We start from the raw sequence: 407215 nt of genomic DNA on the forward strand, positions 1-407215 counted from the left end.
GTTAGTGGATAGGCTGCAAAGCTTACCCAACTATGTTGTCCTGCCTATAGGCGGAGTCGCTGCCGCCGCGATATATCTACCGCTTCTACTTTCGAGTCCTACAATAAGGGACCTGCTGCTTGAAATCTGTCACCCGCCGGTCACCCGTGCCATGAAGCGTATGGAAAACCTGGCAACAGCAGTCCGCGGATCGAGGCACTAGGGCTTGTTCTGGCAAGCCCAGTTAGCCAAACCGTGACGCATGGACGGACCCTTCTAGGTCCCCCAAATCGCCTGGTCTACAACAGCCCGGCCGCTAATCTAGTCGGGATGACGCTCCCCCCGACTCGTAGCACCACGTGGCGGACTGAAATGGGAACCGCCCCACCTGGGCATTGGCGGTGAGATGTTGGCAGCGAACGTGAACGACCGATCGACCGTAGAGCGCATATCTGGCAGGTTGACATACTCCCTGGAAAACGTATTCAGTTCCGAGCGCTTTTTGGTCTACTCAGTCCAGCGCGACATTGCTCGTGCATCGCGCCTGACCGTACGCGGCCAGAAGGAGTACCAGCGTCATCTACTGATACCCACTGTGGGCAAGGGCAATATCGGCGACCAGGCCATGCTGGAGGCATTTCTACTGAATACGACTTGGGCCGTAACGCTGGTTGTGGAGCACCGCGACGGGCACATCGTTCCTGCCGATGCGACCGATCGGGTGCGCACCGTCGTAATGCCAGAACTGTTCGCAAGCAGGCCCTGGGTCAGGCGCCGCATTCGCCGCGACCTTGGAAACCTCATCGCGAGACACACGACTCTCTCCGTGATCGGCGCGGATGTTATGGATGGTGGATACGGTTCAGCGGAGGCCACAGTTCGTTACGGACTCCTGTGCACAGGCAACGAAGTTGGTACGCCGAATCGGGTATTGGGCTTCAGCTGGAATGGAGTTCCACCCCGCGAGGTGCAGCGGGCATTGCGTTTGTCTCAGCCGAATTCTCTTCTGTGCCTGCGTGACCCACACTCCGCTACCCGACTCCAGGCGGAGGGAAACTATAACGTGGTCAGTACCGCCGACGTGGCGTTCACGTTGAACACGATCGAGCCCTATGACCGCATTCGAGCATGGCTGGACGAGCAGATCGGCCGAAGGCTGGTGATTGTCAACGTCAGCGGGATACTCGCACGGAAGGGCGTACCCAATTCGGAGTATGTACAGATCGTCCGGCACCTTGTTGAGCGCGGTTGCTCAGTTGCCCTGCTACCGCATGTAATTCGCGAGGGCGACGACGACCTCTCCGCCTGCACAGCAGTGACCGCGGAACTCGGTCCTACTCCTCGTGTCCACCTGATAGAAGATCTGCTCACACCGAGCCAAGTCGCGTGGTTGGCCCGGCAGGCTGCCGCCGTGCTCACTGGGAGGATGCACCTATCTATCTTGTCTCTCAACCAGGGGGTAGCCTCGGCTGTCCTTTCAACTCAAGGAAAGGTCTCAGGGCTAATGGCACTGTTTGACCTACCTGAGCTTTGTTTGGAACCTAACGCAGGCTTCGCTTTGCCGGCGATGAGGACTCTCGACCGCATTTTCGACGATCCATCGATTCGAATGCGCCTTGAGGAGTCACTTCCCGAGGTGCGTAGGCTTGCTCGCCTCAATTTTGCCGGGCTGGAACAGTCGGTGGTTTGACCAAGCAGCCTCGGCATCCGAGGATCGGTGGCGATCAATTCGGCAGAAGCTCGACATCGGTAATCCTGACCAGCGAACCGTCGCCGCCCTCGGAGATGAACCCGATCGCTTGCAACGGACTTGGCGGAATTGCGTCGCTATTCGTGCTTTCGGCGATGCTTAGGATCTGTTCGTCCTCAATCGTGACAGGTCGCCATCGCCCGCGGTCCCATGACATGGTGTGGATCGCGGTCTCAGCCCGACGCCAGTCCGGTGGATCTGGGTGGGCAGTTACGGTTCGGTATGTGGACTCCGATGCCCACCAATCGCCTGCGACCCTGACCAGAATTCGCTGGGCCGAGGCTGACGGTGTCGCAGAAGTCAGTTTGAAACGCACGCGTTTCACCTGCGAACAACTCAGTCCGGTGATGGGCACCCACGTTGCGCCGATTGCGGTGGATGCTTTGCGGAGGAATGCCCGTGTTGCGCCATCCGGCCGAGACACGCGATAGTGCTCCCCAACATCGGCGGACACATCCACGCAGCCTCTCTCCGCCTTCGCCGTCCAGCCGATCTCTTTCATTCCGTGCGCAAACGGCGATGTCACCTCGAATGCGTACCTGGTGATCGGCTCGTTCGGTCGCAGCGTCGCGAGACGGATCGCCATGATCTCTTCGGGTGACAACGCGCGATTGAACACGGCAACGCCGCCTAGATTTCCCTTGGTGAAGTTGATCCCTGGGAAGGGAGGTGACCCATAAAGCGCCGCACCGATGCTGAAGCGTTTGGTCGTCGGTGACCCGTTGATCGGCTTGTCCAGCAGATACGGATTGCGGTCGACCGTCTGGCGCAAGGTGTAGCCAGACACCAGTGGCTCTGGTTCCGCCACGTCCTTCCAGATGTCGGATAAGCCGTCGACGTAGGCAATGATCTGGTGACCGTCGTAGGTAAATGCTTCCATGTGCCACTGACCTTGGCCGACACCGGTGAAGTATTTACGGGCGCTTCCCGCGTAGTCGCGATTCCATGGATAGCCGGGCGAAGGACCGTCTTGTGCGCCTATGTGCGGTGTGTAGTGGCCGTGCGACCAGCCAAGGAAATAGCTGGCGTCGAAGTACGACCCATACTGGCGAGCCTCTTCGGGGCCGCCTTCGCAATGGGCACCCGCCCGGAACGCAATGCCATTCGTTGCCTTGCCGCCGGCCATGTCGTCATGGTTACCGGCTGTGTCGTTGACCCAATTGACAACCGTGACCTGGCCGCTTCCCTTGGACATATCGAGCGCGCCGATATCACCGTCCTTTACGAAAACAGTTTCGCCGTCGAGAACGAGTGAGGGGCCGAACGGTCCAGGGTCTGTGGCGTCCTTCCGTACGGTCTTGGACTCGCGCGCAGTCAAGATGATCGACTGCAGCCCCGTGCGAGCCGTTACGACGTTGCCGCCCGCTGAATCCTGCTGAAAATCCCACACGGCGACCAGTCCCTTGGGCCAAGGGACGCGACTCGCATTGATCTGACCCTGTGCCGTGGAGTCGCTACATGCGCTCGTTACCGACGTGGCTGCGGTGGCCCCAATTGCAAGTAGGCACATCCGGCGGATCGCTTCTCGGCGAGGCAGCATCGCGCGAAAGGGCTCAGCGAAGGTCCCGTCGGGGCCATTGCCATTGCCGGCGAGAGGCATCATCAGCGCCAGATTACGCCTCCGCGCATATCCCCGCCATGAGTCAAGACTCCCAATTGTGAAGCGTGAACATGGTGCCACCGACAGTCGTAAGATGACGCCACAACAGATCTCACAGGTGTCCTGAACAACCAACCAGCCGGCTTCGGCCGCTGTGCTTCCCGCATCGACAGGGGAGGGTGCGCGCCATGGGCGGTTCGATTTCTCGGCGCGCCTTGTTCGGCCTGGCGGCGGCAGCGGCAGCCGCGACGCTGGCGGGCTGCCGCTCGAAGAGCTCCATGACAGCGCCCGAAACGGAGTTGTCGATTGGCACCGTTCTTACGGTTAATCCCGATGGCACTGGGGATTTCACTACACCGAAGGCCGCCAACGACGCCATTGCGCTCCGCCACCCCAGCTCGACCAACCGCTTCACAATCAATATCCACGCGGGAACGTATACGGACATTCAATGGACGGTGCAGCCCTACACGACGTGGATCGGAGTCGGACGTCCTGGCGAGGTGTGGTTCAAAGGCGAGCAGCCCGACTCGACTTCGGATGCTGATTCCGTCAACAACTCCACAATTCAGCTTCAGGGCTCGACAACGCTGATCGGCCTGAAGATCAGCGCGAAGAACATGCGGTATGCGGTACACGACGAGGCAGATGGCCTGAACCCTGAAGCTTCCCACATTGTGAGGAATTGCCACATAGAGCACTTCGGGAACCGGGGCATCATCGACTACCGTATGGCCAACTCACTGCCGGCAGGTGCACCGTGGTCGTTCGATGCCGCGTGGGGGCAAGGCTCGGCGTCGGGCTTGGCAGCACAGTTCACCGACACATTGATCAGATCTGCTCGATCGTGGCCAGTTGTTGTGCATAACAACGCTTCTTTCGACAAGGCGACCGATAACACGTATGAGAAATGCCGCTTCCTGGGCCCCACCGAATGTCCTGCCACCATAGTTCTTGGCCTCGGGTCTGGCCAGGTCGACCACCTCGCCTTCACCGACTGCGAATTCGGGGCAGGGCAGTACATTTTGGAGGCTGATGACCCGTGGATCCGGACAGATCTGGACGGTCAATACGCGCAGCACTCCGAATACCAGATCCGCGCGACAGGATCTGTAGTGGGTTTCAAGACGACCAACCGCGGCATGGCGCTCCGCATCACCTCTGCCTCAACAGGTTCCACTTCAAACGTGAGAGTGTCGGGTACCGCTGCACCGGTCATTCTCGGCACCGCTCCGTCTAAGAGAGACGGCGGCGGTGGGGTCAGGGGCTACCTCTGGGGCGGACTGGACATCTCGGGCATTCTGGTCGGCCTCGACGACAGCACCACGGTCAACAACACACTAGGTAGGCGACTGGGCGACTGCTCCACCGCACCCAAGACGCTGACTGTGACGGTCGACGGTGGATCACCGAAAAACGTGGTCTTCGACACGAACCTGACCAACGCGTCGAACTCATCGATAATCACGACAATCAACTCGCATCTGGAGGGTGCCGCGACAGCGGCCGAGTATCTAGTGTCGCAGGACGAGACGTACCCGCACTTCTTGGACCGCCAAGCCAGCCTTGTCAACGCCGACGTCGTAGGCATTCAGCAGTGGTCCGCCGTGAAAGTCGTATCCGGCCAAGCAAAGGTCATGACCACGGCGGACGTCGCGAGCCAGTTCTACGGAGTCGCTTTGGAGCCGATTCCACCGGGCAAGACCGGCCGGGTGCTGCGGTCGGGGTTGCTGTCGTCGAGCCAGCTGGCCGGAGCGCCGACCATCACGGAGGGCGGCACGATCTACCACTCCGAATCGACCGCGGGAGCATTTGCCACCAGCGGTACGCGAGTCTTCGGTACCGGTGCAGCCAATGGATTCTGCCACTTCAAAGGAGCGTGAGTCTCTATCGGGCGCCAGCCATGATGTCGTGCCCGTAACGCCACCCCGTTTGCCGGCGAGCTCGGTAATCTCTAGGCCATAGACCACACCATGCGAACGCCAGTATCTTGTGTGATTCGAGGACTCTCTGTGAACGATCGGCCCGTTCATCGCCCGCCCACACCGGTGAATGTTGTCGGTCTAGATGTATCGCTTCGCCGGCCGGACGGCGGTGGTAAACGAGTTCAAGCGTTTCTTGAAGCCCTCGAATCGTTGGGGATCAACGCTGAACCAATCGGCGTCGGACCCAGTGGAATTGAGGGTACGGAGCGGGTTGTGACGTCGTGTCTGCACAGAGCGAAGCGCCACCTACTTCCGATCCAACTACGACGGCCAGTTGAGGCCCAGTTGAGCAAAATCGCCCAACGCGGACCAACAATCAGTCTGACCCCGTCAGCGAATCGTTGGGCACTTGCCGGCGGGCCTACATGGCTCGATTTTCCAGATTTATGGAGCAGCATGGCGCGCAATCACGCGCGAACGGTCAACTCGATTGCACGACCATCCAACCTGGCACAAGCACGATTATGGTCCCGCCGTGAAGCCCACGAGTACGCATTGGCCGACGTGGTGACCACCGCTTCATTAGCAGACAAGCATGAGATGGGACCCCGCGCAGTGTGGCTCCCAACGCCAGTTACGAAGGCCAACAACGTTTTGAAACGCAGCCGCGGACCAAGTCGTGAGGCACTTTCGGTCTACGGGATGCTCGCAAATTTCGACTACCCGCCAAACCGTGACGCGTACGACCGCTTGATTCGGCACTGGCTGCCTCTGCTGCCAAGTTCGGACCGCGTCGTGGTCGCCGGGTTCGGGTCAGAGAAACTTCCGAGCGCAGAACGTACGACTGTCATGGGCGCCGTCGGCGACGTTGCAGAGTTCTACGAAAAGGTTGACATCGTTCTCGCGCCCATTTACCTCGGCGGCGGCATGAAAGTGAAAGTGGTCGAAGCGATGATGTACGGCAAACCGGTCATCGCATCAGAGCATGCGCGTAGCGGTCTCCCGCCGGCAATCGCTGAGGCGTGTGTCAAATGGGAGCAGTTGCCCCCCGACTTCTCGGTCCGTTTTTTCGATCCTCGCAATGATTCGCGGGTAGTAGAAGATTTGTCTAAATTTACCTTCGCCTGCTTCCGGTCCACCTTAAAAAGCCTGTGGCAGGAACGGATGAGCGCGCGGTGACAAACTCTGGAACGCCTCGCCCCGATTCAGCCGGGCCACGTACATCGGTGATTGTCGTGACATTCAACTCGGCATCGACTCTGCTGCCATGTCTTTCATCAATCCCGGCCGACTGTGAAGTCATCGTGGTCGATCAGGAGTCATCCGACGACTCCGTGCCGACCGCGGTTCGGATTCGACCTGATGTAGCCCTGATTCGGGCTGGATCAAATCGAGGATTCGGTGCCGGATGCAATCTAGGCGCAGCTAACGCGGCGGCCGAAATTCTAATTTTTCTAAATCCGGACGCCGCATTCTGCTCCGCCGACACCGTGCGGGTATTAGCCGACTGTGTCGCCAACAATGACGCGGTGGTGGGCCCTCGGATACTGGACGCCAATGGCGAGGACCAGACACGAGCGCGGTACTGGTCGCGACCAGTAGCCGATATCGCAGAAGTGTTCCTCCCGGTGAGGCTCCTGGTCGGGAAGCTGCGACGTGATGTGCCACGAACCGATGCGGTCTATACCCGCGGCGGCCCGGTGCCATATGCCCAAGGCTCCTGTATCGCTATAAGTGCCAAGAATTTTCGCCGCGTAGGTGGTTTCGATGAGCGGTTCTACCTCTATCAAGAAGAAGAACTGCTTGCTCGCAGACTGCTAGAATTCGGCGTGAAGGCATTGTTGGAGCCACGAGCGGTGATAACCCACATCGGCGGGTGTTCGACATCGCAATATCCGGATTTCTCAGCAAGCCAATACTACCGGTCGGTTGCGCTTTCGTACATTCTCTTCCGCAGGAGAATCGTTGCGCTGCCGACAATCGCTGTGTTATGGGTCGTCCTGCAATTGATGGCCGCATCGACGCCGCTACGCAAAGCCATCGGCTTGCGCTCAGACAAGAGCCGCACGTGGTATCGCGCAGCAGCATCGGGAATAGTGAGCGGACTACGACGCCAGATGGTTTCCCCGCCGACTCTTCTCTCCGATTTCTCGCCGTCATGAACGATTGCCGGCGGTCATGAAGATCCTGTTCGACGGCCACTGGTGGGTAGACGGACCGCCCTCAGGACGCAACGTCCTGCGAGCGCTGGTGGTGGCCTGGACCCAGGCCTTCCCCGATGACGCCATTACGTTGCGCGTGCCAAAGGCACACGTAACCGTGGTGCGAGACGAACTGCGGTCAGCACAATTGGCGGTCGTCGTCGAGGACTACCCCACCTGGACCAGATACCAGGCTGCTGCGGTCGCCTCAATCGCAGCACGGCGGAACTGCTATGACGCGGTCGTGACTCAGAATTTCTGTCCTCCACTGTCCACCTGCGCTCGTGTCGCGTTGCTGCATGATGTCCTCTTCGTGACGAATCCAGAATGGTTCACGAGGGCAGAATTGCTGTATCTAAGTGCGATACGGCCATCGCTACGACGTGCGACTGCTGTGCTGACTACGTCGAGTTCGGAGACCGACCGAGTCAGATCGGTCTGGCCGGAACTGCGGGCTCGACTCGTGCAGGTAGGTCTGAGTGTTCCGGACGGCCTAATCGCGGCGAAGCCGGTGCGTCCGTCAGGTCTCCCCGCCAGTGATCCGTTCATCCTTACGGTCGGCCGCCTCAACGTACGCAAGAATCTGGCACGGCTGATCGAGGCCTTCATTCGTCTCGCCGACGACGACCTCGATCACCATCTCATCATCGTCGGCGGACAAGACGGCGCATACAAGCCGACGTCGATTCCCGACCATCTAGCGGCCCGCATCCACTTCCTAGGACACGTCACCGACGATGGACTTCGCTGGCTCTACGAAAACTGCGACCTGTTCATTTGCCCTTCGCTGGGCGAAGGTTACGGGTTGCCCCTCATCGAGGCCAATGTTCTGGGCGCGAGGGTAATCGCCAGTGATATACCGGTATTCCGGGAGTTGGCCATTGCTGCTGCGTATTTTGATCCCGCGTCGGCAGACGACATAGCCGCCGCCATTCGCCGCGGGCTCGGCAGCGCCCACGTACCCGTTGCAGGCTTACCAACGTGGCAGGAAGTGGCCCACAACGTCCGTCAGGCTATCGAGAAGGGACCCGCTGGATTGAATGGTCTTCTACTAGCCGGCCTTCGGCGCCGCATCAATACGAGGTACGCGCACAGCCGACGGGTCAACGCCGGGATCGACGATCGAATCAGCGACGTGGCTGTAATACGCTTCGCTACAAGGAAACTGGCCGCACGTATTCGCGGTGTAGCGCGGGGTCTCCCGCACATCTTCCTGGACCGCAACGTCGTCATCTTGAACCGCTCAGGCCTCCGATTGGGCCGCGGAGTCTCGATCGGCCGCGGAGTGCTGATCGACGCCCTAGCCGAGAATGGAGTAGTTCTCGATGACGGTGCGACCGTAGACGTGAATGCTGTGATTCGAGGGACCGGCACGATCCGGCGCTTGGGAGTGGGAGTGAGCGTGGGTGCTAGGGCGGCAATCGGTGCCGATAACTTCATCCACGGCGGCGGCGGGGTTGAGATTGGCGCCGACGTGCTGCTGGGTCCGAGCGTCCGGATCTTCTCCGAGAACCACAATTTCGGACTGATCGATGTTCCGATTATTGAGCAGGGCGAGACGCCTGATCGTGTGCGGGTCGGTAACGGGGCGTGGATAGGTGCCGGCTCTACCATCTTGCCGGGGGTGCAGATCGGCGAAGGCGCCATCGTCGCCGCCGGTTCCGTTGTCACGCGCTCCGTCGAGGCGTTCACGATCGTCGCTGGATGTCCGGCTCAGTGGATCAAAGATCGGCCACGATGACAGTGCAAGTCAGCCCGCGCTTCCCCCCGTTCCGGTAAATTGACGCCATGGAAATTCTCAAGGGCATGAGCAGGCCTCGCCGATCGGCGAAGCAGCCCGTTGTCCTCCACGGCGGGCACGCGGGATACGTGCTCCCGGCGGTCGCCGAGTTCCTACGTTCCCATGTGCGCCCAGGTTTCCGGACGCTCGAGACGGGCGCCGGCTTGTCGACTCTGATTTTCGCCGAACGTGGCGCCATGCACGAAGTGATCACGCCGAGTGATGACGAGCGGCAGGCGATTCTGGCAGAGGCCGCCGAGTGCGGCATAGATACCTCCCGGGTGCAGTTTCACATGGGCTTCAGCCAAGATATTCTGCCAAAATTGCAGGGACCGCTGGACCTTGTGCTGATCGATGGCGGGCACGGGTTTCCCATTCCCGAAATCGACTGGGCCTACACCGCGCCGCGCCTCCGAGTGGGCGGCCTACTACTCATCGACGATATTGATCTGTGGACAGGTATCCATCTCGTCGAGTTCTTGAAGGCCGAACCGGGATGGCAGTACCTCGAATCCCTTGAAGACCGCACCGCCATATTCGAACTCACCGCACCCGCGGAGTTACGGGAGTGGAATATGCAACCGTACGTGCGCGCCAAGTCCTGGTTGCCACAAAATACGCGGCGACTACGGCGCGGCCTTCGCCATGTCGCGCACGGCGAATTCTCTGAGCTAGGCGCAAAGTTGCGCAACTATTTCGACGCTACTTAGCCGGTGCACAGAGCCGTATGCGGGGGCAATGCAGGATTGCATGCCCCATTGATCGTTGAGAGTGAAGTCAGTGGCGAGCGATGCACGGCCGGCGCTGGATAGCCTTGCGACGCGTGAGAACGTTGCCGGTCGCGCGGCACATCGCAATGGTCAGCGCCGCGTTGATCGCCGTGTTGGCCGCCGGGCTTCCGGTGTACGTCTACCCGAAAGTAGACCGATTGCAACGAGCAGACGCGATAGTTGTGCTCGGCGGCTATGGAGCCGATCGTTTCGAATACGGAATGAACTTGGCAGAGCACGGCTGGGCGCCGACCGCAGTTCTATCGGTCTATAATCCGACGAACGACGCGGCGATAACGAACGTCTGCGAAGGCCGAACCCGCAGATCGATTTCGATAGTGTGCTTCACAGCGAATCCACTAACCACTCTGGGCGAAGCGCGAGAATTGCGTCGGCTGGCAGCGGAACACAACTGGCATAGAATCATTGTAGTGACCGCGCGATCACATATCTCTCGCGCTAGGTATATCGTCGGTAAATGTTTTGCCGGGGAGATAATCATGGTACCGAGCCCTATGATCATTTCCCGGGCTCGTTGGGTATACGAGTACTTTTACCAGACTGCAGGCTATATAAGGACGATCGTTCAGCCTGGATGCTGAGCGACACCTTCAACCCTTTCACTCGAGCCGCATCTTTACCAACAGCCAACAGAATCTGGGCTAATGGGCGGTTCCGGCCGCTTCTCCGTCAATGACGGACGACGCTACGCCGTCTTCAACGGCCCACACGGTCTTGACATCGAAGAACTGGCCCAACGGAGACCGACTGCGTACCAGTCCCCAGCATCCGACAGAACCCGGAGTGATTTGAGTCGGCAGAGGCTTGGTCACTGCGAGACCGGTGCCTTTGACGGTCGCAGTAACACCATCGGTGTCGAGCTCAAACCGGTAATCGCGATCCAGCTCCAACGGCACCGCGTACTGCCCCTGCGCCACAGTCTTATCAACACCATCCGTCGCCCGCACCTTGAGCGCCCAATATGTACGGCTCGATACAAAGCTAACGTTGTTGGCGGATAGGTCACTGTCGCCCGAGGTGCCCATTGTAAATATGGTTAGGCCACCTAATCCGACCATGCGAAACCGCCCAACCGCACCTATAGATTTCAGCGTCCCACGGAGTGTCCTAATCGCGAGCACGTCGTCAGTACCGCCATAGGTGAAATAATTTCCCTTGATGAAACCGTCTTTCGTGGTCGGCAAAACGAATCCCGTTGACGGGACGCCGCGCAGTTCCCAGCCCTCACCCAGGCCAAAATCGGTATCGGGTCGGTCAAAATTGTCGACAAAGGACGCCACCTGCGGGGACCCAGGCGAATCGGGCGCCTGGACGACTGCAGCCTGCGTTGGCGTTGCGTCCGGCACATAATGTGACTGCGGGGGCGGTGGTTGACGCGCGCAGGCAGCAAGCCCTGCAACCAGTGCCATCGCTACCCACCGACTTCTCATACCCGCTCCTGCACAACTGATCACGCCGTGGTAAGGCCCCTCCAGCACAAATGCCTAATTGCTCTCGCGACCGTAATAGCTGTATGAGTAGCTGTAAGAGCCCATATTGGTGGGGATCATTGTGAATACCGCACCAAGGAGATTCGCATCGACGTCGGCAAGAGCCGCGACCGCGTCCGCAAGCTGCTGCCGTTTCGTCTGACCATATCGGGCCATGATGATCGCGCCATCCGCATTGGCAGCCAAGATCGCTGCATCCGTGACGGCCAGCAAAGGCGAGGAATCGACAATGACGTAGTCAAAATGCGAGGCAAGCTCGGCGAGGACCTTCTGTGACACATGCGATCCGAGCAACTCGCTGGGATTCGGTGGTTTCGCTCCGGCAGCCAACACGCTCAGTCCCGCAAACTTCGTCTCCTGAAGCGCTTCGGTGACAGGCATAGCGCCGCTGAGCACCGTACTTAATCCCACTGTGCCAACCAGACCGAGATACTTGTGGACCATCGGCCGCCGCATGTCACCGTCGACAAGGACGACGCTGCGGTCAGCCTCGGCCAGTGCCAGCGCGATGTTGATAGCGGTTGTCGACTTCCCTTCTTCGGGTACCGAACTGGTGACAACGATCACGCGGGGCGGGTTGTCTACGGCCAAGAAGCTCAAATTCGTACGGAGCTTCCGGAACGCCTCGGCGATTCCGGAGCTGCTGTCTTTAAACGAGATTGCCGCAGTCTTCCGCCGTTCCTTATCCAACGGAATATCGCCAACGATGCCAACGTGTGTGATGCCTTCCAGGGCGTTGCGGTCCTTGACGGTGTTATCCAGTTGCTCGCGTAGCAACGCCAGGCCAACACCGCCTAGAAGGCCAACAACCAGACCCAGCACGAGATTGCGAGCCGTCTTAGGGATAACTGGAGCAGTCGGCACCGAAGCGTGCTGCTCCACGACAATTCGCGCATCCGGCACCGTCCCGCCGGCCGGCGTCTCAAGCTCACGAACTACGTTTACGAACTCATCGGACAATGCGTTCGCAATCGCGGCCGCCTGCCCGGGCGACTCGTCTAAAACGCCGACATCGATCAGGACGGTGTCCGGTTTGGCAGTAGCTGTGACCGCCGCCTGTAGCGCCTCCGGCGAGACGTTCATTTCAAGCTTCTTGATGGTGCGCTCAGCGAGCGTCCTACCCATGAGCAACTGGGTGTAGGACAAAACCCGCTCTTGCGATAAACGGTTGCCCTGGTATATGTCGGTCAGCGAGTTTCCCGCAGCGGTCGACACAAACAGCCGGGTCGATGCTCGGTACAGCGGCGTGGTGGTCACGGTGATGATCAGTGCTCCGAGAACCACAATCACAACGGTCAGACACACTGTGATCCACCGTGCCCGTATGAGCTTCAGAAAGTCCTGCAGCTTCAACGCCTGCCCCTTCCTGCTTCCAACCTCTGCCTGGCGATTCCCGATCAGCAAGGTTTGAGGCAGCGTACCGTCATTTTATTCACGCCACCGAAAAAATGGGGCAAACTGGTCTTCCTAGGGTCATAGCTCCGGCAGCAGCGGGGCGGCTGCTTCTGAGCAGTCATGCCGGGTTGTCATCGAAAGAACACGGAGTGCCTATGGAGAGCCGGGCGGAAACCGATGCCAGCAGCGGTATGTGGCGTCTTGGGCATCGTCCACAGCTGGACGGTGTCCGGGCTATGGCCGTCCTCATGGTGCTCATCGCGCACACGGATGTGATACCGAAGTTGGGCAAAGGCGGCCCGGTGGCGGTGTCCGTGTTTTTTACGCTATCAGGCTTCCTGATCACCACCCTCCTGCTGGAAGAGCGCCAGATCTTTGGCCGCATAAACATCCCCGCCTTTTACCGGCGCCGGTTTCTCCGGCTGGTGCCGGGGATGTTGGCGTGTGTCGTCGTGGCTTGCTTTGTCCTGTTGGTGAACGGATACGCGTTCCCCGACTTGAAGCTGGTGATCGGGACCCTCACCTATACGGCGAACTGGCAGATCATGAGTGGCGTACCCCGACCCAGCGCACTGGGGCACACGTGGACGCTGTCGGTCGAGGAGCAGTTCTATTTGATCTGGCCGCTTCTGGTCGTCATTCTCACTGCTCGGCTGTCCAAGCGCCGAATACTCACACTGTTGAGCAGCGTGTGTGCTGTCGTTCTGCTATGGCGGATCGCGCTCTACACCCACGGCGAAGGATACGCGCGGATCTACTTCGGCCTCGATACTTGGGCCGACAGCCTCATGTGCGGGGCCATCGTCGCCGTCGCATTACATAGGTCACGTGTCCGACTGAATACTCCGCGGTGGCTCGTATGGGTCGGGTTCACGCTGCTTGCCACCGCTTGCTTCATTCCCGGTCGAGAACCCCACAATTACTATCTGCTCTCGGTGCCCACGCTGGGTGGGATCGGCACCGCCATCATCATCTACGCCATCGCCCAGGACCGCGGATTCGCGCCGTTCGGCTGGCGGTGGGTCCAGTGGACCGGTAAACGTTCGTACGGGCTGTATCTGTATTCGGCGCCGGTGAATGTGTTCCTTCTGCTCGCAGTGACACACGCAAAATGGATTCAATTGTTCGTTCTTGCAGGGACATTCGTGATGGCAGCGCTGTCATATCGATACATCGAGAAGCCGTTCCTGCGCATCAAAGACCGTGACGGAAAGTCGCGCCGCGGGTTGGATGAATCCCTGCGGACCGATGGCATCGACGCGGTGGACCGTACCGCTGCGCCACCGGAGGCTCACGCGGCAATGCCGAATCCGGGCACTCACGAGCCGGCGTAACAGCCGTCAGGTTTGATGCGCCCACACCAGAAGTGCGGTGTGCCAGAAACACCCGCTGAATGCGATGCTATCGACTCATCACAAGACGAGCTGTTGGTCTGTTTGCCAGACAAACGCCTAAATGGCCAACTGCTGCGGCCGCATCTGGCCCGAGACGGGAATGTTCAGCGCGGCCGCGCGACTGGTGATTGGACGGACCTCAGCATGCACCGACGCACCGTGTGCTGCCATGACCGCTCGCATCGCACCGTCATAGCTGCGGCTTACCTGCGACCACGAGTAATGCTGGGCGGCGCGAAGCATGCCTGCCTGCGACGCTTCCTCCCGCTCTATGCGGTTGTCCATCGACCGTAGTATGGCCTTTGCGATCATCTCTCGGTCGTCGGACACGAATTCGCCGGCCGAAGCGAGAACTTCGCGGTTGTAGTCGGTATCGCGCGCCATGATTGGCGCGCCAGCCGCCATCGCTTGTACCAATGCTGGGTTGGTGCCACCGACGCTGTGCCCGTGGAAGTAGAGCCCTGCGTGCTGCCACAGCGCAAGGAGCAGTTCATCATCGTGGACATGCCCCAGCCAGGTCACCGCCGGGTTGGCAGACAGACGTCGTGCTGTGTCATCCAGTTCGCCGCCGTACCCTGAGCTGCCGACGATGACCACCGGATAGTGCTCGGCGATCGCCGGCACCGCCTCGAAGAACTGGGCGACGGTGTTTTCTGGTACGAATCGGCTCACCATCAGGACGTAGCCCCTGTGGGTCAAGCCAGCTGGAACCGGTAGTTCGGGAGCGATGTCGCCGCCGTAAGGAATGAATGTTCCATCGGCATCGAAGGTATCTTTCCAGTACTTCGCGATCCTCCGCGCGTCGAAGACTAGGCCGTCAGCCCATTTTGCAGTACATTCGGCCGCTTTTCGATAGACCTTCTTGGCCAAGGGGCTCCATTTATCGCGTTCCCATTCGAGTCCGTCGACATTGACGAGAGTTGGAATACCCCGCGTGCGCAGAATTGGAAGAAAGTAGCCATTTGCGCAATTCATAACCAATGCCACATCGGGCCGGCGGACTGCAGAATCGAGTGCCGCCGTTAGCCCGTGAGACAATGTGCTCAATTTCTGGCTCTCGACACCCCAGGTGACTCTGGTCTTGATACGGGTGTCCAAGCCGTGATCATCGGGCTTGGTAGTACCGCGCCGCCCGTAAACGGTGACGTCCCAACCCATGTCAGCCAGATCGGGCGCGATTTTTCGGACGGCCGTCTCAAATCCCCCGTAATAGCTGGGGTAACCGCGCGTCCCAATGATTGCGACTGACGACATCGGTCCTCCCATCCAGACCAGCCCACGAAATAACGAACTAGGGCTTCTAACGCCGATCTAGCGGGCCCCATTGACACCCGGCTCGCGACCGATGCTACGGCCGCAGACGACTCGCAGGAAGCGGTTTCCGAAACTTTTTTGCTAAACCGTCAATATGGATTCCTGTGCTTATTGTTAGCTAGTTTATTCATTGCGACACTCAGCAATCCGCACCCGTTTTGCACACCGATTTCAATACACCCCCAGCGACGCTGCGTCGCCGCCGGGCGCGAGCTCAAGAAATTTGCCGACGCGTCAAATAACCCCTGGTAGGGCGCCTTGCCTACCCTCGACCGTGAGCCGGCGGGAGGTCTCGGCCGCCCCGCTGGCCGCGTCAGCCCACATAGCCCCGCAGCCCACCAGCAACAAATACACAGGGTCCCTGATCACCCAGAATCCAGAGACCACCCGAGCGGCTCAGATTCGACGAGTGATCAATTTCGGGGCAAGCTCGCCACCGCTTGGCCGAGCCGACAGCGCCGAGACGGCTGCCGAGTGGCGCTAAACCACAGGTCAATCGCTGGCCGGACGCCGCGGTCGAGCAACGTCCGACCAGCTGCACCTGCCAAGCAAGCCACTGTTGACGATAACGTCAAATACTGACCTCAACGGCGATAGGATGCCACCGACCCAAGGAGACCGAGCTGTGGCGTCACTAGTTAACCGGTATCAGCGCTACGCGCGGCGACGGTATCGAGCTGCCGCGCGTTCACATCAACGCCTGGACCTTCAGGGCCTGCGGGCGTTCGCGATGCTGACCATCTTCGCCACCCACCTGTGGCATTGGCCGGAGGGCGGTTTCGTCACCCTCGATGTGTTTTTCGTGCTCTCAGGGTTCCTGATCACCGGCAATCTGCTGCGATCAGCCGAGAAACACGGCACCGTTCCATTCCGCGAATTCTACTGGAATCGCGTGCGACGAATTATCCCCGCAGCCACTGTCGTCCTCGTCCTCACATATCTAGCCGCCACTTTGATGTTCAAGGCATTCAGGGCCCGCGAAGTCGGCATCGACGCGCTGTTCGCGTTTATATTTATGGCGAACTGGCGGTTCGCCATAAAAGGAACTGACTACTTCAACGCCGATTCCACGGTGTCTCCATTGCAGCACTACTGGTCCCTGTCGGTTGAAGAGCAGTTCTACTTCGTTTGGCCTGCAGTGATTTTTGTGATCAGCCTGTTTGTCCTTCGGCGGTCATGGACTCACCAACGCCGGATGCAACTAGCCGGCGGCGCGATGGGGCTGATTATCGCGGCATCATTCATCTGGGCGGTGTACGAATCCGCGGCATGGCCTACACGGGCATATTTCGATACCTTCACCCGCGTTTGGGAGTTGGGTGTCGGCGCACTGCTAGCTACCGCCGTCGGTCTTCTCACGCGAATACCCAAGGTTTTGAAGCCGTTCCTCTCGTGGAGCGGCCTGGCCCTCATCGTGGCGAGCATTGCGCTGATCACAGACCCCTCCATGGGGTTTCCGGCTCCGTGGGCGCTCCTGCCTGTAACTGGGTCGGCGCTGGTCATCGCTGCCGGCGTCGGCGGTGAGCCCGCCTACCAACCCTTCCTACGCAACCCAGTCAGCACCTACCTCGGCAATATCTCCTACTCGCTGTATCTGGTGCACTGGCCGGTCATCATCCTGCTGAGCGACCTCATGGTGTACCCAACCAAGGCGTTCCATGCCGCTGCCATTGCACTGACATTGGGGCTCGCCATCGCGTCGTACCACTTTATCGAAAACCCTTTGCGGCGTTTTGATTTAGCTAGCATGCGCCAAGCGAAACGGGCCCTCGCACGCGGCCGCATCGCGGTGCGCCAGCCTACGCAATTCGCCTCGATCGGCTCATGCGCGCTTCTTGCTTTGGCGCTAGTCGCCTACATACAGCGCCCCTACGCTCGACCAGCCGTAGTGCCTGATGTATCCGTCGCCGCCTCACACGAAATTTCCACTGGGCCAGCAGCCCTGCCTCTTGCGAGCGCACTCCGTACGGAGTTGCTGGCCTCACTCAGAGCCACGGAATGGCCGCAATTTGATCCTCCTGTCGAAGCAGCCGTCAAGGCCGCTGTGGCACCGCCCGAAGTTCACAGTTGCGCGGGTGCACGACCGGACGGACCAGACGTGTGCACGTGGGGGTCTCCCGCTGCTCAGGTCCGTGCTGTCGTCCTAGGGGACTCAGTTGCCTTGGGCTATCTGGGTCCGCTGCGGAATATGGCACTCAACTCCCACGGCTATTTCCAGGTACACAGTGAAGCCGCGTACGCCTGCTACTACATGGACCAACCGGTCGAGAACAAAGAGCAGCACCTGGTCGACGAATGCGCAAAGAAGAAGCCGGAAGCGGTGGACTATATCAACAGAACACAACCCGACCTGGTAATAATTTCCCACTCGTCCCTGCCCAAAAAGATAGTGGGCACCGGCGTTACCTTGTCGCCGAAGGAATGGGCTGATGCGCTCCAGCAGTTCATCGAAAAGTTCAGGTCGAACGCCAAAAGGATCATGATCATCAGCTCGCCGCCGACTGGCGTTGACACCGGCGCCTGCTACGGCAGAGAATCCCACACGCCGGCAGATTGCATATCTACGGTATCGGAAACTTGGAGACAGACAGCAGCTGCCGAGCAACAGTTGGCAGATGCGGTCGGCGGGGTGTGGATCGATTCGCTGCCCTGGTTCTGCGTTGACGCGCGGTACTGCCCCAGCTTTGTGGGTACGACGCTGACAAAGCGCGACATCTTGCACATGAGCGTGCCCTACGGCGAGAAAATATGGCCTGTCATTCAAGAGGCAATGCTGGCGTCTGGGGCGGTAGGGACTCCGTAGCACCCCTCTTCCTGCTACGCATCACCCTGGGACACAGACGGATTCGTCGGACATTGGTCCGTTTATCGTCGTTCAACGACGCCGCCGCTTACACCCGAGTGAGTTCGACAGCCAAGTAGGGAGCCAGCGGGGTCGCGCCCATCCAGCCGGGCAGATGATTCAGATAGAAACGAGCTGCCGGTACCAGCCGCGCTGCTCGCCCCGAACCCAGATGCGCGAAACTGAAGTAATCGGCCATACTGAGCGGACGAATCTTGCGTGCACCGGCACTATGAGCCAGCCGCCATACCTCTCGGAACGACATCAACGGGTGAGGCCCCCATGTTTGGTGCACGCCGAGGTGAAAGCGCTCGTAGACGCGGTGCAGGATCTGACTAGACGAAAAGTCATGCGCTGGATCGATCGGAAACCATTTATGGGGAGCTACCACGATCGCTCGGCCGCCCGGCCGCAGCACGCGCAGGATCTCATCGATGTACCGGAGGCGGTCGGCTGCCCGTTCTGCCGGTGGCTTCGGTTCACCTATGTGCTCAATGACGCCGATAGACCAGACGAGGTCAAATCTATTGGACTCAAACGGCAGATCAAGCGCTGACCCCGCAATAACACGTTGGGGATCCGCTCCGGCGCATTGCCAGCCGGGGAGGTTGTCCGGCAGGTCGACACCCCAGACCTCAACCGTTGGATGCAACTCGGCAATTATCTTTCCAATAGAGCCCGTTCCACACCCAACATCAAGAGCATAACGGTCACCCGGACGCATTTGACGGGCCAACCAGCGTTCAGCGCGGTTGGCGCCTGCTTCTATCTGCTCGGCCAGGTATTCAGCAGACGGCGTGAGCGAGATTGTCGACGAAGGTGGCATCAAATTCACGTAACCCCCGTCAAGAACTGGGTAGGTTGCGGAGCACGCGCGACAAATGGCCCCCGCTTTGTTCACGTCGAGGCCGCTATAGCAATCGGGGCAAGCCACAGGACTCCGCAGCGGCGGGATGTTGATCGTTCCTTCGACGCTCACCGCTGAATTGTCCCATGCACACGTCTTACGGGGACCTTTCTCAAGTAAATTTACGGGACCTGCTCACGGCAAACTTGGCACGTCGGGCACCCAAGATAATCGCCGGATCGACTCTGCCGAGCACTCGATCATTTCTGCTAAGAGCAGTAATTTGCGGCAGGCTTGCCACTGAATCTGTCACCGATCCAGGCAAGCTGCGCTTGGAGGTCAAGACCACCGTGGCCTTTACCCGGCTGCAGCTGCCATGCCAAGGTGCCGCCTAGCTGACATGCCCGAATGATCGCCTCGGTGGTCCAGATTGGATCGATGTATTCGTCATGGTCCCCATACACAATTGAAAGAGGGGCCGATAACTCGCCTTTCGGGACTGCCCACGCTTGCAAATACCCCTTCAGCCGCTCAACGGCCTGCGGGGTCGCAGGGGCAAGATCTTGTCGGCCGAGTTGGCCGACAGCGCTGCTACGCTCCTGTTCCAATGCCCCTGAGCAAGACGACAACACATCCCAATACTTGCCAGCCGCGCCGCGTCGGTAATCGTCGCGGTTGATTTCCGGGTGCCGCCGGGCCAGCGATTCGATGACCGACTGAAGCAGTCCGCCTTGCTCTCTCGTGAGAGTGCCCGCAATGGACTTGTCAACCAAACCAACGACATCTGCGGCCGGCGCCCAAGCGACGGCACCGGCTAGGTTCAATTCTGGCGCATATGTCCTAGCCACCTCATCAGCGGCCCAGACTGCTCCGCCCCCCTGCGATCCCCCGAGGGCAGTCCAATTGGGAGAAACCTGTGGGAACGTATGCCTAAGTGCGCGAACAGAATCAATCACATTGAAGCCGGCGGTCCGCGCGTCCAGGTAGGGGTGCACCCCCGGACTCCCCAATCCCTCGTAGTCGGTGAGCGCCACCGCGAAGCCGAGATCAACCAAACTGGAGACCCAGTAGACGTGGTCCGACAGCGTGCCGGAAAGCGACGGGGCGCACGGCTCATTGATGCCGGTAGTGCCATGCGCGACTGCGACTACAGGCCAACCGTTGGCCGGAGCATCGCCCAACGGTATGAACACCGCGCCCGACACCTGAGTAGGCCCACCGGTGTCGCTATTGGTGGAACGGTAAAGCACACGCGCAGCGTGCATCCGCCGGCTCACCTCGCTGGTCGCGAATACGGGCATAGTAGTGGCGCTGATCAAAGTGCCTGGCCCCGTGCCACTGAGGTCGGCGCTTGCTATCGCCGCAACACTCCCGCTGTCCCCGGCGTCGGCCGCTGCAATCCACGTCATTGGGCGCGACGCGCCAGGCGTAGCGCGAATTCCCTCAAGCGGTATTCCAAGTGCCAACATGACGCTACCGACGAGGGCAAAAAGGCACCTACTTCGGTTCACTAGGCAACACTGCTCGCACGGGCCGTTCGAATCACGGACACAAGCGATCACATTACCGAACAACGGTGGCAGGCGACGGCCGATCAATTATGGAGACCGCATGAATCTGCGCGGTTCACGCAGTCTTGGCAAGTTCGGACGAAGCGAATACGTTAGGTTTATTCGATGCGGGAAACTAGTCGTCGCAATCTGCTGCGGATCACGGGCGCAGGAGCACTAGCAACGGCACTTTACATCCCGTCTGTCGGCGCCCAGCCGGTATACCCTTCGCCAGCAAGCAGACTCACGGACCGTCTGCCCAGCAATACTCGCCTACACGGTGTGAATATAGTTTGCACCGCGTATCCAAAGGGCCAGCCCTGGGCAAATTTCGGAACCAACGTGTTTGCAGCAATGTGGACCGCCTGGGACTGGGACCACTGGATCAGGCCACAGATCGACGACGCCGCGGCGATCGGCAACGCCGTGCGACTGTGGGGTAGCACGCAGACTTTTCTCGCCGGAAATATCACTGAAGATCTCTACTTCGCGCGCTGGCAACAATTGTTGGACTACTGCGCGAAAAAGGGGCTGTTGATGCTTCCCTCTGGCTGTGACCTGCAGACTGACGTAAAACAAACGATATCCACCGGGAAGGCAGCATCTCATTACGCAACGTGGGCCAACATGCTTGCGCAGTACCCCGGCGTCATCGGCGTCGATCTCTTAAATGAGGGGTGGGGACTGACTGTGCCCGGTACCGGCCGGCAGGCCGAATACAACTGGCTGCTGACGGTCCTTCGAGCGTGTGCCGACGCGGTGCACTCGCAAGGACTGCCTGTCACTGTGAGCTTTCCCGTCTTTGATTCCAGCGTGTGGTCTTGGAGTTCAGACGGCCCTGCGCCGGCGGGTCCGTTGTATGGCAAACATCCCGTTGACGCGTTCTTCGAACTCTGCGACTTCTTGGACTTCCATATCTATGCAAAAACAACTCAGGCCGACATCGAGGCTACGTACGAAAAATCCTGGGCCAGGAGTAAACCGATGGTGTTCGGCGAGTTCGGCATTGCGTTGGAGCACTCCACCGCAGAGCGCACTGACTTCTACAACATGGTCCACCAGCTCGTCTCCGCGCGCAGCGATCACTGGGGTGCGCTGGCGTGGTCATGCTACGACGTGAACAGTACGGACAACACCTACGGACTGTATTCTGCACCAGGTGTTTTGCGTCAGGACATCGCCAAGCCGTTCGCAGGTTTTCCTACGGCCAGGTGACCAGTAACGCGAAATTTCTGTTCGGAAACCCCTTGAATCATAACCGATTTCGAAGTTTACGCAGGCCATCGAGAGCGACGGGAGGAACCCACCGCTTCAAATCCTGCCTGAACGTGGAACTCATTGTTTCACCCGGTCGGGCTCGGAATAACGTGGTGTGGTCGCCCAACGAGATTTCCTCCTCCGGGCGGCCATTGGTGTAATAGTAGAGAGCCATTGACCGGCGAGAACGATTCGATGGGCAAGTCAGCGGATCCGGATGCCCATGATACGAGTAATCAGTCGTCGCAAACAGCAGGAATCGATTAAAGATGGGCAGTGACTTACGTACACACCGCTGCATGTCACGATCCCATAGTTGAATGTGACCGCCCCACGATTCGTCCCAGTCCTTATTCAGGTAGAGCAACCCGTTCAATCGCCGGTCCAGGTTCAGTCGGTCGTGACGATTGAAATCAGCATGCACTTTGAGGAATCCGCCGGCGCGGATCTGATGCAAACCCCCACCGAAGTAATGCGGATCGGGGATAATTCCCTCAATCCCCGTGAGTCGTTCAATGAAATCTACAAACGGTGCAGAATTGAACTGCGCCAAGAGATGCTGGGTGGCGGGCCCCATACGCTCGGAGTCTGCGAGAGCGAGTTTTACCTCTCGGCCCGTATCGTAACGCTGCCAGTCGGCCTCTCCCGGCTCTGGGAACTCTTCGAGAATCGGCTGGAGTACTTCTGGCGGCAAGAAATCATCGATCACAACGTGCGGGAATGGTTGGGCATCTCTGAATGCTTCTCGATGCGCGTCGGCCATGGGAAATAACCAGTCCCGACTGAATGCGAAATTCTTAACTTCATTCATTGGCGCCATTTGTCGCCTTCATTCCCTCACCGACTAAGTCGCAGGTTCCACAGCCGGGCTGGTGCGGTAGCGCCGGCGCGCCCGTTGCAGAGTGCAGTCTGCCGCCTGCCTTGCGACGACGATGCGTTCTCATGCACACATCGTGACACAAAGGGATCGCGGACATACGAGTTATTGACGCTTACGTCATGCGCGTTTGCAGGCGGTTGACCTGCGTACTCCGCACGCGCCATCGGCACAGCAGCGCAACGGCCGCCCGAACGCCACCAAGGCCAGTGACAGCACCGGCAGCCGGTTCAAGAAGGCGTGGCGGTGGGGAGGCCTGCAATCGGACTCTTATCAGTTCTCCTGTGCGCACTGCCGCCATGCATCGCACTGAGTGCAGGGTGATTCCGACGGAAGCTGTCCGGCTGAGTAGGGACCCGCTTACTGCGGCGACGCCAGCTATGAACGACGCTGACCTACACGCGGAGTCCGATCGGCCGGACCTCGCCGCCCACCAAACCCTTCGCGGATCGCCGCGAACCCGGCGCCCTAGCGTGAGTCAACAGCCTGCGAATTGTGGACCCCTTATGTCGCAGCTGCGCCAACGCCTTGCGCGTCGATCCACCGCGCCACAGATGGATCGGCAGATTCAGGCTTCGCCCCCCATGTCCGTGCTCTCAGGTTGAGCTGGCCACAGGTTCCGCATCTCCGACCGCTGACCGATTCTTCGCCGCCAAAAATGGGCTTTCGATGAATCGCCAAGATAAGAGTGCAGCGGCAAACGCGAGGGGAACGCCAATGAGCCCTACCGCTACGGGGTCGACTATTCCGTAGTGGTACTTGATGATCCTGAATATCGGGTAGTGCCAAAGATATAGTCCGTAGCATATTCCTCCCAGGAAAACCAAAAGTGGAGCCCTGAATATGCGGTGGGGAATCGTCTGCTCAGGTAGCACCAATGCAGCAATAAGACATGCCGATGCCAATGTGAAGAACAATGAGACTCCCGCGTACATCGCCCGATCCTGAATATCAGTCGCAAATCCTCCGACGACCAGTACCGCGAGGCACGGGAGCGCTAAGCGCTTGGCGGTACGTTGAAGGGTAGCGCTCTCACGTATTTCTGGGATGGCCAACGCAACACCTAGTGCGCACCCGATCAAAAGTGCGTCCGCGCGCATATCGGTCCCCTTGTACAGGCGCTCGATGGATGCTCCGTGGAACGTAAGCCAACTCCGCCAGCTTGCGAAGCCCAAGGCGAGGACAACCAGTAACGCGACCAACCGCGTGCGAAGTCCGATGAATTTCAGAAGAAGTGTCAGCAATACGGGCCATAGCAGGTAAAACTGCTCTTCCACCGCCAGCGACCAGGTGTGGCCGAGGCATCCGGTTGGTGGAAGTAAGACTGCCCTGACCCAATTGGATATATACGTACCCGCTGCTGCCGCCTCCTTCAGGTGCCAACGAAAGTGGGGGAGAATGAGATACGCAACGAGAAGATAGGTAAGAATCATCGTGTAATTGGCAGGAAATAGGCGGAGTACTCGGCGACGGTAGAAGGTGCGGAAGCCGACTCTTCCCGTCTTAGTCCATCCTTTCAGCAGCAACGAAGTGATGAGGTACGCGCTCATCACGAAGAACATGTCCATGTATAGAAACGCTCCTGGGCACCAGGCGAAACTCAAGTGCGTGGCGATCACGCAGAGCGTCGCGGCACCGCGCAAACCGTCGAGTCCCGGGTTGTAGCCAAGCGGATACCGACTCGGATCGTGGCGTAGCCAGTCGCGTAGGCGTCGCCTTGGTCGAGCCGATAACCCGTTGCCCCGACCATGCCCGCGTTGGTTGTGTCCGCGGACGCTTGGCCGGAAACCGACGCTAGGAAGCACTCACCACCGCCTGTGGCGGACACAGCTCCCGGTCCAGCAGACCGAGCAGGTACCAGCCATATCCGGACTTCACCTGACACTCCGCCCGCGCCCGAAGCTCGTCATCGGTGAGGAAGCCCTGCACCCATGCGATCTCTTCTGGCACACCGATTTTCAGGCCACTACGGCGTTCCATGGTGCGCACGAAGTCGGCTGCATCAGTCATGCTGTCGACCGTGCCGGTGTCGAGCCACACCGTGCCGCGGGGCAGCACTTGCACGTGCAGTCGGCCCTGCTCGAGGTACACACGGTTGACGTCGGTGATCTCGTACTCGCCACGCTGGCTCGGCTTCAACTGCCGAGCTATCTCGACCACATTGTTGTCGTAGAAATACAAGCCGGGGACGGCGTAGTTGCTCTTGGCGATCTTGGGCTTCTCTTCGAGAGATACCGCGATTCCCTGCTCATCGAATTCGATGACACCATATTGACTGGGTTCAGCAACCCGGTAGGCGAATATCGCCCCACCGTCGATGTCGGTGAAGTTCTGGAGCTGGGTTCCCAGCCCCGGCCCATATAGGAGATTGTCACCCAGTATCAACGCGACCTTCTCCGACCCGATGAAGTCGGCCCCGATCGAGAACGCCTGCGCCAGCCCATCCGGCGAAGGCTGTCGCGCATATGTGATGGATGCTCCGAACTGGGCGCCGTCACCCAGCAGACGTTCAAAGCTGGGCGCATCGAACGGCGTCGTGATGACGAGAATGTCCCGGATCCGCGCCAGCAGTAGCGTGGACAGCGGGTAATACACCATGGGCTTGTCATAAACCGGGATCAGTTGCTTGGACACACCCAGCGTGATCGGGTGCAGCCTGGTGCCCGAGCCGCCCGCTAGGATGATGCCCTTCACGCGCTTATCGTGGCACGCACGGATCACTCGCACGCGGTTATTGACGTTTGCGTTAGAGTTCGCTGGGAGGTTGGTCTGCGCATCCTGTTCGTCTGCACCGGAAACATCTGCAGATCCCCTACGGCAGAACGCCTTTCAGCGGGGATCGCCGCGCAGATGGGTATCGCGGACTTCGCCGCGTCCAGCGCCGGTACCCGCGCGGTGATCGGGCATCCAGTCCATCGGTTCGCAGCCGAGGTCTTGATCGGACTCGGCGGCGACCCCGCGAACTTCGCCGCACGACAGCTGACGCCGCGCATCGCCTCGGAAGCCGACCTCGTCATCACCATGACCACGGCGCACCGCACCGCCGTCCTCGAACTCGCGCCGCGTCAACTTCGGAGAACGTTCACACTCGGCGAAGCGTCGCTCCTGGCTACGACCTACGGCGCACGCACGGTGGCCGACCTCGCGCCGCTCCGCCTCCGCCTGCCCGAACACCAACCGGTGGAGATCGCCGATCCCATCGGTCGCGACCTCGACGCCTTCGAGGCCGTGGGTGAACAGATCGCCGCGCTGCTACCGCCGGTGATCGCGCTGAGCAGCTAGCCGGACCACTCAGGCCCAGCGCGTCGCCTCGACCTCGGCCGGCAGCGGCGCATGCAGCGGCACATCGAGTCCGTCGTAGATGCCCGGCTTCTGGGTCGCAAGCCACTCGATCGCACCGAGCAGCCGGTTGGCCGCCGTGGTGTTGCCGCCGTCGGCGCGCGTGCCCCCGGGCACGTCGGCGCGGACCACAATCGTGAGCTGCGGATCGCCGTCGATGATCACGCGGTGATCGCCCACGCCCTCGTCAGGCTGCGGCCAATCCGGCGCGCAGGACGGGTCGATGCGGGTGATGTGTTCGATGATCACGCGCTGCGCACCCTGCGACCAGCCGATGACCTCCAGTCGGAAGGCGCCCTGGGTGCCGACATCAAATCGGCCCATGACGTTCTCAACGGTCTCGGTCAGCGGCAGCCGCTCGCAGGTCTCGGTGATGTCGTCGATCTCGATGCCCAGGCCGCGGCCGATCAGCCGGACGTTGCCGCCCCAGACCATGGTCGGGATGGTCGGGATCAGCATCAGCGGCGTCTCCTCCATCGGGCCGCCGAAACCGCAGCGCACGCGCACCGCTTCAGGCTGGTTGTAGGTCGAGTAGTCGAAAATCTCCTGGCACCGGATGGTCTTGATCCGGGTGCACAGCCCGGCCACCGTCACGGCGAGCGCGTCGTTGCCCCACCCAGGATCGACACCCGATACCAGCAACGAGGCATTACCGGTGGCCGCCGCGTCGGCGAGCCGCTCGACCCATTCGGCCGGCGCCGAAGCCGGGTCATACAGGGAGTACAGCGACGGCGTCACGACGTGCTTGCCGGCCCGCAGACAGCGCTCGATGTCGGCGATGGCCTCCTCCGGGCGGATATCGCCGGAAGACATATAGGCCACGGCATCGCAGTCCGCGAGAGCCGCGTCGATGTCGGTGGTGGCGACCTTCCCGGTCGCGGTGTCGAGCTTGGCGAACGTCGCCGCGTCGCGGCCGGCTTTGTCCGAACTGGAGGTGATGACCGCCGTCAGCTCGAGCCCCGGGAACGCGACCGCCGATCGGATCGCCGTGGCCCCCATGTTGCCTGTACCCCACACCGCTACCCGACGCATACCTCACATAACCACGGCTGGTGACCCGCCTCACAGCGACCCCCCAGGATTGTCGTCGGACCGCGGCCTTCCGGGGCTGGGATCGCGGCGATCGCAAGCCTTCGCATCCACCACGGAGACGCCACAACACGGCTCCCATTGACCCCAACTGACGCGTCCTCCCCAGTTCCGGAAGTTTCCGGTGGCGGACATCACATTCGGACTAAACTGCAGGTCAGCGGCCATAAACCGGCCTCGAAACCACCCCGTTCAACCACTGGGTTGGTTAGCTACGAAAAATTTGCTCTTGACTGCTTTGCGATGAAGTTACCCGGCGGTATAGTTAGCCCCAGTTACTGGTGGGTAACTTAGCCCTGAGTACCCAACCCCTATAGTCCATCTCATCGAGGAGAAATCGTGGGCCACTACAAGAGCAACGTCCGTGACCAGGTATTCAACCTGTTCGAGGTCTTCGGCGTAGACAAGGCGATGGGTGAAGGCAAGTTCGCCGACCTGGACGCCGACACCGCCGGTGAAATGCTCAACGAGATCGCGCGCCTCGCCGAGGGCCCGATCGCCGATTCGTTCGCCGACGGCGACCGCAACCCGCCGGTCTTCGACCCCGCGACCCACACCGTCAAGCTTCCCGAGCCCTTCAAGAAGTCGATGCGCGCGCTGCTCGACGGCGGCTGGGACAAGGTCGGCCTGAAGGAAGAGCTCGGCGGCATGCCGATGCCCCGCGCACTGCAGTGGGCCCTGATCGAGCACGTGCTCGGTGCCAACCCGGCCGCCTACATGTACGCCATGGGCTCGGGCATGTGCGAAATCTTCTACAACAACGGCACCGACGAGCAGAAGAAGTGGGCCGTCCTCGCTGCCGAGCGCGGCTGGGGCGCCACCATGGTGCTGACCGAGCCCGACGCCGGCTCTGACGTGGGCGCCGGCCGCACCAAGGCCACCCAGCAGCCCGACGGCACCTGGCACATCGACGGTGTGAAGCGATTCATCACCTCGGCCGACTCGGACGACCTGTTCGAAAACATCATGCACCTGGTCCTGGCCCGCCCCGAGGGCGCCGGCCCGGGCACCAAGGGTCTGTCGCTGTTCTTCGTGCCGAAGTTCCACTTCGACCCCGAGACCGGTGAGCCCGGCGAGCGCAACGGCGCCTTCGTCACCAACGTCGAGCACAAGATGGGCCTGAAGGTTTCGGCCACCTGTGAGCTCACGCTCGGCCAGCACGGCACCCCCGCCGTCGGTTGGCTCGTCGGTGAGGTGCACAACGGCATTGCGCAGATGTTCGACGTCATCGAGCAGGCCCGCATGATGGTCGGTACCAAGGCCATCGCGACCCTGTCGACCGGTTACCTGAACGCGCTTGAGTACGCCAAGACCCGCATCCAGGGCGCTGACCTGACCCAGATGATGGACAAGACCGCTCCGCGCGTCTCGATCATGCACCACCCGGATGTCCGCCGGGCGCTGCTGACCCAGAAGTCCTACGCCGAGGGCCTGCGCGCCGTGTACCTGTACACCGCGTCGTTCCAGGACCCCGAGGTCGCCAAGGCCGTTCACGGTGTGGACGCCGAGCTGGCCTTCAAGGTCAACGACCTGATGCTCCCGATCGTCAAGGGCGTCGGCTCCGAGCGGGCCTACGAGAAGCTGACCGAGTCGCTGCAGACCTTCGGTGGTTCCGGCTTCCTGCAGGACTACCCGGTCGAGCAGTACATCCGTGACGCGAAGATCGACTCGCTGTACGAAGGCACCACCGCCATCCAGGCGCAGGACTTCTTCTTCCGCAAGATCATCCGCGACAAGGGCCAGGCCCTGGCGTTCGTCGCCGGCGAGATCGAGCAGCTGATCAAGAACCAGGACGGCAACGGCCGCCTGAAGGCCGAGCGCGAACTGCTCGCCACCGCTCTGGGCGACGTCCAGGGCATGGCCGCCACCCTGACCGGCTACCTGATGGCCGCTCAGGAAGACCCGAAGTCGATCTACAAGGTCGGCCTGGGCTCGGTCCGCTTCCTGCTGGCCGTCGGTGACCTGGTCATCGGCTGGCTGCTGCTGAAGCAGGCCGCGGTCGCCATCAAGGCGCTCGACGAGGGCGCCACCGGCGACGACCGCGCGTTCTACGAGGGCAAGATCGCATCGGCTTCGTTCTTCGCCAAGAACATGCTGCCGCTGCTCACCAGCGTCCGCGGCGTCGTCGAGTCCATCGACAACGAGGCCATGGAGCTGGACGAAGCGTCCTTCTGATCCGCATCTAGAACAGCAGCCCTCGGCATTCGCCGGGGGCTGCTGTTTTTGCGTCGACGTTGTGTGACCGGTCCGCCGGTAACATCGGCGGCGTGAAATTGGCTGTTCTCGGGCCGATCCGCGTCCTGCGGGACGACGCGCCGATCGACCTGGGGACGCCTCGGCAACGCGCCGTGATCGCGGCGCTCGCGTTGGCCCAGGGCGAGCGGGTCTCGGTCGAGGGCCTCGCCGACCGGGTGTGGGGCCATTCGCCACCCGTCTCGGCGACAGCCACCCTGCACAGCTACATCGGCAAGTTGCGCCGCATTCTGGAGCCCGAACGCGGTCCTCGCGAGGCTGCGGCGGTGCTGGTTCGGGAACACTCCGGCTACGCGCTGCGCATCCCGGCGGCTGACCGCGATGACGTCGCCCTGCAGCGGACGGTGACCACGGCACGCGCCACGTTGACCGAACTCGTCGACCTCGACCGCCCGTCCGCAACGGGAGCCGCCGCCGCCCGGGTCGAGCAGGTCGCGACGGCTCTCGACACTCAGTTGTCCGGCTGGCGCGGTGAGCCCTATCCGGAACTCGACGAATACCCCGACGCCGTCGCTGAGCGGGTGCGGCTCGCCGACCTGCGCGCCGCTGCGCGGGAACTCCGGATCGTCGCCCGCTTGGCGATCGGCGAACACAACGAACTGGTCGGTGAGCTGGCTACCCTGTGCGCCGAGAATCCACTGCACGAACGGTGGTGGTCGTTGTGGGCGGTCGCCCTGTTCCGCTGTGGGCGACTGCCCGACTCGCTGGCCGCACTGCAGACCCTACGAGCCGAACTGGCCGATGAGTTGGGACTCGATCCAAGCGAGTCGGTACGAACCCTGCAGAGCGCGATCCTGCGCCGCGATCCAGCGCTCGGGTGGCCGGCGCCGACGGTCTCAACCGTTCCGTCGCCCATCGTGCCGGCGTCGCTCTCGACACCGTTCCCACGACCGCGCTGGCCGTTGGTCGGGCGTGCGGCAGAACAGCGCCGGCTCCGGGCCGAGGCGGAAGCCGCCGTCGCGGGCGTACCCAGCGTCGCCGTGCTGGTCGGCGAACCCGGCGCCGGGAAGACGCGGCTGCTGGTCGAATTCGCGGACGACGCTGCCGAGCTGGGCCTGCGGATCGGTGTGGGGCGCTGCCGGGACGACGACCAGCCCGAGCTGTGGCCGCTGGCAGAAGCGCTTGCGGGCATTTCCGGCCGCCCGACGCCGCTCCTCTACGAGGAGTTGGCCTCCGGTTCTGAGTTCGCACTGCGTGATCTGGCCGAGCGGGTCGTAACCGAATCCGCATCGACGACGCCGACCGCTCTGGTACTGGAAGATCTGCATTGGGGCGGACCGGTGCTGATCCGTGCACTGACGGCACTGGTCGAGCGGCTCACCGATCAGCGGCTTCTGATCGTTGCGACCACCAAACCGGATCCGACGGACGGCTCCGAACTACAGCGGTTCCTGCGCGCATCGGTCCGCACGCAGAATGCCCGGATCGAGTTGGGTCCCCTGCCGATCGACGCGGTGGGGTCCCTGGCCGAAGTGGTCATCGGAACCGGGATCGGCGACGACCGCGCACATGCGCTCTGGAACCGGACCGGCGGGAACCCGCTGTACCTGGTGGAGCTGCTACAGAGTGCAGACATGCCCAGCGGAACCCTCGCCGACGTGGTGCTGGAGCGGGTCGAGGCGCTGCCCGCCGCGACGGCGGATGCACTGCGCGCGGCCAGCGTGCTCGGCGCCGCGTTCCAGGCTTCGGATCTCGCCGCGGTGACGCATACCGTTCCCGGGGATGCCGTCGAACTCCTCGAGCCCGCGCGCAGGGCAGGGATCGTGACCGACACCGGGGCCGGATTCCGATTCGGGCACGCGATCGTGCAGGAGGTGATTCACCGTTCGCTGACGGCAAATGTCCGCGTGGCCCTGCATCGACGAGCGGCGGAGGCCGCAGTGCGGGGTGACCTGACCCGCGCCGACGTGCGGGCTTCGGTGCAGCACCACCTGCGCTGCGCCGCGGCGGTGGATTCCGGTCATGGCTGGCGCACGCTGGTCGAGACTGCGCAGCACGCGCGGGCGGGCGCTCACTACGACGAGGAAGCGGCGCATCTGACGCTGGCGCTCGACCTGCAACGGACCGACCCGACGGCGTCCGCCCGGGAACGCTACGAACTGCTCATGCTGGCCACTGACGCGCACCGCTGGTCAGGTGATTGGCAAGGTGTCTCCGACTGCGTGGACGCCGCGACCCGACTGGTCGACCAACTCGGTGATCCGGCCGATCGGAGCGCCACCGCGGAGCTGGCGGCTCGCACCTTGTCCGCCAATCTCGACGGCGCACTGTGGCAGGTCAGGCCGTACGGCGAGGTGCACGCCCCGGTGGTCGATGCGCTCACCGAGGTATTGCCACACCTGCCACCGCGCCGGGCCGCGGTGCGCAGCCGGGCGCTGCTGACCCTGGCCATGGAACTGTTCTATTCCGGAGACACCGGCCGGATCGACGCCCTGGTGACCGAGGCCTTGACCGTGGCACGCTCGATCGACGATCCACGGGTCCGGGTGTCGGTGCACCTGGGCGCATACGTGGCGCGGTTCCGGCCGGATGCGGCAGCAGACCGGGCCGAGTACCTGCGGCTCGCCCGCGCGGATGTCGACGTGCTGGGCGATCCGCGGTCGGAGATGCTGGTCGCGACGCTGGCCACAGGCCTGGCCAACGAATCCGGTGACGCGGCCGCCGTCTGGTCCGGCATCCGGGCACTCACCAGTCGGCTCCGGTCCGCCGGTCTCGGCACGGCCGAGGTGGTGCTGCACACCGTCGCCGCACCCTGGCACGCGATGGCCGGCGACGAGACAGCCGCGGCCGCGTCGGTACAACGGCTGTTCGAACTCGCTGACGAGGTGCGCACCCCCAACACCCTCGAAGCCGCCCAGGCCGCGGCTGCGATCGTGGGACTGCACACCGGCCGGGCACCGGACTTACTGCCGATGCTCGACGGGTTCCTCCGGGACAGTCAGATTCCGGCCTCGTCGACGGTGGCACTGGTGTTGCTGCGCGCCGGCGAACGCAGTCGGGCAGCAGCCCTGGTCGACTCCCAGCCGCTGCCCACCGAGCGCCACACCTTCCTCGCCACCGCATTCGCTGCGATGAACTGCGAGATCGCGCTGGAACTCGACCGGCCGGCTCTCGCCGTGGACGCCTACCGCTACCTGCGGGACTACTCAGGACGGATGGCCAGCGCCGGGACCGCGACGGCGATCGGTCCAGTGGACCTGTTCCTGGCCTACGGGGCCGCCGCCACCGGGGATGCCGCGGCCGCCACCGCGTACGCCGACGCGGCGGCGGACCAGGCTCGACGCTGGGGACTCAGTCGGTTTGACGCGCACATCGCGCGGTGCCGGAGCCGACACGGCTTCTGAACCGGCCGGCCATCACCGACCACTCAGCGCACCAGGGTGGTGCCTACCGTCGTGCCGGCCGGCACCGCGGCAAACGCGGCTTCGTCGAGCTGCAGGAAACGCCGCCGCCCCATCCGCAGCATCACCCGCAGCGCCAGCGGCGCCTCAGCGAGCAGCTCGGACGCCAGCGGGTCGGGGAGGTCCTTGAAGGCCCACGGCAACATCTGTGTGAGTTCGCGCGGGCTCATGCCGCCGCGCAGCTGCGTGCGTTCGAGGTGGTCCCATTCGGCACCTCCGATCCGCGCCTGCAGCACCGCGTTGGCGGCGCGCTCCTCGTGCGCGAGATGACCGGTCAGGCAGGTGTAGGTCTCATCGAGGGCCAAGGTCAGCTGCTCCCGGTCGCGTGCGCCGGTGCCGATCGTCATCGCCTCCAGGCCTTCGCGCACGCGCACCAGCAGTGGGTCGATCAGGTCATGTTCGGCGTCCATCGCGTCGAGAACGGACAGCGCGTGGACATCGTGATCGGCCTCGGCCCGTTCGCGCAGCAGCGGCCAGATGACCACGTCCTCCTTCCGGTGGTGATCGTGCAGCACCGTGGACAGCAGGTCCCACCGCGCCAAAAGCGCACGCCAAGTGCGTCCGTCGGCGATCGGAGTGCGGCGGGCCGCAACGCAGAAGTGCGTCAGATCGCGCCGGAATCCGTAGTGCATGACGTACATCATCCGCAGGTCTGCAGGGCCAACGGGGGCAGCGGCCTGACCGGGCAACAAGACGGTCACAACGACTCCTCTTCATCCGGGATGCCCACTCGGGCGTCCTCGTCCCGGACGATCGCAGGGCGCACTGGTAGCCCACTGGTGGCCGACTTGTCTCAGAAGACACAAAGTCGGCGCAGGATCAGTCAGGCAGGCGCTGACTGATCTCGAAGGCCAAGCACAGCTCGGCGACGTCGCGGGGACGGGACAGGGACCGTCCCGTCCGCTCCTCGATGCGATGCAGCCGGTGCCGAATAGTGTTGGGGTGACAGAAGATTGCGGCGGCGGCTTCATTGGCGGAGCCGCCGGCGTCGAGCCACGCCTGGAAGGTCTGGGACAGCACGGCCCGCTCCTCGGCGGGCAGCCCACGCAGCCCGCCGAGTACCGATTCCTCGATCCGGTTCATCACCTCCGGCGCACTGACGGCGGCGAACGCCAGTGGCGCGTCGTCGAAGGCGCAGACGAAGCCATCACGGCTCGGCCGGCCGGCCACCGCCAGCCGGGCCAGACGCAGGCCCTCACCCGTCTCCGCCAGGCTCGTGAACGCCGGGCTGAGGCCGACGCGCGCCGTCGCGATCTTGCGCAGCACCTCGACCAGCACGTCGTACGTCGCGTCCTGTCGCAGGTGCACGACGCCGACCTGCAGATCGGGCAGCAGACGCCAGGCCGACCGGATGTCACGGGCCGCGAGCTTGCTCGCGATCTCGGGTAGCCCCAGCTTGCCGATGGCCGGAATCTCGGCCGCCGCAACCACATACGGGCCCGTCGTCGGTAGGCCCAGCAGATCGGCCGCCTCCCACAGGCTCTGGTTGTCGGTGATGCGGCCGAGCAGCACCGCCTCGACCAGAGCCGACCGCTCCTCTTCGCGGTCCATGATCTGGCTGGTGAGTTGCTCCCGGTAGGCGCCGGTCATCGCCTGGGTGAACTCGTCCTGGCTCAGGAAGATGCGCGCGCTGGCCTCCAGGATGGATTCGGTCGGGATGCCGGCCTCCCGCGCCGCGGCGACGCTGCTCTCCCACATGAAGCGAAAACCGATGCGATAGGCGGTCATCACCGCGGCCAGCGGAATGCCCTCGACGGCCCGCTGCCGGCCGGTCGCCTCGGCCGGCGACAGGTCCGCCTCGCCGTCGCCGCAGAGCGTGTGGAACACGAAAGTCATGTTGGCGACGCAACTTTCGCGCACATTGTCGCGCGCCTCGGGGGTGGCGCGGTAGCCGTCGATGCGGCTGTAGATGCGGTCGGCCAGTTGCTCGCCGAGCGCCTCCACACGCGTCAGCATGATCCGGCTGAGTTCCCGCATGTGCTCGTCGACCCCGGCCATCAGCCAACCTTAGGTGAGGCGCCGATTGTGGCCGGTCACATTTGGCGGTGGCCACTGTTGTTCCCGCCACCATCGCCTCTAGGGCCGCGCCGAATCACGCTTGAAGGCATGACCAACCTCGCCCAGAACCTCGTCGCCAGCCGCACCCGTCGCCCCGACAGCGTGGCCCTCCGCTGCGACGACCAGACCTACACCTACGCCCAGTTCGACGACGCCGCCGCCCGCGTCGCGACGCTGCTGCGGCAGGCCGGCATCGAGCCGGGTGACCGGGTGGGTGTCATGCTGCCGAACGGTCCGGCTTTCGCCGCCGCGTTCTACGGAATCCTGTACGCCGGCGCCGTCGCGGTGCCGATGAACCCACTGCTCAAGGCGCCGGAGATCGAGTTCTACCTCGCCAATACGACGGCCAAGGCGCTGTTCGCGCCACCGGCGTTCGCCGGCGAGGCGCAGGCCGGCGCCGAGGCCGCCGGGGCGGGCTGCTGGGTCGTCGACGACGCCGGGTTGGTGGCGCTGATCGACGGGCTCCCGGCCCAACCGGTGCCGGTCGAGCGCGCGGACGACGACACCGCCGTCGTCCTCCACACCTCGGGTACGACGGGCAAGCCCAAGGGTGCCGAGCTGACCCACGGCGGCCTGGGCCGCAACGCCGACGTGTGCGTGCGGACGCTGCTGAACATCGGACCCGACGACGTGGTGATGGGCTGCCTGCCGCTGTTCCACGTGTTCGGCCTGACCTGCGGCCTGAACTCGGCGGTGCTGGCCGGCGCGGCGCTCAGCCTGCTGCCCCGCTTCGATCCGGCCCGCACGCTGGAGCTGATCGAGCGCGACGGCGTCACCATCTTCGAGGGTGTGCCGACGATGTACTCGGCCCTCTTGGCCGCGGCCGGTACGGCGTCGACGGACACGCTGCGGATCGCTGTGTCGGGCGGTGCCGCGATTCCGGTACAGGTGCTGCAGGACTTCGAGAAGACCTTCGACTGCCTGGTTCTGGAGGGCTACGGCCTGTCCGAGACGTCGCCTGTCGCGGCGTTCAACCACCCGGACCGCCCGCGCAAGCCCGGTTCGATCGGTACGCCCGTCGAGGGCGTCGAGATGCGCATCGTCGACAACGACGGCGCCGAGGTGCCGCAGGGTGAGCCCGGCGAAATCGAGATCCGCGGGCACAACGTCATGACGGGCTACTGGAACCTGCCCGAGGCCACCGCCGAAGCCATCAACGCCGACGGCTGGTTCGCCACCGGCGACATCGCCCGCACCGACGAGGACGGCTACTACTACATCGTCGACCGCAAGAAGGCGCTGATCATCCGCGGCGGCTTCAACGTCTACCCCCGCGAGATCGAAGAGGTGCTCTACACCCACCCGGCCGTCGCCGAGGCGGCTGTCGTAGGCATCCCGCATGACTCGCTCGGCGAGGAGGTCGGCGCCGCCGTCAGCCTCAAGCCGGGCCTCGAGGTCGCCGCCGACGAACTTCGCGAGTTCGTCAAGAGCCAGGTGGCCGCCTACAAGTACCCGCGACGCATCTGGTTCCTCGACGACCTGCCCAAGGGCCCGACCGGGAAGCTGCTCCGTCGCGAAATCACCATCCCCACAACGGAAAGCGACAACTGACATGGCAACCCTGCACCCCGACGAGCTCGCCGCACCGCTGGACCTGCTGCTGACCAGCGCCACCAAGCCGTTCGCCCGCCGCATGATGCCCGACCAGGCCTGGGCGCGGATGGCCGTCAGCCTGGCCAAGCAGCCGGGCACCGTCCTCGACCGCGGCAAGGAACTGGCCCGCGAGCTCGGCGACATCGCCACCGGCGACTCCGACCGGGCCCCACAACGCGCCGATAAACGCTTCAGTGACGTTGCCTGGCAACAGAACCCACTACTGCATCGCATCATGCAGGGCTACCTGGCCGCGTCGGACACCGCCGAGAAGCTCTTCGCCGACGCCGACCTGGACTGGCGCGACGAAGCCCAGATGCGGTTCGTCTTCGACAACGCCATCGAAGGCCTGGCCCCCACCAACAACCCGTTGATCAGCCCGCTGGGCTGGAAAGCCATGATCGACACCGGCGGCCTGAGCGCCGTCCGCGGCCTGAAAGCCTTTGCCCGCGACATCATGTCGTCGCCGCGGGTGCCGGCCATGGTCGAGCCCGACGCTTACACCGTGGGCGAGACGGTTGCCGTCACCAAGGGCGCTGTGGTGCTGCAGACCCGGATGTTCGAGCTGATCCAGTACGCGCCGCAGACGCCGACGGTGCACGCGGTACCGCTGCTGATGGTGCCGCCGGTGATCAACAAGTACTACATCATGGACATCGCGCCCGGCCGCAGCATGATCGAGTATTTCGTGCAGCAGGGCCAGCAGGTGTTCGCCATCTCGTGGCGCAATCCGCAAGCCAGGCACAAGGATTGGGACATCAATACCTACGGGGCGGCGATCATCGAGGCCATCGACGCGGTGCGGGCCATCACCGGCGCGGCCGGCGCCCACCTCATGGCGAGCTGCTCGGGCGGCATCATCACCGCCATGACGGCCGCGCACCTGGCCGAGACCGGCGACGGCGACAAAGTTGCGAGCCTCACGCTCGCGGTGACGGTGCTGGATCAGGACCGGGCCGGATTCGCTTCTGCCGCAATGAGTGATCGGGCAGCGCAGGCCGCGATCGCGACCTCGGCGAAGAAGGGCTATCTGGACGGCAAGGCCATGGCCGAGATGTTCGCCTGGCTGCGGCCGACCGATCTCGTGTGGCGCTACTGGGTGAACAACTACGTGCAGGGCCGTAGCCCGGCGGCGTTCGACGTCTTGTTCTGGAACGCCGACACCACCCGCATGGCGGCGGCGCTGCACCGCGACATGGTGCTGATGGGCCTGCACAATTCACTGGTCACGCCCGGTGCGGTGAGCATGCTCGGCACACCCGTCGACCTGTCCAAGATCACGTGCGACGCCTACGTCATCGGCGGCATCGCCGACCACATCTCGCCGTGGCAGGCCACCTACCGCAGCGCGAAGTTGTTGGGCAGCAAGGACAACCGCTACGTGCTGTCCACCAGCGGCCACATCGCGGCACTGGTCAACCCGCCCGGGAACCCGAAGGCGTCGTACCGGATCGCCCAGGTGACCGATGGCACGCCGGAGGAATGGCTGACCGAGGCCGAAAAGTCCAGTGACTCCTGGTGGCCCGACTACGTCGCGTGGCTGGCCGAACGCAGCGGCGACGACATCGACGCCCCGACGACGCTGGGCGCCGAGGGCTTCATCGCCGTCGGCCCCGCACCCGGCACGTACGTGCTGCAGAAATGACCGTCACCGAGCGGTACGTGTCGGTCGGCGGCCAGCGGCTGCGGGTGCGCATCGACCATGGGACCGATCCGAGCGCGGTTCCGCTGGTGCTGTGCAATGGCATCGGCGCCAGCCTGGAGGTGCTCGACCCCTTCGTCGAGCGGATGCCGGGCACCGTGATCCGGTTCGACGTCCCCGGCACCGGCGGGTCACCAACGTCGTTTGCGCCCTATGGCTTTCCCTACCTGGCGTGGGTGCTGGGCCGGCTGCTGAACAAGCTGGGGTTCACGGTCGTCGACATCCTGGGCCTGTCCTGGGGTGGGGCACTGGCACAGCAGTTCGCCTTCCAGAACCCCCGTCGCTGCCGGCGGCTGGTGCTGGTGGCCACCGGGACGGGCGCGGTGATGGTGCCCGGGCATCCACGCGTGCTTGCGAAAATGGTTACGCCGAAGCGATTCTCAAATGCGTCGTACGCCGCCTCGATCGCCGGTGAACTCTACGGTGGCACCGTGCGGCAGCGCGGCGACGACATCGCCAAGCTGTTCCTGCAGCAGCTGCACGCGGGCTCGAAGATCGGCTACGTGCACCAGCTGCTGGCCGGCGCGGTGTGGACGAGCATTCACGCGCTGCCTGCGGTCCGTCAGGAAACGCTGATCGTGGCGGGCACCGACGACCCCATCATCCCGGTGGCCAACGCGCGCATCATGAACTTTCTACTGCCGCACTCACACCTGCATCTGCACTCCGGCGGGCACGTCGACCTCATCACCAATGCCGGCGAGTTGGCGCCCGTGATCGCACAGTTCCTCAACGAGCCCGGGGAACGCGCCTAACCGCGAGCAGACGTAAAACTGTCAAAATCCCGTGATTTGCGACAGTTTTGCGTCTGCTCGGCAGGGTGAGCCGAACTCAGGCGACGACGCCGCCGACCAGATGGCCGACGAGGTAGGTGGCACCCAGCGCGAGGGCACCACCGATGACGTTGCGGGCCACGGCCTTTCCGACCGGCGCCCCACCGAGTCGCGCCGACACCACGCCGGTGATCGCCAATGCCAGCAGCACCGCGAACATCGTGACCGGGACACGGAGCGTCGTCGGGGGCAGCAGGATCGCCACCAACGGCAACAACGCGCCGATGGTGAACGACACCGCCGACGAGAACGCGGCCGCCCACGGGTTGGCCAAATCGCCTGGCGTGATGCCCAACTCGACGACCGCGTGCGCGGCGAACGCGTTGTGGTCGGTCAGTTCCTCGGCCGCGGTCCGCGCCGTCGACACCGACAGACCACGCCCTTCCAACAGTCCGGCCAATTCATCGAGCTCGGCGGCCGGGTCTTCCTTGAGCTCGCGCTTCTCCTTGGCCAGCAAGGCCTGTTCGGTGTCGCGCTGCGAGCTCACCGACACGTACTCGCCCAGCGCCATCGATATCGCGCCGGCCACCAGACCAGCCATACCGGCGGTGAAGATCGGCCCGCGCTCGGCCGTCGCGGCCGCGACACCGACGACGATGCCGGCAGTCGACACGATGCCGTCATTGGCACCGAGTACGCCGGCGCGCAACCAGTTCAGCTTCGACGCAACCGAACCCGCGTGGGGCTCGGCGTCATGGGACGAGATCGCCATTCCTGCAACGCTATGCGGGCGCGCGGCGATCCGCCAGCCAATGAAGCCTTGCCAAACCTGCTCAGGATTCCAGTTTTTTGAGCACCGCACGGGTGCGGGCCCGGCCTTCGGCCGACGGGTCGAATGTCACGCCGACGTATTCGTCGACCCCGGCGGCTTCCAATTCGGCCAGGCGGTCGCGCACCGTCTGCTCGTCGCCGATGATCGCGATGTCCTCCGGGCCGGCGTAGCCCTCACGGTCGAGCATGGCGCGGTACGACGGCAGGTGACCGTAGATGGCGAACTGCTCGGCGGCCTGCTTGCGGGCGCTGTCGACGTCGTCGGTCACGGCAACCGGAATGGCCGCGACGACGCGGACCGCATCGGCGCGGCCGGCGTCGGCAGCGGCTTGGCGCAACGTCGGACCGACGTGGCCCGCAAGGGTTTTCGGCCCGGTCATCCAGGTGACGGTGCCCGACGACCGGCGTCCGGCGATCTGCAACAGCTTCGGTCCGAGCGCGGCGATGTACACCGGCGGCGTCGGGGCACCGGGGATGATCAGCGCGCCGCGCGTGGTCACCGTCTCGCCGGTGGCGTCGGCCTTCTCGCCGTTCAACAGCGGCAACAGGCCGTCCAGGTATTCGTTGAGCCGGCGGACCGGCTTGTCCCACGGGATACCCCACATGCCCTCGGTGACGGCCTGGTGCGTCATGCCGAGCCCGAGCAGCAGGCGGCCGCCCGTCATCTGGCTGATGGTCAGCGCCCGCTGTGCCAACAGCATCGGGAGCTGATTCTGGATGGGCAGCACGCCGGTGCCGACCTCGATGCCGTCGACCTCACGCAGGCCGACCGTGAGCACCGTGAGAAGGTCCGGCTCGTAAGGCATCTGGGCGAACCAGGCCCGGCGAAATCCCTCGTCACGCAACTGGGCGAGGTACGCGACGGTGTCGTCGACGGGCGATTTGAGACCACTCAACGAACCGAAAATGCTGATCTGCACGGGATGCTCCTTGAGGCCGGTTTGGGTCACCTGTGAGTATCGAACCATGACGACCGACGGACCAGAGACTGCCCGGCTGCAATATTTCGGACCCAACTGGTTCGCCTCGGTGATGGGGACGGGCATCGTCGCCACCGCGGCCGCGTCGCTGCCGGTGCATCTGCCCGGACTCCGGGGTTTCGCCGAAGGGGTGTGGGTGATCGCCACCGCCCTGCTGGTGCTGCTGATCGTCGCGGTGTCGGTGCAGTGGGTGCGTCACCCCACGGTGGCGCGCAGCCAGGTGCGCAACCCGCAGATGACGCACTTCTACGGTGCGGCGCCGATGGCGCTGATGACCGTCGGCCTCGGGGCCCTGCTGATCGGCAAGGACCTGATCGGCACGCGTTTCGCCGTCGATCTCGACTGGATTCTGTGGACCGCGGGCACCATCGGCGGCCTGTTCACCGCGATGACCATCCCGTTCCTCATGTTCACCCAGCTCGAGGTCGGGCCGGACGCCGCGTTCGGTGGTTGGCTGATGCCCGTCGTGCCGCCCATGGTGTCGGCGGCCTCGGGCGCATTGCTGCTGCCGCACCTGCCGCCGGGCACGGCCCGCACCACGATGTTCTACGGCTGCTTCGCGATGTTCGGGCTGTCGCTGATCGCGGCGCTGATCATCATCACGATGATCTGGAGCCGGCTGGCGCACTACGGCACCTCGGGGTCGGCCCGCGTGCCGACACTCTGGATCGTGCTGGGTCCGCTGGGGCAGGGCATCACCGCCGCCGGGCTGCTGGGGACGGCGGCGGCCTCGGCCATCAGCCCGGAGCTGGCGTCGGGCATGAACATCTTCGCCGTGCTGTTCGGCGTCCCGGTATGGGGCTTCGCCGTGCTGTGGATCAGCCTCGCCAGCGCCTTGACGGTGCGCACAATGCGCCGCGGCATGCCGTTTGCACTGACGTGGTGGAGCCTGACCTTCCCTGTCGGCACGTTCGTCACCGGCACGTCGCAACTCGCCGCACACACCGGGCTGCCGGCGTTCCGCGTCGCCGCCGTCGTCGCGTACGTCTTTCTGCTGTGCACCTGGGCGCTGGTCGCGGTACGGACGTTGCGTGGCAGTGTCGGAGGCAGCCTGTTCACCCCACCGCCTGCTCCGGCAGCCATCCACAAGGACCCGAAATGATCGACACTGCTCGGGTGTACGACCCGGTTGATCCCGCCCAGCCGCCCCGGGTGACCGTCGACCGGTTGTGGCCCAGGGGAATTCCCAAGGAGGACCCGCGGGTCGGCACCTGGATGCCGCACGTCGCACCGTCGAACGAAGTGCGCAAGTGGTACCACGCGCATCCCGGCGAGTTCGACAAGTTCGCCGCCGACTACCGGGCAGAGTTGGCCGACTCGGAGGAGCTGGCCAAGCTGCGATCGATGGGTCCGGTGACCCTGACCACCTCGGCCAAGGACGTCTCGATCAGCCACGTCGCCGTGCTCGCGGCGCTGCTCTAGACCCGTCAGCAGGTGTCGCCGGTGGTGCCGCCGTAGGTGGCGATCTTGTACTCGGTGGCCGCCAGCGAAAGCGTGAGTTCACGGATCTGGCGGCGGATGGTGTCGCGATGTTCCAGCAGCATGTCGAGTCGTTCGGGCACCGTCTGCTCTCCGCTGTCCACGAGCGCGATGTAGTGCTGCAGATCTCGAATGGCCATGCCGGACAAGCGCATCCGGGTCAGGAAGACGAGTCGGCGCACCGCCTCGGGCGGGTATACGCGGTGGCCGCTGCTGTCGCGGTCGACCTCGACCAGGCCGGCGCGTTCGTAATAGCGCAGGGTGTGTGCGGAGACGTCGAGCAGGTCGGCAACCTCGGCAATGGTCATGGGCTCGCTGAGGCCCTCGGTGTCGGCGAGCCGGTGGATGACCTCGATCGACATCGGTCCGTCCATCTCGCCGAGTGCGGCAAGTGCCCGGCTCATCAGTTCGTCGGTGGAGGACATACTCGATACTAGATCGGCCGCGATGAGGCGGCGCTGTCCGCGAAGTCGGCGCTGCGGGCCAGCGCGGCCCACCGGCCGACTTCGTCCAGACCGCGTTGGTAGGTGGTCGTGAGCCGCTCGACGGCCTCGGCACCGAGTGGCAGCCGCAGCGGCACGTCCTCGGAGCGGACCAGGGAGACGATGATCTGCGCGGCCGCGGCGGGGTCGCCTTCCTGCTTCCCGTCCGCGCCGGCCATGTCGGCGCGTACCGCGGCCAGGACGTCCCGGTAGGTCGACGAGGCGTCGGTGAAGTCGAGCACGTCGGCCGCGTTGAAGGCGGTGCGGAACCGGCTCGGCTCGACCAGCATCACCCGGATCCCGAACGGCGCGACCTCGCCGGCCAAGGCCTCCGACCAGCCCTCCAGAGCGAACTTCGACGCCGAGTACGTCGAGACGCCGGGGAACGACATCCGGCCGCCCTGACTGCTCATCTGGACGATCGTCCCGCTGCCCTGCGCCCGCATGACCGGTAACGCCGCGCGCACCAGGGCGGCGGGACCGAACAGATGCAGGTCCATCAGGTCGCGCAGCTGCGCGTCGGCGACTTCCTCGGCGGCGCCGACGATGGCCCGCCCGGCGTTGTTCACCAGGACGTCGAGGCGACCGTAACGGTCGACTGCCGCCTGGACGAGCGTGGCGGCTTCGCTGGTGTCACGGGCATCGAAGGCGACGGCGGTGAAGCGGTCACCGTAGGCGGCGCCCAGGTCGGCCACGCTGACGGGATTGCGGACTGCGGCGACGACCTGATCGCCCCCGGCAAGGGCGGCCTCGGCCAGTGCGCGTCCGAGACCCTTCGAGGCTCCGGTGATGACCCAGGTCTGTGCTGGCGTAGCTGTTGTCATGGCGCTGACGCTAGGAGTTTGAGCGCGCTCGAACGCAAGCCCGTGCGCCAGGGATTTGTGCACGAAAATCCGCGGGGGGGCGCGGAAAATCGTGCACAAATCCCCACGGGAAAACGAGAGTGCCCCGTGCCTCCGTCAGGTCGGGGGTCAGACGGAAACACGAGGCACTATGGGTATCGCTGCGGTTTCACGGGGCGTTACAGGCCCGGCGAAATTGGTGGAAATGGCCGCAAAACCGCTGGTCCAGCGGCCATTTCCCGCACGTTCGAGGCTCAGGCCTCCAGGATGGCCGTGACGCCCTGGCCACCCGCGGCGCAGATGGAGATCAGGCCGCGCACCGGCTTGCCGGTCTCCTTCTTCTTCTCGGCGAGCTGCTTGGCCAGCTGGGCCACGATGCGGCCGCCGGTCGCGGCGAACGGATGCCCGGCCGCCAGCGACGAGCCGTTGACGTTGAGCTTCGACCGGTCGATCGAGCCCACGGGCGCGTCCAGGCCGAGGCGGCCCTTGCAGTACTCGGGCGACTCCCAGGCCGCCAGCGTCGCCAGCACGACCGAGGCGAAGGCCTCGTGGATCTCGTAGAAGTCGAAGTCCTGCAGCGTCAGGCCGTTGCGGGCCAGCAGGCGCGGCACGGCGTAGGTCGGGGCCATGAGCAGGCCGTCGGGTCCGTTGACGTAGTCGACGGCGGCGGTCTCGGAGTCGACGAAGTAGGCCAGCACCGGGATGTCGTGCTCGGCGGCCCACTCGTCGGTCGACAGCAGCGCCACCGACGCGCCGTCGGTCAGCGGGGTCGAGTTGCCGGCGGTCATGGTGGCGTCGCCCAGCTTCACGCCGAAGACCGGCTTGAGCTTGGCGAGCTTCTCGGTCGACGAGTCGGCCCGCAGGTTGTTGTCGCGGTACAGGCCCAGGAACGGGCTGACCAGGTCGTCGAAGAAGCCGCGGTCGTAGGCGGCGGCCATGTTCTGGTGGCTGGCGGCGGCCAGGGCGTCCTGGTCGGTGCGCTTGACGCCCATCTCCTTGGCGGTCTGGGCGGCGTGCTCGCCCATCGACAGGCCGGTGCGGGCCTCGCTGTTGACCGGGATGTCCACGCCGAGGGCGGCGGGCAGCTTGCCGACGAGCTTCAGCCGGTCGACGTTCGACTTGGCACGGCGCAGGCTCAGCAGCACGCGGCGCAGGTCGTTGCCGAGGGCGATGGGCGCGTCCGACGCGGTGTCGACGCCACCGGCCGCGGCCACCTGGTACCGGCCGGCAGCAATGCCGTCAGCGGCCGCGATGGCCGACTGCAGACCGGTGCCGCAGGCCTGCTGCAGGTCGAAGGCCGGCGTGTAGGGCGACAGCGAGGTGCCGAGCACACATTCGCGCATGAGATTGAAATCACGGCTGTGCTTGAGGACGGCGCCGCCGATCACCATGTCGAGCTTCTCGCCCTTGAGGTTGAAGCGGTCGATCAGACCGTCCAGGGCCGCGGTGAACATGTCCTGGTTGGAGGCGTTTGCGTACGCGCCGTCGGATCGCGCGAAGGGAATGCGGTTACCACCCAGGACGGCCACGCGGCGGCGGCTGTTGGTCTCGGCCACGGTTTTTCTCCAGTTCGGTTTGACGTTGGATGACTGAGGCAAGATGTTGCTTGACGCCTATATTACCCACCGTTCTTACTCTGGAGTAAGTTCGTCTCTGACAAGACGGTTCCGTCTATACGACATACGTCCGCAGAAAGGTCCGCAATGGCTGACGTCCTCTCCCAAGTCCTCACCTCCGGTCCCGGTTCGTTCCTGGCCAAGCAGCTCGGCGTACCCCAGCCCCAGCCGCTGCGCCGCTACAAGGCCGGCGAGCCCCCGCTGGCCGGCCCCCTCCTGATCGGTGGCGAAGGCCGCGTGGCCGAGCCGCTGCGCGCGGCCCTCGCCGACGACTACGAGCTCGTGGGCAACAACGTCGGCGGCCGCTGGGCCGACTCGTTCGGTGGCCTGCTGTTCGACGCCACCGGCATCACCAAGCCCGAGCAGCTCAAGCAGCTCCACCAGTTCTTCACCCCCGTGCTGCGCAACCTCGCCGCCAACAGCCGCGTCGTCGTCGTCGGCACCACGCCCGACGAGACCGACAGCATCGATGAGCGCATCGCCCAGCGTGCCCTCGAAGGCTTCACCCGCTCGCTCGGCAAGGAGCTGCAGCGCGGCGCCACCATCGGGCTCGTCTACCTGTCGGCCAAGGCCGCGCCCGCCGCCTCGGGCATCGAGTCGACCATCCGCTTCCTGCTGTCGGGCAAGTCGGCGTACGTCGACGGCCAGGTGTTCTACGTCGGCGCCGCCGACTCCGTCGCCCCGGCCGATTGGGACAAGCCGCTGGCCGGGAAGGTCGCACTCGTGACCGGTGCCGCCCGCGGCATCGGCGCCGAGATCGCCCGCGTGTTCGCGCGCGACGGCGCGTCCGTCGTCGCCATCGACGTCCCGCAGGCCGCTGACGCACTGGCCGAGACCGCCGCCGCGGTCGGTGGCACCGCGCTGGCCCTGGACGTGACGGCCGACGACGCCGTCGCCCAGATCGTCGCGCATCTCACCGAGCACCACGGTGGCAAGGCCGACGTCCTCGTCAACAACGCCGGCATCACCCGCGACAAGCTGCTCGCCAACATGGACGACGCCCGCTGGGACTCGGTCATCGCCGTGAACCTGCTTGCGCCGCAACGTCTTGCGCGGGGGCTGGTGGAGAACGGCACCATCGGCGAGGGCGGACGCATCGTGGGCCTGTCGTCGATGGCCGGTATCGCCGGTAACCGCGGCCAGACCAACTACGCCGCCACCAAGGCCGGCATGATCGGCATGACCGACGCGTTCGCCCCGGTGTTCGGCGAGAAGGGCGTCACCATCAACGCCGTCGCGCCGGGCTTCATCGAGACCAAGATGACCGACGCCATCCCGCTGGCCACCCGCGAGGTGGGCCGCCGCCTCAACTCGCTGTTCCAGGGCGGCCTGCCGGTCGACGTCGCCGAGCTGATCGCCTACTTCGCCAGCCCCGCCTCGAATGCCGTGACCGGCAACACGATTCGGGTCTGCGGCCAGGCCCTGTTGGGCGCGTGATGAGCGCTTGCGCGAAGAACAGGAGGCAGTAGTCATGGCGCAACCGAACGGATTGTTGAACATGGCGCGGGCGGTGGCGGGTGCGCTGCCGTTCGTGTCGCGGGGTTCCACCTTGCCGGCCCGCACCGTGACGGTGTCGGGCCTGACCATCGACCCGAAGAATGTCGCCGAGTACGCCGCGGTGACCGGGCTGCGGTTCGGCGACACCGTGCCGCTGACGTACCCGTTCGCACTGACCTTCCCGACCATGATGTCGCTGGTCACCGGGTTCGATTTCCCGTTCGCCGCAATGGGTTCGGTGCACATCGAGAACCACATCACCCAGCACCGGCCCATCAAGGTGACCGACGAACTGGACATCGCGGTGCGCGCGGAGAACCTGCGCGAGCACCGCAAGGGCCTGCTGGTCGACATCATCACGGACGTCAAGGTCGGCAATGACCTGGTGTGGAACCAGATCACCACGTTCCTGCACCAGCAGCGGACCAGCCTGTCGGGTGAGCCGAAGCCGGAGCCGGTGAAGCAGCCGAAGCTGCCGCCGCCCAACGCGGTCATCAGCATCACGCCGGGTCAGATTCGGCACTACGCCGATGTCGGTGGCGACCACAACCCGATCCACACCAGCTCGATCGGCGCCAAGCTGTTCGGCTTCCCGACCGCCATCGCGCACGGGATGTTCAGCGCCGCAGCGGTTCTGGCCAACATCGAGGGCCAGTTGCCGGATGCGGTCAAGTATTCGGTCAAGTTCGGCAAGCCGGTGCTGCTGCCCGCCAAGGTGGGGCTGTACGTCGAACCCATCGAGGGCGGCTGGGAGCTGGCGCTGCGCAACCTGTCGAAGGGCTACCCGCACCTGACGGCGACGGTCACCGAGCTGTAGCTCGACGCGGGCGCTTCAGGCGCCCGGGCGTGTCGGCTCTCCTGTGGCACTTGCGATTTGGAGCCGTCGACTTTCCTTGACTGTCAGGGAAAGTTGACGGCTCCAGGCGAGACATGTTGGTCGGCAGAGCCCGAGCGCGCCCCCAGCCTCCCTCACTCGTACCGGCCGAACCCACGGATTCCAGGGTCGTCGGCGATCTTGAAGCTGGACAGTCCCACGTTGGTGCCCTCACCGCCACCGACCGTGGTGAGCGTGCCGTTGTCGTTGACGAGCACGATGTTGACGTGCTGGCCCTTCGGGCTCGGCTTGTCGTAGAGCACCATGTCGCCGGGCAGGGGCGAGTAGTCCGTCGGCTCCCAGCGCCCCCCGGCACGCAGATAGTCGGTGAGCGTCATGACGCCCGGAATGCGCCAGTGCCCGGAGTTGGGATTGCTGAAGGGTTTTCCCGATTCCCGCATCACCCAGCTGGTGAAGTCCGCGCACCACGGCTCGTCGTTGCCTTCGGAGTACTTGGCCATGCCCGCCTGCGCCGCGTACTCCTGAGCCAGGACATGCACGACGGCCGCGCGTCCGGGACTCAACTTCGAGGTGTCCACGACCGGGAAGTCCGGCCGGGCGGCGTGCTCGCGGTAGCCGCGGTACCCGGCCAGGGCGGCGACACCCGTCAGCACCAGGACAGCCACGACCAACAGGATGCGGCCCGCCCGTTTGTGCACATCTTCCAGATTAAGTGACCGGCGTGGTGCCACCCGTCGGCAATTTCGGGTCTTGGTGGAGGGACGGCGGGAGCAGCTGGATCGACGGGCGGCCGGTGTCATCGACCATGACCCGCGCCGCGACGCCGTAGACCGCCGAAATCAGTTCGGCGGTGAGGACTTCGGCGGGGGTCCCTGCCGCGACGACCCGCCCCTCGTCGAGCACGACGAGCCGGTCGCAGAACAGTGCCGCCAGCGTCAGGTCGTGCAGCGTCACCACCGCTGTCACGGGCAGCGCGCGGATGAGTGCCAACAGCTCGAACTGGTGCCGGATGTCGAGGTGATTGGTGGGTTCGTCGAGCAGCAGTTCGCGGGGCTCCTGCGCGAGGGCCCGGGCGATCTGTACCCGCTGCTGTTCGCCACCGGACAGCGTGCGCCAATCCCGGTCGCGCATGGCGGTCGTCTCGGTCTGTGCCAGGGCACGCTCGACGGCGTGGCCGTCGGCCGCGGTGTCGCCAGACCAGATGCCACGGTGCGGAATTCGGCCCAGGCGCACGATCTGTTCGACGGTCAGGTCCAGCTCGGTGCTGACCTGCTGTTCGACCACCGCGACGCGTTGCGCCACCGCACGACGACGAAGATCGGCGAGCCGTCGGCCGTCGAGCAGCACGGCGCCGGCGTCGGGCTGCCGCAATCCGGCGAGCAGGCGCAACAGCGACGACTTGCCGGCGCCGTTGGGCCCGAGCAGCCCCAGCGTCTCGCCGTCCGCCACGGCCAGCGAGACCCCGTCGATGACGAGCCGCCCGCCGGCCGTCCAGCAGACGGACTCCGCGGTGAGCGCGCCCGTCATCGAATCCTCCTGCGCCGAGCGAGAATCCACATGAAGATCGGCACACCGACGAGCGCGGTCACCACGCCGACCGGCAATTCCTGCGGCGCAAACACCGTGCGGGCCGCCGCGTCGACCCACACCAGGAAGATCGCGCCGGCGACCGCCGTGACCGGTAGCAGCCGCCGGTGCGATGGCCCGACGATCATCCGCGCCGCGTGCGGCAACACCAGCCCGACGAATCCGATGGCGCCGGCGGCACTCACCAGCACGGCCGTCAGGAGCGCCGTCGTCGCCAACAAGACGGCGCGGACGCGCCGCACCGAGACACCCAACGCGGCGGCCGCATCACGACCGAAGGCGAACGCGTCCAAGGCATCTGACTGCAGCCAGCAGATCGCCAGGCAGGCCGCGCACACGGCACCGCACAGCGCCACCTGAGACCAGCCGGCCCCCGCCAGCGAGCCGAGCAACCAGAACAGCACCCCGCGCGTCTGTTGCGTGTCGGCCGACGAGAACACCACCATTGCCGTGGCCGCGGAAAAGAGCTGGGTGCCAGCGACACCGGCCAGCAGCACGCGGTCCTGCCCGCCGCCGGACACCGCGGCGAGGGCCAGCACCAGAACGAAGGCGATCACCGCACCGACGAACGCACCACCCGACAGCGTCAGTGCACCGCCGATACCCGTGACCACGACCAGCACGGCTCCCGTCGACGCGCCGGACGAGATGCCCAGCATGAACGGGTCGGCCAGCGGATTGCGCATCAGCGACTGTAGGATCGCGCCGCAGATGCCCAGGCCCGCACCACAGATCGCGGCCAACAGCGCGCGTGGCAGCCGCAGCTCCCAGACGATGCCGTCGTCGATCGGCGCGACATCCGCCGGGCGGCCCCAAACATGTTGCGCGACGACGGCATACACGTCGACGAAGCCGAGGTCGGCCGGCCCGATGATCATAGCCGCCGCGATCGACAGCGCCAGGACCACCAGGCCGAACGTCGTCATAGCAGCCGTACGCACGGCCGTCAGGACTTCCCGCCCAGCCCGAATGAACGCAGCCCGGACGCGACGGTCTCGACAGCGTCGACGTTGCGCAGCGACGGATCCATCGCGCTGGCCGGCAAGACAATCCACCGCTTCTGCCGCACGGCCTTCAACTTGCTTGCTGCCGGGTCGGTTTCGAGGAACTTGATCTTGTCGGCGACGCTGTCGCCATCCTTGCCGCGGGTGAGATCAGCGAGCACCAGCACGTCCGGATCGCGCTGCAGGATCGCTTCCCACGAGATCTCCGGCCACAGCTGCCGGTTGTCGGCGAACACGTTGCGCGCCCCCACCGCCGTGGTGATGATGCCCGGCGCTCCGCAGCAACCCGCGATGTACGGCGTTCTGGTACCGGCGTACCACCACATCAGGGAGGTATCGCCGGCCTCGAGGCCGCTCGTCGCGGTCGCCATGCGCGCCCGCAGCGTCGACACCAGCTTGTCACCACGCTCGGCAACACCGAAAACCTTGGCAACATCACCGATTTCGGCGTACATGTCGTCGAGCGTCAGCGCGCGTTGTTGCGCCGCGTCCTGACCGCCGCACTCGCTGGAGGACTGGTAGGTCGGCACTCCCAGCCGCTCGAACCGATCGCGCGGGGCGACACCCTGATCGGTGAACGACCAGTCGAACGTCGCGTACACGAAGTCGGGTTTCTCTTTCAGCACCCGCTCGAATGACGGGAAATCGCGGCTCAGCACAGGCACTTTGGCGTTGTCGGCGGCAAGGTCCGGCCGGACGTCGTCGCTCCAGGACGAGGTACCGGCCATCCGGTCGGCGAGCCCGAGGGCCAGGAGCAGCTCGCTGGCCGGCTGATTGATCGAAACCGCGCGCTGCGGCGGCGATTTCACCGTCACCGTACGTCCGCAGTTCTCCAGCGTGACGGGATAGCCGGCGGCTGCGGCGTTGACAGTTCCGGTCGCCCGCGGTCCGCCACATGAGCAGACGAGCGAAACGACCAGTGCGACAAGCACAATGGTACGTAGAGACACGGCGGCGCCTTCCGATCCGGGACTCGGGTCGCGGAGTCCATGCGTGGGCGGGTCCTCGCGCCGCCAGGCCGCGAGAGCCCGAGCCAGCAGGTCTTCGGACTCGGGATCATCCAGGCCGGAGCGCCTTCCCAGCCCGCGTGGGGCCAGTGGCCGTTGCTCCGCCTGTCCTCCTTACCGCTGCGCGTCAGTTCCGGTTTCGCACCGGATTCCCTGACCCAACCGCGTTGGGTTCGACTGGCTCGAATCGGACCATACCAGCGCCGCGGCGGGGCCGCGCCGGCGTGAGAGCCCCGGACGCGCCGACGGTCCGCGAATGTGCGACCAGACCGCCAGAATCGCTGGGAGGGCGATCTGTGTGCACCGTCGCGGCGCCGCGGGAGCGCGAGAAACCTACGACTCGGCGCGCTTGCCCTTCAGGCCACGCCAGAAGAGGTTGATCATCAGCTCGGTGGCGTCGTTGACGTCCGTGTCGCCCGCGCTGACACGGGACGCGATGGCCTCACCCGCACCCACCAGGGCCACGGCCATCATCTCGAAGTCACTGTCCGGCTCCGGGTTTCGGGTACCCGCGCTGAGCAGCCGCGCCACCAGGTCGATGATCTTCTCGCGACCCTCACGCACGGTGTGGGCGAACGCCTGCGAGCTGGTGGCCTGCGTGTAGAGCACGATCCACGACGCCCGGTTGCGGTCGATGTACGTCATGAACGACAGCACGGCGTTGCGCAGCAGGTCGCGCGGGCTCTGCGCGAAGTTGATGTCCGCACGGACGGTGTCGACGAAGCGCGTCAGCTCCCGGTCCAGGCAGGCTGCGAACAGCTCTTCCTTGGAGCCGTAGTAGAGGTACAGCATCGGCTTGGAGATCTCGGCCTGCGCGGCGATCGCGTCCATCGAGGTCTCGTGATAGCCGTTCACCGAGAACATCTGCACGGCGGCGTCGAGCATCTGCTGTTCGCGGACGGCCCGCGGCAGCCGCTTGGTTCCACCTGCCATCAGATCAGGGTATGCAACGAGCGGCCTACTTCACGCATTTCGCGCCCGGCCCCTTCATGCCCGCCACCCGCAGCACCGACTTGTCGACCTGCGCCTGGTCCAGCTGCCCGGCCTGCACCGCCGCCTCCAGCTTGTCGAGCACGTCCGGGACGCCGTCGGTGGTGATCCACAGCGCGACGTCCGCGCCGGCCTGCAGCGCCTTGAGCGCCGCGTCGGCCACGCCGAAGTGCTGGGTGATGGCGGCCATGCCGGTCAGGTCGTCGGTGAACACCACGCCGTCGAACGGCGGGCCGCCGTACTCGCCGCTGCGCAGCAGGTCGTAGGCCGGCTTGCTCAGGCTGGCCGGGTCGTCGCCCTGCGTCAGTCCCGGCACCTGCAGGTGGCCGACCATCACAGCGACGGGCTGCTGCGTCGTCAGCGTCCGGTACGGCACCAGGTCGTTGTCTTTGAGCGCCTCCAGCGGCGGCGTCTTCACCCCGCCCGTGTGCGAGTCGCCCGAGCCGTGCCCGTGCCCCGGGAAGTGCTTGAGCACCGGGACGAGCCCCGCCTCACGCAGCCCCGCGGCGTACGCACCGGCGTACTCGGTCACCTTCTGCGGGTCCGCGCCGAACGAGCGGTCGCCGATGACCTCGTCGTCGGCCTCCTCGGTGACGTCGGCGTCGGGCGCGAAGTCGACGGTGATGCCGAACTTGTCCTTCATCTGCTGCCCGCGGTCCTTGGCGATGGCCTGAACCTCGGCCGGGGTCTTGGTCGCCGCCAGCACGCGCGCCGACTCCTGCGGGCCGATCAGCTTCTTCAGCCGGGACACCCGGCCGCCCTCCTCGTCGATGCTGACCGCCAGCGGCAGCGCGCCGGATGCGGCCTGCAGCGCCGGGATCGAACCGTCCGACAGCATCGACAGATCCGTCCAGCTGCCGATGAAGATGCCGCCGACCTGCTGCTGCGTCACCGCGGCGCGGGCGTCGGCGGCGTCCTTGACACCCACCATGAGCAGCTGGGCCAGCTTCTGGCGCAGGGTGAGCGTGCTGAGCAGCGCGTGCGGATCGCACGGCGGTGAGGTCGGTGCGGGCGCGTCCATCGGCTTGCTCGACGACGCGGTGCTGGAGGCCTGGCTGGACGTACTGGACGCGGCCGGACGGTCGGACGACGACGAGCAACCGGCGACCAATCCGGACACCAGTGCCAGCGCGCCGAGGGTTCGGGTCAGGGACATGGGTTTCGAGCCTAACGGTTCCGGTCGCGGTCCCCCGGGACCCCGTGAGACGGCCGCCGAAACGGGGCCCAGGCAGGTCGCCATGCTAGTTTGGGCGCCATGGACCGCTTCCTCGTGCCCGCCGGAGCCAGCATCGTGGTCGGTCTGTTGCTCGGCGCCGCAGCGGTCTTCGGCACCACGCTGATGCTGGAGCAGGACACCAAGCCGACGCTGCAATCGGGCGATCCAGCGTCATCGGTGCTCAACCGGGTCGAATACGGCAACCGCAGCTGATCCCGCAGCGCCGCTCTCCCGGCGCTGCCTATGGGTCGTCAGCGCGGCCGCACTGGTCCTGACGTTCGCCCAGTCACCGGGCCGGGTCTCGCCCGACACCAAACTCGATCTCACCGCCAACCCCGCACGCTTCCTGGCGCGGGCGGCGAATCTGTGGAGCAGCGACCTCCCCTTCGGCCAGTCGCAGAACCAGGCCTACGGCTACCTGTTCCCGCACGGCACGTTCTTCCTCGCCGGTGATGTCATCGGCCTGCCCGGCTGGGTGACGCAGCGGCTGTGGTGGGCGTTGCTGCTCGTCGTCGGCTTCTGGGGCGTCATCAGGGTCGCCGAGGCGCTCGGCATCGGGAGCCGGTCGTCGCGCGTGCTCGCCGCCGTGGCGTTCGCGCTGTCCCCGCGGGCGCTGACGACGCTGGGCGCCATCTCCTCCGAGACCCTGCCGATGATGCTGGCGCCGTGGGTGCTGCTGCCGGTGATCCTGGCGCTGCGCGGTGACTCGGGGATTTGTGCACGATTTTCCGCGGTGAGCGCGGAAAATCGTGCACAAATCACGCCTGGAATCCGGCAGTTGGCCGCCCGCTCGGCCGTCGCCGTCGCGCTGATGGGTGCCGTCAACGCCGTCGCCACGCTCACGGGCTGCCTCGCCGCGATCGTCTGGTGGGCTGCACACCGGCCCAACCGGCGCTGGTGGCGCTTCACGGCGTGGTGGTTCGGCTGCACGCTGCTCGCCATCCTGTGGTGGGCGGTGGCGCTGGTGCTGCTCGGCCGGATCAGCCCGCCGTTCCTGGACTTCATCGAATCGTCGGGTGTCACGACCCAATGGCTGTCGCTGACCGAGGTGCTGCGCGGTACCTACGGCTGGACGGCGTTCGTCGCGACCAACGCCACGGCAGGCTCGTCACTGGTCACCGGCTCGGTGGCGGTGCTCGCCACGACTTTGGTGGCGGCCGGCGGCATGGCCGGTCTGGCGATGCGCAGCATGCCGGCCCGCGGCCGGCTCACCTCGATGCTGCTGTTGGGCCTCCTGCTGCTGGCGGTCGCATACTCAGGTGGCCTGGGCTCCCCCGTCGCACACCAGGTGCAGACCTTCCTCGACGCCGCCGGCACCCCGCTGCGCAATGTGCACAAGCTCGAGCCCGTGCTGCGGCTGCCGCTGGCGCTGGGCCTGGCCCACGTGCTGGGCCGGATTCCGCTGCCCGGCACGGCGCCGCGCCGGGAATGGATCAACGCGTTCGCCCACCTCGAGCGGGACAAGCGGATGGCCGTGGCCGTGGTGCTGCTGACCGCGCTGATCGCCGGGACATCACTGGCGTGGACGGGCCGCCTGGCCGCGCCGGGTGCCTATAGCGCCATTCCGCAGTACTGGCACCAGACCGCGGACTGGCTCGACGCACACAACGCCGAGACGCCGGGCCGGGTGCTGGTCGCGCCGGGCGCGCCGTTCGCCAACCAGGTCTGGGGCAACACGCACGACGAGCCGCTGCAGGTCCTGGAGCGCGGCGCCTGGGGTGTGCGCGACTCAATTCCGCTGACCCCGCCCGAAACCATCCGCGCCCTGGACTCCGTACAGCGGCTGTTCGCCACCGGGCGGCCGTCCGCCGGGTTGGCCGATACCCTTGCCCGCCAAGGTATTTCGTTCGTTGTGGTGCGCAACGACCTGGACCCCGACAACTCGCGGTCGGCCCGGCCGCTGCTGGTGCACCGGGCCATCGACGGGTCCCCCGGCCTGACGCGGGTCGCCCAGTTCGGCGACCCCGTCGGCCCCGGCACACTGGACGGCTTCGTCTCCGACAGTGGCCTGCGGCCGCGCTACCCGGCGATCGAGATCTACCGGGTGACGGGCGCTACCCCGACCCAGCCCTACCTGTCCGACGCCGACACCATGCCCCGCATCGACGGCGGACCAGAATCCCTGCTGCGAATCGACGAGCGCCGGCGCCTGATGGGACGGAAACCCCTGGGCCCCATGGTTTTGACGTCCGACGCGCAGCAAGCCGGGCTGCCGGTGCCCGAGGTCACCGTCACCGACACCCCGCTGGCGCGCGAGACCGATTACGGGCGCGTCGACGACCACTCGTCGGCGGTGCGGGCCCCCGACGATCCACGACGTACCTTCAACCGGGTCATGGACTACCCCAGCCCGGGCGCCGCTCTCGCGTACGGCGAGTGGCCGGGCGGACGGATCACCACCTCGAGCTCGTCGTCCGATTCGACGGCGCTGCCCAACGTGGCGACGGCGGCCGGGCCGGCCGCCGCGATCGACGGCGACTCCTCGACCAGCTGGGTGTCCAGCTCGCTGCAAACCGCTGTGGGCCAATGGCTTCAGGTGGACTTCGACCATCCGGTGACCAACGCGACCATCACCCTGACGCCCAGCGCCACCGCTGTCGGAGCTCAGGTGCGCCGCATCGAGGTGGCAACAGCCAACGGCACCAGCACAATTCGCTTCGACAAGCCCGGCAAGCCGCTGACGGCGGCGCTGCCCTACGGCGAGACCTCTTGGGTCCGGTTCACCGCGACCGGCACCGACGACGGCTCCCCCGGCGTGCAGTTCGGCATCACCGACTTCTCCGTGACGCAGTACGACGCGTCCGGCTTCGCCCATGCGGTGAGCCTGCGGCACACCATCGACGTGCCCGGCCCGCCGGCGGGATCAGCTGTCGCGCAATGGGATCTGGGTAACGACCAGCTGGGCCGGCCCGGCTGCGCCGAGGGGCCGAACGGGGTGCGGTGCGCCGCCACCATGGCCCAGTCGCCCGAAGAACCCGTCAACATGAGCCGCACCCTCACCGTGCCGACGCCAGTGGCCGTCGTGCCGACGGTGTGGGTGCAGGCCAGGCAGGGCCCGCACCTGGCCGACCTGGTACGCCAGCCGGGCACCACCCACGCGTCCGGGGACGCGGACGTCATCGATGTCGCGGGCTCGGCCTACGCCGCCACCGACGGCGACCCGCACACTGCCTGGGTGGCCCCACAGGGCATCGTGCAATACCGTGACGGCGCCAACCTGACCGTGCACCTGCCGGCCCCGACGACCGTCAGCGCCGTGCGGCTCGTCCCCAGCGCCTCCGAGCTCCCGGCGCATCCGACCGTCGTCGCCGTCGACCTGGGCACCGGGCCGCAGGTGCGACGGATCGGCGACGGACCGCAAACCCTGCAGCTGACGCCTGCGAAGACCGACACCATCAAACTGTCGATCCTCGACTGGCACGACCTGATCGACCGCACCGCACTGGGATTCGACCAGGTGAAGCCACCCGGCCTGGCCGAGATCACCGCCCTCGACGACCATGGCGCACCGATCGCGCCCGCCGATGCCGCCGCCAACCGGCGCCGCGCCATCACGCTGCCCTGCGGCCGCGGTCCGATCGTCGCGATCGCCGGCCAGTTCCTGCAGACCTCGGTACACACCACCGTCGGCGCGCTGCTGGACGGCGAACCGATCGCGGCCCAGCCGTGCCAGTCCGCGCCGCTGCAACTGCCGGCCGGGAAACAGGAGCTCCTCATCAGCCCGGGGGCGGACTTCACCGTCGTCGGCGCCCGCCTGACCGGACCGCTCGCGGCCCACATCCACAGTGCCCCAATGACTCCCGCGCAGCTGAAGACGTGGACGTCTGATCACCGTGAGGTGGACGTGACCCCGTCGCCCGTACAGCGGGTGCTCGTGGTCCCCGAGAGCGTCAACCCCGGCTGGACCGCCCACACCGCGAACGGCGCCGTGCTCACCCCGGTGACCATCAACGGCTGGCAACAAGGCTGGGTGCTGCCGGCCGGCACGGCCGGCATCGTCACGCTGACGTTCGCGCTGAACACTCCCTACCGGGTCGGGCTGTTCGGCGGGCTCGCGCTGCTGCCGCTCCTGGCGTTGTTGGCGCTATTGCCGATGCGGCGCCCCGTCGATGACGAGCCGACGGACACCTGGCAGCCGCGTCCGGCGATCGTCGGTGTGGTCCTCATCGGCTTCGGATTCCTGGTGGCCGGCTCGGCGGGCCTGGCGACCATGGCGGCCGCCATCGGCATCCGGTACCTGCTGAGGTCGCGGGTCCGGTGGCTCGACGGGTGGACCGTCGTCGCCTCGGCGGGCGGCCTGATCGGCGCGGGGGCGATGCTCAGCGCCTACCCCTGGCGGTCGGTGGACGGCTACATCGGCCATTCGCCGTGGGTGCAGTTCCTGGCGCTCACCTCGGTGGCCGCGCTGGCGGCGTCGTTGTGGGACGCGCCGCGGGCGAAAAGCGGATAGCCGTCAGCCTCGGCGGCGCAGGGCCGGCAACGCGATCAGGCAGGTGGCCGCGAGCACGCCGACTCCGATGGCGAAACCGATGCCGGCGCTGCGCAGCCCCCAGTGCTGTGCGGCCAGGCCTTCGCCGATGACGGGCAGCGAGATGGCCAGGTAGGCCACCACGAACAGCGTCGAGCTGACTTCAGCGCGCCGCTCGATTGGTGTGGCCTCGGTGATGGCGGCCAGGCCGCGGCTGAAGCTGATGCCTTGTCCCGCACCGGAAATGACGGCGGCAGCGACGACTCCGGCCAGTGAGCTGGTGATCAGCGCCGCCGCCAAGGCGATCATGCCGAGCACCAGCATCGCGCAACCCACGGCCATCGCGCGGTGCGGCTGCGTCTGGTTGGCCGCCACCTGGGCGATCGCCGAGGCGAGGAAGGTGCAGCTGGCGACCAGCCCGGCCGCGGCGTGGTTGTGAATGCCGATCATGGTGGACAGGAACGACGGTGCCAGCGCGGCAAACAGCCCCATGCAGGCGAATCCCGCGAACGTCCCGATCGCGGCGAGGGTGAAAGTGCCGCGTACCTCCGCGGGAAGCTGCAGCCGTTGTATACCGAGTTGCCCAGTCCGGGCTGATGTTTCGGGAATCGCGACGACCGCAAGGCCCGCCGCCACCGCCAGCACGATGTGCAGCGCGAAGGCCAGCTGCAGCGGTGCCGGGCAGTATTGGACGAGAACACCGGCCAGGAAGGGACCCGCACCCAGGCCGCCGATGTTGGCGACGGTTGCGATGGCGGCGGCCCTGGTACGCCATTTCGGTGGTGCGGCTTCGATGATCGCTGCGGTGGCCGTGCCGGTGAATATGCCGGCGGACAGTCCCGACAGCACCCGAGCGGCCACCAGGGTCGTCACATCGCCGGCCATCAGGAACGTCGCGGCGCTGGCGACCGCGAGGGCGACCCCGGCGAGCAGGACCGGTCGTCGACCGATGGCGTCGGACCAGCGTCCGAACAGCACCAGCGCCGCCAGCACCCCACCGGCGTAGGCCGCGTAGATCACCGTGCCGGTGAGAACGGTGAAGCCCATGGTGCCGGCGTAGAGCGCATACATCGGGGTGGGCAATGTCGTGCCGGCCATGATCACGGCGAACGCGTACGCCAGCAGCCCGGTGGCCACTGGGCCACTGGCCCTTCGGTTTCGACTGCTCGACGTGCGTGCCTCGGCGCCGACCGTCATAACTGCTTCGACGGCGCTGATACGGAGGACAGCGGAGTCATGGCCTGCACGGCGGCCCGCGTTGTTCCGGCGAGGTCGTGGACGGCGATGTGGCCGATGTAACCGTCGGGGCGGACGAGCACCAGCGTGTCCCGCGTCAAGCCGTAGATCTTGGCGAATTCTCCGGTCGGGTCGCCGAACACGCCGTCGGGGCCGCCGCGGCCTGCATCGACGACGAGGCGGTCGAGTGACGCGCCCGCGGTGGGCCACTCGAGTGCTGCCAGCGCGGCGGCGGCGTGCCGACCGTAGGCCAGCGCGGTGAAATGCGATCCGCGGTAAGCGTCGAACAGTCGCACGCGGCGCCCGTCCGCGGTGACGAGGTCGGCGTCCGGCGCGCGGTCACCGACGCGCAGCGTCGCGGTGTCGTCGGCGCCCGGCGGCGCCAGCGGCCCGCCGCGGTAGGTCAGGGCGAGTTGTTTCTCGTCCTTTCCGCGCCGCAGGCTCGACGGGTCGAGCTTGGCGATCCCCTCGTACTTCTTCGTGGAGAGCCCGAGCACGCCGGCAGCAATGGGCCGGCGTTCCTGTTCATAGGTGTCGAGGAGCCGATCGTCGGCTCCGGCCAGGACCTGGCCGAGTTTCCAGCCCAGGTTGTAGGCGTCGCCGATCCCGGTGTTGAGGCCCTGGGCGCCGGCGGGGGTGTGCACATGCGCGGCATCACCGACCAGCAGGACGCGGCCGCGTCGGTAGTTCTCGGCCAGCCGGATGTTGGGCCGAAAAACCGACTGCCACTGGATGTCTCGCAACGCGAGCTGCTTGTTGCGGGTATGCGCCTGGATGCGCGCGTTGATCTGAGCCAGGTCTTGCGGCGGTTGCTCGTCGGGCGCAAGTCGGATCATCCACTGGAAGGTGTCGCTGTGCGGCAGCGGGCAGGCGCCCACGAAGCGACCCTTGACGCCAGGCCAGACGTGCCAGTACTTGCGCGACAGCCCACCGGAGACCGCGGCGTCGACGATGAGGATGCGGTCGGCCTCGTCGGTGGAACCGCTGAATTCGACGCCGACGATCTTGCGGACCCGGCTGGCGCCGCCGTCAGCGCCGACGAGGTAGCGCGCGGTGATGTCCTCGCCACCATCGGCGGTCGTGACGCGCGCGGTGACATGCGTGCCGTGGTCGGTGAATTCCGTCAACTCGGTTCCGAATTCGACACGGCCACCAAGGGTTTCGAACCGGGCATGCAGTGCGCGGTCGGTTTGGTGCTGGGGGATCAGCCAGGTGTCGGGGTAGGGGACGTCGGCACTGCGCTTGCCTTTGGCCATCGCGCGGTACGGGATGGTGAGGGGGCCGAGGTGGATGCCCATCGGCGGGTACAGGGTGCCCTGATTGAGGACGTCGGATAGTGCACCCAAATCCTCGAGGACCTCGAGGGTGCGCGGTTGGACGCCTTTGGCACGCGAACCGTCGAAGGCGTGTGGTGCCTTGTCGATGAGGCGTACCGCCACGCCGCGGCGGGCGAGGTCGATCGCGAGCGCGGTGCCGGCCGGCCCCGCGCCGATGATCAAGACGTCGGTGGTGCTGCTTGTTGTCGTCATGGGTCAAGCCGATCTGTAGAAGGTCGCCAATTGGTCGGCGACGACGAGGGGACGTTCGAAAGGAGCCATGTGGCCGCAGTCATCGATGACGTGGCATTGGCTGGGCCGAAGCAGTTCGCGGACCCGGTCCAGGCTGCTGATCGGCGTGACGTGGTCCTCACGGCCCCAGATCAGCTGGGTGGGCAGATCAAGCGTGCCCGTGCGCCGGTAGAGCTCGGCGCGGTCGAATAGCGGAAAGTGTTGCAGCGTCTCGAAAAGCGCGTAGATGGATCCTTCGTACCGCGCGGCGTCGCCGACCATCGCCGCCAGCACGGCGGCGCGGTAGGGGTCTGCCACATTGTGTCCCAGATGCCGATCGAGGACACGCCGCCCGAATCGCTTGGCGATGAAGCCGGCCGTGATGTCGTTGCCCACCAACAGCTTCTGTGCAAGAGGTTGACGGCTCAGCCCGGCAGGACCCACCAGCGTCAGCGTGGCCATGCTGCCGGCGTGCTGACCCACGTACGCCATGGCAATAAGCGCTCCCATCGACGTGCCCACCATGTGGCGCGTGGCGGGCAGGTCGAGGTACTCGACGAGCTCACGGAGTTGGCGGACGAACAGCGCCTCGTCGTAAGGGGCGACGACGCGATCGGAGTAGCCGCGGCCATAGCCGCTGTAGGCCAGGGTCCGCAGTCCGCGGGCGTGGAGCTCGGCAGCCAGATCGTCCCAGTAGAACAGCGGGATCGTCAGCCCGCCCGCCAGTACGACGACGTCGCCGCCGTCAGGCCCGGCCAGCTCGTAATGCGTTATGCCATCTGACAATCGGATGTAGTTGCCCCGCAAGGTGCGCCGCGTGGCAGCATCGAGTCTGCGGTCTTCTCCTGCCGCGACGAAGTACTTCATTCGGTGTTCCTAGGCTGAGACGGACTTCAGGAATTCGGCGATCGCATCGGCTACCCAGGCGGGGTCTTCTTCGGGGAGCAGGTGCCCGCCATTGGGATGGACTTTTTCGATGCTGCCGGCGATGTCGCGCGTGAAGTGCTGGCCGTCCATGCCGGCGCTGCGCAGCACCAGGGTCGGCACGTCGATGTTAGGGATCTCGCCGCTGCGGTCGGCCTGGTCGGTGCACAGGAAATCGATGAACGCCGAGCGGTTACCGGGCCGGTTCCATAACCGGTGCGCGCGCTCCACCATCGCGGCATCGACGACGTCGGAGTTCGGCCCGACGGCCTGGCGCAGACTGCGCTCGACGGCACGGCGCGGCATGAACCGCCGCAACAGTTGGCCCGCAATGGGATTGCGCGCCAGTGCCATCGCGGCCGGCAGTTCCTTGTCGGGATAGCCGGTGGCATTGATCAACACCAAACCGGTCAGCTGCAGGTTCTCGGGATGATCGAGCGCGAGGTTCCAGGCGATGTTGCCGCCCAACGAGTTACCCACCACGGCGCATCGCTCGACGCCGATGGCGTCGAAGATGCGGGCAAGCGTCCCGGCGTACGTGGTGACGCGATAGTCGCCGTCGGGACGCGGCCCCGTCACCCCGAAACCAGGCAGATCCAGGCGAATCACATCGAAGGACCCGCACAGCCGTTGGGCTACGGCCTCCACCCCGTACAGCGACGACGCGCTGCCGTGCAGCAGCACCACCGTCGGGCCCTTGCCTGACCGCCGGTAATGGATGCGCATGCCGTCGACGGTGGCAAACCGCGAGTCCGCGTGAACATCGATATCGCGAAGATTCATAATGGATACAGTGTTGCCGTTATTGCAATGGCTGTCAAGGGTGGGCATACTGGCGGCGTGAGCACGTCAGGTACCAGCACCGAGTTGGAGCAGAGCCCGCGGCGATCGCGCGGCCGCCCGCGAGTGCCGCTGGACCGGATCATCGCGACGGCCATTGCGCTCCTGGACGAGGAGGGCGCCGACGCGCTGTCGATGCGCAATCTGGCCCAGCGCCTGGACTCCGGTACCGCGACGTTGTATCGACACTTCACCGGCCGAGCCCAGCTGGTCGCTCAGGTGATCGACAGCGTGTTGGCCGAGGCACATATCGACGACGAGGCGCTCGACGCCATGACATGGCAGCATGCCTGCAAAACGTTGGCGCACAGCCTGTTCGACGTGTTCCGGCGCCACCCGCACGTGGCACCACTACTGGTTGAGAAGATCCCCACCGGGCCCAATGCAATGACCCAGCGCGAACAGACCATCGCACTGCTGCTCAAATCAGGCTTCGCGGCCCCCCTGGCCGCACAGGCGTGCGCCACACTGGCGCGCTATGTGCTGGGGTTCGCGACCCAGTTGACCCCACCGGATGCAGGCGCCGCGGACCAGGTCGAGGTCTGGCAGACCCTGGATCCCCAGGCGTTTCCGGCCACCGTCAGCGTCGCCGATCATCTGCCCGTGCCGCTGGAGCAGGAGTTCGCCTTCGGCCTGGAACTGCTCATCAATGGCTTGAGTCAGGTTGCGCACCAAGGAAACTGAGATGGGAGCAATCAAGCGAGCAGGACGCTGAGCGCCACGACAGCGACCGCCGCGGCTGCGGTCGTCGCGGCCGGAGCCATCGCGGTCAGCGGGTCGCGGTCCCGCCGGTGGTAGAGGGCGGCACCCCCACGCAGGGGTTACGCAATTCGCCCAACGCCTCGACAGCTGAGCGCACCACCGTGCCGGGGGTGAGGTAGCGCGCCGGTGTGCGCGAGTACCCGACCCCGGCCGGGGTACCGGTGAAGATGAGGTCGCCCGGTAGCAGCGCGCACACCGTCGAGAGGTGACTGATGAGCGCTTCGACGCCGAAGATCATGTCGCTGGTGCGGGCCTGCTGGACGACTTCATCGTCGAGTGCCGTGGCAATCGCCAAATCATGGACGTCGGGTAGCTCGTCGAGCGTTGTGATCCACGGGCCGACGGGGCTGAATCCTTGGTAGCTCTTGGCCAAGCTGAACTGTGGTGGCGCACCGGCCATTTGTGACTGCCGTTCAGAGATGTCCTGGCCGATGCAATATCCGGCGACGTGCCGCAACGCATCGGTGACGCCGATGTTGCGCCCACCGCGGCCGATCACGACAACCAGTTCGACCTCCCAGTCACACGTTGCGGTGGGCAGGGGGATCGGCCCGCCCGGTCCGGTGATCGAGGACGCGAACTTGGTGAAGATCAGCGGTTCGTCAGGCACCGCCAATCCGGTTTCCGCCCCGTGGTCGGCGTAATTCAGCCCGACGGCGAAGATTTGGCGCGGCGCGATGACCGGCGGGCCGAGCACGCTCAGATCCGCGAGCAGGTCGGCGGCGTTCAGCTGGATATCCGGTTCGGGCTGTCGCTCCGCCAACCAGCCCTGCACGGCGTCAATGGCAGCGACAGCGTGGTCGGGATGACTGGGTAGGTACCCGCCGGAGGCCTTCCCGATGTCGACGAGGCCGCCGTCGGTGATGATGACTGCACGTCCGTCGTAATTGGCGAGTTTCATGAGCGTCTCTTCGTCTGGGTTTCGATGTGGATGGTCATGGCGGTCAGTCCAGCCGCACGGGCGGGTCGGGGTAACTGACCATCGCCGACACCTGTTCGTCGGTCATGGCGAGGATCAGCTGGTAGACCTCGTCCGGGTAGGCCATGTGCGGTTTGGCAGGGTCGTAGGCCGGCTGGGCGACCGGGGTTTCGGTCCGGTCGAACGGTGCCGGGTTCTTGTAGGTTTCCAACTCCTCTGCGCTGATGCCGTTGATCGCCACGGTTTCAGGATCGATCCACGCCGCGGGATCGATCGCATCGCCGGTGGTCAGCTCGAGCACGATTCCCTCCGGCCCGCCGAAATACATCGACCGGCAGAACCCGTGGTCGATGGGCCCCAGGACGGGGACACCGTGACTGCGGATCCGGTCGCGCAGAGCAAGCAGTTCGTCATCGGTGTCCACCCACAGCGCGACATGCTGCATGGCGCCCGGCGCGACAGGGGCGGTCGGATCGGCGGCGTGGGTGACCCCGTACTGCTTCGTATCGGGATTGCCGGGGTGATAGACAAATGCGATGTAGGACTTGGGATTCAGCTCGACAAAGCCATGCCAGCAGCCTTCAGCGCCGTGCATCGGATACAACGCCTTGAGCGCACACCCCAATACGGTGCTGAAGAACTCGATCTGGCCTTTGATGTCGCGGGTCGCGATGGCCAGGTGATTGACTGCTGACGGATGGATGACGGTCGACATGGCGGTGTTCACTCCTGTCCTTGGTGCTGACTGCTCTTCAGTTGTCGCTGACACCACTCGTGCACGACCTGCGAGTAACCGCTGGTGTGGAACAACATGAGTTGGTGCACAGCGTCGGGGTGGATGTGCAGATCCACGGGTCCACCGGCCGCGCCGGCTACCGCCCTGGCCATATCCGGCGTGAAGATCGGGTCCTTCTCGCCCACGGCGAACAGGATGGGTTTGGTGTTGTCGGCCAACGGAACAGCCGGGTCGTACCGCATGATCGAGCCCCACGCGGCCAGGTCATAGCTCCAGGTGTTGAGCGGGTCGGCGTGTTTCTGCCGACCCGCGCCGTGGAAGCCGTAGTCCTCGTCGAAATCGATGTACTGCTCGATGTCGAAGCGCAGCGCCGGACCGAAGAAACTGGTCATCTGCTCGAATGCTGCAGTGCGGAAAGGATTTTCGGCCGGAATCAGCGGCGAGGACGGGATTGCGAGTCCCATCAGGATCGCGCCGGCGTAGTCATCGGACGCGGCGTAGGCGCAATAGGCGGCCGCCGTACCCAGCGAGGAACCTTTGATGAACACCGGCAACCCGGTGTGGGCGACGATGTGGTCGGTGACGGCCATTGCCGCGTCGACCCATTCCTGCAGGGTGAACTGCCCGGCGCGACGGTCGACGCAGGACCGGCCATGGCCGGGGGCGTCCATGCACCACACCTCGGCACCCAGGCCGGCATAGTGCGCGCCGAATTTGTCGTAGATCCCGCCGTGGCCGCCAGTGCCGTGTTGTACCAACAGCACGTGGTCGGCCGACGGGTCGGTGAACCGGTAGGCGAACGTGTCGCCGATCATGTGTTCTTCGCGTTGCATCAACTATTTCCTTGCCGGGGTAGGGAATTCGGAATCGAGAGGGGTTCTTCGCACTCGCCGCGCCCAGACGCGACGCCCGCGGGCGCACCCGCATTAAATTGATGGTCATCAACTAAGTGATGTGATGCAGGTTATCCAGAAAAGTTGATGGTCGTCAACATCTTGTTCTAAACTTCCGAAATGAGCACTGCCAAGCGCCGCGGCCGGCCGCCGGCCACCGAGTCACCGGCCGCGCTGACGGACATCTTGTCGGCGGCGCTGAAGACGTTCGCCGAGAACGGTTACGACGGCACCTCGGCCGCCGCACTCAATCGCGAACTCGGCGTGAGCCACAACCTCATTCATCAGCGGTTCGGATCCAAGGAAGACCTCTGGTACGCGGCGGTGGATTGGGCGTTCGGCGAAATCGAGGACGAGATCACCATCGACCCCCAGCTCGCCGACAGTGATCTGATGGAGGCCCTGCGGCGTGGCCTGATCCAGCTCCTCGAGGTCCACGCGCGCCATCCCGAGATACTGCGGATGGTCACCGTGGAAGGCGCACACCCCGGCCCGCGGTTGACGTATCTGTTCGACGCGCACATCCATCCGCTGTATGCGCGGCTGACCACCCCACTGAAGACGTTGGTTGATCGCGGGGTACTGACGGACGTCGATGTGCGCAGCCTGCACTTCCTCGTGGCCCACGGCGCTACGTCACCCTTCAGCTTGGCCCCGTTGGCGACGATGCTCGAGCCCGTCGACCCCCTTGACCCGACCGCGGTGCGCCGGCACGCGGAATTCGTCGCCGACCTCGTCGTGGCCGGGCTGCGGGCTCGCGGAGCGTGAAAACCATGAGATGCCAATGAAAGTCACCCTCAGCTTCGACAACGGCCCGACCGAGACGACCGCCGAAGTGCTCGACGTGCTCGCCGACCGCGGCATCAAGGCCACGTTCTTCGTGGTGGGTGAACAACTCACCCGACCAGGCACCCGCGCATTGGCCGAGCGCGCCAAGGCAGACGGGCACTGGATCGGCAACCACACCATGACTCATTCGGTGCAGTTCGGTGACCACGACGACCCCGAGCTGCCCGACCGCGAGATCGGCGCAGCCCAAGATGCCATCGGCCCATTGGCGCACCCCGACAAGCTGTTCCGCCCTTATGCCGGTGGCGGCGTGCTGGACCGCCGCGTGTTCAACTCGGCGACAATCGATTACCTGCAACGGCACCGCTACACCTGCGTTCTGTGGACGTCGGTGCCCCACGACTGGGATTCACCCGAACAGTGGGTTCAGCGCTGCCTCCACGATGTCGTCCAGCAGAACTGGAGCGTCGTGGTCATCCACGACCTGCCCACAGGCGCGATGCGTCACCTGCCGGCCTTCCTCGACGAGCTCGACCGGCTCGGTGCCGAAATTGTTCAGGGCTTCCCCGACGCGTGCGTGCCCATCCGCAACGGCGCCCTCACCACCGACCTGAGCGCGCTCACCACCCACTAGCGCCATCAGTCGCCCGGTCGATGCGTGGTTGACACCTCCCAGTATTATCGGACACACTGTATCCGTTATTACTGCGCCCCACGAAGGCCGTACAGGAGATCACGAGTGACCCGAATTCTGTTGCGCGGCGCGCATGTAGTGACCATGGCTCCGAATCGACCCGACACGGAACACACCGACATCCTCATCGAGGACGATCGAATCGCGACGATGGGCGACCGCCTCGACCCCACCGGCGCCGACGTCGTCGACCTCACCGACCGCATCGTCATCCCGGGGCTCGTCAATGCCCACCTGCACACCTGGCAGACCGCGCTACGGTTCGCCGGCGCGGACTGGTCATTGCTGGAATACCTCGCCCACACCCACGGCCACGTCGCCCGCAGATACCGACCCGAAGACATGTACATCGGCACCTTGGCCGGCGCGTTGAACCAGATCAATTGCGGGACAACCACCTTGGGCGACTGGTGTCACAACTGCCTGACTCCGGAGCACGCCGATGCCGCCATCGACGCACTGAACGCCGCCGGCATTCGCGCGGTCTTCTTGCACGGCACCCCGCACGGCGGCCCGACCAAACCGCATGACGTGCGCGAGGTCGACCGGCTCCTCGACGGGCCGGCCGCCAACAGCACACTGCTCACGCTGGGAATGGCCATCAAGGGCCCGCAATTGTCGACACCCGATGTGGCGATCGGGGACTTGCGGGCCGCCCTTGAACGCGGCGTGATCGCCTCGATGCACCAGAGCGCGGGAGCCCCCGCCAAGGGCTGGGCAGCTGTCGGCGCTGCGGGCCTGTGGGGGCCACACGCCAACATCGTGCACGGCACCGGCCTGACCGACGATTGGGTCAAGCGCCTCGTCGACGCGGGAGCCAGCTTCACCTCCACCCCGGAAAATGAACTGGGGCAAGGACATTGCACGTCAATCACCGAACAACTGCTGCGTGTGCAAGCAGCCCCGTCACTGGGTACCGACACCGAAACCGCTGTCTCCGGCCAAGTTCTCACCGCCGCCCGGATAACCCTGGCCCGCCAGCGCGGACTGACCCACGACCTGGAATTACGCCGCACCGGACTGAGCGCACCGACCGCGGCGCCAACCAGTAAGCAGGCACTGTCCTGGGCGACCGTCCACGGTGCCCGCGCCCTGGGCCTGTCCGACCGGGTCGGCCACCTCGCCCCTGGCATGCAGGCCGATCTGGTCGTCATCGACGCCCGGGCATTGAACCTGTGGCCCGCGCACGACCCGATCGCCGCGGCACTGCAAGCCGACATCGCCAACATCGAGGCAGTCATGATCGCCGGCACCTGGCGCAAGCGCCACCATGCCCTGGTGGACACCGACATCGACACTGTCAAAGACCGGCTGAAGGAGTCCGGCGAACGATTCGCACACAAGATCCGCGCGACCGGGCCGATGGCCCGCACCCGACGCCGCGTCGTGCGCACGGTGGTGCGCCGGCACCTTCGCCACCAGACGCGCTCCGGTGGTGCCTGAAACACGGCTATCCGACCGCGGCCGGCTCCGGAGCGTCCGTGATCGCGCTGTCCCGCGGTGACGGGGCATGCCGGGATTCCCAGCGGCGCAGCAACTCGCGGCAGGGCGACTCGATCAACCCGTAGCTCACGGCGGCGATCGCGAAACCGAAAACCCAGGTCAGGATCAGCACGATCGGCATGTGGCCGTTGAACGGGAACTCACCGATCACCGGGAACACCATGGCCAGCGCCGCGAGGTGCCAGATGAACAGGCCGTAGGACCAGCGGCCCAACGTCACCATCGTGGTGCTGCCGAGGATCCGGTGCGGCGTCCCGGGTGCGTCCAGCACCAGCGGCGCCAGCAGTGCCCCGGCGACCACGGCGCCCATCGCCGTCTTGACCACGACCTGGCTGACGGCGCCCGGTGCGAGTCCGATGTTGCCGGCCAGCGGCGTCGCCGCGATGACGAACGCGACCCCGGCGATGGCCGCCATCACCCAGCGGCGCCGGGCCAGCTGGTGCATGCGGCCGACGGGCATGACGGTCAGTTCGGCCAGCAGCATGCCGGCGGCGAACCACGAGAACAGCGCCGGCAGCCAGTTCATCTGGTTGACGCCGAACGGCAGGTGCCACGGCAGCGCGGGCCACGCGAAGCTCGCCACCGCCAGTGCCGAGATGGCGGGCACCCGCCAGTCCACCGGCAACCGGCGGGCCAACAGCGCCAGCAGCGGCAGGACCAGATAGAAGCTGACCTCGACGGCCAGGCTCCACATCTGCGTCAGCCCGGCGGTCAGCGTCAGCGGTACATAGACCTGGGTGAGCGTGAGGTTGGCGAGCCACACCGTCAGGTCGGCGTGCGCCTCGGGCAGCAGCGCCAGGATCACCACGACGGCCACCAGATAGCCCGGCATGATGCGGACGATGCGCGAGCGCAGGTAGTGGCCCGTCGGCGGCCGGTGCCGCAGGCCGCGCGCGGCGGCGGCGTGCCCGCGCCACAACAGGAAGCCCGACAGCGCGAAGAACACGGCGACCGCCAGGTCGAACCGGGTGAACAAGCGGCCGTACCAGCCGCTGCTGTTGGCCGTCTGGAACGCCACGTGAGTGAGGACGACACCCATGGCCGCACAGGCCCGCATGCCCTCGACAGCGGGCAGGAAACTGCGGGTGCCGCTCACCTCAGCGCTGTCCGCGGTGTCGTGTCCCTGGTCGCCCACGACCCCAGTGTGCCGGGTGCCCGGTCTCGGCGGCGAATCTCACCGACACCCGCACACCACTCTGAGGGTGTGCCTTAGTAAGGGCTGTTAGGGTCAGTCGGGTTGCTGTGTGGCTGGCAGACAAAGTAAGGAGCACGGGTTGAACCGCGCTGTGGGGTTGCGAATCGCGGCATGCGTCTTGATGGGGCTCGGCGCCGCCCTGCTGATTGCTGCTCTGCTCTTGAGTACCTATACGTCGGGCAAGATTTCCAAGATCCCGCTCGACATCGACACCACGCTGGTGAGCAACGGCACCGGGACCGCACTGGACCCCGCGTCGCTGCTGGGCGAGAAGTTCGTCGTCAACAAGAACGTGCCGCTGGTGCTGCAGCGCCAGATCAGTGTCGAGAACCCGGCGAACGCCGATGTGGTGACGCTGCAGGTCGGCAGCACGGTGCGCCGCACCGACAAGCAACAGGACAACGGCCTGCTGCTCGCGCTCGTCGACACCGTGACGCTCAACCGCACCACCGCCGCGGCGGTGACGGGTGCGGCCGGCTCGGTGCAGAAGCCGCGCACCATCGAGGACCAGAACCCGCCGACCAACATCGCGCTGCCCCACACCGGGCTGAGCTACCGCTTCCCGTTCAGCACGGAGAAGAAGACCTACCAGGTGTTCGACCCGATCGCGCAGAAGGCGTACGACGCCAACTACGAGGGCGAAGAAGACGTCAACGGGCTGTCGGTCTACAAGTTCACGCAGAACGTCGGCTTCGACGCCGACGGCAAGCTGGTCGAGCCGATCAAGTACTCGTCGCTGTACGACAAGGACGAAGACGGCTCGGTGACCGCGCGCGCCGAACTGTGGGGCGTGCCGTCGGCCGAGCCGACCGACCCGATCACCATGCAGCGCTACTACGCCGCCGCGCGCACCTTCTGGGTGGACCCGGTCTCCGGGACCATCGTCAAGGAGAAGGACCGCGGCTTCCACTACTACTCGCGCGACGCCCTCAAGCCTGAGGTGACGTTCGCCGACTACACCGTCACCTCCAATGAGCAGTCGGTCGAGTCGCAGGTCGCCGCGGCCCACGACGAGCGCGACAAGCTGGCCCTATGGGACCGCATCCTGCCCATCACCTTCGGTGGCCTGGGACTGGTGTTCCTGGTCGGTGGCGTGCTGCTCGCCGGATACAGCCTGCGGTCGCAGGCCGCGTTGATCGATCCGGGCCTCGACGCTGCCGGGCACGGCTTCTTCGGCCGGCGCGACACCGATTCCGGCCCGATGCCCGCCGCTGAGGCCATGACCGAGAAGCTGCCCACCCAGCGGCCGACCGATCTGCCGCCGGACCGGATCTGATCGCTTTTCGTCCGCACATCACCCGTCGCTTCGCTCGCCCTGAATCCCTACCGGCGCTCTACGCGCTGGGGCTGACGCTCGCTGTCACCGCGCCGCTGCTGGCGCCCGGTTATCTGCTGCTGCGTGACGCAGTCTCGACGCCGCGGTCGTATCTGTCCGACGCCGCCCTGGGCCTGTCCGAGGCCGCGCCGCGGGCCCTGCCGCAGGACTTCTTCCTGGCCGTCCTCTCACCCGTCATCGACGGCGGCGTGCTGGTCAAGGCGCTGCTGATCCTGGGGCTGTGGTTCGCCGGCTGGGGCGCGGCGCGGCTGGCCGCTGCCGTTCTCGACGCCGGCCTCGGCGGGCAGCTGGTGGCCGTCACCGTCGCGGTGTGGAATCCGTACGTCGCCGAGCGGCTGCTGCAGGGGCACTGGAGCCTGCTGGTCGGCTACGGCTGCCTGCCGTGGGTCGCCCTCTCCAGCGATTTGTGCACGATTTTCCGCGGTGAGCGCGAACAATCGTGCACAAATCGCTGGGGCCTGGCGTTTTGGATCGCGCTGGCCGGACTGACGCCGACGGGTCTGCTGCTCGCGTTGGTGGTGGCGCTGGTGTGTTCGCGGACGTGGCGCGGCGTGTGGGTGGCGCTGGCCGCCGCGGTCGGAGCCGCGCTGCCGTGGTTGGTGGCGACGGTCGTCGCCCGCGCGGTGCTTCCGGTGGCCAGTGCCGGCGTGCCGGCGTTCGCAGCGCGCGCGGAGCCGGGGCTCGGAACGCTGGGCAGCCTGGCCGGGCTCGGTGGCATCTGGAACGCATCCGCGGTGCCGGTGTCCCGCACGACGCTGTGGGCCCTGGTCGGGTCCGTGGCGCTGTTGGCTGTGGTGGCCTGCGGCGCGCGGAAGGTGTGGTCCGTGGCCGCGGCGCGGCCGCTGCTGGTGCTCGCGGCCGTCGCCGTGGTGGTGCCCGCGCTACTGGCGACCGACGCCGGGTCGGCGTTCCTCGATTGGCTGATCCGGACTGTGCCCAGCACCGGTGTGCTGCGCGATGGCCAGAAGTGGGTGGCGCTGGCGATGCCGGGCTACGCCCTGGCCGGTGCCGCCGCGGTGGCGGTACTTCGGCGCTGGCTGCCGACGGCATTCGCGGCGGCAGGATGCTGCCTGGTGGTCGTGGCCGCGTTGCCCGACCTGGCCTGGGGCGTCGGCGGCCAGCTGCGGTCGGTGCAGTACCCGGCCGGTTGGTATTCGGTTGCCGCGCAGATCAACTCGGACCCCAAGCCGGTCGCGGTACTGCCGCCCGACGTCATCCGGCAGTTCCCCTGGGCCGGCCCCTCGGCGGTGCTGGACCCGTTGCCCCGGTGGGTTTCCGCCGACGTGCTGGCGACCGGGGACCTGGTCATTGGCGGCCGGACCGTGCCCGGTGAGGGCATGCGGGCGCGGCGCGTGCAGGACCTGCTGTTGCGGGGCGCCGACGTGCATCAGCTCGCCGCGGCCGGAGTCGGCTGGGTGGTCGTGGAGGGCACTGCTCCCCCGCTGTCCCTACCGATTGCCTATCGGGACAACGACATTGCGTTGTACCGAGTGGGTGGGACGACACCTGCGGCATCGGGACGGGCATCGTTGATCGCCGCGCACGTGGTGTGGCTGGGCCTACTGATCGGCGGGCTCGCTGCGATGGTGATTCAGCGGTGGCGGGGACTCAGTACGCCCCTTCGCCGCGTGCCACCACGCTGATGGTCTTCAGGATGATCCCGACGTCGGTGAGCATCGACCAGTTGTCGACGTACGAAAGATCAAGGCGCACAGCCTTGTCCCACGTGAGGTCGGAACGTCCGCTGATCTGCCACAGCCCCGTCACACCCGGTTTCACGAGCAGTTTGCGCCTGATGTCACCGTTGTAGGTCTCGACCTCCCGGCGCAGCGGCGGCCGGGGGCCGACGACGCTCATGTCCTGTTTCAGCACGTTGATGAACTGCGGGAGTTCGTCGATGCTGTAGCGGCGCAGGAGCTTTCCGACCATCGTCACCCGCGGGTCCTCACGCATCTTGAACATGACGCCGCCGGCCATCTCGTTCGACGGCAGCAGTTCATCGAGGCGCTCCTCCGCGTCGACCACCATGCTGCGGAACTTGATCATGGTGAACGGCTCACCGTCCAACCCGATACGTTCCGAGCGGTAGAACACCGGTCCGCGGCTCGTCATCTTGATGGCGATGGCGGCAAGTACGAGCAGCGGCGCCGTCCCGATCAGCGCCGCCAGCGCGAATCCGAAGTCGAACGCCTTCTTCAGGAAACTCTTGGCGCCGTGGTACTGCGGCTTCTCCACGTGCAGCAGCGGCATGCCGGCCACCGGCCGCATCGCGAGCCGCGCGCCGGCCACGTCGAGCAGGCCCGGCGACACCACCAGGTCGACGTCGGAGGCCTCCAGACGCCAGGTGAGCCGCTGGATTCCGGCGACACCGAAATGTTCGGCGTCGGTCAGCGCCACGGTGTCGGCCGCACAGCGGTCGCCGAGCGCGCCGAGGGCGTCGTTCTCGTCGCCGAAGATCGGGATCACCCGGTCACCGATCCTGATGACGTCACCGCGCGCGCCCGGGTCTCCCGGGATGCCGGCCCCTACCACTACATAACCGTCGCCGGGATCGTTCATGAGTTCGGTTGCCAGGACGGCGATGGCGTCCCGATCACCAATGGCGAGAACGGATGTCAGGCATTCGCCCGCCTGTCGGCGCGCCCGCACCCGCCGCCGCCACAGCTTGCGTCCGATGAGCAGTCCGATGGTGCCCAACGGGAACGCGAGGGCCAGGTAGCCACGCGCGATCTCGAGGCGGGCCAGCAGAGCCACGATCGCGATGACCCCGAACGTCCAGAAGGAGGCGGCGACGACGCGGCGATATTCCTCGATGCCGCAGCCGAGGATCGACGCCGATCGGGCGTGATGAAGCGTCAGCACGCCCAGCCACAGGCAGGCCAGCACCAGCGAGTACCCGGTGTAGAGCATGGAGGCCGACGGGCCGTAGCCCACTCCGCCGAATCGGACCCATTGTGCGAACAGCATCGCGAGGACGATGGTCGCGGCGTCGGTGAGCAGCACACGACGCGCGTAATGCGGCTGCCAGACCGTGCGTGAACTCGCCAGCCGCGTGAGCCCGAACGTCGAAAGCGTCATCGGCAACTCCACATGCTCAACTCCTCAGACCCGGTGGTACTTCGATGGAGCGGTATATCCAATTACATTGAATGAGAACGGAGTTCGAACGCACTGCATCACCGGGCCCAGTTGCCTGGATCCGCAAAATTCGAGGGACACCACAAAAGCCGGAACCCGCAGGCGGCCCTCATTGCTATTAAATTTGACTTGGCCGTCAGTTTATGCGGCCCAGCGGTGTCCAACAGCAAAACGGCAGATTTGGCTGGCCGTCACGCAGAATTTCCGGGGTGGGCGTGGACGCCCGGCGGCAGTACTGCGCGGCCCGGATGCGACGTCAGACGATCCCGTTGACGAACTTGCCGTCCCGGACCGCTTCGGCAACGGTCCGCAACGCGGAAGCGCTTTGCGGCCACGAGAATTCGGCCGCCCGCACCTGCGCCTTGGCACCCAGCTCGTCGCGCAGGACGGCGTCGGTCAGCAGAGTCTCGAGCGCCGTGACCAGACCGCGATGGTCATCGACCAGCAGGCCCGTCACCCCATCGACGATCGAGTCGGTCAGGCCGCCCGAGGACCGGTAGCCGACCGTCGGCACACCGTGCTGGGCGGCCTCGATGACGGCCAGCGCCCAGCCTTCCTTGCGCGACGGCAGCGCGTGGACCCAAGCCTGTTGCAGCACTTCGTGTTTGGTGGCCTCGTCGACGTGGCCGTGGAACGTGACCGCCGAGCTGATACCGAGCCGGCGAGCGTGGGCGACCAGCCGCTCGTCCCACCAGCCGCCGCCGACGACGTCCAGGCGCAGTCCCGGCACCACCGGCGCCAGCAGCGCGACGGCGTCGAGCACGTCCTCGATCTGCTTGTGCGGCACCAGTCTCGACAGCACCACGATGCGCGGCTCGGCAGCGCGGGGCAGCGCGAGGGACGCCGCCGGAGCGAGGTCGACCCCGTTGCGGACGACGGCGATCCGCGAAGCGTCGACACCCAGGTCCACCAGGTCCCGGGCCGACGGCAGTGACACCGTCACGTACTGGTTGTTGCGGTGCAGCCGGGGCGAGAGCCGCGACTCCACGAACCAGCCGAACTTGCTCATGAACCGCCCAGCTACCGGCCACTGGTCGCGGTGGCAGTGATGCACCAGCACCATCGCGCGCCGGCCGTAGGCCAAGCGAGCCAGGAAGGGGATGCCGTTCTGCGAATCGATCACCACATCCGGCCGGACGCCGCGCAGCGGACCCAGCCCGACACGGGCCAGCACCATGGCCAGCCCGGCCCAGATGTAGACCGACAGCCGGCCGCCGCCGCGACTGATCCGAATGCCGTCGACGACCTCGGTGCGCGACGCCCCGCGATAGCGCGCCGTCCGCAGCGTCACCCGCACCCCGGACTCGGCCAGTTGCGCGCCGATGCGCTGCAGATACGTCTCGCTACCGCCGCCCTGGGGATGGCCGGTGTCCCGCCAGCAGAGCAGCAGCACCGACCGGATCTCGTCAGGAGATCCAGCGGGTTGCTGGGGGTGGTCTGGCATCGAATGAAGGGTACCGGTCAGTAGGGTTGCGGAGTGAATCGCTGGGCAGCCAAACGACTGGTCATCACGCGTGAGCGGGCCACCCTCGCCCGCTCGATCCGCCTGCTCAGCGAGTTCCGTTTCGAGCAGAGCGACCCGGCCCGCTTCTACGGCGGCCTCGCCCGGGACACCGTCGCCCTGGTGGACGGCCTGTGGCGCGATCTCAACGGAGCCGCACCCGACGGCGCCACGGTGCTCGACGTCGGCGGCGGTCCCGGCTACTTCGCCACCGAATTCTCCAGCGCCGGAATGACATACATCGGTGTCGAGCCCGACCCCCGGGAGATGCATGCCGGCCCGGCCGCCCAACCCGACGGCGCCGGCACCTTCGTGCGGGCCTCGGGCATGGCCCTGCCGTTCGCCGACGGCAGCGTCGACGTCTGCCTGTCGTCGAACGTCGTCGAGCATGTCCGCGAACCGTGGCTGATGGGCCGGGAGATGTTGCGGGTGACCCGGCCGGGCGGGCTGGTGATCCTGTCGTACACGGTGTGGCTGGGTCCCTTCGGCGGCCACGAGATGGGGCTGACGCACTACCTCGGCGGCCGGCGGGCCGCCGAGATGTACACCCGCAAACACGGCCACCGGCCGAAGAACGACTACGGATCGTCGTTGTTCGCGGTATCGGCCGCGGCTGGCCTGGAGTGGGCGCGCAGCACTGGGGCGCTGGTCGCCGCATTCCCCCGCTACCACCCGCGATGGGCCTGGCGTGCGACTTCTGTACCGGTGTTACAGGAGTTCTTGACGAGCAACCTGGTGTTGGTGCTCCAGCCCAGCTGAATGACCTAATTGGAACATGTTCTCGTTTGGCCGAAAACTGGGTAGTGTGACGGCCATGACACAGAGCACGGCATTCAAAACCGAGTGGGATCAGCTGTTCATCGGCGGTCAGTGGACCGCACCCTCGACGTCGGACGTCATCGAGGTGCACTCCCCGGCCACCGGCGAGCTCGTCGGCAAGGTGCCGCTGGCCTCGAAGGCCGACGTGGATGCCGCTTGTGCCGCCGCACGCAAGGCGTTCGACGAGGGCCCGTGGCCCAAGATGTCCCCGGCCGAGCGCGCCGTGGTGATCGCCGAGGCGTCGCGCATCATGACCGAGCGCGCCGACGAGCTGAAGTTCCTGCTCTCCGCCGAGACCGGCCAGCCGCCGAGCATCGTCGACATGATGCAGTACGGCGCGGCCATGTCGTCGTTCAACTACTACGCCGGTGCCGCGGACAAATTCCAGTGGAGCGACATCCGCGATGGCATCTACGGCCAGACCCTGGTGACCCGCGAGCCCATCGGCGTCGTCGCCGCCGTCGCCGCGTGGAACGTGCCGTTCTTCCTGGCCGCCAACAAGCTGGGCCCGGCACTGCTGGCCGGCTGCACCGTCGTGCTCAAGCCCGCCGCCGAGACGCCGTTGTCGGTCTTCGCCATGGCGCAGGCCTTCGCCGACGCCGGCCTGCCCGAGGGCGTGCTGTCGATCGTGCCCGGCGGCCCCGAGACCGGCCGCGCGCTGACCGCCAACCCCGAGATCGACAAGTTCACCTTCACCGGCAGCTCGGCCGTCGGCAAGGAGATCGGCAAGGTCGCCGCCGAGCGGCTCAAGCCCTGCACCCTGGAACTCGGCGGCAAGTCCGCGGCGATCATCCTCGAAGACGCCGACCTGGACTCCACCCTCCCGATGCTGCTGTTCTCGGGCCTGATGAACACCGGCCAGGCCTGCGTCGGACAGACCCGCATCCTGGCCCCGCGATCGCGGTACGACGAGGTCGTCGAGAAGGTGGCCGCCGGCGCGGCCGCCATGCAGGTCGGCCTGCCGGACAACCCGGCCGCGATGATCGGCCCGCTGATCAGCGAGAAGCAGCGCGAGCGCGTCGAGAGCTACATCAAGAAGGGCGTCGAAGAAGGCGCCCGCATCGCCACCGGCGGCGGCCGTCCCGAGGGCCTGGACTCCGGTTGGTTCGTGCAGCCGACGGTGTTCGCCGACGTCGACAACTCGATGACCATCGCCCAGGAGGAGATCTTCGGCCCGGTGCTGGCGATCATCCCCTTCGACACCGAAGAGGACGCCATCCGGATCGCCAACGACTCGGCCTACGGTCTGGCCGGCAGCGTCTACACCACCGACATCCCGCGGGCCATGAAGATCGCCTCGCAGATTCGCACCGGCACCTACGCGGTCAACATGTACGCCTTCGATCCGGGCGCGCCGTTCGGCGGCTACAAGAACTCGGGCATCGGCCGCGAGAACGGCCCCGAGGGCATCGAGGCCTACTGCCAGGCCAAGAGCGTGCTCATGCCGTTCGGCTACACCCCGGAGTAAGCAGTACTGCCTTCGTCCGGATGGCCATCCGCGCCTTGTCCTTCGCCCCTCGGGGGACTCGGCCGGGTGGCCATTCGGCTTTTCAGCACAGGTGTTTTATCCCAGGCGGCGCCCAGCGAACGCTGATAGCGTCACGCCCGTCCGAAGGTCTGGCAAACAATCTGGGAGGAAACGTATGGCTGTCTCTGTGGATCTCGACAAGTCGCTCGACAAGGCATATGAGGACAAGTCCCTCAAGAACATCCTCGACGCATCGCCCGCCGCGCTGGCCGGGGTCAGTGACTCCGACGCCGAGCACCTCGCCGCGGCATTCAACATCAAGACCGTGCGCCAGCTCGGCTCCAACAAGTACTTCGCCGTCGCGGCCGCGCTCGTCGCGCTGGAGAACGCCGGCTAATTTTCTCCGCGAGCAGACACAAAACTGCCCCTACTCCTCGGAGTGGGGGCAGTTTTGTGTCTGCTCGTCTCGTTGCCCGCCACGAGGGTGCACTCAGATCGCACCTCTCGCCCGATCTTCGATCTGGCTGCACGCTCGTGATCAACGCGGCCGTACATCTTCGCCAATGTGCGGACAGATCGTCCTGCAGGCCAGATCCCCGATCTGAGCGCACGCTCGGAGGCGAACCCACAACGCCCCTGCGGAAGACCCCTGATGACGGTCTGCACATCGAGTTCGGACGTCCACCCAGAAGTGAATTCTTGATCACAGAACTATGTAACCGGCCATAATTTCGACGCCATTTGGCCGCTGCGGCCGCCCAATAGTGACCTGGAATACATTCTTTGGCCCGATGTGTCCGACGTTTTATGCTGAGACCCATATCGAGGAGGGCGCCATGTGGGTCGTCGAGGTCAACGTGAAGGGCCATCGCTTCACGCACACCGTCCTGGGTGCCAACGAGCGGCTGCGTGAAGCGGCGCGGGGCGTGCAGGATCGGATGACGCAGCTGCGGAACCGGGTCACGCATTGACGTCAGCTGAGCCCGTCACCAAGACGGTCAACAAGCGAGGCGCCACTCGGGAACGGATGGTGCGCAGCGCCGCCGCCGTGCTGCGTGAACGCGGCGCCGCGGGCCTGACCATCGACGAGGTGTTGGTCCGTAGCGGTGCCCCGCGCGGCTCGGTCTACCACCACTTTCCCGAGGGCCGCAGCCAGCTGCTGATCGAGGCCCTGCAGTTCGCCGGCGATGCGATTGCCGCCCATATCGACGGTTCCGCCGCCTACGGCGGCATCGCCCTCGTCCGCGGATTCGTCACGTTCTGGGATCGCATCCTCGCCGACAGTGACTTCACCGCCGGGTGTCCGGTGGTCGCCGCGGCGGTCGGGTCGGGCGACGAAGCGCCGACCCTGACCCCCATCGCCGCCGGGATCTTCGACCGGTGGCGCACCGCGCTCGGACACGCCTTCACCGCCGAAGGCTTCAGCGACACCGACGCGTCAACCCTGGCCGTCACCTGCCTGGCCGCGCTCGAGGGCGCCGTGATCCTGAGCCGCTCGTCACGCAGCGTCGAGCCGTTGCACGATGTTGCCAGTCAGCTCGAATTCCTGATCAAGGCAAAGGCTTTCGTCAAAAACAACGGCCTGCCGACCGCCGGCAGTTAGCCTTCCGCGCGAGCCCAGCGTGCACACACGAAGTCCCTGTTGACGGCGGATTCCACCAGCCGCCACTCCGAGCGCACCGGCAGCACCGGCGCGCCCTCGCCCAGCGAGCACGGCGCGTACGACACCACCAGTTCATCGACCAGGCCGGCCTTCACGAACTGCGCCGCAACGTCCCCGCCTCCGAGAATCCACACGTCGCGGTCGCCCGCCGCCTCGACCAGCGTCGGATGCAGTTGCGCCACATCACCGCTCACCGCCTGCACCGGATGGCCGTCGACGATGATGCCGGGCCGGGACGTGAGCACCCACGTCGGCTGGGGATACGGCCAGTCGCCCGGCTCGTGCTCGACGACCCACTGGTACGTCGTCGACCCCAGGACCAGCGCACCGACGGACTTCTCGAACGCCTTGTAGCCGAACGGCCCGTCGACGTCGATGTCACGCGAGAGCAGCCAGTCCAGGCTGCCCGCAGAATCGACGATGAAGCCGTCCAAGCTGGATGCGGTGTAGTAGATGGTCGCCATCTCGCCGAGTATGCCGTGACCCGCCGACAATCTGCGGCGCCATGATTACTGTTGCCCGATGGACGATTTCGACGCGCTCCGCGCCGACGATGGTGACCTGGCGGAACTGCGTAACGACCTGCGCCGGTTCCTGGCCGAGGACGCGGCGCAGTTCGGCTGGCAGCCCGGTGTCGACTGCTGGCTGTCGAAGTGGGACGCCGACTTCAGCAGGCGGCTGGCGGCGGCCGGCTTCGTCGGGCTGACGATCCCCGTCGAGTACGGCGGCCGCGGGCGCAGCCACATGCACCGGTACGTCGTCACCGAGGAACTCCTGGCCCACGGCGCCCCGGTGGCCGCGCACTGGATCGCCGACCGACAGGTGGCGCCCGCCCTCCTGAGCTACGGCAGCGAAGAGCAACGGCGCCGGCTCCTGCCCCGAATTGCTTCCGGCACTTTGTATTCGGCCATCGGCATGAGTGAGCACGAGGCGGGTTCCGACCTGGCCGCCGTCACCACCAGGGCCACCCGCACCGACGGCGGCTGGCTGCTGAGCGGCAGCAAGGTCTGGACCAGCGGTGCGCATCTGGCCCACCAGATCGTGGTGCTCGCCCGCACCAGCCCCCTGGACCCGAAACATCGGCACGCGGGATTCAGTCAGTTCATCGTCCCCACCGACGCTCCGGGCGTCACCATCGAGCCCATCGTCCAGATGAACGGTGAGCACCATTTCAACGAGGTGCTGTTCGACGACGTCGCGCTGACCGACGCCGACGTGCTGGGCACGGTCGGCGCCGGCTGGCATCAGGTGACCTCCGAACTGGGTTTCGAGCGCAGCGGGCCGGAGCGCTTCCTGTCCACGGCCACACTGCTTTTCGCCCTCGTCGGGGCACTGCGGGACGAACCCCGCGCCGACGTCGGCGACCTGATGGCACGGATGATCTCGTTGCGCCAACTGTCGATATCGGTCGCCCGGGCGCTGACGGCCGGCCAGGACGCCGCGGTGTCCGCCGCGCTGGTGAAGGACCTCGGCACCCGCTTCGAACAGGATTCCGTCGAGATCGCCGCGGAGCTGCTGGACCGCTACGACGGCCCCGACCGCCGGCGGCTGCAGACGATGCTGGACACCGCCCGCGTGCACGCACCGCTGTTCACGCTGCGCGGCGGCACGAATGAGGTCCTGCGCGGCATCGTCGCCAAGAACTGGACCAAACAGGCTGCTGCCGAACAGCATTCGGACGAATATGCGGAGTTGCGCGAGCTGGCCGAGCAGATCGGCCGGACGGCCGCGCCCGCGCGGACTTTGCCGCTGACGTTCGACGACGCCCTGTGGCGCACCACCGAGGGTTCGGGACTGACCCGGCTCAGCAGTGACGCCGACGCCGGGCCCGCCGCCACGGCCGTCGTGCTGGGCGCTCTGGCCCGCCACGGGGCCGCGGTACCGATCGCCGAAACCGATGTGCTGGCAACATGGTTGGCCGCCGAAGCCGGCTTGAGTGTGCCGGAATCGGGGCCGCTCACACTGGCAGTGGACGGCGTCGCCACCTGGCCACAATGCGGGCCCGTCGTGGTGGCCACCCGAGGTGCCGACGCCCTGTACGTCGCGCTGCGCGACGCACCGACACTCGTCGACGACGGACACAACCTCGCCGGCGAGCCTCGCGCCATCGTCGAATTCGACACCGCGGCAGCCGATGTCGTCCAGCTGCCGCTCGCGGTCGCCGACGCGCTGACCATCCGCGGCGCCTGGTGTCGCTGCGTGCAGATCGTCGGCGCCTTCGATGCGGCCGCACAACTGACCGTCGCACATACCGAGACGCGCATGCAGTTCGGCCGCCCACTCGCGGCGTTCCAGGCCGTGCAACACTCGCTGGCCGCGATGCTCGGGGAGATCGAGCGTGCCAGGGCGGCAACCGTTCTGGCGATCACCGCCGCCGCTCGGTACGGCTTCGGCGACGACCGCACCGCCTACGCCACCACGGTGGCCAAGGTCGCCGTCGGCCGGGCCGTCGCCCCGGTGACGACCATCGCCCATCAGCTGCACGGCGCCATCGGCACCACGGCGGAACATCCGCTGTGGCGCGCCACCCTGCGCGCACGCAGTTGGGCCGATGAGTTCGGTAGCACCGGCCGGCACGCCCGGCGACTGGCCGACCGCACTGCGGCGACGGACGCCTGGGATGTGACGGTGGGCCGCAGCGGAAACCCGTTGTGACCTAAGTCAACATCCGCGCGGAAAGTGCGTTCCGTCCGCTTGTGACGGCCACCACTGCGCTACCGGCGGTCTCGGTAAAAACTCGACACATGTCCAAGAAGAGTGGCGCTTTCGCCGCGTTGGCCGTCTGTGCCGCCCTGCCCGCCGCGACCGTCGTCGCGGCGCCCGCCCAGGCCGCGGGCACGGCCCGTCAGACCCTGATGTCGCGGGCCTACACCTGCGATCGGCAGCCGATCAACTACATGAAGTTCCGCTTCCCGGCAGTCCCGACGGCGGAGATCACCTCCGACGGGCGCACCGCCAGCGCCCACATCGAGATGCTCGACGGTGCGCGCAACGCGCAGTACACGGTCCGCGTGATCCCGGCACCGCATGCCACCCTCGGCTGCCTGCCCGGCGACCCGAGCATCGGCACCGCCCCGCTGAGCACCGACGGCTGGGGCAACGGCAGCGCCACCGTCCAGCTGCCCGTCGCCCCCGGCACCACCGGCGTCTGGGTCGCGGTCGATCTGCCCCAGCCGCATTCGCAGAGCCCGGCCGAGTTCTACAGCAGCGACTTCGTCGCCTCGGTCTGACCCCACTGGCCGACGACAGCCGTCTCCCGGTAGAACAAACACATGCGCTACCGGGAGAACATGACGTCGCGGCGACTCAACGGCGGCCAGGCGGCCGTACTGGCAGCCGCCCTGCTGCTGGCCGGATGTTCGGGCGACAAGCAGCCGGCGCAGCCGACCACCTCGGCATCGAGCGCTCCGGCGCAGAGTTCCTCGGCCGCCCCGAGCACGCCCGCGGCGGAAGCGCCGCCGTCACCCACCAGCCGTCAGCTCGACGGCGGGACGTGCCTGCAACTCACCGGCGCGGTGGTGAACCTGATGTCCGGCGCGTCCCCCGAGGACTCGAAGGCCGCCGGGGACACCATCAACGGTTTCCACCCGCCGGCCGATGTGCAGGCCGCCGTGACGCATTTCGTCAAGACCAACGGCCTGCACAGCAGCGATCCCGACCGCAGCCAGTTCAGCCGCACGCTCAACAACTGGGTTGAGCAGCAGTGCCCCGTGCAGCAGCCGGAAAAGAAACCGAGGTAGCAGCATCGGCTGAGCCGATGGTCGGCAGCCTCAGCTACCGGTCCACTGCGGCGCGCGCTTCTCGGCGAAGGCCACCGCGCCCTCGCGCGCGTCCTTCGACATGAAGACCGGCCCCAGGATGGCGGCCTGCTTGTCCCACTTCTCGGCGTCGGACCAGTCGGCCGACTCGACGATGATCCGCTTGGTGGCGGCGACCGCCAGCGGGCCGTTCGCGGTGATGCGCTCAGCCAGCGCGAGGGCGGCATCCAGTGCGCCACCGGGCTCGGTCAGCTCGTTGACCAGGCCCAGTTCGTGCGCCCGCGTCGCGGTCAGGTTGTCACCGGTGAGGGCGAGTTCCATGGCGATGGCGTACGGGATGCGCTGCGGCAGCCGCAGCAACCCGCCGGCACCGGCGACCAGGCCGCGCTTGACCTCGGGGATGCCGAAGGCCGCCGCATTGGAGGCGACGATCAGGTCGGCCGACAGCGCCAACTCGGTGCCACCCGCCAGGGCGTAGCCCTCGACAGCCGCGATCAGCGGCTTGGCCGGCGGACGCTGGGTGAAGCCGAGGCCGCGATCCGAGAGGATGTTCTCGCCTTTGGCAAACGCCTTCAGATCCATGCCCGCACAGAACGAGCCGCCGGCTCCCGTCAGCACCGCGACGGACAGTCCCGGGTCTTCGTCGAGGCGGTCCGCGGCGGCCGCCAAGCCCTTGCTGACCGCTGAGTTGACAGCGTTCTTGGCCTGGGGCCGATTGATGGTGATGATCAGTATGCGGTCGCGCTGTTCGACGAGGACAGCATCTTCGCTGGTGGCTTCTTCGGTCACGACGGTGATGCTAGCCACAGGGGATTGGCGTCCGGCGGTCAACCAGTGAATAATCGAAAATTAGAACATGTTCTAGTTTTTGCCGCAGTCAGAGGAGAAACCGTGGCCAAGCTGCCCGAAATCACCAAATTCGACCCGGAGCTGACCGAGAAGGTCATGGGGATTCTCCGACCGCTGCTGAAGGTCTATCACCGGTCCGAGGTCCGCGGATTGGAGAACATTCCCCTCGGCGGCGCACTCGTGGTGAGCAACCACTCGGGCGGCATGCTGCCCATGGACGTGCCGATCTTCTCGTCGCACTTCTACGAGAAATACGGCTACGACCGCCCCGTCTACACCCTCAGCCACGCCATGCTGATGGTCGGCCCGACCGCGGACTTCTTCAAGAAGACCGGCTACATCCTGGCGAGCCACGAGAACGCCGACGAGGCACTGCGCTCCGGCGGCCTCGTCGTGGTGTTCCCCGGCGGGGACTACGACGTCTACCGGCCGTCGACCGACGCCAACAAGATCGACTTCGACGGCCGCAAGGGTTACGTGAAGGCCGCGATCAACGCCGGCGTCCCGATCGTGCCGATGGTCGGCATCGGCGGCCAGGAGACCCAGCTGTTCCTGACCCGCGGCGAGAAGATCGCCAAGGCGCTCGGTCCCATCGCCCGCGCCGCGCGCGCCAAGGTGGTGCCGCTGTCCATCGGGCTGCCGTTCGGGTTGTCCGCCGTACTGCCGCTGAACCTGCCGCTGCCGTCGAAGATCGTCATGCAGGTGCTGCCGCCCGTCGATCCCACGGCGATCGCGTTCCAGTCCGGCGATGAGCCCGACGTCGATGCCGTCGACGCGCACGTCCGCAAGGTCATGCAGGACGCTCTCGACGAACTCGCCGAAGAGCGCCGCTTCCCGGTAATAGGCTGACCGGCCGTGGGAATCACCGACAAGCTGACGGCGACAGCGGGCCTGGTCAACACCATGGTGCGGGCCGGTGTCATCGCCCCGCTCCGCCCGGACAAGTACGTGCGGATCGCCGGTGCCATGGCGCGCGAAAACATGAGCGTCACTTCGGGTTTCGCGAGTTCCGCGCAACGCTGCGGGAACCGCCCCGGTCTCATCGACGAGCTGGGCACGCTGACCTTCAGTGAGCTCGACAAGCGCGGCGACGCCTTTGCCGCCGCCCTGCAGACGCTGCCCTCGGCCAAGGTCGTGGGTATCATGGCACGCAACCACCGCGGCTTCGTCGACTCCCTGATCGCGGCCAACCGCATCGGCGCAGATGTGTTGCTGCTCAACACTTCGTTCGCCGGCCCGGCGATGGCCGAGGTCGTCGCCCGCGAGAACGTCGACGTCATCATCTACGACGAAGAGTTCACCGCGACGGTCGATCGTGCGCTCGAGGGCCGGACCGGCACCACGCGAATCGTGGCGTGGACCGATACCGACGACCACCCGCTGACCGTCGAGTCGCTCATCATCGACCACCTGGGGCTGCAGCCGCGACGCACCGGCGAGAAGAGCCGCGTGATCCTGCTGACCTCCGGAACCACGGGAACTCCCAAGGGCGCCAAGCATTCCGACGGTGGGCTGGACGCACTGAAGGCCATCCTGGATCGGACGCCGTGGCGCACGGAGGAGACGACCGTCGTCGTCGCGCCGATGTTCCACGCCTGGGGCTTCTCGCAACTGGTGTTCGCGGCATCGATGGCCTGCACCGTCGTCACCCGCCGCAAGTTCGACCCGCAGGCCACGCTGGCGCTGGTCGACAAGTACCAGGCGACCGGATTGTGTGTCGTCCCAGTGATGTTCGACCGCATCATGGAGCTGCCGGACCACATCCGCAACCGGTACAGCGGCCGCTCGCTGCGGTTCGCCGCGGCCTCGGGTTCGCGCATGCGGCCCGACGTCGTCACTTCGTTCATGGACCAGTTCGGTGACGTCATCTACAACAACTACAACGCCACCGAGGCCGGCATGATCGCCACCGCGACGCCGGCCGATCTGCGCGCCGCCCCCGACACCGCCGGCCGCCCGGCCGAGGGCACCGAGATCAAGATCCTGGACGCCGACTTCAACGAGTTGCCGACAGGCGAGGTGGGCACCATCTACGTGCGCAACTCGACCCAATTCGACGGCTATACCTCCGGTGCCACAAAGGATTTCCACCAGGACTACATGTCCTCGGGTGACGTCGGATATCTCGATGCCGCGGGCCGGCTCTTTGTGGTGGGCCGCGACGACGAGATGATCGTGTCGGGCGGCGAGAACGTCTACCCCATCGAGGTGGAGAAGACGCTGTCCACCCACCCGGACGTCGCCGAGGCCACGGTGCTGGGCGTCGAGGACGAGCAGTACGGCCAGCGCCTGGCCGCGTTCGTCGTGCTGGCCGACGGGGCAACGGCTACCGAGGACGTCCTCAAGCAGCACGTGCGCGACACTCTCGCCAATTACAAAGTGCCACGGTCGATTACGGTGCTCACGGAGCTGCCGCGCAACAGTACCGGCAAGATCGACCGCCGCGAGCTGAAGGCGCTGGCCGATGGCGCGTAAAACGGTGACCCTGCTACGGGCCGTCCTCGGTCTCGTCAACGCCACCAACGCGGCGCGCCCGCTGGCCCGGTCCGGGAACCCCGGCATCGTCGCGTTCGCGTACGGCTGGCCGTCCAGTGAAGCGGCCGGCTTCGTGCTCAGTTCCTCGGTGCTGTCCGCGATCCGCCGGGGCCGGCGTGGCGCCTTCTCGGGCACCAGCGGCCGAATCGCGTTGGCCATCAACGTGATCACGTGGTCCATCCTGGGCTACATCCTCATCCGGAGCCGGAGCTCGCGGCCCGCGTTCGAGGAGCCGCTGGATGACGTGATCGGTCCGCGCAACCCGGCCGATCCCGGCGTCCCGCGCCTGCCCGGCATCGGGCGCACCATGCTGTCGCGCCGCAAGTACAACAAGGACACCGTCAAGTACGGCCCGCACCGCGCCAACCTGGCCGACATCTGGCGCCGCCCGGACCTGCCGCGTGACGGTAAAGCCCCTGTGCTGCTTCAGGTTCCGGGTGGTGGCTGGATGCTCGGCGACCGTCGGCCGCAGGCGTACCCGCTGATGGGCGCCCTGGCCGACCGCGGCTGGATCTGCGTGTCCATCGGCTACCGCGTCAGCCCGAAACATCAGTGGCCGGCGCACATCATCGACGTGAAGCAGGCCCTGGCCTGGGTCAAGGAGCACATCGCCGAGTACGGCGGCGATCCGGATTTCGTCGCGATCAGCGGCGGCTCGGCGGGCGGTCACCTGTCCTCGCTCGCAGCCCTGACTCCCGGAGATCCCCAGTGGCAGCCCGGTTTCGAAGATGCCGACACCTCGGTGGTGGCCGCAGTCCCGGTCTACGGCCGGTACGACTGGTTCGGCTTCGAAGGCCCTGGCCGCGCCGAGATGATGCGGGCCCTCGAGCAGCTGATCATCAAGAAGCGGTACGCCAACGACTCGCAGGTGTTCCTCGACGCTTCGCCCATCAAGCGGATCGGTCCCGACGCGCCACCGTTCTTCGTGCTGCACGGCACCAACGACACGTTGATCGACGTCCAGGAGGGACGGGACTTCGTCGCCGCGCTGCGCGAGGAGTCGCCGGCACCGGTGGCATACGCCGAGATCCCCAACGCGCAGCACGCATTCGATGTCTTCGGCTCGGCGCACGGCCGCTACACCGCCGAGGCGATCACGCGGTTCCTGGAGTGGGTGCGGGCGGAGAAGGTGAAGGCCGTCGACTCCGAGAGTGTCGGCTAACCAGCGGTCCGGCCGGCCCGGCGCTCTCATCAACATGTCCGATCTGGACCCGTCACCTTGGGCTGACATTGTCACCTTGGGTTGACACTGTCAGCCCAGGGTGACGGCTCCCAGCCCGAACACACTTGGAGACGGGTCGCACCGGTCTCGGTCACACGAAACGTGTCGGTCCGTCGGCACATACTTTCCCCAGTGATCGACCCCGGAAGGTACAGCCATGACCTACCCAACCGAGCGGCTCTGGTGGGAACCACAACAACGCCGTCCGACGCGCGAAGAGATCGATGCCGCCGGCGATGCCTTCCGAAAAGCACATGGCCTTGACGTCGATGATGACGACGACGATTGGTCATTTGATGACGAACCCGCAGAACCCGATCCAATAGCCGCGGATGTATTCGGCGGCATCAGCCGACGAGCGCTGGCTCAGGCTCGCGACGACCTCGTCAGCGCCAAAACGCAATACGAGCAGGCCGTCCGCCAGGCCCGCGCCAACGGATGGACCTGGGCCGAGATCGGTCGGATCATGGGCGTGTCACGCCAGGTGCTCCACAAACGATTCCGCAACCGCCCGGCGGACTGACGCACCACCGGGCGCAAATCTACTGCGCCATGGCGGTCTCGACGACCGTCAGCTCCTCGGAAAGCCCTGCGGCCCTGCGGATCTGCTTGAAGTCGGCGACCATGCCGGCGGTCACCTCATGCGGATCGTCGGTGGTGGCACCGTCGGCGAGCACCGAGATGTTGAGCTGGTCGACGTAGCTCCACACCGTGATGTTCAGCCCGCTGCCCGCGGTGAGCGGTCCGACAGAGTAGATCTCGGTGACGGTCGCGCCGCCGACCTTGCCGCGTTCGCGAGGCCCCGGCACGTTGGAGATGTTGAGGTTCAGCACCTTGTTCTGCCCGTCCTTGTTGGACAGGCGGCGGAACATCGATTCCATCGGCGCCGGCGGCATGTAGGCCGCCCAGCGGGCGACCAGCTCCGGGCCGACCAGCTGATGACTCTCCTTGGCCAGCAAGGCGGCCTCGCGGGCCTGCTGGACGCGCTGCGCGGCATCGTCGACGTCGACGGGCAACGCGATCAGCACACCGCTGAATCGGTTGCCGGAGATACGATCCGGAGAGAAGTCGTAGCTCATCGGCACCGACGCCAGCAGCGCGTGGTCGGCCTTGCCGTCGTATTTCAGCAGCAGCTCGCGCAGCGCCCCCGACGACATCGCCAGCACCAGGTCATTGATGGTGACGCCGAGCTTCTTGCTGGTCTCCTTGACGTCCGCGAGCGCCAAAGTCGCTGTGGCGAAACGCCGTTGGGGTGTGATGACGTGGTTCATGAAGCTCGGGGGCGGCGTGAACGGCCGGGTCAGTTCGGGCGACAGCTTGCGGCTGCTCTTCCGTACCCGCGCCATGCCGTCGGCGGTGTACTTCACGACGCCGGGGAACCGCGCGATCTGCCGGAGGTGATCCGCGAACGCGGACCGGACGAGCTGACCGCGCGACGGCGCCGGATCGGTCACGTACAGATCGTTGTCCCGCTGCGGACCCTCGGTGATGTCCATGCCGAGCGCCAGCAGGTTGGCCGAGGCCACCCCGTCGGCCAATGCGTGATGGATCTTGCCGACCACGGCGACCCGCCCGTTGGCCAGGCCTTCGACGAGGTACATCTCCCACAGCGGACGGCTGCGATCCAGTGGGGTACTGGCGATTTCGCCGATCGCCTCGTCGAGTTCACGGCGGCCACCGGGGGCGGCCACCCGCCACGGCCGGACGTGATACTCGAGGTCGACCTCGGCATGCTCTCGCCACATGGGGTGGTGGAACTTGAACGGGATGTCGACGAGTTGATAGCCGAAAGGCTCCAGCTTGTGCAGGCGTTCGCGGAGCACGCGGCGGAACTCGTCGATGCCGAACGTGCGGTCGCCCAGGCCGGCGAGATCGATGACGGCGATCTTGAGGGTGTGCATGTGCACGTTGGGCGTTTCCGAATACAGCAGGAACGCGTCCCACCCACTCAGTCGTTTCACTCGACCTCTCCTGCGCTTCGGGCCAGAACCTCGGCCGGTCGATCGGTCTAGACGACCTCTTCGACGCAGTGCTGGTTCTGGTTCCGGCGAACCTCATCGAGGAACAACCCTATGGCAGTGGCCATCGATCCCGTGCGGGCACCGTCCGTCATGTCGAAACCGTGTCCGGCACCGGGCAATTCGATATAACTGACCGTCGACGCGGACACCGCACGCAGCTCGTGTACGAAGTCCCGCGCCTGCGCCACCGGAATGACGCTGTCGCCGCTGCCGTGAATGACCAGGAAGGGCGGTGCGTCGCGGTGCACGCGCGCGATCGGCGAAGCCTGCCGGTAGATCTCGGGATGCTTGTCGATGCGGCGCCGGACCACGACGCGCTCCAGGAAGTCGACGAATTCCTCGCGCTCCTTGGTCGACCGGTCCTCCCAGTCGTATCTGCCGTAGATACCGACGACGGCGTCGACCGAGGTGTCGGCGCCCTCGGGCAGCTCGGTCTGCAGTTCGGGGTCGTTGGCGGTCAGGCCGGCCAGCGCGGCGAGGTGCCCACCGGCCGAGCCGCCGGAGATCGCGATGAAATTGCGGTCGCCGCCGAACTTGTCGACGTTGGCCCGGGCCCAGGCGATCGCGGTCTTGACGTCGGTGATGTGTTGCGGCCAACGGTGATTCGGGGCCACGCGGTAGTCGATGGACAGACAGACCCAGCCCTGCTGGGCCAGATGGCTCATCAGGGCGTAGCCCTGCAGCAGCCGGCTGCCGTGCACCCAGGCCCCGCCGGGCAGGTAGATCAGAACCGGGGCCGGCTCGGCGGGCAGGTCGTCGGCGCGCCAGACATCCAGCAGCTGCGACGGGCTGTCGCCGTAGCGCACCGAGGTGCGGTGCACCTGGCGCCGGTGTTCGCGTGCCCGCCAGAACGGCGGCGTGCGCTCCGGTGCGGGCCATTCGATGTCGAGTTCGGCCGGGGGCACGACGCCCGTCAGCGCGGCCCGGACGACCTCGTTGGTGCAGTCCCGCTCGGCGCGGCGGATCTCGGCGACGCTGGGAGTGAACAGAGCCTTCGACGTCGACGCCCAGAAGCTGGGCACGTGCCGCATGCCCCAGAGGGTCATCGCGGTGGCGCCGCCGAGTGGCTCGAGGCTCTTGCCGATCACGGGCAGCGACGCGGCGGCCGTGGCCATCGCCAACAGGTGATCGGAGGGCTTGGCAGCCATGAACCAGCGCAGCCGGGTGGCCAGGGAAGGGCTGTGAACATCATTGTTCGGTCGAGCCGTCATTTCGCGAGCGTACACCGGCCTGACCACGGGGTTTCGGGGCCACAGCACATTCGCGGTCACAGTTCGGCGACTGTTCATTTGTGAAGTGCATCACAGCTGGTCAGGACCTATTCGAAGCCGTACCGTCGTGCTTACAGTCGAGCCATGGGTGCCTCTGCGCTGGCGATCACCGACGACCACAACGACCTCGCGGACTCGGCGACGGGACTGCTGCGGCGGCTCGGCAGCCGGGCCGCCGCCCGCGCCACGCTCGAGGGCGGACCGTCGCATCCGGCCGGTTTCTGGACAGCCGCCGCCGATCTGGGCTGGCAGGGCCTGGCCATCCCCGAGGAGTTCGGCGGGTCCGGGTTCGGGCTGCCCGAGCTGGCGGTCGTACTCGAGGCGCAAGGCCGCGACCTCTGTCCTGGGCCGTTCCTGCCGACCGTCGCCGCCGCCGTCGTCATCGACCGGTGCGGAACCGACGAACTGCGCGCCGCGCTGCTGCCCGGGATGGCCGATGGCAGCACCGTGGCCGCGCTGGGATTGTCGGGCCACGTTCACAGCACTGCCCACACCGTGTTCGGCGAGAGCCCGACGGTGCTCGGCGCCCCTGATGCCGCGCTGCTGGTCCTGGTCGCCGGTGACGACGTGGTGGTCGTCGACGCGCAGGCCACCGGCGTCACCGTCAGCCCTCTCGACAGCACGGACACCACGCGCAGCATCGGCTCGGTGACGCTGGACCAGGCCGAGGCGATCGCCGTCATCCGCGATGCGGCGACCGAGGCGCACACCGCTTTTCGCATCCTGGCCGCTGCCGAGGCCGTCGGGATCAGTTGGGCGGCACTGGAAATGGCCGTCGAATACGCCAAGGTGCGGGAGCAGTTCGGCCGCACCATCGGCACCTTCCAGGCCGTCAAGCACCACGCCGCCAACATGCTGGTGGCGGCCGAACTCACCACCGCCGCAGCGTGGGATGCGGCCCGCGCCGACGATCTGGACGACGCCTGGTTCGGCGCCGCGGTGGCCGCCACCCAGGCGATCCACAGCCAGGTCTTCAACGCCGAGAACAACATTCAGCTGCACGGCGGCATCGGCTTCACCTGGGAACACGACGCACACCTGTATCTGCGCCGTGCCCTCACGCTGTCCGCGCTGACCGCGGACGGCGCCGACCCGCTGGCCGATGTGGTCGACGGACAACGCACCGGCCGGGCCCACGGCGCGTCGTTCGCCCTCCCCGAGGAAGCGGCCGAATACCGCACCGCCGCCCGCGATGCCGTCGCCACGCTGCGGTCGCTGCCCGAGGACGAGCAGCGGGACTTCCTTGTCGATTCCGGCTATCTGGTGCCGCACTGGCCCAAGCCGTGGGGCCGGGACGCGGGCGTGCTGGAGCAGCTGGCCATCGAGGAGGAGTTCCGCGACGTCGAGCGGCCCGACCTCGGCATCACCGGCTGGGTGACGCTGACCATCGCCCAGGCCGGCACCGACGACCAGCGTGAGCGCTGGGTGTACCCGGTACTGCGCGGCGAGATCATGTGGTGCCAGCTGTTCTCCGAGCCCGAGGCCGGCTCGGACGCGGCCGCCGTGCGCACCAGCGCCAAGAAGGTCGACGGCGGCTGGCTGGTGACCGGCCAGAAGGTATGGACCAGCCTGGCCCAGTACTGCCAGTGGGGTCTGGCCACGGTGCGCACCGATCCCGATGCCCCCAAGCACGCCGGCGTCACGATGATGGCGATCGACATGAAGGCGCCCGGCGTGACCGTCAACCCCCTCAAGGGCCTGACCGGCAACGCCCACTTCAACGAGGTGTTCTTCGACGAGGTGTTCGTCCCGGACGCCGACGTCATCGGTGACGTCAACAAGGGCTGGCTGGTGGCGCGAGCCACGCTGGGGAACGAGCGCCTGTCGATCGGCGGCGGCTCCGGCGCGCAATCCGGCTTCAGTGCGGACGACCTGATCGCCCTGTTGGACGCGGCACCGCCGGAGCAGGCGGCCGGGCTCCGCGACCGCGCCGGCGCGGTGATCGCCGAGGGACACACCCTGCGGCTGCTGAATCTGCGACGGATCAGCCGAGCGATCGCCGGCACCGGTCCGGGACCCGAGGGCAATGTCACCAAACTGGTGGTCGCGGAACAGGGCCAGCGGCAGACGGAGCTGGGCATGAAGCTGGCCGGTCCCGCGGCCGTGACCGGGCAAACTCCCACACTCACCCAGGCCTACCTGGGCTACCGCGCCATGACCATCGCCGGCGGTACCTCGGAGATCACCCGGAACACCATCGCCGAACGCATTCTCGGACTGCCCCGCGACCCTTTGCTCAAGTAGTCCTCCGCCCGTCACGAGACGGTAGAGACTCGGTGGAGATCGATCCGCCAAGCTGCGTAGATCGGCCGAATATGTCACGCTAGGCACCGATGAGTGTGCTATCGGTCAAGTTCTGGGCGCCACGCCGCGCTTTGCTAGCGGCTTTGCTGTGCGCCCAGCTGATCGCCGGCGTGGTCACCGTGGCCGCTGTCGGCCCGTCCGCCGGCGGCGCGACCGAAGCCGACCATACCGACGCCGTCTTCCGCAGCGCGCATGCCGGCAGCTGCCTGACCTGGCAACCGGAGCCGCCACAGCGCCCCGCCTTCGTCCAGTGCAGCAGCCCGCACCTGTTCGAGGTCGTCAACTCGGTCCAGGGCGACGGCGACCAGGAATCCTGCGCCGTGTCGGGCCGCCGGTACCTCGGACCGCGCTACGACCCCAACGGCCGGTTCGCGTACGGCCTGCTGCGCTCGGTGGGTGCCGAGGGTTCCGGATCACACATCTCCTTGTGCGGATTGCAGCTGCCCGGCCCGAATGGCGAGCAGCTGCCGTTCCGCGGGCTGGTGGCCGAGCAGGACCAGTCCCGGGTGTGGCCGCCGGGCACCTGCCTGGGCGCCGACATGAAGGGCGGTCAGACGGGCCTCGTACCGGTGGACTGCGCCGAGCCGCACTCGGTCGAGGTCGTCGGCCCCATCGACCTCGGCGCGCACTTCCACGACGGCCCGCCGCCCTCGGACGCCGACCAGGAGGATGTGCTGCGGCCCGCCTGCCTCACGATGGCCGCCGCGTATCTGGCACCAAAGACCTTGTCCGCCAGCGCATTGACCGTCAACCACCGGCCCATCGGACCGGCCAGCTGGTCCGCCGGCAGCCACCAGGTGCTCTGCGCGTTGGCACCACGGACACCCGGCCCGATGACCGGCAGCATCAAGACCCCCGGCGGCGCGACCGCGGTACCGGCTCCGGTGGCCCCGCGCCCGGTGGCACAGGCGCCCGTCACCACCGCCACGACCGTCGCCCCGACGAGCAACACCCCGACCACCGCTGCGGCTCCGGTAGTCGCGCCGAGTGCCGAAGCGGTGGCGCCGTCGTCGTCTTCGTCGTCGTCCTCGTCGGCGGTGACTCATACCGCCGAAGCACCGAGTCCGGCGGTCACCGACACGACCGTGCCGCCGGCGCCGCCGGCCTCGCCCGTCGACAACCCGGCGCATCCGCCGCTGGCCCCGGCCGAGCCGGCAGCCCCCGCCGAGCCGGCACCGCCGTCGCACGTGCTCGAGATCCCGGGTCTGGCCCCGATCACCCTGCCCTGGGCGCCGCCGCCGCTGTAAGGCGCGCGCCGAGACTGACCACAGGGCGATTTCCGGACAGGTTTTCCACCACCCAGTCAGTTTCGAGAGAGTTATCCACAGCGAGCTCCGACTGAGGCTGGCTTCGCCGCGGAATCACCGGGCACACTGCCGACGTGGGGGAGCCATTCATCGGCAGCGAAGCAGTGGCGGCGGGTCGCCTGACGCGTCATCAACTGCGGACGAATTTCGTTGCAGTCCACAAGGATGTTTACGTCCCGAGGGGAACACGACCAACCGCGATCATCCGAGCGAAGGCCGCATGGCTGCGCTCCCGCGGTACAGGAATTCTCGCGGGATTCTCAGCGGCGGCAATGCACGGAGCCAGGTATGTCGATCCGTCCTTGCCCGCCAACATCATTGGCAGTCCGTGCCGACCGACGCGCAGCATCGTGGTGTGGGCCGACAGCACCGATGCCGATGAGGTGTGCTGTATCGGCGACCTGCGACTGACCACTCCCTCCCGCACCGCGGTCGACTTGGCACGCAAGTTCCCTGAAGATGTCGCGGTCGCCGCCATCGATGCCCTGGCGCGCGCAACGAAACTGACAGTCCCTGATATCGAACTGGCCGCGCAGCGTCGACCCGGTCAACGCGGGATCCGGCAGGCGCGGAAGTCCATCGCGCTGGTTGACCCGAAAGCCGAGTCACCCCGGGAAACCGCCTTGCGACTACTGATCGTTCGCGCTGGATTTCCGCCGCCCGAGAGTCAGCATCCGGTCTGCAACGAATTCGGCGTGCTGATCGGAGTTGTCGATTTCGCCTGGCCGGAGCTGAAGGTCGCGGTCGAATATGAGGGCCGGCACCACATGGACCCAGATCAGGTCCGCAAGGACATCGCCCGGATCGAGGAGATGATCGAGATGGGCTGGCTCGTCATCCGCGTCACTTCGCGTGATTCCGCCGGTGTGGTGCTCCGCAGAATTGCCCGTGCCCGCGAGTCACGAGGAGCGGTGGACGACGCCGTGGACCTGCGTATCGGTTGGGCAGAGCCGTCTTGGCGGTCCGCCTCGTGACTGATCCGCGCCGAGACTGACCACAGGGCGATTTCCAGGCGGGTTTTCCGCCAGCCGGTCAGTTTCGCGAAGATGCGACGGCAGCCGCGCGCGTGGCGCCTAGCGGACCGCCGCCTCCAAGTCCGCCAACGAGTCTTCGAGGTGGCCCAGCAGCCGCTGCAGGTGCGGCACGCTGTGCCGACAACCGACCAACCCGAAGTCGAGGTTGTCGCCGTTGTTGACCAGCGTGATGTTGAGCGCCTGCCCGTCGAGCGCGATCGACAGCGGATAGTTCCCGTCGAGCCGGGCGCCCTTCCAGTACATCGGCACCCGCGGCCCCGGCACGTTCGAGATGACGATGTTGAACGGCGGCGGGGTGGCGTCGACGAAACCCGGCACGGCGGACAGCGCGATCGGGGACAGCAGCAGCGCCGACAGTGCCATGGACTCCGTCTTCGACAGACCCGAGAACACCTGCTTGTTGCCGCGCATCGAGTCTGCGATGGTCTGCAGCCGCGTCGCCGGGTCGTTGACGTCGGTGGCCAGGTTGCACAGGAGCGCGCCGACCTGGTTGCCGCCGGCATCGGCGTCGGCCTCGGACCGCAGGCTCACGGGGACCATCGCGATCAGCGGCGCGTCGGGCAGGGCGTTCTGCTCGAGCAGGTAGGCCCGCAGCGCACCGGCGCACATGGCGAGTACGACGTCGTTGACGGTGACGCCGCCGGCGGCCTGCTTGACGGCCTTGATCCGGGCGATCGGCCAGGACTGTGCCGCCACCCGCCGGGCGCCACCGATCTTGACGTTGAACATCGTCTTCGGCGCACTGAACGTCCGGGTCAGGTTCTGCTCCAACAACACCGCGCGAGCCACCCGGAACGCCGATGGCGCCAGACCGGCCGCCGCGCCGACGGTGCCCACCGCCGAACCGATCAGGGATGGACTCTGCTTCGACGCACGCTTGCGGGACGGTAGGTCCCACGGCACCCGGACCTCCTGCTCGGCCGGGTCGTCGGACAGCGTGCGCATCGCCATCCGGAGAGCGGAAACCCCGTCCAGCAGCGCGTGGTGTGCCTTCGAATAGATCGCGAACCGGCCGTCGTCAAGGCCTTCCACGAGGTACGTCTCCCACAGCGGGCGGTGCCGGTCCAGCAGGCTGGTGTGCAGCCGCCCGCACAGGTCGAGCAGCTCACGAATCCGTCCCGGCGTGGGCAGCGCGGAGCGACGCAGGTGGTAGTCGACGTCGATGTCGTCGTCATACGTCCAGCCGAAGCTGGCGATGCCGCCGAGAATCCGCGCCGGGCGCTTGCGGTAGGTGGGGTTGAAGTTGGTGTGCGCCAACATGTCCCGGTGCAGGTCATGGATGAACTCGGGCCCGGCGCCCTCCGGCGGGGTGAACAGCTGCAGTCCGCCGACGTGCATCGGGTGTTCCCGCGACTCGCCGAGCAGGAACATGGCATCGGTCGGCGACATGATCTCCACCAGCCAAGTAAACCCCTAATCGGCCGGCGGTAAACCTCAACGCGTCAAGGTTGACGTTCGCCCGGTGGCGGCGGGTTGGCGACCACCGGGAACTGGCCGGTGAAGCCCTCGCGCTCCTTGGCGATCGCCAGGACCCGGCCACGCGCCGCGTACCAGCCCAGGATCAGCGCCGGGATGATGAGCACCAGCGTCGCCACCGTCCAGGTGCCGACCGGCTTGTCGAACGCCATCAGCACCAGCACCGCGGCCAGGAACGCCAGCGTGGCGTATCCGGTGTACGGCGCACCCCACATCCGGAACGCCGGCCTGGCGATCTCACCGCGCTGCGACCAGCGGAACAGTTGCAACTGACAGATCACGATGGTGGCCCACGACGCGATGATGCCCAGCGCCGCCATGTTCAGCACGATCTCGAAGGCCTGCGCCGGCACGACGCCGTTGAGCACGACACCGAGCAGGCCGATGCTGGCGGTAAGACAGATACCGCCATAGGGCACACCGCGTTTCGACATGACGCCGGTGAACTTCGGGGCGCTGCCGTTCATCGCCATGGAGCGCAGGATGCGGCCGGTCGAGTACAGCCCGGCGTTCAGGCTGGAGAACGCCGCGGTGAGCACGACGACGTTCATCAGGGTGCCGGCGCCCTCGAAGCCGATCTTCGAGAAGAACGTGACGAACGGGCTCTCCCCCGGCTTGTACGCCGAGTACGGCAGCAGCAGGCCGAGCAGCACCAGCGAGCCGACGTAGAAGAGCGCGATGCGGAAGATCACCGAGTTGATGGCGCGCGGCATGATCTTGTGCGGTTCGGCCGTCTCACCCGCCGCGGTGCCGACGAGTTCGACTGCGGCATAAGCGAAGACGACGCCCGAGGTCACCACCACCAGTGGTAGCAGGCCGGTCGGGAACAGGCCGCCGTGGTCCGCGATGACGCTGAAGCCCGTGGACTGACCGTCGACCTTGAAGCGGCCCGCGAGGAACACCGTGCCGACGACCAGGAAGGTCACCAGCGCCACGACTTTGATCAGGGCCGCCCAGAACTCGAGCTCGCCGAACAGCGTCACCGAGATCAGGTTCATGCTCAGCACGATGGCCAGGGCGATCAGCGCGATCAGCCACTGCGGGATCGCGTCGAACGCCGACCAGTAGTGGAAGTAGGTGGCGATGGCGGTCGAGTCGACGATCGACGTCATGGCCCAGTTCAGGAAGTACATCCAGCCGGCGACGTAAGCCGCCTTCTCCCCGAGGAACTCCCGCGCGTACGACACGAACGACCCCGACGACGGCCGGTGCAACACCAGCTCGCCCAGGGCCCGCAGGATCAGGAAGACGAACCCGCCGCAGATCAGGTAGACAAGGAACAGCCCGGGCCCCGCGTTGTGCAACCGTCCACCGGCACCCAGGAACAGGCCGGTGCCGATGGCGCCGCCGATCGCGATCATCTGCAGCTGACGCGGTTTGAGGGTGTGGTGGTAGCCCGCGTCCTCGGCCGTCAGACCGGGTGGCTCGGCATGCTTGTGCGGCGTGGAAGTCATAGCGTTTCAGTGAACACTGATGCTCAGTTTCGCGCAGGACAACGAGTTTCCTGTGTGTGAACTGCAGGCGTGTCCCCACCTGACGCGCGCGGATAAGTAATGTCGGTTGGATGCCGGGCCTCTCGCAAACAGTCGACTTCCACCCCGAGCTGGCGCGGGCCGCACGGTTCATGCCGCGCAGCCCCATCACGCCGTGGAACCTCCGCTTCGTCCGCGTGCTGTCCGACCTGCAGGAACGCCGCACTCCCGACAACGTCGAGGTGCTGACGCTGGCGTCGGGCGTCGGGATCCGGCTGCACCGTCCGTCCACCGGCGCGGACCGGGGCGGCGCCCTGCTGTGGATTCACGGCGGCGGCTACGTCATCGGCAGCCCGGCGCAGGACGACGCGCTTTGCCGGCGTTTCGCGGACGCCCTGGGCATCACCGTGGCCGCGGTCAAATACCGGCTGGCGCCCGACAATCCGTATCCGGCCGGGTTGGAGGACTGCTACACGGCGCTGCGCTGGCTGGTCGACCTGCCGGCCGTCGACCCGGCACGGGTGGCGGTCGGCGGCGCCAGCGCCGGCGGCGGCATGAGCGCGGCGTTGGCCCAACTGGCGCATGACCGCGGTGAAATACCCTTGGCGGCACAGCTTTTGGTGTATCCGATGATCGATGACCGGTCGGGCAGCCGGCCCGGGCTGGACCATCCGGGGCACCGGCTGTGGACCCAGAAGTCGAACCGCTTCGGCTGGCGCGCGTATCTCGGCGGCGCCGACCCCGCGGTGGCCGTCCCCGCCCGGCGCGCCGATCTGTCCGGTCTCCCGCCGGCCTGGGTCGGGGTCGGGACCTTCGATGTCTTCCACGACGAGGATGTCGAGTACGCCGAGCGGCTGCGGGCGGCGGGCGTGCCGTGCGCACTGGAAGTGGTGCCGGGCGCTTATCACGGGTTCGACGGCGTCGCCGCCAAGACCCAGGTGGCCCGGGCGTTCTTTGCCAGCCAGGTCGAGTTCCTGCGGCCGCTGCTGAACCCGGCGGTCGTCGGCTAGCCCCGACGGCTAACTCATCGCGCGCCGGCACCGCTGACGCGGCTGCCGCAACCCGCTGCGGCACTGACGATCCCGCCCGCCAGGTGCCGCGCGAACGTGATCTTCGTTACTTAGATTATACTATCTAATTGATGTTTATGCAGGTCATGCATAGTTTTTGAAATATTAGCCGATCAAATAAACCCTTGCGGGGAAGCATTTCGGGGCGCATGGTTGTTGAACAGACCAACGACCACCTCGGTCGTGATCTTCACCGAGAAGAGGCACGGCAATGACCACCCTGACCCATCAGACGACCGAAAACATCGGCCCCCTGCGGCAGCTGTTCCGGCGTTCCACCGCTGTGGTGGTGCTGACGGCAGCAGGTCTGGGCGTGGCCGGCTACATGGCCCTCGGCATGCTGCAGGACAAGCCGGCCGACCCGGTGCTGCCCGCGTTCTCCGCGGTCCCCGTCCCGTCCGCTCCGGACATGGACAAGCTGCAGAACCTGGGCCAGCTGGCCGCCATCGTGCAGAGCCCGCAGGCGCACCCAGCCCGTTGAGTCCCGCCCGCTGAGTCCGACACCCCGATCTGACCACTGAGCCGCCCTCGAAAACGAGGGCGGCTCAGTGCTTTTCGGCGACTACTGGACGGCGTGTGCCTTGCCGACCGGAGTGCGGTTGGCCAGATTCCTGGCGACCTCTTCGTGCCACAGGTCGTTGGCGTGCGTGGTGTCGACTTCCTGCTCGAAGCGGGCGACCATGTCGGGCTTGATGTCGGCGACGTCGACATAGAACTGCTCGTACCAACGGCGGTGCTGGTAGACCGGACCGTCTTCCTCGGTCAGCAGCGGGTTCTCGATGCGCGTCTTGTTCTTCCAGATCTCGACGTCTTCCATGAAGCCGTCGCCGAAACTGCGGCTCAACGACGCCGCCAGCTTCTCGGTCTTGTCCGCCGGCAGCGCCGGATTGTTCTGCACCGCAACCCCCCACTGCAGCACGAACGAGTCGTGCGTCACCGGGTAGTGGCAGTTGATGAGGGCGATCTCGACCGTGAAGTTCGGGGCGAGATCGTTGTGCAGCCAGTTGATCATGTACGCGGGCCCGAAGTACGTGGCCTCCGAACGCAGATACGTGCCGTCCCACAGCTCACGGGTCGCGTAGTCCGGGCGCGGCTTGGACTCCATGAACTGGCTGGCGGTGTGGCCCTCGATGACGTTCTTGAAGTACGTCGGGTAGGCGTGGTGGATGTAGAAGAAGTGCGCCATGTCGACGTTGTTGTCGACGATCTCGCGGCAGTGCGACCCCTCGATCAGCAGCGAGTTCCACTGCCACGGCGACCACTGGCCCTCCTCGTAACCCTCGATGGTCGGCGGGGTCAGCTCCGGCCCGGGCGTCGAACCCTCGGGGTCGTGCCAGAGCAGCAGCTGCCCGTTGACCTCGGTGGTCTGCCAGGCGCGGGTGCGGGCCAGCCGCGGCGTGCGCTTGGCGTACGGCACCAACTGACACTTGCCGTCCCCGCCCCAACGCCAGTCATGGAACGGGCACGCCACCGCGTCGCCTTTCACGGTGCCCTGCGACAGGTCACCACCCATGTGGCGGCAGTACCCGTCGAGCACCTTGATGGCGCCGGTGGAGTCGGCGAACACCACGAGCTTGGTCCCGAACGCCTGCACCGAGTGCGGCTTTCCGTCCCGGAACGACTCGGCCAGCCCGATGCAGTGCCAGCCGCGCGCGAACCGCGTCATCTCGACGCCGGCATCGATATGCCGGACCTCGGCCTCAGTCATCTTGTGCCCCTTTCGAATTCGCCGAGCCCTGGAACCAGGACCCTTACGAAGCCTCTCGTTTGACCATATCGAGCACCGCCAGGTGGGAGAACACCATGCTGGTGCCGATCGGGTTGCCACCGCCCGGGTAGGCGTAGCCGCTCGGCGCGGCCATGGTGTTGCCCGCCGCGTACAGCCCGGGAATCGGGTTGCCGGCGGTGTCGAGCACCTGACCGGTGGTGTCGGTGCGCAGGCCGCCCTTGGTGCCCAGGTCGGAGATGCCGAACTTGGCGGCGTGGAACGGCGCCTTGTCGATCCGGACCATCGGGCAGGCGCCGCCGGAGAAGGCACGGTCGTAGGCCTCGTCGCCGCGGCCGAAGTCGGGGTCGGAGCCGGCGTCGGCATATTCGTTGAACTGTTTGACGGTCGCGGCGAGCTGCTCGGCCGGGACACCGATCTTGACGGCCAGCTCCTCCAGGGTGTCCGCGGTGTGCCACAGCCCGGCATCGACGTACTTCTCGGTCTCGACCATGGACACGTTGGTGGCCTTGATCGGGGGCACGCCGCCGTCGGTGTCGTCGTAGATCATCCAGAATGGCAACGTCATCTCGCCCTTGGCCAGCCGGTCCACGACGACACGGCCGATGCGGTCGTACGCCGCGGACTCGTTGACGAACCGCTTGCCGTCCTGGTCGACGAAAATGCCGCCGGTGAACCACAGCGCGAACGCGCTGCGACCGTCCGGATGGGTCAGGCCGGGTGACCACCACGCCTGCTCCATCAGATCGGTGTCGGCGCCCACGGCGATGCCCGCCTCATGCGCCTGACCCAGATTTCCCCAGGGCCCCATGGTGTCTCGCGCCTCGCCGGGCACGCCGTACTTGTGCCGCAGCTCGTCGTTGCCCTCGAAGCCGCCGGCCGCGAGCAGCACGCCCTTGCGTGCCCTGATCGCCTTGCGGACCCCGTCGGTCTCGACAACAGCTCCGACGACGGCGCCGTCCTCGGTGACCAGCTCGACCAGTGCGGTGTTGAGTTGTGTTGTCGCCGAAGGGTATTGCTTCAGCGCCACCAGGAAGCGGGCGATCAGCGCCCGGCCGCCGATGAAGTAGTCGTCGGGCTGCGGGACGCTGAGCCGGTCGTTGTCGAGCGGGCCGCGCACCAATTCCTTGAATTCAGGCGCCTTTTCGATCTTCAGCGGACGGGCCGCGACGTGCCGCTGACCGTCCAGCCGGGCCTTGGGCATCTTCCCGAAGTAGTCGGGCCAGGGCAGCATGTCGAACTTGATGTTGGGATCGGCTTCCAGGTACTCCATCAGCGGCGCGCCGCCGCGGACGTAGGTGTCCTGCAGCTCGCGCGGCGTCCGGTCGCCGACGACGGCGTGGTAGTACTCGAGCGCATCCTCGATGGTGTCGTCGGTGCCGGCCCGCTGCAGCACGGGGTTGCACGGGAACCACACGCCACCGCCACCGGAGTAGGCAGTGGTGCCGCCGAACTTGTCGGTGGCCTCGACCAGCAGCACCTCGAGTCCCTCACGCGCGGCGGTGTAGGCGCCGGTGACGCCACCGCCACCAGAGCCCGCCACCAGCACGTCAACCGTCGAGTCCCAGTCCGTCATGCCCAAACTCCCTATAGGTATCGCTGCCGTCCGTACTGCGTGAACTCATCGTCCAACGCGCGCTTGGCATCGTCCGACATCAGGCCGTAAACCGGTACGCCCCGACCCACCCAGCGGTACACCAGTTCGTCGGTGTGCCACTTGTCCGCCTGCAGTTCGCGCTTGAGCACCTTGTTGGAGCCGGTGACCGGCAACGAATCCGAAATCCGCAGGAACCGCGGCATGCCCTTCTTGCCGAGGTCGTCCTGGTCGTTCAGGTACTGCACGAACTTGTCGACGTCGAACAGGATGGGGTCGGCGACCTCGATCGCGGCCATCACCTGATCGCCCGAGCGGGGGTCCGGCACCGCGTACACCCCGGCGGCGATCACCTCGGGATGGCGCCGCAGCACACGCTCGATCGACAGGGCCGAGGTGTTCTCGCCGTCGACCCGAATCCAGTCACCGCGCCGGCCGGCGAAGTAGATGAAGCCGTTCTCGTCGAGGTAGCCCAGGTCGCCGGTCCAGTACCAGCCGTTTCGGATGCGGTCGGCGTCGGCGGCGTCGTTCTTGTAGTAGCCCTCGAACTTCTTGGTGCCGAGCTTGTCGACGATCTCGCCGACAGCTTCGTCCGGATTGAGGATGCGGCCGTGTCGGTCCAAAACCGCTGGGACGCACTCGATCATCGTTTCTGGGTTGACTATCGCGACACCAGGATGGGCGGGACGGCCGAGTGCTCCCTCGGGCTGGTTCGGGTCGAGTACGACGGCGCCGCCGCCCTCGCTGGAGCCGTACCCCTCGTACAGCTCCGCGCCGAACCGGCGCTTGAAGTAGGCCTGGTCCTCCGGTGAGGCCTCGGTGCCGAACCCGCGGTTGAGCGGGTTGTCGGCGTCGTCGGGCAGTTCGGGGGTGGCCAGCAGATAGCCGAGTGCCTTGCCGACGTAGGTGAAGAACGTCGCACCGAAATACCGCACGTCGGGCAGGAAGCCGGACGCCGAGAAGCTCGGGGTCAGGCAGACGGTCGCGCCGACGGCCAGCGCCGGGGCCCACAGCGCCATGATGGCGTTGCCGTGGAACAGCGGCATGCAGCAGTAGTCGACGTCCTCGCGGACGTGGTTGAACTTGTCCACCGCCGAGTAGGCGATCCACGCCAGGCGGCCCTGGCTGCACTTGACGGCCTTCGAAGCGCCTGTCGTGCCGGAGGTGAACAGCAGCAGCATCAGCGTTTCGGCGCCAACGCCCTCCGCAGGAGCGATTTGCGCACGATTTTCCGCGCCGGCCGCGGATTTTCGTGCACAAATCGCTTCTTGGTAGGCGCGGTCGTCGACGACGAGGATGCGGTCGGGCGTCAGCCCGAGGTCGAGGCCCGAAAGCCGTTTCCGCCCAGCAGAATCCGTGACGATCAGCTGACAGTCCGCATGGCGGACCTCGCCGGCCAGTTCCGTGTTGCCGCGCGTCGGGTTGATGCCGACGATCGTCGCCCCGGACAGCGCGGCGCCGCCCAGCCAGAAGATGAAGTCGGGCACGTTGTCCAGCAGGACGCCGATGTGAAACGGCCCGTCAGCCCGCAGTTCGGCGGCGTACGCGCCGCGGGCAGCGGACTCGCGGACCACCTCGTCCCAGGTCCAGTCCTGGTCCCGGGTCCGCAGCCCCAGCCGCTCATCGCCGAGGCGGTCGAGCAGCAGGGCTGCGATGTCCTCGCGGCGTTCAGGCATTGGCGGCGGCGGCCTTCTGGTCGATGTACGCCTGCGGCAGGTCTGCCACACCGAGCTTGGTGACGCTGACCGGGCCGGTCTGATACGCGTCCTCGCCGATGATCAGGCCGTCGGCGTCGATCGGCCAGTTGATCAGCTGACGGAACACCAGCAGGTAGTCGCCGTTCGGGTCGTCGACGTCCACACCGATGGCCTGCGCGGACGCGCCCGGGTAGATCATCTTCATCCAGCCTTCGGTCATCACCAGATCATCGTCGACGGCGAGGCGATCGACCTCGAAGACGAGATGATTCGCGCCGCTGGCCACGAACGCCTCGTAATAGGCGCGCACGCCTTCGGTGGTCTTCGGGCCCATGTCGGTGTTGGCGTACCAGAAGTGGTAATCCGGTTTCGGGGACAACGTGGCCATCAGACGATCCATGTCCGGCACGGCCTCCGCCTTCATGTGTTCGAGCACGATGCCCAGCACCTGGCGGTGGCGCTCGTTCGTGGTGCGCGACAGGCGTTCCTCCACCAGTTCCCAGGTCTTGGTGGGGTCGATGACGGCCATGTGGGTACTCCTTGAGTCTGTGACTGAGCGTGGGCTGTTCACGCTTGTGTGGCCATCATCACGAACCCGGGCGTGCGCGGTCATCCGACATACGTCGCGTCTTACCGGGATATTTCCCGACGATCGTCGGCCGAGCGCGGCGACTACCCGCGAATGTGCAGCCAGAGAGCGAGATCTCGAAAATCGGCGATCTAGCTGCACGCTCGCGCGCCATTCAGTCCGTCAGCTCCGCCGACGACAGCGCGATCCGCCGGATCATCAGCACGAGGGTCGCCGAGAACCGGTCCAGCGGATCGTCCATATCCCACCCCAGCTGGGATTCGATGTGCGCCAGCCGCGCGGCCACGGTGCTGTGGTGCACGTGCAGTTCCTCGGCCGTCCGCCGCAGCGAACCGAACACGCAGAATGCCTCGGCCGTCTCGACCTGCAGCCGGCCGGTGGGCGTCGCTGCGATCTCGTTGATGCGGGCCAGCGCGTGACTGCCGCGCGTAGCCTCGGGCGGCAGCTCGGCCAGCAGCTCGAGCGCGCTCAACCGCTCGTAGGCGACGGCACGCCGCCCGAAACCGGTCGACGACGCGAAGCGCAGCGCCCGCAGCGCCTGAGACCACGAGGTCGGCGCCGCGAACACGCCGCCGGCCGCCCCGAGTCCGACCCACGGCCCCCGGTCGGCGCCGACCGGTAACGGCGCGGGGAACGCCGTGACGATCGCCTGGTCCAGCTCGTCGGACAGCGCACGCGTGTTGGTCCGGCCCTGGCACACCACCGCCGTCGCGGTGCCCAGGTCCGCGGTCCGCACCGACACCGCGGTCAGGGCCGACGTGATGACTCGCAAGGCTTCCGGCGACGACTGTGCCGACACCGCCAGCACCCTGACCTCGCGGGACTCGTCGAGCCCGAGCAGCCTGATCGCCCGCGCCCGGTCCTCGGGGCGCTCCCGGCTCGACAGCACCACCTCGACCAGCGCCGGGTCACCGAAGCTGGGCGGCACCCGCGCGCCGATGTCACCCAGCGTGTGCCGCACCCGGTCGAGCAGGACGCCGTCCAACGGGTGCGCCGGGGCGTCGCGCTCCAGCCAGACTTCTGGTGCCGAGCCGTCCCACCGCACGTGGACGGGACACCCGGCGACGACCTGCGCCGCCTCCAGCACCCCATCGACACCCGAGGCATCGAGATCGTCGAAAAACCGGACCAGCCGCAGCACCGACTCCGGGTCACTGCCCAGATCGGACAACCGCAACGCGCTCACGCCGCCATTCTGACAATGCTCAGAACTGCAGGACGCTGAACCGCCAGTCCAGCACCTGCCGGTCGGGTCCGTCGGCGTCGACCGCGAACACCACGGACCGCAGATCGAGTGTCCCGCCGCGGCCCGGCGTCTCGTGCGCGGCCTCGACGTGCAACTCGCTGTAGAGAGTGTCGCCCTCGTGCACGGGGCCGGTGTGGTCGCAGGACTCCCAGCCCAGGACGGTGACGATGTTCGGCAGGAGCCGGGTGGCCTGGGCCAGCGCCAGGCCGATGGTGTGCCCGCCGTACACCAGCCGAGTGCCGGCCACGCGCGAATCATGATGCGTGGCAGCGACGTTGAGGGTCAGGCGGGCCAGTTCCGGGGCGCTGCTGACGACGTCGGCCGTGCTGGTGAACACCTGGCCGGCGAGCTCCGGATCGAAATTCTCGCCGGGCGCCCCCGAGCGCCACGCGTCGGCATTCCACTCCGAAGTCGGGTCCGGGAGCCCGGGCGTGGCACTGCCGATGGTGCTGAGGTCGTCGGCGTGGCCGGTGTCGTCGGCGTCGTCGCGCAGCGGCAGCATGGCGCACCGGTGGAAATCGAGCACCGTGCGGCCGTCCTGGTCGATCGTGATCATGCGCAGTGCGGCCAACCCCGTACGCGGCCGGCCTGGCTTGGCTGAATTCTGTTTGAGCCCAACGACTTCAGTGCGGGTGGTGATGGTGTCGCCGATGTGCGGGAAGCGGTGGAACCGCAGCCCGCGGTAGAACAGATTCGCCTTGACCCGTCGTGTCACCAGGGTCGACTGACCGATCGCGATGTCGCACACCAGCGCGGGGTGCGCCAGCGCCCGCGGTGATCCGGTGACCGCGGCAGCCAGAGCGGCGTCCAACGGCAGCCGCATCCGGTCACCGACGATGGCCTGGTGTACCGCCGCCGCACCGTCGGTGAGCGTCATGCCGGGCGCCCAGTCGAAGACCTGACCTATGCTGAGGTCCTCGAAAAACGGTCCACCAGTGGGCACGTCACACAGAGTACTTCTCGATCAGCGATTGCTTGTACAGCTTGCCCGTGTCGGTCCGCGGTAATTGTGCTTCGAACGAGATGGACCGCGGGCACTTGTAGTGCGTCAGCCGGTCCCGCAACCAGGTCAGCAGCTCCGCGCCGAACTCCTCGGTACCGTCGGCCGGATCCACGGTCTGCACAACCGCTTTCACGCTCTGGCCCATCTCGGCATCCGGAATACCGAACACCGCGGCGTCCATCACCTTGGGATGCGTGACGAGGACGTTCTCCGCTTCCTGCGGGTAGATGTTCACACCGCCGCTGATGATCATGTGATGCCGGCGGTCGGTGAGGTAGAGGTAGCCGTCCTCGTCGAGGTAGCCGATGTCGCCGACGGTCGCCCAGCCGTGCGCATCCCTTGAAGCCGCGGTCTTTTCGGCATCGTCCAGGTACTCGAAGGTGTTCCCGCCCTCGAAATAGATTTCGCCCGGTACGCCCTGCGGCTGCTCGTTGCCGTCCTCGTCGAGGATGTGCAGGACGCCCAGCATGGGCTTGCCGACCGACCCGGGGTGGGTCAGCCAGTCCTCGGCCGTGATCAGCGTGGAGCCGATGGCCTCGGACGACGCGTAGTACTCGTCGACGATCGGGCCCCACCAGTCGATCATCTGCTTCTTGATCTCCACCGGGCACGGGGCGGCGGCGTGCATGACGCGCTTGAGCGACGACAGGTCGTACGAATCCCGCACGGACTGCGGCAGTTTCAGCATCCGGGTGAACATCACGGGCACGAACTGGCCGTGCGTGATGCCGTAGCGCGCGATGGCGTCCAGACAGCCCTCGGCGTCGAACTTCTCCATCACGACCGTGGTGACGCCCTCGGCCTGAATCTGCATCGACCACACAGAGGGCGCGGTGTGGTACAGCGGCGCCGGGCTCAGGTAGACGGCATCCTTGGGGAGCCAGAAGCTCATCAGCATCTTCATGAGCCCGGGCACCTCGGCCGGCGGCAGATGCGTCAGCTCGCGCTTGATGCCCTTCGGGCGCCCCGTCGTGCCCGACGAGTACTGCAGCAGGTCGCCTTCGATCTCGTCATCGATCGGCGTATCGGGATAGGCTGCAACGCATTCCGGGTAGCGATCCCAACCTGGCAGCTCACCGTCGGCGATCATGAGCAGCTTGGGCAGCCCACCCTTCAGGTGCTCGGCCAAGCCGGCACACGTGTCACTGAGAGCCGCCGAGCCGATCACCGCGGCGGCGCCACTGTTCTCGATGATGTAGGCGGCTTCAGCGGGCGTCAGGTGAATGTTGATCGGCACGTAGTACAGGCCACTGCGCCGCGCGCCCCACATCGCCGCATGCATGTGCTCGTTGTTCTCCATCAGGATGGCAACGACGTCACCCTCGACGAGCCCGTTGGCCCGGAAGTGATGCGCGAGCCGGTTGGCCCGGGCCTCCAACTCGTCGAACGTCACCACCGTGCCGGACGGGTGCAAGATCACGGCCGGTTTCCCGCTGCCCACGTGCTGGCGAATCTGCATGACGGCACTCTACGACAGGTGACTTGACACCTGTCAAGAAGGTAGGTGCGCCGAATTCTGCTGCGTCGACAACCACCTGACGCCGGTCGGCAACGCTCGGCAGATGGCCGATATTCTGCAATTCCCGCAATTTTGGCAAACTCTCAGCTAATCGCCAGAAGCAGATCTAATCGACATATTTCGCAGATCTATGCGACTATCTGTCGATGTCGTGAGCTTGCGACTGTCGTTTTGGCAAAGTTTTGAGGACGCCGACCGGAGGTCGCGATGACCACATTCGATTACCTTGTGGTGGGCGCCGGGACGGCGGGGTGCGTGCTGGCCAATCGCCTGTCCGCCGATCCCCGCAACCGGGTACTCCTCATCGAGGCCGGCGGCCGTGCGCGTAGCCCCTACCTTCGCGTCCCCAAACTCGGCAGCCGCTTGTTCGGCGACCCGCGGTACATCTGGCAGCACCAGACCATTCCCCTCGGCCCGCATGGCACCACCGAACTGTGGCCACGCGGCAAGGTCCTCGGCGGGTCCAGCTCGGTCAACGGCATGGTCTACAACCGCGGCCAGAAAGCCGACTTCGACGAGCTCGAACAGCTGGGCAATCCCGGCTGGGGCTGGGACCACATCCTCGCCGCGTACCGAAGCTTCGAACACAACACCATCGGTCAGTCGTCCACGCGCGGGTTCGGCGGCGAACTGGCGATCAGCGTCGTCCGCGACCCCGACCCGCTCGCGCTGACGACGATTGCCGCCGGTACCCGCCTGGGCCTGCGGCCCCTCTGCGACCTGAACGAAACAGACGAGCCACGCATCGGACTCTCGCCCGCGACCATCCACAACGGCAGACGGGTCAGCGCCGCCACCGCATTCCTGGACCCGGTGCGCGCCCGCCCCAACCTGCAGGTGCTCACCGGCGCCACGGCAGAGCGACTGGAGTTCACCCGCGGCCGCGCCACGGGGGTGAGGCTCCGGATGGACGGACTCACGACGGTGGTGCGGGCGAATCGCGAAGTGATCCTCACCCTGGGCGCGCTCGGATCACCAAAACTGTTGCAGCTCTCCGGAATCGGGCCCACCGAGGTACTCGCGGCCGCCGGCGTGCCGTGCTACCTGGAACGCTCGAACGTCGGGCGGCGCATGCGCGACCACCGGACGCTGGTGAACACCTACCGACTCAATCGGAACATCGGGCACAACCGGCACCTGTCGACGACGTGCGGCAAGGTCCGGTCCACCGTCAGATACGCCGCCACCGGCCGGGGACCACTGGCCGCACCGACCGGCGACGTGCTCGCGTTCTTCAAGACCGCCCCCGACCAGCCCCGCGTCGACGGTCAGATGCTCGTCACCGCGCTGACACTGGCCGGCGCCGGCGGTACCGTCGAGCGTCTGCCCGGCGTGTCCTGTATGGGCGAGATTCTGCGCCCGACGTCGGAGGGCAGCGTCTGGATCAGCTCACCCGACCCCGACGACCCTTTGATGATCGACCCCAACTATCTGGCCACCGCCCACGACCGGACCGCCGCCATCGGGGTCCTGCGCGCCATGCGCGAGGTGTTCCAGCAGTCGCCCATTGCCGACCTCATCGCCACGGAGCTGACGCCCGGCCCCGACACCCAATCCGATGACGAACTCCTGCACGCCGCGATGACGGAGGGGCTGACGGGTTTCCACGCGATCGGCACCTGCGGCATGGGACCGGACGACGACGACATCGTCGATGACCAGTTGCGGGTCCGCGGCATCGACGGTCTACGGGTTGCCGACCTGTCGATCATGCCGATCATGTTGTCCGGCAACACAAATGCGCCTGCCATGGCGATGGCTGCGCGCGCCGCGGACCTCATCCTGGACTCGCCGGTTCGCGCCGCTCGTCACCGCGGTCAGCGACCGACGATCGACAGCTCCCGGCCGTCGAACCGCACCCCGTCGACATCGTTGTCGCCGGCGCTGAACGGCGCCCGCAGCGTCGCGACGATGTGACGACGGTTGATGATCAGGCCCACCACCGTCAGCGCGCCGTAGACGCCGCACAGCACCAGGCGGCCGGTGGTCGAGGTGATCGGGAACTGCACCACGAACAGCGCCAGCAGCAGCCACGCCGTCGCCCGGTGGAACCGCAGCGACAGGATCAGCGCGACGCCCATCATGGTCTGGGTGGCCGTCAGCAGCACCTCCTCGACCTGCCGGCCGTCGAGAACCAGCTCGGTGCCGCCACCGCCGGCCAGGTAGGCGATGGGCAGCGAGCCCATCAGCAGCGTCCACTGATTGACCTTGGATGAGATGAGGGTCGCGATGGCCGCGGTGCTCTTCCCTCGCGCGGCGAAGATGGTCGCGATGATGAACTCCGGGGCCTCCGAGGCCAGCGGCGCGAGCCACTGCACCAGCAGGAAGCGGTCGACACCCAGCTCGGTGCCCGCGTCGACCAGGCTGTTCGCGAACGGCTCCGCACACATCAGGATGACCGCACCCGATACCGCGAACAACGTCACGACGGTGATGCGGCGAGCCCGGTCGGGCAGCGCGCCGATGGCCGCGGCAGTACCGACGAGCTCGGGCTCCTCCGGCTCCCCGCGCGTCAGTTTGTAGAGGTAGAAGCCGAACCAGGCCAGCAGTGCCACGCCGAGCACCAGGTGGATGCGGCCGGTCGTCGGGATGATGAACGCGACGAGTCCGGCGATGAGCAGGAAGCCCAGCTCGACGCGGTTGCCGGGTTCCAGCGACAACATCGGTTTGCTGCTCTTGCCGGCCGACATCCGCTGCGCGACGTACAGACCGACGATCACCACGACCGGCCAGCCGATACCCATGAGCAGCCGGTTGGAGCCGGTCATGTTGGCGGCGGCGTATTGCACGTACTCGGCGTTGTGGCCGGCGACGTAGGCGTAGTAGAGGTCGACGGCGTATTCGGGCAGCACCGCGATCAGGGCCAGAACGGCGATGGCGAGGCCACCGGACACGTCGACCTGCGCTGCTTCGGCCGCCCAGGCCAGCACGAAGCTTGCGGCGACGACAGCCGCGCCGAATGCCAACAGCGAGACGACGGGGTTCGGGTGGACGCCCGCGAGACGCAGCGCCACCGCCGGGAGAACGAACGCAGTGGCCAGCAGCAGGGATCGCGCAAGCGGCCGACGCGTGGTCGGGCCGGCGGATCGGGTGCTGGTCACGCCGCTGACGCTAGCCGCCCAAAACCGTTCCAGCAACTTAGCGTTGCTACGAATTGCTTCGGCCTGCGGCGCTGAATTTGCTGGTCAGCGGGCTGGATGTTTTGAGTTCGGTTACCCTAACTTGATTGTGTGGCTAATCAAGATCATTTGCGGCGGGAAGCCGTCGAGCCCTCAACGAGCCATTCACCACGCCGAACCTGACAGTCATCGACCCCGCCCGGACCCCTGGTTGCCTTCGAGACCGGCGTCAGTGCCGGACCCCGAGGCAAAGTACGTGGCTTCAATCGTGACCGCCATTGCCGGTGTCGATTGAACTCAGGGACCGCTAGCGCCCGGAGAAAGTACTTGGCTTCAATCACCGGCAGTTCTGCAGGCCATGATTGACGCTAGGTACTTCGCTGCTGCGCCCCGGACCGGATTCGACCTCGCGGACGCGCGGGAAAGCCGTCGCGTCGCAGGCAGATATTCGCCTGTCACGCCGCGAGTGTGCACGTAGCGCGTCCCCGCCACCCGATCGGCGATCTGGACGCACATTCGCGGTGGGTCACCCAAAACCCACGACCCCCGATCTCCTGGGAGACCGGGGGTCGTGTGTTTGTACGAGAGAGCGTCAGGCCTCTTCAGCCAAGCGGTGCTTGAGGGCGTCGAACTCGTCCTTGATGCCGGTCGGCAGCTTCTCGCCGACGAACTCGAACCACTCTTCGATCAGCGGCAGCTCGTTCTGCCACTCGTCGACACGCACGGCCAGCGCCTCGTCGACGTCGGCGGCCGACACGTCCAGACCCTCCAGGTCCAGGTCAGCGGCGGTCGGCACGATGCCGATCGGGGTGCTCTTGCCCTCGGCCTGGTGCTCGATGCGCTCGATGGCCCACTTCAGCACGCGGCTGTTCTCACCGAAGCCCGGCCACAGGAAGCGGCCGTCGTCGCCGCGGCGGAACCAGTTGACGAAGAAGATCTTCGGCATCTTGGACTCGTCAGCGTTCTTGCCGATGTTGATCCAGTGCTGGAAGTAGTCACCGACGTGGTAGCCGAGGAACGGCAGCATGGCCATCGGGTCGCGGCGCACGGTGCCGACCTTGCCCTCGGCGGCGGCGGTCTGCTCGGAGCCCAGGGTGGCGCCGATGAAGACGCCGTGCTGCCAGTCGCGGGCCTGCGTGATCAGCGGCACCGTCGTCTTGCGGCGGCCGCCGAACAGGATCGCCGAGATCGGCACACCCTGCGGGTCGTCCCACTCGGGGGCGACCGACGGGCACTGCGAGATCGGGGTGCAGTAGCGCGAGTTCGGGTGCGCCGCCTTGGTCTCCGTTTCCCGCAGGATCCAGTCCTGGCCCTTCCAGTCGATGAGGTGCTCCGGCTCGCCCTCGAGGCCTTCCCACCAGACGTCACCGTCGTCGGTCTTGGCGACGTTGGTGAAGACGGTGTTGCCGGCGGCGATGGTCTTCATGGCGTTCGGGTTCGACGACCAGTTGGTGCCCGGCGCGACGCCGAAGAAGCCGAACTCGGGGTTGACGGCGTACAGCCGGCCGTCCTTGCCGAAACGCATCCAGGCGATGTCGTCGCCGACGGTCTCGGCGCGCCAGCCCGGAATGGTGGGCTGCAGCATCGCGAGGTTGGTCTTGCCGCAGGCCGACGGGAACGCCGCGGCAATGTAGTACGCCTTGTTCTCCGGCGAGATGAGCTTGAGGATCAGCATGTGCTCGGCGAGCCAGCCCTCGTCGTGGGCCATGGCCGAGGCGATACGCAGCGAGTAGCACTTCTTTCCCAGCAGCGCGTTGCCGCCGTAGCCCGAGCCGTAGCTCCAGATCTCGCGGGTCTCGGGGAAGTGGGTGATGTACTTGGTGTCATTGCACGGCCACGGCACGTCCTTCTGGCCGGGCTCCAGCGGTGCACCGAGCGAGTGCAGCGCCTTGACGAAGAAGCCGTCGTCGCCGAGCTTGGCCAGCGCCTTGGCACCCATGCGCGTCATGGTGCGCATCGAGACGACGACGTACTCCGAGTCGGTGATCTCGACGCCGAGCTTGGGATCCTCGGCGTCCAGCGGGCCCATGCAGAAGGGCACGACCCACATGGTGCGGCCGCGCATGCAGCCGCGGTAGAGGTCCGTCATGATGCCGCGCATCTCGGCCGGATCCATCCAGTTGTTGGTGGGCCCGGCGTCCTCTTCGCGCTGCGAGCAGATGAAGGTCCGCGACTCGACGCGAGCAACGTCAGACGGATCCGACAGTGCGAGATAGGAATTCGGCTGCTTCTCCGGGTTCAGCTTCTGGAAGGTGCCGGCCTCGACGAGCTGAGCGGCGAGGCGGTCGTACTCCTCGGCCGAGCCGTCGGCGAACATCACCCGGTCGGGCTGAGTCAGCTCCGCAACTTCACGAACCCAGGCGAGTAGCCCGGCGTGATTGGTCGGTGCGGCGTCGAGACCGGGAATGGTCGCTGAGGTCATCAAATTCTCCTGCTCGCAAATCGCAGCTATACCTCTTTAGAGGTTAACGTGAGTGACATACAAGTGGACAATCGGGCTGCTGTCCGATCTCTCACAAGAACGATTCAGAAAGCCCAATCACGGGTCCCGAACCCGCAGGTAACGCGTTTGAGGGCACCGACAGGCAGTTACCCGTCAGTAGCGTGACGGGCGCGGTGGGCACAATTCGTAAAGCGGTCAATTTTTCGTTTTGTGATGTGCGGACGCCATCACCGCCTGCGCCTCCAGTAACCGGTACGCCAGTTCCTCTTCACTCGCCTGCCGTGCCGCCGCGACAGCCGTCCCGACCCACCGGTCCAGCACCGCCCGCCGATGCAGCCGGGCGCGGCCCGCGATGACCGCCGCCGTCAGTGCGAGACCGAGCACCAGCCCCACGCCGCCGCCGATGCCGTCGGGCACGCCCGCCAGCCCGGTCGCCACCCTGGCCAGCCCCAATGCCGCGCCCAGACCGAAACCCGCGCCCAGCACGAGGCCCAACCACACCTCGTCCGGGCGCTGGGCCAGCACCGGCCCCGGGATGCCGGGTGTCGGCCACCGGCCGTCGGCCTTGGGAGCGCCGAGCGCGAACGTGGTCTCGTCGCGAATCCGCGCAGCCAGCTCCACCAGCCGCTCGCGGACGCCGGCTTCGAAACTCCCGGTCGCGACCCTCCGGGACGGCACCCGAGCGAGCAGTTCGGCGTGCAGGTCGCCGTACTGCCGGCGGGACTCGCGAAGCAGCTCCAGCCGGATGCGCTGAAGTTCCAGTCGAGACGTCACCCGTCGCACTCCCGCACGTGCGAGCAGCCGCAATGACCCGCGCGTGAGGTCCGCGGCGCAGCGTCGGTGCAGGTCGGTGGTGGTGCGACGGCCGTGACGGCGCCAGTGCAGCGCCCGCCGCAGCTGGGCGTCGGGGTCCATGGCGGCCTCCACAACCAGGCCGTCGGCCGTCAGCGCTGCCGTCGCCGCGGCCGTACGCAGGGCCGCCATCGCATCGGAGGCCAACCACCGGTGCACCCGATCGTCATCCAATTCGTTTGCCGCCCAGGCGATTTCACTCAGCACTGCACACATCGACCGGTACCGGCCGGCGGCGTCGTCCGGTTCGGGGCCCGCGACGACATGCGCCAGGCCCGGCACGTCGTCCGTCAACCGCTGCAGCTCCGCGGTGAACCGCTGCCAAAGATCCCCTGACACCACCTACCCCCGTATGCCATCGTCGCACCTCGGCGCGGGTCCAGCCGACGCCGTTTTCCAGGCAACTGTTGGGTATCAATCTGCACCACGATGCGGGCTCTCACAGCCGGATGAGAGACGATGGACGAATGTATGCCCAGCGCGAGGACGACGCTGCCTCGTCGGCCGGCGCCTCGGCGGCCGAAAACGAACCGGCCACCGAAACCACCGCCGCACCCACCCACCAGCATCGCCGCGTGACCAGCTTCCGGTCCCGCCGGTCGACCCTGTCCACCGGACAGCAGAGCACGTGGGACCGGCGCTGGCCTGAGCTGGGCAAAGTCGCCCGCTCCGAAGATGGCACCGCGGCGAGCCTCATCGACACCGCAGCCTGGTTCGGCCGCACCGCACCGGTCGTGTTGGAGATCGGCAGCGGCACGGGCATCTCGACCCTGGCCATGGCGCAGGAGGAACCACACCTCGACGTCATCGCGGTCGAGGTCTACCGCAAAGGCCTGGCGCAGCTGCTCGGCGGCGTGGACCGGGCCGGCCTGACGAATGTGAGATTCGTCCGCGGCGACGGCGTCGATGTGCTGGAACACATGATCGCGCCGGGCACCCTGACCGCCGTGCGCGTGTTCTTCCCGGATCCCTGGCCCAAGGCCCGCCACCACAAGCGTCGACTCCTGCAGGCCGAGACGGTGGCGCTGATCTCCAGCCGCCTCAAGCCCGGCGGCATCCTGCACGCGGCGACCGACCACGCCGACTACGCCGTGCAGATCGCCGAAGTCGGCGACGCCGAGCCGACGCTGAAGCGCACGTCGGCCGATGCCGACCTGCCGATCTCGGTGCGGCGCCCCACGACCAAATATGAGGCGCGCGGCATGCGGATGGGCAGCCCCATCACCGAACTCATCTGGGAGAAGCCCGAGTGACGATCACCGAGGCCATTCCACAGGTGAAGCCCTACCCGCCCACCCCGCCGCCGGGACCCCGGCCGCACCGGGTGCTGCTGGTCTGGGACGCACCGAACCTCGACATGGGCCTCGGGTCGATCCTCGGCGGCCGGCCGACCGCCGCCCACCGGCCCCGCTTCGACGCGCTGGGCCGCTGGCTGCTGGCCCGCACCAACGAGATCGCGAACGGCCGGCGGCCGGACCAGCCGCCGGTGTCCCTGGAGCCCGAGGCGACCGTCTTCACGAACATCGCGCCCGGTAGCGCCGACGTCGTACGCCCCTGGGTGGAGGCCCTGCGGAACGTCGGTTTCGCGGTGTTCGCCAAACCGAAGACCGACGAGGACAGCGACGTCGACAGCGACATGCTGGCCCACATCGCGCTGCGCCGCAGCGAGGGTCTGGCCGGCATTTATGTGGCCTCGGCCGACGGCCAGGCGTTCCGCCAACCGCTCGAGGACATCGCCCACGACGGCACTCCCGCGACCGTGGTCGGATTTCGCGAACATGCCAGTTGGGCGTTAGCGTCGGATACCTTGGACTTCGTCGACCTGGAAGACATCCCTGGTGTCTTCCGGGAGCCGCTGCCGCGAATCGGCCTGGATTCGCTGCCTGAACAGGGCGCCTGGCTGCAGCCCTTCCGGCCGTTGTCCGCGCTGCTGAGCTCGCGCGTTTAGGAAAAACTACAGATGACGTGTGCGGTGGCTGAAAATGGCAACCTCTTAGAGGGTGCCTTTGAGCTCAAATTTATGCAGATAATCGTGAGGAGCTGACGTGTTCGCCTGGTGGGGTCGAACGGTGTACCGATTCCGATACATAGTGATCGGTGTCATGGTCGCACTGTGCCTTGGTGGCGCCGTGTACGGGTCCAGTCTCGGCGAGCATGTCACGCAGAGTGGCTTCTACAACGAGGGCAGCGAGTCCGTCGCCGCGTCGGTGCTCGGTGACGAGGTCTACGGCCGCGACCGGACCAGCCTCGTGGTGGCCATCCTGACGCCGCCCGACGACAAGAAGATCACAGACCCGGCCTGGCAGAAGAAGGTCAGCGGCGAGCTGGACACCTTCGTCAACGACCACAAGGACAAGGTGGTCGCCTGGGTCGGCTGGCTGAAGGCGCCCAGCGACGGGCTGAAGAAGATGACGACGCAGGACCTGCGCCACACCTTCATCACCGTTCCGCTCAAGGGCGACAACGACGACGCGATCCTGAAGAACTACCAGTCCGTCGCCCCTGACCTGTACAAGGTCAACGGCGGCAACATCAAGCTGGCCGGTCTGGAGCCGCTCGCGAGCGAGCTGACCGGCACCATCGGCACCGACCAGAAGCGTGCCGAGATCGCGATCGTGCCGCTCGTCGCGGTCGTGCTGTTCTTCGTGTTCGGTGGCGCGGTCGCCGCGGCGCTGCCCGCCATCATCGGTGGCCTGACCATCGGTGGCGCGCTCGGCATCCTGCGGTTCACCGCCGAGTTCGGGCCCGTGCACTTCTTCGCCCAGCCGGTCGTGACCATGATGGGCTTCGGTATCGCCATCGACTACGGCCTGTTCATCGTGAGCCGGTTCCGAGAAGAACTGGCCGAGGGCTACGACGTCGAAGCGGCCGTCCGAAGATCCGTCATGACCTCGGGCCGGACCGTCGCGTTCTCCGCGGTGATCATCGTCGCGTCGTCGCTGCCCCTGCTGCTGATCCCGCTGGGCTTCCTGCGGTCCATCACCTACGCGATCATCGCGTCGGTGCTGCTGGCCGCGTTCCTGTCGAACACCGTGCTGCCCGCGGTGCTGGGCATCCTGGGTTCCAACGTCGACGCGCTCGGTGTCCGCACCCTGCTGAAGGTGCCGTTCCTGGCCAACTGGCCGTTCTCGCGCAAGATCATCGACTGGTTCGCCGAGAAGACGCAGAAGACCAAGACCCGCGAAGAGGTCGAGAAGGGCTTCTGGGGCAAGTTGGTCAACGTCGTGATGAAACGGCCACTGGCATTCGCCGTGCCGATCACCATCGGTATGATCCTGCTGGTCATCCCACTGGGACAGCTGGCCCTCGCCGGTATGAGCGAGAAGTACCTGCCGCCGGACAACTCGGTCCGTACCGCGCAGGAGGAGTTCGACCAGCTCTTCCCCGGCTTCCGTACCAACGCCCTGACCCTCGTCATCAAGAGCGACAACGGCCAGCCCGTCACCGATCAGCAGATCGCCCAGGTGCGGGCCAACGCCGGCACCATCAGCGGGTTCGTGACGCCGGACGGCAACGACAAGTCGAAGATGTGGGCCGAGCGGACGTACCAGGAGGGCGGCAGCAAGGACCCGTCCGTCCGGGTGCTGTCCAACGGCCTCATCAACAGCGGTGACGCCGGCGAGAAGATCAACGAACTGCGCGCCCTGCAGGAGCCGCACGGCGTCCAGGTGATGGTCGGCGGCACCCCGGCGCTCGAACAGGACAGCATCAGCACGCTGTTCGAGAAACTGCCGCTGATGGTGGCGATCCTGGTGATCACCACGACCGTCCTGATGTTCCTGGCGTTCGGCTCACTGGTGCTGCCCATCAAGGCCGCCCTGATGAGCGCCCTCACGCTCGGCTCGACCATGGGCATCCTGACCTGGATGTTCGTCGAGAACGGGCACGGGTCCGGGTTGATGAACTACACCGCACAGCCGCTGATGGCGCCGATGATCGGCCTGATCATCGCGGTCATCTGGGGTCTGTCGACCGACTACGAGGTGTTCCTGGTGTCCCGCATGGTGGAGGCCCGCGAGCGCGGCATGTCCACCGCCGAGGCCATCCGGATCGGTACCGCCACCACGGGCCGCCTGATCACCGGCGCCGCGCTGGTGCTGGCCGTCGTCGTCGGCGCCTTCGCGTTCTCCGACCTGGTGATGATGAAGTACCTGGCATTCGGTCTGCTGATGGCGCTGCTGCTCGACGCCACCGTCATCCGCATGTTCCTGGTGCCGGCCGTCATGAAGCTGCTGGGCGACGACTGCTGGTGGGCGCCGCTGTGGATGAAGCGCGTTCAGCAGAAGCTGGGTCTCGGCGAGACCGAGCTGCCCGACGAGCGCAAGCGTCCCGCGGTCCGCGAACCCGAGGATCCCCGTGCGCTGGTCGGTTCCGGTGCCCCGGTCCGCCCGCCGCACGATCCCACGCATCCGGCCCCCGGCCAGCGTGCCGTCCCGACCCGGATCGCCCCGGGGCAGCCGCAGCCGCCGAGCCAGGCACCCACCAACCGGATGCCGAGCGCTCCCCCGCAGCCCCCGGCACCGCAGGCCCCGCCCGCACCTTCGTCTGCTGAACCCGCGACCACGCGGTTCAGCGCCGCCAAGGGCGCCTTCCGCAACGTGGTGTCGAACGTAACCCGCGCCGTCACCCCGCAGAACGGGGACCCGACGCCGCCGACCACCGCGATCGGCGACCCGGCGACCACCGCGTTCGGTCCGGCCTCCGAGCCCGCCACCACGGCGTTCCGCGCGCCGGGCGCGGGCCGTCCCGCCGAGCCTGGCCAGGGCCAGGGCGGTCCGGGCAACCGGGAGATCGAGTCGTGGCTCGGGCAGCTGCGCGGCAACATCAGCGCCTCCGGGCCGCAGATTCAGACGCCGTCAGACGCACCCGGCGACCAGGGCAACGAGCCGACCACGGCGTTCCGCGCCCAGCCGGCCGACACCCCTGACGCCACCGAGAAGATCGACACCGCCGAAACTCAGCGTCGCGGTACCGGCGGCGGGGTCAGCGCTGCGGATCTGCTGCGCCGGGAGGGCCGTCTGTAGCCGACGGCGTGTCCCCCGGCGACACCGCCGCGGCGGCGACCGAACCGGCCTCGGCGAGTACCTCGGCCTCGGTGGCGCGTGGATTGTCGGCGGTCAGCACCCGGATCGCGCTGTTGAGGAATGCGACGATGGGCACGGCGATCAACGCGCCGATGACGCCGGCGGTGACGCTGCCGCCGGCGATCGCCAGCACGACGGCGAGCGGGTGGACCGACACCGCACGGCCCATGACGATCGGCTGCAGCACGTGCGCCTCCAGCTGCTGCACGGCGATGATCAGGCCGAGCGCGATCAGCGCGTAGATCCAGCCCTTGGCGATCAGTGCCACCACCACGGCCACGAAACCGGTCACGACCGCACCGACCAGCGGGACGAACGCGCCGAGGAACACCAGCGATGCCAGCGGCAGCGCGAGTGGCACGCCCATGATCGCCAACCCGGTGCCGATACCGACGGCGTCGACCATCGCGACCACGAACGTGGCGCGGACGTATCCGATCAGGGAGCCGAATCCGGCCCGGCCGGCCTCGCGCACCCGGTCCCGCACGGACGACGGGATGATCTTGGTGACGAACGCATAGATGTCCCGACCGCCGTGCAGCAGGAAGATCAGGGTGAAGAGGGTCAGCAGCAGGCCGGTGACGATCTCGGTCAGCGCGCCGGCGGTGGAGAAGACCCCGCTGGTCAGCTTGGACTGGTTGTTCTTGAGGGCATCGATGGCGGTCTGGCCGACGCTGTTGATCTGGTCGGCGCTCAGATGCAGGATCGGGCCCTCGGTCAGCCACTTGCGGGCGCCGTCGATGCTCTTGGTGACCTGCTCCACCAAAGCCGGTGCGCCGTCGATGAATTGGAAGACGACGAACGTCAGGATGCCGCCCATCACCACGATGGAACTCAGCAGCATCACCGCGACGGCCGCGCCGCGCGGCAGACCGCGCCGGGTCAGCAGGTCCACGGCCGGCAGCAGGAAGGCCGTGGCCAACATGGCCAGCAGCACCGGCACCACGATGACCTCGAGCTTGATGACGATCCACAGCACGGCGAGCACCGCGCCGAAGATCGCCAAGAACCGCCACGACCAGGCTGCGGCCTTGCGTACCACCGGATCCACCGCTTCGTCGGCTTGTGACATGGGCGCCAGCGTAGCGCCGCCCGATGACACCGCGGGGTCGTTGCGCCATGCGGGCCGCGTACGGCGAGCCGCCCGCGACACGCCGGATACGCTGTAGCGGTGTCACACGAGGCTGCCCCCGGGTCTTTGACGGCCCGCCGTCGCGGCCTCTGGGCGGCGTGCCGGCGCGCTGATGCCCGTTCGGGACCGGCCCGGCCCCGCGGCAAGTACTGGTGGTTGCGCTGGGTGCTGATCGGTATCGCCGTCGTCGTGCTGACCGTCGAGGTCGTGATGGTCTGGGAGCAGCTCGCCAAGGCGTGGCGCAGCCTGTTGTCGGCGACGTGGTGGTGGGTCGCCGCCGCGGCCGTCGCGGCCCTGGCCTCGATGCACAGCTTCGCGCAGATTCAGCGCACCCTGCTCCGGTCCGCCGGGGTCCAGGTCAAGCAGTGGCGGTCCGAGGCCGCGTTCTACGCGGGCAACGCGCTGTCCACCACCCTGCCGGGCGGCCCGGTGCTCTCGGCCACCTTCGTCTACCGCCAGCAGCGGCTGTGGGGCGCCTCGCCATTGGTGGCGTCGTGGCAGCTGGTGATGTCCGGGGCCCTGCAGGTGGTCGGGCTGGCCCTGCTGGGCCTGGGCGGCGCGTTCCTGCTCGGCGCGAGCAAGAACCCGCTGTCGCTGATCTTCACGATCGGCGGTTTCGTGGCGCTGCTGCTACTGGCGCAGACCGTCGCCGCCAATCCGCAGCAGATCGACGGCATCGGCGTGCGGCTGCTGTCGTGGTTCAACTCGCTGCGCGGTAAGCCCGCCGACACCGGGCTGGAAGGCTGGCGCCGCACCCTGAACCAGCTGGAGTCGGTGAGCCTGAGCCGCCGGACCCTGACCGTCGCATTCAGCTGGTCGCTGTTCAACTGGGTCGCCGACGTCGCGTGCCTGGCCTGCGCGGCGTACGCCACCGGCGGGCATCCGTCGCTGGCCGGTCTGACTGTCGCGTATGCCGCGGCCCGCGCCGTCGGCGCGATTCCCCTGATGCCCGGCGGGCTGCTCGTGGTCGAGGCGGTGCTGGTGCCCGGCCTGGTGTCCAGCGGCATGACGCTCGCGGCGGCCATCTCGACGATGCTGATCTATCGGCTGGTCAGTTGGATCTTCATCTCGGCCATCGGCTGGGTGGTGTTCTTCTTCCTGTTCCGCACCGAGAAGGACTTCGACCCGGATGCGCCCGGAACCCCCGCCCCCGCAACGGGTGTGCCGCCCGCCGACCCCGAGACCGCGCATGATCCCGGGTAGCCGGCCGGCGGCGGCACTGCTGCTCGCCGCCGCGCTGACGTCCTGCACGACGGCACCGAAATCGGTCGAGTCTTCGACTCCCGCAACGACTTCCGCGGGCGCCGAGCCGATCGTCACGCCCGTCCTCGTCGACGTCGTGGCCGAGCCCGTGCCCGTTCCGGCGACCGACGGGAAGGTGCATCTCGCATACGAGCTGCTGCTCACCAACACCTCCCCCGAACCCGTGACCGTGGATTCGATCGCCGTCCTGAGACCCGCCGGGCCACTGCTGCAGCTGTCCGGCGCCGGCCTCGCCTACTGGACGCGGACCATGGGCGCCCGGGTCAGCACCAACGATCTCGGCCCCGGACAGCGGTCGATCGTCTGGCTGGACGTCAAACTGGACGCGGGCGGCGCTGCGCCCCAGCAACTTTCACACCGGGTGGTGGTCAAGGTACCCAAACCGATGCCCCCACTCGTGCCACCGGTGGTGACCGAGAACGTCGCACCCGTGACGGTGTCCGACCACAAGCCCGTTGTACTCGACCCGCCGCTGCGCGGCTCCGGCTGGCTCGACGCCAACGGTTGCTGCGACATGACGCCGCACCGCATGGCCCTCAACCCGATCGATGGAAAGCTCTGGGCCGCAGAGCGATTCGCCATCGACTACGAGCAGCTACGGGCCGACGGGCAGTTGTTCAGCGGGGACCGCGCGAAGACGGACAGCTACCTCTACTTCGGCTCCGACGTGCACGCGGTCGCCGACGGCCCGGTGGTGGCGGTTCTCGACGGCCTGCCCGAGCAGGTGCCGGGTGCCGACCCGACCGGCCTCACGCTGGCGCAGTACGGCGGCAATCACGTCGTCCAGGACATCGGGAACGGAAACTTCGCCTTCTACGCGCATCTGACGACCGGCAGCGTCAAGGTCAAGCCGGGCGACCGGCTGACCACCGGGCAGGTGCTGGGCAACGTCGGCAACACCGGCAATTCCAGTGCGCCGCACCTGCATTTCCACGTGATGAGCGCATCCGATCCACTGCGCGCGGACGGCCTGCCGTTCGTGTTCCGCTCGTTCCGGCTCACCGACCGACTTGCCAACATGGCGGCCGTCGACGCGCTGGAGGCCGGCGGTCCCGCGCGTCCGGAACCCGGCTTCACCGCCCGCGCCGAAAACAATGTCAGCCCACTGAATCTGGACGTGATGACCTATGACAACTGAGCAGGCCACCGGAAATCGCAGTGCCGCACTGGCTTTCCTCGCCGACGTGGTGTTGGTGGTGATCTTCTGCGCCATCGGCCGGCGCAGCCACGCCGAGGGCATCACGCTGGCCGGTGTGGCGCACACCAGCTGGCCGTTCCTGACCGGAACCGTGGCGGGCTGGGCGCTGTCGCGGGGCTGGCGCCGCCCGACGGCATTGAACCCGACCGGGTTGGTGGTCTGGGTCAGCACCATCGTGATCGGCATGCTGCTGCGCAAGGCCTCGGCTCAGGGCGTCGCGGTGAGTTTTGTGATCGTCGCCTCGACCGTCACCGCCGTCTTCCTGCTCGGCTGGCGCGGCCTGGCTCGCCTCCGCAAGTGATTTGTGCACGAAAATCCGCGCCTACCGCGGATTTTCGTGCACAAATCCCGGGTTAGCGGGCGGCGGGGCCGGGGATGCCGCAGCGGTCGCGGATGTCCTTGAGCGGCTGCCGGATGCCCTGCAGCTCCGCCTTGGTCTGCGGGTTGGCGGCCAGGTACTGCTTGACCTTGGCGTGCGCCTGGTCCTTCGACAGGCCCCGGAGGCTGGTGAAGAAGTCGTTCACGTCGGGGTGGGTGAACAGGTAGGCGGAGGTCGAGGCCTCGACGCCCGACTTGACGCCGGCGATGTCCGCAGAGGTGCAGTTGGGCGGCAGATCGTCGGCGAGGGCCGACGGCACGGCACCGAACAACATGCTGCCGGCGACTGCACCGGCACCGATGAAACCGGCAACAACGCGTCGCTTGGCCAGAGCGGAAAGCATCATGTGGTCAAACCCCTTCGTCGAGAGCTCCGATGTCGGCGACCAGTACCGATGCCGACACTGGAAGCTAATCAGAAAGTGCGACGACTTTCGCGGGACGCCACATCACCAACCCGTGGCGCGGCCGGAACTACCGCGCGGCGGGCGCCGACACCGCCTGGGCCGCGGGCACGGAGCCCGTCGCCGTCGTCACGCCGGGCAGGGTGGGCGTGAACGGCACGGCACCGGGCACGCTCGGCATCGCGGGCAACGTGGCGGGCAGTCCGCCGCCCTGCTGCGCCGACTGCATCAGGCCCATCAGCTGCGGCAGGGTCAGCGGCAGCTTGCACTGCGACGACAACGTCACCAGCGGCGCCTGCAGGTTCTGCAGCGCGGCGCCCTCCTGCGGGTTGGCATCGAAGTAGGTCTTCAGCGCTGCCAACGACTGCGGGCCGGGCTGCTGCTGCGAGATGTTGGTCAGCGTCTGGTTCGCGGTGGGGTGCGCATCCAGGTAGGTGCCCGTCGAGGTGGCCACCATGCCGATGGTCTTGGCGACCTGGCTGGCCGCGCACGGATCCTGGCCCGCACCGGCCGACGGAGCCCCGAACGACGTCACCATCACGCCGCCGACTGCAGTTACAGCGAACGCCCCGGCAAGTCCGCGGCGAACCGCCACACTGGTCGTCTTCATGGCAAATCTCCTCACCGGTTTACGGACCAGAGACGGCCATGTAAACACTCGGCAAACACTGTTTTCCCGGGGTGGCGTCAATGGCAGCGCCGGCCTCATCCGGGATTCGGCTCCCGCCATCTTGCCATCGCGGCGCGGCCGGTGACCAATCCACACAGCAAACATCCAGGTCACTGCGGTGTTCAAACCTGGCGCCGCACCCCGCCACCGGCCTCCGACAGCGTTGCCAGCGGGGCCGCCAGGGGCCCGGTTGCAGTTGGATCAAGGTTCCCGTCAGGCGCCTCATCGCCGCTCGCGAGCCGGTCACCCTACCCCATACTGGGGTAGGGTCGGCGGCACGAAACGCCGATCAAAACACTCCGGTGGCAACCGGGACGACCGCAGGAAGAGGGTTCGCCATCCAGCAGTTGATGATGCGGCTGAGCGGTCTGCTGCGGCGCTGGCGCTGGGTGGTCTTCGCCACCTGGCTGTTGCTCATGGTGCCGTCCCTGTATCTCGCGGCGACCCAGTCCAGCAACCTCAGCGGCGGCGGCTTCGAGGTCGCCGGCTCCCAATCGCTGCACGTCCAGCGCGAACTCGAGGACCATTTCCCCGGCGAGGGCGCCTCGCCGCTGGCTCTGGTCGCGGCCCCCAACGCCAACGCCACGCAGGAAGACATGACGGCCGCCGTCGATGAGCTCAAACGCATCGCGGCCGGCGTCTCCAGCGTCAAGGTCGTGCCCGACCCCACGCAGGCCGAGCCGCAGGCGGGCAAACCCTACGTCGTGACGTTGCGCCTCGACTTCAACAACAGCGGCGCCGTCGACATCGCCAAGAAGCTCCGCACCGCGATCGGCATCAAGGACGGCAAGCCCGGCCAGACCGCCGACGGCAAGGTCCGGCTGTACGTCATCGGGCAGGGCGCACTCGGCGCAGCCGCCAGTGAGACCACCAAGCACGACGTCGCCGAGGCCGAGAAGTGGAACCTGCCGATCGTGCTGATCGTGCTGCTCGCGGTATTCGGTTCCCTGGCCGCCGCGGCCATGCCGATGCTGCTCGGGGCCTGCACGGTGATCGTGACGATGGGAGTGGTCTACCTCCTGTCCATCTGGGTCACCATGAGCGTCTTCGCGACGACGACGCTGTCGATGTTCGGTATCGCGCTGGCCGTCGACTATTCGTTGTTCATCCTCATGCGTTTCCGGGAGGAACTGCGGGCCGGACGCGATCCGGAACAGGCCGTCGACGCGTCGATGGCGACATCCGGTCTGGCGGTGCTGCTGTCGGGACTGACGGTGATCGCGTCGATCACCGGCATCTACCTGATCGGCACGCCGGTGCTGTCGTCGATGGCCACCGGCGCCATCCTGGCCGTCGCCGTCGCGGTGCTGACGTCCACCACCCTGATCCCGGCGGTGCTGGCCACGTTCGGCAAGCGGGTCGCCAAACGCTCGTCGTGGCTGCACGTCTCACGCCGTCCGGACGCCACACAGTCGCGGTTCTGGACCCAGTGGACCGAGCGGACCATGCGGTGCCCGTGGCTGTCGGCGCTGTTGGCCACCGTCTTCCTGGTCGCCCTGGCCGCACCCTCGTTCGGCATGCAACTGGGCAACAGCATGCTGCGCCAGTTCGAGCCGTCCCACGAAATCCGCAGCGGCGTGGCCGCGGCGGCGGAAGCGCTGGGCCCCGGCGCGCTCGGCCCGATCCGGGTGCTGGCGACGTTCCCCGACGCGACGGCGTCCGACCCGCAGAACACCGCGACGCTCGACGCCCTGCACCAGACCATGACGCAGGCGCCGGACGTCGCCCAGGTGGCACCGCCGGTGTTCAGCAACGACAACCGCAGCGCCCTGTTCTCGGTGGTGCTCGCGGTGGACCCCGAAGACCTCGTCGCGCGGGACTCCATCACCTGGCTGCGACAACACCTGCCGGGGGTCGCCGGCCCGAACGTCGCCATCGCGGTCGGTGGTCCGACGGCGCTGATCATGGACTTCGACCACCGCGTCGCGAACACCGAGATCCTGGTGTTCGTCTTCGTGTCGCTCATCGCGTTCGTGATGCTGCTGATCTCGATCCGCTCGATCGTGCTGGCGCTCAAGGGCGTCCTCATGACGGTACTGTCGGTCGCCGCGGCCTACGGCAGCCTGGTGATCGTCTTCGAATGGGGTTGGTTCAAGGCGCTCGGGTTCAAGCCACTGGAATCGCTGGACACCACCATCCCGCCGCTGGTGCTGGCGATGACGTTCGGCTTGTCCATGGACTACGAGATCTTCCTGCTGACACGCATCCGGGAACGCTTCCTGCAGACCGGCAACACCCGAGACGCTGTCGCGTACGGCGTCAGCACCAGCGCCCGCACCATCACCAGTGCCGCGCTGATCATGATCGCCGTCTTCATCGGATTCGCGTTCGCCGGTATGCCGCTGGTGGCCCAGATGGGCGTGGCCTGCGCAGTGGCCATCGCGGTCGACGCGACGGTGGTCCGCCTGGTCCTGGTGCCGGCGCTGATGGCGATGTTCGACCAGTGGAACTGGTGGCTGCCCAAGTGGCTGGACCGCCTGCTGCCGTCGGTGGATTTCGACAAGCCGTTGCCCACCACCGATACCGGCAGCCTCGTTATCATCCCCGACGACATCTCCGCGCTGGGCCCGTCCGGCGCGGAGCTGCGCAGCGTCGTGAAGTCCGCCGCCAAGCTGAAAAGCCTTGCCGAACAGACTGTTACGGTCGCCGATCCGCTGGCGTTCAGCGGCTGCGAGCCGGGCGAGCAGCAGTACGTGCCACGCGCCGTGCCACGCCGGATCGCGGCGGCGCCCCCGCGCAAGGACCGGTCCCGCACCGGGCTGGCGTTGCTGCGCCGGCGTGCCCACGGCCTGTCCCGGTCCGCGTCGGACAACCCGGACGTGCACCCCGTCACCATGTGGGGCGGCCGGCTGTCGGTCGCGCTCGACGCGCTGTCGCTCAGCGACACCGACGGCCCCGCCATCGAGCGTCGCAGCCCCGTCGAGACGACGACGGTGCTGCTGCCCACCGGCGACCGGCTCGAGATCCCGACGGGCGCCGAAACGCTGCGGCTCAAGGGCTACCTGGTCGTGTCCCGGGGCAGCGTCCAGGACTACGCCGACTTCGTCGACCTGGTGTCCTGCATGGACATCCGGACCGCAGCCGCGGTTCTCGCCGGAATTGACGGGTATTACTGTGGAGAACGGTCGAAGAACCAGTGGGTGGCCACCCAGTTGGTCCGCAGGTTGGCCGACCCGCACCCGTTCGACGACAACGAAACGGCAGATTGGCCCGCCGTCAAACAGCGTTGTCTGGCGGTGGCAGTGGCCATGTTGGAGGAGGCGAGGTGACGTTGACATCCGAAGTGAGGGACACCCCTTCTGGTGCCGACGAGCCCGGTGACTCCACCGCAGCCGGCACCAACGGCGCACCCACCGTCGCGTTCCCGGCGCAGGCCCCCGGCGAGAAGCCCGTCGAGTTCTGGTCGACGTCCGCCATCCGCGCCGCACTGGAGAACGACGACCTCGCGGTGTGGCAGCGCATCGTCGTCGCCATCAAGCGCGACCCCTTCGGCCGTACCGCGCGCCAGGTCGAAGAGATCCTGGCGACCACCAACCCGTACGGCATCTCGAAAGCACTGTCCGAGGTGCTGGCCCGCGCCCGCACCCAGCTCGAGGCCAACGAATGCGCCGAGGTGGCGCGTCAGATCCGGCTGTTGATGGAGCGTTCCGGTCTCAGCGAGACGGAATTCGCGTCCCGCATCGGTGTTGGCGCACAAGAACTTTCGGCCTACGTCGCGGGCACCACCAGCCCGTCTGCCGCGCTGCTGGTGCGCATGCGGCGGCTCTCGGACCGGTTCGCCCGGATGCGCTCCGCGCGATCCTGAGCCGGCGCCCGAGCCGTCCTACCGCGACGCGATCGGCGTCACGTCCATGACCAGCCAGCGGCCGTCCTGCTTCGTCAGCGTGACCCGCAGACCCAGCACCGTCGCCTGCGCGGGTTTGTTCGGGGTGTTCTGGGTGGCCCGCATGACCACCGCGACACTCGCGAAATTCGGGCCGATCGTCTCGACACCGGCCGAGATGGTGCTGGCCTGCCCGGCCACCCCGCGGCTGGTCAGGTCTTTGGCGACCGCGTTGAACTCGTTGCGGTAGGCCTCCGCGCGCTGCGGTGCCATCAACGCCGTGGCGCGGTCGATCGACACGTTCGGCGCGCCGGGCGTGAAGGTCGCCGACGCCTCCGCGACGCTGCTGGCGATGCCGACCACCATGGACATGTCGGCGCTCGTGGTGCGATCCGGCACCGTCCACTTGGTGTAGCCGACGATGGCGGCCGCGACCACGGCGACCGTCGTCAGCCCGACGACCGCGAGACGCAACCTGGGCGCGTCGTCATCGGTGCCCATGGTGACGCCGTCACGGCGGAACAGCACGAAGTTGACGATCGAAGCCTGCAGCACCAGCAGCCCGACGATGGTGCCCACCACGACCCACCACAGCGGCCGGTCCAGCGCCAGCCCGATGTAGACGAGGCTCGCCAGCACCGCGAGCGGCGCCAGGATGTCGAAGACCAGTACCCGCCACGCGTTCCTCATCGCAGCGTCTCCAATCGCGAGATCAGCAACTTGCCGCCGATGTCGGACACCCCGAGGCGCAACCGCCAGCGCACGGTCTGCGGCTTGGCGCCGGCGTTCTGGCTCACCGACGTGGCGATCACGAGCACCGTCGTCGTATCCGAGGAGATGGCCGCCAGCTCGGGCTGGACGGCCGGTTTGCCCTGCTCCCCCGGCGGTGCGTGGTGCAGCGTCTCCAGCGCGACGGACTCGATCTGCCCCGTGGTCTGGCTCTGCAGCTTCTGCACCAGCTGGGTGAACGGCGCGACGGTGGCATCGAAATCGGCGTTGAGCTGGCCGACGGTGCCCTCGTGCAGCTTCGGCACGTTGACGGCGACGTTGTCCTTGGTCATGTTGATCAGCAGGCTGGCCCACTCGGCGGCGGCCTTCATCGCCTGCGCCTCGTGCACGCGATCCCTGTCGTCGGCCCGGTGCCCCAGGTAGACCCACGTCGCGACGACGACGGCGACGGCCGCGACGACACCCAGCACCGCCGAGACGATGCCGTAGCGGCTGAAGATTCCCTCAGCCTGATCGCTCGGCGCGGCGGCCTTGGCGGCGGTGGCCGCGCCGGCTGATCCGGTGTCTTTCGCTGTGTCTTTCGCAGCGTCTTTTTCGGCGGAGTCTTCGCTGCGCTCGTCGGGCATGGGCGTGAGGCTACCCGCAGCGCCCACCGGCACTGCAGCGGCGATGGCAGGATGGCGAGGTGACTCTCGAAGCTACCTCGCCCCGATCCGGTATCGACCTGAGCTACCTCGACCCCGACGCCCGCCCGCAGGACGACCTGTTCGGTCACGTCAACGGCCGCTGGCTCACCGACTACGACATCCCGGCCGACCGCGCCACCGACGGCGCCTTCCGCCTGCTGGCCGACCGTGCCGAGGAGCAGGTGCGCGACATCATCACCAACGCAGCCGGCGCGCCGAACACTGATGCGCAGCGCATCGGTGACCTCTACGCGAGCTTCATGGACACCGAGCGGGTGGCCGCCGTCGGCCTCGCGCCGCTGCGGGCCGAGCTGGCTCTCATCGTCGACGCGGCAACCCCTGAAGCGCTGGCCGCCGTGCTCGGCGGGCTGCAGCGCACCGGCGTCGGTGGGGGCGCCGGCGCGTACGTCGACACCGACTCCAAGGATTCGACGCGGTACCTCCTGCACTTCACGCAGTCCGGGCTCGGCCTGCCCGACGAGTCCTACTACCGCGAGCCGGCACACGCGGCGGTGCTGGCGGCCTACCCGCAGCACATCGCCCGCATGCTGAGCCTGGTCTTCGGCGGCGACCAGACCGAGACCGCGGCCCGCATCGTCGCGCTGGAGACCAAGCTGGCCGCGGCACACTGGGATGTGGTCAAGCGCCGCGACGCGGACCTGAGCTACAACCTGCGGCGGTTCGCCGATCTGGCCGACGAGGCGCCCGGTTTCGACTGGGACGGCTGGCTGGCGGCGGTCGGGGCGTCGGCCGATGTGGTCACCGAAGTCGTGGTGCGGCAACCCGATTTCCTCGTCGCCTTCGCGGCGCTGTGGGCGTCCGAGCCGCTCGAGGACTGGAAGGCGTGGCTGAGCTGGCGCGTGATCAGCGGCCGCGCCCCGATCCTGACCGACGACCTGGTGGCGGAGAACTTCGACTTCTACGGCCGCACCCTGTCGGGCACCGAGGCGATCCGGGACCGCTGGAAGCGCGGCGTCGGCCTGGTCGAGAGCCTGATGGGTGACGCCGTCGGCAAGCTCTACGTGGACCGGCACTTCCCGCCGTCCCACAAGGCGCGCATGGATGAGCTGGTGGCCAATCTGCGCGAGGCCTACCGCGTCAGCATCACCAACCTCGAGTGGATGACGCCCGAGACCCGGCAGCGCGCACTGGCCAAGCTGGACAAGTTCACCCCGAAGATCGGCTACCCGGCACGCTGGCGGGACTACTCGACTCTGGTGATCGACGCCGGCGACCTGTACGGCAACTACCTGCGCGGCCACGCCGTCGAGCACGATCGCGAGCTGGCCAAGCTGGGTAGCGAAGTGGACCGCGACGAGTGGTTCATGACGCCGCAGACCGTGAACGCCTACTACAACCCGGGCATGAACGAGATCGTCTTCCCCGCGGCCATTCTGCAGCCGCCGTTCTTCGACGCCGAGGCCGACGACGCCGCAAACTACGGCGGCATCGGTGCGGTGATCGGGCACGAGATCGGGCACGGTTTCGACGACCAGGGCGCCAAGTACGACGGCGACGGCAACCTCGTCGACTGGTGGACCGATGCGGACCGTGCCGAATTCGGTTTGCGGACAAAGGCTCTCATCGAGCAGTACGAGGCCTTCACGCCGCGGGCGCTGGACGCGGGCCACCACGTGAACGGTGCCTTCACCGTCGGCGAGAACATCGGCGATCTGGGCGGGCTGTCCATCGCGCTGCTGGCCTACGAGCTGTCACTGGGCGGCAAGGAGGCGCCCGTCATCGACGGGCTGACCGGCGTCCAGCGCGTCTACTTCGGCTGGGCGCAGGTGTGGCGCACCAAATCCCGTGACGCCGAAGCCATCCGGCGCTTGGCCGTCGACCCGCATTCGCCGCCGGAGTTCCGGTGCAACGGCGTGATCCGGAACATCGACTCGTTCTACGAGGCGTTCGACGTCACCACGACCGACGAGCTGTACCTGGACCCCGCCGAGCGCGTGCGCATCTGGAATTAGCCATACCACGCGAAAACCCCCTATTTCGTTGGAAATAGGGGGTTTTCGCGTTGTTCGACGGATCAGCGCGTGCCGGCGCCCGAACCCGAACCCGAGCCGCTGCCCGTGGTCGGCGTCGCGGCCGGGGTCTGCATGCCCCACTGCCAGTCGCCCGCGCCGTCGGAGTAGTTGTAGAGGCCGACCGAGTTCTTCACGACGATCGGGTCACCGCTGCCGAACTGGTCGTAGAACCACTTGGCGTTGTCGGGCGCCAGGTTGATGCAGCCGTGGCTGACGTTGCGCTTGCCCTGGTCGGACACCGACCAGGGGGCGCTGTGCACGAACGCGCCGCTGTTGTCGATGCGGACGGCCCACTGCACCTTCAGCTTGTAGCCCTCGGGGGAGTTGACGGGGACGCCGTAGGTCGACGAGTCCATCACGATGTCCGGGAACTTCTCCAGCACGTAGTAGGTGCCGTTCTTGGTCTCGTCGCCGGTCTTGCCCATGGACATCGGGAACGTCTTCTCGACCTTGCCGTTACGGCTGATGGTCATCTGGTGCGTCGCGTTGTCGGCGGTGGCGACCAGCGCGTCACCGGTGCGGAAGCTGGACTTGGTGCCCGCGGCGTCGATGTTGACGACGGTGTTGGCCGGCCAGAAGGCGATGGGCCGCCAGCGCAGCTGGGTGTCGGTCACCCAATAGAACATGCCGGGCACCGGCGGGTTCGACGAGATGTGCACGGCGTCCTGCGCCATCTGCTTGTTGGCGATGGGCCGCGGGAAGTTGATGTAGATCGGCTTGGCCACACCCACCATGGACCCGTTCACCGGGTTGAAGGTCGGCGGGTTGAACGGCGGCTGGCCGACGAACGGGGTCGGGTTCTGACCGGCCGGGGTACCTGGCGGGATCGGCTGGGGTTCGCCGGGGATCGGGGCGCCCGGGATGACGGGTGCAGGCGCCGGCGCCGGTTCAGCAGCCGGCGGGATCGGCGGTGGCAGGGGTGCCTCGGTGGGAAGACCCGGGTCGATGGGCGCTGCCGCCACATCGGGGTCCGGCGCATCCGGGTCGGCCAGTGCCGACGGGGTTGCGACGGTCATTCCGGCGACCAGTCCGGCCGCCACAACCGCGGTCAGAAGCTTGCTCTTGTACCACTGCGGCATCCGCCACCTCCAGTTCACAACGTCCCCAGTCTCTCATAGCGCGCTGACCGGCCCCTGCCGCGAAAGCCCGTCGTACCGCGATTTCGGCCCCGTCGAAGGCGGCTGAACTGCACAGTTGATCGCCTCAGATATGTCGAGCGTTACTCTCACCGGTCACACGCGACACCCGGGAAACACGGCGGACGGCTGTCGAAGCCGCGGAATCCGCGCACAATCGACCATGTGATTGTTGCCTTCAGCGTCAGCCCGATGGGTGGTGACGAGTCCGGCGGCGTCGCCGCAGCCGTCGCCGCAGCCGTGCGGGTGGTGCGCGAGTCCGGCCTGCCCAACGAGACCAACGCGATGTTCACGAACATCGAAGGTGAGTGGGACGAGGTGATGGCCGTAGTCAAACGGGCCGTGGACGCCGTGGCGGCGGTGTCCCCGCGGGTCAGCCTGGTCCTCAAGGCCGACATCCGGCCCGGCTACACCGGCCAGCTGACCGCGAAGGTCCAGCGCATCGAGGACGAACTCGGCACGTAGCCGCAAAGTGGCCGTCGACCCCTAACACGATCGACACACGCCCGTACTGCCGGCGCCATCATGCTGCCGACAATGGTCAGGCATGGGTTCTGATGTGCACGGGTTCGCCGCTGGTCCGACCATCGGCCCGTCGGTGGCCGAAATCCTCGATTCGCACGCCGCCGGCACCGGCTCTCCGGTCAAGACCGCGGCCCGCGTGGCCGACGCCATCGCCGCCCGCGGGGATGACGGCACCTGGCTGTCCGTCGTACCGCGCGAGGAGCTGCTGAAGGCCGCAGCGGAGATCGAGAACCGGCCCGGCGCCCGCACGCTGCCGCTGTACGGCGTGCCGTTCGGTGTGAAGGACAGCATCGACGTCGCCGGCGTGCCCACGACCCTGTCCTGCCCCGACTACGCGTACGTCGCCGAGCGGACCGCACCGGCCGTGCAACGCCTGCTCGACGCGGGCGCGCTCTACGTCGGCAAGACCAACCTCGACCAGTTCGCGACGGGTCTCAACGGCACCCGGACGCCCTATACGGTGCCGCGCAGCGTCTACGGCGGTGGTCTCATCTCGGGCGGGTCCAGTTCGGGCTCCGCGCTGGCGGTCGCGCTGGGCCAGGTGCCGTTCGCGGTGGCCACCGACACCGCGGGGTCCGGCCGGGTCCCCGCCGCCCTCAACGGCGTGGTGGGTTTCAAACCGTCCCGCGGACTGATCAGCACCGTCGGACTGGTACCGGCGTGCAAGTCGCTGGACTGCCTCAGCGTGATGGCGGGCTGCATCGACGACGTGGACCGGGTGTTCGACGTGATGGCCGGCCGCGACGACGCCGACCCGTGGTCACGCGACCGGGGACCGCGGCACGGCGGCGGGCCGATCCGGGTCGGCCTACCGCCGATCGCCGAGCTGGAGTTCTTCGGCGACGACGCCCTGCGCGCAGCGCATCTGAGTTTCCGCGAACACCTCGAGCGCCTGGCCGTCATCGTCGAGGTGTCCCTGGCGCCGTTCCTCGCCGCGGGAGCCCTGCTCTATCAGGGCCCGTGGGTGGCCGAGCGGCTCGTCGAGTTCGGTGATTTCCTTGCCCGACAACCTGATTCGATCCACCCCGTGGTGCGCGACATCTTCCGCAGCGGCCTGGACTACACCGCGGTGGACGCGTTCGCCGCCCTGCAGAAGCTGCAGGAGCTCAAGGCCGAGGTGGGCCGGCTCTGGCAGACCATGGACGTCCTCGTGGTGCCGACCATCGGGACCACCTTCACCGTCGAGCAGGTGCAGGCCAACCCGATCGAGTGCAACACGATGCTGGGCCACTACACGCACTTCGGCAATCTGCTCGATCTCCTGGGCGTCGCGGTCCCGCTCGGCGTGACCGGTGACGGCCGTCCGTACAGCGCGATGCTGCTGGGCAACGCCCTGTCGGACGACGCCGCGCTGACGCTGGCCGCGCGCATCCTCGACGAGCCCCGCACGACAACCGAGGTCGCCGCGGCGCCCGTCGAGGAGCTCGCATGACGTCCGTCGAGGTCCCGGCCGAACCGAACCCGTTCACCCTCACCGCCGGGCGGACCGCGCTGATCGTCATCGACATGCAACGCGATTTCCTGCTGCCCGGCGGCTTCGGTGAGAGCCTCGGCAACGACGTGGACCAGCTGCTCAAGGTGGTGCCACCGCTGGCGGCGCTGCTCGCCGCGGCCCGCGCCGCCGGGGTCATGGTCGTCCACACCCGCGAGGGCCACGAACCCGACCTGTCGGACTGCCCGCCCGCCAAGCTCAATCGCGGTGCGCCGTCGAAACGGATCGGGGATCCCGGCAAGTTCGGCCGCATCCTGATCCGCGGTGAGTACGGCCACGACATCGTCGACGAGCTGGCCCCGATCGACGGCGAGTTGGTGATCGACAAACCGGGCAAGGGCGCGTTCTACGCCACCGGGCTGCAGGACGCGCTGACCGCTGCGGGCATCACCCAACTGCTCGTCACCGGCGTCACCACCGAGGTGTGCGTGCACACCACCACCCGCGAAGCCAATGACCGTGGCTACGAATGCCTGGTCGTATCCGATTGCGTCGGTTCATATTTCCCGGAGTTCCAGCGGGTGGGCCTGCAGATGATCGCCGCGCAGGGCGGCATTTTCGGCTGGGTCGCGGACACCGCGGCGGTCATTCCCGCGCTGCAACAACTCGGCGCCCCGTCACCTTCTGCGGTCTAGAGAGGACCTGCCCATGTCCACCGACGTCTCCGATCCCCCGGCCGCCGGCACCCCCAAACCGGCCCTGTCCATTCCGTGGTGGACGCGCGGCGACACCAACGCGTTCTTCGGGCTCGGGTTCAACATCCTGGTCAACGTCCTGACGCTGACGGGTCTCATGATCGGCGTCGTCAAGGTCCCCGCCGGTGACGTACTCGGCACGATCCTGCCCGCGCTCGGGGTGGCGCTGATCCTCGGGAACCTTTACTACACATTCCTGGCCCGCCGCCTCGCCCGGCGCGAAAACCGCACGGACGTCACGGCTTTGCCGTACGGCCCGAGCGTGCCGCACATGTTCATCGTGGTGTTCGTGGTGATGCTGCCGGTCTACCTGCACACCAAGGATGCGATGCAGGCCTGGCAGGCGGGGCTGGCGTGGGCCTTCATGATCGGCATCATCGTGATGATCGGTGCGTTCGTCGGCCCCTACATCCGCAAACTGACACCGCGGGCGGCCATGCTCGGGACGCTGGCCGGCATCTCCATCACCTTCATCTCGATGCGGCCGGCGGCCCAGATGTGGGAGGCGGCCTGGATCGGACTGCCGGTGCTGGCGATCATCCTGATCGGGTTCTTCACCGACGTGAAGCTGCCGTTCGGCATCCCGACCGGACTTGCGGCACTGCTCGTCGGTACCGCCATCGGCTGGATCGGCGGGTTCATGTCGGCGCCCGATGTCGGCAAGGCGGTGTCCGACATCGCGATCGGGCTCCCCGATCTGCGGATCGGCATGCTGCTCTCGGGCCTGTCGCATCTGGCCCCGCTGCTGGGGACCGCCATACCGCTCGGCGTCTACAACTTCACCGAGGCGATGAGCAACGTGGAGAGCGCGGCCGCCGCCGGCGACAACTACAACCTGCGCAGCGTGCTGCTGGCCGACGGCGCGGGCGCGGTGATCGGCTCGGCCTTCGGCTCGCCGTTCCCGCCTGCCGTCTACATCGGCCACCCCGGCTGGAAGGACGCCGGCGGCCGGGCCGGGTATTCGCTGGCCAGTGGCGTGCTGATCGGGGCCTTCTGCTTCCTGGGCCTGTTCGGCGTGCTCGACGCGCTGTTGCCGGTGCCCGCGATCGTGCCGATCCTGCTCTACATCGGTCTGCTGATCGGCGCGCAGGCCTTCCAGGCCGTGCCGCGCCTGCATGCCGTCGCCGTCGTCGCCGCGCTGCTGCCCAACCTCGCGCAATGGGCCGGCGGCCTCGTCGACAACGCGCTCAACGCCGCCGGCACGTCGGCGGCGGCAGTGGGCCTGGACAAACTCAACGGCGCGGGCGTGGTCTACCAGGGGCTGCAGACGCTCGGCGAGGGCGCGGTGCTGGTCGGCCTGATCCTGGGCACCATGGTGACCTTCATCCTGGAGAAGAAGTTCCTCTACGCGGCGATCGCGTCGGTCGTCGGTGCGGCGTTGTCCTTCATCGGTCTGATCCACGCACCCGAGGTGGCGTGGGCGGCCAATCCACAGGTCGCCCTGGGCTATCTGTTCTTCGGGCTGGTGTGCGCCGCGTACTCGCGGTTACCCGGCGCCGATCAACCGGTCACGGTCGACGAGTCGGACGTCGTCGCCGGGCACTAGGAGACGGCGCGATCACAATGTGCCCCTGACAGCGGCGCCATCGCAAATGACGCGATGACAACGCTCGTGGAGTCACATTGCGTCAGGACCGGACGAGCCGCGCGATCGCCGCGGAGGCCTCGGCCAGCTTCTGCTCGGCCTCGTCGCCGCCGACGGCCACCGCGTGGCTCACGCAGTGCCCCAGGTGCTCGTCGAGCAGCGCCAGCGCGACCGACTGCAACGCGCTGTTCACCGCGCTGATCTGCGTCAACACGTCGATGCAGTACTTGTCCTCATCGATCATCTTGGCGATGCCGCGGACCTGTCCCTCGACGCGCCGCAGCCGCTTGGCGTAGTTGTCCTTGTTCGGCGAATAGCCGTGTTGGGCCTCAGGGTGGCCCGCCACCGCAACGTCCGACTCGTCTGCCGTCATAACCCCAGCGTACCGCATACCCCTTAGGGGTATCCAATGCAATTTCACTTGGTGGCGGCGGGCATACTTACCTGCATGTCTGCTGATCAGCCCGATATCAAGCCCCGCAGTCGCGACGTCACCGACGGTCTCGAGAAAACCGCAGCCCGCGGCATGCTGCGCGCGGTAGGCATGGGTGACGACGACTGGGGCAAGCCGCAGATCGGCGTCGGGTCGTCGTGGAACGAGATCACCCCCTGCAACATGTCGCTGCAGCGGCTGGCGCAGTCGGTCAAGGAGGGCGTGCACGCCGCCGGCGGTTACCCGCTGGAGTTCGGCACCATCTCCGTCTCCGACGGCATCTCGATGGGCCATGAGGGCATGCACTTCTCGCTGGTGTCGCGCGAGGTCATCGCCGACAGCGTCGAGACGGTCATGCAGGCCGAGCGCCTGGACGGCTCGGTGCTGCTCGCCGGTTGCGACAAGTCGATCCCCGGCATGCTGATGGCGGCCGCCCGGCTGAATCTCGCGAGCGTCTTCTTCTACAACGGCTCGATCATGCCGGGCATCGCGAAGCTGACCGACGGCACCGAGAAGGAAGTCACCATCATCGACGCCTTCGAGGCGGTCGGTGCGTGCGCCCGCGGGCTGATGTCCCGCGAGGACGTCGACATCATCGAACGCGCAATCTGTCCGGGCGAAGGCGCCTGTGGCGGTATGTACACCGCCAACACCATGGCGTCGGCGGCCGAGGCCCTCGGTATGTCGTTGCCGGGCAGCGCATCTCCCGTCGCCATCGACAAGCGCCGCGACGAGTTCGCCCGCAAGTCCGGCGAGGCCGTCGTCGAGATGCTGCGCCGCGGCATCACCGCGCGCGACATCCTGACCAAGGAGGCGTTCGAGAACGCGATCGCCGTCGTCATGGCCTTCGGTGGCTCGACCAACGCGGTGCTGCACCTGCTGGCCATCGCCCGCGAGGCCGAGGTCGAGCTGACGCTCGCCGACTTCACCCGCATCGGCAACAAGGTGCCGCACCTGGCCGACGTGAAGCCCTTCGGCCGCCACGTGATGAAGGACGTCGACGAGATCGGCGGCGTGCCCGTCGTCATGCGCGCGCTGCTGGATGCCGGTCTGCTGCACGGTGATTGCCTCACCGTCACCGGCAAGACCATGGCCGAGAACCTTGCCCACATCGCGCCGCCCGACCCGGACGGCAAGGTGCTGCGCGCGATGAACAACCCGATCCACCCGACGGGCGGCATCACCATCCTGCACGGCTCGCTGGCTCCCGAGGGCGCCGTCGTGAAGTCGGCCGGCTTCGAGTCCGATGTTTTCGAGGGCACGGCAAGGGTTTTCGAGCGCGAGCGGGCCGCCCTCGACGCGCTGGAGGACGGCACCATCACGCACGGCGACGTCGTCGTCATCCGCTATGAGGGCCCCAAGGGCGGCCCGGGTATGCGCGAGATGCTGGCCATCACCGGCGCCATCAAGGGCGCCGGCCTGGGCAAGGACGTGCTGCTGATGACCGACGGCCGCTTCTCGGGCGGGACGACGGGCCTGTGCGTCGGGCACATCGCGCCGGAGGCCGTCGACGGCGGCCCCATCGCGTTCGTGCGCGACGGCGACCGCATCCGCCTCGACGTCGCCAACGGCAAGCTGGACCTGCTCGTCGACGAAGCCGAATTGGCCGCGCGCCGTGAAGGTTTCGAGCCGCTGCCGCCGCGCTACAAGACCGGCGTGCTGGCCAAGTACACCAAGCTGGTCCAGTCCGCCGCCGTCGGCGCCGTCTGCACCTAGCCGGGATTTGTGCACGATTTTCCGCGGTAGGCGCGGAAAATCGTGCACAAAACACTCGGTGGGCGGGCTCGGTGATAGCGTGAGGTCGGGCGCGCAGGACCGCCCGACGTCCGCTCGAAGAGGCTCAGCCTCCCTGCTGATTGCTTCACCTTGTGACCGACCTCTTCTCGGCCCGATTCGCGGACGCGGGCGCATGAGAGGAGGCCGTCATGGCCAGCACACTGCCCACCAATCCGTCCCTGGACAAACTGCGCGTCGAAGCACGCACGCTGCAGCGGGCGAACGGCATCGCGCTACACGCCGCCCAGCTCGCCGTCGCCCGTCGGTATGGCTTCACCGGCTGGCCCGCACTGGTGCACTACCTGCGGCTGGCCGCGGATCTGAGCGTCGACCCAGGAGCAGTCGACGAGGACGCCCTCGCCCCCGCTGACCGGTTCTGCTCGTGGGCGGTGTTGCGGTACGACGAATCCGACGCCCCGCCGCGCCGGCAGTCCGCTGTCGAGCTGCTCGCCGCCGAACCTGATGTGGTTTCCCGCAGTGTCTGGGCCGCGGCCGCGGCCTCCGATCCGGTCGCGCTGGCCGAGCATCTCGCCCGTTGCCCGACACTGGCCGGCACCGGCGGCGGGCCGTTCGGCTGGGTGCCCATGATGTACCTCTGCTACTCGCGGATTCCCTTGGGCCGCAGTGCAAATGACGTCCTGGCCGCCGCGGCGCTCCTGCTCGACGCCGGAGCCGATCCGAACGGCGGTTACCTGTGGTGCGGCATGTCGACGCCGTTCACACTGTTGACCGGGGTGTTCGGCGAAGGCGAGCAAGGGCCGCGGCGGCAGCCCCGGCATCCGCATGCCACCGAGCTCGCGACGCTGCTCCTGCGCCGCGGGGCCCATCCGGTTGATCAGCAGACGCTCTACAACCGGATGTTCCGCCCGGACGATTCGCACCTGGAACTACTGTTCGCCCACGGTCTCGCCGACGCCGGGCCCAGCCCGTGGGAGCGACGGCTCGGCGAGGCGATGGAGACGCGAGAACAGCTGTGGCAGCGGCAGATTCGCTGGGCCGCCGAGCACGGGTTCCGCGATCGCCTCGACCTGCTCGCCCGGCACGGCATCGACGTGTCGGGTGTCGAACTCGTCGCGCAGACCTTTCCGGACGATCCCAACGCCCGTGACGATGAGGGCGCGACGCCGCTGCACCACGCCGCGTGGGAGGGAGACCTGCCGCTGATCCGGCGGCTGCTGGAGGCGGGCGCCGATCCGTCCATCACCGACGGACGGTTCGGCTCGACGCCGTTACAGTGGGCCGAGCACGCCTATCAGACCGAGGCCGCTGAACTGCTGCGCGCCGCGACTTCGGACACCACTTCCGAGTACCACTGAAACAGCTTGATGCGGTGCGGCGCATCGCTTTTGAGCAGTTCTGCCCAGCATTCCGCGACCTTCGCACGGGCTGCGACGCCGATCCACGGCTGTGGCAACAACTCTGGCGGCAGCAGCGGGTCGGGCTCGAGCGCGCGACTGAATTCGGCGGCCAGTTCGATGGCAGTGGTGAGCTGCGCGGTCGGGACGGCGTCCGGCAAGGCGGACAGTGCGCGTTCGGCGACGGCGAGCAGTCGCCGGTGACGTTCGGCGATGTCGTCCAGCGGCCACAGGAGGCCCGCGATGGCGCGCGGCTCGTCGGTGCCTCCGACGGCCAAATCCGCGGTCGTGAGCGTGGTGACGTGGTCGGTGATCGCCAATTGTTCTGCGGTGGCGGCTATTTCGCTGTCCCAGTCATTCGGCGAGACGTACAGACCACCTTGAATCGCGGCGCCACCGAGGCGCACGATCGCGTCACGCATGGCGTCACGCGCCGACCGGATCGACTCCGGGACGGCGAACGCCACGACGTGCCAGCGTCCGTCCCACGGGTTGTCGCCCCGGTCCTGGGCGTACATGAGCCGGAGGTAGTCGAGGTCCGGGGTGATGCTGCTGCGCAGCTCATCGGTCGCCCGCAGCACCGCTTTCCGGCCGCGCCCGTCGTGGACGAACTGCCCGTCGGCGACCAGTCGCTTGATGCACAACCGTACCTGCTGGTCCGTCATCCCGAGTTCGCCCGCAACGTCGTACAGTGCACCGGCGTCGATGGTCGCGTCGTCCCGCAGCATGCTCTCGACGAGGGTGCGGGTCGGCACTTCGATGGGTGCGTCCAACGGTCAGCTCCTTGTGCCCGCGATACGACGGGCGGGGCACCCAAGTCTAGGCACGCTCGTCCTGTTCGACGATGACGAACGGCCGGCCATCGGGCCGATCGAGTTGGCGGGCCAGGTCGGCGAAGAATCGCGGCGCGTCGATGACGGCGTCGGGCGGGTGCACTCCCGGGCGCCGCGCGGTGCCGTCGACGATCTGCGCCAGCCCCAACGCCAGCGGGATGCCCGTGGCCCGGGCCATGTCCCCGAACAATCCGGCCGCGGTCCCGGACAGGTCGAGGTGGGTCAGCACCATGTGGTCGCGTCCGGCGCGGGTGCCGGACGCCGCAGCGAAGAACGGCGGTAGCGTGCCTGGACCTTTGCTTCGCCACGACAACGGCACAGATCGTAAGTAGCGCAACAGGTTCGGTTTCGCGAACTGCAGTGCTGCCGTCTCGTGGGTCAGTCGGCGCCGGTCGGTGTCGCGACGCAGCACATCGAGGTAGGCCAGGGTCTGCGGCCGCATCACCATGAGGTTGATGGCCTCGCCGGTGAGTCCGAGCGTGCGCCGCAACGTGATGGGCTCGGGATGCCCGACCGTGTACGCGGTGCCGCGGCGGCCACCCGGCAGGGTCAACCCGACCGGGCGCAGCGGACGCTCGAACGTCAGCTGTCCACCCCGGACGGTGCAGATTTTGCCGCTGCTCTGCAGCATCCAGTGCACGGCCGCGGCCGACGGCCGGCCGTCTGGGCCCAACAGCACCTCGCCACCATCGCCGCCCGTCCCGGACACGTCGACCGGCCATGCGGTGTAGGCGTCGCGCACCGTGTCGAGTTCGGCGGCCGCCGTGGCGGCGAGCAGGTTGCTCACACCCGGGCTGGCGCCCATCCCGATGACAGCGCAAACGTCTGCGGCACGGGCGGTTTCGTCGAGTTCGAGCATCTGCACCGTCGGTTCCCAGTCGTCGCAGATGTCGACGTAGTGCGTGCCCGTCGCGATCGCGGCGCGCAGCACCGGGACTCCGAAGCGGTAGTACGGCCCGACGGTGTTGACGACGAGATCCGCCTGGTCCAGGAGCCGGCACAGGGCCGCCTCATCCGTGACGTCGACCTGGGCGGCACTGACCCGCACCGGCGCCTCGGCGACATGTCCGCACAGGCGGTGCGCGGCGGCGCCGTCCCGGTCCGCGACGACGATCTCGTCGACCCTGGGCAGCCGCGCGGCGAGCCGGACCGCAACCGCGCCCATGGCCCCGGGGCCGCCCAACGCGAGAATCCTCATCGGGCCTCCTTGGCGGCCGGCAGTTCCTGGACGTAGCGCCGGAGATTGTCGAGGTAGCTGGGCGCATAGATCTGCCGGGGCGCGAAAGTTCCCATCACATAAGCTTTTACGCTGTTGGGATTGTTCTCGAGGTCCTCCTTGGCGAGGCTGTGCGAGGCGTGCGGGTAGGTCTGGACCGTCAGCAGATCGCGACGCACCAGTTCACGGTAGACGCGCTCGGTCTCGGCCACGTCGACGTTCCGGTCGCCCTCGCCGAGCTCCAGCAGCACCGGGACCGTGAGGTGCGGCAGCGTGGCGCTGACGTCCGCACGGTAGTTTCGCGCGACGAATCCCCAGCGGTCCGCGGACATCGGCGACGCGTCGATGTCCGCCACGCGGTACTCGTGGTAGGTGGCACCGTTGCGCAGCAGCTGATTCGTCCGCTCCCGTCGGGCCAGCGCAGCGGTTAGTTCCGACTGCGGTGCGTTCCGCGCCCGTAGTTCAGCCCGCAGGTTGTACTCACCCTGCCGCATCCAATTGATCGCCGGCCCAACGAGAATCAGGAACTGCAGGTCGGGTTTGCGCACCGCCACCTCGGGTGCCACCCACCCACCTTGGCTGATACCCCAGATGCCGACGCGGTGCGGATCGATGTCTGCCCGGGTGCGCGCCCAGTCGATCGCGGCGCTCGTCTCGGCGGCCCGGTCGGCCAGGCTCTGGTTCAGCCAGTTGCCGGGCGCGCCGCCGACGCCGGGCTTGTTCCACGACAACGACGCATAGCCGGCCTCCGCGAAGGACTCCCAGATGGGCCGGTAGAACGCGTCGCGGCTGGCATCGGCGGGCCCGTCGCCGTGCACGAACACCACCAGACCGAACGGTCCCTTCCCCGTCTTGGGCAGGGCCAGCACACCGTCAAGGGACTGCGCCGGCGCAGGGATGGTGACGCGCTGCTCGCGAATGGCGAAGTCGTTGGCGTACAACACCCAGCCGCCCGCCGAAACCACGACCGCGACGACACAACCCAATGCGATCAGCGTGCGACGCACCCAGGCAGGACGGTGACGACCCACGGCAGAACTATCATCCATTCCACGATCGTAGCTCAAACGATAGTTAATCGAGAGTGGCGTCAGCCACTCTCGATGCGAAGACTCCTCGCGAGCTGCGGGTCAACCGAACTGCGCGTGGAGCTCCGGCAAGAAGCCGGCCAGGTGGTTCATCTCCTGCGCGCAGTGCACCAGCAGATCCCGCGGGTGCGGCAGCTGACGCGCGGCAAGGACCCGAAAAGCGTGGTCCGCCAAAGACTTACCGGCACGGAAGCTGACGTGCTGCCCGCCCATCCAGAATCGGGAACGCATCTCGGCGCCGTCGGGTGTCGGCCGCACCTGATGAACAAGCCAGCCGATGTCGACCGGGATGTCCGGCGAACCGAGGCGGGCGACGATGGCCAGCCCCGCGTGCCCTTGCGACTCGGGGCCGACGAACTGGATCGCCACCGAACTGAGCGCCGAGCCGAGGTACTCCTCGACCAGCGAGGTCCGGCCGACATAGGCCACGTCGTCACGGCCGTCGCGCCACTGCGCCGACACATGCGCCCGCGGATGCCACAGCTTGTAGCGGCGCGCGTCGCAGCCGTGCCAGCCGAACCACCAGTCCCACATCTGCGGCGTCACGCCCGGCATGTCGGTGCGCACGGCAACGGTGTACCCGCCGTCCGACAGGGTGCCGTAGCCGTTCTCGGTCTGCTGATAACCGTCGGCAGCCAGCGGTTCGTCGAAGTCCGGCAGCACCGGGCCGGCCTGCGGCCCGTGCTCGAGCGCCTCCACCACATGGCGTGGCAGCGCCGCCATCTCCGGATTGAAGAACCTGCCGAACGGCGTGTCCGCGTCGTCACCTCGGTAACCCAGGTAGCTCATGTCCGTCCCATCCAGGCGTAGAAGCGACCCTCCGGGTCATATTGTGCGCGCAACGCATCCAGTCGCGCCATGGCCGCGTCGGTGGCGAACCGGGCCGGCCGGGCACCGAGGTTCTCGTCGGCCAGCTGTATCCCGGTGGCCAGGTGGGACATCGCCGCCATGTTGGATCGGGCCCAGTCGCCGTATTTTTCGTCGTCGGCCGCGTCCTGCCAGCCGGCGTAGAGCGCCAAGTACACCTCGTCTTCCAGGCTGTAGGCCATGTCCTGACGGGCGGGCGACGGCCCCCAGTTCAGCCACAGGAAATGCGACGGATGCGGTGGCATGGTCTCGAGGATCTTGCGCACGCCCGGCAACAACTCGGTCGTCGACGCCGACGTCCACATGTTGTCCGCGGCGTAGCGGTGGTCGTTGAGATAGTTGCTCATCACCGCGTCGTACCAGGTGGGCAGATTCGTCGGTGCGAACGGCACGGCCATCAGGGCATGGGGCCGCGCCGGACACGTATCCAGCAGTGCGACTGCAGCTTTCGCTTCGTCGTCGCTGTCGGCGAACACCGGGGAGGCCAGCACGATGCCCGGCGTATCCAGACCCGAGCTCGGCAAGGCCCGCGAGGCGACGATCTGCAGCTCCACCCGGCGGTCCACGTCGGCGCTGATCGCGCGGGCCCACGTATAGATCTCGTCGGCGGCCTCGAAAGGGTAGACGTACAGGCTGCTGCCGCAGACCGGCGGCTGCGGATAGAGGCGTAGGTGGAACGCCGTCACGACGCCGAAGAATCCCGGTCCGGATCCCCGTGCCGCCCAATACAAATCAGGGTGATGCTCGGCGTCGCAACGGATCTGCTCACCGTCGGCGGTGACCACGTCAAGCGCCAGCACGCTTTCGCACGCCGGCCCCAGCACGCGACTGTTCCACCCGTAGCCGCCCTGCAGCAGGTAGCCGCCGAGTCGCACGCCCCGGCAGTGTCCCGACGGGAAGAACAGGCCCTGCTGCTCGAGTTCGGTGGCCAGCACGCTGCCACCTTTTCCGGGACCGACCACGGCGGTCATCGCGTCGCGATCCACCCGGCACGTATCGAGCCGGCTCACGTCGAGCAGCAGGCCGCCGTCGCGCAGGTGGTTGGCCGACCAACTGTGCCCGCCGGATCGGATACCGACCGCCAACTTGTTCGCGCGGGCGTAGCGGACTGCCACCACCACATCGGCGGTGCACGACGCCTGCACGATGATGTCCGGAAAGCGCTGCGGCACACGCGCGTTCCACACCGTCGCGCAGCGTGCCTCGTCATAGCCCGCGTTACCGCGGCGGAAATGTCGGACCTCGGCCAAAGCTGTCACCGCAACTCCTCACGCCTCGACGCCCCACCGAAACGTAACACCGGGAATCAGCGGCTGCGTCAAATTCGAGTTGCAGGCCTACCCGGCCGTCAGCACCGCCCGAGCCCCGACAGGATTGGCCAACGGCACCACGATCTTGCCCGGCATGATCATCATGGTGCAGACCATGCGTTCGCGATCGGACCTGCGGCCGGCCGTCAAGGTGACCGTCACGGCCTGGTCGGTCTCCTGGACCGTGGCGTGCACTCCGTAGCAGTCCGGCGATCCGAGCGAAATATTCAGCGCCACAGCAGGTTCGGGGTCCAGCCGGCTCCAGGACTCCGCCGTCAGCGGATGGGGGTCGACGATCGCCGGATCGTCGACGAACGTCGTTCCCGGCGAGACCTGCACCTCCGGCAGCGCCGTCGGGTCAGCCCAGGCTGTCGGTGCCAGGCCGACGGCCAACACGAGTCCCGCCGCGGCGACGCGCAGCACTACGTCGCCACCCGAGCCACCGCGAAACCGTCCCAGCCTTTGGCGCCGACGGTCTGGATGGCGGCGGCCTCCAGGCGCGGATGGTTGCCCACCAGCTCCAGCATGTTGCGCACGCCTTGCGCCTGCAGGTCGTCGGCGGCCGGATCGAGTACCCGGCCCATGCGCGTGACGTTGTCGACGACGATCACCGCGCCCGGCGCCGCGAGCCGCACCGCCCAGTCGACGTAGGCACTGTTGTTCTCCTTGTCCGCGTCGATGAAGAAGAAGTCGAACTGCTCGCCCCGCTCTGCCAGCTGCGGCAAGGTGTCGAGCGCTGCTCCGACCAGCACCTCGACGCGGTCCGCGACACCGGCCCGCTCGAAGTTGGTCCGGGCGACTGCGGCATGTTCCGGGGAGTACTCCAACGTCGTCACGCGGCCCTCCGCTCCGATACCGCGGGCGAGGTTGATGGTGCTGTAGCCCGCCAGCGTGCCGATCTCCAGCACCCGGGTGGCGCCGCTGATGGTCGCCAACAACGACAACAGCTTTCCGTGCTGCGCGGAGACCTCGATGGCCGGCATGCCCGCCGTCACCGCGGACTGGCGTGCGGCGGCCAGCGCCTCGTCCTCGGTGTGCAACACCCGGTTGAACATCTCGTCGACTGCCTGCGGCTCGGGTTGCGTCATGGCCCCAGGCTAGCGCGCGAAAATCCGGTGCCGGATGGGCCGATTCGCCGTCAGCGCGGCCCGTCGGCCACTTGAATGACGGACACCCTGCAGGTCTTCCCGTATCTGGGTCCGCCGCACTAGGACAGCACTGGAAACGCACGCTCGCCGGCCGCGAGCGTGCGCGTAATACACACCGAACGCGGCGTGTCCATGTACAAACACGGCCGCTCGCGGGAATGGCTGTAGTTAGCGCACGCCTTCCTTGGCGTAGACGACCCGCAGGACGTGGCCCACCTCCGGGCCCATCACGATGTCGGCCAGCTCGCAGAACGCCGCGGTGAACGCCGGACCGTGCGGCGGTACCGCAGCGGACAGGTGGTGCGCCACCTCGTGCAGGACCACCAATTCCCTCAGGGCCCAAGTGGATTGGCGTTCGGGCACCGCAATGACCGCGCCGCCGTCACCGGATTCGTAGTGCGCGGCCGTCACGCCGCGCCGCGACCGTACGGCCACCGCGCCGGCGTCGGGCCACCGTGCCGCCACTGCCGGCATGGTCAACACCTGGTCGACGTAGCTTCGCACCGCGTCGACGGACCCGAAGCGCGCCTCGGGCGGCAACGTCAACTGGGTGCCGAAGAACTCGACCGCCCGGTTGCCGCGTTCCCCGGCGCGGTCGAACAGCGTGCGCACGAACTGCTCGGCGGCGTACACCGCGGATCGTTGACCGTCCCGGGTCATCGCTCCAGAGCCGTACGCGCACTGGACAATTCGGGGCTCGGCCCCAGCCGCGCGCGGCGCCCGGCCCGGTCCCCGGCCCGCCGCGCCGCCGACGAATAGCCGGCCGACGCACTCGTCGCCCGCCAACTCCCCCGCGCCTGCGACGTCTTCTTGTAGAACGACACCAACTCAAGGTCCTTGTTGCGCAACGCAAGCGCGGTCCCCGGTTGGTCGGCGCGTTCGGCGGTCGCCGCCTGCCGGGCCTCCTCGCGGGCGTCGAGCAGCCGCTGCCCGACGCGGGCGCCGAACGCCAGCTGGAAGTTGAGCCGGGCAGTGATGGTCGGCGTCGGCCGGTGCGCACCCGTCGAGATGTAGGCGTCCGACGACTTGACCATCTGCACCACCACGCTGGCATACAGGGCGTGGGTGGCGTCGATGTCCTCGGCGAACCCGTAGGCATAGACGAAAGTCGAGTTGGACGCGATATCGCATTTCACGTCGTTGGCCCGCGCGATCAGCACGAACAACTGCACGAACGTGCGCAGACCCCGGGTGCCCGCCTCCCCGATGGTCACCGTGCGCTGCACCGGCTCCTGGGCCGCGGTCCGGGTCGCCGAATGCGCCCGGGCCACCGCCAGATCGATCGACGTCGTGGTGGCCAGCCGCTGGGCCGTCGCCATGAACGCCTCGGCCTCATGCGGGTTGTCGGTGTTCTCGGCCTGCCGCAGCAGCGCCGCGATCCGGGCCAGCATCTTGTCGTCACTCATGCTCGCGACATTATGGGACGCATATGACGTTTCCGCGCGCGCGACGGGTCGTGGCCGTCGCCGCAACCGTTGTCAGTCGGGCGGCTCCTGCGCTTCACCCGACTCCTGATCGACATCGGGCGTCTCGTCACGGCCGGTGGCGCTGGCGCGGCGAAGTTCGTCGACGGCGCTGAGCGGTCGCTTGGCCTCGCCGGTCTCGACGTCGGCGTCGGTGTATGTACCCCGGGAGCCGGGATCATCCTTGTCCATGGCAGTCCGTCCTGTTCGTCGGTCGTGATGCCGATATACCCACCGCTGAAGGTTGGACACCTCCTCCCGTCGCCGCGGGGTTCGACGGGCACTCCGCGGGGTAAGCGAGGTTGCGTGCAAACCATGGAATTGACGGTTCTCGATCCCCGCACCGGCGACACCGTGTCGCGGGTGCCGATCGCGGGCCCGTCGGAATGCGACAGCGCAGTCGAACGAGCCCGCGAAAGCCATCCCGCGTGGGCCCGGACGCCGCCGGCCGACCGGGCCGCCTGCCTGGAGTCCGCGGCGGCTGCGATCCGCGACGCCGCCGACGGATTGGCCGAACTGAACGAACGCGAGACCGGCAAGCCCGCACCCGATTCGTTGGGTGGCGTACAAGCCGGCATCGGCACACTGCTGCAGTACGCCCAGCTGGGACCGCTTCACCGCGGCCACAGCTTGCAGGGAAATTGGGCCGCAACCGATCTCATGATTCCGCAGCCACGGGGAGTCGTCGCGGTGCTGACACCGTGGAACGATCCGGTGGCCGTGGCGGCCGGCTTGCTGGGCGCCGCGCTGGCCACCGGAAACACGGTGGTGCACAAGCCGAGTGAGCGGTGCCCGGGCACCGGTCGGTGGTTCGCCGAACTACTGGCGGCCCACCTGCCAGAGGGCGTCCTCGAAATCGTCGACGGAGATGGGTCGACGGGTGCGCGGTTGGCGTCGGCCGAGGCGGTCGACGTCGTCGCGCATGTCGGGAGCAGCGCCACCGGCAGGTCGATCGCGCGGGCCTGCGCCGAACGGGGCGCCAAAGCACTGCTGGAAAACGGCGGCAACGACGCGCTGATCGTCGACGCGGGAGTGCAGACCGACTGGGCCGCCCAGCAGGCAGCGCTGGGCGCCTTTGCCAACGCCGGCCAGATCTGCGTGTCAGTGGAACGCATCTACGTGGTGGAGTCGCAGCTCGAGGCATTCGTCGAGGCGCTGCTCGGTGAAGCCCGCGAATGGTCCCGCCAGATCGGGCCGCTCGTCGACGACCGGCACCGCACTCACGTGCACCAGCACGTCACCGACGCCGTGTCGCGCGGTGCGCGCGCACTCATCGGCGGCGAACCACTGGACGGGCCGGGCACGTTCTACCCGCCGACCGTTCTGACCGGCTGTACGCCGGACATGCTCGTGTTCAACGAGGAGACCTTCGGGCCCGTCGCCGCTGTGCGCAGCGTGCCCGACTTCGACACGGCACTGTCCGAGGCAGCCGACGACCGGTACGGGCTGGCCGCCACGGTGTTGACCGGTGACATGGGACATGCCCAGGAGGCCTGGCGGGCGCTGCCGGTGGGAACTGTGAAGATCAATTCGGTGTTCGGCGGTGCGCCGGGTGGTGCGGCCGAACCGCGCCGCGCCAGCGGCAACGGATTCGGTTTCGGCCCTGAGCTGCTCGATGAGATGACGGCGATGAAAGTGGTGCACTGGTCCCCGCCGGCCGCCTGAGTCGGCCCGGCCCGAACCGTGGTGACTACTTAGTGACGAAGCCGTCCAGCGCGCCCGTCAGCTGCGGGGACAGCGGCGCCTTGTTGGCGTAGTTGGCGACGTTGTCGGTCGGATCGTCACGCAGCACGTGGCTGACACCCTTGAGCGGAACCACGGTGAGCGCGGTGTGCGCCAGCGCGGCGATCAGCGGCTGCTCCGCCTCGCAGAAGGCCTGGACGTCCGAATCCGAGCAGGTCAGCAGCACCGGCATGCCGTTCGGCAGCTTCGCGGCCAGCGCCAGCGGGTCGATGGCGTCTGCCTCCAGCACCGCCTTGGCGTTGGCGGGGTTGAGGATCGCGCTCAGGCCTTCGGGCAGCTTGGCCGGCGGGGTGCCGGTGGCGCGCGTCGACGCGACGGCCGCTGACCAGTCCGCCAGCACCTGGTCGGCCTGTTGCCGGGTCTTGGCGCCGGCTTTGACGTCGGCGTCGACCGAGGCCCGCACGCGGTTGGTGATGACATCGAGATACCGGCCGGCCAGCGGCTGCAGCAGCGCGAGGGAATGGATCTTCGGGGCATCCGGGCCGGTGGCGGTGGCGAGCGCCAGCGCGTGCACGGTGCCCTCGCCCAACCCGTATACCGAGATGCGTGCGGTGTCGGTGCCCTTCTGCTCGGCCAGGAACTTCACGGCCGCCTTGGCGCCGGCGGTGTACACCGCGCTGCCCACGTCACGCAGGTTCTGGGCGTGTGGCCCAAGCCCCGTTTTGCCGGTGCCGACCTTGTCGTATCGCAGGCTGTCGACCTTCTTGTCGGAGAGGTACTCGGCGAGCTGCCGCATGTTGCCGACCTTGCCGGCGACGGCGTTGTCACCGTTGCGGTCGGTCTGGCCGCTCTCGGAGATCAGCAACACCGACGGCGCCGCGGCAGCCCCGGGCACATGGCGGTAGCTGCCGTGGATGGTCAGGCCGTCGGCGACGAAGCTGACGTCCTCATCGACCCAGTCGCTGCCACCGCCCGGCTTGTCCGAACCGCACGCCGCCACCGCCAGCACCGCCAGCCAAACCAACAGGCGCACAGCCCATTTCACGCGAGCACCCCAGTCACAGCCGCACTTCGATCCAGCTCACGACGTCGTCGAGCACCACTGCCTTCTCGGGCTCGTTGAACACCTCGTGGTACAGCTTCGGATAGACCTTCAGCGCCACGTCGGACGAGCCGACGCACTCCACCAGCTTGCGGCTGCCGGCCACCGGGACCAGCTTGTCGTCCTCGCCGTGCACCACCAACAGCGGCGCGGTGAGGGCGGCGGCGCGCTGCGGCATGGTCTCGCCGACCTCGATCAGCGCCTTGCCCACCCCTGCGGGCACCTTGCCGTGGTACACGAGCGGGTCGGCGTTGTAGGCCGCGACCACCTCGGGATCACGCGACACCGCGTCGAACGGCAGGCTCTCCGCGGGCAACCCGGGAAGGATGGAACCCAGCACCTTCGCCGCCAGCGCCAACGGCAGGCTGACCTGGGACCGGGCGTCGACCGCCGGGCCGGACAGCACCATCAGCTTGTAGTCGTCGGGATGCTCGACGCCGTACGCGAACACGATGCCGCCACCCATGCTGTGGCCGAGCACGACCCGTGGCAGCTCGGGATATTCGGCGGTCGCGAGGCCGACCAGATGATGGAAGTCCCCGGTGTACTCGGAGATGTCACGGACCACCACGCGCTTGCCACCCGAGCGGCCATGGCCGCGGTGATCGAGAGCGAAGGTGATCAACCCCGCCTCACCGAAGCGTTGCGCGACATGGTCATAGCGACGGGCGTGCTCGCCGAAACCGTGAGACAGCACCACCACGCCCGTCGGATCGGTCTCGGGCACCCAGACGTCGTAGACGATCCTGGTGCCACCGATACCGTCGAAGCTGCGTTCGCTGCGGGTCGTGGCCATGGAGAGACAATATCTGGGGTCGGCCCACGGCGCGTCCGTCGCCGCCGCGACTCCCGCCGGATGTCACACCCCCTGCGTACCCTGGGTCACGTGAGTGTCCTCAGAGAAGACGCGGCAGCCACACCGGCACAGTCCAGGGACGCGTTCCTGGCCGACGCCCAACGGCACCGGCGCGAGCTGCTGGCCCACTGTTACCGCATGACCGGTTCTCTGCACGACGCCGAGGACCTGGTGCAGGAGACCTACCTGCGCGCCTGGAAGGCCTACGACAACTTCGAGGGCAAGTCGTCGGTGCGGACCTGGCTGTACCGCATCGCCACCAACACCTGCCTGACCTCACTGGAAGGCCGTCAACGCCGGCCGTTGCCGTCGGGGCTGGGCCAGCCGGCGGCCGACCCGCAGGCCGAGATCACCGAGCGCACCGAGACCGCCTGGCTCGAGCCGCTGCCCGACGTGCACGACGCACCGGGTGATCCGCAGACCATCGTCGGCTCACGCGAGTCGGTGCGGCTGGCGTTCATCGCTGCGCTGCAACATCTTTCGCCTCGCCAGCGCGCGGTGCTGGTGCTGCGCGACGTGCTGCAGTGGAAGGCCGCCGAGGTCGGCGAGGCCGTCGGCACGTCCACCGCGGCCGTCAACAGCCTGTTGCAACGGGCCCGCGCCCAGCTCGATGCCGTCGGCCCCAGCCAGGACGACGTCCTGGTCGCTCCGGAGTCCGACGAAGCCAAGGACCTGCTGGCCAAGTACGTCAACGCCTTCGAGTCCTACGACATGGACGCGCTGGTCAAGCTGTTCACCGCCGACTCGGTGTGGGAGATGCCCCCGTTCGACACCTGGTACTCCGGCCCGCGGGACATCGTCGAGCTGTCCCGTTTCAAGTGCCCCGCCGAGCACCCGGGCGACATGCGGTTCGTCGCCACCACCGCCAACGGGCAGTCCGCCGCGGGCATGTACATGCGCAATGCCGAGACCGGCCAGCACGAGGCGTTCCAGCTGCACGTGCTGGACATCAAGCCCGACGGCATCTCGCACGTCGTCGCGTTCATGGACCCGACGCTGTTCGAGAAGTTCGGACTGCCGGCCCACCTCTGAGGGCCACCGAAACGGTAGGGATCTCCCTTATATCTCCACCTGTCGATCGCCGATACGTTCAGTGGCACAGCCTCGTGACCTGCTGACGAAAGGGATCGATCATGAAGACCGTGCTGCTCGGCGCCGCCGTGATCACCGCCGCCTCTGCCGTTTTGGCGGCCCCGCCGGCGACCGCGAGCCCCGGCTCGTTCCTGGAGGAGATCAGCATCAACGGCGCCACCCTGCCCGGCAAGACGCCCGACCAGATGGTGGCCGCCGGCCAGGGCGTCTGCAAGGACCTGCGCGGCGGCGTGACGGTTCTCGACGAGATGACGGTCGTCGAGAAGGCATACGCCTTCAATCAGGGCGCGCTGTTCGTCAGCGCCTCGACCACTCACCTCTGCCCCGACTTCGCGGGCGGTTAGACCACACGAACCGCGGCCCCAGGGCACTAGCCACCCTAGTCTGCAAGTGACTGGTGAGTAGGTTCTTAGTTATCATCTACGCAGGTCAGGGCGCCTCTATACCATCATTCTGGAACGTGTTCTTACTTTGTGGCTATGATCTTCGTCATGAAGACCAAAGGTGCTCTGCTGTGGGAAGTGAACTCCCCGTTCCAGGTCGAGGAGATCGACCTCGGTGACCCCGTTGCCGACGAAGTCCAGATTCAGATGCATGCCGCGGGCATGTGCCACTCCGACTACCACCTGACCACGGGCGCGACCCCGATGCCGCTGCCCTGTCTCGGCGGGCACGAGGGCGCGGGCGTCGTCACCAAGGTCGGCAAGAACGTCACCGGCATCGAAGAGGGCGACCACGTCATCCTCGCGTTCATCCCGGCCTGTGGCTCCTGCCCGCCGTGCATGAAGGGCTTCCGCTCGCTGTGCGACCGCGGCGCCGTCCTGCTGGGTGGCAAGTCGATCGCCGACGGCACCAATCGCATCCACACCGCCGGCGGCAAAGAGGTCGCGGCGATGAACCTGCTGGGCACCTTCGCGCCGTACATGACGGTCCACAAGGATTCCGTCGTCAAGATCGACAAGGACATCCCGTTCGAGTCCGCGGCCATCATGGGTTGCGCCGTGCCGACCGGATTCGGCTCGGCCACCAACGTGGCGCAGGTCCAGCCCGGTGAAACCGTCGCCATCGTCGGCGTCGGCGGCATCGGCATGAGCGCGCTGCAGGGCGCGGTGATCTCCGGCGCCAAGCACGTCATCGCCATCGACCCGAACCCGTGGAAGCGCGACCAGGCGATGAAGTTCGGAGCGACGCACGTCTACCCGTCGATGGCCGAGGCCATCGCGCCGATGATCGACCTGACCTGGGGCCTGATGGCCGACAAGGTCATCATCGCCGTCGGCGAGATGAAGGGCGAGTACATCGAAGAGGCCATGATCCTGACGGCCAAGACCGGCACCTGCGTCGTGACCGGCATGGGCTCGATGATGGACGCCGACGTCAAGCTCAACCTCTTCCTGTTCACCATGCTGCAGAAGACGTTGAAGGGCAACATCTTCGGTGGCGGCAGCTCGCACATCGAGACCCCGCGCCTGGCCGCGCTGTACAAGTCCGGCCTGCTGAACATCGACGACATGATCACGCGGACCTACAAGCTCGAGGACATCAACCAGGGCTACCAGGACATGCTGGACGGCAACAACATTCGCGGTGTCGTCACCTTCGACGAGTCCGACTGGTAGCTGTTCTCGCGAACAGCCGAAGCTGCCCCTTTTCCGCGGAGAAGGGGCAGTTTTGTGTCCTGGTCACGATCACCGGGCGTTCCGATACGCGCTGGGCGATACGCCGACGCGCTTCCGGAACGCGGTGGCGAAGTGGTTCGGCGTCGAAAAGCCAACTGATGAGGCAATTTCGGCGATACTCGTCGCGCTGGACATCAACAGCATCTTGCCACGGTCGATCCGCAGGTCCAGGAGGAACTGGTACGGCGTGGTGTGAAAGGCCCGCCGGAACGCGCCGATGAAAGCGTGCACCGGCATCCCCGCCAACTGCGCCAGTGCATCCAGATGAATCTCGGAATCCATTCCGTCGCTGAGGAAGTCGACGAGCCTGGAACGAGTCTGGGCGTCAAGGTTCCGATGCCCTGGTTTCCTCGGTGCCGTAGCGGTGTACTTCTCGCAGATCAGCAGGCGGGTGGTTTCAGCCAACGAGTGGGTGAGTAACCGCGCCATGGCGTCGTCACGGTCGGCAACGCTGTAAATTTCCTCGACCAAATGGTGAATGAGCCTGTCCCGGTACTTGATTCGGGGCAACAGTGCCGTGTCGTCGATCACCCCGCGCGGGACGGCAATCTCACAAATGCCGGCGACATCGCCTTGGACCAGCGCCGCACATTGAACGCCCGCCGGCTTCCACCAGACGTCTCCTGCCGTCGGCGGCACCTGGCCCGATGGTCCCCAGTCCAGCGCGGTCTGGATGGAATGCATGGCGCCACCGCGATATACGTACACCAGATGATGCGTGTCACTGAAGCTGCACCAATCCGTTGGCGCCGAGATGCGCTCCGTGGAGAAGGCGAACGACAGCCCGCGCGCCGCAACATCCTCGCGCTCCAACACTATTCGCGGCGTAAGCGGGCGGTCGCCGTCCCACGGCTTCATCCCCATCGGAAACCCCACTGGCACATCATTTTCGATCACACGGTCGGCGGAATGCTAGGCCTTCCGAGAGAAACCGTGGCCGGTTTTGCAAACCTACCTTCTAGTAACTTCGCCTGGTTTGAATATTTGAAAAGCCCTACAGAATGTGAATGCACATCTGCCGTTCAGTCCGTACTTTTCGGGCCGGTCAGTGACAGCTGACCTCCTCGACTGAACCAAAGGAAACCGAGTTGAGTCTCGCTCTACGCCCGTATATGAACGCCGGCGTCGCGCTCGTCGGCGCCGGCGTCATTGCTCTCACCCCCGTCACGGCTTCCCCAGCGGCCGTTCATGTTCCGGCCCTGCGCTCTGCCGCAACGGTCGAACTCACGGCATTCACCAACCCGCTGGAGACCTGGGCGTCGGTTGGGCAGGCGACTGTGGGCAATCTGCTGGACATCGGTCATTACCTCGCGGCACACCCTGCGCCGGTCCTCCAGCAACTCATCGCAAACCGTATGACGGACGCCAACACGTTGGGCACAATTCTTCAGACCGTCGCGACAGGGCTTCAGGGATGGCTCAGCCCCTGGAGCCCGGATGGTATCGCCCACTACGCGCGTGTTGCGGCCGATCAAGCCCGGGCAGGCGACCTTCGAGGAGCGACCGACAGCTTGTACAACGGGATCGTCAATGGGTTCAAGTTCAAAGTAGGGCTGCCGTTGCTGGGCACGCTCGCCATCTGGCAGAGCGTGGCAAAGGACGTGTACACCATCGCCACCGAACTGCCGTACGCTCTCGCCATCGGGCCGTTCCAGTACTCTTTCACCGCCATCAAGACATTCCAGATGGCAGTTGGTGACACCCTGCAAGGGTTCGGCGACGCGCTCAAGGCGCGCGATCTCGTCACCGCGGCGAGCTTTCTCATCAATGCACCGGCAGTGATAACCGGCGCAGTCCTGAACGGCTATTCCTATTTCGACACCGCTGGGGTCCTGGGCGAGGACGGCGTGATCAATCAACTGATCAGATATACGCGCGAAAGGGTCGCACAGGCTCTCAAGCCCAAATCAACTGCAGCCGTGGCACCTCGATCAGACGTTGACTCGGCAATTTCAGACTCGACTGCCGCATCGGCGATCACTCCGTCCACCAATCCTGCAACCGCATCGTCAGGGACGGCGGTCCCGACGAAGCCCGGTTCAGCTCCCGCGCCGGCGAATTCGACGAAGAGCGAATCGACGCCAACAACAATTGACACGACCGCAGCCGCATCGACAACAACCAGCCAGGAAGCTGCGGTTCCAGTCACCAAGCCCGTCGCCGGCCCCACACCGACCCAAGCAGTCAAGGACGTCGAAAAAGCTGCGGCGAAGGCGATCTCGACTGCCGGTAAGCAGATCACATCTGCCACCAACAAGTTCGGCGAGGATCTGAAGAAGACTTTCACGAAGCCCCGCAAGCCCGCCAAGACGGATGCATCGACCAAGCCGACAAAGCCCGACTCAGACAGCAGTGGCGCGAACACGGGCCAGAAGGCCAGTTCGGGGGCAGCCAAGTAGAGATCGCACCCGCGAACGCCCCCAATTCCGTTCGAGATTGGGGGTTTTCGCACGACGTGCGGAAGCTACTCCTCCGGTTTGGAGGCGGGCGCCGCAGGCTCGGCTGGTGCGCTCTTGTGACGCGAGCCCGACCACTTGACGAAGACGTAAAGCGCCCCGCCGAGGGCCGCCAGTGGAATCAGCCACGGCAGCAGGAATCCGAACGCCAGTACGAGGTGAGAACCAAAGGCCCACAACGTGTCCCAGCCATGTTCGATCTGCCCGAAGAACCCGTGATAGCGCTCCGGGGCTGGGCCACCGCGACGCTCGGCGGTGATCTGGACGTCGACCGAGCTGTAGGTGATCTGGTCGCGGAGGGTGTCGCGCTGCGCCTGCAGGCTCTGTAGCTCGGCCTGCCTCGACGACAACGCCTCCTCGGCCTTGATCAACGCATCGGGGTCCTTCGAGTCACGCATGATCCCGAGCAACCGATCCACCGACGTCTTCAGCGCGGTGATCCGGGCATCGAGGTCGACACGGCGTGCGGTGACGTCGTCGGTCTTGACCTCGAGGGTCTGGACCGTACCGAGCCCCTTGAGCGACGCCAAAGCAGCGTCGAGCCCGTTGGCCGGCACTCTCAGCACCAGGTGGACGCTCGCGCGGCCGGACGTCGACCCGGCGTCGTCCGAGCGCTCGTCGACCCGTCCGCCCGCTTTGTCGACGATCGTGGTCGCCTTGTCCGCGGCGGCCGCCGGGTCCGCGGTGACGAGGATCAGCGACGCGGTCTTGACGATGTCCCGCGGTTGTTCGACGGGCGGCGCCGGCGCCTCGGGGGCACCGCCTTTGAAATCCGCGCCACTCTTGAGCGGCGCCGGTGCCGCCGGGGCCGACTCGGAATGCCGCGTCGAGTTGCCGCCGCTGCACCCGGCCACCAACCACAACGAGGCGATCAACAGAGCGAGAAATACGACCGGCCGGAACCGCGTGCGCGTCATGCCATCCGAGCGTACCGAGCGATTCACAGGAATTCGGCGGCGAATGTGCAGCCAGATCGCCAAGACGGCTGGATCCGCAATCTCTGCGCACATTCGGTGCGGGGTCGGCGCGCGCAGTCCCGCGGGGCGACCCCGCAACAAAACTGCCCCTCATCCGAAGACAAGGGGCAGTTTCGTGTCTGTTCGCGAAAGAACTACTTCGGAGGCATCCGGATGCCGCCGTCGACGCGGACGACCTCGGCGTTCATGTACGAGTTGGTGATCAGCTCGATGACCATGGAGGCCAGCTCCTCGGGCTTGCCCAGGCGGTGCGGGAACAGCACCGACTCGCCGAGCTTGGCCTTGAAGGCCTCGGAGGCTTCGCCCTCGCCGTAGATCGGGGTGTCAATCAGGCCGGGGGCCACGGTGTTCACGCGGATGCCGACGGCCGACAGGTCGCGCGCGACCGGCAGGGTCAGGCCCACGACGCCACCCTTGGACGACGAGTACGCGGCCTGGCCGATCTGGCCGTCGAACGCCGCGACGCTGGTCATGTTGACGATGGCGCCACGCTCACCGGACTCGGCGAGGTCGTTCTTGCTCATCTGGGTGGCGGCGATGCGGATGCAGTCGAAGGTGCCGACCAGGTTGATGTCGAGAACCTTCTTGTACAGGTCCAGGTTGTGCGCCGACTCGAACTCGCCGTCCTTGCCGATGGTGCGCTGGGCCCAGCCGACTCCGGCCGAGTTCACGAGCGCACGCAGCGGGCCGAGGTCAGCGGCGGTCTTGACCGCGTCGATGATCTGCTCGGTGTTGGTGACGTCGACGGTGACGAAAACGCCGCCGATCTCCTTGGCGAGGGCCTCGCCCTTCTCGGCCTGGAGGTCGGCAATGACGACCCGGGCACCCTTGGCGGCCAACTGACGGGCAACAGCCGCACCGATTCCTGACGCGCCGCCGGTGACGACCGCGCTAGCTCCATTGATATCCACGCCGACAGCGTATGCGAGGCCGTCCGCTCACCGGGACGGACCTCGCAAAGGTCATCCGGCGTCGACATCATGCCGATCGAACCCGGCGAATCGACCGAATCGGAGGTCGCCTGAAACACCTCGTCATCGACCCGCCCGGTGCGAGGATCCGTGTCGTGTCCGGTATCGATCTGGCAGGGACCCGGGAGGCCTTGCGGGCCGCAGCGTCCCGGACATCCGCGCTCGTACGCAGCGTGACCGATCCCGCCGCTCCGGTCCCGAATCTCTCCTGGACCGTGGCGGAGACCGCTGCTCATCTGGTCACCGGCTTGCAGCACTACGCGGGGCTTGTCACAGCGGAGACGGACATTCAGGAGTACCTCGCGCTCGCGCCGCCGCGTGCTACCCCAACCGAGCGAGGGGTGATCGCAAACGCTCGCATGCTCGAGGAGTTCACGGAACGGGATCCGCGCCGGCTCGCCGACCTGCTGATCAGCGCGGCGGAGAACTTCATCGCGGTATCCGACCGGCAGCCAACTGACGAACCGATGCCGGCCTTCAACGGTTTGGCCATGACCGTTCCGGTCATGGCCAGTGCGATGCTGGGCGAGCAACTGCTCCACGGCCTCGATATCGCCCGCGCTGTCGGGGCCGATTGGACGATCTCGAGAGCCGAGGCGTTGCACGTCATAGCCGGTGTAATGGCGATGATTCCCGACTATGTCGACCGGCAGAAGGCTGCCGGCCTGCATCTGGCTTATGAGCTGCGATTCCGGGACGGTCCCCGCTATCGCGTCACGATCGAGGACGGATCCGCCGCCGTGGGTCCGGCCGGCGGAGCCGTCGACTGCTGGATTTCAGCCGACCCCGTCGCGTACCTCTTGGTGGGCTATGGCCGGAGCAGCCAGTGGGCGTCGATTCTGCAGGGCAAGATCCTGTCGGCAGGCCGCAAGCCCTGGCTCGGCGCCAAACTCGGCCAACTGTTCGTGAAAGTGTGATGCGACGCCGCGAACGGCTACTACTGCGGGCAGACCAGCACGGTCTCGTGGAAATGCCAGCTGTCGATGTTCACGTACTCACCGGGGGCGCCCGGGGTGGATCCACTCGAATTCAGTTCGGGGATGTAGTTCGCGTTGATCTTCGCGCCGAAACCGAAGCCGGTGTTGTACTTGACGCCGCCGGACTGCTCGATGGTCCAGTTCACCATGCCATCGGCATAGGTGTAGGTCCGGTTGACCTGAAGTTCTTTGCCGAGGCCCGCGCTCGTGTGCCGGTTCTTCACGAAGGGACTGCCGTCCAGCGGCACGCAGGGTTCGGCATGCGCCTGCGGGGTGGGCAACCAGGCCAGCGCGGCGACCAGCGCGCCCGCTGTGGCAATGGTGGCAACCGAATGTTTCACGTGAATCCTCCCCGCAAACCCGACGACCCCTACTGTAGCCGCGAATTCGCCCCGGCTCCCCGGCTCCGTCAGTCCACTCGCTCGAGCACCGTCGCGGTCCACCGCCGCAACGCGTCCGCCTGCGCTCGGCTCATGCCGTCGAACACCGTCGCGCGCACCAACTCGGCATGCCCGGGGGCGGCGGCCTCGAGCGCATCCCGCCCGCCTGCCGTGAGGGTGACGACGGCGGCGCGCCGGTCGTCGGCTGCCCCGGATCGCTCGATCAGACCGCGGGTTCGCATGCGCGCCAATTGGTGGGACACCCGGCTCTGCTCCCAGCCCAGATGGGCACCGAGCGCACCCATCCGGCAATCAGGCAGCTCGCTGAGCGCCACCAGGACGTCGTAGTCCGCCAGCGACAACCCGTGATCGCGCTGCAGTTGCCGGTTGAGTGCGGCCTGCAAGCGCCCGCTCATTGCCAGGTACGCGCGCCAGAGGTCCTGTTGATCATCGGTCAGCCACACGGAATACATGACACATCATTTATGTTGTGCCGTCCAGTAGCGACACCTAAGCTCACCGACAACGACAGGGGACGAAATGACGGACAGCCCGACCGAACTCATTGATATCCGTCGCGCCGCCGACCGCGACACCACCCGCATCTCGTGGCTGGACTCCAAGCACTCGTTCTCGTTCGGCGGTCACTACGACCCGGCCAACACCCACCACGGCCTGCTCCTGGTGAACAACGACGACCGCGTCGCACCGGGCTCGGGATTCGAGACCCATCCGCACCGTGACATGGAGATCGTCACCTGGGTGCTGCGCGGATCGCTCGTACACCAGGACTCGACCGGTAACTCCGGCGTCATCTACCCCGGACTGGCCCAACGGATGTCGGCGGGACGCGGCATCCTGCATTCGGAGAAGAACGACTCCTGGCGGCTGACCGGGGCCGAATCCCACAGCGAGCCCGTGCATTTCGTGCAGATGTGGGTAGTGCCCGACGAGTCCGGCAAGACGCCCGGCTACCAGCAGCTCGAAATCGACGACGAGCTGCTGCGCGGCAAGCTGGTCACCATCGCCTCGGGCAGGCCCGAGCACTCCAATGACACCGCCATCACCATCGGCCAGCGCAATGCGGCGCTGCACGGCGCCCGCCTTGAGCCCGGCGACAGCGTCGAGCTGCCGTCGGCAAAGTACCTGCACCTGTTCGTGGCCCGCGGCGAGGTGGCCCTCGAGGGTGCCGGGCCGCTGCAGGAAGGCGACGCCGTCCGGTTGACGGCCTCGGGTGGGCAGCGCGTCACCGCCACCACGCCGGCCGAGATCCTGGTGTGGGAAATGCACGCCGATCTGCTCGGCTCGTAACCCTGCGCCGACGGCCCCGCCCCGACTCCGGTCGGCGGCGGGGCCAATTGCTGTGTCCGCCAAGGTGATTCCTCCGTCACCGCCCCGTGATGTTGATGTGACCAAAGTTGACAGAGTGTTTGCTGTGGCTACGCTGAAGGTCGTTGTATCGGACCGGAGGAAGGGCCACAATGTCGTTTCTCGGGCCGGCTACCCGACGCGCCACCGTTCGTCGCGCGCGGAAAATCGTAAGGTGCACAACGCTTCTGGCGCTGTGCGCGGGGCTGGTGGGCACCATCGGCGTACCGGCAGCCGACGCCGCCGACGGACGCTCACTTCTGGTCAACGCCATCACCAACTACCGCGGCAGCTTCCTGGTCTACAACTTCGGCGGTGACCACCCCGCGCCGATGCTCAACGCCGCGGGCAACTGGTACGAGTCGGGCAACGGCGGGCACCTGCTCGTCATCAAGGCAGCGTCGCAGCGCATGAATCCCCGCTTGCTCGTCGACTCCCACCGCGGCATCCAGTCCCGCTGCGAGCGCGATCCCCGCGCCCGTACCGCCGAAGGTCTGTTGCAGGCCTCCGAGGTCTTCACCCCGCTGGAGGCGTGGCAGGCGCTGGGCCGGCCCACCATCGCGGTCAACGCCAACTTCTTCGACATCCGCGGCCAGCAGGGCGGCTCGTGGACGTCGACGGGTTGCAGCTCGCCGCTCGGCGCCTACGTCGACAACACGCGCGGCCAGGGCCGGGCCAACGCCGCGGTCACCGGCACCATCCCCTACGCGGGCAAGCAGGGCCTGTCCGGCGGCAACGAGGTGTGGACAGCGCTGAGCACCATGGTCATCCCGTCCGACGGCGCGCCGTACATGATCACCCCAAGCAGCACAAGCGATTTCAACGCCGCGACGGGCCCGATCAACAACCTGGTGAATCAGGGCGCCCGGTTCGTCGCGGTCAGCGGCATCGGCCTGCTGGCACCCGGCGACACCGGCCAGCTGAACGACGGCGGCCCCAGCGCCGCCCGCACCGCGCTCGCCTATGTGCGAAGCCGCGACGAGATGTACATCTTCCAGGGCGGCAGCCACACCCCCGACCAGATCCAGGACCTGTTCCGCGGACTCGGCAGTGACACCGCCATCCTGCTGGATGGCGGTGGCTCCTCCGCCATCGTGCTGCGCCGCGACACCGGCGGCCGGTGGGCGGGATCCGGTACGCCACGCGGCTCCTGCGACACCCCGGCAGTGCTGTGCGACTCCAGGGAACGCGCACTCCCAGGCTGGCTCGGCTTCGCTTGAGGCGTCAGGCGTCGGGCCGCTCCTCCACCGGTGCCGCTGTCGGCACCGGGATCAGCCTTGGCGCCAACGTTTTTCGGCTCCTTCTCGACGTCGGGCCCACCCGCCCGGTTTCTGCCCGCGCCCTGCTGCGGCTCGCGCTCCTCGCCATCCGGCGCCGACACCGGCCTCTCGTCACCGGCCTCGAGATCGAACACTTCCCCGCGTGCCTGCGGATCGGCCTGAAGATCGGCCTTCGCATCGGACTCGGGCTCTTCGGTCTCGGGCTCGGCATCGGGGTCTGTCTCGGCCTGTGCCTGTGGCTCCTGGGGCGGCTGCTCGTGGGCGTGGTCGTCATCGCCCGCCGACTGCTGACCATCGTTCGGCTGCGAGCCGCCGACACCGGCCGGATTGAACTGCACCGGAACCGGATTCGGAGTGATCGACGCACTCACTGTGGCGACCGTCGGACCGGCGGCGCCGTAGTACGTCGGCAGCACGCTGCTCGTCAGACCTGCGCGAGACCCGACGTGCGGAGGGGGCGCCGGACCACATTGACTGCGCGACAACAGCGATCGGCCACCGCACGCGGCCGATGACACAAGAACGCCCGACGCGAAGGCACGTCGGGCGTTCTTGTTGCCGGGTGTCAGTGGGCGGTTGAGCCCCCGCCGGTCGCGGCAGTCGACTTCGCCGCGCCGTCCTTCTTCTGCTTCTTGGTCTTCGGGGCGTCCTTGGTGACCTTCTCGGACTTGTCCGTGCCGGCCTTGGTCGCCTTGGTGTCCTTGTCGGACTTCGCGGGCTTGTCGGCCTTCTTGTCCTTCTTGTCCTTGCCCGCGGTGGGCGTGCTGCCCGCGTCGTCGGCGGCGTGCTTGGGCTTCTGGCCGCTGTCCGGCGTCGACGGGGTGCCCTCCGGCGCGGCGTGCTTGCCCGAGGACTCCTCGGTGCCCGTCTTGCTGTCGGTCTTCGGATCGGTCTTGGTCTCGGTCTTCGGATCGACCTTCGGGTCGGTCTTGGTGTCCTCTGCCTTCGGCTCGGCCTTCGGGTCGGTCTTGGGATCCTCGGCGGCCGGCGTGGTACCGGTCTTGTCCTCGGCCGTCTTGTCCTTCTCGCCGGCCGTCTGGTCGGTGGCCTGCTTGCCGTCCTTCTTCGAACCGGTGAGGCCGGTGAGGCTGGCCGACAGCGGCGCCAACTTCGGAGTGGTCGACGGGATGTCCGTCGCGGCCGTCGCGCTGACGACGCCTTCCTTTGCCGCCAGCGAGTTGACCGTCGCGCCCTGAGTGAGGCCGCCCAGCGTGCCCAGCACTCCGTTGAGGAGGTTCTGCACCGTGCCCGCCAGGCCACCCAGCGGGTTGAAGCCGCCCAGCTTGCCGCCGGTGATCAGCTTGATCAACGCTTCGACAGCGTTGTCCGGCGCATCGGTCGGGTTGGCGCTGAAGAATTCCTTCTTGAAGCCGGCCACCAGCGAGTTCATGATGTCCGCCGGCACCTTCTGCCAGTTGACGTTCGGGAACGAGAAGAACGGCGTCGGCGTGCCGGGGTCATTCAGCGTGCGGCTGTAGGTGCCGTCCGGGTTGCGCACCACGTCGGTGTAGCCCAGGTTCACCAGGCTGGTCATGGCCGGCGCGAGAGCGTTGGCCAACTTGTAGATGGGGCTGCCCAGCGTGCCGAAGCTGACCATGTTCAGCACGTCACCGGTGAGGTACATCGGTTCCATCAACGGCAGCGTGTTGGTCGGGATCGTCAGATAGATGTTGACGGCCAACGGGTTTCCGCTCAGCAGGCCACCGGTGAGGTCACCCAGCTGGCTGGTCAGCTGGCTGGTGAGCGTCGCGGTCGAAATGCCGCGCAGCAGGTACGTCGGCAGGGTGCCGGCGACCAGGTTGTTGGCCAGGCTGAACGGGTTGGGCCACGCGGCCAGGTCCGAGAACGGCTGGTATTCGAGCGTGGCGTCGACCTTGATGGGCAGCAGGTTGGCGCCGCCGATGCCCAAGCCGGTGTTCAGCAGCGGGATGCCACCGCTGTTCATGGCGTGCACATCCGGGGTGATCAGGTTGATGCCCAGCAGGTCGCCGATCGGGTAGAAGCGCGCCAGCAGACCGCCGTTGGCGCGGCCCAGGTTGTTCAGCAGGATCATCGGCAGGACGGTCAGGCTGCCGAGGACCGGCCCCGCATGATTGGCGCCGCCCGGCTGGTTCGCCAGATCCGCGACGACCTTCGAATACGCCTGGCCCATGGAGAACGCGCCGAGACCGAAGCCGACGCTCAGGGGCACCCGCACGTCGATCAGATCCAGCTTGTCCAGGCCGATGGCGTCACCGACGGTGTTGATCACCACCTGCAGGGCGCCGATCAGCGGGCCCAGGCCGCCGAGCTTCGTGGCCCGGTCCAGCACCTCGTTGATCAGGCCCATGGCGCCGACGTCGAGGTAGTCGGTGTTGTTGATGGCGTTGGCGATCGCGTTGGCGGTGCCCGGGGTCCAGCCCAGGTCCAGCCCGGCGATCTTCAGCAGTGTGAACACCGGTCCGGCGGTGACGATGTTGACGCCGGGAATGTCCAGGTTGCTCAGATCGAGGATGTTGTCCAGGCGGATGCCCAGGACGTCCAGCAGACCGCTGAGGGTCACGTTGCCCTGGGCGTCCATGATGCCCAGCGCACTGAGCAGCGGGACCAGCGCACCGGTGAGGAGCGGGCCCAGCGCCGCGTTCAGCAGCGGCGTCAGCTTGATCGGCAGCGCATCGAGGATCTGGCTGAGCAGATTCTTCGGCAGCTGGTTGATGAGGTTGCTCAGATTGAGGCCGCTGAGACCGCCGGCGGCGCTCAGTGCCTGGACCAGCGGTGGCAGCAGCGCCTCGACGCCGCCCTGCGCCAGGTTGTACGCCGCGTTGCCGACGCCGAAGGTGATGTCGGGCAGCACGCCCGGCTTCGGGAACGGCGTGGTGAACGCCGACAGGTTGACGGCCGAATGCGACGCCGGCACCACCCGCGGCGCCGGCGCGTTCGGCACGGAGGCCGTCACCGTCATTGCGGTAGCTGTTGCGACAGTCGCACCCAGCAATGCCGCCCGCTTTGCTTGAACCCGCCCAGCCAGATGCGTAACAGCCATTTGCCCCGTCCCCTCAGCCGCCACAATCGGTTATCAACCGGACGGTAACATTAATGCACCGCAGCTCCAACACGCACCTTGACCTGCCGCTTTCCCAAATCTGGCAAACGGGTGACCGGAGCTCACTCCACGCCGCCGAGGCGATGAAGTCAGCTAATTTTCATGACGCGAAAATTATTTGCTGGAGGGCGCACCGGCCGGGCTTTGACCCTGGTGGAATCTCGGCAAATATTGACGCCAGCGGTCACTGTGATACGCACCCACCGCAGGTCCGGACGTGATTCACGCCATAGCCGGTGCGCCCGGCCAGGGCATAGCCGCCCTTGGCGGCAACCCACGTCAGGCGATTGACAGTGTGCTGACAGGTAGCACGCGTCAATTCAGGCAAACCCGCCAAACGAGGCTTGCCGCTACAGCTGAGGAGTGAGATCCAATTTGGTCAGGGCACTCATCTGACTGACCTTCCAATCAGCGCCGGAACGCTTCAGGGTCAGCCGATACGACAGGTACCGCAGCGAGGGGATGCCCTTGGTCAGTGGACTGGTCGCGACCGAGTTGGTGTAGACGATCGCGGTGGCCTCATTTGCACTGATACTTTCCACCGCTGTGCCCATCACCTTGGTCTGGTTGGTGACCTGGGCCTGCTTGTTGCTGGCGACGATCGAATCGACGAACTTGCGGTACTCCTCGGCGAAACCGCCGGCCAGATACTGCTGCGACCGGTCCGCCAGCTTGTCCATGTCATTGGGCGAGTACGACCACAGCGTGGTCACCGCCGCGGCAGCGGTCTTTGCGACCTCGAACTTGTTCTGGACCAGGGCGCGATCCGCCAGATACGGCTGCACCGCGGCACCCGCGAACGCCGACGCACCGACAAACAGGGCCGCCGCCACGACACCCGCGATCAACAGCTTGCGACCGGCAGGACGATGGGGCACCAGCACCACGGGCGCCGCCTCGGACTTCTCCTCGGCTACCTCGTCAGCCGCTTCACTGTCCGAATCCTCCTGAGCGGCAGCATCTTCCGGCTCGGCTACGGCAGCCTCGTCGGCCGAAGCGTCAGCAGCCTCGTCGGCCGAAGCGTCAGCGGCCTCGTCAACGGGCTCTTCAGCCGGCGCGGCGTCGACGGCCTTCTGCCGGGGCAGCCGGTGCCTGCGCCGGGCGGCCTTGCCCCGCGGGGCGCCGGCCGGAGCATCGGCCACAGGCTCCCCGGGGGTCACATCACCGGATTCATGCGGCTGATCTTCCACTGCTGCCCTTCCTGCGTAGCCGTTACCACCCAACGCGAGCCACTTTCCACGGTCGCGTTGCCGTCCGGCGTCGTCGTCGTCAGCTTCATCGCGATCAGCACGTCCGCGCTGCCGTCGTCGTTCCACCGTTGTACGCCCGCGTCCTCGACGGTCCCCTCCGCCGGTTGCGCGCGCGCCACCTGCATCAGGATCTGGTCGTGCTTGTCCTTGAACTGCTTGGCGAAATCACCGGTGGACTGGCCCGCGATCTTCTCGACGTACGCATTGGCGTGGAACGGGTCGACCGCGGTGAAGCCCCTCATGAACTCTTTGACATAGCCCAGCACCGCCGCCGACTTGGCCTGGCTCGCCACGTCCTTCTCGTGCTGGACCAGCAGATAGGTGCTGGCCCCGATGGCAGAGAGCACCAAAACCGCTGTGACACAGGCAATCACAATCAGCGTCACGCGCCGGGGCGCCGCCGCAACAGCCTTGAAGTACTCACCGGCGACGAAGCGCTCGGCGGCATCGATCTTGCGACGCGGGCTCATCAGCGTCCTCCCCGCGGGCTCTTGAGCACCGTCAGATTCGACAACTGCCACTTGCCGTCATGTGACTTCACGAAGTCGACCCGGACCGTGGCGGTGATGAACCGCAGGGTGTTGGCGTCGACGCCGCGCTGTCCCTGCAGCGCGAGCAGCATGGTCGCCTGATCTGTGCCGGCGCTGAGGATCGCACTGCTCACCGCGTAGTACTGGTTGGTCGTCGGCTTCTTGCTCACCGCCTGCTGCTGCTTGATCAGCTGGTCGCGGTATCCGTCGGTCACCAGCGCCTGGGCGGTCTTGAAGTCGTTCTGATACGTGTCGATGCCGTAGCTCAGGACGTGCTCGACGATCTTGGGACCCTGCTCGGAAATCTGGTGCCGCGCCTCGTCGACCGCGCGGTCATGCCGGAACTGCACGCCGTAGCTCAGCCCCACCGCCGCCAGACAGACCAGGGCGCCCGCCACCAGCACCTGCCCGGCCCGCCGCGACGGGTCCCGCTCGGGAGCCGGGACAACGCGAACTTCGGTGTGCAGCAACAGATCTGCGAAGGTGCGGTGCCGCGGATCCCAGAGCGGCCACAGCCAGCCCAGCAGCACCGCGACGGTGTCCAACAGATGCGCGAGGTCACGCAGGACCAGCCGGCCCATGCCGGCGGGAACGCCGGCAGGGACCCGCTCCACCCGGATGGCGAACAGCGACCGGCCCACGCTCCACCCGGTGATCGACGGCAGCAGCCACCGGTTCACCAGGATCGCGGCCGCGGCCAGCGTCGCCAGGGCGGCGTACACCCACAGCGTCCAGTCGGCCCGGGCGGCGTAGCCCAGCAGTGCCATCACGGTGATGATCGCCAGGCCCAGCAGCACGTCGAGCGCGAAAGCGCCGGCCCGCGCCGGCCACGAGGCCAACACCGGTGCCGCTTCGGACTCGGACCCCGTGCTCACTGCCTCGGCGCTCGTCGTCTCCTCACCAACCGTCACGAGGTGACCTGGTCGAGCTTGGCCACCTTGAACTTGCCGTCCACCGGTGCCATCTGCGCCCGCATCCGGTATCCGACTTCCTTGTCCTTCTCGGCGCTGTTGTTGATCTTCACGCGCACCGCCACCAGGACGTCGATGGATCCGTCGTCGTTGTGCTTCTCGACGGCCGCCCGCATCTGCGAGATCTGCACCTGCACGTTGGCGGCCTTGTACGCCTCGAGCGTGATGCCACTCATGAACGACGCCTGCGTCTGGTACGCGCCGGTGGCGCACTCGATGATCTTCGTCTGCGCGGCGATCATCGCCGTCGTGTCGGGAGCCTGGGTGGCCGTGACGCAGTCCTTGGCCGCCGCGATGGCGGCCGTCTCGTTCGCCGCGAGCGCCTGACTCTCCCGATGCGACTTGAGCGCGAACCAGCCGCCCGCGCCGACCGCGGCGGCCAGCACCACGAGCGCCACGCACACCGTCAGGGCGATGCCCCGCCCGATGCGGGCGGGGCGCTGCGCGCCCTCTGATTCGCCGGTTTCGCCCGGCACCAATCCCGAACTGCTCCTCGCGTGCGCCTCGATCGATTCCTCGGCAGACGGCTCTGTCGTCACCACGTCCTGCGACGTGACGTCCTGCTCATCGGTGGGGTTCAGCTGGCTGGTGCCAGCATCTCCTTCCATCCGTCGTCTCCTGGGTTGCTCGAGTTACTGACCGAATACTTCACACCGTTCGGTCCGACCACCTGACCGCTCTGCGGGTTGTAGGTGGCCTCTGGTCCTGCTGCCGGAGTGTAGAGGCACTTGTTGGGTTGCTGCCCGCTGCACTCCACCGTGCCCTGCCCCGGTGCACTGACCGGGTCACTGGACGGCGCCGACGCCCGCTCCGGGGGCGGCAGCATGTTGGCCGGCAGCGGGTTCATCCCGTTGTTGATCGACGGCGCCGGGATCACCTTGCCGGGGTCGACCGGCTGATCACAGCGCGCGGCGGGAGCCGGGCAGTTCACGATCTGGTCCGGCGTGCCGTACCACGGGTTGGTACCCAGCGGCTCGTACGGCTTGTTGTCGCGGCACTCCATGGGGCTCGCCGCGCGCTTCGCCGGGTTGTCCACACAGGGCAGGTTGCGGGAACCGCGGACCGTGTTCTGGGCGTCCTTCGGAATCTTGCAGTACAGCCCCGACTCCAGCGGTGCGGTCGACGTGTCCGCCGGGGACCGCCACTTCGACGCGGGCAGGAAGCCGGTGAGGCAGGGCGGCGGCTGGTTGATGCCCAGCGCCAGGTTGATCGGCAGCTCCTTCTCGTAGACCGCGGTCAGCGAGTCGACGATCGGACCGGCCATCGGGAGCACCACGAGCACCTGCTCGAGGCCCTTGTTATAGCGCTTCAGCATGTCCAGCACGATCTCGACGTTGGCCAGTGACTGCGGCAACGCGTCGCGGACCTCACCGAACACGGCGTTGAGCTGATCGGCTGTCGGCGCACCCTGCTGGATGGCGCTCCGCAGCGCCGCGTCCTGCTGGGCCGACTGCCCGGCCAGGACATTCAGGTTCCGGGCCCACCGCGAGATGGCGTCACCGGACTTGACCTGGCTGTCGATGATCGGCCCCGAGTTCTGAATGATGTTGTCGACCGAACCGAGGTTGTCCTTGAAGTCCCCCGCCAGCGCCTGGGTGCCGTCGACGAGGTGCTGCAGTGACGGGCCGAGACCACCGACCGCCTCCGCGGTGTAGTCGAGCAGGGCCCCGATCTTCTCCTTCGGCAGGGCTTGGAGCGCGTTCTGCGTCGCATCGAGCGCCGGGCCGACCTCCTTGGGCACCGATCCCTTGGTGATGGTCTGACCGGAAGAGAGGTACTTCTTGGACGGGTTCTCCGGCGGCACGAGGTCGATGAACTGCTCACCGACGGCAGACACCGAGTGCACGTTCGCCACGACGTTGTCCGGAATCTTCAGGTCGTTGTCGACGTCCATGGTCACCCGGGCGCCCTTGGCAGTCGGTTCGACCGCCAGCACCTTGCCGACGGTGTTGCCGAGGTAGGTGACGTTGGCCGTCTTGTACAGGCCGGCCGAGTTGGGCAGTTCGGCGTACAGGCGGTACATGCCGACCCCGAGGTACGTCGGCAACTTGAGGTACACCAGCGACAGCCCGACCAGCGCCGCGACGGTCACGATGCTGAAGATGATCAGCTGAATCTTCAGAAATCGGGTGAGCATCGGTCACTCCCCCCTTTCCACACGCGGGCCGCCCGGGGCGTTGGCCGGGTTCGGGGTGAATCGGACGTCCGGGATCATCGTCGCCGGGTCACGGCCCCACGACTGTTCCAGCGCCCGAGCCATGCCCGACAGTCCGGTGCCGGTCAGGATGCCGTTGTCGATGGCACTCAGCGTCAGGTCGAGGTGCAGCGAGATGTTCATATAGTCGCCGCGGATGACCTTGGGGATGTTGTCGATCGGGAACGGCAGCGTGAACAGCAGCTTCATGGCCGGCACCAGGTTCGGTGACGTCTTGGCGATCTGCTTGAGCGCCCGCTGCAACGTCGCCAGGTTGGTGTGCAGGTTCGCGTTGCTGTTCGACAGCGTGGTGTCCGAGGCCTTCGACAACCGGCCGAGCGCCAGCACCGCGTTCGAGAACAGGTCCTGGGTCTTGTTGAAGTGCTCGATCAGCGGCGGCGTTTCGGTCAGCACCCGGTCGAGGGTGTCGTTGCGGTCCGCGACGACCTTCAGCAACGTGTCACTGGAGCGAATGGCCCGCGTGATGTCGTCACGCTGCTGATTGATCTCGTCGGTGAAGGTGTCCAACCGGTGCAGGAACTCTTTGATCTGGTCCGCGCGCCCGTTGAGGATGTTGTAGACCTCGGACTGGATCTTCTCGACGTTCGGCACACCGCCGCCGTTGAGGATTCCGGAGATACCGGCGAGCGTCCGCTCGATGGTCGGGTACGCCGACGAGTTCTTCAGCTCGATGGTGTCGCCGTTGCGCAGCGGCTGGGGCGACGGATCGGCCGGCGGGTCCAACTCGAGGTGCTGGGCACCCAGCAGGCTGGTCTGGCCGATCTTGGCCTGCACGTTGCGCGGCAGGTTGATGCCGGGGTTCAGATCCACCGTGAGGGTGGGCACCCAGTTCTTCAGCTCGATGGCACGCACCCGGCCGACGAACACGTCGGCCACCCGGACCCGGCTGTTGGCGTTGAGGCCCAACGTTTCCGGCATCTGGATGTAGATCGTCGAGTGGCCGGCCTCGGTGCCCGGACCACCGGGCAGCGGCACGTTGGCGATACCGCGCCAGCCGCAGGAGCTGAGGATCAGCGCCGCTGCCGACAACACACCGGCCCGCCGGGCGTTACGCGCCCACCCGCTGCGGCGCGACGATGCCGAGGGTGACTTCGGCCCCATGGACCCGGTCATCATTGGCCTCCAACTTCGGCAGGAAGTGCGGGTCCGGCCGGCGCGGGCGCCGGAGCCGGTCCTGGGGCGGGCCCAGGTGCCATGGCACTCATCGGGCTCGGGTCGTTACCCGGTCGCGGCGGCGAGACCGGCCCCGGCTGCGGGTACCACGGCGGAGGCAGCGGGCTGCTCTCGTTGTAGGCGTTCGGCGGACCCGCCATGTTGACGCCACCGGTCGGCGGGATGATGTCCGGGCCGCCCATGAGCTCGTCCAGCGACTCCGGCGTCAGCAGGTCCTGCGTCGACTGTCCGACCTTGAGTCCCTGCATGCCCGGCGCCGTGATCCAGCCCGGCTCGTGCTGGCCGTGCGACCACGGGGTGTCGGGCGAGAACACACCCGGCACGGTCGTGTCCTTGTACCCGCCCGGGGGCTGCAGGCGCGGCTCCGAGTAGGTGACCAGCTTGGGCAGCGTCATGGCGGTGGTCGCCATGTTGATGCCGAACGGCAGGTAGTTGAACTTGATCGCGTCCATGACCGGCGCCAGGTACTGCGCGCACAGTTCGGCGGAGTCCTGGTAGCCCAACCGGCTACCGGCCTGGATCGAGCTGCAGATGAACTGCAGCGGGTTCGAGAAGTTGGTCACGCCCGGCAGCACACCGGAGGCGATCAGACCGCCGGTGGCCGGCGAGTAGATGTTCTCGAGGTTGGCCAGGAAGTTCGGGTACGCGTGCAGCGCCCGCTCCAGGCCGTCGCGCGGCTCCGGCTGCAGGATGGCCGACGTCGCCTCCGAGACATCGTTGATGTCGTGGGCCAGCACGCTGCCGTTCTTGTCCAGGAAGCTCCGGGTCGTCGTCATGACCTGGTTGAGGTCCTTGAGCGCCGACGCCAGCTCCTGGTCGGTGTTGGTGAACTTGTTCGTGAACGAGGCCAGGTCGTTGTTCAGCGAGACGAACTGCTGGTCACTCTTGTGCAGCGCGTCGACGAACACCGCCAGGCTCTTGATCACCTGGAAGAAGTCACCGCGACCCGTGTTCAGGGTGTTCACCGCATCCGACAGACCCTTGAGGGTCTTGTTGAACTGGGCGCCCTTGCCCTCGAAGCCGTCGGCGAACGACTCGATGATGTCGCCGAACGGGCCCTTCGGCTGCTCCTTGGTCGGACCCAGCTCGGCGAGGATGCGCGTCAGCTGGTTGCGCAGCTCGTCGTACTCGATCGGGATCTGGGTGCGTTCCTTCGGGATCACGGCACCCTCGGCCATCGTCGGTCCGCCGGTGTACGGCGGCGACAGCTGGATCACGCGCGACGCGACGAGGCTCGGGTTCAGCACCGACGCCGACGCGTTCTGCGGCACCTTGAAGTGATTCGAGTAGTGCATGACGACCTTCATCTGGTCGCCGTGCGCCTCGATGGTGTCGATGGCACCGACCTCGACGCCCATGATCAGGACCTTGTCGCCGGGGTACAGCGCGAGGACCTCAGGGAAGTACGCCGTGATCGTCGTGGTGGTGATCTTGCGGTACAGCTGCAGACCGAAGAAACCGAGGAGCACGATCGCCACGAGCGCGATCGCACCACCGATGACCGTCCCCTTGGACAGGTTCGGCTTCTTGATGTTCCGGATGTTGAAAACAGTCGACATCGTGGCGGCCCTATCCTTGCGACCCTGGCGGGAGGAACGGCGGGTTACCCGGCAACGGCGCGGTACCGGCCGGACCGGCGCTGGGACCCGGTCCCGGCGGCGCCGGCGGCGCGATCAGCGGCCCGGGGATCGGAGCGAATCCAGGCGCGATGTCGCTGTCACCGGGCTGCGGCGTGAGCGGAACCGTCCGGGCACCGACCGGTGCCGGCGGCAACGGCACCGGCGTACCGGGCACGTTCTCGGCCGGTTGTCCCGGGAAGGCGGCCGACGGCACACCAGGTCCGGTGGGAACCCCGGCCGGGTTCGGCGCCGACGGGATGACGTCCGGCGGGCCATAGGCCGGGCCACCGAACGGACCGACGCTGAGGTGCGAGCACGGCAGCGGATCGGCCGGCGACGGATCGGCACCCGCTCCCGGGGTGTACGAGCACGGCGAGCCGGGAGGCACCGCCGGGCCGGGGTGCTCCGGTGTGCCTTCGAGCTTCGGCGGGGCCGGCGGCGGCGCACCGTTGGCGAAGCGCTTGCCGTTGGGATCCGGCCACTGCGCCTCCGGCAGACCGGCGCTGCGCCAGAAGTCTTCGGGGTTCAGGCCACGCTTCTTGAACGCGGCATCCACGAACGGCTGCATCAGCTGCGGCGGCAGGATGTTCTCGACCATGACCTTGAAGTACGGGCCAGAGGCGATGGCCTCCGACAGCGAGGCCACGAACTTGCCGGCGGACACCAGGGTGTCGGCCAGGTCCTGCTTACGGGCCACCAGGATGTCGCCGATGGTCCGGAGCTGTTCCAGGACGTGGTTGATGTTCGGGTTCTCGTCGATGGTCGCCTTCAGCTGGTGCGACACCCGCGAGACGCGCTCCAGCAGCAGGCTGATGGCCTCGCCGCGCTGGTTCAGCGAGTGCAGCAGTGCCTGGGCATTGACCAGCAGCGCGTTCACCTGACCACTGCGGTCGCCGAGGATCGTGGCGATCTTGTTGGCATTGCCGAGCAGCGAGCGGACCTGTTCGTCGCGCTTGCCGATGGTCTCGGACAGCTTCTGCACGCCCTCCAGCGCGGCGGTCAGGTGCGGCGACGTCTGATCCACCGTCTCGGACAGGACGTTGAGCGACTCCTTGACGACCTTGGTGTCCCAGCCCTGCGAGGCCCGGGTGACGTCGAAGATGGCGTCGTAGATCTGGTAGGGCGTCGAGGTCTGGCCCAGCGGCAACGTGCCGCGCGGCGGCAGTTTGTGGGCGCCCTTGGCCTCGATCTCGATGGCTTTGCGGCCCAGGATGGTCTCGGTCTTGATCAGCGCGCGGCTGTCCGTACCGATCGTGTTGGTACCGATGTCGAAGCCGATGATCACCTTGTCGCGATCGATGTCCATGCTCTTGACCGTGCCGACGTTGACGCCGTCGATGCGGACGTAGTCGCCGACCATCAGGCCACCGGAATCGCTGAACTGGCCGTAGTACGTCGGCGCAGCAAACAGCATCGGCACCTGGGTGACTGACGCACCCACGGCCGTGACGAGCACGACGGCCGCCAGACCCATCATGCCTCTGCGGACCCGATCGGACCCTTCTATGGACCTCACTTCGGCGTGCACCTTCCCGACGGCTGGTTGGTGAGCTTGACTGTGCGCACGGGGCCACCCGGCTGCAGACCGTTCATCTTCAACTCGATGTCGCAGACGTAGAAGTTGAAGAAGTCGCCGTAGACACCACCGGAACGACCCAGGATTTTCAGTGCCTGGGGCACCTTCTGCAACGTGTCGTTGAGCTGTTCCTTCTGGTCGACCAGCGACTGCTGCGTGGTCTCGAGGTAGCCGAGCGTGCTGTGCAGCAGCTCGCGGTTGTCGCCCAGCAGGTCGGCGAGCGAGCCGGCCGCGTTGCTGATGTTCGCCACCGAGTCCGCGATCGGATCGGAGCGCTGCTTCAGCCCGGTGACCAGGGACTCGAAGTTCTTGATGGTGTCGTCGAACTGCTTCTGGTGCTTGACCGTGGTGTCGAGCACCGTGTTGAGGTTCTTGATCACCTCACCGATGGCCTGGTCCTGCTCGCCGATGGTCGAGGAGAACGACGCCGTCTGATCGAGGATGTTGTTGATGGTGCCGCCCTCGCCCTGGAAGATCGTGACGAGCGACGAGGCGATGGTGTTGACCTTCTGCGGATCCAGCGACCGGAACAGCGGCCGGAAGCCGCCCACCAGGGCATCCAGGTCCAGGGCCGGCTCGGTGCGGTCGACCGGGATGGTGCCACCCGGGGGCAGCACCTGGTTGCTGTCGCCGCGGCGCAGGTCCAGGAACCGGTTGCCGATCAGATCCAGGTAACGGATGTGGGCCGTGGTCCCCTGGTAGAGCGACAGGGACTTGTCGACGGTGAAATGCACCCGCGACCTGCTGCCACCGTCGATCAGTTCGACGTCGGTGACCTTGCCGACCTCGACGCCGTTGGCGCGCACGAACTGGTCGGCCTTCAGACCGCTGCTGTTGGTGAAGATCGCCGAGAACTCGTTGGTCCGGCTGAACCGGAACTGACCGAAGACGATGAAGATGCCTGCCGTGAAGGCCAGCAGGACCGCGGAGAAGATGGCGAGTTTGATCGCCGTGCCCTTGATGCTCATGGGTTGATCGTGTTCTCCCCGTCTTGACGACCCCAGACGTACTCCGATGCGAACGGCGATCCGAGACCGAAGTGGTTGTACGGCGCGATCGATGCGCCGGTGTCCATCACCATGTAGGGCATCGGGAGGATGTCCTTGGTGACCGTCCAGCAGCCCGGGCGTCCCATCGGACCGCCGGAGGCGTTGATCCGTGGGAGGTTGTCCGGGTACACGTACTGGTTGGCCGCACCGACGAGCTCGGTGTGGGTCACCAGCGAGTAGCCGTTGCCACCGAGGCCCTTGGCCGCGGCCGGCGCACCGGCGGCGAATCCGCGGAAGAGGCAGTCGAGCTCAGGGGCGTACTTGTCGAGCACCCGGGAGGTCGGCAGCAGGTCCTCGGCGCCGCGGACCAGGTAGGGGCCACCGCGCTCGAGGATGTCACCACCGGTGTTGCCGAGGCCGACGGCCGACATGAGGGCCTGGTCGATCGTGCCGCGCTGGTCGTTCAGCGTGCGCTCGGTGGTCACCGCGTTCTTCAGGCCGTCCCACAGATCCGGGGAGGCCTTCGAGTACACCTCGGACAGGTCGGCGAGGGCCTTGGTGTCGTGCCGGATTGTCGGCATGCGCTGGTTCAGGTCGGCCAGAATGACGTTGCCGTTGACCAGCGACTGCCCGAACTTGTCACCGAGCCCGTCCAGCGCCTGCGCGGCGGCGGTCAGCGTGGCGTTCAGCTTGATCGGGTCGACCTGCTCGGAGATCGCCGTGATCGTCTCGAACAAGGTGTTGAGCTCGGTGGTGACGCAGGCCGTGGCCGGTGTCGGGGGCGAGCACTTGGAGACGTCGATGGTGTCGCCGCTCTTGAGCCGCGCGTGCTCCGGATCGGTCGGCGAGGTGAACGAGACGTACTTGCTGCCGAAGACCGTGGTGGCCAACAGCTTGGTGTTGACGTTCTTGGGCAGCAGTTCGAGGTACTTCGGGTCGACATCGAGCTGCAGACGGGCCTTCGTGTCGTCTTCCTTGCCGACGACGTTGATCTCCTTCACGCGGCCGATGGGGACCCCGTTGTAGGTGACCTTCGAGCCCGGGTCCATCGACAGCCCGGACCGGGGCGACACCACATACAGCTTGGCCTTGGTGTCGAAGTAGCCGCGGAACTGGAACCAGACCACCACCAGGACGAGGGCGGAGACCACCGCAAGGATGACGCCGACGACCTTGTACGGCGGCGTGCGGTCGGTGTTGAGCGGCGCGTGGACCTGCCCCTCGGCGACGGGCGGCTTCGGCTGTGGGTTCGTCATCGCGTCACACCGTCAGGTTGAAGTTCGGGTCGGTGCCGTACAGCGCCAACGAGAAGAGCAGGACGACAACGACATTCGAGATCAGCGACGTGCGCATCGAGCGGCCCACGGCCTCGCCCACGCCGACCGCACCGCCGCTGGCGTAGTAACCGAAGTACGCGTGGTTGAGCAGCACCACCATCGACATGATGATGACCTCGAGGAACGACCACATGACGTCGTCGACCCGCAGGAACGTGTGGAAGTAGTGCTCGTACGTACCGACCGACTGGCCGTAGAACAGCGTGGTGACCAGCTGCGCCGACAGGAACGACAGCAGGATGGCCAGCGCGTACAGCGGGATGATGACGACCATGCCGGCGATCAGGCGGGTCGACACCAGGAAGGACAGGGACTTGACGCCCATGACCTCGAGGGCGTCGACCTCTTCACTGATGCGCATGGCGCCCAGCTCGGCGGTGGCGCCGGCGCCGACGGTCGCGGCCAGCGCCGTACCGGTGACGACCGGTGCGACGACGCGGATGTTGGCGAGTGCGGCGAAGAAGCCGGTGAACGCCGCGACACCGATGTTGCCCAGTGAGGCGAAACCCTGAATGGCGATCAGTGAGCCCGCCGCCAGGGTGACGAAGCCGATGATGGCGACGGTGCCGCCGATGACGGCCATGGCGCCGGTGCCCATGCCGACCTCGGCGATCAGCCGCAAGACCTCTTTGCGGTAGAAGCGCAGCGCGTGCGGAATGTGCCCGACGGCCGTCACGACGAAGACGCCGACGTGGCCGAGGCTGGCGAGCAGGCGGCCCGGGGCGCCGCCGAATTCCCGGACGCGGGAGAAGAGCCGCGGGAATCGGCCCTGCAGAACTGTCGATGTGCTCATGTCGCTACCCGGCCTGCGTTCCGAACTTGATACCGATGGTGGTGAGCACGACGTTGACCGCGAACAGGGCGATGACGCAGAGCACCAGTGTTTCGTTCACCGCGGTACCCACACCCTTCGAGCCGCCCGCCACGGTGAGCCCGCGGTAGCAGCCGACCAGGCCGGCGATCAGGCCGAAGACGGTGGCCTTGAGCACCGAGATCACGACCTCGGGGAAGCCCGTCAGCAGCGTCAGCGTCGACACGTAGGCGCCGGCGTTGACGTTCTGGATGTACACACCGAAGAAGTAGCCACCGACCAGACCGATGATGATCACCGCGCCGTTGAGCATGAAGGCCACGAACGTGGAGGCGACCACGCGGGGCACGACCAGGCGCTCGATCGGATCGATGCCGAGCACCTCCATGGCGTCGATCTCTTCGCGGACGGTCCGGGCGCCGAGGTCGGCGCAGATGGCCGTCGATCCGGCACCCGCCACCACGAGCACCGTCACCAGCGGTCCCAGCTGGGTGACGGCACCGAGGGCGGCGCCGGCACCGGACACGTCGGCCGCACCGAATTCACCGAGGAGGATGTTCAGTGTGAAGATGATCAGCACCGTCAGCGGGATCGAGACGGCCAAGGTGGGCAGGAACGCCACCCGGATCAGGAACCAGCACTGAAGGATGAACTCCTTCCACTGGAATGGCCGCGAGACCAGCGCCTTGAAGGTGAGGATGCACATCTTGACGAAGCCACCCACTTTTGTGAATGGCTTGTCGAGCTGGTCCTTGAGATACCCGACCAGGGAGTTGTCCGAGGCTGTCACAGACCAGCCTTCCCTTCCGGAAAGCGGCCGTTCCGCGGCGTCACGCGTGGCACGTCCCCTCCTTAGCCACTAGCACAAACTGAGTGATTTCCGTCTCGCTACTCCCGAGTAGTAAGACGGACCACAGGACTGTACCCGATACACCGCGTACCCCGTGACCCAACTGAGGGATAATTACGTTCAGTTTCAGCAAACGCGACATGGGCCCATCCGCCCTCCACTCAGGTGGTCGAATTTCTCAGCGCGACGTCACTTGCCACGCTTACGACACACTTGTATCACCGAACCGCTCGCGGAGTTCCGTTTTAAGGACCTTGCCAGAAGGATTTCGCGGGAGTGCGTCGACAATTTCCAGCGCTTTCGGGTGCTTGTAGCGCGCCAGCCGTTCGGTCAGGAAATCGTCGAGATCCGCCAGGGTCAGGGCACTTTCGCCATCGGCGTTCGCATTGGGCGCCACAGCAACGACGGCCACCGGGACCTCGCCCCACTTTTCATGCGGGCGCCCGATCACCGCAACTTCGGTAATCGAGGGGTGCGCGGCCAGAATGTTCTCTACTTCTGCACAGTAAATATTTTCGCCGCCGGAAATAATCATGTCCTTTTTACGATCGACGACCCAGATGTAACCCTCTTCGTCTTGGCGAACCAAGTCTCCCGAATGGAACCAACCGCCGGCGAATGCCTCGGCGGTCGCTTTCGGGTTGTTCCAATATCCCGCCATGAGGGTGGGTGCACGGTAGACGATCTCCCCGACCTCGCCCACCGGCACATCATTCATGTTGTCGTCGACGACGCGGGCGGCCACGGTCGGGATGACCCGGCCGACCGACCCGAGCTTGCGCAGCGCGTCCTGGCTCAGCAGCATGCACGTCACCGGTGACATCTCGGTCTGACCGAACGCAGCAAAGATCTGCGTGCCCGGGAACGTCGACGCCATCTCCCTCAGAAGAGTGTCCGACGCGGGCGCCGCACCCCACGAAAGGACGCGCAAAGCCACCTTGCGCGGCTTCGCCTGCTGGGCCGCGCACACGGCCTGCCACTGCGCCGGGACCAGGAAGATCGACGAGACGCCCTCGGCCTCCAGCACGTCGAGCAGGGCACCCGGATCGAACGCGCCCAGCGGATAGATGACCGTCGGTAGACCCAGCAGCAGGCCGCCGATCATGTTGCCGATGCCGGCGATGTGGAAGAACGGGACGCCGATGAAGCCGACGTCGTTGTTGATGTCCGGCGCGATCGTGAACAGGTTCGTCATGGCCTGACCCATGATGTTGACGTGCGTCAGCACGGCGCCCTTCGGATATCCCGTGGTGCCCGAGGTGTACATGATCAGCGCCGGCGAGTCCTCGGGGATGTCGACAGGCGCGGGCGGCGCGCCATCCTCGGCGAGCACGTCCTCGTAGCCGAGGACGTTCCCCTCGGTGGTGCCGCCGGCGACGATGACAGCCTCCAGCGACGGTTCCAGCTCCCGCACCGCGATGGCGACCGGGGCCAGCACCTGCTCGGTGATCACGGCTTTCGGGTCGCAGTCCCGCACCAGGTAGGCGATTTCGGGCGGCGTCATGCGGAAGTTGACCGGGACCGCGATGGCGCCGAGGACGTTGGCGGCCAGGAACGCCTCGACATATTCGGTGCGGTTCAGCATCAGGATCAGCACGCGGTCGCCGAAGCCGACCCCTCGACGGCTCAGTGCGCCCGCGAGCTTGGTGACGCGTGCCTGCAGCTCACCCCAGGTGACCGTCTGCCCCACGAAACGCAGCGCGGTCCCCTCCGGCTGCATGAGGGCGTGCCGGGCGAGGTGGGTGGTCCAGTTCTGCCGGCGGGCCAGATACGGCTGCTCGAGTGCTGCGGATGACACGGTCTGCTCCTGTGTCTCGATCGGCATCGCGGCGGAAGTGAAGTGATCGCGACAAACGATGCTGATATTTGATCAAATATAGTGTTGCCGCCGTCACAATAGGACGCCCGCACCATCCGGACAACCGCCGGGTGCCCCTACCCCGCCGACAAGAAGGACTGCCGTGAACGTCTCGGCGAAACCGCTACCCGGCCTGCGCCGGCGGGAACAGCTATCTGACGAGGTGGCGGCCCATCTCCGGGCGGCCATCATGTCGGGCACCCTGCGGCCGGGCACCTTCGTCCGGCTCGACGAGACCGCGGCCACGCTCGGCGTCAGCATCACGCCGGTCCGCGAGGCGCTGCGCACGCTGCGCGGTGAGGGCATGGTCGAGCTCGAACCCAACCGCGGCCACGTGGTGTCCGCGTTCACCCGCGACGACATCGCCGACATCTTCTGGCTGCAGGCGACCATCGCCACCGAGATCGCCGCGAATGCGGCCCGGCGGATCACCGAACCCGCGATCGCCGAACTCGACCGGCTCACCGACGAACTCGCCGACGCCGTCGCCGCGGGTGACGTCGACGCGATCGCGCTGGCAGAGTTCTTGTTCCACAAGGAGTTCAACCGCGCCGCGGGCCGGACCAAGCTGGCCTGGTTCCTACTGCACGCGGCCCGGTACCTGCCGGTCCGGATCTACGCCACCGACCCGCAGTGGGGTGCGGCGACCGTGGCCAACCACCGCGAATTGGTTGCGGCCTTGCGGGACAGGGATATCGATGAGGTCGTCCGGCAGACGCGCCGCCAGTTCGACGATGCCGCCGAACGGCTGACCGGACGGCTCGACGAACTCGGGCTGTGGCCCTCTTCGGACTAGTCGGCTAGTTCGCGGCGAGCTGCTCGGCGCGCGTCTTGAGGTTGCCGGCCAGGTGGTCCAGCGCGTCGTTGACGACCTTCTTGATCATCATCGACGGGATACCCGGCATGTCGACCTCGACGTCCATGTCGACGGTCAGCAGGGCGCTGGACCCGAGGTCGACCACGGAGAACAGCTGCTCCTGCTTGGAGAACAGGTTGCCCTGCTGCATGACGGTCTGAATCTGGCCGTCGCCCGGGTAGTAGACGGCCTGGATGTACGAGCCGTCCATGCCCTGAATCTTGGTGTCCAGGCGAAGCTGGCTGGGCCGGCCGTCGTCGTAGCGGTGCAGGATCCAGCAGCCCGTGACCTCTTCGTTCCACTGCGGGTAGGCCTCGAAGTCGGCGACGATCCCCAGGATCTGCGCTGCAGGTGCGGCAACCTCGACGGTCTTGCTCACGATCGGCATGGCCCAGAGCATATCGAGGCCGCTGTCCCGCACATCTTGCGCGTGTGTCCGTTGATCCTGAACTGACGGCGGATATCTCTCGACATTTCCCGCCCTGGATACCGGCTCAACGCATCCGGCGCCGGTCCGGCCGTTGACCCTGAGCCGGCGCACTCCGTTACTCGAGATTCTTCGCCATCAGTGCAGAGTCAGCTGACGACGGCGGTCTCCAGCAGTTCCCGGATCGGCGCCGGGATCGGCACGGGACGACGGGTGTCGCGGTCGACGTAGACGTGCACCCAGCTGCCGACGGCTGCGGGTGTGCTGTCACCGTCGGCCCACAGCCCGGTGCGGTAGGTGACGCTGCTGTTGCCCAGCCGGGTCACCGCGAGCCCGACGACCAGCTGCGACGGGAACTTCAGTTCCGCGAAGTACCGGCACCCCGATTCGGCGACGACCCCGAGCCACGGCGCGGCCACCGGGTCGACGTCGCGCGTGGTGTTGATCCACGCGTTGATCGCGGTGTCGAAGAGCTCGTAATAGACCGCGTTGTTGAGGTGCCCGAACATGTCGTTGTCGGTCCACCGGGTCTGCACGGGCCAGTGCACCGGGAATTCCGCGGTGGTCAGTGCCTGCTCCATGTCGGCCAGTCTGTCAGGCTGGTGCCATGTTGATTCGCGGTGCCGTACTCGAAGAGATCGGGCGCGCCCGCCCCTACGCCGAATCGAAGCCGCTCACCATCAGCGAGCTGGACCTCGACGGCCCGGGCGACGGCGAGCTGCTGGTGCGTATCGAAGCGGCCGGGCTGTGTCATTCCGATCTTTCTGTGGTCGACGGCAACCGGGTCCGCCCGGTGCCGATGCTGCTCGGTCACGAAGCGGCCGGAATCGTCGAACAGGTCGGCGGCACTTCGGATTTGGCGGTGGGGCAGCGCGTCGTCATGACGTTCCTGCCACGCTGCGGCCAGTGCCGGTCCTGCGCGACGGACGGCCTGGCACCCTGCATTCCCGGCAGCGCCGCCAACGGCGCGGGCACGTTGCTCGGCGGCGACACGCGGTTATCCCGAAGCGGTGCAACGGTTCTCCATCACCTGGGGGTGTCGGCCTTTGCGACGCACGCGGTGGTGGACCGCCGTTCGGTGGTGCCCGTCGACGCCGATGTGCCACCCGTCGTCGCCTCGCTGCTCGGCTGCGCGGTGCTGACCGGCGGCGGCGCGGTGCTCAACGCCGGACAACCGAAGCCCGGCCAGACGGTGGCGATCGTCGGCATGGGCGGGGTCGGCATGGCCGCGATGCTCACAGCGCTGGCGCACGACGACGTGCGGGTGGTCGCCGTGGACCGGCTGCCAGACAAGCTCGAGCAGGCCCGCGCGCTCGGTGCGCACGACGCCGTCACCGATCCGGGAGACCTCAAGGCCGATGTGGTGATCGAGGCGGCCGGCCACCCCGCGGCCCTTGAGACCGCCATCGGCATGACGGCCCCCGGCGGCAAGACCATCACGGTCGGGCTACCGCACCCCGACGCGCGAATCTCGGTGTCGCCCTTGGCATTGGTCGCCGACGGCCGGTCACTGATCGGCAGCTATCTCGGGTCGGCCGTGCCGGCCCGGGACATCCCGCGTTTCGTCGAGCTGTGGCGGTCGGGTCGGCTGCCGGTCGAGAAGCTGGTGTCAGACACCATCTCGCTGGACGACATCAACACCGGCATGGACGCCCTCGCCGACGGCCGCGCGGTGCGGCAGATCGTGCAGTTCTGAGCTAGAACCAGGCGTCCCGCATCTCGAGCGTCGTGCGGTCCAGCGACTCCAGCAGGTCCAATTGCGGTGCGGTCTTGGGCAATTCGAACCGGAAGAAATACCGGGTTGCCTGCCGCTTGCCGTCGTAGAAGTCGCCGTCCTTACCCGCGGCGGCCACGAACTGTTCGAGCCACAGCCACGCCACCACGATGTGCCCGAGCGCTTCCAAATAGACGTGGCTGTTGGCCATCACCGCGGGAATGTCGCCCGAGCCGAACATGCCGCCAGTGACGGCGACCAGTCGCTGCCAGGACGCGTCCAGGGCGCCCGCGAGTTCGGCACCCTCACCACCCAGTTCGCCCGCCGCGCGCACCGTCTCCGCGATGACCTGTCCCAGCGCCGCCAGGCTCGCCCCGCCCCGCTGAGTCACCTTGCGGCCCAACAGGTCCAGGCTCTGGATACCGTTGGTGCCCTCGTGGATCGGGTTCAGCCGGTTGTCGCGGTAGTGCTGTTCGACGTCGTACTCGCGCGTGTAGCCGTACCCGCCGTGCACCTGGATCGCCAGGTTGTTGGCTTCCAGACACCACTGCGAAGGCCAGCTCTTGGCGATCGGGGTCAGGATGTCGATCAGCAGGCCGGCCGCATCGGCTTCGTCGTCCGACTCCGCGCTGTGCTGCACGTCCACCAACCGCGCACAGTACAGACCGAGGGCCATGCCGCCTTCGACATAGGCTTTCTGCGCCAACAGCATTCGTCGCACATCGGGATGCTCGACGATCGGCACCTGCGGCGTCGTCGGGTCCTTGACGTCCAGCGGGCGGCCCTGCGGCCGCTCCCGGGCGTACTGCACGGACTTCAGGTAGCCGGTGTAGCCGAGCGCCACGGCACCCATGCCGACGGCCATCCGCGCCTCGTTCATCATCTGGAACATGTAGACGATGCCGCGGTGCGGCTCGCCGACCAGATAGCCGACCGCGCCGTTCTCGCCGCCCGGATTGAATTGCGTATCACCGAAATTCAGCACCGTGTTGGTGACGCCGCGCTGCCCCATCTTGTGGTTCAGGCCCGCGATGGCGACGTCGTTGCGCTCGCCGATCGACCCGTCGGGGTTCACCAGGTACTTGGGCACGATGAACAGCGAGATGCCCTTGGTGCCGGGAGGTCCGCCGGGCAGCTTGGCCAGCACCAGGTTGACGATGTTGTCGGTGATCTCGTGCTCGGCGCCCGAGATCCACATCTTCGACCCGAACAGCCGGTAGGTGCCGTCGTCGCGCGGTTCGGCGCGGGTGGCCACGTCGGCGAGCGACGATCCGGCCTGCGTCTCCGAGAGCGCCATGGTGCCCGAAAAGCGTCCTGCCAGCATGGGTTTGACGTAGGTCTCGATCTGCTCGGGCGTACCGAACTTGGTGAGCAGATTGGCGTTGGCGATGGTCAGCATCAGGTAACCCGACGTCGACACGTTGGCCGCGGCGATCCACGCGAACGCCGCCTGCGCGACGACGGCGGGCAACTGCGCACCACCCACCGATTCGTCCATCGACATGCCGATCAGGTCGGCGCCGACGAACGCATCCCAGGCCTCTTTGACCTCCGGCACCATCGTGACGGTCTGCCCGTCGAAGGTCGGCTCGTTGGCGTCGCTCTTCTTGTTGTGCGGCGCGAAATAGCGTTCGGCCAGCTGCTCGCTGAGGTCCAGTACCCCGTCGAAGGTCTCGCGCGAGTGGTCGGCGAAGCGCTTGCGGCTGGTGAGTTCGTCGACCTTCAGCCACTCGTACAGCAGGAAGTCGAGGTCCCGGCGGGACAGCAGAAGAGATTTCATCGGACCTCGGTCACCTCCCGATCGCGCTGGTCTGTGTCAGGCGCCGCCGCCGAGAGGGTCCTCGGTGCGGATCGTTTCGTCGCGGATCAGGCCGCGCAGCAGTGCCGTGCTGAATTCGACGGCGATCTCGGAGGCCGTGCGCCGGCCGTGCGGCCGCAGCCACCGGTAGGCGCCCAGTGTCATCCCGATGTAGCCCAGCGCGAGGACATGTGAGTCGCAGTCGTTGAACTCGCCGCTGGCGATGCCGCGATCGATGACGTCGCGGACGTGCTCATAGACGGTCGTCTCCGCCTTGCGGATGTAGGCGACCTGCTCCTCGGTGAACCATTCGGTGATGTACGGCCCTTCCTGGAAGTACACCGCCGCGGATTCCAGGTCGGTGGCGATGCCGGTCAGCAAGCGCCGGGTGAAGTTGAAGATGGTCTCGCGCGCCGAGGCGGTCGGGTCGTCATGCAGGGCATCGACGGTGAAGTCGGCGGTCGACTTGTAGATGTCCCAGAGGATCAGCGACTTACTGGCGTAGTAGTGGTAGACGGTCGCCTTGTTCAGCCCGACGGCGTCGGCGACGTCGTCCATGCGGGTCCCGTGGTAGCCGCGGGCCGCGAACAACTTGGCGGCGACCGCCAGCAACTCCTCGCGCCGCGACGTGCCGTTCGACCCGTTCGACGCAGCCGACGCCCCCGCGGGCGATCCCGTGGCAGAACCTTTTGTCGACGACTCTGTGGACATGTCAGCTCACTCTATGCAGCCGGGCGCGCGGCCCGGGACCCAATCAACTGGTTGGCCAGTCTATGCCGTGGCATCTCGTCGGCCGATCTGCCACTCGCAACGGGGAGCCAGCAGCTAAACTCGCGAGTAACAAGCTTGTCGGTTGGAGGTACTGATGGATCCGAGCCCGGACTACGACGCGAGCGACGAGGTCGAGTACTTCTTCAACTGGGTCCCGTGGGGCCTGCGCGGCGTATACCCGCCCCCGGCGTACCCCCCGGTGTAACCACCCCAGAATTCCACCATTTCGACCGGTGTGTTGGCGCGCTGCGTCCCACCGGTCGGAATTGCTGTACCCAAATCCGTGCCGATGACGTAGACATATCCAGGCAATGCTGGCCAGTGGATTTTTGGTCGCATTATGAGCGACTGCTAATTTATAAGCGATTGCTAACTGGTATAGGGGGGCAAGAGCACCGTCCCGAGGTGGATGGGGGAGACTCTTGCAAGCAAACCAACACAGATCGGATCGGATTCGATGATCATCGGGATTCCCCGCGAGTCTCTGGCTGGTGAGACGCGGGTTGCCGCCACTCCTGCAACTGTCGGGCAGCTGATCAAGCTCGGCTACTCGGTAGTGGTTGAGTCCGGCGCCGGCGACTTGTCCAGCTTCGCCGACGCCGCCTATGTAGAGGCCGGCGCCGACATCGGCTCCCCCTGGGCCGCCGACATCGTGCTCAAGGTCAACGCACCTGACGACGGCGAGATCGCCGCGCTCAAGGACGGCGCCACCCTGGTCTCGCTCATCTCCCCCGGGCTCAAGCCCGAACTGGTCGAGAAGCTCGCCACCCGCCCCATCACGGTGCTGGCCATGGACGCGGTGCCGCGTATCTCGCGTGCCCAGTCCCTGGACGTGCTGTCCTCGATGGCCAACATCGCCGGCTACCGCGCCGTCGTCGAGGCCGCGCACGCCTTCGGCCGGTTCTTCACCGGCCAGGTCACCGCCGCCGGCAAGGTCCCGCCGGCCAAGGTGCTCGTCGTCGGCGCCGGTGTCGCCGGCCTGGCCGCCATCGGCGCCGCCGGCTCGCTCGGCGCCGTCGTGCGGGCCACCGACCCGCGCCCCGAGGTCGCCGACCAGGTCGCCTCTCTCGGCGGCGAGTACGTGTCCGTCGATCCCAACGCCGGCGAGGTGTCCGCCACCGGCTACGCCAAGGAAATGGGCGAGGACTACAAGGCCCGCGAGGCCGAGCTGTACGCCGAGCTGGCCAAAGACGTCGACATCATCATCACCACCGCGCTGATCCCGGGCCGCCCGGCGCCGCGGATCATCACCGCCGACATGGTCGCCTCGATGAAGCCCGGCTCGGTGATCGTCGACATGGCCGCGGCCAACGGCGGCAACGTCGAAGGCACCGTCAAGGACCAGGCCATCGTCACCGCGGGCGGTGTGACGATCATCGGCTACACCGACCTGGCCGGCCGCCTGCCCGCGCAGGCTTCTCAGCTGTACGGCACCAACCTGGTCAACCTGCTCAAGCTGCTCACCCCGGAGAAGGACGGCCAGGTCGTCCTGGACTTCGACGACGTGGTGCAGCGCGGTGTGACCGTCGTGCGCGACGGCGAGATCACCTGGCCGCCGCCGCCGGTACAGGTCTCCGCCGCCCCCGCCGCCCAGCCTGCCGCCGCGCCCGCGGTGTCTCAGGCCAAGGAGCCGATGACCACCGGGCGTCGTCTGGGCATCACCTTCGCCGCTGCCGCGGTGCTGTTCCTGCTCATCGCCGCCTCGCCGGCTGCCCTGCAGGTCCACCTGACGGTGTTCGCCCTGGCAATCGTGATCGGCTACTACGTGATCGGGCACGTGCACCACGCCCTGCACACCCCGCTGATGTCGGTGACCAACGCGATCTCCGGAATCATCGTGGTCGGCGCGCTGCTGCAGATCGGGCACCACAACACCCCGATCACCGCCCTGGCGGGCGTCGCGATTCTGCTCGCCAGCATCAACGTCTTCGGTGGCTTCGCGGTGACCCGCCGCATGCTGGCCATGTTCTCCCGCAGCTAGAGCCTGCTGACCTAAAGAACCTTTGGAACGGATTCATGTTCAACGCAGAAACCATCACCAACGTGGCGAACGCGGCGTACGTCGTCGCCGCCCTGTTGTTCATCCTCGCTCTGGCCGGCCTGTCCAAGCACGAGACCTCCAAGGCCGGTAATGCCTTCGGCATGGCCGGCATGGGCGTCGCCCTGGTCGCCACCATCGTCCTGGCCATCAACAAGGCGATCGAGCCCCTGGGCCTGGCGCTGCTGATCGGCGCCATGGCCGTCGGCGGGGCCATCGGTCTGTGGCGCGCCAAGGTCGTCGAGATGACCGGCATGCCCGAGCTGATCGCGCTGCTGCACAGCTTCGTGGGTCTGGCCGCCGTGCTGGTCGGCTGGAGCGGCTACCTGCACGCCGAGTTTGACCCGAACAGCCAGGGCGCCCTCGAGCTGGCCAAGGAAGGCATGCTCGGCATCCACTCCGCCGAGGTCTTCATCGGCGTGTTCATCGGCGCGGTGACCTTCACCGGTTCGATCGTGGCCAACCTGAAGCTCTCGGCCAAGATCAAGTCCGCGCCCCTGATGCTGCCCGGCAAGAACTTCCTCAACGTCGGCTCGCTGGTGGTGTTCATCGCGCTGACCGTGTGGTTCTGCATCGCGCCGAACCTGTGGCTGCTGGTCGGCGTCACCGTCCTGGCGCTGCTGCTGGGTTGGCACCTGGTCGCCTCCATCGGCGGCGGCGACATGCCCGTGGTCGTGTCGATGCTCAACAGCTACTCCGGCTGGGCCGCGGCCGCCTCGGGCTTCCTGCTGTCCAACGACCTGCTGATCATCACCGGCGCGCTCGTCGGCTCCTCCGGTGCCTACCTGTCCTACATCATGTGCAAGGCCATGAACCGGTCCTTCATCTCCGTCATCGCCGGTGGCTTCGGTATCGAGGCCGGCCCCGCCGAGGACAAGGACTACGGCGAGCACCGCGAGATCACCGCCGAAGGCGCCGCCGAGATGCTCGCCTCCGCCAGCTCGGTCATCATCACCCCCGGCTACGGCATGGCCGTCGCCCAGGCCCAGTACGGCGTCGCCGACCTGACCCGCAAGCTGCGCGACAAGGGTGTCAACGTCCGCTTCGGCATCCACCCCGTCGCCGGCCGCCTGCCCGGACACATGAACGTGCTGCTCGCCGAAGCCAAGGTGCCCTACGACATCGTCCTCGAGATGGACGAGATCAACGACGACTTCGACGACACCGATGTCGTGCTCGTCATCGGCGCCAACGACACCGTCAACCCCGCCGCCTCCGAAGACCCGGGCAGCCCGATCGCCGGCATGCCGGTGCTCACCGTCTGGAACGCCAACAACGTCATCGTGTTCAAGCGCTCCATGGCCTCGGGCTACGCCGGCGTGCAGAACCCGCTGTTCTTCCGCGACAACAGCCAAATGCTGTTCGGCGACGCCCGCGACCGCGTCAACGACATCCTGGCCGCGCTCTAGAAATACATCGAAGAAGCCTCCAATCCATTGGGATTGGAGGCTTCTTCGTGTCCATGCCGAACACAACGTCGGCCTGGGAGCGTCGTTGACACGTATATACGGTTATCGACACTCTCGGCCCGACATTGTGATTGCGCCCGCGGTCGATCCCGGTCCACCAACTCCGTCAGCGGACGAAATCACCTATCGCCGCGAGGAATTGGTCCGGCTTCTCGACCATCGGGCTGTGGCCTGAGCCGGCGATGAGGTGCGGCGGCAGCCCGGCCGCGGTATAGCGCGCGACGTTGGGCGCTGTCGGGGTCAGGACGTCCTTGTCGCCCCACAGCACCAGCACGGGCTTGCCCAGCCCTTTCAGCGTCTCGGCGACGGGGCGGCCGGCGTCTTTCGAATCGCACACGCCCGCGTAGGTCAGCTGCTTCAGGGAGCGGTAAGCCAGCGGCGGGACGGGATAGTCGGCCGCGAACCCCGTCTGCAGCGAGCCCGCACTGATCGCATCGACGCCGCGGAAATGATCGAGCGCAGGCCCGATGAGCGGCCAGCACAGCATCTTGCCGAGCAACGGCATGGACACCAGGTCCTCCGCCGCGGGGGTGTCCGAAACCGCCACGCGCTCAACCATTTCCGGGTAGCGGGTGGCAAACTCGGCAGCCACCTTGCCGCCCATCGAATGCCCCACCAGTTCGGCATGCCGGACACCCAGCGCCTCCAGCGCGCGGTGCACCGCCTCGGCCTGACCATCGGAGTGATACGGCGCCGCATCAGTGGGGGCCTCGGAACCGCCGTGGCCGACGAGGTCGACGGCGATCACGCGCTGATGCGCGGCCAGCGCCGGGGCGACCTTCTCCCACCACTCGATGGAGGCCGAATACCCGTGCAGCAGAACGATTGCGCGGTCGCCGGGCGGCCCGTACTCGCGGATGTTCAGGTCGGGTCCATCGAGTTCCAGCACGCGGCCGCCGGCGAACGGTTCGGCCGCGCGGCCGGTGTGCTCCACCACCACGGCGTTCACCACCAACGCCACCACCGCCGCGACCAGCAGGCCGCCCAGAATGCGCAGTTTCATGGCGCGACGCTACCGCCGCCCACGGGTCGCAGGCGCTCTATTTTCTGGCGAGTAGGGATTGCCCCCGCTTGCAGGGGACTACTCGCGCTCGGGTGGTGACGTCACGGTCACTCGGGTGCCGCCGCCGACCACAGAGTCGACGAGCATCGAGCCACCCATCGCATCGAATCTGGCCAGCAGCGAGCCCAGCCCGATGTGTCCGTCGGCCACATACCGCGACACCACGGCCGGATCGAACCCGACGCCGTCGTCGGCGACGGTCAGGACGACGCGATTGCCGATCCGGCCCAACCGCACCGTCACCGTCGTGGCCTGCGCATGCTTGCCGATGTTGGTCAGCAGCTCACGTGCCGCCCGGTACAGCAGCTGCTGCGCATCCGGCTTGCCGACTTCCTCGAGATCGGCCCGCACCGCGACTCGGCTGCGAGACTCGAACTGCCGCAACAGTTCCCGCACCGCCGGCGTCAGCCCCAGCTGGGCGAGCACCTGCGGGTGCAGCTCGGTGACCGTCGAGCGCAGCGCCGTCGCCGTGTCTTCCAAAGCGGCGTAGACCGCGTCGAGCTCGGGCCCGGGGGTCCGCTCCCGGACCTCGTCGAGCTGCAGTCTGGCCGCCAGCAGCGTCTGCAGCGGGCCGTCGTGCAAACCTTCGGCGACTTCCCGGTTGTGCCGCTCGTCGGACTGCATGGCCTCGGACACCAACTGGCGGCGCACCTCCTGCAGGGCCTGCACACGCTCCTGGCGACGCACCAACACGAAGCACAACACGGTGGTGGCCACCGCCAGCCACACGAGGAACCCGAAGTGCGTGTAGACCATGTTCGGCAGGCCCATGCGGTCGTCGTGCTTGGAGTAGAAGATCCACACCGCCAGATAGCCCGCGGCCGTCAGCGTGCCGATGGCCGCGGTCATCAGCGGACGGTCCTGGAATGCCACCGAGATCGGCAGCAGGAAGAATACGGGCAGCAGGGCCGCGGTCGCGCCGCCGGACACCAGGCACAGCGCCAGGATCACGACCAGGTCGATGCCGGTGGATGCCCAGTCCGCCCACCGCGGCACGGGTCCGCGCAGCACCGCCACCAGCCAGATCACCGCGGCGACGGCGTACAGGCCCAGGATCACGGCGTACAACTCGGGCAGCCAGTGGTCGACTTCCCAGATCCACACCAGGACACCGATCAGCGCGATCAGCGGGAGCCGCAGCCCGGCGGAGATCCGCACCGGTTCGGCGGCCAGGTACTCCCCGATCCGGCTGAGCATCGGCCTCACGTCAGTCCAGGAGCTTCCGACGCATCGCCTCGGCCACGGCCGCCGCGCGGTCCCCGACCCCCAGCTTCTCGTAGAGCCGCTGCACATGGGTCTTGACCGTCGACGGCGCCAGGTAGAGCTCCTTGGCCATGGCCGGGATGGTCGCGCCCTTGGCGATCAGCTGCAGCACCTCGCGTTCGCGCGGGCTGAGCACCGGGGCGTCCGGCTCGGCTCGGCGCCGAATCTCGCCCGCGAGGCCCGCGGCCAGGCTCGGTGCGACGACGTCGCGGCCCTTCGCGCATTCGAGGATCGCGTGTACGAGCTCGCTGCGCGTCGACTCTTTCGGCAGAAAGCCGGCCGCGCCGTCCTGCAGGGCCCGGTACACGATCTCGGCCTCGTCATGGGCAGAGAGCAGCAGCACCCGGGTGGGCAGACCGTCGCGCACCACCGCTGCCGCCACCTCGGCGCCGTCCATGCCGGGCATCCGGTAGTCCAGCAGCGCGACCTGAGGTTTGTGCACGCGGATCGCCTCCAACGCCGACGTGCCGTCGTCGGCCTCGGCCAGTACCTCGATGGCGCCACTCGCCGTCAGCGCGCGGACGACGCCGTCGCGGAACATCGGGTGGTCGTCACCCACCACCACGCGAACCCGTTCGTCGGTCATGCCGTCAGCGTCGCACGGCGACCAGCGAAAAGTAACTCCGATCGCAAATTGACGGCCGCGTGTCCCCCGATCAGGGGACGCCCGATTCCACCGGCCTACCGGCCGATTGCCCGATACCCGCCGAGCCCGCGCCCGGGCACTCTTGAGTCATCACCGGAACACACCGGAGCAGGACACCAAAGACCAACTGACACAGGAGAATTCACATGAGCATCACTGCCCGCACCTTCGGCCTCTCGATCGTCGCCGCCGGCATCCTGGGTGGCTCGGCACTCGGCCTGGCCGGCGCCGCCGGCGCCACCACCCTCGGCCCCGATGTGCGCCCGCCGGCCATCGTCGCCGCCCCGTCGATCACCGCACCGCCGGCGAGCATGCCGCTGCCCGGCGCGATCTGGCACCGCGGCGTCTACCGCGTCGCGGCCCTGCAGGGCCGCTGACCGCCCCGGACCCGGATTCCCTCCCCGAAGTCGTCGCGGGGAGGGAGTCCGTCGTCGTGGGGCCGGACGTCGACCGCCCGTCACATCGTTAGACAAGTGGCATATCGTGGCGGGCATGGACTTCGCGTTGTCGGCAAAAGCCCAGGACTACCAGCACAGGCTCACCGAGTTCATGACCGAGCTTGTGCTGCCGGCCGAGGCCTCCTACCACGCCTATCGCGAGGAGAAGGGCCCGAAGGACCACACGGTGCCGCCGGTGGTGGAGGAACTCAAGATCGAGGCGCGCAAACGCGGCCTGTGGAATCTGTTCCTGCCGTCGGAGTCGGGGCTGACCAACCTGGAGTACGCCCCACTGGCCGAGATTTCCGGCTGGAGCATGGAGATCGCGCCGGAGGCCATCAACTGCGCCGCCCCCGACACCGGCAACATGGAGACCCTGCATCTGTTCGCCAATGAGCAGCAGCGCAAGCAGTGGCTCGATCCGCTGCTCAACGGCGAAATCCGCAGTGCCTTCGCCATGACGGAGCCCGCGGTCGCGTCGTCCGATGCCCGCAACATCGAGACGACGATGCTGCGCGACGGTGGCGACTACGTCATCAACGGCCGCAAGTGGTGGATCACCGGGGCTGCGGACCCGCGCTGCAAGATCCTGATCGTCATGGGCCGCACCAACCCTGACGCCGCCTCGCACGCCCAGCAGTCGATGATCCTGGTGCCGGCCGACACCCCCGGCGTGGACATCCAGCGGTCGCTGCCGGTGTTCGGTTGGCAGGACCAGCACGGGCACTGCGAAATCGTCTTCGACAACGTCCGCGTGCCGGCCGAGAATCTGCTGCATGAGGAGGGCTCCGGTTTCGCCATCGCCCAGGCGCGGCTGGGGCCGGGCCGCATCCACCACTGCATGCGCGCCATCGGTGCCGCCGAGCGTGCGCTGGCCCTGATGATCGATCGGGTGTCCACGCGCGTGGCGTTCGGCAAGCCGCTGGCCGAACAGGGTGTGGTGCGCGAGTCGATTGCCAAGTCCCGCAACGAGATCGACCAGGCCCGGCTGCTGTGCGAGAAGGCCGCCTGGACCATCGACCAGCAGGGCAACAAGGCCGCTCACGTGCTGGTGTCGCAGATCAAGTCGGTGGCCCCGCAGGTCGCGTGCGACGTGATCGACCGCGCCATCCAGGTGCACGGCGCCGCCGGCATCTGCGACGACGTCCCGCTGGCCCGGCTCTATGCCTGGCACCGTGCCATGCGCCTGTTCGACGGGCCCGACGAGGTGCATATGCGCACCATCGCGCGGGCCGAACTCGGCCGCGAGAAGTCGGCGCTGGCCGCAGCGGCGTTGGGGCACTGATGAAGTCGACGGGTTTGGAACTCGCGGGCGCCTGGAACTTCCGCGATGTCGCCGAGGAGACGGGGATCGCCCCCGGCCGGCTGTTCCGCTCCAGCGAGCTCAGCGGGCTCGTCGAAGACGGCCGTAAAGCGTTGCAGCACTATGGGATCACTGACGTCGCCGACCTCCGGTCGTTGCGCGAGGTCGAGCGCCGCGGTCCCGGCCAGGTGCCCGACGGCGTCGCGATCCACCTGCTGCCGTTCCACGAGCTGGCCGCAGCCGGGACCGATACCGCCGAGGCGCCGCACGAGAACGCCTTCGAGAAGATGATGACCGCGAAGCCCGACGACGAGGATGTCGCCGTCGCCGCCGGCCGCTTCATGGTCGAGGAGTACCGCCGCTTCCCCACGCTGCCCGGTGCGCATCTTGCGATCCGCCAAGTCATTTCGATGCTCGCCGACGCGCGGCCGGTGATCGCACACTGCTTCGCAGGCAAGGACCGCACCGGCTTCACGGTGGCGACGGTGTTGGGTGCCGTCGGCATCGATCGCGACGCGATCCTCACCGATTTCCTGCGGAGCAACGACGCCGTGCCGCAGTTGCGCGAGGGCATCCTCGAGACCATCCGGACCCGGGCCGGCGAGACGGCCGAGGTCGTGACGTTCGCCGAGGCCCGGCTCACCGAGGAGGTGCTCGGCGTCCGCGAGGAGTACCTGGACGCGGCCCTGGAGGTCGTCGGCGCCGAATACGGCTCGCTGCCGAATTACCTTGCCGCCATTGGTGTCACCGACGAGCAGGTGACGCGACTGCGGACCGCGCTTCGGGACTAGGGCCCGTCCGCGCGCTGCGCGTTGACCGTGAGCGTCACCCGAACCTCGTCGGCCACCTTCATCGCGCCCATCAGCATCGAAAACTGCTTGATCCGATGGTCGCTGTGCCGGACCACCGCCTCACCGGCGATCCGCACGTCGGCGCCATCCGGTGTCACGTGGACGACGACGCTCTGCTCGCGGCTCTGGCCACTGAGGTCCAGCGTCCCGGCTAGCCGCCACGAGTCCTCGCCCCGTTCAACCAAAGAAGCACGGAACACAGCCTGCGGAAACCGCTTGGCCTGTAATGATTTCAGCGCATTGTTTCGGACCAGGGTCTTTTCCGTGCCGGACAACGGTGTCATGCCGCCCTCACCCGCCAGCACGTCCAGCGAGTCCAGGTCGACGGTCACCTCGACGGTGACGGGTTCGTCTCCGTCAAGTTCCACGGTCGCGCGCCATGATCGCATCACGATGGTCAACCGATGTCCCATCCGGGCCGCGCTGCCGGTGACGCCGGTGTGCAGAAGCAGCTCGCCGGACGATGCGTCGAAAGTACGTTTCGCTGCGGTCAACTCCCGACCACCAGCCCCGTCACCCACGCGATGGTCGCCAGCAACGCGGCCGTCAACTCCACCCCCATGGCCAGGGCGACGCCCTTGATGGCGTGTTTGGTCGACGTCCAGGCCCGGCTCGTGTCCCGCAGCGCCGAATACTCGGACAGGTAGACGCCCAGCACGAAGCCGAGGGCCAGGCCCAGCACCGGGACCACGAAAAACCCTATGACACCCAGGATTCCACCGACGACGAGGCTGCGGGTGGACACGTCGGCCCGGCGCATCCGGCGCATCGGCCAGAGATATTTGATGACCTCGCCCGCCAGGAACAGTGCCGCCGCGACGCCGAGCACGACCCACGACGTCGCGGTGTGGACGGCCACCGCCCACACCGCGATCGCCAGGAACACGAGCAAGCCACCGGGCAGTACCGGTACCACGATGCCGACGAGGCCGATCGCGATGACGAGCGCCACCAGCACTGTTCCCAAGGTGTTCAACTACGGCTCCAGCACAGCCTTGCCGTGAATCTTCCCGTCCGCCAACGCCTGTAGCGCGGCGGCACCGTCGGACAACGCGAAGCGCATTGGCTCCGGTGGTCGCAAGCCGGCTTCCACCAGCTTCGCCAGGCCGGCCCCGACCTCGGCGGCCGCACCGGGTACCTGGCGGATGAACTCGCCGTACCCGACACCCACCACACTGACATTGCGCAGCAGCAGACGGTTCACCTTCACCGACGGGATGCCTTGTCCGGCAGCGAAACCCAGCACCAGCAACCGGCCTTCGGGGGCCAGCACCCGGATCGCGTCGTCGAACGCGTCGCCGCCGACCGGGTCGACCACCAGGTCCACTCCCCGACCGTCGGTCACCGCCAGCGCGGCATCGCGCCAGCCGTCGGTCAGCGGCAGCACCACGTCGGCACCGACGGAGGCGACGAAGTCCAGCGCCTCGACACGGTGCACCATGGCAACCACCTTGGCGCCCATGGCCTTTGCGACCTGGATGGCCGCGACCCCGACACCGCCCGCCGAGCCCAGCACCAGCACCGTCTCCCCCGCCAGCAGCCGGCCGCGGCGGGCCAGCGCGAAGTACATGGTGTAGTAGTTGCCCAGCAGGCAGACCGCCGCGGCGTCGTCCAGGCCATCGGGTGTCGGCATCACCGAATCCGGCAGCGCCAGCGCACGTTCGGCGTAGCCGCCCATCATGGTGAACGCCGAGACCCGCTGACCGGCAACGAAACCGGAGCTCTCGGGCGCCGACCGGACGGTACCCGCCACCTCCATACCCGGGGTGAACCCGGGCGGCAGCTTGAGCTGGTACTCGCCGCGGATCAGCAGCAGGTCGGGAAAGCAGACGCCGGCCGCACCGACATCGATGACGACCGCATTGCCCGAGGGGTCCGCGGCGTCATCGATATCGGTGTAGGCCAAGCCCGATGGGCCCGTCAGCGACTGCGCAACAAGCGCTTTCACCTATCAGCCGAGCGAGAAGCTGGCGGCCTTGGCAGCGGACAGATCGGTGATCTCGCCCCACTTGGCCGCGACGTCATCGACCGAAGGCACATCGCCGAAGGTGATGCCCTCGTTCTGGAACAGCGCGGTGCGCTGCACCTTGCCGCCGCCGACGATGAAGATCGAATCGGTGTCGGGTAGTTCCTCGGTCATCAGGTAAGCCACCACCGGCGCCACATACTCCGGAGACAGTTTCGCGAACACCTCCGGCGGCACGATGTCCTGCGTCATGCGGGTCGCGGCGATCGGCGCGATGGCATTCAGCTTGATGTTGTACTTGGCGCCTTCCTGAGCCAGCGTGTTGATCAAGCCGACCAGACCCAGCTTGGCCGCGCCGTAGTTCGCCTGGCCGAAGTTGCCGAACAGACCGCTGGTCGAGGTGGCGACGACAACACGGCCGAAGCTCTGCTCGCGGAAGTGCGGCCACGCAGCGCGGATGACGTTGTAGCCGCCGTACAGGTGCACCTTGAGCACGATGTCCCACTGCTCAGCGGTCATCTTGTGGAAGGTGCCGTCACGCAGGATGCCCGCGTTGGACACCACACCGTCGATCTTGCCGAACGCGTCGATCGCGGTCTTGACGATGTTCTCGCCACCCTCGGGCTCGGCGACGCTGTCGTAGTTGGCGACGGCGCGGCCGCCTGCGGCCTTGATCTCCTCGACGACCGTGTCGGCCATGTTGTGGCCGGCACCGGTGCCGTCGCGGGCGCCGCCGAGGTCGTTGACCACGACGCAGGCGCCTTCGCGGGCCAGCGTCAGCGCGTATTCACGACCCAGGCCGCCGCCGGCTCCGGTGACGACGATGACGCGATCCTGCACTCCGGGCATGGGTTTCCTCTCATGGAACAGAAATTGGACAGCCCGCCCCATCTATTTTCGGGTGGACCACCCCTTGTGTATACGGCGACCGATCGGTCGCCGTGTCGTCGGGTCGGGTCTAGAAGAACTTGCGCGCGATCTTCCACGCCTTGTCGGTGTACGGCGGGTAGATGAGCTTGCCCAGATCGGGCCGGGTCGGCTTGGTCATCACCGACTTCGCGTGGCTGAACTCCAGGAAGCCGTACCGACCGTGGTAGGCCCCCATGCCGGACGGGCCGACGCCGCCGAATGGCAGGCGGGCCGTCGACACCTGGAAGATCAGGTGGTTGACCAGCATGCCACCGGCCGGGACCTCCCGGATGAACCGTTCGCGGACGGCCTTCGCCTTGGTGAACAGGTACGCCGCCAGCGGCTTGGGCCGGGCGTTGACGAAGGCAATGGCGTCGTCGAGCGAGTCGACGGTGATCACCGGCAGGATGGGCCCGAAGATCTCCTCGGTCATGACCGGTGCGTCGAGCGGCGGATCGACCACGACGGTCGGCTGCATGGTGAGCCGGGCCGGGTTCGTGCCACCGCCGGTGACGACGTCCCCGCCGGTGCCGAGGTAGCTGCTGAGCCGGTTGAACTGCCGCTCGCTGACGATCGGCAGGCCGTCGGCGTCGTCGGCGGTGAATGCCACGACGGCGTCCCGGATCTTGGCGACCAACTCGTCACGGATGGGCTTCTCGGCCACCACGTAGTCCGGTGCGACGCAGATCTGGCCGGAGTTGACGACCTTGGCGAAGGCGATGCGCTTGGCGGCGACGTCGATGTCGGCGTCGGCCGCGACGATCACCGGGCTCTTGCCGCCGAGTTCCAGCGTGACCGGGGTCAGGTGCTCCGCCGCGGCGGCCATGATCTTCTTGCCGATCTCGGTGCCACCGGTGAACATGATGCGATCCAGACCCTGCGCGATCAGCTCCTGGCTGACCATGCCGTCGCCCTCGACCACGGCGAAGGCCGAGGTGTCGAGATACTTTTCGACCAGCTCGACCATCAGCCGCGACGAGGCCGGCGCGAACTCAGAGGGCTTGAGCACCACCGTGTTTCCCGCGGCGATGGCACCGACGAGCGGGCCGAGCGTGAGGTAGAACGGGAAGTTCCAGGCGCCGATGATCAGCACCGTGCCGTAGGGCTCGTATTCGACCCAGCCACGGCCGGGCAGCTGCGAGCGCTCCAACAGCCGGTAGCGACGTTTCGCCCACTTGTGCAAGTTCTTGGCGGCGTCCTTGGCCTCGGCGATGGTGCCGACGCTGTCGGCGAGCCACGCCTCGAAGGGCTTGCGGCCGAGATCGGCCTCCAGCGCCTTGGCGATGGCCGTCTCGTTCTCTTCCATCGCCTGGGCCAGCGCGAGTAGCTGGCGTTTGCGCCACTGCAGGTCACGGGTCCGCCCGGTGGCGTAGGTCTTGCGGAGACCGGCGACGACCGCCGGGATGTCGGCAGCAGTCGCGGTGGGCGCGACGGATTCGGTGGTCATGGCGATTCCTTACGTGAGCCAGGCAACACCGGAATCCTAACCAACCAGCCGGTTGGTTTGAAGGGTCAAGTCCTCGGGGTCAGCCCTTGTGCGCTGTCACGAAGGTGGAAAACGCCTTGTCATCGGTGGTATCGACCTGCACCCATCGATTCAGCCTCCGCATCTCCTCCTGCGAGGTGACCGACGTCGACGTCCAACCATGCGAGTCCAGCCACTCGGCCACATCGGCGCGGTCGGGGTCCTCGTACATCAAATCCTGCACGTTCATGACCTGACCCATGCCGAACTGCCCGGCGAGCTTGTCGAACCGGTCCCGCATCCGCTGGCGGCGTTCAGCGGCGTGCTCACCGACCGTCTCGACCGAGACGCGGCTACCCGGCGCGCTCAGCGCCGTGATGTTCTCGAAGAGGCGGTCCTGCGCTTCGGCCGGCAGGTACATCAGCAGCCCTTCCGCCAGCCAGGCGGTCGGTACCGAATCGTCGAATCCCGCTTCCCGCAACGCTTTCGGCCAGTCATTGCGCAGGTCGATCGGCAGCTGATGCAGTGCCGCCGTCGGTGTCGCGCCGTGGGCCCTGAGGGTCTCGTCCTTGTACTCGAGCACCTTCGGCTGATCGATCTCGAAGACCGTCGTGCCGGCCGGCCAGTCCAATCGGTAGGCGCGCGAATCCAGCCCGGACGCGAGGATCACCACCTGACGGATGCCGGCCGCCACGGCAGCGGCGAAGTAGGCGTCGAAGAAGTGCGTACGCACCGCCTGGTAGTTGCCCATGTGCTCGAGGACCGCAGCCACCTCGGGGTCGGCGCCGGCCATCCGGTTGTTGAAGTCGGCGTCGAGGATCGTCTCCCACACACCTGTTCCGGCGCCGGCCACCAGGATTTTCGCGAACGGATCGCGGATCAGCGCGTCGTCGCGCTCGGTTTCCCCGGCGCGGGCGGCGGCCACCATCACCGCCGTCGCGCCCACACTGCTAGCGATATCCCAGGTGTCGTCGTCGGAGCGCTCGCTGCTCATGTACCAGATGTACCAGCTGATGCCGGTCTATTCGGTGACCTGCCACAGCTTGTTGGCCAGCAAGAGTTCGAGCCGCTCGATGACGGCGGTCAGCTCCTGGTGGCTGCCGACATAGCCGGCGTAGAAACCCATGCCCCACATCACGGCGATGAGCATCTCCACCACGGTGGAGACGTCGGTATCGACGGCCAGCTCGCCGCGTTCGACGGCGTCGCTGACGGCCCAGGTCACGAAGTCACGGGAGGCCACGAGCGCGTCGTGCTCCTCCTGGCGCAATTCAGGATGTCGCTGTGCCTCGAGGATCGAGGTCACCAGGAACGCCGCAGCGGACCGGTCCTCGGAGTCGGCCTGGATGGCGGCGACGAAAAATGACGACAGGCGCCGGATGAAGGTGGTCTCTTCCTCGGCCCGGCGACGGCCCGCAGCGACGACCATGGCGTTGGTCTGATCAAGGACCTCGCCGTAGAGCACGCGCTTGTTCGCGAAGTAGTGATTGATCGCTGGGCGCGTCAGATCTGCACGGATCGCAATGGCTTGGAATGTTGCTGCGTCATAACCAAGTTCACTGAAAACCTCGCGTGCGGCGCGCAGGATGCGCTCACGAGTTTCGGCCGCCTTCGCCGCGGGAGGGCGACCCGGGCCTCGGGTGGCGATGTACGGCATCGTCAAATTGTGCCATAGATCTCGGCCCGGCCCTGCTCGTATGCGACGCACGGCCGTCAAAATTGCCTCTCCCAGCAAACTTGCAGTTCTGTCAACAACCGATTGCTGCGCAGCGCGCGGTTCGCGGCCGCCGCCCGGTCCCGATCGGTAGCCCGGCCAGGAACGACCCCGGGGCCACCGGCGGCCGCGGGAGACCGCGACCACAGGCGTGTTGTTGCCGACGCATGGCGGCGTCAGCCAAATTAATGTTGGGCGCCATGGCGGGCGTGGTGTCGCGAGAGTCGCCGGCGTTGCGCCGGCAGCAGCTCGTCACCCGGCTGCGCGACAAGGATCCCGAGTACGACGCGCTTCGGCGAGCGACCCGCGCCGGTGTGGTGCTCCCGGTCGTCGCGATCGCCGGGCTGGCCGCCGGGACCGCCGTCGGCAGCAGGTCGCAGACGACCATGTTCGCCATCTTCGGCGCCGTCGCGTTGCTGGTCGTAGTGGATTTTCCCGGTAACCGCCCGGCCCGGGCGCTGGCCTACGCCGGGCTCGGCTTCAACGGCGCGGTCCTGATCACCCTGGGCACACTGCTGTCCCCGCATCCGTGGCTGGCGGTGCCGGCGATGTTCGCCGTCGGGTTTCTGGTGACGTTCTCCGGTGTCCTCAGCGAGATCATCGCCGCCGGGCAGCGCGCCACCCTGATGACGTTCGTGCTGCCGGTGTGCACACCGGTGGGGCCGGTCCCCGATCGGCTGCTCGGCTGGGCCGTCGCCTGGGCCATTGCCGTCCCGGCCGCACTGTTCCTGTTGCCGCCCACCCATCACGACGACCTGCGTAAGCACGCCGCGCAGGTGTGCCGCCTGCTGGCAGCCCGCCTGGAGGGGTCCGCCACAGCCCAGGAGCTGTCCGACGCGATGGAGGCCCTGGCCGACAACTTCCTCGGTGCCGACTTTCGCCCCGTCGGCCTGACCGCCGGCAGCCGCGCCCTGGTGCGGGTCGTCGATGACCTGCGCTGGCTGTGCGACCGCGCCACCGACGCCACCGGGTCCCTGCTCGCCGAGACGCGTGGGCCGGCCATCCGGGTGCTCAACGACTGTGCCCGGGTGCTCAGCACGCCGCGGGCCGCGGGCCGCGATCGCTACCGCGCCGACCTGGCAGACGCCCTGACCGCGCATCGGGCCGCGACCCGCGGGCGCTACCGCGAGGACATCGAGCAGATCCGGGCCGAGCCCGACGATCTGCTGGCCGTCGCGACGGGCCGAAAACTGTTGCGGCTGCGCACCTTCTCGGCGTGTATCGGGGCGACCGGCCGTGTCATCGGACTGGCGGCCGACGCCGACGCCCGGCCGGTATGGGCCCGCGTGCTGGGTCGGCGGCTGCCGGCGCACGGGAACCTCGACCGGGTACTGTCCGAATCCCAGGCCGTATCCGCCATCCCGTCGGGTTTCGTCGCGACGCGAGCGGTGGTGGTGCAGAACAGTCTTCGCACCGGAATCGGACTGGCCGTGGCCGTGGCCGTCGTCCATCTGTTTCCCCTGCAGCACGGATTCTGGATCGCCATGGCGTCGCTTTCGGTCCTGCGCAGCAGCGCGCTGACCACCGGGACCCGCGTGCTGCGTGCCGTCGGCGGCACCGCGATCGGATTTCTGCTCGGCACCGTGGTGATCCATCTGATCGGCGCGAACCCCGTGCTGCTGTGGTTCGTCCTGCCCGTCGTGGCGTTCGGCTCGGCTTATGTGCCCGACGTGTTCTCGTTCGTCGCGGGCCAGGCGATGTTCACGATGCTGGTGCTCACCATCTACAACCTGATCAGCCCGGCGGGCTGGCGCGTCGGGCTGATCAGGTTGGAGAACGTGTTGGTAGGTGCCGCGGTCGGCGTCGTGGTGTCGCTGCTGCTGTGGCCGCGCGGTTCGGCGGCGGTCGTGCAGCGCACGCTGGAATCGGCGCGTACCGCCGGCACGCGGTATCTGACCGCGGCCGTGCGGCGCGTGACCCGCGGCGCTTCAGAGGCCGCCACCGACAGGGTGCACGCCCTGAGCTTCGACGCCCTGACGGCCTCCCGCACCGTGGATGATGCGGTGCGGCACTTTCTTTCGGAGAGCAGCGGCGCCACGGAGCTGCGGGCACCGGTGGTCCGGGCCGCCAATCAGACGGTCCGGTTGCGGGCCGCGGCCGACCTCATCGCTGACGTCGTGCCGCCGCCCCTGGGTCCGTATCGAGCCGCCCGCGAGGTGCTCGAAGCGCACACCGCGTCGATCTGCGCCCGGATAGCGGGCACCGAAAACCCCGGCGCCGCAGGGTGCGCACCCATCAGTGACGACTTCGTGCTCGCCCTGCGCGCCGAGACCGGCGGCGGAAACCTGTCGGTCGAGGCGGCGCTGCCTCTGGTGACCGTCGCCGCCAGCCTCGGCGAGCTGGAATTGCTCTATCCGGATCCGGCGCCCGCCTGATCAGCGGCCGGGCCGGTGCGGCTTCAGGGCGTCCGGCGGAATAGTGCCGAACTTGCCGGACTGGAAGTCCTCGAACGCCTCGATGAGCTCCGACTTGGAGTTCATCACGAACGGGCCGTAGTGGAAGACCGGTTCCCGGATGGGCTGGCCGCCGAGCAACAGCACCTCGAGCGCAGGCCGGTTGGAGTCCTGGCCTTCGTCGGCAGCGACGGTGATCCGGTCCCCCGGCCCCAGCACCGCGAGCTGGCCCTGGTGGATGGGGTGGCCGACGGGTCCGACGGTGCCACGTCCGGAGAGGATGTAGACGAGCGCGTTGAACTTGCGGTTCCACGGCACATCGAGTCGCGCTCCGGGTGCAATTGTCGCGTGCGCCATGGTGATTGGCGTGTACGTACCGCCGGGACCCTTGGCGTCACCGATTTCGCCGGCGATGACGCGGACCAGCGCACCGCCGTCGTCCGACGACAGCAGCGTCACATCGGTGCCCTCGATGGCCTGGTACCGGGGGGCGGCGAACTTGTCCTTCTTGGGCAGGTTCACCCACAGCTGCAGGCCGTGGAACAGGCCACCGCTCTCGACCAGTTCGGCCGGCGGCGTCTCGATGTGCAGGATGCCCGACCCGGCGGTCATCCACTGCGTGGCGCCGTCGGTGATCAGTCCGCCGCCACCATGGGAATCCTGGTGCGCGAAGCGGCCGTCGAGCATGTAGGTCACCGTCTCGAACCCGCGGTGCGGGTGCCAGTCGGTGCCCCTCGGTTCACCGGGTTCGTACTCGACCTCACCCATCTGGTCCAGATGGACGAACGGGTCGAGGTCGGCCGGGCTGACCCCGGCGAAGGCTCGGACCACCGGGAAACCCTCGCCCTCGTAGCCACGGGGACCGGTGGTGATGGACCGCACCGGGCGTTCTGTGTCGCTCGGCGCAGCGGAAGCAATACGCGGCAAGCTGATCGTGTCAGCGGTGATAGCAGGCATGCCACCTATAACCGGACTACGGTCCGATTAATTCCGGGTGCTATGGCGCCCCGATATCCGCTGGTCAGTGCGACGCAAGCGCAGCGAGCGCCGCGCTGCGGGCGTCCGCCGACGACTCGGCCGCCAACGCCGCTTCCGCGGCTGCCCGGCACTGCTCGAGCGTCACCCCGGACAGTGCGGCGCCGACCGCACGCACCGCGGCTGCCGCCGTCGACAGTGACGTCACGCCCAATCCGACCAACACGCACGCCAGTGCCGGGTCGGCCGCAGCCTCGCCACACACGCCGACCGGCTTGCCGTGCTCGGCACCCGCCTTGGCGGCCGTGCCCACCAACGCCAGCACCGCCGGCTGCCACGGGTCGCTCAGCGTGGCCAGATCGGCCGACATCCGGTCGGCGGCCATCGTGTACTGCGTCAGATCGTTGGTGCCGATCGACAAGAAGTCGACGTGCCGCAGAATCCGATCAGCCAGCAACGCCGCCGCGGGCACCTCGATCATCACGCCGGGCGTCAGGCCGAAGGACCGCACTTGTGCCGCAAAGGCTTTCGCCTCCGCCGGCGTCGCGATCATCGGCGCCATCACCCACGGACCCTGCCCGGTCGCGGTGGCCGCAGCTGCGATGGCCTCGAGTTGGCGGGTCAGCAGCTCCGGATTTCCCTGGGCGATGCGGATACCGCGAACGCCGAGAGCCGGATTGGCCTCATCGGCATGCCCGGCGAAGCGCAGCGGCTTGTCCGAACCCGCATCGAGCGTGCGTACCACGACTTTTCGATCAGGGAACGCGGCCAGCACGTCACCGTAGATCTGCGCCTGCTCCTCGACGGTCGGTTCGAGATCCCGATTCAGAAAACACAATTCGGTACGGAACAGACCGATGCCCTCCGCCGGCGTCTCGGCCGCCGCCTGCGCCGCGGCACCGTCCTGCACGTTGGCGAGCACCGCGACCCGATGTCCGTCAGCGGTGGCACCGGGGCCACGCCAGCTGTCGGCGAGGTCGGCCTCACGGCGCGCCCGGGCCACGGCAGCGGCGGCCAACGACGCGTCGGGCTCGATCTCCACGGTGCCGCTCGTGCCGTCCACCAGCACCATCGTTCCGGACTGCACCTGCTCGAGCCCGGCGACCGCCACGACACACGGAATGCCCAGTTGCCGGGCGATGATCGCGGTGTGGCTGGTCGGCCCACCGAGGCTGGTCACCAACGCCACCACCAGATTCGGGTCCAGCCCGGCGGTGTCGGCGGGCGCCAGGTCCTCGGCGCACAGCACTGACGGCACATCCGGCACCGGCACCCCGGGCTCGGGCAGTCCCCGCAGTTCGGCGATCACCCGGTCCCGGATATCCCTGAGGTCGGCGACCCGTTCGGCCATGAGTCCGCCCATGCGCGTGAACATCTCGACGAACTGGTCCGCCGTCGCGACGACCGCACGAACGGCGGTCATGCCATCGGCGATGCGCTTGTCCGTCGCCGACGCCCAGGCGCGGTCCTGTGCGAGGGTCGCGGTGGTGGCCAGGACCTCGGCAGCGGCGCCGGTGGCGCGCGCAGCGCGGCTGCGAAGCCGGTCCGCGACCGTCACCGAGGCCGCCGCGAAGCGCTCCCGCTCCCCCGGCCGCTCCGGCTCTCCCAGTTCAGCGGCGGTGCCGTCGGCGTCCGGCTTCGGTCGCGCCCCCGGCCACAACACCGGCGCGTACCGCACTCCGCCGACGGCGGGAACTCCGTGCAGCACCACAGGTGCATCGCTGGTCGAACGATCGGTTTCCACGTCGACTACCAAAGGCGACGGGCTCACAGATGTCTGGCTCATGTGATGTAGATTACTCCGAACCGTTGACAAGTCAACACATCCAAGCGTAAAACAAACAATACAAAGATCGAATCGGATGCGTTCCCACACAACTGGAGGGTCATGTACGCGGAAGAACGGCAGCAAGCCATCGCCGCGCGAGTCCTCGCCGACGGTCGCGCCTCCGTCAACGAACTCGCCGAGACCTACGACGTCACCACCGAAACCGTGCGCCGGGACCTCGACGTCCTCGACAAGGCCGGCGTCATCCGGCGGGTGCACGGGGGAGCGGTACCCGCCCGCACCCTGCACCTCGTCGAGCAGGGCGTCGTCCAGCGGGACTCCACCCAGACCCAGCAGAAGGCCGCCATCGCGGCGGCGGCCGTCGCCCTGCTTCCCGCCACCGGTGGAACGGTGCTGATCGACGCCGGCACCACCACCGCGCGCATCGCCGACCTCATCCCCACCGACCGCGACCTCGTCGTCATCACGAACTCCATCCCGGCGGCCGCGAAGCTGACGTCCAACCCGACGGTGTCCCTGCAGTTGCTGGGCGGCCGCGTCCGCAGCCTCACCCAGGCCGTGGTGGGGGAGCAGGCCCTGCGCACACTGGACTCCCTGCGTGTCGACGTCGCCTTCCTCGGCACCAACGGCATCAGCGTCCGGCACGGCTTCTCCACCCCGGACAGCGACGAGGCCGCCATCAAACGCGCCATGGTCCACTGCGCCAACCACGTTGTGGTGACGGCGGATTCGAGCAAATTCGGCCGGGAAGACCTGGTCAGTTTCGCGCCACTGTCGGCGGTGCGAACCGTCGTCACCGACACCGAGATCCGCGCCCACGAGCGTCAACAACTCATCGACGCCGGCGTCGACGTCATCTGTGCGGAGGCCGGCGCATGATCGTCACCGTCACCCTGAACCCGAGCCTCGACCGCACCCTGTCGCTCGACGAGCCGCTGACCAGGGGAGCGGTACACCGCCTCACGCCCGTCTCCACCGAGCCGGGAGGCAAGGGCGTCAACGTATCTCGCGCGCTGACCCAGAACGGTGTGGACACCGTCGCACTGCTGCCGGCCGCCGACCACGATCCGATCCTGGCGGGGCTGACGGCCCGCGGCGTGCCGTTCCACAACATCGCCATCCCGGGCGTCGTCCGCAGCAACCTGACCATCACCGAAAAAGATGGCACCACAACCAAACTCAACGAACCAGGGGCACATCTGGACGCCGCCGCGCTGGCAGCCCTGACCGCGGTCGTCTGCGACCGCGCCGCGGAAGCCTCCTGGGTGGTGCTGTCCGGATCGCTGCCGCCCGGGGTTCCCGACGACTGGTACGCCGACGTCGCAGCCCGGCTGGCGGCACTGCCGTGCCGCGTCGCGGTGGACACCTCCGAGCGACCGCTCACCGCCTTGGCCGAAGCCTTCGCCACCGCCGCCCCTGACCTCATCAAGCCCAACTCCGAGGAACTGGCCTGGCTGACCGGCCGTTCCGCGCAGGAACTGGAAGACGCTGCCGCGCAAGGTGATCCGCTGCCCGTCGTAGCCGCGGCCCGTCAGCTCGTCGACCGCGGGGCCGGCACGGTGCTCGTCACGCTCGGCGGCGCGGGCGCCGTCCTGGTCGACCGGGACGGGACGTGGGCGGCCACGGCCCCGTCGATCGTGCCGCGCAGCACCGTCGGCGCCGGTGACGCGTCACTGGCGGGATACCTCGCCGCCACCATCGCCGGCGCCGCGCCGGAGCAGCGGCTCCAGACCGCCGTCGCCTACGGCAGCGCCGCTGCGTCGCTGCCGGGCTCAGCACTGCCCAGCCCAGACCAGATCGACGTGAAAGCCGTTCGGGTACAGGCTGTCACGTCCGCCTCCGCCCACCTCTGATCCGTCTGATCCAAAAGGAACACCCATGCCGATCATCACCTCGGAACTCGTCGCACTCGACGTCGACGCCGGTCCCGACAAGCAGAATGTGATCGAACTACTGGCCGCCCGGATGGCCGAAACGGGCCGTGCCACCAACGGAGACGGACTCGTCGAGGCCGCCCTGGCGCGTGAATCCCAGTCGGCCACCGGGCTTCCCGGCGGCATCGCGATCCCGCACTGCCGATCGCCCCATGTCGACGAACCGACCATCGGCTTCGCCCGCCTGGCGCCCGCGGTCCCGTTCGGCGCCCCCGACGGTCCCGCCGACCTCGCGTTCCTCATCGCCGCACCGGAATCCGGCGGCGCCGAGCACATGAAGCTGCTGTCGAGCCTGGCCCGGGCCCTGGTCCGCAAGGATTTCGTCGAACAGCTGCGTGCCGCGGGCACCGCCGATGAAGTGGTCGCACTCGTCGAGGGTGTGGTCAGCCCGGTACCGGCAGCCACGGCCGCATCCGCGACGCCGGCTCCGGTCGCTCCCGCCGCCGAGCCCGCACCCAAGGCCTCGATCATCGCGATCACGGCGTGCCCCACCGGAATTGCCCACACATACATGGCCGCCGACGCCCTGAAACTGGCCGCCGACCGCGCCGGTGTGCATTTCACCGTCGAAACCCAGGGCTCGTCCGGCTCCACCCCGTTGTCGGCCGAGACCATCGCCGCCGCCGACGCCGTCATCTTCGCCACCGATGTCGGGGTCAAGGACAAGCAGCGCTTCGTCGGCAAGCCCGTCATCGCCTCCGGGGTCAAGCGGGCCATCAACGAACCCGACACCATGATCGCCGAAGCCGTTGCGGCGGCGAAGGATCCGCAGGCCGCCCGAGTCCAGGGCGACGCCGCGGCGCCCGCCACCGAGAACCGCGGCGGGCTGGGCTGGGGCACCCGACTGCGCCAGATCCTGCTGACGGGCGTCAGCTACATGATCCCGTTCGTGGCGGCCGGCGGCCTGCTGATCGCGCTGGGCTTCCTGTTCGGGGGCTACGAGATCGCCAACAAGCCTGCCGGACAATCGGATTCGCTCGCGCACATCATCGCGACCACCAACTCGCTGACCAACCTGCCCGCGGGCGGCCTGATGCAGTACCTCGGCGCGGTGCTGTTCACCCTGGGCGGGCTGGCCTTCGGCTTCCTCGTCCCGGCGCTCGCCGGGTACATCTCCTTCGCCATCGCCGACCGCCCCGGCATCGCACCGGGTTTCACCGCGGGCGCGGTGGCCGTCACCGTCGGCGGCGGATTCATCGGTGGCATCGTCGGCGGCCTCATCGCCGGCTTCGCCGCACTGTGGATCGCGTCGTTCAAGGTGCCCCAGTGGTTCCGCGGCCTCATGCCGGTGGTGGTGATCCCGCTCGGCGCCTCGCTGATCGTCGGCCTGTCGATGTTCCTGCTGCTGGGCCGTCCGCTGGCGGCCGTCACCTCGGGTCTGACCCATTGGCTCGGCAGCATGTCCGGCAGTTCGCTGATCCTGCTCGGCGTCATCCTGGGCCTCATGATGTGCTTCGACCTGGGCGGACCGGTCAACAAGGCCGCTTACTCCTTCGCCGCCGCCGGGCTCAACATCACCGACGTCGCATCGCTGCGGATCATGGCCGCCGTCATGGCGGCCGGCATGGTGCCGCCGCTGGCCATGGCGTTGGCCTCCGCCCTCCGGCCCCGCCTGTTCACCGAACCCGAACGCGAGAACGGCCGGGCCGCATGGCTTCTCGGCGCCTGCTTCATCAGTGAGGGCGCCATCCCGTTCGCCGCCGCCGACCCGCTGCGCGTCATCCCGTCGATGATGTTCGGCGGCGCCGTCACCGGCGCCATGGTGATGGCGTTCGACGTGACGTCCAAGGCACCGCACGGCGGCATCTTCGTCTTCTTCGCCATCGGAAACCTCATCTGGTTCGTGGTGGCGGTGCTCGTCGGCGCCGTCTGCAGTGCAGTTGCGGTCATCGCCGCCAAGAGCGCCGGCAGGTCGCTCCCGCCGGTCGACACGACCGCGGCCCTGCAGCCCGCCGCCAGCTGAAACTTCCCGATCAAGGAACCAACCCAACAACACAAGGAGAAGCCATGCCCAGCAAGACCGTCACCGTCGGATCCGCCGTCGGCCTGCATGCCCGTCCGGCAGCCGTCATCTCCGAGGCCGTCATCAATTCCGGAGCGCAGGTCACCCTGGCGGTCGACGGCGGGGAACCCGTGGACGCCGGCTCGGCCCTGATGATCATGACGCTCGGCGCAGGCAACGGAGCGCAGGTGACGGTGGCGTCCGACGACGAAACCGCCGTGGCGACCATCGCGGACCTGGTGTCGCAGGACCTCGACGCCTGACGCGCGTCGCTCGGGGTCGCTCCCGGCAGCCACAGAAAGCGCACAGAGCCCCCGCTACGCACCACTAGTATGAATTCGTGCTAGATGCGTACGGGGAGGGCATCGCGGAACACGGCGGTGTCGTAGCGGGGAAAATGTCACGGGGGACTCGGAACATCACGAGCGGCCGTCCCCATGGTGGGGGCGGTAGCTCGTGCGCCGTCTAGCCGCCCTGGCTGCGGCGCTGCTGCTGGCTGTCGCCAGCGCACCGCCCGCGATGGCCATCGAACCGCCGGCCATCGACCCCGGCGCCGTCCCGCCCGACGACACCGGCCCCGATCAGCCGATGGAGCAGCGCAAGATCTGCTCCGCGCCGACCGTGCTGCCGAACACCAACTTCGCCGACAAGCCCTGGGCGGCCGACTATCTGCACCTCGCCGAGGCGCAGAAGTTCGCCACCGGAGCGGGCGTCACCGTCGCCGTCATCGACACCGGTGTGAACGCCTCGCCGCGGGTTCCGGCCGAGCCCGGCGGCGATTTCGTCGACAAGGGCGGCAACGGCCTGTCGGACTGCGACGCCCACGGCACGCTGACCGCGTCGATCATCGCCGGCCGCCCGGCGCCGACGGACGCGTTCGTCGGCGTCGCCCCCGAAGCCCGCATCCTGTCGCTGCGCCAGACTTCCGAGGCGTTCCAGCCCAAGGACTCCCGCAGTGACCCCAATGACCCGAACACCACGCAGACCGCCGGGTCGCTGCGCAGCCTGGCCCGCGCCATCGTGCACGCCGCGAACCTCGGCGCCCAGGTCATCAACATCTCGGAAGCCGCCTGCTACAAGGTGACCCGGGCCATCAACGAGACCACCGTCGGGTCGGCCATCGCGTATGCGGTCAACGTCAAGAACGCCGTGGTGGTCGTCGCGGCCGGCAACACCGGCCAGGACTGCAGCCAGAACCCGCCGCCGGACGCCGCCGTGCCGTCGGACCCGCGGGGCTGGAAGCAGGTGCAGACCATCGTCTCGCCCGCCTGGTACTCGCCGCTGGTGCTGACCGTCGGCGGCATCGGACCGCAGGGCCAGCCGAGCAACTTCTCGATGTCCGGCCCCTGGGTCGGCGCGGCCGCGCCCGCCGAAGGCGACACCGCGCTGGGCTACGACGGCAATCCCGTCAACGCGCTGACCGGCCAAGACGGCCCGATCCCGATCAACGGCACGTCGTTCGCGGCCGCGTACGTCTCGGGCCTGGCGGCACTGCTGCGGCAGCGGTTCCCCGACCTGACGGCCGCGCAGATCGTCACCCGCATCACCGCGACGGCGCGGCATCCCGGTGGGGGAGTGGACAACTACGTCGGCGCCGGTGTCATCGACCCGGTGGCGGCGCTGACCTGGGATGTTCCCGCCGGCCCCAAGCAGGCGCCCTACCAGGTCAAGAGCATTCCGCCGCCGGTGTACATCCCGCCGCCCGACCGCGGACCCATCACCATGGTCGTCGTGGCCGGTGCCGCGCTGATCGTGCTGCTCGGCCTGGGCGCGGTGACCCGCCGTGCGCTGAGGCGCCGATGAGGCACTTCGGGCTCCGCTTCACCACGGGGCACCTGCTGTGGGCGGCCACGCTGGTGCCGGCCGTCGTGCTGCTGTGCATGCATTTCAACCTGCTGTGGCTCGGCATCACGCTCGGTGTCCTGATCGCGCTGTTCTCGGTCCTCGCCATCCGCGGACGGCGGCTGACGGGCTGGATCGCCGCGATGTTCGCCTGGCGGCGCCGGCACAAGGTTGCCCCACCGGCGCCCTCGGAGCCGGCCGTCGGAGCGACCGTCATGCCCGGCGACCACGTCGCGGTGCGCTGGCTGGGTGACCACCTGATCTCGGTGGTCGAACTGGTGCCGCGCTCGTTCACCCCCACGGTGATCGTCAACGGCGAGGCATTCACCGACGACAACCTCGACACCCGACTGGTGGAGCAGTTACTCGCGGCACACGGACCGGACCTCGAGGCGGACATCGTCTCGGCCGGCTACCGCGTCGGAAAGACCGCCCCGTCGAGCGTCGTCGCGCTGTACGAGCAGGTGGTCGGCCCCTACGCCGCCCCGGCCAATCGGCGGACCTGGATCGTGTTGCGCGCCAACCCCGACGAGACCCGCCGGTCGGCCCTGCGCCGCGGCACCGGGATCTCCGGCCTGGCCAGCTACCTGGTGGCGACCACCACCCGCATCGCCGACCAGTTGGCCAGCCACGGCATCGACGCCCGCCCCGCCCGCAGCTTCGAGGAGTACGACCGCGCGACCGCGATCAGCTTCGAGCGCGAGACATGGTCAACCATCAAGGGCCGCAGCACATTTACCGCGGCCTACTCGGCACCCGGCGGCCCCAACATGTGGTGGTCGGCCCGCGCCGACCACACGATCACCAGGGTCCGGGTGAAGCCGGGACACGCGCCGACGGCGACCGTGCTGCTGACGACGCTGGCCACGCCGACGACACCCCGCGGCTTCTCGTGTCTGTTCGGTGGGCAGCGCGCCGCGCTCGAGGGGCTGAGCCCGATCACCGACCGGCACTACGAGCTGCCGATCGGCTCGGCCGGCGTGCTGGTGGGGGAGACGGCCGACCGGTACCCGGTCTACATGCCGTTCGACAACGTGGACTCCACGATCAACCTGGGCGACGCGCACGTGTTCACGCAGTTCGTCGTCCGCTCGGCGGCTGCGGGCGCCGTCGTCACCTTGGCGCCGCAGTTCAAGGAATTTGCGGGGTTCATCAACGCCCGGATCGGGAATGTTCCGAAGGTGGTGTGGCCCAACGCCACCACCTATCTGGGTCCACACCCGGGTATTTCACGAATTCTGTTGCGCCACAACTTTATCGACACGCCTCGCCACCGTCAGCTGCCCATCCAGCTGATCAACCCGCGCGAGGAGAGCCGGTTCCAGATGGCGCTGGAGAAGTAAGGGGGAGCAAGTAGATGGCTGGAAAACTGAAAGTCTCCTCGGAGACGCTGAACGCAAAGGCCGCTGAAGTCGACGTGGACCTGCCGACTTTGCCGCCGGCGCCCAAAGCGCCATGTGAGTTGGCAATCGCGCAAGAGGCCACCGGTTTCCTCATGAACAACCTGCAGCAGCTCGACGCTGCACTCAAGGCTGGGCGAGCTCAGAATCGGCGACTGGCCGCCTGCCTGCGGGCGGCTGCCGCGGCCTACGACGCCGCCGACGCGGCCGGGAAATCCGGCATCGACGCCACCAAGCTGGGCGCCGGCGGGGGTGCACCGATCACCCCCAACCTGCCGCCGGCTCCGGCCCCCGCTGACCCGGTCGGCAGCTTGCCCTGGATGCTCGAATCGCTTGGCGGAGCCGAATCGCATCCCAGTAATCCCGGCATGGACTGGGAGGTGGCCGCCAAGGAGATCAACGGCGGCGACCAAGGGGCCTCGATGATCGAGTTCGGCGCGAAAATGACCGCAGTGGCAGCGAAACTGGCCGAACTGAACAGCAAGTTCAATATGTCCGGCGTCGAGTGGGAAGGCGACGCCGCCGAAGCCGCAGAAAATGCGCTCAAGGATTATTCGACCTGGTTGACGGCGATGACCGCGGCAGCAAACAACCTGGCCGTCCAGGCCATCGAACTATCCACGATCCATGGCGGCAGGCGACCTGAGCACCCCAGCATGCAGGACGTGGCGGACTACGAGAACGCCAGCGTGCTCGCGACGGTGGGTCAGGCGGCATACGACTTCTTCACCGGCCACGCGACCAAGCAGCAGGAATCCGACACTGTGCGGGCCAGGTACGCCCAACAGGCGACCATTCGTTCTCTCGTCACACCGCCACCACCCAACTTCGGGTCGACCGCGTGGCCCGCCGTAAAGCCTGGGGATGTGGCGAAGAAAGACGGCAATGGCACGGGCACGCCCCAAGCGCCTGGCGGGGGCAGCCCGTCCGGCGGCGGCGGTGGGACGCCGAGCGGTGGAGCGCCGTCGATGCCGGAATCGCCGAGCGTCAGCCCAGCCAGCGCCGGTGCCCAGAAGCCCGAGGGCGGCGGATCACCTTCTGGCGGTTCACCTTCCGGCGGCGGCTCACCGTCAGGCGGATCCGGACAGGGTTCACCGAGCGGCGGGATGCCCGGCGGCTTGGGCGGCGACAAGCCCGAGATGCCGAGCCTGCCCGACGGCCCGAGCGTGAGCCCGGCCTCCGCCGGCGGCGGCGCGGGCGGGGGATCCGGCGGCGGTGGCGGTGGACTGGGCGGCCAGCCCATGCAGCCGGCGGCCGTCGCACCCGCGTTGGGTTCAGCCGGCGGTGCGGCAGCAGGCGGCGCGAGCCAGGCTGCGGGTCGTCCCCCTGTCGGCGGCGGTATGGGCGGCGGCATGGGCGGCATGGGCCACGGCGCCGGCGGCCGCGAAGGCGGCAAGGAGAAGAAGCGCAACGCGAATCTTTCTCCCGACGAGGTCCTGTACAAGGAGGACCGCGCGTTCACGGACGGCGTCATCGGGCACCGGCGCCGCACCAAGATCGATGACAAGAAGGACAACAAATGATCGAGATGCATCCCGAGGTCGCTGCGGTTCTCCAGCAGGCCCAGCGCCTGCAGTCGGTCATGGACGAGCAGCTCGCCAAGATGAACACCGAGTCGTTCACCGCGACCGACGAAGCCAAGACCGTCGAGGTCACCCTCAACGGGCACCACTGGCTGACGGATCTGTTCATCGAGGACGGCCTGCTCCGCCTCGGCGCGGACACCGTGGAAGCCCGGATCAACGAGGCCCTGGGTAACGCGACCGCGAAGGCCACCGAGTCCATTGACGCCGACCGGGCCCGTCTCAACGAGCTGGTCGCCGAGATCACGGCCAGTAATCCGCCCGCGCAGCCGTAGCGGTCACTGGATGACGACCGCCAAACTGGCCGCGGCGACTGCGGCCGTTGCACTGCTGGCCGGCTGCACGACGGTGACGACCGGCGATGCGACAAAAGATCCGTCGTTCAAACCGGGTGACGCCATTGTCAGCCTGCTGAACCCGGGCAACTACCCGACGGCACCGAAGCCAGGGCCTGCGATGAAACCGGGAGCCGAGAGCGGCCGGATCATCGACGGCGAACGCATGGGCGAGTACGTCGTTGGGCCGTGGGAGGTTGATCCGCAGCTGCTGCACGTCGGCTTCATTTCGACCGGCTTGTTGTTCAGTGTCGTATCGCTCCTGTCGCCAGAGCTAGACCAACTGGCCCAACAGCATCACTTGATCTACGGATTCGGCTCTGGCCGCCACACGGACGCCAACGCCGACCACCTCCGCAAACTACAGAACACCGTTTTGCGCTTTCCAAATCCCGACGAAGCGGCTGCCGCAGCATCTGATCTCTACACCCAGCACCCGGGCATCCACGACCCCTCAACGAAACCCAACATTCCGGTACCTGGGCACCCGGAGTCGCGGATGCTCCAAACCACCATGCCGGACGGGACGTACGCCACTTCGATCATTTCGCCGCATGGCCCATATGTCTTGATCCAAAGCGGCATGGCACAGGAAAGCGCCGACGTCTCCCTGCAATTGGCCCTCAAAGCGCTCGATATGCAGGCGCCCAGGATCGATGACTTCAAGCCAACTGATCCCAGCCAGTTCGCGACCATGCAGACCGATCCTGAAGGATTGCTCACGCGGACGGTGCCCACCAAGGAACACAAGGGAAATCAAGGCTTGTGGGGGCCACGTGGCCTGCTTCATTTTGATGACGACCCGGTCCAAACCGCAGCGGCGTTGACGGCGGCCGGCGTAGACGTCATCTCGGTGCGCGGCGCCTACCTCTATCGAGCCAAGGACGCCGCGGCTGCGACGCAGCTGGCTCAGAAGTTGGCCCAGCCTGGCGGCAAAAACCCCAGTGAACCGGGCCCCGTCGTACCCGGCCTGCCCTCGGCCAAGTGCCGGGCGATCAATTATGCCGACGTGAAGGCGCTCGTCTACGACTGCGTCACGTCGTTCGACCGATGGGTGTATACGGCGTCCTCGTTGCAGCCATTCGACGCCACACAACGAATGGCATCCCAATACCTGCTGCTGACTGCGAAATAGCGCCACCTCGGTTCAACGCGCTCCGACCACCGAGCCACGGCGACTGAGGCACTCAAACACTCGAATGCGTACAGTTCGCGGAGAGTAACTGCGCACTGCCTCGGCGTTGCGCAGTCCGGGGAGACGATGGGGAGCGTCATGAAGATCGCCAGGTTGACCGCAGCGACTGCCGCAGTGTCAGTGCTGGCGGGCTGCACAACGGTGACGACGGGTGACGCGGCCAAAGACCCGTCATTCAAGTCAGGCGACGCCATCGTGAGCCTCCTCAATCCCGGAAACTATCCGACGGCACCCAAGCCCGGGCCCGCGATGAAACCAGGCGCCGAATCTGGACGCCTCATCGATGCCGAACGGCTCGGCGAATTCGTCGTCGGACCGTGGGAAGTGGATCCCACCCTGATCAGCATCGGGGTGAACGTGACGGGCCTGTTTCTCGATGCCGACCGTCTGAACAGCGTCGAACCCGGTCCCATGAAGCAGATCGCGAAAGATCATCAACTGATCAATGGGTTCGGTTCCGGTCGCGGAACCAACCGCGGCGCGGATCACGACAACCAATTGGTGATTCTGGTGCTGCGCTTCCCAACTGCTGACTTGGCCAACGATGCCGCCCGCCAATTCTCAGAGCAGGCGCCGGTCATCGATCGGGCCGCACCCAATCAACCGATACCAATTCCCGGACACCCGGAAGCGCTCGCTCATGAGTCCACAACAGCAGACCGTAGTTTCACGGTCAGTGCGTATACGCCGCACGGGCCATACGTGCTCTATCAATACGCGTTGAGTGACGTAAACGTCGACACCGCAACACAGTTCGTTGCCAAGGCGTTGGACCTGCAGACTTCGCGCATCGACAAGTTCCAGCCAACCGATCCAGCACAGTTCGCCACCATGCAGACCGATCCTGAAGGCCTGCTCAGCCGGACGGTTCCCACGAAGGAACACACGGGCAATCAGGGCCTATGGGGGCCGCGCGGCATACTTCATTTCAGTGACGACCCACTGCAAACGGGTACCGACCTGACGGCAGCCGGCGTAGACGTCGTTTCGGTACGCGGCACCCACATCTACCGTGCCAAGGACGCCGCGGCCGCGACGCAGCTCGCGCAGAAGTTCGCCGAGCCCGACGCTAAGAATCCCACCGAACCGGGCCCCGCCGTAGCCGGTCTCCCCTCCGCGAAGTGCCAGGCAACCGACGCCGCCGAGGTAAAGGCGCGGGTCTACTCCTGCGCTGCAGCACTGGACCGGTGGGTCTATACCGCAGCATCGTTGCAACCATTCGACGCCACCCAGCGGATGGCCTCCCAATATCTGCTGCTGACTGCGAAATAATCGGACGACAATGACCTCGACCTTCAATCCCGGCGACATCGTGGCCGGCTACACCATCGAATCCGTCCTCGGTGTCGGCGGCATGGGTGTGGTCTATAAGGCCAAGAACCCCCAGCTGCCTCGCAGCGATGCCCTGAAGGTTCTCACCACCTCCATTCAAGGGGACGGCCAGTTCCGTGAGCGCTTCCTCCGCGAAGCCAACGTCGCCGCCACCCTCGACCACCCCAACATCGTCGCGGTCTACTCGCGCGGCGAAACCGAGGCGGGCCAGCTGTGGATCGCCATGCAATACGTCGCGGGCACCGACGCCGACCAGGAAGTCCGGTCCGGGCGAATGTCACCCGCGCGGGCGGCCCGCATCATCACCGAAGTTGCCAAGGCTCTCGACTACGCACACCGCCGCGGCATCATGCACCGCGACGTCAAGCCCGCCAATTTCCTGCTGGCCAATCCAGAGGATCCCGGCGATGACGAACGGGTCTTCCTGGCGGACTTCGGAATTGCTCGTGCATTCGACGATGCCGCGCACCTGACCACCGATGGTTCGGTCATGGCGTCCATCGCCTACGCCCCGCCCGAAGCACTGAGCGGGCAGCACGTCGATTCTCGAGCAGATGTCTATTCGCTGGCCTGCAGCTTCTTCGTGCTGCTCACCGGCCGGACGCCGTACGGTGGTCTGCCCGGCGGCATAGCCGCGATCGCCGCGGCACACGTGACAGGAGAGATACCGCGTGTCACTGACCGCGTGCCCCACCTGCCGTGGGCACTGAACGAAGTGATCGCCCGGGGGATGGCAAAAGATCCCAACGCTCGATTCCAGACCGCGCGCGAATTCGCCGCCGCGGCCACGGCCGCCATTGCGAACACCGGGCCCGCGCCACAGCCACCCGGCCAACTGCCACCTCCGGGACCGCAATCATGGCCGCCGCATCAGCCGACGCCGCCCAGCGGCGTGCTGACATATCCGAGCGGGCAGTTCAGCGGTCCCTACCCACCCGGACCACCACGCGGCCCGATGCCTCGCCAGATGGCGGCACCCCATTCTCCAGCCCCGCAACAGAAGAGTTCGCGCAAACGTCGACTGGTCATCGGCGCCGCGGCAGCTGCCGTGGTCACCGTCATCGTGGTCGTCGCCTCGATACTGCTCATCGGCAAGCCCGGTGCCCCGGCTTACACCGCGCAGTCGTTCACCCACGCCCACGGCAGCACCGAAATCACCAAGGCACCAACAGCTGTCGCCGCCCTTGGCCCCGGCGACGCCGATGCAGTGCTGTCTCTCGGCCTACAACCGGTGGCCATCGCCGGCGCAGGCACGTCCCTGCCTTCGTGGTTGCAGTCCAAGATCACCGGGAACCCGTCGGTCAAGGACACCGTCGGTTTCATCGACACCAGCGCCATCCAGGCCGCCAAACCCGACGTCATCATCGCGACCGGCGAGATCGACGACGCGACCTACCAGCGCCTCGCTGCTATCGCCCCGACCGTGACTCAGCCGAAAGACACCAGCCGGGCATGGAACTGGCAGACCCAGCTCAAATGGGTTGGCAAGATTCTCGGCCGCGACAAGGACGCCGACAACCTCATCGATCAGGTGTCGTCCCAGCAGACCGACCTGAAGAATCAGAATCCGCGAGCCGCAGGGAAGAGCGTCCAGGTGATCCACGTGTCGGACGACGGCGTCAGCCAGACGCTGACACCATCCAACGCGGCGGACTATCTCAGTTCGCTCGGTTTGAACTACGACGCCGAATTGCGTCGCAAGTCAGGCGACAGTAGTTCAACCCGGTCGATGCCAGACCTTGGGAAATTGTTCTTGATTCACAGCGAAGTGCTGGTCGTCGTGCGCACCGACAAAGCGGCCGGCAACGGTGGGGCAGCAGGGCTTCCTTACCAATTGGCCGCCTACCGCGGATCGATGATCATCGTGGATGACCCTAATAGTGTTGCAGCACTTGCCGATCCCGGTGGTTACCTGGCTACTGAGTATCTCAACGCCAACTTTGTTCCGCTGATGAGCGTCATCCGCTGAGTCACAGGCCTGCCGCAATCTTCGCCACCAGGTCGCGCCCCTTGTTCCCGACGTTCGGAGCACACACCCGCACATCGATGATCACGTTCCTTCGTGCACCCAATGAGTGCTGACAAGGAACTCGGGTGCCATCGCCGGCCATGCCCGACACCGGAACGCTCGCAACGGAATCGACCGATTCAACTTTCTCCAGCGCATACGTGAGGGGCACCTGACCGCCCGTGACCGTCGCCTGCTGGTTCTGGCATGACCGCCAGTGTCGGGCGGTCCTGTCACGAAAGTCCGCCGCCTCCGCATCTGTGGGAAACGCGGCAACCACCTGCACGACTTGAGCATGTTGATCACCGTGGAGCAGCTGCCCCGCGAAACCTGTTCGGCCGTAGTACCCAATAGTGTCGAGAGCCGGCATGACAGCTTCGAGGCACCGAATAGGTTCCACCCTCAGCTTGGTATCCGGCTTCCTGAAGATCGCCTCCGGCGTCATGGCGACGCCCACCAGATCGCTGATCTCAGAGGGAGAGCCCAACAACTTCGGCAGGCCGGCATCATCAACAGGTTTGGCGACAGCTGACGTCGACGTCGTCGGAGAAGCGACAGCCGTGGCTGTCGTGGCCGTGCCCGAGACCTTCCGGTCGGTGACCGAACAACCCGCCGCCACGACGACCACCGCTCCGATGAGCATTCCAGTACGCCTGGGGTTCATCTGGTCCTTCCGTCAGCTGACTTTGTCAGCGATCTGCTTGGCCAGGTCCGTGGCCTGAGCGCCGCCACCCGAACTGCACGCCAATACGTCGATCACCACATCAACCTTGGTCGTCAGCACGTGCTGACAACTGCGTCCCGGCTCGGTGAACACCGCAGTGAGTGTGCCCGCGTCGGACGTGACCGCACCGACCGCCAGTTGCCGCGGCGGCTGGCCGTCGGCCGTGAACGTGACGGCCGTGTTCGCGCAGCCGGGCCACGTCGCCGCGGCCGGAATCCGCTCTGCCGCTTGAGGTGCCGGGTAGCCTACGGTGTACGCCACCATCCACACATTCGGATCCGCCGGATTGTGCAGTTCCATTCCCGACATTCCCGTGAATCCGGGCGCGAAGGTCCCGGAGCTGCCCGCGTCCGCGACACCGGCACACGGCGGGGGAGTGGCCGTACCACCCCGTGGAGTTTCCGCGGTGACGATGGTCGCGTTCGCCATCGGCGGCGACTGCATGACGGCGCTCACCGCTTTTCCGTCAGGGAGCAGGTTCGCCAGATCGATGCGGTGGGTGGGGACCGCCGCCTTGGGCGGTGCCGCGGGTGCCGTCGGTTGCGTCGGCCGGTTTCCGGAGTCGCGGGTCAGGTAGGTCATGCCGGCCACAAATCCTGCCGCAAGCACTACGGCGACCGCGATCATCGCAGCTTTCGGGGAACCTGCTTTCGTGCCGCCCGGCAGCCGAAGTCGTCGGTACACCACGAAACCGGCAACCGCGCCCAGCAGCAACAGGACACCGATATCCAGCGCCCACCAGCGCAATTCGTGGTGCCACAGCTGGTCGTCGACGGACATCAGCGGAGCAATCTTGAGCAGGTCGACCACGCTCGCCGACGCCGCGAATCCCCATCGCCCTGGCAGGAACCACGACGCCTGGTCCAGGCCGACGCGTCCCGTCACGGGGATCATGCCGCCGGAGAACACGATCGACAGCATGATGACGACGACGAGCATCGGCAGGATCTGCTCGCTGGACCGCGCCAGCGAGGACAGCAGCAGGCCCAGGATCGCCGAAACGATTGCTGCCACAGTCAGACTCACGTAGAAGTCCAGGGTCGCGCTGCCCAGCAACAATGCGCCTTGCGTGGGCGCGCCCTTGCCGATCACCACGATCGCCACGACGATCGCAGTCTGAATCGCGGTGAACGCGCTGTACACAACGATTTTGGCGGAAAGGTACGCGGCGGCCGACAGCCCGACCGCCTGCTCCCTGCGGAAGATGGTGCGCTCGCCAACCAGATCACGGATCGTCAGTGCGGTTCCCATGAACACTGCCGCGATATTCGCGACGATGAGCAACTGGTTCGGCTCGTTGGGGGAGTGGCCCACGGTCGCCACCCCGAATCCGGTGTCCCCCGGCACAATCAGCGACATCGCCCCCAGGATGAACGGCAGCAGCAACAAGAAGCTGGTGTAGATCCGATCGGCGAAGATCAGCTGCAACTGCCGGCGCGCGACGGTGAGCATCTGGCGACCGGTGCTGGTGCGCGCCGGTGCGCCGAGCGGGCCGGCAGGTTCCGGCGGTGCCGGCGGTTGGTTGGCAGCGGGGTTGTTCTGCAGGAAGACGGCATGCGCCGCATCGGGATTGGCCGATACCCAGGCGAAGATGTCCGCCCAGTCCTGCGTTCCCATCGCCGATCCGACCGCTTGCGGCGGTCCCGCGTAGACGGTCTTGCCGCCGGGCGCCAGGAGCAGCACCTGGTCACACATGTTCAGGTAAGTGAGGGAGTGCGTCACCACCAGCACCGTGCGCCCGGCATCGGCCAGCCGCCGCAACATCTGCATGACCTGGCGGTCCAGCGCCGGGTCCAAACCGGAAGTGGGCTCGTCGAGGATCAAAAGCGAAGGGCCGGTAAGTAGTTCGAGCGCCACCGATGCGCGCTTGCGCTGCCCGCCCGACAGCTTGTCCACGCGCTTGTCGCGGTGCTGGGTGAGTTCCAACTCGGCGAGCACCCGTTCCACCACCGCGCTTCGATCGTCCTTGCTCGTATCCGGCGGCAACCGAAGTTCGGCGGCATAGTTCAGCGCCTGGCTGACCGTCAGTTGGCGGTGTACAACGTCGTCCTGCGGCACCATGCCGATCCGCGACCGGAGCGACGCATAGTGCGCGTGCACGTCGTGTCCGTCGAAGGTGACCTGCCCGGACGTCGGTTTGGTGACGCCGCCGAGCAGCCTGATCAACGTCGACTTGCCCGCGCCCGACGGTCCGATCACCGCCGTGAGGGTGCCGGGCCGGGCGTCGAACGAGACGTTGGTGAGCAGTTGGTGGCCGTCGATGGCGAGTCCGACCTGGCGTACCTCGATGCCACCGGTCGCGACTGCCTGCCGCGACTGGACCGCGGTACCGCCGGTGAACACCAGATCCGTGTTGCCGACGGTGATGACGTCACCGGGACGCAGGGTGACGGCCTCGACCCGGTGCCCGTTGACGAAAGTGCCATTGCCCGAACCGTTGTCGTACAACTGCGTTCCGGTCGGGGCGGGCACCAGGTAGGCGTGAATTCGGGAGGCCAGCGAATCTTCGACCTTGATGGTCGCAGTCGAGTGTCGCCCGATGGTGACGGCCCCAGGGGGCGGACCCGACGAGCGTTGTGGCGCGGGGGCGGGCTGACGCGGCGGTGGAGGCGGCGACTGCCGCTGAACCGGCCGTGGCGGCAATGGAGGAGCCGGCTGCGACGGACGCGGGGCCGCCGTCTGTGGCGGCGGCTGCCGGTACTTGGCGACCGGGATGACCTGTGTGGCGGTCCGGAAATGCAACTGCGGTCCGTCCGGAGCACCGACAGCCAGGACGAGGTCGTCACTGATGACAGCCGACGGCACACGCGTCCGGTTGGCGAAGATTCCGTTGCGGGACTTGTCGATTGCCACCCACTGACCGACTCCGGGATCCACCCGGATGATCAGATGCAACCGGGACACCACGTGCTTGGCGCCGGGGCCGGCGTCAGGGATCCTGACGTCCGAGGCCTCGCCACGACCGACGGTGACCTCCTTGCCGGGCGGGAAGGTGAACATTGCGCCGCCGAGCGTCACGATGAGCGGCGGGACGGAGCTCACGAATGCACTCTCCTCACTGGTAGCGCTTGTAGCAGCCCTCGTCGTCGGTGGCCAGCCCGGCCCGGAACGCCGCGATCCGGGTGAACGCAGCCGGAACACCCTGTCCGTCGACGGCCGTGGCGACGTAGCCGTTGGTGAGCAGCCCGGCGACGGCCTTGTCCAAGTCGCCGGCGGTCAGCTGCAGGCTGGCCCCACTGGGCAGGTCGTGCGGCTTGGCCATCTGACGCTGGGCCTGTGCGGTCAAGCAGGCCGTGCGTAAGGCGGCCGTCGGGTCGTCGAGCTTCACCCCGCGCTGGCTCTCGAGCGCCATCATGTACCGCGACACCACAATCGAGAACGCCGTGTTGTCGCCCTGAATGAGACTCTTCTCGGCCATGTCCGCCGGCGTGCCGATCTGCGCAAGTGCCGGCAGATTCACGGAGATCGTGTTGGTCGACGGACAGTACGAAGCAGGTGAATCACCCTGGGAGATATCACATTTCGCTGCACCGTACGTCAACTTCGGCGGCTGCTTCGGCGAGTAGATCACCCCGAGCAACTCAACCAGGGTGCCGATCGTGTCCTTGTCGACGGGCAGGTCGGCCGACCGGTGCTCGTCGTCCATCGGCTCATCTTCGAGCTCCATCGGCAGGCCCTTGCGGCGCTGCTTGATGTCGTTCAGATCGATGGCCGCGCACGCCTGCGGTCCGACCGTGAAGCCCTGCTGGAACGCGCTCACGCGGTCCAGCGCCGTGCCGTGTCCGTCGGTGAGCATGTCGTCGTCGTGCGGTCCCAGCGTTGGATCCCGGACGGTGATCAGCCCGGCGAGCACATGGTTGAGGCCGTCGCCGGTGCTCATCATGAACCGCTTGGAATCACCCGCCGCGACGTAGTGCAGATAGGCGCCGGCGAAGCAGTCGGCCTGCTGTTCACGGACGATGACGGGTGTACTACGAGTCACCAATTTCGCCATGTACTGGATCGCGTGGCCGTATTCATGCCCGATCAGCCCCGCGACGGAGACGTCACCGAAGTACTTGCGCCCCGTCGGGACCATGATGCCGCGGTCCCAGGCCATCAGCTTCTCGCTCGGGCAGTAGAAGGCGTTCACCAGACCGGCGGTGTCCTCGTCACACGCTTCCGGACTGTTCCGATCGCGGGCGTCGTACGACAGGAACTTCTCGATGGGCTTGAACGAACCCTTCAAACCCGACGCGCTGTAGTCGTGTTGCCAGTACTCGGCGATGTCATTGATCGCCTGCAACGCCAGTCGGTCGACGTCGCTGTTGTTGGTGTTCTGCACCTTGCCGACCGCGGCCGGTGCGTTGTCCCGCAACCCGCTCGGCCCGTCCTTGGCCGGGAGGTCGGCGACATGGAAGGGGTCGTTGACCGGCGACACCGCGGTACCGGTGACGGTCGGCGCGCAGCCGGCCAGCATCGCCACCGCGCACAGCGCCACCGAACGTCGCAGCGCCGTTCCGCTTCTCACCCGCAATCCGAAATCGCCTGTCATCGTGCCCCCTGACGTTCGGTTCAGACTATGGCCTGCCGGCAGCTTCAGAACAGCGAACGGCGCACCCCGATTTCAGGGTGCACCGTTCATCGGTCGGGCTGTCAGAACTGACCGGTAGCGATCTTCTGAATACCCTTGTGGACCTGAATTCCGATGTAGCCCAGCACAACTGCGATGACACCGTTGATCACCACAGCCAGGATCAGCATTGCCGTGAGGCTACCGCTGACGTAGGGGCTGCTGCTGACACCCGCCAGGCCGATGATGCCGAACAACAGACCCAGCAGGCTGGCCACCGCGCCCACACCGCAGATCCCGTAGGCCACGAACTGCGCAGCCAGCTTCGTGCCCAAGGCCAGGAAGCAGTAGGCCAATCCGAGCCAGATCACGCTTGCGATGAGCGAACCGATCCCGCCGAACAGGCTCAGGAACAACCCGATGAGCACCGCTCCGCCGTAGCCGAGGTAGACGAACTGGTTGGAGCCCTGGGGGTTGTTCCGCATGTTCTGGAACCACGGCTGTTGGATCAGCTCGCCGCGGACACCGCGCGTCATCAACCGGAAGATGAACGAATCACCCTTCGTGAGCAGCGACTTCGCCATGTCGACGGGCGTTTGCTGCGGACCCGCCGGTCCGCCGAACTGCGGTCCGCCGAACTGCTGCCCGCCCGGACCGGGGTATCCACCCGGCTGGGGTGAGCCGAAGCCAGGCTGGGCACCACCCGGACCGAAGCCTGGCGGCGGCACCGACGCACCGAAACCCGGGGCACCGAAGCCAGGGGCGCCGTAGGTCGGCGCGCCGAACCCCGGCGGGGGCGGCGGCACGGGCGCACCCGCCGGATTCCACGACTGCTCGGGCTGCGGTGGCACCGGTGCTGCGGGCTGACCGAACTGCGGCTGCGGAGCCGGCGGCTGATAGCCGGGCTGCGGCGGCTGCCACTGCGGAGCAGCGGGCGGCACCTGCTGGCCATAGGGATTCGGCGCGGCGGGAGGCTGCGGCGGCTGCCACTGTGGGGTCGCGACGGTCGGCGGAACGACCTGCGTCTGGTCGCCCGCCTCCGGAGCGGCTGCGGCCGTCGGCTGCAACGCCGACCGGTCGACGAACTGGGTCTTCTCCTCGAGATCACCAGCCGCCGGTGGCTGCTCACTCACCGAGCCGGCCTCGTGATTTTCGGACATATCGTGGTCTCCCTAAAAATTGACTACTCAAGACACCGTACGGGCGCCGACAGCGCAATCGCGCAGCGGTGTCACACGCGCTGCGCGCCGCACGAACCCGTCAGAACCGGATGTTCCGGATGCTGTCGTAAACGCCGGCGATCCACAGCAGCAACGGAATCACCGCGGCAATCGCCGCACCGTCGGTCAGCTCCAGGATCCGCTTGGTCACCGGTGACACACGGCCGACACCGTCGGTCGCGCCGACCGTGATCAGCGCGACGACCGCGAGCCCCACATACAGCACGATCGCCAGCCAGGCGCTATCAGCGTCCCAAGAGACCAACTTGATCATCACGCCGGTCGGGATGGACACCGTTGCAGCCAGCAGTGCCCAGCCACACCACCGCTCGGCATACAGTCGCGACCGGAAGCCGCACACAACTGTCACCAGTCCCGCGACGATCAGCGAGTGCACGAAGAAGTGTCCCTGCACCACGATCGCGATGGCACCGTAGGTCAGCACCGTGACACCTGCGCTCAGGAAGCCGATCAGCAGCTGCCGCGCGAGCGTGCTGCGTTCGGTCAGCCGCGCCGCGGAATCAGGCACCGAGTCGATGATCGCGCGCCATGTCGCCGACTCCTCGTCGGTGACATCACTGTGCGCAGCAACAGGATCCAGGAGTTCCTCGTTCGCGATCACCTCACCCGGCGCGGGAATCGGCGGCAGCGCGATCCGCGCCACCGCGACCGTGAGCTTCGCCGCGTTGGTGATGACGATGAGACCGACGGCGATGGCGCCCGCCGGAACCCACGACGCTCCGCCGTATCCATACGCGATGGCCGCGCCCGTCACCGCGGCCGCGATGACCGCCAGGAAAGCCGCCACCGCGGCGCGTTTCCGCGGCCCGCCGCGGGTTGCCAGTACGACGATCAGGATCACCGCCGCCGCACCCGCGAGCTGGGGCGCACCCATGTCGTTGATCCCGTACGGCAGCGGAACCGCCAGTGCCGCGGCGCCGCCCAACAGCGGCAACGACGCCACGAGAAGACTCTCGGACAGATCGGCGTTGTCGTACCGCCCCTTGGCGATGAAGCTGCCGGCCAATACCAAGGCACCGAGCAGCCCGAGGGCGACCGGCCACCACCAACCGTGGCCGGACTGCGACCACGCCCACAACGATGCCCCGGTCGTCGCGAACGTTGCGACTGGGATAGCAAGTCCGACCAGCTTTTTCAGCGCTTGACCGTCGAACTCAGGAGACTCCTCGAGCACCGCCATGGCGTCGATCACGTCCTCGACCAGCGGCCGGTACCGCTCGGTGCGGCTCACCGACACCAAGGTCAGCAAGGCCCCGTCGACCACGCCGGCGTCATCGAGCGACTCGGTGGACTTCAGCGGCGGTGAGCCCGGGCGCGCGAAAGCCCACACGCCCTGCGCTTTGAAGTCGAATCCGGCCAGTACATCCGCCGGGGTGTCGTCGAGCAGATCGGCAAGGACGTTCACTGTCTCGTCGATATAAGTCTCGATCGCCGTGGACGCCGGGAGGACCAGGTCGGTCATGCGTCGACCGGTCAGGATGGTGACCCGGGTGGTCGACTGCCTTGTCGGACTGTCAGCTGCCGCGGTAGGCGCAGCGGTTGCGGGGCCGGCCGATGCGGTCACCGACGCTCGAGCCTGTCGAAGTCGTCCGACAGCGCCGCGGCGAGCTCGGTGATGCGGCGCTGGTACGTCTTGCCCAGCAGATCGAACTGGATGTCCGAACCGGCGGCGATGTGCTTGTCCCACGGCAGCACGACGACGCGGCCCGCCGGCACATGCCGCTCGAACTGCTGCACCAGGTCGTCGACGTCGATGTTGGTCTTGCCCGGGGTCACGTGATTGATGACCACACATGCCCGGCCCAGCAGGTCCTGATATCCGTTCTGCCGCAACCAGTCCATGGTCACCGCGGCCTGGCGGGCACCGTCGATCGAGGCGCTGGCCACGATCACCAGACCGGATACGGTCGACAGCACGGCACGCGAGGCCTGGTGGAACAAGCCTGCGCCGCAGTCGGCGAGCACCAGGTTGTAGTACTGCGAGACGATCTTGACCGCAGCGGCCCAGTCCTCTTCGTTGAAGTCACGGCGGGCGACGCTGTACTCGGCCGACGACAGCACCTCGAGGTTTGAGGCGTTCATGCTGGTGTAGGCACGGATGTCGTTGTAGCGAGCAAGTTCCTTGTCGGACAACAGGTCCGAGATGGTCGCGGCCGACTGCCGGCCGGCGCGGTCGGCCAGGTTGCCGCCGTCCGGATCGGCGTCGACAGCCAGGATCCGGTCGCCGCGGACCTTCGCCATGACAGAGCCCAGGGTGACGGTGACGGCCGTCTTGCCGACGCCGCCCTTCAGTCCCAGCACACCGATCTGGTACGAGTCGCGGGCGTTCCGGCGAATCCGGGTGTAGAGGTCCAACTCGTAGAGCTCATCGGGCGACAGGCCCAGGTTGATGCGCGTCAGCAGATAGAGCACGTGGCGCCAGCCGCGCTGCGACGGCATCTTCACCCCGGCCCGCACACCCACGTGGGACAGCGCGTCGATGGCGCGGTGGTCGCCGATGGTGGCGGCCGACGTCTGGTCCGGCATGTGCTGCTCGGTCCACTGCATGTCGGCCTGGGGATGATCCATGGCGTAGTGCTGTGGCGGCGGCTGCATGTGCCGCGGTGGGGGCGGCATCATCATCGGAGCGTGCTGCGGCTGCTCGTACTGCGCGCCGGCCATGGGGGCGCCCTGCGGCGAGCGCATCAGGCCGTTCTGCATGAATTGCGGTGGCGTAGGCGGCATTTGAGTCGTCACTTCAGACGGCCGCGGCGGCGGGACCATGCCCGGCGGCTGCTGCGCTTGCCCAGCAATGGGCAGACCGGACGGCGATTCGGCCCCTGCAGCCGAGGCAGCGGCCGCTGAGGCCGACATCTGCGCGGCGGCAGCAAGGGTCGCATGGTCGACGGTGCGCGTGGCTTCCTCGTTGTCGGCCTGGCCCGGCGAGTTGTTGAAAAGCCGGTCGTAGTCGGCGGACATGAGTACCTCTCGATTGTGTGTTGGTTACCCGGGAACGCACATGAGGTGGGCAGAGTCGACCCTACGCCGACCTGCCCACCTCCTGTGTTGCGTCGCGTGTATCGCCTAGCCGAACATTCCGGTGACGCCGTGCTCGGTCGACTGCATGTTGCCGCCGGCCTCGCTGACGGCATGCCCGAGGCTCTGCAGCGCGTTGTTGAGCTCCATCGCAGTGTTGTCCCAACGCTGCTGGACGGCCTGGTAGGCCTCGGAACCCGAGCCGCCCCAGACGGAAGCCAGCTTCGCCAGCGAGGCCTTGCCCTCGTCCAGCAGGCCGTGCGTCGTGTTCACCGCACCAGCCAAGTCGCCGGCACTTCCTTCGATGCCCGCGAAATTCCAATCCTGTGCCATTTGTCTTCTCCGCTTCTAAATCGTTGTACGTGGTGGTCGATGTCTAACTAGATCTGCATCTGGCTCGACAGCGACGACCCGGCGTCGGAGTCGGCCGCGGTGTACTGCACGCCGGCGGTCTGGATGTTGGCGGAGATGTCAGCCAGCTCCTTGAGCTGCTGCGTCATGGCCTCGTCGAAGCGCGCCAGAGCGGCCTGCGCGGCCATACCCGCTTCCGGGGTCTTCATGTGCGCCGCGAGCTGGCCCGCTACCGCATCGACGTGGGTCTTCACGCCGGTCAGCTCGCCCGCGATGCGATCGAAATTTCCTGCCTCTGAGGCGAGGACTTCGGCATCTGTATTCATGCTCGTCATGCTGGATCACCTTTTCTGTTTCCTGTGTCCTCACCACGGGAATGGCGAGTCCTTGCCGACCCCCCTGGGCCGGAAAGCCTTGTGTGAAACGACAATTCACCAATCGTCGTCATCGTCGTCGAGGTCCTGTACCAGTACCCCAGGTGCTTTGAGGGCATCCCTCGTCCCTCCGCCCTTCTCTGCTTTACCGCCGGGACCCATTCCGGCCCCCGCCCCGCCGGCACTGCTCACCGGCGCCTTTCCGGCGCCGGAAGCGCCCGCCGCCGCGCCGGTCTCCAACGAAGCGGTCGAGGCACCATCGGGGCCACCGACCAGCGAGGCCATCAGCGGCGTCCGCGGTGCGGAACCGCCCATGCCCGGCAGTGACGCTGCGCGCACCAGCCCCGCACCCGATGTCGCGCCCGAACCACCCGCCAGCGGATGGTTGGAGAAAGGGCTGGCGCCCATGAGGCCGATCTGCGGCCCGTTGTTCTGACCGAAGCTGCTTCCCAGCTGACTGAAAATCTGTGTCGCCTGCTGCATCGGCTGGCTCAACTGCTGAACCGGCTGCGTGATGAGCTGACCGAGCTGCTGCGGAAGCTGCGCGACCTGCGAACCGACCTGCGACACCACCTGCATCATCATCTGCGAGCCCTGCTGGCCTTTGTCCTGCTGCTCGCTGGCACGCTGCGCCGCCGATTCCACCTTGGACGCCTGCCCCTGGGCACGTTGTCCCGCGAAATTCGCCTGCGCCGCAGCATTGCCCACCATCAACGCCGCATCTTCGATTGCCGACTGGCTGGCCACCTGCGAGATGACCAAATTGCGCGCCACCGCCTCCGAAACCCCCATCGCGGCTCGCGCGACGATGGCCGCTTCCGTTGCCTCGCCGACACCAGGCATCACGATGGGCTTTGGCGGCAGAATGGGTTCGAACAACGTGTTCATCGTGGTCTCGGCCTGATATGTCTCCATCACCGAGCCCGCCAGCGCCCACATTCGCGCGTAGTCCGCCTCGTTGAAGCCGATGGGCACCGTATTGATACCCAGGAAATTCGTGGCCTCGAGGACGCCGTGCGTGACGTGGTTCATCTCGATTTCCGGCAGCTGCGGAGTGGTGGCCAAAGCCAAGCTGTAAGACTCGGCCTGTGCCAACGCCTGCATCGCGCGCTTCTGTGCCTGCATGGCAGTGGTGTGTAGCCAGGTCACCATCGGTGTGGTGGCGGTGACGGCTCGTTCACTGCCCATACCGGACCAGTTCGCGCTCAGCTCCGCCAAGCTGGCGGCGAGCTCCACCGCCTGCGTCTCCAGGGCGACGGCCAACGCTTCCCACCCGGCGGCTGCTTGCAGCATCGGCGCAGGGCCTGCACCGGCCATGAGTCGGCCGGTGTTCATCTCCGGCGGGAATGCTCCATAGAACATCGCCGGCATGGCGGGAAGTGCCACCATAATTAGCTGTCCTCAGGCTCTGTGTGGGCTCGTCGCACGCGGTGGCTAGATCAGGGTCGCTGACGTGGCCACGTCGGTGGCCTCATACATGGCGCCCGCCTCGACGTACGCGGCGCCGGCGCGCGCCAGCTCTTCCTGCGCGAAGGCGTTGATGCCCATGACCTCGACGCCCTCGACGGCGAAGGCCATGGCGGCCTGCATCGACACCTCATCCGCACCGGCCGGAACCAGAGTGCTGGCCTCCGTCATGGTGGCAGTACCGGTCGCAACTCCACGGGCTCCGTTGGCGACAACCTGGGTGCCGACGCCAATTGCGCCCTCTTCGTGCTGCAAAGGCTGCATTTCATTTCTCCTTACCAAATTCAAGATCGCGGTATGGAATTGTGCGAACGGCACAGAAACGAATTGAAGATCCCCACGGAACCCCCGTTCCCCCTTTGCCGATCAGCGGGCGTTTAGCGTTGCTGAACGTCTGAAACAGATACTACCGAGGGTTTTGGGGGGTCACCTACACTTATTCCGCGGGAGGATCAACGTAGGCCGCCTGGATGACCTCCTTACCGTCCGGTGAGACCAAAAGTGCCTGGCCAGGGGGCCTACGGCGCAGTTTGAACTCACTCGACGGGAACTCCGATTTCTCGCCCGACAGGAACATCGTCGGCGTTCCGGCGCCATACGCCGTACCGACGAACTTGTCCATCGTGGAACGGTGCGCCTGGCTCATCTGACACGTCACGATGATGTGCAGCCCGATGTCCGCGGCGGCCGGCAATAGCGGTGCCAACGGCGCCATCGGCGACCCCATACCGCTCGCCGCGACGATCATGTGCCAGTCGTCGACCAGCAGCACCACGTCCGGACCGCTCCACCAGGAGCGGGTGCGCAACTGCGACGTCGTGAGGTCCGGCGGTGGCAACCGCTTCTTCAGGTTGACCGCCAGCGCCTTGATGGACTCCTCCAACGCGGCGATGTTGCGGTTGATCGCACCCGCCGCGAGCAGATGCGTCTCCGGCACCGCGTCGAGCAGGCCCGAGCGGAAGTCGGCCAACATGAACCGCACCTGATCGGGGCTGTTGCGCTTGCAGATCGCCTCCGCCACCGCATGCGCGATGGTGGTCTTGCCCGACTTCGGCGCACCGAAGATGAGCTGGTGTGGCGTGTTGTACATGTGGTTGTACGCCACCGAGAGGTCGGATTCGCGCACGCCCACCGGCACCGTCCAGCGGGTCCGGTAGTCGTTCTCCGGTCCCGGCGGGGTCGGATCGAGTTCGTTCAGGTAGATCCGCTCGGGCAGCACGCGAACCCGCGGAGCCATATCCGTGTGCAGCGACGCGATGTGGTCGACAGCCGCGGTGATGGCCGGCACGAGGTCGTCGGCGCTGTGCACCCCGTCCATCCGGGGCACGCCGATCATCAGGTGGTGCTTCTCCATCGACACCGCGCGGCCGGGGCGATTCGGCGGGATGTCCCGGGTGATGCGGTCGATCTGCGTCTCGTTGACATCACCGAGCCGGAACTCGACCTTGGTGCCCAGGTAGTCACGGACACGGGATTTCAGTTCCGTCCAGCGCGGCGTCGAGATGATGACGTGCACCCCGAACGCCAGGCCCTGACCGGCAAGGTCCTGCACCACCGGCTCCAGGTCCGGGAACTCACCGATGAATGCCGGCCAGCCGTCGATGATCAGGTAGACGTCACCGAACGGATCCTGCGACGCCGGATGATTCGGATCTTCACGCAACTGCCGATAACTGGCGATCGACCCGATACGAAGCTCTTTGAAGGTCAACTCCCGTTGCCGTAGAACGGCTTTCATTTCCGCGACGACGCGCTGCACCCGGTCCGGTTCGGAACGGGTGGCGACGCCGCCGACGTGCGGCAGGTCCTCGAGATACATCAGGCCACCACCGCCGAGGTCGACGCAGTAGAACTGCACCTGCCTGGGGGAGTGGGTCGCGGCCGCCGACAGCACCAGCGTCTGCAGGAAGGTCGACTTCCCGGTCTGCGGCGCACCGCCGACCGCGATGTTGCCACCGGCCGCCGACGTGTCGATACCCCACACTTCCTGCTTGTGGCGACGCGGCTCGTCCATGATGCCCAGGCCGAACCGCAACGGGGCACGCTGGTCACGCTCCACCAGTTCATTGACCGGCAGTGGATCCAGCAGCGGCGGCAGCCACATCTTGTACGCCCGGCTCTCACCGGTCGTCAGCTGGTTCAGCACCACTTCACGCAGCGCGCGCTGCTCGGTATTCGTCATCGCCCGATCCCCGAATCTGCCATCGGCGCGGCGGTGAACGGCCGAATCCGGAAGTTGTTCTGCGCCACCACTCGTGGCGCGTCGTCACCGTCGTCGTTCTCCGCTGCCGTCGGCACATAGGTGCCGCCGGTGTAGATGCTCTTGAACTTGACCGGATCCTCCATGCCGACCCGGAGGAAGCCGACGCCGCTCTCCTTGTTGGTGATGTACTGCGCCTCGGGCGTACCGATCACCGCCTTGGATTCGGCGGAGCTGGTGGTACGCAACGCGATTCGGTACGTCAGGTTGGGCTCCAGTTTGTCGATGCGGGCGCCACCGGTGTTGAGTGACTGCGTCGCCAGCAGCAGGTGCACGCGCAGCGACCGGCCCACGCGGCAGATGCGGTCGAACAGTGCGATGAAGTCCGGGTGATTCTGCAGCAACTCCGCGAACTCGTCGACGACGACGAAAAGCGTTGGGAGCGGCGGCAGATCGGCCCCGCGCTCGCGGTACTTCTCGTACTCGGCGACGCCCGACAGCGCGCCGGCCGCGCCGACCTGCATACCGGCCTGTCGCAGGATGTTCTGCCGGCGGTCCAGTTCACCGGTGAGCACCTCACCCATACGACCGACGAGTTCGGCTTCCTCTTCCATGTTGGTGACAACGGCCGCCGTGTGCGGCAGCTTCTCCATACCGAGGAACGTCGAACCACCCTTGAAGTCGGTAAGCAGCAGGTTGATCTGATCCGGATGGTGCGTCGCAACCAGCGAAAGGATCAGCGTGCGAAGGAATTCCGATTTACCGGAACCCGTCGTACCGATCAGCATGCCGTGCGGACCGGCACCGAACTCGGCGCCTTCCTTGATGTCGAGATACATGATCTCGCCATTCTTGAGCTGGTGGCCGAACGGAATCCGCAACCGATCCTGATCCGTATCCGAGTACATCCGCCAACGTCGCGGCGTGACCTCCTCGACGCTGCGCGCGCCGACCAGGTGGTGCCACTCGCTCGACACCTTCTTCTGGACACGGGTGCCCTTGTCGATGATCGTGCCGGTGATGGACCATCCCGCAAGCTTGCGCGCCAACCGGCCCGCCGACGTCGGGGTCACCGAGTCGGTCACGGTGGTCACCTCACGCCAAGGCTGGGACGCCGTACGGTCCTCGCACGAGCCATCCGGATTCACCTTGATGCGGTAGCCCGACCGGTGGTTGCCCTTCGTTATGACGGTGACGCCGGCCCGGCCGTCGACCGGGAAGCCGGCCTTGCCGCCGGTCAGGTCGACCACCAGCACATAGGGACCGGAAGGCGGCGCGTCGGCGCTGTGCGGACCACGCGCCGTCAGGTCGGCCAACCCGTCGGGCTTGGTGAATACCAGGCGCTTGGGTCCGGCGTCGTCGAACTCGGTCTGGCTCTGCACATGTGGCAGCCACTTGAGCCACGCCCAGTCGGGATCGTCGAGATCCTCCATCAACACCCGGATCTGCAGCAGGTCCGGCGGATGGAAGACCGCCAGGTGGCAGATCATGGCGGCGAGCAGACCCCGCGACCCTTCCGGATCACCACCGATCGCGATGGTCGGGTAGCTCTTGAGGATCACCAGCTTCGGGCAGTCGTGCACGAGACCGTGGGTGCGCAGGAACTTCGTCACCCACATGTGGCTGACCGGTTCCAGGTGAGCCTGGGGTGCGGCCATCGGGCCCGCCAGGTCCGACCCGATGTTCGGCTTGAGCAGCCGGTCGACCGCCGCCTGCGCGCCGATACCGATGCGGGCGCCCATGAAGAAATCGGCGTTGTTGCCGCTGACACTGCGGGACCACTGTCGTTGTGTCCCGACGATGGACAGCAGGTCCTCGGGATGCGGTGCGTGGTAACTGAAGAACGTGACCTGAGCGTCGGCAGACGATGTCACGCGCGTCCGCAGGCCGGCCAGGTACCGCAGATACTCCTTGCGATCCTCGTTGATCTCCGGCACCTTCTTGCCGCCGCCACCGCCGCTGGCCATGTAGCCGACGGTGCCCATGATCATCATCAGCGGCATCATCAGCATGTACGGCGACAGCTGGCGGACGCCGGTGAAGATCATGATCGCGATCATTCCGAGCATGCCGCCACCCATGACATACGGCATCGCCTTCTGCATGCCGGACGCGGGGATTTCGATGCCCAGGTCGTCGGGCGGCGTCACGTTGATCTCGCCCGGCGTCAGACGCGGGCCGCGCTTCATCGACGGGGTGAATTTCTTGGTCGTCATGACGCACCTCCCGGATGCGGCTGAGCCGCGGCCTCGTCGTTGCCGCCACCCACCCTCCGCGGTTTCGGATCCGCCGGCAGCGTGTCGTGTTCGAGCAACGCCGCCTCCTTCGACAGGACCGGGCCTTCCATCAGCAGGCCGACCACCTGCCACGGCGCCGTGGTGGCGCCGCTGAGGCCGAGGGCCTTGGCCGTGTCGTCATTGGCTATCCCGTACCGGACGCCCTGGGCGTCGACGTAGTACCGGGCCTCGCCGTAGCGCGGGTCGGGCGACTGCAGCCGGATGTACTGCCCACCGTCGATGTAGACGGTGGCGTCGCCGCTGATCTGCTTGATGCCGTTGCCCATCGAGCTCGCCGGGATGGGCAGGTGCCGGCCGACGATCACGGTGGTCTTGGCACCCTGGTCACCGGCTTCGCGCTGCCACGACCAGCACACCGTCGGATCGTCCTGCGGCAGCAACATCGTCATGGGCTTTGCAGGCAGCGGTGAGGTGTAGGTCTGCTCGGGGATCTTCGCGACGACACTGGATTCCACCGACGGCGGCGAGATCAGGCCGTACGAGTTCGTGGCCCGCAGCGCAGCCGCCGTGGTGTCGTTGACCTTCGCGACGCCGTCCGGCAGCACGACGTACTGCTGCTTGCTGTTGTCGGTGATGGTCTGGAACACCGTGCCGTTCACCAGATTCGGCGGCAGGCCGACGGTGTTGGGCGCCCCCGCCGCCGGGATCGGGGCCAAGGCCCAGGGCCCGACGTTCGGCAGTGCGTTGAACAGGCCCGACGAGATGGGCGCCGACTTCGAACCGACCGGAATTCCCACGGCAGAGGTCAGCGCGCGGTCGGCCAGGTCGATCGAATGCCGTCCGTCCTTGGTGATGAGCCAGGTCTTGTCCTGGTACTTGACCAGCACGCCCTGATCTGGCCGGATGGGGCCGACGCCGCCGCCCAGAACGACGGGTTCGACGAGCACCGAGGTCTCGACGGTCGGGGTGACGCTCTCGGGCTTGGTGACGGTGTCGCACACCGACCAGGTGCCCGACGTGCCGTTCACCGGCGTCGCGTAGGGCGCACCGGGGATGCCGATGGGTTGGCCCTTCGGCATCTTGGACAGTTCCGCAGGCTTGACGACCTGCGGCTCACCGGTGTGGCCGAGAACCAGCCGCGCCGACGTCAGGTTGTAGACCGGACGGATCTGCCCCGAGCCCCCGGGCATCACCACATACAGCTGGTTCGTGCTGCGGTCGACGAGCAGCGAGTCCCCGCCGCGCTTACCTTGCGGTTTGAAGTACGCCAGCATCGCCGCACCGAGACAGACAATGACCGCGACGACGATGCCTGCGGACACCGACCGGCTGTAGAACTGCAGCGGGTCGTCGAACATCCGGGTGTCGCGCCGCACGATGGCGTGCTCGACGCGGCGGAGCAGGAAGCGCCAGCCGCTGACCTGAACCTTGGTGGTGAGCCGGAAATCAGCCATCGGTTATTCGCCGATACTCAGGCGCCGATGCACCCCGCTGATCGCGGAAGCCATGTCGTCGCCGGTGATCTCGCCGAGCGCTTCGACGCTCAGGCTCTCGATGTCCATCGAGCGGGCGAGGCGCATGTCGCGGGCCTGCTCACCGGCCTCGACCAGCTGGCGCGCATAGCGGCCGTTACCCGCGATGTCGATGGCCGGCTTGCCGTTCAGCTCGTGCTGGTACAGCGTGGTCGCCGCTTCCAGCACCTGCTTGGCCGCTTCGTCGTTGATCAGCGAATCATTGCTCTTGGCAATGACTTTCGCGATTTCGACGATCTCCTCGGGGGAGTAGGACTCGAACTCGATACGGGTGGCGAAGCGGGAGCGGAGACCGTCGTTGGCTTCCAGCAGCCGGTCGATGTCCGAGCTGTAGCCCGCGATGATGACGACCAGCCGGTCGCGGTCGTTCTCCATACGGGCCAGCAGGGTGTCGATGGCTTCCGAGCCGAAGGCGTCACCGCCCTGCAGTCCGTCCTGGATCAGCGTGTAGGCCTCGTCGATGAACAGCACGCCGCCAAGGGCCCGGTCGATGACCTTGGACGTCTTCACGGCGGTATGGCCGAGGTACTCGCCGACGAAGTCCTTGCGGGACGTCTCGATGAGCTTGGGCTCGGCGATGACCCCGAGACCGGCGAGGATGTTGGCGACCACGCGCGCGATGGTCGTCTTGCCGGTTCCCGGCGGTCCGGTGAAGATCATGTGCTTGGACTGCTGCGCGACCTTCATGCCACGCGCGGCCCGGATCTTCGCCATTTGCGTTGCGGCGCGGTAGGTCTCGATCTGCTCCTTGACCTTGGCCAGGCCGATCTGCCGGTCGAGTTCGGCCTGCGCGTCACTGAGCATCTTGTCGCGCGCCGAGGTGTCGGCCACGACGCTGTTCGGATCCCACTTGTCCGACCGAGCGGCGATCTTCTCTGTCGTGGTGGTCTGCAGCCGGTAGTTCGGATCGCGAAGCGCCTCAGCGACTTTCGGCTCGGGGAAGTTGGCCTGCAGCCATTCCAGCAGGCGACGGGCACCCTCTTCGTTGCCCTGCTCGCGGAACGTCATTGCCAGGTACCACGCGATGGGCCGGCCGCACGCCGTTCCGGCCGGCGATTCATTGGCTTCTGTCAGCTTGTCCTTGGCCTCGGTGAACAGGCCGAGGTTGGCTGCCGCGACGCCACGGGCCACGCCGGCGGCACCGGCCAGGAAGGCGTCCGGCCAGCTCTCCGAACCCCGGAGCACCTCCATGACATCGGTCCAGCGCTGACCGCCGGTGTAGATGACGGCCTTTACCCACGCCACCAAATGCTCCGAACCGCCGACCGCCGCGCCCTCCACGGCTTCCAGCGCGTCGGCGTAATTGCCCTCGGCCGCCTCGTTGACGGCGAACGCCAGCGTCAGCGCGAGGGGCGAGTTCACGGGATAGGTGATGTCGCCGAGCTCGCCGCCGATACGCACCCGGGCGTTGACCTGCGCCAGCGACACCTCGGCCTGGCCGGCGAGCATGCCGAGGTTGCCGCGTGAGTACCAAGCGCGGAACAACGTGGTCCGATCGGTGTCGCCGCAGCGAATGCGCCCGATCCAGGCGTCACACGCAGTCTCGTCGACCGACGTGATCTCACTGAACAGCTGCATCGAACGCGCCGGTGCGGTGTCCAGCATGCCGACGGCGTTGTTGAACATGGCGGCGAGTTGGTCACTCATTGGCGTCTACTTCCCCTGAATATCTGGTGGCAAAGATCTGGGCACGCGTCGCGGCGGCCTCTTCCGGCGACGGCAGGTCGAGACTGCGCGACAGGAAATCCTTGGCCTCGGCGCGGTCGTGGCCCAGTTCCCGTAGTCCCGAGTACATGACGTCGTATTGCGCCGACCTGCCGTCCTGGCGAGCGAGTCCGGCGATCACGAGAATCTCGTCCGCCAGTTCGACTTCGGTCATGTCGGTGACGCCCGGAGCTAGTCGGATGCGGTGGATCCGGCCGTCCATGAGGGCCGTGACGGTCACCGTCTGCGGCGGGTTGGTGACCGTGTACCCGAACGGGACAGGCGCGTCATCGGCGGACGGCGCATCGTCCTCGATGACCCCGGCGTCGGGAGTGACGACGTCGTCGTCGGCGTAGAGGTAGTCGAGCGCGCCGCCGAGATCATCGTCCGAGCCGTCGTCCGGATCGTCGCCCGACGGCTCGTCATCGAACCCGTCATCATGGTGGGCCGCCAACGTCAGTCCTGGTAATCGTCGCCGGCGGCGCCCGCCGAGGCCGTGTCGAACCAGGACCGCGACGGCAGGAACTCCAACAGCCCTTGCAGGGCGCGTTCGAGGTTCTCGTCGGTGCCCGCCAGGAAGCTGCCGTACAGCTCCCCGCTGACCTTGCGCGGCAGGGACACGATGCGGCCCAGCCGGGAGTCCAGAACGCCGGCGGCCACGTCGGCCTCACTGTGCGTGCCGCCCTCGTGCCGCTCGTTGGCGGTGAGCTCGACCCATGAGTCGGGATTGGCGATGAGTTCGGAATAGGTCCGCGCCGAGCTCAGGCTGATGCCGAACTGGGTGAGCTGGTCGGGGGTGCGGGCGTCGCTGAGCCGGCTGGTCGACGCGGTCAGCGGCTCGACGTTGGCGGGGTTGGCCGATCCGAGCACCGCATTGACCATGCCGGCCAGGCCCACCTGCGGGGCGACCCGCTGGATCACGATCATCTCGCCGTCGCGGGCCGCGACGACATGGCGTTCGCCCTTGCGACAGACCACGAACCGCAGCATCTTCCCGCCGACGTCGCGGCGCCACCAGCGGCCCTCGATGGTGCGGTCGGCGCGGCTGAGGGTGTCGACCATCGCGGCGACTTCCGGATGCGGGTTCCCGTAGATGTCGAGGACGCCCTGCGCCGTCAGATCCCGCCGCACCTGTTCCCAGACCCGGTCCCGAAGGTCCAGCTGGGGAATGTTCGGCCGGATGCCGAGGCTTATCGGGAAATCCATGAGCTCGAGCTTGTCGGCGATGACCAGCATGCCGTCGATGGTGACCTCGACCGCGATGACGTCGTCGATGCCGCCCGAGGCGGTGCTGGCCGCAGTGTACGGGCCGGTCACGACAACCGTCCCGGCGCCATAGCCGACCCAGACGTCCCGGCATCACGCCCGGCGCATGTGTCCACCCGCTGCATCTCGGCTCCACCCCCTGTTCCCGGCGCCAGGCGCCGGGCATCGCTGTCCTCCGTGACCATCTTGGTACGCCACCTGACGGACGGCAGGCCGATGGCCAAACTCCTACGCGAGTCACGGCATCTGACCTGCGCGGGCGGCCCCACACCACCCCCACAGCGCTTCCCCACAACCCGCATCGAGCCTACCAGCGGGTCCGCCGCCTGATCCGCACCAATTCACCGACGGCGCGCACTCAGTCGACGCGGTCGACACGCAGCGAAAAACGTTGGTGGACAACCCAATCAGCAGCACCGCAGCCAAGGGGCCCAGACGGTCGGCCGAACGGGCGCCGACGAAATTGGGCCCAGCCATCCCGCCGGCGGCGCCGGCGTGGTCGATACTGGGATGGCATCTGCGTCTTGGCACCTGCGTCGAGCGAACCGAGGAGAGAAAGCGCGTATTCGGTGACTGACCACTTCGAACCGCAGCACAACCCCCCGGAAAGCGCTTTCGCCGGCCATCCCGTGAACACGCCGCCGGCCTGGCCACGGGTAAATCCGGCCGGCAACACCGGCATGCAGCACACCGAACCGCTGCAGCGCAGGACCGGCTACCCACCGCAGCCCGGTCCCGTACCGCCGGGTCCGATGCAGCCCGGTCCGATGCAGCCGGGACCGCACCCGCACCAACCCTGGCCGCACGGTCCTCAGGGTCAGTTCACGCCACCCGGGTCGTACGCCGACGCCATCCGCCGCGACGACCTGCTCCGGACCCGCAAGCCCGAGCCTGGTCGCGGCTGGCGCAAGACGCTGTTCAAGGCGACGTTCGGGCTGGTCAACCTCGGTCCGTCACCCGACGAGATCCAGGAAGCACAGCAGATCAACCGGATCCGGTCGGCGCTGTCGGGTCACTACAAGGTCGGCGTGATGGGCAAGGGCGGCGTCGGCAAGACGACGGTGTCGGCCTCGATCGGGTCGCTGTTCGCCGAGCTCCGGCAGGAGGATCGGGTAGTGGCCGTCGATGCCGACACCGCGTTCGGCAAGCTCGGCAGCCGCGTCGACCCCAAGGCCCTGAGCTCGTACTGGGAGTTGGCGTCCGACCAGCACCTGGAGAGTTTCGCCGACATCCGCAACCGGGTCGGCAGCAATGCCGCCGGGCTGTTCGTGCTGGCCGGTGAGGCGAGCCCGGCCCGCCGCCGGGTGCTGGATCCCGCCGTCTACCGCGAGGCCGCCTCGCGGCTGGACCGCCATTTCACCATCTCGATCATCGACTGCAGCTCCACGATGGACAGCCCTGTCACGCAGGAGGTGCTGCGGGATCTGGATGCGCTCATCGTGGTGTCGTCGCCCTGGGTCGACGGTGCCGGCGCGGCCGGGCAGACGCTCGACTGGCTGGCGGCACACGGCCTCAATGGTCTCCTGCAGCGAACTGTGGTGGTACTCAACGATTCCGACGGCCACGCCGACAAACGCACCCGCTCGGTCCTGGCCCAGCAGTTCGCCGGGCAGGGGCAGGCCGTCGTCGAGGTACCGTTCGATGCGCACCTGCGGCCGGGCGGCGTCATCGCCGGCACCCGGGAAATGGCGCCGGCGACGCGGCGCAAATTCATCGAGATCGCAGCCGCGCTGGCGGCGAACTTCCCGACCGGTGACGATCGGCACCGCGACCGTTCCTGACGCTCGCGGCGGCTACACCAGCTGCACGAGCAGCTTTTCGACCAGCTCTTTGTCGTGGTCCGACACCGCCGCTTCGGCCTCGGCACCGACCACGACGGACTCGGGAACCCCGGCGGCCAGGGCCGTCTCCTGAATGGTCAGGTTGGCACCGCGGCGCGCTGCGTACAGCCGCTGCCCGAGCGTCGCGGTGGGCGCTTTCGCGCCGAGCAACGTCAGTTCGTCGATGCGGGCGCGCACCAGTCCCAACGCCTTGATCAACGGCGGCGATACCGGGCCGAGCCGGGCGGCGCTGGCGGCGACGGCCTCGAGTTGCCGCAGGTCGGACAGAATCTGCGTGACCCACGGCGTGAATTCAGAATCCTCGATCGCCGGCAGGGCGTCGGCCGTGGCTCCCAACGTGTTCACCGCGGCGACGACGGCCTGCGCGATCAGGGGAACCTCGCCCGCGTTGGTCAACGGCGGGGCTGGGGCAGCTTGTGCCTGAGGCGCCAACGGCACCTGCGTCGTCGGGACCGGCTCGCCGCTGCGGATCCGGGCGATGGTTCCCGGCGGCCACTGCAACACCTCTTCGAGACGCAGGCGCGTTCGTTCCCGCGGCCAGCTGCGGCCCTTTTCGAATGAGATCAGCGCTCCGGCGTTGATGATGCCGTCGGCCGCAAGGCTGCGCTGGCTGATGTCCAACTCGCGCCGCCGGGCGGCGGCGGCCGCACCGGCGCGCTCCATTCCGGGGTCGACTGCGGGCAGGGCGATGTATTCGGTGACGTCATCGGGATCGATGTTCGGCACCCGATGTCACCTCCCATCCCTTGCGGCCCGCGCTCAACACGAAATCCGGAGCACCGTCGGCAGTCCGATACAGCTTAACCCGTTCGGCCCCGCATAACTATTGCGTTAACGGTCACTGAACCGTATCGGTCTCGCGCCAAGCGCTTCAGTTAGACCGTACACCCTCCCCAAAGCACGACTTTCACCAATGTTATTCCGGACCATTCGGATGATTTTTGAGCCCTCGCAGCGCGCTGACCTGCGGATATATCTAACGCTACGGTTTAACTGTTGCATTACTGCAGTCTGGTGCTATAGATTCTTCCCAACCGCGACGGAACAGTCGCAGCGCAACAACAAAGGAGTACTCCGATGACCGCAATTGCCATGGACGGCCTGCCGCTCGGTGAGTGCACCCGGAGCCCGGAGCAGTGGACGACGATCGCCAGCGACGAGGCCAAGGCCCTCTGCCGCCAGTGCCCGCGCCGCTGGGCCTGCGCGCGTGACGCCGTCGAACTGCCCCGCGCCGAAGGCCTCTGGGCCGGCATCGTCATCCCGGCCGAGGAGGGTCGCGGCCGGACGTTCGCGATGAAGCAGCTGCGGTCCCTGGCCGAAGCCAACGGCTACCCGGTCCGCCGCCAGCGCCGCATCTTCCTCGAAGTCGCGTAGTACCCGCTTGCCCACGCTGCCGTTTGAGGGGGCGGCAGCGCGGGCGGCGGTTCTACGCAAGAGGGTTACCGTGGGTTCTATGGCCACTGCGAGCACGACCGACAAGACCGGAGCGCCGACCACAGTCACCGCCGAAGCCGGACGATTCACCATCGCCGTCGAAGGCAAGACGGTCGGGCTGATCGATTACATCGACCGGGGTGGCCGACGAATCTTCCCGCACACCGAAGTTCAGCCCGAGTACGGCGGCCGCGGGCTGGCGACGATCCTCGTCGCCGAGGCGTTGGACGCCACCCGTGCCGCAGGGTTACGCATCGTGCCGCAATGCTCGATGGTCAGCGGGTACATCGCCAAGCATCCCGAGTACGCGCCGCTGGTCGACCGGGCCTGAGTGGTTTGGGCGCGCTCCGTATCGGAGAGTGATACGGGGCGCGCCGAGATCACTGCTGGTTCAGGTACTGCGCGGTCGAGCCGCTGATCGGCATGTCGGGCATGCCGAGTTTGCGGTGGTCCCAGCTGCGCATGCGGCTCGGCACGACCCGGACCGCGACGCGGTTGTTCATCATCTGATCGACGAACGGGCGCATCTCGTCGGTGTAGGGGCCGGTGTACCGCTCCCACACACTGATGCCGACGCGCAGACAGGTGTCGGGATCCTCGACGATCTCGGCGGTCCCGTCGATCGACACACCTCGCAGGGTGCCGTAGGTGTCACCATCCTCGATCATCACGGTGATGGTCGGATCCCGGCGCAGGTTGACCGCCTTCTGCGACTTGGCCTTGGTCTCGAACCAGATTTCGCCGTCGAGCACGGCGTACCACATGGCCACCAGGTGCGGCCGGCCGTCGGCCAGGACGGTGGCCATGGTCGCGGTCCGGCTGCGATCGATGAACTCGACGATTTCGTCGTCGGTCATGACGATCTTCTTGCGCTCGTTCTGTCCCACGCTCTTATGCCTATCAGGCCGCACCTGGAGGCGGTTACCCGGCCTGCAGCGCCGCGATCGCCGGGCCGAACATCGTCGCCTTGATGGCGGCCATGGTCTGGGAATCCTTGCCAGCCACTGGAATCACGAGATCCACTGCGGAGGAGACCACCGCGTCCTCGGCCGCGGCCAGCTCCACGAGTCCGTACTTGGCGGCGTCGTCGCCGCCGAAGCGCCGTCCGGTGGTCATCGACGCGATGGCCGCCTGCGGCGTCAGCTTGGCCTGGATCAGCGCGGCCATACCGGGCGTGAACGGAATCCGGATGTCGACCTCGGGGAAACAGAAGAACCCGCGGTCAGCGCGCATGGTCCGGTAGTCGTGGGCCATGGCGAGCATCGCACCGGCGCCGAAGGCGTGTCCGTTGACCGCGGCGGCCGTCGGGATCGGCAGCGTCAGCACCCGCGCGAACAGGGCGTGCACCCGCCCGACGTAGGACTGCATCTGGTCGCCGTGCGCCATCAGCCAGTCGAGATCCAGGCCGTTGGAGTAGAACTTGCCGGCGCCGGTGGTCACGAGTCCCTGGGCGCCGCCCGCGACGAGATCGTCGATGGCACCGTTGATGTCGTCGAGAAAGCCCAGCGAGAAGCGGTTCTCGTCATCGCCGAGGTTGAGAACGGCGATCTTGTCCTGGTAGCTGACGGTGATGCTCATGGTTGTTTCCTCCTGGTTGGGGTGGGTTCGTCGGCGAGGACGGCACGGACGGCTGCGGTCAGCCGATCACGTGCCCAGCTGTTGCTGATTCTGTTGCGGGACAAGATGATTGCGGTCGGCAGGTCGACGATGCACACCGTGATGGCATCGACCGCCGCACCGTCGCGCCGGTCCCAGAGGTGCGACGACAGCCGCATCATCAGGTCGATCAGCTGACGGTCGAGGTCTTTGAGTTCGGCCGCCAGGGACGCCGGCAGGTCGGGTCCGAGCAATTGATCGCGCTGCACCCGCCACACCAGTTGGGCCGACTGCCGCTGCCGCTCGTAGAACACCGCGGGAGCCTGCGCGGCGGCGACGACGGCGTCCACGGGGTCGGCGGCGTCATTGGCCAGCGCGGCGTCGACCAATTCTGTTTGCACATCGAGGAATCGGCGTGCGGCACGCAGCCAGGTGCGGGCGACGAGCTCGGTTCGCGAGCCGAAGTTGTGATAGATCGCGCCGTTGGAGACGCCGGCCGCGGCGGCCACCGAACGGGTGGTGACACCGGCCGGCCCGGCCTCGACGGCCAGCGATTCGGCAGCGTCGAGCACCGAGTCGAGGTCATACACACGAGGCCGGGGCACCGGCTCACCATAACAGAGCAATCGCTCCGTTACTACGCAGCAGGGGTGTCGCCGGTTACGGCGGATAGATCTGCTTGATGGTCCCGTCGGCGTTGACCTGCATGTATCCGGTTCCGGGCGCCGTGGAGTGGATCGCGAGCCCCAGACCGCCGCCCTCTTCGCCCTCGATGATGAGGTACAGCTGCGAGCCGGGTTCCGCACCCAGCTGCTGCGGTGCACCGGCCATGGTGGCGGCCACCGCCTGCGCGTTGATCGCGCCGAGGTCCGCCAGCACGTCGAACGAACTGGTGCTGGTGTCCGAGCCCCACTTGTTCCAGCTGCCGCCGCGGTACATGAAGCTCTGATCGACGTGCTTGTTCGTGGGGGAGACGCGATCCATGACCGCGTAATCGGGGTAGACCACGAGCTTGAATCCCATGGCGTCGCCGAACTTCGCCTTGATGGTCCCGATCAGGTTGGTCAGACCGTCGGCGGTCTGCAGCTGACTCGGTCCCGCCGGCGTCGACGCCGCGGTCGAGGCGGGAGTCGACATCGAACCCGTCGGGTACCCGGCGGTGCCACCGGGACCGGTGGGCATCGACGGAAACAGTTGTGCGCTGGGCTGATTGGACGCCTGAGGCTGGTCGCCCGAACCGCTGTCGGGCCACATCACGTACGCGATGCCGGCGCCCCCGAGGACGACGATCGTGACCAAAGCCGCGACGATAACCACCGCCGAGTTGCGCCACCATGATTGGGCCGGTTGGTTGTTCGCCAGCTGCGGCGGCGACCACTGCGCGGATCCGGCACCCAGACCTTGCGCCGGCGTCGCGTACTGCGTGTGCGCGTGCGCCGGGTAGGACTCGGGGCCGGTCGTGGGGTAGGGGACCGAAGGGGCGGCCCACGCCGGCGGCGGTGTCTGCTGAGCGGGCTGACCGAGCTGAGCGGGCTGCGCCGGTCCGGTCAGCGCGGAACGCGCGGCGTTGGCAAGGTCTTTCGTTGTGGCGTAGCGCAATTCGGGATCCTTCGCCATGCCGGTGGCGATGACCTGATCCATGTATGCCGAAATCCCCGGCCGCATGGTCGACGGCCGTGGCGGATCCGAATAGAGGTGGCTGGTGATCTGCCGCTCCATGCTGTCGCCCGGAAATGGCGGTGCTCCGGTCAGGCATTCGTGCAGGACGCACGTCAGCGCATAGATGTCGGACCGCGCGTCGCACCGGTCGCTGGTGAAGCGCTCGGGTGCCATGTAGGCGACGGTGCCGATGGTGGCACCGGTGTGGGTCAGTTTGGTCTCGCCTGCAGCGCGGGCGATGCCGAAGTCGATTAGGTACGCGAAATCGTCTGGCGTGACCAGGATGTTGGCGGGTTTCACGTCGCGGTGCACCAGCCCCACGCCATGCGCGGCGCCGAGCGCGGCAGCAATCTGCTCGACGATCGAGACCGCGCGGTCGGGTGCCAGTGGGCCGTCGGCCAACAGCTGCTGGACGGTCTTGCCGTCGATCAGCCGCATCGTCACGAACAGCCGGTCGTCGATCTCACCGAAGTCGTGGATCGGCACGATATGCGGCTCGTCGAGCCCGGCCGCGGCGTGGGCCTCCCTGCGGAAACGCACCTGGTACTGCTCGTCGTCGGCGAAGGTCGGCGGCAGCACCTTCATCGCGACGACGCGCTTCATGGTGGTGTCGTAAGCCTTCCAGACCTCACCCATGCCGCCACGACCGAGCAGCTCAATCAGCCGGTACCGGCCGAACGGTGTCCCTTCCACCGGCTAACCATAAGAGGCGGCGGCGTCCGCTGCCCAGCGAATGGTTAGGCGCGCACCCTGCGGCGATAGGTGACCTTGTCGAATTCCCGGCCGTGTTCGTCGACCGCGGTGACGTCCATTTCGCTCAGCAGCTGCCCGGGCCTGACATCGACGCGGATGAAGGCGTAGTTGCGGAAACGCACGCGCGACCAGCCGACCGCCTCCGCCTTCTTCTTCCCTTCAGCAGTCCAGACATAGCTGTTCGGGACGAAGGTGTCGGGAGCTTCGTGGCCGCGGTAGCTCTCGGGCTCACCGGGCTGGAAGCCGTATCGGGGCCGGCCGGCGCAGCCCACGGTGTAGTAGACGGTGCCGTCGGTTTCCGCGTCGACCGTCGAATTGTCGCCGGCGACCTTGGTGGGGCGGTCGCCGCGGATCGGGTCCGTGCGCTCGTAGACGTGGTTGTGTCCCTGCAGCACGAGATCGACCTGATACCGGTCGAACAACTCGCACCAGGCCACCCGCACACCGCCGTCGCTGGCGTGCGAGTCGGTGGTCGAGTACGCGCAGTGGTGGAAGAAGCACACGATGAAGTCGATGTTGGGGTCGGCGCGGTAGGCGGCCAGGGTGCGCTCGACCCAGGAGTTCTGGGTGCCGTCGGAATAGCCGGTGTTGGAACGGATTTCGAAGCTCACGTCGTTGGCGTCCAGTGACAGCACCGCGACGTTGCCGTAGGTGAACGAATAGACCGACGGGCACGCCGCCGGCCCGTTGTCCGGAAAGTCCATGCGCGCCAGGTGACCGCCGTAACCGTGACTCGGATACGAGGCCTCCATGTCGTGGTTACCGGTCGCGAACATCCACGGCGTGCTCGCCGCACTGGCCTCGATGGAGCCCAGATAGACGTCCCAGACGAACGGGTTGTACTTGTCGAAGCCGTGCGCGGCCTTGCCCCCGGACGGGACGAACGACAGCGGCTTGCCGCCGCCGGACGGGTCGGCATACGCGATATCCCCGGCCAGCAGATGGAATTCGGGGTTGGACGCGACGATCTGATTGAACACGTTGGCGGTGTGCGGGACGTCGGGCTCGTTGTCCGGCTTGTAATAGCTGTCGTCGTAGTCGCCGCGTTTGAGCCCGGCAGGCTGGCGCGGTATGTCATCGGTGCCCTGGTCACCCATCATGGTGAACCGGAACGGCGCCAATGTCTTTCGCACGCTGGGCATCGCCGTCTTGGCCGACCGCACGTCGCTGACGAAGCCGTCCTCGGTGCGCCACCGGTAGAAATGCGCGCTGCCACCGGGCAATCCGTCGACGGGAACATGGGCGTAGAACTGCTCGGCCGCAAGGACACCGCGATCGCTGGTCGGGATCTGCGTGACGAGGTTGCGCACCTCGGCCTCGACGGTCGCGCCCAACTGATCGGTGGGCCCGTGGTCGACGAACACTCTGGTGCCACCGGGATTTCGCGACAACTGCGCGGCCAGCCGCAGCTGGCTGTCCGCGTCGCCGCCGAAACCGACCCGGCGGTTGGCCACGCTCAGCGGCGCGTCCTGTGCGTAGGCGCGGCGCCCGAACGGCGCCAGGCCCAGGGCCGCCACCGCCGCGGCGGCCGCCGATCCGCGCAGGAAATTCCGTCGCGATACGCGGTGCCGGCGCAGGTACTGCTGGTGCCAGTCGTACTGCTCGGCGATGGTCATGGTCGTCGACAAGTTGTCGGGGATACCAGTGTCCGGGATTTCGCCGGCAACGGTCAGTCGGGTCGGACGCACCCGTCGATCGTGGCCCAGCACGGATCATCTGGCGAGTCCGACACCGGAATCAGGGCCGAAGTTCAGCCGGGGTTCACGGAATCGCGATCAACGACGCCGGAACCAAGCAGACGGCATCGAGGTCCGGTCTGTGCGCCATACGCTGAAGCCATGAGTCGCGTCGCATGGCCATATTCCGCACCTGCGGTCACCGCACTGGTGGTGGCGCTGACCGCCTGCGGCATGCCCTCGGCCGCCGCTGCCCCCGGGGAACCCGCCTGCCCGGGCACATCGGTCACGGCACAACAGTTCGTCGGCGCCTGGACCAGCCCGGACGATCCGACCACCACGACGCTGGCGCCCGACGGTGCGCTGCGGTCGCGCGGGGCGGGCGACGAGTCGGGCACCTGGAGCGTCCGGCCCATCGGCCAGACGCCGGGCGCCGGTCAGCTGCCCGATGACGGCATCTGTGTGTTGTGGCTGCACTGGGCCAGTCCCGCGCCGTCGTTCGACGCGTTCTACGTGCCCTTGAAAGTGACCGGGGCACAACTGGAGTTGAGCTATGTCGGTCGGGGCAACACCCTCACCTGGATCCGAGCCGACGAGCCGAGATGACACTTTTTGTGATCTGAAAAGTCTTGGGCTGTCCAGAACTCTTTCTCAGCAACGCCTCAGTTGGCGACGGCACGGTGGGGACATCAAGCGCGAGCACGCCTGTCTTACCGACGTTTCGAGAAAGTAGTCAACGCCAATGAGACACCCGTCAGAACAGCCGACCCCGGACAACCAGCACCTCTGGTCGCGGCAGTACGCCGCTGAGCAGGAGAAACTGGTCCAGTGGAGCAATGACCGTTACCAGCGCCCCCACGTCTCGGACGAGTACACCCAGCCGCTGCGGACTCCGTACGGGGCGCCGCAGCAGTACCCCGCCCCGCCCGTGCCACCGGCGCCAGCTAAGCGCTCGCGGTCCGGGCTGCTGGCCTTCGGCGTCGCGGCGGTAGCCATCGCAGCGGGAGCGGCCGGCACCATGGCCGCCGTCGACCACTACGGCAGCATGGCGCCGACGGCGCAGGTACCGCTGGCCACCGGCATTCAGAACCGCTCGCTGCCAACGGCTTCCGCACCCGCAGCCGCGCCGGCGGCCCCGGCCGGCTCTGTCGAAGCGGTGTCGGCCAAGGTGCTGCCCAGCGTCGTCAAGCTGCAGGTCCAGACCGGCCAGCAGGGCGGCGAGGGATCGGGCATCGTCCTCACCGCGGACGGCCTGATCCTGACCAACAACCACGTCATCGCGGAGGCCAATCAGACTGCCGCGGAACAGGATTCGCTGCCCAGCGGACTCAGCCCGAGCGGCCGGCTGCCGCGCGGCTTGACCGGCGCCGGTCAGACCAAGGCGACCGTCACCCTGTCCGACGGGCGTACCGTGCCCTTCACCGTGGTGGGGGCCGACCCGGCCGACGACATCGCGGTGGTCAAGGCCCAGGGGGTTTCCGACCTGACCCCGATCAGCATCGGATCCTCGAAGGACCTGCGCGTCGGACAGAACGTGGTGGCCATCGGCTCACCGCTGGGCCTACAGGGCACCGTGACCACCGGCATCATCAGCTCGCTGAACCGTCCGGTGAGCACCGGTGACGAGCAGACCGGCCAGCAGTCGGTGATGAGCGCCATCCAGACCGACGCCGCGATCAACCCCGGCAACTCCGGTGGTGCGCTGGTCGACATGAACGGCAACCTGATCGGCGTGAACTCGGCGATCGCCTCGCTCGGTGGTGGCCCGGATTCCGGTGGCTCCCAGCCGGGTTCGATCGGCCTGGGCTTCGCCATCCCCGTCGATCAGGCCAAACGCATTGCCGACCAACTGATCTCCACCGGCACCGTGCAGCACGCCTCGCTGGGCGTCAAGCTGGCCGCCAACAACAGCGCCCAGGGTGCGGCAGTGGCCGGCGTCGTGGCCGACGGTCCCGCCGCCGCGGCCGGCCTGGACAAGGGCTCCGTGATCACCAAGGTCGACAACCAGCCGATCGACAGTCCGGAAGCGCTCGTCGCAGCCATCCGGTCCAAAGCGCCCGGCGACAACGTCACCGTGACCTACGCCGACCCCTCCGGAGCGGAACGCTCCGTGCAGGTGACCTTGGGACAGACGGAAGCCTAGGCCGACACAGCCTGTCCCCGCATCCCTGTGAGGGTTGTGTACGCGGAACCCGAGATACGCGTACGCAACCCTCACAGGCGTATTCGGGCCCTGACGCCAACCGGATTCCAACCGCGCCGTCCTACCCTCTTCGTGTCGACATTTCCGGAGGGGCCATGCGCATCGAGTACATCGTGGTGCTGATCGCCGTCATCGTGATCGTGGATATCGCGATTCTCGTTGCGCTGCTACGCAAGCACCGCACCCGGACGACATCTCCCGATCCGGCGCTGTCCATCGCGACCGAACTCGGCACCGAAGCGCCCCGGAAATCCGCCGCGCCGGTCCTGGCGAAGGCGTTCCTGGCCGTCGGCCTCTCCCTGGCCGTCGCGGCCGGTGTCTGCGCAGCGTTTGTCGCCCAATCGAATTCGTCCGGCAAGCACGCCGACGGTACCGTCGTCGAGCTGGTGCCCAGCGGCGGTGGCAGCAGCTCGCGCTACCGGGCCCGCGTCGAATTCGCCACATCCGCCGGTACCCACGTCCGCTTTCTCAGCTCGATCAGCAGCAATCCGCCACCGGCCAGGCTCGGCGAACACGTCGACGTCAGGTACAACCCGGCCGACCCACACGACGCCACCATCAACACCTACTGGCAGGTGTGGTTCCTACCGACTCTGCTCGGCATCATCGCCGTCCCGTTCCTGCTGGTGGGTACCGGATTCGGCATCGTGAGCCGAGCCGGACGCCGGCGCGGGCCCGAACTCCTCTGAACCGACCGGGCCGCCAGCAGATTGCCAGGTTCATCTGGGCTGCCGCAGGTCACGCGCGGATGTATCGTCTCCCCAGTTCCGAATTTGCTGTGAATCGGGGGAAATGGTCCAGTACTACCTCTCGGGTGCAGTAGCCGCCCGGGTCGACGGCACGCCGGCAGCGCTCGGCGGACCGAAGCAGCGGTGCGTACTGGCCGTCCTACTGGCCAATCACGGCACGGTGGTCAGCATCGACCGCCTGATCGACGCCGTCTGGGGCGAGGAGCCGCCACCGAAAGCGCTCGCCTCGGTGCGGTCGTACGTGGCCAATCTCCGCCGGGTCCTCGACCCGGGCGCCGACACCGGGCATGACCAGCCGCCCGATACCCGCCGGGGCGACACGCAGAGCCAACGGCTCGCGTCCCATCCCCACGGCTATCAGCTGAATCTGCTCAACGGCGACACGATCGATCTCGTCAGCTTCGAAGGCCTTGTCTCCAAAGGCCGGACGGCGCTGATCCGCCACTCGGCCGGAGCGGCCGTCGAGATGCTGACCGAGGCGCTGGCGCTCTGGCACGGAGATCCGTTCGGGGAGTTCGCCTATCACGAATTCGCCGCGCCCGAGGCCATCCGCTTCGCAGCCCTGCGCACCACCGCCATCGAGGCCCGCTTCGACGCCGCACTGCAACTCGGCGGCGGCGGTGAACTGGTACCCGAGGTCGAGGCGGCCCTGGCCGAACATCCACTGCAGGAACGGTTGTGGGGCCATCTGATGCTGGCTCTGCACCGGTCCAACCGCACCGCCGATGCCATCCAGGCGTTCGAGCGCGCCTGCACGACGCTCGACCGCGAGGTCGGCACCCGGCCGGGTGAAGGCCTCCAAACCCTCTTCGAGAAGATTCGCGACGGCGCCGCGGAACTCCGGGTCGCACCCGCACCGCAGGTGCTGAATCCCGATCCGGACCCAGCGGCTCCCCCGCCGTTCGTCGGCCGGGACACCGAGCTCGGTACCGTCACCGCGGCGGTGCGCCGAGCCGGCGGCGGCGCCGGCGGGCTGACGCTCGTCACCGGCGACAGCGGCATCGGCAAGACAACCTTGGCGCAGGCCGCCGTCGACCGCGCCCGGGCGGCGGGCATCGCCGTGGCCTGGGCCGGCCATCCGAGCGGGGTGAAACTGCCCCAGCTGTGGACCTGGATCCAGCTGCTGCGCCAACTGGGCGGTGAGCTCGGCATCGCCGGCCGCAAGGCCGTGCTGCGGGAGACGCCCGGCGTGGTCAACGCCCTGGTGCCCGAATGGCACGGCGACGACGATCTCAACGCCGGCAGCCGGTTCGCACCAACGGGATTCGCCTTGGTCGAGCGCATCGTGGCGGCGCTGCGGGAGCTGTCGACCGTGGCCCCGATGGTGCTCGTCATCGACGATCTGCAACGGGCGGATCCGGCCTCGATCAACACCCTCGTCCTGCTGGCCGAAGAATTCCCGCGCATCCCCATCCAGGTCATCGGCAACTGGACGTTCTTCGGAGCCGACCGCCCCATGAACCGGTCGTCGTTCGAACGCATCGTCCGGTCGAACGACACCGTCACGCTGCATCTGGACGGCATCGACCGCGCGGCCGCGGCAGACCTCGTCGACGCGGTGGTCGGCGGCACGATCCCGCCGGCCGTCTCGGCACAGGTCTGGGAGCAAGCCGGCGGAAACCCGTTCTACATCAAGGAACTCGCGCGGGCGCTGGACACCGACGGCGCTCCGCAGCGCGGCCATCCCGCGCTGTCGGATGCCGTGGTCGGTGTCGTCGGCCGTCGGCTCGGCGTCCTGGACCGCCCGTGCCGACGGGTGCTCTGCGCGGCCGCCGTCGTCGGGCCCGAATTCAACGTCGCCGACCTGGCGGACATCGTCGACCTGTCGGTGTCGACGGTGCAGAGCCGGCTGCGTCCGGCGTACCAGACCGGTCTGCTCGACGAACTGCCCGCGCGCCCCGGCGCCTACCGGTTCAGCCACGGCCTGGTGCGTGACGCGCTCATCGCCCAGCTCGCCACCACCGACCGCACCAGCGTGCACGCCGCGATCGCCACCACACGGACCCCGACGCTCGCGACCGCCGCGTACGAACACGTCATCGCCACCGCAGACCATGCCTGGCGGGCCGGTGCGGAACTGAATCCCGATGTGGCCCTTGGCATCCTCGAGATCGCCATCCAGCGGGCCCTGAACCGCTCCGCGTACCACGACGTCGCCGGGCTGGCCGAACATGCACTGCAGATCGGTGACCGGCTGCCGGCCAAACCCGAACACCTGGACCGACAGGCCACCCTGTGGCTGCACCTGGCCGGGGCGAAGAACATCCTGGAGGGGCAGGCCAGCGAGTCGGCAGCCGCAGCGGTCCAGCGGGCCTTCGAGATCGGACAAGAAGTCAAGGGCCGCGCGTTCTACGGCGCCATCGCGTTGCAGTCCATGCTGTTGTGCGCGCACGGCCGCATCGACGAGGTCGAGATCATCGCGATCGGCCTGCAGGACCAGTACGACAAGTCCGGTGATCCGGTGATCGGTCTGGTCAACGACTTCGTGCACATCCTGCAGTACACCCTGCGTGGCAATACCGACATGCTGATCAGCACCGGGCTGCACATGATGGACAGTTTCCCGCCGCCCGAGACGGTCACCGATCCGCTGCACTTCTTCCATCCGCGCGTCTACTGCTGGATGGCCATTGCCGAGGCGGTCCGCGGAGACCTCGAGGCCATGCGCGAATACCACCGCCGCGCACTGCATCTCGCACAGAGCCGCGGCGACGTGTTCAACATCCTGGCCGCCCGGCTGACCTACGTCGAATGTGCGGCAGTCCTCGGCGTCACCGACGGCATCGTCGAACTGGCCGACCAGGTCGACGTCGAGTTCACCGCGGCGGGCAGCCCGCAGTGGGCCGCATGTGCGCGCATCGTCCGGGTCTGGGCGCAGGTCATCGGCTCAGGCGAGGGGGACGCGGCCGTCGCCTTCCGGGCGTTCGACGAATACACCTGTGACGGAACGACCGTCATGAACACCATGTTCCTGTGCCTGCTCTCCGACATCGAGCTGCACCAGGGCCGGCCCGAAAGTGCCCGCGCCCTGGTTCACCGGGCCAGCCGCCTGGCCGATGCGACGGGCGAACAGGCCTTCGCCCGCGGCATCGCGCAGCGGCTGGCGGCCCAGTCCGTCGAGCCCGTGTGAATCAGGCCTTCACGTTTCGGTCGGGCAGTTCCTCGCGCCACTGACGCCAGATGGCCCGATCCGTCATCAGGTCCAGCACACTGCCGAACCCCGACGGATACACCAGGGACACAACCCATTTGCGGGAGTTCCCGCGGCTGACCTCGCAGCCGCCCCGGTACAGCTGGCGTAACCAGGTGACGGTCACCGCGTCCCGCGGGAAGTCGAAGATCACCACCTCCTCACCCGCGGACAGCTTCGCCTTGTAGTCGGGCAGGCCCAACTGGTCATCGACCCACTTCGAGTACTCGGAAGCAAGGCACCGTACCTGGGTGTCCGTCAGCTCCAGTTCGACGTTCACCCACCACGTGTTGGTTCGGCTCCTGAGCAGATACGCCTTGGTTCGGGGTGGCGCCGTCGCCATTTCGTCAGAAGGTGATCTTCAAAGACTTGTCCACCGCGTCCAGCGCCTCGAACAGCTCGTGGCCCTGGCTCTCGTCGCTCGTCGCATTGATCTGCAGCACGTACAGGCCGTCGGGCCCCTTGAAGACCACGGTCTCCTGCCCGAACGCGGCCTTGCCGCCGCTCTTGAGGTTGTACGTGCCGGCGATGCGGAACGCCGGGAAGCCGGCCGAGGTGCCGGGCTCCTCACCGACGGACTCGAAACCGGGCAGGTTCTTCACCTCGCCGCCGGCGAGCTTGAGCAGCTTGTCGGGATCCACCGGACCATCCAGACGCGACACCAGCGCGATGATGTTCGCGGTGTAGTCGGTGCTCTGGGCGCCGGGCCCGGTGTAGACGAGCGCGCCGTACGCGTAGTCAGGGGTGTCCTCGCCGGCGCTGTCCCAGCCGGTCGGGCGGTCGATGTCCACGGCGGGAGCACCCGGATCCCCGGGGTGGATCGAGGTCTCCTGGATCTTCTCTTCTTTGATGTAGTCGGCGATCGTGGGGTTCGTGCCGGATTCCTCGGCCTTGCGCGGCTTGAGTTTTGGCGCCGCCTTCGCCGACGACGTCGCACTCGAGCTGCTACTCGAACTCGACGAGCTGGAACTGGAGCTGGTCGAGCTCTTGTCCTTGTCGCCGCCGCACGCGCCCAGCGTGATGCTCAGGCAGACCGCGGCGGCAACGGCGATGACAGGCCGATGCGACATCTGCATCGTGACTCCTCAGGGGTAGACGACGGACGCCGGTCACGTCCTCGGCGCCACGATATGGAGCGCCGATTGGAATTCCGTTGAAGCCGCCGGCGCGGGCGGTTGGAACGCGGCGGTCGATTGCCGGACCTGCACGAAATTCCAACCGGATTCCAACATGGCAGCGCTAACTTTTGCCGTCCGCTTGATCAGCGCGGCGCCGGTGACTGGCGCCCGAACTCGGAAGGGGTTGGCGACATGACCAACACGACGTGTCAGAGACTCGTTCTGGCATCTGCGATCACGGTTGCCGTGTTCGGCGCCGCCGCCTGCTCCAGCGGGACGCCGTCCGTGAGCAAGAAGGACGTCGAGAGCCAGATCGTCGAAAAGATGACCGGCGCCGACGGCAAGAAGGCCGATTCGGTGACCTGCCCCGAGAATCTCGCCGGCCAGAAGGGCGCCGAGGTCAACTGCACCATGAAGGTCGGCGACAGGACCAGCACCGTCAACGTCACCGTCACCAGTATCGAAGGTGACAACGTCAAGTTCGACATGGTCCAGACGATCGACAAGGACCAGGTCGCCAAGCAGATCAGCGAGGAGCTGGGGCAGCAGTTCGGTACCAAGCCCGAGACGTTGACTTGCCCGGAGAACCTCAAAGGCACGCCCGGCGCCACACTGCGGTGCGAGCTCAAGGACAGCGGCCAGACCTACGGCGTCACGGTCACCGTCAACAAGTTCGACGGGTCCGATGTGAACTACGGGTTCAAGGTCGACGACAAGCCCACGTCGTAAGCGATGGGAATGCACCGGACCCTCTGGCGGGCAGCTGCGCTCCTGGCCGTCTGCACCCTGACCGTCGCCGGCTGCGGCGAGAAGCACCTGAAACCACAAGCGACGCCGTCCCCGTCGACGAAGCCGATGGCCCCGCCTGTCCAAATCCACGGCGACGCTTCGGATCCCGTAAACAAGATCGTCGCCCAGGCCATCGGCGAGATCCAGGCCTACTGGAAGGACGAGTTCCCCAAGCTGTACAACAAGGACTACACACCGGTCGAGGGCGGCTTCTACGGTGTGGACCCGAAGAAGGGCCCGGTGCCACCGTGCGCGGACTCGCTGTCAGATGTCGCCGGCAACGCGTTCTACTGCGCCAAGGACGATGACGTGGCCTGGGATGCAACGGGACTGCTCCCCGACTTGCGAAAGAAGTTCGGGGACTTCGTCATTCCACTCGTGTTGGCGCACGAGTGGGGTCATGCGATCCAGGCCCGCGCAAACTTCCAGGGCGAGACCGTGACCAAGGAGATCCAGGCCGACTGCTTTGCCGGCGCGTGGGCCGCCCACGGCAAGGACACCTACAACCCCAGTGGGGACGATCTGGACAACGCCCTCGCCGGTTTCCTGTTCCTGCGTGACGAGCCGGGCACCGCGAAGCATGACCTGAGTGCGCACGGTAGTGGATTCGACCGGGTGAGTTCGTTCCGCACCGGGTTCAGCAAGGGTCCGAAGGCCTGCGCGGACTACCGCAACGGCGACCCGGTCGTCGTCGAGCTGCCGTTCAACAACGCGGCCGACGAGGCCGCCGGGGGTGATGCGCCGTATGACGCGATAATCGAAGGGGTACCAGAGGATCTCGAGGATTACTTCACGCAGCTGATCCCCGAGCTGACCGACGGCAAATACGACTGGACCCCGCTGAAGGCGCCACGCAAGATCGATCCGGAAAAGGCGCCCGACTGCGGCGGCAAGTCGATGAAGGGTTCGGTGCTGTACTACTGCGTGGACGACGACTATGTCGGTTTCGACAACGTCAAGACCATGCCCGAGATCTATGACAGCGGCGGCGACTTCTCGGTGGCGACGCTCATCGCGACACAGTACGGAGTGGCGGCGCTCATGCGAATGGGCCAGCCTCAGGACTCGAAGCAGACCTCGCTGCGCGCAGACTGCCTGGCCGGTTCCTGGGCTGCCAGCATCCTGCTCCACAACCGACCGAACAGCAGATACAGCCTCTCGCCGGGTGATTTGGACAAGGCCGTCGCCGCGCTGCTGCTCTACCGCACCGACGGCGGGGATGTCGAACACCACGGCCAGGGAACCGAACGCATCGACGCCTACCGGCGCGGCGTGTACGACGGCGCCAAACCCTGCCTGACCCTCTGATCCCCTGATTCATCGAGGAGTCCGATGACCGATCCCGACCCCACCGCCGTTGCCGCGGACGAGGCACCAGCCGAAGAGCAGACGCCGGCCTGGCGTGGTCTGCTGAATTCGATGCACCCGAAGTTCTTCTTCTCGATGGCCGATGGCTATACCGTTGGCGTCAAACAGTTTCTGCAGTTCTGCCTGCTGCTGATCTATCCCGGCTGGCTCATCGCGGCGCCGCTGTGCGCGGCGATCTACGCCACCGGGTACGGCGTTCTCTGGGTGTTGTTCTGGCCCCTGCGCGCGTGGATGAAGAAGAACCGGCCGGAGGAGTACGCCGCCAGCCAGCTGAAATGAGCCCGCGCTAGCGCTGCTTGAGGAAGTCGAAGAAATGCGGTGTCGCGTCGACCCGTAGCCGCGTCAACTTGCGGTAGCTGATCAGCCACCGGCCGTCTTCGAGCCGGTACTCCTCGTGATAGTGGCCGTAACCGTGCAGGTGTTCTTCGGCATCGCCGTTGGTCCACCACAGTTGGTCCTCCATGGCCCAGATCCCGGTGGCAGTCGTGTCGCTGGTCAGCTCGATCTCGGGGGTGTGGCCGTGGTGGACGGTGGTGACGGTGGTGCCGCCGTCGAGCAGTGCGCGGATGGCGCGCGTGAGCGCGTCCTTGCCGATGACGCGGTTCTTGCTGCCTGCCGTCGGCGTCCAATTGTTGTTGTCGGGCAACCCATCCCAGGTCTCGGACACGACGTCTTCGGTATGCAGTGTCGGGTAAATCTCCCACTGCTTGGTGTCCATGCAGCGCAACCGGCGGGCGAAGGTGCGCTTGATGGCCTCGATCGCGTGCGCCTGGTCGCCGGTGCTGAGGGTGATGGGGGTCGTCATCGGTGGCTCTCGTTTCGTCGGGTTTGGGTCCGCCCGCGCCAGGGCGCCAGGAGCAGCTCGCAGGCGCGGCGCATGTCGCGCTCGGCCTGCGCGGGCGTCGTCTCGCCGGTGATGGCCCACGACAGGATGCCGTACGCGCACTGCTCGAGCAGGAGCGCGATCTGCGTCTGGTCGGCGGTGGGCGCCGCGATCCCCGCGACACCGAGGATGTTCCGCCGCAGGTTGTAGTCGCCGCCGGCCGTCGACTCGGCGCGCCGGGCATTGACCGACGTGATCATGGCGCGGGCCAGCTGGGGACGGCTGAGCATGGTCCGGATGATGCCGACCATGAGTTCGGTGACGTCCGCGACGGGGTCGCCCGTGGTGGGACCCGGCGGCGCCGCCGCCTGGGTGTAGTGAAACAGCAACGCGGCGAACAGATGATGCTTGGTGGGGTAGTAGCGGTAGACGGTGGTGATGGAGACCGCCGACTGGTCCGCCACGTCCTGCATGCGGACTTCCTCGAGACCATGGCGCGCGCCGAGGCGTGCGGCGGTGGCGAGGATGCGTTCGCAGCGATCGATCTGCGCGGGGGTCTTCGGCGTCGCCGGTTCCCGGTCGAGTGGTGCCCGGGGCATGGCTACGCCGGTGGCCCAGAAGTAGTGCCCTGCAACATCTTCTGAATCATCGCGTGTGACGCCAGCAGCACCTTGTCGCGATCGGCGGTGGCGTGCACCGCCGGATTGGCGGCGTGCGTCGAGATGATGTGCACCGGTCCGTTCGCGAGATTCGCCAGGCCTTCGCGGGCGACGTCCGCCGGATCGGACGCAGGCATCCCGGGGATGTCGAAGTTGAGGCCGACCCGCTCCATCGCCGGTGTCCTGGTGAGGCCCAGGACCAGTTCGAGGACGTGCACGTTGTGCTCGCGCAGCTCCAGCCAGAGCCCCTCGGCGAAGATCCGGCTGAACGCCTTCACCCCGCCGTACACGGTGTGCCGCGCCGAACCGAGGTGTCCGGAAAGCGAGCCGACCAGCATCAGCCCACCGCGGCGGCGCTCGCGCATCGGCGCGCCGAAGTGGTGCACCAGACGCAGCGGGGCGGTGACGTTGAGGTCGATCACCCGCTGGAATTCCGTCAGGTCGCCGTCGAGGAATTCCGCGCTGTGGGTGTTGGCCCCGGCGTTGTAGATGAGGAGCCCGACCTCCAGATCGGCTGTGCCACTGATGATCTGATCGACGCCCTCGTCGGTGGTCAGGTCGGCCGTCAGCTCACGTACCTCGACACCCGACTCCCGACACCGGACCGCGGTGGCCTGCAACGGGCCCGGCTTACGCGCGATCAGCACCAGGTTGATGCCGGCCTGGGCGAGCAGCGCCGCAAACTCGGCGCCGACGCCTTCCGAGCCACCCGCGATGACGGCCCATGGCCCGTACTGCGGCAGTTGCAGTGGGTCCTCGCTAGACAAGTTCTCGCTCCATATCTAAAATTCATTTTAGTTTTCTGCGTCCGAGGGTAGCCGATCCTGACGCCAGTTCGGAAGGGCGCGTGCATTGCGGATAGGACTGCAGACACCGGTGGTCATCCAGGTTCCCGCCACCGCGTCAGCGTGGGAAGCGGGCGCCGGGGTCACCGAGATCGGTGAGATCGCCGCCGTCGCCGACCTGCTCGGCATCGACTACCTCACATGCTCCGAACACGTCGTCGTGCCGACCGATGTCGCGGCGATCCGAGGGGCGACGTACTGGGATCCGTTGGCCACGTTGGCATTCATCGCCGGACGCACGACGCGGATCCGCTTGGCGACCTCGGTGCTGGTGCTGGGCTATCACCACCCGCTCGAGATCGCCAAGCGCTACGGCACTCTCGACCAGCTCAGCGGCGGTCGGCTGATCCTCGGCGTCGGCGTCGGGTCACTGCGCGAGGAGTTCGACCTGCTGGGCGCCCCCTGGGACGACCGCGGCGCGCGGGCAGACGGGGCGATGGCCGCGCTGCGCGGGGCACTGCCCACCAATCATCCCGTGCACCAAGGTGATCACTACACGTACGACTCGGTCGTCATGGATCCCTGCGCGCTGCAATACCGGGTTCCCATCTGGGTCGGCGGCCGCACCCGCCGGTCGCTGCGCCGCGCCGTCGAACTCGGCGACGGTTGGATGCCGTTCGGCCTCTCGGCCGCCGAGATCGCGACAATGCTTGGCGCCGTGGAACTTCCCGAAGCCTTCGACGTAGCGCTCGCCACGAGGCCCCTGGATCCGATGGGTGCGCCGCAACAGACACTCGATGAACTCGGCGCGCTCGAGGAGGCCGGAGCGACGGCCGCGACATGCGTGATCGCCTCCCGATCCGCGGCGCACTGCTGCGAACAACTCGGTGCCCTGGCGGACCTGACGAACCTCTTGACCACGGAGTCGCGATGACCGAGCAGCGACTGGCCGACCTCGAAGCGCGGTTGGCCCGCATCGAAGACGAGCGCGCCATCGAGCGGATGATCGCTTCCTACGGCCCGCTCGTCGACGCCGGTGAGGCCGACGACGTCGCAGCCATGTGGGCACCCGACGGGGTGTACGACGTCGAGAACTGGCTCATGACAGGGCCGGACGACGTCGCCGCCATGGTGCGCTCACCCGGTCATCAGGGCTTCATCACCACCGGATGCGTCCACTTCCTGAGTCCCGCGGTCGTCACCGTCCACGGCGATGAGGCGGTCGCGGTGTGCGAGTCGACGCTGTTGCTCAGGCGGGCAACGACTTACGAGGCCCTCCGGGCCGGCGTCAGCCACTTCCACCTGCGCCGCGCTGCCGACGCGCCGCACGGTTGGCAGATCGTCAAACGCATCACCCGGCTCCTCGACGGAACCGAGCCGCCCCGGCGGTTGTTGGCCGACGGCATCGCCGGCCGGATCCCGACCTAGCTCCGCACGCTGTCGAGCGTGTGCCCGGCCATGGCCGCCAGGACACGGTGGGCGCGGGCGACCATCGCGGCAGCAGATTCCTCGGGATGGTTGCGCCAGAACAGCATCAGCGCCGACACCATGTGTTCCCAGACGCCGGTCGCGGCCACCAGGTCGACGGGATCGGTCAGGCCGACACCGCCGAGCGACCGCGACACCCCTGCGAAGGCCTGCTGGCGCAGGATCGTCCGCTGCTCACGCGCCGCATCACGCGCCGGGCCGTTCGGGACCGAGCGGTCGAACAGCACATGCCAGTCGCCAGGGTGACCCTCGAACGTCGTGAAGATGGCGGCCAGGACCGGCTCACCGGCAGCGGCGCCGGCCCCGGCCAGGTGATCGGGGGAATTGAGCACGTCGGCCACGGCCTGCTCGATCTGGGTACCGATCTTGGTGACGCAGGCGGCGTAGACCGCCTCTTTGGACCCGAAGTAACTGATGATCAGGGTCTTGGAAACGTCGGCCTGCGCGGCGATGGCGGCCAGGGACGCACCCGCATACGTGGCCCGGCTGAATTCGGCGATCGCGGCCTCGACGATCAGCTGCTCACGCTCACCGCGCGGCACACCCTTGGTGCCGGTTCTGCCGGTGACGGGACGCGTGGTCATCGGGACAGCCTAATCAGATGGCAGGCACCTCTGTCCCGGAGTTGACCGTTGCCTGGGACGAACGGGCCGATTCAGGCCGGTTGAACGTCGATCCACTCCAGATACGCGCTGCCCGAGACCGATCCGGTACCCCAGGTACCGGTATAGGAGTACGCCGCGACGTATCCCGGCCCGTGGCCGTGGCGCCACGGTGAGTCGACCGTGCCGATCAGGGCGAGAATTTCCCGGTCGCCGTCGCGGACCGACCACTTGAACTTTCGGGGCCGCCGCATGGTGTTGCCCCGATCGTCGACCAGCGGCTCGCCGTATTCGGTGACCGCGAAGTGGACGTCGGAGTACACCTCGGTCTCGCCGCCGAGGACCCGCACGTGGGCCAGCTTGCACGCGGTCCGGCCACGCGCGCGGACGTCGGTCAGCAGCACCTGCGTCCGTTCGTCGATATTGATGATCTGGTAGGTGAAGAAGTCCAGCGGCAGCTTGAGCCGGGCCGGTATCGGCCGCCGCGTAAGTGCTTGGTGCGTACGGATTCTCGCGTATTCGAAGGTCCCCAGCCCACTGACCGCCAGCCCGTCGACGGTACCGGTGTAAGGCGCGAGCAGGCTCAGGTGGTCGTAGATCGGCGATTTCACGAAATACGAAACCTGGTCTGTGAGATCGAGTTTCAGGTCGACATCGAACTGCGGATAGCGGCCGCGGACGACAACGTGTGGCAACGCCACGTTGATGGCCAGGTCCTCGGCCCAGCGCAGGCGACGGGCGTCCGCGGTGAACCAGCAGTCGCTGTGCATGTCGTACGCCCGATAGAAGCGCTGGTCTGCGTGCGCGGTCGACGAGAAGACCGTGGTGGTGTCGCGCGCGTCGGCGGCCGCCAGGTGGTCGAGGTCGAACAGTTCGGCGCCCGACGCACCCAGCAGCGTCATGGTGTTGAGATAGCGGTAAGGCTCGGGCAGGTCCGGTACGAAAACGCCGAAATGCGTGACGCCCCAGGCGCGTGAGGTGTCGTGCGGCTTGAGAATCTCCGGGGCGTCGAACGGCCGGCGCGATGCCGGCAGGCGACTGTCGACCAGCGGCAGCACGCCGTCGATGACGACCCGCGACAGCGCGCGAGAGATGGTGTGCGACTTCATGGCGTCCTTGTCTGCGGTCGAGGACTAGGTGAGGGCCGCGAGAGCCCGGTCCGCCGTGGCGGGGGAGAAGAGGTCGATCGTCGGCAGTACCGCGCGCAACACCGCCGGGCTGACCTCGACCGGCTGATGGGTGACGGCGCGCACGATCCAGCGTCCCGCCTCTTCCGCCGACAGTGCCGGGGCGTCCTCGTATTCTGCTGTGGGCGCGATCATTTCGGTGCGCACCAGCGGGAAGTAGACGTTGGTGGCGCTGATGCCAGGGTGCGGCCGCTCGGCACCCAGGCTACGGCCGAAGATCGCCAGCGCGCTCTTGGAGGCGGCGTATGCCGAGAAGCGCGGGAACGTGTTGGCGTGCAGGCCCCAGGTGCAGACGTTGACGACCTGGCCGCGGCCGCGCTCGATCATGCCCGGAAGTAGACCGAGGCTCAGCTGCACGGCCGCCAGGTAGTTGAGGGACATCGTGCGCTGGTAATCGTGCAGACGGTCCGTGGCGTCGGCGATACTGCGACGGATCGAGTGGCCGGCGTTGTTCACCAGCACATCGACGTGTTCCTCGGCGAGGTCCGCCAGCAAGTGTGCGGTGGCGTCCTGGTCGGCCAGATCGCAAGTGCGCCACGAGCATCCGGTCTCGGCGGCGAGTGTCCGCAGTTCTTCCTCACGGCGGGCGACGGCGATGACGGTGGCCCCACGGGTACGGAGCTGGGTGACCGCTTGCCGCCCGATTCCCGCCGAGGCGCCCGTCACGACGATGGTCAGATCGCTGACATCACGGCCCGGGCCGGCCAGCGCCGCGTCGAGTCGCTCGGGCAACAGGGTGCGGCGCTGGACCAGGTCGGTCACGGCCTTACGAATGGACATGGCTTCCTCCCACGCGGTGTTCTCACCGGGACGAGGCTGATATTACCATGCGGTCACTTAAAGCTGTGTCGCGCCGATGACGGACCCGCCCATCCCCAGCGGCGGCTCGCAGTGGTTGCCGGTCAGAGCCGGTACATTTCGCGGGCTGTGGCGGCTTCCTCGAAGAGGAGGTCCGGACGGCTGCGATACATGACATGCGCGGCGCCGGAGGATCGGCGCGCCCGCACTGCGACGATCCGTTGAGTCCACGCCGGATTGCCAATTACCTTGCGCTGAAAACGAGTTCGCGGTGCGAGGACGACCGCGGCCAGACTCTGCCGGCACGAAATTGCAGTCATCGACGAACCCTATGCGTCCCGACCGGCAGCGGACATCGTGCTGCGGGCGGCTCCGTTCTCCTACTGCGGGCGGAGCGCGGCGTTCACTTCCCGCCGGTGCCGCCGCATTGGTTCGGCGTCACTTCCGGGCCGGACAGCGTGCCGGTCCAGGTGCACGAAGGTGAACATGACCCCTACCGCGAACCCGGCGTCGTGAGATAGACGGTGACGGGACCAGGGGTCAGTCGGCCTCGACCTCGGCCTTGATCCGGTTGAGGGTGGTCCTCATGTCCCGGATGTTGCGCCGGGTGCGCAGCTGCCCACCGAAAATTCCGAACACGGTGTCGAGCAGGCCGGGCGTCATCCAGAACGACTCGGTGACATCCGTGCCGTCACCCGCGGGCGCAAGTGCGTAGTGCCAATTGTTGATCGCCTTATCACCGGCGAGCACCGCGAAGCCGAACTCGCGACCGGGCTCGCAGGCCGTGACACGGCACGTCGTCCAATAGATCGGACCGATTTCGTTGCGCTTGACGTGGCCGCGGAACCGGGCGCCCAGTGCGGGTCCCATCGCTCCGTCCAGCCATTCGGATTCGAACACTTCCGGCGAGTATTTCGGGGTGTTGCGAATATCGGCAATCAGGCTCCAGACCTGATCGGCCGGGGCGTTCATGTGGACGGTGACCGAACCTTTCATGGCGCGAGCCTATCCACCGGGTGCCGCCCAGACCATCGCCAACGTGAGCCTCAGACACCCGGTGTGAACGCGAAATGGAGCACCGCGAGCCGCACCGATGAGCGACAGGGACGGCAGCCGCGTTTCGTCAGAAACGACACTCGACGTACGTAACTTCTGCGGGCGTCGCAGAGAGCTCGGCCATACTGGCCTGGTGGGGGCGAAGGTTTCAATGCGGTCCGGCTGCTGTGGATCGACCTGCGCGCCAGAGGCCTGCGCGGGTCTATGACGCGGATACTCATCGCCGCGGGTGTAGCCCTCGTGGTCGCCATTCTGCTGACTCCCCTGTTGATCCAGATATTCACGCAGCTGGGGCTCGGCCAGCCGATCCGTGACGAAGCCCCGGAAACCCACCAGCGAAAACGGGGCACGCCGACGATGGGCGGCCTGGCGATCCTCACCGCGATATGGGCCGGCTACCTCACCACCACCCTTGCCGGTCTCGTTGTCGGCGGTGAGGGGCCGACCGCATCAGGGCTGCTCGTCCTCGGGCTCGCAACAGCGCTGGGTGCGGTCGGGTTCACCGACGACTACGTGAAGTTGCGGCGCGCACGCAACCTCGGCTTGAACAAGCGGGCCAAGAGCGTCGGCCAGCTCGTCGCGGCAGTCCTGTTCGGCCTGCTTGCGCTCCAATTCCGTAACTCCGACGGCCTCACTCCTGGCAGCGTCAACCTGTCCTACGTGCGCGAAATCGCCTCATTCACAATGCCGCCCGCGGTGTTCGTACTGTTCTGCGTCGTCGTCGTCTCGGCGTGGTCGAATGCTGTCAACCTGACCGACGGCCTGGACGGGCTCGCCGCAGGCGCCATGACGATGGTGTCCGCCGCCTACGTGCTCATCACTCTCTGGCAGTTCCGAAATGCGTGTGCCCTCACATCGGGACCCGGTTGCTACCACGTCCGGGACCCACTGGATCTGGCTCTCGTTGCCGCGGCGACTGCCGGCGCCTGCATCGGATTCCTGTGGTGGAACGCCGCACCCGCCAGGATCATCATGGGTGACACAGGTTCGCTGGCGCTGGGCGGCATCATCGCCGGGCTGTCAGTGACCACCCGCACCGAAATCCTGGCCATCATCCTGGGCGCTCTGTTCGTAATCGAGGTGACCTCGGTGGTCATTCAGGTCATTTCGTTCCGGACCACCGGCCGACGGATTTTCCGGAACTCTCCGATCCATCACCACTTCGAGCTGATCGGCTGGCCCGAGACCAAGCTGACCATCCGATTCTGGCTCGCCGCCGCCATCACATGCGGCCTCGGAATCGCGCTCTTCTACAGCGATTGGCTGACGGCCGTCGGTGTCTGAGTCCGAAGGCAACCTTTTTGCAGGCACCGCCTGGCATTACGCGCGCTTTCGCCCCGACTACCCAGCCATCGTCATCAACGACCTGGTCCAGCAACTGCGCCTAGACGGCACCGGCCGTCTGCTCGACCTCGGCTGTGGGACCGGTCAACTCGCATTGCCATTGGCAGGCCACGTCGCCCAGGCGATCGGCGTCGACCCTGAATCCGGCATGCTCGCCGAGGCCACCCGACAAGCCGAAGCGCAGGGCGTCACCAATGTGCTTTGGAGACAAGGAAGTTCAGTACACCTCCCAGCCGATCTGGGTGGTTCAGCATCGTCACCATCGGGCGTGCATTTCACTGGATGAACCGTGCTCAAGTCCTCGCCGACCTCGGTGACATGGTCGACGCCGCTGGCAGCCTGGTCATCGCCAACGACACGAACCTTCTATTGCCAAGCAACCCGTGGCAACAGGCCATCCAAGACATCCAGCGCCGCTTCATCCCGACGCAAGCCCAAGCTATTTCTCCGCCATCAGTCGATGACAGCCGAACACACGAGCAGAGCTTGGCTGGTTCTCCCTTTTCGCGGGTCAGTCGAGAGGTCTACCGATATCAGCGCTCATGGACGATCGAACGGATCATCGGCTATCTGTACTCGACCTCATTGCCCCTTCGCCGGCTGCTCGGCGACAGGCAGGGCGCCTTCGAAGAGGCATTGCGCACCACCCTGCTCGCGCTCAATTCGTCGGGCCGCTTCGTCGAATCTGTCGCTCTGGAAGTTCTCACTGCGACGAAAACTTGAGGCTCGGAGGTCCTCAACCCGCCGGCCTGGTCGCCCAAGTACACCCGCACGATGGCCGCTTCGACGAGTGTGAGCGCTGTGCAGAGATCCGGGCCGCTTCGCCTGCACAGCCCTCACAGTCACGCTCGACCAAATGCAAAAGCCGCGAATCCGAACCGGATTCGCGGCTTTCGTTGAGTGGGCGAAGGGGGACTTGAACCCCCACGTCCCGAAGGACACTGGCACCTGAAGCCAGCGCGTCTGCCATTCCGCCACTCGCCCCAAACAACTGGGAGAGAGTATCACCACCCCCACCCCCGGCTCCAAATCCGCGCCTGACCACGGGATTCTCCGCATCAGCATCCACTGACACCGCGAAATGACGCGGTCGGGCCACCTGCGTGCCGCCTCATCATGCCCTGACCAGCGGGTTTCGAATTCTCACGATTCTGTTGGTCACGTATTACAAGGTCAGGCCGATACCATGCGTAACAGTGGTGTCCGCGGTTATCGCGCACATCACATCTGGACCACCGAGACGAAGCGAGGCAGGGGGACATGGGTCTGGTCGACCGGATCGAGCGCAAGCTCGAGACCACGGTCGGAGACGCTTTTGCCCGCGTCTTCGGGGGGTCGATCGCACCCCCGGAAGTCGAGGCCGCCCTCCAGCGGGAAGCCGAATCCGGTGCCCGTGATGTCGGTGGCGGCCGTATTTTGGCACCGAACGATTACGTCATTACGCTCAGTTACACCGATTTCGAGAAGGTGAACGCCGATCCTGACCTCACACCCAGTGCTTTTGCCAAACACCTTGAGGGATTCGTCCATGAGCGGGGATGGCAAACGTATGGTGAGGTGGTCGTCAGGTTTGAGCCGTCACCTGGCCTTCATACCGGCCAATTCCGCGCCCACGGCGCGGTCAACCCCGACTCAACCGCCGGGCCACCGCGGCCGGCACCCAGCGACCGCGTGCACACCGCAGAACCAGGAGTACCAACGATGACTGACAACCCGACCCACCGTCCCGGCCAGGGACAGGGCCAGCCAGGCGACGAGTACGACTACGGACGGCAGCCCGACGAGCAGCGCGGTCAGCAGTACCCGCAGGACCCGAGCCAGGGCTACGGCCAGCCCCCGCAGGGTTACGGACAGCAGGGCGGCTACGGCGCTCCGCAAGGTGGCCCCGGTTACGGTCAGCAGGGCGGTTACGGCCAGCCCGAGCAGGCCGGTTACGGCGCGGGCCCGTCCGGCTACGGCCAGGGCGGCTTCGGCGGTCCGCAGGGTGGTCCTCCCGGACCGCCGCCCGTCGGTCCTCAGCACGGTTACGGCCAGCCCGACCAGGGCTACGGCCAGCAGAGCTACGGTCAGCAGCCCGACCAGGGCTACGGCCAGCAGGGTGGCTACGGCCAGCCCCAGCAGGGCGGCTACGGAGCGCCCGACCAGGGCTACGGCGGCCAGCAGGGCGGTTACGGCCAGCCCCAGCAGGGCGGCTACGGAGCGCCCGACCAGGGCTACGGCGGCCAGCAGGGTGGCTACGGCCAGCCCCAGCAGGGCGGTTACGGCCAGGGCGGCTACGGCGAGCAGAACTACGGCCAGCCGCAGCAGCCGTCCTACGGTCAGCCGCCCGCCGACCAGGGTTACGGTCACGCCCCCGCTGATCAGGGCTACGGTCAGGCTCCGGCCCAGGCCGGCTACGGCGACCAGGGTTACGGCGGCGGCGCAGGCGCCGGCTACGCCGAGCCCGACTACGGTCAGCCCGCGGGCTACGGCGGTGGCTACGGTGCCGCCGGCGCCAACGTCACTCTCCAGCTCGACGACGGCAGTGGCCGCACCTACCAGCTGCGCGAAGGCGCCAACGTCATCGGCCGCGGCCAGGACGCGCAGTTCCGTCTGCCCGACACCGGCGTTTCGCGCCGGCACCTCGAGATCCGCTGGGACGGCCACACCGCGCTGCTCTCGGATCTGAACTCGACCAACGGCACCACCGTCAACAACGCCCCGGTGCAGGAGTGGCAGCTGGCCGACGGCGACGTCATCCGGGTGGGTCACTCCGAGATCGTGGTCCGCGTTCACTGAGCTCGGTTTCAGTCACCGGCCGGATGATGTTTGCACCGGCCGGTGACCGCCAAAGTATCGTGACGATGCCGACGGCTACCGGGCACCGGGCCCAGCCTCGATGCGGCAACGGAGAGGACGTCGGATGCAGGGGTTAGTTCTGCAGCTGACGCGGGTCGGTTTCCTCCTGTTGCTCTGGCTTTTCATCTGGTCGGTTCTGCGCGTGCTGCGCACCGACATCTACGCACCCACCGGAGCCGTCATGGTGCGGCGCGGTCTGGCGTTCCGTGGCACCCTGCTGCCCAACCGGGACCGACGCCGGTACGCGCGCCAGTTGGTGGTGACCGAAGGCGCCCTGGCGGGCACCCGGATCACCCTGACCAGCCAGCCCGTTCTGATCGGCCGGGCCGACGACTCCACCCTGGTGCTCACCGACGACTACGCCTCGACACGGCACGCCCGGCTGTCGCCGAGAGGCTCCGAGTGGTACGTCGAAGACCTAGGATCGACCAACGGTACATACCTGGACAGGGCGAAAGTGACGACGGCGGTAAGGGTTCCAATGGGAACGCCGGTTCGAATCGGCAAGACGGTAATTGAGCTGCGCCCGTGACACTCGTACTCCGATATGCCGCGCGCAGCGACCGCGGCCTGGTCCGCGCCAACAATGAGGACTCCGTCTACGCCGGGGCCCGCCTCCTCGCGTTGGCGGACGGCATGGGTGGCCACGCCGCGGGTGAGGTCGCCTCGCAGCTGGTCATCGCGGCGCTGGCCCACCTCGACGACGACGAACCCGGCGGCGACCTGCTGGCCAAGCTGAACGACGCCGTCCACGACGGCAATGCCGCCATCGCGGCGCACGTCGAGGCCGATCCGGAACTCGAAGGCATGGGCACCACGCTGAGCGCCATCCTGTTCGCGGGGACGCGGCTGGGCATGGTGCACATCGGGGACTCCCGCGGCTACCTCATGCGCGACGGCGAGCTGACCCAGATCACCAAGGACGACACCTTCGTCCAGACCCTGGTCGACGACGGCCGCATCACGGCCGAAGAGGCCCACAGTCATCCGCAGCGCTCGCTGATCATGAAGGCGCTGACCGGTCACGAGGTCGAGCCGACGCTGACGATGCGCGAGGTCCGCGCCGGTGACCGCTACCTGCTGTGCTCGGACGGCCTGTCCGATCCGGTCAGCCACGAGACCATCCAGACCGCCATGCAGATCCCGGACGTCGTGGACTGTGCCGACCGGCTCATCGAGCTGGCCCTGCGCGGCGGTGGCCCCGACAACGTCACGGTCGTGGTGGCCGACGTCGTCGACTACGAATACGGCCAGACCGCACCCATCCTGGCGGGCGCGGTGTCGGGTCAGGACGACGACACCCTGCCGCCCAACACCGCCGCCGGACGCGCCTCCGCCTTCAACCCCAAGCGCGTGGCAGCCGCTGCGAAAAAGCCTGCGGCACAACTTGATCCACCGCAACGTAAGAAGCACACCCGGCGCAATCTGATCATCGGCGCGATCGTGCTGATCCTGCTGCTCGTCAGCGGGCTGGCCATCGGGCGCTACCTGATCCGCAGCAACTACTACGTCTCCGGCTACAACGGCTCGGTCTACATCATGCGGGGCGTGCCGGGCTCGCTGCTCGGGCTGCCGCTGCAGGAGCCTTACCTGCTGGCCTGTCTGGACTCCCACTCCGACATGACGATCATCGGCGTCGACGACACCCACGCGGGCTGCCAGCCCATGAAGGTGGCCGACCTGCGCGAGTCCGGCCGCGCCCAGGTCACCGCCGGCCTGCCGACCGGCACCGTCGACGACGCGATCCGTCAGCTCAAGGAACTCAGCCGCGCCTCGCTCCTGCCGGTGTGCGCGCCGCCCGTCGCCACCCCGCCGCCTCCCGCACCTACGCCGGCACCGTCGCTGTCGGTGGTGCCGCAGCCGCCGCGCGGGCCGGCCCCCGGTCCCGAGGCCCCCGCATCGACGACGGCCGCTCCGGCCCCCGCAGCGGCACCCAGCCCGGCGCCGGCTCCCAACCCATCCAGCCCCGCGCCTGCCCCGACCTCGCCCGCGGCTCCGTCCCCGACGGCCACGGCACTCCCTCCGCCACCTCAGGAGCCGGGCACCAACTGCCGGAACGCATCATGACGGCCCGAGAGCGAGCGGGAGCACCGGCATGACGACGCCGGGGCAAGAAAAGGGGCGGGAAGACGCCCCGGGGCGGGCGCAGCGACGGGAAGACACCCAGCCGCAGTCTCCGGTCGCGGTCGCCCCTCCACTGCCCAATCGGCGTAATTCCGAGTTGGTGCTGTTGGGTTTCGCCGCCGTGATCACGACGGTGGCGCTGCTCATCGTCGAGGCCAATCAGGAGCGCGGCCTGCAGATGGACCTCGTGCAGTTCACCGTCGGCTTCGTGGTGTTGTTCGGTGGCGCCCACCTGGCGGTCCGCCGGTACGCGCCGTATGCCGACCCGCTGCTACTACCCGTGGTGGCGCTGCTGAACGGCCTTGGCCTGGTGCTCATCTACCGGCTGGATCTCTCGGCGCACACCCGGCCCGCCGGGATCCTGCCCGGCGGCAACGCCAACCAGCAGTTGCTGTGGACCCTGCTGGGCATCCTGGTGTTCACCGCGGTGCTGATGTTCGTGCACGACCACCGGATGCTCGCCCGCTACGGCTACATCTGCGGCCTGGCCGGCCTGGTGCTGCTGGCCATCCCCGCCGTGTTGCCGGATTCCGTGGCCGAGCAGTACGGCGCCAAGATCTGGATCCGGTTGCCGGGCTTCTCCATTCAGCCCGCCGAGTTCTCGAAAATCCTGCTGCTGATCTTCTTCGCCAGCGTGCTCGTCACCAAGCGCAGCCTGTTCACCAGTGCCGGCAAGCACGTGTTCGGAATGGACCTGCCGCGGCCGCGCGACCTGGCACCGCTGCTCGTGGCCTGGATCGGCTCGATCGGCGTCATGGTGTTCGAGAAGGACCTCGGGGCCTCGTTACTGCTCTACGCGACGTTCCTGGTGCTGCTGTACGTGGCCACCGAAAAGCTCAGCTGGGTGATCATCGGGCTGAGCCTGTTCAGCGTGGGAAGCCTTGTCGCATACCAGCTTTTCGACCACGTGCGGGTACGCGTGCAGAACTGGCTGGACCCGTTCGCCGACCCTGACGGCGCCGGATACCAGATGGTGCAGTCCCTCTTCAGCTTCGCCACCGGCGGCATCTTCGGCACCGGCCTGGGTAACGGACAGCCCGGCACGGTGCCCGACGCGTCCACCGACTTCATCATCGCCGCGGTCGGCGAGGAGCTCGGGCTCGTCGGCCTGGCCGCGGTGCTGATGCTCTACACGATCGTCATCATCCGGGGGCTGCGCACCGCCATCGCCGTGCGCGACAGCTTCGGCAAGCTGCTCGCCGCGGGGCTTTCTGCCGCGCTGGCGCTGCAGCTGTTCATCGTCGTCGGCGGCGTCACCAAGCTCATCCCGCAGACCGGCCTCACGACACCGTGGATGTCCTACGGCGGCTCGTCGCTGCTGTCCAATTACGTGCTGCTCGCTCTGCTGCTGCGGGTCTCGCACGTCGCGCGCCGGCCGCTGTCGACCCGGGGCCCCAACCAAGCGCCGATCGCGGCAGCCAACACCGAGGTGATCGAGAAGCAATGAACACCTCGCTCCGTCGCGTCTCCGGACTGGTGATGGCACTGATCGTGCTGTTGCTGCTCAACGCCACCACCACTCAGGTGTTCGCCGCCGACGGCCTGCGCGCCGACCCGCGGAACCAGCGGGTGCTGCTCGACGAGTACTCACGCCAGCGCGGCCAGATCACCGCGGGCGGCCAGCTGCTGGCCTACTCGATGCCGACCAACGGCCGGTTCCGCTACCTGCGCATCTACCCCAACCCGCTGGTCTACGCGCCGGTCACCGGCTTCTACTCGCTGCAGTACTCCAGCGCCGGCCTCGAGCGCGCCGAGGACAGCATCCTCAACGGCTCCGACGAGCGGCTGTTCGGCAACCGCATCGCCGACTTCTTCACCGGTCGCGACCCGCGTGGCGGCAACGTCGACACCACGATCGTGCCGCGCGTGCAGCAAGCCGCGTGGGACGCGATGCAACAGGGCTGCGGCGGCAACCCCTGCAAGGGCTCGGTGGTGGCGCTCGATCCGTCCACCGGCAAGATTCTCGCCATGGTGTCGTCCCCGTCGTACGACCCCAACCTGCTCGCCTCGCATGAAGGCGACCGACAGTCCGCCGCCTGGCAGGAGTTGCGCGACAACCCCGAGTCACCGCTGCAGAACCGGGCGATCTCCGAGACCTACCCGCCGGGGTCGACGTTCAAGGTGCTGACCACGGCCGCCGCGCTGCAGGCCGGTGCCACCCCCGACACCCAGTTGACGTCGGCGGCGCGAATCACGTTGCCGGACAGCACCGCAACACTCGAGAACTACGGCGGCGCGGCCTGCGGCGGGGGCGCGACGGTGTCCCTGCGTGAGGCGTTCGCCAAGTCCTGCAACACCGCCTTCGTCGAACTCGGCCTGCACAACGGGGCCGACGCGATGCGGACCATGGCCCGGCAGTTCGGCCTGGACACCCCGCCGCCGTCGATCCCGCTGCAGGTCGCGGAGTCGACCGTCGGCCCGATCTCCGACGCCCCGGCCCTGGGTATCTCCAGCATCGGCCAGAAGGACGTCGCCCTGACCCCGCTGCAGAACGCGATGATTGCCGCGACCATCGCCAACGGCGGCGTCAGCATGGCCCCGTACCTGATCGACGACCTCAAGGGACCCGACCTTTCCAACATCGCGGCTACCTCACCGCACCAACAGCGGCGGGCCATCTCATCCCAGGTCGCGGCTACACTTACGGATCTGATGGTCGGCGCCGAGCAGGTGACGCAGCAGAAGGGAGCCATAGCCGGCGTGCAGATCGCATCCAAGACGGGCACCGCCGAACACGGCACCGATCCACGTCACACCCCACCACATGCGTGGTACATCGCTTTTGCCCCGGCGAAATCCCCGAAGGTCGCCGTCGCCGTCCTAGTGGAGAATGGTGGAGACCGTTTGTCCGCAACCGGCGGTGCGCTGGCCGCACCCATCGGGCGGGCCACCATCGCCGCGGCGCTACGGGAGGGATCATGAGCGCGCGGGTCGGAGTCACACTTTCCGGCCGCTATCGACTTCAGCGACTCATCGCCACTGGCGGCATGGGTCAGGTCTGGGAAGGCGTCGACAGCAGGCTCGGCCGACAGGTCGCCATCAAGGTACTCAAGGCCGAATATTCGACCGACCCCGAATTCGTCGAGCGGTTCCGCGCCGAGGCGCGCACTGTCGCGATGCTGAACCACCCCGGCATCGCCAGCGTCTACGACTACGGCGAGACCGAGCTCGAAGACTCCGGCCGCACCGCGTACCTGGTCATGGAGCTCGTCAACGGCGAACCGCTGAACTCGGTGATCAAGCGCACCGGCCGGCTGTCACTGCGGCACTCCCTCGACATGCTGGAGCAGACGGGCCGGGCCCTGCAGGTCGCGCACAGCGCGGGCCTGGTGCACCGCGACGTCAAGCCCGGCAACATCATGATCACCCCGACCGGCCAGGTGAAGCTCACCGACTTCGGTATCGCCAAGGCGGTCGACGCCGCACCCGTCACCCAGACCGGCATGGTCATGGGCACGGCCCAGTACATCGCGCCCGAGCAGGCGCTGGGTCACGACGCCACCGCGGCCAGTGACGTCTACTCGCTCGGTGTCGTCGGCTACGAGTCCGTGTCCGGACGCCGGCCATTCACCGGCGACGGCGCCCTGACCGTCGCAATGAAGCACATCAAGGAAGCGCCGCCACCGCTGCCGGCCGACCTGCCCCCGAACGTCCGCGAGCTGATCGAGATCGCGCTCGCCAAGGACGCCATCCACCGCTACCGCAGCGGCGGCCCGTTCGCCGACGCCGTCGCCGCCGTCCGCGCCGGACGCCGCCCCCCGCGGCCCAACCAGGCCCCGACCATCGGACGCGCCGCTCCGGCGGCGATCCCGTCGAGCACGCAGGCCCGCGCGGCCATCGAGCCGGCCCGCCCGGCACCGGCCACCCCGCGGCCCCGGCCCGCCAGCGGCAGCCACCGCCCGGCCCCGCCGGCGCGGCGGACGTTCTCACCCGGCCAGCGCGCGCTGCTGTGGGCTGCGGGTGTCCTGGGTGCGCTGGCCATCGTCATCGCCATCCTGATCGTGCTCAACGCGCAGGACCGGCAGGACCAGAAGAACCAGCAGCAGTCCACTGTCACCAACACCATCACCGAGACCACGAAGACGCCGGGCGCACCGACGGGTCAGTCGTATTCGCTCCCTGATCTGTCAGGACCGGCCATCTCATGACCACGCCCCAGCACCTCTCCGACCGCTACGAGCTGGGCGACATCCTCGGCTTCGGTGGCATGTCCGAGGTTCACCTCGGGCGCGACCTGCGCCTGCACCGCGATGTGGCGGTCAAGGTGCTGCGCGCCGACCTGGCTCGGGACCCCAGCTTCTACCTGCGGTTCCGCCGCGAGGCGCAGAACGCCGCGGCGCTGAACCACCCGGCGATCGTCGCCGTCTACGACACCGGCGAGGCCGAGACGCCCAACGGGCCGCTGCCGTACATCGTCATGGAGTACGTCGACGGCGTGACGCTGCGCGACATCGTGCACACCGAGGGGCCGCTGCCGCAGCAGCGCGCGATCGAGATCATCGCCGACGCCTGCCAGGCCCTGAACTTCAGCCACCAGCACGGCATCGTGCACCGGGACATCAAGCCGGCGAACATCATGATCAGCAAGTCCAATGCGGTCAAGGTCATGGACTTCGGCATCGCCCGCGCCATCGCCGACAGCAGCAACCGGATGACGCAGACCGCCGCGGTCATCGGCACCGCGCAATACCTGTCACCCGAGCAGGCCAGCGGGCAGAACGTAGACGCCCGCTCGGACGTCTACTCGCTGGGCTGCGTGCTGTACGAACTGGTCACCGGTGAGCCGCCCTTCGTGGGCGATTCCCCGGTCGCGGTCGCCTACCAGCACGTCCGTGAGGACCCGGTGCCGCCGTCGCAGCGGCACTCCGGCATCACGCCAGGACTCGACGCCGTCATCCTCAAGGCCCTGGCGAAGAACCCGGACAATCGCTACCAGAGCGCCGCGGACATGCGGAACGACCTGATCCGTGTGCACGCCGGCGAGGCTCCCGACGCCCCCAAGGTGCTCACCGACGCCGAGCGCACCGCGATGATGGGCGCCGGCGGGTTCGGTGGACCGCGCAGCATGATGCCCGAGCCCATCAGCGTCAACCCGCAGCCGTACCGCTCGACGGACCGCGCCTCGACGCCGATCGGTCGCTGGCTCATCGCCGCGGCCATCCTGGCGGTGCTGACCGTCGTCGTCACTGTGGCCATCAACCTGATCGGTGGCAAGCCGCACGACCAGCAGATTCCCGACGTCCGTGGGCTGGCTCAGGCCGACGCCGTCGCCAACCTGCAGAACCGCGGCTTCAAAACCCGCACCCAACAACGGCCCGACTCGACAGTGGCGCCGGACCACGTCATCAGCACCGAACCGGCGGCCAACACCTCCGTCGCCGCCGGTGACGAGATCACCATCAACATCTCCACCGGACCGGAGCAGCGCGAGGTCCCGGACGTGTCGAAGCTGTCGCCCGCAGACGCCATGGCCAAGCTGCAGTCCGCCGGCTTCCGGAACATCCAGCAGACGGTGTCGCAGTCGCTGCCGGAGCAGAAGGACCGGGTCATCGCGACCAACCCGCCGGCCCACCAGACCTCGGCGATCACCAACGTCATCACGATCATCGTCGGCTCCGGACCGGGCCTGGTCCCGATCCCCGACGTCAACGGGCAGACCGTCGACATCGCGACCAAGAACCTCAACACCGTCGGCTTCACGACGATCCTGACAGCCCCGATCGACAGCCCGAAACCGGCCGGCGAGATCATCGGCACCGACCCGGCGGCGGGCACGCCGACGGCCAAGGACGCCCCGATCACGCTGAAGGTCTCGCAGGGCAACCAGTTCGTCATGCCGAACCTGACCGGTCAGTTCTGGACCGACGCCGAACCGAACCTGCGCGCCCTGGGCTGGACCGGCGTGCTGATCAAGGGCGCGGACGTGCAGAACAGCGGTCAGCGCAGCAATGCCGTGGTGAGCCAGGTGCCCGCGGCCGGAAGTGGCGTCAACTTCAACGCGTCGATCACGCTGAGCTTCGCCTCGTAAGCGTTGCTCGGTCAGGCCGTGCGGGTTGCGGCCGAGACCGCGTCGGCGACTTCCTGCTCGAGCCGACTGACCAGTGCCTCGTCGGGCGCCTGGCCGCAGACTGCCAGCCAGTTGGCCAGCATCCGGTGGCCGCCCTGCGTCAGGATGCTCTCCGGGTGGAACTGCACCCCGTGGATCGGGAGTTCGCGGTGCCGGACGGCCATGATCACGCCGCTGTCGGTCTGCCCGATGGCCTCCAGCTCAGCCGGCAGCGTCTCCGGCAGAATGGTCAGCGAGTGGTAGCGGGTCGCGGTGAACGGGTCCGGAAGTCCTTGCAGCACACCGCTGTTCGCATGGTGTACCTGGCTGGTCTTGCCGTGCAGCAGTTCGGGCGCGCGGTCGACAGTGCCACCGAAAGCCACGCCGATGGCCTGATGTCCCAGGCACACACCGAGCAGGGGAGTGCCGGTCTCCGCGCACGCCCGGACCAAGGGAATGGACGCACCGGCCCGCTCAGGGGTGCCCGGGCCCGGGCTCACCAGGATCCCGTCGAACTCCTTCGCCACGGCAGCGACGCCGTCGGGAGTGGAGACACGCTCGTCGTCGCTACGCCAGACCTGCGCGTGCACCCCGAGCTGACCCAGGTACTGGACCAGGTTGAACACGAAGCTGTCGTAGTTGTCGAGGACGAGAACCTGCATGCCGTCAGGCTACTGGGTCACCCGTCGACGCGATCAATCAATATGTGACCGGTCCAGCCGGTTGGGCGTACCGGAGCTTCAGCGGCATCCGGTGACCGACGACGTCCACCGATGCCCGCGGCTCCTCGGTGTAACCGAGCCCGAACCGCACGACGTACTGCTTGTAGAGCGTCACCAGCGGCGCGGCGGCGAGCGCGGCGCGCATGCCCTCGACGTTGCCGATCACGGTGATGACGTACGGCGGGCTGTAGGTCCGGCCGTTGAGCAGCAGGGTGTTGCCGACGCAGCGCGGGGCCGAGGTGGCCAGAATCCGCTGGTCCTGCATCTGGACGGCCTCGGCGCCGCCCAGCCACAGCGCGTTGAGGACCGCCTGGACGTCCTGCTGGTGTACGACGAGGTCGTCGGGGGTGGCGTCGTGCGGGTACTGGCCCTGCGCATTGCGCTGGGCGTCGTTGAGGGTGATCACCAGGCCCGGTCCTCGCATGGGGTCGAGGCCGAGCTCCAGGCCCAGTTCGTTGGCTCGACTGGTGATGGCGCCGAGCGCGGCATCGGCGCCGGGTGTGCCGCCGTGGTGGTTCTCGAGCTGATGCTGCAGGTCGTCGCGCTCGGCGGCGCGGGTCGCGACGGTCCGCTGGGCTTCTTTCACCATGTCGACGAGGCGGGGCGCGTCGCTGCGCCGGATCTCGCTGCCCCCGGAGACGCTGTGCGTGGTGGCGAGCAGGAGGCCGGCGAGCACACAGACCACCGGCACACCGAATCGCCAGGCCGAGTGACGGGCCGGCTGGTCAGGTTCCGAGGTCCCCGCCGTCCGGAGCCTGCGAGGCGACACATCTTCTGCGTTAGGCTCTGAGTGCATACCGCTCCATCGTCGCACCGAATTGCCGGTTTCTCTCCACCGGCGCGGGAGTGCGGCACCGACTGTCCGCGAAGGTACCAATGCCCAAGTCCAAGGTTCGCAAGAAGAACGACTTCACCATCAACCCGGTGAGTCGGACGCCGGTGAAGGTCAAGGCCGGACCGTCGAGCGTGTGGTTCGTGGTGTTCTTCTGCTCGCTCATGCTGATCGGTCTGATCTGGCTGGCGGTGTTCCAGCTCGCCGCACTGAACCCGGCCGGTACTCCACACCTGCTGCAGTGGATGGCCGATCTCGCCCAGTGGAATTACGCCATCGCCTTCGCCTTCATGATCACCGGCCTGCTGCTGACCATGCGGTGGCGCTGAGCAGCGTCAACAGACCCGGTTCGTTACATCCAGGTCTCGTGACGTAACCCAGCTGGCAACCTGACGGACACCCAATCACATCGATGTGATTCATCCCCATTGGGGATAGTGCCTGTGGATAACTTGCCCCCAAGGGTGTGGACATCTCGTGGAACAAACTCAATGGAGCCCGCCGACAGCCGGCATCGCGGCCTGTGGCGCATTCGGCGTCATACTCGCCGCCGTGGCCCTGACTTCGGTCACTGACCTGCCCGGACGCGTTCTCGGCGGCATCGCCGCCATCGGTCTGCTGGTGTTCGCCGTGATGTCCTGGCGCGCGCGGCCGAAGCTCGCGATCACGCCGGCCGGGCTGGTGGTGCGCGGGTGGTTCAGTACCCAGACTTATACACAGGCCGACCTCAAGAGTGTGCGTATCACCGAGTTCCGCCGACTGACCCGCAAGGTGCGGCTGCTGGAGCTCGACACCGTCGACGACCGGCTTCTGGTCTTCACCCGATGGGACGTCGGCACCGATCCCATCAACGTCCTCGACGCCCTCACCGACGCCGGGCTGATTCCCTAGCTCTCCAACGCAAACGGCGCGACAGCCCCCGGTAGGGGACTGCCGCGCCGCGCGTCAGGCTGAAATTCAGGAAACGGTGATCGAGTCGATGACGACCGGCTCGGTCGGGCGGTCGCCGCGGTCGGTGGCGGTGGTCGCGATGGCGTCGACAACCTTCTGCGACGCCTCGTCGACGACCTCACCGAAGATGGTGTGGCGACGGTTCAGGTGCGGCGTCGGGCCGACGGTGATGAAGAACTGCGAACCGTTGGTGCCCGGGCCCGCGTTCGCCATGGCCAGCAGGTAGGGCTTGTCGAACTGCAGCTCCGGGTGGAACTCGTCGGCGAACTGGTAGCCCGGGCCGCCGCGGCCGGTGCCGGTCGGGTCGCCGCCCTGGATCATGAAGCCGTCGATGACGCGGTGGAAGATGGCGCCGTCGTAGAACGGGCCGGAGGTGCCGCCCGAGGCGTTCTCGGTGGAGTAATCCTTGGTGCCCTGGGCCAGACCAACGAAGTTGGCGACGGTCTTGGGCGCGTGGTTACCGAACAAAGCAATCTTGATGTCGCCGCGGTTGGTGTGCAGCGTCGCGGTCGCAGTCTGAATGGGGCTCGTCACGGAAAGTCAGTCTGCCACTCACATTTAAGACCCCGAAGTCGCCCCCACCGAATAACGTGGAAGCCCTGGCGTAGAGCCCGGCCTCCGCTCGGGAGGTCTGCAGAAATCGTGTCCGGTAGAGAGGTTGGTTGATGAGCACTGTCACCGAGAACGTCCCCGAGGTCAGCCGCCCCAGCTCCGGTGCCCGCCTGGGTCGCGGGCTGAAGTACACCATCGTCGGGCCGCTGCTGATCCTACGCGGGGTCCTCGGCCTGGGCGTCGGTTCGACCCTGGGGACTGCCCGTTGGGTGGGGCGTAGGTGTCACCGCAGCGAGGACACCGCGGGCGATCTCGCGCTTGTGGTGGAGTCGTCCGGATCCAAGCGGCGCCAGCCCCTGCTGATCGCCGGGGCGACCGTCGCGGTCCTGGCCCTCGGCGGCATCACGTTCTCGATCGTGCGGCGCTCGATGCAGCCGGAGCCCTCCCCGCTGCCCCCGAGCGTGGATGTGACGCCGCAGCCCTAATCTTCTGCGCCGACGCTGAGCTTGTGTGTCAGATCCGGACTGGATTTGGCACACAAGCTCATGTTCGTCGGCTCAGTGATTCACCGCCGCGATCAGCGCATCGGTGTCCGTCACGCTGACCCCCAGCTGACGCAGGGTCACCGGCACGCCACACACCTTGGCCTTGACCGGCGGATCGATCGTGATGGCCACAACGCCGTCCGACGAACCGTTGACGAGCCAGCGGCCGCGGAAACCGTGCACGCCCCACGAGGTGACGCGACCCTCCCAGCGGCGGGCCTCCTTGATCGACGCCAGCGGGATCTCAGCGGAGAAACCCCAACCCATGGCCACATGCAGCGCGCCGTCACGCACCTCCACCTTGCTGTGCTTGGGCCCGACCCGGAACGGCACCGACAACGGCAACGTCCACTTCGCGTAGCTGATCTCTGTCGTCATGAGCCCCAGCGTAGGACGGCGCTGCTGAACGCCGGCACGAAAAAAGCGGCCCCGATGACTGTCGGAACCGCTTTGCGTACTGCTGTGGAATTTTGTGGAGCCTAGGAGATTCGATATCTCTAGGTGAGCGGCGTGTGGAGTCGACGTCTACGACGGGGCCGCGGCTTGGCGTAGGTCCGTCGTCGTGGCCGGGTTATCTGTAGGAAGTCGTCGACGGTGGTGGGCTGCGCTGTGGCCCCGTTGGTTCTGGTTGGGTCCGGTCCGGCTATGACGGATGCGGTGTCGCCGCAGGGATGCGGGATTCGAGGAGTCGGCTGCGAAGTGCTTCGTTCTCGGTGCGAAGCTGCGCGAGTTGTTCGGTGAGTTCACGGTTGCGGGCGATCGCGGTGGCGAGTTTGGTGCGTAGCGATTCCAGGCTTGCCGCGCGCCCTGTTGCGGCCGTCGCCGTGGTGGTCGTGGTGGTGCGGAGGTTGGTGATGTCGTCGCGTAGTTGGCTGTGCTGGTAGAGGAAGCTGGTCGATACACCGGCGTCGCGGGCGACGTCGACGAAGGTGACGGGCTGACCGGTGTTTCGCAGTCGGGTGATCGCGCGGCGGGCGCGGGCGGTGGCGTCGGTGGTGCGGGCGGCGGCTGCTGCGGTCAGGCGTGCGGTGCGGCGTTCGCGGTCGTCGGCGCTCACTGAGGTTCCTGCGTGGTGTTCGGGTCGATTTCGCTGATCAGTTTGGAGACCTTGTCGAGCATCGCCGTGTTCAATTCGACGGCGGCTGCGTCGCCGCGCTCGTGAGCGTCGGCGGTGAGGCGTTGCAGTTGGTCGCGGTGCGCGATATGGGCGCCGAGGAAGACCCGGCCGCCGGGGTCGTGGAAGGAGCAGTCGAGGCAGGGGTTGGGCCGGAATTCGCAGCGTTGCGCCGTTGGGAGAGTGCAGAATCCGTTGGGCAGCGCGGTGGTGAACCGGGCCCGGAGCCGCTCCACGTCGGCGTCGGTGTTGGTCGTGTCTGTTGCGGCGCTGTTCCAGAATTCACGTGCTTTGCGGGCCAGGGTGTCGTCGGTGATGCGGGCGTATGCCGAGGTCATGGTGTCGCTGTGGTGGCCGAGGAAGTCGCGCACTTCTTGTTGGGTCCAGCCGTTGTTGAGCAGTGTGGTTCCGATGGTGTGCCGGAAGCGGTGCACATCGCCGCCGGAGATCGGCTCGCCGGTGATGGTCGAGGTGGTGATGCCGTGTTCGGTGAACAGTGCGGCGAGGCGGTGCCGCAGGCCGCTGGTCGACCAGGGTTGGGTGCGGCCGGCGGCGGCGTTGGACCGGGCGCCGGGGAATAGGTGCTCGGCGTCGGGGCCGTAGGTGTCGCGCACGCGGGTCTGCTGGTCGAGGACGATGGTTGCGAGGCTGTCCGGGATGGGGAATCGGCGCCAGGCCCGGGTTTTGGGCATCCAATATTCGATCCAGTAGCCCGCGTCGGAGCGGTGCAGGCAGTCGATGGGCAGGGCGACCAGTTCGGAGATGCGGCAGCCTGCCCACCGGGTGGTGGCGATCATCGACCGCAGGGTGGGGTCGGTTGCGGGGTTGTCGACGATCAGCGTGTCGACGCGTTCGATTACGTCCGGCGGGAACGGGCGGGGGCTGCGGGTCTTGCGGTGCACGTTCTCGCCTCGTCGGAGGAACACCGCCGACCCGAGAGCGGGCACGATCTGGGTGTCGTGCAGCGACTCCAGCAGGTAGGCGGCGGTATTGGCCAACCGCGCGTCCGCTTGGGTGTCCGGTCGCCGGGTCCACGCCAGGTAGTCAAGGAAGACCGGCCTGGTCACCGCGGACGGTTCCGGTGATTCGTCGTCGCGGGTGAGGAACCGGGCGAGCTGGCGGGTGGCGCGCACCCACTGGGTCAGCGTGCCCCAGGCCAGGGTGGCGGTGGTGAGCTGCCGGCGTGCGAGTTCTTTGACCGCGTCACGCAGCCACGGCACGGTCACCGTCGACCAGTCCACGGCGGTGTGTGTCGATCCGGATTGGGTGGCGTCGAGAACGAATTCGAATCCGTCTCGCCAGTGCCAGTGGTCGTCGGCCCACGGGTCCGGGTTGGTGGCGCCGTCGAGGAGTCGGAAGAAGCGCCGAATGTAGGGTGCGCACAGGGAGTCGAACGAGCTCGCGTGCGGCCAATGCTGCCGGCACAGCAGAAGCCACTCGCCGGCGGGTCGCTCGGTGAGGGAGTCGGTGATCCGGCCGTCGGCGGTGTCGATGAGCACCATCAAGAAGCGGCGGAGGCTGGTGTTGGGGGTCCAGTCGCCGCGGCGCACCTTGGTGGCGACGACGAACCGGATCTCATCGGCCGCGATCTGCGGTAGCCGCCGGAAGTCGACGATCTGGGCCGAGAGGTGGCCGCGCGGGGCGCCGACGGGTTGGGCTTCGAAGGTTGCCCATGCGGTGAAGTCGGCGGGCTGGCCGGCGCGGAACCATTGGAAGTAGTGCGCGTAGCACAATCCGCGCCGCTCGGCGCCTGCGGAGTGGGGGCCGCCCAGCCAGTACCGCTCGCTGTTGCATGCGTCGACGGCGCAGGGGTCCGCCGCCTGGCGGCGGCGGTCTCCGGCCGGTTCGACCACCTGCCACGTCGGCTGACACCACGGCCCGTCGGGTACCCGTAGCGGCGAACGGCGGCCTCTGCGCGTGGAGTCAGGGTGGGAATCAATGTTTCTCATGGCCTGCCTCGCGCTGCGGTGGCGCCCACACCAGCTGCTCGGTGCGGCGCAATCGGTCTGCCAGATCGTCGCTGGCGAGGTGGATGTAGACGTCGGCGCTGGCGGCGTGCGACTGGCCAAGCCGGGCAGCGATCTCAGCCGACGTCCATCCGGCCTTGGCCAGCGCAGTTGCGTGGGTATGGCGCAGCATGTGTGGGTGCAGCCCGTCAAGGCCCGCTACGGAGCCGATGTGCTCGATGATCTGGTAGGCGTTCGAGTACGACAGCGGCCCGCCGACCGGGGGCCGGGACAGGTTGACGAACACGTAATCGCTGTCCAGGTCGGAGATCTCACTGAGGAGGTAAGCGGCGTACAGGTCGAAGAACCGGCGGGGCGCGGCCACCGCGAATTGCGCTCGCTGCTTTGACAGCGCCCCGTTGGCGTTGTCCTCCCGGCGGCACACCTGCACTCGCTTGCGCATCGGGTCCAGGTCGGCGTGCCGTAGGCCTAACGCCTGCCCGACCCGCAGGCCCAGGTCATAGAGCGCGGAGAGCAGCAGCCGGTCGCGGTGGGTCGACGCCGCCGCCAGCAACGTCGCGAAGTCGGCCTCGAAGTCGATCAGCTGCACGGTCTCTGCCGGCTGCTTGCCCGGCCGGGTCAACCGGGAGACCGCGCTGGGGTGGCGTTGCTCGATGTGGGCCAGGAAGCTGTGTGCCCGGCGCGGGAGCCGCGACGGGTTGCGGGTCAACACCAGATCCTGCGGTCCGCGGCCTTCGACGCGGTGGAACTCGTAGAACTCGCGCACGGCCGCGCTCACCGCTTTGACCGTTCCCGGCGCCCGGCTACCGGACCGGGTCGGCAGCGGGGGCAAACCGGCCGACAGCGCCCCCACGAAATCACACAGTGCGTCGAATACTACGGCGTCCCAGTCGATTCCGCGTGCGCCCAGCCACCGGTAGAACAAGCTCAGGTGGCGCGCATACGAGCGGACGGTGTTCTGCGACCGGCCGATCGCACGCAGCCAGTGCAGGAACTGCTCGACCTCCCCGACCGGTAGGCCTGAAGCGTCTACGACCGTCCACGACGCCCGTCCGTGGATGGTCACCGGTGCCGCCTTCACTCGGCATCCCGGGTTTCCTCGGGGCGCCGGGGCCGCACCTGGATGTCGGGCCGCAGGTCTTCCTGCGGTTGGCGGGCCGGCATCGGCGCGGCTGCGGCGGTGTCGGCAGGAAGTGCCCCGGGCAGCCACTTCATGTCGCGCTTGCGCCACGTCGCGTATTGGGCCTGCACCTTGGCCATCGGAACCTCGAAGCGGTCCCAGTCGACGCCCGGCGCGCTGACCCAGATCCGGCGGATATGGGTGTCGGTGACGATGTCGTAGTCCCAGGTCAGCTCGCAATGGGTGGGATCGCCGATCAGGCCCAGGGTCGCCGAATCCTGGGTGAAGAACGCGGTCCGCCGCGGGGTGGTCGGTTCCATCTCGTTGTGGTGGATCATCATGTGCGTCTTGCCGCGGCTGTTGATCTCGGGCCAGCGGTAGGGCTTGACGACCGTGTGTCCGGGTGGATGCATGCCGCGGGTGCTCAGCCACACATCGGTGCCCGCCGCGACGGCGGCCGCAACATATGTGCCGCGCCCGAGCCCTTGCATCACGGTTCGCAGATGTGCGGAGTGCCGGGCCGACAAGGCGTTCCAGTCATCGACGGCGGCCAGCAGCATCGCCCCCACCCCGACCGCCACCTGGTTGAGCAGCCGTCGGGCCTCCTTGCGGGAGACCGGACGGTCGGGTGTGTTGGGTTGATCCATCGGAGCTGTCACGACCCCGCCTTTCAGCCGAAAACCTTGCATAGAATCGTGCGGACCGGGGTAAAGTTTGAGGCCGGAAGACACGCCGATCGCATACGGAGCAGCCGGTCTGCAGGCGTCACGGGCTGGAGTTGCGCTATCGTCACACCAGCCACACACGCCCCACGTCCGTTGGTGGGCGTGAACTGGGAAAACGCAGATCAAACGGTGTTTCTGCGCGAATTCGCGGCGGCGGCGGGCTAGTGTCGAAAGACAGCACCGAGACGGTTGGGGAGGCGATCTGTGACGGCACCGGACCCGTACGACGACGCGGCGAACAGCGTGATGGTGCAGTTGACCCGGTTGTCGCGTGGGTGGTCGAAAAAGCGCCTGGCCGACGAGGCCGGGGTGTCGGCCTCGCACGTCAGCAGGGTCGAGGCGGGGCTGCTGCCCCTGGCAGGGAAGGCCTTGCTCGACTACGCGCAGGCCATGGAATGCCGCCCGGAAGCGCTGTGCGTGCCCTTCACCCGGTCCCCGGCCCAGGGCAGCCACTTCCGGGCCAACCTGAGTGCGGCCGAGTGGAAGCGTGACCGCGTGTGGGCGCGCGCGAATCTTGTCGCGATGCGGATCGGCCGCCTGGTGTCCCGCGCCGACATCAACCCCAAGCTTGCGCTTCCCGATCTCGACCCGGCCGACTACGCCTCCGAGCTCGGAGAGATCACCGTCGCCCAGGTTCTGCGCCGCCTGTGGCGCGTCGCCGGCCCGATCCGCTCGATGACCGAATTGCTCGAAGCCGCAGGGGTGTTCGTTGTGGTCGATGGTTTCCTCGACGACGAGATCGACGCGGTGACCCTGCGAGCAAGCGAGTATCACCCGCACCTGGTGTACGTCAACGCGGCCCGGCCGCCCGACCGCATGCGGATGACGCTGGCCCACGAACTCGGCCACCTGGTCATGGATGCGATGACGCTGGTCAGCCCCGCCGAGGCCGAGCGGCGGGCCAACAGTTTCGCCGCCGAGTTCCTCGCCCCCATCGCCGACATCGGCTTTGACTTGGACCGCGTGTCAGTGCGGGCCGTGCATGAACTCGATGAGCTGCGCCTCACCTGGGGTGTGAGCGCGTCGTCGCTGGTCGTGCGGGCCCGCGAGCGAGGTGTGCTCTCCGACTACCAGTACCGCTCGATGTTCCGGCTGCTCAACGAGACCGGCCGCATGTATGGCCCCCGCCCCGGCGTGGCCGAGGAGATGCCCCGTCTCGTCGGCGACGTACTCGGCCAACTCGCGGCCGGCGGCTACACCGCCAGTGAACTCGACGACATTACGCTGCTCACCGGCGCGCAACGCGGCGCGCTCTTCGGCGTAAGCGACAGGCCCGGCGCCCGGCACCTCACGATGGTCTAAACACCGGGCGCGATCGTGGGCTGGAATCGCACCCCGGTCCGCGACGAGCAGTGGAAAGCGCCGGTCCACTGGACCAAGCAGGGGCAAGCCCTTGAGCAGGACCACGCCGCAGGCGGCCGCCGATGCCGTGTGGTGAACGACAGTGGTGGTGCGCTCGGACGGGTCGTCCTGCGGCGCAGATACCTGCGTATCTACGCCGAACTGCGGTGGCAGACCAACAACAAAGAATGCAGCACGTACCTCTGCCAGGTATCAGGCAAGAGCCGAAGCGCAAACCTGGCGGCCGCCTGGCGGCGAGCGCACAGTCTCGGCCTGACCGCTGCCGGCCGTGACGCAAAGGCGTGATAAGTCATCGGCAAACACCACACCTTGCTGACCTCCTCGCCTGGCTGGTTACGCGATGGATGATGCCGGTGGTCAACGCGATATCGCGGAGGCGGCTACTTCGGCCACCGGATCATGGTCCCGGCCTGGCTGTGCCAGTGGTTTGGTGCGCCCGGCCCGGACACCGTTGGCGATGACGACGATTTCGGCGAGTTCGTGCACCGCGACGACCGCGGCCAGGCCGAGCACACCGGTGAGGGCGAGCGGGATGAGCACTGCGATCAATCCCAGTGAGAGGCCGACGTTTTGGAGCATGATGCGCCGGGCTCGCCGCGCGTGGGCCAGGGCCTGGGTGAGGTGGCGCAGGTCTTCACCCATGAGGGCGACGTCGGCGGTTTCGATGGCCACGTCGGTGCCCATCGCACCCATCGCGATCCCCAAATCGGCGGTGGCCAGAGCGGGGGCGTCATTGACGCCATCACCGACCATGGCCGTCGAGGAGCGTTGGCGCAGTTGACCGATCAGCGCCGCCTTGTCTTCGGGCCGCAGATCGGCATGCACCGTATCGATCCCCACCTGGCGGGCCAGGGCTTGGGCGGTCGCTTGGTTGTCGCCGGTGAGCATGGCGACCTGATAGCCGCCGCGGCGCAGGTGTTCGACGACCTGGGCGGCTTCGGGCCGCAGTTCGTCGCGCACCGCGACCGCCCCAATGACCTGACCGTTGTCTTCGACCAGCACGGCGGTGGCGCCGGCGGCCTGCATGGCCGCGACGTGTTCGGACAAGGGTCCGGGGTCGAGCCAGCCGGGGCGCCCGAGCCGTAGCCGGTGGCCGTCACGGTGGCCGAGCAGTCCGGCCCCGGTCACCGCCTCCACATCCTCAGCTGGTTGGACCGGCCCCTCGGTGGCGGCGAGAATCGCTGCAGCCAGCGGGTGTTCGCTGCGGGCCTCCAACGCCGCCGCCACATCTAACACGTGGTCGCGGCTGTTGCCGTTGGTGGTGGCGACGTCGATGACGGTGGGCTGGTTGGCGGTCAGGGTGCCGGTCTTGTCTAGCGCGACGGTGCGCACCGCGCCGAGGGCTTCCAGCGCGGCGCCGCCTTTGACGAGGACGCCGAGCTTGGAGGCGGCGCCGATCGCGGCGACGACGGTGACCGGCACCGAGATGGCCAGCGCGCACGGGGAGGCGGCCACCAGCACGACCAGGGCACGTTCAATCCACACCAGCGGATCACCCAACACGGAACCGATGGCGGCGATCAGCGCGGCCGCGACCATGATCGCCGGAACAAGCGGTTTGGCGATGCGGTCGGCCAGGCGCTGGCTGGCGCCCTTGCGGGACTGCTCAGCCTCCACGATCGCCACGATGCGGGCCAACGAGTTATCAGCAGCGCTGGAGGTGACCTCGACTTCGAGCACCCCGGTGCCGTTGATCGATCCGGCGAACACATCACTGCCGGGTCCGGCCTCCACCGGAACGGATTCGCCGGTGATGGCCGAGACATCCAGTGCGGTGCGCCCCGAGGTGATGGTGCCGTCGGTCGCGACCCGTTCGCCGGGCTTGACCAGCATCCGGTCACCGACCCGCAACTCCGCTGGCGGGATGGTGATTTCGGCGCCGTCGCGCAGGACGGTGGCCTCGTCGGGCACCAGCGCCAACAACGCGCGCAGTCCCCGGCGGGTCCGGGCCAGTGAGTATTCTTCGAGGCCCTCGCTGATGGAGAACAGGAACGCCAGCATGGCGGCTTCGCCGACCTCGCCGAGGATCACCGCGCCGATGGCGGCGATCGTCATCAGCGTGCCGACCCCGATCTTGCCTTGCGCTAACCGGCGCAGCGTCGAGGGTACGAACGTGTAGGCCCCGATCGCCAACGCCAGCGCATACAGGCCGATTTCGACCACATGGGGGCCGCCGGACCAGCCGACCGCATAGCCGGCCAGCAGCACCACCCCCGCGGCTGCGGCCGCGCGTAGTTCGGTGATCTCCCAGAGCCGTTCGGGTTCCTGCTCGCCTTCGTTGCGGTCGTCGCTGCCGCAGCCGCACGCCTCGCTCATCGCGCTACCTTCCGTTCAGTCGGGTGGCCGTAGTTGGGGCACAAGGCGACGGCGTTGCCGGTCGCCTCCAACACCGCCTCGGCCGCGCGAAACATGTCCAGCAGTTCCGGCCGGGCCAGCCGATACACCGAGGCGCGGCCCTGGGGCCGGAAATCCACCAGCCCACAGTCGCGCAGGCACGCCAGATGCGACGACACCGTCGATTGCGCCAATCCCAACTCACCGGTCAGATCCACCACCCGAGCCTCACCACCAGCTAGGCGGCGGGCGATCGCCAACCGGGTGGGATCGGACAGACTGTGAAACAACGCCACCGCCCCCGCCAACTCGTCGCGCGATGCACTCGGCGGCGCAGCACCCATACTTTTCATCGACATATCGCGATGATAGCCTACAACATAGATTGATCGGAATTAGTCGATGACAGCGCTTGCGATTGATGAAGGCTGAGGTGGCGCGGTGAAGCTCAACACCATCGAACGGGCAGCGATGAACAACCCGATTCGGGCTGCCCATCAACACCATCGGGAAGCCGCATGGTTTCGCCGCCTCGCCGGTGGCGACCTCACCGGCCAGGACGTACTCGAGACCGGCTGCGGACGAGGTGTCGGCTCCGAAGTCATCCTCGACCGGCTCCAGGCCCGCCACGTCACCGCATTCGACCTCGACGACACCATGGTCGAGCTCGCCCGCAAACGCCTCCATCACAGGCCCGTATCCCTGTCAGTCGGCGATGTCTGCGACATCCATCAGCCGACCGCCAGCCACGACACCGTCGTTGACTTCGGCATCATCCACCACGTCCCGCACTGGCAGCTGGCCGTCGCCGAGATCGCCCGAGTGTTGCGCCCCGGTGGGCTGCTGTTGTTCGAGGAAGTTCCACGCCGCATGCTCGACACCTGGGCGTTCCGCACATTCACCGTGCACCCACGCGAAAACCGCTTCGAGTCAGACGAATTCGCCGCTGAACTGGCCCGCCACGGCCTGCACGGCACCGCCCGCATCGAACACCACCTTCGCGGGCTCCTCTTCATCGGGGCCGCCCGAAAGATCTGACCTGCCACCCCCGCGACCACGAAAGCCGACCACGATGTCCGCGATGTACGCCATCATCGCCTTGCTCCTCGTCGCGGCTTTCTGGCTGCTCGACGGCTACGTGCGAGCCCGTATTCAACGCCATCGCACCGGCGACAGCGGCATCCGCATCCCTCGCACACCCAAACAGTGGTGGGCCCGAGGAACCCTGGCCTCCGGCATGCTGCTGCCCGGCATCGCCGCCCCCATCGCCGAACTGCTGGGCCTGCAGCCAGTGCCACTGTTGGACCACGGGCCCAGCCGCGTCGCCGGCATCATGCTCGCCGCACTGGGCGTGTTCGCCGCGTTCGGCGCCCAACGCGCAATGGGATCTTCGTGGCGCACCACTGTCGACCCCACCGAACGCCCGCCACTGGTCACCACCGGCATTTTCGCGATCGTGCGCAACCCCATCTACACGTCGATCAACGTCATGGTTATCGGACTAACCTTTGCGGTTCCCAACGGTATTGCACTCGCCGGCGTCGTGATGATCATCATCGGTAGTCAACTGCAGGTCCGCCTGATCGAAGAGCCCTACCTCACCGCCACCCACGGCCAGGCCTACCGCGACTACTGTGAGGCTGTCGACCGGTTCCTGCCCGGCATCGGGCGGATCAGACGGGCGTAGTGTCACCGCCGGCCGTACCGACCAAAGGTGGAGCCACGGGGAATCGAACCCCGATTTGAGCCTTGCAAAGGCCCCGTTCTACCGTTGAACTATGGCCCCGTCATGGATATGACCGTGGCGGTATCACCGCTGGTCACACCCACTTTCATCTACCTCTCCTAGAGATAAGATTCGAACTCCTGACATCTGCCTTGCAAAGGCAGCGCTCTACCAACTGAGCTAAGGCCCCTCGATGGTGTCCGATTGAAGTGAATGCCAGACCTCTGCGCCATGCTGGGTCCGCCATACGGTTACCGCGGCCACTCCAAGCAAGGCACCCAGCACCAGCAGAACCAATCTCACGGTGCACCCTTCCGGTGGGGGAGTCGGTGATACCGACTTCCGTGGGCCTAGGAGGACTCGAACCTCCGACCTCTTCGTTATCAGCGAAGCGCTCTAACCGCCTGAGCTATAGGCCCGAAAGTGGCCTTGCGGCCGAGCGATGAGATTACCGTATGGGTACCTCTGCGCCCAAAACGCGACGTCAGCCGCGGCCGCAGGCCTGCCGACTAGTCCCGGTCCGCCAGCGTCACCTCGACGCCGCCGACCAGATCCGTGGTCAGGTTGTAGACGAACGCCGCAGCCGTGGCCATGGCCGTCAGCAGCACGATGTTGACCAACCCGATGAGGGTTGCGCCGCCGAAAATCGTACTGGCAGAAACCAATTCACCACCGCTGCCGCCACCGCTGGTGAGCAGATCGCCGACGTTGCTGTTGAGCTTGCTCCACACACCCATGCCACCGAGGACGAGGTACAGGAACGCGACGGCGATCATCCAGACGAAGAACAGCGCCACCGACAGCACCAGCGAGACCTTCAGCACACTCCACGGATCGACGCGGCGCACCTGCATGCTGGCCCGCACCGGACCGTCCTGCCGGGCCCCCGCTCGGCTGCGCGGCGCCCCCGAACGTGCCGGGGCCGGCGAGACCGTCGCGACGGTGCTGCGCGGCTCCCGCGGTTCGCCCGCGCGGCGCTGCGGCTGACGGGACAGGTCCGGGATCTCGCTGGCGTACGCGGCCTCGGGCCGGGTTTCCGTTCGAACCGTCTCGGCCGTCCGGACCGGCTTCGGCGGCACATTGCCCTGCGGGGTCACCGCCGGCGACGACGACGGTGCCGCCGCTGGCACCGGGGGTACCGGCGGGGTGTCAGGAGTGATGGCCGGCGTGATGGTCGTCTCCGCCTCGGACGGTGAACCGCCACCCAACGACGATGCCGATCCACTGCCGCTGACGAACCGGTTCAGTCGCTCGTCCAGGCTCTGCCCACCGGCCGCAGGGGCGTCCGCCTGAGCCCCGCTGCGCGTCCGCTGCCAGGGCGGGGTGTCGCCGCCCGGGTCGGCCGCATGGGCGCCGCCACCCGATCCGGTGGCCGGCCCGTTGTTGCTCGCGGGTCCGTCACCGGTACGGGTGTATCCCGGCTCGTTCGGGGAACTCACCTGGCGGCTCCTTCAATCAGGGCGGCTGGGGACAGTCGCAGCACTACGTCTCGTCGGTCTCGGTCTCGGTCACGGCGTCGACCTCGGTGTCGGTCTCGTCGCCACCTTCGGCCTCTTCGGCGTTGCGCGCGACGGCAATCAGTGTGTCGCCCTCACCCAGGTTCATCAACCGCACACCCTTGGTCTGCCGTCCGGCCTTGCGCACCTGACGTGCCGCGGTCCGGATGACACCACCGCCGGAAGTGATGGCGTACAGCTCGGTGTCGTCATCGACGATCAACGCACCGACCAGACTGCCACGCTTGGGGTCGTACTGGATCGTGAGGATGCCCTTGCCGCCGCGGCCTTGCGCCGTGTACTCGTCGATGGCCGTCCGCTTGGCGTAACCGCCCGACGTCGCGACCAACAGGTAGGTGTCCGGCACCACGACATTGAGCGACAGCAAACGGTCGTCCTCGTTGAACCGCATGCCCTGCACACCCGAGGTGGCGCGGCCCATCGGCCGCAGTGCCTCATCGGTCGCGGAGAACCGGATCGACTGGCCCTTGGCGGACACCAGCAGCAGGTCCTCCTCGGCGGAGCACAGCACGGCACCGACGAGTTCGTCGCCGTCGCGCAGGTTGATCGCGACGATGCCGCCGGAGCGGTTCGAGTCGAAGTCGGCCAGCTTGGACTTCTTCACCAGACCGTTGCGGGTGGCGAGCACCAGGTAGGGCGCGTCCTCGTAGCTCTTGATCTGGATGACCTGGGCGATGCGCTCCTCCGGCTGGAAGGCCAGCAGGTTCGCCACGTGCTGGCCGCGCGCGGTCCGCGAGGCCTCGGGCAGGTCGTAGGCCTTGGCCCGGTACACCCGGCCCTGCGTCGTGAAGAACAGGATCCAGTCGTGCGTGGAGCACACGAAGAAGTGGTTGACGATGTCGTCCTGCTTGAGCCCGGCGCCCTGCACGCCCTTACCGCCGCGCTTCTGGCTGCGGTAGAGGTCGGTCTTGGTGCGCTTGGCGTAGCCGGTCTCGGTGATGGTGACGACGACGTCCTCGCGCTGGATCAGGTCCTCGTCGGTGACGTCGCCGTCGGCCGCGATGATCCGGGTACGACGGTCGTCGCCGTACTTGTCGGCGAGCTCCTTGAGCTCGTCGCGGACGATGGCGCGCTGCCGCTCGGGCTTGGCCAGGATGTCCTCGAGGTCGGCGATCTCGGCCTCGATCTTGGCGAGGTCGTCGATGATGCGCTGACGTTCCAGGGCGGCCAGACGACGCAGCTGCATGTCGAGGATGGCCTGGGCCTGGATCTCGTCGACGTCGAGCAACTCCATCAAGCCGGCCCGGGCGGCGTCGGCATTGGCCGACGCGCGGATCAGCGCGATGACTTCATCAAGTGCGTCGAGGGCTTTCACCAGACCACGCAAGATGTGGGCGCGCTCGTTGGCCTTGCGCAACCGGTACCGCGTGCGGCGGATGATGACGTCGAGCTGATGGGCGACGTAGTACCGGATCATCTGGTCCAGCCGCAGGGTGCGCGGCACACCATCGACGATCGAGAGCATGTTGGCACCGAAGCTGGTCTGCAGCTGGGTGTGCTTGTAGAGGTTGTTCAGCACCACCTTGGCGACGGCGTCGCGCTTGAGGTCGACGACGATCCGCAGACCCACGCGGTCACTGGACTGGTCCTCGATGTTGGAGATGCCGCCGATCTTGCCGTCGCGCACCTGCTCGGCGATCGAGGTGATGAAGTTGTCGTGGTTGACCTGGTACGGCAGCTCGGTGATGACGAGTGAGGTGCGGCCCTTGGCGTCTTCCTCGATCTCGACGACGCCGCGCATCCGGATCGAGCCGCGACCGGTCTTGTAGGTGTCGGAGATGCCCTGGGATCCGACGATCAGGCCGTGGGTGGGGAAGTCCGGGCCCTTGACCCGCTCCATCACCGCTTCGAGGGTGGTCTCCTCGTCGGCCTCGTGGTTCTCCAGGCACCAGTACACGGCCTCGGCGAGTTCGCGGAGGTTGTGCGGCGGGATGTTGGTGGCCATACCGACGGCGATACCGCCGGAGCCGTTGGCCAGCAGGTTGGGGAACCGGCTGGGCAGGACGGTCGGCTCTTGCACGCGGCCGTCGTAGTTGGGGATGAAATCGACTGTCTCCTCGTCGATTTCACGCAGCATCTCCATGGCCAGCGGGGTCAGCCGGGCCTCGGTGTAACGCATGGCGGCCGCGGGGTCGTTACCCGGCGAGCCGAAGTTGCCCTGACCGTCGACCAACGGATAGCGCAGCGACCACGGCTGGGCCATGCGGACCAGGGTGTCGTAGATCGAGGCGTCACCGTGGGGGTGGTAGTTACCCATGGTCTCGGCGACCGAGCGCGCCGACTTGGCGTGCGAGCGGTCCGGCCGAAACCCGGAGTCGTACATGGCGTAGAGCACGCGGCGGTGCACGGGCTTGAGGCCGTCACGGACCTCGGGGAGGGCGCGGCCCACGATGACGCTCATGGCGTAATCGATGTAGCTGCGCTGCATCTCCTGCTGGATGTCGACCGGTTCGATCCGATCGCCTTCGGGAGGCAGGGTGTCGGTCATCGAATTCCTTCTGCGGATTGTTTCACGTTAAACATTGATTTGTGGCGGCCGAGCTGGGCCGGATTCGCAGCGCTTCGCGCGGGCTGATTGCTAAACATCAAGGAAGCGAACATCTTTGGCGTTCCGGGTGATGAAGCTGCGGCGCGCCTCGACGTCCTCACCCATCAGGATCGAGAACAGCTCGTCGGCCGCCGCGGCGTCGTCGAGGGTGACCTGGCGCAGTACCCGGATGGACGGATCCATGGTGGTCTCCCACAGCTCCTTGGCGTCCATCTCACCCAGACCCTTGTAGCGCTGGATGCCGTCGTCGGTGTTGATGCGCTTGCCGGCCTTCTTGCCGGCCTCGAGCAGTCCGTCGCGCTCGCGGTCCGAGTACGCGAATTCCGGTTCGCTGCGTTGCCATTTCAGCTTGTACAGCGGCGGCTGCGCCAGGAAGATGTGGCCGTTTTCCACCAGCGGCTTCATGAACCGGAACAGCAGCGTCAGCAGCAGCGTCGAGATGTGCTGGCCGTCGACGTCGGCGTCGGCCATCAGCACGATCTTGTGATACCGCAGCTTGGAGATGTCGAACTCGTCGTGGATACCGGTGCCCAGGGCCGTGATGATGGCCTGGACCTCGTTGTTCTTCAGCACGCGATCGATACGCGCCTTCTCGACGTTGATGATCTTGCCGCGCAGCGGCAGGATCGCCTGGAACATCGAGTCCCGGCCGCTCTTGGCCGAGCCACCGGCCGAATCGCCCTCCACCACATACAGTTCCGACTTCGTCGGGTCGGTGGAGCGGCAGTCGGCCAGCTTGCCGGGCAGACCCCCGATGTCGGTCGCGCTCTTGCGCCGCACCAGCTCCCGCGCCTTCCGCGCGGCGACGCGGGCCTGCGCCGACGAAACCGCTTTGTTGACAACCGTTTTGGCCTCGGCCGGGTTGGCCTCGAACCAGTGGGTCAGCTGCTCGTTACAGATCTTCTGCACGAACGACTTGACCTCGGTGTTGCCCAGCTTGGTCTTGGTCTGGCCCTCGAACTGGGGCTGCCGGACCTTCACCGAGACGACGGCCGCCAGGCCTTCACGAATGTCGTCACCGGTGAGGTTGGCTTCCTTCTCCTTCAGCAGCTTCTTGTCGCGCGCGTACTTGTTGACCACCGTGGTCAGCGCGGCGCGGAAGCCTTCCTCGTGCGTACCACCCTCGTGCGTGTTGATGGTGTTGGCGAAGGTGTGCACCGACTCCGAGTAGCCGGCATTCCACTGCATCGCGATCTCGACCTCATGGCCGTCACCCTTGCCACCAAAATCGATGATGCTCTGCTGGATGGCGCTCTTGGTGCGGTTGATGTGCTTGACGAAGTCGACCAGACCGTCGGGGTAGTGGAAGGTCCGGTGCTTCACCTTCTGCGGCGCCGCCGCTTCGGCGGCCTGCTCCTCGGCGGACTTGGGCGCTTCGGCATGATCGCTGACGACCTCATCGACGACCGCGGCGGCGGCGACGCGCTCGTCGGTCAGCTCGATGGTGAGGCCCTTGTTCAGGAACGCCATCTCCTGCAGCCGGCGGGCGATGGTCTCGAAGTCGTAGACCGTGGTCTCGAAGATGTCCGGGTCGGCCCAGAAGCGGATGATGGTACCGGTCTTCTTGGACGGCTCGCCCTTGCGCAGCGTGCCAGGGACGGACTTGTCATAGGTCTGGTGCCACTCGAAGCCGTCCTTGTGGATGTCGGCCTCGAGCCGCGTCGACAGGGCGTTGACCACGGAGACACCGACGCCGTGCAGACCACCGGAGACCTGGTAGGCGCCTTCCTCGAACTTGCCGCCGGCGTGCAGCACCGTCATGACGACGTCGACGGTCGGGATACCGGTGGCGTGCATCGCGACGGGGATACCGCGGCCGTCGTCGGTGACCTGGACGCCACCGTCCTCGAGGATGCGGACGTCGACCTTGGTCGCGAAACCGGCCATCGCCTCGTCGACCGCGTTGTCCACAACTTCCCAGATCAGGTGGTGCAGACCGCGCTCCCCGGTGGAGCCGATGTACATACCGGGACGCTTGCGGACCGCTTCCAGACCTTCGAGGACCTTGATCGAATCGGCACCGTACTCAGCCGGCGCATCCTTCTTTTGGGCAGCCACGTCGAACGCGTCTCCTTGGGGTTCGAGGGGGCGGTGAGGACACCGCTCTCAGATCTGTCGACAGTCTACCGGTAGGTACGGACGGCACTGACTTTCTGACAGCGTTTTGACACGTCTGTTCGCGCCGTGCGGGGAATTTCTCGGGTGATGTCGCGTCCGGACGCTCCAGGGGCGTCATCTGAGACTCATCGGCGCGCTGAGCGACGCCCAAATTTGGCGTCAGCCGAAGGTGTCGCGCGGTCCGCGGGCACCGAAATTCCGCGGGCCCTTCTGCCACGTCGGACCCGACGGACCCAGGATCTTCAGTGACGTGACGACGCCGTCGCCGACGGATGCGGCGATCTTCGCCAAAATCTGCGACTGCACCATCCGCAGCTGCGTCGCCCAGGCCGTGGATTCGGCCGTCACCGTGAGAACGCCCTCGCGCAGCGACGTGGGGGAGGCGTGCTCGGCGATCTGGTCGCCGACGACCGTCGACCACTGGCCGAACACCGATCCTTCGGCCATCCGGCCCGACCAGCCGCGGCTGCGGGCCAGGTCCATGGTCGCCGAACCCAGCAACTGCGGATCCCGGCGATCGGGCCCGGGTCCGGACCAGGTGCGCCGACCACCGCCGCGGCGGGTTTTCGAGACCGGCGCACTACGGCCGCGACCGACATCTTTTCCTTGGCTGCGGGCCGCACCGCGGGCTTCCTCCAGCGTGCGGCGCACCAGATCCATGCCCTTGAGATGGGCGAGATGTGGTGGCGGGAAAGCACTTTCGGGCATGTCCGGTTTCTGAGGCTCTTCACTCACGAGTCCACCACCGAAATCCGTCCGCCGTCGTCGTCACGCATCACCACATTGACCCGGGTGCCGTCCCAGTCCTGGGGAATGTCGTCGGGCACCGCCGCGGTGACCAAAACCTGCTCAGCCGATTGTGCCACGTCGGCGAGTGCTCGCCGGCGTGCCGAATCGAGTTCGGCGAACACGTCATCGAGGAGCAGCACCGGGTCGGTGCCGTCGGTCCGCAGTAGTTCGTAGGCGCCCAGGCGCAGCGCCAGCGCCATCGACCACGATTCGCCGTGGCTGGCAAAACCTTTCGCCAGCTGGTCGCCGAGGCGCAGCTCGAGGTCGTCGCGGTGCGGCCCGACCAGGCACACCCCGCGCTCGAGTTCGGCGGACCGGCGGCGGGCGAGTTCGTCGAGCAGGGCGCTCTGGTAGGCCGCGACGTCGACGGATCCGGTGCCGGCCTGTTCTTCGACGGCCTCGACCGAACTGCGGTAGCGGACGGATGCGGGCCGCGACGCGGGTGCCAGCAGGTGATAGGCCTTGGTGATCTCCGGGTGCAATTCGTTGATCAGGTTCACCCGCGCGGCGATCAGCTCGGCACCGTGGCTGGCCAGATGACCGTCCCACACGTCGAGGGTCTCGAGCGCGCCGGCATCCGCACCCCGAAAACGGCTGGCGCCCGCGGATTTCAGGAGCGCGGTGCGCTGCCGCACCACTTTTTCGTAATCCGCCCGCACCCCACCCAGCCGGGGACGGCGGGTGCTCGCGAGTTCATCGAGGTAGCGCCGGCGCTCCCCGGGATCGCCGCGGACCAACGACAAGTCCTCCGGCGCGAACAACACCGCCCGCAGGGCGCCGAGAATTTCGCGCGCGGACCGGACCGGGGAGCGGTTCAGCCGGGCCTTGTTGGCCCGGCCGGCCGTGATGTCGAGATCCACCGCCAGCTCACGGCCGTCGTTGACGACGATGGTGGAGACGACGGCACGCTCACATCCGGACCGGATGAGCGGGGCGTCCGAGGCGACGCGGTGAGACCCGAGCGTGGCCGTATACCACAGGGCCTCAACGATATTGGTCTTTCCGAAGCCGTTCTGGCCGACGAACACGGTCCGACCCGGTGCCAATTCCAGGTCGAGCCGCGGCCACGACCGGAAGTCGGTCAGACTGAGCTGTCGAACAAACACCTAGCCGGACTTACTGACCCTCTGGACGGCGTGGCCACCGAACTGGTTACGAAGTGCCGCAACGGCTTTCATGGTCGGGGAGTCGTCCTGCCGGGACAGGAACCGGGCGAACAGCGAGGCTGCGATGCTCGGTACCGGCACCCGCAGCCGGATGGCCTCCTCGACCGTCCACCGGCCTTCACCGGAATCCTCGGTGTAGCCGCTGATGTCGGCCAGCTGGGGATCTTCCTTCAGTGCCTTGGCCAGCAGCTGCTGCAGCCACGACCGCACGACGGTGCCGTTGGTCCAGGCCTGGTAGACCGCCTGCGGGTCCTTGATCAGGTCCGACGCGGCAAGCATCTCGTAACCCTCGCCGTAGGCGGTCATCAGCGCGTACTCCACGCCGTTGTGCACCATCTTGGCGAAGTGGCCGGCGCCGACCGGACCGGCGTGGACGAAGCCGTCCGCGAGATCTCCCTCGGGCCGCAGCGTCTCGAAGATCGGCATGACGCGGGCGACGTCCTCGTCACTACCGCCCACCATCAGGCCATAGCCTTCGGTCAGGCCCCAGACGCCACCGGAAACCCCGGCGTCGATGAATCCGATTCCCTTGTCCGCCAACAGCTTTGCATGCACGCCGTCTTCGGTGTAGCGGGAGTTGCCGCCGTCGATCACCAGGTCGCCGGAGCTGAGCACGTTCGCGAGATCCTCGATGGTCTCCCGCGTGATCTCACCCGAGGGCACCATGACCCACACCACGCGCGGGGCCTCGAGCTGCTCGGCGAGCGCGGCGAGCGACGGTACGTCGCTGACTTCCGGCCGCGGGTCGTATCCGATGACTTCGTGGCCGCCACCGCGCAGACGCTCGCGCATGTTGAAGCCCATTTTTCCGAGGCCGATCAACCCCAGTTGCATCAGTGCTTCCTCCGCTGTCGTGTTCCGGTCAGCCCGGCAGGCGCACCGGCATCAGCAGGTACACATAGTCGGTGTCCCCGGCGGGGAACGGACCGGATCCCGAGTACTGATTCTCCCCGGCGGGACGCAACACTGCAGGCTTGCTGGGCGTCGTGAACCCGAACGTCACACGATCGGCATGCAAAGAACCCAGGCCGTCGGTGAGGTAGGTCGGGTTGAACGCGATGGTCAACGGCTCGCCGTAGAACTCGACCGGCAGGTCTTCCTCGGCGCGACCGACGTCGTCGGCACCGGCCGACAGGCGCAGGATGTCGTCGGCGAACTCCATGCGGACCTGGGCGCCACGATCGGCGACCAGCGCGACACGCTTGATCGCCTCGGCGAGCTCGGCGACACCGATGGTGGCCACCGCGGTGTGCTCCGCCGGCAGCAGCTGGCGGAATTTCGGGAACTCGGCGTCGAGCAGGCGCGTGGTGGTGCGCTTGCCATTGCTCCGGATACCCAGCATTCCGTCCTTGCCGACAGCCTGACCGGCACCGAGCGACAGGTGCACCTCGGTGCCGTCGGCTCCCGACTTGGCGGACTCGGCCAGCGTCTTCGCCGGAACCAGCACGGCCGCTTCGAGATCCGGCACCGCCGAGTTCCAGGTCAGTTCGCGCACCGCGAGCCGGAACCGGTCGGTGGCAGCCAGCACGACCTTCTCGCCCGAGATCTCGACGCGCACACCAGTCAACATCGGCAGGGTGTCGTCGCGGCCGGCGGCGACCGCCACCTGACCGATGGCCTCGGCGAAGACGTTGGCGGGCACGATGCCGGTCTCATCCGGCAGCGCCGGCAGCGCCGGGTAGTCCTCGACCGCCATGGTCGGCAGGGAGAAGCGGGCGCTACCGCAGCTCAGCGCCACGCGGGTGCCTTCGACGCTGAGTTCCACCGGCTTGGCCGGCAGTGCGCGGGTGATGTCCGAGAGCAGCTTGCCCGAAACCAAAACACTGCCAGGAGACGCGATTTCAGCCGCCACGCGCACCTCGGCCGACACCTCGTAGTCGTATCCGGAGATGGTCAGACCGTCGTCGGAGCCAGTCAGCAGCACACCGGCCAGGACCGGGTTCAACGGCCGGGACGGCAGGATCCGGGCCACCCAGGCCACGGCGTCGGCGAAGTCTTCCCGAACGAGACGGAACTTCAAATCGGTCAGACCGGCTGTCGTCGCCACGTCCATAGCGTCCCTTCGCTGTTACCCCACCACGCTTACCTGCCGGATCCCGCCGTGAGGCGTGAACAACACGCATCGGCGTTGGTTCCGGCTATCGAAGAACACCGTAGAGCGTTCCGCGTGAAGTTGAAAGCTAAACGATCAGCCCGCACAGCCTGTGACGACCCCCGGAATCCCGTCGGGATCCGGTTGTCCACGGGGAGTTTCCCCAACGGACTGCTTTTAGAAGAAGATCCATAGGGATCTAAAGGTATTAGTAATAGGGGTTGTGCACGCTGTGGATGGATCCACGGAGTTGCTGGTCCGGGCCTCAGCGGCGGGATCCCGCCCTGTGCGCAGACTGTGCACGCGGCGTTAATCCAATCCTTGTATTTGTGGAGCGATCCGGCCATGTGGATTGTTCTGAGCAGAATCCCAGGGTTTATCCCATGTAGTACACAGCGCTGTGCACACCCCGTCGTGTGGCTGGAGGTGCTAGTGATGCCAAAAAAAATCTTTTTGAGATTCGGGTCGTAGGGGCACAAATCACGCTGGATCCGGGGATCTGGGGCTCGGGTACCCCACTCACGGCCCGCTAAAACAACACCGGCCCCCAGGCGATCACGCCTGCGGGGCCGGTGCCGAAGAAGACAGATTCAGTGCTTGGACCGCTGCCGGATCCGGGTGGTGAGTTCCTTGACGTGATCGAAAACCTCACGCCGCGAGGCCATTTCCTTCTTGATCTTGCGTTCGGCGTACATCACGGTGGTGTGGTCGCGGCCGAAGGCCTGCCCGATCCGCGGCAACGACAGGTCCGTGAGCTCCCGGCACAGATACATGGCGATCTGCCGGGACAGGGCGACGGCGCGGGTCTTACCGGGGCCGCGGAGCTCCTCCACGGTGGTCTCGAAGTACTCGGCCGTGGCCGCCATGATCGTGGCGATGCTGATCTGAGTGGTGCCGGCGTCAGCGATGAGATCTCGCAGCACGATCTCGGCCAGCGACTTGTCGATCATCGTCTTGTTCAGCGACGCGAACGCCGTCACGCGGATCAACGCACCCTCGAGCTCGCGGATGTTGCGATCGATGCGGCTGGCGATGAGCTCGAGTACGTCGTCCGGCACATCCAGGCGATCCATCTGCGCCTTCTTGCGCAGGATCGCGATGCGGGTCTCCAGCTCGGGCGGCTGAACGTCGGTGATCAGACCCCATTCGAACCGGGTCCGCAGCCGGTCTTCCAGCGTCGCAAGCTGTTTCGGCGGCCGGTCCGACGAGATGACGATCTGCTTGTTCGCGTTGTGCAGCGTGTTGAAGGTGTGGAAGAACTCTTCCTGAGTGCTTTCCTTGCCTTCGATGAACTGGATGTCGTCGACCAGCAGGACGTCGATGTCGCGGAAGCTGCGTTTGAACGACGCGGTCCGGTCGTCCCGCAGCGAGTTGATGAAGTCGTTGGTGAACTGCTCGGTCGAGACGTACTTGACCCGCATGCCGGGGAACAGCTTCTGCGCGTAATTGCCCGCCGCGTGCAGCAGGTGCGTCTTGCCCAGACCTGATTCACCCCAGATGAACAGCGGGTTGTAGGCGCGGGCCGGCGCCTCGGCGATCGCCAGTGTCGCGGCGTGCGCGAACCGGTTGGAGGCGCCGATGACAAAGGTGTCGAAGGTGTAGCGCCGGTTGAGGCTCAGATCGGCCGATTCGTCGGCGGGCGGCCGGTTGAAGTACCGGGGCCAGGTCTCTTCGGCGCCGGGCAGCTCGTCGGCGTCGTCGTCCAAGTCGTCGGCGACGGCGGCTGGTTCGGGTTCGGGCGTGTCGGCTTCGGGGGCTTCCGCGGCCACCGGCCGGTCATCGGTCTCCGGGACCGCGATGCGGACACCGAGATCGACGCGTTGTCCGAGGTGCCGGCTCAGCGCGGCGATGATCGGTTCGCGCAGGTGCCGTTCGATCTCGTTCTGCACGAACTGCGTGGGCACCGACAGCAACGCGAAACCCTCGGTCAGCACCAGCGGCTGAACCATGCGCAACCAGGCCCGTTGTTGGGCGGTCAGCGTCGTGGTGCCGCCGAGGTCACCGTTGAGTTCGGCGACCACGCTTTTCCAGATGTCGGTGAACGATGCACTGGGGTTAGCGGTCAACGACTACTACCCCCTCGCAACCGCCTGACCGGCGGCTCAATAAAACGACGACAATCTGTCCACATAGTTATCCACAGACTGTGGACAAAGTAGGAGAGTGCCGTCGTGCTCGTGTTTTGCATGCAGGAAGCCCGCGCGCTGAGGCTCGTCACAGGAACGTCTGTGGGCTCGTAGCGTCGGGACCTCTCTGGCTTGTTGTCTGGCGCCGTCGTGCAACGGCATTGGCAGAAGCTAACAAGTTTTCGGTTCGTCCGCCAACCGTTCGGCAACATTGGTTCGAGGTTCTTGGGCGTGTCGGCTTGCCACGTTGCGAGTGGGACAACTGTGACGAACTCATGTGCGATCCGCCTCGCTTCTCGCTACGAAGCGGTAACGGTTGCTGACGTGGGACAGCGAGGTTTGACCCGGAGAATTCAGATCAGTACCCTCGAACAGTCGCCCACACGTGGTGATACGGCTGCGACCGGGGAAGTTCTGCCACGAACTTCGATCGGTACCGCGCCGGCTAGCAAGCAAGATGCGTGCGCTTACCAGCGACGACCGTGCCCACCGGCATGACTCGTTCATGTCGGTGGGCGAGTGCGGGCGTCACATAGTTGAGGAGATACAGCCGTGGCCAAGGGCAAGCGGACTTTCCAGCCGAACAACCGCCGTCGGGCTCGTGTGCACGGCTTCCGTCTGCGTATGCGGACCCGTGCCGGCCGCGCCATCGTGTCGGCACGTCGCGGCAAGGGCCGTCGCTCTCTCACTGCGTGACCTGACGCAGGATCGAAGCACCGTGCTTCCGGCTCGTAACCGGATGACGCGCTCGACAGACTTTCGAGTCACCGTGAGCCGCGGTGTGCGCTCGGCGCAACGGGATCTCGTGGTGCACTCATTGGCACCACGAGATTTTGGCGATGCCGAGTCAAACACCGAGCAGGCGCCGAAAGTCGGTCTGGTCGTAGGTAAATCGGTCGGCAACGCCGTCCAGCGACACCGGGTGTCCCGTCAGCTCCGTCATGCCAGCCGGGATCTGCTGGCGGAGCTGCAGTCCGGTGAGCTGCTGGTGATCCGGGCCCTGCCCGGCAGTCGCGAAGCTGCCACCGCCACGCTGCAGGACGAACTGCGAGTCGCAGTGCAGCGCGCTCACGCGAAGTCCGGATCCCGGCCATGAGTCAGCGGCTGGCCCGCGGGCTGATCTTTCTCATCGAGCTGTACCGCAACATGGTGTCGCCGATGCGTCTGCCCAGCTGCCGGTTCAGCCCCACCTGTAGCCAGTACGCCGTCGAGGCACTCACCGAACACGGATTGTTCCGTGGTTGTTGGCTGACGACAGTCCGGCTGGCCAAGTGTGGCCCGTGGCATCACGGGGGATGGGACCCCATTCCCGAAAGACGGTCCGCGGCAACCGCCGCGCAGTCAAGGAGCGATTCGCTTGTCTTTTAACTGGTTCAGTCTGGACTACATCTATTACCCGGTATCCGGGATCATGTGGCTCTGGTACAAGCTTTTCGGCGCGATCCTGGGTGCGGAGAACTTCTTCGCCTGGGGCCTGTCGGTGATGTTCCTGGTGTTCACCCTGCGCGCCATCCTGTACCGGCCGTTCGTCCGCCAGATCGAGACCACCCGGCAGATGCAGGAACTGCAGCCCCAGATCAAGGAACTGCAGAAGAAGTACGGCAAGGACCGCCAGCGGCTCGCACTCGAGATGCAGAAGCTGCAGAGCGAACACGGTTTCAACCCGCTCCTGGGCTGTCTGCCGATGCTGGCGCAGATTCCGGTGTTCCTGGGCCTGTTCCACGTGCTGCGCTCGTTCAACCGCACGGAGGGCGCCGGGATGGGCATCGGTGCCCAGGCGCTGTCCATCGAGCAGAACCGGTCGATCGGCAACTACTTCTTCAGCGCCACCGACGTCAGCCACTTCCTGAACACCGATCTGTTCGGTGCGCCGTTGGGCGCCACCATGATTCAGACCGGTGAGAGCCTCAAGGCGTTCGCGCACTTCGATCGCATGTCGGTGATCCTCGTCGGCATTCCGCTGATGATCGTCTCGGGTATCGCGACCCACATGAACAGCCGCGCGTCGGTGGCCCGGCAGAGCCTGGAAGCCCAGCAGAACCCGCAGACCCAGCTGATGAACAAGCTGGCGCTGTACGTGTTCCCGTTGGGTGTCGTGGTGTCCGGTCCGTTCCTGCCGATCGCCATTCTCATGTACTGGGTGGCCAACAACATCTGGACCTACGGCCAGCAGCACGTGGTGTTCAACCGGATCGAGAAGCGTGAGGCGGAGGAGAAGGAACAGGCGATCGCGCGCCGTTCCGCCAATGCCCCGGCACCCGGTGTGAAGCCGAACCGGTCCAAGAAGGGCAATCCGCAGGCTGCCCCGGCCAGCTCGGGTACCGACGTCGAACAGACCGGAACAGAGCTCGACGGCACGGAATCCGGTGCGGCCGGGTCCAAGCCGGCGCCGGGCGCCAAGCCCAACAAGAAGAAGCGTTGACCGGTCAGAGGGTAAAGACCCTGAGCGACGGCCGGTGCAAGAGGGAGAAGGCAGGGATATGACAGACACAGAAACGCAGGCGGAGGCCCCGGCCCCGACGACGGCCGAGGCCGCTCCTGCAAGCAAGAACGACGATCTCGAGGAGCGACTGGTCGCCGAAGGCGAGATCGCCGGCGACTACCTCGAGGAACTCCTCGATCTGCTGGACTTCGATGGTGACATCGATCTGGACGTCGAAGGCGACCGTGCGGTCGTCAGCATCGACGGCGGCAACGATCTGAGCAAGCTCGTGGGACGCAAGGGCGAGGTGCTGGACGCGCTTCAGGAGCTGACCCGGCTGGCCGTGCACCAGAAGACCGGCGAACGCAGCCGGTTGATGCTGGACATCGCCCGGTGGCGTCGCCAGCGTCGTGATGAACTGGCTGCGCTGGGCAAGAAGGTGGCCGAGCGGGTGCTGGCGTCGGGTGAGCGCGAAGAGCTGTCTCCGATGACGCCGTTCGAGCGCAAGATCGTGCACGACGCCGTGGCGGCCGTGGACGGCGTCCACAGCGAGAGCGAGGGCGTCGAGCCGTCGCGCCGGGTGGTTGTGCTGCTCGATTGAGCACCTTAATTACATCGATGTTGTTCGTCGGCGGCGAGCTGGCGGGGAAAGTGGAGGCCGTTTCACGTGAAACATGGTGAAGCCCCATCCCCACCGGCCGCCGCCGTCGACGTTTTCGGTGAGCGGGCCGAGCTCGCGCACCGCTATGCCGAGATCCTCGCCGGCGACGGAATCGAGCGCGGACTGATCGGCCCGTCGGAAGTGGGCCGGTTGTGGGACCGTCACGTGATGAATTGCGCCGCTATAGGTGAGTTGGTCTCCAGCGGCGAACGAATCGGCGATATCGGCAGTGGAGCCGGGCTCCCGGGCATCCCATTGGCGTTGGCGCGGCCCGATGTTCACGTGGTCCTGATCGAGCCGCTGCTGCGCCGCGCAGACTTCCTCCGGGAGGTAGTCACCGAGCTCGGCATCGACGTCACCGTGATTCGGGGTCGCGCCGAGGAGCGCACGGTCCGGGCGGAGGCAGGAGAGCTCGACGTCGTCACCTCGCGAGCGGTGGCCGCCCTCGACAAACTGGCGAAGTGGAGCCTGCCGCTCCTCAAAGTCGACGGACGGATGCTGGCTCTCAAGGGGGAGCGAGCGGCCGATGAGATCGTCGAACACCGTCGGGCACTCAACTCACTCGGTGCTGTGGACGTAAGGGTGGTGAAATGTGGCGTGAACTATTTGACTCCGCCCGCAACCGTGGTCGTGGCGAAACGCGGAGCCAAGCGCGCGGCAACCGGCCGACCGGCCAAGAACCGGCGATGACATCGTCGGCCCGGGGGAGCGACAAGTCCGCCGAGGTTTTGACAGCGGCCGACCCGGCCGCCACATCAGGAAAGGCAGTGAGCGATGCCAGGGGCGAGCGTAGCGACGGGGAGTCTGATGTTTCACGTGAAACGTGGCCGAGCGTGACGATGGATACGCCGATCGGGGCGGAAGCCGAACGCGCGGTCCAGATCCTGCACGGCGCCAAGGGACAGCAGCTGCCGCGGCCGACGCATCAGCGGGTGTTCACCATCGCCAACCAGAAGGGCGGCGTCGGTAAGACCACCACGGCGGTCAACATGGCCGCGGCCCTGGCCCTGCAGGGACTCAATGTTCTGGTCATCGATCTGGACCCTCAGGGCAACGCGAGCACCGCGCTGGGCATCGAACACCGGCCGGGCACCGCGTCGTCGTACGAGGTGCTGATCGGGGAGATCACCCTGGAGAGCGCACTGCAGCGGAGCCCGCACAACGAGCGCCTGTACTGCGTCCCGGCGACCATCGACCTGGCCGGCGCCGAGATCGAGTTGGTCAGCATGGTGGCACGTGAAACCCGGCTGCGGAACGCCCTCGCGACGCTCAAAGACCACAACTTCGACTACGTCTTCATCGACTGCCCGCCCTCGTTGGGTCTGCTGACCATCAACGCACTCGTGGCGGCGCCCGAGGTGCTGATCCCGATCCAATGCGAGTACTACGCCCTGGAGGGCGTGGGTCAGCTGCTGCGCAACATCGAGATGGTCAAGGCGCACCTCAACCCCCAGCTGGACGTCACGACCGTCGTCCTCACGATGTACGACGGCCGCACCAAACTCGCCGACCAGGTCGCGATGGACGTCCGAGACCACTTTGGCGATAAGGTTTTGCGGACCGTCATCCCACGCAGCGTCAAGGTTTCCGAGGCACCGGGATACGGCATGACGATCCTGGATTACGACCCGGGATCACGTGGTGCAATGAGCTATCTGGACGCCAGCCGTGAACTCGCCCAGCGTGGCGAGTCGGGAGTGAGGAAGTAACGATGTCGCAGCCGAAGAAGCGCAGCGGACTCGGACGGGGGCTGGCGGCACTCATCCCGACCGGTGCACCCGAGGACGGGCAGCAGGACACCTCGCTGCGAATGGGGTCTGCGGCTGCCGACGTGTTGATCGGCGGTGGCGGTCCGGCCGGTCCGGTCAATGGCGCGGTAGCCGCAGATTCGGCCGCGGCGGCCAGGGCCGAAGCCGAGGCGATCGGCGCGGTGTACCGCGAGATCGAGCCGTCGGCCATCCAGCCGAACCCGCGCCAGCCGCGCAGCGTCTTCGATGCGGACGCGCTCGCGGAACTGGTGCACTCCATCCGTGAGTTCGGGCTCATGCAGCCCATCGTGGTGCGCGAGCTGAGCCAGCCGTCCGGACCGCATCGCTACCAGCTGATCATGGGTGAGCGCCGGTGGCGCGCCTCGCAGGAAGCCGGCCTGACGGCGATCCCGGCGATCGTCCGCGAGACAGCGGACGACAACATGCTGCGCGACGCGCTGCTTGAGAACATCCACCGGGTCCAGCTGAACCCGCTCGAAGAGGCGTCGGCCTACCAGCAGCTGCTGGAGGAGTTCGACGTCACCCACGAGGAACTGGCGACCCGCATCGGCCGGTCGCGTCCGGTGATCACGAACATGATCCGGCTGCTGAAGCTGCCCATCGCGGTGCAGCGTCGCGTTGCCGCGGGCGTGTTGTCGGCCGGCCACGCCCGGGCGCTGCTCGCGCTCGAAGGGGGACCGGAGAAGCAGGAGGAGCTCGCGGCCCGCATCGTGGCCGAGGGGCTGTCCGTGCGTGCCACCGAGGAAGCGGTCACGCTGGCCAACCGCGACGGTGACAAGCCGGCGCCGGCGCCCAAGCGCAAGCCGATCCAGATGCCCGGTCTGCAGGACGTGGCCGAGCAGCTGTCGACCGCGTTCGACACCAAGGTCACGGTGAGCCTGGGCAAGCGCAAGGGCAAGATCGTCGTCGAGTTCGGCTCGGTTGACGACCTCCAGCGCATCGTCGAACTGATGAAGACGGAACAGGGCTGACCGACCCGATTTCGGGTCTGCGACAACCCGACCAGGGACAAGGCCCCGTTACGTCACTGTGACGGTGATGTTCGGGGGAGTGTCGGACGGGGAGGGGATGCGCGATGTTTCACGTGGAACAGTTCAGCGTCCGGTCGACGTCGATCCCGACTGAACAAATCGAGTCGACGGCGCCGGCGTCTCTTATCCTGGTAGAGCAGCCTGATCCGATCGGGTGGACGACGGGAGTCTGGTGAGTTCACGAATCACGCCGCTGCGCCTCGAATCGTTCGAGCGGCTGCCGAAGCATGCGCGGCGTTGTGTCTTCTGGGAAGTCGATCCGTCAACACTCGGGGACAGCGACCACCTCAGCGACCCGGAGTTCGAGAAGGAAGCATGGCTGTCGATGGTCATGCTCGAGTGGGGATCGTGCGGACAGCTGGCGGTCGCGTGCGATCCGGACCGTGCCGAGGACCCCAACGATGACGCGCCCTGTCTGGGCTATGCGTTCTATGCGCCGCCGCGCGCCGTGCCGCGGGCCGGGCGCTTTCCCACCGGGCCGGTCAGCCCCGACGCGGTCCTGCTGACGACGATCGGAGTCGACTGCCCCGACGACGGCGACGGACTGTCGCGCCACCTGATCGCTGCCGTCGTCGCCGATCTGGTTCGTCGTGGTGTACGCGCGTTGGAGGCGTTCGGCCGGACCACCGAGGTTGCCCGTCTCGGTGGGACACAGGCCTGTCCGGAGGAGCTGGCGGCGACGATCGAGGCGTTCGGCGAGTGCGCCGTCGATCAGTGCGTGATCGAAGCGGACTTCCTTCAGGACAACGGCTTCGAGATCGTGGCGCCGCACCCCTACTTCCCGCGACTGCGGCTGGAACTCGAACAGGGACTCGGCTGGAAGGCGGACGTCGAGGCGGCGCTGGAGCGACTGCTGGAGAGCAGCGCCTTGCAACAGCCCGTCGGGGCGGTCACCAGCCCCGCGCTGTGGACGCCGCACACCGGTCGATAGGGGAGCGGGTTCCACGGTGAACACGCGTGCCTGACGCCTCGTCGAAGCCCGACGACTGCGGACTGCTCGACGTCGGCGACGGCAACCGGATGTACTGGGAGACCCGCGGCAGTCCCGTCGGGGAGCCGGTTCTGATCGTCCACGGCGGCCCGGGCGCCGGCAGGTCCCGCAACGCACACAAACAGTTCGACCCGGAGCGCTTCCGCATCGTGGCGTTCGATCAACGTGGATGCGGTGACAGCGTGCCGAGCGCGGCGGACCCGTCGACCGACATGTCGTGCAATACGACCGCGCATTTCCTCGCCGATATGGAGGCGCTGCGCCGTCATCTCGGCATCGATCGCTGGCTGCTGTACGGCGGCTCCTGGGCGTCCACGTTGATCCTCGCCTACGCGCAACGGCACCCGGATCGCGTGCTCGGCATCGTGCTGATCGGCGTGACGATGACGCGGCCGCAGGAGGTCGACTGGCTGTACCGCGGACTGCGGCGCTTCCGTCCTGCCGAGTGGCAGCGGTTCCGTGACGGTGTGCCCGAGGGGGACCGGGACGGCAGTCTGGTCGAGGCGTATCGCCGGTTGATGGAGCACCCGGACGCCGCTGTGCGTGAGCGGGCGGCGCAGGATTGGTGTGCGTGGGAAGACGCTGCGATAGCCCATGAGGCGTTGGGGAAGCCGGGTCAGTACTCGGCGAAGATCGATGCCGGCCGACTGGCCTTCGTTCGCATCTGCACGCACTACTTCGCCCACGCGGCATGGTTGGATGATGGCCAACTGCTGCGGGACGCGCACCGATTGGCCGGCATCCCCGGCGTGCTGATCCACGGTCGTCTCGACCTCTCCGCGCCCGTCCGGACGGCGTGGGAACTCGCTCAGGCATGGCCGGGCGCCGAGCTCCGGATCATCGAGGACTCCGGCCACACGGGCAGCCCGGCGATGGCGGCGGCGATTGCAGACGCTGTCGAACGGTTCGCTCCACCTCGGAGTTAGCGCGGCCGTTCCACGTGAAACATCGGGCCGAACCGACGGGAGTCCGCGGGGCCCCGACGCCGGTACCGGCCGCCACACAGGCAGCCGTCGGCCGTACCCTCTGGCACCCACACCGGAATCCTCGCGATCACACGTGGGTCGCGGTCGCGCTGGAATCGCGCCGGTGCCGCGGCCATGTAGGTGCGGTCTGAATCCACACCGGCGCGCTACGGCTGCCCGACGCGGAACCGGTATCGGCCAGACCAACCGAGCAGCACTGCGCGGCTCTGTGTCCCGCGGGCCGAACGTCATCGCTCGACCGAGTCGAGACGCCGGACGTGCGCGGCGCCCTGACGCCGCGCCGGCTTGTCTCTGATCGGAATCGGCGGCGCGGGCAAGACACGGCCAGCGGTCCACGTGGCTGTCGCGATGGTCGGTGGGTGGGTACGTCGGTCGCACAACGGCCACCCACGCCGCCGGTGAAGCCCCCGAGCGCCGGCCCGACTGACCGAACCACTAGGCCGTTCCCCAACCGACACACGGCTGCGATTGATCCGCGACACGAGACACACGTCTGGTCGGGTACGCGTAGGCAGCGCGCACGTCCTCGGCGCGAGCGACCTCGGCGCCGCAATTGCGCGGTGCGGGATTGGGGGCGCCGTTGGCGTGCGCGGCGAAGCGGTGTTGCCAAGAGCACCGTCGGCGCGCGTTGCCCGGCCTGGGATCGACATGCCGCGCCAGTGCGGGCAGGGGGGAGGGGAAGCCGGATGCAGGACCCCGGCAAGCGTCGGCTCGGCGGCGGCCTACTGGCCGTCCAGCAGTTGGACGATGCGTGCGCGGCGGAGATTCAGGTCGCCGATTCGGGCGTCCATCTCGGCCAGTGTCTGTCTGATGGCGGCGGCGATGGCCGGGCACATGTCGACCGTGCTGCCGTCGATGCAGGGCAGTAGTTGTCGAATGGTGCGTACGCCGAAGCCGGTGTCGATCAGCATCCGGATGCGGCGCACATTTTCCACGGTGTCGGCGGGGTAGTCGCGGTAGCCGTTGGACCGGCGTGGCGGTGCGATCAGACCCTGAGCCTCGTAGTAGCGCAGCGACCTGACCGAGCTGCCGGTTACCGCCGCCACTTCACCGATGCGCACGCGAGCTCCTCTTGGGTTGACCTTGACACTGATGTCAGGGTCTAACTTCGCCGCATGCCCAACGATTCCCTACTTTCCACGTTGACGGTCACCCGCGTCGGCTCCGGTCCCGCCCTCCTTCTCGCGCACGGAGCAGGTGGCGGTGTCGCACTGAATTTCGGCCAACTCATGGACGAGATGGCCGGCGAGCGAACGCTGATCGGTGTGGACTACCCGGGCTCGGGAGGCAGTCCGTTGACGGCGAGTTCGTATCGCGTCGACGATCTGGCTGACGCGATCGTCGCCGCCGGGCGAGCGGCCGGCTTCGAACGATTCCCGATCGTCGGCCTATCGCTGGGCTCGGCGGTTGCCATCACCGCGGCACTCCGTCATCCCGAGGCCGTCAGCGCCTTGGTCCTGACGGTGGGCTTCGCGCACGCCGATCCACAGTTGCGGTTGGTGGTCGATGTCTGGCGCTATCTGGCCGCGCACGACCGCGACGTCCTGGCGCGGTTCCTGACAGCAGTGTCGTCGCCGTCGGCGTTCGACGAGGCCGGCAATCTCGACGAGATCGTGGCCGACGTCCGCGCGAGCATCCCGGCCGGCAGTTCGCAGCAGGCTGCCCTGGCTGCCGAAATCGACCTTCGCGACCGCCTCGCGGAAGTCGCGATCCCGACGTTGGTCGTGGCGGCGGGCGTGGACCGCATCGTGCAGCCGTCCTCGACGCGCGCTCTGGCAGCGGGCATACCTGGCGCAGTCCTGATGGAATATCCAGACGCCGGTCACATCTTCACACCGGACGAGGGGCGGATATGGATCTCCGATATTCGGAAGTTTCTGCTGGCGTACCAGCTGTGACGGACAGGTGGCACTGGCGGGTGGCCGTGCTGTCTGCCGCCGCCTTCGTGTACCTCGCCGCAGAGATGTTTCCGGTCGGCGTCGTCCCGCAGATGGCCGACGGACTGCACACAACAGTGCCCGCTGCGGGGCTGTTGGTGGGCGTGTACGCGGTGGCTGCTGGAGTGGCAATCATCCCGGTGGCTCTGGCGACTCGTCGCGTCGAGCATCGCGTCATGCTGACCGCCGCCTTGGCTTCACTGTCGTTGTCGCAACTGCTGCTGGCCGTCGCACCGACGCCCGGGTGGGCAGTCTTCGCCCGGGTCGTCGGCGCGATCTTGCATGGTTCGGTGTGGTCCCTGGCTCCGGTCTTGGCCAGTGCTCTCGCACCCGCCGGCCGTGCGGGGCAGGCGACCGCGCTGGTGTTCGTCGGGGCGGCACTGGGGTTGGCTGGGGGATCCCCGCTGACGACGCAGCTTTCCCTACTCATCGGGTGGAGAGCCGCGTCGCTGGTGCTGGCGGTGCTTGCCCTGATCTTGGCGGTGGCCATTGCGGTGCTGATTCCCCGCCATATCGGTCGTACCGTGACGGCGCCGACCGCCGGCCGATCCGGTGAGCCGCACACTGTCGCGGCGGTCTGCGTACTGACGCTGCTGGTGGTGACCGCCGCCTATGCGCCGTATTCGTTCATCACGGTGTTGGCCGGCGACATCGGGATCCCGGCCGCCGGGCTCCCGGTTCTGCTCCTGGGCTATGGCGGCGCCGCGCTGGCGGCGGTCGTCGTCGCCGGACGAGTGCTCGATCGACACCGCTACGCTGTCGTCGTCGCGGCCCTGACGGGCCTGCTGATCGCGTTCGCGACGCTGAGCCTGACTGGCTCGCGCGGGTTGTTCGTCGCGGCAGTTCTGTTGTGGGGAGCGGCCTTTGCGTGCTGGGCGCCGACCATGCAGACGATCCTCATCAAGCGTTGCCCCAACGCTGCCTTCGCGTCCTATCTGTACGTGCTGGCGTTTCAAGTCGGGATCTTCTCCGGCGCCTGGGCGGGGTCGCAGCTCGTGGCCTCAGGTGCGGCAGCATCGCTGACGGTGCTCGCGCTCATCGGTGTCGGGTGCGCGTCACCGGTGGCGCTGTTGGCCCGACGGTGGTTGTGATCGGGAGAACCCATTCCGGTGAGCGACATCGGGGGACTCCAGGCCGGAACACCCGCCAATGGGGCCTGAATCACGATGACCCAGGACCAACCGGAACAAGCGTCACGTGACGCTCATGTCGCACCCGCCCTTGCGGTCGAAATCGGGGGCGCGGCCGGCGATCCGGGGACGTCTGGGCGTCCGGCGCTTCCCGGTCCGCCAGGCGGGCCATGAGACGTCAGTGGCGGCCATGCAGCACGACGCTGGGGGAGACGGGGTTCGGGCCGGCACGAGTGAGTGGAGCCCGCTAGACCGCCTTCGCGGCGATGGCGACCAGAGCGTCGACCACCTCCGGCAGCGGGCGGGTCGTGTCGATCTCGTGGGTGGCCGACTGCCGCAGCAGCGGTTCGATCTCTGCGATGTCGGCCAGGATCCGGGCGCGCTCGTCGGCACTCTTGCCGAACGGATTGTTGGTCCGGTGTCGCAGCCGATCCAACACGACATCGGTTGGGGCGGTGAGGAGTACGACCGCATCGAACCGGCCGTAGAAGCGCCACTGGTTGGCCACGGTGCCCTGCACGAACAAAGGCCCGTCGCGCGGTTGCTTCAGCAGCTCGTCGATGAGTGGTTCGCGCCAGAGCGGCTCGCCGTCGACGACGTCGATCCACTCCCCATCGTCGGTATCGACTGTGGCGTAACCCCGTTCGGCTAGGCCGGCCAGCGTCGTCGACTTGCCGACCCCGGACATGCCGGTCACGAGAACCGTGGCGTGGCCACTCATACCGACTGATTCAACCAGCCCGCGCACCGAAATGCGGTGGCGCGCAGGACGAAAACCCTGAGGGCAGCAGGGCTAGGCGCCGGCCTGGCCGGCCTGCTCGACCGACATCTCGTGAGCCAGCAGCTCGGCGAACGTGAAAGTGCCTGTGGGACGGTCGTTCTTACCCAGCAGGTACAGCCGCTTGACGGCGGCCAGGATGCCTTCGGCGATGGAGTCGCGGTGGCCGGGGGAGGTGAGCAGCTCCCGGTCGTGCGGGTTGCTCACGTAGCCGATGTCGACCTGCACCGTGGGCATCCGGGTGAGCCGCAGCAGGTCCCAGGTGCGGCCGTGGGTCCGGCAGTCACGTAAACCGCTGCGCGCCACGACTTCCCGCTGAATGAAGTCCGCGAGGTTGCGGCCGATGGTGGACACCGAACCGTGCGAGTTGCCGAAGTAGAACGAGGCGACGCCGTTGGCTGCCGGGCTGGGCAGGCTGGCGCACCGCAGGCTGATCATCAGATCGGCACCGACCGCGTTGGCCGTTGCGGCCCGCTCGGCGTCGGCCGGGCTGCCGCTGACGGGGCGCGACAGGAACGTGTCCATGCCGATGGCCGTCATGCGGCCTTCCAGCCGGCTGGCGAGGTCCCACAGGACGTCGGCTTCACTGACCGGGCCGGACGGGCTGGTCATGATGAGCCCGCGGTCGTCGCCGCCGCGGCCCGGATCGATGATGATCCGCTTTCCGGTCAGACGGGGGCCACTGCGCCGGACGAGTTCCTCTTCGCGGATGGCGTGCGGCGAACCGCCGGTGACCCGCGAACCCAGGAAGTACAGCGAGCGCAATGTCTCCGGACCGCAGATGCCGTCGGGGAACATGCCGTACTCGCGCTGGTACGACATCAGGCCGTTGTGGGTCTGCAAGCCGAAATGACCATCGACGAGTCCGGTGTAGAAGCCGAGATCCTGCAGCCGGGCCTGCAGGGTGGCGACGTCGTCGCCGTACATCGGGGCACCGAACTGGTGCGAGAGCGTGCGCGCCCCCAGGCGGTACGAGGCCTCTTTCAGCGCGCGGTACGTCGCTTCGCCGACCATGCCGTCGACGAGCAGGCCACGCTGCTGCTGGAAGGCACGCACGGCCTGGTCGAGTTCCTCGTCGAAGAGGTCGAGCGCGACGTGCTTGCCGGTGGTGAGATCCGCGTCGGGACTGTCCAGCAGCCCCAGGGCGGCCAGTGCGGCCCGAATCTCGGTGACCGAACCTCCCCGGTCACCGCGACGCAGTATCGACATTCCTGGCCTTTCAATCACGGACGCCAGGCGGGCGGACAGCTGCGCACTGGCGGGACGCCTGGACCCATTGTCGCAGACGCTCCTCAGGATTCCGCAACTTCACAGGCAGCAGCGGTGCGCCCCGCCGAAACCGGCGGGTGCGCGGCCGCTGCTGCGATCAGAGTTCGTCGGCGATTTCGCGCAGGAGGGCGGCCTTGCCCTTGGCACCGACGATGCGCTTCACCGGCTCGCCGTCCTTGAACAGGATCAGGGTCGGGATCGAGACGACGTTGAAGCTGCGGGCGGTCTCGGGGTTGGCGTCGACGTCGAGCTTGGCGATCGTCAGCTCCCCGGCCTTCTCGCCGGCCAGTTCCTCGAGCACCGGGGCGATCATCTTGCACGGTCCGCACCAGGTCGCCCAGAAGTCGACCAGCACCGGGGTGCCGCTCTTGATGACGTCGCTGTCGAACGAACCGTCGGTGACGGTCAGCGTTGCGCTGCCCTCGCTCATGTACTGCTCCTCTCGGGTGAACTCTGTGGGGGAAGGACGATCAGCCGTGGTGCTCGGCGAGCCAGCGCTCGGCGTCGATGGCCGCCGCGCAGCCGCTGCCGGCCGCGGTGATGGCCTGCCGGTAGGTGTGGTCGACCAGATCGCCTGCGGCGAAGACGCCGTCCAGTGACGTGCTGGTGGTGCGGCCCTTGACCTGAACGTAGCCCTCGTCGTCGAGGTCGACGAGGCCGCGCACCAGCTCCGACCGCGGGTCGTGGCCGATGGCGACGAACACGCCGGTGACCGGGAGCTTGCTCTCCTCGCCGGTGACGGTGTTGCGCAGCAGCAGCCCGCTGACCTTCGAATCACCTTCCACCGCAACAACTTCGGTGTTGGTGACGAACGTGATCTTCTCGTTGGCCTGCGCACGCTCCAGCATGATCCGCGAGGCGCGGAACTCGTCGCGGCGGTGAATCAGCGTCACCGAGCGGGCGAAGCGCGTCAGGAACGTCGCCTCTTCCATGGCGGAGTCGCCGCCGCCGATGACGGCGATGTCCTGGTCGCGGAAGAAGAAACCGTCACAGGTGGCGCATGTGCTGACGCCCTGGCCGATCAGCTCCTGCTCACCCGGCACGCCGAGGTGGCGGGCGGCGGCGCCCATGGCGAGGATGACGGCGCGGGCCTGATGGGTCTCGCCGTCGACCGTGACGGTCTTGACGGGTCCGTCGAGGGACACCGCCTCGACGTCCTCCATGCGCAGGTCGGCGCCGAACCGCAGCGCCTGCTCGCGCATCTCCTCCATGAGCACGGGACCGGTGATGCCCTCCTTGAAGCCCGGGTAGTTCTCCACCTCAGTGGTGGTCATCAACGCACCACCGAACTGGACACCTTCGAAAACCAGCGGCTTGAGCTGGGCGCGGGCCGTGTACACCGCAGCGGTGTAGCCGGCCGGCCCGGAGCCGATGATGATCACGTCGTGCACGGTGTCTTGGGTGGTCATGGCCGCCTTTCATCTGGCTCTGGTCAGGCTCATACCTGGTCGGCCTGCTGCCAGAGTCGGTACGCCTATAACACCAGGGTAAGTGCCGGTGTTCCCGGCCGTTTGGCGGGCTCCGGGGCGGTCAGCGGCGCGATTGCGCCGGCGGGCCCGGAGCGTCGGGGATGACGGCGTCGGCGGCCAGGCCGGCGTCGCTCGAATTGCAGCCGGGAGACACCACCAGGGCCATCAGAGCGCCGTCGTCGGCTTTCGGGAGCAGCAGGAGCACCTGGGCACGGTCGTGCATCGTCAGGGTGGCCGCGCCGAGGACCGCGGTGGTGGGCGAGTAGCCGAGCCCCGTCAGGCAGGACCGCAGGCGATCCGGTGCGGCGAGCGCGCCCAACTCGGGTGGCCGGCTCCGCAGGTCCAGGATCTGCCGGTCCGGCCACGGCATCCCGGCCTGGCGCTGCACCGTCAGTGACGCCGCCTTGGGACCGGCGGAGACGCGGACGGGCTCGTCGGGTCCGCTTAACACCACGACGGCACCGATGCCGACGGCGAGCAGCCCGGCGACGGCCGCGGCGACGACGGCGGGACGTGCCGTGCGCGCGCCGTGGCCGGCGGGCCGACCGGGGACGACGGTGTGGCGCGGCTTCGGGCTGGGATCGCGCAGGGCCGAGCCGATGCGGGCGGTCGCGTCTGCGGGCAGGTCGGTGGCGGTGGAGTCGTCCGCCAGGTCGTGGACGTCGCGCCGGACCTGTTCGAGTGCGGCGTACCGACGGGCGAGCGCCGGATCGTCGCGGATGCGGCGGCGCAGTCGGGCCGCGGTGGCGTCGTCGAGCAGTCCGGCCTGCAGATCGGCCAGGAGCTCGAGGGAGACGGACTGATCGGCCTGTTCGTCGTCCACCTGCCGAAGCCTAATCCGGTCGCCGCAGAGACCCGCGGTACACCGTCGCCGGTGATCGGGGCGAAAACGTCACGTGACCGGCACCCGTCAGTCGGCGAGGTGGGCGAGCGACTGCGCGAGCTTCGCGCGCGCCCGCGAGCAGCGGCTCTTCACGGTGCCCTCCGCGATACCCAGCATCGCCGCGGTCTCGGCAACCGAGTAGCCCTGCATGTCGACGGCGACCACGGCCGCCCGCTGTTCGACCGGCAGCCGCAGCAGCGCCCGTTCGATGACGATGGTGGTCTCGATCCGGTGTGCGGGGTCCGCGGTCCGGCAGGTGGCGTCGCTGAGCTCTTCGGCACGGTGAAACTTGTTGTGCCGCAACCGGTCCAGGCACGAGTTCACGACGATGCGGCACAGCCAGCTGCGCACCGAACTGTCGTGCCGGAACCGCGGCGCGTGCCGGTGGGCCTTGAACAGCGCGTCCTGCAGGGCGTCCAGCGCATCCTGTGGGTCGTGGCTCGTCAGGCGGGCGAGCCGGTACAGCTGGTGCCGGTGTCGGTAGAACAGCTCCTCGAACGCGTACCGCTCACCGGCGATGTGCGCCGCGAGCAACTCTGCGTCTGATGCGTCCGACTGTGGCGCCCCGAAACTCCCCACTTCCGAACCATAAAGCGGGTCCGGGAACGCACCCGACGCGAATTGGCCGGAATCGTCCCGACCTGCACAGATGCTCCGTAGACCCTGTGGATAACTTACGCGGCAGCCTTCACGACCACGTTGGAGATGTCGGTCTTGCTCTTGCCGTCGACGGTCCCCAGCGTGGAGATCCAGATCAGCAGATGCTGCGTCGGCTGCGCGTTGCTGATCGTGATGGTGTTGGAGCCCGTCTTCATGGTCGCCGGTTGCGTCAGCACGGTCGTGGCGTCCAGTGAGGACGGGTTGGCGGTTTGCGCCGACCGGATCTGGATCGCGGTGCCGGTGCTGGTCAGGTTCAGGCTGACCGACGCGACCGTGGTCGCCTGGGGCAGGTTCAGCATGAGGCCGACGCCGCTCTTGAACCCGGGGAACGGCGTGGGATCGGTGTAGACGTCCGTCGACCATGCGTCACCGGACGCGCCGGTGATGGCCTTGCCGGCGGTCTCGGGGGAGTCCGCGCCACCCCCGGGCGAAAAGACCGTCACACCAACGGGTTTCACCACATTGCCGGGCGTCGGGGCACCGCTCGTGGTGGGGCGCTGGCTGTTGAGGCCGAGCTGCTGCTTGTCCAGGCCGCCGCCGACGTCGCCGAAGATGCCCTTGAGCACCGACGCCAGCACCAGCAGTGCCACGAGCAGGATGGCTCCACCGACACCCACCCCGATGAGCAGTGCCTTGCGCCGCTTGGCGGCCGCTTCGAGTTCCGCAGCGTCCTCGGACTCGGGGCCCTGCGAGCTGTCGACGGGCTCGAGCAGCTCGGTGGTGTCGGCGACGGTGGTGGCCTGCTGGAGCAGGTTCAACAGCGTTGGGGCCGAACGGATTCCGCCACCTTCCTGCACGGCCCGGGCGGCAGCGGCGGAGATCTGGAAGGGGATGGTCCCGTCGACCGCGCGAGGTTCGATGGGCTGGCCCGCGCTGTTCTGTGTCGCGGGCAGCATGCCGCTGAGCGCGCCGGCCTCGGGCAGCGGCCACCGGTTGATCAGCAGCGCGTACAGCGTGGCGCCGATGCCGCGGATGTCGTCCTCGGGTGTGGCCGACGGCAGCGTACCGGGGAAGGCGAGCACCACGTCGCCCTCGATGCTGACCCGGATCCGGCCGGGATGGTCGATCGACAACGCGACCCCGGCCCGGTGCGCGGATTCGGCCGTCGACGCCAGGGACTGGATGGCGCGGGCCCCGCCCATCGGCGACGGATCCGTCGCGGCCACCTCGGCGAGCGAACCGCCGCGGATCCATTCGCTGACCACCAGGCCACCGTGGCCGAGTCGGGTGACGTCCAGGATCCGGGCCAGCCCCGGCCCCTCGATGTGGCTCAGTTTGCTTGTCCGGGTGAGGATTTCCTGGACCATCGATTGCGGGAGCGCGCCGTCGTGGTCGACGAATGTCAGCGCGACCTGGCGGTCGAGTGCGATGTCGAGCGCGTGCCAGAACTGCAGATCCGGGGGACCGCCGTGGAAGACGAGCAGGCGGTAGCGACCGTCGGCGACGACGGCGCCGGCCCGCAGGGCGACATCGTCGCTGCCGCCGCCTGACGTATCCGAGATGGGGGCGGATCCCTGGTCCGCGGGTGCGTCGGTCACCGCAAATCCTTTCCGAAGCCCGCCCGTGGTACCAGTGCCCCGGTTTGCCCCGCCAGTGGCGGACGCGCCGGGCCGCGGTGGTACCGGTGATGAAATGCCGTGTCCAGGGTACGGGACCGAGGTCCGCCGGGAGTCCGGTACAGCCGAGCTGACCTGGACTGCGGGGGTCGGTGCCGGGGCGCTGCGGCCCAGCCGGCGTTTCACGAAAGCCACTGCGGCCAGGGCGTCGGGCACCTTGGCGGCCACCAGCACCGTCACGATCACCGGGAGCATGATCACGCCGAGCAGAACCAGGCGCAGCAACGATCCGGCGGCGCCGCCGTGCTCGGTCAGCCGGTCGAATCCCAGCAGTTTGTCGGCGAGATAAGCGAGCAGGCCCGATCCCAGGGAGGCACAGACGGTCACCAGGATGGTCCGGATCACCGGCAGCTCGATCATCCGGCCGCGTGGCGGCCGCAGTGCTGACCGCAGCAACACGTAGCCCACGGTCGCACCGGCCAGGAAGCCCAGGCCGTTGGCCAGGCCCAGGTAGCCGGCCACGAGCTCGCGATCGTCGGTCAGGTGGGGCGCGATGAGCGAGCCGACAATTTTCACCACGGTGATCACGACGATCAGGACGATCGGGATCCAGGGTTGCTCGCGGGCATAGAACACCCGAAGTTCCAGCAGCAGCATGGAATACGGGATCAGGGTGAACGCCGACAGCGTGATGGCCATGCCGAGATAGCCCGCGTCGGTGGCACCGAAGTTGCCGTACGCGAACAGGGCGCTGCCGATGGCGGGGCCGCCGACGGTCATGAAGGCGACGATCGGGATCAGCGTCACCATGGTCAACCGGGTGGCGAGCGAGAAGTCGGCGAGTACCGCGGGGTTGTCGTTCGCGGCGGCGTTGCGCGACAGCCGGGGCATCACGACGGTCAGCACCGTCACGCCGATCATGCCGAACGGCAACTGCAGCAGCAGCCAGGCGTAGTTGTAGATCGCCGGGCCGGATGCGGCTGCGTGGCTGGCGATCTCGTTGCCGACGATCAGCCCGATCTGGCTGATCAGGACGTACAGCATCATCGCGACGGCCATGGTGCCGAACTTCTTGAGCCGGTCGTCGATGCCCCACAGCGGCCGCAGGTCGACGCGATGTTGGCGCAGCGAGTACAGCAGGATTCCGGCCTGGGCCACGACGCCGAGCGTCGTGCCGATGCCGAGTACGAGCAGTTTGGCGTTGCCCATCTCGACAGGGTCGATCGAGAGTTCGCCCGGGACAAGCACATACACGCACAGCGTGATGATCGCGACCACGTTGTTGAGCACCGGTGCCCACGCCGGCGGCCCGAACACGTTGCGGTTGTTCAGGATTGCCATGTAGACCGAGGTCAACCCGTAGAAGATGATCTGCGGCAGCAGCAGATACGCGAAGGCCGTGGTGAGCGGCTCGTTGACCTGGGGGTCGCTGCCCAGCATCAGCCGCACCAGCAGCGGTGCCGCCGCCACCGACAGCACCGTCGTCAGCAGCAGCAGCGCGGTGGCGAGCGTGACCAGCCGCCGCACGAATGCGGCGCCACCGTCGGCGTCGTCCCGTTCGGCGCGGGCCAGTACCGGCACGAAGATCGCGGTGAAGGTCGCCTCGAGTACCAGGGCGGCCACCATGTTGGGCAGCTGGTTGGCGACGGTGAACGAACTGGACAGGGCCGCACCGAGGATCGCGGCGAGCAGCACGATGCGCAGGAACCCGGTGATGCGGCTGACCAGGGTGGCCAGCGCCATGCCCCAGGACCGGGAGACGACGGCGGCGTCGGACAGTTCAGCCCGCCGGGGCGGTGGAGCGGCGGCAGTGTTGGCCGCGGCGTTCGGGCGGGGTGGCGCGCCCGGCGGCCGTTGATTCGCTCGGCGAGCCTCGCTCATGAGTCCTCCGGGGCGTGGGCGATGGCGGTGTCGAGCGGATCGGGCCGGATGGGCCGGCTGTGGTGCGGCCGGTCCAGGTCGGCGCGGTCGGGCTGCCCGCGGAACCGGTGCCACAGCCGCCGGCCGGCCAGCAGGAACAGCACGGCGCCGGCGGACAGGGTGATGAAGAACAACACCTTGCCGTAGGCGTTGGAATGCACCGACAGCCGGACCGGTTCGCCGAGCGTCAGACCGTTGACCGTGCGCAGAGAGACGTCGACCGCGACGCGCTGGGTGAAATGCACCTCGATCGGTACCCGCAGCGGCAGGTAGCCCGGCGGCAGTTCGATCTCACCCATGTCGGTGACGGTCATGCCCGGTGGCGCGTCGATGACCAGCCGCACGCGGATCGGCACGGGCAGGTCGTTGCGCAGGGCCAGGGGGAGGGGACTGCGTTCGGTCGCCAGCGTGTACGAGCCGCCGGGGTTGACGACGGTGACGCCGTGGAACAGGTCGTCCATGGTGCGCTGCGTGGTGCTGACGCGCTCCTGGGCCATGGCTTCGCGGACGGTCGGCGGCACCGACTGCGTCAGCGCCCGCAGCATGTCCTCCCGCAGCGGCGCCGTGTACTGGTCGCCCGTCAGACCCGTCTGGGTGTTGACGGTCAGCGCGGCGGTCAGGCCCCAGATTCGTTCCATGGTGGTCGAGATCTGGCTGGTGATGCCGTCGCCGTAGCGGGCCTTGGGGTTGCCGGTGCCGTTGTCCGGCGGGGTGGCCGTCTGCGTCGGCGGCAGCTCCTGTGCTTCGGCGATCACCGCGGGCATCGGGCGGGCGACGGCGAGGCCGGAGTGGATCGCCGTGGCGACCGACGTCAGGATCGCCTGGGCGTCGTCGGGCGTCACGTCCCACGCCAGCGGCGGCATCAGGATCTGGTTTCGCGGTTGCGCGTCGGGTTGCAGGCCACGCCACAGCACCGAGGCGATGGCGTCCTGCCGCCGCGCCACCTGCGAGTCGTGGTTGAGCGGTACCCGCAGTGAGGTGTCCAGGTACCCCGGCGAGATCGGGGTCCGCCCCGCGCCGGCCAGGGCCGCGGCGACGCACGGGTCGAACGGCGCCACGGTCACTTTGTCGCTGTAGCGGCGGGGCGCGGTGTCGGCGGGATTCGCGGCGTCGTCGGCGGTGATGGGCGCCGCGGCGATCGCGACGGTCGGATCGGGCTGCGCCGACAGCAGCCGCACCGCCGGGCCGGTGAGCGGGCCGTCGCCGACGACGGTCGCGCCGCGCAGGGACTGGATGCCGAGCAGCTGGTTGACGATGGGCCCGGCATCGGTGGTGGCGGTGGTGTTCAGGGCGGCGTCGCCGACGCGCTGCAGCGCGCGTAGGTCGGCCTGGGCGTACACCGTGGGGGTGACGCACACCCGTTGGGCGAGCTGCCGCAGCCGGTTGAGCCATTCGGTCGCGGCCTGCTGGCCGGTGCCCGGGTGGGTGGGTGAGTTGAGGCCGGCCTCCGGGTCGTCGGTCACGACGTAGCCGCCGCTCATCGCGTTGACGGTGATCAGCAGGTCGGGGTCGACGGCCAGGCACATCGCGCCGCGCATGAGGCCGCCGGGATCCACCTGGTCGTTGGTGGCGAAGTCCGCCGCGGCCAGCAGGGTGTCGAGACGGCCGCCGTTGGCCAGCGAAGCGGCGAGATCGTCGTCGGCGAGGCGGGCCGGTTCGGTGCGTCCGGGGACGCCGGCCGCCAGGTGCGGACGGTCGGCGAGCGGCCAGAGCAGGGTCAGCGCGACGGGATGTGCGGTGTCGGGTGGCACGACGGCGTCGATCGGCTGCTGGCCGGTGCCACTACCGCTGCCCGCAGCGGGCGGAGTGGCGGGTACGCCGAGCACCGGCAGCAGGAAGCGGGCGTCGTCGAGCCGGGCGGCCGACCCGTAGTCGGGTGTCCCGTTGACGTTGACGAGCAGCGGATACACACCCGGACGGTCGATGCCGAGGGCGGGATGATCGGCCGAGCGCACCGGGTACGCGAGCCGGAACGGCACGCTCTGCCCCCGCGCGAGATCCTGCGACACCGTGGTGAAGTCGCCGACGGCGGAGAAGTCCGTCGGTTCCCCGGCCAGCGTCGTCCGCAGCCCGGACGACGACGTCACCGCCGCCGCGTGCTCGAGGCGCACCATGACGTCGTGCACCGGGCGGTCACCGACATTGGTGACGGTGCCGCTGACCGTCACCACCGGCTCGCTCGTGGTGGTGACCACGTCGGGGGTGACGTGGTCGATGCGCAGTTGCAGGAACGTCGTCCCGCCCGGTTCGCCTGCCGACGAATGCGGCGTGATCGGGGCGGTGAGCAACAGCAACAGGGCGGTGACTGCCAGGACGCGCAGGAGAACTGTCGAGGCCGCCAACCTGACCTTCACGACCCGGGTCCGCAGCCGTTCGCGCGGCGGCCGGGTTGGGTATGGGCGGAGTCGTCGGTGCGATGGTTCCGCGTGCGGGAATGGGTCTGTGGGCGGCGGCGCGGCGCGGTGCGCGGCAGCGGCGGCAGGGCGCCCGGTCCATCGGTGTGCAGTTTGTCGATCAGTTCGCCGGCCACCTCGGCGAGCTTGCGCTCGTCGGCGTAGGCCAGGCGGGACGGCAGTTCCCGAAGGGGCACCCACGCCACTTCGGTGACCTCGACGTCGTCGTCGGAGAGTTCACCGCCCAGGAATCGCATCAGGTAATGGTGCACTGTCTTGTGCACGCGCCGGCCCTCGGTCACGAACCAGTAGTCGATGCTGCCGAGCGCGGCCAGCACGCTGCCCTGCAGTCCGGTCTCCTCGGCGACCTCGCGGATGGCGGTCTGTTCGGCCGTCTCGCCGAGTTCGATGTGCCCCTTGGGCAGGGACCACAGCATGCGGCCGCGGCGGTCGATGCGGCCGATGAGTGCCGCCTTCTGGGTGTCTTTGGGGCCGTCGAGGCCGTCGATCACCAGCCCGCCGGCCGAAGTCTCGTGGACGGTGCGCAGCCGGTCGTTGTTCGACTTGCGGGTGGCGGGAGCGGCGGGAGCCGCCGCCGGCGCGGCTTGTGCGGTGCCGTTGCGGGGCGCAGCGGCCGAATCGGTGTCGGTGCCCTGGGTGTTGTCGCTGGGCGGACCTGCCGAGCGTCGACCGCGACGTCGCCCGCGGCGTCGTCGTGGTTTGGCACGCTCGCCTTCCGACACCCAAGCGATAGTAGCTGCTCAGGTTGGGCGCTCTGTCCCCACTCGCCGGTCAGTGGCCCAGTTGTGACCGTGCCGCGATGGTCGGTACCAAACCGTGGGGTGGGCGCATTAGGCTCATCGGACGTGCCGAACGAAGCAAGTACCGATGCCGCGTTGCTGACCGCTGCCGCGGTCGCACTGAACAAGCATGCGGGTTTGCTCGTAGACCTGGGTCGGGCGTTCGCCGCCGCAGGTCACGACCTGTACCTGGTGGGCGGCAGTGTGCGCGACGCGCTGCTGGGCCGCGACCTGAACGACCTGGACTTCACCACCGACGCGCGTCCGGCCGAGTTGCAGAAGATGCTGCGCGGCTGGGCAGAAGCGTTGTGGGACACCGGGATCGAGTTCGGGACCATCGGGGCGGCCAAGTACGGGCAGCGCATCGAGATCACCACCTTCCGCGCCGACAGCTACGACCAGGTGTCCCGCAACCCCGAGGTGGTGTTCGGCGACCGGCTCGAGGACGACCTGGTGCGCCGGGACTTCACCGTGAACGCGATGGCCGTCCGGATCAACCCCGACCTGCCCGGCGGCATCGGTGAATTCCACGATCCGCTGGGCGGTCTCGCCGCGCTGGCGGACAAGGTGCTCGACACGCCGTCGGCGCCGCAGGTGTCCTTCGGTGACGATCCGCTGCGGATGTTGCGGGCCGCCCGCTTCGTCTCGCAGCTGGGGTTCTCGGTGGCGCCGCGGGTTCTGGAGGCCCTGATCGAGATGGCGCCGCAGCTGGGCCGGATCACCGCCGAGCGCGTGGCCGCGGAACTCGACAAGCTGATGCTCGGCGCCGACCCCATGGCCGGCGTGGACCTGATGGTGCAGACCGGACTGGGCGACGTCGTGCTGCCCGAGGTCGGTGCCATGCGGATGGCGATCGACGAGCACCACCAGCACAAGGACGTCTACCACCACTCGCTGACGGTGCTGCGGCAGGCGATCGACCTCGAGGACGAGGGACCCGACCTGGTGCTGCGCTGGGCCGCGCTGCTGCACGACATCGGCAAGCCCGACACCCGCCGCCACGAGCCCGACGGTGGCGTCAGCTTCCACCACCACGAGGTGGTCGGCGCGAAGATGACGCGCAAGCGCATGCGCGCGCTGAAGTACTCCAAGCAGATGGTCGACGACGTCTCGCAGCTGGTGTACCTGCACCTGCGGTTCCACGGCTACGCCGACGACAAGGGCACCGGCAAGTGGACGGACTCGGCGGTGCGGCGGTACGTCACCGACGCCGGGCCGCTGCTGAGCCGGCTGCACAAGCTGGTGCGCGCGGACTGCACCACCCGCAACCGCCGTCGGGCGGCGCGGTTGCAGGCCAACTACGACGGTCTCGAGCGGCGCATCGAGGAGCTGGCCGCGAAGGAGGATCTGGCTCGGGTGCGGCCGGACCTCGACGGCAACGAGATCATGACGCTGCTCGGCATCCCGGCCGGGCCGCAGGTCGGCGAGGCGTGGCGGTTCCTCAAGGAGCTCCGGCTGGACCGCGGCCCGCTGTCGCACGACGAGGCCGTCGCCGAATTGCAGAAATGGTGGAACGCCAGAGGCTGATCAGCCGTCCATTCAGGTATGGACTATTGCCTGAGTGACGGGGACGGGTCGGCGTCGTGGTGGCCGGGGGAGCCGGCGGTGGACGCCGATGGCGACGGCACGCTGGACGGTGTGCGGCTGGACGTGGACGGCGACGGATTGTTCGACGACGCGCTGGCCGACTTCGACGGGGACGGCCGGGCCGACCATGCCGTGATCGATGTCGACGGCGCGCGCAGGTCGTTCACCGACGACGGATCGGGTACCTGGGCGGTGGGCTCGGGGCTGCGGTGGTTCGGTCTGGACGGCACCGAGCAGAGCGGGGGAGCGGTCGTCGACTTCGACGGTGACGGTGCGGCTGACGACCGGCTGATCGACGCCGACGGCAACGGACTCGCGGACCGCGTGCTGGCGGGGCCGGTGGCGTACGCGGACACTGACGGCGACGGGCGGTGGGATGTGCAGCTGTCCGATACCGACGGCGATGGCGCGGCCGATGCGGCCGGCGCGATCCAGCGTTGACCCTGTCAGCGGCGCAGGGTCAACGGCGCGAACTCAGCCCCGGCCCGCTCCCGGCGGCCCGGCGAAGGCCTGGGCGATGGTCAGCCACTTCTGGGCGTCGTCGCCGACGGCCTTGACGTCGAGTTCGCGGAGCGGCCGCCGCTGGGTGACCAGCAGGCAGAAGTCCTCGGCCGAGCCCGTGACCCGCTGGGCGGCGTCGTCCGGACCCCAAGTCCACACCGAGCCGTCGGGCGCGGAAAGTTCCACGTGAAACACCTCGGCCGGCGGGGTCAGCTCGTGGAGCGTGAACGCGAAATCCCTTGTCCGAACGCCGATGTGCGCGATCGACTTGAGCCGGACCGTCGGCTCGCGCCGGACCCCGAGCGTGTCGGCGACGTCGGCGCCGTGCGCCCAGGTCTCCATCAGGCGTGCGCTCGCCATGGACGCGGCGCTCATCGGCGGGCCGAACCACGGCAGCTTGCGGCCGTCGGCGACACCTTCGAGCGCGTCGTGCAACGTGTTCCGGGTGGCGCGCCACTGCGCCAGCATCTCCGCCGGCGGGGTCTGCGCGAGTTCTTCGGCCGCCACGTCGACGAAGCCGAGTGGGTTCTTCCACGCCTCGGTGAGCGTCGCGGCGAAGGCCTCCTCGTCGGTCACCGCCAGTACCGACACCTTGTCGGTCCACCACAGATGCGCGATCTGGTGGGCGATGGTCCAGCCCTCGGCCGGGGTCGCAGTGGCCCACTCGGCGGGTGGCAGGTCGGCGACCAGGCGGTCCAGGTCGTCACTTTCGGCACGCAGATCGGCGATGACACCGGCAGCAGCATTGGGGGCCATGGCAGCACCCTAGACGGTACCGCTGGTTCTGCTGCGCTTGCCCAGCGTCGCGTGCAGGGCCAGGCCCACGAGGTAGACCACGGAGCCGGCGGCCATAAGTGCCGAGGACTTGCCGTCGTCCGGGATCACCGCCGCCGATGCCGTGATCGCGACGATGAACGCCATCCAGAACAGCGCGTCCTGGACCGCGAACACGTGGCCGCGCAGGGCGTCGTCGACGTCGAGCTGCATCGCCGAGTCGGCGCACAGCTTGACCACCTGTCCGGCCGTGCCCAGCACCAGACTGCAGGCGATCAGGACCGGTATCTGCAGACCGACGCCGGAGAGTTGAACCACGGCCGCAATGGCGAGGGCTCCGTTGGCGGTCGCGTAGCGACCCCAGCGGCGCACCGCCGTCGGCATGACGACATTGCCCAGGAACGACCCGAGGCCCGCGGCAGCGACGAACACGACGGTCACCGCGAACCCGGCGACGTGTTCGCCGCCGCCGTGCCGGACGATCACCAGGACCATCAGGGTGTTGATGCCGAACACCATCCGGTGCGCCGCCAGACCGGTCAGGGTGGCGGTCACGGTCGGCACGTTCGCCACCGACCGCAGGCCGTAGACCCAGCCGGTGATGACGGCGTAGGCGACCGAGCCGTGGACCGCGCGGGCGCTGTCGTCAGGTCCGAGGAGGTGGCGGTGGAAGCGCACCGACAGCCACAGCGCCACCGCGACGGCCAGCGCCGCCAACCAGATCACCACGGCCGAGCTGGTGTCGCCCGCACCCAGCAGCCATCGAGGCAGCAGCATCACGTTGGCGCCGACGAACGCCGAGACGGCGCCGCACGCGGTCGCCACCGAGTTCATCGACACGACGTGTTCGGTGGGCACGACGTGCGGCAGTGCGGCCGACAGCCCGGACGAGACGAAGCGGGTGAAGCCGTTGACGATCAACGCGCCGAACAGGATCCACTGGTCGGTCGCGGCGTTGGCCAGCAGCGCGCCGACGCAGATCATCACCAGCAGCCGGCCGAGGTTGGCGGCGATGAGCACCTGCCGGCGGTCCCAGCGGTCGAGCAGCGCGCCGGCAAACGGACCCAGCAGCGAGTACGGCAGGTACAGCGCGGCGAAGGCGCCGGCGATGGCCAACGGGGTGGCCTGGCGTTCCGGACTGAACAGCAGGCCGCCCACCAGGCCGGCCTGGAAGAGTCCGTCACCGAATTGGCTGACCGCGCGCAGTTCCAGCAGCCGGCGGAAGTCCGGTAGGGCCTGCACCGCATGCAGGACGACGTGGTGGGGACGGCTGGCGGTCACTGGGATGTTCGTGTCCTGAATTTGGGAGTGCCGGGCGTGGTTGAAGCGACCCGCTCCACAGTACAAATATCCCGGCGGGCCGTGTGCGTTGGTCACGGCGACGGCTCCCAAGTGCCATGATGGAGGGCGTGGCGCAGTCAGAGGAACCGGAGGATTACCGCGATTTCGCTCCCGCCTCGCATGGGATTCGGGCGGGGACACTGCTGCTCGCCAACACCGATCTGCTCGAGCCGACGTTCCGGCGCAGCGTCATTTACATTGTCGAGCACAACTCCGGTGGCACGCTCGGCGTCGTCCTGAACCGGCCCAGCGAGACGGCCGTCTACAACGTGCTGCCGCAGTGGGCGAAGCTCGCGAAGAAACCCAAGTCGATGTTCATCGGCGGTCCGGTGAAGCGCGATTCCGCGCTGTGCCTGGCGACCCTGAAGGTCGGCGTCGATGTGTCGTCGGTGCCCGGCCTGCGGCATGTGCAGGGCCGCATCGCGATGGTCGACCTGGACGCCGATCCCGAGGAGATCGAAAGCGCCGTCGAGGGCGTCCGGATCTACGCGGGCTACTCGGGGTGGTCGGTGGGTCAGCTCGACGGTGAGATCGAGCGCGACGACTGGATCGTACTGTCGGCGTTGCCGTCGGACGTCCTCGTGGGACCGCGGGTGGATCTGTGGTCGCGGGTGCTACGGCGTCAGCCGATGCCCATGGCGATGTTGGCGACGCACCCGATCGACGTGAGCCGTAACTGACTTGACCCTCACGCGACGTCAGGCGCCAGTCTGGTCGATGTGACGCAGGAGATGCGGGTGGACGGGCTCACCGTGGGCGAGGTCGCGGAGCGGTTTGGCATCACGGTCCGGACGCTCCACCACTATGACCAGATCGGGTTGCTGACTCCGAGTCGGCGTCGGTGTCGGGCTACCGGCTTTACGCGCCGGCGGACCTGACGCGGTTGTCCCAGATCATCGTCTACCGCCGGCTCGAGCTGTCTCTCGACGAGATCGAGAGTCTGCTGGCCGACGGCGACGAGGTCAGCCATCTCGTCCGCCAGCGCGAACGCGTCATGTCCCGGCTCGATGAGATGACCAAGCTCGTCGAGGCAATCGACCAGGCATTGGAGAAAGCAATGGCGAACAAGCCCATGACCGACGACGACATGCGCGAACTTTTCGGTGACAGCTTCGACGACTACCAGGCGGAGGCCGAGCAGAAGTGGGGCGAGACCGCGGAGTGGAAGGAATCGCAGCGCCGCGCGAAGTCCTACGGCAAGGATGACTGGATTCAGATCAAGTCCGAGGGCGAAGCCGTGGAAAAGGCCTTCGCCGACGCGTTTCGGGCCGGCCTGCCCGCTGACTCCGAAGAAGCGATGGATGCGGCCGAGAAGCACCGGCTCCACGTGAACCGCTGGTTCTACGACTGTCCGCCGGAGTTCCACCGGAATCTCGGCGACATGTACGTGAGTGACCCGAGATATGTCGCCAACTACGATGATTCATTCGGGTTGCCGGGGCTGGCGGCCTTCTGTCGCGACGCGATCCATGCGAACGCGGACCGGAGCTAGCTGCAGGACAGCGTGCAGCTGGCGCAGCTGCCGGCGCAGCCGTCACCGGCGGGCGCGTTGTCCCGGGCCATCATGGCGGCCCCGGCCTTGGCACCCTGGTAGCAGCCGGCCGCGAAGGTGCCGACGGCGCCGATGACGCACACCATCAGGACCATCACCCCGGTGCTGCGCGGCGCGACGAGCGCGACGACACCACCGGCGGCGAGCATCGCGGCCGTCGCGAGTTGGATCGGTGCCACCGAGCGCAGCACGCGCGGCACGGTGTCGGTCGAGGGGGGCCGGCTCAGCGACCAGGCGCCGACGCCCGCGGTCACCACGGCCGCGCACAGGCACAGCACGGCGGCGATCAGCATGCGTCTCAGGATAGGGGCGGCCGGGCGGCCGCTCCAAACCGGCGACCGGTCAGCGGCCCAGCCCGGGGATCGACGCGGTGAGCGGTACCGCTCCGGCGGTGTGCGCCGGGACGGCGGCCGGTGCGGGAACCATCGGCGCGGCCGGAGCTGGTGCGACGGGCGCGGGAACAGCTGCCGGTGCCGGTGCTGCGGGAACGGCAGCGGGTGCGGGTGCCGCGGCGGGCGCACCCGGCGCGCTGACCTTGAACCCGTTGACGATGGCGTCGGTGGCATTGCCGGACGCGACGGTCACCTGCGCGCTCGTGGTCACCGACAGCGTCACCAGGTAGCGGTCTGTGCCCGACGTCGCGATGACGTGCCGCCGCGAGGTGTTCAGCGTCAGGTTGTTCTCGCGGTAGGTGCCCTCGATGATCGACGACGGCATGCCATAGAAATCGGCCATCGAACCGTCGGTGGACCGCCACGCGACCTGCTGCTGGCTGTCGATGAAGCCGTGGCTGATGGCCTCGCGCGGGTCGAAGTCGCCGACCAGCTTGTAGACCTGCAGCGCCGCGTTCGAGGTGTAGAGGCCGTCGCCGCCGACGCGGTCGGCGATCACGGCGAACGCGTCGGGCACGTTCGGGTCGGGCACCGCGGCCCAGCCCGGCGGCACCGGCAGGACGATGTTCAGTGCGGTGAAGCCGGCGGCGGTCTGCCGCTGCATGGCGACGTTGTGGGCGCGGAAGAACTCGGCGATGGTGCCCGAGGCAGCCGGGGCGATGGCGGGTGCGGGCGCCGGCGCCGGGGCGACGACCGGCTGCGCCACCGCGGGCTGGGGAAGCGTGGCCGGCTGGGGTACGCCCGCGGGCTGACCTGCGGGGATGAACGCGGGTCCGGCCGGCTGGGCGGCAGCCACCGGCGCCGGGGCGGCCTGCACCGTGACCGTCTGGGTCACCGTGGCCGGTGCCGGGACGACGGGTTGGGGCGGCAGGGGATCGGCGGATGCGGTGTTGCCTGCGAAGCCGACGACGCCCGCCAGGCCCGCGGCGACACCTCCTGCCAGAAGCCGCCAGTGGCGGGCGTTCTCGAACATGTGGCGTCGGTCCTTCCGCTTCACTTCTGTCTCACGCGTTGCACTGCAGCTGACTGTAGGTAGGTGTGTGCAGTGCCCACCAGATCCGGCGCGCACCTGCAACCGTGCTCTGACCGCACTGCAACGGAACCGAGACCAACGCCGATCGGCTGGCGTGATGCAGGTCGCGCCGGGGGTGTTGACTACCCTGTGCACGTGAGCGATTCCCCGAATGCGCAGGCAGACGTGCGTCCCGAGGCCGCCGTGGCCGTTGACGCCGACAGCCCGCAGCACCGTTACACGGCCGAACTGGCCGGCCGCATCGAGGCCGACTGGCAGCAGGTGTGGACGGACCGCGGCACCTTCAACGTGCCGAACCCCGTCGGCTCGCTCGCACCCACCGACGGCTCGCCGGTGCCCGCGGACAAGATGTTCGTGCAGGACATGTTCCCGTACCCCTCGGGCGACGGCCTGCACGTCGGGCACCCGCTCGGCTACATCGCCACCGACGTGTACGCCCGCTACTTCCGCATGACGGGCCGCAACGTCCTGCATGCCCTGGGCTTCGACGCCTTCGGTCTGCCCGCCGAGCAGTACGCGGTCCAGACGGGCACGCACCCGCGCACCCGGACCGAGGCCAACATCGTCAACTTCCGGCGGCAGCTGGGACGGTTGGGCCTGGGCCACGACGCGCGTCGCAGCTTCGCCACCACCGACACCGACTTCTACAAGTGGACGCAGTGGATCTTCCTGCAGATCTACAACGCCTGGTTCGACGCGGCGCAGCAGAAGGCCCGCCCGGTCGCCGAGTTGATCGCCGAATTCGATTCCGGCGCACGGACTCTCGATGACGGCCGGGACTGGTCGGCGCTGACGGCCGCCGAACGGGCCGAGGTCGTCGACGCGCATCGCCTGGTCTACCGCTCAGACTCGATGGTCAACTGGTGCCCGGGTCTGGGCACCGTGCTGGCCAACGAGGAGGTCACCTCCGACGGCCGCAGCGAACGCGGCAACTTCCCGGTGTTCCGGAAGCGGTTGCGGCAGTGGATGATGCGCATCACCGCGTACTCCGACCGGCTGCTCGAGGACCTGGACGTGCTGGACTGGCCCGACAAGGTCAAGGCCATGCAGCGCAACTGGATCGGCCGGTCCGTCGGTGCCGAGGTGCTGTTCTCCGCCGGGGACGCCGACATCGAGGTCTTCACCACCCGCCCCGACACTCTGTTCGGAGCCACCTATCTGGTGCTGGCCCCCGAGCATGACCTGGTGGATTCGCTGCTGACCGGTTCGTGGCCCGCCGGCGTCGACGAGCGGTGGACCTACGGTGCGGCCACGCCGGCCGAGGCGGTCGCCGCCTACCGCGCCGCCATCGCCGCGAAGTCCGACCTGGAGCGCCAGGAGAACAAGACCAAGACCGGTGTCTTCACCGGCGCCTACGCCACCAATCCGGTGAACGGACAGCAGGTTCCGATCTTCATTGCCGACTACGTGCTGGCCGGCTACGGCACCGGCGCCATCATGGCGGTGCCCGGCCACGACCAGCGCGACTGGGAGTTCGCGACTGCGTTCGGTCTGCCCATCGTGGAAGTCATTGCCGGTGGCGATCTTTCGGAGTCCGCGTACACGGGCGACGGCGCAGTGGTCAATTCCGACTACCTCGACGGCCTCAACGTCGCCGACGCCAAGGCCGCCGTCACCGAGAAGCTGATCGCGGACGGCCGCGGCCAGGCCCGCGTCGAATTCAAGCTGCGCGATTGGCTTTTCGCACGCCAGCGGTACTGGGGCGAGCCGTTCCCGATCGTCTACGACGCCGACGGCCAGGCCCACCCGCTGCCGGATTCAGCGCTGCCCGTGGAACTTCCGGACGTGCCCGACTACTCGCCGGTGCTGTTCGACCCGGACAACGCCGACAGCGAGCCGTCGCCGCCGCTGAACAAGGCCACCGAGTGGGTGCACGTCGACCTCGATCTCGGTGACGGGCTCAAGTCCTACACCCGCGACACCAACGTCATGCCGCAGTGGGCCGGCAGCTCCTGGTACGAGCTGCGCTACGCCGACCCGCACAACCCGGAAGCGTTCTGCGCCAAGGAGAACGAGGCCTACTGGATGGGCCCGCGGCCCGAGATCCACGGCGCCGGCGATCCGGGTGGCGTCGACCTCTACGTCGGCGGCGTCGAGCATGCGGTGCTGCACCTGCTGTACTCGCGGTTCTGGCACAAGGTGCTGTTCGACCTCGGCCACGTGTCGTCGCGCGAGCCGTACCGCCGCCTGGTGAACCAGGGCTACATCCAGGCGTTCGCCTACACCGACGCCCGCGGTAGCTACGTGCCGGCGGCGGAAGTCGTTGAACGCGAAGGCAAGTTCTTCTGGACCGGCCCGGACGGCGAGATCGAGGTCAACCAGGAGTTCGGCAAGATCGGCAAGAGCCTGAAGAACTCCGTCTCGCCCGACGAGATCTGCGAGGAATACGGCGCCGACACCCTGCGCGTCTACGAGATGTCGATGGGCCCGCTGGAGGCGTCGCGGCCGTGGGCGACCAAGGACGTCGTCGGCGCGCACCGGTTCCTGCAGCGCGTGTGGCGCGTCGTCGTCGACGAAACCACGGGTGAGCCAAGGGTTTCCGACGATGCGGTGTCCGAGGAGACGCTCAAGCAGCTGCACAAGACCATCGCCGGCGTGAACGAGGACTACGCCGCGCTGCGCAACAACACCGCGGCCGCCAAGCTCATCGAGTACACCAACCACCTCACCAAGGAGGGCGTGACCGCGCGCGCCGCGGTCGAGCCGCTGGTGCTGATGGTCGCGCCGCTGGCGCCGCACCTGGCCGAGGAACTGTGGCGCCGTCTCGGCAGCGCGAAGTCGCTGGCGCACGGCCCGTTCCCGGTCGCCGACGAGCGCTACCTGGTCGACGACACCGTCGAGTACCCGGTCCAGGTCAACGGCAAGGTGCGCGGCAAGATCGTCGTCGCTGCCGATGCCGACAAGGCCACGCTGGAAGCCGCGGCCCTCGCCGACGAGAAGGTGCAGGCCTTCCTGGCCGGGGCCACACCCAAGAAGGTCATCGTCGTCCCCGGCCGACTGGTCAACATCGTCGCCTGACCTGGGATTTGTGCACGATTTTCCGCGCCGACCGCGGAAAATCGTGCACAAATCCCTCGGGAATCAGCGGGGGCGGATGATCACCTCGTGCTGGTGGGCGTCGTCGGGGGTCGCCACGACCTGGGCGATCACCTGGGCGACGGTCGAGGGCTTGAGGAAGCGCTCCGGCTTGTATTCGCCGCCTTCATAGGCCACCAGGTTCCACTGCATGTCGGTGTCGATCCGGCCGGGGTAGACCGTCGTCACCCGCAGTGCCGGTTCGTCGGCGCGAAGGGCATCGGCGAAGCCCCGCAGCGCGAACTTGCTGGCCGTGTACGACGCCAGCCCGGGGGACGGGCTGCGGCCGGCACCGGAGTTGACGAAGATCACCTGACCCCGGGCCGCCCGCAGGGCCGGCAGCAGCGGCAGGGTAAGCCCCACGGCGCCAAGCACATTGACTTCCATGGTGGCCCGCCACTCCTCGATGGAGGATTCGCCGACCCGGCCCGGGTATGCCACGCCGGCATTGTGGATCAGTACGTCGAGTTCCACGATCGGCTCGATCGTCGCCGCGACGCCGTCGTAGTCGGTGAGGTCCATGGGCCACGTCGTCGCGCCCAGTCGCTCGGCCACGGCGTCGAGTTCGGCCGTCGGCCGGCCCGCCAGGAACAGCGTGTGGGTCGGCGCGAGGGCCTCGGCGATGGCCATTCCGAGGCCCCGGGAAGCGCCGGTGATCATTGCGGTCGGCATGGCGTGAGCCTACCGATCAGCGAATCCCCGGGCGGCGACGCACAATAGACAGCGATGCCACCCGACCACAGCTTCGCGCCCACCCAGCTCTCGGCCCGCGCCGCCTACCTGCTGCGCGGTAATGACCTGGGCGTCATGACGACGGCCGCGCCGTTGCTGTATCCGCACATGTGGAGCTGGGATGCCGCGTTCGTATCGATCGGCCTGGCGTCGCTGACGGTCGAGCGTGCCGTGGTCGAGCTGGATACGCTCCTGTCGGCGCAGTGGGCCAACGGCATGATCCCGCACATCGTGTTCGCCAACGGCGTCGACGGCTATTTCCCGGGGCCGGCCCGGTGGGAGACGTCGAGCCTGGCCGTCAACGCGCCGCGCAACCGGGACACCTCCGGTATCACCCAGCCGCCAGTGCATGCCATTGCGGTGCAACGGATTCTGGACCACGCCCGTACCCGCGGGCGCTCGACCCGGGTGGTCGCCGAGGCCTTCCTGGATCGCCGGTGGGACGACCTGGTGCGCTGGCACCGCTGGCTGGCCGAGGCCCGCGACCCGCAGGAGCACGGCCGGGTGACGCTGTACCACGGCTGGGAGTCCGGCATGGACAACTCACCGCGCTGGGACAGCGCGTACGCCAACGTGGTTCCGGGTGCGGTGCCCGAGTACCAGCGCGAGGACAACGCGATCATCACCGACACCAGCCAGCGGCCGTCCGATGTCGAGTACGACCGCTACCTGTGGCTGCTGGAGGAGATGAAGTCCGTCCGGTACGACGACGCGCTGCTGCCGAAGGTGCTGAGCTTCCAGGTCGAGGACGTGTTCGTCTCGGCCATCCTGTCGGTGGCGTGCACGGTGCTGGCCGAGATCGGCGAGGACTACAAGCGGCCGAATTCCGATGTGCGCGAACTCTATTCGTGGGCCGAGCGGTTCCGGCAAGGCGTGGTGGCGACCACCGACGAGCGCACCGGCGCGGCGCGGGACTTCGATCTGCGGGCCGGCAAGTGGATTCCGAGTGAGACCGTGGCGCAGTTCGCGCCGCTGCTCTGCGGCGGTCTGCCGCACGACCGCGAACGGGCGCTGCTGCGCCTGCTGGAGGGACCGCGGTTCTGCGCCCACCCGGACCTCAAGTACCCGCTGATCCCGTCGACGTCACCGGTGTCCCGTGACTTCCGGCCGCGCGAATACTGGCGCGGCCCGGTGTGGCCGGTGATGACGTGGCTGTTCTCGTGGTGTTTCGCCCGCCGCGGCTGGTCCGAGCGCGCGTCGATTCTGCGCCGGGAAGGCTTGCGGCAGGCCAGCGACGGCACATTCGCCGAATACTACGAACCCTTCACCGGGGAACCGCTCGGCAGCATGCAGCAGTCGTGGACCGCCGCTGCCGTACTCGACTGGCTGGGCTGACCCGACAGACCTAGTCGTCGTTGCTGGTGGCCAGCTTCTCCAGCGGCGCAAGGGCCTTGGAGATGTTGTCGATGTCCTCGGGGGTCAGGTTGGCCATCATCGCGATGAGCACCTGACGACGGGCCTCGAGGGCTTCGCGGTGCTGCACCAGTCCGCGCGGCGTGACGTTCACCAGGACGGCGCGCAGATCGGAAGGGTCGCGCGACCGCTTGACCAGTCCCAGCTTCTCCAACCGGCGGATCGCCACCGTGGTGGTGGGCGTGCGGACCCGTTCGTGCGCGGCCAACTCCGTCATCCGGATGGGGCCGCGATCCAGCAGCGTCAGCAGGATGGACAGCTGCGCCAGGGTCAGATCGGCGCCGGCTTCGGCGTCCTTCGGGATCTCGACGCGTCGGCGCATCACGTTGAACAGCTTGGAGAGGACCTGTTGCAGGTCTCCTGCAAGGTCCGCGACCTGCGGCTCCGTCGACGACATAGTTCGATAGTCTAACGTGTATGCCGGATGCTGGTCGGCATTAGACAACCTGCGCCAGAAATTGACGTAAACGTTGAGTTTCGGCGGATTCGAAGATCTGCTCGGGGGTTCCGGTCTCGATCACCCGGCCGTCATCCATGAAGACCACCGAATCTGCCGCTGACCGGGCAAAACCCATCTCATGGGTGACGACCACCATGGTCATGCCGTCTGCCCCGAGTTCGCTGATGAGGGCCAGGATGCCCTTGACCAATTCGGGATCCAGCGCCGACGTGGCCTCGTCGAAGAACATCACCTGCGGGCTCATGGCCAGCGCGCGGGCGATCGCGACACGTTGCTGTTGCCCGCCGGACAGGGTTGCCGGGCGCACGTCGGCCTTGTGTTTGAGCCCGACGCGGTCCAGCAGTTGCAGCCCGAGTTCGCGGGCCGCGGCGCCGTCCAGTCCCTTCAGTTTCCGCGGTCCCAGCGTGACGTTCTCCAGTACCGTGCGGTGCGGGAAGAGGTTGAAATGCTGGAAGACCATCCCGATCCGCTGACGCAGCTGATCTGGGTTGTCCTTCAGCACCGACCGGCCGTCGAGCAGGATGTCGCCACGATCCGGCTCGTACAACCGGTTCAGGGTGCGCAGCAGCGTCGACTTGCCCGAGCCCGACGGCCCGATGACCGCTGTCGTGGTGCCGGCCGGGACGTCCACGTCGACGCCGCGCAACACCGTGTTGGCATCGAACGACAGGTGAATATCGTTGGCGGCCAGGGAAACTGCCTGCGGCGTGGTCATATGATCTCCTGGGTCGCGATCTCGGCTGCGACGGGCTTGCCCTTGCTGAGTCGACGGTCGATGTAGTTGACCAGATGGGTCAGCGGAACGGTCAGGGCCAGATAGAACAGCCCGGCGGCGACCAGGGGCGACAGGTTCCCCGTCTGCGCGTTGAGGTCGCGGCCGACCTGGAACAGCTCGCGTTGGCTGGCGATCAACCCGAGGAAGTACACCAGCGACGACGCCTTCAGCAGCGAGATGAACTGGTTCATCAGCGCCGGCAGCACCCGTCGTACGCCCTGCGGCACCACCACCAGGCGCATCGACGCCGGATAGCCGAAGCCCAGCGCGCGTGAGGCCTCGAGTTGGCCGGCGTCGACACTCTGGATACCGGAGCGCAGAATCTCACCGATGTAGGCGCCCGCCATCAGGCCCAGCGCGGCAATTCCCAAGGGGTACGGGTTGTTTCCCGTCAGCGAGCCGACGACCGGCCCGATACCCAACCCGATGACCAGGATGATCACCACTTCGGGCAGGCCGCGGAAGATGTCGGTATACACCCGGGCCGGCCAGCGCAGCCAGCGTGACCGGGAGATACCGGCGATGGCCAGCGCCATGCCGATGATCAGACCGATGACGCTGGCGCTTACGGTCAGGATCAGCGTGTTCGGCAGGCCGGTCTTGAACAGGTCGGGGATGGCCTGCCGGTACAGATGCCAGTCCAGGAACGCGTCTTTCAGTTGGGACAGCGTCGATTTGGGTGCGGGACCGGCTGACGGGGCCGCCGACGCGTGCGACGCCGCGATGGCGTTGAAGTCGGGCAGCTGCGGCACGGGCGCGGCCTTCGATCCGGGCTTCCAGCCCGGCGGCAGAGCCCGCGGGACCCAATCGGCGTAGAGGCGCGCCCAGGTCCCGTCGGCGATCACCGCGTCGAGCCCCGCATTGAGCGCGTCGATCAGCGGCTTGTTCTCCTTGGCGACCGCGTAGGCCACGAAATTGTCCAAGCTGAAGGTGTTTTCGACGATCCGCGCCGGGTCGCCCGGTTGCACCGTGCCGGACGCCTGCTGCGACGGCGCCACCCAGGCGTCGATCTGCCGGGTCTTGATGTTGGCGTACACCGTGGCGTAGTCCGGGAATTTGACCGGTTCCAGGTGCAGGGTGTCGACGACGTAGGCCTCCTGCACGGTGCCCTGCACGACGCCGATGCGCTGTCCGGCCTTCAGGGCGCCGAAGCCGCTGATGGCCGATCCGGTCGGCACGACGAGCGAAAAGTAGCCGAAGTCATAGCCATTGGTGAATCCGACGGTGCGCCGCCGGGCGTCGGTGGTGGTGATCGATGACGAGCCGACGTCGAAGCGCCGGGACGCGACCTGGGTCAGCAGGCCGGCGAAGTCGGTGCCGACGAAGTTGACGCGCAGGCCGATCTTCTCGGCGATGGCCCGCAGCAGCTCGTTGTCGAATCCGGTGAACTGGCCGCTGGAGTTGATACAGATGCTCGGCGGGGCATCCGACAGCGTGCCGACGGTCAGCACTCCCGGCGTGCCCAGACCCAGGGTCTCCGGCCGCACCGTTGAAAGCGGCTGGGTACCGGGTGTCGTGTATTTGTCGGTGCCGTCGCCTTGGGCGGCGGTGGCCAGGTTGGTGGGCAGGGCGCTGGCGCTCTGCACGCCGGGTGGCGCGCACTGGTCGGTGGTGGCGCGGGCCGGGACGCCCACGCTCAGCGAGCCGACCAGGAGTGCCACCAGTATCGCTACCGTCGCACGCAGGAAAGAGGTCACGCAGGTCAACCTAGCCGGTGCCCGGCCGAATGCATCGGCTTCAGCTCGCCGGGAATTCATCCGGCCGGGCAGCTCGCGCTACTGGCTGTCGCGCCACCGGCACAGCGTCTCGGCGTCGGTCAGGTCGTAGTCGGGCCCGTTGACGCCCACGGTCAGCAGTGAAACACCCAGCGCGGTAAGGGCTTCGGCGTTGGCGATCAGGCCGTCGCCGCTGTTGTCGACGCCCGCCGACCGGGCGATGGTGCTCGGATCGCGGCCGACGTCGGCGCAGTGCCGGTCGAGGACCGCGGCCTTCTCCGGAAAGGCCGCTGCCGTGGTGAAGCTGTGCCACATCTGCGCGTACTGCGCGACGAGCCGCAGCGTCTTGCGCTCGCCCTGCCCGCCGATCAGGATCGGGATCTCGCGCACCGGCTGCGGGTTCAGCTTGCCCAGCCGCGAGATGATCCGCGGCATGGCCGCCGCGAGGTCGTCGAGTCTGCTTCCGGCCGTGCCGAATTCGTAGCCGTACTCGTCGTAGTCCTTCTCTTTCCAGCCCGATCCGATGCCCAGGATCAGCCGCCCGTCGGAGATGTTGTCGACGGTCCGCGCCATGTCGGCCAGCAGCTCCGGATTGCGGTAGGAGTTACAGGTGACCAGCGCGCCGATCTCGATGCGCGAGGTCTGCTCGGCCCAGGCGCCCAGCATGGTCCAGCATTCGTAGTGGGCGCCGTCGGGGTCGCCGTACAACGGGAAGAAGTGGTCCCAGTTGAAGGCGACGTCGACGCCGAGGTCCTCGGCGCGGCGGACGGCGTCGCGGATGAAGCCGTAGTTGGTGGCGTGCTGGGGCTGCAGTTGAACCCCGATGCGAATGGGAAGGGTCATGACCCCACGCTAACCGCCGAGAACGCCCCGCAGGATCTCGACGAGCGCGGCCGGCTGATCGCCCTGCACGGAATGCCCGGAATCGGCCACCACATGGGTCTGCCGGAAACCCGGCGCGCCGGCGGCGAAGGCCGCGGCATCGTCGTCGTGGACGAAGTACGACTTGGCGCCGCGCACCAGCGTGGTCGGCATGGTGATCGACGGGACGTCGTCCCACAGCCCGGCGAAACCGTCGCCGACGCGGATCGCGTCGTACCGCCACGTCCAGGTACCGTCGTCGAGCTGCTTGGCATTGTGAAACACACCGCGCCGCAACGAGTTCCGGCTGCGGTGCGGTGACGCCGCGACAGTCACGTCGAGCATCGCCTGGAAACTGGGGAAGCTCCGGTCACCCTTCACCAGCGCGACGGCGCCCAGTTGCGCCTGCGTCATCTGCTCGTGGCGCTCCGGCGCCGACGGCGTGACGTCGACCAGCACCAGCTCGGGCACCAGGGCCGGCTCGGTTGCCGCGATCCGCAGCGCCGTCAGCCCGCCGAGTGACATGCCGACCACCAGCCGGGCATCGGGCGCGTGGGCCCGCAGCACCGGTCGCAGCGTCTCCGCGTTGAGCTTGGGCCCGTAGTCCCCGTCCTCGCGCCATGCCGACCGCCCGTGCCCGGGCAGATCGATGGCCAGCGCCGGCACCCCGAGACCCAGGATCACGGTGTCCCAGGTGTGCGCGTTCTGCCCGCCGCCGTGCAGGAACACCACCTCAGGTGCCGCGACGCCCCACTTCAGCATGCTGATCGGGCCGTCGTCGAGGCGCGACACCGTTGGTAGCGGACCGTCGGCACCGATCTGCTCGGCGTTCTCGGGCAGCAGCGCGAACTCGTCGAGCGTCAGCAGGTCGTCGTCAGAAATCTCCTGTGCCACGTCTTCGGACACTACGCCCGAGCCGTGGAGCGCTCAGCTACCGACCGGGGCGGTGGTGCGGATCAGGTGATCGAACGCCGACAGGGCTGCGGTGGCACCGGCGCCGGCGGCGATGACGATCTGCTTGAACGGCACCGTCGTGCAGTCACCGGCGGCGAACACTCCGGGAACCGACGTCTGGCCGCGCTCGTCGATGACGATCTCGCCGCGCTTGGACAGCTCGACGCTGCCCTCGAGCCACTCGGTGTTGGGCAGCAGGCCGATCTGGACGAAGACGCCCTGCAGGTCGAGCTGGTGCGACTCGCCGGTGGTGCGGTCCTGGTAGGTCAGGCCGGTCACCTGGTCGCCGTCGCCGAGGACCTCGGTGGTCAGCGTGCTCAGCAGGATGTCGACGTTCGGCAGGCTGCGCAGCTTGCGCTGCAGCACCTCGTCGGCGCGCAGCACCGAATCGAACTCGATGAGCGTCACGTGCGAGACGACGCCGGCGAGATCGATGGCGGCCTCCACGCCGGAGTTGCCGCCGCCGACCACGGCGACGCGCTTGCCCTTGAACAGCGGTCCGTCGCAGTGCGGGCAGTAGGTGACGCCCTTGTTGCGGTACTCGGCCTCACCGGGCACGTCCATCGCGCGCCAGCGGGCGCCGGTGGCCAGGATGACGGTGCGGGCCGTCAGCGAGGCGCCGCTCTCCAGCGAGATCTCGACGAGGCCGCCCTCATCGAGCGCGGGCAGCAGCTTCGCGCCGCGCTGGGTCTTCATGACGTCGACGTCGTACTCGCCGACATGGGCTTCGAGCGCGGCGGCGTACTTCGGCCCCTCGGTGTGCGGGACGGAGATGTAGTTCTCGATGGCCATGGTGTCGAGCACCTGACCGCCGAACCGTTCGGCGACCACGCCGGTGCGAATTCCCTTGCGGGCGGCGTAGATTGCGGCCGCGGCGCCTGCGGGGCCGCCGCCGACGACCAGCACGTCGAAGGGGTCCTTCTCGGCGATCGCCTCGGCGGTGCGCTGCGCGGCGCCGGTGTCGACCTTGCCGATGATCTGCTCGAGGGTCATGCGGCCCGAGTCGAACACCTCACCGTTGAGGAAGACGGTGGGCACCGCGAGCACCTTGCGCTGTTCGACCTCGTCCTTGAACAGCGCGCCGTCGATGGCGACGTGGCTGATGCGGCGGTTGAGGATCGCCATCAGGTTCAGGGCCTGCACCACATCGGGGCAGTTCTGGCACGACAGCGAGAAGTAGGTCTCGAAGTGCAGGTCGGCATCGAGGTTCCGCACCTGCTCGAGCAGTTCGGGGGCTTCCTTCGACGGGTATCCGCCGACCTGCAGCAGCGCCAGGGCCAGGGAGGAGAACTCGTGGCCGAGCGGGATGCCGGCGAACCGGACCTCGACGTCGGTGCCGGTGCGGCGGATGGCGAACGACGGCCGGCGGGCGTCGTCGTCGGTGCGGGTGTAGGTGATCTTGTCCGACATCGCCGCGATCTCGGTGAGCAGTTCGGCGAGCTCGGCGGACTTGGGACCGTCATCGAGGGAGGACACCAGCTCGATCGGCACGGTCAGCCGCTCCAGCAGGGACTTCAATTGGCCGGCGAGTGAGGTGTCGAGCATGCGGATCAACTCCATCGAGGATAGGAATGGCTGGGCCGTTCACGGCCCGAAAGATGTTGGGGTGAAGCAGTTTTGTTGAGCGGTACGGGCCGGGCGGACCGGGCCCGTACCGCTGACAGCAGTGCCGAACTAGATCTTGCCGACGAGTTCGAGCGACGGGGCCAGGGTCTCTTCGCCCTCTTCCCACTTGGCCGGGCAGACCTCGCCCGGGTGGTTGCGCACGTACTGGGCGGCCTTGACCTTGCGGACCAGCTCGGCGGCGTTGCGGCCGATGCCCTCGGCGGTGACCTCGGTGAACTGGATGACGCCGTCGGGGTCGACCAGGAAGGTGCCGCGGTCGGCCAGGCCCTGGTCTTCACGCAGCACCTCGAAGTTGGTGCTGATCTGCAGGGTCGGGTCGCCGATCATGGCGTACTGGATCTTGCCGATGGTGTCGGACGAGTCGTGCCACGCCTTGTGGGTGAAGTGGGTGTCGGTGGACACCGAGAACACCTCGACGCCGAGGCGCTGCAGCTCCTCGTAGTGGTCGGCGAGGTCGCCGAGCTCGGTCGGGCAGACGAAGGTGAAGTCGGCCGGGTAGAAGAAGAAGATGGCCCACTTGCCCTTGATGTCGGCGTCCGACACGGGGATGAAGGTGCCGTTCTTGTATGCGGTCGCGGAGAACGGCTTGATCTGCTTGTTGATCAGGGCCACGAGAACCTCTCTTCGGGTTTATCGGATGTCTCTTACGAGTACCCACCTTAGCCGCATTTTTTGGACTCAATCCAGTTTAAAGTGCGGTTGTGGCCAGTCTCACAACACCGGTCCCGAAAGCACCGTGGCCTCAAACGCCAAGTGGGCGGCCAGGTTTCACCTGACCGCCCACTCTGACGTCGAAAATTACCCCTCGATGAAGGCTTCCAGCTGCGCGCGGGCGAGGTCGTCGGCGACCTGCACCGGCGGGCTCTTCATCAGGTAGGCCGAGGCCGGCAGGATCGGGCCACCGAGGCCGCGGTCCTTGGCGATCTTGGCGGCGCGCACGGCGTCGATGATGATGCCGGCCGAGTTGGGGGAGTCCCACACCTCGAGCTTGTACTCGAGGTTCAGCGGCACGTCACCGAAGGCGCGGCCCTCGAGGCGCACGTACGCCCACTTGCGGTCGTCGAGCCACGCGACGTAGTCCGACGGGCCGATGTGCACGTTCTTGTCGTAGACCTTGTCGGCCAGCGAGCCGGTCAGGTTCGAGGTGACGGCCTGCGTCTTCGAGACCTTCTTCGACTCCAGGCGCTCGCGCTCGAGCATGTTCTTGAAGTCCATGTTGCCGCCGACGTTCAGCTGGTAGGTGCGGTCCAGGGTGACGCCGCGGTCCTCGAACAGCTTGGCCATCACGCGGTGGGTGATGGTGGCGCCGACCTGGCTCTTGATGTCGTCGCCGACGATCGGCACACCGGCGTCCTCGAACTTCTTGGCCCACACCGGGTCCGAAGCGATGAACACGGGCAGGGCGTTGACGAACGCGACCTTGGCGTCGATGGCGCACTGGGCGTAGAACTTGTCGGCCTCTTCGGAGCCGACGGGCAGGTAGGAGACCAGGACGTCGACGTTCGCGTCCTTGAGGGCCTTGACCACGTCGACGGGCTCGGCGTCGGAGACCTCGATGGTGTCGGCGTAGTACTTGCCGATGCCGTCGAGGGTCGGGCCGCGCTGCACGATCACGTCGGTCGGCGGCACGTCGGCGATCTTGATGGTGTTGTTCTCGGAGGCGCCGATGGCCTCGGAGAGGTCGAAGCCGACCTTCTTGGCGTCCACGTCGAACGCGGCGACGAACTTCACGTCGCGCACGTGGTACGGGCCGAACTTCACGTGCATCAGACCCGGCACCGTCGAATTCGCATCGGCGTCCTGGTAGTACTGCACGCCCTGGACGAGCGACGCCGCGCAGTTGCCTACGCCGACGATTGCGACCCGAACCTCATTCGACTCAGACATGTGACGGTCTCCTTTTCCTACTCTTTCAGTGCATTCGCCGTGGGCGGGTGCGCTCAGGTTTGGTCGGCGTGGCCTTGTGACGGCGGCGCCGTCGGTCCGGCAGTTGCCACGCGCTCGGCAGCAATCAGCTCGTTGAGCCATTTCACTTCGCGCTCACTGGACTCGAGCCCGAGCTGGTGCAGCTGCCGGGTGTAGCGGTCGAGTGAACTGCTGGCCCGTGCGATCGCCTCGCGCAGACCTTCGCGACGTTCCTCGACCTGACGGCGCCGCCCTTCCAGGATTCGCATCCTGGCTTCGGCGGGAGTCCGGTTGAAGAACGCCAAGTGCACACCGAATCCGTCATCGGTGTAGTTCTGGGGGCCGGTGTCCGCGACGAGTTCGGTGAACCGTTGCTTGCCGGCGTCGGTGAGTTGGTAGACGCGACGCGCGCGACGCACCTTCGTCGAACCGAGCGGTGCCGCGTCCTCGACGATCAGGCCGTCGGCCTGCATGCGACGCAACGCCGGGTACAACGAGCCGTACGAGAACGCCCGGAACGCGCCGAGCAGTCCGGTCAGCCGTTTGCGCAGCTCATAGCCGTGCATGGGGGACTCCAGCAGAAGCCCCAGGATGGCCAGCTCCAGCACAGTGTCACCTCCCGACGTTAATTGACGACATCGCATATTGAGCGCTAGGACGCTTCAACACCTCGCACAATAGTATCGCGCCGATATATACGCGGCCAATCGAGCCGCACACGGAGATGAACGACATTCGATGCGGCCGTCAACACCGGCCGAACACGCGGCGAATCAGCCGGGGTAGTTGATGCGCTTCGTATTGCCTTCGGGATCCAGCTCGATGTAGCCGCTGTTGTTGAACTTCCCGGACACATAGATGGAGATGGCGACGGTGTCCGGCGGGGCGGTGGTGTCCTTGCCGGCCTTGAAGATCAGGTAGACGGTGTTGATCTCGTTGCGCTTGATGCCCAGGGTCTCGGGTGCGCCGTGCAGGATGCCGGCGATCTTCTCGAAGTTGAACTTGCCGAGGTCGACGACGCGTTCGTCACTGCTGACCGACGTGGTGTCGGGATCGTCCCAGCCGCCGCGGTAGTCGTACCGCAGTACCCGGCGCGGCTCACCCGGGTCGGGGCGCTCGAGGATCGCGTAGTCCGGGTAGATGGTCAGCTCATAGCCGGTGGTGTCGCCGAACTTCTTCTTCATCTGGGTGAATAGCCCGGTCAGCCCGCCGAGCGACTGCAGCTGGCGCGGCGGGGTGAGCACGATGGGAGCGACGCCGTCGGGCTTGGCGCCCGGGTCCTCGGCGGCGGTCAGCGGGGACTGGCCGGGCGCGGCGTAGATCCCCCAGCCGATCGCGACGCCGACCACGAGCATCACCGCGGCGCCGGCGGCCAGGATGCCCCAGCCGGTCGACCGCACCGCGCGGCCCGCACCGGTCTTGAGCGGGGGCAGCTTGACCGATGAGTTCGCGGTCTGCAGATCGGTCACCAGCGAGCGCAGGTCTCCGAGGGTGACGGCCCTCGTGGCCGCAGCGACGCGCTGCCGGTGCTCCTCGGCGGACAGCTGGCCGTCGGCCAGTGCCGTGTCCAGAATCTGGCAGGTGTCGTTGCGGTCGCTGTCTTTCGCCCGGGTCGCTGCGGTGGCCACCGGGAAAGCGTAAAGGTCAGGTGGCGCGCCCGCGTGAGCCCGGCCACAAGCCCTTTTGCCACCGCACCTATCGAGCCGGCTACAACCCGGCTACATGCGTGCCATCACGCATCGGCCTTCAGGTGCCCGACGTACTCTGGTCAACGTGCGATTGCAGCGGCAGGTGGTCGACTATGCGCTCCGGCGCAGGTCGCTGCTGGCTGAGGTCTACTCGGGCCGCACCGGCGTCACCGAGGTGTGTGACGCCAACCCCTACCTGCTGCGCGCAGCAAAATTTCATGGTCGTACCAGTTCGGTGATGTGCCCGATCTGCCGGAAGGAACCGCTGACATTGGTGTCGTGGGTCTTCGGTGATCATCTCGGAGCGGTGTCGGGTTCGGCCCGCAGCACCGAGGAGCTCGTCCTGCTGGCCGCCAAGTTCGACGAATTCGCGGTTCACGTGGTGGAGGTATGCCGCACTTGCAGTTGGAATCATTTGGTCAAGTCATATGTATTAGGGACGCCGAGTCCCCCGAAGGCGGCGAAGCCTCGTGGCACCCGGGCGGCGCGCTCGAAAGCGCGCACAGCCAGTGAGTGACGGAGTGGGCGGAGCTGGACGCCACAGCCGATCGGACAACGACGCGACCAGAGGCCCGGGCGCCGGCGCACCGCAGGGACGCCCGGGACCCGTGCCGCCGGATGACCGGCGCACCATGATCCTGCCGCCGGTCGGCAAGGCCGACGATCCGCGGCTGCGGGATCCGATCGACGCCGTGAAGGCCGCGCTCGACGGCACCAAGCGGCCGGGCCAGTCCCCGATGAGCGCGGGCATGAACCCGCCGCCGAAGTCGCCGCCGCCACCGCCGCCGCGGACCGGTGGCGGCAAGTCCGGCGGTCCGCAGTTGCCGCAGTTCAAGTGGAACTGGAAGGTCTTCCGTCGGCTCTGTTACGCCGGCGCCGTGGTCCTGTTGGTGCTGCCGATCGTCACGTTCGCGATGGCGTACCTCATCGTCGACATCCCCAAGCCGGGCGACATCCGCACCAACCAGGTGTCGACCATCCTGGCGAGCGACGGCACCGAACTCGCGAAGTTCGTGCCGCCGGAAGGCAACCGGGTCGACGTCAACATCGACCAGATCCCGGTGCACGTCCGCAACGCGGTGATGGCCGCCGAGGACCGGGACTTCTACACCAACCCCGGCTTCTCGTTCTCCGGCTTCGCGCGGGCGTTCAAGAACAACATCTTCGGTGGCGACCTGCAGGGCGGGTCGACCATCACGCAGCAGTACGTGAAGAACGCGTTGGTCGGTGACGCCCGCTCCGGCGTGGGCGGCCTGGTCCGCAAGGCCAAGGAATTGGTGATCGCCACCAAGATGTCGCGGCAGTGGTCGAAAGACGAAGTGCTGCAGTCGTACCTGAACATCATCTATTTCGGCCGCGGCACCTACGGCATCGCCGCGGCGTCGAAGGCCTACTTCGGCAAACCCGTCGAGCAGCTCGACGTGGCCGAGGGGGCGTTGCTCGCGGCACTCATCCAGCGGCCGTCGACGCTGGACCCGGCCGTCGACCCGGAGGGCGCCGCCGAGCGCTGGAACTGGGTGCTCGACGGCATGGTGACCATGGGCGCGCTGTCCAAGGAGGACCGCGCACAGCAGAAGTTCCCGGCCACGGTGCCGCCCGAGCAGGCCCGGCAGCAGAACCAGACCGAGGGCCCCAACGGACTGATCCAGCGGCAGGTGATGAAGGAGCTGCAGAGCATCTTCAACATCAACGAGCAGGCGCTGAACACAGAGGGGCTGCAGGTCACCACGACCATCGACCCGAAGGCGCAGGCGGCGGCCGAGGACGCGGTGTCGAAGTATCTGGACGGCCAGGCCGACGACATGCGGGCCGCGGTGGTGTCGGTCGATCCGCACACCGGCGGCATCAAGGCGTATTACGGCGGCTCCGACGCCAACGGCTTCGACTTCGCGCAGGCCGGCCTGCCGACGGGTTCGTCGTTCAAGGTCTTCGCGTTGGTGGCGGCCCTCGAGCAGGGCATCGGGCTGGGGTACCAGGTCGACAGCTCGCCGGTGACCGTCAACGGCATCAACATCACCAACGTCGAGGGCGAGGGCTGCGGCACCTGCAGCATCGCCGAGGCGCTCAAGCGGTCGCTGAACACCAGCTACTACCGGTTGATGCTCAAGCTCAAGCACGGCGCGCAGGACGTCGCCGATGCCGCGCACAAGGCCGGTGTCGCCGACAGCTTCCCGGGCGTCGAGCACACGCTGTCCGAGGACGGCAAGGGCGGTCCGCCCAACAACGGCGTGGTGCTGGGGCAGTACCAGAGCCGCGCGCTGGACATGGCGTCCGCTTACGCGACGCTGGCGGCGTCCGGCGAGTACCACAAGCCGCACTTCGTGCAGAAGGTCGTCAACGGCGACGGGCAGGTGCTGTTCGACGCGGCGTCCCAGGACAACTCGGGTGAGCAGCGGATCCCGAAGGCCGTCGCCGACAACGTGACCTCGGCGATGCAGCCCATCGCCGGCTACTCGCGCGGCCACAACCTGGCCGGTGGCCGGCCGTCCGCGGCCAAGACCGGCACGGTGCAGCTCGGTGACACCGGCGCCAACCGCGACGCATGGATGGTCGGCTACACGCCGTCGCTGTCCACCGCGGTGTGGGTCGGCACGACGAGCGGGACGCAGCCACTGGTGAACAAGGGTGGCGGTCCGGTGTACGGCTCGGGGCTGCCGTCGGACATCTGGAAGTCGACGATGGACGGTGCGCTGAAGGGCACCGACAACGAGTCGTTCCCCAAGCCCACCGCCATCGGCGGCTACGCGGGCGTGCCGCAGGCGCCGCCGGTGGTCAAGCCGCCGACGCCGGATGATCAGCAGGGTCCGCCGCCGGGCGCACCGACCGAGACGGTGGTCCAGCCGACGCTCGTCGTCGCTCCGGGCATCACGATCCCGTTCGGTCCGCCGACCACCATGCAGGTGGCCCCGCACCAGGATGCGCCCCCGCCGCCCGGTGGTGGCGACCCGAACCAGCCTGGCCCCCCGCCGCCGCCGTGACGGTCGACGAACCAGACGAGTCCGGCGTCCCGACGGTCTCGCCGGCCCGGCTGGCCCGGGACCTGCGCAGCGCCGACGACCGCGACCTGCCCAGCCGGACCGACGTCATGGGTGCGGCGCTGTCCGGTGTCGTGGGCGGGCCGGTGGGCCGGCACGCGATGATCGGCCGGGCGCCGTTCCTCACCCCGTTCCGGGTGCTGCTGATCATCGCGCTGGTGTTCCTCGGGCTGGGCTACACGACCAAGGCGCCGTGCCTGGTGACGACGGGCACGGGTACCGCCGATCAGCGCGTCGCCAACTGGCAGAACCAGCGCGCCTACTACGAGTTCTGCTACTCGGACACCGTGCCGCTGTACACCGCGGAGCTGCTGAACCTGGGCAAGTTCCCGTACAAGTCCAGTTGGATCGAGACCGACAGCGCGCAGAAGCCGCGCGTCCAGTACGACGGCACCCGCGCGATCCGCTACATGGAGTATCCGGTGCTGACCGGCATGTACCAGTACGCGGCCATGTCGGTGGCCAAGACGTACACGGCGCTGTCCAAGCTGGTCCGGATGCCGGTGGTCGCCGAGGTGATCATGTTCTTCAACGTCTCGGCGTTCGGGCTCGCGCTGGCGTGGATGGCCACCGTCTGGGCGACCATGCTCATGTCCGGCCGGCGCCCGTGGGACGCCGCGGTGGTCGCCGGGTCGCCGATCCTGATCTTCCAGGCGTTCACCAACTTCGACGCCCTCGCGACCGCATGCGCGGCCGGCGCCATGCTGGCCTGGTCCCGCCGAAAACCGGTGGTGACCGGCCTGCTCATCGGCGTCGGGGTGGCGCTGAAGCTGTATCCGTTGCTGCTGCTGATCCCGCTGGCGATGCTGGCGGTGCGGACCGGCAAGTGGCGGCCGGTGGCCAAGACCGCGATCACCGCGTTGGTCACGTGGATCGCGGTGAACCTGCCGATCATGGTGATGTTCCCGCGCGGCTGGTCGGAGTTCTTCCGGCTCAACACCCGCCGCGGTGACGACATGGATTCGCTCTACAACGTCGTGAAGTCCTTCACCGGCTGGGGCGGTTTCGACACCAACCTCGGATTCTGGGAACCGCCGACGGTACTCAACACCGTCACGGCGGTGCTGTTCGTCTTGTGTTGTGCGGCAATCGCTTACGTCGCGTGGACGGCGCCGCAGCGGCCGCGACTGGCGCAGCTGGCGTTCCTCGTCGTCGCGGCGTTCCTGCTGACCAACAAGGTGTGGAGCCCGCAGTACTCGCTGTGGCTGGTGCCGTTGGCCGCGCTGGCGCTGCCGCATCGTCGAATCCTGTTGGCGTGGATGACCATCGACGCGCTGATCTGGATTCCGCGGATGCTGTACCTCTATGGCGATCCCAAACTCGGACTGCCCGAACAGTTCTTCACCACGACGGTGTTGCTGCGCGACATCGCGGTGATCGGCCTGTGCGCATTGGTTGTTCGCGCCATCTACCGACCCGAGATGGATCTGGTCCGCTGGGGCGGACGCGTGGACGATCCGTCGGGCGGCGTGTTCGACGAGGCCGGCGACAATTCGCCGCGCTGGTTGCCCGCCCGGTTGCGGCCCCGTCCGATCGCCGTCGACGAGCCCGATCCGGACCCCGAACCGGAGCTGGCGCCGACGGCATAAATGGGCTGCGTTCCGTCGCGCGCGGTGGCAGGGTCGAGACGTGACCGATCTGACCTTTTCTGACTCCGTCGTCGTCGACACCGATCCCGAGACGCTCTACGCCCTGGTCTCCGATGTGACCAACATGGGTAAGTGGAGCCCGCAGTGCAAAGAGTGCTGGTGGGAGGACGAAGACGGCGGCCCGGTGGCCGGCGCCTGGTTCAATGGCCGCAACGAAACCGCCGATCGGACCTGGGAGACCCGTAGCCAGGTGGTCGTCGCCGAGCCCGGCCGCGAGTTCTTCTGGGAGGTCAACGGCGGCTGGGTGCGCTGGGGCTTCACCCTCGATCCCGTCGACGGTGGCACCCGACTGACGCAGTCGTGGGAGTTCCTGCCGGCCGGTATCGAGGGCTTCCACGGGCGCTGGGGCGACGATGCCGAAGCCCAGATCGCACTCCGCTCGAAGTATGCGAAGGAAGGCATCCCGGTGACACTCGCGGCGATCAAGAAGACGGCCGAGGCCTAGGTTTCGCGGCCGCCGGGGCTGCCGCCGCGAGCGTGCACACCGGGGCTGCCGCCGCGAGCGTGCACACAGATCACGCAAGTCGCCGGCGCGGCGCGCTGGCTGCACGCTCGCGGCGTCCGCGCGCTCTCCCTCGGACTCAGCCCTGATACGGCGGCAGATACTGCGGAAAGCACTGTGGCGCAACCGGATTGCGGGGCGCCTGTATCCACGCGGTGGTTGACGGCAGCAACGCCAGGACCATCGTGGTGATCGGAAATGCCAGGCCGACAACGGCGCTGACGACACCTTCGGGCGAGTACCAGTCATCCGCCGTCACCGCGGTGGTGAACACGGCGGTCATCAGGTTGCTCACGATGGCCACCGCACATCCACTCACCACGAGCCACCGGCCGAGCATCTTGCGGCGAAAGAGCAGCACTGCGCCGGCGATGAGCAACACGCTCAGCACCGTGCCGAGTACGAGCCCGATGATCACCATGGCGACCATTCCGATGGCGAGGATGCCGAAGATGCTGTCGAGGAACTCGAGATCAGAGCGGTCGAAATTACTGCCGATCGACGCGATGACGATCAGGAAGAACAGCGAGACGGCGGTGATGCCGAGGCTGAGCAATCCGCCGAGTGCCGCCAGCACGCCGGCGGTGATCGCGGTGCCACCGCTCGGTTGGGCCGGCACCGCCGGCAGGGCGGGGTAGGCGCCCGGCTGCGGGTACTGCGGGTACGTCATGTTTTCCCTCTGGCGCCGGGTTGGTCCACTCAGCCCTGGTACGGCGGGTACTGCGGAAAGTATTGCGGCGCAACGGGAGTGCGCTTGGCCTGAATCCAGGCCACCGTCGAGGGTCGCAGTGCCAACACCATCGTCAGGATCGGAAAGAGTAGGCCTAGGAAGCCAAGTCGGGGACCGCCTTCGTATTCCGAGATGGCGTTATGCAACCCGTAGCTGATCACTGTCCCGCCGATGACCAGTGCGCATCCGGCGGTGATGAGCCAGCGGCTGGGCATCTTCCGCATGAACAACATCGTCGCGCCCACGATGAGCAACAAGGCGGCGACCAAGCCCGACGCGACGAAGACGATTGCGAGTGCGTACGTCCCGCCAGGGAAGGAAGCGGCGGACTCACTTCTGATCCGGGCGATCGAGGAGAAACCAGCTAGAGCCATGCCGCCATTCGCCAGCGCACCCAGGATCGACAGGACTGCCGCACCGATCGCTGTGCCGCCACTTGGCGGAGCCGGTGGCATGGGCGGATACCCGCCCGGATAACCAACTGGCTGCGGGTATCCCTGCTGGTAGACGGGCTGCGGCGGATAGCCCTGTGGATACCCCGGCTGCTGCGGGTGGCCGGGCTGCCCCGGAAATCCCTGGCCGTACGGCCCCTGTGGATACGTCATGCTTCCCCCTCGCTCAGCCCTGAGGCGGCGGATAGTACGGATACGGCTGCGGCGCAATGGGATTCCGCTTCGCCCGTATCCATCGGCCGGTCGAGGGCAGGAAAGTGAATACGACGGTCGCCACCGAGAAGATCATGATCGGGAGGGTGATCACCGCCCCGACGGTGCTATCCCCGTCCGCATTTGCGCCCAGGAAGGCTCCCAGTCCGAACGCGAAGATCGGCACGCATCCGACGCCGATGAGCCAGCGACCGGCCGGCTTGCGCGACAGCAGCATGAAGCCCCCAGCCAGGACGAGCAGACCGCCGACGACCGAGATCCCAAGGAACAGGTGGCCGACGTGTGCCGGAGAGCGGGTGGCGAACGGGCCCGGTTCCTTCGTGAGGGACTCCACCAAAGCCATGGCACCGAGGCCCCCATGCAGCAGTCCGCCCATGATCGCCAGCACGCCCGCGATGACTCCACCGATCCCGCCAGTCGACGCGGGCGGCACGGGAGCAGGCGGAAAACCGCCCGGATACGCCCCCGGATACCCGCCCGCCTGCGGGTATCCCTGCTGGTAGACGGGCTGGGGCGGATAACCCTGCGGATAACCCGGCTGCGGCGGGTGGCCGGGTTGCCCCGGATACCCCTGGCCATACGGCCCCTGCGGATACGTCATGCGTCCCCCTCGCCGACAATGATCGTCCACCCAGCCTAGCGAGCTTGACGCCTCCGTCAGGACAGCTCTTCCGAGCGCCGATTTCGCAGCTCAGGGGCTCTTCGGGTAACCTAACCCGGTTGCCGACGCAGGCGACCCTCCTGCCACGGAACACGCCGTGGCCGATACGACCATAGGAGGTGATGGGTTCCACATGCGTCCATACGAAATCATGGTCATTCTCGACCCCACACTTGACGAGCGCACCGTAGCTCCGTCGCTGGAGACGTTCCTGAACGTCGTCCGCAAAGACGGCGGCAGCGTCGAAAAGGTGGACATCTGGGGCCGTCGCCGGCTGGCTTACGAGATCGCCAAGCACGGTGAAGGCATCTACGCGGTTGTCGACCTGAAGGCCGAACCGGCCACGGTCAACGAGCTCGACCGTCAGCTGAACCTGAACGAGTCGGTGTTGCGTACCAAGGTCCTGCGGACCGACAAGCACTAGAAGCACCGAAGCTCTGCGGATTTGTCGCGGGCCTTGCGTAGGCTCGCGCCTAATTCACCCAATCCGTCCCAGGAGGATCTCGTGGCTGGTGACACCACCATCACCGTTATCGGAAACCTGACCGCTGACCCGGAGCTGCGTTTCACGCCGTCCGGAGCTGCTGTTGCGAACTTCACCGTGGCCTCGACGCCGCGGATGTTCGACCGGCAGAGCAACGAGTGGAAGGACGGGGAGGCGCTGTTCCTCCGCTGCAACATCTGGCGCGAGGCGGCCGAGAACGTCGCCGAGAGCCTGACCCGGGGGTCGCGTGTCATCGTGACCGGCCGGCTGAAGCAGCGCTCGTTCGAGACCCGCGAGGGTGAGAAGCGCACCGTGATGGAGGTCGAGGTCGACGAGATCGGCCCGTCCCTGCGGTACGCGACGGCGAAGGTGAACAAGGCCAACCGCAGTGGCGGTGGCGGTGGCGGCTTCGGCGGCGGCGGGGGTTCCCGTCAGTCCGCTGGTGGCGGCGCTCCGGCCGACGACCCGTGGGGCAGCGCCCCGGCTTCGGGTTCGTTCGGCGGCGCCGACGACGAGCCGCCCTTCTGATCCACGTAATTGGCTGGGCAACCAGCTAGACCCAGAAAGAGAAAGACATGGCCAAGGCCACCAAGCGGCGTCCGGCGCCGGAAAAGCCGGTCAAGACCCGCAAGTGCGTGTTCTGCTCCAAGAAGGCGCAGACCATCGATTACAAGGACACCGGACTGCTCCGGACCTACATCAGCGAGCGCGGCAAGATCCGTGCGCGTCGCGTCACCGGTAACTGCGTGCAGCACCAGCGCGACATCGCCATTGCCGTGAAGAACGCCCGCGAGGTTGCGTTGCTCCCGTTCAGCTCGTCGACTCGATAGGGAGGACTGAGAAAAATGAAGCTCATTCTGACCACTGAGGTCGACCACCTGGGTTCGGCCGGCGACACCGTTGAGGTTCGCGACGGCTACGGCCGTAACTACCTGCTGCCCCGCGGCCTGGCCATCGTGGCCACCCGCGGTGCCGAGCGTCAGGCCAACGAGATCCGTCGCGCGCGTGACGCCAAGACGGTTCGCGACCTGGACCACGCCAACGAGCTGAAGCAGGCGATCGAGGCCCTCGGCCCCGTGTCGCTGGCCGTCAAGGCCGGTGCCGACAGCGGCAAGCTGTTCGGTTCGGTGACCGCGGGCGACGTCGTCGCCGCGATCAAGAAGGCCGGTGGCCCGAACCTCGACAAGCGCACCGTAGAGCTGCCCAAGGCGCACATCAAGTCGGTCGGCACCCACAAGATCGCGGTGCGTCTGCACCCGTCGGTCAACGTGCCGGTGTCGCTGGCTGTCGTCGCCGGATAGGCACCCGGTAGCTCAAACAGCAGAACGCCCGGGTGGAGTCAATCTTTGGCTTCGCCCGGGCGTTTTCTGTTGACAGTGGGCGAATTTTTTACGCCAATCTGCAAACAGTGATCTACGCCGGCTGTTAACCTACGCGGCCCTTTTCTGCCACGCGTACGCAACACAACACGCCCGAGATGGCTACCCGGCACGACACGCCGCACCAATTCTCATACACAGGCTCACAGGCGATATATAGGCTGTTGACCTGCAGGGTTGGGAATTTACCCGCTGGTATTCCACAAGTTCTCCCCAACCCGTCAACATCGTTGTCCACGTCTTTCCACATTTCATCCCCAGGGTTATCAACAGGGGTGGTTTCGGGAGGCTCCAGCAACGTCTAGCGTGATGCGTCGCGCGACAGGTGAGTGGCTTGCGGGTCCGACTTGTCGGGGCGGTGAAGTACGGTCACAGGTAGCTCGTTCGAACGTTTGTTTGACATCGATTTTCGGGGAGGAGGAGCGCTTCGTGGCTGTCGCTGACGACCTGGGTCGTTCCGACATGGAGGAGCCGCCCAGCGAGGATTTCGGCCGTCAACCGCCGCAGGACATGGCTGCCGAGCAGTCGGTCCTCGGTGGCATGTTGCTGTCCAAGGACGCGGTCGCCGACGTCCTGGAGCGCCTGCGTCCCGGCGACTTCTACCGCCCCGCGCACCAGAACATCTACGACGCCATCCTCGATCTGTACGGCCGGGGTGAGCCCGCTGACGCCGTCACGGTCGCCGCCGAACTCGACCGTCGCGGACTGCTCAAGCGCATCGGCGGCGCGCCGTATCTGCACACCCTGATCTCCACGGTGCCCACCGCGGCCAACGCCGGCTTCTACGCCGGCATCGTGGCGGAGAAGGCCACGCTGCGCCGCCTCGTCGAGGCCGGCACGCGCGTCGTGCAGTACGGCTACGCGGGCACTGAGGGTGCCGATGTGGCCGACCTCGTGGACCGCGCGCAGGCCGAGATCTACGACGTCACCCAGACCCGCAGCAGTGAGGACTTCACCGTCCTGGAGGAGCTGCTGCAGCCCACCATGGACGAGATCGACGCCATCGCGTCCCAGGGCGGTATCTCGCGCGGTATCCCGACCGGTTTCACCGAGCTCGACGAGATCACCAACGGTCTCCACCCGGGCCAGATGATCATCGTGGCCGCGCGCCCCGGTGTCGGTAAGGCGCTGGCGCTCGACACCCCGCTGCCCACGCCCGGTGGCTGGACCACCATGGGTGATGTCTCGGTGGGCGACGAGCTGATCGACGCCAACGGTCAACCCACCCGCGTGGTCGCCGCGACTCCCGTCATGGAGGAGCGCCCGTGCTACGAGATCGACCTGTCCGACGGCACCACCATCGTGGCCGACGCGTCGCACCAGTGGCCGACCGGCCGCGGCATCGTCACCACCGCGACCCTGCGGCCCGGCGCTGACCGCCTCGAGCCGGCACTGACCGCCGGCGGGCTGGCGGTGCTCACGCGGCCCGTGACGATCACCGATGTGCGCCGGGTGGAATCGGTGCCGGTGCGCTGTGTCGAGGTCGACAACCCGGCCCACCTGTACCTGGCCGGGCGGTCGATGGTGCCGACGCACAATTCGACGATCGGGCTGGACTTCATGCGGTCCTGCTCGATCAAGCACCAGCAGGCCAGCGTCATCTTCTCGCTGGAAATGAGCAAGACCGAGATCGTCATGCGACTGCTCTCGGCCGAAGCCAAGATCAAGCTCGGTGACATGCGCTCGGGTCGCATGAGTGACGACGACTGGACCAAGCTGGCCCGCCGCATGAGCGAGATCTCCGAGGCGCCGCTCTACATCGACGACTCGCCGAACCTGACCATGATGGAGATCCGGGCCAAGGCCCGCCGTCTGCACCAGAAAGCCAACCTGCGGCTCATCGTCGTGGACTACATGCAGCTGATGACCTCGGGTAAGAAGTTCGAGTCCCGGCAGCAGGAAGTCTCGGAGTTCTCGCGGTCGCTGAAGCTGATGGCCAAGGAACTCGAGGTTCCCGTGGTCGCCATCAGCCAGCTGAACCGTGGTCCCGAACAGCGCACCGACAAGCGCCCGCAGGTGTCGGACCTTCGTGAGTCGGGATCGCTGGAGCAGGACGCCGACATGGTCATGCTGCTGCACCGCCCGGACTCCATCGACCGCGACGACCCGCGCGGTGGTGAAGCCGACATCATCCTGGGCAAGCACCGTAACGGCCCGACCGCGAATATCACTGTGGCACACCAGCTTCACTTCTCGCGGTTCACGAATATGGCGAGGTAGTTCTCGGCAGCTCTCACCAGTGATGCCGGAGTGTCGAGGAACGTCAGCTTCCTCGCGGGATATCGCCGAGGTCGGCTCATTTCCTCGGCGCTTCTCGACAAGTCCATCATGACCCCGCCCAAATTCGGGGTGGAAGCGCGGTGGCCGTTGCGGATTGATAGCCAACAGGTCGCCCACCGGCGCTAGCCGGTGATTTCGGTGAGGGAAAGGTCTTGCCCGACTGGTCATTTCGGGGAAACCGCGCATCGGACACCGTTCGGCAAATCGTGGCAGACCACTACCACGGGTGGCGTGAACCCGCCCGCGAAGTCTCGACGGAGATTGAACCGAGTCCCGATACGGAAATGGTCGTGCGGGAAATTGATTCCGCATGGCGGCGGCGATCGTTGGGGGGCTCAGGCAGCTCTCGTGCAGTTCTTGCGGTTCCTGCCGACCATGGCCTGCGTGACGGCGGACACGTCGGATCGCCCATGTGAGCCCGAACACCATGCAGGCCAACAGGTTTCGACAAGCCGTCGATACCGCGTTTAATGACAGGGCGTTTGGCCTAGCGGGCCGGCAAAGGGGGGTGGTGCAGTGGCGGGTCCCGACTCGGGGAGCGACCTCGATGGATTGCCGCCGCCGCCAATCGCCGAGGGGCAGGTCCATGCCCCGTTGAACCCCGACCGTAGCCCGCCGTACCAGGCGGCAGCGGTTGGGCTGGTGCTGTTCTTCGTGCTGGTGCTGGCGCTGACTTGGTCCCAGTTCCGAGGCTATTTCGACACCAAGGCCCAGCTGTTCGTGGTGTACAACCGGTCCGGGTTGTCGATGGATCCTGGTTCCAAGGTCACCTTCAACGGGGTGCCGATCGGCCGGTTGCAGGCCGCTGAGGCCCAGTCTGGGAATGATGGCCGGGCTCAAGCCAAACTTGTTCTCAGCGTCGATCCGCAGTACTTGGACCTGTTGCCGAGCAACGTGGACGTCAAGCTGTTGGCCACCACCGCGTTCGGCAACAAGTACATCGCGTTCACCTCGCCGGCCAACCCGTCGCCACAGCGCCTCAAAAGTGGTGACGTGATCAACGCCAGTGGCGTCACCACGGAGTTCAATACGCTGTTCGAGACCATCACCGCGATCTCCGGGCAGGTGGACCCAGTCAAGCTCAACCAAATTCTGACCGCCGCGGCTCAGGCTCTCGACGGGCTGGGGGACAAGTTCGGACAGTCCTTGGTCAACGGCAACGACATCTTGGGTGACATCAACGCGCGGATGCCCGTATTGCGGCATGACATCAAGGCCTTGGCCGACCTATCGCAGTTGTACGCCGACGCATCCCCGGATCTGTGGGACGGCCTGGCGAACGCGGTCACGACGGCCCGCACCCTCAATGATCAGCGCGGCAATCTGGACCAGACGTTGGTCGCTGCGGTCGGGTTCGGCAACACCGGTGGCGACATCTTGGAGCGAGGTGGTCCGTACCTGACCCGGGGCGCCGAGGACTTGCTGCCGACGACCCGGTTGCTGGACAAGTACAGCCCCGAGTTGGACTGTCTGTTCCGCGGCTTCGCCTCCGGTGCGCCGGCCGCGGCCAAGGGCCTCGGCGGTAACGGTTACTCGCTGGCCATGCACATGGAACTGGTCGGCACCGCCAACGCCTATGTCTACCCAGACAACCTGCCTCGGATCAACGCCTCCGGCGGTCCGATGGGTCGCCCGGGTTGTTGGACGGTCACCAAGGACATCTGGCCGATGCCCTACATGGTGATGGACACCGGCGCGTCGATCGCGCCGTACAACCACTTCGGCTTGGGCTCGCCGTTCGCGTCCGAGTACATCTGGGGACGTCAAGACGGGTCGAGCACCATCAACCCCTGACCCAAGCGTCGCCCGACGGCTCCCGTAGGCGCGGCTCTTCCGCTAGCTGATGACCACGCGCGTGGTTGACGGCCATGGTTGGACAGCGCAGGCGCCACTTTTGTAGCCTCCTGGACAACTAAGGCACATGGGCAGTCGGCTCGACGGAGCAGACGTCGACAGCGTCGAAGGATGCGCAGTCTTGAAGGTTCACTCACCGCTTGTGGCGAATGACGCCGCCCGCAAGCCGGTGGTCGGTGCCATCGCGGGACTGGTCGCACTGAGCGTGGTGTGGGCTGGCGTGGCGCAGGCCGACCCGCCCCAGGATGGGTTGGCACAGCTCAACGAGCTGTCCCGCCAGGTCGAACAGCTGTCCGACACCATCCGCAATGCGCAGCCGGATCTCGACGCGAAGCTGCAGTCGCTGAGTCAGGCGGACAAGAAGCACTCCGACGATCTCGCCGGCCTCGAGGCGACCAAAGCCCAACTGAACGCCTACCAGCAGGACGTGGACCAATATGCCGCTGCGGCCTACATGGGTGGGCGAACCGACGGCGTCAGCGCCATTCTGACCGCGTCGTCGCCCGCGAACCTGATCGCCGCCCTGGCCGTCCAGCGGGTGGTGGCTACCGAGATCTCCGCGCAGATGCGGGGCTTCCGTCAGGCCTACCAGGACGCGCAGGCCAGCGAGGAGGCCTCGGCAAAGTCCGCGGCTGACGCGAAGGCGGCCGTCGACGCGGCTGCTGCGGTCCGAGCGGACTTGCAGAACATGCGGGCTCGGCTGCGTAAGCAGATGGCCGCTGTCAGCGCGAGCTATGCCGCGTTGCCCCCGGCCCAGCAGGCGGGAGTGGTCCTCCCGACGGCAGCCGTCACGGCAGCGTTGGGCCCGATCGCGCCGATCCCCACGGTCGGGATGAGCGGTTTGGTCCCCAACGCGAGGGCGATCGTGGACTACATCATGGCCACCTACCCCGGCGTGAAGTCGATTGGTGGCGTGCGCGCAGATCGGCTTCCCGACCACCCGAGCGGGCATGCGGTGGACATCATGATCGGCTCGGACATGGGTCTCGGGGACGAGATAAAGGCCGATCTCGAGAGTCAGGCGGGACGCTTCGGCATCTCCTACACAATGTGGCGGGTGGCTGCCCACTTCGACCACGTCCACGTGACCGTCTCCTGAAGATCCGTTATTTCGCAAGGTCCCCTCGGACTGGTCGGCCGTGACATCGGGCCGGGCCGCCTGGCCGGAGGCCTTCAACTGCCGGCTTGAGTAGCGCTGCCGCTATGTGCTCGGGATCACGTAATTCGCACGTTCGGCTTGAGCCACCGGTCACGACTAACCCATATACGGCGGTTGCTGGCCGCAACCGCTCACGAGATGAACGCCAAGTCGACGATTGCCGCCAGCGCAGTCGTTCACCAATCTCGAAGGGGGAACTGGAGCAACATGTTTAGCCGTGTACTAGCCCTTGCCGGTGCCGCTGCGGTTCTCGGCGCGCTGCTATCTACAGCAATCCCTGTGCAGCTGGGAGCTGTGGACCGGTTTGGAACGCCGATTCCCTGCGGGACCGGCTTTCGCCCGGACTTCGAAGTCGCCCGAGTACAAGACCAGATCAATTTGGATCTGCACACCAACCGCGGGCCCATGTTCGCGCCGAGCAACTATGTCGAGCAGTGCCAGTCGATACTGGCTGACCGTCAGTCGACGACGCTGCCGGTTGGCGCCGGTGGAGTGGTGGCCCTCATCGCGGCCGTGGTCCTGTGGAGTCACCGCCGTCCGCAGGCGGGCGAGGAACCTGCCATGGCGCCTGTGCTGACGCCGCCGTTCAGCCGAGAGGCTGCGTTGTCGTAGCAGCAGGCGCACTTCGGCGCGACGGTTCTGGAGCGGCGGCGGCCGCAGGCCTGAGCAGTCGGTGTGCGATCACGCCGATCACCAGCGCCCAGAACGCCGCACCGACACCGGCCACCGTCGTTCCCGAGGCGGCAACGATCAGCGTCACCGCTGCGGGGAGTCGCGCCGATTCGTCGGCCATTGCTCCCGCGCAGGCGCCGGCAAAAGCACTGAGTAGTGCCACACCGGCAACGGCCTGCACGACACCCGCCGGGGCCGCGAGAACAGCCGCTGTCAGTCCGGTGGAGACCAGGCCGAGCCCGCAGTACACCGCCCCCGTCGTGAACCCGGCGATCCAGCGGCGCCGGGGGTTCGGATCGGCGTCCGGTGCGGCCGCCAACGCGGCGCTGATCGCGGCCAAGTTGACGGCGTGTCCGCCGAACGGAGTCGCCAGCAAGGAACCGATCCCGGTCACCGTCAGCGCCGGACGCCAGGGAACGCGGTAACCGAAGCCCGACATGACAGCGACGCCGGGGATGTTCTGCGCTGCCATGGTCACGATGTACAGCGGCACAGCGATGCCGGTGAGCGCTTGCATGGTGAAGGTGGGAGCCGTGACCTGCAGGTGGGGGATCCATGCAGTGGCTGCGGGCAGGGCGTGGTTGCGGACCAGTGTCACCGTGATCACCACCAGGGCGGCGCCGAACGCGGCCGGTACGGCCCAGCGGGGCCGGAGCGCGATCATGATCAGCCACACCACCAGCACCGGTGCGATCGCACCCGGATCGTGGGCCAAGGCGGTAACTGGAGCGACGCACAGCGGGAGGAGGACCCCCGCGAGCATCGCCTGAGCGACGGGATTGGGGATGCGGGTGACCAGGCGCGCGAGCGCCGGCCAGAGGCCCGTCGCCAGCAGCAGCACCGCCGTGAGCGCGAACGCGCCGACGGCCGCGGGCCACCCGCCGGCCACCGCACCGGTCGTGACCAGCAGCGCCGCGCCGGGCGTCGACCACGCACTGGTGATCGGCATCCGGAACCGCCACGACAGCAGCATCGATGACGCGCCCATCGCCAAACTCACCGCCACCAGACCCGAGGCCGCCTGTTGCGGATTTGCGCCCGCTGCCCGCAGCCCCGCGAGTACCACCGCGAACGACGACGTGAAGCCGACCAGGGCGCACACCACGCCGGCACTGATCGGGACTGCCTTCGAGACGTCCTGTTCCATCCGCACCCTCCGTTCTGAATACGGAACGTTCTGTAAACAGAACGTACCATGAAGAGATGTATGCGGGAGAGGTCGGTCGCCGGTTGCGAGAGCTGCGGGTGGAGCGGGGTCTGAGCCTGTCCGAGCTCGCCCGCCGAGCCGGGGTGGGCAAGGGGTCGTTGTCCGAGATCGAGTCGGGCGGCCGCAATCCCACGGTCGAGACCCTCTATGCCCTGTGTGAACCCCTGGATGTGCCGCTGACCGCGCTGGTCGGCGAGACCCCGGGCGTGCACCCAGCCGCCGACGGCGGGATGCGCACGGTGCTGCTTTCGGTGCGGCACCTGCCCCGGGTGACCGTTGAGGTGTTCCGCCTGGAGTTCCCCGATGGCGCCGAGCACATCTCGCCGTCGCACGGGGTCGGCGTTCGCGAGCACCTCACGGTTGTCGATGGCAAGGTGCTGGCCGGGCCGGTCGGTGAGGAGAGTCTGGTCGAGGAGGGGGCGACGCTGAGTTGGCTGAGCGATCGCCGCCACCGGTTCGCCGCTCCCGATGGTGCTGCTGAAGCGGTAGTGGTGATCACCACCCCGCGGTGAGGGCCGGCGGAAGGAAGCCGGGCCGCCCGGCTAGGAAGGGAAATCCGCGCTGCGAGAGAGTCTTTCGTTCGCCCGGATGTCGGCCAGGTTCTGCTCCAGCGCATCGATCACGGCGTCGTATCCGCTGTTGCCCAGGACCAGCCGGCGGGGCGGCGGGTCCTGGGCCATCGCCGCGAGTACCGCACGAGCTCCGCGGCGAGGGTCGCCGGGCTGCGCACCGTCCATCCCGACGAAGGTGGCACGGACCTGCTCCAGCATGTCGTGATATTCCGGAATTGCCTCAGCGACAGGCTCATTGGCGAAGCCGGCGTAGGCATTCGTGCGGAACGCTCCGGGTTCGACCGTCAAGACGGAGATGCCCTGTGCGGCGACCTCGTCGCGTAGCGCATCGGTGATGGCTTCGATGGCGAACTTCGTCGCGCTGTAGTAGCCGAATCCGACGGCCGACACGAGCCCGGCCACCGAGGACACGTTGACGATCCACCCGCTTCCGCGGGCGCGCATGCCTGGCAGCACGGCGCGCGTCACGGCCAGCACCGCAAAGAAGTTCAGTTCGAACATCGCCCGCAACGAGGTCTCGTCCATTCCCTCGATCGATCCGTACCAACCGCGACCCGCATTGTTGACCAGCACATCGATACCGCCGAAGTGCTCCTCGGCCGCGCGCACCGCGCGCTGTACCTGCGCTGCATCGGTGAGTTCCAGCGGCACGACGAGAACGGCGTCACCGTACTGTTCGGCCCAGGTCGCCAGCTCCTGCGGGCGCCGGGACGTCAGCACCACACGGTCTCCCGTCTCGAGCGCCGCTTCGGCGAAGGCCACCCCGAAGCCGCCGGGCGTACCGCCGGTGATGAACCATCTCCGGCTCATGGCTCGATCACCAACCGGCTGATCGACTCGCCGTCGAGGGTGAAGCGGAAACGGAGGTCGACGACCCCGCCGGGGAAGTCGCCCTCCAGATGCTGACCGACGTCGATGGTCGTGTCGGTGGTGGTCGCCCCGGTGAACTCGGAGGTATAGGTGTACTCGCCGGCTGAGGCGGTCAGCCAGGCTCCAATCTCGTGACGGCCTGTGTAGTCGCGCCCCTCATCGGTCACGACCGCATCGGCGGTGAAGGTGGCAACCGCGCGGCCGTCCTGCGGGGTGCTGAGCGCGGTCATGAACGTCTTTATGTTGTCCGGGAGGCCATCCCAATCTGTGGTCATGACCTCACGGTGGAGCTTCCTGTAGGGGGAGGGTCAAGTCGGGGCCGCGATGTTGACCTTGCCCTAGGGGGAGACTGCAGGATGGCCTCAGCCGATAACGCGGGCGGCGGATCGCATGAGGAGGACGGCGTGGGCGCACAGGTTTCGATCGGTGACTTCGCCGTGATGACCAGCCTGAGTAGGAAAGCGCTACGGCACTACCACGACATCGGGATCCTCGAACCGGCACACGTCGACGCGTACACCGGCTACCGCTTCTATGACACCAGCCAGGTCGACCATGCACACATCATTCGCCGGTTTCGATCCCTCGGCATGTCCATTCCCGACATCAAAGCGCTGCTGACCACAGACGACGCCGCGACGCGCACCCAGATCATCACGGCTCATCTCGAACAGATGGAGGTCCAGCTGCAACAGACGCGTGACACCGTTGGCGCGCTGCGCGAGTTGCTTTCGCCCGTGCAGACTCCCGCCTTCGTGGCAGTGCGCCATGAGCCGGCACTGGCCGTGTGGTCCATCGGCGCCACCATCGAGGTATCCGAGATCGACAGCTGGTTCGCGGCGACGCTGAGGACACTGCGAGACGCAGTTGCCGCAGTAGGCGCACCGTCCCTCGTCGTGCCTGGCGGCCTCTACGACCGGGCGCTCTTTCTCGAATCACGCGGCCACGCAACCCTGTTCGTTCCCGCGCCGCAATCGGCGGAGCCTCCGGACGGTGTCCGCGCGGAGGTGTTACCCAAGGCCGAATACGCGGTGCTCACCCACTCCGGTGGTCACGACGAAAGCATCGACCGCAGCTACGGGGCACTGGGCAAATACGCGAACGAGCACCTGATCAGCGGCCAGGGTCCGATCCGTGAACACTACCTCGGCGGAACACCCGCAGCTCCAACAACATTCACCGCTACGGAGATCTGCTGGCCGGTCTTCAGCACCACGCCGCCGCCGGACTGACAGCAGCCCGCGACCAGACCGACACCGTCGATCGTCAGCGGTTCGTGTCCGTGCGGCACAAGTGCTCTCGTAGCCTGCCTGCGGACCACGGCGTGAGACGGAACCGGCCGTCCCGAATGACGGCGACGGCGACGTCATCGACGTCCAAGCCCGAATGGTCGGTGGGCGAGAAGGCGTATCGGCCGGCAGCCGTTACGTACGTCAGCGTTTCCATCGCGTCCCGGACGGCGCCACGGTCGTCGGTGCCCGCGGCTTCGATCGACGCCGCGATGAGTTTGGCGGCGACGTAACCGTCGACGGCGAACTGCGATGGGAGCGCGCCATGGCGCTGTTCGAAGGGTGCGGTCAGGGCTTCGATCGTGAGTCGCATCGTCGGCTCTGGTACGTCTGAACCGATGCTCGCCAAGGACGTTCCGACGATGATGCCCTCGGCGGCGGGTCCGACCGAGTCCACAAATCCCGGGCTTGCTGCCCCGATCCCCATCACCATCGGCATGCTGAGCCCGGCGGCTCGAAAAGCCAGTGCCAAACCCGTTGCCGGTGGGCCGGTCACCCAAGCCATCAACGCCTGTGCCGAGCTCTCGGCGAGCCGGCGGACTACCGGACCGAAATCGTCGGTGTCCACGTTGACGGACACGACGGCGACGGCCGCGATGCCGTGACGACTGAGCATGGCTTTCTGGGCCGCCCAGGCATCCCGGTTGAACGCGCTGTCGGCATCGATGACGACCGCGATCTCGGTGATGCCGGCGCCGTGAAGGAACCGCAGCAGTTGCTCGGCCACCAGATGCCCGGGCGGCGGCGTCATGAAGGCGTACGGCCGCACGGGATCGACCTGCGTGTGCGCGGCACCAGTTGAGACATAAAGCAATTGGTGTCCGTCGGTGTGTGGCAGGACGGCGAGACTGGCATTCGAGAACGAAGTGCCGATAACCGCGACTGTTCGCAGACCGGCGAGCCGACCGTAAGCATCGACTGCGCCCTGCGGGAGGCTGCCGTCGTCTTCGACGCGCAACTCGATACGGCGTCCGAGCACGCCGCCAGAGTCGTTCAGTTGTTGCACCGCCAGCTCGGCGCCGGCCAAGTTCTCCAACCCCATGTAATTGGAGCCGGTCAGTGATGCGATCTGACCGAGCACAAGGGGGCGGGCGGCAGGGGTGGGCGTCATCTGCGCGCTCAGCGTGGCGCCACAGTGCGGGCGTGCGCCGGCGCGTAGCGGTCGCCGACGATGGTTCCCGGTGCGAAAGCCGCTGAGAGATAGGCAGATTCGTCGGCGCTGAGGGCGACGTTGGTGGCGGCAAGATTCTCGGCCACATACTCGGCGCGCTTGGTCCCGGGAATCGTCACCACCGGGAAGGGGCGCGAAAGCAGCCAGGCCAACGCCAATTGGCCCGGGCGGCAACCTTTTTGATCGGCCAGCTCGTTCAGTGCAGCCACGGGAGCCAGGTTCGTCTCCAGGTTCTCCGCGGTGAAGCGCGGGTTGGTGGCGCGCAGATCGCCCTTCGCAAAGGTTGCGTCGGCAGCCAACGCTCCGGTGAGTGCGGAGCGGCCCAGCGGGCTGTAGGCGACCAGCGTTATCCCCAACGCAGCACACGTCTCCGCGATACCGCCCTCGACGCCGCGTTCCCACAGGGAATACTCGCTCTGCAACGCCGCTATCGGATGCACCGTCCGTGCTCGGCGCAAGGTCTCGGGCCCCACCTCGCTGAGACCGATCGCGCGGACCTTGCCCGCACCGACCAACTCGGCCATGGCCCCGACCGTTTCCTCGATAGGGACGCGCGGATCGAGGCGGTGACAGTAATACAGGTCGATCACGTCGGTACCGAGACGCCGGAGACTCGCTTCACAAGCGGCGGTCGCATACTCGGGCCGCCCGTCGATGGCGATCCCGTCGTTGGTGTCGTTGATCCGGGCGGCGAACTTGGTGGCCAGCACCACCTCGTCGCGACGTCCGGAAATGGCCTTGCCAATCAGCTCCTCGTTGTGGCCGAACCCGCGGATCGGGACGCCCCAGGTGATATCGGAAGCGCCGTAAACGTCCGAAGTGTCGAGGTGGTCCACGCCCAAGTCGAGCGCTGCACGGATGGTTCGCATCGACGTCGAATCGTCGGCGTCTCCATAGCTCTGCGACATCCCCATGCAGCCGAGACCGACCGGCCGAACACGGAGGTCCGAATGGCCGATCTGCACCCGTGCCATGCCATCAACAGCCGTCACTGTCGAACCCCTTCGCAATAAGTGATAGTTTCACTATCAGATAGTACGCCTGGAAATGGAGCCGACGATGAGACGAGATGCGGCAGCCAACCGCAGCCGATTGGTCGTCGCTGCCGAGGACGTGTTTGCGCAGCACGGCCCGCAGGCGACTTTGGAGGACGTCGCCCAGGCCGCCGGGATCGGTCCGGCAACGCTCTATCGACGGTTCCCCAACAAGGAGGCGCTGGTCCGCGAAGTGTTGAGCGAGTTCTTCGGGCGCCTACTGACAGCTGCTGAGGAAGCGCACGCGGCACCCGACGAGCAATGCCTGAGCGTCTTCCTCCACACCGTGGGTGCCGAGCTCGTCCGCAAGAGCGGGTTGTCCGCCTTTCTGTGGGGCGACCTCGCGCCACAGCACCTCGTGGAGGAACTCCGGCAGCAGTCAGCAGCCTTGCTGTCGCGCGGGCAGCGATCCGGCGCGATCCGGCGGGACGTGACGACCGCAGACGTGACCGCAACCATCTGGGCGCTCCGCGGCATCGCCGCGGCCGGCGGTGGCGACGACATTTGGCGGCGACACCTCGACACCGTCCTGCGCGGGTTCCATCCGGCCAGCTAGAGGCGCACCCGCATCCAGTCGACCAGAGCCGCAGCGTCCTCACCGGACAACTCGACGCCGAAGGTGTCGGCCAACAAGGTTGGTACGTCAGAGATCTCGACGTCGCGTGTGGAGCAGGTTCCGTCGGGATTCGTTGTGGTCCACGTAGTTCCGTCGAGCACGTGCTGGACGTCGGCAGCGAATCGCTGAACGAACGGCCGGGTGGTGAACGGTGAGCGCGGTGAGGTCGACACGAAGTGGTTGCCGACGGCGTAGTCGATCGGATACTGCGGGTCGAGCGTGAAGACGTGCCGGTCGAGCCATCCGACCGTGCCATCGACGCTCGACCGCTGCCACAGCGTCCACTCGTCGGGATGGAACACCTCGGTGTCGGCGCCGAGGGGAGCCGAGGACAGGCGTAACTGCCAGCCGTCTTGATCGACCTCGTTACCCGCGATCAGCTCGATGGGTTCGAGTGGCCCGCGGCCGAATCCGACATCACACAGCCGGCGCCGACCGTCGTCGAACTCGACAACGATCAGCGCGTGGGTGCGCGGGCGCGCGGTCCCCTCCGCGCCCAGGGTGACGCGCCCGCCGAGCGCGGTGAACCGGAAACCGAGCCGCTCCAGGGCCGCTGCGAACACCGTCACGTGCTCGTAGCAGTAGCCGCCGCGGCGGTACTGAATCATCTTGTGCTGCAGGGTGTTCAGATCGAGGAGGATCGGCCGGCCGAGCATGATCTCGAGATTCTCGAACGGAATCGAGGTGGTGTGGGCCCGGTGCAGAGCGGCCAGGGTCGCGGCGGACGGGAGTCGCTCGCCCTCGAAGCCGATGCGCGCGAAATAAGCGTCAAGATCGAGTTCGTCGCCATGCCACGTGGTCACAAACCCACGATAGTCAGCGGTCTGCAGACCCATGCTTACCTGGGTCTACGTGAGGCGGCCTCGACCGCAGGCAGGTAGATGAGGTCCACCAGCTCGGCAAGGGCGCTGCGCTCAATGGTGTTGTGTGCGAGCAACAATTCGTTGCGCATGAGTGCCAGAATGCCGGTGGCCACGCGGTCGGGAATCCTGGCCGGTCCGATCTCGCCTCGATCGCGCGCGGCGTCCAGTGCGCGGCGAATCGTATGGTCGGTGTGTGCGGCCACCTTCGCTTGGAAAGTCTCCAGGGTGGCTTCGTCGGCTTCGGCGATGAGGTTGCGGTAGGTGTCGAGCCCGATCTGTTGCCACTGATCGACCAGGGATTCGACCATCCTGAGGATGTCCTCGCGAAGCCCCTTGGACGACGCCACCTCGAACGGTGGGGTACGCAGCGTCGGAAGCGCGTCGGTGACCATCTGTGCGCGAGAACGATAGCGGCGGTAAAGAACTGGCTTGCCCGTCTGCGCGCGGCGCGCGACGCCTTCGAAGGTGACGCCGGCGTATCCGTGTTCGGTCAGCTCAGCCCACGTGGCGTCTCGGATGGCGGACATCAGCGCGTCGTCCCGGCGTCGTGACACCGGCCCGGGCGGTACGGCCGCTTCTCGATTAGGCACGTTGCGTATCTTAACGGCCCGCGCTACCGTGAAAGTAGGAAACGCTCCGTATCTTATGGGCACCGCCGAGAAGCACCCTTTTGAAGCGAAGGTGAGGATTCATGGCTGTTCGACTGCCAAGCCTGGAGGACCTCGATCCCGCGCAACGCGAGGTCTATGACCTGTTTCCGGCCAACCTGTCGCGAGGTTTGGTCATGACGAGGTCCAGTGCGAAGCCGTATCTGTCACTGGGGCTTTCGTTCCGGACGGGCGCGCTTGCGGCCGACACGCGGGAGCTGGTGATCTTGCGCGTCGGCGCGATGACGAACGCCCCGTACGAGCTCCATCACCACGTGCCCGAAGCGCGAGCAGCCGGGGTGCCGGAGTCGATGATCGACGGCGTCGTGTCAGGAGCCACAGAGTTCGGAGACCGTCGCGTCAACGTGCTCATCGCGTTCGTCGATGACCTGCTGGCGCAGATCAAGGACGGCGGGGCGAGCACGGAAGCGATGCAGGAGTTCTTCTCCGACAACGAAATTGCCGAGATCACCCTGCTGGCCGGCCACTACGTGATGACCGCGATGTTCATCAAGACCCTCGGCATCGTCCCCGAAGAGGGCGGCATTGACGCGGCGAACATTTTGGTGGACGCCACCGCCAAGCTGCACGACGAACGAGCAAAGGACGAACGATGACCGACGAAATCCCTTTCGAGGAAGGCCTATTCGACCTCGGTGGGGGAGCCCATGTTTTCCTGTCCGGCAATGAAGCCCTCGGCTTGGCCAATGCCGGCCTGGTGGTGAGCGCGGGCGAAGCGCTCGTCATCGACACCCTCTACGACGTGCAACACGCACGAGCGATGTGCGCACAGATGGACGTACTGACCGAGTCAGCGCCGGTGCGGTACGTCTTCAACACCCACACCGACGGTGACCACTTCTTCGGCAATCAGGTATTCGCCGCTGATACCGAAATCATCACCACCGAGGCCGCCAGTGCGCTGATGACTCAGGCGCATGCCGACCTCACCACGAAACTGCTCAACACCGATACCCAGCCGGGCGGTCCGCTGCAGGCCCTCGCACCACTCGGGCGGCCGTTCGACTTCTCCGAAGTACGGGTTCGTGCCGCCGACACCACCTTCAACGGTGAAAAGGCCTTGAGAGTCGGCAGAATCGACGTCGAACTCCACGAACTGGGGCCGGCGCACACCGTGGGCGACGCCATCGCCTACCTCCCCGAGCTGGGTGTGCTGTACGCCGGAGATCTGTTGACGCACAACCCGGTTGCGGTCACCTGGTCGGGCTCGATCCCGAATTGGATCAGGGCGCTCGAGCGCATCCGCGCGTTCGGAGCCCGGACAGTCGTCGCCGGGCACGGTCCCGTCCTGATCGGGCCCGAGATCAACGCGGCCATCGACCGCGGCATCCGGTTCTGGTCTACCCTGCACACCGACGCCACCCGCCTGTACGACCACGGTGTGCCGGTGGCCGAAGCGGTCGCTCGCATCGACATCCAGAACTACCCGGAAGCCGCTGCGACACTTCCGATCATCGTCACCGCGATCTACCACGAACGTGACCCCGGCATCCCGTACCTGGACCTGACGCAGGCCATCGAGTCCATCGCCGCGCAGCTCGCGCGCGCGCACGGCTAGGAGCGCCCCGCCCCTTCACTCGATGTCGTGAGGTGCCTGATGCTCCGGCAGGGCGGCGACGTCTTCGTCCTCGGACACCAGGCAGGCGCGGCAGAAGTCGACGCCGAACGGGGTGAGGTGGATCGAACGGCGGACGACTTTGTGCGCGCGCACCGAGTGCATCGCGGCCAGCACGTCCGGTTGGGCCTCGACAACCTGGTATTCCAGCGGGTCGCGTAGTTGCTCCTGCGAGAACCAGATCAGTCCCAGCCGGAACAGGTTGTTGAGGTAGGCGGGCACGTTGTCCAGATAGCGCAGGCCCGCCCGCGGGCCGATCATGTTGAGGCCCGGAGCCACCAACCGCGAGGACACCATGCCGATGGGGCCGCCCGTGCGGACGTCGACCGCCGGCTGTGGGCCGCCGCGCAGGAGAAGCAGGAGGATGCGGGCCTCGTCGGGCGCCATCTCCTCGAGGATGCGGGCGTAGGCGGGGTGGCCGCGTTCGGTGTTCCACACGTCGCGCGAGCGGGTCAGCAGCGCCTGCCCCTGAGCACGCAACGACTGCTCCATTTGGCGTTGGCGCTCTTCGTCTTCCTGCTGGTGTGACACCGTGTGCGTCGTCGTCGCGGTGTCGGTGAGCGAGGCGCTCACCTGGACGACGGCCTGCGACACCGAGACACCGTTCGAGACGGCCTTGGCCACCTCGCCGAAAACGGTGCCGGCCTGCGCGACGCCGGAGATCAGCTCGCGTGCGGTGTCGGCCGCCGATGCCGGGTCGGCGACTATCTCGAGTGCGCGGCGGCCCGTCTTGAGCCCGGCAACGAGGGTCCATTCCGCCGTGCGTACCCAGGCCGTTGCGGCCAGGCGAACGAGGCCGGGCAGTGCTTCGCCGATCTCGCTCGCGGGTAGGAGCGCCGCGGACGGTTCCGATGGGGGAGAGAATGTGGCGCTGACTGGTCCCCACTGGGCGTGGCGTCGTCTGGGCGGCTGGCGTCGGTTGTCACTCATGCCACACCAAGTCCCAAGAAGATCCCGTAGTGGAGGAAGCCACCGGCGGCGCCCATGATCGCGCCGTGAGCGTAGAGCATCCACTCATCTTCCCTGATTGCCGAACGCAGCATCTCCACGAAGTCGGTCGGCGGAAGTTCTTTGGTGCGCTGGGCGATCAGCGTGCGGATTTTCCCTGATTGCGCTTTCGAGAACTCTTCGTCCTTGAAGGGCGTCAGCGTCCGGCCGACGGCCTCGGCGGCGAAGCCGGCCTTGATCGAGTCGTAGGCCTGGGCGCCGAGTGCCACCCGCGCGGCGCCCCGGATGGGTCCGGCTGCGCGGTCGATGGCCGGGCCGAGCGCGGCCGCCATCATCTGGCGGGTGCGGTCGCCGCTCGGACCGTCGATCAGGAAGTCGCCGATGCGTTCCAGCGTGATGACGTCGTCGGCGATGATCCCGGCGTACACCTCGGCGGCCTGCTCTTGCCGCCGCAGGAACAGGCCCTGGAACTTGATGCCGAAATAGCGGGTCGGCTCGGTCGGTTCGAAGATGAGCCACATGCCGAGCGCGTTGGTGATCCAGCCGACGATGACGCCGAGCATCGGCAGCATCCACCAGGTGTGGAACCAGTGGTCGATGAACGCGACGGGGATGCCCAGCAGGAACCCGAAGATGAAGCCGAAGTTGACCATCAGGTTCAGCTCGCGCTGGCCGATGTCCTTGAAGACGCGGATGACGAGGTCAGGGTTTTTCCGGAAGTGCTCGATGACCATGATCTTGGGGTCGAGCAGCTGGTCGATGTGGATGCCGATCTCGGTGGTGATCGACCGCACCACGTCCGGTAGTTGCGACTGGACCCGCGCGACGATCGCGCGTTTGCCGACGGTCGGCAGGTCGCGCCAGAACTGGGGGTCGTTGGCGATCATCACCTCGTCGACGAGCTGCGGGATCTCGGCTTCGAAGAGCTTGACGATGTGCTCGGCGATCATGTCCGGCTCGAGCTGCTGGTAGAACTCCGCGGGCGTGCCGAGCTTGGCGATGGCCTTGTCGGATGCGATCGAGCCCATCTTGGCCGCGCGGGCGGGCACGATGCCCTGCCAGCCGACCCCGCCCTGCAGGATGCCGGGGATCTCCTGAAGTTTGTGCGGCAACAGCCGCGCCAGCTCGGCCATTCCCGGGATTCTGAACCCGTGGAAGTTGACGGGATAGAACAGCATGATCAGGCCGGTCCAGTTGATGAGCCAGCCGATCACCGCGGTGAACAACGGAATGCTGAGGAACGCGAACCACTCCATCGGGGTGTGGATCTGGCTCAACGTCCAGTCGCGATCGAGCAACCAGCCCCACAGTTCGTTGAACGTCGACCTCACCGCCTTTCGCTGCGCACACTGATCCGCACCACGTGTGGTTTGCCACCTGTGCGTGTGCACATTAGCGGTTGCTGCCACGCCAAGGTGCTCGACTGAGGCCACGCTTTCGCCTCAGCCCGATATCGGTCGCAGTAGCGGCACTCACCGGACTGCCTGGTGGCGTCGTATTAAACCAATGGGTTGACAACGATCGCGTCGGCGCGCACACTCGTACTCAACCAAATAGTTGAGGAAGAAGATGACCGACCAGCTGTCGAAAGTATTTGCGGCGCTGAGCGATCCGATCCGACGGGACATCGTGGCCCGGCTGACGACGGCCGACGCAACGGTGAGCGAACTCGCCGAACCGTACGACGTCAGCATGCAAGCGGTGTCCAAGCACCTCAAAGTGCTCGAGGACGCCGGGTTCGTCAGCCGGGGCCGGGCCGCACAGACCCGGCCGGTGCACTTGGAAGCGCAGGTGTTCGACCTGATGACCAAGTGGATCGAGCGCTACCAACAGCAGGCCGAACAGCGTTACCAGCGCCTGGATGCGGTGCTGGCAGAGATGAATGACAACGAATCGAAACCGCGACGAAAGGGCAGAGCATCATGAACACCGCGCAGGCCGTCATCGAAGCCGACAAGGACGTGCCACTCATCCGCATCACCCGTGATTTCCACGCCACGCCGGCGCAATTGCTGAAGGCGCACACCGATCCGGACGTGTTCGCCCGCTGGGTGGGGCCCGACGGTATGGACACCCGCATCGTGGAGTGGGACGCCCGAGACGGCGGGAGCTGGCGCTACGTCGCGGTCCGGGACGGTCAGGAGTTCGGCTTCCGCGGTTGCTTCCACACCGTCGCCGCGGACAAGATCGTCCAGACTTTCACCTTCGAGGGCATGCCCGACGCCGTCTCGCTCGAGACCTTGTGGTTCGAGGACCTCGGTGACGGCCGCACCCGGCTCCACGGCCAGTCGTTGGTCGACAGCTTCGAGGGACGGGACGCCTGGCTGGCCTCCGGGATGGAGACGGGCGTCGATCAGGGCTACGCGAAACTCGACGCACTGCTCGGCGAGCTCTGAGCGCCATGGCTGCGCTGCACGCACTCACGGCCGCCGAACGGCACCGCCGCATCGCCGCCGGATTCACCGAACATGCTGCAGCCGTGCGGGATTGGTCGGCTCCGACGCCGGTGGCGAACTGGACCGCAGGCGACATCGTCGGGCACCTCGTCGGCTGGTTCACCGAATTCCTCGGTGCGGGCGGTGTGGTGTTGCCCGTCGGTCCGCCCGTCGCCGACGACCCGCTCACGGCATGGGTCGCACACGCCGCGGCGGTGCAGGGTCTGCTCGACGGCGACGCGGCCGACGGCGACTTCAGCCATCCGATGGCGGGCTCACACCGGCTTGCCGACGCCATCGACCGGTTCTACACCGCCGACGTGTACATGCACACCTGGGATCTGGCCGCCGCGATCGGGCGCGACTCCGGCCTGGACCCCGAGTTCGCTGAGCAGATGCTCGCCGGGATGACGGGGATCGAGGACCTGCTGCGCTCATCGGGGCAGTACGGGCCACCCGTCGCGGTCGCGGACGACGCGGGCCCGGTGGCCAGGCTGATGGGGTTCATCGGCCGGGATCCGGCCTGGTCGGCCGGTACGCGTCAAGCAGTGTGAGAGGACCCGGCCGCTACTGTGCCGGGGCCGCGAAACCCGTCCAGCGCAAGCCGGTTTGAGCTTTCGCGGTCGACGGAGTGGAGGCGGCGGCGACGCGTGGTTTGGTGGCCGTCTCGCCACGCAGGCGGCGCTCTTCGCGCATGATGCGGCGATTCAGGATTCGCTCATCGCGGGCGGTGAGCGTGCGATCCAGTCCGGACAGCTGATCCAGCTGCAGCCAGCTCAGCCCGTCGAGATCCCCGTCGGCGTCATGGCTGGCCAGGACAATGGACCCACGCAGCAGGGGGACAGTCTTCGCCGTGAAAGTCGTTGTCGCCAGCAACAGTTCGGTTGCCTTGCGATTGATGCGGCGCTGGCACCGGCGTGCCGTCGGGCTGAACCAGAAGTCGAACTGTCGGTCTGTGCTGGTCAGGCACTGCAGCCGTTGGCCTTGAATCAGATCGGTGATGTCCGCTGGTGTGTAGGCGCGGGTCTCATAAACGGCGCCGTTGGTGCTGAAGTACAGAACTGTGTTCATAGCGATAACCCATTCGGCTCTTTCTACGTATGGACTCTCTGTCGAGCGGAGCACCCACACTGGGGTGCTGTTATCAACGGTACCCATGTGACAATTGAGACAAACGTTGATAACGCCTGGGGTACGGGAAATATGCCCACCGCCGGGCGCTAACACTGCCGCCGCCCGCGCCGATAGCACTGACATGACCCCATTGCGCGCGGCCGGAGCGCTCGTCGCCGCGGTCGCCGCGCCGTGGTTGTCGCTGGTGACGGCCCATGCCGATGCGTTCGGGCAACTGGCTGCGGTTCCCGTGGTCGCGTCCCCGACATGCGGTGGCACCGTGAGCGCCGACGCGCAGCAGACGCCGGTTCAGATCGGCAATGACGTCGGGCACGGCATCGGGGTGTCGATCCGCTACGACGCCGGCATCTACGACGGCTCCTGCTCCCTGACGGTGACGGCCGCGTGGCGCAATCTGGACACCGGCGCCTCGGGGCAAGGCGACATCTCCGCGGTCTCGACGATCGACGGGCACTACGGGTTCATCGGCTACGCAAACAAGAACTTCGCGACCGGGAGCGGCACGGTCGTCGTCACCCTGGGCTCGCATCCGGGCCAGGAAATGCGCATCACGGCGTAGGCGGCTCCGCGCAGGATCGGGCAGCCGCGGTGATGCGACGATTGGCCCATGACCGCGACGCTCGTCACGACCAACCTCGCCGGCGGATTCGCCCACCGCACGCTCTTCGAGCGGCTCGACGTGACGGTGGCACCCGGCGATGTGATCGGCGTCGTCGGCTCCAACGGTGCCGGCAAGAGCACGCTGTTGCGGATCCTGGCGGGCGAACTCGCACCGCTTGACGGCGTGGTGAGTCTGGCGCCGGCCGACGCTTTCGTGGGTTGGCTGCCGCAGGAGCACGAGCGGGTGCCGGGGGAGACGGTCGCCGCGTACGTCGCGCGTCGCACCGGATGTGCGGCCGCGACCAAGGCGATGGACGCCGCAGCCGAGGCGCTGGCCGATTCGACTGCGGACGCCGATGCCTACTCCGCTGCTCTGGATCACTGGCTGGCGACAGGGGCGGCGGATCTCGAAGAGCGATTGCCGGCGGTGTTGGCCGACCTGGGGCTCGATTCCGACGCGGTGCGGCCGGAGTCGACGCTGATGACGGCGTTGTCGGGCGGGCAGGCGGCGCGCGTGGGGTTGGCGGCGTTGATGCTGTCGCGTTTCGACATCGTCCTGCTCGATGAGCCGACCAACGATCTCGACCTCGACGGACTGGCGCGCCTGGAAGAGATCGTGGGGAATCTCCGCGGCGGCGTGGTGCTGGTCAGCCATGATCGAGAGTTCCTGGCCCGCACGGTAACCCGCGTTGTCGAGCTCGATCTGGCGCAGAACCGGACCACCGTCTACGGCGGCGGTTACGAGAGCTATCTGGAAGAACGTGAGGTCGCGCGGCGGCACCGCCGCGAACAGTACGACGAGTTCGCCGAGAAGAAGGCCGATCTCGTGGCGCGCGCACGCACGCAGCGGGAGTGGTCGAGTCAAGGTGTGCGCAATGCGATGCGCAAGGCACCCGACAACGACAAGAATCGGCGCGCCGCACAGACCGAGTCCAGCGAGAAGCAGGCGCAGAAGGTCCGGCAGATGGAGAGCCGGATCGCCCGTCTCGAGGAAGTCGAGGAGCCCCGCAAGGAGTGGACGCTCCAGTTCACCATCGGTGCGGCACCGCGGTCTAGTTCGGTTGTCGCAACGCTCGACGATGCTGTTGTGCGACAGGGGGACTTCGTCCTCGGTCCGGTGTCGCTGCAGGTCGATGCCGGCGAGCGGATCGGTATCACCGGCCCCAACGGCGCGGGAAAGTCGACGCTGCTGCGGCTCCTGCTCGGTCGGCAACAGCCTGACGAGGGCCGCGCGAGTCTGGGCACCAATGTCGCCATCGGTGAGATCGACCAGGCGCGTGCCGATTTCACCGGCGACAGCCGCCTCGTCGATCGCTTCGAGCAATTCGTGCCGTCATGCCGACCGCGGACGTGCGCACGCTGCTCGCTAAGTTCGGCCTGCGCGCCGACCACGTGGAACGCACCGTCGACGAGCTGTCTCCCGGAGAGCGAACACGGGCGGGCCTGGCGCTGCTGCAGGCACGCGGGACGAATGTGCTGGTGCTCGATGAGCCCACCAACCATCTCGACCTGCCGGCCATCGAGCAGCTCGAGCAGGCGCTCGAAACCTACGACGGCGCACTGCTTCTCGTGACGCACGACCGCCGCATGTTGCAGAACGTCCGGTTGGATCGCTCGTGGCTGGTCGAGGGCGGACGGGTCACCGAGCTGTAGCCGGCGATCAGACGTCACCAGACGGAGGTCGGGACGTGGCGGCATCAGCGACTGCCGCCGTCGCGGGCGCGCCGGCCTGTCGGAACGACGCGGCGCGCTCGTGCTCGCGGCGGCGGACCGCGTCCTGGATCTGTTCCAGATTGTTGCGGAGCAGGTCGGAGACGAACTCGTCCATCCGGGGATCGGCGAGCATCGCGATGAGGACGTGCATGACCGATTCGCTCGCCTGGCCGACGACCTTGTCGTACCCGGGGATTCGGCTGATGACGGGTATACCCGAATCGGTGCGGATCTTGTCGGCCGCAAGGGCTTTCAGCTCGGTGTAGTTCTCTTCGATGGCGTTGGAGATGTTGCGGGTGTAGTGGCCGGTCTTGATGACGTCGATGACCTCGTCGAGCACCATGATGGTGATCGGCCGCTTCACCAGCTGGACCGCCCGCACGCTGATCCGGTTGATCAGCCGGAGCCCGGCCGGTGTCTTGAGCCCACGTCGGACCAACACCGGCGTGATCACCAGCGAGCCGATCATGATCACCAGCGCGATGCCGACGATCCAACCGAGGTCGCGCCAGCCATGGATCTCCATGGCTGTGGTCACGACCGCGTCCTCACGGATGCAGGTTCCACTGCCCGACGTCGGCGGCCAGGGCGTCGCTGACGTCGACCTCGAGACCACCGACCACCGGACCCGGATTCGACGCGGTACTGACGATCCGTTGGTACATCACTGCCGCCGGATAGATCTTGCCGCCCGACCAGGATCGGGTCTGCCATGCCCACACCTTGCCGGGCGTGGTCGAGCGCCCGATGACACCGTCGGCCGCGGCCCACTGGCAGGTGTTGATGCCGCCGTAGACGCCGGTGCGCTGCGGCCCGAGGACGGAGTTGATGCCGCGAAACCACGGCAGTGCAACGTTGTTCCAGGTTTCGCGACTGATGTCGTCGTCGACGGAGAAGAAGATCGGTGCGCTCTGGCCGCCGCCCGCCGCGGTGTGCAGTTGCCAGGCGGTGCGCGCATCGGCGACGCCGCCTGCGTAACCGCGCGTGAAATCGGACGGAGCGGTGCCGCCGGGCTTGCCGTACTGGTAGTTGCTCACGATCGCGAGTCCGGCCGCGGCCAGTGACCGGGCATACGGCAGCGTGATCGGCTTCGCCCCCATGGACGAGCCGGGGCGCGATGTCGAGACATAGTTGACGACGCCGGCGTGCCCGGCGGCCCGAATGTCTTGCGCCGGAATCTGCTTCATGGCGAAGTCGATCAGTGTGGGCGCGGCGGCAGCGGCCGTCGGCAGGCCGAGACCGGCCGCACTCAGCCCAGCCAGTGCCGACGCGGCGCCGGCATAGCGCAGCGCATCACGACGCGAGAACGGGCGCCGAAGGCCGGTGGTCTCCGGGAAGTCCTGCATTTCGCGATGTTAACAATGCGACAGATGTGAAAGTTGTGGCCGTGACGTGCTGATTCCAGATCGTGACCAGACTGTTTCATCGGCCGTCGTTTGTCGGCCAGGGCGGAGGCTCGTTCGATTCAAGGTGACGGTAACGATGTCCAGCGCCGTCGTCCTCGCGAACACTGGAGTTCGGATCGATGAGGGAGTGTGCATGTATCAGGGCCGCAGCGTGCGGGCACCGCAGGTGGTGCTGACGGTGGAGCTTCCCACCCGCGATGCACTGGCTCAGGTGACGACTCTGATGGACGAGTTCAGCGCATTTCTCGCGTATCGCGTGCCCGGCGCTCGGGTGGAGAAGTCGGTGGCCGGTACAGCTCCGGTCCGCGCTCCGCTGCCGATGAATGGACTCATGATCGACCGGACCACCCGGCAGGTCAGCGTCGATGGTCACCAGATCGCCATGGCCTACAAAGAATTCGAGCTGCTGGCCTATCTGGCGCAGCACCCGCGACGGATCATCTCGCGACAAGAGCTGATCGAGAACGTCTGGGACGCGGGCTTCGCCTCGATGCGGACCGTCGACACCCATGTGCGACGGCTCCGGGTGAAGCTGGGTGCACACGCCCTGACGCTGACGACGGTCCGTGGCAAGGGTTATCGCTTCGATCCGCAGCCCTCGACACGGTTCCGGGACCAGCGGCCGATCCGGTCGGCGTGACCGTCAGAACGCCGGTACCACCAGGCCGGCGTACGAGCGGGCGATGAACGAACGCACCGAATCTGACTGTAAAGCGTTGGCCAACAGCCTGATTGGTTCGCTGTCGTGGTTGTCGGGGCGCGCGACGAGGTACTCGGCGTAGTCGCGGTTGGCGTGGTCACAATAGAGCGCCGACTGCAGGTCGATCTGGCGGTCCATGGCGTAGTTGCCGAACAGGAACACCAGATCGAAGTCGGCGAGGACATCAGCCAGGTGCGCGCTGGCGATTTCCTTGAACAGCAACTGCTTTGGGTTCGCGATGATCGAGTCGACGCCGGGGGCAGCCACCTCACCCTCACGCAGGGTGAGCAGACCCAGGTCGCGAAGGATGTGCAGGGCGCGCCCGACGTTCGCCGGATCACCGGGCAGCGCCACCTGTGCGTACTGCGGCACGTCGTCGACAGTGGATATCGATTCCGAGTAGAGCGCGAACGGCTCGATGTGCACCGGTGCGACGGGGACCAGTCGCTGGGCCGAGGCGGCATTGAACTCGTCGAGGAATGGCAGGTACTGAAAGAAGTTGGCGTCGATCGTCCCGGTGACCAGATGGTGGTTCGGTTCGTCGAAGGTGTCGAACACCTCGACGTGGAGGTCGATGCCGTCGCGCGCGAGCACCGGGCGGACGTGATCGAGGATCTCGGCGTGCGGGACCGGCGTCGCCCCTACGCGCAGGACGCGGCCGGTGCCATGAATCGATCGAATGGTCCCCACTGCCAACCCCTTTGACTGACGCACCCGCGGCGCCATGCCATGAAGACTACCGACCGGATGCTGAATCTGCGGCCCTGAAGTCCGCCGAATGTTACGGCATGTGACGCATTGTCAGCGCCGGTGTCCTGCCCGCTGGAGCGCGTCCACCCCGGCCAATAACTTTTGTCACCAACAACATTCACCGACCAGCAAGGGGCGTCATGACAGTCGAACATGCGGCGGTGCGCACCGATGGTGGGCCTCCGGCCGGCGCGCAGCGTCTTCGCGGCAATCTGGGGATCCCGGCCATCGTCTTCATGGTGTTGGCCGCAGCGGCGCCGCTGGGCGTCATCGGCGGGCCGGTGCCCTTGGGAATCGCCACCGGCAATGGATCAGGGTTCCCCGCGACGTTCGTCATCGCCACCGTCGTGCTGCTGCTGTTCGCGGTCGGCTTCACCGCGATGACGCCCTTCGTCCGCGAGGCCGGGGCGTTCTTTTCCTATGTGCAGCAAGGATTCGGGTCCAGTCCGGCCATCGGCGCCGCGTTCGTGGCGGTCCTGACGTACGCCTCGATGGAGGCCGCGGTCTACGGCCTGCTCGGTCCGCAGCTCGGCGGTCTGTTGGCCCTCGTCGGCGTACCCCAGTTGCCGTGGCCGGTATGGGCGTTGGCCGGGCTCGCGGTGATCACCTACCTCGGGTACCGCAACATCGAGCTGTCCAGTCGAGTGCTCGCGGTTCTGCTGGTCGCCGAGATCGCGATCGTCGTCGTCCTCGACGCGGTCATCGTCGCTCGCGGTGGTGACCACGGATTGTCGACGGGACTGCTCGACCCCGCGCAGATCACCTCGGGCGCACCGGGTATCGGGCTGCTCTTCGCGATCATCTCGTTCCTCGGCTTCGAGGCGACGGCCATCTTCCGTGACGAGGCACGCGATCCGGACCGCACCATTCCGTACGCGACGTACCTCGCGCTCGCGGTGATCGGCGTCTTCTACACGGTCTCGAGCTGGGCACTGATCTCGGCGTGGGGCGATCGCGAAGCCCTTGAGCGTGCGACGAATTCGGGCGGCACCATGCTGGTCGACACCGCCCAGCGCTACCTGGGCGTGGTGGGAGCGGACGTCATTCAGGTCCTCTTCGTCACGAGCCTCTTCGCCTGCATCTTGTCTTTCCACAACGTGGTGTCCCGCTACCTGTTCGCGCTGTCCGGCCGGGGTGTATTGCCCGCGGCTTTCGGCCGGCCCCACACCCGCCACGGCTCGCCGCACGTCGCGTCGTTGGCGCTGTCGGCACTGATCCTCGCGATCATCGGTGTCGCCATCGTGGCGAAGCTGGACCCGAGCACGGAGTTCTACACCTGGCTGTCCGGGATCACCACGGTCGGGGTGCTCGCCCTGATGGTGTTGACGAGCGCGGCTGTGCTGACGTTCTTCGCACGGGACCGGCGGCACTACTCGGTGTTGCGGGTCCGGGTGGCGCCGGCGCTGGGCCTGGCCGGGCTGGTGGCGTTCCTGGTCCTGATTCTGGTGAACCTCAAGGACCTGGTCGGCGGGTCGTCAGGGTTGGCGTTGGCCGTAATCCTGGTGCTCGTAGTGGGTTTCGTGGGCGGTGCCGTGCTGGGCTATCGCCGCGCGCGAACCGAGTCGGTCGCCCCGGCGGGAGAGGAGGGCTGAGATGTCGTTGACCGCGGCCGCCGCAATTGACGAGCGGCACCGGAGCGTTGTCGACCTGCTGGACTCCGGCGTCATCACGGAGGTCGAGGTGGCGTGGAGTGACCAGTTCGGCCACGCCTTGGGCAAGCGGGTGCCTGTCGAGCAATTCCGCTCTCGCGCTGGAACTTCCGGATTCGGCTTCTGCGATGGCGCGCTCGCGTGGAACTCCAACGCCCGGGTGATCGAGAGTCTTCGGTCGACCAACTGGAACACGGGCTACCCCGACGCTTTTGCCGTACCCGACCTGAGCACCTTCCGTGCGCTGCCGTGGCGATCCGGGGTGGGGCACGTCCTCTCCGACATCGTCGGTCACGACCGCACGCCGTCACCGCTCGATCCCCGTGCGGTCTTGCGGCGCGTCATCCAGCGGCTGGAGAACCTGGGGTACACCGCGAAGGTCGGCGCCGAGTTCGAGTTCTACCTGCTCAATGCCGACGGGTCGATCTTCCAGGACGACGTACACGCCTACTCGCTGCAGAATGCCAACACCCTCGAACCGGTGCTCAGCGAGCTTTATTCGGTGTTGCGCGAGTTCACTTCCCTGGAGGGCCTGCTGACCGAATACGGTCCGGGACAGGTCGAGGCCAATCTGGTCTACAGCGACGCGCTCGATGCCGCGGACAACAGCGCGCGGTTGAAGTACGCCGTCAAGGAGATCGCCCGCCGCAACGGCAAGTTGGCGACGTTCATGCCCAAGCCGTTCTCGGAGCACTCCGGAAGTTCTGCGCACCTGCATATTTCGCTGTGGCGCGACGGTGAGCCGGTTCTGGCCGGCGCCGACGGGACCGAGAGCCAGGTCGGTCTGCACGCCATCGCCGGCCTGCTCGAACACCTGCCGTCCATCACGCTGTTCGGCGCGCACTCGGTCAACGCGTACCGCAGGTACGTCCCCGGATCGTTCGCCCCGGCGACCTTGACGTGGAGCCGGGACAACCGGACGTCCGCCGTCCGGTCGCTGTTGGAGTCGACGCCCGAGGCGACGCGAATCGAACTGCGCACCGGCGCATCCGACGCAAACCCCTACTGGCTCATCGCATCTGCCCTGGCAGCAGTTGTGGCCGGCCTGGAAGCCCGACGCAATCCATCAGAGCCGCAGACCGGCAACCTCTACGACGTTGGGGTCCGGCTACCGGAATCGCTCAGTGTCGCGATCGCGCTGGCCCGTAGCGATGACGCCATCGTCGACATCTTGGGCGCGGACTCCGTGCATGACTTCGCCGAGATCGCCCAGAGCGAGTGGGACGAGTACTCCAGTGCCGTCACCGACTGGGAATTCCGGCGCTACCTGGAGAATTCATGACCGCAACACTGACCGCGCCGCGCTTCGGGGTGTGGGCCCCCGTCTACGGAACCTGGGGCGCCAGAACACATCCCGTCGAGGTGCCCGATGCCAGCTACCGCCGGACACGCGATCTCATCGTGCGCGCCGAAGAGCTGGGCTTCGACTCGACGCTGATCGCCCAGCACGTCCTGCATCCGGGTGGCGCCGAACACGACGTACTGGAAACCTGGTCAACGCTGGCCGGGCTGGCCGAGGCCACCAGCCGCGTCGAGTTGATCGGCGCCATCAAGCCGCTGCTGTTCAATCCGCTGGTCTTCGCGAAAACCGTTGCCAACATTGAACAGATCGCCTCCGACCGGGTGGCGATCAACCTCGTCAGCGGCTGGTTCCTTCCCGAGTTGGAGGCGATCGGCCTCGGCGACGTCACGCACGGTGACCGATACGAGTACTCCCGGGAGTGGCTCGACGTCGTCGGTCGGCTGTGGCGCGGCGATGCCATCGAGTCCGGGCTGGACGGGGCCGTCGCGGCCGGTGCGCAATTGCGGCCGGCCCTCGAGCGGACCCCGCGCGTCTACCTCGGCGGGGAGTCCGAAGCGGCGCGCGCCCTGGCGGCAGCGCAGGCCGACGTGTTCTTCCTCAACGGCCGGCCGCCGCAGGATGCCGCCGAGATCATCGACGACATGCGGCGTCGCGAGCGGAAGAAGCCGGAGCCCTTGCAGTTCGGGCTGTCGGCGTTCGTCATCGCCCGTGAGTCGGAGGAAGAGGCGCAGCACGAATTCGAGTACCTGCAGGGCCTCGTCGACGGTTCGGGACAACGGGACCGCACGGTGGGAGCCGACCCGGCCACCGCCATGTTCAAGGTGCACGAGGGTGTCGCGCGCGTGGGCACCAACGGCGGCACGCTGGCCGGTCTCATCGGTAGTTACGAGCAAGTGGCCGAACGGATCACGACATTCGCGAGCCTCGGGATCGACCTGTTCATGCTGCAGTTCCAGCCGCTGGAAACCGAGATGGAGCGCTTCGCGGCCCACATCCTGCCCCTGTTCCGCTGAGTCGAGAAGGAAATCCCATGACCATCACGGCATTGGCCGCAGGGTCGGTCGCGGACCGGCGGGCGTCGCTGGAGTCGGTCGTCGAGCAGCTCGGCGCGGACGACGCCCAGCACGAGCTGACCCGAACGTTGCACCATGAGGCGATCCGCGCGATCGCCGACACCGGCGTCCTCGCACTCCGGATCCCTCAGGAGTACGGTGGCCCAGGCGGTTCCATCGTCGATGTCATCGAGACCGTCATCGACATCGCGCAGGCCAGCTCCAACGTGGCCCAGGCGCTGCGCGCCCATTTCGGATTCGTCGAGCGGCTCCTGGGTAACCGCGGCGACGACGCCCTGCGGGCCCGCTGGTTCCCCGATGTGCTCAGCGGAAAGATCGTCGGCAACGCGATCACCGAAGCAGTGGGCGCATCTCCCGCGGCCATCGGCACCACGTTGCGTGCCACGGGTGACGGCCGGTACCGGTTGGACGGCAAGAAGTTCTACTCGACCGGCACCCTCTACGCCGACCTGATCGCGGTGTCGGCCGAACGCGAGGACGGCCGCGAAGTACACGTGATCATTCCGGCCGATCGCCAAGGCGTGACGTTGTTCGACGACTGGGACGGCTTCGGGCAGCGGCTGACCGCCAGCGGTGCAACGACTTTCGAGTCGGTGGTGGTCCACAAGGACGAGGTGTCGCTGGTGCCTGCGGACCACCGGCTCGCACACAGCCAGACTTTCCTGCAGCTGTACCTGACGGCGGTGGCGGTGGGAATTGCCAAGGGCGCCTTGCGCGATGCCATCGGGTTCGTCCAGAACAAGGCGCGGCCTGCCGCGCACGCGCTGACCGCCTCGGCCACCCAGGACCCGTTCATCCTGCAGGCGGTGGGGGAGATCGCGGCCTGGACGTCGACCGCCACCGCGGTCACGCTCGGCGCCGCGGCGGCGCTGGATCGGGTGGTGGACTCCGGCCAGATCGACGACCAACAGGCCATCGGTGCTGCCGCAATCGAGGTGGCGAAGGCCCAACTCGTCGCGGAACGTCTCACCCTCGATGCCGCGCAGCGACTGTTCGACACCGGTGGCGCATCGGCCACAGCTCGTACACTGAATCTCGACCGGCATTGGCGCAACGCGCGAACCATCGCCAGCCACAACCCACTGGCGTACAAAGCTTGGGCGACTGGGGATTTCCTCGTCAACGGTGCGCTGCCGCCCAACTCCGGATACTTCTGACCCGCGATGAGAGGACAGACCCGATAGTGGCCGCTCCCGTTGTCGTCGTACCGCGCCGGTTCTCGGTCGGTGACGATCCGCGCGTCATCGCGGCGAATGAACTCTTCGACCGGATCGTCCAACTGGTCGAAGCGGCCGGCCTGACACCGCTGGTCGTCGACGATCCGTTCGTGGCGCTGTCCGACGTCGGTGGACTCGTGCTGCCCGGCGGCGGAGACATCAACCCGCAGCGCTTTGGGCAGGTCGCAACCGCGGCGGTGTACGACGTCAATGACGAACAGGACGAACTCGACTTCACGCTGGCGGCACGAGCAGCGGAAGCCGGCTTGCCGGTGCTCGGCATCTGCCGGGGCGCGCAGGTGCTGAACGTACTTCGCGGCGGTGACCTCCGCATCGACCTGGTGCCGGGCGAAGTCCCGCACCGGAGCGCGACGGCCGGAGAGCTGTTCGGCTGGCATCCGGTTGCCCTGGCAGCAGGTAGCCGAGTTCGTGCCGCCCACGAGTCCGACCAGATCATCGTCGGTTCGGCCCACCACCAGGGCATCGCGTCACTGGGGTCCGGGCTGGTGGCCACCGGCCACGCGGCCGACGGCCTGATCGAGGCGTTCGAGGCCGTCGACGGCTGGGTTGTTGCGGTGCAATGGCATCCGGAGGCGCCGGGTACGTCGGCGTCGGTTCAGCACGCACCGTTTGCCGCGCTCGCTCAGGCCATCGAAATCGACGAACGCCTAGCCCGCCGCTGAAAACTGCGTCGCCGCTGCAATTCCGAGCAGTCGCTCAAGGCCCGCGCTACCCGCCGGTGTCACGACGACTGCCCGGCTGCTGCCGATGCGCCGTACCCAGCCCTGGGTGAACATCGCGGTCGCGATGTGCGCGCCCGCCGCGCCCGCCAGGTGCCTGCGTCGCTCTGTCCAGTCGAGGCAAGCCCGCGTCGCGGCCCGGCGCCCCGGTTCGAACGGAGAGCCCAACGCATCTGTCAGCCACTGGCGTCCATCGGTGGTGAGGGCCAAGGACTCGTCGAGCAACCCGCGCCGGAGCAACGCGTCGGTGATGGTCACCCCCAGCCTCCCGGCGAAATGGTCGTAGCAGGTGCGCCCGCGTGCGAGGGCACTGTTGATCACCGCTTCGCGCATGCCGCGTGGCGGTGTGGACGGCTGCTCACCCAGCACCGCGAGTGACTCGAGCACCTCGGCGACGCCGGCGTCCACCAGCTCTACGTAGCGATGGCGTCCTTGCCTGCGTTCGCTGACCAGCCCGACCGTCACCAATCGGTTGAGATGCTCGGTGGCGGTCGAGGCTGCGACACCGGCGTGTGCCGCCAATTCCTTTGCCGTCCAGGCCCGCCCGTCCATGAGCGCGATCAGCATGCGGGCGCGCGTACTGTCGGCCATCGCGGACGCGACGGCGGCGAGGCATTCGGCTGTCATAGACCCAGTGTGCGACGGTGACAATTCGGTGGCCACCGAACCATCCGGCGACCACGATGTACGCATGGACACGTTCACCCGTCTGCACCACGGCGACGAACCGCTCCTCCTACCCAACGCCTGGGACTTCGCCTCCGCTGCGGCGTTTGTCCGCGCCGGATTCCGCGCGGTCGGGACGACCAGTCTCGGCGTCGCCGCCTCATACGGACTGCCTGATGCCGCCGGCGCCACCGGGGCGGAAACTCTCGCTCTGGCACGGACATTGGCTCGGCTCCCGGTTCCGGTGACGGTGGACATCGAGGCGGGTTTCGGTATGGACCCGGCAGCGCTGGCCGCGGAGCTGCACGCCATCGGTATCGCCGGGGTCAACATCGAGGACGGCCGCAGCGATCACCTCGCCGCGCTCGACGAGCAGTGCGCGCTGATCGCGGCATTCAAGGCCGCCGCGCCGGACGTGTTCGTCAACGCCCGCGTCGACACCTATTGGCTGCATCTGCCCACGGCTGACACCACCCGACGCGCGTCGGCGTACGTCGACGCCGGCGCGGACGGCGTCTTCGTACCCGGCCTGGGCGACGAGCACGTGATCGAGCAGCTCGTGGCCGAGCTCGGAGATATTCCGCTCAACCTGCTCGCCCAGTTGCCATTCCGCCGGCTCGGCGAACTCGGTGTCCGTCGCGTGAGCACCGGGTCACTGCCGTTCCGCGTCGCCATCACGCAAGCTGCCGCGGCGGCGACGGCATACGCCACGGGCGCGCCGACTCCCACCGCGATGTCCTACGACGACGCGCAGGCGCTCTCACTCAGCTGATCAACTGGCGGCGTTGGGCAGCAGCGGCGGGCATGCCCCCTGGGCATCGGTGGCGAGCTCGAAGTGCCAGAGTTCGTTGGCGTAGATCTGGCACAGACCGAAGCGTGCACCGTTGGCGATCAGCCACCTGTCGGCGCTCTGGCCGCCGATGTCGACGGCCTGACCGCTGACATGCTTGGACTGCTGTGGCGTCTGAACGTATTGCCGCGCCGCGTTGTAACTGCCGTAGGTCTGGATCGCGTCGTCGAGCAGTTGTTGCTGGAACTCGGGAGTGCGCCAGCCGGAGGTGACCGTCATGGGGATGCCCTCGGCCGCGGCCGCGGTCGCCGCCTGCTGGATGGCGGCCAACAACGCCGGGTCCAGGTGCCCGACGGTGGGGTTGGAGACGTCGAACGGGCTCGCCGCATCGGCGGACGCGGTAGCCATCGGTCCGAGCATTGTGAGCGCACCTGCCAAGGCCAAGACGGTACCGACGAGTCGCATGGGCACCGACCCTACTCGGCGTCGGCTACCGACTCTTCTCCCGCAGGGACATCGGCGGCGTCGTCGCCGCCGCCAACGCCGCGGCGTCGATCGTCTGACATCGATATGGCAGCGCCTCCAGCCGAGCCGTCATGGTGGCGAGCGGATCCTCCACGACGCCGGCGGTACCGGACAGGAACGCCCACTCGTGCTCGTCGCTGCCGAAATAGACCACGGTGCCGAAGGTTTCGCCGAAACGCTCCCATGACCGGATCAGCGTCTCGTTGCGCCATAGCGTGGGGCAGCCGGCCTGGCCGGTGACGACGGTGCCGATGTCACCGCACAGCTTCATGTACTCCGCGCCGTAGAGGCGGTTGTGCTGGGCGGCCTCAGCGCGTTCGTCGGGGAGATCGATGACGACGACGTCATACCTGGGTCCGGAGTAATCTGCGACAAACTCGTATCCGTCGGTGTAGTGCACTGTGACGGGGCCGAGTCCGGCTTCGGCCCTTGCCAATTCATCGGGCGCATAGCCGTAGGGCAGGTGTTCGGCGCAGAGCCGGACGGCCTCGCGGTCGATGTCGACGTGGTCGACATGCGTGGCCCCGGCGGCGACAGCCATCTGGCTGGCCACACCTTCGCCGGAACCGATGATCAGCACCCGGTCGACCGTCTCGGCCAGCAGCAGCGCCGGCACCATCAGTGCCTCGTGATAGACGAGCTGGCTGAATTCGGTGCTCTGCCGGTCCGAGTCGCTGAACAGCGAGATGCCTTGCTCCGTCCGGCCGATCACCAGGTGTTGAAACTCAGTGTGGACATCGCACAGCACATCGGTGAGCTGCCAGGTGCGGGTGATGCCGGGTGCCATCGGCTCGACGATCTGCCGTCCCGCTCCGCGAAACACCGTGTGGATGTGGGCATCTGCCGCGCCCACGGCCTGTCGCAGCAACCGAACGGCCTCCTCGGCGTCGGCCGACTCACCGCAGGTGAAGACGTCGACGAACATCGCGCCGCGTTCGGGGTAGCTGTGGATCGAGGCGTGCGATTCGGCGAGCAACGCCAACACCGTCACGCCGTGTGGCTCGAAGCGCTTGTCCACCATGTCGCACACCGTGGCTCCGGCCCGCTCGACGGAGGTGCGCAGCAGGTGGCGCAGCCGCACGCGATCGTTGGCCAGGTCGCGGTCGACGCCGGTGAATTCGGCCAGCACGTGACAGCCCGCAAAGCTGCTACCCGGTTGTGACTGCATCTGTGACCTCCACGAATTGCGTTGCAAGCGGGACAAATCCATTGAACGACGAGGCGTAGCTCGTCGTATACGCGCCCGCCGCTTCGATCTCGACGAGATCGCCCGGACGTAGCGTCACCGGCAGTGGATACCGCCGGTACAGCACATCGTCGCCGTCGCACGTCGGACCGGCGACCACGGCGTCGTCGACGGGATCACTGTCGCGGTTCGTGCGCAGCCGGTACCGGATGTATTCGTTCTCGGTCTCGGCCAGTCCGCCGTAGCGCCCGATGTCGAGGTACACCCAGCGGCGACCGTCGGTGCCGGTCCGCACCGACACCACTTCGGACGAGAGCGTGCCGGCTGAGCCGACCACCGCGCGCCCGGGTTCGATGACGACGTGGGGGAGCGCCGGGAAGTGCCGTCCGAGGGCGTCGGCGATGGCGCCACCCACGATCGCGACGTCGGGTACGGGTGCGTCGTACGAGATCGGGATGCCGCCGCCCAGGTTGAGTGTCGTCAGGCCGGGTACGGCTTCGAAAATGTCACGCGCGCACCGGATGCCGATCTCCCACGCGCCCGCATCGAGCTGCTGCGAGCCGACGTGGAAAGCCACCCCGTCCGCCCGGAGTCCCGACCGGGCAGCCTCCGTCAACAACCCGGCCGCATCGGCGGGCGCGCAGCCGAACTTGTGCCCGAACGGCGTCACCGACGACGGAAACGTCGGCGCAATGCGGCATTCGACGCTCGAGCCCGGCGCGTTCTCGGCGATCGCCGCCAGGCCGGCCGCGGTGTCGAAGGTGAACCGCCGGACGCCCCGCGCAAACGCGTACGCAATCTCGGCCGGCTTCTTGAGCGGGTTCCCGAACGTCATCCGGGCGCCGTCGATGCCGGCCGCCGCGCACAGGTCGACCTCACCGACGGACGCGACGTCAAAGGCGCAGTCGAGGCCTGCCAGGAGCCGCAGGATGGGCTCGGCCGGGTTGGCTTTCACCGCGTACCGAACCTCGGCCGCGGGCAGGGCGCTGCGCAACGCCGCAACGTTCCTGCGCACCGTTGCGAGGTCGATCGTCAGGTAGGGCCTACCGGGCACACGCGGCAGAGTACTGAACCAATCCGTCCGTCGCGCGCTGATCGGCGAGCGAAGCAATCAGCCAACGAGGTTGATGACGAGGTTGATCGTGCACGCGATGATCACGGTGCCGTAGATGTAGCTGCAGAGGCAGTGCCGGAGTACTTCGGCCCGGATCTGAGAGCTGGTGACGTCGGTGTCGGAGACCTGGTAGGTCATTCCGAGGTTGAACGAGAAGTAGAAGAAGTCGCTGTACTGCGGATCGACATCGGGACTGTTGAAGTCGATTCCGCCGGGTTCGTCGTCGTAGTAGATGCGCGCATAGCGCGCCGTGTACATGGTGTGGAGCAGCGCCCACGTCGCGAGGATCGCGGCCAGCGACATGCCTGCGTACGACGCCTTGTCCGCGTCGTTCGCGGACAGCAGCAGGATTCCGATGGAGGTCAGGCTGGCCGTGAGGATGAGGAACAGGACCAGATCGCCGATCTCGTCGTCGACGTCGGCTTCACCCGCGTGCTCCTTCGTCTGCTCGGGGCCCATCCGCCACAGCGCCACGAGCGCCCACGAGACGTAGCTCGCCGCGGTGACGATGACGACCGCCAGCAGTCCGACGGGCCAGCGTTGCAACAGCAGCCCGGTGGCCAGGCCGACGCCGAGGCCCGCCGTCAAGCTGATCCAGAATCTGTTCGCGCCGGAGAGTGAGGTCACCCCATGCATTCTCCGTCAGCTCCCGTAGAGGCGTAGCGCCCGTGCGGCTTCCGTGGCGATCTCGCCGCTGAGTCTCGCAATGGGTGGGCCGCCGCGTTGATGGATCACGTTGGCCAGCACCGCGACGTAGGTGTCCGACTCAGCGTCGATCCAGAGGCTGACGCCGGTGAAGCCGGTGTGCCCGAAGCTGCCGACGGGAAAGACCATGCCGCGAGGTCGGGAATGTTCGGTGTCGATGTCCCAGCCGAAGCTCCGGAGTTCCTGTCCCGGGATCGCCGGATAGTCCGGGGCCAGTAGCGGATCTGTTGTGTTGGGCCGGTTTTCGACGGCCGCTCGGCTGGCGGCATTCGCCGCGGGCACCTGCCCGGCGTTGTGCCCCGGTTGTTGCGGCGTCGCCATCAATTCCGCGGTGCTCCGCCCCAGCGGGAACGGGCTCGGACGTCCGGCGAGCCGGTCGATCAGCGCCTGCGCGTAGCGGCCGATGTCCGAAACCGTCGAGAACACTCCTGCGCTCCCTCCGGTGCCGCCCATGCGCCTTGCCGTCGGGTCGTGCACCGTGCCGCGGATCAAGTGGTCGAAGTCGGGGTTGATGCCGGGAGTGTCGTCATCGTGGGAGGTCGGTGCGACGCGCTCCAGCAGGGCGGTACTCCAGGTTCCGGTCGGGCACGGTCCAGCCGGTACGCCTTCGAAAACGATTGCCGTGCCTCGAATCTGGTGCGGGCCGCAGGCCTTGGTGGCGGGCAGATACCGAGTATCGACAAGGTCCATCGGTGCAAAGACGTTGTCCTGTACATAGTTGTCCAGAGACTCGCCGGTGATCTTCTCGATCAGGGCGCCGAGGATGATGAAGTTGAGGTCGGAGTAGTGGAATCCCTCGCCGGGACCGAACTCCAGAGGCGCGGTGAGCGCACGACGAATGCCTTCGGCCTTGTCGGCGCTTGTCAGCCCCCACGGGCCTTGATGGCTGAGGTCGCCACCCGTACCGGACGTGTGCGTCAGCATCATCCGCACCGTCACCTGGGCGCGGCGTGCGTCGTTGGTCGGATTGAATTCTGGAAAGTACGTCTGGATGGGCTCGTCGACCTCGACCAGGCCCTTTTCGTACAGCTGCAGGAAGGCGACAGTCGTCGCGATGCTCTTCGACAGCGACGCGAGGTCGAATATGGTGTCGTCGGTCATCGGTTCCGCCGGGGCCGCAGATCCGTCCAGCGCGGGTTCGTCACCGAGTCTGCGTGCGCCGTAGGCCTGCCGGAACACGACCTTGCCGGCATGCCCGATCTCGATCACCGCGCCGGGCAACCGATGCGCGGCGAGCGCGTCGTTGACCAGGCGAGATACCGCGGCGAACGGGCCGGCCGGGACGACGCTCGGGACCGGCGTGGCGGCCGCACTTGTCGTGGCCGGAGGCCGAGCAGTCGGCGACGAGGTGACGGCCGGCGGCGGCGTCGGGTGTCCGCACGCCGCGAGGGCGAGCATCACCGCGCATACCCGTGCTACGCGCGACCCCGACACCCTCACCGCTTCGACGTTAGCGCCTCACTCTGTTCAGCAGGGATCCGACGATGAGCAGACCGCAGAACCACAGTGGCAGAGCGATCGCGCCGGCACGGGACGCTGGATCCTGGGTCATCAGGATGTAGATCAGCGCGAAGTACCCGAGGCACAGGTAATTGGTGAGCGGTGACAGCGGTGTCTTGAAGACACCGGCGCCCTCCCGCGACCGAAATCGCAGGTGGCTCAGCGCGATGATGCTCCACGTGATCAGCTCGGCCCCGACCACGACGGGAATCAGCAGCACGAGCGCCTTCCCGGGGAGCACGACATTCAGCAGCACCGCCACGGCGACGAACCCGGAGTTGAGCAGCAGTGCACGGACGGGGACGCCGCGGGCGTTGGTGTGGGCGAGGAACCGTGGCGCCTGGCCGCTGGCGGCGAGGTCATACAGGACGCGCGCGTTGCTGTAGGTCATCACGTTCGCCACCGACAGCGCGGCGGTCAGAACGACGATGTTGAGCAGCGTTGCGGCGCCGCCGATCCCGAGGCCGACGAGCATCAACACGAACGGGCTGCCCTCCGTGCCCACCTTGTCCCACGGCCAGATGATCAGCATGACGCCGATGGCGCCCACGTAGAAGACCAGGATTCGCAGCAGCACCTGATTGATGGCGCGGGGGATGTTGCGGGCGGGCTCCTCGACCTCACCGGCGGCGGTGCCGAGCGACTCGATGCCGCCGAAAGAAAAGGTGATCGCGACCAGCGAGATCATGAAGGCGCCGAGCCCCTTGGGGGCGAAACCGCCATGCGCCCAGAGGTTCTGCAGGCCGTGCACGTTGTAATCGCCGGCGCCGAAGATGATCGCGATGCCGATGACGATCATGGCGACGACGGCGGTCACCTTGATCAGCGTGAAGTAGAACTCGAATTCGCCGAACGCCTTGACGTTGAAGGTGTTCGCGGCGGTGATGAGCACCAGGCACACCGCGGTGGTGATCCAGCGGGGCATGTCCGGGAACCAGAAGGCCATGAACTCCGAAGCTGCCGTCAACTCCACCATGCAGACGACGACACAGACGTACCACCAGTTCCAGCCGGCGATGAAACCCGCTGGTTTGCCGAGATATTCGCGGGCGTAGGCCGACCACGACCCCGCGACCGGATGTGCGACGGCCATCTCGCCGAGCATCCGCATCACGCCGTAGAGGACGATGCCGGCGATCGCATAGCCGAGCAGAACGATCGGTCCGGCGGTCTGCACGGATGTGCCCGAGATGAGGAACAGGCCCGTCCCGATGGCGGAGCCGAGCGAGATCATCTGCAGATGACGGTTCTTCAGGTCGCGGTGCATCGGCGCGTCAGCCGGGGCGGTGGTCTCGGCACGGGGCCCGTCAGCGGGACGGGTGCTCGGAGCCATCGGGGTGCCTTCCATTCGGTGTATCGCGTGCGGGTGAGGGGGGTGGGACTACGTCGGTGCGGCGGGTACGTCGACGCGGGTCTGCAACACCCGCCCGGCCGACTCGCCGCGCATCAGACCGTCATGCGTGGTGTCGTCGACAACCAGGTACAGCGTGTGCCCATCGGCGCCACCGAGGGCGGGTGCGACGGCCCAGCCGTGGCCGATCGGGATCCGATGCGTCACGGCGCCGCCGGCGATGACGCGCAGGAACTCGCCGGTGTCGTAACAGCCGACCCACACGCCGCCCTCGCTGTCGACGCACAGGCCGTCGGGGTGGCTGCCGGCGCCGAGGTCGGCGAACACCGTGGGGAAGCCGAGACTGCCGTCGGGTGCAGTTGTAAAGGCAAGCAGGCGTGACCCGTTCGTCTCGCTGACGACGAGGGTCCCGTCGGGCAGAAAGCCGAGGCCGTTGGGCACGGCGAGGCCGGTTGCGACAATGCGGACGCCACCTGCCTGGTCCACCAGGCCGATCTCGCCGACGAGTGCATCGCGGGTCTGTTTGTACAGGTCGACGTAAGCGCGGCCGTCGGGGGCGACGACGAGGTCGTTGGTCGACCAGGCCAAATCGCTGACATCGAACGTCGAAGTGGTGTTTCCGTGGGCGTCGACGTGGTGGATCGTGGCCTCGAAGAGCGTGGACACCACGAGCGTTCCGTCGGGAAGCCAGCCGAGGCCGGAGGCGCGCGGCACCTCGGCCTCGACGGAGAGGTCACCCGTTTCGCCCACCGAGTACACCCGGCCGGCCGGTCCGTCGCTGAACCACAGGCGGTCGTTGCGCCATCGCGGTCCTTCGCCGTACACGAACCCGTCGATGAACGGCTCAACAGCTGTTGACGTCGTCGTCGGACCATTCCCTTCGCTCGATGAGTGCGTAGAGGCTATCCCGTGCTGGTCGAGGACCGATCCGAATCACCGCACCGGACCGGGTGCGACACTGGTCGCGTGACGACTTCAGAGCCCATCGAGCCCGACGCCAAGGACTGGACGTGGGTGCTGACACGCGCCTGCCCTGAATGCGGCTTCGATGCGTCGTCCGTCCAACCCTCGGATGTCGCCGGCCGGATCCGCGACGATGCCGCAGACTGGGTGCACCGCCTGGCCGGCTCCGGAGTGAAGTCGCGACCGCGGCCCGACGTCTGGTCGACGCTCGAATACGGATGCCACATCCGTGACGTGCACCGAATCTTCGACCACCGCGTCCGACTGATGCTGACCGAGGAGGATCCGCGGTTCCCCAACTGGGACCAGGACGAGACGGCCATCGCCGACGACTACGGTTCGCAGGACCCCGCCGTGGTCGCCACCGAGCTTTTCGACGCCGCGAACATCGTCGCGGACACCTATGCGAATGTGCCGGCGGAATCTTGGAAACGTCGCGGATTACGCAGCAATGGAAGCGAATTCACCATCGCGACCATTTCGCTCTACCACCTGCACGACATCGTCCACCACGCGCACGACGTCGCCCCACGCGGGTGATAGACGTACGTTTGCGACATCTCATGAATCAACTGAACCGAAGGGGCCAAGGGTGTCGGTTTCCGGAACGCAGCGCGTATACGGGGGCGTCACCGGCGAGGAGCGCATCGCCCAGCGGCGCCGGAAGCTGATCGAGGCCGGGACGAGCTTGTTTGGCTCTCCCGGTTCAGGTTCGGTCCGCGTCAAAGACGTGGTGGCCGAGGCCGGTCTGACAGAGCGCTATTTCTACGAGAGCTTCACCGATCTGAGTGCATTGTTCGGTGTGGTGTTCGATGCGGCTGCCGATGCGATCGATGCGCGGGTGAACGCCGCCATGGTCGATGCGCCGGTCGACAGCTTTGCCCGCGTGTCGATCGCCCTGCGCGCAACCGTCGACGTGTTGTCCGACGATCCACGGATGATCCGCATTCTGTTCGTTGAAAGTCTGGGCTCGGGCGGTCGTGCGGGTGTTCACCGCAATGAAGTACTCGCCCGCACCGCCGGCAGTTTCTTGAAATGGTCCACGCCAGAAGCCTCATCGTTCGAAAGCAGTGCCGCCGATACCCGGATGAAGGCATTCGCCATGTCGGGCGCCGCTGCGGAACTGCTGATCTCTTGGGCGGATGGACATCTCGAGGCCACGCCGGCTGAACTGGCCGACTTTCTGGCCGGGCTGTACTGGCGCATGAATCTGCCCTGACCGACACAGCCATAACCAAACAGATTGCGCTGCAGGGGAAACTGCCGTGGCCGCGGCGCCTACTCTGCCGCGGCTTTGATCGCCTGCAGGGTCTGGCGCATCCCCTCGCGCATGGATGCGGTGAAGACGTCCTGCCCGCCCATGTAATTGTCAATGACGTGGACCGTCCCGTCGGGGCTGCCGTCGGGGCTCTCACGCCGCTGGGTGAGCTTGGTCCCGCCCGATGTGGGCTCCAGGCGCAGGGACCAGATGGCCCAGTTCTCCTTGATCCGGAACGCGATTTCGCGGCCGTTGTCCAACCGGATGATGGTGCCGTGCGTCTTCCATTGGAAGGTGCCGTTGTTGTTCAGGTTGGTGAACTCGACACCGTCCGCGACCTGCTCGGCGCCGCCGCGCAACCGGGTCGATTCGACCTGTGGGCTCCACTCGGCCATCCGGCGGACGTCGCCGACCAGCGTCCACACCGTCTCGGGCGCGGCCGCGATCTCGATGCTCTCCTCGAGTATCGGCTGCGGATTCGAAGGCATGTCGTCACTCCCGTCGCGAAATTGAACGTCCGATCGGACGCTTTTCGGAGCGTAACGATCAAAGAGATTTACGTCCAGTTGCACGTATAAAATGCGGAGGTGGCAACCGACGATCAGTTGGATGGGCGACGCATCCGTGGCGACGCGACCAGACGGAAGGTCGCCTACGAGGCGGCGATGATCGCGACGACCCACGGGCTCGACTCGATCACGGTCGGCGCGCTGGCCACGGCGACCGGGGTCAGCAAGAGCGGAATCCTCACCGTGTTCGGGAATCGGGAGGCGATCCAGGTCGCCGCGGTGGCGGAGGCGCGAAACATCTATCGCGAGACGATCATCGCGAAGGCGCTCGAGGCGGCCCCCGGCGCGCCGCGGCTGCGTGCGCTGATCGACGCGTGGGTCGACTACCTGACCGCCGGCGTGTTCCGCGGTGGTTGTTTCATGGCGGCGACCACCGCCGAATACGGCCGTCGCGACGGTCCGGTCGCGGACGGGGTCAGGAAGCTCAAGCGTGGCTGGCTGAAGCTGCTGGAAACCGAGCTGGCTGTCGCGGGCTCGTCGGCACCGGCAGACGACGCGTTCAAGATCGACGCGTTTCTCACTGCCGGCAACGACCGAAGGGAACTGTTCGCCGACGACGCCGAGCTGATGCGCGCCAGAGACCTCGCGATGGGTGTCGTCGGCCAACTCGCGGGCGCCTAGCGGCGATCAGCCGATTCCCGGTCCTTGTGTGGCTTTGCCGGCGTAGCTTCGGTTGCATCTGACGATGCGAACTGGGGGTTGCCATGGCGTTGAGAACCTATGGCGTGCTGGCGGCGGGAGCGGGTGCGGTTGCTGTCGCGCTACTGGGCGCGAACCCGCCGGCCGATGCCGCACTGGCGATCCAGCCGTTCCCGGCATGTTTCCCGTGGGAATGGAACTGTGGGCCCGGCGGCTTCTCGACCCCGGCCGACGACGGGATCCCGGGCGACAATGCCGCAGAAGGTGGCATCCCGGCCCCCGCGGTCGTGCCGAACGTCGACGGTTCACTCAGCCCGCCGGGCATGCCGGGCGACGTATAGCCCGTACTAACGCTGCACTCACAGTGGCGGTGGGATGTCTTGTTGCTCTGCTGATTCTGCGGCCGCCGCGGCTTCTGCAGCTTCTGCGGCTTCGCGTTCTTGGCGTTCTTTGCGTCGGCGGGCGAAGGCTTCTTGTGCGGCTTCGCGCTCGTCGATATCGGCTTGGTTGCGGGCGCGTTCGTAGGCGATCTGCTGGGCCTGGTTCTGGGTGCGGGTGCGGCGCCGGATGGGCATCATGACGCCCCGGCCGGGAGCCGCGGTGGTGTCCAGATCGGTGTCCTGTGGTGGTGGGTTCGGCAGTGGGGTGTCGGTGACCGTGCGGGGAAACAGGATTCGACTTTCGGGCACGCTGATGTAGGTGTGGCCGGTGGGTGCGGTCCACACAATCGTCCCGTCGGGCTGTTGACGGTCCTGCCACCCGTCAGGGCCGCCGTAGAAGGTTTTGAGTAGGTGGTGTTTGCGGCATTTCGGGCTGAGGTTGCCCGGATGTGTCGGCCCGATCGGCCACGGAATGGTGTGGTCGATATCGGAGGTGGTGGCGGGCTGATCGCAGCCCGGGAACATGCACGTCATGGCCCGCACCCGGACGAATTCATCCATCGCCGCCGACGGCCGGTAGCGCGGCACTTGGTCAAGATCGGTGGCTGAGGCGACCGTGCGGACTTTCGCGCCGCGGGCCACCAGATCGGCGAGCACCGCCGGGGGCACCACGCCGCCGCCGAGGACATAACCGACGGGTGTGCGCACCGGCGCAGGGGGTTTGGTGGAAGTCGGGATCGGCGGGTGCGCCGCATGGGCTTCAGGGGTGGGCGGGGTGTCGCCGGCCGGTTCGTCCCCAGCAGGGGTCGGGTTTTCGGCGGGCCGCGAATCGGCCGCCGGTGCAGGCGCGGGCTCGGGCTCAGGTTCAGCTGTGAAGAAATGCTCGGGCTCGGGCTCGGGTGTGAACACCGGCTCAGGTGCAGGCTGGTTTGGCGCCGGGGTCGGGGGCGCGGCCGGGTCCCCACTGAGCAGCGGGTCCGCCACCGGCGCCGGCAGCTGATCGGTGAGCACATGAATCATCACCGCCGCCGCCCGCGCATCCGGCCCAGCCGCCGGGCAATCCGGATTGCCGCACTGGCACACCAACCGATCCCCACGAGCCGCCAACACCCCCAACGCGTCAGCCCGCCGCTGCCCGAACGTCCGCGGATCGTCCTCACACACCTGCCGGGCCATCTCGTCCAGCACCCGATCCAACAGATCGGCATCGGTGGCCAACAGCGCACCCCAGATCGACGCCACCCCGGTCTCATCATCGGGCTTGCCCACCCCGACCCCACGCCGGCGCGCAGCCGAACGCACCTTCAAAACGGCGGCGGGGTCGAACTTCTGCACCCAACCGTCGATCTTGCGTTCAATCTTCTTGCGCGACAACCCCGCCCACTCCGACAGCGCCCCCGCCAATGCAACATCGATCACCGCCAGCGTATTGGGATCCTCCACCAGACGGGTGCGCCAACAGATCGTGCCGACCGTCCGCGCCGACACCCCACCATCGGCGAACACCGCCGCCACCTTTGGTAGCCGGAAGCGCAACGCGACCGCAATCGACAACTGCCCCGACGCTTCACGCTTCCCGATCCCCAGCGCCGCACCCACCTCGGCGACCGCAGCATCCCAGCCATCACAGGCCCACCACTGCCGGCCATCTTCGTCATCGACACGCAACGCCACCAGATCGGCAATCGCCCGGAACTTCCCGCACTCAGCGACATTCGACACCCGCGCGAAATGCACCACCGCATCGACCACGGAGGCATCGTGAACCAGCACACCGCCGGCCCCGATCCCTACGGGTTCGAACAT

At 67.1% G+C, this 407215-nt stretch carries 371 protein-coding genes, 4 tRNA genes, 4 pseudogenes and 1 riboswitch; of the genes and pseudogenes, 171 read left to right on the forward strand and 208 right to left on the reverse strand.

The genetic code is table 11. From position 1 onward, the window contains the following. Positions 1 to 400: 400 nt before the first annotated feature. A complete protein-coding gene (locus VXD91_RS22470) occupies positions 401 to 1669 on the forward strand; it encodes a polysaccharide pyruvyl transferase family protein (RefSeq protein ID WP_346416473.1) in 1269 nt (422 codons plus the stop codon). A gap of 34 nt (positions 1670 to 1703) precedes the next feature. Here the strand turns inward: VXD91_RS22470 and VXD91_RS22475 are convergent, their stop codons facing one another. After that, the gene (locus tag VXD91_RS22475) at positions 1704 to 3332 is read right to left on the reverse strand and encodes a hypothetical protein (protein ID WP_346416474.1); all 1629 of its coding nucleotides are present in this window, start codon (positions 3330 to 3332) and stop codon (positions 1704 to 1706) included. Positions 3333 to 3517: 185 nt separating this feature from the next. On the opposite strand from VXD91_RS22475, the gene VXD91_RS22480 reads away from it, so the two are divergent. The 6 genes from VXD91_RS22480 to VXD91_RS22505 all read left to right on the forward strand — a co-directional run bounded on the left by VXD91_RS22480 (position 3518) and on the right by VXD91_RS22505 (position 10607). Continuing rightward, positions 3518 to 5212, forward strand: a complete 1695-nt coding sequence (locus tag VXD91_RS22480) for a hypothetical protein (protein WP_346416475.1) — start codon at positions 3518 to 3520, stop codon at positions 5210 to 5212. A gap of 498 nt (positions 5213 to 5710) precedes the next feature. Beyond that, positions 5711 to 6433 (forward strand): glycosyltransferase family 4 protein, encoded by a 723-nt coding sequence (locus VXD91_RS22485; RefSeq protein WP_346416476.1) that lies wholly within the window; start codon positions 5711 to 5713, stop codon positions 6431 to 6433. A 47-nt stretch (positions 6434 to 6480) separates the two neighbouring features. Continuing rightward, entirely contained in the window at positions 6481 to 7416 is a 936-nt protein-coding gene (locus VXD91_RS22490) for a glycosyltransferase family 2 protein (RefSeq protein ID WP_346416477.1), read from the forward strand. A gap of 16 nt (positions 7417 to 7432) precedes the next feature. Next, entirely contained in the window at positions 7433 to 9196 is a 1764-nt protein-coding gene (locus VXD91_RS22495) for a glycosyltransferase (RefSeq protein ID WP_346416478.1), read from the forward strand. 47 nt (positions 9197 to 9243) lie between these two features. Beyond that, positions 9244 to 9945, forward strand: a complete 702-nt coding sequence (locus VXD91_RS22500; protein ID WP_346416479.1) for a class I SAM-dependent methyltransferase — start codon at positions 9244 to 9246, stop codon at positions 9943 to 9945. Between the two features lie 146 nt (positions 9946 to 10091). After that, positions 10092 to 10607 carry a YdcF family protein gene (locus VXD91_RS22505; protein ID WP_346416653.1) on the forward strand — a complete coding sequence of 172 codons (516 nt, stop codon included), beginning with the start codon at positions 10092 to 10094 and terminating at the stop codon, positions 10605 to 10607. Positions 10608 to 10667: 60 nt separating this feature from the next. On the opposite strand, the gene VXD91_RS22510 is transcribed toward VXD91_RS22505, so the two are convergent. Beyond that, a complete protein-coding gene (locus tag VXD91_RS22510) occupies positions 10668 to 11435 on the reverse strand; it encodes a hypothetical protein (protein ID WP_346416480.1) in 768 nt (255 codons plus the stop codon). 75 nt (positions 11436 to 11510) lie between these two features. Next, the gene (locus tag VXD91_RS22515) at positions 11511 to 12869 is read right to left on the reverse strand and encodes a polysaccharide biosynthesis tyrosine autokinase (protein WP_346416481.1); all 1359 of its coding nucleotides are present in this window, start codon (positions 12867 to 12869) and stop codon (positions 11511 to 11513) included. A gap of 197 nt (positions 12870 to 13066) precedes the next feature. On the opposite strand from VXD91_RS22515, the gene VXD91_RS22520 reads away from it, so the two are divergent. Continuing rightward, positions 13067 to 14245, forward strand: coding sequence for an acyltransferase (locus VXD91_RS22520; RefSeq protein WP_346416482.1), 1179 nt, complete (start codon positions 13067 to 13069; stop codon positions 14243 to 14245). Between the two features lie 117 nt (positions 14246 to 14362). Here the strand turns inward: VXD91_RS22520 and VXD91_RS22525 are convergent, their stop codons facing one another. Next, a complete protein-coding gene (locus tag VXD91_RS22525; RefSeq protein ID WP_346416483.1) occupies positions 14363 to 15559 on the reverse strand; it encodes a DUF1972 domain-containing protein in 1197 nt (398 codons plus the stop codon). A 658-nt stretch (positions 15560 to 16217) separates the two neighbouring features. Between VXD91_RS22525 and VXD91_RS22530 the strand changes: the two genes are divergently transcribed. Further along, a complete protein-coding gene (locus VXD91_RS22530; protein ID WP_346416484.1) occupies positions 16218 to 18422 on the forward strand; it encodes an acyltransferase family protein in 2205 nt (734 codons plus the stop codon). An 88-nt stretch (positions 18423 to 18510) separates the two neighbouring features. Here VXD91_RS22530 and VXD91_RS22535 read toward each other — a convergent pair whose 3' ends face one another. After that, the gene (locus VXD91_RS22535; protein WP_346416485.1) at positions 18511 to 19440 is read right to left on the reverse strand and encodes a class I SAM-dependent methyltransferase; all 930 of its coding nucleotides are present in this window, start codon (positions 19438 to 19440) and stop codon (positions 18511 to 18513) included. A gap of 137 nt (positions 19441 to 19577) precedes the next feature. Further along, positions 19578 to 20558 carry a lipase family protein gene (locus tag VXD91_RS22540; protein ID WP_346416486.1) on the reverse strand — a complete coding sequence of 327 codons (981 nt, stop codon included), beginning with the start codon at positions 20556 to 20558 and terminating at the stop codon, positions 19578 to 19580. Positions 20559 to 21200: 642 nt separating this feature from the next. Here VXD91_RS22540 and VXD91_RS22545 point away from each other — a divergent pair. After that, positions 21201 to 22073, forward strand: a complete 873-nt coding sequence (locus VXD91_RS22545) for a hypothetical protein (RefSeq protein WP_346416487.1) — start codon at positions 21201 to 21203, stop codon at positions 22071 to 22073. A 37-nt stretch (positions 22074 to 22110) separates the two neighbouring features. Here the strand turns inward: VXD91_RS22545 and VXD91_RS22550 are convergent, their stop codons facing one another. From VXD91_RS22550 to rfbA, 3 genes are all read right to left on the reverse strand, one after another. Beyond that, positions 22111 to 22926: a 2OG-Fe(II) oxygenase gene (locus VXD91_RS22550; protein ID WP_346416488.1), complete on the reverse strand. Its 816-nt coding sequence runs from the start codon at positions 22924 to 22926 to the stop codon at positions 22111 to 22113. A gap of 662 nt (positions 22927 to 23588) precedes the next feature. Continuing rightward, positions 23589 to 24797, reverse strand: a complete 1209-nt coding sequence (locus VXD91_RS22555) for an acyltransferase (protein WP_346416490.1) — start codon at positions 24795 to 24797, stop codon at positions 23589 to 23591. Then, complete coding sequence (gene rfbA, locus VXD91_RS22560) at positions 24787 to 25686, reverse strand: glucose-1-phosphate thymidylyltransferase RfbA (protein WP_346416491.1); 900 nt, start codon at positions 25684 to 25686, stop codon at positions 24787 to 24789. Before rfbA ends, VXD91_RS22555 begins: the two co-directional genes overlap by 11 nt. 9 nt (positions 25687 to 25695) lie before the next feature. Here rfbA and VXD91_RS22565 point away from each other — a divergent pair, with 9 nt between their 5' ends. After that, entirely contained in the window at positions 25696 to 26274 is a 579-nt protein-coding gene (locus VXD91_RS22565) for a protein-tyrosine-phosphatase (protein ID WP_346416492.1), read from the forward strand. A gap of 9 nt (positions 26275 to 26283) precedes the next feature. On the opposite strand, the gene VXD91_RS22570 is transcribed toward VXD91_RS22565, so the two are convergent. After that, a complete protein-coding gene (locus VXD91_RS22570) occupies positions 26284 to 27363 on the reverse strand; it encodes a dihydrodipicolinate reductase (RefSeq protein WP_346416493.1) in 1080 nt (359 codons plus the stop codon). Between the two features lie 396 nt (positions 27364 to 27759). Here VXD91_RS22570 and VXD91_RS22575 point away from each other — a divergent pair, with 396 nt between their 5' ends. Both VXD91_RS22575 and VXD91_RS22580 read left to right on the forward strand, forming a co-directional pair. After that, positions 27760 to 29595 (forward strand): acyl-CoA dehydrogenase, encoded by a 1836-nt coding sequence (locus tag VXD91_RS22575; RefSeq protein WP_346416495.1) that lies wholly within the window; start codon positions 27760 to 27762, stop codon positions 29593 to 29595. A gap of 92 nt (positions 29596 to 29687) precedes the next feature. After that, positions 29688 to 33017, forward strand: coding sequence for a BTAD domain-containing putative transcriptional regulator (locus tag VXD91_RS22580; RefSeq protein ID WP_346416496.1), 3330 nt, complete (start codon positions 29688 to 29690; stop codon positions 33015 to 33017). 23 nt (positions 33018 to 33040) lie between these two features. Here VXD91_RS22580 and VXD91_RS22585 read toward each other — a convergent pair whose 3' ends face one another. Next, a complete protein-coding gene (locus VXD91_RS22585) occupies positions 33041 to 33775 on the reverse strand; it encodes a hemerythrin domain-containing protein (RefSeq protein ID WP_293022518.1) in 735 nt (244 codons plus the stop codon). Positions 33776 to 33893: 118 nt separating this feature from the next. Continuing rightward, positions 33894 to 35072: a helix-turn-helix domain-containing protein gene (locus VXD91_RS22590; RefSeq protein ID WP_267324479.1), complete on the reverse strand. Its 1179-nt coding sequence runs from the start codon at positions 35070 to 35072 to the stop codon at positions 33894 to 33896. 108 nt (positions 35073 to 35180) lie between these two features. Here VXD91_RS22590 and VXD91_RS22595 point away from each other — a divergent pair, with 108 nt between their 5' ends. Genes VXD91_RS22595 through phaZ form a run of 3 tightly spaced genes read left to right on the forward strand, consistent with a single transcriptional unit; the run spans position 35181 to position 39182 of the window. Next, on the forward strand, positions 35181 to 36683 hold the full coding sequence (locus tag VXD91_RS22595; RefSeq protein ID WP_346416497.1) for a long-chain fatty acid--CoA ligase: 1503 nt from the start codon (positions 35181 to 35183) through the stop codon (positions 36681 to 36683). 1 nt (position 36684) lies between these two features. Next, positions 36685 to 38370, forward strand: a complete 1686-nt coding sequence (locus VXD91_RS22600; RefSeq protein ID WP_346416498.1) for an alpha/beta fold hydrolase — start codon at positions 36685 to 36687, stop codon at positions 38368 to 38370. Then, the gene (gene phaZ / locus VXD91_RS22605; protein WP_346416499.1) at positions 38367 to 39182 is read left to right on the forward strand and encodes a poly(3-hydroxyalkanoate) depolymerase; all 816 of its coding nucleotides are present in this window, start codon (positions 38367 to 38369) and stop codon (positions 39180 to 39182) included. The genes VXD91_RS22600 and phaZ overlap by 4 nt, the downstream gene beginning before the upstream one ends. A gap of 76 nt (positions 39183 to 39258) precedes the next feature. Here the strand turns inward: phaZ and VXD91_RS22610 are convergent, their stop codons facing one another. After that, positions 39259 to 39972, reverse strand: coding sequence for a VIT family protein (locus tag VXD91_RS22610; protein ID WP_212807985.1), 714 nt, complete (start codon positions 39970 to 39972; stop codon positions 39259 to 39261). 61 nt (positions 39973 to 40033) lie between these two features. Continuing rightward, positions 40034 to 40999: a TIGR03564 family F420-dependent LLM class oxidoreductase gene (locus tag VXD91_RS22615; RefSeq protein WP_212807984.1), complete on the reverse strand. Its 966-nt coding sequence runs from the start codon at positions 40997 to 40999 to the stop codon at positions 40034 to 40036. Between VXD91_RS22615 and VXD91_RS22620 the strand changes: the two genes are divergently transcribed. Together VXD91_RS22620 and VXD91_RS22625 are read left to right on the forward strand one after the other, a co-directional pair. Further along, positions 40998 to 42113, forward strand: coding sequence for a TDT family transporter (locus VXD91_RS22620; protein WP_020103470.1), 1116 nt, complete (start codon positions 40998 to 41000; stop codon positions 42111 to 42113). The genes VXD91_RS22615 and VXD91_RS22620 overlap by 2 nt on opposite strands. Beyond that, complete coding sequence (locus VXD91_RS22625; protein WP_346416500.1) at positions 42110 to 42433, forward strand: DUF488 family protein; 324 nt, start codon at positions 42110 to 42112, stop codon at positions 42431 to 42433. The genes VXD91_RS22620 and VXD91_RS22625 overlap by 4 nt, the downstream gene beginning before the upstream one ends. Positions 42434 to 42438: 5 nt before the next feature. Here the strand turns inward: VXD91_RS22625 and VXD91_RS22630 are convergent, their stop codons facing one another. The 3 genes from VXD91_RS22630 to VXD91_RS22640 all read right to left on the reverse strand — a co-directional run bounded on the left by VXD91_RS22630 (position 42439) and on the right by VXD91_RS22640 (position 45370). After that, complete coding sequence (locus VXD91_RS22630; RefSeq protein WP_346416501.1) at positions 42439 to 42915, reverse strand: MerR family transcriptional regulator; 477 nt, start codon at positions 42913 to 42915, stop codon at positions 42439 to 42441. A gap of 8 nt (positions 42916 to 42923) precedes the next feature. After that, entirely contained in the window at positions 42924 to 43796 is an 873-nt protein-coding gene (locus VXD91_RS22635) for an SDR family oxidoreductase (RefSeq protein WP_346416502.1), read from the reverse strand. 272 nt (positions 43797 to 44068) lie between these two features. Then, entirely contained in the window at positions 44069 to 45370 is a 1302-nt protein-coding gene (locus VXD91_RS22640; protein WP_346416503.1) for an acetyl-CoA C-acetyltransferase, read from the reverse strand. Between the two features lie 147 nt (positions 45371 to 45517). Between VXD91_RS22640 and VXD91_RS22645 the strand changes: the two genes are divergently transcribed. Both VXD91_RS22645 and VXD91_RS22650 read left to right on the forward strand, forming a co-directional pair. After that, on the forward strand, positions 45518 to 46867 hold the full coding sequence (locus tag VXD91_RS22645) for a 3-oxoacyl-ACP reductase (protein WP_346416504.1): 1350 nt from the start codon (positions 45518 to 45520) through the stop codon (positions 46865 to 46867). 34 nt (positions 46868 to 46901) lie between these two features. Next, entirely contained in the window at positions 46902 to 47744 is an 843-nt protein-coding gene (locus VXD91_RS22650) for a MaoC/PaaZ C-terminal domain-containing protein (protein WP_212807978.1), read from the forward strand. 152 nt (positions 47745 to 47896) lie between these two features. Here VXD91_RS22650 and VXD91_RS22655 read toward each other — a convergent pair whose 3' ends face one another. From VXD91_RS22655 to VXD91_RS22680, 6 genes are all read right to left on the reverse strand, one after another. Continuing rightward, on the reverse strand, positions 47897 to 48460 hold the full coding sequence (locus VXD91_RS22655) for a CHAP domain-containing protein (protein WP_346416505.1): 564 nt from the start codon (positions 48458 to 48460) through the stop codon (positions 47897 to 47899). Between the two features lie 10 nt (positions 48461 to 48470). Then, the gene (locus VXD91_RS22660; RefSeq protein ID WP_346416506.1) at positions 48471 to 49289 is read right to left on the reverse strand and encodes an ABC transporter ATP-binding protein; all 819 of its coding nucleotides are present in this window, start codon (positions 49287 to 49289) and stop codon (positions 48471 to 48473) included. After that, positions 49286 to 50275: an iron chelate uptake ABC transporter family permease subunit gene (locus VXD91_RS22665; RefSeq protein ID WP_212814448.1), complete on the reverse strand. Its 990-nt coding sequence runs from the start codon at positions 50273 to 50275 to the stop codon at positions 49286 to 49288. Before VXD91_RS22665 ends, VXD91_RS22660 begins: the two co-directional genes overlap by 4 nt. A gap of 20 nt (positions 50276 to 50295) precedes the next feature. Continuing rightward, positions 50296 to 51303, reverse strand: coding sequence for an ABC transporter substrate-binding protein (locus VXD91_RS22670; protein ID WP_212807975.1), 1008 nt, complete (start codon positions 51301 to 51303; stop codon positions 50296 to 50298). A gap of 67 nt (positions 51304 to 51370) precedes the next feature. Next, positions 51371 to 51557: riboswitch (cobalamin riboswitch) on the reverse strand. Positions 51558 to 51693: 136 nt separating this feature from the next. Then, entirely contained in the window at positions 51694 to 52293 is a 600-nt protein-coding gene (locus VXD91_RS22675) for a TetR/AcrR family transcriptional regulator (protein ID WP_020103459.1), read from the reverse strand. A 25-nt stretch (positions 52294 to 52318) separates the two neighbouring features. After that, a complete protein-coding gene (locus tag VXD91_RS22680; protein ID WP_212807974.1) occupies positions 52319 to 53506 on the reverse strand; it encodes a glycoside hydrolase family 3 N-terminal domain-containing protein in 1188 nt (395 codons plus the stop codon). A 99-nt stretch (positions 53507 to 53605) separates the two neighbouring features. On the opposite strand from VXD91_RS22680, the gene VXD91_RS22685 reads away from it, so the two are divergent. Further along, positions 53606 to 53779 (forward strand): DUF2613 domain-containing protein, encoded by a 174-nt coding sequence (locus VXD91_RS22685; protein WP_020103457.1) that lies wholly within the window; start codon positions 53606 to 53608, stop codon positions 53777 to 53779. Next, positions 53730 to 58016, forward strand: a complete 4287-nt coding sequence (locus tag VXD91_RS22690) for an alpha-(1->3)-arabinofuranosyltransferase (protein ID WP_346416654.1) — start codon at positions 53730 to 53732, stop codon at positions 58014 to 58016. The genes VXD91_RS22685 and VXD91_RS22690 overlap by 50 nt, the downstream gene beginning before the upstream one ends. 3 nt (positions 58017 to 58019) lie before the next feature. Here VXD91_RS22690 and VXD91_RS22695 read toward each other — a convergent pair whose 3' ends face one another. From VXD91_RS22695 to VXD91_RS22710, 4 genes are read right to left on the reverse strand one after another with little or no spacing between them, the layout of a single operon-like run. Beyond that, positions 58020 to 59171 (reverse strand): MFS transporter, encoded by a 1152-nt coding sequence (locus VXD91_RS22695; protein WP_346416507.1) that lies wholly within the window; start codon positions 59169 to 59171, stop codon positions 58020 to 58022. 56 nt (positions 59172 to 59227) lie between these two features. Beyond that, the gene (locus VXD91_RS22700; protein ID WP_346416508.1) at positions 59228 to 60799 is read right to left on the reverse strand and encodes an FAD-dependent oxidoreductase; all 1572 of its coding nucleotides are present in this window, start codon (positions 60797 to 60799) and stop codon (positions 59228 to 59230) included. 3 nt (positions 60800 to 60802) lie between these two features. Further along, complete coding sequence (locus tag VXD91_RS22705; protein ID WP_318984777.1) at positions 60803 to 61684, reverse strand: alpha/beta fold hydrolase; 882 nt, start codon at positions 61682 to 61684, stop codon at positions 60803 to 60805. 9 nt (positions 61685 to 61693) lie between these two features. Next, positions 61694 to 62572, reverse strand: coding sequence for an alpha/beta hydrolase (locus tag VXD91_RS22710; protein ID WP_346416509.1), 879 nt, complete (start codon positions 62570 to 62572; stop codon positions 61694 to 61696). A gap of 9 nt (positions 62573 to 62581) precedes the next feature. Here VXD91_RS22710 and VXD91_RS22715 point away from each other — a divergent pair, with 9 nt between their 5' ends. Continuing rightward, positions 62582 to 63265 carry a TetR/AcrR family transcriptional regulator gene (locus tag VXD91_RS22715; RefSeq protein WP_318984778.1) on the forward strand — a complete coding sequence of 228 codons (684 nt, stop codon included), beginning with the start codon at positions 62582 to 62584 and terminating at the stop codon, positions 63263 to 63265. An 85-nt stretch (positions 63266 to 63350) separates the two neighbouring features. Here the strand turns inward: VXD91_RS22715 and VXD91_RS22720 are convergent, their stop codons facing one another. The 3 genes from VXD91_RS22720 to VXD91_RS22730 are packed head-to-tail and all read right to left on the reverse strand — an operon-like array spanning position 63351 to position 65831. Beyond that, a complete protein-coding gene (locus VXD91_RS22720) occupies positions 63351 to 64244 on the reverse strand; it encodes a fumarylacetoacetate hydrolase family protein (RefSeq protein ID WP_346416510.1) in 894 nt (297 codons plus the stop codon). A gap of 43 nt (positions 64245 to 64287) precedes the next feature. After that, the gene (locus VXD91_RS22725; protein WP_318984780.1) at positions 64288 to 64989 is read right to left on the reverse strand and encodes a VOC family protein; all 702 of its coding nucleotides are present in this window, start codon (positions 64987 to 64989) and stop codon (positions 64288 to 64290) included. Continuing rightward, positions 64986 to 65831, reverse strand: a complete 846-nt coding sequence (locus VXD91_RS22730; RefSeq protein ID WP_318984781.1) for an alpha/beta fold hydrolase — start codon at positions 65829 to 65831, stop codon at positions 64986 to 64988. Before VXD91_RS22730 ends, VXD91_RS22725 begins: the two co-directional genes overlap by 4 nt. 180 nt (positions 65832 to 66011) lie before the next feature. Here VXD91_RS22730 and VXD91_RS22735 point away from each other — a divergent pair, with 180 nt between their 5' ends. The 3 genes from VXD91_RS22735 (at position 66012) to VXD91_RS22745 (ending at position 68817) form a co-directional block, all read left to right on the forward strand. Further along, positions 66012 to 66659, forward strand: a complete 648-nt coding sequence (locus VXD91_RS22735; protein WP_318984782.1) for a TetR/AcrR family transcriptional regulator — start codon at positions 66012 to 66014, stop codon at positions 66657 to 66659. Between the two features lie 16 nt (positions 66660 to 66675). Continuing rightward, positions 66676 to 67314 carry a polysaccharide deacetylase family protein gene (locus VXD91_RS22740; protein ID WP_346416511.1) on the forward strand — a complete coding sequence of 213 codons (639 nt, stop codon included), beginning with the start codon at positions 66676 to 66678 and terminating at the stop codon, positions 67312 to 67314. 105 nt (positions 67315 to 67419) lie between these two features. Next, entirely contained in the window at positions 67420 to 68817 is a 1398-nt protein-coding gene (locus tag VXD91_RS22745; RefSeq protein ID WP_346416512.1) for an amidohydrolase family protein, read from the forward strand. Positions 68818 to 68824: 7 nt separating this feature from the next. On the opposite strand, the gene VXD91_RS22750 is transcribed toward VXD91_RS22745, so the two are convergent. After that, positions 68825 to 69934, reverse strand: a complete 1110-nt coding sequence (locus VXD91_RS22750) for an acyltransferase (RefSeq protein WP_346416655.1) — start codon at positions 69932 to 69934, stop codon at positions 68825 to 68827. A gap of 217 nt (positions 69935 to 70151) precedes the next feature. On the opposite strand from VXD91_RS22750, the gene VXD91_RS22755 reads away from it, so the two are divergent. Both VXD91_RS22755 and VXD91_RS22760 read left to right on the forward strand, forming a co-directional pair. Continuing rightward, positions 70152 to 71348, forward strand: a complete 1197-nt coding sequence (locus VXD91_RS22755) for a DUF3068 domain-containing protein (protein ID WP_346416513.1) — start codon at positions 70152 to 70154, stop codon at positions 71346 to 71348. 17 nt (positions 71349 to 71365) lie between these two features. Continuing rightward, complete coding sequence (locus VXD91_RS22760; protein ID WP_346416656.1) at positions 71366 to 73051, forward strand: hypothetical protein; 1686 nt, start codon at positions 71366 to 71368, stop codon at positions 73049 to 73051. Here the strand turns inward: VXD91_RS22760 and VXD91_RS22765 are convergent. Together VXD91_RS22765 and VXD91_RS22770 are read right to left on the reverse strand one after the other, a co-directional pair. After that, on the reverse strand, positions 73017 to 74486 hold the full coding sequence (locus tag VXD91_RS22765; RefSeq protein WP_346416514.1) for a sugar transferase: 1470 nt from the start codon (positions 74484 to 74486) through the stop codon (positions 73017 to 73019). The genes VXD91_RS22760 and VXD91_RS22765 overlap by 35 nt on opposite strands. A gap of 316 nt (positions 74487 to 74802) precedes the next feature. Continuing rightward, a complete protein-coding gene (locus VXD91_RS22770) occupies positions 74803 to 75990 on the reverse strand; it encodes a glycosyltransferase family 4 protein (protein ID WP_346416515.1) in 1188 nt (395 codons plus the stop codon). A gap of 57 nt (positions 75991 to 76047) precedes the next feature. Here VXD91_RS22770 and VXD91_RS22775 point away from each other — a divergent pair, with 57 nt between their 5' ends. The 5 genes from VXD91_RS22775 (at position 76048) to VXD91_RS22795 (ending at position 79937) form a co-directional block, all read left to right on the forward strand. After that, positions 76048 to 76806: a class I SAM-dependent methyltransferase gene (locus tag VXD91_RS22775; RefSeq protein WP_346416657.1), complete on the forward strand. Its 759-nt coding sequence runs from the start codon at positions 76048 to 76050 to the stop codon at positions 76804 to 76806. 55 nt (positions 76807 to 76861) lie between these two features. Continuing rightward, complete coding sequence (locus tag VXD91_RS22780; protein WP_346416516.1) at positions 76862 to 78334, forward strand: aldehyde dehydrogenase; 1473 nt, start codon at positions 76862 to 76864, stop codon at positions 78332 to 78334. A gap of 175 nt (positions 78335 to 78509) precedes the next feature. Further along, positions 78510 to 78731, forward strand: a complete 222-nt coding sequence (locus VXD91_RS22785; protein ID WP_346416517.1) for a hypothetical protein — start codon at positions 78510 to 78512, stop codon at positions 78729 to 78731. A gap of 439 nt (positions 78732 to 79170) precedes the next feature. Continuing rightward, positions 79171 to 79305, forward strand: a complete 135-nt coding sequence (locus VXD91_RS22790) for a hypothetical protein (protein ID WP_020103445.1) — start codon at positions 79171 to 79173, stop codon at positions 79303 to 79305. 56 nt (positions 79306 to 79361) lie between these two features. Next, entirely contained in the window at positions 79362 to 79937 is a 576-nt protein-coding gene (locus VXD91_RS22795) for a TetR/AcrR family transcriptional regulator (RefSeq protein ID WP_226522322.1), read from the forward strand. On the opposite strand, the gene VXD91_RS22800 is transcribed toward VXD91_RS22795, so the two are convergent. Then, positions 79934 to 80461 carry a dihydrofolate reductase family protein gene (locus tag VXD91_RS22800; protein ID WP_226520370.1) on the reverse strand — a complete coding sequence of 176 codons (528 nt, stop codon included), beginning with the start codon at positions 80459 to 80461 and terminating at the stop codon, positions 79934 to 79936. The two genes, VXD91_RS22795 and VXD91_RS22800, sit on opposite strands and share 4 nt — an antisense overlap. 58 nt (positions 80462 to 80519) lie before the next feature. On the opposite strand from VXD91_RS22800, the pseudogene VXD91_RS22805 reads away from it, so the two are divergent. The 4 genes and pseudogenes from VXD91_RS22805 to VXD91_RS22820 all read left to right on the forward strand — a co-directional run. Further along, positions 80520 to 81638, forward strand: a pseudogene (locus VXD91_RS22805) (acyl-CoA dehydrogenase family protein); the annotation flags it as partial. 555 nt (positions 81639 to 82193) lie between these two features. Further along, a pseudogene (locus VXD91_RS22810) lies at positions 82194 to 82652 on the forward strand (acyl-CoA dehydrogenase family protein); the annotation flags it as partial. Positions 82653 to 82741: 89 nt separating this feature from the next. After that, positions 82742 to 83227, forward strand: a complete 486-nt coding sequence (locus tag VXD91_RS22815) for a hypothetical protein (protein WP_226520369.1) — start codon at positions 82742 to 82744, stop codon at positions 83225 to 83227. A 42-nt stretch (positions 83228 to 83269) separates the two neighbouring features. Continuing rightward, positions 83270 to 83737 carry a hypothetical protein gene (locus VXD91_RS22820; RefSeq protein ID WP_226520368.1) on the forward strand — a complete coding sequence of 156 codons (468 nt, stop codon included), beginning with the start codon at positions 83270 to 83272 and terminating at the stop codon, positions 83735 to 83737. Positions 83738 to 83767: 30 nt separating this feature from the next. Here VXD91_RS22820 and VXD91_RS22825 read toward each other — a convergent pair whose 3' ends face one another. Then, complete coding sequence (locus VXD91_RS22825; RefSeq protein WP_226522320.1) at positions 83768 to 84553, reverse strand: crotonase/enoyl-CoA hydratase family protein; 786 nt, start codon at positions 84551 to 84553, stop codon at positions 83768 to 83770. A gap of 147 nt (positions 84554 to 84700) precedes the next feature. Here VXD91_RS22825 and VXD91_RS22830 point away from each other — a divergent pair, with 147 nt between their 5' ends. From VXD91_RS22830 to VXD91_RS22845, 4 genes are all read left to right on the forward strand, one after another. Continuing rightward, positions 84701 to 85453 (forward strand): lysophospholipid acyltransferase family protein, encoded by a 753-nt coding sequence (locus VXD91_RS22830; protein WP_226522319.1) that lies wholly within the window; start codon positions 84701 to 84703, stop codon positions 85451 to 85453. Positions 85454 to 85477: 24 nt separating this feature from the next. After that, on the forward strand, positions 85478 to 87079 hold the full coding sequence (gene fadD12 / locus VXD91_RS22835; RefSeq protein ID WP_346416658.1) for an acyl-CoA ligase FadD12: 1602 nt from the start codon (positions 85478 to 85480) through the stop codon (positions 87077 to 87079). Next, the gene (locus VXD91_RS22840; RefSeq protein ID WP_226520366.1) at positions 87069 to 88301 is read left to right on the forward strand and encodes an alpha/beta hydrolase; all 1233 of its coding nucleotides are present in this window, start codon (positions 87069 to 87071) and stop codon (positions 88299 to 88301) included. Before fadD12 ends, VXD91_RS22840 begins: the two co-directional genes overlap by 11 nt. A gap of 217 nt (positions 88302 to 88518) precedes the next feature. Next, positions 88519 to 88884 carry a hypothetical protein gene (locus tag VXD91_RS22845; RefSeq protein WP_226520365.1) on the forward strand — a complete coding sequence of 122 codons (366 nt, stop codon included), beginning with the start codon at positions 88519 to 88521 and terminating at the stop codon, positions 88882 to 88884. 19 nt (positions 88885 to 88903) lie between these two features. Here the strand turns inward: VXD91_RS22845 and VXD91_RS22850 are convergent, their stop codons facing one another. Both VXD91_RS22850 and VXD91_RS22855 read right to left on the reverse strand, forming a co-directional pair. Next, positions 88904 to 90322, reverse strand: coding sequence for a wax ester/triacylglycerol synthase family O-acyltransferase (locus VXD91_RS22850; protein ID WP_212807955.1), 1419 nt, complete (start codon positions 90320 to 90322; stop codon positions 88904 to 88906). A gap of 47 nt (positions 90323 to 90369) precedes the next feature. Next, complete coding sequence (locus VXD91_RS22855; RefSeq protein ID WP_226520364.1) at positions 90370 to 91593, reverse strand: alpha/beta hydrolase; 1224 nt, start codon at positions 91591 to 91593, stop codon at positions 90370 to 90372. A 144-nt stretch (positions 91594 to 91737) separates the two neighbouring features. Between VXD91_RS22855 and VXD91_RS22860 the strand changes: the two genes are divergently transcribed. From VXD91_RS22860 to VXD91_RS22870, 3 genes are all read left to right on the forward strand, one after another. Beyond that, positions 91738 to 93897 carry an acyl-CoA dehydrogenase gene (locus tag VXD91_RS22860; RefSeq protein WP_346416518.1) on the forward strand — a complete coding sequence of 720 codons (2160 nt, stop codon included), beginning with the start codon at positions 91738 to 91740 and terminating at the stop codon, positions 93895 to 93897. An 89-nt stretch (positions 93898 to 93986) separates the two neighbouring features. Continuing rightward, on the forward strand, positions 93987 to 95204 hold the full coding sequence (locus tag VXD91_RS22865) for a septum formation family protein (RefSeq protein ID WP_346416519.1): 1218 nt from the start codon (positions 93987 to 93989) through the stop codon (positions 95202 to 95204). Between the two features lie 134 nt (positions 95205 to 95338). Continuing rightward, positions 95339 to 96238 carry a DUF559 domain-containing protein gene (locus tag VXD91_RS22870; RefSeq protein WP_346416520.1) on the forward strand — a complete coding sequence of 300 codons (900 nt, stop codon included), beginning with the start codon at positions 95339 to 95341 and terminating at the stop codon, positions 96236 to 96238. Positions 96239 to 96337: 99 nt separating this feature from the next. Here the strand turns inward: VXD91_RS22870 and VXD91_RS22875 are convergent, their stop codons facing one another. Both VXD91_RS22875 and VXD91_RS22880 read right to left on the reverse strand, forming a co-directional pair. Next, positions 96338 to 97696 (reverse strand): wax ester/triacylglycerol synthase family O-acyltransferase, encoded by a 1359-nt coding sequence (locus tag VXD91_RS22875; RefSeq protein WP_346416522.1) that lies wholly within the window; start codon positions 97694 to 97696, stop codon positions 96338 to 96340. Positions 97697 to 97740: 44 nt separating this feature from the next. Continuing rightward, positions 97741 to 99228, reverse strand: coding sequence for an amino acid permease (locus VXD91_RS22880; protein WP_212807951.1), 1488 nt, complete (start codon positions 99226 to 99228; stop codon positions 97741 to 97743). Between the two features lie 110 nt (positions 99229 to 99338). On the opposite strand from VXD91_RS22880, the gene VXD91_RS22885 reads away from it, so the two are divergent. Next, positions 99339 to 100256, forward strand: a complete 918-nt coding sequence (locus VXD91_RS22885) for an alpha/beta hydrolase (protein WP_346416523.1) — start codon at positions 99339 to 99341, stop codon at positions 100254 to 100256. 271 nt (positions 100257 to 100527) lie between these two features. Continuing rightward, positions 100528 to 100797 carry a hypothetical protein gene (locus tag VXD91_RS22890; RefSeq protein WP_020103427.1) on the forward strand — a complete coding sequence of 90 codons (270 nt, stop codon included), beginning with the start codon at positions 100528 to 100530 and terminating at the stop codon, positions 100795 to 100797. 81 nt (positions 100798 to 100878) lie between these two features. Here the strand turns inward: VXD91_RS22890 and VXD91_RS22895 are convergent, their stop codons facing one another. From VXD91_RS22895 to fadD4, 7 genes are all read right to left on the reverse strand, one after another. After that, positions 100879 to 102024: a Rieske 2Fe-2S domain-containing protein gene (locus VXD91_RS22895; protein ID WP_318984798.1), complete on the reverse strand. Its 1146-nt coding sequence runs from the start codon at positions 102022 to 102024 to the stop codon at positions 100879 to 100881. Between the two features lie 43 nt (positions 102025 to 102067). Beyond that, on the reverse strand, positions 102068 to 103618 hold the full coding sequence (locus tag VXD91_RS22900) for an FAD-binding protein (RefSeq protein ID WP_346416524.1): 1551 nt from the start codon (positions 103616 to 103618) through the stop codon (positions 102068 to 102070). Positions 103619 to 103629: 11 nt separating this feature from the next. Continuing rightward, entirely contained in the window at positions 103630 to 105312 is a 1683-nt protein-coding gene (locus tag VXD91_RS22905) for an AMP-binding protein (RefSeq protein ID WP_346416525.1), read from the reverse strand. Continuing rightward, positions 105305 to 105862 (reverse strand): nuclear transport factor 2 family protein, encoded by a 558-nt coding sequence (locus VXD91_RS22910; RefSeq protein ID WP_318984801.1) that lies wholly within the window; start codon positions 105860 to 105862, stop codon positions 105305 to 105307. Before VXD91_RS22910 ends, VXD91_RS22905 begins: the two co-directional genes overlap by 8 nt. 214 nt (positions 105863 to 106076) lie before the next feature. Further along, complete coding sequence (locus VXD91_RS22915) at positions 106077 to 107108, reverse strand: helix-turn-helix domain-containing protein (protein WP_346416526.1); 1032 nt, start codon at positions 107106 to 107108, stop codon at positions 106077 to 106079. Between the two features lie 19 nt (positions 107109 to 107127). Next, a complete protein-coding gene (locus VXD91_RS22920; RefSeq protein WP_346416527.1) occupies positions 107128 to 108111 on the reverse strand; it encodes a MaoC family dehydratase in 984 nt (327 codons plus the stop codon). 1 nt (position 108112) lies between these two features. Further along, positions 108113 to 109630, reverse strand: a complete 1518-nt coding sequence (gene fadD4, locus VXD91_RS22925; protein WP_318984803.1) for a fatty-acid--CoA ligase FadD4 — start codon at positions 109628 to 109630, stop codon at positions 108113 to 108115. A 267-nt stretch (positions 109631 to 109897) separates the two neighbouring features. On the opposite strand from fadD4, the gene VXD91_RS22930 reads away from it, so the two are divergent. Further along, positions 109898 to 111607, forward strand: coding sequence for a GMC family oxidoreductase N-terminal domain-containing protein (locus tag VXD91_RS22930; RefSeq protein ID WP_346416528.1), 1710 nt, complete (start codon positions 109898 to 109900; stop codon positions 111605 to 111607). Here the strand turns inward: VXD91_RS22930 and VXD91_RS22935 are convergent. The 3 genes from VXD91_RS22935 to VXD91_RS22945 all read right to left on the reverse strand — a co-directional run bounded on the left by VXD91_RS22935 (position 111508) and on the right by VXD91_RS22945 (position 116443). Further along, positions 111508 to 112791 carry a sodium:proton exchanger gene (locus VXD91_RS22935; RefSeq protein WP_346416529.1) on the reverse strand — a complete coding sequence of 428 codons (1284 nt, stop codon included), beginning with the start codon at positions 112789 to 112791 and terminating at the stop codon, positions 111508 to 111510. The genes VXD91_RS22930 and VXD91_RS22935 overlap by 100 nt on opposite strands. Positions 112792 to 113401: 610 nt before the next feature. After that, entirely contained in the window at positions 113402 to 115231 is a 1830-nt protein-coding gene (locus tag VXD91_RS22940; protein WP_212807940.1) for a phosphoenolpyruvate carboxykinase (GTP), read from the reverse strand. A gap of 216 nt (positions 115232 to 115447) precedes the next feature. Further along, positions 115448 to 116443 (reverse strand): hypothetical protein, encoded by a 996-nt coding sequence (locus tag VXD91_RS22945; protein WP_346416530.1) that lies wholly within the window; start codon positions 116441 to 116443, stop codon positions 115448 to 115450. Between the two features lie 128 nt (positions 116444 to 116571). Here VXD91_RS22945 and trmB point away from each other — a divergent pair, with 128 nt between their 5' ends. The 3 genes from trmB (at position 116572) to VXD91_RS22960 (ending at position 121128) form a co-directional block, all read left to right on the forward strand. Next, positions 116572 to 117357, forward strand: coding sequence for a tRNA (guanosine(46)-N7)-methyltransferase TrmB (gene trmB / locus VXD91_RS22950; protein WP_318984808.1), 786 nt, complete (start codon positions 116572 to 116574; stop codon positions 117355 to 117357). Positions 117358 to 117371: 14 nt separating this feature from the next. Then, on the forward strand, positions 117372 to 118052 hold the full coding sequence (locus VXD91_RS22955) for an NYN domain-containing protein (RefSeq protein ID WP_244872895.1): 681 nt from the start codon (positions 117372 to 117374) through the stop codon (positions 118050 to 118052). Between the two features lie 97 nt (positions 118053 to 118149). Beyond that, positions 118150 to 121128 carry an MMPL family transporter gene (locus VXD91_RS22960; RefSeq protein WP_346416531.1) on the forward strand — a complete coding sequence of 993 codons (2979 nt, stop codon included), beginning with the start codon at positions 118150 to 118152 and terminating at the stop codon, positions 121126 to 121128. Here VXD91_RS22960 and VXD91_RS22965 read toward each other — a convergent pair. Continuing rightward, positions 121088 to 122260, reverse strand: coding sequence for an AI-2E family transporter (locus VXD91_RS22965; RefSeq protein ID WP_346416533.1), 1173 nt, complete (start codon positions 122258 to 122260; stop codon positions 121088 to 121090). The two genes, VXD91_RS22960 and VXD91_RS22965, sit on opposite strands and share 41 nt — an antisense overlap. 126 nt (positions 122261 to 122386) lie before the next feature. Between VXD91_RS22965 and VXD91_RS22970 the strand changes: the two genes are divergently transcribed. From VXD91_RS22970 to VXD91_RS22980, 3 genes are read left to right on the forward strand one after another with little or no spacing between them, the layout of a single operon-like run. Beyond that, positions 122387 to 123523: a YbhN family protein gene (locus VXD91_RS22970; protein WP_346416659.1), complete on the forward strand. Its 1137-nt coding sequence runs from the start codon at positions 122387 to 122389 to the stop codon at positions 123521 to 123523. Then, a complete protein-coding gene (locus VXD91_RS22975) occupies positions 123510 to 124721 on the forward strand; it encodes a M23 family metallopeptidase (RefSeq protein ID WP_346416534.1) in 1212 nt (403 codons plus the stop codon). Before VXD91_RS22970 ends, VXD91_RS22975 begins: the two co-directional genes overlap by 14 nt. Next, entirely contained in the window at positions 124711 to 125082 is a 372-nt protein-coding gene (locus VXD91_RS22980) for a DUF3054 domain-containing protein (protein WP_346416535.1), read from the forward strand. The genes VXD91_RS22975 and VXD91_RS22980 overlap by 11 nt, the downstream gene beginning before the upstream one ends. 52 nt (positions 125083 to 125134) lie before the next feature. Here the strand turns inward: VXD91_RS22980 and VXD91_RS22985 are convergent, their stop codons facing one another. Both VXD91_RS22985 and VXD91_RS22990 read right to left on the reverse strand, forming a co-directional pair. Next, positions 125135 to 125506, reverse strand: coding sequence for a heme-binding protein (locus VXD91_RS22985; RefSeq protein ID WP_212807932.1), 372 nt, complete (start codon positions 125504 to 125506; stop codon positions 125135 to 125137). A 127-nt stretch (positions 125507 to 125633) separates the two neighbouring features. Then, positions 125634 to 126173: a hemophore gene (locus VXD91_RS22990; protein ID WP_212807931.1), complete on the reverse strand. Its 540-nt coding sequence runs from the start codon at positions 126171 to 126173 to the stop codon at positions 125634 to 125636. Positions 126174 to 126583: 410 nt separating this feature from the next. Here VXD91_RS22990 and VXD91_RS22995 point away from each other — a divergent pair, with 410 nt between their 5' ends. Both VXD91_RS22995 and VXD91_RS23000 read left to right on the forward strand, forming a co-directional pair. Continuing rightward, positions 126584 to 129502, forward strand: coding sequence for an MMPL family transporter (locus VXD91_RS22995; RefSeq protein WP_346416660.1), 2919 nt, complete (start codon positions 126584 to 126586; stop codon positions 129500 to 129502). Beyond that, a complete protein-coding gene (locus tag VXD91_RS23000; RefSeq protein WP_346416536.1) occupies positions 129499 to 130038 on the forward strand; it encodes a helix-turn-helix transcriptional regulator in 540 nt (179 codons plus the stop codon). The genes VXD91_RS22995 and VXD91_RS23000 overlap by 4 nt, the downstream gene beginning before the upstream one ends. A gap of 18 nt (positions 130039 to 130056) precedes the next feature. Here the strand turns inward: VXD91_RS23000 and VXD91_RS23005 are convergent, their stop codons facing one another. Together VXD91_RS23005 and VXD91_RS23010 are read right to left on the reverse strand one after the other, a co-directional pair. After that, positions 130057 to 130746: a hypothetical protein gene (locus VXD91_RS23005; RefSeq protein WP_346416538.1), complete on the reverse strand. Its 690-nt coding sequence runs from the start codon at positions 130744 to 130746 to the stop codon at positions 130057 to 130059. After that, positions 130743 to 131411 (reverse strand): hypothetical protein, encoded by a 669-nt coding sequence (locus VXD91_RS23010; protein WP_346416539.1) that lies wholly within the window; start codon positions 131409 to 131411, stop codon positions 130743 to 130745. Before VXD91_RS23010 ends, VXD91_RS23005 begins: the two co-directional genes overlap by 4 nt. 59 nt (positions 131412 to 131470) lie before the next feature. Between VXD91_RS23010 and VXD91_RS23015 the strand changes: the two genes are divergently transcribed. Continuing rightward, positions 131471 to 133444: a M13 family metallopeptidase gene (locus VXD91_RS23015; protein ID WP_318984815.1), complete on the forward strand. Its 1974-nt coding sequence runs from the start codon at positions 131471 to 131473 to the stop codon at positions 133442 to 133444. A 62-nt stretch (positions 133445 to 133506) separates the two neighbouring features. On the opposite strand, the gene VXD91_RS23020 is transcribed toward VXD91_RS23015, so the two are convergent. Further along, positions 133507 to 134583 carry a L,D-transpeptidase gene (locus tag VXD91_RS23020; RefSeq protein ID WP_318984816.1) on the reverse strand — a complete coding sequence of 359 codons (1077 nt, stop codon included), beginning with the start codon at positions 134581 to 134583 and terminating at the stop codon, positions 133507 to 133509. 222 nt (positions 134584 to 134805) lie between these two features. Here VXD91_RS23020 and VXD91_RS23025 point away from each other — a divergent pair, with 222 nt between their 5' ends. The 4 genes from VXD91_RS23025 (at position 134806) to VXD91_RS23040 (ending at position 138898) form a co-directional block, all read left to right on the forward strand. Continuing rightward, positions 134806 to 135105, forward strand: a complete 300-nt coding sequence (locus VXD91_RS23025) for a thiamine-binding protein (protein ID WP_064978907.1) — start codon at positions 134806 to 134808, stop codon at positions 135103 to 135105. Positions 135106 to 135187: 82 nt separating this feature from the next. Continuing rightward, positions 135188 to 136597 carry an allophanate hydrolase gene (locus VXD91_RS23030; protein WP_346416540.1) on the forward strand — a complete coding sequence of 470 codons (1410 nt, stop codon included), beginning with the start codon at positions 135188 to 135190 and terminating at the stop codon, positions 136595 to 136597. Continuing rightward, positions 136594 to 137292 (forward strand): cysteine hydrolase, encoded by a 699-nt coding sequence (locus VXD91_RS23035; protein WP_346416541.1) that lies wholly within the window; start codon positions 136594 to 136596, stop codon positions 137290 to 137292. Before VXD91_RS23030 ends, VXD91_RS23035 begins: the two co-directional genes overlap by 4 nt. A 13-nt stretch (positions 137293 to 137305) precedes the next feature. Next, positions 137306 to 138898, forward strand: a complete 1593-nt coding sequence (locus tag VXD91_RS23040) for a regulator (protein WP_346416542.1) — start codon at positions 137306 to 137308, stop codon at positions 138896 to 138898. A gap of 82 nt (positions 138899 to 138980) precedes the next feature. Here VXD91_RS23040 and VXD91_RS23045 read toward each other — a convergent pair whose 3' ends face one another. Continuing rightward, positions 138981 to 139310 (reverse strand): metal-sensitive transcriptional regulator, encoded by a 330-nt coding sequence (locus tag VXD91_RS23045; protein ID WP_212807925.1) that lies wholly within the window; start codon positions 139308 to 139310, stop codon positions 138981 to 138983. A gap of 75 nt (positions 139311 to 139385) precedes the next feature. On the opposite strand from VXD91_RS23045, the gene ilvD reads away from it, so the two are divergent. Together ilvD and VXD91_RS23055 are read left to right on the forward strand one after the other, a co-directional pair. Further along, positions 139386 to 141086 carry a dihydroxy-acid dehydratase gene (gene ilvD, locus VXD91_RS23050; protein ID WP_346416543.1) on the forward strand — a complete coding sequence of 567 codons (1701 nt, stop codon included), beginning with the start codon at positions 139386 to 139388 and terminating at the stop codon, positions 141084 to 141086. A gap of 209 nt (positions 141087 to 141295) precedes the next feature. After that, positions 141296 to 142462: an ankyrin repeat domain-containing protein gene (locus tag VXD91_RS23055; protein ID WP_346416544.1), complete on the forward strand. Its 1167-nt coding sequence runs from the start codon at positions 141296 to 141298 to the stop codon at positions 142460 to 142462. Here the strand turns inward: VXD91_RS23055 and VXD91_RS23060 are convergent. From VXD91_RS23060 to VXD91_RS23105, 10 genes are all read right to left on the reverse strand, one after another. Then, positions 142399 to 143229, reverse strand: coding sequence for a PaaX family transcriptional regulator C-terminal domain-containing protein (locus tag VXD91_RS23060; RefSeq protein WP_346416661.1), 831 nt, complete (start codon positions 143227 to 143229; stop codon positions 142399 to 142401). The genes VXD91_RS23055 and VXD91_RS23060 overlap by 64 nt on opposite strands. 91 nt (positions 143230 to 143320) lie before the next feature. Beyond that, positions 143321 to 144532: a saccharopine dehydrogenase NADP-binding domain-containing protein gene (locus tag VXD91_RS23065; RefSeq protein WP_346416545.1), complete on the reverse strand. Its 1212-nt coding sequence runs from the start codon at positions 144530 to 144532 to the stop codon at positions 143321 to 143323. Beyond that, positions 144529 to 145599: an alpha/beta fold hydrolase gene (locus VXD91_RS23070; RefSeq protein WP_346416546.1), complete on the reverse strand. Its 1071-nt coding sequence runs from the start codon at positions 145597 to 145599 to the stop codon at positions 144529 to 144531. Before VXD91_RS23070 ends, VXD91_RS23065 begins: the two co-directional genes overlap by 4 nt. A gap of 81 nt (positions 145600 to 145680) precedes the next feature. Then, a complete protein-coding gene (locus tag VXD91_RS23075) occupies positions 145681 to 146427 on the reverse strand; it encodes a hypothetical protein (RefSeq protein WP_346416547.1) in 747 nt (248 codons plus the stop codon). Then, a complete protein-coding gene (locus VXD91_RS23080; RefSeq protein WP_346416548.1) occupies positions 146424 to 147764 on the reverse strand; it encodes an FAD-binding oxidoreductase in 1341 nt (446 codons plus the stop codon). Before VXD91_RS23080 ends, VXD91_RS23075 begins: the two co-directional genes overlap by 4 nt. A gap of 78 nt (positions 147765 to 147842) precedes the next feature. Continuing rightward, entirely contained in the window at positions 147843 to 148238 is a 396-nt protein-coding gene (locus tag VXD91_RS23085; RefSeq protein ID WP_346416549.1) for a hypothetical protein, read from the reverse strand. Beyond that, complete coding sequence (locus VXD91_RS23090) at positions 148238 to 148903, reverse strand: O-methyltransferase (protein ID WP_212807918.1); 666 nt, start codon at positions 148901 to 148903, stop codon at positions 148238 to 148240. Before VXD91_RS23090 ends, VXD91_RS23085 begins: the two co-directional genes overlap by 1 nt. 228 nt (positions 148904 to 149131) lie before the next feature. Then, positions 149132 to 149623 carry a TIGR04338 family metallohydrolase gene (locus tag VXD91_RS23095; protein WP_346416550.1) on the reverse strand — a complete coding sequence of 164 codons (492 nt, stop codon included), beginning with the start codon at positions 149621 to 149623 and terminating at the stop codon, positions 149132 to 149134. After that, on the reverse strand, positions 149620 to 150369 hold the full coding sequence (locus VXD91_RS23100) for a DUF2786 domain-containing protein (protein ID WP_346416551.1): 750 nt from the start codon (positions 150367 to 150369) through the stop codon (positions 149620 to 149622). Before VXD91_RS23100 ends, VXD91_RS23095 begins: the two co-directional genes overlap by 4 nt. Positions 150370 to 150441: 72 nt before the next feature. Then, on the reverse strand, positions 150442 to 150618 hold the full coding sequence (locus tag VXD91_RS23105; protein WP_346416552.1) for a hypothetical protein: 177 nt from the start codon (positions 150616 to 150618) through the stop codon (positions 150442 to 150444). Between the two features lie 123 nt (positions 150619 to 150741). On the opposite strand from VXD91_RS23105, the gene VXD91_RS23110 reads away from it, so the two are divergent. Beyond that, complete coding sequence (locus tag VXD91_RS23110; RefSeq protein ID WP_346416553.1) at positions 150742 to 152091, forward strand: aldehyde dehydrogenase family protein; 1350 nt, start codon at positions 150742 to 150744, stop codon at positions 152089 to 152091. A gap of 25 nt (positions 152092 to 152116) precedes the next feature. Here the strand turns inward: VXD91_RS23110 and VXD91_RS23115 are convergent, their stop codons facing one another. Together VXD91_RS23115 and VXD91_RS23120 are read right to left on the reverse strand one after the other, a co-directional pair. Then, on the reverse strand, positions 152117 to 153154 hold the full coding sequence (locus tag VXD91_RS23115; RefSeq protein ID WP_346416554.1) for a hypothetical protein: 1038 nt from the start codon (positions 153152 to 153154) through the stop codon (positions 152117 to 152119). A gap of 13 nt (positions 153155 to 153167) precedes the next feature. Then, positions 153168 to 154007 carry an alpha/beta hydrolase gene (locus VXD91_RS23120; RefSeq protein ID WP_318984821.1) on the reverse strand — a complete coding sequence of 280 codons (840 nt, stop codon included), beginning with the start codon at positions 154005 to 154007 and terminating at the stop codon, positions 153168 to 153170. Positions 154008 to 154067: 60 nt separating this feature from the next. Here VXD91_RS23120 and VXD91_RS23125 point away from each other — a divergent pair, with 60 nt between their 5' ends. From VXD91_RS23125 to VXD91_RS23135, 3 genes are all read left to right on the forward strand, one after another. Then, positions 154068 to 155099: a sigma-70 family RNA polymerase sigma factor gene (locus VXD91_RS23125; protein WP_212807910.1), complete on the forward strand. Its 1032-nt coding sequence runs from the start codon at positions 154068 to 154070 to the stop codon at positions 155097 to 155099. A 101-nt stretch (positions 155100 to 155200) separates the two neighbouring features. Then, positions 155201 to 155503 carry a DUF732 domain-containing protein gene (locus VXD91_RS23130; RefSeq protein WP_212807909.1) on the forward strand — a complete coding sequence of 101 codons (303 nt, stop codon included), beginning with the start codon at positions 155201 to 155203 and terminating at the stop codon, positions 155501 to 155503. A gap of 147 nt (positions 155504 to 155650) precedes the next feature. Further along, positions 155651 to 156778: an NDMA-dependent alcohol dehydrogenase gene (locus VXD91_RS23135; protein WP_212807908.1), complete on the forward strand. Its 1128-nt coding sequence runs from the start codon at positions 155651 to 155653 to the stop codon at positions 156776 to 156778. Positions 156779 to 156847: 69 nt separating this feature from the next. Here the strand turns inward: VXD91_RS23135 and VXD91_RS23140 are convergent, their stop codons facing one another. Further along, a complete protein-coding gene (locus tag VXD91_RS23140; protein WP_346416555.1) occupies positions 156848 to 157735 on the reverse strand; it encodes an AraC family transcriptional regulator in 888 nt (295 codons plus the stop codon). Between the two features lie 215 nt (positions 157736 to 157950). On the opposite strand from VXD91_RS23140, the gene VXD91_RS23145 reads away from it, so the two are divergent. After that, positions 157951 to 159237 carry a hypothetical protein gene (locus VXD91_RS23145; RefSeq protein WP_346416557.1) on the forward strand — a complete coding sequence of 429 codons (1287 nt, stop codon included), beginning with the start codon at positions 157951 to 157953 and terminating at the stop codon, positions 159235 to 159237. Between the two features lie 65 nt (positions 159238 to 159302). Here VXD91_RS23145 and VXD91_RS23150 read toward each other — a convergent pair whose 3' ends face one another. Both VXD91_RS23150 and VXD91_RS23155 read right to left on the reverse strand, forming a co-directional pair. Continuing rightward, the gene (locus VXD91_RS23150) at positions 159303 to 160211 is read right to left on the reverse strand and encodes a DUF4349 domain-containing protein (protein WP_346416559.1); all 909 of its coding nucleotides are present in this window, start codon (positions 160209 to 160211) and stop codon (positions 159303 to 159305) included. Positions 160212 to 160405: 194 nt separating this feature from the next. Beyond that, positions 160406 to 161182 carry an SDR family NAD(P)-dependent oxidoreductase gene (locus VXD91_RS23155; protein ID WP_029105664.1) on the reverse strand — a complete coding sequence of 259 codons (777 nt, stop codon included), beginning with the start codon at positions 161180 to 161182 and terminating at the stop codon, positions 160406 to 160408. A gap of 155 nt (positions 161183 to 161337) precedes the next feature. Between VXD91_RS23155 and VXD91_RS23160 the strand changes: the two genes are divergently transcribed. Beyond that, complete coding sequence (locus tag VXD91_RS23160; protein WP_346416560.1) at positions 161338 to 162159, forward strand: maleylpyruvate isomerase N-terminal domain-containing protein; 822 nt, start codon at positions 161338 to 161340, stop codon at positions 162157 to 162159. Positions 162160 to 162179: 20 nt separating this feature from the next. Here VXD91_RS23160 and VXD91_RS23165 read toward each other — a convergent pair whose 3' ends face one another. Together VXD91_RS23165 and VXD91_RS23170 are read right to left on the reverse strand one after the other, a co-directional pair. Then, positions 162180 to 162560, reverse strand: a complete 381-nt coding sequence (locus VXD91_RS23165) for a hypothetical protein (RefSeq protein WP_346416561.1) — start codon at positions 162558 to 162560, stop codon at positions 162180 to 162182. Positions 162561 to 162628: 68 nt separating this feature from the next. Then, on the reverse strand, positions 162629 to 163072 hold the full coding sequence (locus tag VXD91_RS23170; RefSeq protein WP_346416562.1) for a MarR family winged helix-turn-helix transcriptional regulator: 444 nt from the start codon (positions 163070 to 163072) through the stop codon (positions 162629 to 162631). Positions 163073 to 163139: 67 nt separating this feature from the next. Here VXD91_RS23170 and VXD91_RS23175 point away from each other — a divergent pair, with 67 nt between their 5' ends. The 3 genes from VXD91_RS23175 to VXD91_RS23185 all read left to right on the forward strand — a co-directional run bounded on the left by VXD91_RS23175 (position 163140) and on the right by VXD91_RS23185 (position 165762). Next, the gene (locus VXD91_RS23175) at positions 163140 to 163910 is read left to right on the forward strand and encodes a pirin family protein (protein WP_346416564.1); all 771 of its coding nucleotides are present in this window, start codon (positions 163140 to 163142) and stop codon (positions 163908 to 163910) included. Between the two features lie 224 nt (positions 163911 to 164134). Then, complete coding sequence (locus VXD91_RS23180; protein ID WP_346416662.1) at positions 164135 to 165187, forward strand: phosphodiester glycosidase family protein; 1053 nt, start codon at positions 164135 to 164137, stop codon at positions 165185 to 165187. Beyond that, positions 165184 to 165762 carry a hypothetical protein gene (locus VXD91_RS23185; protein ID WP_346416565.1) on the forward strand — a complete coding sequence of 193 codons (579 nt, stop codon included), beginning with the start codon at positions 165184 to 165186 and terminating at the stop codon, positions 165760 to 165762. Before VXD91_RS23180 ends, VXD91_RS23185 begins: the two co-directional genes overlap by 4 nt. A gap of 50 nt (positions 165763 to 165812) precedes the next feature. Here the strand turns inward: VXD91_RS23185 and VXD91_RS23190 are convergent, their stop codons facing one another. The 14 genes from VXD91_RS23190 to fadD5 form a co-directional block, all read right to left on the reverse strand. Further along, entirely contained in the window at positions 165813 to 168182 is a 2370-nt protein-coding gene (locus VXD91_RS23190; RefSeq protein ID WP_346416566.1) for a hypothetical protein, read from the reverse strand. A gap of 497 nt (positions 168183 to 168679) precedes the next feature. Further along, positions 168680 to 169519 (reverse strand): mammalian cell entry protein, encoded by an 840-nt coding sequence (locus VXD91_RS23195; protein ID WP_346416567.1) that lies wholly within the window; start codon positions 169517 to 169519, stop codon positions 168680 to 168682. Next, on the reverse strand, positions 169486 to 170049 hold the full coding sequence (locus VXD91_RS23200; protein ID WP_346416568.1) for a mammalian cell entry protein: 564 nt from the start codon (positions 170047 to 170049) through the stop codon (positions 169486 to 169488). Before VXD91_RS23200 ends, VXD91_RS23195 begins: the two co-directional genes overlap by 34 nt. Further along, positions 170049 to 171020 carry an RDD family protein gene (locus tag VXD91_RS23205; protein WP_212807901.1) on the reverse strand — a complete coding sequence of 324 codons (972 nt, stop codon included), beginning with the start codon at positions 171018 to 171020 and terminating at the stop codon, positions 170049 to 170051. Before VXD91_RS23205 ends, VXD91_RS23200 begins: the two co-directional genes overlap by 1 nt. Next, the gene (locus VXD91_RS23210) at positions 171017 to 171688 is read right to left on the reverse strand and encodes a hypothetical protein (protein WP_346416569.1); all 672 of its coding nucleotides are present in this window, start codon (positions 171686 to 171688) and stop codon (positions 171017 to 171019) included. Before VXD91_RS23210 ends, VXD91_RS23205 begins: the two co-directional genes overlap by 4 nt. Next, on the reverse strand, positions 171658 to 173217 hold the full coding sequence (locus tag VXD91_RS23215) for an MlaD family protein (RefSeq protein ID WP_346416570.1): 1560 nt from the start codon (positions 173215 to 173217) through the stop codon (positions 171658 to 171660). The genes VXD91_RS23210 and VXD91_RS23215 overlap by 31 nt, the downstream gene beginning before the upstream one ends. Positions 173218 to 173220: 3 nt before the next feature. Continuing rightward, positions 173221 to 174408 (reverse strand): virulence factor Mce family protein, encoded by a 1188-nt coding sequence (locus tag VXD91_RS23220; RefSeq protein WP_346416571.1) that lies wholly within the window; start codon positions 174406 to 174408, stop codon positions 173221 to 173223. Next, positions 174408 to 176027: a virulence factor Mce family protein gene (locus VXD91_RS23225; protein WP_133425775.1), complete on the reverse strand. Its 1620-nt coding sequence runs from the start codon at positions 176025 to 176027 to the stop codon at positions 174408 to 174410. The genes VXD91_RS23220 and VXD91_RS23225 overlap by 1 nt, the downstream gene beginning before the upstream one ends. A gap of 10 nt (positions 176028 to 176037) precedes the next feature. Further along, the gene (locus tag VXD91_RS23230; RefSeq protein ID WP_346416572.1) at positions 176038 to 177603 is read right to left on the reverse strand and encodes an MCE family protein; all 1566 of its coding nucleotides are present in this window, start codon (positions 177601 to 177603) and stop codon (positions 176038 to 176040) included. Continuing rightward, on the reverse strand, positions 177600 to 178631 hold the full coding sequence (locus VXD91_RS23235) for a virulence factor Mce family protein (RefSeq protein WP_133425774.1): 1032 nt from the start codon (positions 178629 to 178631) through the stop codon (positions 177600 to 177602). Before VXD91_RS23235 ends, VXD91_RS23230 begins: the two co-directional genes overlap by 4 nt. Next, a complete protein-coding gene (locus VXD91_RS23240) occupies positions 178628 to 179908 on the reverse strand; it encodes an MCE family protein (protein WP_212807896.1) in 1281 nt (426 codons plus the stop codon). Before VXD91_RS23240 ends, VXD91_RS23235 begins: the two co-directional genes overlap by 4 nt. A gap of 4 nt (positions 179909 to 179912) precedes the next feature. Further along, positions 179913 to 180782, reverse strand: a complete 870-nt coding sequence (locus VXD91_RS23245) for an ABC transporter permease (protein ID WP_133425772.1) — start codon at positions 180780 to 180782, stop codon at positions 179913 to 179915. 4 nt (positions 180783 to 180786) lie between these two features. Continuing rightward, positions 180787 to 181569 carry an ABC transporter permease gene (locus VXD91_RS23250; protein ID WP_231388119.1) on the reverse strand — a complete coding sequence of 261 codons (783 nt, stop codon included), beginning with the start codon at positions 181567 to 181569 and terminating at the stop codon, positions 180787 to 180789. Positions 181570 to 181852: 283 nt separating this feature from the next. Further along, the gene (gene fadD5 / locus VXD91_RS23255; protein ID WP_346416573.1) at positions 181853 to 183475 is read right to left on the reverse strand and encodes a fatty-acid--CoA ligase FadD5; all 1623 of its coding nucleotides are present in this window, start codon (positions 183473 to 183475) and stop codon (positions 181853 to 181855) included. 136 nt (positions 183476 to 183611) lie between these two features. On the opposite strand from fadD5, the gene VXD91_RS23260 reads away from it, so the two are divergent. Next, complete coding sequence (locus tag VXD91_RS23260; RefSeq protein ID WP_346416574.1) at positions 183612 to 184304, forward strand: GntR family transcriptional regulator; 693 nt, start codon at positions 183612 to 183614, stop codon at positions 184302 to 184304. Positions 184305 to 184308: 4 nt separating this feature from the next. Here the strand turns inward: VXD91_RS23260 and VXD91_RS23265 are convergent, their stop codons facing one another. Both VXD91_RS23265 and VXD91_RS23270 read right to left on the reverse strand, forming a co-directional pair. After that, on the reverse strand, positions 184309 to 184752 hold the full coding sequence (locus tag VXD91_RS23265) for an SRPBCC family protein (RefSeq protein ID WP_212807893.1): 444 nt from the start codon (positions 184750 to 184752) through the stop codon (positions 184309 to 184311). A 188-nt stretch (positions 184753 to 184940) separates the two neighbouring features. Continuing rightward, the gene (locus tag VXD91_RS23270) at positions 184941 to 185372 is read right to left on the reverse strand and encodes a thioesterase family protein (protein ID WP_020100011.1); all 432 of its coding nucleotides are present in this window, start codon (positions 185370 to 185372) and stop codon (positions 184941 to 184943) included. Positions 185373 to 185398: 26 nt separating this feature from the next. Here VXD91_RS23270 and VXD91_RS23275 point away from each other — a divergent pair, with 26 nt between their 5' ends. Continuing rightward, a complete protein-coding gene (locus tag VXD91_RS23275) occupies positions 185399 to 186487 on the forward strand; it encodes an alcohol dehydrogenase catalytic domain-containing protein (protein WP_061000456.1) in 1089 nt (362 codons plus the stop codon). 1 nt (position 186488) lies between these two features. Here VXD91_RS23275 and VXD91_RS23280 read toward each other — a convergent pair whose 3' ends face one another. Beyond that, positions 186489 to 188285, reverse strand: coding sequence for an acyl-CoA dehydrogenase (locus VXD91_RS23280; RefSeq protein WP_346416575.1), 1797 nt, complete (start codon positions 188283 to 188285; stop codon positions 186489 to 186491). A 36-nt stretch (positions 188286 to 188321) separates the two neighbouring features. Further along, complete coding sequence (locus tag VXD91_RS23285) at positions 188322 to 189014, reverse strand: TetR/AcrR family transcriptional regulator (protein WP_234880477.1); 693 nt, start codon at positions 189012 to 189014, stop codon at positions 188322 to 188324. Positions 189015 to 189165: 151 nt separating this feature from the next. Here VXD91_RS23285 and VXD91_RS23290 point away from each other — a divergent pair, with 151 nt between their 5' ends. From VXD91_RS23290 to pntB, 3 genes are all read left to right on the forward strand, one after another. After that, positions 189166 to 189279: a hypothetical protein gene (locus VXD91_RS23290; RefSeq protein ID WP_177127396.1), complete on the forward strand. Its 114-nt coding sequence runs from the start codon at positions 189166 to 189168 to the stop codon at positions 189277 to 189279. Between the two features lie 252 nt (positions 189280 to 189531). After that, positions 189532 to 191055: a Re/Si-specific NAD(P)(+) transhydrogenase subunit alpha gene (locus VXD91_RS23295; RefSeq protein WP_346416576.1), complete on the forward strand. Its 1524-nt coding sequence runs from the start codon at positions 189532 to 189534 to the stop codon at positions 191053 to 191055. Between the two features lie 35 nt (positions 191056 to 191090). Next, positions 191091 to 192521: a Re/Si-specific NAD(P)(+) transhydrogenase subunit beta gene (gene pntB, locus VXD91_RS23300; RefSeq protein ID WP_346416577.1), complete on the forward strand. Its 1431-nt coding sequence runs from the start codon at positions 191091 to 191093 to the stop codon at positions 192519 to 192521. A gap of 166 nt (positions 192522 to 192687) precedes the next feature. On the opposite strand, the gene VXD91_RS23305 is transcribed toward pntB, so the two are convergent. The 3 genes from VXD91_RS23305 to VXD91_RS23315 form a co-directional block, all read right to left on the reverse strand. Beyond that, positions 192688 to 193584 (reverse strand): alpha/beta hydrolase, encoded by an 897-nt coding sequence (locus tag VXD91_RS23305; protein WP_346416578.1) that lies wholly within the window; start codon positions 193582 to 193584, stop codon positions 192688 to 192690. A gap of 78 nt (positions 193585 to 193662) precedes the next feature. Continuing rightward, on the reverse strand, positions 193663 to 194841 hold the full coding sequence (locus tag VXD91_RS23310; RefSeq protein ID WP_318984843.1) for an ATP-binding protein: 1179 nt from the start codon (positions 194839 to 194841) through the stop codon (positions 193663 to 193665). Between the two features lie 10 nt (positions 194842 to 194851). Next, positions 194852 to 195493, reverse strand: a complete 642-nt coding sequence (locus tag VXD91_RS23315) for a response regulator transcription factor (protein ID WP_061000475.1) — start codon at positions 195491 to 195493, stop codon at positions 194852 to 194854. 206 nt (positions 195494 to 195699) lie between these two features. On the opposite strand from VXD91_RS23315, the gene VXD91_RS23320 reads away from it, so the two are divergent. The 3 genes from VXD91_RS23320 (at position 195700) to VXD91_RS23330 (ending at position 198084) form a co-directional block, all read left to right on the forward strand. Beyond that, the gene (locus VXD91_RS23320; protein WP_346416579.1) at positions 195700 to 195930 is read left to right on the forward strand and encodes a hypothetical protein; all 231 of its coding nucleotides are present in this window, start codon (positions 195700 to 195702) and stop codon (positions 195928 to 195930) included. Positions 195931 to 196057: 127 nt separating this feature from the next. Next, positions 196058 to 197275, forward strand: coding sequence for an acyl-CoA dehydrogenase family protein (locus VXD91_RS23325; RefSeq protein WP_346416663.1), 1218 nt, complete (start codon positions 196058 to 196060; stop codon positions 197273 to 197275). Further along, complete coding sequence (locus tag VXD91_RS23330; protein ID WP_267324416.1) at positions 197275 to 198084, forward strand: tyrosine-protein phosphatase; 810 nt, start codon at positions 197275 to 197277, stop codon at positions 198082 to 198084. Before VXD91_RS23325 ends, VXD91_RS23330 begins: the two co-directional genes overlap by 1 nt. Here VXD91_RS23330 and VXD91_RS23335 read toward each other — a convergent pair. The 7 genes from VXD91_RS23335 to VXD91_RS23365 form a co-directional block, all read right to left on the reverse strand. Then, positions 198081 to 198638 carry a YceI family protein gene (locus VXD91_RS23335; RefSeq protein ID WP_133425757.1) on the reverse strand — a complete coding sequence of 186 codons (558 nt, stop codon included), beginning with the start codon at positions 198636 to 198638 and terminating at the stop codon, positions 198081 to 198083. The genes VXD91_RS23330 and VXD91_RS23335 overlap by 4 nt on opposite strands. Then, positions 198635 to 199120: a DUF456 domain-containing protein gene (locus VXD91_RS23340; protein ID WP_133425756.1), complete on the reverse strand. Its 486-nt coding sequence runs from the start codon at positions 199118 to 199120 to the stop codon at positions 198635 to 198637. The genes VXD91_RS23335 and VXD91_RS23340 overlap by 4 nt, the downstream gene beginning before the upstream one ends. After that, positions 199121 to 200092 carry an NADPH:quinone oxidoreductase family protein gene (locus VXD91_RS23345; protein WP_133425755.1) on the reverse strand — a complete coding sequence of 324 codons (972 nt, stop codon included), beginning with the start codon at positions 200090 to 200092 and terminating at the stop codon, positions 199121 to 199123. It lies immediately after the preceding gene. A gap of 3 nt (positions 200093 to 200095) precedes the next feature. Further along, positions 200096 to 200959, reverse strand: coding sequence for an SDR family oxidoreductase (locus tag VXD91_RS23350; protein WP_133425754.1), 864 nt, complete (start codon positions 200957 to 200959; stop codon positions 200096 to 200098). A 109-nt stretch (positions 200960 to 201068) separates the two neighbouring features. Next, positions 201069 to 202466: an aldehyde dehydrogenase family protein gene (locus VXD91_RS23355; RefSeq protein WP_133425753.1), complete on the reverse strand. Its 1398-nt coding sequence runs from the start codon at positions 202464 to 202466 to the stop codon at positions 201069 to 201071. A gap of 79 nt (positions 202467 to 202545) precedes the next feature. Then, the gene (locus VXD91_RS23360; RefSeq protein ID WP_267324415.1) at positions 202546 to 203478 is read right to left on the reverse strand and encodes a class I SAM-dependent methyltransferase; all 933 of its coding nucleotides are present in this window, start codon (positions 203476 to 203478) and stop codon (positions 202546 to 202548) included. A 27-nt stretch (positions 203479 to 203505) separates the two neighbouring features. Further along, positions 203506 to 204141: a TetR/AcrR family transcriptional regulator gene (locus VXD91_RS23365; protein ID WP_267324414.1), complete on the reverse strand. Its 636-nt coding sequence runs from the start codon at positions 204139 to 204141 to the stop codon at positions 203506 to 203508. A gap of 257 nt (positions 204142 to 204398) precedes the next feature. Between VXD91_RS23365 and VXD91_RS23370 the strand changes: the two genes are divergently transcribed. Next, complete coding sequence (locus tag VXD91_RS23370) at positions 204399 to 206573, forward strand: FUSC family protein (protein ID WP_267324413.1); 2175 nt, start codon at positions 204399 to 204401, stop codon at positions 206571 to 206573. Here VXD91_RS23370 and VXD91_RS23375 read toward each other — a convergent pair whose 3' ends face one another. Beyond that, positions 206574 to 207548: a pirin family protein gene (locus VXD91_RS23375; protein ID WP_346416582.1), complete on the reverse strand. Its 975-nt coding sequence runs from the start codon at positions 207546 to 207548 to the stop codon at positions 206574 to 206576. A 64-nt stretch (positions 207549 to 207612) separates the two neighbouring features. Continuing rightward, on the reverse strand, positions 207613 to 209352 hold the full coding sequence (ptsP, locus tag VXD91_RS23380) for a phosphoenolpyruvate--protein phosphotransferase (RefSeq protein ID WP_267324411.1): 1740 nt from the start codon (positions 209350 to 209352) through the stop codon (positions 207613 to 207615). 102 nt (positions 209353 to 209454) lie between these two features. Here ptsP and VXD91_RS23385 point away from each other — a divergent pair, with 102 nt between their 5' ends. The 11 genes from VXD91_RS23385 (at position 209455) to VXD91_RS23435 (ending at position 222947) form a co-directional block, all read left to right on the forward strand. After that, positions 209455 to 210234: a DeoR/GlpR family DNA-binding transcription regulator gene (locus VXD91_RS23385; protein WP_135357151.1), complete on the forward strand. Its 780-nt coding sequence runs from the start codon at positions 209455 to 209457 to the stop codon at positions 210232 to 210234. Beyond that, positions 210231 to 211208 (forward strand): 1-phosphofructokinase, encoded by a 978-nt coding sequence (gene pfkB, locus VXD91_RS23390; protein ID WP_064858586.1) that lies wholly within the window; start codon positions 210231 to 210233, stop codon positions 211206 to 211208. The genes VXD91_RS23385 and pfkB overlap by 4 nt, the downstream gene beginning before the upstream one ends. 25 nt (positions 211209 to 211233) lie before the next feature. After that, entirely contained in the window at positions 211234 to 213252 is a 2019-nt protein-coding gene (locus tag VXD91_RS23395; RefSeq protein ID WP_064858587.1) for a fructose-specific PTS transporter subunit EIIC, read from the forward strand. Between the two features lie 44 nt (positions 213253 to 213296). Next, a complete protein-coding gene (locus VXD91_RS23400) occupies positions 213297 to 213554 on the forward strand; it encodes an HPr family phosphocarrier protein (protein WP_061000546.1) in 258 nt (85 codons plus the stop codon). Between the two features lie 193 nt (positions 213555 to 213747). Continuing rightward, a complete protein-coding gene (gene mycP, locus VXD91_RS23405; protein WP_064858588.1) occupies positions 213748 to 215094 on the forward strand; it encodes a type VII secretion-associated serine protease mycosin in 1347 nt (448 codons plus the stop codon). Further along, the gene (eccE, locus tag VXD91_RS23410) at positions 215091 to 216476 is read left to right on the forward strand and encodes a type VII secretion protein EccE (protein ID WP_064858589.1); all 1386 of its coding nucleotides are present in this window, start codon (positions 215091 to 215093) and stop codon (positions 216474 to 216476) included. Before mycP ends, eccE begins: the two co-directional genes overlap by 4 nt. A gap of 14 nt (positions 216477 to 216490) precedes the next feature. Then, complete coding sequence (locus tag VXD91_RS23415; RefSeq protein WP_064858590.1) at positions 216491 to 218056, forward strand: hypothetical protein; 1566 nt, start codon at positions 216491 to 216493, stop codon at positions 218054 to 218056. Next, positions 218053 to 218391 carry a YbaB/EbfC family nucleoid-associated protein gene (locus VXD91_RS23420; RefSeq protein WP_020099970.1) on the forward strand — a complete coding sequence of 113 codons (339 nt, stop codon included), beginning with the start codon at positions 218053 to 218055 and terminating at the stop codon, positions 218389 to 218391. The genes VXD91_RS23415 and VXD91_RS23420 overlap by 4 nt, the downstream gene beginning before the upstream one ends. Before the next feature lie 10 nt (positions 218392 to 218401). After that, entirely contained in the window at positions 218402 to 219586 is a 1185-nt protein-coding gene (locus VXD91_RS23425) for a hypothetical protein (RefSeq protein ID WP_061000554.1), read from the forward strand. A 138-nt stretch (positions 219587 to 219724) separates the two neighbouring features. Beyond that, positions 219725 to 220918 carry a hypothetical protein gene (locus VXD91_RS23430; RefSeq protein ID WP_346416583.1) on the forward strand — a complete coding sequence of 398 codons (1194 nt, stop codon included), beginning with the start codon at positions 219725 to 219727 and terminating at the stop codon, positions 220916 to 220918. Positions 220919 to 220928: 10 nt separating this feature from the next. Continuing rightward, entirely contained in the window at positions 220929 to 222947 is a 2019-nt protein-coding gene (locus VXD91_RS23435; protein ID WP_061000557.1) for a serine/threonine-protein kinase, read from the forward strand. A gap of 1 nt (position 222948) precedes the next feature. Here VXD91_RS23435 and VXD91_RS23440 read toward each other — a convergent pair whose 3' ends face one another. From VXD91_RS23440 to VXD91_RS23515, 16 genes are all read right to left on the reverse strand, one after another. After that, a complete protein-coding gene (locus tag VXD91_RS23440; RefSeq protein WP_064858593.1) occupies positions 222949 to 223629 on the reverse strand; it encodes a sensor domain-containing protein in 681 nt (226 codons plus the stop codon). A 33-nt stretch (positions 223630 to 223662) separates the two neighbouring features. After that, positions 223663 to 226710 (reverse strand): ATP-binding cassette domain-containing protein, encoded by a 3048-nt coding sequence (locus VXD91_RS23445; protein ID WP_346416664.1) that lies wholly within the window; start codon positions 226708 to 226710, stop codon positions 223663 to 223665. A gap of 55 nt (positions 226711 to 226765) precedes the next feature. Continuing rightward, positions 226766 to 228220, reverse strand: coding sequence for a neutral zinc metallopeptidase (locus tag VXD91_RS23450; protein WP_346416584.1), 1455 nt, complete (start codon positions 228218 to 228220; stop codon positions 226766 to 226768). A 125-nt stretch (positions 228221 to 228345) separates the two neighbouring features. Then, positions 228346 to 229422 carry a hypothetical protein gene (locus VXD91_RS23455; protein ID WP_060999999.1) on the reverse strand — a complete coding sequence of 359 codons (1077 nt, stop codon included), beginning with the start codon at positions 229420 to 229422 and terminating at the stop codon, positions 228346 to 228348. A gap of 100 nt (positions 229423 to 229522) precedes the next feature. Next, entirely contained in the window at positions 229523 to 231067 is a 1545-nt protein-coding gene (gene eccD / locus VXD91_RS23460) for a type VII secretion integral membrane protein EccD (RefSeq protein WP_082762262.1), read from the reverse strand. Continuing rightward, positions 231064 to 232461, reverse strand: a complete 1398-nt coding sequence (locus VXD91_RS23465) for a MinD/ParA family protein (RefSeq protein ID WP_061000004.1) — start codon at positions 232459 to 232461, stop codon at positions 231064 to 231066. Before VXD91_RS23465 ends, eccD begins: the two co-directional genes overlap by 4 nt. Positions 232462 to 232566: 105 nt before the next feature. Further along, positions 232567 to 232851 carry a WXG100 family type VII secretion target gene (locus VXD91_RS23470; protein WP_061000005.1) on the reverse strand — a complete coding sequence of 95 codons (285 nt, stop codon included), beginning with the start codon at positions 232849 to 232851 and terminating at the stop codon, positions 232567 to 232569. 47 nt (positions 232852 to 232898) lie between these two features. After that, entirely contained in the window at positions 232899 to 233204 is a 306-nt protein-coding gene (locus VXD91_RS23475) for a WXG100 family type VII secretion target (RefSeq protein WP_061000007.1), read from the reverse strand. A gap of 96 nt (positions 233205 to 233300) precedes the next feature. Beyond that, positions 233301 to 234632, reverse strand: coding sequence for a PPE family protein (locus VXD91_RS23480; protein WP_346416585.1), 1332 nt, complete (start codon positions 234630 to 234632; stop codon positions 233301 to 233303). 45 nt (positions 234633 to 234677) lie between these two features. After that, a complete protein-coding gene (locus VXD91_RS23485; RefSeq protein ID WP_061000009.1) occupies positions 234678 to 234974 on the reverse strand; it encodes a PE family protein in 297 nt (98 codons plus the stop codon). 172 nt (positions 234975 to 235146) lie between these two features. Beyond that, entirely contained in the window at positions 235147 to 236892 is a 1746-nt protein-coding gene (gene eccCb / locus VXD91_RS23490; protein WP_064858597.1) for a type VII secretion protein EccCb, read from the reverse strand. Beyond that, positions 236889 to 239126: a type VII secretion protein EccCa gene (eccCa, locus tag VXD91_RS23495; RefSeq protein WP_064858598.1), complete on the reverse strand. Its 2238-nt coding sequence runs from the start codon at positions 239124 to 239126 to the stop codon at positions 236889 to 236891. The genes eccCb and eccCa overlap by 4 nt, the downstream gene beginning before the upstream one ends. Next, on the reverse strand, positions 239123 to 240601 hold the full coding sequence (gene eccB, locus VXD91_RS23500; protein ID WP_346416586.1) for a type VII secretion protein EccB: 1479 nt from the start codon (positions 240599 to 240601) through the stop codon (positions 239123 to 239125). Before eccB ends, eccCa begins: the two co-directional genes overlap by 4 nt. A gap of 3 nt (positions 240602 to 240604) precedes the next feature. Then, a complete protein-coding gene (eccA, locus tag VXD91_RS23505; RefSeq protein WP_212807846.1) occupies positions 240605 to 242326 on the reverse strand; it encodes a type VII secretion AAA-ATPase EccA in 1722 nt (573 codons plus the stop codon). Next, on the reverse strand, positions 242319 to 242837 hold the full coding sequence (locus VXD91_RS23510) for a YbaB/EbfC family DNA-binding protein (RefSeq protein WP_346416587.1): 519 nt from the start codon (positions 242835 to 242837) through the stop codon (positions 242319 to 242321). Before VXD91_RS23510 ends, eccA begins: the two co-directional genes overlap by 8 nt. 2 nt (positions 242838 to 242839) lie before the next feature. Continuing rightward, positions 242840 to 243700 carry an ESX secretion-associated protein EspG gene (locus tag VXD91_RS23515; RefSeq protein ID WP_212807844.1) on the reverse strand — a complete coding sequence of 287 codons (861 nt, stop codon included), beginning with the start codon at positions 243698 to 243700 and terminating at the stop codon, positions 242840 to 242842. Positions 243701 to 244218: 518 nt separating this feature from the next. On the opposite strand from VXD91_RS23515, the gene VXD91_RS23520 reads away from it, so the two are divergent. Further along, the gene (locus tag VXD91_RS23520) at positions 244219 to 245430 is read left to right on the forward strand and encodes a MinD/ParA family protein (RefSeq protein WP_346416588.1); all 1212 of its coding nucleotides are present in this window, start codon (positions 244219 to 244221) and stop codon (positions 245428 to 245430) included. Between the two features lie 12 nt (positions 245431 to 245442). On the opposite strand, the gene VXD91_RS23525 is transcribed toward VXD91_RS23520, so the two are convergent. Then, complete coding sequence (locus tag VXD91_RS23525; protein ID WP_318985911.1) at positions 245443 to 246153, reverse strand: transcriptional regulator; 711 nt, start codon at positions 246151 to 246153, stop codon at positions 245443 to 245445. Positions 246154 to 246567: 414 nt separating this feature from the next. Here VXD91_RS23525 and VXD91_RS23530 point away from each other — a divergent pair, with 414 nt between their 5' ends. Beyond that, positions 246568 to 246864 carry a WhiB family transcriptional regulator gene (locus VXD91_RS23530; RefSeq protein WP_212807842.1) on the forward strand — a complete coding sequence of 99 codons (297 nt, stop codon included), beginning with the start codon at positions 246568 to 246570 and terminating at the stop codon, positions 246862 to 246864. 79 nt (positions 246865 to 246943) lie between these two features. Next, complete coding sequence (locus VXD91_RS23535) at positions 246944 to 247255, forward strand: GNAT family N-acetyltransferase (RefSeq protein WP_212807841.1); 312 nt, start codon at positions 246944 to 246946, stop codon at positions 247253 to 247255. A gap of 49 nt (positions 247256 to 247304) precedes the next feature. Here VXD91_RS23535 and VXD91_RS23540 read toward each other — a convergent pair whose 3' ends face one another. From VXD91_RS23540 to VXD91_RS23560, 5 genes are read right to left on the reverse strand one after another with little or no spacing between them, the layout of a single operon-like run. Further along, positions 247305 to 247811, reverse strand: a complete 507-nt coding sequence (locus tag VXD91_RS23540) for a PPOX class F420-dependent oxidoreductase (RefSeq protein ID WP_212807840.1) — start codon at positions 247809 to 247811, stop codon at positions 247305 to 247307. Between the two features lie 34 nt (positions 247812 to 247845). Beyond that, the gene (locus VXD91_RS23545) at positions 247846 to 248502 is read right to left on the reverse strand and encodes an enoyl-CoA hydratase-related protein (RefSeq protein WP_318985892.1); all 657 of its coding nucleotides are present in this window, start codon (positions 248500 to 248502) and stop codon (positions 247846 to 247848) included. After that, complete coding sequence (locus tag VXD91_RS23550) at positions 248499 to 249125, reverse strand: helix-turn-helix domain-containing protein (protein WP_346416589.1); 627 nt, start codon at positions 249123 to 249125, stop codon at positions 248499 to 248501. The genes VXD91_RS23545 and VXD91_RS23550 overlap by 4 nt, the downstream gene beginning before the upstream one ends. 55 nt (positions 249126 to 249180) lie before the next feature. Continuing rightward, complete coding sequence (locus VXD91_RS23555; protein WP_346416590.1) at positions 249181 to 250872, reverse strand: protein kinase; 1692 nt, start codon at positions 250870 to 250872, stop codon at positions 249181 to 249183. Between the two features lie 44 nt (positions 250873 to 250916). Continuing rightward, the gene (locus VXD91_RS23560) at positions 250917 to 252548 is read right to left on the reverse strand and encodes a metallophosphoesterase (RefSeq protein WP_318985910.1); all 1632 of its coding nucleotides are present in this window, start codon (positions 252546 to 252548) and stop codon (positions 250917 to 250919) included. A 222-nt stretch (positions 252549 to 252770) separates the two neighbouring features. Here VXD91_RS23560 and VXD91_RS23565 point away from each other — a divergent pair, with 222 nt between their 5' ends. The 4 genes from VXD91_RS23565 to VXD91_RS23580 all read left to right on the forward strand — a co-directional run bounded on the left by VXD91_RS23565 (position 252771) and on the right by VXD91_RS23580 (position 258690). Further along, positions 252771 to 253214: a hypothetical protein gene (locus tag VXD91_RS23565; RefSeq protein WP_346416591.1), complete on the forward strand. Its 444-nt coding sequence runs from the start codon at positions 252771 to 252773 to the stop codon at positions 253212 to 253214. A gap of 361 nt (positions 253215 to 253575) precedes the next feature. Then, complete coding sequence (locus tag VXD91_RS23570) at positions 253576 to 254751, forward strand: trypsin-like peptidase domain-containing protein (protein ID WP_346416665.1); 1176 nt, start codon at positions 253576 to 253578, stop codon at positions 254749 to 254751. Positions 254752 to 254906: 155 nt separating this feature from the next. Next, positions 254907 to 255500 (forward strand): DUF3592 domain-containing protein, encoded by a 594-nt coding sequence (locus tag VXD91_RS23575; RefSeq protein ID WP_346416592.1) that lies wholly within the window; start codon positions 254907 to 254909, stop codon positions 255498 to 255500. 103 nt (positions 255501 to 255603) lie between these two features. After that, positions 255604 to 258690 (forward strand): BTAD domain-containing putative transcriptional regulator, encoded by a 3087-nt coding sequence (locus VXD91_RS23580; RefSeq protein ID WP_346416593.1) that lies wholly within the window; start codon positions 255604 to 255606, stop codon positions 258688 to 258690. A 1-nt stretch (position 258691) separates the two neighbouring features. Here the strand turns inward: VXD91_RS23580 and VXD91_RS23585 are convergent, their stop codons facing one another. Together VXD91_RS23585 and VXD91_RS23590 are read right to left on the reverse strand one after the other, a co-directional pair. Next, on the reverse strand, positions 258692 to 259093 hold the full coding sequence (locus tag VXD91_RS23585; RefSeq protein ID WP_346416594.1) for a hypothetical protein: 402 nt from the start codon (positions 259091 to 259093) through the stop codon (positions 258692 to 258694). A gap of 4 nt (positions 259094 to 259097) precedes the next feature. Next, positions 259098 to 259826, reverse strand: coding sequence for an LpqN/LpqT family lipoprotein (locus VXD91_RS23590; protein ID WP_346416595.1), 729 nt, complete (start codon positions 259824 to 259826; stop codon positions 259098 to 259100). A gap of 234 nt (positions 259827 to 260060) precedes the next feature. On the opposite strand from VXD91_RS23590, the gene VXD91_RS23595 reads away from it, so the two are divergent. Genes VXD91_RS23595 through VXD91_RS23605 form a run of 3 tightly spaced genes read left to right on the forward strand, consistent with a single transcriptional unit; the run spans position 260061 to position 262304 of the window. Beyond that, positions 260061 to 260597, forward strand: a complete 537-nt coding sequence (locus VXD91_RS23595) for a DUF4333 domain-containing protein (protein ID WP_346416596.1) — start codon at positions 260061 to 260063, stop codon at positions 260595 to 260597. A gap of 9 nt (positions 260598 to 260606) precedes the next feature. After that, positions 260607 to 261965 (forward strand): neutral zinc metallopeptidase, encoded by a 1359-nt coding sequence (locus VXD91_RS23600; RefSeq protein ID WP_346416597.1) that lies wholly within the window; start codon positions 260607 to 260609, stop codon positions 261963 to 261965. Between the two features lie 24 nt (positions 261966 to 261989). Next, a complete protein-coding gene (locus VXD91_RS23605) occupies positions 261990 to 262304 on the forward strand; it encodes a hypothetical protein (protein WP_346416598.1) in 315 nt (104 codons plus the stop codon). A gap of 7 nt (positions 262305 to 262311) precedes the next feature. Here the strand turns inward: VXD91_RS23605 and VXD91_RS23610 are convergent, their stop codons facing one another. Genes VXD91_RS23610 through VXD91_RS23620 form a run of 3 tightly spaced genes read right to left on the reverse strand, consistent with a single transcriptional unit; the run spans position 262312 to position 264274 of the window. Next, positions 262312 to 262830: a nuclear transport factor 2 family protein gene (locus VXD91_RS23610; protein ID WP_346416599.1), complete on the reverse strand. Its 519-nt coding sequence runs from the start codon at positions 262828 to 262830 to the stop codon at positions 262312 to 262314. Next, the gene (locus VXD91_RS23615) at positions 262827 to 263447 is read right to left on the reverse strand and encodes a TetR family transcriptional regulator (protein WP_346416600.1); all 621 of its coding nucleotides are present in this window, start codon (positions 263445 to 263447) and stop codon (positions 262827 to 262829) included. The genes VXD91_RS23610 and VXD91_RS23615 overlap by 4 nt, the downstream gene beginning before the upstream one ends. 2 nt (positions 263448 to 263449) lie before the next feature. Then, positions 263450 to 264274, reverse strand: a complete 825-nt coding sequence (locus VXD91_RS23620; RefSeq protein ID WP_346416601.1) for an SDR family NAD(P)-dependent oxidoreductase — start codon at positions 264272 to 264274, stop codon at positions 263450 to 263452. Between the two features lie 85 nt (positions 264275 to 264359). Here VXD91_RS23620 and VXD91_RS23625 point away from each other — a divergent pair, with 85 nt between their 5' ends. Both VXD91_RS23625 and VXD91_RS23630 read left to right on the forward strand, forming a co-directional pair. Then, a complete protein-coding gene (locus VXD91_RS23625; RefSeq protein WP_346416602.1) occupies positions 264360 to 265226 on the forward strand; it encodes an LLM class F420-dependent oxidoreductase in 867 nt (288 codons plus the stop codon). Then, the gene (locus VXD91_RS23630; RefSeq protein WP_346416603.1) at positions 265223 to 265720 is read left to right on the forward strand and encodes a nuclear transport factor 2 family protein; all 498 of its coding nucleotides are present in this window, start codon (positions 265223 to 265225) and stop codon (positions 265718 to 265720) included. Before VXD91_RS23625 ends, VXD91_RS23630 begins: the two co-directional genes overlap by 4 nt. Here VXD91_RS23630 and VXD91_RS23635 read toward each other — a convergent pair. From VXD91_RS23635 to VXD91_RS23655, 5 genes are all read right to left on the reverse strand, one after another. Then, positions 265717 to 266322, reverse strand: a complete 606-nt coding sequence (locus VXD91_RS23635; RefSeq protein ID WP_346416666.1) for a TetR/AcrR family transcriptional regulator — start codon at positions 266320 to 266322, stop codon at positions 265717 to 265719. The two genes, VXD91_RS23630 and VXD91_RS23635, sit on opposite strands and share 4 nt — an antisense overlap. A gap of 113 nt (positions 266323 to 266435) precedes the next feature. Then, on the reverse strand, positions 266436 to 267491 hold the full coding sequence (locus VXD91_RS23640) for a DUF6670 family protein (protein WP_346416604.1): 1056 nt from the start codon (positions 267489 to 267491) through the stop codon (positions 266436 to 266438). 24 nt (positions 267492 to 267515) lie between these two features. Then, positions 267516 to 268349, reverse strand: a complete 834-nt coding sequence (locus VXD91_RS23645) for an SDR family NAD(P)-dependent oxidoreductase (RefSeq protein ID WP_346416605.1) — start codon at positions 268347 to 268349, stop codon at positions 267516 to 267518. A 122-nt stretch (positions 268350 to 268471) separates the two neighbouring features. Then, positions 268472 to 268687, reverse strand: a complete 216-nt coding sequence (locus tag VXD91_RS23650) for a hypothetical protein (RefSeq protein ID WP_346416606.1) — start codon at positions 268685 to 268687, stop codon at positions 268472 to 268474. A 220-nt stretch (positions 268688 to 268907) separates the two neighbouring features. Beyond that, positions 268908 to 269363 carry an SRPBCC family protein gene (locus tag VXD91_RS23655; protein WP_346416607.1) on the reverse strand — a complete coding sequence of 152 codons (456 nt, stop codon included), beginning with the start codon at positions 269361 to 269363 and terminating at the stop codon, positions 268908 to 268910. A gap of 264 nt (positions 269364 to 269627) precedes the next feature. Here VXD91_RS23655 and mraY point away from each other — a divergent pair, with 264 nt between their 5' ends. The 3 genes from mraY to VXD91_RS23670 are packed head-to-tail and all read left to right on the forward strand — an operon-like array spanning position 269628 to position 271490. Then, the gene (gene mraY / locus VXD91_RS23660) at positions 269628 to 270707 is read left to right on the forward strand and encodes a phospho-N-acetylmuramoyl-pentapeptide-transferase (RefSeq protein ID WP_346416608.1); all 1080 of its coding nucleotides are present in this window, start codon (positions 269628 to 269630) and stop codon (positions 270705 to 270707) included. Further along, positions 270700 to 271053: a class I SAM-dependent methyltransferase gene (locus tag VXD91_RS23665; protein WP_346416609.1), complete on the forward strand. Its 354-nt coding sequence runs from the start codon at positions 270700 to 270702 to the stop codon at positions 271051 to 271053. The genes mraY and VXD91_RS23665 overlap by 8 nt, the downstream gene beginning before the upstream one ends. Continuing rightward, entirely contained in the window at positions 271050 to 271490 is a 441-nt protein-coding gene (locus VXD91_RS23670; protein WP_346416610.1) for a hypothetical protein, read from the forward strand. Before VXD91_RS23665 ends, VXD91_RS23670 begins: the two co-directional genes overlap by 4 nt. 178 nt (positions 271491 to 271668) lie before the next feature. Here the strand turns inward: VXD91_RS23670 and VXD91_RS23675 are convergent. After that, positions 271669 to 271751 (reverse strand) — tRNA-Leu (locus VXD91_RS23675). Between the two features lie 276 nt (positions 271752 to 272027). On the opposite strand from VXD91_RS23675, the gene VXD91_RS23680 reads away from it, so the two are divergent. From VXD91_RS23680 to pknB, 7 genes are all read left to right on the forward strand, one after another. After that, complete coding sequence (locus VXD91_RS23680) at positions 272028 to 273545, forward strand: DUF3662 and FHA domain-containing protein (protein ID WP_346416611.1); 1518 nt, start codon at positions 272028 to 272030, stop codon at positions 273543 to 273545. Between the two features lie 124 nt (positions 273546 to 273669). Continuing rightward, on the forward strand, positions 273670 to 274137 hold the full coding sequence (locus VXD91_RS23685) for an FHA domain-containing protein (protein WP_064859211.1): 468 nt from the start codon (positions 273670 to 273672) through the stop codon (positions 274135 to 274137). Beyond that, a complete protein-coding gene (locus VXD91_RS23690; protein WP_346416612.1) occupies positions 274134 to 275672 on the forward strand; it encodes a protein phosphatase 2C domain-containing protein in 1539 nt (512 codons plus the stop codon). Before VXD91_RS23685 ends, VXD91_RS23690 begins: the two co-directional genes overlap by 4 nt. A gap of 28 nt (positions 275673 to 275700) precedes the next feature. Further along, positions 275701 to 277176: an FtsW/RodA/SpoVE family cell cycle protein gene (locus VXD91_RS23695; RefSeq protein ID WP_346416613.1), complete on the forward strand. Its 1476-nt coding sequence runs from the start codon at positions 275701 to 275703 to the stop codon at positions 277174 to 277176. Next, positions 277173 to 278651 (forward strand): D,D-transpeptidase PbpA, encoded by a 1479-nt coding sequence (gene pbpA, locus VXD91_RS23700; protein WP_346416614.1) that lies wholly within the window; start codon positions 277173 to 277175, stop codon positions 278649 to 278651. The genes VXD91_RS23695 and pbpA overlap by 4 nt, the downstream gene beginning before the upstream one ends. After that, a complete protein-coding gene (locus VXD91_RS23705; RefSeq protein ID WP_346416615.1) occupies positions 278648 to 279877 on the forward strand; it encodes a protein kinase in 1230 nt (409 codons plus the stop codon). The genes pbpA and VXD91_RS23705 overlap by 4 nt, the downstream gene beginning before the upstream one ends. Continuing rightward, a complete protein-coding gene (pknB, locus tag VXD91_RS23710; protein WP_346416616.1) occupies positions 279874 to 281757 on the forward strand; it encodes a Stk1 family PASTA domain-containing Ser/Thr kinase in 1884 nt (627 codons plus the stop codon). The genes VXD91_RS23705 and pknB overlap by 4 nt, the downstream gene beginning before the upstream one ends. 11 nt (positions 281758 to 281768) lie before the next feature. Here the strand turns inward: pknB and VXD91_RS23715 are convergent, their stop codons facing one another. Beyond that, positions 281769 to 282437: an aminodeoxychorismate/anthranilate synthase component II gene (locus VXD91_RS23715; RefSeq protein ID WP_318985855.1), complete on the reverse strand. Its 669-nt coding sequence runs from the start codon at positions 282435 to 282437 to the stop codon at positions 281769 to 281771. A 37-nt stretch (positions 282438 to 282474) separates the two neighbouring features. Continuing rightward, the gene (locus VXD91_RS23720) at positions 282475 to 283188 is read right to left on the reverse strand and encodes a DUF881 domain-containing protein (protein WP_318985854.1); all 714 of its coding nucleotides are present in this window, start codon (positions 283186 to 283188) and stop codon (positions 282475 to 282477) included. 185 nt (positions 283189 to 283373) lie between these two features. Here VXD91_RS23720 and crgA point away from each other — a divergent pair, with 185 nt between their 5' ends. Together crgA and VXD91_RS23730 are read left to right on the forward strand one after the other, a co-directional pair. Next, positions 283374 to 283658: a cell division protein CrgA gene (gene crgA, locus VXD91_RS23725; RefSeq protein ID WP_020099906.1), complete on the forward strand. Its 285-nt coding sequence runs from the start codon at positions 283374 to 283376 to the stop codon at positions 283656 to 283658. Positions 283659 to 283806: 148 nt separating this feature from the next. Continuing rightward, entirely contained in the window at positions 283807 to 284220 is a 414-nt protein-coding gene (locus VXD91_RS23730) for a PH domain-containing protein (protein ID WP_318985853.1), read from the forward strand. A 66-nt stretch (positions 284221 to 284286) separates the two neighbouring features. Here the strand turns inward: VXD91_RS23730 and VXD91_RS23735 are convergent, their stop codons facing one another. After that, positions 284287 to 284814 carry a peptidylprolyl isomerase gene (locus VXD91_RS23735; protein ID WP_166555253.1) on the reverse strand — a complete coding sequence of 176 codons (528 nt, stop codon included), beginning with the start codon at positions 284812 to 284814 and terminating at the stop codon, positions 284287 to 284289. A 131-nt stretch (positions 284815 to 284945) separates the two neighbouring features. Here VXD91_RS23735 and cwsA point away from each other — a divergent pair, with 131 nt between their 5' ends. Next, positions 284946 to 285317, forward strand: coding sequence for a cell wall synthesis protein CwsA (gene cwsA / locus VXD91_RS23740; RefSeq protein WP_346416617.1), 372 nt, complete (start codon positions 284946 to 284948; stop codon positions 285315 to 285317). Between the two features lie 72 nt (positions 285318 to 285389). Here cwsA and VXD91_RS23745 read toward each other — a convergent pair whose 3' ends face one another. The 5 genes from VXD91_RS23745 to VXD91_RS23765 all read right to left on the reverse strand — a co-directional run bounded on the left by VXD91_RS23745 (position 285390) and on the right by VXD91_RS23765 (position 290237). Further along, positions 285390 to 285755 carry a hypothetical protein gene (locus tag VXD91_RS23745; protein ID WP_346416618.1) on the reverse strand — a complete coding sequence of 122 codons (366 nt, stop codon included), beginning with the start codon at positions 285753 to 285755 and terminating at the stop codon, positions 285390 to 285392. Positions 285756 to 286020: 265 nt separating this feature from the next. Next, entirely contained in the window at positions 286021 to 286434 is a 414-nt protein-coding gene (locus tag VXD91_RS23750) for a DUF6262 family protein (RefSeq protein WP_016895229.1), read from the reverse strand. Further along, positions 286431 to 288440 carry a tyrosine-type recombinase/integrase gene (locus VXD91_RS23755; protein WP_078343183.1) on the reverse strand — a complete coding sequence of 670 codons (2010 nt, stop codon included), beginning with the start codon at positions 288438 to 288440 and terminating at the stop codon, positions 286431 to 286433. Before VXD91_RS23755 ends, VXD91_RS23750 begins: the two co-directional genes overlap by 4 nt. Beyond that, entirely contained in the window at positions 288427 to 289524 is a 1098-nt protein-coding gene (locus tag VXD91_RS23760) for a tyrosine-type recombinase/integrase (protein WP_231752584.1), read from the reverse strand. The genes VXD91_RS23755 and VXD91_RS23760 overlap by 14 nt, the downstream gene beginning before the upstream one ends. An 11-nt stretch (positions 289525 to 289535) precedes the next feature. Then, entirely contained in the window at positions 289536 to 290237 is a 702-nt protein-coding gene (locus VXD91_RS23765; RefSeq protein ID WP_231752585.1) for a hypothetical protein, read from the reverse strand. A 270-nt stretch (positions 290238 to 290507) separates the two neighbouring features. Here VXD91_RS23765 and VXD91_RS23770 point away from each other — a divergent pair, with 270 nt between their 5' ends. Then, positions 290508 to 291605 (forward strand): XRE family transcriptional regulator, encoded by a 1098-nt coding sequence (locus VXD91_RS23770; RefSeq protein WP_016895225.1) that lies wholly within the window; start codon positions 290508 to 290510, stop codon positions 291603 to 291605. Between the two features lie 15 nt (positions 291606 to 291620). Beyond that, positions 291621 to 291950: a hypothetical protein gene (locus tag VXD91_RS23775; protein WP_016895224.1), complete on the forward strand. Its 330-nt coding sequence runs from the start codon at positions 291621 to 291623 to the stop codon at positions 291948 to 291950. A 72-nt stretch (positions 291951 to 292022) separates the two neighbouring features. Here VXD91_RS23775 and VXD91_RS23780 read toward each other — a convergent pair whose 3' ends face one another. Then, positions 292023 to 293981, reverse strand: coding sequence for a cation-translocating P-type ATPase (locus VXD91_RS23780; RefSeq protein ID WP_016895223.1), 1959 nt, complete (start codon positions 293979 to 293981; stop codon positions 292023 to 292025). Next, positions 293978 to 294352, reverse strand: coding sequence for a metalloregulator ArsR/SmtB family transcription factor (locus VXD91_RS23785; RefSeq protein WP_025997223.1), 375 nt, complete (start codon positions 294350 to 294352; stop codon positions 293978 to 293980). The genes VXD91_RS23780 and VXD91_RS23785 overlap by 4 nt, the downstream gene beginning before the upstream one ends. Before the next feature lie 88 nt (positions 294353 to 294440). Between VXD91_RS23785 and VXD91_RS23790 the strand changes: the two genes are divergently transcribed. Together VXD91_RS23790 and VXD91_RS23795 are read left to right on the forward strand one after the other, a co-directional pair. Next, entirely contained in the window at positions 294441 to 295037 is a 597-nt protein-coding gene (locus VXD91_RS23790; protein ID WP_016895220.1) for a class I SAM-dependent methyltransferase, read from the forward strand. Between the two features lie 43 nt (positions 295038 to 295080). Next, positions 295081 to 295686, forward strand: coding sequence for an isoprenylcysteine carboxylmethyltransferase family protein (locus tag VXD91_RS23795; protein ID WP_197419930.1), 606 nt, complete (start codon positions 295081 to 295083; stop codon positions 295684 to 295686). A gap of 28 nt (positions 295687 to 295714) precedes the next feature. Here VXD91_RS23795 and VXD91_RS23800 read toward each other — a convergent pair. The 11 genes from VXD91_RS23800 to dnaA form a co-directional block, all read right to left on the reverse strand. Next, positions 295715 to 295785, reverse strand: a tRNA-Ala gene (locus tag VXD91_RS23800). Between the two features lie 64 nt (positions 295786 to 295849). Then, positions 295850 to 295907, reverse strand: a tRNA-Ala gene (locus VXD91_RS23805). Between the two features lie 163 nt (positions 295908 to 296070). Then, a tRNA-Ile gene (locus VXD91_RS23810) sits at positions 296071 to 296144 on the reverse strand. A 90-nt stretch (positions 296145 to 296234) separates the two neighbouring features. Beyond that, positions 296235 to 297164 (reverse strand): DUF3566 domain-containing protein, encoded by a 930-nt coding sequence (locus tag VXD91_RS23815; RefSeq protein ID WP_346416619.1) that lies wholly within the window; start codon positions 297162 to 297164, stop codon positions 296235 to 296237. A 43-nt stretch (positions 297165 to 297207) separates the two neighbouring features. Continuing rightward, the gene (gyrA, locus tag VXD91_RS23820; protein ID WP_346416620.1) at positions 297208 to 299730 is read right to left on the reverse strand and encodes a DNA gyrase subunit A; all 2523 of its coding nucleotides are present in this window, start codon (positions 299728 to 299730) and stop codon (positions 297208 to 297210) included. Between the two features lie 90 nt (positions 299731 to 299820). Then, the gene (gene gyrB / locus VXD91_RS23825) at positions 299821 to 301848 is read right to left on the reverse strand and encodes a DNA topoisomerase (ATP-hydrolyzing) subunit B (protein WP_346416621.1); all 2028 of its coding nucleotides are present in this window, start codon (positions 301846 to 301848) and stop codon (positions 299821 to 299823) included. A gap of 219 nt (positions 301849 to 302067) precedes the next feature. After that, positions 302068 to 302616 carry a DUF721 family protein gene (locus VXD91_RS23830; protein ID WP_318985906.1) on the reverse strand — a complete coding sequence of 183 codons (549 nt, stop codon included), beginning with the start codon at positions 302614 to 302616 and terminating at the stop codon, positions 302068 to 302070. Between the two features lie 23 nt (positions 302617 to 302639). Next, positions 302640 to 303803 carry a DNA replication/repair protein RecF gene (gene recF, locus VXD91_RS23835; RefSeq protein WP_346416622.1) on the reverse strand — a complete coding sequence of 388 codons (1164 nt, stop codon included), beginning with the start codon at positions 303801 to 303803 and terminating at the stop codon, positions 302640 to 302642. Beyond that, positions 303804 to 304697 (reverse strand): phosphogluconate dehydrogenase (NAD(+)-dependent, decarboxylating), encoded by an 894-nt coding sequence (gnd, locus tag VXD91_RS23840; RefSeq protein ID WP_346416623.1) that lies wholly within the window; start codon positions 304695 to 304697, stop codon positions 303804 to 303806. A gap of 28 nt (positions 304698 to 304725) precedes the next feature. Continuing rightward, a complete protein-coding gene (gene dnaN, locus VXD91_RS23845; protein WP_061006386.1) occupies positions 304726 to 305916 on the reverse strand; it encodes a DNA polymerase III subunit beta in 1191 nt (396 codons plus the stop codon). Between the two features lie 629 nt (positions 305917 to 306545). Beyond that, positions 306546 to 308021, reverse strand: a complete 1476-nt coding sequence (dnaA, locus tag VXD91_RS23850) for a chromosomal replication initiator protein DnaA (protein WP_346416624.1) — start codon at positions 308019 to 308021, stop codon at positions 306546 to 306548. Positions 308022 to 308633: 612 nt separating this feature from the next. Between dnaA and rpmH the strand changes: the two genes are divergently transcribed. From rpmH to pip, 10 genes are all read left to right on the forward strand, one after another. Further along, on the forward strand, positions 308634 to 308777 hold the full coding sequence (gene rpmH / locus VXD91_RS23855) for a 50S ribosomal protein L34 (RefSeq protein ID WP_073695092.1): 144 nt from the start codon (positions 308634 to 308636) through the stop codon (positions 308775 to 308777). Between the two features lie 22 nt (positions 308778 to 308799). Then, on the forward strand, positions 308800 to 309177 hold the full coding sequence (rnpA, locus tag VXD91_RS23860) for a ribonuclease P protein component (RefSeq protein ID WP_318985845.1): 378 nt from the start codon (positions 308800 to 308802) through the stop codon (positions 309175 to 309177). Continuing rightward, a complete protein-coding gene (yidD, locus tag VXD91_RS23865; RefSeq protein WP_020099892.1) occupies positions 309174 to 309449 on the forward strand; it encodes a membrane protein insertion efficiency factor YidD in 276 nt (91 codons plus the stop codon). The genes rnpA and yidD overlap by 4 nt, the downstream gene beginning before the upstream one ends. Next, positions 309439 to 310503, forward strand: a complete 1065-nt coding sequence (gene yidC / locus VXD91_RS23870; protein WP_318985844.1) for a membrane protein insertase YidC — start codon at positions 309439 to 309441, stop codon at positions 310501 to 310503. Before yidD ends, yidC begins: the two co-directional genes overlap by 11 nt. A gap of 58 nt (positions 310504 to 310561) precedes the next feature. After that, the gene (locus VXD91_RS23875) at positions 310562 to 311104 is read left to right on the forward strand and encodes a R3H domain-containing nucleic acid-binding protein (protein ID WP_020099890.1); all 543 of its coding nucleotides are present in this window, start codon (positions 310562 to 310564) and stop codon (positions 311102 to 311104) included. Between the two features lie 66 nt (positions 311105 to 311170). Continuing rightward, positions 311171 to 311854, forward strand: a complete 684-nt coding sequence (gene rsmG, locus VXD91_RS23880; protein WP_318985843.1) for a 16S rRNA (guanine(527)-N(7))-methyltransferase RsmG — start codon at positions 311171 to 311173, stop codon at positions 311852 to 311854. A gap of 149 nt (positions 311855 to 312003) precedes the next feature. Continuing rightward, positions 312004 to 312873, forward strand: a complete 870-nt coding sequence (locus VXD91_RS23885; RefSeq protein ID WP_020099888.1) for a ParA family protein — start codon at positions 312004 to 312006, stop codon at positions 312871 to 312873. Between the two features lie 2 nt (positions 312874 to 312875). Further along, the gene (locus VXD91_RS23890) at positions 312876 to 313904 is read left to right on the forward strand and encodes a ParB/RepB/Spo0J family partition protein (protein ID WP_318985842.1); all 1029 of its coding nucleotides are present in this window, start codon (positions 312876 to 312878) and stop codon (positions 313902 to 313904) included. Between the two features lie 232 nt (positions 313905 to 314136). Beyond that, positions 314137 to 314895 (forward strand): acetyltransferase, encoded by a 759-nt coding sequence (locus VXD91_RS23895; RefSeq protein WP_318985841.1) that lies wholly within the window; start codon positions 314137 to 314139, stop codon positions 314893 to 314895. 26 nt (positions 314896 to 314921) lie between these two features. Beyond that, entirely contained in the window at positions 314922 to 315881 is a 960-nt protein-coding gene (pip, locus tag VXD91_RS23900) for a prolyl aminopeptidase (RefSeq protein WP_346416625.1), read from the forward strand. A gap of 782 nt (positions 315882 to 316663) precedes the next feature. Here the strand turns inward: pip and VXD91_RS23905 are convergent. After that, positions 316664 to 317002, reverse strand: a complete 339-nt coding sequence (locus VXD91_RS23905; protein ID WP_346416626.1) for a MerR family transcriptional regulator — start codon at positions 317000 to 317002, stop codon at positions 316664 to 316666. Positions 317003 to 317056: 54 nt separating this feature from the next. Here VXD91_RS23905 and VXD91_RS23910 point away from each other — a divergent pair, with 54 nt between their 5' ends. After that, positions 317057 to 317839: an alpha/beta fold hydrolase gene (locus VXD91_RS23910; protein WP_346416627.1), complete on the forward strand. Its 783-nt coding sequence runs from the start codon at positions 317057 to 317059 to the stop codon at positions 317837 to 317839. Next, positions 317836 to 318969 (forward strand): MFS transporter, encoded by a 1134-nt coding sequence (locus VXD91_RS23915; protein WP_346416628.1) that lies wholly within the window; start codon positions 317836 to 317838, stop codon positions 318967 to 318969. Before VXD91_RS23910 ends, VXD91_RS23915 begins: the two co-directional genes overlap by 4 nt. A 286-nt stretch (positions 318970 to 319255) precedes the next feature. Here VXD91_RS23915 and VXD91_RS23920 read toward each other — a convergent pair whose 3' ends face one another. From VXD91_RS23920 to VXD91_RS23960, 9 genes are all read right to left on the reverse strand, one after another. Further along, positions 319256 to 319729, reverse strand: a complete 474-nt coding sequence (locus tag VXD91_RS23920; RefSeq protein ID WP_318985837.1) for an AAA family ATPase — start codon at positions 319727 to 319729, stop codon at positions 319256 to 319258. A gap of 72 nt (positions 319730 to 319801) precedes the next feature. Next, on the reverse strand, positions 319802 to 320995 hold the full coding sequence (locus VXD91_RS23925) for an N-acetylmuramoyl-L-alanine amidase (RefSeq protein ID WP_212807799.1): 1194 nt from the start codon (positions 320993 to 320995) through the stop codon (positions 319802 to 319804). A gap of 157 nt (positions 320996 to 321152) precedes the next feature. Next, positions 321153 to 321485 carry a thioredoxin gene (trxA, locus tag VXD91_RS23930; RefSeq protein ID WP_020099879.1) on the reverse strand — a complete coding sequence of 111 codons (333 nt, stop codon included), beginning with the start codon at positions 321483 to 321485 and terminating at the stop codon, positions 321153 to 321155. Positions 321486 to 321525: 40 nt separating this feature from the next. Further along, positions 321526 to 322464, reverse strand: a complete 939-nt coding sequence (gene trxB / locus VXD91_RS23935; RefSeq protein ID WP_346416629.1) for a thioredoxin-disulfide reductase — start codon at positions 322462 to 322464, stop codon at positions 321526 to 321528. A gap of 121 nt (positions 322465 to 322585) precedes the next feature. After that, positions 322586 to 323347 (reverse strand): hypothetical protein, encoded by a 762-nt coding sequence (locus VXD91_RS23940; RefSeq protein WP_346416630.1) that lies wholly within the window; start codon positions 323345 to 323347, stop codon positions 322586 to 322588. 87 nt (positions 323348 to 323434) lie between these two features. After that, on the reverse strand, positions 323435 to 323986 hold the full coding sequence (sigM, locus tag VXD91_RS23945; RefSeq protein WP_212807796.1) for an RNA polymerase sigma factor SigM: 552 nt from the start codon (positions 323984 to 323986) through the stop codon (positions 323435 to 323437). A 95-nt stretch (positions 323987 to 324081) separates the two neighbouring features. Beyond that, a complete protein-coding gene (murJ, locus tag VXD91_RS23950; RefSeq protein WP_346416667.1) occupies positions 324082 to 327366 on the reverse strand; it encodes a murein biosynthesis integral membrane protein MurJ in 3285 nt (1094 codons plus the stop codon). Positions 327367 to 327500: 134 nt separating this feature from the next. Further along, the gene (locus VXD91_RS23955; RefSeq protein ID WP_346416631.1) at positions 327501 to 329897 is read right to left on the reverse strand and encodes a hypothetical protein; all 2397 of its coding nucleotides are present in this window, start codon (positions 329895 to 329897) and stop codon (positions 327501 to 327503) included. Further along, on the reverse strand, positions 329894 to 330679 hold the full coding sequence (locus VXD91_RS23960; RefSeq protein ID WP_346416632.1) for an NUDIX hydrolase: 786 nt from the start codon (positions 330677 to 330679) through the stop codon (positions 329894 to 329896). The genes VXD91_RS23955 and VXD91_RS23960 overlap by 4 nt, the downstream gene beginning before the upstream one ends. Before the next feature lie 123 nt (positions 330680 to 330802). Between VXD91_RS23960 and VXD91_RS23965 the strand changes: the two genes are divergently transcribed. Further along, positions 330803 to 332263 carry a CCA tRNA nucleotidyltransferase gene (locus VXD91_RS23965; protein WP_346416633.1) on the forward strand — a complete coding sequence of 487 codons (1461 nt, stop codon included), beginning with the start codon at positions 330803 to 330805 and terminating at the stop codon, positions 332261 to 332263. Positions 332264 to 332281: 18 nt separating this feature from the next. After that, positions 332282 to 332764, forward strand: a complete 483-nt coding sequence (locus VXD91_RS23970; protein ID WP_346416634.1) for a pullulanase — start codon at positions 332282 to 332284, stop codon at positions 332762 to 332764. Positions 332765 to 332797: 33 nt separating this feature from the next. Here the strand turns inward: VXD91_RS23970 and VXD91_RS23975 are convergent, their stop codons facing one another. Both VXD91_RS23975 and VXD91_RS23980 read right to left on the reverse strand, forming a co-directional pair. Continuing rightward, positions 332798 to 333580, reverse strand: coding sequence for a TIGR03084 family metal-binding protein (locus tag VXD91_RS23975; protein WP_318985831.1), 783 nt, complete (start codon positions 333578 to 333580; stop codon positions 332798 to 332800). 9 nt (positions 333581 to 333589) lie between these two features. After that, on the reverse strand, positions 333590 to 334879 hold the full coding sequence (locus VXD91_RS23980) for an MFS transporter (RefSeq protein WP_318985830.1): 1290 nt from the start codon (positions 334877 to 334879) through the stop codon (positions 333590 to 333592). Positions 334880 to 334998: 119 nt separating this feature from the next. On the opposite strand from VXD91_RS23980, the gene VXD91_RS23985 reads away from it, so the two are divergent. After that, positions 334999 to 335619 carry a YqgE/AlgH family protein gene (locus VXD91_RS23985; protein ID WP_318985829.1) on the forward strand — a complete coding sequence of 207 codons (621 nt, stop codon included), beginning with the start codon at positions 334999 to 335001 and terminating at the stop codon, positions 335617 to 335619. Positions 335620 to 335676: 57 nt separating this feature from the next. After that, a pseudogene (locus VXD91_RS23990) lies at positions 335677 to 336431 on the forward strand (MerR family transcriptional regulator). On the opposite strand, the gene VXD91_RS23995 reads toward VXD91_RS23990, so the two are convergent. Both VXD91_RS23995 and VXD91_RS24000 read right to left on the reverse strand, forming a co-directional pair. Then, on the reverse strand, positions 336428 to 336784 hold the full coding sequence (locus tag VXD91_RS23995) for a hypothetical protein (protein ID WP_212807785.1): 357 nt from the start codon (positions 336782 to 336784) through the stop codon (positions 336428 to 336430). The pseudogene VXD91_RS23990 and the gene VXD91_RS23995 sit on opposite strands and share 4 nt — an antisense overlap. 49 nt (positions 336785 to 336833) lie before the next feature. Further along, a complete protein-coding gene (locus VXD91_RS24000; RefSeq protein WP_346416635.1) occupies positions 336834 to 337856 on the reverse strand; it encodes an LpqN/LpqT family lipoprotein in 1023 nt (340 codons plus the stop codon). A 225-nt stretch (positions 337857 to 338081) separates the two neighbouring features. On the opposite strand from VXD91_RS24000, the gene leuS reads away from it, so the two are divergent. Further along, on the forward strand, positions 338082 to 340934 hold the full coding sequence (leuS, locus tag VXD91_RS24005) for a leucine--tRNA ligase (RefSeq protein WP_346416668.1): 2853 nt from the start codon (positions 338082 to 338084) through the stop codon (positions 340932 to 340934). 63 nt (positions 340935 to 340997) lie between these two features. Here the strand turns inward: leuS and VXD91_RS24010 are convergent, their stop codons facing one another. Next, on the reverse strand, positions 340998 to 341663 hold the full coding sequence (locus tag VXD91_RS24010) for an SDR family oxidoreductase (RefSeq protein ID WP_133428085.1): 666 nt from the start codon (positions 341661 to 341663) through the stop codon (positions 340998 to 341000). Positions 341664 to 341717: 54 nt separating this feature from the next. Here VXD91_RS24010 and VXD91_RS24015 point away from each other — a divergent pair, with 54 nt between their 5' ends. Then, positions 341718 to 343058: a hypothetical protein gene (locus VXD91_RS24015; RefSeq protein WP_061006195.1), complete on the forward strand. Its 1341-nt coding sequence runs from the start codon at positions 341718 to 341720 to the stop codon at positions 343056 to 343058. Positions 343059 to 343068: 10 nt separating this feature from the next. Here the strand turns inward: VXD91_RS24015 and VXD91_RS24020 are convergent, their stop codons facing one another. The 10 genes from VXD91_RS24020 to VXD91_RS24065 form a co-directional block, all read right to left on the reverse strand. Then, the gene (locus VXD91_RS24020) at positions 343069 to 343533 is read right to left on the reverse strand and encodes a MarR family transcriptional regulator (protein WP_346416636.1); all 465 of its coding nucleotides are present in this window, start codon (positions 343531 to 343533) and stop codon (positions 343069 to 343071) included. Positions 343534 to 343573: 40 nt separating this feature from the next. Next, a complete protein-coding gene (locus tag VXD91_RS24025) occupies positions 343574 to 344311 on the reverse strand; it encodes an amino acid ABC transporter ATP-binding protein (protein WP_346416637.1) in 738 nt (245 codons plus the stop codon). Beyond that, a complete protein-coding gene (locus VXD91_RS24030) occupies positions 344308 to 346068 on the reverse strand; it encodes an ABC transporter substrate-binding protein/permease (RefSeq protein ID WP_346416638.1) in 1761 nt (586 codons plus the stop codon). The genes VXD91_RS24025 and VXD91_RS24030 overlap by 4 nt, the downstream gene beginning before the upstream one ends. 78 nt (positions 346069 to 346146) lie before the next feature. Further along, a complete protein-coding gene (locus tag VXD91_RS24035; protein WP_212807780.1) occupies positions 346147 to 346929 on the reverse strand; it encodes an LLM class F420-dependent oxidoreductase in 783 nt (260 codons plus the stop codon). Between the two features lie 9 nt (positions 346930 to 346938). Further along, positions 346939 to 347841: an alpha/beta hydrolase gene (locus VXD91_RS24040; protein ID WP_244872717.1), complete on the reverse strand. Its 903-nt coding sequence runs from the start codon at positions 347839 to 347841 to the stop codon at positions 346939 to 346941. Positions 347842 to 347874: 33 nt separating this feature from the next. Then, positions 347875 to 349446 (reverse strand): alkyl hydroperoxide reductase subunit F, encoded by a 1572-nt coding sequence (gene ahpF, locus VXD91_RS24045; protein WP_346416639.1) that lies wholly within the window; start codon positions 349444 to 349446, stop codon positions 347875 to 347877. 129 nt (positions 349447 to 349575) lie between these two features. Further along, complete coding sequence (ahpC, locus tag VXD91_RS24050) at positions 349576 to 350139, reverse strand: alkyl hydroperoxide reductase subunit C (RefSeq protein ID WP_346416640.1); 564 nt, start codon at positions 350137 to 350139, stop codon at positions 349576 to 349578. A gap of 186 nt (positions 350140 to 350325) precedes the next feature. Continuing rightward, positions 350326 to 351414, reverse strand: a complete 1089-nt coding sequence (locus VXD91_RS24055) for an inositol-3-phosphate synthase (protein WP_346416641.1) — start codon at positions 351412 to 351414, stop codon at positions 350326 to 350328. Between the two features lie 53 nt (positions 351415 to 351467). Further along, entirely contained in the window at positions 351468 to 352040 is a 573-nt protein-coding gene (locus VXD91_RS24060; RefSeq protein ID WP_020099852.1) for a PadR family transcriptional regulator, read from the reverse strand. Positions 352041 to 352205: 165 nt separating this feature from the next. Further along, positions 352206 to 353060: a DUF1707 domain-containing protein gene (locus VXD91_RS24065; protein ID WP_346416642.1), complete on the reverse strand. Its 855-nt coding sequence runs from the start codon at positions 353058 to 353060 to the stop codon at positions 352206 to 352208. 145 nt (positions 353061 to 353205) lie between these two features. On the opposite strand from VXD91_RS24065, the gene VXD91_RS24070 reads away from it, so the two are divergent. From VXD91_RS24070 to VXD91_RS24085, 4 genes are all read left to right on the forward strand, one after another. Then, positions 353206 to 353637 (forward strand): DUF5318 domain-containing protein, encoded by a 432-nt coding sequence (locus VXD91_RS24070; protein WP_020099850.1) that lies wholly within the window; start codon positions 353206 to 353208, stop codon positions 353635 to 353637. A gap of 115 nt (positions 353638 to 353752) precedes the next feature. Continuing rightward, entirely contained in the window at positions 353753 to 356098 is a 2346-nt protein-coding gene (locus VXD91_RS24075) for a transglycosylase domain-containing protein (RefSeq protein WP_346416669.1), read from the forward strand. Then, positions 356095 to 357744: a glycosyltransferase family 87 protein gene (locus VXD91_RS24080; protein ID WP_346416643.1), complete on the forward strand. Its 1650-nt coding sequence runs from the start codon at positions 356095 to 356097 to the stop codon at positions 357742 to 357744. Before VXD91_RS24075 ends, VXD91_RS24080 begins: the two co-directional genes overlap by 4 nt. Positions 357745 to 357784: 40 nt before the next feature. Next, positions 357785 to 358249, forward strand: a complete 465-nt coding sequence (locus VXD91_RS24085) for an SRPBCC family protein (protein ID WP_346416644.1) — start codon at positions 357785 to 357787, stop codon at positions 358247 to 358249. Between the two features lie 136 nt (positions 358250 to 358385). Here VXD91_RS24085 and VXD91_RS24090 read toward each other — a convergent pair whose 3' ends face one another. Genes VXD91_RS24090 through VXD91_RS24100 form a run of 3 tightly spaced genes read right to left on the reverse strand, consistent with a single transcriptional unit; the run spans position 358386 to position 360302 of the window. Further along, a complete protein-coding gene (locus VXD91_RS24090; protein ID WP_346416645.1) occupies positions 358386 to 358976 on the reverse strand; it encodes a hypothetical protein in 591 nt (196 codons plus the stop codon). A gap of 29 nt (positions 358977 to 359005) precedes the next feature. Continuing rightward, positions 359006 to 359641, reverse strand: a complete 636-nt coding sequence (locus VXD91_RS24095; protein WP_346416646.1) for a hypothetical protein — start codon at positions 359639 to 359641, stop codon at positions 359006 to 359008. 13 nt (positions 359642 to 359654) lie between these two features. Further along, on the reverse strand, positions 359655 to 360302 hold the full coding sequence (locus tag VXD91_RS24100) for a hypothetical protein (protein WP_346416647.1): 648 nt from the start codon (positions 360300 to 360302) through the stop codon (positions 359655 to 359657). Between the two features lie 193 nt (positions 360303 to 360495). Between VXD91_RS24100 and rpsF the strand changes: the two genes are divergently transcribed. From rpsF to VXD91_RS24140, 8 genes are all read left to right on the forward strand, one after another. Further along, positions 360496 to 360786 (forward strand): 30S ribosomal protein S6, encoded by a 291-nt coding sequence (gene rpsF / locus VXD91_RS24105; protein ID WP_020099843.1) that lies wholly within the window; start codon positions 360496 to 360498, stop codon positions 360784 to 360786. An 81-nt stretch (positions 360787 to 360867) separates the two neighbouring features. Next, positions 360868 to 361374, forward strand: a complete 507-nt coding sequence (locus VXD91_RS24110; RefSeq protein WP_020099842.1) for a single-stranded DNA-binding protein — start codon at positions 360868 to 360870, stop codon at positions 361372 to 361374. A 47-nt stretch (positions 361375 to 361421) separates the two neighbouring features. Then, the gene (gene rpsR, locus VXD91_RS24115) at positions 361422 to 361676 is read left to right on the forward strand and encodes a 30S ribosomal protein S18 (protein WP_020099841.1); all 255 of its coding nucleotides are present in this window, start codon (positions 361422 to 361424) and stop codon (positions 361674 to 361676) included. Between the two features lie 15 nt (positions 361677 to 361691). Continuing rightward, positions 361692 to 362147, forward strand: a complete 456-nt coding sequence (gene rplI, locus VXD91_RS24120; RefSeq protein ID WP_212807767.1) for a 50S ribosomal protein L9 — start codon at positions 361692 to 361694, stop codon at positions 362145 to 362147. A 540-nt stretch (positions 362148 to 362687) separates the two neighbouring features. Beyond that, a complete protein-coding gene (dnaB, locus tag VXD91_RS24125; RefSeq protein ID WP_177127391.1) occupies positions 362688 to 364445 on the forward strand; it encodes a replicative DNA helicase in 1758 nt (585 codons plus the stop codon). A 612-nt stretch (positions 364446 to 365057) separates the two neighbouring features. Further along, entirely contained in the window at positions 365058 to 366299 is a 1242-nt protein-coding gene (locus tag VXD91_RS24130) for an MCE family protein (RefSeq protein ID WP_305798840.1), read from the forward strand. Positions 366300 to 366480: 181 nt separating this feature from the next. Further along, complete coding sequence (locus VXD91_RS24135; RefSeq protein WP_346416648.1) at positions 366481 to 367458, forward strand: glycoside hydrolase; 978 nt, start codon at positions 366481 to 366483, stop codon at positions 367456 to 367458. Positions 367459 to 367656: 198 nt separating this feature from the next. Next, positions 367657 to 368130: a hypothetical protein gene (locus VXD91_RS24140; RefSeq protein WP_212807747.1), complete on the forward strand. Its 474-nt coding sequence runs from the start codon at positions 367657 to 367659 to the stop codon at positions 368128 to 368130. Here the strand turns inward: VXD91_RS24140 and VXD91_RS24145 are convergent. Then, on the reverse strand, positions 368105 to 369337 hold the full coding sequence (locus tag VXD91_RS24145) for a benzoate/H(+) symporter BenE family transporter (RefSeq protein WP_212807746.1): 1233 nt from the start codon (positions 369335 to 369337) through the stop codon (positions 368105 to 368107). The genes VXD91_RS24140 and VXD91_RS24145 overlap by 26 nt on opposite strands. Before the next feature lie 56 nt (positions 369338 to 369393). Here VXD91_RS24145 and VXD91_RS24150 point away from each other — a divergent pair, with 56 nt between their 5' ends. Then, on the forward strand, positions 369394 to 369909 hold the full coding sequence (locus VXD91_RS24150; RefSeq protein WP_212807745.1) for an XRE family transcriptional regulator: 516 nt from the start codon (positions 369394 to 369396) through the stop codon (positions 369907 to 369909). A gap of 30 nt (positions 369910 to 369939) precedes the next feature. Here the strand turns inward: VXD91_RS24150 and VXD91_RS24155 are convergent, their stop codons facing one another. Then, positions 369940 to 370779, reverse strand: a complete 840-nt coding sequence (locus VXD91_RS24155; protein WP_212807744.1) for an SDR family NAD(P)-dependent oxidoreductase — start codon at positions 370777 to 370779, stop codon at positions 369940 to 369942. Then, on the reverse strand, positions 370776 to 371114 hold the full coding sequence (locus VXD91_RS24160; RefSeq protein WP_212807743.1) for a nuclear transport factor 2 family protein: 339 nt from the start codon (positions 371112 to 371114) through the stop codon (positions 370776 to 370778). The genes VXD91_RS24155 and VXD91_RS24160 overlap by 4 nt, the downstream gene beginning before the upstream one ends. Positions 371115 to 371195: 81 nt before the next feature. Between VXD91_RS24160 and VXD91_RS24165 the strand changes: the two genes are divergently transcribed. Further along, positions 371196 to 372071 carry a MerR family transcriptional regulator gene (locus VXD91_RS24165; RefSeq protein ID WP_244872720.1) on the forward strand — a complete coding sequence of 292 codons (876 nt, stop codon included), beginning with the start codon at positions 371196 to 371198 and terminating at the stop codon, positions 372069 to 372071. A gap of 34 nt (positions 372072 to 372105) precedes the next feature. Here the strand turns inward: VXD91_RS24165 and VXD91_RS24170 are convergent, their stop codons facing one another. Both VXD91_RS24170 and VXD91_RS24175 read right to left on the reverse strand, forming a co-directional pair. Beyond that, entirely contained in the window at positions 372106 to 373239 is a 1134-nt protein-coding gene (locus VXD91_RS24170; protein ID WP_212807742.1) for an ABC transporter substrate-binding protein, read from the reverse strand. Positions 373240 to 373247: 8 nt separating this feature from the next. Next, complete coding sequence (locus VXD91_RS24175) at positions 373248 to 374273, reverse strand: aldo/keto reductase (RefSeq protein ID WP_212814484.1); 1026 nt, start codon at positions 374271 to 374273, stop codon at positions 373248 to 373250. 85 nt (positions 374274 to 374358) lie between these two features. Between VXD91_RS24175 and VXD91_RS24180 the strand changes: the two genes are divergently transcribed. After that, on the forward strand, positions 374359 to 374889 hold the full coding sequence (locus tag VXD91_RS24180; protein WP_212807741.1) for a TetR/AcrR family transcriptional regulator: 531 nt from the start codon (positions 374359 to 374361) through the stop codon (positions 374887 to 374889). Here the strand turns inward: VXD91_RS24180 and VXD91_RS24185 are convergent. Together VXD91_RS24185 and VXD91_RS24190 are read right to left on the reverse strand one after the other, a co-directional pair. Continuing rightward, a complete protein-coding gene (locus tag VXD91_RS24185) occupies positions 374886 to 375752 on the reverse strand; it encodes an arylamine N-acetyltransferase (protein WP_212807740.1) in 867 nt (288 codons plus the stop codon). The two genes, VXD91_RS24180 and VXD91_RS24185, sit on opposite strands and share 4 nt — an antisense overlap. 35 nt (positions 375753 to 375787) lie before the next feature. Continuing rightward, positions 375788 to 376339: a TetR/AcrR family transcriptional regulator gene (locus tag VXD91_RS24190; RefSeq protein WP_212807739.1), complete on the reverse strand. Its 552-nt coding sequence runs from the start codon at positions 376337 to 376339 to the stop codon at positions 375788 to 375790. Between the two features lie 164 nt (positions 376340 to 376503). Between VXD91_RS24190 and VXD91_RS24195 the strand changes: the two genes are divergently transcribed. Together VXD91_RS24195 and VXD91_RS24200 are read left to right on the forward strand one after the other, a co-directional pair. Next, positions 376504 to 377076, forward strand: a complete 573-nt coding sequence (locus VXD91_RS24195; protein WP_212807738.1) for a carboxymuconolactone decarboxylase family protein — start codon at positions 376504 to 376506, stop codon at positions 377074 to 377076. Then, a complete protein-coding gene (locus VXD91_RS24200; RefSeq protein ID WP_212807737.1) occupies positions 377073 to 378038 on the forward strand; it encodes an MBL fold metallo-hydrolase in 966 nt (321 codons plus the stop codon). The genes VXD91_RS24195 and VXD91_RS24200 overlap by 4 nt, the downstream gene beginning before the upstream one ends. Before the next feature lie 15 nt (positions 378039 to 378053). Here the strand turns inward: VXD91_RS24200 and VXD91_RS24205 are convergent, their stop codons facing one another. Next, a complete protein-coding gene (locus VXD91_RS24205; RefSeq protein ID WP_244872722.1) occupies positions 378054 to 379025 on the reverse strand; it encodes an Abi-alpha family protein in 972 nt (323 codons plus the stop codon). Further along, positions 379022 to 380374 (reverse strand): hypothetical protein, encoded by a 1353-nt coding sequence (locus tag VXD91_RS24210; RefSeq protein WP_212807736.1) that lies wholly within the window; start codon positions 380372 to 380374, stop codon positions 379022 to 379024. Before VXD91_RS24210 ends, VXD91_RS24205 begins: the two co-directional genes overlap by 4 nt. 238 nt (positions 380375 to 380612) lie before the next feature. Between VXD91_RS24210 and VXD91_RS24215 the strand changes: the two genes are divergently transcribed. From VXD91_RS24215 to VXD91_RS24225, 3 genes are read left to right on the forward strand one after another with little or no spacing between them, the layout of a single operon-like run. Beyond that, positions 380613 to 380969, forward strand: coding sequence for a metalloregulator ArsR/SmtB family transcription factor (locus tag VXD91_RS24215; RefSeq protein WP_212807735.1), 357 nt, complete (start codon positions 380613 to 380615; stop codon positions 380967 to 380969). Continuing rightward, complete coding sequence (locus tag VXD91_RS24220) at positions 380966 to 381439, forward strand: SRPBCC family protein (protein ID WP_212807734.1); 474 nt, start codon at positions 380966 to 380968, stop codon at positions 381437 to 381439. Before VXD91_RS24215 ends, VXD91_RS24220 begins: the two co-directional genes overlap by 4 nt. Before the next feature lie 5 nt (positions 381440 to 381444). Beyond that, complete coding sequence (locus tag VXD91_RS24225) at positions 381445 to 382032, forward strand: TIGR03086 family metal-binding protein (RefSeq protein WP_212807733.1); 588 nt, start codon at positions 381445 to 381447, stop codon at positions 382030 to 382032. A 13-nt stretch (positions 382033 to 382045) separates the two neighbouring features. Here VXD91_RS24225 and VXD91_RS24230 read toward each other — a convergent pair whose 3' ends face one another. Continuing rightward, on the reverse strand, positions 382046 to 382549 hold the full coding sequence (locus tag VXD91_RS24230; RefSeq protein ID WP_212807732.1) for a hypothetical protein: 504 nt from the start codon (positions 382547 to 382549) through the stop codon (positions 382046 to 382048). A 184-nt stretch (positions 382550 to 382733) separates the two neighbouring features. Between VXD91_RS24230 and VXD91_RS24235 the strand changes: the two genes are divergently transcribed. Continuing rightward, a complete protein-coding gene (locus VXD91_RS24235; protein ID WP_212807731.1) occupies positions 382734 to 383171 on the forward strand; it encodes a hypothetical protein in 438 nt (145 codons plus the stop codon). Between the two features lie 48 nt (positions 383172 to 383219). Continuing rightward, a pseudogene (gene abc-f / locus VXD91_RS24240) lies at positions 383220 to 384865 on the forward strand (ribosomal protection-like ABC-F family protein). A gap of 7 nt (positions 384866 to 384872) precedes the next feature. Here the strand turns inward: abc-f and VXD91_RS24245 are convergent. Together VXD91_RS24245 and VXD91_RS24250 are read right to left on the reverse strand one after the other, a co-directional pair. Continuing rightward, positions 384873 to 385463: a hypothetical protein gene (locus tag VXD91_RS24245; RefSeq protein WP_212807730.1), complete on the reverse strand. Its 591-nt coding sequence runs from the start codon at positions 385461 to 385463 to the stop codon at positions 384873 to 384875. A gap of 10 nt (positions 385464 to 385473) precedes the next feature. Next, complete coding sequence (locus VXD91_RS24250; RefSeq protein WP_212807729.1) at positions 385474 to 386271, reverse strand: DUF1906 domain-containing protein; 798 nt, start codon at positions 386269 to 386271, stop codon at positions 385474 to 385476. Positions 386272 to 386464: 193 nt separating this feature from the next. On the opposite strand from VXD91_RS24250, the gene VXD91_RS24255 reads away from it, so the two are divergent. Then, positions 386465 to 386971: a winged helix-turn-helix domain-containing protein gene (locus tag VXD91_RS24255; RefSeq protein ID WP_212807728.1), complete on the forward strand. Its 507-nt coding sequence runs from the start codon at positions 386465 to 386467 to the stop codon at positions 386969 to 386971. Positions 386972 to 386974: 3 nt separating this feature from the next. Here the strand turns inward: VXD91_RS24255 and VXD91_RS24260 are convergent, their stop codons facing one another. After that, positions 386975 to 387721 carry a MetQ/NlpA family ABC transporter substrate-binding protein gene (locus tag VXD91_RS24260; RefSeq protein ID WP_212807727.1) on the reverse strand — a complete coding sequence of 249 codons (747 nt, stop codon included), beginning with the start codon at positions 387719 to 387721 and terminating at the stop codon, positions 386975 to 386977. A 200-nt stretch (positions 387722 to 387921) separates the two neighbouring features. On the opposite strand from VXD91_RS24260, the gene VXD91_RS24265 reads away from it, so the two are divergent. The 5 genes from VXD91_RS24265 to VXD91_RS24285 are packed head-to-tail and all read left to right on the forward strand — an operon-like array spanning position 387922 to position 393706. Then, positions 387922 to 389373: an APC family permease gene (locus tag VXD91_RS24265; RefSeq protein WP_346416649.1), complete on the forward strand. Its 1452-nt coding sequence runs from the start codon at positions 387922 to 387924 to the stop codon at positions 389371 to 389373. A gap of 1 nt (position 389374) precedes the next feature. Next, positions 389375 to 390712: a glutamine synthetase family protein gene (locus VXD91_RS24270; protein ID WP_212807725.1), complete on the forward strand. Its 1338-nt coding sequence runs from the start codon at positions 389375 to 389377 to the stop codon at positions 390710 to 390712. Next, the gene (locus tag VXD91_RS24275) at positions 390709 to 391746 is read left to right on the forward strand and encodes an LLM class flavin-dependent oxidoreductase (protein ID WP_212807724.1); all 1038 of its coding nucleotides are present in this window, start codon (positions 390709 to 390711) and stop codon (positions 391744 to 391746) included. Before VXD91_RS24270 ends, VXD91_RS24275 begins: the two co-directional genes overlap by 4 nt. Positions 391747 to 391763: 17 nt before the next feature. Further along, positions 391764 to 392963 carry an acyl-CoA dehydrogenase family protein gene (locus VXD91_RS24280; RefSeq protein WP_212807723.1) on the forward strand — a complete coding sequence of 400 codons (1200 nt, stop codon included), beginning with the start codon at positions 391764 to 391766 and terminating at the stop codon, positions 392961 to 392963. Between the two features lie 26 nt (positions 392964 to 392989). Beyond that, positions 392990 to 393706 carry a gamma-glutamyl-gamma-aminobutyrate hydrolase family protein gene (locus VXD91_RS24285; protein WP_212807722.1) on the forward strand — a complete coding sequence of 239 codons (717 nt, stop codon included), beginning with the start codon at positions 392990 to 392992 and terminating at the stop codon, positions 393704 to 393706. On the opposite strand, the gene VXD91_RS24290 is transcribed toward VXD91_RS24285, so the two are convergent. Further along, positions 393692 to 394390 carry a winged helix-turn-helix domain-containing protein gene (locus VXD91_RS24290; protein ID WP_346416650.1) on the reverse strand — a complete coding sequence of 233 codons (699 nt, stop codon included), beginning with the start codon at positions 394388 to 394390 and terminating at the stop codon, positions 393692 to 393694. The genes VXD91_RS24285 and VXD91_RS24290 overlap by 15 nt on opposite strands. Before the next feature lie 64 nt (positions 394391 to 394454). On the opposite strand from VXD91_RS24290, the gene VXD91_RS24295 reads away from it, so the two are divergent. Further along, positions 394455 to 395201, forward strand: coding sequence for an isocitrate lyase/phosphoenolpyruvate mutase family protein (locus tag VXD91_RS24295; protein WP_346416651.1), 747 nt, complete (start codon positions 394455 to 394457; stop codon positions 395199 to 395201). On the opposite strand, the gene VXD91_RS24300 is transcribed toward VXD91_RS24295, so the two are convergent. The 7 genes from VXD91_RS24300 to VXD91_RS24330 form a co-directional block, all read right to left on the reverse strand. After that, positions 395202 to 395639 (reverse strand): M15 family metallopeptidase, encoded by a 438-nt coding sequence (locus VXD91_RS24300; protein WP_244872723.1) that lies wholly within the window; start codon positions 395637 to 395639, stop codon positions 395202 to 395204. A 70-nt stretch (positions 395640 to 395709) separates the two neighbouring features. Continuing rightward, the gene (gene speD / locus VXD91_RS24305; RefSeq protein ID WP_212807716.1) at positions 395710 to 396912 is read right to left on the reverse strand and encodes an adenosylmethionine decarboxylase; all 1203 of its coding nucleotides are present in this window, start codon (positions 396910 to 396912) and stop codon (positions 395710 to 395712) included. Beyond that, the gene (locus tag VXD91_RS24310; protein ID WP_212807715.1) at positions 396893 to 397984 is read right to left on the reverse strand and encodes a type III PLP-dependent enzyme; all 1092 of its coding nucleotides are present in this window, start codon (positions 397982 to 397984) and stop codon (positions 396893 to 396895) included. The genes speD and VXD91_RS24310 overlap by 20 nt, the downstream gene beginning before the upstream one ends. A 57-nt stretch (positions 397985 to 398041) precedes the next feature. After that, positions 398042 to 398680: a DUF1345 domain-containing protein gene (locus VXD91_RS24315; protein WP_212807714.1), complete on the reverse strand. Its 639-nt coding sequence runs from the start codon at positions 398678 to 398680 to the stop codon at positions 398042 to 398044. Between the two features lie 6 nt (positions 398681 to 398686). Continuing rightward, on the reverse strand, positions 398687 to 400147 hold the full coding sequence (locus tag VXD91_RS24320; protein ID WP_212814488.1) for a serine hydrolase domain-containing protein: 1461 nt from the start codon (positions 400145 to 400147) through the stop codon (positions 398687 to 398689). Between the two features lie 52 nt (positions 400148 to 400199). After that, positions 400200 to 401582 carry an amino acid permease gene (locus VXD91_RS24325; RefSeq protein ID WP_244872724.1) on the reverse strand — a complete coding sequence of 461 codons (1383 nt, stop codon included), beginning with the start codon at positions 401580 to 401582 and terminating at the stop codon, positions 400200 to 400202. 48 nt (positions 401583 to 401630) lie between these two features. Then, positions 401631 to 402425: an SMP-30/gluconolactonase/LRE family protein gene (locus tag VXD91_RS24330; protein ID WP_244872725.1), complete on the reverse strand. Its 795-nt coding sequence runs from the start codon at positions 402423 to 402425 to the stop codon at positions 401631 to 401633. 141 nt (positions 402426 to 402566) lie between these two features. Between VXD91_RS24330 and VXD91_RS24335 the strand changes: the two genes are divergently transcribed. Then, positions 402567 to 403103, forward strand: coding sequence for a DinB family protein (locus VXD91_RS24335; protein ID WP_212807713.1), 537 nt, complete (start codon positions 402567 to 402569; stop codon positions 403101 to 403103). A 52-nt stretch (positions 403104 to 403155) separates the two neighbouring features. Next, positions 403156 to 403782, forward strand: coding sequence for a TetR/AcrR family transcriptional regulator (locus VXD91_RS24340; RefSeq protein WP_212807712.1), 627 nt, complete (start codon positions 403156 to 403158; stop codon positions 403780 to 403782). 59 nt (positions 403783 to 403841) lie between these two features. Here the strand turns inward: VXD91_RS24340 and VXD91_RS24345 are convergent, their stop codons facing one another. Next, the gene (locus VXD91_RS24345) at positions 403842 to 404309 is read right to left on the reverse strand and encodes an SRPBCC family protein (RefSeq protein WP_212807711.1); all 468 of its coding nucleotides are present in this window, start codon (positions 404307 to 404309) and stop codon (positions 403842 to 403844) included. Positions 404310 to 404408: 99 nt separating this feature from the next. Between VXD91_RS24345 and VXD91_RS24350 the strand changes: the two genes are divergently transcribed. Next, positions 404409 to 405011 carry a TetR/AcrR family transcriptional regulator gene (locus VXD91_RS24350; protein ID WP_212807710.1) on the forward strand — a complete coding sequence of 201 codons (603 nt, stop codon included), beginning with the start codon at positions 404409 to 404411 and terminating at the stop codon, positions 405009 to 405011. Positions 405012 to 405094: 83 nt separating this feature from the next. Beyond that, positions 405095 to 405370 (forward strand): hypothetical protein, encoded by a 276-nt coding sequence (locus VXD91_RS24355; RefSeq protein WP_212807709.1) that lies wholly within the window; start codon positions 405095 to 405097, stop codon positions 405368 to 405370. A gap of 18 nt (positions 405371 to 405388) precedes the next feature. On the opposite strand, the gene VXD91_RS24360 is transcribed toward VXD91_RS24355, so the two are convergent. Beyond that, positions 405389 to 407215 (reverse strand): DUF222 domain-containing protein (locus VXD91_RS24360; RefSeq protein WP_346416652.1); only part of this gene is annotated, 1827 nt, incomplete at its 5' end.

It is taken from the genome of Mycobacterium sp. SM3041, from assembly GCF_039668335.1.
Classification (GTDB): Bacteria; Actinomycetota; Actinomycetes; order Mycobacteriales; family Mycobacteriaceae; genus Mycobacterium.

Bases quoted from the DNA above. Each gene is read 5' to 3' on its own strand.
- VXD91_RS23130 (WP_212807909.1), top strand. From the start codon at position 155,201: ATGAAGACCGTGCTGCTCGGCGCCGCCGTGATCACCGCCGCCTCTGCC.
- mraY (WP_346416608.1), top strand. From the start codon at position 269,628: ATGACGCGGATACTCATCGCCGCGGGTGTAGCCCTCGTGGTCGCCATT.
- fadD5 (WP_346416573.1), bottom strand. From the start codon at position 183,475: ATGCCGATCGAGACACAGGAGCAGACCGTGTCATCCGCAGCACTCGAG.
- VXD91_RS24100 (WP_346416647.1), bottom strand. From the start codon at position 360,302: ATGACGTATCCGCAGGGGCCGTATGGCCAGGGGTATCCGGGGCAACCC.
- VXD91_RS23315 (WP_061000475.1), bottom strand. From the start codon at position 195,493: ATGACCGACGAACGGGTTCGCGTGGTGGTGGGTGACGACCACCCGATG.
- VXD91_RS23595 (WP_346416596.1), top strand. From the start codon at position 260,061: ATGACCAACACGACGTGTCAGAGACTCGTTCTGGCATCTGCGATCACG.
- fadD4 (WP_318984803.1), bottom strand. From the start codon at position 109,630: ATGCAGATTCGCCAGCACGTGGGCAGCGGGAAACCGGCCGTGATCTTG.
- VXD91_RS24035 (WP_212807780.1), bottom strand. From the start codon at position 346,929: ATGACCCTTCCCATTCGCATCGGGGTTCAACTGCAGCCCCAGCACGCC.
- VXD91_RS22750 (WP_346416655.1), bottom strand. From the start codon at position 69,934: ATGCGGGCCTGTGCGGCCATGGGTGTCGTCCTCACTCACGTGGCGTTC.
- VXD91_RS23655 (WP_346416607.1), bottom strand. From the start codon at position 269,363: ATGAAAGGTTCGGTCACCGTCCACATGAACGCCCCGGCCGATCAGGTC.
- VXD91_RS22550 (WP_346416488.1), bottom strand. From the start codon at position 22,926: ATGAATGAAGTTAAGAATTTCGCATTCAGTCGGGACTGGTTATTTCCC.
- VXD91_RS22475 (WP_346416474.1), bottom strand. From the start codon at position 3,332: ATGATGCCTCTCGCCGGCAATGGCAATGGCCCCGACGGGACCTTCGCT.
- murJ (WP_346416667.1), bottom strand. From the start codon at position 327,366: ATGGCGCTGGCCACCCTGGTCAGCCGCATCACCGGGTTCCTGCGCATC.
- VXD91_RS23285 (WP_234880477.1), bottom strand. From the start codon at position 189,014: ATGTCCACAGAGTCGTCGACAAAAGGTTCTGCCACGGGATCGCCCGCG.
- VXD91_RS23090 (WP_212807918.1), bottom strand. From the start codon at position 148,903: ATGACGCAACCCGAGCCGCAGGCAGTCGACGAGATGTTCAACCGGGTG.
- VXD91_RS23040 (WP_346416542.1), top strand. From the start codon at position 137,306: ATGTCCACCGACGTCTCCGATCCCCCGGCCGCCGGCACCCCCAAACCG.
- dnaB (WP_177127391.1), top strand. From the start codon at position 362,688: ATGGAGGAGCCGCCCAGCGAGGATTTCGGCCGTCAACCGCCGCAGGAC.
- VXD91_RS23385 (WP_135357151.1), top strand. From the start codon at position 209,455: ATGTACGCGGAAGAACGGCAGCAAGCCATCGCCGCGCGAGTCCTCGCC.
- VXD91_RS23685 (WP_064859211.1), top strand. From the start codon at position 273,670: ATGCAGGGGTTAGTTCTGCAGCTGACGCGGGTCGGTTTCCTCCTGTTG.
- VXD91_RS22705 (WP_318984777.1), bottom strand. From the start codon at position 61,684: ATGAAGTACTTCGTCGCGGCAGGAGAAGACCGCAGACTCGATGCTGCC.
- VXD91_RS23545 (WP_318985892.1), bottom strand. From the start codon at position 248,502: ATGAGCATCACCGTCAGCTACCAGGACAAGATCGCCGTTCTCAACCTC.
- VXD91_RS24140 (WP_212807747.1), top strand. From the start codon at position 367,657: ATGAACGCCAAGTCGACGATTGCCGCCAGCGCAGTCGTTCACCAATCT.
- VXD91_RS22740 (WP_346416511.1), top strand. From the start codon at position 66,676: ATGAAAGTCACCCTCAGCTTCGACAACGGCCCGACCGAGACGACCGCC.
- VXD91_RS23055 (WP_346416544.1), top strand. From the start codon at position 141,296: ATGGCCAGCACACTGCCCACCAATCCGTCCCTGGACAAACTGCGCGTC.
- VXD91_RS22980 (WP_346416535.1), top strand. From the start codon at position 124,711: ATGACAACTGAGCAGGCCACCGGAAATCGCAGTGCCGCACTGGCTTTC.
- VXD91_RS23375 (WP_346416582.1), bottom strand. From the start codon at position 207,548: ATGCCTGCTATCACCGCTGACACGATCAGCTTGCCGCGTATTGCTTCC.
- VXD91_RS22520 (WP_346416482.1), top strand. From the start codon at position 13,067: ATGGAGAGCCGGGCGGAAACCGATGCCAGCAGCGGTATGTGGCGTCTT.
- VXD91_RS23680 (WP_346416611.1), top strand. From the start codon at position 272,028: ATGGGTCTGGTCGACCGGATCGAGCGCAAGCTCGAGACCACGGTCGGA.
- VXD91_RS24055 (WP_346416641.1), bottom strand. From the start codon at position 351,414: ATGTCTGAGTCGAATGAGGTTCGGGTCGCAATCGTCGGCGTAGGCAAC.
- VXD91_RS23210 (WP_346416569.1), bottom strand. From the start codon at position 171,688: ATGGAAGGAGATGCTGGCACCAGCCAGCTGAACCCCACCGATGAGCAG.
- VXD91_RS23270 (WP_020100011.1), bottom strand. From the start codon at position 185,372: ATGGAGCAGGCACTGACCACCGCGGAATTCCCGGTGCACTGGCCCGTG.
- VXD91_RS22620 (WP_020103470.1), top strand. From the start codon at position 40,998: ATGACGACCGACGGACCAGAGACTGCCCGGCTGCAATATTTCGGACCC.
- VXD91_RS24160 (WP_212807743.1), bottom strand. From the start codon at position 371,114: ATGACCACAGATTGGGATGGCCTCCCGGACAACATAAAGACGTTCATG.
- VXD91_RS23995 (WP_212807785.1), bottom strand. From the start codon at position 336,784: ATGCTGATCGCCGCCGTGCTGTGCCTGTGCGCGGCCGTGGTGACCGCG.
- VXD91_RS22815 (WP_226520369.1), top strand. From the start codon at position 82,742: ATGTCCAAGAAGAGTGGCGCTTTCGCCGCGTTGGCCGTCTGTGCCGCC.
- VXD91_RS22505 (WP_346416653.1), top strand. From the start codon at position 10,092: ATGGTCAGCGCCGCGTTGATCGCCGTGTTGGCCGCCGGGCTTCCGGTG.
- VXD91_RS23275 (WP_061000456.1), top strand. From the start codon at position 185,399: ATGTTGATTCGCGGTGCCGTACTCGAAGAGATCGGGCGCGCCCGCCCC.
- VXD91_RS23125 (WP_212807910.1), top strand. From the start codon at position 154,068: ATGTCACACCCCCTGCGTACCCTGGGTCACGTGAGTGTCCTCAGAGAA.
- VXD91_RS23425 (WP_061000554.1), top strand. From the start codon at position 218,402: ATGACGACCGCCAAACTGGCCGCGGCGACTGCGGCCGTTGCACTGCTG.
- VXD91_RS22790 (WP_020103445.1), top strand. From the start codon at position 79,171: ATGTGGGTCGTCGAGGTCAACGTGAAGGGCCATCGCTTCACGCACACC.
- VXD91_RS22525 (WP_346416483.1), bottom strand. From the start codon at position 15,559: ATGTCGTCAGTCGCAATCATTGGGACGCGCGGTTACCCCAGCTATTAC.
- pfkB (WP_064858586.1), top strand. From the start codon at position 210,231: ATGATCGTCACCGTCACCCTGAACCCGAGCCTCGACCGCACCCTGTCG.
- VXD91_RS23010 (WP_346416539.1), bottom strand. From the start codon at position 131,411: ATGCCCGACGAGCGCAGCGAAGACTCCGCCGAAAAAGACGCTGCGAAA.
- VXD91_RS23360 (WP_267324415.1), bottom strand. From the start codon at position 203,478: ATGAGCAGCGAGCGCTCCGACGACGACACCTGGGATATCGCTAGCAGT.
- crgA (WP_020099906.1), top strand. From the start codon at position 283,374: ATGCCCAAGTCCAAGGTTCGCAAGAAGAACGACTTCACCATCAACCCG.
- rpsR (WP_020099841.1), top strand. From the start codon at position 361,422: ATGGCCAAGGCCACCAAGCGGCGTCCGGCGCCGGAAAAGCCGGTCAAG.
- VXD91_RS23365 (WP_267324414.1), bottom strand. From the start codon at position 204,141: ATGCCGTACATCGCCACCCGAGGCCCGGGTCGCCCTCCCGCGGCGAAG.
- VXD91_RS23605 (WP_346416598.1), top strand. From the start codon at position 261,990: ATGACCGATCCCGACCCCACCGCCGTTGCCGCGGACGAGGCACCAGCC.
- VXD91_RS22710 (WP_346416509.1), bottom strand. From the start codon at position 62,572: ATGCCCACCCTTGACAGCCATTGCAATAACGGCAACACTGTATCCATT.
- VXD91_RS22880 (WP_212807951.1), bottom strand. From the start codon at position 99,228: ATGACTTCCACGCCGCACAAGCATGCCGAGCCACCCGGTCTGACGGCC.
- VXD91_RS23100 (WP_346416551.1), bottom strand. From the start codon at position 150,369: ATGAGTGACGACAAGATGCTGGCCCGGATCGCGGCGCTGCTGCGGCAG.
- VXD91_RS23280 (WP_346416575.1), bottom strand. From the start codon at position 188,285: ATGAAATCTCTTCTGCTGTCCCGCCGGGACCTCGACTTCCTGCTGTAC.
- VXD91_RS23020 (WP_318984816.1), bottom strand. From the start codon at position 134,583: ATGCCGCAGTGGTACAAGAGCAAGCTTCTGACCGCGGTTGTGGCGGCC.
- VXD91_RS22965 (WP_346416533.1), bottom strand. From the start codon at position 122,260: ATGTCACAAGCCGACGAAGCGGTGGATCCGGTGGTACGCAAGGCCGCA.
- VXD91_RS23875 (WP_020099890.1), top strand. From the start codon at position 310,562: ATGACAGACACAGAAACGCAGGCGGAGGCCCCGGCCCCGACGACGGCC.
- VXD91_RS23245 (WP_133425772.1), bottom strand. From the start codon at position 180,782: ATGAGCACATCGACAGTTCTGCAGGGCCGATTCCCGCGGCTCTTCTCC.
- gyrA (WP_346416620.1), bottom strand. From the start codon at position 299,730: ATGACCGACACCCTGCCTCCCGAAGGCGATCGGATCGAACCGGTCGAC.
- VXD91_RS23465 (WP_061000004.1), bottom strand. From the start codon at position 232,461: ATGTCCGCCGACTACGACCGGCTTTTCAACAACTCGCCGGGCCAGGCC.
- VXD91_RS22720 (WP_346416510.1), bottom strand. From the start codon at position 64,244: ATGAAACTCGCCAATTACGACGGACGTGCAGTCATCATCACCGACGGC.
- VXD91_RS23650 (WP_346416606.1), bottom strand. From the start codon at position 268,687: ATGACTGCAATTTCGTGCCGGCAGAGTCTGGCCGCGGTCGTCCTCGCA.
- VXD91_RS22800 (WP_226520370.1), bottom strand. From the start codon at position 80,461: ATGGCGACCATCTACTACACCGCATCCAGCTTGGACGGCTTCATCGTC.
- VXD91_RS22500 (WP_346416479.1), top strand. From the start codon at position 9,244: ATGGAAATTCTCAAGGGCATGAGCAGGCCTCGCCGATCGGCGAAGCAG.
- VXD91_RS22840 (WP_226520366.1), top strand. From the start codon at position 87,069: ATGGCGCGTAAAACGGTGACCCTGCTACGGGCCGTCCTCGGTCTCGTC.
- VXD91_RS23640 (WP_346416604.1), bottom strand. From the start codon at position 267,491: ATGAAGTCGCACACCATCTCTCGCGCGCTGTCGCGGGTCGTCATCGAC.
- VXD91_RS24205 (WP_244872722.1), bottom strand. From the start codon at position 379,025: ATGAGTGACAACCGACGCCAGCCGCCCAGACGACGCCACGCCCAGTGG.
- VXD91_RS22890 (WP_020103427.1), top strand. From the start codon at position 100,528: ATGACCACCCTGACCCATCAGACGACCGAAAACATCGGCCCCCTGCGG.
- dnaN (WP_061006386.1), bottom strand. From the start codon at position 305,916: ATGGACGTGGCGACGACAGCCGGTCTGACCGATTTGAAGTTCCGTCTC.
- VXD91_RS22675 (WP_020103459.1), bottom strand. From the start codon at position 52,293: ATGGCAGGTGGAACCAAGCGGCTGCCGCGGGCCGTCCGCGAACAGCAG.
- VXD91_RS22645 (WP_346416504.1), top strand. From the start codon at position 45,518: ATGGCTGACGTCCTCTCCCAAGTCCTCACCTCCGGTCCCGGTTCGTTC.
- ahpF (WP_346416639.1), bottom strand. From the start codon at position 349,446: ATGCTCGACACCTCACTCGCCGGCCAATTGAAGTCCCTGCTGGAGCGG.
- VXD91_RS23400 (WP_061000546.1), top strand. From the start codon at position 213,297: ATGCCCAGCAAGACCGTCACCGTCGGATCCGCCGTCGGCCTGCATGCC.
- VXD91_RS24300 (WP_244872723.1), bottom strand. From the start codon at position 395,639: ATGCTCGGACCGATGGCTACCGCGTCCGCCGATGCGGCGAGCCCGTTC.
- VXD91_RS24075 (WP_346416669.1), top strand. From the start codon at position 353,753: ATGATCCTGCCGCCGGTCGGCAAGGCCGACGATCCGCGGCTGCGGGAT.
- VXD91_RS22685 (WP_020103457.1), top strand. From the start codon at position 53,606: ATGGACCGCTTCCTCGTGCCCGCCGGAGCCAGCATCGTGGTCGGTCTG.
- VXD91_RS23885 (WP_020099888.1), top strand. From the start codon at position 312,004: ATGGATACGCCGATCGGGGCGGAAGCCGAACGCGCGGTCCAGATCCTG.
- VXD91_RS23105 (WP_346416552.1), bottom strand. From the start codon at position 150,618: ATGGACAAGGATGATCCCGGCTCCCGGGGTACATACACCGACGCCGAC.
- VXD91_RS22630 (WP_346416501.1), bottom strand. From the start codon at position 42,915: ATGTCCTCCACCGACGAACTGATGAGCCGGGCACTTGCCGCACTCGGC.
- VXD91_RS22665 (WP_212814448.1), bottom strand. From the start codon at position 50,275: ATGACGACGTTCGGCCTGGTGGTCCTGGCGCTGTCGATCGCGGCGGCT.
- VXD91_RS23005 (WP_346416538.1), bottom strand. From the start codon at position 130,746: ATGAGGAACGCGTGGCGGGTACTGGTCTTCGACATCCTGGCGCCGCTC.
- VXD91_RS24150 (WP_212807745.1), top strand. From the start codon at position 369,394: ATGTATGCGGGAGAGGTCGGTCGCCGGTTGCGAGAGCTGCGGGTGGAG.
- VXD91_RS23240 (WP_212807896.1), bottom strand. From the start codon at position 179,908: ATGACGAACCCACAGCCGAAGCCGCCCGTCGCCGAGGGGCAGGTCCAC.
- VXD91_RS24315 (WP_212807714.1), bottom strand. From the start codon at position 398,680: ATGCATGGGGTGACCTCACTCTCCGGCGCGAACAGATTCTGGATCAGC.
- VXD91_RS23470 (WP_061000005.1), bottom strand. From the start codon at position 232,851: ATGGCACAGGATTGGAATTTCGCGGGCATCGAAGGAAGTGCCGGCGAC.
- VXD91_RS22895 (WP_318984798.1), bottom strand. From the start codon at position 102,024: ATGACTGAGGCCGAGGTCCGGCATATCGATGCCGGCGTCGAGATGACG.
- VXD91_RS23035 (WP_346416541.1), top strand. From the start codon at position 136,594: ATGACGTCCGTCGAGGTCCCGGCCGAACCGAACCCGTTCACCCTCACC.
- trxA (WP_020099879.1), bottom strand. From the start codon at position 321,485: ATGAGCGAGGGCAGCGCAACGCTGACCGTCACCGACGGTTCGTTCGAC.
- speD (WP_212807716.1), bottom strand. From the start codon at position 396,912: ATGCAGTCACAACCGGGTAGCAGCTTTGCGGGCTGTCACGTGCTGGCC.
- VXD91_RS24200 (WP_212807737.1), top strand. From the start codon at position 377,073: ATGACCGACGAAATCCCTTTCGAGGAAGGCCTATTCGACCTCGGTGGG.
- VXD91_RS24000 (WP_346416635.1), bottom strand. From the start codon at position 337,856: ATGTTCGAGAACGCCCGCCACTGGCGGCTTCTGGCAGGAGGTGTCGCC.
- VXD91_RS22940 (WP_212807940.1), bottom strand. From the start codon at position 115,231: ATGACCTCAGCGACCATTCCCGGTCTCGACGCCGCACCGACCAATCAC.
- VXD91_RS23415 (WP_064858590.1), top strand. From the start codon at position 216,491: ATGGCTGGAAAACTGAAAGTCTCCTCGGAGACGCTGAACGCAAAGGCC.
- VXD91_RS24320 (WP_212814488.1), bottom strand. From the start codon at position 400,147: ATGCTCGCCCTCGCGGCGTGCGGACACCCGACGCCGCCGCCGGCCGTC.
- VXD91_RS23565 (WP_346416591.1), top strand. From the start codon at position 252,771: ATGAGTCGCGTCGCATGGCCATATTCCGCACCTGCGGTCACCGCACTG.
- VXD91_RS22985 (WP_212807932.1), bottom strand. From the start codon at position 125,506: ATGATGCTTTCCGCTCTGGCCAAGCGACGCGTTGTTGCCGGTTTCATC.
- VXD91_RS23610 (WP_346416599.1), bottom strand. From the start codon at position 262,830: ATGACGACCCCCATCACCCTCAGCACCGGCGACCAGGCGCACGCGATC.
- VXD91_RS23065 (WP_346416545.1), bottom strand. From the start codon at position 144,532: ATGAGGATTCTCGCGTTGGGCGGCCCCGGGGCCATGGGCGCGGTTGCG.
- VXD91_RS22830 (WP_226522319.1), top strand. From the start codon at position 84,701: ATGGGGATTCTCCGACCGCTGCTGAAGGTCTATCACCGGTCCGAGGTC.
- VXD91_RS24145 (WP_212807746.1), bottom strand. From the start codon at position 369,337: ATGGAACAGGACGTCTCGAAGGCAGTCCCGATCAGTGCCGGCGTGGTG.
- VXD91_RS22595 (WP_346416497.1), top strand. From the start codon at position 35,181: ATGACCAACCTCGCCCAGAACCTCGTCGCCAGCCGCACCCGTCGCCCC.
- VXD91_RS22785 (WP_346416517.1), top strand. From the start codon at position 78,510: ATGGCTGTCTCTGTGGATCTCGACAAGTCGCTCGACAAGGCATATGAG.
- VXD91_RS23170 (WP_346416562.1), bottom strand. From the start codon at position 163,072: ATGTATTCCGTGTGGCTGACCGATGATCAACAGGACCTCTGGCGCGCG.
- VXD91_RS23305 (WP_346416578.1), bottom strand. From the start codon at position 193,584: ATGAAACTGCGCATTCTGGGCGGCCTGCTGGTCGCGGCGGTGGTGGCG.
- phaZ (WP_346416499.1), top strand. From the start codon at position 38,367: ATGACCGTCACCGAGCGGTACGTGTCGGTCGGCGGCCAGCGGCTGCGG.
- VXD91_RS23560 (WP_318985910.1), bottom strand. From the start codon at position 252,548: ATGACCATCGCCGAGCAGTACGACTGGCACCAGCAGTACCTGCGCCGG.
- VXD91_RS24175 (WP_212814484.1), bottom strand. From the start codon at position 374,273: ATGGCACGGGTGCAGATCGGCCATTCGGACCTCCGTGTTCGGCCGGTC.
- VXD91_RS22510 (WP_346416480.1), bottom strand. From the start codon at position 11,435: ATGGCACTGGTTGCAGGGCTTGCTGCCTGCGCGCGTCAACCACCGCCC.
- VXD91_RS23355 (WP_133425753.1), bottom strand. From the start codon at position 202,466: ATGACCACCGAATCCGTCGCGCCCACCGCGACTGCTGCCGACATCCCG.
- VXD91_RS23370 (WP_267324413.1), top strand. From the start codon at position 204,399: ATGGCGGGCGTGGTGTCGCGAGAGTCGCCGGCGTTGCGCCGGCAGCAG.
- VXD91_RS24020 (WP_346416636.1), bottom strand. From the start codon at position 343,533: ATGTCGTCGACGGAGCCGCAGGTCGCGGACCTTGCAGGAGACCTGCAA.
- VXD91_RS23985 (WP_318985829.1), top strand. From the start codon at position 334,999: ATGGAGGGCGTGGCGCAGTCAGAGGAACCGGAGGATTACCGCGATTTC.
- VXD91_RS22680 (WP_212807974.1), bottom strand. From the start codon at position 53,506: ATGTCCCTGACCCGAACCCTCGGCGCGCTGGCACTGGTGTCCGGATTG.
- VXD91_RS22975 (WP_346416534.1), top strand. From the start codon at position 123,510: ATGATCCCGGGTAGCCGGCCGGCGGCGGCACTGCTGCTCGCCGCCGCG.
- gnd (WP_346416623.1), bottom strand. From the start codon at position 304,697: ATGCAACTGGGGTTGATCGGCCTCGGAAAAATGGGCTTCAACATGCGC.
- VXD91_RS23075 (WP_346416547.1), bottom strand. From the start codon at position 146,427: ATGAGCTACCTGGGTTACCGAGGTGACGACGCGGACACGCCGTTCGGC.
- rplI (WP_212807767.1), top strand. From the start codon at position 361,692: ATGAAGCTCATTCTGACCACTGAGGTCGACCACCTGGGTTCGGCCGGC.
- VXD91_RS24010 (WP_133428085.1), bottom strand. From the start codon at position 341,663: ATGCCGACCGCAATGATCACCGGCGCTTCCCGGGGCCTCGGAATGGCC.
- VXD91_RS22625 (WP_346416500.1), top strand. From the start codon at position 42,110: ATGATCGACACTGCTCGGGTGTACGACCCGGTTGATCCCGCCCAGCCG.
- VXD91_RS23600 (WP_346416597.1), top strand. From the start codon at position 260,607: ATGCACCGGACCCTCTGGCGGGCAGCTGCGCTCCTGGCCGTCTGCACC.
- VXD91_RS23150 (WP_346416559.1), bottom strand. From the start codon at position 160,211: ATGACGCGCACGCGGTTCCGGCCGGTCGTATTTCTCGCTCTGTTGATC.
- VXD91_RS23590 (WP_346416595.1), bottom strand. From the start codon at position 259,826: ATGCAGATGTCGCATCGGCCTGTCATCGCCGTTGCCGCCGCGGTCTGC.
- VXD91_RS24270 (WP_212807725.1), top strand. From the start codon at position 389,375: ATGTCGTTGACCGCGGCCGCCGCAATTGACGAGCGGCACCGGAGCGTT.
- pknB (WP_346416616.1), top strand. From the start codon at position 279,874: ATGACCACGCCCCAGCACCTCTCCGACCGCTACGAGCTGGGCGACATC.
- VXD91_RS23420 (WP_020099970.1), top strand. From the start codon at position 218,053: ATGATCGAGATGCATCCCGAGGTCGCTGCGGTTCTCCAGCAGGCCCAG.
- VXD91_RS22860 (WP_346416518.1), top strand. From the start codon at position 91,738: ATGGGTGCCTCTGCGCTGGCGATCACCGACGACCACAACGACCTCGCG.
- VXD91_RS24190 (WP_212807739.1), bottom strand. From the start codon at position 376,339: ATGTCCGCCATCCGAGACGCCACGTGGGCTGAGCTGACCGAACACGGA.
- VXD91_RS23475 (WP_061000007.1), bottom strand. From the start codon at position 233,204: ATGACGAGCATGAATACAGATGCCGAAGTCCTCGCCTCAGAGGCAGGA.
- VXD91_RS23585 (WP_346416594.1), bottom strand. From the start codon at position 259,093: ATGGCGACGGCGCCACCCCGAACCAAGGCGTATCTGCTCAGGAGCCGA.
- VXD91_RS23630 (WP_346416603.1), top strand. From the start codon at position 265,223: ATGACCGAGCAGCGACTGGCCGACCTCGAAGCGCGGTTGGCCCGCATC.
- VXD91_RS23110 (WP_346416553.1), top strand. From the start codon at position 150,742: ATGGAATTGACGGTTCTCGATCCCCGCACCGGCGACACCGTGTCGCGG.
- VXD91_RS24250 (WP_212807729.1), bottom strand. From the start codon at position 386,271: ATGCAGGACTTCCCGGAGACCACCGGCCTTCGGCGCCCGTTCTCGCGT.
- VXD91_RS22615 (WP_212807984.1), bottom strand. From the start codon at position 40,999: ATGGTTCGATACTCACAGGTGACCCAAACCGGCCTCAAGGAGCATCCC.
- VXD91_RS22910 (WP_318984801.1), bottom strand. From the start codon at position 105,862: ATGGCCGTCATCGACCCCACCAAGACCTGGGAACTGGTGGAGGAACGC.
- VXD91_RS24015 (WP_061006195.1), top strand. From the start codon at position 341,718: ATGCCACCCGACCACAGCTTCGCGCCCACCCAGCTCTCGGCCCGCGCC.
- VXD91_RS22765 (WP_346416514.1), bottom strand. From the start codon at position 74,486: ATGACGCTTTCGACGTTCGGGCTCACGCGGCTGGCGAGTTCACGCACG.
- VXD91_RS22845 (WP_226520365.1), top strand. From the start codon at position 88,519: ATGACCTACCCAACCGAGCGGCTCTGGTGGGAACCACAACAACGCCGT.
- eccA (WP_212807846.1), bottom strand. From the start codon at position 242,326: ATGAGTGACCAACTCGCCGCCATGTTCAACAACGCCGTCGGCATGCTG.
- VXD91_RS23525 (WP_318985911.1), bottom strand. From the start codon at position 246,153: ATGGAGCGCGCCGGTGCGGCCGCCGCCGCCCGGCGGCGCGAGTTGGAC.
- VXD91_RS23350 (WP_133425754.1), bottom strand. From the start codon at position 200,959: ATGCCCGGAGTGCAGGATCGCGTCATCGTCGTCACCGGAGCCGGCGGC.
- VXD91_RS23060 (WP_346416661.1), bottom strand. From the start codon at position 143,229: ATGCTGCGGGACGACGCGACCATCGACGCCGGTGCACTGTACGACGTT.
- VXD91_RS24275 (WP_212807724.1), top strand. From the start codon at position 390,709: ATGACCGCAACACTGACCGCGCCGCGCTTCGGGGTGTGGGCCCCCGTC.
- VXD91_RS23145 (WP_346416557.1), top strand. From the start codon at position 157,951: ATGAACGCCGGCGTCGCGCTCGTCGGCGCCGGCGTCATTGCTCTCACC.
- VXD91_RS22650 (WP_212807978.1), top strand. From the start codon at position 46,902: ATGGCGCAACCGAACGGATTGTTGAACATGGCGCGGGCGGTGGCGGGT.
- VXD91_RS22865 (WP_346416519.1), top strand. From the start codon at position 93,987: ATGAGTGTGCTATCGGTCAAGTTCTGGGCGCCACGCCGCGCTTTGCTA.
- VXD91_RS23485 (WP_061000009.1), bottom strand. From the start codon at position 234,974: ATGCAGCCTTTGCAGCACGAAGAGGGCGCAATTGGCGTCGGCACCCAG.
- VXD91_RS22905 (WP_346416525.1), bottom strand. From the start codon at position 105,312: ATGCCTGAACGCCGCGAGGACATCGCAGCCCTGCTGCTCGACCGCCTC.
- rpsF (WP_020099843.1), top strand. From the start codon at position 360,496: ATGCGTCCATACGAAATCATGGTCATTCTCGACCCCACACTTGACGAG.
- pbpA (WP_346416614.1), top strand. From the start codon at position 277,173: ATGAACACCTCGCTCCGTCGCGTCTCCGGACTGGTGATGGCACTGATC.
- VXD91_RS23480 (WP_346416585.1), bottom strand. From the start codon at position 234,632: ATGGTGGCACTTCCCGCCATGCCGGCGATGTTCTATGGAGCATTCCCG.
- VXD91_RS23575 (WP_346416592.1), top strand. From the start codon at position 254,907: ATGCGCATCGAGTACATCGTGGTGCTGATCGCCGTCATCGTGATCGTG.
- eccB (WP_346416586.1), bottom strand. From the start codon at position 240,601: ATGGCTGATTTCCGGCTCACCACCAAGGTTCAGGTCAGCGGCTGGCGC.
- VXD91_RS24345 (WP_212807711.1), bottom strand. From the start codon at position 404,309: ATGCCTTCGAATCCGCAGCCGATACTCGAGGAGAGCATCGAGATCGCG.
- VXD91_RS24235 (WP_212807731.1), top strand. From the start codon at position 382,734: ATGACCCCATTGCGCGCGGCCGGAGCGCTCGTCGCCGCGGTCGCCGCG.
- VXD91_RS22795 (WP_226522322.1), top strand. From the start codon at position 79,362: ATGGTGCGCAGCGCCGCCGCCGTGCTGCGTGAACGCGGCGCCGCGGGC.
- VXD91_RS23925 (WP_212807799.1), bottom strand. From the start codon at position 320,995: ATGTCGATACTGCGTCGCGGTGACCGGGGAGGTTCGGTCACCGAGATT.
- VXD91_RS22900 (WP_346416524.1), bottom strand. From the start codon at position 103,618: ATGACGGACTGGGACTCGACGGTTGACGTGCTGGTGGCGGGCTCTGGT.
- VXD91_RS22995 (WP_346416660.1), top strand. From the start codon at position 126,584: ATGATGCGGCTGAGCGGTCTGCTGCGGCGCTGGCGCTGGGTGGTCTTC.
- eccCb (WP_064858597.1), bottom strand. From the start codon at position 236,892: ATGACGAATACCGAGCAGCGCGCGCTGCGTGAAGTGGTGCTGAACCAG.
- VXD91_RS23455 (WP_060999999.1), bottom strand. From the start codon at position 229,422: ATGTCCGAAAATCACGAGGCCGGCTCGGTGAGTGAGCAGCCACCGGCG.
- VXD91_RS23745 (WP_346416618.1), bottom strand. From the start codon at position 285,755: ATGACGACAGAGATCAGCTACGCGAAGTGGACGTTGCCGTTGTCGGTG.
- VXD91_RS22485 (WP_346416476.1), top strand. From the start codon at position 5,711: ATGGCGCGCAATCACGCGCGAACGGTCAACTCGATTGCACGACCATCC.
- VXD91_RS22660 (WP_346416506.1), bottom strand. From the start codon at position 49,289: ATGACGGGCGCGCTCACCGCGGAGTCCGTCTGCTGGACGGCCGGCGGG.
- VXD91_RS23215 (WP_346416570.1), bottom strand. From the start codon at position 173,217: ATGCTCACCCGATTTCTGAAGATTCAGCTGATCATCTTCAGCATCGTG.
- cwsA (WP_346416617.1), top strand. From the start codon at position 284,946: ATGAGCACTGTCACCGAGAACGTCCCCGAGGTCAGCCGCCCCAGCTCC.
- VXD91_RS22820 (WP_226520368.1), top strand. From the start codon at position 83,270: ATGCGCTACCGGGAGAACATGACGTCGCGGCGACTCAACGGCGGCCAG.
- VXD91_RS22990 (WP_212807931.1), bottom strand. From the start codon at position 126,173: ATGAAGACGACCAGTGTGGCGGTTCGCCGCGGACTTGCCGGGGCGTTC.
- VXD91_RS23920 (WP_318985837.1), bottom strand. From the start codon at position 319,729: ATGAGTGGCCACGCCACGGTTCTCGTGACCGGCATGTCCGGGGTCGGC.
- VXD91_RS22600 (WP_346416498.1), top strand. From the start codon at position 36,685: ATGGCAACCCTGCACCCCGACGAGCTCGCCGCACCGCTGGACCTGCTG.
- trmB (WP_318984808.1), top strand. From the start codon at position 116,572: ATGTATGCCCAGCGCGAGGACGACGCTGCCTCGTCGGCCGGCGCCTCG.
- VXD91_RS23535 (WP_212807841.1), top strand. From the start codon at position 246,944: ATGGCCACTGCGAGCACGACCGACAAGACCGGAGCGCCGACCACAGTC.
- VXD91_RS23615 (WP_346416600.1), bottom strand. From the start codon at position 263,447: ATGCCCCGGGCACCACTCGACCGGGAACCGGCGACGCCGAAGACCCCC.
- VXD91_RS23200 (WP_346416568.1), bottom strand. From the start codon at position 170,049: ATGAGCCCGCGTCGCAAGATCGATGCCGCCGAGCGCTTCGTCGCCGGT.
- VXD91_RS24195 (WP_212807738.1), top strand. From the start codon at position 376,504: ATGGCTGTTCGACTGCCAAGCCTGGAGGACCTCGATCCCGCGCAACGC.
- VXD91_RS23120 (WP_318984821.1), bottom strand. From the start codon at position 154,007: ATGGCCACGACCCGCAGCGAACGCAGCTTCGACGGTATCGGTGGCACC.
- VXD91_RS22570 (WP_346416493.1), bottom strand. From the start codon at position 27,363: ATGCGTCGGGTAGCGGTGTGGGGTACAGGCAACATGGGGGCCACGGCG.
- trxB (WP_346416629.1), bottom strand. From the start codon at position 322,464: ATGACCACCCAAGACACCGTGCACGACGTGATCATCATCGGCTCCGGG.
- VXD91_RS23310 (WP_318984843.1), bottom strand. From the start codon at position 194,841: ATGCTCAGCCGGATCGGGGAGTACCTGGCCGCCGAACCGGTGCGGATC.
- VXD91_RS23295 (WP_346416576.1), top strand. From the start codon at position 189,532: ATGATCATCGGGATTCCCCGCGAGTCTCTGGCTGGTGAGACGCGGGTT.
- VXD91_RS23530 (WP_212807842.1), top strand. From the start codon at position 246,568: ATGACCGCAATTGCCATGGACGGCCTGCCGCTCGGTGAGTGCACCCGG.
- VXD91_RS23755 (WP_078343183.1), bottom strand. From the start codon at position 288,440: ATGAGAAACATTGATTCCCACCCTGACTCCACGCGCAGAGGCCGCCGT.
- VXD91_RS24220 (WP_212807734.1), top strand. From the start codon at position 380,966: ATGAACACCGCGCAGGCCGTCATCGAAGCCGACAAGGACGTGCCACTC.
- VXD91_RS24230 (WP_212807732.1), bottom strand. From the start codon at position 382,549: ATGAACACAGTTCTGTACTTCAGCACCAACGGCGCCGTTTATGAGACC.
- VXD91_RS22590 (WP_267324479.1), bottom strand. From the start codon at position 35,072: ATGGCCGGGGTCGACGAGCACATGCGGGAACTCAGCCGGATCATGCTG.
- VXD91_RS23045 (WP_212807925.1), bottom strand. From the start codon at position 139,310: ATGACGGCAGACGAGTCGGACGTTGCGGTGGCGGGCCACCCTGAGGCC.
- VXD91_RS23705 (WP_346416615.1), top strand. From the start codon at position 278,648: ATGAGCGCGCGGGTCGGAGTCACACTTTCCGGCCGCTATCGACTTCAG.
- VXD91_RS23785 (WP_025997223.1), bottom strand. From the start codon at position 294,352: ATGAAAAGTATGGGTGCTGCGCCGCCGAGTGCATCGCGCGACGAGTTG.
- VXD91_RS24265 (WP_346416649.1), top strand. From the start codon at position 387,922: ATGACAGTCGAACATGCGGCGGTGCGCACCGATGGTGGGCCTCCGGCC.
- VXD91_RS23265 (WP_212807893.1), bottom strand. From the start codon at position 184,752: ATGCCGATCGTGAGCAAGACCGTCGAGGTTGCCGCACCTGCAGCGCAG.
- VXD91_RS24090 (WP_346416645.1), bottom strand. From the start codon at position 358,976: ATGACGTACCCGCAGTACCCGCAGCCGGGCGCCTACCCCGCCCTGCCG.
- VXD91_RS22930 (WP_346416528.1), top strand. From the start codon at position 109,898: ATGACCACATTCGATTACCTTGTGGTGGGCGCCGGGACGGCGGGGTGC.
- VXD91_RS24355 (WP_212807709.1), top strand. From the start codon at position 405,095: ATGGCGTTGAGAACCTATGGCGTGCTGGCGGCGGGAGCGGGTGCGGTT.
- pntB (WP_346416577.1), top strand. From the start codon at position 191,091: ATGTTCAACGCAGAAACCATCACCAACGTGGCGAACGCGGCGTACGTC.
- VXD91_RS22495 (WP_346416478.1), top strand. From the start codon at position 7,433: ATGAAGATCCTGTTCGACGGCCACTGGTGGGTAGACGGACCGCCCTCA.
- eccCa (WP_064858598.1), bottom strand. From the start codon at position 239,126: ATGACGACCAAGAAATTCACCCCGTCGATGAAGCGCGGCCCGCGTCTG.
- VXD91_RS23670 (WP_346416610.1), top strand. From the start codon at position 271,050: ATGAACCGTGCTCAAGTCCTCGCCGACCTCGGTGACATGGTCGACGCC.
- VXD91_RS23975 (WP_318985831.1), bottom strand. From the start codon at position 333,580: ATGGCCCCCAATGCTGCTGCCGGTGTCATCGCCGATCTGCGTGCCGAA.
- VXD91_RS23645 (WP_346416605.1), bottom strand. From the start codon at position 268,349: ATGTCCATTCGTAAGGCCGTGACCGACCTGGTCCAGCGCCGCACCCTG.
- VXD91_RS23395 (WP_064858587.1), top strand. From the start codon at position 211,234: ATGCCGATCATCACCTCGGAACTCGTCGCACTCGACGTCGACGCCGGT.
- VXD91_RS24180 (WP_212807741.1), top strand. From the start codon at position 374,359: ATGAGACGAGATGCGGCAGCCAACCGCAGCCGATTGGTCGTCGCTGCC.
- VXD91_RS23715 (WP_318985855.1), bottom strand. From the start codon at position 282,437: ATGCAGGTTCTCGTCCTCGACAACTACGACAGCTTCGTGTTCAACCTG.
- VXD91_RS22730 (WP_318984781.1), bottom strand. From the start codon at position 65,831: ATGCAACGCGAAGAACACATGATCGGCGACACGTTCGCCTACCGGTTC.
- VXD91_RS24255 (WP_212807728.1), top strand. From the start codon at position 386,465: ATGTATCAGGGCCGCAGCGTGCGGGCACCGCAGGTGGTGCTGACGGTG.
- VXD91_RS24095 (WP_346416646.1), bottom strand. From the start codon at position 359,641: ATGACGTATCCACAGGGGCCGTACGGCCAGGGATTTCCGGGGCAGCCC.
- VXD91_RS23695 (WP_346416613.1), top strand. From the start codon at position 275,701: ATGACGACGCCGGGGCAAGAAAAGGGGCGGGAAGACGCCCCGGGGCGG.
- VXD91_RS22480 (WP_346416475.1), top strand. From the start codon at position 3,518: ATGGGCGGTTCGATTTCTCGGCGCGCCTTGTTCGGCCTGGCGGCGGCA.
- VXD91_RS22780 (WP_346416516.1), top strand. From the start codon at position 76,862: ATGACACAGAGCACGGCATTCAAAACCGAGTGGGATCAGCTGTTCATC.
- yidD (WP_020099892.1), top strand. From the start codon at position 309,174: ATGAGTCAGCGGCTGGCCCGCGGGCTGATCTTTCTCATCGAGCTGTAC.
- ptsP (WP_267324411.1), bottom strand. From the start codon at position 209,352: ATGAGCCAGACATCTGTGAGCCCGTCGCCTTTGGTAGTCGACGTGGAA.
- VXD91_RS24155 (WP_212807744.1), bottom strand. From the start codon at position 370,779: ATGAGCCGGAGATGGTTCATCACCGGCGGTACGCCCGGCGGCTTCGGG.
- VXD91_RS22885 (WP_346416523.1), top strand. From the start codon at position 99,339: ATGCCGGGCCTCTCGCAAACAGTCGACTTCCACCCCGAGCTGGCGCGG.
- VXD91_RS23890 (WP_318985842.1), top strand. From the start codon at position 312,876: ATGTCGCAGCCGAAGAAGCGCAGCGGACTCGGACGGGGGCTGGCGGCA.
- VXD91_RS23970 (WP_346416634.1), top strand. From the start codon at position 332,282: ATGGACTATTGCCTGAGTGACGGGGACGGGTCGGCGTCGTGGTGGCCG.
- VXD91_RS23795 (WP_197419930.1), top strand. From the start codon at position 295,081: ATGTACGCCATCATCGCCTTGCTCCTCGTCGCGGCTTTCTGGCTGCTC.
- VXD91_RS23320 (WP_346416579.1), top strand. From the start codon at position 195,700: ATGAGCATCACTGCCCGCACCTTCGGCCTCTCGATCGTCGCCGCCGGC.
- VXD91_RS23910 (WP_346416627.1), top strand. From the start codon at position 317,057: ATGCCCAACGATTCCCTACTTTCCACGTTGACGGTCACCCGCGTCGGC.
- VXD91_RS23235 (WP_133425774.1), bottom strand. From the start codon at position 178,631: ATGAGCATCAAGGGCACGGCGATCAAACTCGCCATCTTCTCCGCGGTC.
- VXD91_RS23780 (WP_016895223.1), bottom strand. From the start codon at position 293,981: ATGAGCGAGGCGTGCGGCTGCGGCAGCGACGACCGCAACGAAGGCGAG.
- VXD91_RS23580 (WP_346416593.1), top strand. From the start codon at position 255,604: ATGGTCCAGTACTACCTCTCGGGTGCAGTAGCCGCCCGGGTCGACGGC.
- VXD91_RS24225 (WP_212807733.1), top strand. From the start codon at position 381,445: ATGGCTGCGCTGCACGCACTCACGGCCGCCGAACGGCACCGCCGCATC.
- VXD91_RS24165 (WP_244872720.1), top strand. From the start codon at position 371,196: ATGGCCTCAGCCGATAACGCGGGCGGCGGATCGCATGAGGAGGACGGC.
- VXD91_RS24215 (WP_212807735.1), top strand. From the start codon at position 380,613: ATGACCGACCAGCTGTCGAAAGTATTTGCGGCGCTGAGCGATCCGATC.
- VXD91_RS23445 (WP_346416664.1), bottom strand. From the start codon at position 226,710: ATGTTCACCTTCCCGCCCGGCAAGGAGGTCACCGTCGGTCGTGGCGAG.
- VXD91_RS22530 (WP_346416484.1), top strand. From the start codon at position 16,218: ATGCCACCGACCCAAGGAGACCGAGCTGTGGCGTCACTAGTTAACCGG.
- VXD91_RS24295 (WP_346416651.1), top strand. From the start codon at position 394,455: ATGGACACGTTCACCCGTCTGCACCACGGCGACGAACCGCTCCTCCTA.
- VXD91_RS22700 (WP_346416508.1), bottom strand. From the start codon at position 60,799: ATGACGACAACAAGCAGCACCACCGACGTCTTGATCATCGGCGCGGGG.
- VXD91_RS22735 (WP_318984782.1), top strand. From the start codon at position 66,012: ATGAGCACTGCCAAGCGCCGCGGCCGGCCGCCGGCCACCGAGTCACCG.
- VXD91_RS24325 (WP_244872724.1), bottom strand. From the start codon at position 401,582: ATGGCTCCGAGCACCCGTCCCGCTGACGGGCCCCGTGCCGAGACCACC.
- VXD91_RS22635 (WP_346416502.1), bottom strand. From the start codon at position 43,796: ATGACAACAGCTACGCCAGCACAGACCTGGGTCATCACCGGAGCCTCG.
- VXD91_RS23435 (WP_061000557.1), top strand. From the start codon at position 220,929: ATGACCTCGACCTTCAATCCCGGCGACATCGTGGCCGGCTACACCATC.
- VXD91_RS23440 (WP_064858593.1), bottom strand. From the start codon at position 223,629: ATGCTCATCGGAGCGGTGGTCGTCGTGGCGGCGGGTTGTTCGGTCACC.
- VXD91_RS23830 (WP_318985906.1), bottom strand. From the start codon at position 302,616: ATGCCCGAAAGTGCTTTCCCGCCACCACATCTCGCCCATCTCAAGGGC.
- VXD91_RS24170 (WP_212807742.1), bottom strand. From the start codon at position 373,239: ATGACGCCCACCCCTGCCGCCCGCCCCCTTGTGCTCGGTCAGATCGCA.
- VXD91_RS23030 (WP_346416540.1), top strand. From the start codon at position 135,188: ATGGGTTCTGATGTGCACGGGTTCGCCGCTGGTCCGACCATCGGCCCG.
- VXD91_RS22855 (WP_226520364.1), bottom strand. From the start codon at position 91,593: ATGACGGCTCGACCGAACAATGATGTTCACAGCCCTTCCCTGGCCACC.
- VXD91_RS24025 (WP_346416637.1), bottom strand. From the start codon at position 344,311: ATGACCACGCCGCAGGCAGTTTCCCTGGCCGCCAACGATATTCACCTG.
- VXD91_RS23070 (WP_346416546.1), bottom strand. From the start codon at position 145,599: ATGGATGATAGTTCTGCCGTGGGTCGTCACCGTCCTGCCTGGGTGCGT.
- VXD91_RS23095 (WP_346416550.1), bottom strand. From the start codon at position 149,623: ATGACCCGGGACGGTCAACGATCCGCGGTGTACGCCGCCGAGCAGTTC.
- VXD91_RS23175 (WP_346416564.1), top strand. From the start codon at position 163,140: ATGACGGACAGCCCGACCGAACTCATTGATATCCGTCGCGCCGCCGAC.
- VXD91_RS23430 (WP_346416583.1), top strand. From the start codon at position 219,725: ATGAAGATCGCCAGGTTGACCGCAGCGACTGCCGCAGTGTCAGTGCTG.
- VXD91_RS23135 (WP_212807908.1), top strand. From the start codon at position 155,651: ATGAAGACCAAAGGTGCTCTGCTGTGGGAAGTGAACTCCCCGTTCCAG.
- VXD91_RS23220 (WP_346416571.1), bottom strand. From the start codon at position 174,408: ATGACCGGGTCCATGGGGCCGAAGTCACCCTCGGCATCGTCGCGCCGC.
- VXD91_RS23330 (WP_267324416.1), top strand. From the start codon at position 197,275: ATGAAGTCGACGGGTTTGGAACTCGCGGGCGCCTGGAACTTCCGCGAT.
- VXD91_RS23225 (WP_133425775.1), bottom strand. From the start codon at position 176,027: ATGTCGACTGTTTTCAACATCCGGAACATCAAGAAGCCGAACCTGTCC.
- eccE (WP_064858589.1), top strand. From the start codon at position 215,091: ATGAGGCACTTCGGGCTCCGCTTCACCACGGGGCACCTGCTGTGGGCG.
- VXD91_RS22770 (WP_346416515.1), bottom strand. From the start codon at position 75,990: ATGCCAGACCACCCCCAGCAACCCGCTGGATCTCCTGACGAGATCCGG.
- VXD91_RS24290 (WP_346416650.1), bottom strand. From the start codon at position 394,390: ATGACAGCCGAATGCCTCGCCGCCGTCGCGTCCGCGATGGCCGACAGT.
- VXD91_RS22610 (WP_212807985.1), bottom strand. From the start codon at position 39,972: ATGGCGATCTCGTCCCATGACGCCGAGCCCCACGCGGGTTCGGTTGCG.
- VXD91_RS24280 (WP_212807723.1), top strand. From the start codon at position 391,764: ATGACCATCACGGCATTGGCCGCAGGGTCGGTCGCGGACCGGCGGGCG.
- ilvD (WP_346416543.1), top strand. From the start codon at position 139,386: ATGTCTGCTGATCAGCCCGATATCAAGCCCCGCAGTCGCGACGTCACC.